The organism is Brevundimonas sp. NPDC007368 (assembly GCF_042869015.1).
In the GTDB taxonomy this organism is placed as follows: domain Bacteria; phylum Pseudomonadota; class Alphaproteobacteria; order Caulobacterales; family Caulobacteraceae; genus Brevundimonas.
Genome location: NZ_JBIAFA010000001.1, coordinates 55782 through 393572 on the forward strand (window position 1 = coordinate 55782; position 337791 = coordinate 393572).

At 67.8% G+C, this 337791-nt stretch carries 329 protein-coding genes, 4 tRNA genes and 1 pseudogene (1 of these 334 cut by a window edge); 173 read left to right on the forward strand and 161 right to left on the reverse strand.

Annotated elements, in window-relative coordinates; all coding sequences use genetic code 11:
* Both ACFYLW_RS00275 and ACFYLW_RS00280 read right to left on the reverse strand, forming a co-directional pair.
* Nucleotides 1-822, reverse strand: partial view of an acetyl-CoA C-acyltransferase gene (locus tag ACFYLW_RS00275; RefSeq protein WP_390182378.1) — the 5' portion only. Its footprint begins 381 nt before the window's first position; only the first 822 of its 1203 coding nucleotides appear in the window; its start codon is at nucleotides 820-822; its stop codon lies off the left edge, out of view.
* Nucleotides 823-1079: 257 nt separating this feature from the next.
* Complete coding sequence (locus ACFYLW_RS00280) at nucleotides 1080-1985, reverse strand: SDR family NAD(P)-dependent oxidoreductase (RefSeq protein ID WP_390182379.1); 906 nt, start codon at nucleotides 1983-1985, stop codon at nucleotides 1080-1082.
* Between the two features lie 199 nt (nucleotides 1986-2184).
* On the opposite strand from ACFYLW_RS00280, the gene ACFYLW_RS00285 reads away from it, so the two are divergent.
* From ACFYLW_RS00285 to aguB, 5 genes are all read left to right on the forward strand, one after another.
* Nucleotides 2185-3336 (forward strand): outer membrane beta-barrel protein, encoded by a 1152-nt coding sequence (locus ACFYLW_RS00285; protein WP_390182380.1) that lies wholly within the window; start codon nucleotides 2185-2187, stop codon nucleotides 3334-3336.
* Nucleotides 3337-3598: 262 nt separating this feature from the next.
* Nucleotides 3599-4786: a capsular biosynthesis protein gene (locus ACFYLW_RS00290; RefSeq protein WP_390182381.1), complete on the forward strand. Its 1188-nt coding sequence runs from the start codon at nucleotides 3599-3601 to the stop codon at nucleotides 4784-4786.
* A gap of 193 nt (nucleotides 4787-4979) precedes the next feature.
* Entirely contained in the window at nucleotides 4980-7499 is a 2520-nt protein-coding gene (locus ACFYLW_RS00295) for a TonB-dependent receptor (protein WP_390182382.1), read from the forward strand.
* Nucleotides 7500-7694: 195 nt separating this feature from the next.
* Nucleotides 7695-8696 carry an agmatine deiminase family protein gene (locus tag ACFYLW_RS00300; RefSeq protein WP_390182383.1) on the forward strand — a complete coding sequence of 334 codons (1002 nt, stop codon included), beginning with the start codon at nucleotides 7695-7697 and terminating at the stop codon, nucleotides 8694-8696.
* Nucleotides 8696-9562, forward strand: coding sequence for an N-carbamoylputrescine amidase (gene aguB, locus ACFYLW_RS00305; protein WP_390182384.1), 867 nt, complete (start codon nucleotides 8696-8698; stop codon nucleotides 9560-9562). The genes ACFYLW_RS00300 and aguB overlap by 1 nt, the downstream gene beginning before the upstream one ends.
* Here aguB and ACFYLW_RS00310 read toward each other — a convergent pair.
* From ACFYLW_RS00310 to ACFYLW_RS00335, 6 genes are all read right to left on the reverse strand, one after another.
* Nucleotides 9559-10530: a right-handed parallel beta-helix repeat-containing protein gene (locus ACFYLW_RS00310; RefSeq protein WP_390182385.1), complete on the reverse strand. Its 972-nt coding sequence runs from the start codon at nucleotides 10528-10530 to the stop codon at nucleotides 9559-9561. The genes aguB and ACFYLW_RS00310 overlap by 4 nt on opposite strands.
* Nucleotides 10530-11348, reverse strand: coding sequence for a phosphatase PAP2 family protein (locus ACFYLW_RS00315; protein ID WP_390182386.1), 819 nt, complete (start codon nucleotides 11346-11348; stop codon nucleotides 10530-10532). The genes ACFYLW_RS00310 and ACFYLW_RS00315 overlap by 1 nt, the downstream gene beginning before the upstream one ends.
* Nucleotides 11348-11842, reverse strand: a complete 495-nt coding sequence (locus tag ACFYLW_RS00320; RefSeq protein WP_390182387.1) for a hypothetical protein — start codon at nucleotides 11840-11842, stop codon at nucleotides 11348-11350. Before ACFYLW_RS00320 ends, ACFYLW_RS00315 begins: the two co-directional genes overlap by 1 nt.
* Nucleotides 11843-11914: 72 nt before the next feature.
* A complete protein-coding gene (locus ACFYLW_RS00325; RefSeq protein WP_390182388.1) occupies nucleotides 11915-12247 on the reverse strand; it encodes a ribonuclease in 333 nt (110 codons plus the stop codon).
* Nucleotides 12248-12407: 160 nt separating this feature from the next.
* Nucleotides 12408-13466: a deoxyhypusine synthase gene (locus tag ACFYLW_RS00330; RefSeq protein WP_390182389.1), complete on the reverse strand. Its 1059-nt coding sequence runs from the start codon at nucleotides 13464-13466 to the stop codon at nucleotides 12408-12410.
* A 118-nt stretch (nucleotides 13467-13584) separates the two neighbouring features.
* The gene (locus ACFYLW_RS00335) at nucleotides 13585-14847 is read right to left on the reverse strand and encodes a type III PLP-dependent enzyme (RefSeq protein ID WP_312062168.1); all 1263 of its coding nucleotides are present in this window, start codon (nucleotides 14845-14847) and stop codon (nucleotides 13585-13587) included.
* 273 nt (nucleotides 14848-15120) lie between these two features.
* On the opposite strand from ACFYLW_RS00335, the gene phnC reads away from it, so the two are divergent.
* From phnC to ACFYLW_RS00355, 4 genes are all read left to right on the forward strand, one after another.
* Complete coding sequence (gene phnC / locus ACFYLW_RS00340) at nucleotides 15121-15918, forward strand: phosphonate ABC transporter ATP-binding protein (protein WP_292082311.1); 798 nt, start codon at nucleotides 15121-15123, stop codon at nucleotides 15916-15918.
* A complete protein-coding gene (gene phnD / locus ACFYLW_RS00345) occupies nucleotides 15915-16922 on the forward strand; it encodes a phosphate/phosphite/phosphonate ABC transporter substrate-binding protein (protein WP_390182390.1) in 1008 nt (335 codons plus the stop codon). Before phnC ends, phnD begins: the two co-directional genes overlap by 4 nt.
* A gap of 65 nt (nucleotides 16923-16987) precedes the next feature.
* The gene (gene phnE, locus ACFYLW_RS00350) at nucleotides 16988-17731 is read left to right on the forward strand and encodes a phosphonate ABC transporter, permease protein PhnE (protein WP_292082326.1); all 744 of its coding nucleotides are present in this window, start codon (nucleotides 16988-16990) and stop codon (nucleotides 17729-17731) included.
* Between the two features lie 116 nt (nucleotides 17732-17847).
* Nucleotides 17848-18933, forward strand: coding sequence for a substrate-binding domain-containing protein (locus tag ACFYLW_RS00355; RefSeq protein WP_390182391.1), 1086 nt, complete (start codon nucleotides 17848-17850; stop codon nucleotides 18931-18933).
* 67 nt (nucleotides 18934-19000) lie between these two features.
* Here ACFYLW_RS00355 and ACFYLW_RS00360 read toward each other — a convergent pair whose 3' ends face one another.
* The 4 genes from ACFYLW_RS00360 to ACFYLW_RS00375 all read right to left on the reverse strand — a co-directional run bounded on the left by ACFYLW_RS00360 (nucleotide 19001) and on the right by ACFYLW_RS00375 (nucleotide 22550).
* Nucleotides 19001-19870, reverse strand: coding sequence for a WcbI family polysaccharide biosynthesis putative acetyltransferase (locus tag ACFYLW_RS00360; protein ID WP_390182392.1), 870 nt, complete (start codon nucleotides 19868-19870; stop codon nucleotides 19001-19003).
* Complete coding sequence (locus tag ACFYLW_RS00365) at nucleotides 19867-20925, reverse strand: GSCFA domain-containing protein (RefSeq protein WP_390182393.1); 1059 nt, start codon at nucleotides 20923-20925, stop codon at nucleotides 19867-19869. Before ACFYLW_RS00365 ends, ACFYLW_RS00360 begins: the two co-directional genes overlap by 4 nt.
* Before the next feature lie 4 nt (nucleotides 20926-20929).
* Nucleotides 20930-22015, reverse strand: coding sequence for a glycosyltransferase family 4 protein (locus ACFYLW_RS00370; RefSeq protein WP_390182394.1), 1086 nt, complete (start codon nucleotides 22013-22015; stop codon nucleotides 20930-20932).
* 73 nt (nucleotides 22016-22088) lie between these two features.
* Complete coding sequence (locus ACFYLW_RS00375) at nucleotides 22089-22550, reverse strand: Lrp/AsnC ligand binding domain-containing protein (RefSeq protein WP_313472902.1); 462 nt, start codon at nucleotides 22548-22550, stop codon at nucleotides 22089-22091.
* 117 nt (nucleotides 22551-22667) lie between these two features.
* Between ACFYLW_RS00375 and putA the strand changes: the two genes are divergently transcribed.
* Both putA and ACFYLW_RS00385 read left to right on the forward strand, forming a co-directional pair.
* Nucleotides 22668-25784 (forward strand): bifunctional proline dehydrogenase/L-glutamate gamma-semialdehyde dehydrogenase PutA, encoded by a 3117-nt coding sequence (gene putA / locus ACFYLW_RS00380; protein ID WP_390182395.1) that lies wholly within the window; start codon nucleotides 22668-22670, stop codon nucleotides 25782-25784.
* A gap of 79 nt (nucleotides 25785-25863) precedes the next feature.
* Nucleotides 25864-27096, forward strand: coding sequence for a tetratricopeptide repeat protein (locus ACFYLW_RS00385; RefSeq protein WP_390182396.1), 1233 nt, complete (start codon nucleotides 25864-25866; stop codon nucleotides 27094-27096).
* Here ACFYLW_RS00385 and ACFYLW_RS00390 read toward each other — a convergent pair.
* Genes ACFYLW_RS00390 through ACFYLW_RS00410 form a run of 5 tightly spaced genes read right to left on the reverse strand, consistent with a single transcriptional unit; the run spans nucleotide 27093 to nucleotide 32105 of the window.
* The gene (locus ACFYLW_RS00390) at nucleotides 27093-27953 is read right to left on the reverse strand and encodes an FkbM family methyltransferase (RefSeq protein ID WP_390182397.1); all 861 of its coding nucleotides are present in this window, start codon (nucleotides 27951-27953) and stop codon (nucleotides 27093-27095) included. The two genes, ACFYLW_RS00385 and ACFYLW_RS00390, sit on opposite strands and share 4 nt — an antisense overlap.
* A 2-nt stretch (nucleotides 27954-27955) precedes the next feature.
* Nucleotides 27956-29041: an SAM-dependent methyltransferase gene (locus ACFYLW_RS00395; RefSeq protein ID WP_390182398.1), complete on the reverse strand. Its 1086-nt coding sequence runs from the start codon at nucleotides 29039-29041 to the stop codon at nucleotides 27956-27958.
* A complete protein-coding gene (locus ACFYLW_RS00400) occupies nucleotides 29020-29943 on the reverse strand; it encodes a hydroxymethylglutaryl-CoA lyase (protein WP_390182399.1) in 924 nt (307 codons plus the stop codon). Before ACFYLW_RS00400 ends, ACFYLW_RS00395 begins: the two co-directional genes overlap by 22 nt.
* A complete protein-coding gene (locus tag ACFYLW_RS00405) occupies nucleotides 29943-31616 on the reverse strand; it encodes an ArnT family glycosyltransferase (RefSeq protein WP_390182400.1) in 1674 nt (557 codons plus the stop codon). The genes ACFYLW_RS00400 and ACFYLW_RS00405 overlap by 1 nt, the downstream gene beginning before the upstream one ends.
* A gap of 39 nt (nucleotides 31617-31655) precedes the next feature.
* Complete coding sequence (locus ACFYLW_RS00410; RefSeq protein ID WP_390182401.1) at nucleotides 31656-32105, reverse strand: DUF2867 domain-containing protein; 450 nt, start codon at nucleotides 32103-32105, stop codon at nucleotides 31656-31658.
* Nucleotides 32106-32221: 116 nt separating this feature from the next.
* Here ACFYLW_RS00410 and ACFYLW_RS00415 point away from each other — a divergent pair, with 116 nt between their 5' ends.
* Both ACFYLW_RS00415 and ACFYLW_RS00420 read left to right on the forward strand, forming a co-directional pair.
* Nucleotides 32222-32959, forward strand: a complete 738-nt coding sequence (locus ACFYLW_RS00415; protein ID WP_312062157.1) for a glycosyltransferase family 2 protein — start codon at nucleotides 32222-32224, stop codon at nucleotides 32957-32959.
* Between the two features lie 67 nt (nucleotides 32960-33026).
* The gene (locus ACFYLW_RS00420; protein WP_390182402.1) at nucleotides 33027-33452 is read left to right on the forward strand and encodes a hypothetical protein; all 426 of its coding nucleotides are present in this window, start codon (nucleotides 33027-33029) and stop codon (nucleotides 33450-33452) included.
* Nucleotides 33453-33456: 4 nt separating this feature from the next.
* Here the strand turns inward: ACFYLW_RS00420 and ACFYLW_RS00425 are convergent, their stop codons facing one another.
* Complete coding sequence (locus ACFYLW_RS00425) at nucleotides 33457-33780, reverse strand: AprI/Inh family metalloprotease inhibitor (protein ID WP_390182403.1); 324 nt, start codon at nucleotides 33778-33780, stop codon at nucleotides 33457-33459.
* Between the two features lie 196 nt (nucleotides 33781-33976).
* On the opposite strand from ACFYLW_RS00425, the gene ACFYLW_RS00430 reads away from it, so the two are divergent.
* Nucleotides 33977-35710, forward strand: coding sequence for a type I secretion system permease/ATPase (locus ACFYLW_RS00430; protein ID WP_390182404.1), 1734 nt, complete (start codon nucleotides 33977-33979; stop codon nucleotides 35708-35710).
* Entirely contained in the window at nucleotides 35707-37041 is a 1335-nt protein-coding gene (locus ACFYLW_RS00435) for an HlyD family type I secretion periplasmic adaptor subunit (protein WP_390182405.1), read from the forward strand. Before ACFYLW_RS00430 ends, ACFYLW_RS00435 begins: the two co-directional genes overlap by 4 nt.
* A gap of 134 nt (nucleotides 37042-37175) precedes the next feature.
* Here the strand turns inward: ACFYLW_RS00435 and ACFYLW_RS00440 are convergent, their stop codons facing one another.
* The 3 genes from ACFYLW_RS00440 to ACFYLW_RS00450 form a co-directional block, all read right to left on the reverse strand.
* On the reverse strand, nucleotides 37176-37538 hold the full coding sequence (locus ACFYLW_RS00440; RefSeq protein WP_390182406.1) for a hypothetical protein: 363 nt from the start codon (nucleotides 37536-37538) through the stop codon (nucleotides 37176-37178).
* Complete coding sequence (phaR, locus tag ACFYLW_RS00445) at nucleotides 37535-38164, reverse strand: polyhydroxyalkanoate synthesis repressor PhaR (protein WP_390182407.1); 630 nt, start codon at nucleotides 38162-38164, stop codon at nucleotides 37535-37537. Before phaR ends, ACFYLW_RS00440 begins: the two co-directional genes overlap by 4 nt.
* Nucleotides 38165-38236: 72 nt before the next feature.
* On the reverse strand, nucleotides 38237-38947 hold the full coding sequence (locus ACFYLW_RS00450) for a hemolysin III family protein (protein ID WP_390182408.1): 711 nt from the start codon (nucleotides 38945-38947) through the stop codon (nucleotides 38237-38239).
* Between the two features lie 149 nt (nucleotides 38948-39096).
* Between ACFYLW_RS00450 and ACFYLW_RS00455 the strand changes: the two genes are divergently transcribed.
* Nucleotides 39097-40269: an acetyl-CoA C-acetyltransferase gene (locus ACFYLW_RS00455; RefSeq protein ID WP_390182409.1), complete on the forward strand. Its 1173-nt coding sequence runs from the start codon at nucleotides 39097-39099 to the stop codon at nucleotides 40267-40269.
* 80 nt (nucleotides 40270-40349) lie between these two features.
* Here the strand turns inward: ACFYLW_RS00455 and dapD are convergent, their stop codons facing one another.
* Genes dapD through argB form a run of 3 tightly spaced genes read right to left on the reverse strand, consistent with a single transcriptional unit; the run spans nucleotide 40350 to nucleotide 42852 of the window.
* Nucleotides 40350-41219: a 2,3,4,5-tetrahydropyridine-2,6-dicarboxylate N-succinyltransferase gene (gene dapD, locus ACFYLW_RS00460; protein WP_390182410.1), complete on the reverse strand. Its 870-nt coding sequence runs from the start codon at nucleotides 41217-41219 to the stop codon at nucleotides 40350-40352.
* Nucleotides 41216-41926 carry a pyrimidine 5'-nucleotidase gene (locus ACFYLW_RS00465; protein ID WP_390182411.1) on the reverse strand — a complete coding sequence of 237 codons (711 nt, stop codon included), beginning with the start codon at nucleotides 41924-41926 and terminating at the stop codon, nucleotides 41216-41218. Before ACFYLW_RS00465 ends, dapD begins: the two co-directional genes overlap by 4 nt.
* On the reverse strand, nucleotides 41923-42852 hold the full coding sequence (gene argB, locus ACFYLW_RS00470; protein WP_390182412.1) for an acetylglutamate kinase: 930 nt from the start codon (nucleotides 42850-42852) through the stop codon (nucleotides 41923-41925). The genes ACFYLW_RS00465 and argB overlap by 4 nt, the downstream gene beginning before the upstream one ends.
* Nucleotides 42853-42926: 74 nt before the next feature.
* Between argB and ACFYLW_RS00475 the strand changes: the two genes are divergently transcribed.
* Nucleotides 42927-43124 (forward strand): hypothetical protein, encoded by a 198-nt coding sequence (locus tag ACFYLW_RS00475; protein WP_390182413.1) that lies wholly within the window; start codon nucleotides 42927-42929, stop codon nucleotides 43122-43124.
* Between the two features lie 13 nt (nucleotides 43125-43137).
* Here the strand turns inward: ACFYLW_RS00475 and ACFYLW_RS00480 are convergent, their stop codons facing one another.
* Together ACFYLW_RS00480 and ACFYLW_RS00485 are read right to left on the reverse strand one after the other, a co-directional pair.
* Nucleotides 43138-43965, reverse strand: coding sequence for a hypothetical protein (locus ACFYLW_RS00480; RefSeq protein ID WP_390182414.1), 828 nt, complete (start codon nucleotides 43963-43965; stop codon nucleotides 43138-43140).
* Nucleotides 43966-44028: 63 nt separating this feature from the next.
* Complete coding sequence (locus tag ACFYLW_RS00485; RefSeq protein WP_390182415.1) at nucleotides 44029-46692, reverse strand: DUF4214 domain-containing protein; 2664 nt, start codon at nucleotides 46690-46692, stop codon at nucleotides 44029-44031.
* A 159-nt stretch (nucleotides 46693-46851) separates the two neighbouring features.
* On the opposite strand from ACFYLW_RS00485, the gene ACFYLW_RS00490 reads away from it, so the two are divergent.
* From ACFYLW_RS00490 to ACFYLW_RS00510, 5 genes are read left to right on the forward strand one after another with little or no spacing between them, the layout of a single operon-like run.
* The gene (locus tag ACFYLW_RS00490) at nucleotides 46852-49065 is read left to right on the forward strand and encodes an AGE family epimerase/isomerase (RefSeq protein WP_390182416.1); all 2214 of its coding nucleotides are present in this window, start codon (nucleotides 46852-46854) and stop codon (nucleotides 49063-49065) included.
* 9 nt (nucleotides 49066-49074) lie between these two features.
* Entirely contained in the window at nucleotides 49075-50058 is a 984-nt protein-coding gene (gene galE, locus ACFYLW_RS00495) for a UDP-glucose 4-epimerase GalE (protein ID WP_390182417.1), read from the forward strand.
* A 15-nt stretch (nucleotides 50059-50073) separates the two neighbouring features.
* Nucleotides 50074-50793 (forward strand): class I SAM-dependent methyltransferase, encoded by a 720-nt coding sequence (locus ACFYLW_RS00500; RefSeq protein ID WP_390182418.1) that lies wholly within the window; start codon nucleotides 50074-50076, stop codon nucleotides 50791-50793.
* A 42-nt stretch (nucleotides 50794-50835) separates the two neighbouring features.
* The gene (locus ACFYLW_RS00505; protein WP_390182419.1) at nucleotides 50836-51936 is read left to right on the forward strand and encodes a methyltransferase domain-containing protein; all 1101 of its coding nucleotides are present in this window, start codon (nucleotides 50836-50838) and stop codon (nucleotides 51934-51936) included.
* A gap of 37 nt (nucleotides 51937-51973) precedes the next feature.
* Nucleotides 51974-52843 (forward strand): hypothetical protein, encoded by an 870-nt coding sequence (locus tag ACFYLW_RS00510; protein ID WP_390182420.1) that lies wholly within the window; start codon nucleotides 51974-51976, stop codon nucleotides 52841-52843.
* On the opposite strand, the gene ACFYLW_RS00515 is transcribed toward ACFYLW_RS00510, so the two are convergent.
* Both ACFYLW_RS00515 and ACFYLW_RS00520 read right to left on the reverse strand, forming a co-directional pair.
* The gene (locus ACFYLW_RS00515) at nucleotides 52844-53566 is read right to left on the reverse strand and encodes a class I SAM-dependent methyltransferase (protein WP_292082244.1); all 723 of its coding nucleotides are present in this window, start codon (nucleotides 53564-53566) and stop codon (nucleotides 52844-52846) included.
* A gap of 60 nt (nucleotides 53567-53626) precedes the next feature.
* Entirely contained in the window at nucleotides 53627-56038 is a 2412-nt protein-coding gene (locus ACFYLW_RS00520; RefSeq protein ID WP_390182421.1) for a glycosyltransferase, read from the reverse strand.
* Between the two features lie 148 nt (nucleotides 56039-56186).
* Here ACFYLW_RS00520 and ACFYLW_RS00525 point away from each other — a divergent pair, with 148 nt between their 5' ends.
* The 3 genes from ACFYLW_RS00525 to rfbA are packed head-to-tail and all read left to right on the forward strand — an operon-like array spanning nucleotide 56187 to nucleotide 60540.
* Nucleotides 56187-58676: a glycosyltransferase family 2 protein gene (locus ACFYLW_RS00525; RefSeq protein WP_390182422.1), complete on the forward strand. Its 2490-nt coding sequence runs from the start codon at nucleotides 56187-56189 to the stop codon at nucleotides 58674-58676.
* Nucleotides 58673-59572, forward strand: a complete 900-nt coding sequence (gene rfbD, locus ACFYLW_RS00530) for a dTDP-4-dehydrorhamnose reductase (protein ID WP_390182423.1) — start codon at nucleotides 58673-58675, stop codon at nucleotides 59570-59572. Before ACFYLW_RS00525 ends, rfbD begins: the two co-directional genes overlap by 4 nt.
* Complete coding sequence (rfbA, locus tag ACFYLW_RS00535; RefSeq protein ID WP_390182424.1) at nucleotides 59569-60540, forward strand: glucose-1-phosphate thymidylyltransferase RfbA; 972 nt, start codon at nucleotides 59569-59571, stop codon at nucleotides 60538-60540. The genes rfbD and rfbA overlap by 4 nt, the downstream gene beginning before the upstream one ends.
* Here rfbA and ACFYLW_RS00540 read toward each other — a convergent pair.
* On the reverse strand, nucleotides 60473-61132 hold the full coding sequence (locus tag ACFYLW_RS00540) for a class I SAM-dependent methyltransferase (protein ID WP_390182425.1): 660 nt from the start codon (nucleotides 61130-61132) through the stop codon (nucleotides 60473-60475). The genes rfbA and ACFYLW_RS00540 overlap by 68 nt on opposite strands.
* A gap of 548 nt (nucleotides 61133-61680) precedes the next feature.
* On the opposite strand from ACFYLW_RS00540, the gene ACFYLW_RS00545 reads away from it, so the two are divergent.
* The 7 genes from ACFYLW_RS00545 (at nucleotide 61681) to ACFYLW_RS00575 (ending at nucleotide 68604) form a co-directional block, all read left to right on the forward strand.
* The gene (locus ACFYLW_RS00545; protein WP_390182426.1) at nucleotides 61681-63174 is read left to right on the forward strand and encodes a hypothetical protein; all 1494 of its coding nucleotides are present in this window, start codon (nucleotides 61681-61683) and stop codon (nucleotides 63172-63174) included.
* 189 nt (nucleotides 63175-63363) lie between these two features.
* Complete coding sequence (locus ACFYLW_RS00550; protein WP_312062128.1) at nucleotides 63364-63624, forward strand: hypothetical protein; 261 nt, start codon at nucleotides 63364-63366, stop codon at nucleotides 63622-63624.
* Between the two features lie 31 nt (nucleotides 63625-63655).
* Complete coding sequence (locus tag ACFYLW_RS00555) at nucleotides 63656-65389, forward strand: GspE/PulE family protein (RefSeq protein WP_390182427.1); 1734 nt, start codon at nucleotides 63656-63658, stop codon at nucleotides 65387-65389.
* A complete protein-coding gene (locus ACFYLW_RS00560) occupies nucleotides 65386-66066 on the forward strand; it encodes a hypothetical protein (protein ID WP_390182428.1) in 681 nt (226 codons plus the stop codon). Before ACFYLW_RS00555 ends, ACFYLW_RS00560 begins: the two co-directional genes overlap by 4 nt.
* On the forward strand, nucleotides 66063-66977 hold the full coding sequence (locus tag ACFYLW_RS00565) for a glycosyltransferase family 2 protein (RefSeq protein ID WP_390182429.1): 915 nt from the start codon (nucleotides 66063-66065) through the stop codon (nucleotides 66975-66977). The genes ACFYLW_RS00560 and ACFYLW_RS00565 overlap by 4 nt, the downstream gene beginning before the upstream one ends.
* Nucleotides 66974-68182 carry a type II secretion system F family protein gene (locus ACFYLW_RS00570; protein WP_390182430.1) on the forward strand — a complete coding sequence of 403 codons (1209 nt, stop codon included), beginning with the start codon at nucleotides 66974-66976 and terminating at the stop codon, nucleotides 68180-68182. Before ACFYLW_RS00565 ends, ACFYLW_RS00570 begins: the two co-directional genes overlap by 4 nt.
* The gene (locus tag ACFYLW_RS00575; RefSeq protein WP_390182431.1) at nucleotides 68182-68604 is read left to right on the forward strand and encodes a prepilin-type N-terminal cleavage/methylation domain-containing protein; all 423 of its coding nucleotides are present in this window, start codon (nucleotides 68182-68184) and stop codon (nucleotides 68602-68604) included. Before ACFYLW_RS00570 ends, ACFYLW_RS00575 begins: the two co-directional genes overlap by 1 nt.
* Here the strand turns inward: ACFYLW_RS00575 and ACFYLW_RS00580 are convergent.
* From ACFYLW_RS00580 to ACFYLW_RS00590, 3 genes are read right to left on the reverse strand one after another with little or no spacing between them, the layout of a single operon-like run.
* Nucleotides 68601-70928 (reverse strand): secretin N-terminal domain-containing protein, encoded by a 2328-nt coding sequence (locus ACFYLW_RS00580; protein WP_390182432.1) that lies wholly within the window; start codon nucleotides 70926-70928, stop codon nucleotides 68601-68603. The genes ACFYLW_RS00575 and ACFYLW_RS00580 overlap by 4 nt on opposite strands.
* A gap of 17 nt (nucleotides 70929-70945) precedes the next feature.
* Complete coding sequence (locus tag ACFYLW_RS00585) at nucleotides 70946-71413, reverse strand: hypothetical protein (protein WP_390182433.1); 468 nt, start codon at nucleotides 71411-71413, stop codon at nucleotides 70946-70948.
* Nucleotides 71410-72087 carry a hypothetical protein gene (locus ACFYLW_RS00590; RefSeq protein ID WP_390182434.1) on the reverse strand — a complete coding sequence of 226 codons (678 nt, stop codon included), beginning with the start codon at nucleotides 72085-72087 and terminating at the stop codon, nucleotides 71410-71412. Before ACFYLW_RS00590 ends, ACFYLW_RS00585 begins: the two co-directional genes overlap by 4 nt.
* A gap of 92 nt (nucleotides 72088-72179) precedes the next feature.
* On the opposite strand from ACFYLW_RS00590, the gene gspG reads away from it, so the two are divergent.
* Together gspG and ACFYLW_RS00600 are read left to right on the forward strand one after the other, a co-directional pair.
* Nucleotides 72180-72692: a type II secretion system major pseudopilin GspG gene (gene gspG, locus ACFYLW_RS00595; RefSeq protein WP_312062118.1), complete on the forward strand. Its 513-nt coding sequence runs from the start codon at nucleotides 72180-72182 to the stop codon at nucleotides 72690-72692.
* Entirely contained in the window at nucleotides 72667-73134 is a 468-nt protein-coding gene (locus ACFYLW_RS00600) for a Tfp pilus assembly protein FimT/FimU (RefSeq protein WP_390182435.1), read from the forward strand. Before gspG ends, ACFYLW_RS00600 begins: the two co-directional genes overlap by 26 nt.
* 3 nt (nucleotides 73135-73137) lie before the next feature.
* Here ACFYLW_RS00600 and ACFYLW_RS00605 read toward each other — a convergent pair whose 3' ends face one another.
* From ACFYLW_RS00605 to ACFYLW_RS00615, 3 genes are read right to left on the reverse strand one after another with little or no spacing between them, the layout of a single operon-like run.
* Nucleotides 73138-74220, reverse strand: coding sequence for a hypothetical protein (locus ACFYLW_RS00605; protein ID WP_390182436.1), 1083 nt, complete (start codon nucleotides 74218-74220; stop codon nucleotides 73138-73140).
* A complete protein-coding gene (locus ACFYLW_RS00610) occupies nucleotides 74189-75250 on the reverse strand; it encodes a general secretion pathway protein GspK (RefSeq protein ID WP_390182437.1) in 1062 nt (353 codons plus the stop codon). Before ACFYLW_RS00610 ends, ACFYLW_RS00605 begins: the two co-directional genes overlap by 32 nt.
* Nucleotides 75237-75851: a prepilin-type N-terminal cleavage/methylation domain-containing protein gene (locus ACFYLW_RS00615; protein WP_390182438.1), complete on the reverse strand. Its 615-nt coding sequence runs from the start codon at nucleotides 75849-75851 to the stop codon at nucleotides 75237-75239. Before ACFYLW_RS00615 ends, ACFYLW_RS00610 begins: the two co-directional genes overlap by 14 nt.
* A 116-nt stretch (nucleotides 75852-75967) precedes the next feature.
* Here ACFYLW_RS00615 and ACFYLW_RS00620 point away from each other — a divergent pair, with 116 nt between their 5' ends.
* The 3 genes from ACFYLW_RS00620 to rfbB are packed head-to-tail and all read left to right on the forward strand — an operon-like array spanning nucleotide 75968 to nucleotide 78604.
* Entirely contained in the window at nucleotides 75968-76939 is a 972-nt protein-coding gene (locus ACFYLW_RS00620; protein WP_390182439.1) for a cell wall hydrolase, read from the forward strand.
* Nucleotides 76936-77523: a dTDP-4-dehydrorhamnose 3,5-epimerase gene (rfbC, locus tag ACFYLW_RS00625; protein WP_390182440.1), complete on the forward strand. Its 588-nt coding sequence runs from the start codon at nucleotides 76936-76938 to the stop codon at nucleotides 77521-77523. The genes ACFYLW_RS00620 and rfbC overlap by 4 nt, the downstream gene beginning before the upstream one ends.
* A gap of 31 nt (nucleotides 77524-77554) precedes the next feature.
* The gene (gene rfbB, locus ACFYLW_RS00630) at nucleotides 77555-78604 is read left to right on the forward strand and encodes a dTDP-glucose 4,6-dehydratase (protein ID WP_390182441.1); all 1050 of its coding nucleotides are present in this window, start codon (nucleotides 77555-77557) and stop codon (nucleotides 78602-78604) included.
* On the opposite strand, the gene ACFYLW_RS00635 is transcribed toward rfbB, so the two are convergent.
* The 7 genes from ACFYLW_RS00635 to ACFYLW_RS00665 all read right to left on the reverse strand — a co-directional run bounded on the left by ACFYLW_RS00635 (nucleotide 78601) and on the right by ACFYLW_RS00665 (nucleotide 86390).
* Complete coding sequence (locus tag ACFYLW_RS00635; protein ID WP_390182442.1) at nucleotides 78601-79479, reverse strand: hypothetical protein; 879 nt, start codon at nucleotides 79477-79479, stop codon at nucleotides 78601-78603. The genes rfbB and ACFYLW_RS00635 overlap by 4 nt on opposite strands.
* Entirely contained in the window at nucleotides 79476-80147 is a 672-nt protein-coding gene (locus ACFYLW_RS00640) for an ABC transporter ATP-binding protein (RefSeq protein ID WP_313104175.1), read from the reverse strand. Before ACFYLW_RS00640 ends, ACFYLW_RS00635 begins: the two co-directional genes overlap by 4 nt.
* Entirely contained in the window at nucleotides 80147-81310 is a 1164-nt protein-coding gene (locus ACFYLW_RS00645; RefSeq protein WP_292082194.1) for a chain-length determining protein, read from the reverse strand. Before ACFYLW_RS00645 ends, ACFYLW_RS00640 begins: the two co-directional genes overlap by 1 nt.
* Nucleotides 81311-81351: 41 nt before the next feature.
* Entirely contained in the window at nucleotides 81352-82077 is a 726-nt protein-coding gene (locus tag ACFYLW_RS00650; protein ID WP_390182443.1) for an ABC transporter permease, read from the reverse strand.
* Nucleotides 82078-82304: 227 nt separating this feature from the next.
* Nucleotides 82305-84143, reverse strand: coding sequence for an adenylyl-sulfate kinase (gene cysC / locus ACFYLW_RS00655; RefSeq protein WP_390182444.1), 1839 nt, complete (start codon nucleotides 84141-84143; stop codon nucleotides 82305-82307).
* Nucleotides 84143-85096, reverse strand: coding sequence for a sulfate adenylyltransferase subunit CysD (gene cysD / locus ACFYLW_RS00660; RefSeq protein WP_390182445.1), 954 nt, complete (start codon nucleotides 85094-85096; stop codon nucleotides 84143-84145). Before cysD ends, cysC begins: the two co-directional genes overlap by 1 nt.
* Nucleotides 85068-86390: a glycosyltransferase family 4 protein gene (locus tag ACFYLW_RS00665; RefSeq protein WP_390182446.1), complete on the reverse strand. Its 1323-nt coding sequence runs from the start codon at nucleotides 86388-86390 to the stop codon at nucleotides 85068-85070. Before ACFYLW_RS00665 ends, cysD begins: the two co-directional genes overlap by 29 nt.
* A gap of 244 nt (nucleotides 86391-86634) precedes the next feature.
* Here ACFYLW_RS00665 and ACFYLW_RS00670 point away from each other — a divergent pair, with 244 nt between their 5' ends.
* The gene (locus ACFYLW_RS00670; protein ID WP_390182447.1) at nucleotides 86635-87795 is read left to right on the forward strand and encodes an OmpA family protein; all 1161 of its coding nucleotides are present in this window, start codon (nucleotides 86635-86637) and stop codon (nucleotides 87793-87795) included.
* Nucleotides 87796-87970: 175 nt separating this feature from the next.
* Nucleotides 87971-89287 carry a UDP-glucose dehydrogenase family protein gene (locus ACFYLW_RS00675; RefSeq protein ID WP_390182448.1) on the forward strand — a complete coding sequence of 439 codons (1317 nt, stop codon included), beginning with the start codon at nucleotides 87971-87973 and terminating at the stop codon, nucleotides 89285-89287.
* A gap of 73 nt (nucleotides 89288-89360) precedes the next feature.
* Here the strand turns inward: ACFYLW_RS00675 and ACFYLW_RS00680 are convergent, their stop codons facing one another.
* Nucleotides 89361-90035, reverse strand: a complete 675-nt coding sequence (locus tag ACFYLW_RS00680; RefSeq protein ID WP_292083823.1) for an OmpA family protein — start codon at nucleotides 90033-90035, stop codon at nucleotides 89361-89363.
* A 202-nt stretch (nucleotides 90036-90237) separates the two neighbouring features.
* Here ACFYLW_RS00680 and ACFYLW_RS00685 point away from each other — a divergent pair, with 202 nt between their 5' ends.
* Nucleotides 90238-90657 carry an Hsp20 family protein gene (locus ACFYLW_RS00685; protein WP_390182449.1) on the forward strand — a complete coding sequence of 140 codons (420 nt, stop codon included), beginning with the start codon at nucleotides 90238-90240 and terminating at the stop codon, nucleotides 90655-90657.
* A 58-nt stretch (nucleotides 90658-90715) separates the two neighbouring features.
* Nucleotides 90716-90970 carry a DUF1150 family protein gene (locus tag ACFYLW_RS00690; RefSeq protein WP_390182450.1) on the forward strand — a complete coding sequence of 85 codons (255 nt, stop codon included), beginning with the start codon at nucleotides 90716-90718 and terminating at the stop codon, nucleotides 90968-90970.
* A 49-nt stretch (nucleotides 90971-91019) separates the two neighbouring features.
* Here ACFYLW_RS00690 and ACFYLW_RS00695 read toward each other — a convergent pair whose 3' ends face one another.
* From ACFYLW_RS00695 to rplU, 11 genes are all read right to left on the reverse strand, one after another.
* Complete coding sequence (locus tag ACFYLW_RS00695) at nucleotides 91020-91484, reverse strand: PTS sugar transporter subunit IIA (protein ID WP_292083820.1); 465 nt, start codon at nucleotides 91482-91484, stop codon at nucleotides 91020-91022.
* A 78-nt stretch (nucleotides 91485-91562) separates the two neighbouring features.
* On the reverse strand, nucleotides 91563-92210 hold the full coding sequence (gene hpf, locus ACFYLW_RS00700) for a ribosome hibernation-promoting factor, HPF/YfiA family (protein ID WP_292083819.1): 648 nt from the start codon (nucleotides 92208-92210) through the stop codon (nucleotides 91563-91565).
* A 76-nt stretch (nucleotides 92211-92286) separates the two neighbouring features.
* On the reverse strand, nucleotides 92287-93801 hold the full coding sequence (gene rpoN / locus ACFYLW_RS00705; protein WP_390182451.1) for an RNA polymerase factor sigma-54: 1515 nt from the start codon (nucleotides 93799-93801) through the stop codon (nucleotides 92287-92289).
* Between the two features lie 108 nt (nucleotides 93802-93909).
* Entirely contained in the window at nucleotides 93910-94704 is a 795-nt protein-coding gene (gene lptB / locus ACFYLW_RS00710; protein WP_292083817.1) for an LPS export ABC transporter ATP-binding protein, read from the reverse strand.
* Between the two features lie 6 nt (nucleotides 94705-94710).
* The gene (locus ACFYLW_RS00715; RefSeq protein ID WP_390182452.1) at nucleotides 94711-95196 is read right to left on the reverse strand and encodes an LptA/OstA family protein; all 486 of its coding nucleotides are present in this window, start codon (nucleotides 95194-95196) and stop codon (nucleotides 94711-94713) included.
* A complete protein-coding gene (gene lptC / locus ACFYLW_RS00720; RefSeq protein ID WP_312064192.1) occupies nucleotides 95193-95855 on the reverse strand; it encodes an LPS export ABC transporter periplasmic protein LptC in 663 nt (220 codons plus the stop codon). Before lptC ends, ACFYLW_RS00715 begins: the two co-directional genes overlap by 4 nt.
* 7 nt (nucleotides 95856-95862) lie before the next feature.
* Nucleotides 95863-96477 carry a ribonuclease D gene (locus ACFYLW_RS00725; RefSeq protein ID WP_390182453.1) on the reverse strand — a complete coding sequence of 205 codons (615 nt, stop codon included), beginning with the start codon at nucleotides 96475-96477 and terminating at the stop codon, nucleotides 95863-95865.
* A gap of 158 nt (nucleotides 96478-96635) precedes the next feature.
* Nucleotides 96636-96722, reverse strand: a tRNA-Leu gene (locus tag ACFYLW_RS00730).
* Nucleotides 96723-96846: 124 nt separating this feature from the next.
* A complete protein-coding gene (locus ACFYLW_RS00735) occupies nucleotides 96847-97380 on the reverse strand; it encodes a GNAT family N-acetyltransferase (protein ID WP_313101326.1) in 534 nt (177 codons plus the stop codon).
* Between the two features lie 175 nt (nucleotides 97381-97555).
* Nucleotides 97556-97840 (reverse strand): 50S ribosomal protein L27, encoded by a 285-nt coding sequence (gene rpmA, locus ACFYLW_RS00740; protein ID WP_292083812.1) that lies wholly within the window; start codon nucleotides 97838-97840, stop codon nucleotides 97556-97558.
* A gap of 97 nt (nucleotides 97841-97937) precedes the next feature.
* On the reverse strand, nucleotides 97938-98417 hold the full coding sequence (rplU, locus tag ACFYLW_RS00745; RefSeq protein ID WP_003163928.1) for a 50S ribosomal protein L21: 480 nt from the start codon (nucleotides 98415-98417) through the stop codon (nucleotides 97938-97940).
* A 274-nt stretch (nucleotides 98418-98691) separates the two neighbouring features.
* Between rplU and ACFYLW_RS00750 the strand changes: the two genes are divergently transcribed.
* From ACFYLW_RS00750 to ACFYLW_RS00770, 5 genes are all read left to right on the forward strand, one after another.
* Nucleotides 98692-99351 (forward strand): hypothetical protein, encoded by a 660-nt coding sequence (locus ACFYLW_RS00750; RefSeq protein WP_390182454.1) that lies wholly within the window; start codon nucleotides 98692-98694, stop codon nucleotides 99349-99351.
* A 110-nt stretch (nucleotides 99352-99461) separates the two neighbouring features.
* Complete coding sequence (locus tag ACFYLW_RS00755) at nucleotides 99462-99611, forward strand: hypothetical protein (protein WP_390182455.1); 150 nt, start codon at nucleotides 99462-99464, stop codon at nucleotides 99609-99611.
* Complete coding sequence (locus ACFYLW_RS00760) at nucleotides 99575-100432, forward strand: cation diffusion facilitator family transporter (protein WP_390182456.1); 858 nt, start codon at nucleotides 99575-99577, stop codon at nucleotides 100430-100432. The genes ACFYLW_RS00755 and ACFYLW_RS00760 overlap by 37 nt, the downstream gene beginning before the upstream one ends.
* A gap of 50 nt (nucleotides 100433-100482) precedes the next feature.
* Nucleotides 100483-101580, forward strand: coding sequence for a CobW family GTP-binding protein (locus tag ACFYLW_RS00765; RefSeq protein WP_390182457.1), 1098 nt, complete (start codon nucleotides 100483-100485; stop codon nucleotides 101578-101580).
* Nucleotides 101577-101789, forward strand: coding sequence for a DUF2093 domain-containing protein (locus tag ACFYLW_RS00770; protein WP_390182458.1), 213 nt, complete (start codon nucleotides 101577-101579; stop codon nucleotides 101787-101789). Before ACFYLW_RS00765 ends, ACFYLW_RS00770 begins: the two co-directional genes overlap by 4 nt.
* Nucleotides 101790-101792: 3 nt before the next feature.
* Here ACFYLW_RS00770 and ACFYLW_RS00775 read toward each other — a convergent pair whose 3' ends face one another.
* Nucleotides 101793-102485, reverse strand: a complete 693-nt coding sequence (locus ACFYLW_RS00775; protein ID WP_390182459.1) for an alpha/beta fold hydrolase — start codon at nucleotides 102483-102485, stop codon at nucleotides 101793-101795.
* A gap of 97 nt (nucleotides 102486-102582) precedes the next feature.
* On the opposite strand from ACFYLW_RS00775, the gene ACFYLW_RS00780 reads away from it, so the two are divergent.
* From ACFYLW_RS00780 to ACFYLW_RS00790, 3 genes are all read left to right on the forward strand, one after another.
* Complete coding sequence (locus ACFYLW_RS00780) at nucleotides 102583-103548, forward strand: WD40 repeat domain-containing protein (RefSeq protein WP_390182460.1); 966 nt, start codon at nucleotides 102583-102585, stop codon at nucleotides 103546-103548.
* A gap of 42 nt (nucleotides 103549-103590) precedes the next feature.
* The gene (mtgA, locus tag ACFYLW_RS00785; RefSeq protein ID WP_390182461.1) at nucleotides 103591-104295 is read left to right on the forward strand and encodes a monofunctional biosynthetic peptidoglycan transglycosylase; all 705 of its coding nucleotides are present in this window, start codon (nucleotides 103591-103593) and stop codon (nucleotides 104293-104295) included.
* A 117-nt stretch (nucleotides 104296-104412) separates the two neighbouring features.
* Complete coding sequence (locus ACFYLW_RS00790; RefSeq protein ID WP_390182462.1) at nucleotides 104413-106272, forward strand: ubiquitin-activating E1 FCCH domain-containing protein; 1860 nt, start codon at nucleotides 104413-104415, stop codon at nucleotides 106270-106272.
* 81 nt (nucleotides 106273-106353) lie between these two features.
* Here ACFYLW_RS00790 and ACFYLW_RS00795 read toward each other — a convergent pair whose 3' ends face one another.
* Nucleotides 106354-107265 (reverse strand): 2-oxoglutarate and iron-dependent oxygenase domain-containing protein, encoded by a 912-nt coding sequence (locus ACFYLW_RS00795; protein ID WP_312064206.1) that lies wholly within the window; start codon nucleotides 107263-107265, stop codon nucleotides 106354-106356.
* A 221-nt stretch (nucleotides 107266-107486) separates the two neighbouring features.
* Here ACFYLW_RS00795 and ACFYLW_RS00800 point away from each other — a divergent pair, with 221 nt between their 5' ends.
* Nucleotides 107487-107699, forward strand: coding sequence for a hypothetical protein (locus ACFYLW_RS00800; protein ID WP_390182463.1), 213 nt, complete (start codon nucleotides 107487-107489; stop codon nucleotides 107697-107699).
* 50 nt (nucleotides 107700-107749) lie between these two features.
* Here the strand turns inward: ACFYLW_RS00800 and ACFYLW_RS00805 are convergent.
* The 3 genes from ACFYLW_RS00805 to ACFYLW_RS00815 form a co-directional block, all read right to left on the reverse strand.
* Nucleotides 107750-107825 (reverse strand) — tRNA-Ala (locus tag ACFYLW_RS00805).
* A gap of 46 nt (nucleotides 107826-107871) precedes the next feature.
* Nucleotides 107872-107947 (reverse strand) — tRNA-Ala (locus ACFYLW_RS00810).
* Between the two features lie 125 nt (nucleotides 107948-108072).
* On the reverse strand, nucleotides 108073-108540 hold the full coding sequence (locus ACFYLW_RS00815; protein WP_292083801.1) for a TIGR02300 family protein: 468 nt from the start codon (nucleotides 108538-108540) through the stop codon (nucleotides 108073-108075).
* Between the two features lie 131 nt (nucleotides 108541-108671).
* Here ACFYLW_RS00815 and aroA point away from each other — a divergent pair, with 131 nt between their 5' ends.
* From aroA to mscL, 6 genes are all read left to right on the forward strand, one after another.
* The gene (gene aroA, locus ACFYLW_RS00820) at nucleotides 108672-109991 is read left to right on the forward strand and encodes a 3-phosphoshikimate 1-carboxyvinyltransferase (protein ID WP_390182464.1); all 1320 of its coding nucleotides are present in this window, start codon (nucleotides 108672-108674) and stop codon (nucleotides 109989-109991) included.
* Between the two features lie 26 nt (nucleotides 109992-110017).
* Entirely contained in the window at nucleotides 110018-110257 is a 240-nt protein-coding gene (locus tag ACFYLW_RS00825) for a hypothetical protein (protein ID WP_390182465.1), read from the forward strand.
* The gene (gene cmk, locus ACFYLW_RS00830) at nucleotides 110254-110901 is read left to right on the forward strand and encodes a (d)CMP kinase (protein ID WP_390182466.1); all 648 of its coding nucleotides are present in this window, start codon (nucleotides 110254-110256) and stop codon (nucleotides 110899-110901) included. The genes ACFYLW_RS00825 and cmk overlap by 4 nt, the downstream gene beginning before the upstream one ends.
* Before the next feature lie 171 nt (nucleotides 110902-111072).
* The gene (gene rpsA, locus ACFYLW_RS00835) at nucleotides 111073-112776 is read left to right on the forward strand and encodes a 30S ribosomal protein S1 (RefSeq protein ID WP_292083798.1); all 1704 of its coding nucleotides are present in this window, start codon (nucleotides 111073-111075) and stop codon (nucleotides 112774-112776) included.
* Nucleotides 112777-112988: 212 nt separating this feature from the next.
* On the forward strand, nucleotides 112989-113279 hold the full coding sequence (locus tag ACFYLW_RS00840; RefSeq protein WP_105562595.1) for an integration host factor subunit beta: 291 nt from the start codon (nucleotides 112989-112991) through the stop codon (nucleotides 113277-113279).
* A 19-nt stretch (nucleotides 113280-113298) separates the two neighbouring features.
* Nucleotides 113299-113700: a large-conductance mechanosensitive channel protein MscL gene (gene mscL / locus ACFYLW_RS00845; protein ID WP_390182467.1), complete on the forward strand. Its 402-nt coding sequence runs from the start codon at nucleotides 113299-113301 to the stop codon at nucleotides 113698-113700.
* Nucleotides 113701-113736: 36 nt separating this feature from the next.
* On the opposite strand, the gene ACFYLW_RS00850 is transcribed toward mscL, so the two are convergent.
* Nucleotides 113737-114906: an N-acetyltransferase gene (locus ACFYLW_RS00850; RefSeq protein ID WP_390182468.1), complete on the reverse strand. Its 1170-nt coding sequence runs from the start codon at nucleotides 114904-114906 to the stop codon at nucleotides 113737-113739.
* Nucleotides 114907-115129: 223 nt separating this feature from the next.
* On the opposite strand from ACFYLW_RS00850, the gene ACFYLW_RS00855 reads away from it, so the two are divergent.
* Entirely contained in the window at nucleotides 115130-116908 is a 1779-nt protein-coding gene (locus tag ACFYLW_RS00855) for a peptide MFS transporter (protein WP_390182469.1), read from the forward strand.
* A 135-nt stretch (nucleotides 116909-117043) separates the two neighbouring features.
* On the opposite strand, the gene ACFYLW_RS00860 is transcribed toward ACFYLW_RS00855, so the two are convergent.
* Nucleotides 117044-119080, reverse strand: a complete 2037-nt coding sequence (locus ACFYLW_RS00860) for a TonB-dependent receptor plug domain-containing protein (protein WP_390182470.1) — start codon at nucleotides 119078-119080, stop codon at nucleotides 117044-117046.
* Nucleotides 119081-119227: 147 nt separating this feature from the next.
* On the opposite strand from ACFYLW_RS00860, the gene ACFYLW_RS00865 reads away from it, so the two are divergent.
* A complete protein-coding gene (locus tag ACFYLW_RS00865) occupies nucleotides 119228-120193 on the forward strand; it encodes a TraB/GumN family protein (RefSeq protein WP_390182471.1) in 966 nt (321 codons plus the stop codon).
* A gap of 57 nt (nucleotides 120194-120250) precedes the next feature.
* Nucleotides 120251-121168: a TraB/GumN family protein gene (locus ACFYLW_RS00870; RefSeq protein ID WP_390182472.1), complete on the forward strand. Its 918-nt coding sequence runs from the start codon at nucleotides 120251-120253 to the stop codon at nucleotides 121166-121168.
* A gap of 7 nt (nucleotides 121169-121175) precedes the next feature.
* On the opposite strand, the gene tldD is transcribed toward ACFYLW_RS00870, so the two are convergent.
* The 4 genes from tldD to ACFYLW_RS00890 form a co-directional block, all read right to left on the reverse strand.
* Nucleotides 121176-122606 (reverse strand): metalloprotease TldD, encoded by a 1431-nt coding sequence (gene tldD, locus ACFYLW_RS00875; protein WP_390182473.1) that lies wholly within the window; start codon nucleotides 122604-122606, stop codon nucleotides 121176-121178.
* 105 nt (nucleotides 122607-122711) lie between these two features.
* Nucleotides 122712-123491 carry a GIN domain-containing protein gene (locus ACFYLW_RS00880; protein WP_313472812.1) on the reverse strand — a complete coding sequence of 260 codons (780 nt, stop codon included), beginning with the start codon at nucleotides 123489-123491 and terminating at the stop codon, nucleotides 122712-122714.
* Nucleotides 123492-123510: 19 nt separating this feature from the next.
* A complete protein-coding gene (locus ACFYLW_RS00885) occupies nucleotides 123511-124077 on the reverse strand; it encodes a DUF1700 domain-containing protein (protein WP_292083788.1) in 567 nt (188 codons plus the stop codon).
* Complete coding sequence (locus ACFYLW_RS00890; protein WP_292083787.1) at nucleotides 124074-124490, reverse strand: PadR family transcriptional regulator; 417 nt, start codon at nucleotides 124488-124490, stop codon at nucleotides 124074-124076. The genes ACFYLW_RS00885 and ACFYLW_RS00890 overlap by 4 nt, the downstream gene beginning before the upstream one ends.
* 249 nt (nucleotides 124491-124739) lie before the next feature.
* Here ACFYLW_RS00890 and coxB point away from each other — a divergent pair, with 249 nt between their 5' ends.
* The 11 genes from coxB to ACFYLW_RS00945 all read left to right on the forward strand — a co-directional run bounded on the left by coxB (nucleotide 124740) and on the right by ACFYLW_RS00945 (nucleotide 134903).
* Nucleotides 124740-125708 carry a cytochrome c oxidase subunit II gene (gene coxB / locus ACFYLW_RS00895; RefSeq protein WP_390182474.1) on the forward strand — a complete coding sequence of 323 codons (969 nt, stop codon included), beginning with the start codon at nucleotides 124740-124742 and terminating at the stop codon, nucleotides 125706-125708.
* Nucleotides 125709-125731: 23 nt separating this feature from the next.
* Nucleotides 125732-127384 (forward strand): cytochrome c oxidase subunit I, encoded by a 1653-nt coding sequence (gene ctaD, locus ACFYLW_RS00900; RefSeq protein ID WP_312065812.1) that lies wholly within the window; start codon nucleotides 125732-125734, stop codon nucleotides 127382-127384.
* Nucleotides 127385-127448: 64 nt separating this feature from the next.
* Nucleotides 127449-128426: a heme o synthase gene (locus tag ACFYLW_RS00905; RefSeq protein ID WP_390182475.1), complete on the forward strand. Its 978-nt coding sequence runs from the start codon at nucleotides 127449-127451 to the stop codon at nucleotides 128424-128426.
* 4 nt (nucleotides 128427-128430) lie between these two features.
* The gene (locus ACFYLW_RS00910) at nucleotides 128431-128685 is read left to right on the forward strand and encodes a hypothetical protein (RefSeq protein ID WP_390182476.1); all 255 of its coding nucleotides are present in this window, start codon (nucleotides 128431-128433) and stop codon (nucleotides 128683-128685) included.
* Nucleotides 128682-129248 (forward strand): cytochrome c oxidase assembly protein, encoded by a 567-nt coding sequence (locus tag ACFYLW_RS00915; protein ID WP_292083781.1) that lies wholly within the window; start codon nucleotides 128682-128684, stop codon nucleotides 129246-129248. The genes ACFYLW_RS00910 and ACFYLW_RS00915 overlap by 4 nt, the downstream gene beginning before the upstream one ends.
* Nucleotides 129249-129303: 55 nt before the next feature.
* Nucleotides 129304-130182 (forward strand): cytochrome c oxidase subunit 3, encoded by an 879-nt coding sequence (locus ACFYLW_RS00920; RefSeq protein ID WP_390182477.1) that lies wholly within the window; start codon nucleotides 129304-129306, stop codon nucleotides 130180-130182.
* A 59-nt stretch (nucleotides 130183-130241) separates the two neighbouring features.
* Complete coding sequence (locus tag ACFYLW_RS00925; RefSeq protein WP_390182478.1) at nucleotides 130242-130589, forward strand: DUF983 domain-containing protein; 348 nt, start codon at nucleotides 130242-130244, stop codon at nucleotides 130587-130589.
* Nucleotides 130586-131308, forward strand: a complete 723-nt coding sequence (locus ACFYLW_RS00930) for an SURF1 family protein (protein ID WP_390182479.1) — start codon at nucleotides 130586-130588, stop codon at nucleotides 131306-131308. Before ACFYLW_RS00925 ends, ACFYLW_RS00930 begins: the two co-directional genes overlap by 4 nt.
* A gap of 50 nt (nucleotides 131309-131358) precedes the next feature.
* Nucleotides 131359-132573 (forward strand): M16 family metallopeptidase, encoded by a 1215-nt coding sequence (locus tag ACFYLW_RS00935; RefSeq protein WP_390182480.1) that lies wholly within the window; start codon nucleotides 131359-131361, stop codon nucleotides 132571-132573.
* Nucleotides 132574-132615: 42 nt separating this feature from the next.
* Nucleotides 132616-133239, forward strand: a complete 624-nt coding sequence (locus ACFYLW_RS00940; protein ID WP_390182481.1) for a GNAT family N-acetyltransferase — start codon at nucleotides 132616-132618, stop codon at nucleotides 133237-133239.
* Nucleotides 133236-134903: a bifunctional diguanylate cyclase/phosphodiesterase gene (locus ACFYLW_RS00945; RefSeq protein WP_292083775.1), complete on the forward strand. Its 1668-nt coding sequence runs from the start codon at nucleotides 133236-133238 to the stop codon at nucleotides 134901-134903. Before ACFYLW_RS00940 ends, ACFYLW_RS00945 begins: the two co-directional genes overlap by 4 nt.
* Nucleotides 134904-135104: 201 nt before the next feature.
* Here the strand turns inward: ACFYLW_RS00945 and ACFYLW_RS00950 are convergent, their stop codons facing one another.
* Complete coding sequence (locus tag ACFYLW_RS00950) at nucleotides 135105-135674, reverse strand: YqgE/AlgH family protein (RefSeq protein WP_292083774.1); 570 nt, start codon at nucleotides 135672-135674, stop codon at nucleotides 135105-135107.
* Between the two features lie 137 nt (nucleotides 135675-135811).
* Between ACFYLW_RS00950 and ACFYLW_RS00955 the strand changes: the two genes are divergently transcribed.
* Nucleotides 135812-136300: a peroxiredoxin gene (locus ACFYLW_RS00955; protein ID WP_313472802.1), complete on the forward strand. Its 489-nt coding sequence runs from the start codon at nucleotides 135812-135814 to the stop codon at nucleotides 136298-136300.
* 23 nt (nucleotides 136301-136323) lie between these two features.
* Nucleotides 136324-136830: a very short patch repair endonuclease gene (locus ACFYLW_RS00960; RefSeq protein ID WP_390182482.1), complete on the forward strand. Its 507-nt coding sequence runs from the start codon at nucleotides 136324-136326 to the stop codon at nucleotides 136828-136830.
* On the opposite strand, the gene ACFYLW_RS00965 is transcribed toward ACFYLW_RS00960, so the two are convergent.
* The 5 genes from ACFYLW_RS00965 to ACFYLW_RS00985 form a co-directional block, all read right to left on the reverse strand.
* On the reverse strand, nucleotides 136731-138635 hold the full coding sequence (locus tag ACFYLW_RS00965; protein WP_390182483.1) for an ATP-binding protein: 1905 nt from the start codon (nucleotides 138633-138635) through the stop codon (nucleotides 136731-136733). The genes ACFYLW_RS00960 and ACFYLW_RS00965 overlap by 100 nt on opposite strands.
* A 65-nt stretch (nucleotides 138636-138700) precedes the next feature.
* A complete protein-coding gene (locus ACFYLW_RS00970; RefSeq protein WP_390182484.1) occupies nucleotides 138701-139738 on the reverse strand; it encodes a quinone-dependent dihydroorotate dehydrogenase in 1038 nt (345 codons plus the stop codon).
* A complete protein-coding gene (locus ACFYLW_RS00975) occupies nucleotides 139735-140091 on the reverse strand; it encodes a DUF952 domain-containing protein (protein ID WP_390182485.1) in 357 nt (118 codons plus the stop codon). Before ACFYLW_RS00975 ends, ACFYLW_RS00970 begins: the two co-directional genes overlap by 4 nt.
* Nucleotides 140088-140585, reverse strand: coding sequence for a SixA phosphatase family protein (locus ACFYLW_RS00980; RefSeq protein ID WP_390182486.1), 498 nt, complete (start codon nucleotides 140583-140585; stop codon nucleotides 140088-140090). Before ACFYLW_RS00980 ends, ACFYLW_RS00975 begins: the two co-directional genes overlap by 4 nt.
* A gap of 10 nt (nucleotides 140586-140595) precedes the next feature.
* Nucleotides 140596-141366 (reverse strand): class I SAM-dependent methyltransferase, encoded by a 771-nt coding sequence (locus tag ACFYLW_RS00985; protein ID WP_390182487.1) that lies wholly within the window; start codon nucleotides 141364-141366, stop codon nucleotides 140596-140598.
* Between the two features lie 206 nt (nucleotides 141367-141572).
* On the opposite strand from ACFYLW_RS00985, the gene gloB reads away from it, so the two are divergent.
* Nucleotides 141573-142301, forward strand: a complete 729-nt coding sequence (gloB, locus tag ACFYLW_RS00990; RefSeq protein ID WP_390182488.1) for a hydroxyacylglutathione hydrolase — start codon at nucleotides 141573-141575, stop codon at nucleotides 142299-142301.
* Here the strand turns inward: gloB and ACFYLW_RS00995 are convergent.
* The 3 genes from ACFYLW_RS00995 to cpdR all read right to left on the reverse strand — a co-directional run bounded on the left by ACFYLW_RS00995 (nucleotide 142298) and on the right by cpdR (nucleotide 143358).
* Entirely contained in the window at nucleotides 142298-142606 is a 309-nt protein-coding gene (locus tag ACFYLW_RS00995) for a YdeI/OmpD-associated family protein (protein ID WP_390182489.1), read from the reverse strand. The genes gloB and ACFYLW_RS00995 overlap by 4 nt on opposite strands.
* Nucleotides 142607-142814: 208 nt before the next feature.
* Nucleotides 142815-142889, reverse strand: a tRNA-Val gene (locus ACFYLW_RS01000).
* A 112-nt stretch (nucleotides 142890-143001) separates the two neighbouring features.
* Complete coding sequence (cpdR, locus tag ACFYLW_RS01005) at nucleotides 143002-143358, reverse strand: cell cycle two-component system response regulator CpdR (RefSeq protein ID WP_292083763.1); 357 nt, start codon at nucleotides 143356-143358, stop codon at nucleotides 143002-143004.
* A 129-nt stretch (nucleotides 143359-143487) separates the two neighbouring features.
* Between cpdR and ACFYLW_RS01010 the strand changes: the two genes are divergently transcribed.
* Nucleotides 143488-144327 (forward strand): N-formylglutamate amidohydrolase, encoded by an 840-nt coding sequence (locus tag ACFYLW_RS01010; RefSeq protein WP_390182490.1) that lies wholly within the window; start codon nucleotides 143488-143490, stop codon nucleotides 144325-144327.
* Between the two features lie 251 nt (nucleotides 144328-144578).
* On the opposite strand, the gene ACFYLW_RS01015 is transcribed toward ACFYLW_RS01010, so the two are convergent.
* Nucleotides 144579-145265: a DUF599 domain-containing protein gene (locus tag ACFYLW_RS01015; RefSeq protein WP_292083761.1), complete on the reverse strand. Its 687-nt coding sequence runs from the start codon at nucleotides 145263-145265 to the stop codon at nucleotides 144579-144581.
* A 137-nt stretch (nucleotides 145266-145402) separates the two neighbouring features.
* On the opposite strand from ACFYLW_RS01015, the gene ppa reads away from it, so the two are divergent.
* Complete coding sequence (ppa, locus tag ACFYLW_RS01020; protein WP_292083760.1) at nucleotides 145403-145960, forward strand: inorganic diphosphatase; 558 nt, start codon at nucleotides 145403-145405, stop codon at nucleotides 145958-145960.
* Between the two features lie 261 nt (nucleotides 145961-146221).
* Here ppa and ACFYLW_RS01025 read toward each other — a convergent pair whose 3' ends face one another.
* Together ACFYLW_RS01025 and ACFYLW_RS01030 are read right to left on the reverse strand one after the other, a co-directional pair.
* A complete protein-coding gene (locus tag ACFYLW_RS01025; RefSeq protein ID WP_390182491.1) occupies nucleotides 146222-146893 on the reverse strand; it encodes a bifunctional 4-hydroxy-2-oxoglutarate aldolase/2-dehydro-3-deoxy-phosphogluconate aldolase in 672 nt (223 codons plus the stop codon).
* A 90-nt stretch (nucleotides 146894-146983) separates the two neighbouring features.
* Nucleotides 146984-147814: an alpha/beta hydrolase gene (locus tag ACFYLW_RS01030; protein ID WP_390182492.1), complete on the reverse strand. Its 831-nt coding sequence runs from the start codon at nucleotides 147812-147814 to the stop codon at nucleotides 146984-146986.
* Between the two features lie 48 nt (nucleotides 147815-147862).
* Between ACFYLW_RS01030 and ACFYLW_RS01035 the strand changes: the two genes are divergently transcribed.
* Both ACFYLW_RS01035 and ACFYLW_RS01040 read left to right on the forward strand, forming a co-directional pair.
* Nucleotides 147863-148120 (forward strand): Lrp/AsnC ligand binding domain-containing protein, encoded by a 258-nt coding sequence (locus ACFYLW_RS01035; RefSeq protein WP_040347054.1) that lies wholly within the window; start codon nucleotides 147863-147865, stop codon nucleotides 148118-148120.
* The gene (locus ACFYLW_RS01040; protein ID WP_390182493.1) at nucleotides 148117-149046 is read left to right on the forward strand and encodes a 2-hydroxyacid dehydrogenase; all 930 of its coding nucleotides are present in this window, start codon (nucleotides 148117-148119) and stop codon (nucleotides 149044-149046) included. Before ACFYLW_RS01035 ends, ACFYLW_RS01040 begins: the two co-directional genes overlap by 4 nt.
* On the opposite strand, the gene ACFYLW_RS01045 is transcribed toward ACFYLW_RS01040, so the two are convergent.
* On the reverse strand, nucleotides 149030-149554 hold the full coding sequence (locus ACFYLW_RS01045; RefSeq protein WP_313472415.1) for a GNAT family acetyltransferase: 525 nt from the start codon (nucleotides 149552-149554) through the stop codon (nucleotides 149030-149032). The genes ACFYLW_RS01040 and ACFYLW_RS01045 overlap by 17 nt on opposite strands.
* 130 nt (nucleotides 149555-149684) lie before the next feature.
* Here ACFYLW_RS01045 and ACFYLW_RS01050 point away from each other — a divergent pair, with 130 nt between their 5' ends.
* The 5 genes from ACFYLW_RS01050 (at nucleotide 149685) to ACFYLW_RS01070 (ending at nucleotide 154249) form a co-directional block, all read left to right on the forward strand.
* Nucleotides 149685-150869, forward strand: coding sequence for an acyl-CoA dehydrogenase family protein (locus ACFYLW_RS01050; RefSeq protein ID WP_390182494.1), 1185 nt, complete (start codon nucleotides 149685-149687; stop codon nucleotides 150867-150869).
* A gap of 4 nt (nucleotides 150870-150873) precedes the next feature.
* The gene (locus ACFYLW_RS01055) at nucleotides 150874-151992 is read left to right on the forward strand and encodes an acyl-CoA dehydrogenase family protein (protein ID WP_390182495.1); all 1119 of its coding nucleotides are present in this window, start codon (nucleotides 150874-150876) and stop codon (nucleotides 151990-151992) included.
* 74 nt (nucleotides 151993-152066) lie between these two features.
* The gene (locus tag ACFYLW_RS01060; protein ID WP_313101439.1) at nucleotides 152067-152513 is read left to right on the forward strand and encodes a DUF559 domain-containing protein; all 447 of its coding nucleotides are present in this window, start codon (nucleotides 152067-152069) and stop codon (nucleotides 152511-152513) included.
* 45 nt (nucleotides 152514-152558) lie between these two features.
* Nucleotides 152559-153866, forward strand: a complete 1308-nt coding sequence (gene hmgA / locus ACFYLW_RS01065; RefSeq protein ID WP_390182496.1) for a homogentisate 1,2-dioxygenase — start codon at nucleotides 152559-152561, stop codon at nucleotides 153864-153866.
* Nucleotides 153863-154249, forward strand: a complete 387-nt coding sequence (locus ACFYLW_RS01070; protein WP_292083751.1) for a hypothetical protein — start codon at nucleotides 153863-153865, stop codon at nucleotides 154247-154249. The genes hmgA and ACFYLW_RS01070 overlap by 4 nt, the downstream gene beginning before the upstream one ends.
* 76 nt (nucleotides 154250-154325) lie before the next feature.
* Here ACFYLW_RS01070 and ACFYLW_RS01075 read toward each other — a convergent pair whose 3' ends face one another.
* The 13 genes from ACFYLW_RS01075 to ACFYLW_RS01135 form a co-directional block, all read right to left on the reverse strand.
* Nucleotides 154326-154595, reverse strand: a complete 270-nt coding sequence (locus tag ACFYLW_RS01075) for a hypothetical protein (RefSeq protein ID WP_292083750.1) — start codon at nucleotides 154593-154595, stop codon at nucleotides 154326-154328.
* A 73-nt stretch (nucleotides 154596-154668) separates the two neighbouring features.
* The gene (gene glk / locus ACFYLW_RS01080) at nucleotides 154669-155637 is read right to left on the reverse strand and encodes a glucokinase (RefSeq protein ID WP_390182497.1); all 969 of its coding nucleotides are present in this window, start codon (nucleotides 155635-155637) and stop codon (nucleotides 154669-154671) included.
* A 30-nt stretch (nucleotides 155638-155667) separates the two neighbouring features.
* Nucleotides 155668-157557, reverse strand: coding sequence for a phosphogluconate dehydratase (gene edd / locus ACFYLW_RS01085; protein WP_390182498.1), 1890 nt, complete (start codon nucleotides 157555-157557; stop codon nucleotides 155668-155670).
* Nucleotides 157557-158264 carry a 6-phosphogluconolactonase gene (pgl, locus tag ACFYLW_RS01090; RefSeq protein WP_390182499.1) on the reverse strand — a complete coding sequence of 236 codons (708 nt, stop codon included), beginning with the start codon at nucleotides 158262-158264 and terminating at the stop codon, nucleotides 157557-157559. The genes edd and pgl overlap by 1 nt, the downstream gene beginning before the upstream one ends.
* Before the next feature lie 147 nt (nucleotides 158265-158411).
* Nucleotides 158412-159872, reverse strand: coding sequence for a glucose-6-phosphate dehydrogenase (gene zwf, locus ACFYLW_RS01095; RefSeq protein WP_390182500.1), 1461 nt, complete (start codon nucleotides 159870-159872; stop codon nucleotides 158412-158414).
* A gap of 47 nt (nucleotides 159873-159919) precedes the next feature.
* Entirely contained in the window at nucleotides 159920-160561 is a 642-nt protein-coding gene (gene hisIE / locus ACFYLW_RS01100; RefSeq protein WP_390182501.1) for a bifunctional phosphoribosyl-AMP cyclohydrolase/phosphoribosyl-ATP diphosphatase HisIE, read from the reverse strand.
* Between the two features lie 148 nt (nucleotides 160562-160709).
* Nucleotides 160710-161477: an imidazole glycerol phosphate synthase subunit HisF gene (gene hisF, locus ACFYLW_RS01105; RefSeq protein WP_292083743.1), complete on the reverse strand. Its 768-nt coding sequence runs from the start codon at nucleotides 161475-161477 to the stop codon at nucleotides 160710-160712.
* Nucleotides 161467-162225, reverse strand: a complete 759-nt coding sequence (gene hisA, locus ACFYLW_RS01110; protein WP_292083742.1) for a 1-(5-phosphoribosyl)-5-[(5-phosphoribosylamino)methylideneamino]imidazole-4-carboxamide isomerase — start codon at nucleotides 162223-162225, stop codon at nucleotides 161467-161469. The genes hisF and hisA overlap by 11 nt, the downstream gene beginning before the upstream one ends.
* Nucleotides 162222-162824, reverse strand: coding sequence for an imidazole glycerol phosphate synthase subunit HisH (gene hisH / locus ACFYLW_RS01115; RefSeq protein WP_292083741.1), 603 nt, complete (start codon nucleotides 162822-162824; stop codon nucleotides 162222-162224). Before hisH ends, hisA begins: the two co-directional genes overlap by 4 nt.
* A 166-nt stretch (nucleotides 162825-162990) precedes the next feature.
* Nucleotides 162991-164424 carry an imidazoleglycerol-phosphate dehydratase HisB gene (hisB, locus tag ACFYLW_RS01120; RefSeq protein ID WP_390182502.1) on the reverse strand — a complete coding sequence of 478 codons (1434 nt, stop codon included), beginning with the start codon at nucleotides 164422-164424 and terminating at the stop codon, nucleotides 162991-162993.
* 175 nt (nucleotides 164425-164599) lie between these two features.
* The gene (hisD, locus tag ACFYLW_RS01125; protein WP_292083739.1) at nucleotides 164600-165907 is read right to left on the reverse strand and encodes a histidinol dehydrogenase; all 1308 of its coding nucleotides are present in this window, start codon (nucleotides 165905-165907) and stop codon (nucleotides 164600-164602) included.
* Nucleotides 165907-166788, reverse strand: a complete 882-nt coding sequence (gene hisG / locus ACFYLW_RS01130; protein ID WP_390182503.1) for an ATP phosphoribosyltransferase — start codon at nucleotides 166786-166788, stop codon at nucleotides 165907-165909. Before hisG ends, hisD begins: the two co-directional genes overlap by 1 nt.
* A 9-nt stretch (nucleotides 166789-166797) precedes the next feature.
* On the reverse strand, nucleotides 166798-167094 hold the full coding sequence (locus ACFYLW_RS01135) for a YerC/YecD family TrpR-related protein (protein ID WP_390182504.1): 297 nt from the start codon (nucleotides 167092-167094) through the stop codon (nucleotides 166798-166800).
* A gap of 98 nt (nucleotides 167095-167192) precedes the next feature.
* Between ACFYLW_RS01135 and ACFYLW_RS01140 the strand changes: the two genes are divergently transcribed.
* The 4 genes from ACFYLW_RS01140 to ACFYLW_RS01155 all read left to right on the forward strand — a co-directional run bounded on the left by ACFYLW_RS01140 (nucleotide 167193) and on the right by ACFYLW_RS01155 (nucleotide 172038).
* Nucleotides 167193-167546, forward strand: coding sequence for an endonuclease domain-containing protein (locus ACFYLW_RS01140; protein ID WP_390182505.1), 354 nt, complete (start codon nucleotides 167193-167195; stop codon nucleotides 167544-167546).
* Nucleotides 167547-167660: 114 nt separating this feature from the next.
* Nucleotides 167661-168872 carry an NAD(P)/FAD-dependent oxidoreductase gene (locus tag ACFYLW_RS01145; protein ID WP_390182506.1) on the forward strand — a complete coding sequence of 404 codons (1212 nt, stop codon included), beginning with the start codon at nucleotides 167661-167663 and terminating at the stop codon, nucleotides 168870-168872.
* 128 nt (nucleotides 168873-169000) lie between these two features.
* Nucleotides 169001-171280 (forward strand): TonB-dependent receptor, encoded by a 2280-nt coding sequence (locus ACFYLW_RS01150; RefSeq protein ID WP_390182507.1) that lies wholly within the window; start codon nucleotides 169001-169003, stop codon nucleotides 171278-171280.
* 80 nt (nucleotides 171281-171360) lie between these two features.
* Nucleotides 171361-172038, forward strand: coding sequence for a Fe2+-dependent dioxygenase (locus ACFYLW_RS01155; protein WP_390182508.1), 678 nt, complete (start codon nucleotides 171361-171363; stop codon nucleotides 172036-172038).
* Nucleotides 172039-172090: 52 nt separating this feature from the next.
* Here ACFYLW_RS01155 and ACFYLW_RS01160 read toward each other — a convergent pair whose 3' ends face one another.
* The 8 genes from ACFYLW_RS01160 to murC form a co-directional block, all read right to left on the reverse strand.
* On the reverse strand, nucleotides 172091-173464 hold the full coding sequence (locus ACFYLW_RS01160) for a sulfite reductase subunit alpha (protein WP_390182509.1): 1374 nt from the start codon (nucleotides 173462-173464) through the stop codon (nucleotides 172091-172093).
* 2 nt (nucleotides 173465-173466) lie between these two features.
* Nucleotides 173467-174573 (reverse strand): FAD:protein FMN transferase, encoded by a 1107-nt coding sequence (locus tag ACFYLW_RS01165; protein WP_390182510.1) that lies wholly within the window; start codon nucleotides 174571-174573, stop codon nucleotides 173467-173469.
* A complete protein-coding gene (locus tag ACFYLW_RS01170; RefSeq protein WP_292083731.1) occupies nucleotides 174543-175337 on the reverse strand; it encodes a DUF4198 domain-containing protein in 795 nt (264 codons plus the stop codon). The genes ACFYLW_RS01165 and ACFYLW_RS01170 overlap by 31 nt, the downstream gene beginning before the upstream one ends.
* 12 nt (nucleotides 175338-175349) lie before the next feature.
* Nucleotides 175350-175862, reverse strand: a complete 513-nt coding sequence (locus ACFYLW_RS01175; protein ID WP_313472438.1) for a DUF2271 domain-containing protein — start codon at nucleotides 175860-175862, stop codon at nucleotides 175350-175352.
* A gap of 13 nt (nucleotides 175863-175875) precedes the next feature.
* Nucleotides 175876-176541 (reverse strand): PepSY-associated TM helix domain-containing protein, encoded by a 666-nt coding sequence (locus ACFYLW_RS01180; RefSeq protein ID WP_390182511.1) that lies wholly within the window; start codon nucleotides 176539-176541, stop codon nucleotides 175876-175878.
* 77 nt (nucleotides 176542-176618) lie between these two features.
* Entirely contained in the window at nucleotides 176619-178649 is a 2031-nt protein-coding gene (locus ACFYLW_RS01185; protein ID WP_390182512.1) for a TonB-dependent receptor, read from the reverse strand.
* 41 nt (nucleotides 178650-178690) lie between these two features.
* Nucleotides 178691-180292 carry an ATP-binding protein gene (locus tag ACFYLW_RS01190; protein WP_390182513.1) on the reverse strand — a complete coding sequence of 534 codons (1602 nt, stop codon included), beginning with the start codon at nucleotides 180290-180292 and terminating at the stop codon, nucleotides 178691-178693.
* Between the two features lie 117 nt (nucleotides 180293-180409).
* Nucleotides 180410-181798: a UDP-N-acetylmuramate--L-alanine ligase gene (gene murC / locus ACFYLW_RS01195; protein ID WP_390182514.1), complete on the reverse strand. Its 1389-nt coding sequence runs from the start codon at nucleotides 181796-181798 to the stop codon at nucleotides 180410-180412.
* An 80-nt stretch (nucleotides 181799-181878) separates the two neighbouring features.
* On the opposite strand from murC, the gene ACFYLW_RS01200 reads away from it, so the two are divergent.
* Nucleotides 181879-182718 carry an LD-carboxypeptidase gene (locus ACFYLW_RS01200; RefSeq protein ID WP_390182515.1) on the forward strand — a complete coding sequence of 280 codons (840 nt, stop codon included), beginning with the start codon at nucleotides 181879-181881 and terminating at the stop codon, nucleotides 182716-182718.
* Nucleotides 182719-182890: 172 nt separating this feature from the next.
* Here the strand turns inward: ACFYLW_RS01200 and ACFYLW_RS01205 are convergent, their stop codons facing one another.
* Entirely contained in the window at nucleotides 182891-183373 is a 483-nt protein-coding gene (locus ACFYLW_RS01205; RefSeq protein WP_390182516.1) for a TIGR02281 family clan AA aspartic protease, read from the reverse strand.
* A gap of 208 nt (nucleotides 183374-183581) precedes the next feature.
* Complete coding sequence (locus ACFYLW_RS01210; protein WP_390182517.1) at nucleotides 183582-183809, reverse strand: DUF1289 domain-containing protein; 228 nt, start codon at nucleotides 183807-183809, stop codon at nucleotides 183582-183584.
* A 166-nt stretch (nucleotides 183810-183975) separates the two neighbouring features.
* Between ACFYLW_RS01210 and ACFYLW_RS01215 the strand changes: the two genes are divergently transcribed.
* Together ACFYLW_RS01215 and ACFYLW_RS01220 are read left to right on the forward strand one after the other, a co-directional pair.
* On the forward strand, nucleotides 183976-184134 hold the full coding sequence (locus ACFYLW_RS01215) for a hypothetical protein (protein WP_292083720.1): 159 nt from the start codon (nucleotides 183976-183978) through the stop codon (nucleotides 184132-184134).
* A 119-nt stretch (nucleotides 184135-184253) separates the two neighbouring features.
* A complete protein-coding gene (locus ACFYLW_RS01220; RefSeq protein ID WP_390182518.1) occupies nucleotides 184254-185051 on the forward strand; it encodes a crotonase/enoyl-CoA hydratase family protein in 798 nt (265 codons plus the stop codon).
* A gap of 196 nt (nucleotides 185052-185247) precedes the next feature.
* Here ACFYLW_RS01220 and ACFYLW_RS01225 read toward each other — a convergent pair whose 3' ends face one another.
* The 3 genes from ACFYLW_RS01225 to ACFYLW_RS01235 are packed head-to-tail and all read right to left on the reverse strand — an operon-like array spanning nucleotide 185248 to nucleotide 188213.
* Nucleotides 185248-186264, reverse strand: coding sequence for an HlyD family secretion protein (locus tag ACFYLW_RS01225; protein ID WP_292083716.1), 1017 nt, complete (start codon nucleotides 186262-186264; stop codon nucleotides 185248-185250).
* Nucleotides 186265-186288: 24 nt separating this feature from the next.
* Nucleotides 186289-187044, reverse strand: coding sequence for an ABC transporter ATP-binding protein (locus ACFYLW_RS01230; protein ID WP_292083714.1), 756 nt, complete (start codon nucleotides 187042-187044; stop codon nucleotides 186289-186291).
* Nucleotides 187041-188213 (reverse strand): ABC transporter permease, encoded by a 1173-nt coding sequence (locus ACFYLW_RS01235; RefSeq protein WP_292083713.1) that lies wholly within the window; start codon nucleotides 188211-188213, stop codon nucleotides 187041-187043. Before ACFYLW_RS01235 ends, ACFYLW_RS01230 begins: the two co-directional genes overlap by 4 nt.
* A gap of 194 nt (nucleotides 188214-188407) precedes the next feature.
* Here ACFYLW_RS01235 and ACFYLW_RS01240 point away from each other — a divergent pair, with 194 nt between their 5' ends.
* The 3 genes from ACFYLW_RS01240 (at nucleotide 188408) to ACFYLW_RS01250 (ending at nucleotide 193422) form a co-directional block, all read left to right on the forward strand.
* On the forward strand, nucleotides 188408-190501 hold the full coding sequence (locus ACFYLW_RS01240) for a S46 family peptidase (RefSeq protein ID WP_390182519.1): 2094 nt from the start codon (nucleotides 188408-188410) through the stop codon (nucleotides 190499-190501).
* A 288-nt stretch (nucleotides 190502-190789) separates the two neighbouring features.
* The gene (locus ACFYLW_RS01245) at nucleotides 190790-192898 is read left to right on the forward strand and encodes a S46 family peptidase (RefSeq protein WP_390182520.1); all 2109 of its coding nucleotides are present in this window, start codon (nucleotides 190790-190792) and stop codon (nucleotides 192896-192898) included.
* The gene (locus tag ACFYLW_RS01250) at nucleotides 192895-193422 is read left to right on the forward strand and encodes a GNAT family N-acetyltransferase (protein WP_390182521.1); all 528 of its coding nucleotides are present in this window, start codon (nucleotides 192895-192897) and stop codon (nucleotides 193420-193422) included. The genes ACFYLW_RS01245 and ACFYLW_RS01250 overlap by 4 nt, the downstream gene beginning before the upstream one ends.
* Before the next feature lie 180 nt (nucleotides 193423-193602).
* Here ACFYLW_RS01250 and pgsA read toward each other — a convergent pair whose 3' ends face one another.
* From pgsA to ACFYLW_RS01275, 5 genes are all read right to left on the reverse strand, one after another.
* Nucleotides 193603-194235 (reverse strand): CDP-diacylglycerol--glycerol-3-phosphate 3-phosphatidyltransferase, encoded by a 633-nt coding sequence (gene pgsA, locus ACFYLW_RS01255; RefSeq protein ID WP_313472451.1) that lies wholly within the window; start codon nucleotides 194233-194235, stop codon nucleotides 193603-193605.
* An 84-nt stretch (nucleotides 194236-194319) separates the two neighbouring features.
* On the reverse strand, nucleotides 194320-194934 hold the full coding sequence (locus tag ACFYLW_RS01260; RefSeq protein WP_292083708.1) for a carbonic anhydrase: 615 nt from the start codon (nucleotides 194932-194934) through the stop codon (nucleotides 194320-194322).
* Nucleotides 194935-194978: 44 nt separating this feature from the next.
* A complete protein-coding gene (uvrC, locus tag ACFYLW_RS01265) occupies nucleotides 194979-196868 on the reverse strand; it encodes an excinuclease ABC subunit UvrC (RefSeq protein ID WP_292083707.1) in 1890 nt (629 codons plus the stop codon).
* 16 nt (nucleotides 196869-196884) lie between these two features.
* Entirely contained in the window at nucleotides 196885-197331 is a 447-nt protein-coding gene (locus ACFYLW_RS01270; RefSeq protein WP_292083706.1) for a DMT family transporter, read from the reverse strand.
* A gap of 9 nt (nucleotides 197332-197340) precedes the next feature.
* On the reverse strand, nucleotides 197341-197814 hold the full coding sequence (locus tag ACFYLW_RS01275; protein ID WP_313104331.1) for an NUDIX domain-containing protein: 474 nt from the start codon (nucleotides 197812-197814) through the stop codon (nucleotides 197341-197343).
* A 154-nt stretch (nucleotides 197815-197968) separates the two neighbouring features.
* Between ACFYLW_RS01275 and ACFYLW_RS01280 the strand changes: the two genes are divergently transcribed.
* From ACFYLW_RS01280 to ACFYLW_RS01310, 7 genes are all read left to right on the forward strand, one after another.
* A complete protein-coding gene (locus tag ACFYLW_RS01280; protein ID WP_390182522.1) occupies nucleotides 197969-198382 on the forward strand; it encodes a dihydroneopterin aldolase in 414 nt (137 codons plus the stop codon).
* Nucleotides 198383-199162 carry an SDR family oxidoreductase gene (locus ACFYLW_RS01285; RefSeq protein ID WP_390182523.1) on the forward strand — a complete coding sequence of 260 codons (780 nt, stop codon included), beginning with the start codon at nucleotides 198383-198385 and terminating at the stop codon, nucleotides 199160-199162.
* 94 nt (nucleotides 199163-199256) lie between these two features.
* The gene (locus ACFYLW_RS01290; RefSeq protein WP_390182524.1) at nucleotides 199257-199793 is read left to right on the forward strand and encodes a 6-pyruvoyl tetrahydropterin synthase family protein; all 537 of its coding nucleotides are present in this window, start codon (nucleotides 199257-199259) and stop codon (nucleotides 199791-199793) included.
* Entirely contained in the window at nucleotides 199790-200179 is a 390-nt protein-coding gene (gene folB, locus ACFYLW_RS01295) for a dihydroneopterin aldolase (RefSeq protein ID WP_390182525.1), read from the forward strand. Before ACFYLW_RS01290 ends, folB begins: the two co-directional genes overlap by 4 nt.
* Before the next feature lie 58 nt (nucleotides 200180-200237).
* The gene (locus tag ACFYLW_RS01300; protein WP_390182526.1) at nucleotides 200238-200618 is read left to right on the forward strand and encodes a serine/threonine protein kinase; all 381 of its coding nucleotides are present in this window, start codon (nucleotides 200238-200240) and stop codon (nucleotides 200616-200618) included.
* A gap of 10 nt (nucleotides 200619-200628) precedes the next feature.
* A complete protein-coding gene (locus tag ACFYLW_RS01305; RefSeq protein ID WP_390182527.1) occupies nucleotides 200629-201003 on the forward strand; it encodes a hypothetical protein in 375 nt (124 codons plus the stop codon).
* Between the two features lie 17 nt (nucleotides 201004-201020).
* The gene (locus ACFYLW_RS01310) at nucleotides 201021-201311 is read left to right on the forward strand and encodes a GNAT family N-acetyltransferase (protein WP_313105911.1); all 291 of its coding nucleotides are present in this window, start codon (nucleotides 201021-201023) and stop codon (nucleotides 201309-201311) included.
* A 137-nt stretch (nucleotides 201312-201448) separates the two neighbouring features.
* On the opposite strand, the gene ACFYLW_RS01315 is transcribed toward ACFYLW_RS01310, so the two are convergent.
* The 3 genes from ACFYLW_RS01315 to ACFYLW_RS01325 form a co-directional block, all read right to left on the reverse strand.
* The gene (locus ACFYLW_RS01315; protein ID WP_390182528.1) at nucleotides 201449-201778 is read right to left on the reverse strand and encodes a hypothetical protein; all 330 of its coding nucleotides are present in this window, start codon (nucleotides 201776-201778) and stop codon (nucleotides 201449-201451) included.
* Nucleotides 201779-201875: 97 nt separating this feature from the next.
* On the reverse strand, nucleotides 201876-202085 hold the full coding sequence (locus ACFYLW_RS01320; RefSeq protein WP_390182529.1) for a hypothetical protein: 210 nt from the start codon (nucleotides 202083-202085) through the stop codon (nucleotides 201876-201878).
* An 827-nt stretch (nucleotides 202086-202912) separates the two neighbouring features.
* Nucleotides 202913-203263 carry a DUF559 domain-containing protein gene (locus ACFYLW_RS01325; RefSeq protein ID WP_313472463.1) on the reverse strand — a complete coding sequence of 117 codons (351 nt, stop codon included), beginning with the start codon at nucleotides 203261-203263 and terminating at the stop codon, nucleotides 202913-202915.
* Nucleotides 203264-203557: 294 nt separating this feature from the next.
* Between ACFYLW_RS01325 and ACFYLW_RS01330 the strand changes: the two genes are divergently transcribed.
* The gene (locus ACFYLW_RS01330) at nucleotides 203558-204202 is read left to right on the forward strand and encodes a hypothetical protein (protein WP_313472464.1); all 645 of its coding nucleotides are present in this window, start codon (nucleotides 203558-203560) and stop codon (nucleotides 204200-204202) included.
* On the opposite strand, the gene uvrB is transcribed toward ACFYLW_RS01330, so the two are convergent.
* On the reverse strand, nucleotides 204186-206546 hold the full coding sequence (uvrB, locus tag ACFYLW_RS01335; RefSeq protein WP_390182530.1) for an excinuclease ABC subunit UvrB: 2361 nt from the start codon (nucleotides 206544-206546) through the stop codon (nucleotides 204186-204188). The genes ACFYLW_RS01330 and uvrB overlap by 17 nt on opposite strands.
* A gap of 90 nt (nucleotides 206547-206636) precedes the next feature.
* Between uvrB and ACFYLW_RS01340 the strand changes: the two genes are divergently transcribed.
* The 5 genes from ACFYLW_RS01340 (at nucleotide 206637) to ACFYLW_RS01360 (ending at nucleotide 212337) form a co-directional block, all read left to right on the forward strand.
* A complete protein-coding gene (locus ACFYLW_RS01340) occupies nucleotides 206637-207773 on the forward strand; it encodes a beta-ketoacyl-ACP synthase III (RefSeq protein ID WP_390182531.1) in 1137 nt (378 codons plus the stop codon).
* The gene (locus ACFYLW_RS01345) at nucleotides 207713-208453 is read left to right on the forward strand and encodes an iron-containing redox enzyme family protein (RefSeq protein ID WP_390182532.1); all 741 of its coding nucleotides are present in this window, start codon (nucleotides 207713-207715) and stop codon (nucleotides 208451-208453) included. The genes ACFYLW_RS01340 and ACFYLW_RS01345 overlap by 61 nt, the downstream gene beginning before the upstream one ends.
* The gene (locus tag ACFYLW_RS01350) at nucleotides 208450-209379 is read left to right on the forward strand and encodes a DUF6999 family protein (protein ID WP_390182533.1); all 930 of its coding nucleotides are present in this window, start codon (nucleotides 208450-208452) and stop codon (nucleotides 209377-209379) included. Before ACFYLW_RS01345 ends, ACFYLW_RS01350 begins: the two co-directional genes overlap by 4 nt.
* Before the next feature lie 60 nt (nucleotides 209380-209439).
* Nucleotides 209440-210705, forward strand: coding sequence for a dicarboxylate/amino acid:cation symporter (locus ACFYLW_RS01355; RefSeq protein ID WP_390182534.1), 1266 nt, complete (start codon nucleotides 209440-209442; stop codon nucleotides 210703-210705).
* A gap of 69 nt (nucleotides 210706-210774) precedes the next feature.
* Nucleotides 210775-212337 carry a hypothetical protein gene (locus ACFYLW_RS01360; RefSeq protein ID WP_390182536.1) on the forward strand — a complete coding sequence of 521 codons (1563 nt, stop codon included), beginning with the start codon at nucleotides 210775-210777 and terminating at the stop codon, nucleotides 212335-212337.
* Nucleotides 212338-212355: 18 nt separating this feature from the next.
* Here ACFYLW_RS01360 and ACFYLW_RS01365 read toward each other — a convergent pair whose 3' ends face one another.
* Together ACFYLW_RS01365 and ACFYLW_RS01370 are read right to left on the reverse strand one after the other, a co-directional pair.
* Nucleotides 212356-213903 (reverse strand): GNAT family N-acetyltransferase, encoded by a 1548-nt coding sequence (locus ACFYLW_RS01365; RefSeq protein ID WP_390182537.1) that lies wholly within the window; start codon nucleotides 213901-213903, stop codon nucleotides 212356-212358.
* Between the two features lie 176 nt (nucleotides 213904-214079).
* Entirely contained in the window at nucleotides 214080-216872 is a 2793-nt protein-coding gene (locus ACFYLW_RS01370; RefSeq protein WP_313102993.1) for a TonB-dependent receptor, read from the reverse strand.
* Nucleotides 216873-217218: 346 nt separating this feature from the next.
* Between ACFYLW_RS01370 and ACFYLW_RS01375 the strand changes: the two genes are divergently transcribed.
* Genes ACFYLW_RS01375 through ACFYLW_RS01385 form a run of 3 tightly spaced genes read left to right on the forward strand, consistent with a single transcriptional unit; the run spans nucleotide 217219 to nucleotide 221605 of the window.
* Complete coding sequence (locus ACFYLW_RS01375) at nucleotides 217219-218574, forward strand: MFS transporter (protein ID WP_390182539.1); 1356 nt, start codon at nucleotides 217219-217221, stop codon at nucleotides 218572-218574.
* A complete protein-coding gene (locus ACFYLW_RS01380) occupies nucleotides 218574-220421 on the forward strand; it encodes a hypothetical protein (protein WP_390182540.1) in 1848 nt (615 codons plus the stop codon). Before ACFYLW_RS01375 ends, ACFYLW_RS01380 begins: the two co-directional genes overlap by 1 nt.
* The gene (locus ACFYLW_RS01385; RefSeq protein ID WP_390182542.1) at nucleotides 220409-221605 is read left to right on the forward strand and encodes an SGNH/GDSL hydrolase family protein; all 1197 of its coding nucleotides are present in this window, start codon (nucleotides 220409-220411) and stop codon (nucleotides 221603-221605) included. The genes ACFYLW_RS01380 and ACFYLW_RS01385 overlap by 13 nt, the downstream gene beginning before the upstream one ends.
* Here the strand turns inward: ACFYLW_RS01385 and ACFYLW_RS01390 are convergent.
* The 3 genes from ACFYLW_RS01390 to kdgD all read right to left on the reverse strand — a co-directional run bounded on the left by ACFYLW_RS01390 (nucleotide 221602) and on the right by kdgD (nucleotide 225095).
* Nucleotides 221602-223179 (reverse strand): carboxylesterase/lipase family protein, encoded by a 1578-nt coding sequence (locus tag ACFYLW_RS01390; protein WP_390182544.1) that lies wholly within the window; start codon nucleotides 223177-223179, stop codon nucleotides 221602-221604. The genes ACFYLW_RS01385 and ACFYLW_RS01390 overlap by 4 nt on opposite strands.
* A gap of 10 nt (nucleotides 223180-223189) precedes the next feature.
* Nucleotides 223190-224089 carry a LysR substrate-binding domain-containing protein gene (locus ACFYLW_RS01395; protein ID WP_313102999.1) on the reverse strand — a complete coding sequence of 300 codons (900 nt, stop codon included), beginning with the start codon at nucleotides 224087-224089 and terminating at the stop codon, nucleotides 223190-223192.
* Nucleotides 224090-224150: 61 nt separating this feature from the next.
* The gene (gene kdgD, locus ACFYLW_RS01400) at nucleotides 224151-225095 is read right to left on the reverse strand and encodes a 5-dehydro-4-deoxyglucarate dehydratase (RefSeq protein ID WP_313103000.1); all 945 of its coding nucleotides are present in this window, start codon (nucleotides 225093-225095) and stop codon (nucleotides 224151-224153) included.
* Nucleotides 225096-225346: 251 nt separating this feature from the next.
* On the opposite strand from kdgD, the gene ACFYLW_RS01405 reads away from it, so the two are divergent.
* The 6 genes from ACFYLW_RS01405 (at nucleotide 225347) to ACFYLW_RS01430 (ending at nucleotide 230638) form a co-directional block, all read left to right on the forward strand.
* Nucleotides 225347-226789, forward strand: coding sequence for an aldehyde dehydrogenase family protein (locus ACFYLW_RS01405; protein ID WP_390182545.1), 1443 nt, complete (start codon nucleotides 225347-225349; stop codon nucleotides 226787-226789).
* A 10-nt stretch (nucleotides 226790-226799) separates the two neighbouring features.
* Nucleotides 226800-227288: a hypothetical protein gene (locus tag ACFYLW_RS01410; protein ID WP_390182546.1), complete on the forward strand. Its 489-nt coding sequence runs from the start codon at nucleotides 226800-226802 to the stop codon at nucleotides 227286-227288.
* A gap of 151 nt (nucleotides 227289-227439) precedes the next feature.
* Nucleotides 227440-227802, forward strand: coding sequence for a PadR family transcriptional regulator (locus ACFYLW_RS01415; RefSeq protein WP_390182547.1), 363 nt, complete (start codon nucleotides 227440-227442; stop codon nucleotides 227800-227802).
* A gap of 23 nt (nucleotides 227803-227825) precedes the next feature.
* A complete protein-coding gene (locus ACFYLW_RS01420; protein ID WP_390182548.1) occupies nucleotides 227826-228953 on the forward strand; it encodes a hypothetical protein in 1128 nt (375 codons plus the stop codon).
* Nucleotides 228954-229020: 67 nt separating this feature from the next.
* Entirely contained in the window at nucleotides 229021-230127 is a 1107-nt protein-coding gene (locus tag ACFYLW_RS01425; RefSeq protein WP_390182549.1) for a bifunctional transcriptional activator/DNA repair enzyme AdaA, read from the forward strand.
* Nucleotides 230108-230638: a methylated-DNA--[protein]-cysteine S-methyltransferase gene (locus ACFYLW_RS01430; protein ID WP_390182550.1), complete on the forward strand. Its 531-nt coding sequence runs from the start codon at nucleotides 230108-230110 to the stop codon at nucleotides 230636-230638. The genes ACFYLW_RS01425 and ACFYLW_RS01430 overlap by 20 nt, the downstream gene beginning before the upstream one ends.
* Here the strand turns inward: ACFYLW_RS01430 and ACFYLW_RS01435 are convergent.
* Together ACFYLW_RS01435 and ilvA are read right to left on the reverse strand one after the other, a co-directional pair.
* Nucleotides 230631-231314: a LamG domain-containing protein gene (locus tag ACFYLW_RS01435; protein WP_292083647.1), complete on the reverse strand. Its 684-nt coding sequence runs from the start codon at nucleotides 231312-231314 to the stop codon at nucleotides 230631-230633. The genes ACFYLW_RS01430 and ACFYLW_RS01435 overlap by 8 nt on opposite strands.
* Before the next feature lie 10 nt (nucleotides 231315-231324).
* A complete protein-coding gene (ilvA, locus tag ACFYLW_RS01440; protein WP_292083645.1) occupies nucleotides 231325-232842 on the reverse strand; it encodes a threonine ammonia-lyase, biosynthetic in 1518 nt (505 codons plus the stop codon).
* 173 nt (nucleotides 232843-233015) lie between these two features.
* Between ilvA and ACFYLW_RS01445 the strand changes: the two genes are divergently transcribed.
* The 7 genes from ACFYLW_RS01445 (at nucleotide 233016) to nadC (ending at nucleotide 238974) form a co-directional block, all read left to right on the forward strand.
* The gene (locus ACFYLW_RS01445; protein ID WP_292083643.1) at nucleotides 233016-233351 is read left to right on the forward strand and encodes a GIY-YIG nuclease family protein; all 336 of its coding nucleotides are present in this window, start codon (nucleotides 233016-233018) and stop codon (nucleotides 233349-233351) included.
* Nucleotides 233352-233417: 66 nt separating this feature from the next.
* Complete coding sequence (locus ACFYLW_RS01450) at nucleotides 233418-234110, forward strand: hypothetical protein (RefSeq protein WP_292083642.1); 693 nt, start codon at nucleotides 233418-233420, stop codon at nucleotides 234108-234110.
* Complete coding sequence (locus tag ACFYLW_RS01455; protein ID WP_292083640.1) at nucleotides 234103-234312, forward strand: helix-turn-helix transcriptional regulator; 210 nt, start codon at nucleotides 234103-234105, stop codon at nucleotides 234310-234312. The genes ACFYLW_RS01450 and ACFYLW_RS01455 overlap by 8 nt, the downstream gene beginning before the upstream one ends.
* Nucleotides 234313-234418: 106 nt before the next feature.
* Nucleotides 234419-235498: a quinolinate synthase NadA gene (nadA, locus tag ACFYLW_RS01460; RefSeq protein WP_292083639.1), complete on the forward strand. Its 1080-nt coding sequence runs from the start codon at nucleotides 234419-234421 to the stop codon at nucleotides 235496-235498.
* A gap of 12 nt (nucleotides 235499-235510) precedes the next feature.
* Nucleotides 235511-236404 carry a metalloprotease gene (locus ACFYLW_RS01465; protein WP_390182551.1) on the forward strand — a complete coding sequence of 298 codons (894 nt, stop codon included), beginning with the start codon at nucleotides 235511-235513 and terminating at the stop codon, nucleotides 236402-236404.
* Nucleotides 236405-236408: 4 nt separating this feature from the next.
* The gene (locus ACFYLW_RS01470) at nucleotides 236409-237920 is read left to right on the forward strand and encodes an L-aspartate oxidase (protein WP_390182552.1); all 1512 of its coding nucleotides are present in this window, start codon (nucleotides 236409-236411) and stop codon (nucleotides 237918-237920) included.
* Between the two features lie 193 nt (nucleotides 237921-238113).
* Complete coding sequence (gene nadC / locus ACFYLW_RS01475; protein WP_390182553.1) at nucleotides 238114-238974, forward strand: carboxylating nicotinate-nucleotide diphosphorylase; 861 nt, start codon at nucleotides 238114-238116, stop codon at nucleotides 238972-238974.
* Here the strand turns inward: nadC and ACFYLW_RS01480 are convergent.
* Nucleotides 238928-240082 (reverse strand): acyltransferase, encoded by a 1155-nt coding sequence (locus ACFYLW_RS01480; RefSeq protein ID WP_313103424.1) that lies wholly within the window; start codon nucleotides 240080-240082, stop codon nucleotides 238928-238930. The two genes, nadC and ACFYLW_RS01480, sit on opposite strands and share 47 nt — an antisense overlap.
* A gap of 112 nt (nucleotides 240083-240194) precedes the next feature.
* On the opposite strand from ACFYLW_RS01480, the gene ACFYLW_RS01485 reads away from it, so the two are divergent.
* Nucleotides 240195-240404 (forward strand): hypothetical protein, encoded by a 210-nt coding sequence (locus ACFYLW_RS01485; protein ID WP_292083635.1) that lies wholly within the window; start codon nucleotides 240195-240197, stop codon nucleotides 240402-240404.
* Nucleotides 240405-240425: 21 nt separating this feature from the next.
* Here ACFYLW_RS01485 and ACFYLW_RS01490 read toward each other — a convergent pair whose 3' ends face one another.
* Nucleotides 240426-241406, reverse strand: coding sequence for a cell wall hydrolase (locus ACFYLW_RS01490; protein WP_292083634.1), 981 nt, complete (start codon nucleotides 241404-241406; stop codon nucleotides 240426-240428).
* Between the two features lie 428 nt (nucleotides 241407-241834).
* Between ACFYLW_RS01490 and ACFYLW_RS01495 the strand changes: the two genes are divergently transcribed.
* The 5 genes from ACFYLW_RS01495 to ACFYLW_RS01515 all read left to right on the forward strand — a co-directional run bounded on the left by ACFYLW_RS01495 (nucleotide 241835) and on the right by ACFYLW_RS01515 (nucleotide 245267).
* A complete protein-coding gene (locus tag ACFYLW_RS01495; protein WP_390182554.1) occupies nucleotides 241835-242035 on the forward strand; it encodes a hypothetical protein in 201 nt (66 codons plus the stop codon).
* A 234-nt stretch (nucleotides 242036-242269) separates the two neighbouring features.
* A complete protein-coding gene (locus tag ACFYLW_RS01500) occupies nucleotides 242270-242632 on the forward strand; it encodes a DUF6481 family protein (protein ID WP_292083632.1) in 363 nt (120 codons plus the stop codon).
* Nucleotides 242633-242789: 157 nt separating this feature from the next.
* Nucleotides 242790-243269, forward strand: coding sequence for a Dps family protein (locus tag ACFYLW_RS01505; protein WP_292083630.1), 480 nt, complete (start codon nucleotides 242790-242792; stop codon nucleotides 243267-243269).
* 101 nt (nucleotides 243270-243370) lie between these two features.
* Nucleotides 243371-244555: a cell wall hydrolase gene (locus ACFYLW_RS01510; RefSeq protein ID WP_390182555.1), complete on the forward strand. Its 1185-nt coding sequence runs from the start codon at nucleotides 243371-243373 to the stop codon at nucleotides 244553-244555.
* Nucleotides 244556-244946: 391 nt separating this feature from the next.
* Complete coding sequence (locus ACFYLW_RS01515; protein WP_390182557.1) at nucleotides 244947-245267, forward strand: hypothetical protein; 321 nt, start codon at nucleotides 244947-244949, stop codon at nucleotides 245265-245267.
* A 118-nt stretch (nucleotides 245268-245385) separates the two neighbouring features.
* On the opposite strand, the gene trxB is transcribed toward ACFYLW_RS01515, so the two are convergent.
* Nucleotides 245386-246393 (reverse strand): thioredoxin-disulfide reductase, encoded by a 1008-nt coding sequence (gene trxB, locus ACFYLW_RS01520; RefSeq protein ID WP_313105516.1) that lies wholly within the window; start codon nucleotides 246391-246393, stop codon nucleotides 245386-245388.
* Between the two features lie 69 nt (nucleotides 246394-246462).
* On the opposite strand from trxB, the gene ACFYLW_RS01525 reads away from it, so the two are divergent.
* Nucleotides 246463-246759: a hypothetical protein gene (locus tag ACFYLW_RS01525; protein ID WP_292083625.1), complete on the forward strand. Its 297-nt coding sequence runs from the start codon at nucleotides 246463-246465 to the stop codon at nucleotides 246757-246759.
* Nucleotides 246760-246808: 49 nt separating this feature from the next.
* A complete protein-coding gene (locus ACFYLW_RS01530; protein ID WP_390182558.1) occupies nucleotides 246809-248314 on the forward strand; it encodes a DUF389 domain-containing protein in 1506 nt (501 codons plus the stop codon).
* Here ACFYLW_RS01530 and ACFYLW_RS01535 read toward each other — a convergent pair whose 3' ends face one another.
* From ACFYLW_RS01535 to ACFYLW_RS01575, 9 genes are all read right to left on the reverse strand, one after another.
* Nucleotides 248315-249346 (reverse strand): mitochondrial fission ELM1 family protein, encoded by a 1032-nt coding sequence (locus ACFYLW_RS01535; protein WP_390182559.1) that lies wholly within the window; start codon nucleotides 249344-249346, stop codon nucleotides 248315-248317.
* A complete protein-coding gene (gene greA / locus ACFYLW_RS01540) occupies nucleotides 249337-249810 on the reverse strand; it encodes a transcription elongation factor GreA (RefSeq protein WP_292083622.1) in 474 nt (157 codons plus the stop codon). Before greA ends, ACFYLW_RS01535 begins: the two co-directional genes overlap by 10 nt.
* A 153-nt stretch (nucleotides 249811-249963) precedes the next feature.
* Nucleotides 249964-250167 (reverse strand): hypothetical protein, encoded by a 204-nt coding sequence (locus ACFYLW_RS01545; RefSeq protein WP_292083620.1) that lies wholly within the window; start codon nucleotides 250165-250167, stop codon nucleotides 249964-249966.
* Between the two features lie 68 nt (nucleotides 250168-250235).
* A complete protein-coding gene (locus ACFYLW_RS01550) occupies nucleotides 250236-250904 on the reverse strand; it encodes a glutathione S-transferase (RefSeq protein WP_390182560.1) in 669 nt (222 codons plus the stop codon).
* A 39-nt stretch (nucleotides 250905-250943) separates the two neighbouring features.
* Nucleotides 250944-251237, reverse strand: a complete 294-nt coding sequence (locus ACFYLW_RS01555) for a DUF1294 domain-containing protein (protein WP_292083618.1) — start codon at nucleotides 251235-251237, stop codon at nucleotides 250944-250946.
* 82 nt (nucleotides 251238-251319) lie between these two features.
* Nucleotides 251320-254619 carry a carbamoyl-phosphate synthase large subunit gene (gene carB, locus ACFYLW_RS01560; protein WP_390182561.1) on the reverse strand — a complete coding sequence of 1100 codons (3300 nt, stop codon included), beginning with the start codon at nucleotides 254617-254619 and terminating at the stop codon, nucleotides 251320-251322.
* 9 nt (nucleotides 254620-254628) lie between these two features.
* Nucleotides 254629-254907 (reverse strand): ribonuclease E inhibitor RraB, encoded by a 279-nt coding sequence (locus ACFYLW_RS01565; RefSeq protein WP_292083616.1) that lies wholly within the window; start codon nucleotides 254905-254907, stop codon nucleotides 254629-254631.
* A gap of 215 nt (nucleotides 254908-255122) precedes the next feature.
* The gene (locus ACFYLW_RS01570) at nucleotides 255123-258446 is read right to left on the reverse strand and encodes a TonB-dependent receptor domain-containing protein (protein WP_390182562.1); all 3324 of its coding nucleotides are present in this window, start codon (nucleotides 258444-258446) and stop codon (nucleotides 255123-255125) included.
* A 238-nt stretch (nucleotides 258447-258684) separates the two neighbouring features.
* Nucleotides 258685-259392, reverse strand: coding sequence for an HAD family hydrolase (locus ACFYLW_RS01575; protein WP_292083614.1), 708 nt, complete (start codon nucleotides 259390-259392; stop codon nucleotides 258685-258687).
* Nucleotides 259393-259524: 132 nt separating this feature from the next.
* Here ACFYLW_RS01575 and ACFYLW_RS01580 point away from each other — a divergent pair, with 132 nt between their 5' ends.
* From ACFYLW_RS01580 to ACFYLW_RS01595, 4 genes are all read left to right on the forward strand, one after another.
* Nucleotides 259525-260238, forward strand: a complete 714-nt coding sequence (locus ACFYLW_RS01580; RefSeq protein ID WP_390182563.1) for an SDR family NAD(P)-dependent oxidoreductase — start codon at nucleotides 259525-259527, stop codon at nucleotides 260236-260238.
* A gap of 9 nt (nucleotides 260239-260247) precedes the next feature.
* A complete protein-coding gene (locus tag ACFYLW_RS01585; protein WP_390182565.1) occupies nucleotides 260248-261543 on the forward strand; it encodes an amino acid permease in 1296 nt (431 codons plus the stop codon).
* An 87-nt stretch (nucleotides 261544-261630) separates the two neighbouring features.
* Nucleotides 261631-262794, forward strand: a complete 1164-nt coding sequence (gene carA / locus ACFYLW_RS01590) for a glutamine-hydrolyzing carbamoyl-phosphate synthase small subunit (RefSeq protein ID WP_390182567.1) — start codon at nucleotides 261631-261633, stop codon at nucleotides 262792-262794.
* An 85-nt stretch (nucleotides 262795-262879) separates the two neighbouring features.
* Complete coding sequence (locus ACFYLW_RS01595; RefSeq protein WP_390182568.1) at nucleotides 262880-263737, forward strand: hypothetical protein; 858 nt, start codon at nucleotides 262880-262882, stop codon at nucleotides 263735-263737.
* A gap of 3 nt (nucleotides 263738-263740) precedes the next feature.
* On the opposite strand, the gene ACFYLW_RS01600 is transcribed toward ACFYLW_RS01595, so the two are convergent.
* Nucleotides 263741-264205 (reverse strand): hypothetical protein, encoded by a 465-nt coding sequence (locus tag ACFYLW_RS01600; RefSeq protein ID WP_313102818.1) that lies wholly within the window; start codon nucleotides 264203-264205, stop codon nucleotides 263741-263743.
* Nucleotides 264206-264284: 79 nt separating this feature from the next.
* Nucleotides 264285-264551 (reverse strand): hypothetical protein, encoded by a 267-nt coding sequence (locus tag ACFYLW_RS01605; RefSeq protein WP_292083608.1) that lies wholly within the window; start codon nucleotides 264549-264551, stop codon nucleotides 264285-264287.
* Between the two features lie 196 nt (nucleotides 264552-264747).
* On the opposite strand from ACFYLW_RS01605, the gene ACFYLW_RS01610 reads away from it, so the two are divergent.
* From ACFYLW_RS01610 to rpoD, 3 genes are all read left to right on the forward strand, one after another.
* Nucleotides 264748-265884 (forward strand): patatin-like phospholipase family protein, encoded by a 1137-nt coding sequence (locus ACFYLW_RS01610; RefSeq protein ID WP_390182569.1) that lies wholly within the window; start codon nucleotides 264748-264750, stop codon nucleotides 265882-265884.
* A 127-nt stretch (nucleotides 265885-266011) separates the two neighbouring features.
* Nucleotides 266012-267895: a DNA primase gene (gene dnaG / locus ACFYLW_RS01615; RefSeq protein WP_390182570.1), complete on the forward strand. Its 1884-nt coding sequence runs from the start codon at nucleotides 266012-266014 to the stop codon at nucleotides 267893-267895.
* 74 nt (nucleotides 267896-267969) lie between these two features.
* Nucleotides 267970-269904, forward strand: a complete 1935-nt coding sequence (rpoD, locus tag ACFYLW_RS01620; RefSeq protein WP_292083604.1) for an RNA polymerase sigma factor RpoD — start codon at nucleotides 267970-267972, stop codon at nucleotides 269902-269904.
* Nucleotides 269905-269978: 74 nt separating this feature from the next.
* On the opposite strand, the gene ACFYLW_RS01625 is transcribed toward rpoD, so the two are convergent.
* Nucleotides 269979-270467 carry an Lrp/AsnC family transcriptional regulator gene (locus ACFYLW_RS01625; RefSeq protein ID WP_390182571.1) on the reverse strand — a complete coding sequence of 163 codons (489 nt, stop codon included), beginning with the start codon at nucleotides 270465-270467 and terminating at the stop codon, nucleotides 269979-269981.
* A 108-nt stretch (nucleotides 270468-270575) separates the two neighbouring features.
* Here ACFYLW_RS01625 and ACFYLW_RS01630 point away from each other — a divergent pair, with 108 nt between their 5' ends.
* Nucleotides 270576-271541 (forward strand): DMT family transporter, encoded by a 966-nt coding sequence (locus ACFYLW_RS01630; RefSeq protein ID WP_390182572.1) that lies wholly within the window; start codon nucleotides 270576-270578, stop codon nucleotides 271539-271541.
* 42 nt (nucleotides 271542-271583) lie between these two features.
* Here ACFYLW_RS01630 and ACFYLW_RS01635 read toward each other — a convergent pair whose 3' ends face one another.
* The 4 genes from ACFYLW_RS01635 to ACFYLW_RS01650 all read right to left on the reverse strand — a co-directional run bounded on the left by ACFYLW_RS01635 (nucleotide 271584) and on the right by ACFYLW_RS01650 (nucleotide 273501).
* Nucleotides 271584-271937, reverse strand: a complete 354-nt coding sequence (locus ACFYLW_RS01635; protein ID WP_390182573.1) for a DUF1428 domain-containing protein — start codon at nucleotides 271935-271937, stop codon at nucleotides 271584-271586.
* Nucleotides 271938-272089: 152 nt separating this feature from the next.
* The gene (locus ACFYLW_RS01640; RefSeq protein ID WP_390182575.1) at nucleotides 272090-272581 is read right to left on the reverse strand and encodes a VOC family protein; all 492 of its coding nucleotides are present in this window, start codon (nucleotides 272579-272581) and stop codon (nucleotides 272090-272092) included.
* Nucleotides 272578-273054 carry an SRPBCC family protein gene (locus tag ACFYLW_RS01645; protein ID WP_390182577.1) on the reverse strand — a complete coding sequence of 159 codons (477 nt, stop codon included), beginning with the start codon at nucleotides 273052-273054 and terminating at the stop codon, nucleotides 272578-272580. Before ACFYLW_RS01645 ends, ACFYLW_RS01640 begins: the two co-directional genes overlap by 4 nt.
* Before the next feature lie 3 nt (nucleotides 273055-273057).
* Nucleotides 273058-273501 (reverse strand): VOC family protein, encoded by a 444-nt coding sequence (locus ACFYLW_RS01650; protein ID WP_390182578.1) that lies wholly within the window; start codon nucleotides 273499-273501, stop codon nucleotides 273058-273060.
* Between the two features lie 57 nt (nucleotides 273502-273558).
* Between ACFYLW_RS01650 and ACFYLW_RS01655 the strand changes: the two genes are divergently transcribed.
* A complete protein-coding gene (locus tag ACFYLW_RS01655) occupies nucleotides 273559-274248 on the forward strand; it encodes a winged helix-turn-helix transcriptional regulator (RefSeq protein ID WP_390182579.1) in 690 nt (229 codons plus the stop codon).
* A 136-nt stretch (nucleotides 274249-274384) separates the two neighbouring features.
* Here the strand turns inward: ACFYLW_RS01655 and ACFYLW_RS01660 are convergent, their stop codons facing one another.
* Nucleotides 274385-274600, reverse strand: coding sequence for a flagellar basal body rod C-terminal domain-containing protein (locus tag ACFYLW_RS01660; RefSeq protein ID WP_292083595.1), 216 nt, complete (start codon nucleotides 274598-274600; stop codon nucleotides 274385-274387).
* A gap of 225 nt (nucleotides 274601-274825) precedes the next feature.
* Here ACFYLW_RS01660 and ACFYLW_RS01665 point away from each other — a divergent pair, with 225 nt between their 5' ends.
* The 3 genes from ACFYLW_RS01665 (at nucleotide 274826) to ACFYLW_RS01675 (ending at nucleotide 278067) form a co-directional block, all read left to right on the forward strand.
* Nucleotides 274826-276835, forward strand: coding sequence for a DEAD/DEAH box helicase (locus ACFYLW_RS01665; RefSeq protein WP_390182580.1), 2010 nt, complete (start codon nucleotides 274826-274828; stop codon nucleotides 276833-276835).
* A gap of 50 nt (nucleotides 276836-276885) precedes the next feature.
* Nucleotides 276886-277236: an Mpo1-like protein gene (locus ACFYLW_RS01670; RefSeq protein WP_313103283.1), complete on the forward strand. Its 351-nt coding sequence runs from the start codon at nucleotides 276886-276888 to the stop codon at nucleotides 277234-277236.
* Nucleotides 277237-277317: 81 nt separating this feature from the next.
* Nucleotides 277318-278067, forward strand: coding sequence for an SDR family NAD(P)-dependent oxidoreductase (locus ACFYLW_RS01675; RefSeq protein WP_390182581.1), 750 nt, complete (start codon nucleotides 277318-277320; stop codon nucleotides 278065-278067).
* A 74-nt stretch (nucleotides 278068-278141) separates the two neighbouring features.
* Here ACFYLW_RS01675 and ACFYLW_RS01680 read toward each other — a convergent pair whose 3' ends face one another.
* Nucleotides 278142-278696 carry a 3D domain-containing protein gene (locus ACFYLW_RS01680; RefSeq protein ID WP_390182582.1) on the reverse strand — a complete coding sequence of 185 codons (555 nt, stop codon included), beginning with the start codon at nucleotides 278694-278696 and terminating at the stop codon, nucleotides 278142-278144.
* A 402-nt stretch (nucleotides 278697-279098) separates the two neighbouring features.
* Here ACFYLW_RS01680 and ACFYLW_RS01685 point away from each other — a divergent pair, with 402 nt between their 5' ends.
* The 4 genes from ACFYLW_RS01685 (at nucleotide 279099) to ACFYLW_RS01700 (ending at nucleotide 281879) form a co-directional block, all read left to right on the forward strand.
* Nucleotides 279099-280130: a S1/P1 Nuclease gene (locus tag ACFYLW_RS01685; protein WP_390182583.1), complete on the forward strand. Its 1032-nt coding sequence runs from the start codon at nucleotides 279099-279101 to the stop codon at nucleotides 280128-280130.
* A 36-nt stretch (nucleotides 280131-280166) separates the two neighbouring features.
* Nucleotides 280167-280952 carry an RNA methyltransferase gene (locus tag ACFYLW_RS01690; protein ID WP_390182584.1) on the forward strand — a complete coding sequence of 262 codons (786 nt, stop codon included), beginning with the start codon at nucleotides 280167-280169 and terminating at the stop codon, nucleotides 280950-280952.
* Nucleotides 280953-281109: 157 nt separating this feature from the next.
* Complete coding sequence (locus tag ACFYLW_RS01695; protein WP_390182585.1) at nucleotides 281110-281559, forward strand: GIY-YIG nuclease family protein; 450 nt, start codon at nucleotides 281110-281112, stop codon at nucleotides 281557-281559.
* The gene (locus ACFYLW_RS01700) at nucleotides 281556-281879 is read left to right on the forward strand and encodes a YnfA family protein (RefSeq protein WP_390182586.1); all 324 of its coding nucleotides are present in this window, start codon (nucleotides 281556-281558) and stop codon (nucleotides 281877-281879) included. The genes ACFYLW_RS01695 and ACFYLW_RS01700 overlap by 4 nt, the downstream gene beginning before the upstream one ends.
* On the opposite strand, the gene ACFYLW_RS01705 is transcribed toward ACFYLW_RS01700, so the two are convergent.
* A complete protein-coding gene (locus ACFYLW_RS01705; protein WP_390182587.1) occupies nucleotides 281876-282577 on the reverse strand; it encodes an NAD-dependent deacylase in 702 nt (233 codons plus the stop codon). The two genes, ACFYLW_RS01700 and ACFYLW_RS01705, sit on opposite strands and share 4 nt — an antisense overlap.
* Complete coding sequence (locus tag ACFYLW_RS01710) at nucleotides 282574-283458, reverse strand: LysR family transcriptional regulator (RefSeq protein WP_390182588.1); 885 nt, start codon at nucleotides 283456-283458, stop codon at nucleotides 282574-282576. Before ACFYLW_RS01710 ends, ACFYLW_RS01705 begins: the two co-directional genes overlap by 4 nt.
* A gap of 169 nt (nucleotides 283459-283627) precedes the next feature.
* On the opposite strand from ACFYLW_RS01710, the gene ACFYLW_RS01715 reads away from it, so the two are divergent.
* The 8 genes from ACFYLW_RS01715 (at nucleotide 283628) to ACFYLW_RS01750 (ending at nucleotide 291542) form a co-directional block, all read left to right on the forward strand.
* Nucleotides 283628-284734: an S-(hydroxymethyl)glutathione dehydrogenase/class III alcohol dehydrogenase gene (locus ACFYLW_RS01715; protein WP_390182589.1), complete on the forward strand. Its 1107-nt coding sequence runs from the start codon at nucleotides 283628-283630 to the stop codon at nucleotides 284732-284734.
* An 82-nt stretch (nucleotides 284735-284816) separates the two neighbouring features.
* A complete protein-coding gene (locus ACFYLW_RS01720; protein ID WP_292083580.1) occupies nucleotides 284817-285203 on the forward strand; it encodes a VOC family protein in 387 nt (128 codons plus the stop codon).
* 81 nt (nucleotides 285204-285284) lie between these two features.
* A complete protein-coding gene (locus ACFYLW_RS01725) occupies nucleotides 285285-285986 on the forward strand; it encodes a hypothetical protein (protein WP_390182591.1) in 702 nt (233 codons plus the stop codon).
* Between the two features lie 66 nt (nucleotides 285987-286052).
* Nucleotides 286053-286610, forward strand: coding sequence for a hypothetical protein (locus ACFYLW_RS01730; protein ID WP_390182592.1), 558 nt, complete (start codon nucleotides 286053-286055; stop codon nucleotides 286608-286610).
* Between the two features lie 15 nt (nucleotides 286611-286625).
* Entirely contained in the window at nucleotides 286626-287459 is an 834-nt protein-coding gene (gene fghA / locus ACFYLW_RS01735) for an S-formylglutathione hydrolase (RefSeq protein WP_390182593.1), read from the forward strand.
* A gap of 6 nt (nucleotides 287460-287465) precedes the next feature.
* Nucleotides 287466-287711: a hypothetical protein gene (locus ACFYLW_RS01740; RefSeq protein WP_292083576.1), complete on the forward strand. Its 246-nt coding sequence runs from the start codon at nucleotides 287466-287468 to the stop codon at nucleotides 287709-287711.
* 113 nt (nucleotides 287712-287824) lie between these two features.
* Entirely contained in the window at nucleotides 287825-289657 is a 1833-nt protein-coding gene (locus ACFYLW_RS01745) for a DUF885 domain-containing protein (RefSeq protein WP_390182594.1), read from the forward strand.
* A gap of 88 nt (nucleotides 289658-289745) precedes the next feature.
* Nucleotides 289746-291542: a DUF885 domain-containing protein gene (locus tag ACFYLW_RS01750; RefSeq protein ID WP_390182595.1), complete on the forward strand. Its 1797-nt coding sequence runs from the start codon at nucleotides 289746-289748 to the stop codon at nucleotides 291540-291542.
* An 81-nt stretch (nucleotides 291543-291623) separates the two neighbouring features.
* Here ACFYLW_RS01750 and ACFYLW_RS01755 read toward each other — a convergent pair whose 3' ends face one another.
* Entirely contained in the window at nucleotides 291624-292754 is a 1131-nt protein-coding gene (locus ACFYLW_RS01755) for a DUF1176 domain-containing protein (RefSeq protein ID WP_390182596.1), read from the reverse strand.
* 197 nt (nucleotides 292755-292951) lie between these two features.
* On the opposite strand from ACFYLW_RS01755, the gene ACFYLW_RS01760 reads away from it, so the two are divergent.
* Together ACFYLW_RS01760 and ACFYLW_RS01765 are read left to right on the forward strand one after the other, a co-directional pair.
* A complete protein-coding gene (locus ACFYLW_RS01760) occupies nucleotides 292952-294172 on the forward strand; it encodes an NADP-dependent isocitrate dehydrogenase (RefSeq protein WP_292083571.1) in 1221 nt (406 codons plus the stop codon).
* 209 nt (nucleotides 294173-294381) lie between these two features.
* Nucleotides 294382-294948, forward strand: a complete 567-nt coding sequence (locus tag ACFYLW_RS01765) for a DUF2939 domain-containing protein (RefSeq protein ID WP_313472532.1) — start codon at nucleotides 294382-294384, stop codon at nucleotides 294946-294948.
* 190 nt (nucleotides 294949-295138) lie between these two features.
* Here the strand turns inward: ACFYLW_RS01765 and alaS are convergent, their stop codons facing one another.
* The 7 genes from alaS to ACFYLW_RS01800 all read right to left on the reverse strand — a co-directional run bounded on the left by alaS (nucleotide 295139) and on the right by ACFYLW_RS01800 (nucleotide 305876).
* Entirely contained in the window at nucleotides 295139-297784 is a 2646-nt protein-coding gene (alaS, locus tag ACFYLW_RS01770) for an alanine--tRNA ligase (RefSeq protein ID WP_390182597.1), read from the reverse strand.
* A 132-nt stretch (nucleotides 297785-297916) separates the two neighbouring features.
* Nucleotides 297917-298399 (reverse strand): ribonuclease E activity regulator RraA, encoded by a 483-nt coding sequence (gene rraA / locus ACFYLW_RS01775; RefSeq protein WP_292083568.1) that lies wholly within the window; start codon nucleotides 298397-298399, stop codon nucleotides 297917-297919.
* A 312-nt stretch (nucleotides 298400-298711) separates the two neighbouring features.
* Nucleotides 298712-299791: a recombinase RecA gene (recA, locus tag ACFYLW_RS01780; protein WP_390182598.1), complete on the reverse strand. Its 1080-nt coding sequence runs from the start codon at nucleotides 299789-299791 to the stop codon at nucleotides 298712-298714.
* A 144-nt stretch (nucleotides 299792-299935) separates the two neighbouring features.
* Nucleotides 299936-301447, reverse strand: a complete 1512-nt coding sequence (locus ACFYLW_RS01785; protein ID WP_390182599.1) for a CHAD domain-containing protein — start codon at nucleotides 301445-301447, stop codon at nucleotides 299936-299938.
* A gap of 237 nt (nucleotides 301448-301684) precedes the next feature.
* Entirely contained in the window at nucleotides 301685-302434 is a 750-nt protein-coding gene (locus ACFYLW_RS01790) for an SDR family NAD(P)-dependent oxidoreductase (RefSeq protein WP_390182600.1), read from the reverse strand.
* A gap of 124 nt (nucleotides 302435-302558) precedes the next feature.
* Entirely contained in the window at nucleotides 302559-304496 is a 1938-nt protein-coding gene (acs, locus tag ACFYLW_RS01795; protein WP_390182601.1) for an acetate--CoA ligase, read from the reverse strand.
* A gap of 24 nt (nucleotides 304497-304520) precedes the next feature.
* Complete coding sequence (locus ACFYLW_RS01800) at nucleotides 304521-305876, reverse strand: DcaP family trimeric outer membrane transporter (protein ID WP_390182603.1); 1356 nt, start codon at nucleotides 305874-305876, stop codon at nucleotides 304521-304523.
* Nucleotides 305877-306048: 172 nt separating this feature from the next.
* Between ACFYLW_RS01800 and ACFYLW_RS01805 the strand changes: the two genes are divergently transcribed.
* Nucleotides 306049-306663, forward strand: coding sequence for a response regulator (locus tag ACFYLW_RS01805; protein WP_390182604.1), 615 nt, complete (start codon nucleotides 306049-306051; stop codon nucleotides 306661-306663).
* Between the two features lie 175 nt (nucleotides 306664-306838).
* Here the strand turns inward: ACFYLW_RS01805 and ACFYLW_RS01810 are convergent, their stop codons facing one another.
* Both ACFYLW_RS01810 and ACFYLW_RS01815 read right to left on the reverse strand, forming a co-directional pair.
* Nucleotides 306839-310225, reverse strand: a complete 3387-nt coding sequence (locus ACFYLW_RS01810) for a PAS-domain containing protein (protein ID WP_390182605.1) — start codon at nucleotides 310223-310225, stop codon at nucleotides 306839-306841.
* Between the two features lie 98 nt (nucleotides 310226-310323).
* Complete coding sequence (locus tag ACFYLW_RS01815; RefSeq protein ID WP_390182607.1) at nucleotides 310324-311994, reverse strand: MFS transporter; 1671 nt, start codon at nucleotides 311992-311994, stop codon at nucleotides 310324-310326.
* A gap of 250 nt (nucleotides 311995-312244) precedes the next feature.
* Here ACFYLW_RS01815 and ACFYLW_RS01820 point away from each other — a divergent pair, with 250 nt between their 5' ends.
* Nucleotides 312245-312403: a hypothetical protein gene (locus ACFYLW_RS01820; protein WP_312065880.1), complete on the forward strand. Its 159-nt coding sequence runs from the start codon at nucleotides 312245-312247 to the stop codon at nucleotides 312401-312403.
* Nucleotides 312404-312409: 6 nt separating this feature from the next.
* Here the strand turns inward: ACFYLW_RS01820 and ACFYLW_RS01825 are convergent, their stop codons facing one another.
* From ACFYLW_RS01825 to ACFYLW_RS01835, 3 genes are all read right to left on the reverse strand, one after another.
* On the reverse strand, nucleotides 312410-313855 hold the full coding sequence (locus ACFYLW_RS01825) for an NAD-dependent succinate-semialdehyde dehydrogenase (RefSeq protein WP_390182608.1): 1446 nt from the start codon (nucleotides 313853-313855) through the stop codon (nucleotides 312410-312412).
* 71 nt (nucleotides 313856-313926) lie between these two features.
* On the reverse strand, nucleotides 313927-314532 hold the full coding sequence (fixJ, locus tag ACFYLW_RS01830; RefSeq protein ID WP_292083554.1) for a response regulator FixJ: 606 nt from the start codon (nucleotides 314530-314532) through the stop codon (nucleotides 313927-313929).
* Nucleotides 314529-315926, reverse strand: coding sequence for a sensor histidine kinase (locus tag ACFYLW_RS01835; RefSeq protein WP_390182609.1), 1398 nt, complete (start codon nucleotides 315924-315926; stop codon nucleotides 314529-314531). Before ACFYLW_RS01835 ends, fixJ begins: the two co-directional genes overlap by 4 nt.
* A 447-nt stretch (nucleotides 315927-316373) precedes the next feature.
* On the opposite strand from ACFYLW_RS01835, the gene ACFYLW_RS01840 reads away from it, so the two are divergent.
* Genes ACFYLW_RS01840 through ACFYLW_RS01900 form a run of 13 tightly spaced genes read left to right on the forward strand, consistent with a single transcriptional unit; the run spans nucleotide 316374 to nucleotide 326757 of the window.
* Nucleotides 316374-317096 carry a TorF family putative porin gene (locus tag ACFYLW_RS01840; RefSeq protein WP_292083552.1) on the forward strand — a complete coding sequence of 241 codons (723 nt, stop codon included), beginning with the start codon at nucleotides 316374-316376 and terminating at the stop codon, nucleotides 317094-317096.
* A 34-nt stretch (nucleotides 317097-317130) separates the two neighbouring features.
* Complete coding sequence (locus ACFYLW_RS01845) at nucleotides 317131-319080, forward strand: methyl-accepting chemotaxis protein (RefSeq protein WP_390182610.1); 1950 nt, start codon at nucleotides 317131-317133, stop codon at nucleotides 319078-319080.
* A complete protein-coding gene (locus ACFYLW_RS01850) occupies nucleotides 319080-319361 on the forward strand; it encodes an STAS domain-containing protein (protein WP_390182611.1) in 282 nt (93 codons plus the stop codon). The genes ACFYLW_RS01845 and ACFYLW_RS01850 overlap by 1 nt, the downstream gene beginning before the upstream one ends.
* On the forward strand, nucleotides 319358-319723 hold the full coding sequence (locus tag ACFYLW_RS01855; protein WP_292084257.1) for a response regulator: 366 nt from the start codon (nucleotides 319358-319360) through the stop codon (nucleotides 319721-319723). Before ACFYLW_RS01850 ends, ACFYLW_RS01855 begins: the two co-directional genes overlap by 4 nt.
* A 19-nt stretch (nucleotides 319724-319742) precedes the next feature.
* The gene (locus ACFYLW_RS01860; protein WP_390182612.1) at nucleotides 319743-322031 is read left to right on the forward strand and encodes a chemotaxis protein CheA; all 2289 of its coding nucleotides are present in this window, start codon (nucleotides 319743-319745) and stop codon (nucleotides 322029-322031) included.
* Between the two features lie 5 nt (nucleotides 322032-322036).
* The gene (locus ACFYLW_RS01865) at nucleotides 322037-322510 is read left to right on the forward strand and encodes a chemotaxis protein CheW (RefSeq protein ID WP_292084255.1); all 474 of its coding nucleotides are present in this window, start codon (nucleotides 322037-322039) and stop codon (nucleotides 322508-322510) included.
* Nucleotides 322507-323373 (forward strand): protein-glutamate O-methyltransferase CheR, encoded by an 867-nt coding sequence (locus ACFYLW_RS01870; RefSeq protein ID WP_292084254.1) that lies wholly within the window; start codon nucleotides 322507-322509, stop codon nucleotides 323371-323373. The genes ACFYLW_RS01865 and ACFYLW_RS01870 overlap by 4 nt, the downstream gene beginning before the upstream one ends.
* The gene (locus ACFYLW_RS01875) at nucleotides 323370-324410 is read left to right on the forward strand and encodes a chemotaxis response regulator protein-glutamate methylesterase (protein ID WP_390182613.1); all 1041 of its coding nucleotides are present in this window, start codon (nucleotides 323370-323372) and stop codon (nucleotides 324408-324410) included. Before ACFYLW_RS01870 ends, ACFYLW_RS01875 begins: the two co-directional genes overlap by 4 nt.
* Nucleotides 324411-324421: 11 nt before the next feature.
* Nucleotides 324422-324811, forward strand: coding sequence for a response regulator (locus ACFYLW_RS01880; protein ID WP_292084252.1), 390 nt, complete (start codon nucleotides 324422-324424; stop codon nucleotides 324809-324811).
* Entirely contained in the window at nucleotides 324808-325353 is a 546-nt protein-coding gene (locus ACFYLW_RS01885; RefSeq protein ID WP_292084250.1) for a chemotaxis protein CheD, read from the forward strand. The genes ACFYLW_RS01880 and ACFYLW_RS01885 overlap by 4 nt, the downstream gene beginning before the upstream one ends.
* Entirely contained in the window at nucleotides 325353-325712 is a 360-nt protein-coding gene (locus ACFYLW_RS01890; RefSeq protein ID WP_313105059.1) for a hypothetical protein, read from the forward strand. Before ACFYLW_RS01885 ends, ACFYLW_RS01890 begins: the two co-directional genes overlap by 1 nt.
* Nucleotides 325712-326302, forward strand: a complete 591-nt coding sequence (locus ACFYLW_RS01895) for a response regulator (RefSeq protein ID WP_292084248.1) — start codon at nucleotides 325712-325714, stop codon at nucleotides 326300-326302. Before ACFYLW_RS01890 ends, ACFYLW_RS01895 begins: the two co-directional genes overlap by 1 nt.
* Nucleotides 326299-326757, forward strand: a complete 459-nt coding sequence (locus ACFYLW_RS01900) for a chemotaxis protein CheE (protein WP_390182614.1) — start codon at nucleotides 326299-326301, stop codon at nucleotides 326755-326757. Before ACFYLW_RS01895 ends, ACFYLW_RS01900 begins: the two co-directional genes overlap by 4 nt.
* A 149-nt stretch (nucleotides 326758-326906) precedes the next feature.
* Here the strand turns inward: ACFYLW_RS01900 and ACFYLW_RS01905 are convergent.
* From ACFYLW_RS01905 to ACFYLW_RS01925, 5 genes and pseudogenes are all read right to left on the reverse strand, one after another.
* Nucleotides 326907-328181: pseudogene (locus tag ACFYLW_RS01905) on the reverse strand (D-amino acid dehydrogenase); the annotation flags it as partial.
* 158 nt (nucleotides 328182-328339) lie between these two features.
* Nucleotides 328340-329959 (reverse strand): alpha-glucosidase, encoded by a 1620-nt coding sequence (locus ACFYLW_RS01910; RefSeq protein WP_390182615.1) that lies wholly within the window; start codon nucleotides 329957-329959, stop codon nucleotides 328340-328342.
* Between the two features lie 2 nt (nucleotides 329960-329961).
* Nucleotides 329962-331629, reverse strand: coding sequence for an MFS transporter (locus ACFYLW_RS01915; RefSeq protein ID WP_390182617.1), 1668 nt, complete (start codon nucleotides 331627-331629; stop codon nucleotides 329962-329964).
* 111 nt (nucleotides 331630-331740) lie between these two features.
* Nucleotides 331741-332085, reverse strand: coding sequence for a hypothetical protein (locus ACFYLW_RS01920; RefSeq protein ID WP_390182619.1), 345 nt, complete (start codon nucleotides 332083-332085; stop codon nucleotides 331741-331743).
* Nucleotides 332086-332087: 2 nt separating this feature from the next.
* Nucleotides 332088-332474 (reverse strand): response regulator, encoded by a 387-nt coding sequence (locus ACFYLW_RS01925; RefSeq protein ID WP_292084241.1) that lies wholly within the window; start codon nucleotides 332472-332474, stop codon nucleotides 332088-332090.
* Nucleotides 332475-332652: 178 nt separating this feature from the next.
* On the opposite strand from ACFYLW_RS01925, the gene ACFYLW_RS01930 reads away from it, so the two are divergent.
* The 3 genes from ACFYLW_RS01930 to ACFYLW_RS01940 are packed head-to-tail and all read left to right on the forward strand — an operon-like array spanning nucleotide 332653 to nucleotide 337521.
* On the forward strand, nucleotides 332653-335439 hold the full coding sequence (locus ACFYLW_RS01930) for a hybrid sensor histidine kinase/response regulator (RefSeq protein ID WP_390182621.1): 2787 nt from the start codon (nucleotides 332653-332655) through the stop codon (nucleotides 335437-335439).
* A complete protein-coding gene (locus ACFYLW_RS01935; RefSeq protein WP_292084239.1) occupies nucleotides 335436-335900 on the forward strand; it encodes a chemotaxis protein CheW in 465 nt (154 codons plus the stop codon). The genes ACFYLW_RS01930 and ACFYLW_RS01935 overlap by 4 nt, the downstream gene beginning before the upstream one ends.
* A gap of 22 nt (nucleotides 335901-335922) precedes the next feature.
* A complete protein-coding gene (locus ACFYLW_RS01940) occupies nucleotides 335923-337521 on the forward strand; it encodes a methyl-accepting chemotaxis protein (RefSeq protein ID WP_390182623.1) in 1599 nt (532 codons plus the stop codon).
* Nucleotides 337522-337791 lie beyond the last annotated feature (270 nt).

Consider the following 337791-nt stretch of genomic DNA (forward strand, 5'->3'; position numbering starts at 1 on the left):
CTTCACCGCCTCGCCTGCCTCCATGATGACGCAGGCCGAAGCGCCGTCGGACAACTGGGATGCGTTGCCGGCGGTGATGAACTCGCCCTGCTGGATTTCCTCGCCGCCGCCGAAGACCGGCTTTAGCGATTGCAGGCCCTCAAGGGTGGTGTCGGGACGGTTGCCCTCGTCCTTGGCCAGGGTCACTTCTTTCGATGTGGTCTCGCCGGTGGCCTTGTCCACGACCAGCATGGAGGTGGTCATCGGCACAATCTCGGCGTCGAAGCGCCCCTCGGCCTGGGCGGCCGCCGTGCGTTGCTGCGACTGCAGGGCGTATTCGTCCTGGGCGTCGCGGCTGATGTTGTAGCGGCGGGCGACGACCTCGGCGGTCTCCAGCATCGACATATAGATGTGGGGCGACAGCTTCAGCAGCGCCTCGTCCTTCATCCGGTACAGGTTCATGTGCTGGTTCTGGACCAGAGAGATGCTCTCCAGCCCGCCGCCGACCGCCATCTTCTGGTTGTCGAAGACGACCTGCTTGGCCGCCGTGGCGATCCCCATCAGGCCCGAGGCGCACTGACGATCCAGGCTCATGCCGGGCACGGAGGAGGGAAGGCCCGCCGCCAGCGCCACCTGACGCGCTACATTGGTCCCGGTCGAGCCCTGCTGCAGGGCCGCGCCCATGATGACGTCCTCGATCTCGGCCGGATCGACGCCCGCTCGGGCGACCGCGTTCCGGACCGCGTGGGCGCCCAGTTGCTGCGCCTGGGTGTCGTTGAAGGCCCCGCGATAGGCCCGGCCGATCGGGGTGCGGGCGGTGGAGACGATGACGGCTTCACGCATCGAGAAGGGCTCTCTCTTTTTTGGGCGCTACGCTCGCGACGCGGTCGCTCGCGGCTTGAGCGCAAAAGAGGGCGCTATCGCCGCGATGCGGACGCGCGCTGCGGTAAGCGCGTTTCCTGCCTAACAGAGAGAGGATAGGCGCCTCACGTCGGGTCAACGCAAGGCGCCTTCGCAGAAGTGAACGGGCCAGCGGGGCGCCGTGTCCCGATCAAGAAACGCGTTCCGGCCTCAAGTCGCGCGAAGCGCGGTAGGCCTACTCAGAGCTTGTGATGCTTCTGGGCCTTGGTCAGTTCGATCATGCCTTGCGCTGCGCCCATCTCCGGCACGATCTCGTTAGTGCGGTCCGAGATGGCGTCGAAACGGGTTGCGACCTGTTCGGGGGCGTCGGGGCCGATGGCGAAGTCGCCTTGCGTCAGGGTCACATAGGCCCGCTCGAAGCCGCCGGCGCCGGCGGCCAGGATGGCGCGGGTCGGGGCGTCGCGGCTGACCAGATGCAGCAGACCCGGCGTCACCAGCTCCGGCCCCAGGGCTTCCAGAGGCAGGCCCTGCAGGTCCTCGGTCATGCGGGTGTGGGCGGTCGGGGCCAGGGCGTTGACGCGAATGTCGTTCTTGGCCCCCTCGATGGCCAGGGTCTGCATCAGGCCGACCAGGGCCATCTTGGCTGCGCCGTAGTTGGCCTGGCCGAAGTTGCCGAACAGGCCTGACGACGAGGTGGTCATGACGATGCGGCCATAGTTCTGGGCGCGCATGATGTCCCAGACCGCCTTGGTGCAGTGGACCGCGCCCATCAGATGGACCTCCATGACCAGGCGAAAATCGGCCAACTCCATCTTGGCGAAGCTCTTGTCGCGCAGGATGCCGGCGTTGTTCACCAGAATGTCGATGCGGCCCCAGCGGGCCATGACCTCGGCGACCATGGCCTCGACCGCCGCCGCGTCGGTGACCGAGGCCGCATTGGCCATGGCCTCGCCGCCCGCGGCCTCGATCTCGGCGACCACGGCCTCGGCCGCCGTGGCCGACCCGCCCGAGCCGTCGCGGGCGCCGCCCAGGTCGTTGACCACCACCTTGGCTCCCCGCGCCGCCAGAGCCAGGGCGTGTTCGTGGCCCAGACCGCCGCCCGCACCCGTCACGATCGCCACCTGGCCGTCGAACCTGATCGTCATGCCTTGCCTCCGTTGTGTTTCAAAATGGTCCTAGCAGGCTCGATTGAGGGAAAAAACGGCCCGATGTGTTGAAAGGGCGCCACAGTTGTCACAATGCGGGGAAAGATGGCGGAACCTGAGCGGTCTCGTGCCGTTGAAGCCCCCTGAGTGCTGACGTCATCGACGACGGCTTTCGGATCAACTTGAGTGTGAGGACACTATGAAGCTCAAACTTCTCGCCAGTGTCGCCGCGGCCGGGCTGTGCGTGGCCGGCGCTGCGTCGGCTGAGCCGGACGGCTGGTACGGCGCCGTCGACGCCGGCTACCACATCATCGACGACATCAACACCGAGTCGTCGACCCGCGGTTCCAACTGGAACTGGGAAGTCAACGACGGCTGGGCCGCCTTCGCCCGCCTCGGCTACCGCTTCAACCCCAACTGGCGCGTTGAACTGGAAGGCGGCTACCGCTCGGGCGACATCGGCACCGTGCGCGCCGTCTCGGGCCCGCAAGGCCTGTGCAACATCACGCCCGCCACCGGTCCGTGCTACTCGCCCGACGGCGACATCACCTCGACTACCGTGATGGCCAACGTCATCTATGACTTCGGCTACTCGGCCGGCAGCATCCGTCCGTTCGTCGGCCTCGGCGTCGGCGCCAACCACGTCAACACCGACGTCGTCGGCCGCCTGCGTCAGAACCCGACCGTGGCCTTCGCCGCCGACGACAGCTCGACCAAGTTCGCCGCTCAGGCGATCGCCGGTCTGGCCTGGGCCGTTTCGGACCGCGCCAACATCGACCTGACCTATCGCTACCTGACGGGCGACGCCGAGTTCGCGACCTTCACGAACACCGCGTCCAACGCCTTCGGCGAAATGGCCGGCGACTATGACCAGTCGCACACCGTGACCCTGGGTCTGCGCTACGCCTTCGGCGCCGAGCCGGCTGCTCCCCCGCCGCCGCCGCCCCCGCCGCCGCCCCCGCCGCCTCCGCCCCCGCCGCCCCCGCCGCCCCCGCCGCCGCCTCCGGCCAAGCCGGCTGCGCGTCAGTTCGTGGTCTACTTCGACTGGGATCGCTCGGACCTGACGGCTGAGGCCCGTTCGGTGGTGACGCAAGCCGCCAACTACGCCAAGTCGGGCGCTCCGACCCGCATCCTGGTCGTCGGTCACGCCGACACCTCGGGTAACGCGGCCTACAACCTGGGTCTGTCCAACCGTCGTTCGCGCACCGTCGCCGACGCCCTGGTCGCCCAAGGCGTCAACGGCGGCGTCATCGCCGTCGACGGCAAGGGTGAAACCGCCCCGGCCAAGGCCACCGCTGACGGCGTGCGCGAGCCTCTCAACCGTCGCGCCACCATCGACATCAACTTCTAAGGCATGAAGTCCCCGGAGCAGACCGAAAGGTCTCGCTCCGGGAATGATGTCCAGGATGTCGAAAAAGTCCGGCCGTCGGCCTCGTCCAGAGCCGGCGGCCTTCTTGTCAGCACAATGCAGACTCGATCCGACCGTCCAACCGCCTTGTCATCGACGTGGCCTTGGCACTAGGAAGGGGCTCGATTCTTGGAAAGACACCCCGCGTTTGCTTGCGCCATTTGATCCTGATCAGCCGAATGCAATCCCGCTGGTGCAGGCGGATTTGCGCGGCCGCCGCTTTCTGATCGTCACGGCCCCGTTCGGCGGGTTCGGGCGGCTTCTGGCCCAGGCTGTCATCGCAAGGGGCGGCGAAGTCGGCCGCATGATTTTCAACGCCGGCGACCTTGTGACCTGGCGGCGCCCCGGCGGCGTGACTTTCCGCGACCATGTGCGACGTTGGCCTGCCCGGGTCCGGGAACTGGCCGATCAGTTCACCGACATCATCGTCTTCGGCGAGGGCGGTCCCTATAATCAGGGCGTCCTGGCTCAGGCCGAGGCGCTGAAGGCGCGCGTCTGGGTGCTCGAGAACGGCTACTTCCGCCCCGACTGGATCACTCTGGAGCAGAACGGGGTCAACGGCTCCAGCAGCCTGCCGCGTTCAGCGGCGGGATACGCCATACCCGGCCCCGAGCTGCCGGTGACGCGCCCGGTCGGCAAGATCCTGCCGCATCACGTGTTCAACATCAGCTTCTATCATGCGGTGCAGCCGCTGGGGCGGCTGGCCTTCCCGCGCTATCGGCACCCCTATACGGTTTCGCCCTGGCGGCAGTTTTTCGGCCATATCCGCCGCTATTTCGGCCTGGCCACGCGTCCCAAGCAGTCCTGCGACGCCGACGTGATCCGCGCGCGCGGTCCCTTCTTCATCGCCTGCCTGCAGCGGGAAGGCGACGCGCAGCTGCTGCGCTATTCCTCCTATGCCGACAACACCGCCTTCCTGGCCGAGGTCATGGGCAGCTTCGCTCGCCATGCGCCCAAGGACTGCCGGCTGGTGGTCAAGAACCATCCTCTGGATCCGGGGTTGTCGGATCTGGAGCACATGACCCGTTGCCTGGCGGTGGAGCGCGGGCTGGATGACCGGGTCGATTTCATCGACGGCGGCAACCTGGCCCAGCTGTGCCGCGCGTCACAGGGCATGGTGGTCAATAATTCCAGCGCGGCCCTGTCGGCGCTGGGGTTCCGTACCCCGGTCAAGGTGATGGGCGACGCCTTCTTCGATTTTGAAGGCCTGACCGACCAGCAGCCTCTGGATGATTTCTGGAGCGCGCCCAAGCCCGCCGACGCCAAGCTTTTCACGGCGTTCCGCGCACACGTGATCGCTCGCAGCCAGATCAACGGCAATTATCACGAGCCGCGCGCCATGCGCTCGACGGCTAATCTGATCGCCGACGCTTTCGCGGTGCGCGCCGGCTGACTGCCCTGTCGGATGGGGAGATGAAACCATCCACAGAGGTGTGACGATATAGCCACCCCAGGCGGCTGTCATATCACTGTCACACGACTGTCGTCCAAACTTCCCGCAGCGGCCTTAAGGCCCAGCCCATCTCGACAGGCGTCACGGCCTGCCGCGCATGGCGCTACGCCTTCATCACTGGGGATACCAACAGATGACCAACCGCAAACAGCTGTTCTGGGCGACGACCGCCCTCATGAGCGGCCTTCTCATGGCCGGCGCCGCTTCGGCCCAATCGACCGGCACCGAAGCCACGGAAGTCAGCGACGTCGTCGTGACCGGCCAGCGCGGCCCGCGCAACCTGGAAGGTCTGGCGGTTGCTGAAACCGTCGCCAAGACCCGCAACACCGTCAACCAGGAATTCATCGCCACCCAGGCCGCTGGTCAGACCATCCTGCAGACCCTGAACCTGACGCCGGGCCTGAGCTTCACCAACGCCGACCCCTATGGTTCGTCGGGCGGCAACATCCGTCTGCGCGGCTTCGACGGCGCCCGCGTCTCGCTGACCTTCGACGGCATCCCGCTGAACGACACCGGCAACTACTCGTCGTACACCAACCAGCAGATGGACCCGGAACTGATCGAGCGCGCCTCGGTCAACACCGGTTCGACCGACGTCGACAGCCCGACCGCCTCGGCCACCGGCGGCACCATCAACTATGTGACGCTGCGTCCGACCACCGACATGGGCGGCTGGGTCCAGGGTTCGCTGGGCGACTTCAACTATCGCCGCGTCATGGGCCTGTTCAACACGGGCGAGTTCGGCCCGTGGGGCACCACCGCCTGGGTCGCCGCCTCGTACCAGAACTATGACAAGTTCAAGGGCATCGGCGAGCTGGAGAAGGTGCAGTACAACGCTCGCATCTATCAGCCGCTCGGCGACAACGGCGACTTCGTGGCCCTGTCGGGTCACTACAACGAGAACCGCAACAACAACTACCAGGGGCCGAACCTCGGCACCGCCACCGGCTTCTGCGACGTCGCCAAGACCCAGGTCTGCGTCGATCAGGTCAATGATCCGGCGAACCCGTTCGGCTGGGGCGTTGACTTCGACCGCACCTATGTCGCCCCGACCTTCCGCAACGGCGTCGCCGACAATGACGCCAACGGCTCCAACTACTGGGGTCTGCGCGTGAACCCGTCCAACACGGGCAACATCCGCGGCAACTCGCGCTTCACCCTGATGGACGGCCTGGTCCTGACGGTCGACCCCTCGTTCCAGTATACCCTGGCCAACGGCGGCACCCAGCAGACCGTTCTGTCGGAAACCGACGCCCTGCTGCGCGGCACGAAGACGACGGGCGGCGTTGACCTGAACGGCGACGGCGACACCCTGGACCGCGTGCGCGTCATGTCGCCGTCCAACACCAACACCCACCGCTACGGCCTGAACAGCTCGCTGATCTGGGATCTGAACGACAACCACCGTCTGCGCGCCGCCTATGCGCTGGACTGGGGTCGTCACCGTCAGACCGGCAACTACGGCTTCGTCGACTTCTCGGATCCGTCGAACCCGAGCTTCGTCGACGTCTTCGGCGGCCGTAACGATCACGACAACCGCGTCGTCAACCTGGACGGCTACGCCCTGCAGTCGCGCGACCGCAAGTCGATCGCCTCGCTGAACCAGTTCTCGGCCGAATACCGCGGTCGCTTCTTCCAGGAAGCCCTGACGGTCACGCTGGGTGTCCGTGCTCCCTTCTTCAAGCGCGAGCTGAACCAGTACTGCTACACGCAGAACGGTTCGTCGAACGTCCTCTGCACCTCGGAAGTGCCGAACGCGACCCTGGCCAACGGCAACGTCACCTTCGCCGGCCGCGGCACGACGCAGTACATCAAGCCGTACTCGCGTGAAGTGAAGTTCGACGACATCCTGCCGAACGTCGGCGCCACCTACCGCTTCGGTGAAGGCCACTCGGTCTTCGGTAGCTACAGCGAGTCCCTGTCGGCTCCGCGTACGGACAGCCTCTACGCCGTCACGCGTTTCGCCGATGGTTCGATCGGCAACCCGACGGTTCAGCCGGAAACCTCGAAGAACATCGACCTGGGCTATCGCTACACCACCTCGACCATCGTGGCTCAGGCCTCGGTGTTCCAGAACCAGTTCGATAACCGCATCGTCAGCACCTGGGACGAAGACCTGGGTCAGTTCGTCGATCGCAACGTCGGTTCGGTGGAAAGCCTCGGCTTCGAAGCCTCGCTCGGCTGGCAACCGACCGAGAAGCTGAACCTGTACGGCACGGTCTCGCTGCTCAACAGCGAACTGCAGGACAACTACCGCTACAACGCGGCGGGCGCCGAACTGCAGACCAAGGGCAAGAAGCAGGTTGAAACGCCGGAACAAATGTTCTCGCTGCGCGCCTCGTACAAGTTCAACGACGTCTTCTCGGCTGGCGTCCAAGGCAAGTACACCGGCGAGCGTTGGGTCACCGACGTCAACGACCTGAAGGTTGACGCCTTCACCGTCGTCGATCTGGACGCCCGCTTCGACTTCTCGACCCTGGGTCTGGACGGCACCTACCTGCAGCTGAACGTCATCAACCTGCTGGACGAGCAGTACTACTCGACCCTGGGCACCCGCGCGTCGGCGACCCCGGGCCAGCTGGGCTACAGCCGTCCGTTCGCGGGCGTCGGCGCTCCGCGCACCGTTATGGCTTCGATCCGCTACAGCTTCTAAGCTTCAGCTTCGATCCAGACATGAGGAGGGCGGTCCGGCGACGGGCCGCCCTTTTTGTTGGCCTATCGCGCTTCGCGCTGCTTGAGGCCGGGACGCGGGTAGGGTTGCGGCCTCTTGCCCGCAAACATTGAACCGGGTGGCGTCTCGGCCTATCTGGCGCGGTCTGCCTTTCTCCCATTCGGATCGACTTCGCCCATGACCCACCCTATCCCCGCCGAATGGACGCCGCACCGCGCCATGTGGGTTGGCTGGCCCAGCCATGCCGAGCTGTGGGGCGAGTATTTCGCCCAGGCCCAGGACGAGGTCGAAGCCCTGGTCCGCGCCCTGGCCGGTCCTGGCCGCGAGCAGGTCAAGCTGATGGTGGGCAATGACGAAGCTCTGCCGGGCGTCCGCGCGCGTCTGGACGGCGTCGACGGCGTCGAGGTCGTGGCCGCGCGCTTCGGCGACATCTGGCTGCGCGACACGGGTCCTATCTTCAACGCGGGCTCGACGACGGCCCAGGCCTTCGCCTTCAACGGTTGGGGCGGCAAGTACGACTATCCGCACGACGACGAGGTCGCCGATCAGATCGCCGAGTTCTCGCGCGTGCCGACGACGCGCCATGACTTCATCCTGGAGGGCGGCGCCCTGGACCACGACGGCGAAGGCACGGTCCTGACCACGCGCCAGTGCCTGCTGAACCGGAACCGCAACACCGGCTGGACCCAGGCCGACGCCGAGGCCGCGCTGGCGGAATCGGTCGGCGCCAAGGTGGTGGTCTGGCTGGGCGACGGCCTGCTGAACGACCACACCGACGGTCACGTCGACAACCTGGCCCGCTTCGTCGCCCCGGGCGTGGTGGCTTGCCCGATCGCCTTTGGCCGCAAGGATCCGAACGCCGAGGTCTATGACGAGACCGCCCGTCTGCTGTCTGAAACGACCGACGCCATGGGCCGCAAGCTCAAGGTGCTGCGCATTCCGTCGCCTGGCCTTGTGCTGGACGCGGACGAGCGCCCGGTCCCTGCCAGCCACATGAACTTCCTGATCGCCAACGGCGCCGTCGTGGTGCCGACCTATGGCGATGATGTCGCTGCGCGCCTGGCGGGCGAGGCCCTGGCCACGGTCTTCCCCGACCGCGAGATCGTTCTGTCGCCGTCGAACGCCGTCCTGACCGGCGGCGGATCCTTCCACTGCATCTCGCAACAGGAGCCCGCATAATGGTCCGCACCATCACGGTCGCCGCCCTGCAGACCTCGTACGGCGAGGACATGCAGGCGAACATCGACAAGACCATCGGCCTGATCCGTCAGGCGGCGGCCAAGGGCGCGCAGGTCATCCTGCCGTCCGAGCTGTTCCAGGGGCCCTACTTCTGCGTGACGCAGGAGGAGCACTGGTTCACCTCGGCCTATCCGTGGCGCGAGCATCCGGCCGTGGTGCAGCTGCAGCCGGTGGCCAGGGAACTGGGCGTGGTCATTCCTGTCTCGATCTTCGAGAAGGAAGGCCCGCACTACTTCAATTCGATGGTCATGCTGGACGCCGACGGCGAGGCCCTGGGCGTCTATCGCAAGAGCCATATCCCGGACGGGCCGGGCTATCAGGAGAAGTATTATTTCCGTCCCGGCGACACCGGCTTCAAGGTCTGGAGCACCCGCTTCGGCCGCATCGGCGTCGGCATCTGCTGGGACCAGTGGTACCCCGAGGCCGCCCGCGCCATGGCCCTGCAGGGCGCCGACATCCTGATGTATCCGACCGCCATCGGCTCGGAGCCGCATGACGCGACCCTGGACACCGCCGCCCCCTGGCAGCGCGCCATGCAGGGCCACGCGGTGTCCAACGCCATGCCTGTCATCGCTTCGAACCGCATCGGCCACGAGACCCTGACCGAAGCCGGCCAGAGCTTCTACGGCCACTCCTTCATCGCCGATCATCGCGGCGATCTGGTCGAGAGCCTGACGGGCGAGGAGGGCGTGCTGGTCCACACCTTCGATCTCGACTTCTTGGATCAGTACCGCGCCGCCTGGGGCTTCTTCCGCGACCGTCGTCCGGAACTGTACGGCGCCCTGGCGACGGGCCGCCCAGCCTAACGACGAAGGTTGCGCGCCACGACGTTGTTCGTGGCGCGGTCGCCGTCATCGGCGCTGCTGCCGAAGGGATAGCCGCGATCCTCGCCGCAGTAGGACCGGCGGCCTTCGCGCGCGCCGACCACGACCAGTTGGGGCCGTAGGCGCGCGGCGCCGGAAAAGACATTGTCCGTGATCTGATTGTCTGACGGCGTCTGATGCCGGATCACGCCGCGCTCGCCGCAGTTGCGGTACAGGAAGACGCCGGGACGCCCCTTCAGGTCGATGCGGTTGCCGGTGATACGGTTGCGCGCCGAGCCGTCGATGGCGATGACCTCGCGGCTTGTCGCTACGGCGATGGCGTTGTTCTCGATCCGGTTATCGGCGCTCTCGGCGTCCAGATAGAGGGCGGTCGCATCGCTGCGGCCGCTCAGGGTCGAACGGGTCAGGCTGAGCCGCATCACGCCCGGCCCAACATAGAGCGGGATAGAGCCGGTCCCGATAATGGTCACCCGGTCCAGTGCGATGTGTGACGGTGCCGACCCTTGCGTCGTCGCTGTATGGTCATCAGAGCGCGACGAGGCGCGCAGGTCGTCATAACTCCCGTCCGCTCCCATGCCCCAGACCCGTACCGCGCCGTGGATGACGCAGTTGGTGATGCGGATGTCGGTGGGGCGGCTCCAGTGCTCGGCGGTGATGCGACGCGACCAGACCGCGATGGTGGGCTGACGGGTCGTGACGGCGAGGCCGGGGCGGCCGATCGCGCCGCCGTTGCAGTCCAGCCCGGCGCCCGAGGCCTCGGCGCCTTCGATCAGGATGGGGCGGACGATGGTCTGACCGGGCGCCAGCACGGCGCGGCAGGTCAGACGCCAGGGCGTCGTCGCGGCGTCGGTCAGTTCAGCCAGTTCGGCCGCCGTGCAGGGGCGGGCGGCGGGCAGGGCCCAGGGGTCTGGCGCGGCGCCCAGCAGCAGGAGCGCCAGAAGCGACGACATCAGGGCAGGGGCGCGGCCAGGGCCAGACGCTCGGCGGCGCAGCCCGGGCTGGTCAGGCCGGCGGCGCGCACGGCGGCCAGTTCGGCGCGGGCGGCGGCCAGATCGGCGTCGAAACCGGGCGTGGCGGCGGCGGCGTCGAACACGGCCTTACCCAGCACCTCGCCGGCAGCGACGTCGCTGGGGTAGTGCATGCCGCAGACCAGCCGGCTGAGACCCATTTCATGGGCGATGCGGCGGGCTCCGGTCGCGCGTTCGGGGTCCAGGGCGGCGAAGGCCTCGCCATAGACGGTGGCGACGGTGGAACTGCCCGAGGGATAGGAGGCGCTTCTGCGGCCCGCCTCGCTGACGCGCTGGCACGGACGGCGCGCGGGATCATCGCCGACGGGACGGGCGCGGAAACCGCGCGCCTTGACCAGTTCGGCGGCGGCGTCGGAATCGTCGAACAGTCGCTGCATCAGCTTGTTCAGGTTGGGCGTCGTGGTTGAGCCGAGACGCACGCCCAAGGCGCAGTCGAAATGCTGCAGGGCCAGCGGCGGGCGCAATTCGGCGTGCGCCGTGGCCAGCAGCCAGCGGTCGCTGTCCTCCAGCGTCCTGAACTGGTTGGAGCGCGCCTTGTCGGCCAGATCGGTCGGGGAGCCGGGCGCGGGCGGCGGCGGCACGGCGTCGGCCAGAGCCTGGATCAAAGGCCCGGTCAGATAGCCCTTAGCTTCTGGCGCGGCGGCTTGAACCGCTTGCGGGCGCAGGGCGGCGGGGGTGCCCGCGCAGGCCGAGAGCCCGGCGGCGGCGATGGTGATGATGAAGGCCCCCCGGCGGTTCATCAGGCCCCGGCGCTCCAGGTCAGTTGCACCGAGGTCAGGCCTCCTTCGCCTGGCGAGGCCACGACCTGCAGGGTGGCGCCGTTGGTGGTGCGGGCGGCGGCGCCATAGGCGCGGGCCTCGCCCTGGTTCATGGCCATGACGGGGGCCAGGCCGGCGGCCTCGGCGCGCTGTTTGTAGAAGGCGACGACGGCGTCGGGGCCGGCGTCCGTGGTGAAGGTGATCAGGCCGCCGGGTCCGGTCGGGCCGTTGGCGACCGTGGCCGGGCCGTCGGTCTGAGCGCCGGGATAGAGGGCGGCGAAGGCCGGGGCGCCGTCGATCGACGCCGGCGCTGGTTCGACATCGGCGGCAGGGGCTGAAGCGGCGACCGGCGCGATCTCGGCGGGCGCGTCTGCGGGCGGGGGCAGGCTGGTCTCGGGCGCAGCCTGGCTGCGCTCATCGCATCCGACGAGACCGACCGAAAGGGCCACGGCGACGGCTGCCACGCTACGCTTCATCCCGCCTACGTCCTTGAGACTGTTCAACTTGATGATCACCGTGGCCCATCCGTGCGGCGGCAGCAAGGCGGTTCAACCGGTTGGAGCATCAACATCGTCGCCGGGCTGGCCGGTGGATTTGCGGGCCTCGGCCGGGCCGCCCGCCGGACCACCCGTCAGTTTGTCGCCGTCGGCCTTGAGGCGGCGACCTTCGGCGGCCAGCGCCGCATTGATCGTGTCTTGATCCGGATCGATTTCCGAACCGCTGGCCGAGCCGCCGCGCAGCGATCCGGCGCGGGTGTCCGACCCCATGTCAGTGCCTTCCAGCGCCTTCTTGAGCGCATCCCGGGTGTGACCCAGGTCGGGCTTCTCGCCCATGGCCGCGGCTTCTAGAGCTTCGGGCGTGTCGAGTTTGGGGTCGGTCATCATCGTCTCCTTGCTGAGGAGGAAAAGCGAAGCCGTGGGGGGAGGGTTCCAACAAAGAAAAGGCCGGCGGACTTCTCCGCCGGCCTTTCTTGTTTGCGCCTAACGCGCTTCGCGCTGCTTGAGGCGTCGAGTCGAGAGGGCAGAGCCTTCAGATCGCGGCCTAGCAGGGATGGCCGAACAGCTTGTTCCAGCGCCGCTTCTCGCGGCTCTTCCAGGCGCCGCGATGCCAAGCGTCCGACCCGATCAGCGGCACCACGGTCGTGGCCTCGGCGAAGACCATCTGTTCGTGCGTCGTCTGAACCTTGCCCCAGGAGGCGGCCTCCTTCAGCGTCGAGGACGAGCAGGCGCCGTCGCGCACGTCGGCCACGGTGATCTGGACCGCATAGCGGTGCATCTCGGCTTCCACGCCCAGGATCTCGGCGCAGACGACGGTGTCCTGGGCGAAGTTCTTGGGCACGCCGCCGCCGACCATGAACAGGCCGGTCACGCCCGCCGCGATCTTGATGTCGGTCAGTTCGCGGAAGTCGGCGATGGCGTCCAGCATCAGATAGGGCTTGCCCGCCGCCGCGCGCTCCTTCTGGTGCTTGACCAGGCCGAAGCCGGCGGAGGAGTCGACGAAGGCCGGACAGAAGATCGGCACGCCTTCTTCATAGGCGGTCTGGATCAGCGAGCCGGGCTTTTTCGCATTCCCCTCGAAAAGCCACTTGCCCATTTCCCAGATGAACTCGCGGCTGGAATAGCCGCGCGGCTCCAGACGGTTGGCGATCTCCAGGATGGTGTGGTCGCAGGCCTGGAGCTCTTCCTCGTCGATATAGGTGTCGTAGATGCGGTCGATGTAATTGTCGCGCAGGACGTTGTCGTCCACCTCGCCGGCGGCCTGATAGTGCTTGAAGCCCAGGGCCTCGAAGAAATCCATGTCGACGATCGAGGCGCCGGTGGCGACGACGGCGTCGACCATCCCGAACTTCACCATGTCGCGATAGACGTGCATGCAGCCGCCGGCCGAGGTCGAGCCGGCCAGGATCAGCCAGGGCGAGCAGGCCTTGTCTTCCAGCGCCATGTTGAAGATGTCGGCGGCGCGGGCGGTGTCGCGCGAGCTGAAGGACATCTTGCGCATGCTGTCGATGATCGGGCGCGCGTCGAAGGATGTGATGTCGACGTGCTCCACGGTGTTCTGCAGCAGCGCAGCCTTCTGGTTCGACTGAACGGGAGCGTTCATTTCGGCGGTTTCCCTGAGATATGAGCGCCCGTCGTCAAGCAGACGCAACGGCCCGGACGGAGCGACGGGCCGTTGCGGATCTCAAGCCAACGTCCGAAGACGGTTTTGGGTCAGGCGATCAGCGCTTGCGCTTGCGGGCGCCGGCCTTGCCCTTGGGGCGCGACAGGCGGACCACCTTGCGGGCGGCTTCCTCGGCTGAGGTGCGGACCGTGGGGATCGAGCGCGGAGCCAGGCCGTAGAGCGAAGCCATCGGGGCGTCCTCGACCGCGGCGATCTCGTGCTCGCCATAGCCGTTGAAACCCGTCGTCATGGCCACGCCATAGGCGCCCAGCATGCCGATCTCGATGAAGTCGCCTTCCTGCACATCGGCCGGCAGCCAGAACGGGCCCGGCATGTGGTCGATGCTGTCGCAGGTCGGGCCGTAGAAGCGGAAGGGCTTCAACTCGCCCGAGCTTTCACCGTCCCGGACCAGCTTGGTCGGGAAGGGCCAGCGCGAGTGGGTGGCGTCGAACAGCGAGCCGTAGGAGCCGTCGTTCAGATAGAGGGCGTCGCCCTTGCGCAGGTCCACGCGGCACAGCACCGACGACGACTCGGCCACCAGGGCCCGGCCGGGTTCGCACCACAGCTCGGTCGTTTCCGACACCGGCATCTCGTTGAAACCGCGGTGGATGGCGTCGGCGTATTCGCTCAGGTCCGGCGGGACCATGCCCGGGTAGACCGAAGGGAAGCCGCCGCCGACGTCGACGATGTCGACGAAGACGCCCGCCTTCTTGATGGCGCGGCCGACCTGCGACATGGCCGCTTCATAGGCCGACGGACGCATGCACTGCGAGCCGACGTGGAACGACACGCCCATCAGGCCGTCCTGAACCGCCTGGCGCACGGCCAGCAGCAGGGCGGGGGCCTGATCCGGCGAGACGCCGAACTTGCCCGACAGGGAATAGGCGGCGCCGTCGGCCGAGACGGCCATGCGCACGACCAGGTTCAGGTCGTCGGCGTTGTCGGTGGCCTCGATGATCTTCTGCAGCTCGTCGTGGCTGTCGAGCACGAAGGTGCGCACGCCGTGGTCGGCGTAGGCCGCACGGATCGCGCCGCGGCTCTTGACCGGGTGCATGAAGGCCAGACGCGCGTTCGGGCTGACCGAGCGAACCAGCTCGATCTCAGCCAGGGAGGCGACGTCGAAAGCATTGACGCCCTGCTCGACCAGGGTCTCGATGACCCAGCGCGAGGGGTTCGCCTTCACCGCATAGAAGACGTCGGCTTTCAGATTATCCTGGAACCAGCGCGCCGCTACGGAAACCGAACGCGGCCGCACGAGGGCGACGGGACGTTCAGGGGACCGCTCACGGACCAGGTCCAGGGGAAGTTGGTACGTGCGCAATTCACGTAACCCCCTGCTAATTGTTAACCCAGACCGGCGTTAGCAGCGCTTAACGGTTAGACCACGGGGTCCGCCGGAACGCGCGATGTAGGGATGCGCGGCTGTCATGTAAAGCGGTAATTTCATGACCTGATCCACATCCGATCCACAGGGGAACCGGCGCTTCGGGGCCTCAGACTGGACGAAAACGACGCAGCCGTGCCATTAAGACTTGTCGAAACGCGCGTGGCGCGTCATGCGGCGCCCCCTGTTGCAACCGCCACCCACGGGTTCATGAGTTCTTCAACCGCCGCTGTCGCGTCCGTAAGGGATGTGTCAAAGACCTACGGAGCCCGAAAGGCGCTCGACGGCGTGTCCGTCGAAGTGGCCGCCGGCGAGATGGTCGCCCTGATCGGTCCGTCCGGATCGGGCAAGTCCACCCTGCTGCGCTCCATCACCGGCCTGCATCCCATCGATCCCGGCAAGGGGACGATCCAGGTGTTCGGCGAGACTGTTCAGCAGAACGGCCGCATCACCGGCGCCGTGCGTAAGGCGCGCGGACGTCTGGGCATGATTTTCCAGCAGTTCAACCTGGTGGGGCGCCTGTCGCTCTTTTCCAACGTCATGCTGGGCGCGCTCGGTCGTCTGCCGGGCTGGCGCGGGATCTTCGGCGTCTGGCCCAAGGCCGACAAGGATCGGGCCATGGCGGCCCTGCACCGCGTCGGCGTGTCCGACTACGCACCTCAGCGCGCCAACACCCTGTCGGGCGGGCAGCAGCAGCGCGGCGCCATCGCCCGCGCCATCGTTCAGGGCGCGCAGGCCATCCTGGCCGACGAACCCGTCGCCTCGCTGGACCCGGTTTCGGCCCGCAAGGTGATGGAGCTGCTGGTCGAGCTGAACAAGCGCGACGGCATGGGCGTCATCGTCACCCTGCACCAGGTCGACTACGCCATCCGCTATTGCGACCGGGTCATCGCCCTGCAGAAGGGCAAGGTGGTCTACGATGGCCCCTCGACCGGTCTCGATTCCAAGCGCCTGATTGAAATTTACGGTCCTGAGTACGAGGACGCGTTCTGGGAAGCCAAGGCATGACCCGCACCCCCATCACTCGCCGCCTCATGGGCGTCGCCGCCGTCGCCGCCCTGACCCTGGGCCTCGCCGCTTGCGGCAAGGGCGAAGAGAAGACCTCGGGCGCGGCCCCGAAGGAAATCACCTTCTCCATCCTGTCGGCCGAGGGCCAGGCCTCGTCGGGCCCGCTGTGGCAGCCCCTGCTTGATGACATGTCCAAGGCCATTGGCGTGCCTGTGAAGCCCTATTTCGGCTCGAACTACACGGTTCTGGTCGAAGCCATGCGCGGCAACCACACCCAGGTGGGCTGGTTCTCGGCCAAGCCCGAGGTCGAAGCCATTGACCGCGCCAACGCCGAGGTCATCGCCCGCACGGTCAACCGTGAAGGCCTGGACAGCTATCAGTCGACCCTGATCGTCAAGAAGGGCTCGGGCATCACGCTGGACAAGGTTCTGGCCTGCGGCAAGCAGTACAACTTCGGCATAGGCGACGCCCAGTCGACCTCGGGCACCCTCGCGCCCATGACCTTCCTGTTCAACGCGCGCGGCGTCGTGCCGTCGCAATGCTTCAAGACCGTCCGCTCGGCCAATCACCAGGCCAACGCCTTTGGCGTGGCCACCGGCGTGATCGACGTGGCGACCTCGAACAGCGTCAACACCATCTTCATTCGTCGCGAGAACCCGCAGCTGGCCGATCAGATCGAGGAGATCTGGGTCTCGCCGCCGGTCCCCGAAAGCGGCATCGTCGTGCGTGAAGACCTGGATCCGGCCCTGAAGGAAAAGATCCGCAGCTTCTTCCTGACCTACGGCCAGGGCGAAGGCCCGGAAGCCGAGCGCCAGCGCAAGGTTCTGGCCGGTCTGGAGTATTCGCGCTTCGCCGCCGCTGACGACAGCTACCTGAACCCGATCCGCGAGATGATCGCCGACCAGAAGCGCGGCGAAGCCGAGGCCAAGGGCGACAAGGCCGGCGCCGCCGCCGCCGCGGCCGAGCTTCAGCGTCTGCGCAGCCTGCGTGAGGTCCAGCCTTGACCTCTGCTCCGCTTACGCCGGCCGCTGTTCCCGCCGCGCCGCAAAAGTCCGCCGTCTCGTGGGCGATGGACATCCTGGTCTGGGGCGGCGTGATCGCCGTCCTGCTCTACAGCATCGACGCCGTCGACCTGGGCAATATCTCGCGCCTGTTCTCGGGCAATGAGAGCACCCGCCTGTTCGTGCAGGACCTGCTGCGTCCGGACTTCTCCGACTGGAAGATGTTCGTCGCCAAGATGTGGGAGACGGTCCAGATCGCTCTGTGGGGCACCTTCCTGGCCGTGCTGTTCGGCATTCCCCTGGGTCTGGCCGCCGCCCGCAACATGGCGCCGGCCTGGGTGGTGACGCCCGTGCGCTGGGTCATGAACCTGCTGCGTTCGGTCCCTGATCTGGTCATCGGCCTGCTGTTCGTCACGGCCGTGGGCCTCGGCCCGCTGGCCGGCGTTCTGGCCATCACCCTGAACACGGCCGGCGTTCTGGCCAAGCTGTTCTCGGAAGCGGTCGAGTCGATCGACAAGGGTCCGGTCGAGGGCGTCCGCGCCACCGGCGCGTCCAAGCTGCATGAGATCGTCTGGGGCGTGATCCCTCAGGTGGCGCCGCTGTGGACCTCGTTCGCCCTCTATCGCTTCGAGTCCAACAGCCGCTCGGCCACCGTCCTGGGTCTGATCGGCGCCGGCGGCATCGGGCAGGTGCTGTTCGACAGCATGAACGCCTTTAACTTCCGCGCGGTGTCGGCCATCGTCATCATCGTGGTCGTGGCCGTGACCCTGATCGACACCCTGTCGCAGGTCATGCGCAAGCGCCTACTGTAACGGGCCTCTGCGGGAGCGGCCGCAAGGTTTGCTCTGACTGTCACAAAGGTCTGGCCGGACCGTCACACTCTGCTGCTCTAAAGCGTCGCATACTGACGACTTGGAGAGGTCCGGCCATGATCCGTTCCCTGAAACTCACCGCCAAATTCGGCGCTTGCGCCGCCGCCCTGGTCGCGCTCGCCGCCTGCGGCAACAACGAGGGCGGCGCCGCCCCTGGCAGCCAGAAGGCCCGCGCGGGCATCTGGGCCGCCGGTTCCTCGACCGTCTTCCCCTTCGCCACCCGCGTGGCTGAGAACTTCGCCCGCACCTCGGGCAGCACGGCCGCGCCGCGCATCGAGTCGCTGGGCACAGGCGGCGGCATCCAGGCCTTCTGCGCCGGCGTCGGCCCCTCGACCCCCGACATCGCCAACGCCTCGCGTCCGATGAAGCAGAGCGAGTTCGACCGTTGCGTCGCCAACGGCGTCACCGACATCGTCGAGATCAAGATCGGCTTCGACGGCATCGTCATCGCCACGGCCCGCACCGGCAACAGCTTCAACTTCGAACTGAACGACCTCTATGAAGGTCTGGCCAAGGAAGTGCCGGGCCCGAACGGGACCTTCATCGCCAACCCGGCCAAGACCTGGAACGAGGTCAACAAGGGCCTGCCCAACCAGCGCATCCAGGTCTACGGCCCGCCGCCCACCTCGGGCACGCGCGACGCCTTCCTGGAGCTGGGCATGGCGCCGGGCGGCAAGCTGATCCCCGCTGTCGCCGCCTTTAAGGACGACGAGACCAAGTTTGAGACCCTGACCCACACCCTGCGTGAAGACGGCGCCTGGGTCGACTCGGGCGAGAACGACAACGCCATCGTCCAGACCCTGACCCGCACTCCGGGCTCGCTGGGCGTGTTCGGCTTCTCCTTCCTGGAGCAGAACATGGACACGGTGAAGGCCGAGACCATCGACGGCGTCGCCCCCTCCGCCGAGACCATCGCCGACGGAAGCTATCCTCTGGCCCGCAGCCTCTATATCTACGTCAAGAAGGCCCACGTGGGCGTGACGCCGGGCCTGGAGCAGTTCGTCCAGGAGTTCATGTCGGAAGGCTCCGCCGCCCGCGGCGGCTACCTGCAGGACCGCGGCCTAGTGCCTCTGCCCGCCGATCAACTGACGGCCGAACGCGCCAAGGCCGCCGCCATGACTTCGATGGCCCGTCCGAACTAGACGGTCTGCTCAAGCCGAAATGACGACGCCCCGGGATCGCTCCCGGGGCGTTTGTCTTTGGGGGCGCTCAACGAACGACATGGATGCGGATGAAATCACGCGCCCTCTGGATAGCCTGTTCCCCAGGGCCTTCGCCGAGGCTTACATCCCCGAGCTTGTCGAGCGCCTCATAGGCCTGTCGAGCGACGGCCCCAATGTCGCTCAGGCTCCATGACGCCGGTGTCGGCGCCCAGCCGCCGCGCTGCGCCAGTTCGGGATAGGCCGGCCAGACCGGGCCTTGGGCCAGTTCGTCCTCCGGAAGAGGCGCCGTCGGCCTGCGGGCAATTCCGGCGAGGTCGAGCGCCTGGACGGCGACCGACTGGAGGATTTCCACCCGGGGGTGGTTGACGGTGTGCATGAAGGGGGCGGCGGGGGTGTTCAGGAAGGCGGACAGATCAAAGCCGTGGCGCCGGGTGCGGGGCTCGAGCAGGGCGACGGCCTCGTTGAAGGCGTCGAAATAGCCCAGGGCGGCGTAGGCGAAGGCGTTGAACAACCCGGCCGCACGTTCGGGCGCCAGCCCTTCGGCCCAGGCGGCGCACAGCAGGGCGGAATGATAGGGGCCGACGATTCCATCCGCCACCCGACCGTCTCGCAGCACATAGACGCAGTCGGGGTGGAAGCCGCGGAAGACGACCGGCGGCCAGCGGCGGGCGCGCGATCCGCTTTGCGCCAGCGCCGTCTCGAAAAGGCCGGTCAGGCGAGGCTGCACCTCCTCCAGGGTCTGGATCAGGGCCAGGTCGCAGGCCGCCATTTCGGCGGCGAGGGCGGTGATGACCTCGGGTTTGTCGCCGTCGGCCAAGGCGACGCTGCGCGACACGACCTCGACCTGGGGCGCGAGCAGGCGGATGCACTGGGCCACGCCGTGCGCCTGACAATTGCCGAGGACGCCGATCTTCATGGCCGGTCGATCGCCTCTTCGTCGCAGATCACGCCTTGCAGGGTCACATCCTCGTCGCTGACGGCCGTCATTGACGCGCGCGGCGCGGGCCTCCTCTGCGACAGGGTTTCGGCTGTCTCGCCCAGATAATGGCGGCCGAAGACCTTCATCACCTGGGCCACGCCCTCGGGCAGGACGTTGCGCAGGTCCTCGGCGAAGTAGCGGCCACGGCTTTGTGGGCCGGTGATGATCTCATAGCTGGGGAAGTAGTCGACGCCCTCGTTTTGGCGCGCCACGGTCTCGGCCGCCACGCGCAGCACCGACTTGCTGTAGGTGGTGGCCGCCAGCACATGGCGGTCGCTGATCGTGGCCATGAGGGCCACTGGCGAGACGGTGAACAGCACCCGCAGATCAGGGGTGAGGATGCGCGCCAGCTTCAGGAGGGCGTTCAGGTCGTCAACGATCTCCTGAACCGTGAAGTGGTGCGGCTGGATCAGACCGGGGCGAGCCGCGTCGCCTGCGACCCCTGGCGCTAGAGGAAACACGGCGCCGTCTTCCTGCGACACCCAGCCTTCGGTCAGGCCCAGGGTGAAGACCAGGACGTCGGCCTGCTCGAACATGGTCCGCACGGCGGCCAGGTGCTGTTCGCGGTCGGCCAGCATGGCCTCGTCGCTGTCGAAGCCTTCAGGCTCGATCTGCGGCCGGAAAGGATCGACGAAACGCTCGCCCAGGCGCCAGGCCGGCTCGGCGGGCGCAAACAGACCGAAGGCGCGCTGGAACAGCTGCAGCAGCTGGCGGGCGGTATAGATATTGCCGAACCGGGCGGGATAGACGCCGTAGTTCCGATCCGTCGGCCCCGGCTCGGTGACGAGATAGCGATAGCCTTGGGATTGCAGAGACCGCGAAATATGCTGTGCGAAACAGCTTCCAGCGGTGACGATCTGGTCATCGCGTCCGAGGGCGAAGCGCGGGGCAACGACGGGGTCGACGTCTTCCGCCGCCACATGTCCTACGGCGCGGGACCAGAAGGCATGGTCGGGTTGGGCGCGGTATGGATTGTCGCCGCCATTCGCCATGCGTCTAGGCCGCCGCCTTGCGCCTCAGCCGGGCGATGCGGCGCAGGCGGCGCCAGAAACGGCCGCGCGCGGGCTCGGGGTAGGGCTGCAGGTTCTCGACGAACTGTTCCGCCGAGGCGCGCCAGCTGAACTTTTCGGCGTAGGCGCGCACATCCTTGCGATCCAGCTCCAGGGCTTTCAGGCAGGCCGTCTTCAGGTCGTCGTCGATGAAGCCCGCGCCCGAACCCGGGATGATGTCGATGGGGCCGTGGGCCGGATAGGCCGCCACCGGGGTGCCGGCGCCCATGGCCTCCAGGATCACCAGGCCGAAGGTGTCGGTCCAACTGGGGAAGACGAAGACGTCGGCGTCGGCGAAGCAGCGGGCCAACTCGTCGCCGAAGCGGGCGCCCAGGAACTTGGCGTCGGGGTACTTCTCTTCCAGCTCGGCGCGGGCCGGGCCGTCGCCGACCACGATCTTGGTGCCGGGCAAGTCGAGTTCAAGGAAGGTCTCGATGTTCTTCTCGACCGCCACGCGGCCGACGTTGAGGAAGAAGGGACGGGGCCAGTTCTCGCCGCCCATCTCCTTGTAGATGGGCTCCAGGTCGGGCCGGAACAGCTCGGTGTCGACCCCACGCGTCCAGGGCGAGACGTTGCGGAAACCATGCTCGACCAGTTCATCGCGCAGGGTCGGGGTCGCCACCATCAGTCGGCCCGACGGCTTGTGGAACCACTTCATGTAGGCGTAGCCGACCTGGACCGGGATCGGGAACCGGGCCGAGACGTATTCGGGGAACTTGGTGTGATAGCTGGTCGTGAACGGCAGCTTCCACTCTACGCAGATGCGGCGCGTGGCGATGCCCAGCGGGCCTTCGGTGGCGATATGGACGGCCTCGGGCTCGAAGGCGCGCAGGCGTTCGCGAATCTCTTCTTCCGCGCCCAGGGCCAGCCGGATCTCGGGATAGGTGGGGCAGGGGATGGTCTTGAACTGGCTGGGTTCAATGACGTCGACCTCATGGCCCATGGCGCGGCATTCGGCCACGGTGCGGGTCAGGGTGCGGACGACTCCGTTGACCTGGGGTTCCCAGGCGTCGGTGACCAGAACAATGCGCATGAAGTCGAGTGGGCCCGGGCCGTTTCGCTGAGCGGGAAGTTCTAGCCGCTTCGCATGACGAAGGCGAGACGGGTTACAGCGGCAAGACCGTCGTCGACTTCACCTCTTCGAGAACAGCATAGGTTCGGGTCTCGCGCACTCCGGGCATCCGCACCAGAATGTCGCCCAGAAAGACACGATAGGCGTCCATGTCGGCCACCCGCGCCTTGATCAGATAGTCGAACCCGCCCGCCACCATATGACACTCCAGCACCTCGGGCTGGCGGCGCACCGCGTCGGCGAAGGCGTCGAAGACGTCGCCCGTCGTGCGGTCCAGCAGAACCTCGATGAAGATCAGCAGGGCGCGGTCGGCCGAGGCCGGGTCGATCAGGGCGGCGTAGCCGGTGATGACCTTGCGCTCCTTCAGCCGCTTGACCCGCTCGAAGCAGGCGGCGGGCGACAGATTGCACCTTCGCGCCAGTTCCGCGTTGGAGATGCGGCCGTCGATCTGCAGAACGCGCAGCAAACGGCGGTCGGTATCGTCAAGAATTTGCATGCCGAATGAGCCTGATTGCCGAATGATCTCTGGTTCAGGTCGCCATCATACAGTGCACATTCGGCCAAGTCCGCCATATATGCCGCAAATCGAAGGGTTTGATCCCAGGGTGAGATGATGACGCCGACCGACCTGAAGCACTGGGACGATCTGGACCGGAACAAGTTCCGCGACGAACGCGCCGTGGTGGCCGAACTGCTGGCTGCGCCCGGTCTGACGCCGGCCGAGCGCGCCGACGTCTTCCGCGACGCCGTGGCCCTGGTCGATCAGGCTCGCGCCAGCCAGAAGAAGCAGGGCGTGGTCGAGAGCTTCCTGCAGGAGTTTTCGCTGGGCACCCGCGAAGGGCTGGCCCTGATGTGCCTGGCCGAGGCCCTGCTGCGCACGCCCGACGCCGACACTCGCGACCGTCTGATCGCCGAGAAGATCGGTTCGGCCGACTGGGCCTCGCACATGGGTCAGTCGGACAGCCTGTTCGTCAACGCCTCGACCTGGGGCCTGATGCTGACCGGCAAGCTTGTCGACGTGGACGAAGAGGCCAGGACCGACCTGTCGGGCTTCCTCAAGCGCATCGCCGGGCGTCTGGGCGAGCCGGTCATCCGTCAGGCTGTGGCCACCGCCGTCAAGATCATGGGTGAGCAGTTCGTCGTTGGGCGCACCATCGAGGCCGCGCTGAAGCGCTCGGACCGTGAAGGCTGGCTGTGCAGCTTCGACATGCTGGGCGAGGGCGCCCGCACCGTCGCCGACGCCGAGCGCTATGAGAAGATCTACGCCGACGCCATCGAGGCCGTGGGCAAGACCGCCAAGGGCCAGGGCCCGGAAGCCGGTCACGGCGTTTCGGTCAAGCTGTCGGCCCTGTCGCCCCGCTATGAGGCGACCCAGGAGAACCGCGTGTGGGAGGAGCTCTACCCCCGCATCCTGCGTCTGGCCCTGATCGCCGCCAAATACGACATCAACTACACCATCGACGCCGAAGAGGCCGACCGTCTGGCCCTGTCGCTGAAGCTGCTGGAGCGGCTGGCCCGCGAACCGGAACTGGGCGACTGGAAGGGTCTGGGCCTGGCCGTTCAGGCCTATCAGAAGCGCACGACCGAAACCGTGGCCAAGCTGGCGGACCTGGCCAGGTCTTCGGGGCGCCGTCTGATGGTACGGCTGGTCAAGGGCGCCTACTGGGACACCGAGATCAAGCGCGCCCAGGTCATGGGCCGCACCGACTATCCGGTCTTCACCACCAAGCCGGCGACCGATCTCAACTATCTGGTCTGCGCCAGGGCCCTGATCGAAGCCTCGCCCTACATCTACGCCCAGTTCGCCACCCACAACGCCCATACCCTGGCCGCCGTGCGTCGCATGGCCCGCGACCGCAACGTGACCATCGAGCACCAGCGTCTGCACGGCATGGGCGAGGCCCTCTATGACGCCGCGCACGAGGCCTGGGCCGACGAGCACGTCATCGTCCGCGCCTACGCCCCCGTCGGTGGCCATGAAGAACTGCTGCCCTATCTGGTGCGCCGCCTGCTGGAAAACGGCGCCAACTCCTCCTTCGTCCATGCCCTGCTGGACGAGCGCGTTCCGGCGACCGCTGTCGCCGCCGACCCCATCACCGCCGTCGAGGCCCAGCCCGACCGCCACCCCAGGATTCCGGTTCCCATGAACATCTACGGCGATCGTCAGAACTCCCTCGGCCGCGACTATTCGCAGGCCGCCGACCGTGAGCGCCACGCCAAGGCCCTGGAGCGCGTCGACAGCGAGAAGCTGACGTCGGGCCCCATCATCGGCGGCAAACTCCGGGCAGGAGTGAACCCGCAGGACGTGACCAACCCGGCCGACCGCTCGCAGGTCCTGGGCCACGTCTCGGAAGCCTCGGTCGAGGACGTGGACGCCGCCGTCATGGCCGCCGCCAACGCCCAGGTCGCCTGGGACCGCATCGGCGGCGCCGGTCGCGCCCCCATCCTGCGCGCCATGGCCGACGGGCTGGAAGCCGACATGGACCGTCTGGTCGCTCTGCTGTCGCGTGAAGCGGGCAAGACCCTGAACGACGGCGTGGCCGAGGTGCGCGAAGCCGCCGACTTCTGCCGCTACTACGCCCTGCTGGCCGAACGCGACTTCGGCGGTCGCCAGACCCTGAAGGGCCCGACCGGCGAGACCAATGAACTGGTCCTGCACGGCCGCGGCGTCTTCGCCGCGATCAGCCCGTGGAACTTCCCCCTGGCCATCTTTACCGGCCAGATCGCCGCTGCGCTGGCCGCCGGCAACGCCGTGGTGGCCAAGCCCGCCGAGCAGACCCCGCTGATCGCCGCCGAGGCCGTCCGCCTCTTCTTCAAGGCGGGCCTGAACCCCGATCTGCTGGCCCTGGTCCCCGGTCGCGGCGAGGTCGTCGGCGCGGCGCTCACCAATCATCCGGGCATCGACGGCGTGGCCTTCACCGGCGGCACCGACACGGCCAGCGCCATCAACCGCGGCCTGGCCGCGCGCCCCGGCGCCATCATCCCCTTCATCGCCGAGACCGGCGGCCTGAACGCCATGTTCGTGGACACCACGGCGCTGAAGGAACAGGTCATCGACGACGTCATCCTGTCGGCCTTCGGCTCGGCCGGTCAGCGCTGCTCGGCCCTGCGCATCCTCTATGCGCCCAAGGAAGCCGCCGACGCCCTGATCGAGGGCTTGAAGGGCGCGCTGGCGACCCAGGTGATCGGCGACCCGACCGATCCCAGGACCGACATCGGCCCCGTCATCGACGCCGAGAGCCGCGCCAACCTGGAAGCCCATGTCGCGCGCCTGTCCAAGGAAGCCAAGATCGTCGCCCGCGCCGAGCTGGCTCCCGGGGCGGACAAGGGCGACCTGTTCGCCCCGACCATCGCCGAAATCCCCACGCCCGACTTCCTCGAGCGCGAGGTCTTCGGCCCGATCCTGCACGTCTATCGCTATGACTCGAAGGACCTGAAGTCGGTCGCCGCCAAGCTGGCCGCGCGCGGCTATGGCCTGACGCTCGGCGTCCACAGCCGCATCGAAGCCTTCGCCGACGAGGTCGTGCGTCTGGTCCCGGCGGGCAATGTCTATGTGAACCGCTCAATCATCGGCGCCGTGGTCGGCGTGCAACCCTTTGGCGGCGAAGGCCTGTCGGGCACCGGCCCGAAAGCCGGCGGCCCCAACAGCCTGATCCGGTACGCCGCCGAGAAGGCCATCAGCGTCAACATCGCGGCCCAAGGCGGCGACCCGGCGCTGCTGAATCTCTGATTGCGAAGTCGGCGAAGCGCGGCTGGGATCGTCGCGCTTCGCCGCAAATCGGTCTAAGGCGTGCGCTTTAGGAGCCTGGATGATCGACCTGTTTCGTAGCGATAATGTCGTGGTCCGCAGCGTGCCTGCGCAGGACGTCAGCCGCTGGGTCGTGACCTTCGACAACTATGGCTTGGGGCCGGGTTTCGATCGCCCCGGGTTTGGGGAGGACTTTCTGCGCCAGTCGGGCGTGTCCGCGATCCATGTTCTGGGACGGTCCGACGACTGGTATCAGTATCCCGAAATGGCGGAGGCCATGGTCGCCGTGCGTCAGGCGACCCAAGGCGCGGCGCGAATTCTGACCTACGGGTCCAGCATGGGCGGCTATGCGGCCTTGCGTTTCGCGGACGCCGCCGGGGCCGATGCCGCTCTGGCCATCTCGCCTCAGTATTCCATCGACCCAGCCAAGGTCCCCTTCGAGACGCGCTGGCTACAAGACGGGAAACGGATCGCTTTTCGACCAGAGATTGAAGAGCGCCTCGCTTGTCGGTGTCGTCCGACGATCATCTTCGATTCCAGCAGCGATGACGATCGGCACGCAAGATTGATCGCGGATGAAATCGATGCGGATCTGATTGGTCTCGACTATGTCCACCATCCGGCGACGACCTATTTGAGCGAAACCGGTTTGCTCGGCGGGCTGGTTTTCGACGCCCTCTCGGGCGATCTCGACGTTCCCGGCTTCCGAGCGGAAGCGATGGCTCGGCGCCGAAACAGCGCTGTCTATCTGAGTCGTCTGTCCGAAATTCAACCGGCTTGTCGTCTTGGCTTGGCGAAACGCCTGGCGACGCGCGCTGTGGATCGCGCGCCTCATAGCCCCCTGGCTCTGACATCGCTCGCCCATTGTCTTGGGCGCATGGAGGAGCATGATCAGGCGATCGCTCTCTATGCTCAGGCGACCGAGTTGGGGCAGAGATCGGCCAATTACCTCGTGCCCTATGCTCATGGATTGATCGCCGCAGGCCGCTGGGAGGAAGCGCTCGCTCTGGCTGTGGAAGCGATTGAGGATTTGCCCGCTGCGGCTCACCTAAGGTACTGGCTAGCAACGATTTATCGTCAACTGGGGCGCGACGCGGAGGCGGTCGCGGCTTTGGAGGCGGCGGTGGCTCTGGACCCGCATCAGCCCGTCTATCGGCAACTGCTCGAAGAGTGCCGACCACGCTCGGATGAAAGCCCCGAAGGGCTGAAATTTTTGCACATTCTCCGGCTTGTGCGTCGGCGGATCTCGGCGCCGGATCTGGATACAGGGCGACGGCGGCGTAGCGCGTTCTAGAGCGTTTGCGGCTTGTGACGCGCTGCGACAAGATCGCAGTTTTCCAACGACGCCAGCGTGTCGTTCGGCGTCTCGATCAGGCGGGAGTCGCCCCCGATGCGCCAGAATTTGAAGCCCATGGCGTCCATCCAGGCGACGAAGTCGGGCACCGAGGTCCGTGATCCCATCTGGATCACGCTCCATTCCAGGCAGACGATGATGTCGGGGTTGGCGCGCAGGGCCGCTTCGGCGCCACGCAGGATGAAGGGCTCGGAGCCTTCGGCGTCGATGCGGATCAGGTCCACACGACCGACGTCCTGATCGTCGATGCGCACGGCCTCGACCTTCAGGGTTTCCCCGTCCTCATAGGGATTGTCCGACCAGTGCGTGACATAGCCCCCGCCCGAGTTCCGGCGAGACACCACAAAGTCGATGTGACCGGGATGGTCCAGGGCGGCCTTGGGGATGATGCGGGTGCGGGGCGCATAGCCGTTCAGCAGAACGGACCGCTGCACCAGTCCTGCCAGTCGAGGATTGCCCTCAAAGGCGGTGACGAAGCCGTTCGGTCCAACCGCGTCTGCCATGATCGTCGTGTAGTAGCCGACATTGGCTCCCACTTCGACGATGCGGAAGCCGGGGCGGATCAGCGAGAGCAGGGCCCTGTGAATGTGCTTTTCCCAGTGACCGTGGGCGATGATGTTGGCGCTGACGTGTTCGTCCAGAGGGTCCACGTACAGCATGTGCCCGCAGTCCAGACGGACCATCGCCAGATCGGGGCCGAGATAGAAGTAGCGGTCCGTCTTGCTGGCGCAGGCGCACGCGGGCGCTCCGAGAAGACGGCGACGCGCGCGCGCAAGACGCTTTCGAAGAGACGTCATGATCAGGCCTCGCCGCGTTGAATGATGACGCCGACCGAGGTGGTCGGGTGCCCCCACAGCGACATCCTAAGATGCGGCTGGTCGCGATAAGGCATGACGTCGATGTACTGCTCGACCAGACCATTCCCCATTGAGAAGTCGAACGGAGCCACGCGGTGACCCTTGGCTTGAAGGCGCGCCGTGACCTTCTCCAGATCCCGGCGTCGGAACAGGACCGTATCCTGATGGTCGATGGTCTCGATGTTGGAGCCGTAGTTGTATTCGGAGGTATGCACCGCCCAGCCGCCGGGCTTGAGGCATTCGATCGAGCGCTCGACGAAGGCGAGGCCCTTCTCGATGGAGCCCAGGTGCTCAAAGGCGCAGGCCGACCAGCAGAAATCATAGCCCGTCAGATCGTCCGGGACGTGGTTCATGTCGCAGGTGCGGAACTCGACATTGGCGTCGAACAGATCGTCAGGACAGACCGCCGGCTTGCGCAAGGCCGCCTTGCCCTGAGCGTGTTCGTTGGTGAGGATCCAGCCCATCTCCTCGGCGCGCTCGACGGCCATGTCGGTCGCCGTGATCCGGCAGCCCTCGGAGGCGAAATAGGCGCTGAGGGGCTCCGATCCGACGCCGAAACCCAGACCGCGCGCGCCAGGACGTATCGCGCCGCGTTCCCACAGCGCCTGGCAGATGAAGACGAACTCCCACAGCTTGCGGTGATAACGCAGGCCTTCGTCCAGGCGTCGGCACCAGTAGGAGAAGGCGGGGGTTTCAAAGCTGTCCTGCCGGCACACCGTGCTGAAGGGAAAGATGTTCTGACCCGGCTGTCCGCTCAGCAGCGGGGGTTGCCCATCCCATGCGCTGCGTTCGGGCAGGGCCAGGGCGCTGTAGAGCAGGCGCGTTTCACGCCGGTGCTCCTCCAGGGCCTGGGCCAGCCGCGCCACCTGGGTTTCGAGCACCTCGAGTCTGGCCGGAGCCTTGGCGAGTCGCTGGCGAAAACGTGCCGAGCGTTTCGAGAAGGGATTGAACAATGGGACCTCGATGGCGGCGGCGACTCGAGCGAGCGACGACTGGAGCTTCTGTCTTAACCGGCCGGCTTTGGCCATCCCCCGGCCCGGCTGAGGGCGCTGAGGCGGGGCTTGTCGATTTGTTGGCCGATCCAGCGGGCGCTCTCGATCAGCTTGTCGAGGTCGTAGCCGGTGGAGAAGCCCGCGCGTTCCAGCATATAGACCAGGTCCTCGGTGGCGATGTTGCCGGTCGCGCCGGGGGCGAAGGGGCAGCCGCCGATGCCGCCGACCGAGGCGTCCAGAATGTCCACCCCGGCCTCGACCCCCGCATAGGCGTTGGCCAGGCCGGTGTTGCGGGTGTCGTGGAAATGCAGACGCAGGACAGCGTCGGGGGCGGCCTTGCGGGCGGCCTCGACCTTCTTCGTCACGCTCCACGGATCGCCGACGCCGATGGTGTCGGCCAGGGCGATCTCCTCGACGCCCAGGGCGGCGATGCGGGCCACCAGATCGCTGACCTGTTCGACCGTGACCTCGCCGTCGAAGGGGCAGCCCCAGACGCAGGACAGGGTGGCGGTCAGCTTGGGCGTGGCGCCCGGCGCGCCTTCCGCATTGCGACGGCCCGCCATGATGTCGGACAGCATCTGCACCTGTTGGTCGACGCCCAACCCCTGATTCTTCAGGCCGAAGCCGTCGGTGGCGGACATGGCGACATTGACCTCGTCCACCGCCGTGCCCAGCGCCCGGTCATAGCCCTTGCCGTTCAGGACCAGGCCTATGCGGCTGCGGCCCTTGGCGGGGGGCAGGGCGGCCATGACCTCTTCGGCGCCCGCCATCTGCGGCACATATTTAGGGTGGACGAAGCTGACGGCCTCGATCCGTTTCGCCCCCGCCGATTCGAGACGCTGCACGAAGTCGGCGCGGACGGCCGGCGTCAGCACCGCCTTTTCGTTCTGCAGGCCGTCGCGCGGCCCGACCTCGACGATCTGGATGAAGCGGCCCATCAGCGGGCGCTCCGCTGGCCGGCGCCCGCAGGGGCGTAGACGGTCAGGCGCACGTCGTCGCCCGAGGAATAGTTGTGGCCGCTGACCACGCCGACGGCGCGTCCGGCGGCGCCGAGGTCGGCCAGGGCGCGACGGAATTCTTCGTCGTCGTGGGCTTCGACGATGGCGGGACGGCCCTCGGCCAGGGCGCGGGCGGCGCCGGGGCCGTCGGTCAGCTGGGTGTCGCGGCCGGTCAGGAAGACGAAGCTGGGCTCGTGGAAGGTCGTGATGGCCACCGGGCCCGGGTAGCGGCCCTGAGCCGGGCTCAGCTCGGCCGACTCCAGCGTCTTCACCAGACGCGGGGCGATGGACAGGGGGCGCAGCTGGCGGATCGTCCCGGCCAGACCGGCGTGGGCGATGACGCCGCACGCGATGGCGGCCAGAACCCCGGTGATCGCCGCCCGGTTGACGAGCAGGAAGCCGCCGACCGCCGCCGCCATGACGGCGAAGACGATGGTTACGGTGGCCCAGGTCTGGGCCGTCGAGCGCCCGAACTCGGTCAGGCCATAGACGGTGATGGCGCAGATGACGACGGCGGCGAACAGGCCCACCAGGGCGCCGGAAATGCGCGAGACCTTGCCGATCGGCTGGGTCAGGGCGGCGGCGGCCAGCAGGGCGATCGCGCCGAAGGTGGGCAGGGTATAGTGCCACAGCTTGGTCGGGGCGATCTCGAACATCAGCCAGGCCGGGACCAGCCAGCAGACGGCGAAGCGGATGGCCGGCTCGGCGCGGCGATGCCAGCCCGTCGACAGGGCGGCGGGCAGCATCAGGGTGACGGGGAAGAGCAGCAGGGGCGACAGCAGGGCGTACATGCCGATGAAGCCGCCGTGGCTTTCATGGGCGCCAGCGATCTTGGGCGCCAGGTCGCCGCCGATGGCTTCGCGCCAGAAGCCGCCGTCGGTGGCGATGGTGATGGCGATGGCCCAGGGGCCGACCAGCAGGGCCACCAGAGGCAGGCCCCAGCCCCAGCCCAGGCGACCCAGCCATCTGATGTTCCGGTCCCAGACCGACAGGGCGATGATCGACAGGGCTACGACCAGCAGGCCGATCGGTCCCTTGATCAGGATGGACAGGCCGATGCCCAGCCAGAACAGCAGCTTGTGCCAGCGCACCGGCTTCTCGCCCGCCCGCGTCGCCATATAGATCCGCGCCAGGGCCGCCATCGACAATGTGGTCAGGCCGCACAGCATGGCGTCGGTCTTGGCGATGCCCGCCTCGGACGACAGCAGGAAGGTGGCCCCCAGCATGGCGCCCGCCAAGAAGCCCGCGCGATTGCCGAACAGGGCCGCTCCCGCCCAGGCTACGGCCCAGGCGGCCAGCATGGCCCCGAACAGCGAAGGCAGGCGATAGGGCTGGATGTTGCGGTCCTCGACGTCCGAGGTCAGGCCGACGGCGACGGCCTGCATCCAGTAGATGCCGACCGGCTTCTTCCAGCGCGGTTCGTCCTGGAAGCGGATATCGACATAGTCGCCGCTTTCCAGCATCTGCGCGGTGGCCTGGGCGAAGCGGCTTTCGTCGCGGTCCAGCGGCGGCAGCAGCAGCAGGCTGGGCAGGCCGGCGAGCAGGGTCAGCAGGGCCGCCAGAACGGGGCCGCGCCAGCCGGCGATGAGGTGATCCAGGTTCGGGCGGTTCATGGCGCTGTCGTATCACGCCGACGCCGCCCCCCGGAAGCTTCAGCTTGCAAGGCTGCGCAGCATCCGGGCCACGATGGCCTTGTGGAACGGCGTGACGACGGCGATGTAGGCCCGCCCCAACGCATTGTGGCGGTCCACCAGGGTGGCGATGCTGACGCGGTTGAAGCCCGGCTGTGCGGGCTCGACGCGGATGACCAGGCGGAAGTCTAGATGGCCGTCGTCGAAACCGACGATGATCTCATCATCGCGTTCTGCCAGAACCGGAAAGCCGTCGATCTTCGCCGTTTTCAGTCCGACCAGTCGCACCAGCCTGTTGCGCAGCGCCATCAGTCGGCCGATCCAGTCCGGGGCGCGGACGGTCATCCGCTCCAGCGCCTGTCGCGCCGTCAGCGGCCCGGCCACGCCCTCGACGCCGAAGCGGTCGGCCCAGTCGGCGCGCGGCAGGGCAGGGTGGGGTAGGGCGAGCGGCAGTTCAAAGGCGGGGATCATGACGGTTCCTCGATATCGCGGCCAAGTCGTCTGCCTGTCGGCGCGCCGACGCCATGAGGCGCAACGCCGCGCGGCGCCGTTTCACTCAGGCCCGGCGATGCGCTACAGAGCGACAAATGATCGACAGCTTCGCTTCCGCTCCTGAAATTTCCGTCGTCGTGCCGGTGCATGATGAATCCGGCGCCGCCGTGCCCCTGGCGCGCGAGATCGCCGAAGCCTTCGCCGGTCGGTCCTACGAGATGATCTTCGTCAACGACGCCAGCCGCGATTCGACTCTGGCCGAACTACAGGCGGCGATGGCGGAACTGCCGGCCCTGCGCGTGCTGTCGCATTCGACCAACGCCGGTCAGAGCCGGGCCGTGCGCACCGGCGTCCTGGCCGCGCGGGCCCCGATCGTGGTCACGCTGGACGGCGACGGCCAGAACCCCCCGGCCGACGCCCCGCGTCTGGCTGACGCCCTGATCGCGGCGCCGCCCAGCGTCGCCCTGGTCGGCGGCGTCCGCGCCAAGCGTCAGGACAGCAACGCCAAGCGTCAGGCCTCCTTGTGGGCCAACCGCATCCGCAAGAAGCTGCTGTCCGACGACGCCGACGACACCGGCTGCGGGCTCAAGGCCTTCCGCCGCGACGTCTTCCTGCGGCTGCCCTACTTCGATCACATCCACCGCTACCTGCCGGCCCTCATGATCCGCGAGGGCTACGAGAACCGCTATCTCGACGTCGATCACCGTCACCGCGAGACGGGCCGCTCGAAATACACCAACTGGGGTCGGCTGCGGGCGTCGTTCTCCGACCTGCTGGGCGTGATGTGGCTGAAGTCACGCTCGCGCCGTCCAGGCGCGATCAGCGAGTTCTGATCGAACCGCGGCCATATGGCCGAGCGCTGGAAACAGGGTTAAGCAGGACGATCTGGAGGGGCCGCCCATGCTGATCGCCATACCGCTGCTGATCGTGCCGGTCGTGATCTACAACCTGGTGATCCTGCTCGGCGGGGCTGGCGCTGACCCCCTGATCGGGCCGACGGCGGTGCTGGGCGAGGTGCTGTTCCGCGTGCCGATGACCTCGGGCGCGATGTGGAATATCAGCATAGGCGACCTGATTCTGTTTCTGTCGCTGATCCTGCTGTTCGTGGAGTTGTTGAAGTCGACCTCCAGCCAGAGGGTGGCCATCGTCAATCACGCCCTGTCGATGGCGCTGTTCGTGGTCTGCCTGGTCGAGTTCCTGCTGCTGCCGGGTTTCGCCGGATCGGTCTTCTTCCTGATCCTGACCATGGTGCTGCTGGACGTGCTGGCGGGCTTCATCGTCACCATCATCGCCTCGCGGCGCGACTTCGACCTGAATCCGCGCTAGGGCCTCAGGTCAGGGGCGCCCGCGCCATGAGGTAGGCGGGGCCTCCGCCTTCGGCCTTGTAGGCGTCCACGGTCTGGCGACGCAATCGGGCCAGCACCGCGCCGCGCTCGTCGCACAGCTCCAGTCCGCTTGGCGTCATGCGCCAGCTGCGCGCCTTCGATAGCTCGGGCAGACGGCAATCCTCCAGCACCAGGCCGTAGCCGCCGTTCGCCGCATTGAGGTTGAGCGCCAGCAGACATCCGCGCGCGTCGCCGGCGATGGAAATGCGCCACAGGCCGACCGCATCCTGCGGCACGGCTTGGGAAGGCGTCGAAGCAGAAGTGGTCATCGAAGATGGTCCAGAGCAGGCGGACGCCGAGGCGGCGACGGCCCAGGCGAGAATGGATACCGCGACGGTGGTGGGGCGGCGCATGATACAATCCCTGAAGCGGAAGGCACGTCATCCGGCTGTTCACCAGAGTCTATCCCGATGGGTAACGACGCGATAGGTTGCCGGTTTCCGCCCATGGGCCTTGGAAAGCTGCGTGTTCAGAAGCCTTCTTCCTGACGAGCCGGGGACCCGGCCCCTGGCAGACGCCTTCCGGGCCTGTCGGACCCATTTTCTTTGGGCGGCGGGGTTCAGCGCCCTAGTCAATCTGCTCTATCTGACGCCGACCCTCTACATGATGCAGGTCTATGACCGCGTCGTGCCGACGGGCGGCTTGACGACCCTCGCCTTCCTGACGGTGATCGCCGTCCTGGCCCTGGCGGCGCTGTCGGGGTTGGACTGGATCAGGGGGCGGCTGCTGCTGCGCGCCGGACTGCGCCTCGATCGGCTGCTTTCCGCCCGGGTTCTGGCGCGGGTCACAGACCGCGAGGGCCCGGCGCCGGGCTCCCAGGTCCTACGCGAGTTCGACAATGTTCGCTCGGCCGTGGCGGGGCAGGGGGCTCTGGCCCTGTTCGACGCCCCGTGGACCCCGATCTACCTGCTGTGCTGCTTCTTGCTGCACCCGGCCATCGGCGTTCTGACCCTGGTCGGGGGGGCTATCCTCGTGGCGTTGGCCGTCGCCAACGAGCGCGACAGCCGCGCCCGTCTGAGCGGGGCCATTCAGGCGGCCAACGTCGCCTACGCCGCTCAGGAAGCCATCGCCGGTCAGGCCGAGGTCGTGCGGGCTCTGGGCATGCGCGAAGCCAGCATCGCCCGCCAGATCGACCAACGCCACGAGGCCGTCTCGCGCCAGGCTGACGCCCAGCTGACCGGCGGCCGCTACAGCGGCGCCATCAAGTTCGTGCGTTTGACGCTGCAGTCGCTGGCCCTGGGCGTCGCCGCCCTGCTGGCCGTGCGTGGCCAGTTGTCGCCGGGCGCCATCATCGCCTCCTCGGTCCTGCTCAGCCGCGCCGTGGCGCCGATCGAGCTGCTGGTCGGCGCCTGGCCCGGCCTGGTTCAGGCCCGTGCGAGCTGGCGTGCGCTGATCGATCTGTTCGCCTCTACGTCCTCACAGGACGTTCAGCGGACGGCTCTGCCTGAACCGCGCGGTCGGGTGACGCTGGAGGGCGTGTCCCTGCGCTACGCCGGCACGGAGGCGCCGCAGCTTCGGCAGGTGTCTCTGGCCCTCGCGCCGGGCGAGGTGCTGGGCGTTATCGGGGCCAGCGGTTCGGGCAAGACGACGCTTGCGCGCATTCTGGCGGGGGGCATGAAGCCGACCGCCGGCGTCATTCGCCTGGACGGCGCGGCCTATGAGGCGCGGCCCGGCGACGATCTGGCGCGCCATATCGGCTATCTGCCGCAGACCCCCAGCCTGTTCGCCGGGACGATCAAGGACAATATCGCCCGCTTCGCCTCGACGCTGGAGCATGATCCGGTTCTGGTGGATCGCGAGGCGGTCGCGGCGGCCCAGGCGGCGGGCGCGCACGACATGATCCTGCGGTTGCCGCTGGGCTATGACACCCTGCTGGGGCCCTTCGGCGCGGGTCTGTCGGCGGGACAGGCCCAGCGGGTCGCCTTGGCGCGGGCCATGTTCCGCGATCCGGTGCTGCTGGTGCTGGACGAACCCAATTCGAACCTGGATCAGGAAGGCGAGACCGCCCTCCTGTCCGCCGTCAAAAGCTCGGCGGCGCGCGGCGCGGCCGTCGTGGTGGTGGCCCACCGGGCCGGGGTTCTGGCTCAGGTCGACCGGCTGCTGATGCTCACGGACGGCGTCGTTCAACTGGAGGGACCTCGCGAGACCGTGCTGGAACGCCTGCGTCACGCCGCTCCGAGCCGGAGCTCCCCCGCATGAGCGCCCCGCCTTCGCCTCCGATCGCCGCCGGCGACGCGCCGGGTCGTGACATCCGATTGGGGGCGGCGATCTTCGTCGCCTTCTTCGTGGTCTTCCTAGGCTGGGCCGCCTTCGCACGGCTGGATGCCGGCGCCTACGCCCAGGGCGAGGTTTCAGTGTCGGGCAACCGTCAGGCGGTTCAGCATCGCGAAGGCGGGATCGTCTCGGCCCTGAAGGTGGCCGAAGCCGACCACGTGGCGCGCGGTCAGGTGCTGGTCGAACTGGCGTCCGGCGAACTGATCGCCGCCGAGCGGGGACTGGCGGGGCAAGTCTATGCCCTGCTGGCGCAGCGGGCGCGCATGATCGCCGAACGGGATCGGCTGGTCGCGATCCAGACCCCGCCGGAGCTGACGGGCTTGCCGCCCGAGGATCAGGCCCTGGCCGACGAGGCCATGCGCCTGCAGCGGTTGCAGTTCGCCGCCCGTCGCGTGGGGCGCGGCACCGAAACCGGCGTTCTGTCGCAGCGCTCGCAGCAGTTGGAGCAGCAGATCGCCGGTCTGGAGCGGCAGATCGCTTCGAATTTGGAGCAGCGCCGTCTGATCGTCGAGGAACTGGACGGCGTGCGCTCCCTGGCCGCTCAGGGCTATGCGCCCCTGACGCGCGTTCGGGCGCTAGAGCGCACCGCGGCCTCTCTGGAAGGCGAGGAGGGATCCTTGCGCGCCCAGGTCGCCCGCGCCCGCGAGGCCATAGGCGAGACGCGGCTGGAGATGTCCGGGGTGACGACAAAGCTGAATGAGGACGTGGCCGAGCAGTTGAAGCAGGTCGAGGTGCAGTTGAACGAATTGCGTCCCCGTCTGGCGGAGGCGCGCGCCCAGATCGCCCGCAACCAGGTCCGTGCTCCCGCGACTGGCCAAGTCGTGGGCCTCAGTGTCTTCACGGTCGGCGGCGTGGTCCAGCCGGGGCAGATCCTGATGGAGATCGTGCCGGACGACGCCTCTCAGGTAATCGTCGCCTCGGTCAGCCCGGGCGACATCGACAGTCTGAGTCCTGGGCTGACTACCGAGGTGAAATTCCCGGGCTTGCGCGACCGCAACCCGCCCATCATCCACGGCCGCGTGATGCGCATTTCGGCCGACCGCCTGACCTCGGAAACCCCTTCGGGCGCACATCCCTTCTATCGGGTGGAGATTGTCGTGCCGGCCGAGGAAATGGTTCGTCTGGGCCCATCAGCGACCAACATCCGTCCGGGGATGCCGGTCGAGGTCGTGGTCGTCACGCGCAAGCGCACGGCGCTGCAATATCTGTTCGAACCCCTGACGCGCAGCCTGTTCCGTTCGGGCAGCGAGCGCTAGCTGAAGGCGACGAAAACCAGGGCGACCACAGTCACGTCGAACAGACGGGCGGCGAGGTTGAGGACGGCCATGGGACAAGCTCCGGTCGAAGACGCCGGAGTCGTCGCAAACGCCGTGCCATCGGCCGGGCGGGCCTAGATTTCGGTCTGTTTGGCCCGACCCACGCGGGGGCGGCGGTCGCGCTTGCCCGAGTATTCCGCACCCAGATAGGTGGAGCGGGCCGCGTCCAGCACCGGCGGGCCGCCCTTCAGGCCGCGCTTCTGGCCTGTCTGCCCGATCACCTGGGCGGCGAACAGGGCCGGAGGGGCGCTTGGCGACACGGCAGGCTTTGCCGGGGAGGCGGCATGATCGACCCGCTCGCCGGCCGGGACGACGGCGCGCGACGTCGTCGCGACCTCAGCGGCAGCGCGTCGATCACGGCCGCGCCGGTCGCCTTCGCGGCGCTCGTGCACTGTGTGGCCTTCGATCGGACCGACCGGGCGCACGCCGTCGGTCATTTGCCGGCGCCGGCCAGGCGCTCGATCTGGGCGCGCATCTCGTCCATCTGGCGACGCATCTCGTCCAGGGCGGGGTCAGCCTTGGGCGCGGACGCGGGCGCGGGATCCGGTGCGGACGCCTTCTCCGCCTCGGCCTCGGGACGGCCATAGGCGGCCATGCCGGGGAACATCTTCATGGCGCGTTCGAACATGGCCATGTTCTGGCGCACGGCCTCTTCCATCAGGCCGCCGCCGGGCGTCCCGGCGAAGGCGCGGCTGAACTGGCTGCGCAGCTGCTCCTGCTGGCGGGTGAAGCTGTCCAGCGACATTTCCAGATAGGAGGGCAGGACCGACTGCATCGAGTTGCCGTAGAAGCCGATCAGCTGGCGCAGGAACTGCACCGGCAACAAGGCCTCACCCCGGCTTTCTTCCTCGAAGATGATCTGCGTCAGGATCTGACGCGTCAGATCGTCATTGGACTTGGCATCATAGACGACGAATTCGACGCCCTCGCGCACCATCTGCGCCAGGTCTTCCAGCGTCACATAGGCGCTGGTGGCGGTGTTATAGAGCCGCCGGTTCGCATACTTCTTGATGACGACGACGCCGTCACGGGTTTTTCCGCCCTCGGATTTCTTGTCGTTCACGCTTGTTCTCGCGTTGTTGCAACGCCGCACTATCACGCGTTGCGCGCGCGAAGGCCAGAGGGCGCTTTTCCGTCAGGCCGCACCGGGGGCCAGGACCACGCCGATCAGGATGGCCGCCCAGTGCACGCCGGCCCCGGCGACGACGAAGCCGTGCCAGATGGCGCGGCGGAACTTCACCTTCTGACTGATGAAGACGAAGACGCCCGAGGTGTAGATCAGCCCGCCTGCGACCAAGAGCCCCAGCGCCAGCGGATGCACCGTCTCGATCATCGGCTTCAGCGCAAAGATCGCCACCCAGCCGAACAGGACATAGACCCCGCTCCAGAAGACGTCGGAAATGCGCGGGGCGAACATCTTCACCCCGACCCCGGTCAGGGCCATCAGCCAGACGGCCAGGGTGAAGCCGATCGACCAGGCCCCCTCGAACCTCTGGGTGGTGAAGGGGGTGTAGCTGCCGGCGATCATCAGGAAGATGGCCGCCTCGTCCAGGCGTCGCAGCACGGGGCGGGCGGCGCAGGGGTGGGTCTGGTTGTAGATGGTCGAGGCCGTCAGCATGGCCAGCAGGCATACGGCGTAGATGGCGGTGGCCACCACTGCACTGATCCCACTGTAGAGCCCCGCGAGCACCGCCAGGATGACCCCGCCGACGGCCGCCAGGGCCAGGCCCACGATATGGACCCACAGGTCGGCCAAGCGCTCGGCGCGCGACTGATAGTGCTCGATCATGTCGAGGTCGTCTGGCGTCCACACCCGTCTCGCCAAGGATTTCAGCCGCACCAGCATCACTCCTGAAAAGCGTTCTTTGAGGGGATCGTTCCCGGCAGATTGCGCCCGGATGATGACGAAGAGCTGAACTTCGCACTTGCGAGAGGTGACGCGGAGTGTGCAATGCGGCACAACCTCGATCAGAATTTCTCCCCGGAGTGAATATCATGACTGACGTAGTGATCGTTTCCGCCGCCCGCACCCCGGTCGGCTCCTTCCTCGGCGCCCTGTCGACCCTGCCCGCTTCCAAGTTGGGTGAGGTCGCCATCAAGGCGGCCCTGGAGCGCGCGGGCGTGGCGGCCGCCGACGTCAACGAGGTCATCCTGGGGCAGGTGCTGCAGGCGGGCGCGGGTCAGGGCCCGGCGCGTCAGGCCGCGATCGGCGCCGGCCTGCCCAATGAGACCCCGGCCTGGAGCCTGAACCAGCTGTGCGGCTCGGGCCTGCGTGCCGTGGCTCTGGCCTATCAGCAGATCGTTCAGGGCGACGCGAAGATCGTCGTCGCCGGCGGTCAGGAAAGCATGAGCCAGTCGCCCCACACGGCCCAGCTGCGTAATGGCCAGAAGATGGGCGAGCTGGGCTTCAAGGACAGCATGCTGCAGGACGGCCTGATCGACGCCTTCCACGGCTATCACATGGGGCAGACGGCCGAGAACATCGCGAACAAGTGGTCGATAGACCGCGCCGCCCAGGACGCCTTCGCCGTCGCCTCGCAGAACAAGGCCGAGGCCGCCCAGAAGGCCGGCAAGTTCGTCGACGAGATCGCGCCTGTCACCGTCTCGACCCGCAAGGGCGACGTGGTCGTCGATCAGGACGAATACATCCGCCACGGCGCCACCATCGAGGCGATGGAGAAGCTGAAGCCTGCCTTCGTCAAGGACGGCTCGGTGACCGCCGCCAACGCCTCTGGCATCAATGACGGCGCCGCCGCCCTGGTGCTGATGTCGGCCGAGGAAGCCAAGGCGCGCGGCCTCGAGCCTCTGGCCCGCATCGCCTCCTGGGCCACGGCGGGCGTCGATCCGGCCATCATGGGCACCGGCCCGATCCCGGCCTCGAAGAAGGCGCTGGAGAAGGCGGGCTGGTCCGTCGCCGATCTGGACCTGATCGAGTCCAACGAAGCCTTCGCCGCCCAGTCGCTGTGCGTGGTCAAGGAACTGGGGCTGGATACGGCCAAGGTGAACGTCAACGGCGGCGCCATCGCTATCGGCCACCCGGTCGGCGCCTCGGGCGCCCGTGTCCTGACCACCTTGCTGCACGAGATGAAGCGCTCGGGCGCGAAGAAGGGTCTGGCCACCCTGTGCATCGGCGGCGGCATGGGCGTGGCCCTGTGCGTCGAGCGCTAACCTTCAGACGGCAGGCTGATACGAAGAAGGCCGGTGGAGCGATCCACCGGCCTTTTGTCTGTTCGGAGCGGCGCTCCGGATCAGTCGCGCAAGAGTTCGTTGACGCCGGTCTTGGCGCGGGTCTGGGCGTCGACGCGCTTGACGATGACGGCGCAGTACAGCGACGGGCCGCCGTTCGGATCGGGCAGGGCGCCGGGCACCACGACCGAGTAGGCCGGGACCTCGCCGCGGAAGATTTCGCCGGTGGCGCGGTCGACGATCTTGGTTGAACCGGACAGATAAACGCCCATGGCCAGAACCGCGCCTTCGCGGACGATGACGCCCTCGGCCACCTCGGCGCGGGCGCCGATGAAGCAGCCGTCCTCGATGATGGTTGGATTGGCCTGCAGGGGCTCCAGCACGCCGCCGATGCCGGCGCCGCCCGACAGGTGGACGTTCTTGCCGATCTGGGCGCAGGAGCCGACCGTGGCCCAGGCGTCGACCATCGAGCCCTCATCGACGAAGGCGCCGATGTTCACGAAGGAGGGCATGAGCACGACGTTCTTGGCCACGTGGGCGCCGCGACGGACGATGGCGCCCGGCACCGAGCGGAAGGCGGCGGCCTGATAATCGGCGGCGCTCCAGTCGCCGAACTTGTTGGGCACCTTGTCCCAGAAGGGGCCGACGGCGACCGGATGATCGGCCGACAGCGGCAGGGTCGGGGCGTGGCCGGCGCGCATGATGACGTTGTCGTTCAGGCGGAAAGACAGCAGCACGGCCTTCTTCAGCCACTGATGCGTGGCCCAGACGCCGTCCTCGCCGCGCGTGGCGACGCGGGCCTGGCCGGAGTCGAGCAGGGCCAGGGCGGTGTCGACGGCGTCGCGGACCTCGCCGCGCGTGGCGGCCGAAACCTCGGCGCGAGCTTCCCAGGCGGCTTCGATCACGGATTCCAGATGGGTCAGGTCGGTCATTGCGGATCTCCGTCCAGCATGGCGGTGGTCAGGAAGGGGCCGACGCTGGCGGCCCGGTGTTGGATGTGCGCGCCCTCGGCCGTGAAGGCCTTGGGGCCGACCAGAACCGTGGTCATGCCTATGGCGTGCGCCGGCTCCAGGTTCTTGGGCGTGTCCTCGAAGAAGCAGGCGGTGGTCGGATCGACGCCGAAGCGGGCCAGCATCTTCTGGAAGGTGCGCGGGTCCGGCTTGGGGATCAGGTCGGCGTCTTCCAGAGCGAAGACCCCGTCGAAGAAGCGCGTCAGCTCCAGCTGCTCCATCACCCGGCGGGCGTGGCCGATCGAGCCGTTGGTGAAGATCAGGCGCGGGCCGCTCAGACGTTCCAGCGCCGCGTGCAGGCCGGGATCGGGCGTCAGCACGTCCAGAGGCACGTCGTGGACCTCGGCCAGGAAGTCGTGCGGGTCGATCTCGTAGTGCATCATCAGCCCGGCCAGCGAGGTGCCGTAGTCGTGCAGATAGCCGCGCTGCACCGCCAGGGCCTCGGCCGATTCCAGGCCCGAGGTGCGCACCACATAGTGGTTGATGCGCTGTTCGACCTGTTTGAGAAACTGAGTCTCGGGCGGGTAAAGGGTGTTGTCGAGGTCGAACACCCAGGACCGGACGTGCCGCAGGTCGGCGCCGATCTCGGTGCTCGCCTTCAGGGGCCCGCCCGTCGCGCCTGCCGTCACTTCGCCTTCACCAGCGTGCCCGCGCCGAACTCGGTGAACAGCTCGACCAGCATGGCGTGGGGACGGCGACCGTCCAGAATGACCACGGCCTCGACGCCCGCGCGGACGGCGGCCATGGCCGTCTCCAGCTTGGGGATCATGCCGCCGTTGGCGACGCCGGTGTCGATCAGGGCTTGCGCCTCTTCCAGGTTCATCTGGCGGATGATCTCGCCGTCCGCGCCCTTCACGCCCGCCACGTCGGTCAGCAGCAGCATCCGCTTGGCGCCCAGGGATCCGGCCACCGCGCCCGCCACCGTGTCGGCGTTGACGTTGTAGGTCATGCCGTCCTCGGCCACCCCGATGGGGGCGATGACGGGCACCCAGTCCTCGGTCTCGGAGGCGATCAGGCCCTTGATCAGCTTGGGATCGACCTTGGTCGGTTCGCCGACGAAGCCCAGATCGACCTCGTGCTCGATCATGCTGTCGGGGTCGCGCTTGGTGCGCTTGGTCTTCTCCACCGTCAGCAGGCCGGCGTCCTTGCCCGACAGGCCGACGCCGCGCACGTCGGCTTCCTTGCCGGCGACGGTGATCCAATGGGCGATCTCCTTGTTGACCGCGCCGGACAGGACCATCTCGGCCACCTGCATGGTGTCCTTGTCCGTCACGCGCAGGCCATCGACGAAGGCGGATTTGACCCCGGCCTTGTCCAGCATGGCGCTGATCTGCGGCCCGCCGCCGTGGACCACCACGGGGTTCACGCCCATCAGCTTCAGCAGCACCACGTCGGCGGCGAACTGTTTCGCGACAGCGCTCTCGCCCATGGCGTGGCCGCCGTATTTGATGACCACGGTCTCGCGGTCATAAACCTGGATATAGGGCAGCGCCTCGGCGAGCGTCTTCGCCGTTTCCCAGCTGCGTTCCTCGGATTGCCGTTCGGTCTCTTTCATGATGGCCGCTCGATAGCGTTGAAGGGCGCGCAAGTCACGACGAAACCGGGGCGGGCGCGGGGCGTTTGCCCTTCATGAGCCCGTTCATAGACCCCACGGAGATCGACGACCGCGACATGGGGCCGGGCGATCCCGTTGATCCGGCGTCGCTGCAGCACCGTGACGCGACCCTGTGCCCTGAGTGTCAGGGCGCAGGCGCGCTGGTTTCAGGCGAGACCTGTCCCGTTTGCGAGGGTACAGGCAAGGTGGTCGGTCGCTCGGGCAGCGCCTGACGCGCAGGAAGCCTTAGCAGGGCGCATCCGGGAACAGGTCGCAAGCTTGATCAAAGGCCTGACGGATGCCGTCCAGCGCGCGCTGCAGGTCGGGGTGGTCGCCGTCGCGGGCGGTCAGCAGCAGAAGCTGGTGAGCGCGGCGGATCTGATCGGGAACCCGTTCATCGGCGTTTTGACGTTTCAGCTCGGCGGACAGGAAGTCGTCCACGCGGGCCTCGGCCTCGGTGCTGCGATCAAAGGCTACGCCGAGATCACGGCTCATCCGTTCGACCTGCCCGCGCCAGTCGGCGATGAAGTGGGACCAGGCCAGGACGCGGCGGGGCAGGTTGCGGCTAGCGCGCTCGGCGTCGGACACATGGCGAAGCCACAGCCGTAGGGCATGGCTGCGCGACATGGCGTTGCGGGTCATCAGCGAGGCGGCCACCTCAGCCGGGGGCCTCACCGGACTGATCACGACGACGCGGTAGCCGCTGTCCTCCAGCACGCCGCGCCAGAAGGTGAACAAGCGGCAGATGCGGGGGTCCTTGAGAACGATCAGGCTGGCGTCGCCGAACTCGGCCGCCAGCCTGTCCGCCGCCTCGGCGCGGAAAGCGTGCAGGGCGTCGCCGACGGTCGCCAGATCAAAGCGCCGCCAGTCGTGCCAGGTCGAACCGCCCGCCGCCAACAGGCGGTCGTTGAGCCCAGCCAGGACCTCGCTCTCCCAGAAGCCCTTGGGGTTGTCCTCGGCGGGCTGCATCAGGGTCTGCGGCGCGGTGGCGCCCAGCAGTGCGAGCGCGCCCGCCACTGACGAGGTGCCGCTGCGATGCATCCCCAGAACCACCAGGGCCGTCTTGCCGCTCATGCCATTGACCCTGTCTACGCCCCGGCGATGCGCCGGCCCCGCGCTTGTTAGTCGCTGTCGGCGTCAGGCGGCAAGGAACCAGTCGTCGTGGCCGGGCGAATGGATCAGGCCGTCGTGCGGATGCAGCCCATCGAGCGCCAGGTTGACCTGGATCGGCTCCAAGGGCGGCAGGGTCTGGAGCCGGGCGTCCAGGCTTTCGTCAGCGAACAGGGGCGGCAGGGCAAGAAGCCCTTCCAGCTCCGCCGGAAGGACAAAGGCGTCGGCCTGATGCCAGCCGTCCGTCAGGTCGCCAAAACCGTCGTCGGCCCGCGGCAAGGTCTGCGGTTCAGCGGCGCCGTCCTGGAAGGCTTCCGGTTCGGGCGCCCGGTAAAGGCCGGCCTCCAGGTTGCGGACCTGATTTTCCCAGGTCGACTGATAGGAGGCCCGGTGCTCCGGCGATTCCGAGAAGATGATCACCAGTTCGGCGCGCGTTAGACCGTTGTTGAGGGCGGTCACGTATTCGCCCAGACCCTTGGCGTCGGCCTCGCGGTCCAGAACGAAGCGGTAGATCTGTTTGACGAAGTCGGTGTTCGACAGATCGCCGTAACGGGCGCGGAATTCGGGCGACTGCACCATGTTGTCGGCGAACTGCTGCAGGCCATAACCCTGGTCCACGGCGCCGCGATAGTGGTCGAGCCCGCCGATGTCGGGCACGCGGTCCAGAACGCTGTCGTACAGACGGGCGACGGCAATGGTGGCTTCGTCCTGGACCCAGATGCCCCGGCTCTCGATCTTGGACGTCACCAACTGCCTGTGCTCAGCCGACTCGCTGAAGACGGCCAGCAAATCCAGGCGCGACAGGCCGTTGTTGAGCGAGGCCACGTGCTGCGCAAGGCCGGCGGCGTCCGGCTCACGGTCAAGCGAGTAGCGATACATCAGTCGGACATAGGTTTCATTGTCCGTACCGCCGAAACGCGTCTGGAACTCAGCCGAACTGGACAGGATTCTCAGAATGTCCGTGACAGTCGCGCCCGATGACAGCTGCTGGGCGTAGGTGGCGAGACCGACCGGGTCCGGCTCACGGTCGAAGGCCGCGTCATAGAGACGATAGACGACGGCGTAGGCGTCCGTGGTCACATAAGACCTCACGCCATCCAGGAATTTGATTTTCTCGATTGACGACAGCGAGTCCGTGCCGCCGTCGCGTCCGCCGCTGACGGCCGTCGAACTGATCGAGGCGTAGCCCCGCGACAGGCCGCCGAAGACGGCGGTGTCGATTCCGGCGCCACCCACCAGATTGTCGCTGCCCTTGCCGCCGATGAGGATGTCGTCGCCATCGCCGCCGGACAGAAAATCATTGCCGCCAAGGCCGATCAGAACGTCGTTCCCGCCGCCCCCCTCAAGCGAGTCGTTCTGTTCGGTGCCCGTCAGGGTGTCCGGACCGGCCGTACCCGTCAGGCTGACGCCGGTGTTGGTCGACAGGGCGATGGTCTGATCGGCGAACTGAAGGAATTCAATGTTCACCAGGGTGTCTGTGCCGTCGGGGCCGGTGACCACCACCTTGGGACCCGAGGTGTCGATCGTGTAGGCTGAGCGATTGCCGCTGAAGACAGCCGTATCAATGCCGCCGCCGCCGTCGATTTCGTCATCGCCGAGCCCGCCTGTCAGGCGGTTGGCGGCGGAATTGCCGATCAGCACGTCGGAGCCATTGCCGCCTACGGCATTTTCGATCACCGCGCCCATCGCGATGGAGACGTTGCCGATCATGCCGCCGACGTTGGAGAAGTGTCCCTGGCGCAGGTCGATCACCTGCCTCTGGCTATAGATCGAGAAGTCGAGGGTATCGATGCCGCCCGCGTCCCACACGCTGAATATGGCGCCGATGCTGGAGTTGTTGGTGGTGAACCAGGGCAGGCCGGTGTTCGAGTTGAAGCCGTAGACCGTGTCGCCGGTCCGCGTCGTCATGTTGGCGCCGTACAGGCGCTGGATCGCGGCGATGTCGTCCAGCAGGGGCGCAGACGAATAGGCACGGGAGAACGAGGCGCCGGTGTTGCTCTCGCTGAAGTAGCTCATCACCGAGTACTGACGAGAATCTTCATAGTAGGTGGCGTGCTTCGCGTAGGTGATCGTCTCGTTGTCCGACGCGTTGTAGGCTGCGGGATGGCTGAGACCGATGGCATGGCCGATCTCGTGAACCAGAACCTGCTGGCCGTACCCCAGTTGGATCGGTGAGATGTTGTAGCTCAGGGTGTTGTTGATCCAGACGTCGCCAGACGCCGATCCGAAGGCGCTGGAGCCGGGCATGTATGCGAAGGCCGCCGCGCTGTCCTGGCCGCCGGAATAGTTGCTGAAAAGCAGGGTCGCATTGTCGGAATAGCCGTTGCCGTCATCGACACGAACGAAGCGGATGTTGGCCACATCGGACCAGGTTTGCAGCGCCAGCAGGGTGGCGGCGATCTGCGTCGCCGAAAACTGGCTGAAGCCCGTGGTGTCGGTCGGCATGGTGGTCGGCGCATTGCTGCGGAAGGCGAAACTGACCGTCACGCCCGAGCCAAGGGGTTGGCCGCCGAGCCAGGACGCCCCTGTTCGCGTCAACTGCAGAGCCGCGTCGCTGATCGTCAGCGAGGGTTTGCCGCCCGGAGCCGGTCCCAGGCCGCGAGCGTCGGCGTTCAGGAAGTACAGAGGATCGTCAAGGCCGCCGGCGACGGGAGCGGGCGAATTATCTTGATCGGTCTGGAATGAGGACATGAACGCCTGCCGAAGGACTGAGAGCGCTCACACTAGACAGTGGAGAGAGACAGGCAAGCGATGCAGCAAAGACTAATGTAATCTCGCGCCGATCGTCGGGATCGTTCAACCCGGCTTCTCGGCTCTTCGCATCCATGGCGGTGCAGTCTAGGAGGGGGAATGGTTCTCTATCCTGTGATCATGTGCGGCGGCGCCGGCACGCGTCTGTGGCCCGCTTCGAGGCCGTCGCGGCCCAAGCAGTTCATCCCGCTGGCGGGCAATCGCTCGCTGTTTCAGGAAACGGTGCTGCGGGTCGCGCCCCTGGCCGTCGAGGGCGGGCGGCTGATCGTGGTCGGGGGCGTGGGCCACCGCGACTGGATTCTGGATCAACTGGAAGAGGTCGGCGTGGACGCCCAGGTTCTGCTGGAGCCCCAGGCCCGTGATTCCGCGGCGGCCATGGCGGCGGCGGCGATCTGGACCCAGGAACACGACGCCGACGGCGTCAACGTCTTCCTGGCTTCCGACCATCATGTGCCGGACAATCTGGCTTTCCGCCGGGCAGTGCGAGAGGCGGCGACGGGGGCCGGGGGGGGGCGGATCGTCACCCTTGGCGTCATGCCGACCGCCCCGTCCTCGGCCTATGGCTATATCAAGCCGACTGGGCGCGGCCTGTCGGACGTCGAGGCTTTCCGGGAAAAGCCGGATGCCGAGATCGCCGCTGCCTACATTCAAGACGGCTACCTCTGGAACAGCGGTAATTTTATCGTTCGCGCCGACGCCCTGGTGCGCGAGTTGCGACAATTTGCGCCGGGCGTGGAGGTCGCGGCGCGGCAGGCGCTCACAGACGTGCCCCCCAGTCCGGTCCTGGTGCTGGGCGACGCCTTCAACCAGTCCCCGAAGATCTCGATCGACTATGCGGTGATGGAGCGCACTGAACTGGCGTCCGTGCTCGAGGTGGACTTCGACTGGTCAGACCTTGGAGCCTGGGATTCGATCGCCGACACCGGCGAAGGTGATTTCGGTCAGCACATCCTCGAGGATTCTGATGGTTGTCTGGTTCGGGCGCCGGAGGGCACGATCGTCGCCGCCCTTGGCGTGAGGAATGTCGCGATCGTGGTAGAGGCAGACGCTGTTCTGGTCTGCGACCTGTCACGGGCGCAGGACGTCAAGCGTGTGGTGGCCCGTGTCGGTGCGGCCTTTCCGCAGCATCTGGACTTCCACCGACCCGCACCGGAGACCCTGGGAGATGGCGCTGCGCGCTTCGCGGAGTGGCTTCGGGTTCGAGCCCTGCCGATGTGGAGCGCTATCGGGCAGCAGTCCGACGGACGCTTCGCCGAGGCCCTGACGCTGGATTCTCGGCCGCTCGTGGCCGCGCGCCGGACGCGCGTTCAGGCGCGCCAGATCTGGACCTATGCTGAAGCGGGACGCCTTGGCTGGCAGGGCGGCTGGAGCCGTGCGGTCTCCACGGGCGTCGAGGCCCTGCAATCGGCCTATCTTCGACCGGACGGTCTCTATCGCACCCTGCTGGCGCCGGACGGCGCCGCATTAGACGAGACGGCGCGGGTCTATGACCACGCGTTCATCATGTTTGCGCTCGAAGCGGCGCGCAGCGTCGAGGCGACGCCGGGGGCCATGGAGGCTCTGGCTGTCGGCGTGCGGGAACGCCTGGCCGCACATCGCATGGCGAACGGCGCCTTCGTCGAGGAGGGGGAGGCGCCCTTCCAGGCCAATGCGCACATGCACCTGCTGGAGGCCTGTCTGGCCTGGGAGGAAGGCGGCGGCGATCAGGGCTGGGCGAAGCTGGCGGATGAACTCGTGGACCTTGCGCGCAATGTCTTCATTGACCGTGAGGGCGGTTTCCTGCGCGAATTTTTCACGGCTGACTGGACGCCGGCGACGGGCGAGCGCGGCCGGCTGGTCGAGCCGGGCCATCAGTTCGAATGGGCCTGGCTGCTGGCGCGCCATGCCCGTCTTCGCGGGAATTCCGATGGTCGGGACCTGGCCTTCCAGCTCTACGACTGGGGCGCGCGCGGCGTCGCGGGCCGGATGCCCGTGGCCCTGGACGCCATTGACGATCAAGGGCGCCCGCTGGGCGGGAGGGCGCGGCTCTGGCCCCAGACCGAATGGCTGAAGGCGTCCTTGCTGCTGGCGGAAGACGCGCATGACGGCCAACGTCGTCGTCTTCTGGATGACGCCGCCGCCGCCATGAGAGCGCTGTGGTCCTACCTGACGCCGGAAGGGGTCTGGCGCGACAAGCGTCTGGCCAAGGGCGGCTTCATCAATGAGGCCGCGCCGGCCAGCACCTTCTACCACATCATGTCGGCCTTCACTCAACTGGAGGCCACGGGTCGCAGCAAGGAATTGTCGGGTTTGAATCAGCTTTCGCTGCAATAGGGGCTATCTGTGTCTGACCATGTTCTGGTGACAGGCGGCGCCGGCTATATCGGCAGCCATACCTGTCTGCGTCTGGCCGAAGCAGGCTTTACGCCGGTGGCCTTCGACAATCTGTCGAACGGACATGAAGCCTTCGTCCAGTGGGGGCCGCTTGAGCGAGGCGACGTCCGCAGCCACGCCGATGTCGAGCGCGCGCTGGATCGCTGGTCGCCGGTCGGGGTAATCCACTTCGCGGCCCTGATCGAGGTCGGTCTGTCGTTTCAGCAGGTCGGCGACTTCTACGAGACCAATGTCGGCGGGGCCCTGACGGTTCTGCGCGCCATGCAGGCGCGGAACATCCAGCCCTTCGTCTTCTCCTCGACCTGCGCCACCTATGGGGAGCCGCAGTACCTGCCCCTGGACGAGGATCACCCTCAAGCTCCGATCAGTCCCTATGGTCGTACCAAGCTGATGGTCGAGCAGGCGTTGAAGGATCTGGCGGCCTACGGCGGAATCCGTCCGATCATCCTGCGCTATTTCAACGCTGCCGGGGCTGATCCACAGGGACGTATCGGCGAGCGGCACGATCCGGAAACACACGCCCTGCCGATCGCCGTCGAGACGGCGCAGGGGCGGCGCGAGGCCTTTTCTATTTTCGGCGAGGACTACGACACCCGCGACGGCACGGCCGAGCGCGACTACGTCCATGTTCTGGATCTGGCCGATGCTCATGTGCTGGCGCTGCGTCGTCTTCTGGAGGGCGGCGCCGGGGGAGAGGCGTTCAACCTGGGAACCGGCGGCGGCGTGACCGTTCGAGAGCTTCTGGAGGCGGTGTCCAGGGCGAGCGGCCGGCTCGTGCCTTCGGTTTCGCAGCCGAGACGTCCGGGCGACGCCCCTCGATTGGTGGCGGACAACCGCGCCGCCCGCGAGAAGCTGGCCTGGCGTCCGAAGCGCGACATCGCCGACATGGCGCGCGACGCCTGGGGCTGGCATGGTCGCGCAGTAACGATGTGATCCGAGGGGGCGGGCGTGAAAGATACGGATGCTGACTGGGCTATGCTCGGCGAGGGCGAGCCCTTCTACGGGGTGCTCAGCGATCCGCGCTTCCTGCGCGCCAACATCACGCCGGCGGCTCTGGAAGAGTTCTGGCAGACCGGGCGCAATGAGATGCACGGCTATCGGCAACTGATCCAGGCTCATTTCGGCGACTTCTCCGACGCCTCGGCCCTGGACTTTGGATGCGGCGTGGGGCGGCTGACGCGGGCGATGGGCGAGATGTGCCGACAGGCGACGGGCCTCGACATCTCCCCCGGCATGCTGGTCGAGGCGCGTCGCCACGCGCCGGCCAATGTGAACTACGTATCCGCGCTCGGCGACGAGACTTTCGACTGGCTCAACTCGATCATCGTCTTCCAGCACATTCCGCCGCAGCGCGGCTACCGCCTGCTTGACGATCTGCTGGCCCGCGTGAACCCCGGCGGAGCGCTCAGCCTGCACGTCACCCTGTTCAAGGACGAGAGCTTCCTGACCCACCTGTGGCCGTCTCTGCGCCGCGGTCAGTGGGACGGCGATCGCTTCGTTTCATTCGACCACGACCAGGGCGATGTCGGCGGGATGGAGATGTACGACTATGATATGTCGCGCATTATCGAGATGACCTCGCGTCACGGCTTTCACAATCTCATCATACAGCACACCAACCACGGCGGTTGCCATGGTGTGATCATGTTTGGCCGCAAAGGACGCTAGAAATACATGGCGTTGAGCGTCGCAATTTTGTGGGGCAGCTAGATGGTCAGGTTTGAAACGGCGTCGCCTCAAGGGACGAAGGAAGACGTCGAGCGCGCCTATCGTCAGATCCTCGGGCGAGAGCCGGATGAGGGTGGCCTGCAGCATTGGCTGGGAGAAGTCGGCGCCGGGCTGGTGGTCGACGTTCTCAATGGCCACATGATCGCCAGCCAGGAATTCCACAGCCGTCCCGACGATGAAAAGCTGACCGCTCTGGCGATCCTGGGCGAGGGGCAGCCGCGGCGCTTTGCGCTGGATCAGGTCGCGTCTGTGACGGCCGCCCTGAACGTCGATGTGTTTCGCAACATCGCCCAGGTCGGCGCCTTCGCCCTGCCCGACGGCTTCGATCTCTGGATTGACCCCCGCAGCGACGACTACCGGGCTCAACAGTTGGCGTTATGGTCGGCCATCACCCAGCGGCCAGCCTATAATCCAGCCGCCGACGAAGACACGCCTGAGATCGTTCACGCAGATGCGATTCACAGGCCGGCCTTCTATTCGACCGGGAACACCTTCGTCGCCGGTGATCATCTGATGGCGCTGGGGCATTTGCTGCGTCAGAGCGGCCTGAAAGCCGGGGACCGGGCCCTGGAGTATGGCGCGGGCTTCGGCCAGATAGCCTTGGCCTTCGCGCGTACGGGCGTCCGGGTGGATACGGTCGACATCAATCCGGCCTTCAGCGCGGCCGTCGCCCAGCTAGGAGAGCGTTACAAGGCGCCCCTGACGTCTCATGTCGGCGTCTTCGGAGACAATCCGGCGGGCGAGGACGGCGCCTATGACCTGGTCTATTTCTATGAGAGCTTCCACCACTGTTTCGACTTCCTCGACGTCATCCCCCGGCTGCACAGGATGTTGAAGCCGGGCGGCAAGGTCATGATGGCGGGAGAGCCGATCGCCCAGGGGGCTGTGCCTTGGCTGCCCTATCCGTGGGGCATTCGCCTCGATGGAGAAAATGTCTCGATCATGCGGCAGCGGGGCTGGATGGAGTTGGGCTTCCGTGAAGATTTTCTGGTGTCGATCTTCGAGAAGGAAGGCTTCACTTTCAGAAAATATCCTCTAGACGGCTATCATTACTGCACAATTTATTCGTTCGAGCGCGCGTAAGGCGACGTGAACGGCCTGATTTGATCCGAGGTTTTCTTTGTCCGTCACCTTTGTCCAGACAGCTGACGCCTTCTACTACGCCGAGATGGTCGGAATCACGTCACAGGCGGTCCGAGCTTACGCGCAGGGCCGTAATCTATCCTACGAGATGTTTCTGGGCCTGAAGCATGGCAAGCACCCTTGGCACGCCACCTTCAATCGCGTCTTCATTTTGGACGAGATGCTGCGCCGGGGCGTGACCGGTTGGGTCTGCTACATGGACGCGGACGCTTGGATCGAAGACCAGTCCTTCGATGTAGCTCATTACCTTGAACAGCATGCGGATCGCGCTGCGATCTTCACGACCTCTCTGGCGTCAGATAATTGGTGGGACGTCAATGCTGGCGTCTTTTTCGTCAATTTGTCGCATGACATCGGGGTGCAGTTCGCGCGCGAATGGCATGATCGCTGCCTCGATGCCTGGCCCCGCATTGCTGATGTCGCCAACTTCCCTGCAGGTGGGCCGGATGATCAGTCGATCCTGCATGAAATTCTGGCGGCGTCGGACGACTACAAGGCGGCCATGTGGGTGGAATCGCCAGACCTGATCAATTCGGCGTGGGCGAGCTTCATTCGGCAACACCTGCGGTCCAATTCGCGCGACATGCGGTCGCGTGTGGCTCATATCCGCGCCGAAGTGTCACGGGTGCTTTCCGGCGGGGAGCAGGAAGTTTTGACGCCCTCCGGTTCCAGCGCGCTGGAAGCAGTCACGGGTCTGTACGAAGGCATCCTGGGACGACCGATCGATGGCGGGGCCCAGAATGCCTATGTCGGGACTGTTGCGCGTTGCGGGCTTAGGGACGGCGTGGCGACGATCGCCGACTACATGATCAATAGCGACGAGTTCAGAGCTCGCTACAAAGGCTGATCACTGATCCGGCTGATCTGCTTTCAGATGCTTGTGAATCACCGCCATCTTGGGAATGACGGTACCGTGCGAGAATGGCTGATTGAATACAGTGGCGAAGGCGATGTCCTTGTCCAGTTCACGCAGACCGATCAGCTCTGATGCCGGGAACTCCGGGAAGGAGCCGGTCTTGAACCAGTTGTCGATGACGTCGCAGGTCTTGTGGGTGGCCGGCAGGTCGTCTTCGTAGAAGGGCGACTGCCATTGCAGGTCCTCGATGATGTAGAGTCCGCCCGGGCGCAGGTGCGGGAACAAGACCTTGAACGCCAGTTGCTGGTGGAAGGAGGCGTGCGAGCCATCATCGATGATCAGGTCGAACGGACCTTGTGCCGCCGCTCGCTCCAGATCGGCCTGAATGCCGCTGTCGCCGCGCACAAAGTTGAAGCGCGCGTCATCGACCCAAGAGAAATCGCTGATGTCGAAGCCGCAAATTTGCGCCTTGGGAAAGAATCGCAGCCACATCTCCACTGAAGGAGCGGTGCGGACCACACGATCGGCGTCGCCGCCTACTTCCGGTCCACCAGCCATCAGGCCGATCTCCAGCATCCGCTCCAGACTATGTCGGTGCGGCTGCAACAGCATGTCGTAGATGCGGGTGTAATGGTGGGGGTAGGGGTGCGTCGTACCCTTGTCCGAGCCTGAGGCGTTGGCGAGATCGGTCAGGCTCAAGATCGTGTCGGACATGGGATTTCCGGTAGGTTAGGCAGACAACAGGAGTGAAGAGGCTAGCGGCCGCTGGCGGTCTTAGGTGTCATATAGGTTGTCGAGCTGGTCCAGCGTCATGGCTTCCATGAAGTCCGTCCGCGACAGGAGGTCGCTCTCCTCGCAGATCATGAATCCGACGAGGCCCAGGCCGCTCTTTCGGACATCGACGCCCTTGGTGCCGATGGCGAAGTCGTCGAACTTGTCGCCCTTCAGACTGATGGTCAACTCGCCGGAAGTGAATGCGTCGGGCTGGACGCGGAGCGCGACCCAGCGGGTTTCCTGCGGTTCCAGCGTCCCGGATTGCGCGACCATGCCCCCGAAGGCGACGGTGTAGGGCTGCTCGTCTTCTGTCAGGCCGCGCAGACCGAGGTAGAGCCGCAGCGGCTGGTCGCCGATCAGCCGGAGGGTCAGTTGTCCGCCCTGGGGCTTGGTCCAGTTGCCCCAGTCGTCGGGGAACCACCAGCCCTGACCGCTGCGGAACCGCTCGGCGGATTCCATAGCGCGGTGGATGGCCAGGGCGTCGACGCGTCGCATCGAATAATAGCGTCCCGGCGTCGGGGCATGGGCGGCGGGCAGGGCGTCGGCCTGACCCGCGGGGAACCAGGCCAGCATCCGGTCGCCGATCTCGACGCCCAGGTCGCGCCAGGGACGCGGCTTGAAATGCTCGACGATGTTCCGCTCGCGCGATTGCCGATAGGGCAGGTCCAGCATCAGGCGTTCCAGCCGGGCGACGAACTCGGCCTGGTCGCCGACGCGGAAATAGTCGGCGAAATCGCCGCCCGCCTCCGGCAGGGACGAGGCGTCGGACAGCAGGGCCGCCTTGCCGTAGCAGAAGGACTCCGTGACCGGCAGGCCCCAGCCCTCATAGGTGCTGGGATAGAGGGTGAAGGCGCTGGCCCGATACAGGTTGGCCAGGTCGGGATCCGACACGCCTGAAACGATCATGACCTTGGCGCCGAGCTCGCGGTTCGTCTCCAGCTTGGAGAAGACGGCGTCGTTCAGCCAGCCGCGATTGCCGACGCAGACCAGGCGCGGAACCTTGGCGGCGCCATGCTTCTGGATCAGCTCCAGCCAGGCCTTGAAGGCGTTCAGGTGGTTCTTGCGCGACTCGATGGTCGAGACGAACAGGACGTAGCCGCCCTCGGACAGGCCGTAACGGGCCAGGGTCTGCGTCACGGGCACGCTGATGGACGGCTTGCGGAAGTCGGCGTCGAGGCGGACCACGTGAACGTTCGCCGGGTCGACGGCGTGACCCAGTTGATCGGCGACGGCCAGCAGATCGCGCTTGGAGGCTTCGGAGTTGGTCAGGAAGTGGTCGGCGTGGGCGAAGACGCCGAGAGCCCAGCTGATGAAGTCCTGGGTCAGTTCCTTGACGCAGTGCTCGGGCGTCATGATCGGGATCATGTCGTGGACGAACGGCACATAGTGGATGCCGTAGAGGGCCTTGGCCTTGCGGACGTGCAGGAAGTAGTTCTGCAGCCACCAGGAGGTCCCCAGATTGACCAGGCAGGCGCCGCGTCGGAAGGCGAACTCCGGCGAGAGGTCGGTGAGCGCCTTCAGGCCCTTGACCGCGGTCTTCCACGTGGCGTCCTGAACGTCGCCGCTTTCCAGCGACAGGGCGCACAGGCGCAGGAAGAGGTCGCGCGGCACCTCGACCCACAGATCGCGTTCCTTGGAGAAGGTGCAGACGGCGACATCCAGACCAGCGCGCGGGCTATTCAGCAGGCCGGAGATCACCTCGATCTGCACGCGCTGGATCCCGGTGGGCAGGCGGGCCACATTGAAGTAGCCGGCCAGGTCCGAGATGTCGAAGACGAGGTGGAGCCCGGCGTTCTGGGCTGCTTCAGGGGGCATTTGCGGCGCCAGCTTCTCGGCGGCGGCGACCCCGCCCATCAGGGCCTGGATCAGGGCGGCGTTTTCCTCGCGGATGGCCGGAGCAAGTCGAGCGAGCGCGGCGTCCAGCTGTTGCGCCACCAATTCCATGGTCACGGGCTGGGGCTCGGCCAAGGCGGTCAGGCCGGCGCGGCCGGCCACGGCCTGAGCGCGCGCCAGATCCATCTTCACGCCTTGCGCCGACAACTGCATCAGGGCGTCGACGGGATAGGAGAGGGTCGGGTCCAGCTCAGCGGCGTCGAGGAAGTAGGCGGCGGCTTCTTCCAGGCGTTGCTGCAGGCGGCGCAGATGCCCCATCTGCATGTGTGTGTCGGCGACCTTGGGGGCTAGGCGCATTGACGTCAGATAGGCGGCTTCCGCGCCCGGAAGATCGCCGGATTCTTTTTTGGCGTGGCCCAGCTGAACCCAGACGTCAGCGCGTTCGGGCTTGATCTTCAGCGCGCGGCTGTAGGCCTCCGCGGCGCCGAGCCAATTGCGCGTGTCGCGAGCCTGGTCCCCCGCCCTGATCAGCGGTTGAGCCTTGGGCTTGCGAAAGAGGGCCTTGGGCGACAGGCTCATGGAAGGTCCGATTGGCTAAGGTCTGGTCCTGGCGCCAAGGGAGGCGCGCGATCCGGCGGTTTCAAGGTCGGTGTGCGGCAGAAGGAGGTTCCCGCTGAAGCCGTGCCGATGCTAAGCGGGGCGCTTCGCGGGAACAAGGCGTCAGACGATGGAGAGCGAGATTCAGCAAGACCAATCCGGCGCGGTGACACGTGAGGACATCGAAGGGCTGTACGGTCTGGCGCTGGGGCGCCCCGCCGACCCGGCCGCCATCGAAGGTTTCATGGCGCACGAGCTGCCTTTCCTGCTGAGCGTGTTCTTCGAAGGCCCCGAGTTCCGCGATCGGGTTCTGATCCCGCTTTCCGAGCGTCGCCCTCCGGACACCGACTTCTACGCCGGGGACGTGCCGGAACAGGTGCGGAGCTGGGGACGCGCGCGCATGCCGGTCTCGGCGGAAACCGCCCTGGTTATCGAAAGGGCGGACTATTGGCCGACGCTCTATCTTGCCATTTTCGCCGATCCGGTGTTCCAGGAAGTCGTCGGCCTGAGCTCCACGCGCCCCTTCTGGCCCGAGGCCTGGGACGGTTTGAACTACCTGGTCGAGAACGCGGCCCAGTTCCGACGTCAGGCGCAGATCGAGAGCATCGGCTGGGACTGGGTCGAGGGGTGGGCGATGGATCGCGGCGCGCCCGATCAGCCCTTGAGGATCGAAGTCTGGATCGACGGACGCTTCGTCTCGGCCGGCGAGGCCGATCTGGTTCGGCGAGAGCTGCAGGACCGGTTCGGCGGCGAAGGGCGGGCCGGGTTCCGTCTGCCTGTCGGCGATCGGCTGGCGGCGGGCGGGCGCTTTGTCGAGATACGCGACGCCGAGACGGGGCGACGCCTGACGGCGGGCGAGCACGCCGCCCCCCCGTCCAGCCCGGAATCCTATGACGCCCTGACGCTTGAACTACGCAGTCTGCGGGAGGCGCTGGACCGGATTCAGAACACCCTTCCGCAGGTGGTCACCCGATTGAGCTATCCGCTGCAGGATTACGCCGGCTACGCCGAAACCTATGGGCGCACGACCGATGCCGGCCCGCTGGCAAGCGGCCAGAGCGCGCATGTTCTTGTGCGTCTTCATGCCGATGGGGCCGACGCCTTCGAGGTCGAGGACGCTGTCATGGCGGTCCTGGCCCAGACTCATGACGACTGGATGCTGGAGGTGCGCGGCCTGGATGAACACGGTCTTCAACATCTGAATTCGCTGCGCACGCGCCTGGCCTGGACGGGACGGCCGGTCGATCGGATCGCGGCCTTCGACCCTGACGCTCCGGCGACGCCTTTCGACCTCTGTCTGAGCCTGCCGGCGAGCGGCGTTCTGGCGCCCGAAGCGCTTTCGGTTTTCGCGGGCGTCTTCGCCGATCCCGAGGTGGCGGCGGTCTATGCGGACGCCGATCATCTCGAGGAAGGGGGCGAGGCGACCACTGCCCGTCGGCACACGCCGCAGTTGCGACCGGCCTTCGATCTCGACCTTCTGTGCCAGACGCCCTACGTCGGCGCCTGCGTCGCCTTCCGGCACGGCGAAGACGCGCCGTCGAGCCGTGGCGACGAGGCCGCGGCGGTCCTGCGCCTTGCGCTGGAGGGCAAGCGGATCGGTCAGGCGTCCGCCATCCTGTTCTCGAGCCGCCAGTCGGCGCCGACCGACGGCGCATGGGTCGAAACGGTCCGCGCCGCGCTCGCGTCCGATCCGTCCGTCTCGGTCCTCGCGGCCGATGATCCGTTCGGCGCGACCGTCGCCGGGGCCGCGCGCATCAAGCGCCGGCCGACCAGCAAGACGGTCAGCGTGATCGTCCCCACGCGCAACGCGCTGGACCTGCTCAAGCCCTGTCTGGACAGCGTCCTGGCCGCCGCTGCCGAAAATCAGACCGGGCTGGATCTGATCGTCATCGACCACGAGAGCGACGATCCGGCGACCCGGGCCTATCTGGCCGAACTGAGCGCCGGGGGCCTGGCGCGCATTGTCCGCTACGAAGGCCGCTTCAACTTCGCCCTGATGAACAATCTGGCGGTGGAGCAGGCGCGCGGCGAGGTCCTGGTCTTCCTCAACAACGACACGGTGGTGATCAGTCGCGACTGGCAGGACGAGATGGCCGCTCAGGCCGAGCGGCCGGATGTGGCCTGCGTCGGCGCGCGTCTGCTCTACGCCGACGGCACGATCCAGCACGCGGGCTTCGTGGCGCGCGAGCGCGAGGCCAACTTCCTGATCCACGACGGGGTCGGGGCGGCCTCCAGCGATCCCGGCTACCTGGGGCGTCACGCCCTGTTGCACCGGACGGTGGCCGTGACCGGCGCTTGCCTGGCGATCGAGGCGAAAAAGTTCAAGGCGCTCGGCGGGTTCGACGCCGCGCACTTCCCCGTCGAGGGCAATGATGTGGACCTGTGCATGCGGGCCCAGAGCCAGGGTCTGAAGGTGCTCTACGACCCCCATGTCGCCCTCTATCATCTGGAGTCCAAGACGCGTGGCTTCAGCCGCGAGGGCGAGAAGCTCAAGGTGGCCGAGGCCTCGGGCCGGCTGCTGTGGAGCCGCTGGGGCGCCCAGTTCGGCGCCGATCCCTTCTACAACCGGCGTTTCGACCGCGAGGCGCGGCCCTTCACCCGACTTCGGCCTCTGCCGTGAGCTCCGACGCGGGTCGGGTGCTGATCACTGGCGGGCGGGGCCGTCTGGCGCGCGCCCTCATGCGGGCGGCCTGGCCGCAGGGCTGGCGTCCGGTCGCGGTCGGTCGCGCCGAGTTGGACATCACGAATGTCGAGGCGGTCATGGCTTGGGTTGAGGCGCATCGCCCCGCCCTGATCGTCAACGCCGCCGCCTTCACCGGGGTCGATCTGGCCGAGAGCGAAGGGGAGGCCGCCTTCGCGGTCAATGCGGCGGGGGCGGGCCGTCTGGCCGAGGCCGCTGCCGAGACGGGCGCCGATCTGATCCATGTCTCGACCGACTTCGTCTTCGACGGTCGGCTGGGCCGTCCCTATATCGAGGCGGACGAGGCTGCGCCTCTGAACCTCTATGGGGCCAGCAAGCTGGAGGGCGAACGACAGGTGCTCGACCAGCACCCGCAGGCCCTGGTGCTGCGCACCGCCTGGCTTTTGGGCGGGCAGGGGGGCTCCTTCGTGGACGCCATCCTGAAACGCGCGGCCACGGGGCGGGATCTGCGCGTCGTCGCCGACCAGACCGGCAGCCCCACCGACGTGAACGATCTGGCGCGGGCCATCGTCGTCGCGGCTGAATGGCTGACGCGGGGGGCGGCGCCGCAGCGGCTCTATCATGTGGCGGGCTCGGAAGCGGCGACCTGGCATGAGATCGCCGAGGCGGCGGTTGAAGCCTGGGCGCGTCTGGGCGGCCAGACGCCGCCGCACGTGGCGGCCATCGCGACATCCGAATGGCCCTGTGCGGCGCGACGTCCTCAGGATTCCCGGCTTGATAGCGCCGCCTTCGCGCGCGACTTTGGAATGGTCCTGCCGGGCTGGCGGGAGCGGATCGCCGACTGGGCGGCGCAGAGCGCGGGGGCGAACAAATGAAGGGCATCATTCTGGCGGGCGGCACGGGCTCGCGCCTGCACCCCATGACCATCGCGGTCTCCAAGCAGTTGATGCCGGTCTATGACAAGCCGCTGATCTACTACCCGCTGACCACCCTGATGCTGGCCGGGGTGCGCGACATCCTGCTGATCACGACGCCGCATGACCGGCCCGCCTTCGAGTCCCTGCTGGGCGACGGCGGCCAGTGGGGCGTCTCGATCACCTATGCCGAGCAGGCCCGGCCCGAGGGTCTGGCCCAGGCCTATGTCATCGGGGCGGATTTCGTCGCGAGCGGGCCGTCGGCCCTGATCCTGGGCGACAACATCTTCTACGGCCACGGCGCGACCGACCTGTTCGCGGCCGCCTTCGCACGGCCTTCTGGCGCGACCGTCTTCGCCTATCACGTCAATGATCCGGGCCGTTACGGCGTGGTCGAGTTCGACGCGGAGGGGCGGGCGCGCTCGCTTGAGGAAAAGCCGGCGCAGCCTCGCTCCAACTGGGCCGTGACCGGCCTCTATGTCTATGACGAGCAGGTGGTCGACATCGCCGCGAACCTGAGGCCCTCGGCGCGGGGCGAGCTGGAGATCACCGACGTCAACCGCGCCTATCTGGAACGCGGACAGCTGTCGGTCGAGCGCATGGGGCGGGGCTACGCCTGGCTGGACACCGGCACCCCCGACAGCCTGATCGACGCGGCCCAGTTCGTGCGCACCCTGGAACAGCGCCAGGGCGTCAAGATCGCCTGTCCCGAAGAGATCGCCTGGCGTCAGGGCTTCATCGACGCCGGCCAGTTGGAGCGGCTGGCGGCGACGATGGGGGGCAATGACTACAGCCGCTATCTGCGGGGGCTGATCGAGGACGCAGGGCCGTGCGGGATCCTGCGTCAGGGGGAGTCCTGTTTCAACCCAGGCGGGTCAGCTCGATCATCATCTGGCCGCGCGGATGCCCCCATTCGCCGATCCACTTGAAGGCCCAGCCGCTGGGCGTCGCCGCATGCAGGTTCGACTGGCGGAAGTGGAAGGGGTCGCGGTCGTCATAGGTGACGATGCCGTCCGGGCGATTGACCACGCCTGATCCCTCAAAGACCGTCGCGAAAAACCGCGCGCCTGTCCTGAAGACCGGCGCCAGGGCCTCAAGGCTGTGGCTGTAGTAGTCGATCGGCAGGTGGGTGAAGAGAGACGTCGCGAGGCCGAGATCAAACATTACGCCGAACGGCGCCTCGAAATCAGGCGTCGCATGAAGGTGAGAGCGGGGGAGCTTGTCGGCCAGCGGGGTGGGAGCGATCTCGTGCTCATAGCCCGCCTCCAGCAAGGAGGCCGAAATGTCGATCCCGTAGTATCGGGCCGGCTCGAGATAGTCTGTCAGATGAACCCCGGCGCGCAGGGCGCCGCAGCCGACATCCAGCACCCTGTCGCCGGGCGCCAGGCCCTGTTGGACCAGAAAGTCGCGCTGAAGCGGGCCGATGACGTCCCACATGCCGCCGACGATGCCGCGATGACCTTCCGTGGTCAGCCGTTGCCGGGTGATCGATTCGTTCATGTAGCGGTTGGGGGATTGCATGTCTTCTCTCACCTTGTGGGATCGTGACGTGCCAGATGCAGGCAACGTGTCTCGGCTGCAACATTTTCCGGATATGGAGAACGGAATCGTCCATCCGAGCGGGCATCAATCCAACTCATCAAGAACTAATGTGGCGCTATTCATATCCCTGTAAGCGCTGCCGGAATGATTATATTGTCGTCTATTTGTATATTCTACGCGTCTATATCGCCTCGGATGTTATCGCTGCAGAAATTTGTTTGAAGCAGCCTTTAGCTTGGCCGCAGATGATTGCTTAAGATTTACGTATCGAGTTTTCTGGCGTCATGATTTTGCCTTGCGGCCTACGCGCAGCTGACATCGGTAACTCTTCATCAACACTTGTCTTTCGCCTCCCGGGCGAGCGCCGTTTGTCTGAAAACCCGCTTGACCAGCGCGATTGCGGCGAGATATGGAGAAACTGCCGTGGACGCAGCTTTGTCAGAGAAATCTGTCTAGGACTGTGGCCGAAAGGCGTTTCAACGTTGGCTACGTCCACACAACAGGTTTCTTTTGGGGTACCAGACCACATGACTAAGAACGTTCTTCTCGCTGCGACCGCCGTGTCGGTCATGGCCTTCGCTGGCGCCGCCAGCGCTCACACGCTGACCTTCCGCGCCGCTGCTGCTCCGACCACGGACATCGACGCTGGGGAAACCGGCGGCCCGAGCCTGCCGTACAAGCTGGCTCTCGAATCGTCCGTGGCCACGCCGACGTCCGCGACCTTCGCTCTGGTCAGCACCCTGTCGGCCGGCGCTCAGTTCCCCTCGGGCAACAACTTCGTCCAGATCGACCTGGTCGGCGGCACGTTCGACACGGCCCTGGCTTCCTCGGCTGTCGTCGCTCCGGGCTGCACCAGCGTTCTGTCGTCGGGCGGCGCTGCTGGCAGCACCACCGCCAAGTTCCTGGTCTCCAGCGCCGGCGCTGGCTGCAACCTGGCCAACCTGGACCTGCCGATCAAGCCGAACGCCGGCGCTGAAGTCTCGGTCACGACCACGCTGACGACCGAAGCCGGCGCTCCGATCGATCCGCCGTCGGCTGCCACCCTGAAGGTCCTGTCGCGCGTCGACGCCTTCAAGGTCGTCTTCGACAGCGCCATCGGCGGCGGCGCCCTGGGCGACACCTTCGCCACCCTGACCGCCAACCCGGTCTACACGACCTTCAAGGTCGGCGCCGACGCTCACGGCGTTGGTGAAACCGCCACGGTCGGCCAACTGGGCACCATCAAGCTGGTCGTCGACACGACGGCTTACAAGGACCTGGCCAAGAATCAGGTCGCCCTGGGTGACGTGACCGAAGCCAGCGTCACCGTCGACGGCAACTACAACGCCTTCAATGCCGCTCCCGGTCTGGTTACCCTGGGCGCCAACCCGATGGTGATCAACACGGGCGCCACGCAAGCCACGCTGGCTTCGAGCGGTGCCGTTGCGACCTCGCTCGTGATCGCTGCCTCGGCAGTGCCGGCTGCTCCGACCGTCAGCGGCGTTCCGTTCATCGTCACGCGTGAAGCGGCCGCCACCGCCATCCCGACCTCGACCTACAAGGCCTCGGTCAGCTACAAGCTGGACACGGCTTCGTACAACCAGGAAGGTCCGGCTCTGGGCGATCTGGAATCCATCGGTCGTGACGGCACCAACGTCGTCTTCCCGTGGATGAACAGCACGGCGATCCAGGGCGCTACCGGCACCTCGAACATCATCCGTCTCGGCAACATCGCCGGTGCGGCTACGGGTCCTGTCTATGCTCAGGTCCTGAACTCGGTTAACGCTGGCGCCGGTTACACCCCCGCCGCTGCTCCGGTTCAAGTGTTCCCGAGCATCGCCGCCAACGGCGAGCGCGTGATCAACACGGCTACCCTGACGACCGCCCTGGGCGAGTTCGGCCGCGGCGACGTGCAGATCAGCGTCGAAGCTCCGTCGAACACCGTCACCGCCCGCCGTTACGCCACCCTGGCCAACGGTTCGGTCACGGAACTGAACAGCGGCACCGTTGCTTCGGACCAAAACCAAGTTAACGTGCCTTGATAAGCGATTGATCTTCGGATCAGTTGGGAAAGGGGGAGCTTCGGCTCCCCCTTTTTTTATGCCCTGCTCGCCGCAAGCCGGGCTGAACGCGCGCGAAGAAGCCGATACCCGGCGTCAAAGCCGCCTTTTGCTTTGCGCCATGCGGCCGTCAGCGGCTATCACACGGACCTGTTCCTGCTGGAGAGCCCCGTGGCCGAATTCAAAGATCAAACCCTGACCGGCGAAGTCACGCTGGACGGCAACGTCTTCATCAACGTCGATTTCAAGGACGCAGAGCTGAACTATAGCGGCGGCGTGCCTCCCGGCTTCGACAACTGCCGCTTCACCAATGCGACCTTCAGTGTCGGTGGCGCTGCTGGAAACACCCTGGCCTTCTTGCGGTCGATGGCGCCGGCGTCGACCAACATGCGTTTTGTCGTTCTGGGCCTGCTCCCCGAGCTTCAAGGCTAGCGCCTGATTTCGTCGACGGAACCTCCCCCTCGTGACCCTGTCTACGGCCGTCAATCTCAGTCCCGTCGCGCGCCGTCTCGGCGAGGTGCTGGTCGAGCGCGGCCTGGTGCGCCCCGCCGACATCGCCAACGCCCTGTCGCTGCAGGCGCAGAACGGCGGCCTGATCGGGCTCAACCTGGTGCGTCTCGGCGCCCTGTCCGAAGCCCAGCTTCTCGACGTTCTTTCCGAGCAGCTGGGCCTGGCGGTCCTGCTGCCCGAGGACGGGCCCGCGCCGGAACGCATCTCGACCTTCCTCGACGAGATTCGCTCGCCCCTGGGCTGGTGGGCCGAACGCGAGGCCGTGGCCTGGCGCGAGGGCGAAGAGGGGGCCTCGCGCATCCTCTGCGCCGCGGTTCAGCCGATGGACCCCGCCCTGGCCGAGCGAATCAGTCAGGCGACGGCCGAGCCTGTCGTCTTTCTGCTGGCCCAGCGCTCCCTGATCGAGGCCCTCACCGAGGACCTCAGCCGCGACCACGCCCCGGCGCTGGATATGGGCTCCGGCGGGGCCGGCGCCGACGCCGCCCGCCTGCGCGAACTGGCGCAGGAAGCGCCGACCATCGACTTCGTCAACGCCGTCTTCGCCGAGGCCCTGACGCGGCGCGCCTCCGACGTTCACGTCGAACCCTATGAGGACCGCTTCCTCGTCCGTATGCGGATCGACGGCGTCCTGACGACGGCCCGCAGCGCCCCGCGCTCGAACTTCGACGCGGTCTGCTCGCGCATCAAGCTGCTCAGCGGCATGGACATCGGCGAGCGCCGCCTGCCGCAGGACGGCCGCCAGTCGATCCGCGTCTCGGGGCAGGAAGTCGATCTGCGCGTCTCGACCCTGCCGTGCTCCTGGGGCGAATCCATCGTCCTGCGTCTGCTGGGCAAGACCAGCCGCCTGCCGCAGTTGTCCGAACTGGGCGTCAGCCCCGAACAGGAAACGGGCTTCCTGCGTCTGGCCGAACACCCCAACGGCGTCTTCCTGATCACCGGCCCGACCGGCTCGGGCAAGACCACCACCATCTATCGCCTGCTGACCCACCTGAACGACGGCGAGCGCAAGATCATCACGGTCGAAGACCCGGTCGAGCTGGACCTGCCCGGCGTCATCCAGGTGCGGGTGCGTTCCGAGATCGGGCTGACCTTCGCCGCCGGCCTGCGCTCCATCCTGCGCCAGGACCCCGACGTCATCATGATCGGTGAAATCCGCGACCCTGAAACCGCGCGAATCGCCGTCCAGGCCGCCCTGACCGGCCACATGGTCATCTCGACCGTCCACACCAACACGGCCCTGGCCGCCATTCCCCGTCTGCTGGATCTGGGCATCGAGGACTATCTGCTGGCCGACGTCATGCGCGGCGTGGCGGGGCAGCGCCTGATCCGTCGCCTGTGCGACGACTGCGCCCGTCCCTCGACCGCCGCCGAGGCCAAAATTCACGATATGGCCATCCCCGCCCATCTGCGGACCATAGCCAAGCGCGAGCCCGCCGCCTGGCGCGAGCCGGTCGGGTGCGCCAAGTGCGGCGGCAGCGGCTTCCGCGGCCGCGTCGGCGTCTATGAACTGGCGCCCATGACGCCGGCCCTGATCGCCGGCATGCGCGCCTCGGCCGACGAGGACCAACTGACCGTCGCCGCCCGCAGCGAGGGCTTCCTCAGCTTCGCCGATGACGGCTTCCTGAAGGCGCGTCGCGGCGAGACGGCCCTGTCTGAAGTCTATCGAATCGCCGGAGCCGGTGAATGAGTCTGCCGCCTGTCGCCGTCATCGGCATGCACCGTTCGGGAACCTCCTGCCTGGCGGGCTGTCTGGAGGACCTGGGCCTCAGCCTGGGCGACGTGGTCACCTCCGCTCCCCACAACAAGAAGGGCAATCGCGAGAACCCGCGCTTCTGGCCGGTGCATGACGCCGTTCTGGCGCGGGTCGGCGCGGCCTGGGACAATCCGCCGACCGAGCCCGTGGCCTGGACGGCCCAGGAGCGCGCCGATCTGAAGGCGGTTCTGGCCGACTATGACGCCCTGCCGCTGCCCTGGGGGTTCAAGGACCCGCGCGCGACCGTGCTGCTGGACGGCTGGTTCGAGGTTCTGCCTGATCTCAAACTGATCGGCTCGATCCGCCATCCCCTGGCCGTGGCCGGGTCGCTGACGGCGCGCAACGCCTATAACCAGTCGCGCGGCCTGGGCATCTGGGCGACCTATAATCGCGCCCTGATCCGCTGGCGCGATCAGATCGCCTTCGACGTCATCGACTATGACGCGCCGGACTATGAGGCCCGTGTCCGCGAGGCTGCGGCGCGTCTGGGTCTGGATGCGGCGCGGCCCATGTCTTTCCGTGAGGCCGAGTTGAACCATCAGAAAGCCGAGGGCGAGGTTCCTGCCGGCCACGCTGATCTGTGGCGCCGGCTGCAGGAGCTGGCGGCATGACGCCGCTGGTTTCGGTCATCGTCGTCGGCTTCGACATGGGCCGCGAACTGCCCCGGACGGTGGAGTCGCTGCTGTCGCCCTACCAGATCGGGATGAGGCCCGAGGATGTTCAGGTCATCGTCGCCGACAACGGCTCGGCCGAGCCCGTGCGACGCGACTGGTTCCCCGCTGACGCAGACGTCACGGTTCTGCGGGTCGATGACGGGGGCGTGTCGCCCTGCCGCGCCATCAACCGCGCCGCCGCCCTGGCGAAGGGCGAACTGATCGCGGTCGTCATCGACGGCGCCCGGATGGCCTCGCCCGGCGTCATGAAGGCGGCGCTGGAGGCCTCGCGTCTGCACCCCGACGCCTTCGTCACCACCCTGGGTTTCCATCTGGGGCCCAAGGTGCAGCAGGTCTCGGTGACGGAAGGCTATGATCGCGATGTCGAGGATCGGCTTCTGGCCGACATCGCCTGGCCCGCGGACGGCTATCGTCTGTTCGAGATATGCGCCCTGGGCGAAAGCTATCGCGAGGGCGCCTTCGTCGCGCCCCCGGAGACGACCTTCTTCGTGCTGAGCCGCCAAAGGTTCGAAGCCCTCGGCGGTTTCGACGAGAATTTCAAGGCGCTGGGCGGCGGCTACGCCAACTACGACTTCTTCGAGCGGGCCGTTGCGGACGCCGGCGCGCCTCTGGTCATGCTGATTGGCGAAGGCACCTTCCACCAGCTTCACTATGGCGCCACCACCCAGGCGGGCGGGATCGGGCGCCCGGCCGATGAAGGCGAGGGCTCGCTGGGCGACGTCTATGGGCGCGAGTATGAAGCCATTCGGGGCCATCCCTATCGCCGCAGCACGCCGCAGCCCCTGTTGGTCGGACGGATCACCCATCCTATGGTCCGTCGTCTCTTCTTCCCGCCAGCGGCCGTATGACCGACACCCTGACCTTCCAGTATGAGGCCGCCGGTCGCGACGGGCGGATGGTCAAGGGCCTGATCGGCGCGGCCGACGAGGCCGCGGCCATGCGCCGCCTGGCCGCCGACGGCCTGACGGTCGTCCGCATCAAGCCCGCAGCCGCCGCCAAGGCCGAGGGCCGCGAGCGCGGCCTGCGTACCGGCGAGCGGGTTCTGGTGCTGCGTCAGATGGCGCTGATGCTGGAAGCGGGCGTCTCCCTGCTGGAGGCGCTGGATACGGTCGCCCAAGGCATGCAGGCCCGCAAGGGCAAGCGCCAGTTCCAGGCCGCCATCGGCGCCCTGCGGCGCGGCGATTCGCTGGGCGACGCTCTGGAGGAGCACGTCCCCGGTTTCCCTGACTACGTCTACGCCATGGCCCGGGTCGGCGAGGCCTCGGGCCGCATCGCCGATGTGCTGAAAGAGGCTGCGGAGCAGATGGCCTATGAGGACCGGCTGCAGCGCGACTTCGCCAACGCCATGACCTATCCGGCCTTCCTCGGTTTCGCCGGGGTGGCCGCCATCGGCTTCATCTTCACCCAGGTGGTGCCGCGCTTCGCCACCATGATCGGCGACGACCGCGAGAACATCCCCGCCATGTCGCGCTGGGTGCTGGAGACGGGCGAGTTCGCCAACGCCAACCTGGGCGTGGTCGGCGTCGCGGCGCTCCTGCTGGCCGGCGCGATCTTCTTCATCGTGACGAACAAGGCGTTCCGCGAGCGGGCCTATACCGTGGCCCACGGCCTGCCGGTCGTCGGGGCGGTGATCCAGGCGCGCGAGGTCGCGTCCTGGGCGCGGCTGACGGCATTCGCCCTGAACAACGGCGTGCCCTTGCTGTCGGCGGCGGCGCTGGCGCGGGCGGCGGTGCCGATCGGGCCCTTTCGTCAGGGCCTCGATCTGTTGGACAGCGACCTGCGCGCCGGCATGACGTTGGACGCCTCCCTGGGGTCGCACACCAGGCTGGAAGCCATGGACCTCAGCCTGCTGCGCGCGGGTCAGAAGTCGGGGGCCATCGGCGCCATGTTCGGCTTCATGGCCGACAACTACGAGGCGCGGCTGCGCGACCGGATGAAACGGATGACGGCCCTGCTGGAGCCCATGGCCATCGGCATCATCTCCATCGTCGTCGGCTTCGTGGCCCTGTCGCTGGTTCTGGCCCTGTCGAGCGTTTACGAAGGCGTCGTCTGATGCGGACGCGAGGGCGGGGGCGCGACGGCTTCAGCCTGATCGAGGCCCTGGTGGCCCTGGCCATCGCTTCGATGACCCTGATGGCCATCTTCGAGCTGCAGATTCAGATGACGCGCAACCAGCAGCGCGCGGCCCTGGCGATCGAACAGGTGGCGGTTCAGGAGAACGCCCTGGCCCTGACGCGTAGCCTCAATCCGATGGCGCAGCCGCAAGGGCGGATCGAGTTGCCCGGCGGCGACGTCGTGATCTGGTCGGCTGAACCCAGAGGCGAGCGCCGCGTCAACGCCGGCTTCCCGGCGGGCCAGGGCGCATTCGAGGTGCAATTGTACCGGGTCACCGTTGTGGTCGAAAGGGCGCAGGGAAGGCCCCCTGCACCCTTGGTATTCGACCGGGTCGGCTGGCGGAGGCTGCTGGAAAGCTAGCTCTGCGGCTCGGTCTGCGCGGGGGAGGCCGTCGCGGAGGGGACGGTGCTCGCTTGCGGCTCCGTGGCGCGGCGATCCGACGGTCGGTTGGGCGACGGCAGGTCGAAGCCCACGCCGCGCACGCCATAGCCGACGTTGAACGGCGTCAGCGTATAGGACCAGCCGCGACCGGTGCGGAAGGCCGCGTTCATGTCGCTGGCGTAGCGGTCGGCGTAGTCGGCCATGTCCTCGTCGCCGCGCAGGATGTGCGGCGTGATCAGGATCAGCAGTTCGGTGCGGTTGCCCTTGACCGAGTTGTTCTGGAAGGCCGAACCGATCACTGGCAGGTCCTTGATGAAGGGAACGCCGGTGTTGACCTTGCTGTAGTTGTTGCTGATCAGGCCGCCCAGAACGCCGGTCCAACCGTCGGTGATGGCGATCTGAGTGGTCAGGCTGCGATTCAGGATCGGCGGGCTGGCGATGGCGGGGTTGTCTGAATCGCCGACTTCCGAGATTTCCTGGCTGATGGTGATGTCGACCCGGTCGCCATAGACGACGGGCTGCAGGTCCAGGATGACGCCGGTCTGACGATACTGGACGCTTTGCAGGATGTCCGTGCCGTTATTGCTTTGATTGTCGCTGGCGCGCTGTGAGGTGATGATCGGCACGTCGGTGCCGACCTGGAAGCGAGCCTGGCCGCCGCTGCGGGCCACCAGTTGCGGCCGTTGCAGGATGTTGACGCGGTTGTTGCCGGCCTGGGCGTTCAACCGGGCGCGGAAGTCGGGACCTGTGAAGCTCATCAGCAGGCCGCCGCTGCCGATCGTGATGCCCTCCGTACTGCCGGTGAGGGTGCCGTCACCGCGCACATCGGTGCCGAACAACTGCACGCCCAGGCTGGTGTTGTCGTTCAGGGTGACCTCGGCGACCATGACCTCGATCACCACCTGGGGCGCAGGCGTGTCCAGCGTCGTCAGCAGCGAACGGAGCTGGGCGAACTCGGTCGCCGTGCCGGTGAAGATGATGCGGTTGCCGATGGGATCGGTCAGAACCTGGCCGTTCATGAACTGGCCGCCGCCCTGGCCATTGGCGCCCTGTTGCCGTGCGGAGGTCTGCTGGCCGCCGGCGCCGCTGCCAGCCTGGGCGGGCGGGGTTCCGGGGACGCCGACCGGCGGGCGGGCCTGGGCCGTCGTCGGCGCCTGACCCATGGCCAGCTGGCCCAGCGAGGCGGCGTCGGTGTTCTTGACCTGATAGACGAAGGTGGACGCCTTGTCGCCGAGCGCCGCGGGCCGATCCAGGGTTTCGGCCCAGTAGCGGGCGCGGGCCAGGATTTCGGGATCACGGCCGAAGATCAGGATCTGGTTGGCCGTGGGGAAGGACAGGATGACCAGCGCCCGCCCGGTCCGATCGACCGTGGACACGACATAGCCCTCAGTCGTGAGGACGCGGTTCAGGGCTTCGGTCAGAGCCTCGGCGGACCAGAAGGAGGGCTCGACGCGCAACACCTCGGCGCCGGAGAAGCGCGGCTGGTCGATCTCGCGGAGGGCGCGCACCACCTGGCCCACCTCGCGGCCGGAGCCGGAAATGATCAGGCTGTTGTTCATCACGTCGGGGGTGATCCGGGCGCCGGACAGGTTGGGATAGAGGTCTTGCAGCAGGCTCTGCAGGACGTTCACTTCGATGGTCTGGACCGTGTAGAATTGCACCACCCGACCCGCCGTCGGGGACGGGTTTCGGCTGCGGTTGATTTCGGTGCCCGTGCCGCCTTGCGGCGAAGCCCCGACGGTGACGAAGCCGCCGTCGACATAGACCTCGACACCATACTGTTTCAGCGCCTGCTGGGTCAGGGCGAACAGGGCGCGCTTGCTGATCGGGCCGCCGCTGCCCCCGGCGATGACTTCGTTGCGGGTGGCGACGTCGGGGGCCAGGGTGAAGGGCACCTTGAGCACGCCGCCGAAGACGGTGGCGGCGAACTGGGGGATCGCCTGGGGCGACAGGTTGGCGTCCACCATCTCGTCCGAGACCAGGGCCGCGATCTGCTCCGGTGTGGCCGGCAGGCGGGTCGGACCGGCGGGAGCGGGCGGACCAGGGACGGCCAGGGTGCTGATGTTGTTCTGGGCGCGCGAGCCGCGATCCACATTGACGCCGCCGGCGATCAGGCCGTCCTGTGACGCGCCTTCGACTCGAGTGTCGGGGCGCGACACCGTGGTGTTCATTTCGGGGAAGGCGGCGCAGCCGGCCAGGATGACCATGGGCGCCAGACAGACGGCGGCGCGCAGGCCCGCACGACGCAGGGCGGTCGCGGCAGGGCGCTGGAAGGCGGAGGGACCCGCGGTCAGGTTCGTCATGCCATTCTCCTCGATACTCAACCGAACACCCGGACGACGCGCGTTTCGCGTCCCTTGGCCAGGGTCACGGCCTCAGCCGAAATGTTTCTTATGCGCCAGCCGTCGCCGAAGCGGCCGCCTTCACTGATGGTCGCGACGCCGCCCGAGGCGTCGCCGACCAGAACGCGCTGACGGCCGGTGGCCGGGTCGCGCTCGACGCCGCGCAGCGCCGCCTTGAAGGTCACGGCCACATCGGGCGGCGGAGGCGGCGGGGGAGGCGGGGGCGGCGGGGGCGGGGGAGGCGGTGGCGGGGGGTCGGACCGCAGCGTCTTCAGAAAGGCCACGGCGCCCACGGCGCTTTCGCCCGGACGCACGACCAGCCCTGAACGCGCCGACTGGCCGCGCACCACGGCGGGGGGCTCCTCCGGCAGGCCGGGATAGGCGGCGCCGGTCAGGAAGGAGGCCGCCAGCATTAGCGGCGGAGCCAGCCACAGAAGCTGCTTCATGACGCCGCTCCCGCGGCGGGGACCCGCACAGGGAAGGCCAGGCCGATGCGGAGCTTGCCGTTCACCGGCGGAGCTGCGCCGGGTTCAACGACGCCGTTGAAGGGCGTGATTTCGTAGCGGAAGGCCGTGACGCGGAAGCCTTCGGGCCACTCGCCCACCTTGTCGAGGAAGGCGAAGGCGGGCCCCCAGCGTAGGTCCGACTGAACCTCGGCTTCCAGCCACTGGGTCGGGCCGACGGCCTCGATCTTGGTGTTGGTGGTGATGCGCGGATTGGGCAGGCCCGACGCGGTCGCGGCCTCCAGCAGGCGTTGCTCGATCAGCACCTGGGCCACAGCGGCGTTGGTCGCCTCGAAGCCCCAGCCGTTCATGTCCTCCAGCGCCAGACGGTCGGCGGCGCCCTCGGCCACCCGCCGCGCGGCGTTGGCGGTCATGCGGGCGGTCGACTGTTCAGTCAGGGCTTCGATATAGCGGTCCGCCTGGGTCGTGCGCCATTCCAGCGCGGCCACCGGAGCATAGACGGCGGCGCCCAGGACCAGGCCGCCCAGCAGGACGCGCTCGCGCATGGTGGTGGCGCGCAGCCGGTCCTTCAGCGTCTCGATCGACGCGCGCGTCGAAGCGACCATGTCAGTGAAGAAGCCCTGCAAGACGCGTCCTGTGTCAGTGTTGCGGCGCACGGGTCTGCATTGTGCATCGACCCCCCATGTGCTGTGAGCTATAGCAACCGTTAAAAGCCCATAACAGCTTAGAAATCCAAGGCGATCGTTTGATGTACCGCGGCCGTTCCCCTCTCCGTCACCGTTTTGCGCTGATCGTTGCCTCGTCGCATCAGCGCAGCCGTAAATCCCGCGAAGGCTACAGCCTACTCGAGATCCTTGTCGTCCTGTCGATCATTGCCCTGATCGCGGCGGTTGTGGGGCCGCGCCTGTTCGCACAACTGGACAAGTCCAAGACCCAGACCGCCCGTCTGCAGATCCGTTCGCTGGAAGCGGCGCTGGAAACCATGCGTCTGGATATCGGCCGTTTGCCGACCGAGCAGGAGGGCCTGGGGTTGCTGATGCAGGCCAACGCCGAAACCGTGCCGGGCTGGTCCGGCCCTTATCTGGACAAGGCTCTGCCGTCTGATCCCTGGGCGCGGCCCTACATCTACGTCGCTCCCGCCGCGCCGACCTCCAGCGATGTGGCCCCGGACAACCGCGCCCGCGTCATCAGCTACGGCGCCGACGGCGCCGAAGGCGGTCAGGGCGCCAACGCCGATGTCAGTTCCGATCAGGCCCGCTGACCCTGGGTCGCCCCGGCCCGCCCGCGGCGGCTATACCCTGATCGAGGTTCTGGTGGTGCTGGCGATCTTCGCTCTCAGCACCGCCATCATCATGCCGTCCACGGCGCGAATGCTGGATCAGACCACGTCCCACGCGGTCTTCTTCGAGTTCCAGCGCCAGGTGTCCGACCTGCGTCGCGAGGCCAACCGCACGGGCGTGCCTTTGCGGGTCGTCGATCCCTCTATGCCCAGGGCCGAGGACGATCGGGTGCTCACCTTGCGCTCGCCGTGGCGCTATACGCTGGCCCCCGCGCTGGACATCGCCGAGGGCGGCGGCTGCTCGACCGTCAGCGCCAATCTGATCAATCAGGATCGGGTGGTCATGACCCTGCGCACGGATGACGGGACCTGCCGGTTCATCCGGCTGCAGGCGGAGCCGGCCAAGGGGCGCGCGGCCCCTTAAGGCTCAGGGTTCCGGCGTCAGCGGCGGGGCGGCCTCGCGCACCTTCATTTCCAGCGTCAGGGTCTGGGCAGTGCCGTCAGTGCGCGGCTGGACGTCGTGGAAATAGCCCGAACTTTCCAAGTCATCGACCAGGGGCGCGATCTTGTCGATCGCAGCGTAGGGCAGGGTGAAGCTAAGGATTTCGGTCTCGGCGTTCACGGACGTCGGCGTCAGGTCGTGGAAGGCCAGGATGCCGATGGCGGCTCCGGCGGCGCTCAGCGGACTGGTCTGTTCCTCGATCTGGCGATAGGCGATCAGCTTCTTCTGGCTGGCATCCAGATTGCGCACGGCGGCGGCGCGCGGGGTGGCGGCGCGGATTTCGGCGGTCTTCAACTCGACCTGCGCCGTGTCCTTGGACAACTGATAGCCCTGACCAAACAGGAAGGCTCCGAAGCAGAGCGAGGCGAAGGCCACGCCGCCGCCGCCGAGCAAGGCCAGTTGCTCGCGCGTCAGTTCGACTGGCGCGAGCGCGAAGGCCTCGCGGTTGTCGAAGGCGATGGGCAGGTCGGCGGGCGCAGGCGGGTCTTCCGGCGCGACCTCCGCGGCGCGCTGCAGCCGCACGAAGGCGGACCAGGAGGCGGGGTCATAGCGCTCACGACGCCAGGCCGAGGCGACCAGGGTCTTGCCGCGCCAGAGTTGGGCTTCATAGCCGAGCTTCAGTCGGACGATGCGCCAGCCCTCGCCGCGCGGCTGGGCCAGGGTCTCGGGGCTGATCAGGGGGCGGGCCGTCATGGCGCGGGGCGCCAGAAGCGCATCGACGCGGTCCGCGTCCCACCACCAGACGCCGAAGTCTTCGCCGGCCTTGCTCAGGGACGAGCCGGAGCGGACGTAGGGGGCCGCGACTCGGGCGTGCAGGGCGGCCGCTTGCCGACGGCGGCCGCGCGGCAGGGCGGCGGTCTGGAACAGGCCGAAGGCGCAGAGGTCGCGGGCCAGCAGCACCACAGGTCGGCGCAGCATCCGTCCCACGGCGCCGCCGGGATGAACGACGTCGATCGCGCCATCAGCGCTGAGCCGCTCAACGCGGGGCGTAAGGAAATTGAGTTGCATCGGATGTGTCAGCCGCGGCCCGACGGGGGGCCTCTTTCAATTCAGTCTGATCGATCCAGAATGGCTGCTCAAGGCCGCCCGGCGTCAAAATTATTCGCCCCCGGTAGGTCCAGGCAGATCTGGTGTCTTTAATCGTAAATATCATTCTTCCTGACGGGAAGACGTATGATATTTCATCATCTGGAATATATCGGGCGCCAGTCGCTGCGGCAAAATCTGAAAAGCTATTGAACATAAGCTTTGATCTGGCGTTTATTGCAGATTCCGATTGCTTTTCGTCCAACCCAAACAGGATTTCCATCGCCTCTTTGGTCGAGGTGTTCAGGTTCGCATTTAATAGTGTGTGATCTGACGCCAGGTGAGGGCTCAATTTCCGCCACTTGCTCGCGTCAACGCTGTTTCTGGCCCCGAGGACGGATAGCCATTCGTTTGGTGTTTTGAGGGGCCGGTTCGCGGCAGACGTATCCGAGTAGTCTCGCTGTTCCGCGCCATCTATCCGGCGTAAATTGTCAGGATCGACGTAATCGAGATACCTGGCTCTCAGGCGAGGTATTTCGGCATCTTCAACGCCGACGGCCTGCATCAATCTCGTGTGCTGTTCTTCGCTCAGGGACGCCAGGTTGATCAGGCCTGCTTGATCTTGAACCTGAACGATCATTTTACCAGACAGGTCAAACGCGTAGGGGCGACCGTCAAGTTGAATGAAGCCCTGTTTAAGATTTGAGGCGTTGCCCTCCGCGCCGGAAAACAAATCGACGATGCGCGGGGCGCCGATCGCGATGGCGCTGGAACGAATAGGCTCTGTCACCGCGAGGAAGGTGAGGTTCGCCTCCGCTGTCAGGGCGCTTTGGAGGAACCTGACGCGCGCTCGCGCCGAGGCTGCTTCCGCCGTCAGGCTGGCTAGTGCTGTAATGGCGACAAGAAAAATAAGCGTGACGACGCCAGTGACGGTCAATACGGCGGGAAGTGCAAAACCTCGGCGCGTATTGATGGCGTGTTTCTTGTGAGAAGAGGGTTCAGAGTCCTTCATCGGCCCTGATCCATGCTTCCGGTCTCCCAGATGACGCCATTTCGACAATATCAGCCGATGCGCCGTTGAACCGTATCCACACCGAAGCAGCTTTTAGTTCTTCAAGCCCGCTATTGCGTGAGGGGGCGTTGGAGAAGTTTGAGCTCCAGTTGGTTCTATCCGTCGAATACGAGAAGGCGCTTTCCGCACTGGCGGGCAATAGTTTGATGCGGCGTGTTCCCAGGATGCAGAACAGGGCTCTGCCTTCCGGGGAGGGTTCAATCCGCAATTTCAGGCGACCCGCCCACCCCTGCGGCGCGCACTGGTTGGCTCTTTCCATGACGACGTCCATTTCCAGTTCGTCGGAGGAGCCGATCACGGGTTGATCCACCTCCGCCCTGAAGGCTCTTGCCGGCATCAGAACCGAGCTACGAAAGATGACGCGGACGTCGTTTACGGAAACGTCCAGATCTGCGGCGTTCATGGCTCGTCGACCGAGCGAGAAGCCCGTGTCGCCGGCCTTGATCCCGATGGAGAAGATGACGGCCAGCGCCATGCCGCCGATCGCCAGGACGACCAGGGCTTCGATCAGGGAAAAGCCGGCGCGGCGGGCAGTCTGCATGACCGGCCCTTACTAGGGCTTCCCGCGCCGCCTGCCAATCGGTTCAGGCTACGCCTCAGCTTGGCGCTGATGGTCGCGGCTGGTATGCAGACCGCATAGTTTGTTTGGGGGGATCGATGCGCGGCGTCGCCTCGGTGCTGATTGCAGGGGGATTGGGGTGCGCCGTCTGGGCGGGCCTGACCAATCACGCCCGCTTCGCCCAGGCGGAACCCGGCGCCGTCAAGCCGATCCCCGCCTACGCCGCCGCCGCCGTCGAAGCGCCGGTCGAGAGCGACAAGGAGCGCCGCGCGCGCCTCAACGTCCGCCTGCAGACCATGATCAAGGACGGCAAGGGCGTTCGCCTGACCGACGCCCCGCCGCCGGTGCGCCGTCGGGCCGAGATCCGCCCTTCGCCCCCGGCCGCGCGTATGGCTGCGACACCGTCGCGTGCGGAACCGGCCGCGAGCTTCGCCCCGCCGCCGGTCAATGCGAACGCCGCGCCGTCCGTGCGTCGCTCCGGCTATACGCCGCCCTATCTGGACCTGAAGACGCCGCCGCGCGTGCCGGACAACGACCTCGAGTGCCTGACCCAGGCCATCTATTACGAGGCCCGCAACGAGAGCGAGGCTGGTCAGGCGGCGGTCGCCGAGGTGGTGCTGAACCGCTCGCGCCACCGCGCCTATCCCAAGCGGGTTTGCGAGGTCGTCTATCAGCGCAACAGCCGCACCTGCCAGTTCACCTTCACCTGCGACGGCTCGATCGGACGGCGCGCGATCAACCCGGTGGCCTGGGCCCGCGCCGAGCGCATCGCCCGCGAAGTCTATGAGGGCCGCTCCGCCAGCCAGCTGCCCAAGAACTCGGTCAATTATCACGCCAACTATGTGCGTCCTTCCTGGGGTTCGCGGCTGGCCCGCGTGCGCCAGATCGGGGCCCATATCTTCTACGGCGCGCCGCTGAACGGCAGAACCAACCCCGGCGCCTGGGAGCGGGAGCGCGAACCGGCGCGGTCCGGTCTGCTGTTCGTGCGCAATGACGCGCTGGACCGGGCCTATACGCTGATGACGGCCCAGGCGGCGCCCAGCGAGCCTTCCGCTCCGGCGGGGTCGTGACGGGCGACGTCGTCCTGTTGCGGACCCCGCGTTACGGGGACGAGCGGGGCTGGTTTTCCGAGACCTGGTCGCGCGCGCGCTTTCACGCCGCCGGGATCGATTGTGACTTCGTGCAGGACAACCATTCGCGTTCCGAGCCGGCCGGGGTGATCCGCGGCCTGCATTTCCAGCACCCGCCCTATGCCCAGGCCAAGCTGGTGCGTTGCGTCCGCGGCGCCATCCTCGATGTGGTGGTGGACCTGCGCGCCGGATCGCCGACCTTCGGTCGGCATCACGCGGTCGAGCTGTCGGCCGAGAGCGGCGACCAGCTGTTCGTGCCGCCCTCGTTCGCCCATGGCTTCGTCACTCTGCAGCCCGGGACCGAGGTGGCCTACAAGGTCACGGCCCCCTATGCGCCCGCGCATGAGGCGGGTCTGGCCTGGAACGATCCGGACCTGGACATCGCCTGGCCGGTGGCGGCCGCCGACGCCGTGCTGACCGAGCGCGATCGGAACTGGCCGCGCCTGCGGGACCTGGGCACGCCCTTCGACGGCGAGACCCCCATGAGCCTGTCGGTCGTGGACCTCGGCCGCATCAGCCGCTAGCCCTGTTCGGCGGCGGCCAAGGAGACGAGCGTTGAGGATATTGCTGACCGGCGGCGCCGGCTTCATCGGCTCGGCCCTGACGCGCGAGCTTCTGGCGCGCGGCCACGAGGTCCGCGTTCTGGACCTGCTGACCTATGCCGGCGTGCTCGCCTCGCTGAGTGAACTGGAAGGCGACCCGGCCTACAGCTTCGTGCGCGGCGACATCGCCGATTCGACGGCGGTCGCCGCGGTCTTCGCCGACTTTCAGCCCGAGGCCGTGGCGCATCTGGCGGCCGAGACCCACGTCGACCGCTCGATCGACGGCCCTGCCGTCTTCGTGCGCACCAATGTCGTGGGAACCCAGGTGCTGCTGGATCAGGCGCTGACGACCTGGCGCGCCCTGTCGGGTGAGGCCGCTGACGCCTTCCGTTTCCTGCACGTCTCGACCGACGAAGTGTTCGGTTCGCTGGGCGAGGAGGGCCGCTTCTCGGAGACCAGCCCCTATGACCCGCGATCGCCCTATGCGGCGTCCAAGGCGGCGTCGGATCATCTGGTTCGCGCCTGGGGCCACACCTTCGGCCTGCCGGTGATGATCAGCAACTGCTCCAACAACTACGGCGCCCGCCAGTTTCCCGAGAAGCTGATCCCGACCATGATCCTGCGGGCCCTGCGCGGCGAGACCCTGCCCGTCTATGGCGACGGCGCCAATGTGCGCGACTGGCTGTTCGTCGAGGACCACGCCCGGGCTCTGGCCGACATTCTGGAACGCGGCGCGCCGGGTCGGACCTATGCCGTCGGCGGCGACGCCGAGCGCACCAACCTGCAACTGGTTCATGCACTCTGTGCGGTGCTGGACCGGCTGCGGCCCGCGCCGGACGGCGGCCGCTACGCGGACCGCATTCAGATGGTCGATGATCGTCCCGGCCATGATCGCCGCTACGCCATTGACGCGGCCCTGATCCGCGCGGAACTGGGCTGGGCGCCAAGGGTCGACCTTGACCAAGGCCTGGAGCGCACGGTGCTGTGGTATCTCGACAACGAGGCCTGGTGGGCGCCCCTGGTGGCCGACCCTCAGGGGCTGGCCCGTCTGGGCCGGCTCTAGCCGATCCGTTCGATCTCCGCGCCGCTGAAGGTCATGCGCCCGTCGAACACGCCCTCCAGCACCACGACCCGAAGCTCGCAAACCGAGCGTTCGGTCCAGACATAGTCCTGTACGATCTCGAACACGCCGGCCCGGCCGGGCACGAACTCTTCCGACAGGTAGTCGGTCTGGCCGCCCCAATCGACACGGAAACGTGGTCGGCTGCCCTTGGCGTCGAAAGTCAGGCGATAGGTCGCGCGCCACCGGCCCGGCGGCATGGTGATGTAGGGACCGGTGATCATGAAGCGGGGGCGACCGGTCAGGTCCAGCTGACCGCGCGTCCCGCCCGGCACGATGCGCGAATCATAGTTGAACAGATCCGGCGCCCAGACAGCCTTGGGCGAAGCCGGGTCCAGCAGGGCGACGGCCTCGGTGACGGCCTGCAGACGAGGCGACAAGGGCCTGGAAGGCGCGATCGTCGGGCGATGAAGCTTCAGGCCCGGGAAGATCTCGATCGCGCCCGAGGCGAAGTCGCGGCTGCGGAACAGGCGATGGGCCGGCAACAGATCGGTCCGCCCCATCAGATCCGTGTAGACGGCGATATGGGGGGGGATGGCGTCCGGGGCCTCGTCGCCGTCCAGGCGCATGCCCGGTCCGGCGATCAGGCCCGCCAGGGCCTCGGCGGGCACGCCGGCGGCCAGGGGCTGCTGCGCATCGGCGGTCAGGATGAGGGCCCTGGGGTCGCCGAGGGGCGCGTTTTGCGGGTCGGCGTCGAGGTCGTGAAGTCGCAGGCCCGCTTCAGCCGAGGCGCTCGCGACGGCCGCGCGCCAGGCGGCGTCATGACGGAAGGGCGGAAGGACGATCCATCGCGCTTGCGAAGAGGGGGAAGAACTCACGCGGCGCGCAACCAGGTATAGACCTCAACCGCCTCGTCGATGTCGTCGAACACCTTGGCCTGCCCGCCTTCGATGATCAGCGCGCGGTCGCAATAGTTGGCGATCAGATGGGTGTCGTGGGACGCCATCAGGAAGGCGCGGTGTGCGCGGTGCTCGAACAGAGCTTCCTGACATTTGCGCTGGAAACGGGCGTCGCCCACGGCGACCAGTTCGTCGATCAGATAGCAATCGAATTCAATGGCCAGCGACAGGCCGAAGGCCAGACGCGCGCGCATCCCCGAGGAGTAGTGCTTAACCGGGTCGCGCAACGCCTTGCCCAGTTCGGCGAAGTCATCCACCCGCTCCAGCATTTGGTGGTAGTCGCGGTCATATAGGCGCGCGAGAAAGCGGACGTTGTCGAGGCCCGATAGGCTGCCCTGGAATCCGCCGCCGAAGCCGATCGGCCAGGACGACGACATCCGCCATTCGATCCGGCCCTCGGTTTCGGGCAGGACGCCGCCCAGCATCTTGATCAGGGTGGACTTGCCCTGACCGTTGCGGCCGAGAATCGCCAGTCGCCCCGACGTGCCAAGATCAAAGTTGATGTTCTTGAACAGTGGCTTGCGGGCGCCGTGGTAGGTCTTTCCGACATCGATGACGCGCAGACCGGGAACCTCGGGGGTCTGCATCAGTCCTGCCTGTGCTCCCGTACGCCGGCCCAGATGAGCCAACCCACGGCGTAAACCAGCAGCGACGAGGCGAAGACGGTCAGGAAGGCCAGGAAGCGTCGGGGTTGGGTCGGCTTGTCCGGTTGGCTCGGCGCCACGATGCGTTCGAGGTAGAGCTTCTGGCGACGTGCTTCCTGTTCAGCGTTCAGCAGGGCGGCGGTGGCCTGGGCCAAGACCTTGTCCGCGATCTCGCGGCGCATCACCAGGTCCTCGTAGGCGCCGACCTTGGGCGCCAGCGACGAGGCGCTGCCGGTGGCCTTGGCGCGGGCTTCCGCGACCTGCCGCTCATAGGCGGCGATCCGGCTGTCAAGGATGGGCAATTGCGGGCTGGAGGGGGCTTCGGCCGCCAGTTGCGCCCGATCGGCGCGCAACTGGGCGATGGTCACCAGCAGGCCGGCCACGACCTCGGTCGTTTCAGTCACGGCGGCGCGAGGGTCGATGAACTGGGCGCTGTTGCGAAGGGCGGTAAGCGCCTGCTGCGACGCGGCCACCTCGGCGCGGGCGTGGTCGAAGGAGACGCGAGCGTCGCGTACCGCATTTGCGGCCGAGCGTTCGTTGAGGCGATTGATCAGGGCCTCGCCGCTGTCCAGCATGGCGGCGTTAATCGTCGCCGCGTCCTTGGCGCTGAACGCCTCGACCCGAAGGGTGCTGATGCCCGAGGCGGCGTCATATCCGACCGTCAGGTAGCGTTTGAAGCCCTTGTACAGGGCTTCCTCGCTTGTGCCCTCCCACGGGCGCGGCGTGCGCGAGAACCAGTCGACCTTCGGTCCGGTGAGCATGGCCTTCAGGTTGAAGCGCGTCTGGAGGACCTTCAGGCTGTCGCGAGAGTCCAGATACTCGTGCACGGCGAAGGCGTCGTTCATCCCTGTGGACAGACCGACGCCTTGCAGAGCGATGCCAAGCCCGGTGGGTTGGCTCGAATTGGCCGAGCGGACCACGAAATGGGATTCCGACACATACCGCGGCGAGGCGATCAGGCCGTAATAGACGCCGCCCACCAGGCTGGGGATCCCGACCACGATCAGGAAACCGAGCGGCAGCCGCTTGCGCCACGAAGGCTTGGCCTTGGGCGCGATGCGCGGTTCTTCGGCCGCGCCGAGATAGGTCAGGTTGGTGTCAGCCATTCGTCTTCTGGGTGATGTGTTTCATGGTCGGACGATGTCTTTTACTCAGCCGAGATGCGGTCTCGGGCTCCGGCGATCAGCACCAGACCCAGAATATTGAAAACGGAGCCCACCGCGAGCGCATAGAGCGGATCGTAGTAGGTCGGCACGAATTCCCCAAAGACGCCTGCCCGAATCATCTCCACCCCATGCGGGAAGGGGACGTAGAGGTAGAGGTCGCGGACCCCCGGCGGCAGCCAGGCCACCATGAAGAACACGCCCGAAACCGGGATCAGGATGTAGCTGATCAGGCCCACGACGCGCTCGAACGTCTCATAGCGCATGGCGAGGCCCGTGAGAATGAGGGCGAAGCCGCAAGAGATCCAGGCCAGCAGGAACCAGCCAGCGTAGAGCAGCAGATAGTTGTGGGGCAGGCCGACCTGCTTGAGGCAGAACAGCACCACATAGACGATGAAGAAGGCGGCGGTGGCCCCGCCCAGTTCCAGCAGAATACGCGCGCCGAAGATGTGCAGCGCGGAGATCTGGCGGTGATAGAGCAGCCCCAGGTTCGCCTGGAGCGCGCCGCCGAGAAGACCGATCATGTGACGGGTCAGGATCAGCGACATATAGCCGGTCATGACGAAGGGCGCGAGCCGCACCCCGTGTTCATAGGCGGGCTTGGTGACGCCCCAGAGGATCAGAACGCCGAAGCAGAAGATCAGAGGTTCGCCGACGACCCAGGCGAAGCCCAGCCCTTCGCGTCCGAAACGCGTCGCCATCTCGCGCATGATGAGTGCGCCAAGGATTCGGAAATGGCGGACGATGGGTTCGAACATCAGGGCATTTGAGGCGCGCCAAGCGCGAGAAAATCGAGCGTGAAAACAGCCTTTACCATGAGCGTGATCACGCCGCGACCATAGCTTGCGTCGTCGCAAGCGCAAGCGATCTCGCCCTGGCATGGAGGAAGTTTTACGGCGTTTTCAGACCCCGGCGGTCGTTCGACCGGTTTGCGGATCTATCCTGTCAGTCGCTGGTCGGCGCGCAGGCGGGCGATGACGGCGTTCGCGGCTTCGGCGGGGCTCATCCTGTCCGTTTGAAGATGCAGGTCCGGCTCGGTCGGCGGCTCATAGGGGCTGCTGACGCCGGTGAAGTTGGCGATCTCGCCGCGACGGGCCTTGGCGTAGAGCCCCTTGACGTCGCGCGCCTCCGCCACCGCGAGGGGCGCGTCGACAAAGACTTCCAGGAACTCGTCGTCCGGCATCATGTCGCGAACCATTTGGCGCTCGGCCCGGAAGGGCGAGATCAGCGACACCAGGACGATCAGGCCGGCGTCGGCCATCATCCGCGCGACCTCGGCCGCCCGCCGGATGTTCTCGACCCGGTCGGCCTCGGTGAAGCCCAGGTCGCGGCTGAGGCCGTGCCGCAGGTTGTCGCCGTCGATCAGATAGGCGTGCCGCCCCTCCGCCGTCAGCCGCTCCTCGACCAGGTTGGCGATGGTGGACTTGCCGGACCCCGACAGACCGGTCAGCCAGACCACGGCGGCCTTCTGGCCCTTGAGCGTCGCGCGCTGATTGCGATCCACCTTGATGGCCTGGCGATGGATGTTGTGGGCGCGACGCAGGGCGAAGCGGATCATGCCTGCGCCGACCGTGGCCCGCGTCAGCCGGTCGATCAGGATGAAGGCGCCCAGCTCGCGCTCGACCTCATAGGGCTCGAAGGCCACGTCCTGACCCAGCGACAGGTGACAGACGCCGATGTCGTTCAGCGCCAGCGAACGGGCCGCCAGCTTCTCCTGGGTGTTGACGTTCACCCTATGGCGAATGTCGGTGATCTGGGCCGGGACGGCGCGCGCCCCGATCTTCAGGTCATAGACGCGGCCTGAGACCATTTCCGCCTCGGCCATCCAGATGAGGGTGGCCTCGAACTGGTCGGCCGCCTCCAGCGGCGCGTCGGCGGCGGCCAGGACGTCGCCGCGCGACACGTCGATCTCGTCGGTGAAGGTCAGGGTGACGGACTGGCCGGCCCGCGCCTGCGGCAGGTCGCCGCCCATGACGACGATGCGCTCCACATGCGAGCGAACGCCCGAGGGCGAGACGGCGACCGCGTCGCCGACACGCACAACGCCGCTGTTGATGCGGCCCGTATAGCCGCGGAAGTCGAGGTTGGGCCGATTCACACCCTGAACCACCATGCGGAACGGTCGGGCTGTTTCGGCGATAGGCGGCAGGCCTTCCAGGACTTCCAGCAGGGTCGGTCCCGCGTACCATTCGGCCGCTTCGCCGCGCCGGACCAGGTTGTCGCCGGACACGCCGGACACGGGAATGACGGTCGGCGCGGGCAGTCCGGCGGCCTCGGCGAAGGCGAGGTAGTCGGCGGCGATGGCGTCGAAGGCGTCCTGCGACCAGGCGACCATGTCCATCTTGGTTACCGCCAGGACGACATGGCGCACGCCGAGCAGGGAGACGATATGGCTATGCCGCCGTGTCTGGGTCAGCACGCCCTTGCGCGCGTCGACCAGGACCACGGCCGCGTCGGCGGTCGAGGCGCCGGTGGCCATGTTGCGGGTGTACTGCTCATGCCCGGGGGTGTCGGCGACGATGAACTGGCGACGCGGCGTCGAGAAGTAGCGATAGGCCACATCGATGGTGATGCCCTGCTCGCGCTCGGCCAGAAGGCCGTCCACCAGCAGGGAGAAGTCCAGCCGCCCGTCGGCGTCGCGCAGGGCCGCGATCTGATCGTCGGGCACGGCGCCGGCGTCATGCAGCAGGCGGCCGATCAGGGTCGACTTGCCGTCGTCCACCGAGCCGCAGGTGATGAAGCGCAGGGTGTCGCGCTGAAGCGTCGAGGACGTCATCAGAAATAGCCCTCCTGCTTCTTCTTCTCCATCGATCCGGCCTGGTCGCGGTCGATCAGCCGTCCCTGACGTTCGGAGCTGCGCGAGGCGCGCATCTCGGCGATGACGGCGTCCAGGGTCGTGGCCGTGCTCTCGACGGCGCCCGACAGGGGGTAGCAGCCGAGGGTTCGGAACCGCACCGACATCATCTGGGGCGTCTCGCCGGGGGCCAACCGCATCCGCTCGTCGTCGACCACGATCAGGGCGCCGTCGCGCCGGACCACGGGGCGCTCGGCGGCGAAATAGAGGTCTACGACGGGGATCTTCTCCAGGGCCACGTATTCCCAGACGTCCATCTCGGTCCAGTTGGACAGGGGGAAGACGCGCATGCTCTCGCGCGGCGCGACCCGCGCATTATAGAGGCTCCACAGTTCCGGCCTCTGGCGACGCGGGTCCCAGCGGTGGCCGGGACCGCGGAAGGAGAAGATGCGCTCCTTGGCGCGGCTGGCCTCCTCGTCGCGGCGGGCCCCGCCGATGGCGGCGTCGAAGCCGTGCAGGTCCAGCGCCTGCTTCAGCCCTTGTGTCTTCCACATGTCGGTGTGGACCGCAGAGCCATGGTCGAAGGGATTGATTCCCTGCGCCTGGGCCTCGGGGTTGTGGTGCACGATCAGCCGTGCGCCGCTCTCGGCCGCCATCCGGTCGCGCAGGGCGTACATGGCGCGGAACTTCCACGTCGTGTCCACGTGCAGCAGGGGGAAGGGCGGGGGCGCCGGATAGAAGGCCTTGCGGGCCAGATGCAGCAGGGCCGCCGAGTCCTTGCCGATGGAATAAAGCAGCACGGGGCAAGCGCACTCGGCCGCCACCTCGCGCAGGATGTGGATGCTCTCGGCCTCGAGCCGTTGCAGGTGGGTGAGCCGGTCTGGCGTGGTCGCGGCGGTCGTCATTTCAGGCCGCCGAGACCCCGACCTTGCCATAGAGGTCCTTGAGACGGGCCTGGTAGGCTTCGGGCGTGAACTTGCCCGCCTGGATCAGGCCGCGCGCCTGCAGGTCCAGGCGCAGTCCCTCGTCGGCGTCCAGGGCCCGGATGCCGCGCGTCAGGGCCTGAACGTCATAGGGATCGACGACCACGGCGGCGTCGCCCGCCACTTCCGGCAGGGATCCGCCGGTCGAGGTCAGCACGGCCGTGGACAGGGCCATGGACTCCAGAACCGGCAGGCCGAAGCCCTCGTAAAGCGAGGGGAAGAGAGTGGCCTTGGCGCCCCGGATCAGGCTGATCAGCATGGAGAAGGGCATGTACTCATACTGGCGGATACGGTCGGCGCTGGGGCCGCCGTCGCGCTTCACCTGGTTCAGAAGGGCGGTCTCGCCCTCGTCCAGCCAGGCGCGGCCGCCGATGATGACCAGAGGCGTCTGGCTGCCCGAGGCCAGGTAGGCCTCGACGATACGGCCCAGGTTCTTCTTGGGTTCGATGGCGCCGAAGTGGAGGAAATAGCCCTTCCAGCCCAGGTTGAAGACGCCCTCTAGTTCCAGAGTGACGTCGGCCTGGCTGCGCGAGGTCAGCTTTTCGGGGAGGCTGACGGCCTGATAGGTGTTGGTGACGCGATCTTCGCTGACGCCGAGCAGGCGGATGACGTCCTGGCGGGTCGTCTCCGAAACCACGGCGATATGGTCGGCGCGGCGCGCGATCGCGTCACACAGGGCTCGATAGGTGGCCTTGTCGTCCAGGGTCGTATGCGGCAGGCGCAACGGGATCAGGTCGTGGATGGTGTAGATGTTGGGAACCTTGCGTGCGTGCAGCGGCAAGGTGGCGGTCCAGTGCATGACGTCCGGAGCGGGGGCGGCGGCTGAGGTCTCGAACGAGACGGGTGTCTCCTTGCCGTAGGCCGAGAAGCAACGGTTGGCGTGGGTGAACAGGTCGCGGGCAGCCCAGAAACGATCGGCGGCCGGACGCCCTCCGGATCGCGCCGGCCAGATGACCTCGCCCGAGGGCAGGATGGAATGGGCGGTTCGGCCGTATCGCGACGTAAAGGTGTCGGCGAAACGCTGGACCTTTTGTTTCCGGTTCAGCCGTTGTGGCGGGCGCTCGGCGTCCACCAGCGAGGTTTCGTTCAGCAGATTGTCGTCACGGCGGCGCGCTGTCGGACCATAGAGTACCTGGGTGCCGAAGCCGACGGCGCGCGCGCTGTCGAGCAGGTTTCGCCCATAGGTCGCGATGCCCGTCCCCTTGGCCAGGGCCAGGTTGAAACCGTCGATGCAGATGGAAGTCATGAAATCCCGAGGGGCGAACGTTCGGGCGATGTGGACGACAGGGCGGGGCGCAGGTCAAGTTCCTATCAGCGGGTAATGCGCGCCTTAACGTGCTGTTAAATCCTGTAGCCCGTCGGCCACGGTGTGTTGCAACCTTCGGTAAATCGGGCGTTTCGCGCTCGACCGCTCACGGCAACGCTGATAGGGAGTGGGGTAGGCGACGTATCCGTCGTCCACGAACAACAGATCTCGGAGGGCCGCATCCATGCGCGTCAAGAGTTTGATCCTGGCATCTAGCGCGGCGGCGGCTCTGGCCCTGTCGGCTGGCGCCGCTTCGGCTGAGCCGGACGGCTGGTACGGCGCCGTCGACGCCGGCTACCACATCATCGACGACATCAACACCGAGTCGTCGACCCGCGGTTCCAACTGGAACTGGGAAGTCAACGACGGCTGGGCCGCCTTCGCCCGCCTCGGCTACCGCTTCAACCCCAACTGGCGCGTTGAACTGGAAGGCGGCTACCGCTCGGGCGACATCGGCACCGTGCGCGCCGTCTCGGGCCCGCAAGGCCTGTGCAACATCACGCCCGCCACCGGTCCGTGCTACTCGCCCGACGGCGACATCACCTCGACTACCGTGATGGCCAACGTCATCTATGACTTCGGCTACTCGGCCGGCAGCATCCGTCCGTTCGTCGGCCTCGGCGTCGGCGCCAACCACGTCAACACCGACGTCGTCGGCCGCCTGCGTCAGAACCCGACCGTGGCCTTCGCCGCCGACGACAGCTCGACCAAGTTCGCCGCTCAGGCGATCGCCGGTCTGGCCTGGGCCGTTTCGGACCGCGCCAACATCGACCTGACCTATCGCTACCTGACGGGCGACGCCGAGTTCGCGACCTTCACGAACACCGCGTCCAACGCCTTCGGCGAAATGGCCGGCGACTATGACCAGTCGCACACCGTGACCCTGGGTCTGCGCTACGCCTTCGGCGCCGAGCCGGCTGCTCCCCCGCCGCCGCCGCCCCCCCCGCCGCCCCCGCCGCCTCCGCCCCCGCCGCCCCCGCCGCCCCCGCCGCCGCCTCCGGCCAAGCCGGCTGCGCGTCAGTTCGTGGTCTACTTCGACTGGGATCGCTCGGACCTGACGGCTGAGGCCCGTTCGGTGGTGACGCAAGCCGCCAACTACGCCAAGTCGGGCGCTCCGACCCGCATCCTGGTCGTCGGTCACGCCGACACCTCGGGTAACGCGGCCTACAACCTGGGTCTGTCCAACCGTCGTTCGCGCACCGTCGCCGACGCCCTGGTCGCCCAAGGCGTCAACGGCGGCGTCATCGCCGTCGACGGCAAGGGTGAAACCGCCCCGGCCAAGGCCACCGCTGACGGCGTGCGCGAGCCTCTCAACCGTCGCGCCACCATCGACATCAACTTCTAAGGTTCAGAGGGACCGGTTCACGCCGGTCCCGATGATCTCGAAGGTCGATAAGATTGAGGGCGGTCGATCCCATCGGGTCGGCCGCCCTTTTTCTTTGTCCGCAGCCCTGCCGGTTGACTGGCAAACGTCATGCTTGAACGTTATCTCGGCCTGACTGCATCAAGAGGATGACTGCATGCGCGTCGCAATGATCGGCACCGGCTACGTCGGGCTTGTTTCCGGGGCCTGTTTCGCCGACTTCGGCCACGTGGTGACCTGCGTCGACAAGGACGCCGCCAAGATCGATCATCTGAACGCCGGGCGGATGCCGATCTACGAGCCGGGCCTTGAGGATCTGGTCGCGACCAATGTGCGCGACGGCCGCCTGTCCTTCGCCCTGGACGGCGCCGAGGCGATTCGCGCGGCGGACGCCGTCTTCATCGCCGTCGGCACGCCTTCGCGCCGCGGCGACGGTCACGCCGACCTGTCCTACGTCTATGCCGCCGCCGAAGAGATCGCCGACCTGATCGACGGCTTCACGGTGGTCGTCACCAAGTCCACGGTGCCGGTCGGCACCGGCGACGAGATCGAGCGCATCATTCGCGCCCGGCGTCCGGACGCCGACTTCGCCGTGGTGTCCAATCCCGAATTCCTGCGCGAAGGCGCGGCCATCGGCGACTTCAAGCGCCCGGATCGCGTCGTGGTCGGTCTTGAGGATGAGCGCGCCCGCCCGGTCATGACCGAGCTCTACCGTCCGCTGAACCTCAACGAGACGCCGATCCTTTTCACCGGCCGGCGCACGTCCGAACTGACGAAGTACGCCGCCAACGCCTTCCTGGCGCTGAAGATCACCTTCATCAACGAGATGGCCGACCTGTGCGAAAGCCTGGGCGCCGACGTGCAGCAGGTGGCCCGCGGGATCGGCCTGGACAATCGAATCGGGTCCAAATTCTTGCACGCCGGGCCGGGCTACGGCGGCTCCTGCTTCCCCAAGGACACCCTGGCCCTGGTTCGCACCGCCACCGACGCCGGATCGCCGTTGCGGTTGATCGAAACCACGGTCGAGGTGAACGACGCGCGCAAGAAGGGCATGGCTGACCGCGTCGCCGCCGCCCTGGGCGGAAACGACCTTCGGGGCAAGACGGTCGCCCTGCTGGGTTTGACCTTCAAGCCCAACACCGACGATATGCGCGACGCGCCGTCGCTGGACGTGGCGCCGGCCTTGATGGCCATGGGGGCGACGGTCCAGGCGTTTGACCCCGAGGGCATGCATGAGGCGTCCAAGCTGCTGGACGGCGTCGTCTTCCACGACGGTCCCTATGACGCGGTCGAAGGCGCCGACGTGGTGGTCATCCTGACCGAGTGGGACCAGTTCCGCGCCCTGGATCTGGACCGGGTCAAACTGCTGCTGAAGCAGCCCGTCATGGTTGATCTGCGCAATGTCTATCGCCCCGAAGACATGAAGGCGCGCGGGTTCCGCTACTCGTCGATTGGTCGCCCCGACAAGGCCTGACCGGGCGGGCGGCGACCACGAAAAAGGGCGGCGTCGGGACGCCGCCCTCGATCGCTTCAGCGATGTCGCTCAATCAGCCCGTGAACGGGCGGATCAGAATCTCGACGCGACGGTTCTGGGCCTTGCCCTGGGGGGTGTCGTTCGAGGCGATCGGATTGCGCGCGCTCATGCCCGCGACATAGAGGCGCTCGCGGATCACGCCGCGGTCGATCAGGTAGGAGGCGACCGAAGAGGCGCGGCGCTCCGACAGCGGCTGGTTGATGGCGTCGCCGCCCGAGGCGTCCGTGTGACCGATGACGTCGACCATCGAGCGGTCGTATTCCTGCAGCACGCGAGCCACGTCGTCGAGAACCGGCAGGAAGCGACTGTCCAGGCTGGACTGGTTGGTGGCGAAGGTCACGTCGGACGGCATGCGCAGAACCAGGTTGTCGCCCTGACGCGCCACGCCGACGCCGGTGCCGGACAGTTCGGCTTCCAGAGCGCGCTGCTGGCGGTCCATGTATTGGCCGACACCCGCGCCGGCGAGGGCGCCGATGCCGGCGCCGATCAGGGCGTTCTTGCGGCCCTGTTCTCCGCTGGAGGTATTGGTCAGATAGCCCAGCAGAGCGCCGCCCAGCGCGCCGGCGATGGCGCCGGTGCCGGTGTTGTTGCGGGTCGGGGTCGAGCTGTAGGGGTCGGTCGTGGTGCAGGCGGCGGCGCCGAGCATGGCGGCGATGCTGACGCTGGCGACAATGAGCTTGGCGCGCATGGAGTGTCCTTTGTTGCGGCGATCAGGCCGAAAAACGTAGCTCTACGGTGAAGGTTCCAACCTGCATGTCACGTGAATGAGGAGGACAGCCAGCCGCGCGGTTGACCGTGACGCCGCCCATAACCATTTGTTGCAAACGGTCGCACGCCCTCGCCGCCTCAGGGAGGACATGGACGACCGGGTCGCTTGTTTGCGAGGACCGATGACGACGCGCACCATCCTGTTCGACAGCCCCTTCCTTCTCGGCTTCGATCACACCCGAGCCCTGATCGACCGAGCGGCCAAGGCCGCCGCGGAAAGCTATCCGCCCTACAATGTCGAGCAGGTCGGCGACGCGGCGGTGCGGATCAGCCTGGCCGTGGCCGGGTTCGCGCCGGATGAACTGGCCATCACCCTGGACGGCCGCCAGCTGACCATCGCGGGCAAGCGCGACGAGGCGGGCAGAGGCGAGCAGGCCTTCCTGCATCGCGGCATAGCGGCTCGCGGTTTTGTCCGCAGTTTCGTGCTGGCCGACGGGCTGGAGGTGGCCGAGGCGAAGCTTGAACACGGACTGCTGCATGTGGATCTGGTTCGGCCTGAACAGGACCGGGAGGTCCGCCGCATTCCGATCACGACGGCTTGAGAAGCCGTCGAACCGCCCGGCTGGCCGGGCGTTCAGTCAAGCGTAAGGAGGCGGTCCTATGACGCCTGTGATGAACAAGACAGATTTCGCCGGTCTGGGCGCGCCCGACCTGGTCTATGTGCGGGCCATTCGCGCTTCCGACCTGATGGAGGACGCGCACGTCGAGGTCGGACCCGGCGTGGACATTGATCCCGATCAGATTCTCTACGCGGTCCATGGCGCAGACGGCGAGCGGCTGGCCGTCATGCTGGATCGCGAGACAGCCTTCGCCGCCGCCGCCGCTCATGAGCTGGAGCCGGTCTCGGCTCACTGATTTCAGAAGACGCCTTCGGCCGGTTTGCCGGCGTGGGGGCGCAATCGCCTCAGGCGGCTGTGGCGGGCGCGTCCTTGACGAACAGGGCGCGCACGGCGTCAACCGTGCGGGCCTGACGCAGGTGTTCGCGCAGTTCCGGCGAACGCATGGCGCGCGACACCGCCGCCAGCGCCCGCAGATGCTCGGCGCCCGCGTTCAGCGGGGCGAACAGAGCGAACATCAGGTCCACGGGGCGATCGTCGAGCGACTCGTAGGCCACCGGGGTGTCCAGGCGCACGAAGACGGCGCAGACCCGGTCCAGGCCCTTGATGCGCGCGTGCGGCACCGCCACCCCGGAGCCGAGCCCCGTCGAGCCCAGGGCTTCGCGCTCGAGCAGGGCGTCCAGCGCCCGATCTTCGTCAATGCCCAGCGCGACCGACGCGGCCTCGGCCACGGTATGCAGCGCCTGTCGCTTGGACGACACGCCGCCCCGCAGGACGATCCCGCCCGACGACAGCAAATCAGCGATGTCCATAATCACCCCGAACCTTGGTACCCGACATTGCGGAAGGGCGAGGCGTCTTCTAGCGCCTTCGCCCTCCGCGGGGAAGCCTTACGCTCCTGAGCCGTTCTTTGCCTTGAGCGTCCGCTCCGGATCGATCCAGCCGACATTGCCGTCCGGACGGCGATAGACGACCGACAGGCCGCCGTGCGCCGCGTTACGGAACATGACGATCGGATAGCCGGTCATGTCCAGTTCCAGAACTGCGCGTCCGACCGTGATGGTGCGGATTTCCGATTCGGTTTCGGCGATGACCATGCCGACGGGCGGCGGTTCATCCGGGGCGCCGGCCTCGCCGAACGCCTCATCCTCGACCGTGTCGGGGTTGCGGAAGACGGTCATGGCGGCGACTTCGCGGGCCGCATCCTCGGTCTTCTCGGGCGACAGACCCTTGGGGCCGATGTGATGGTCTTTCAGGCGACGCTTGTAGCGACGGACGCGCTTTTCCAGCTTGTCCAGGCTGTCCGCGAAGGCGCCCTGGGCGTCGCCGCCGAATCCGGTGGTCACCAGGCTCTGGCCCGAGGCCAGACGGACCCAGCAATCGACGCGGAAGCCGTGACGGTCCTTGGACACCACGACCTCGGCGTTTTCGCCGCCACGGGCGAAATACTTGCCGACTCCCTCTTCGAGTTCCTGGGAGATGCGCGAGCTTAGCGCTTCGCCGACATCCACTTGCTTGCCGCTGACTTGGATCTGCATAGGCATAGAACGCGACGGGTCGCGTTTGGTGTCAACGCCGATCACCGATTTGTGGTGACGCTTCGCCGCAGCGTGATCAGCCGGCCTTCAGCAAGCGTCGACGCTGGACAGAGGACGGAATTCTAAGGGCTTCTCGATATTTCGCCACGGTGCGGCGGGCGATGTCGATGCCGGTCTCATTCAGGATCTCGACGATCCGGTCGTCGCTCAGCACGTCGCCGTCTGCAGCCTCGCCGTCGATCATGGTCTTGATCCGATGGCGGACCGCTTCGGCCGAGTGGGAGGCGCCGCCGTCAGACGACTGGATGGCCGCCGTGAAGAAGAATTTCAGCTCGAAAACGCCGCGCGGGGTGGCGACGTATTTGTTCGAGGTGACGCGACTGACCGTCGATTCGTGCATCTCGATGGCGTCGGCCACCGTCTTCAGCGTCAGGGGGCGCAGGAACTCGACGCCGAAGGCCAGGAAGGCGTCCTGCTGGCGCACGATTTCGGATGCGACCCTCAGAATGGTCTTGGCGCGCTGGTCCAGCGACTTCACCAGCCAGCTGGCCTGGGCGGCGCAGTCGGCGACATAGGCTTTTTCGGTCTCCGAACGGGCCCCGGCCGCGACGACCCCGTGATAGCGCTTGTCCATCAGGAGGCGGGGCAGGGTGTCTGTGTTCAGTTCCACCCGCCAGCCGCCGGCCGGATCCGGCCGCACGTGGACGTCGGGCACGACCGTCTGGGCCGGTTCGCCGCCGAAGCCGGCGCCGGGGCGCGGCGTCAGGCCTTTCAACTCGGCGATCATCTCGGCCAGATCCTCGGCGTCCACGCCGCAGACCTTGCGCAGGGCGGCCAGATCGCGGCGCGCCAGAAGCTCAAGATTGTCGAGCAGGGCTTCCATGGCCGGGTCGAAGCGGTTGCGCTCGATCAGCTGAAGCTTGAGGCATTCAGGGGCCGAGCGGGCCATGACGCCGGTCGGCTCGAAGCCGTGGCAGACGGCCAGAACCGCCTCGATACGCGCCAGGTCGACGCCCAACCGGTCGGCGATCTCTTGCAATTCGCCGCGCAGATAGCCGCCCTCGTCGGTAGCGTCGATCAGGGTCAGGGCGATGGCGTGGTCGGCAGGGCTGAAACCGGCGGACGAGGCCTGGGCCTGCAGATGCTCCCACAGGGTGGCGTCACGGGTGTCGGCACGCTCCAGTCCCTCGCCGTCCAGACCGCCGCCGGCGCCCGCGCGCGACCAGTCGGACAGGCCTGGCTGTTCGCCGGTTTCGCCCGCGTCGCGCTTGCGCTCGACGTCGCGTTCGCCAGGCGCGTCGTCATAGAGGTCCTCGGTGCGGGCATCCATGGCCTGCTCGGCCTCGCCCGAGGGCTCGGTGAACTGCAACTCGGCGGCGTCGCCTGATGCGGCGGCCTCGACCGCTTCGGCGGAGCTGTCGCCGCCGGCTTCGCCCTCGTCGCGCTGCAGCAGGGGGTTGCGTTCCAGCTCGCCCTCGACGAAGGCCTCCAGCTCAAGGTTCGACAGTTGCAGCAGCTTAATCGCCTGCTGCAGCTGGGGCGTGATGACCAGCCCCTGCCCCTGTCTGACCTCCAGCCTCTGACCGATCACGGCGCTTCAATCCCTCCGACGGGCGAAGTGGCCCGGTTCTTGCTGGGATCGTGCGGCAGAGACCTTAACGTCTGGCGAACGGCGGGTTCGCCAGAACGCCGCAACGCGTCAGGCGTACATTTCGCCCAGATAGACGCGGCGGACCTCGGCGTCGTGAACGGCCTCGTCGGCGGTGCCTTCGAACAGGACCGAACCGGCCGAGATGATGGAGACGCGGTCGATGATGTCCAGGGTCTCGCGGACGTTGTGGTCGGTGATCAGCACGCCGATGCCCTGACTGGACAGATAGCGGATCACATGACGGATGTCGGCGATGGCCAGGGGGTCGATGCCGGCGAAGGGTTCGTCCAGCAGCATGAAGCTGGGCCGGGCGGCAAGCGCCCGGGCGATCTCGACGCGGCGCCGCTCGCCGCCCGACAGGCCCGTGGCCGGGGCGTGGCGCAGATGGTCGATGCGCAGTTCTTCCAGCAGGCGGGTCGTTTCGTCGCGGACCCCGGCGGCGGTCTTCTCGTGCAGTTCGACCACGGCCTTGATGTTCTGCTCGACCGACATCCCGCGGAAGATAGAGGCTTCCTGCGCCAGATAGCCCAGGCCCATGCGGGCGCGCTGATACATGGGCTGCTGGGTGATCTCTTCACCGTCCAGCCAGATCGCACCGCTGTCGGCCGGGATCAGGCCGGTGATCATGTAGAAGCAGGTGGTCTTGCCTGCGCCGTTGGGGCCCAGCAGGCCGCAGACCTCGCCGCGCTGGACGGTCAGGGAGACGTCGCGCACCACCTGACGCTGGCCGAAGCTGCGGGCGATGTGCTCGACGCGCAGGCCGGTCTGGCGCGCCTCTTCGGCGACGGGCGCTACGGCGTCCGTCTGATCGAGGTTGAGGGCTGAGAGTTCCTTGCGCGCCAAGCGGGGTCAGTTCCCTTGCGGATAGAAGACGCCTTGCACGCGGCCGTTTCCGCCTTCCATGCGGGCGGTCTCGGTGCGGACGTTATAGACGAGACGATTGCCCGTCAGGACGTTCTTGCCCTGGGTCAGGATGACGTCGCCCGTCACCACCACCTCGGCGTTGCTCAGGGTGTAGACGGCGCGGTCGCCGCGCATGCTCTGGTCCGGGGTGACGAAATAGACATTGCCTGTCGCCTCGACCCGGCTCAGGTCGCCGTTGGCCGTGACGCCGGAGATGGCGTCGGCCCGCAGGCGGTTGCCGCCTTGCGTCAGTTCGGCACGGCCGCGCAGGGCGAAGCCGTTGGGCGTGTATTCGCCGCCGTCGGCGCCGTACTGGACTGGCTGCTTGGAGGCGTCGGCGCGGTTGCTCTGGGCGCCCGAGGTCGCGGGGACCGTCAGGGCCAGAAGCAGGGCGGCGCCTGCGATCATGGTGTTCGACTTGGACATGGTCATCTGTCGGATCCTGCGGGATTGATGGTCCCGCTCATCTTGTTTTCGCCCTGGCCGCTGAAGACGACCCGTTGGCCCTGATCATAGATGGCATAGGACGAAGCATTGATCGTTCCAAGGGGGCCTCGCCCCTGGACGCCCTTGTCGCCCGTCACCACGCCGGTGTTGGTGTCGACCACGGCTTCCGGCGTGGTCAGGACGAAGCCGGAGCCGCCGTCGGATATCTTGACGTTCGGCCCGATCACCACCTTGCGGCTGGTCTCGATATAGGTGCCGCCGTCGGCGGTCAGTTCCGTCACCTTGCGACCGCCCAGGTTCAGGCGGAGCAGGGGGCCGACCAGACGGAAGTGGCCCGTGGCGGGATCGCGGATCGCGCCCTTGGCCCCGATGACGAAGGAGCGCCCCTGGGCGTCCTGGCCGTGGAACATGGGGTTGTCCAGGCGGATCTCGCGGCTTTCGCTGGCCTTGCGCTCCACGCCCGACATGACGGTGCGAAACACGGTCCAGGTCAGGGCCCCGCCCGCCAGCATCAGGATGATGATGGGCAGGACGCGACGATACAGCTTCACCCGACGCGAACGCGCACGCCAACGCTCGCCGGCCAGGGCCACCCGGGCCTCGTCGGCGCGCTTGCGTGCTTCCTGGGCGTCGCGGTCGCTCATGGGCTGCTCAGGCGTGGGCGAAGATGTCGATCTCGTCCCAACCGGCCAGGTCGAGGCGCGAGCGCGTGGGCAGGAAGTCGAAGCAGGCGCGGGCCAGCTCGGCGCGGCCTTCGCGATCCAGCATGATGTCCAGCTTCGCCTTGATGGCGTGCAGATAGAGGACGTCCGAGGCGGCGTAGTCCAGCTGGGCCTGAGACAGGACCGGCGAGCCCCAGTCCGAGCTCTGCTGGGCCTTGGACATGTCCACCCCGGCCAGTTCGCGCGCCACGTCCTTCAGGCCGTGACGGTCGGTGTAGGTGCGGGCCAGCTTGGAGGCGATCTTGGTGCAATAGACCGGGCGGGTCTCGACGCCGAGATGCAGGTCGAACATGCCGATGTCGAAGCGGCCGAAGTGGAAGATCTTCAGCACCTTGGGGTCGGCCAGCAGGCGCTTCAGGTTGGGGCAGTCGTAACCGGGGCGGTTCAACCGCACGACATGGGCGTCGCCGTTCCCCGAGGACAGCTGCACCACGCACAGGGGGTCGCGGCGGAAGCGCAGGCCCATGGTCTCTGAATCGATCGCGACCTCAGGGCCGAGGTCGAGGCCGTCGGGCAGGTCGCCTTCGTGCAGGTAAACGGTCATGCTTGGAAACTCGGGTGGTCGTTCAGGGCGACAACATAGACGAACCGCGCGCTATCGCTAGGACGCAGCGCCGACCTTCGCCGTTATGGGTGATGAAGCAGGGGGCTGAAATGACAAACGGCGCCGCATCCGATCGGATGCGACGCCGCTTGAGAATATGGTGCCCAGAAGAGGACTCGAACCTCCACGACCGTTAAGTCACTGGCACCTGAAGCCAGCGCGTCTACCAATTCCGCCATCTGGGCCCGGTGGGTCGCCCCGCCGAGGAGCGATCTAATAGGGGGGAGCTTCGGGGCGGTCAACAGGCTTTTTTCCGATCTCTGAAAAAACTGCACCGTTGACCGAAATTCCCGCGAAATCAGCGTTCTATCAGGCCAGCCAGACCATCATCCGGGTATCGGCGATCGCGCCGCGCGCCTGGCTGAAGGCGGGGCGGGTCTCCCCCGTATAGAGGAAGCCGGCCTTCTCCAGCACGCGGCCCGAGGCGGGGTTGTCGGCGAAGTGGCCGGCGACCAGGGCGCGGCGCTTCCACCGCTTCGAGGCCCAGACCAGGGCGCCTTCCAGGGCTTCCGTGGCGAAACCCCGACCCCAGAACTCGCGACCGATCCAGTAGCCGGCCTCGGGCACGGCGTCCTCGCCCTCGAACAGGCCGATGACGCCGACCGGACCCAGGTCCTCGTGCTCGATGACGAAGGTGTTGGCGCGCTTCGGGTCCTGGGAGGCGACGTGCAGGACGAAGTCCTCGGCGTCCTGGACCTGGAAGGGGTGGGGCATGCGCTTGGTCATGCGCGCGATGTCGCGGTCGTTGGCCAGGGCCGCGATGCGGCTGACGTCCTGGGCGCCCGGCGCACGCAGGATGAGACGCCGGGTTTCGACGACGGGAGAAGTTTCAATCACGCACATGGGTCACGCCCCTTTGGTGCGACCGCCGTCCTTGTTCATCAGGGCTCGGGCGGTCAGCGAGGCGGGGAAACGCAAACGGGGAGCCTGGTGATCCAGACTCCCCGCGGAATATTTTCCCTGGTCCGGATCGCGGCTTCTAAGAGCAACGCGATCCCGGATTTTGGTCCAGTTCGCGTTACTCGGCGGCCATGGCCTGAGCGTCGTCGTTGGCCGCGAGAATCGACACGTAACAACGACCGCCACGTTTGGTGGTGAATTTCACCGAGCCGTTCGCCGTGGCGAACAGGGTGTGGTCGCGGCCCAGGCCGACGTTGTCGCCCGGGTGGAAGGTGGTGCCGCGCTGACGCACGAGGATGTTGCCGGCCAGAACCTTCTCGCCGCCGTACTTCTTCACGCCAAGGCGCTTCGACTCGGAGTCGCGACCGTTACGCGACGAACCACCGGATTTCTTGTGAGCCATCTTGCTGCTCCTCTTCTTGGGGCGCTACCGGCCATTCGGCCTGATTGAGCGCACCCTGACGATCTGGTCTGGCGCTGATCCAGCGCCGGTGAATACCTTAGGCTTCGGCGCCTTCAGCCTTGGCGGCTTTCTTGGCGGGAGCCTTCTTGGCCTTCGGGGCCTCGGCTTCGACAGCCTCGACGCGCGGGGCCAGGCCACGGGCGCGAGCGTTGATTTCAGCCTTGGTGATCAGCTCGACCTTGCCGTCCCACTTGGCCTTCTCGCCGGCGCCTTCGATGCCGGTGATGCGCAGGACCGATTCCATCTGGCGGTGGCCGTTCGTGCGGCGGTAGCCCTGACGACGGATCTTCTTGAAGATCTTGATCTTCTCGCCCTTGCGGGTCTCGATCAGCGTGGCTGCGACAGCGGCGCCGTCGATCAGCGGAGCGCCGACCGTAACACCCTTGTCGCCGCCCAGCATGAGGACTTCACCGAAATTGACGGCAGCGCCAGCGTCGCCGTCGATCTTCTCGACAACAATCACATCGCCCGGTTGAACCCGGTACTGCTTTCCGCCGGTCTTGATCACCGCGTACATTTGGAAGCCTCAGCGTGAACGCAAAAAAGAATGCGCCCGCTAGGAGACCCTGCGGGCGAAGAGCGGCGACATATACGGAAGGGCGCGCCAGAGTCAACGCGAAAGGGCGGCATTCAGGGCTAAAACCCCGCGCAGGCGGCGCTGCAGCGATGATGTGGTCTGATTTGTCGTTCATCCGCAATAGGAAGAACGCCCGCGCGTGAGAGGGCGCGCAAGGGAGATTCGTTCGGATCGGCTCTCGACCGTTACAAAGTAACAGTATAGAAGGCGCGGAATGTCGTCGCCCGATCTTCAGCAGCCCGTACTGATCTCCTTGCTGGGCGGGGGATTCGTCGCCGCCTTCCTCCACGCCGCCCTGCCGACCCACTGGCTGCCGTTCGTTCTGGTGGGACGGGCGCAGCGGTGGAGCCTGATGCGGGTCATGACCGTGGCGGTGACGGCGGGGCTGGCGCACATCGCGTCCACCGCCCTGGTCGGGTCGCTGATCGTGGCGGCGGGGCTGGCGCTGAACGCCTGGATCGGCGGCCTGCTGCCGCACCTGTCGGCGGCCCTGCTGTTCCTGTTCGGCGCCTTCTATCTGGCGCGGGCCTCGCTGCAGAAGCCGATCACGGCGACAGGGCCGGAGGCCGAGGTGCCTGAGCCGGCCGTGTCGGATCGGGCCGCCTTCTGGGGATTGGTGCTGATGATGGCGGTGACGCCGGGCGAGGTCCTGCTGCCTATCTATCTGTCGTCAGCGACCGAGGGGGTCATGGCTCTGGGGCTGCTGACGCTCGCCTTCGCGGCGGGGACCGTGCTGGGCATGACCCTGTTGGCGGCGCTCGCCAGCGCCGGATACTCCATCCTGCGGCTGGAGCGCTGGGCGCGCTATGAAGGGGCTATTCTGGGGGTGGCCCTGATCCTGATCGGCTTCCTGGTGATGGCGCACCAGCACTGAGGCGCTGATAGGTTATATATTTACATTCAATGACTTATGTTCGTTGTCGTTGACGCGACGCGGCGGGCGGGCCTAGAGGGGTGGCATGGCGCACGATCACGCACACGACCATGACGACCACGCGCACGCGGGCCACGACCATTCGCATGGCCATAGTCATAGTCATGGGCATGGACATGACCACGGCCATTCGCATGGGATCGGCGGGCACCATCATGGACCGGTGGACACCGGCGACTGGCGCTATGCTGTCGGCCTGATCGTCAACCTGGCCTTCGTGGCCTGCGAGTTCGGGGCCGGACTCTGGGCCGATTCGACGGCCCTGATGGCCGATGCGGGTCACAACCTGTCCGACGTCCTGGGCCTGGCCATGGCCGGCGGCGCCGCCTGGCTGGCGCGGCGCGCGGCGGGGCCCAAGCGCACCTATGGATACGGCAAGGCCACCGTGCTGGCCGCCCTGGGCAATGCGCTTCTGCTGATCTTCGCCTGCGGAGCCATCGCCTTCGAGGCGGCGCGCCGTCTGGCCGAGCCCGCGCCGGTGGCGTCGGGCGTCATCATGGTGGTGGCGGGCATCGGCTTCGTCATCAACCTGGGTACGGCCCTGCTGTTCATGAAGGACCAGCACAAGGATCTGAACGTGCGCGGGGCCTATCTGCACATGATGGCCGACGCGGCGGTGTCCCTGGGCGTGGTGGTGGCGGGCGCCGTCATCCTGCTGACCGGCTGGGCCGTGATCGACGCCCTGGTCAGCCTGGGCATTGTCGTCGTCATCATGATCGGGACCTGGGGCCTTTTGAAGGACTCGGTCAATCTGGCCCTGGACGCCGCGCCGAACGGGGTCGAGGTCGATCAGGTCCGCGACGCTCTTCTGGCCCTGCCGGGCGTCAGCGCCGTGCACGACCTGCACGTCTGGGGCCTGTCGACCACGGACACGGCCCTGACGGCGCACTTGGTCCATGAGCGAGCCGACGCCGACGCCCTGCTGGTCGAGGCGCAGGCCGTGGCCCGCAGCCGCTTCGGCGTCAGCCACACCACCTTCCAGCTGGAAAGCGGCGCCCTGCCGGATTGTCCGACCTGTTAAGCGCCCGACGCCTCTTCCCTTCCGGCCCTCTAGCCGCCATCTAGCCGCCCATGACCCAGAAGACTCCCGTCACCGTCCTCACCGGCTACCTCGGCGCCGGCAAGACCACCCTGCTGAACCGCATCCTCACCGAGGACCACGGCAAGCGTTACGCCGTCATCGTCAATGAGTTCGGCGAGATCGGCATCGACAACGACCTGGTGGTCGGCGCCGACGAGGACGTGTTCGAGATGAACAACGGCTGCGTCTGCTGCACGGTGCGCGGCGACCTGATCCGCGTGGTCAACGGTCTGATGAAGCGCCAGCGCCCCGGCAAGCCGGCCTTCGACGCCATCATCGTTGAGACGACCGGCCTGGCCGACCCCGGCCCGGTGGCCCAGACCTTCTTCGTCGACGACGAGGTCAAGGCCAAGACCCAGCTGGATAGCGTGACGGCCCTGGTCGACGCCAAGCACGTCATGGCGCGTCTGGATGACTCGAAGGAGGCGCGCGAGCAGGTTGCCTTCGCGGACCGCATCATCCTGAACAAGATCGACCTGGTGGACGAGGCCCAACTGGCCGCCGTCGAGGCCCGCCTGCGCGCCCTCAACCCATTGGCCCCCATCGTCCGCGCCGAGCGCTCGAACGTGCCGCTGGATCAGGTCCTGGGCCTGCACGCCTTCGATCTGGAGCGCATCCTCGAGGTCAAGCCGGACTTCGTGAACCCGCCCCACGGCGCGGAGGGCCACGTCCACGACGAACACTGCGGTCACGATCACGGGCATGACCACGTCCATGACGAGCACTGCGGCCACGACCATGATCATGGTCATGACCATCACGAGCATGGCCCGCGCGGCCACGCCCATAACGACGACATCAAGGGCATCTCCCTGACGCTGGACCGACCGCTGAACGGCGCCAGGTTCACCGCCTGGCTGGACAAGCTGCTGGGCGAGCAGGGGCAGAATATCTTGCGCGCCAAGGGCATCATCGACGTGGACGGCGAGGACCGCCGTCTGGTCTTCCAGGCCGTGCACATGATCCTTGAAGGCGACCTGCAGCAGCCCTGGGGCGACAAGGAGCGCCGCTGGAGCCGCGCGGTCTTCATCGGTCGCGACCTGAACGAGACCGAGCTGAAGGCCGGGTTCGAGGCCTGCGCGGCATGAACCCGCCGCCCAGAGCCCGGGTCGAGGCCAGGCTGATCTACGGCACGCCCGAGTTCGAGATCATCAAGGGCGGCGACCACGTTGTCTGCGCCGTCTCGGGCGTCCCCATCCCGCTGGACATGCTCAACTACTGGAGCGTCGAGCTTCAGGAAGCCTATGCCTCGGGCGCGCTGATGACGCAGCGCTGGGTCGAGACGCACAAGTCCTGAGGATCAGGTGACGGGCAGGCGCGCCAGCCAGTCCGTCATCACCCTCGCCAGCGCCGGCGGCTGTTCCAGCGGGATCATGTGCCCGCTGTGCGCGACGTGAACCAGCGTCGAACCCGCAATCCCCCGATGCAACTCCTCGGCCTCGTCCGCCCCACGCAGGCGGTCGGCGTCCGCCGCCACGATCAGGGTCGGCTGACGGATCTCGCCCAGCCGGTCGAGGTCGCCGGCCCGAGCCATGGCCGACTGACGGTGGAAGACCTCGCCGCCGAGCCTCAAGCCCATGTCGCGCACCCGCGCGATCATCGCCTCATCCCCCGCCAGATCGGGATGCAGGGACGAGACGATGGCCGGGCGGCTCAGGCCCTTGAAGGCCTTGGGCGCGGCCTTGAGGGCCGAGCGGCGCTGGCGGATCAGTTCCTCGGTGTCGCCGCGCGCCGAGGTGGCGATCAGGATCAGGGCCGTCACCCGGTCCGGCGCGATCCGCGCCAACTCCCGCGCCACATAGCCGCCCATCGAAAAGCCCACGGCGACGAAGCGGTCGGGCGCGTCGCTCAGGATGGCGGCGGCCATGGTCTCGATGTCCTCGCCCCGGCTCAGGTCGGTCGCGACCAGCGGCGCAAAGGGGGCCAGATCGTCGGTCATGGCGTCCCACAGGGTGGCGTCGGCCATGAAGCCGGGAATGAGCAGCAGGGTCATGGGCGTCTCTATAGGCCTAAGATCGGCCAGCGCGCGACAGACGCGACGCATGAGGCTATGAGGCGCGTCTGACTTTCCCTGCCTTGCGTGAGCCGACATGCCGACCTTCTCCTTCGACGCCCAGGTCACCGCCGCCCTGTTCGACAAGACGGGCGCCATCTTCGCCCTGGGCGACGGCTCGGTGCGGTTCGAGAACGGCGCCCGCAGCGAGGTCCACGACGGGGCCGTCCTGTGCGCCTGCGTCCACCCCTCGGGCGAGGGCATCGTCACCGGCGGCGACGACGGCAAGGTGGTGTGGAGCCGCGAGGGCGAGGCGGTCCTGCTGGCCACGGCCAAGGGGCAATGGATCGACTCCATCGCCGCCTCGACGGAAAGCGGCCTGATCGCCTTCTCGGCCGGGCGCACCCTGTCGGTGATCGACAGCAAGGACGCCGCCTTCCGTCGCGACTTCCAGCACGAGCGCACCGTCTCGGGCGTGGCCTTTGATCCCAAGGGGCGGCGCATCGCCACCTCGACCTATGGCGGGGCCTGGCTGTGGTATGCGCGCATCGAGCAGCAGCAGCCGGTCAAGATGGCCTGGGCGGGCTCGCACCTGGCGGTCGGCTTCTCGCCGGACGGCGCCTTCGTCGTCACCGCCATGCAGGACAATCAGATGCACGGTTGGCGCCTGAAGGATCAGAAGAACATGCGGATGGGCGGCTATCCGTCCAAGATCAAGAGCTTCGCCTTCCTGGCCAAGGGGCAGCTGCTGGCCACGGCCGGCGCCCAGGGCGTGGTGCTGTGGCCCTTCATCGGCGCCAACGGCCCGATGGGTCGCGAGGCGACCGAGATCGGCTTTGATGAGACGACCCTGATCGCCCAGGTCGCCGCCGCGCCCGCCCACGGTCGTCTGGCCGCGGGACTGGAGGACGGCCGCGTCTGGTGGGCCGATCCGGCGGGGCAGGGGCTGGACTTCATCAAGAAGGACAAGGGCGCGCCCATCGTCGCCCTGGCCATGAGTTCCGGCGCGGCCCGCGTCGCCTGGGCTGACGAGGACGGGCAGGCGGGCGTGGTCTCGCTCTGAGATCGCGCTTGCGCTGAAGCTTGAGCCCGGCAGGATGGCGGCATGACCCGTGCGAAGACCCGCAAGCGGCGCCCGCTGCTGACCCTGCTGCTGATCCTGGCCCTGATCCCGGTCGGCGGGGTGGTGCTGCACCGTTTCGTGCCGCCGCTGTTCACCATCCTGATGGTCAAGCAGGCGGCCGCCGGCCATGGCATGGACTATCGCTGGCGCTCGCTGGACCACATCTCGCCGCGTCTGGTCGAGGCCGTGATCGCCGCCGAGGACGCCCGCTTCTGTCAGCACCACGGCTTTGACGTCGAGGCCATCCAGAAGGCGATGGAGGCCAATGAACGGGCCGAGCAGCGGGGCTCCGACAAGCGGCGCGGCGCCTCGACCATCAGCCAGCAGACGGCCAAGAACGTCTTCCTCTGGCCGAGCCGCGACTGGGTCCGCAAGGGGCTGGAGGTCGGCTACACGGGCCTGATCGAACTGGTCTGGGGCAAGCGCCGGATCATGGAGATGTATCTTAACGTCGCCGAGTGGGCGCCGGGCGTCTATGGCGCCGAGGCCGCCTCGCGCCATTGGTTCGGCAAGAGCGCCGAGAACCTGACGGCGCGCGAAGCCGCCCGCCTGGCCGCCATCCTGCCCAGCCCGCGCCGCTACAAGGCGGCCTCGCCTGGCCCCTATGTCCGCAGACGGGCCAGCCGCATCCAGGCCGCCATGGGCACGGTGCGCGAGGCCGGGCTGGACGCCTGCGTCGACCGCTAAGGCGGCGTTAACCGTCAGCATAGGGCCAAGCCTTAACCGAACCGCGTCACCCTTCGCCGGAATGCGGACCTGTGTCCGCTGCGGAATTCAGGGGCCGAGACGGTGAGATACGGCGCAATGAACGGACTGAACCGGCTGGCGCGCGGGGCGCGGGGCCTTGTTTTGCGTTTCGTGCGCGGCACGCGCGGCAACGTCGCGATGATGTTCGCCCTGGCGCTGCCGGCCCTGCTGATGATCTCGCTCGGCGCGGTCGACATTCACCAGGCCTCCAAGGTGAAGGCCCACCTGCAGGATGCGCTGGACGCGGCCGCCCTGGCCGCTGCGCGCTCGAAATACACCGACGACACCAATCTGAACCGCATCGGACTGGCGGCGCTCAAGGCGAACATGCCCGCCTATTTCCACCCGGACAGCGAGGACACCGCCAGCTTCACCCTGGACAACAACAAGATCGTCGCCAACGCCCGTGTGAACGTGAAGGTGCTGGTCGCCAATATCGTTCTGCCGCCCTATGGCAAGCTGATGGACGACTACCTGCCGGTCGGCACGTCGTCGGAAGTCCTGCGCGCCTCGCGCAACGTCGAGGTGGCGATGGCGCTGGACATCACCGGGTCGATGGCCGGTCAGAAGTTGAAGGATCTCAAGGCGGCGGCGAACGAGCTCATCGACATCGTGGTGCAGACCGAACAAACGCCCTTCTATTCCAAGGTCGCCCTCGCGCCCTATTCCATCGGCGTGAACGTCGACACCTACGCCAACGCCCTGCGCGGCGCGCCGGTCGGCACGACCTCGATCTCCAAGGCGGAGTGGGCGGCGGGTTCCAGCGTCACGATTTCCAAGGTGACTCGCGCAAGCACGGCGCGCGTGACCGCCAACGGCCATGGCTTGAGCACCGGGGACTCGGTCTGGATCAAGAGCATCAGCAACATGAGCGGCCTGAACGACAGGGCCTATACGGTCACGGTCAGGGACGCGAACACGTTCGACCTCAACGGAACCAGCACGACCGGCTACAGCAAGGACGGGACTAACGGCAACGTCACGCGATGCCTGGCTTCCGGATGCACCGTGGTGGTGACGTCCAATAATCATAAGCTGTCGGACAGCGACTATGTCGCGGTGTCCGGCGTCCGGGGAATGACGAACCTCAACGCGACCTGGCAGGTGGACAGCGTGACCGCGAACACCTTCCGCACCACGCTCCTCGGTCCGACCCAGGCCGCCTACACCAGCGGCGGCGACGCCCAGTGCGGCTATGACGGCTGCAGGGTCCGGATATTCAGAAACATGCGGGGGAGTGTTCTTCAGAAGACCATCTCCAACTGCGTGACTGAACGGCCCGGCGCCTCCGCAGGCACCGACGCGGCGCCGGGCGTCGACGCCTGGCTGGGGCGTCTCTATCCGACCGAGTCGGCCTGTCCCTCCGCCAAGATCACGCCGCTGACGTCTCTGCGCGACACATTGAAGGGCCAGATCAACAGCTATAGCGCCACCGGGGGCACCGCCGGCCAGATCGGTCTGGCCGCGGCCTGGCATCTGATCTCGCCGAACTTCAGCAACATCTGGCCGAGCGACGGCGCACCTGCGGCCCACGATCCGTCCAAGACGCTGAAGGCCGTCGTTCTGATGACGGACGGCGATTTCAACACCAACTATTGCCAGGGCGTGCTCGCCGCGAACGCGGGCTACGGCGACGCCGACACCCGGATCAACTGCAACGCCCAGAACGGCGATCCATTCAGCCAGTCCATCACGCTGTGCAACGCGATGAAGCGGGACAATATCGTCGTCTATACCGTGGGCTTCAATCTCGGGACGAACCGCGGCAAGGCCGGCATCGACACCGCCATTGAGGTGATGGAGGAATGCGCGTCTTCCAAGGACAAGCATTTCTTCAAGGCCGAAAGCGGCACGGACCTGAAGGAGGCCTTCAAGGCCATCGGCCGGGACATCACCCGGCTGCGCATCGCCCGCTGACGCGGGCGAGGACGGACAGGCAAAAGGGCCGGCGGAGCGATCCGCCGGCCCTTTCTTCATCTTCGGCGATGCGCCGATCCGTCAGATCAGGCGGATCTCCTTGAGGCGCTCGGTCAGGAAGTCCTCGGCCAGGATGGTCTTGCCCGCATAGCGGTCCGGATTTTCCGGGGTGATCGTCGACGGCAGGGTCTCGATCGGGAAGTCCGGGTTGAAGTGCAGGAAGAAGGGCGTCGAATAGCGGGCGAAGCCGCGACGCTCGGGCGCCGGGTTGACCACCCGGTGGGTCGTCGACGGCAGGACGTGGTTGACCAGGCGCTGCAGCATGTCGCCGATATTGACCACCAGGGCGCCCGCCGGCGGGGCGATGTCCAGCCATTCGCCGTCGGCGTCCTTCAGCTGCAGCCCCGCCTCTTCGGCGCCCAGCAGCAGGGTGATGACGTTGATGTCCTCATGGGCGCCGGCGCGCACGCCCGGGGCGTCGGCGGGGACCGGCGGATAGTGCAGCAGGCGCAGGACGCTGTTGCCCAGCTGGACCTTGTCCTCGAAGTAGTCGTCGTCCAGCTTCAGATAGCGGGCGATGGCCTTGAGGACGCGACGGCCAAGCTCATCGAGGCCCGCATACAGGCCATAGACGTGCTCGTGGAAGCCCTCGACCTCGGTCGGCCAGAGATTGTCGCGCATGTACTTCCGATAGGCGTGCCCTTCCGGCAGCTCGCGGCCGGTGTGCCAGAATTCCTTCAGGTCCACGGCGGCCGCACCCTTGGCGGCTTCGACGCCGAAGGGGGTCAGGCCGCGCGCGCCGCCCGTGCCGGGCTGGTGATACTGGCGCTTCACGTCTTCCGGCAGGGCGAAGAAGGTCTTGGCGTCGGACACGGCGGCGTCGATCAGGCCCTGGTCCAGGCCGTGGTCGGCGATCACCGCGAAGCCGTAGCGGGCGAAGGAGGCGCCCAGAGCGTCAGCGAAGGCCTGGAAGTCGGCGTCATAGCCCTTCATCGACACGGGGACGATGGCGCGGGTCTTGGTCTGGTCCTCGGCGGAGGAAGCGGTCAGCGGAGAGCTCACGGGCGGAAAATGCCTCTGAATGGGTGATATGAAGGGTTCCATACGCCTTGCCGCAACAAATTGGCAGCCCGGCGCCCTCGCGGCGCGATCTCGTCTTTGACTCTCAAGCGGCGCTGTTGTGGGGTGCGGGTTCAGTCAGGATGGAGGACGACATGGACGCGCGATCGCAGCCTCAGCCGCCCAAGGGGGAGGGGACATGGACCCTGCTCCAGTCCCGGGCCGACCGCAGCTTCTGGCAGCAGACCCGCACCCTGACGCCAGAGCGGTCCGTCACCTGGTTCGTGATCGCCCGCCCGCCCGAGCAACTGGCCTATGACAGCTTCGACGAGGCCGAGGCGATGTTCCGGGCCATGGACGAGGATTGATCGGGGACGGATAGGACAAAGGCCCCGCGGGGCTTCCGCGAGGCCTTTGATGGTGGAGCTTAGCGGAGTCGAACCGCTGACCTCTTGCATGCCATGCAAGCGCTCTACCAACTGAGCTAAAGCCCCGCGCCTTGCGGCTTGGGTATGTGCCGGCGAACCGGGTCGAGACGAATGGTGGAGCTTAGCGGAGTCGAACCGCTGACCTCTTGCATGCCATGCAAGCGCTCTACCAACTGAGCTAAAGCCCCGAACCTTTCGGTCGGCCTCGCCGGAGATTTTGGCCCCCAGCGAGGGGCGGAAACTATGTCAGGCCTTTTGAGAGATCAAGCCGGTCCGACAACTTTTTTTCCGCTTATTTTTCCGACCCTTGGTATCAGTCGTCGTCGCGCGACGGCTTGACGAGGTCATCGTCCAGGCTGTCGTCGTCTTCGTCCTCGATGAAGGGCACCGAGTCATCGTCGTCGTCGCTCAGGGCGTCGTCGTCGTCGCCGTCGGACGAGCCCATGCCGGCGTCGTCGGCGCCGGGTTCGCCGTCGTCGTCGTCGTCCGGCGTCAGGATCGGCTCGTGGCCTTCCTCGTCGATTTCGGGGGTCGAGGCTTCAGCGTCCTCTTCCTCTTCGTCGCCGTCGACCGACTTGTCGGCGACTTGATCCTCGGCCTCGTCGTCGGCGGCGAAGCCGGCGCCGGCGCGACCGCGAACGCGGCGGTTGCGCATGGCTTCTTCAAGCGGATCGAACTCGGTGTCGCACTTGGGGCAGTGCGCCGGGCGACGGTTCAGATCGTAGAATTTGGCCTGGCAGTTCGGGCAGACCTGCTTTTGGCCCAGTTCGGGTTTGGCCACGGGATAACCTTCGGCAGGAGTTGAAAATCCGGAATTCGGCCGGCTCCCTTGCCACCCAAGGGGGCCGCTGTCAAAAGCCTTCTTATCCGCGCCAGCGCGGCGTTTCCTGAACAATTGGAGTTTTTGGCCAGGTGACCGCCTCTTCGACCCTTACTGCGCGTCCTGTTGTCGCTTCCCTGAAGGGCGCCGTCTGCGCGCCCGGCGACAAGTCGATGTCGCACCGCTCGCTCATCTTCGGCGGCATGGCCGAGGGCGTGACCGAGATCGAGGGCCTGCTGGAAGGCGACGACATCCTGGCCACCGCCCGCGCGGTCGAGGCCTTCGGGGCCAAGGTCGAGCGGCTGAGTGAAGGCCGCTGGCGCGTGACCGGGCAGGGCGGCTTCACGACGCCGGCTTCGGTCATTGACTGCGGCAACGCCGGGACTGGGGTGCGTCTGCTGATGGGCGCCGCCGCGGGCTATGAGCTGAGCGCCACCTTCGACGGCGACGCCTCGCTGAGGAAACGGCCGATGAGGCGCGTCACCGGGCCTCTGGCCGACATGGGCGCCCGTTTCGACTGGAACGCGGCCGAGGACCGCGTGCCCCTGACCCTGCACGGCGGCGGTCTGACGGGGATCGAATACGTGCAGACGGTGGCCTCGGCCCAGATCAAGTCGGCCATCCTGCTGGCCGGGCTGAACGCGGCGGGCGACACCATCGTGGTCGAGCCGGAAAAGAGCCGCGATCACACCGAGCGGATGCTGCGCGCCTTCGGGGCGGTGGTGGACGTGACCGAGGAGGGCGAGGGCTGGCGCATTCGCCTGACGGGCGGACAGACGCTGAGCGGAACTCATGTGGCGGTGCCGGGCGATCCCTCGTCGGCGGCCTTCCCCCTCGCGGCGGCCCTGATCGTGCCGGGATCGGAGGTGACGGTCGAAGGCGTCATGCTGAACCCGCAGCGCACCGGTCTGTTCGACACCTGGATCGAGATGGGCGCCGACCTGACCATCGCCAACCGCCGTGTCAGCGGCGGCGAGGACGTGGGCGACGTCACGGCCCGCTATTCCGCGCTCAAGGGCGTGATCGTGCCGGAAGACCGCGCCGCCTCGATGATCGACGAATATCCGATCCTGTCGGCTGTCGCCGCCTATGCCGAGGGCCGCACCATCATGCGCGGCATTGGCGAGATGCGGGTCAAGGAGAGCGACCGGATTTCGCTGATGGTCGCCGGCCTGACCGCCTGCGGCGTCGCGGTGGAGGAAGAGGCCGAGGGCTTCATCGTCACCGGTGGTCCGGTGAAAGGCGGCGCGACCGTCGCCACCGCCCACGATCATCGCATCGCCATGAGCCACCTGATCCTCGGCCTCGCGGCTGAGCGGCCTGTGTCGGTGCTGGACCCGGACATGATCGCCACCAGCTTCCCCGGCTTCGTCGCGATGATGAACGGGCTGGGCGGAGAGATCGCGTCGTGAGGGACGAACGTTTCATGTCGTCCCCCTTGGGGCGGCTGCTGGGCGGCGGCGCGCTCTTCGGCCTGCTGACCGTCTGGCTCCTCTCGGCGGCGAGAACGGGCGAAATCGGCTTTGGGGCAGGGCGAGGCTCCGCCTTCTTCTTCGCCGACGCGGCGACGCAGCCGGATCAGTTCTGGGGGGCGGTCATCTTTTTATCTCTCCTGGCTTTGGCGACGCTCACGGTCGCCTTGATGGGGGCGTGGGATATCTGGGGAGGGCGCTCATGACTGCTCTGGTGATCGCCGTCGACGGCCCCGCCGCCTCGGGCAAGGGCACCATCGCCACGCGTCTGGCGGCCCACTATGGCCTGCCGCATCTGGACACGGGCCTTCTGTATCGCGCCGTCGGGCTTGCCGTGCTGGATGCGGGCAAGGATCTGGGCGATGGGGCGGCGGCTGAGGCTGCGGCCTTGGCGCTGGATCTATCGACCCTGTCCGACAACGAGCGTCTGACCGAGCGCCATGCGGGCGAGGCGGCCAGCCGGGTCGCCAGCCATCCGGGCGTGCGCGCCGCCCTGTTGAAGCTGCAACAGGACTTCGCTGCCCAGCCCGGCGGCGCCGTCCTGGACGGCCGCGACATCGGCACGGTCATCGCCCCGGACGCCACAGCCAAGCTCTATGTCACCGCCACGCCCGAGGTCCGCGCGGAGCGTCGCTGGAAGCAGCTGACGGCGCGGGGGCAGGACATCGCCTTCAATGACATGCTGGAGGACATCCGCCGTCGCGATGAGCGGGATTCGGGACGGGATTCCGCCCCCATGGTCCAGGCCGAGGACGCGGTCTTGCTGGACACGACCGATCTGGGTATAGAAGCCGCCTTCGATGCGGCCCGCCGTATCGTCGAGGCGGCGCGCGTCCGGGCTGGGGTTTAGACCTCGCTGGACAAATCCAACGCTCCTGACCTCGGCTTCCGCGGGCGTTCTGGCTTTATCTGTTTGCGCCCTCTTGCGCCGGCCTCGCGTCCTGACGACCTGATTTTCCCTTTTCCATCCTTATCCACCCGCGCGGGGCCATCCGGTTGCGCGCCTCAACCCCAGAGTTCCATGACCGACACTCTCAACCCCTCGCGCGACGATTTCGCCGCGCTGCTCGACGAACAACTGCAGGGTCGCGACCTTGGCGAAGGCCAGGTCGTTCACGGCCGCGTCGTCGGCATCGAGAAGGACATCATCATCATCGACGTCGGTCTGAAGACCGAAGGTCGCATCCCGGCCCGCGAATTCGGCATCGGCGAAGGCGCCGTCATCCCGAAGGTCGGCGACAACGTCGAAGTCTACCTGGAACGCGTCGAGAACGCCCTGGGTGAAGCCGTCATCAGCCGCGACAAGGCTCGCCGCGAAGAAGCCTGGACCCGTCTGGAAGTCGTCTTCGCCGAAGGTCAGCCGGTCAACGGCGCCATCGTCGGTCGCGTCAAGGGCGGCTTCACCGTCGACCTGGGCGGCGCCTCGGCCTTCCTGCCGGGCTCGCAAGTCGACATCCGTCCGGTCCGCGACGTCGGCCCGCTGATGGGCAAGGAACAACCCTTCGCCATCCTGAAGATGGACCGTCCGCGCGGCAACATCGTCGTCTCGCGTCGCGCCATCCTGGAAGAAGCCCGCGCCGAACAGCGCACGGAGCTGGTCGGCCAGCTGCAAGAGGGTGAAGTCCGCGAAGGCGTCGTCAAGAACATCACCGACTACGGTGCGTTCGTCGACCTGGGCGGCATCGACGGCCTGCTGCACGTCACCGACATGTCGTGGAAGCGCGTCTCGCATCCGTCGCAAGTCCTGGCCGTCGGCGACACCGTCAAGGTCCAGATCGTCAAGATCAACCCGGACACCCAGCGCATCAGCCTCGGCATGAAGCAGCTGCAGTCGGATCCGTGGGACGGCGTCGAAGCCAAGTACCCGGTCAACGCCAAGTACACGGGCCGCATCACGAACATCACCGACTACGGTGCGTTCGTTGAGCTGGAAGCCGGCGTCGAAGGCCTGGTCCACGTCTCGGAAATGTCCTGGACCAAGAAGAACGTCCACCCGGGCAAGATCGTCTCCACCTCGCAGGAAGTGGAAGTCATCGTCCTGGACGTCGACAGCGCCAAGCGCCGCATCTCGCTGGGCCTGAAGCAAGCCCAGAACAACCCGTGGGAAGCCTTCGTCGAGGCTCACCCGATCGGTTCGACCGTCGAGGGCGAAGTCAAGAACGCCACCGAGTTCGGCCTGTTCGTCGGCCTGGACAACGACATCGACGGCATGGTCCACCTGTCGGACCTGGACTGGAACGTCTCGGGCGAAGAAGCCATCCAGCGTTACCGCAAGGGTGAAACGATCAAGGCCAAGGTGCTGGACGTCGACATCGAGAAGGAACGCGTCTCGCTGGGCGTCAAGCAGCTCGGCGGCGACCCGATGGAAGGCGACGTCTACAAGCGCGGCCAGCAGATCACCGTCACCGTGACGTCGATCGAAACGGGCGGCATCGAAGTCAAGTTCGGTGAAGACGACGCGCCGGTCACGGCCTTCGTCCGCAAGTCGGACCTGTCGCGCGACCGCAACGAGCAACGTCCGGAACGCTTCGCCGTCGGTGATCGCATCGACGCCATGATCACGGGCATCGATAAGGCCACGCGCCGCGTCTCGGTGTCGGTCAAGGCGCTGGAAATGAAGGACGAGGCCGAGGCCATCGAACAGTTCGGTTCGTCGGACTCGGGCGCTTCGCTCGGCGACATCCTGGGCGCCGCGCTTCGCGAAAAGGCCGGTTCGAAGGACTAATCGTCCTCTTCGACCAGAAAATGGGGCGGCTGGAGCAATCCAGCCGCCTTTTTTCTTGCGTGACGGGCAAGAACCCGCGCCAATGGCGAGGCTACCCCTTGAGAATCGCTCTTAATCTGATGCGCCCTCTTTATTCCTGTGGCGTCAGACGGTTAGGGTGCGGACCTGAACGGAAGCGACTGCATCTGAAACAGCCACGGGCGGGGGCCTGAATGATCAAGTCTGAACTGATCGAGAAGCTGGCGGCCGAGAACATCCACCTCACCCACGCCGAGGTGGAACGGGTCGTCAACGTCATCCTGGGTCAGATGACCGAGGCCCTGTCCGACGGCGGACGGGTCGAACTTCGGGGCTTCGGCGCCTTTTCGGTGCGCAGCCGCCCTGCGCGGGTCGGCCGCAATCCCCGCACCGGCGAGACGGTGGAAGTGCCCGCCAAGGCCGTGCCTTTCTTCAAGAGCGGCAAGGAACTTCGCGAACGCCTGAACGCGTCCGGCGACGCCTGAAACGAAAGACTGAATTGAAATGAGCCTGCTGACCGAGTTTCGTGAATTCGCCGCGCGCGGCAATGTCATCGACCTGGCGGTCGGCGTCATCATCGGCGCCTCGTTCGGCAAGATCGTCACCAGCCTGGTCGATCAGGTCATCATGCCGCCCATCGGCCTCCTGCTGGGCAAGGTCGACTTCGCCCACCTGGAATGGGTGCTGAAGCCTGCGGACGCCGCGGCCGGCGTCGAAAAGGTGGCCATCCAGTACGGGGCCTTCATCAATACCCTGATCCAGTTCCTGATCGTGGCCTTCGTCGTCTTCCTTCTGGTCAAGGGCATCAACAAGATGCGCCGGGAACAGGCGCCGGAAGCCGCCGCCCCGACCCCGACCGAGGCCCTGCTGGCCGAAATCCGCGACGAGTTGAAGGCGCGGCCCTAGGGCTGGACGCTCGAGGCGAACCGCGGGCGCGGCCGCTCAGGCCGAGGCCTTCGATCCGGTCGGGACTTCCTTGTCCGAAAGCCTTCGCCATTGACCGCGCGGGGCGCGCGGGGGCAGGGGCCGGATGCAGAAGGAATAGTCGCCGTCGAACGGGGTCGGACGCCAATCGCCGACGTCCTGACCCCCCGCCCCCAGAAGGCCCGGCGTGAAGGCCGCATGGCAGTGACCCCAGCCGCCCTCGCGCCGCGCGCGGCGCGCCAGGTCGCCGAGATCGCGCAGGGTGCTTTCCGAGACGACCTGGAGCCGCACCTTGGCCGCGCCGAGCGCGGGGGCGAGTTTCAGCAGGGCGCCGACCAGGGCCGGGATCGCCTGCCGGTCTCGATCCAGGGCCTCCAGATCGAGAATCTCCAGCATTGGCGGCTCAATCGGATTGCCCTTGCCCAGCAGGGCCAGGGCGTGACCGGTGATTTCCCCGTTCACGCGGCGCGCCAGGTGAAGCGGGCGGACCGTCAGATCAGGGTCGGACAGCCGCCAGCGCAACATGGCCGGGCTTCGGTCCGCCGTCAGCCGCCCCTGGTCGCGCAGGGCCGTCCAGAAGTCGGCGTAGGGCGAGGCGTCCGACAGGTCTGTTAGTTCCGAGATCCCGCCAGGCAATCCCGTCATGTCGAGGGCTCGCCGACGGCCCGGCATCAGCTGTTCGCCGAGCCAGCGCGCGGCGCGCGGCTCGCGCGCCACGAGCCGGCGCAAGGCGCGGCCGTAAAGGCAGGCGACGGGGTTGATGACCCATGACAGCTTCAGCCCGTGGGTCGCGATCGGCCAGGGGGCCATGCCGAACTTCTTGTACAGGGGGCTGGATCGGGCGTTGGCGTTCAGCGTGTATCGCGCAAAGCAGTTCGGCTGGGCGACGAAGGCGCTGAGAAGATCGCGGCTGCGGCCTCTCTGATCGGGCGGAACGATGACCGAAAAGCCGGTCGCTCCATGCAGGGCGCGCTCGCCGATCCAGAAGCGCTGGATGAAGTTGCCGAGAAAGGCGGCAGGCCCGCCGTCGGCGCCCTCGATCACCCAGCCGGAGGGGGCGTCCATCTCGCGCCGCGCCGGGTTGTCGTCCAGCCAGCGCCAGCCTTCGGGCGAGCGTTCCGGCCACCAGACGTCGCGGTGCAGCCGGTTGACGGCCGGGATGTCTGAAGGGTGAAAGCGACGGATCATGACACGGCGTTATTCCTGAACGGGACTCGAACAACCCACGGGGCTGGAGGTTGCATAGAGCGTTCCAGATTGAAGCCATTCCCGTAAAAGTTGTTGTTCGGTGTTTAAAAAATGCGTCATTGCGATGACGGGTCGCGGCGTTAACGCTTGTCCGCATGGCTTCGTCGTGCTGTTTCTCCGGCCTTAATGCGCCAGTCTGGGCGCAGCATTTGGGAGAACGCCGTTGAGCACGACGGATGGGGGGGGCGCGCTGTCGGCGGCGCCTCGCAAGACGTTTCTGGGACACCCGCGGGGGCTGGTGGTCCTGTTCCTTACAGAGATGTGGGAGCGCTTTTCCTACTACGGCATGCGGGCCCTGCTGGTCCTCTATCTGACCCAGCACTTCCTGTTCGGCCCGAAAGAGGCGCAGGGCATCTACGCAGCCTACGCCGCGCTGGTCTATCTGATGCCGGTGGTCGGCGGGATGCTGGCCGACAAGTATCTGGGATCGCGCAAGGCGGTCATCATCGGCGCCGTCCTGCTCGTCGCCGGTCACTTCATGATGGCCTTCGAAGGCACGGGCGGGCGTGAAAACCTGACCATCGGCGCCACGACCTATGAGCTTCAGGTCGAAGGCCGCGATCAGAACCGCGCCATCTTCGCCGTCAACGGCGACGAGCGCACCCAGATCACGATCTCGCCGGAAGGCGTGTCCAGGGTCGGGGCCGAGCCGGCGGCCGCGGTCGCGGCTGACGCCGCTGTTCCGGCTGTGGCCCAGGCGAGCGGCTTCCCGGCCTTCACCGCCACGGACGGCTACAAGCTGGAAACCGTTCGCGACCTCGGCTTTGGGGAGCCGGTCCTGTTCTTCGCCCTGTCGTTGATCATCGTCGGCGTGGGCTTCCTGAAGGCCAATATCTCGACCGTCGTCGGCGCCCTTTATGAAGAGAACGATCCCCGTCGCGACGGCGGCTTCACCATCTTCTACGTCGGCATCAACCTGGGTTCGGTCCTGGCCACGGCGGCCTGTTCCTATCTCGGCATCAAGTACGGCTGGGCCTATGGCTTCGGTCTGGCCGGCATCGGCATGACCCTGGGTCTGATCACCTTCATCCTCGGCCAGAGCTGGCTGGAAGGCCGCGGCGGCCCGCCGCAGCCGGAAATGCTCAAGACCCGCAAGGTCTTCGGCGTGCCGTTCGAGGCCGTCTTCTGGATCGGCGGCCTGGTCACCGTCCTGCCGGTCTGGCTGCTGATGCAGCGTCACCACATCATCGAGACGGCCCTGCCCTGGCTGGCCGGCCTCATCTTCGCTTCGGTGGTCGGCTATGTGGTGTTCAAGCTGCGCGGCACCGAGCGCAGCCGCATGCTGGTCGCCCTGACGCTGATCTTCTTCTCGGTGCTGTTCTGGGCCCTGTTCGAACAGGCCGGTTCGTCGCTGACCCTGTTCGCCGACCAGTCGACGGCCATGCCGTCGTGGTTCAATGCGCCCATGACCCAGATGTTCAACCCGGGCATCATCGTCATCGGCGGTCCGATCATCGCCGCCCTGTGGGTGTGGCTGGGCAAGCGCAACATGGAGCCCTCGACCCCGGTGAAGTTCTCCTTCGCCCTGGTCCTGGTCGGCGCCGGCTTCCTGCTGCTGACCTGGGCTTCGACGACCCAGGCCAACGTGGACTTCCGCGTGCCGCTGATCTTCCTGTTCTTCACCTACTTCCTGCACACGATGGGCGAGCTGTGCCTGTCGCCGGTCGGGCTGTCGATGATCACCAAGCTGTCGGTGGATCGCGTCGTCGGCCTGATGATGGGCGTCTGGTTCCTGTCGAGCTCCGTGGCGCACATCGCCGCCGGCTTCATCGCCCAGGCCACCTCGACCGACACCGTTGCGGGCGTGGTCACCAGCCCCGAATTGGCGCTGCAGACCTATGGCTCGATCTTCGGGACCATCGGCTGGACCGGCGTCGTCGTCGGCGTGGTCCTGCTGGTGCTGTCGCCGCTGCTGAAGAAGGGCATGGCGGGCATCCACTGATCGCCTGACATCCCGATCGACAAGAGAAGGGCGGCGTCTCGCAGGAGGCGCCGCCCTTTTCAGTTGGTCCGGGGGGAGGCCCCGTTCTTTCCCGTGCTTCCTCCAGGAGACGGGCCGGGGTCTTGGTCTTGAGCCCTAGAAGGTCTTGCGGACGCGGATCTGCCAGAAGGTGCGGGGGTCGACGAAGCGTTCCTCGACGAAGGCCACAGGTCGGGTCTCACGATTGGCGAAGACGATCCTTTCCTGATCGAAGTCGTTCCAGATGTTGACCTGGGCGCGGATCGACAAAGTCGGGGTCGGTTTGTACTCGGCCCACATCTCGTAATAGTCGGTGCCGCGCCAGCCCGAGATCTGGTCCGGCTGGAAGTTCTTCTGGCCCAGCAGGGGGATCCAGGCGCCGCCCCACTGCAGCTTCCACGAGGTGATGTCCTGCTGGAAGGTGACGGTCGCCTGGGTCGGACGCACGCCTGAGATGGGGCGAGTCTCGCCCGTGGTGGGGTCGGTGACCTCGGTCTTGTTCCAGGTGTTGCGGAAGCCGAACTTGCCGCCCGACAGGCCCAGCTTCGTCGTCGGAATGGTCACGTTCAGCACCAGCTGGTCCAGGGTGCCGTCGCCGATGTTGCCGATGGCCGCCAGTCCGCCGTCCAGCGGGATCAGGTCGATGGCGTCGGTGATCTCGTCGTGGCGCAGGCCCAGGCTGACGATGCCCTCGCCCCAGAAGCGCTTCTCAAAGGTCACTTCGCTGACCCAGCGCGATTCCGGGGACAGGTTCACATTGCCGCCAAAGACGCTTTCGTCGACGAATTCGGCCGAGGCGGCGAAGTCGTCGAAGTCCAGCTGGCCCACGGTGCGCTCGAAACGCGCGCGGATCTGGGTATTGGCCATGGGCGTCCAGGTGGCCAGGATGCGCGGCTTGGCGAAGAAGAAGCTCTTTTCCTGCGAGGCGTCGCCCGACTGGCTGATGGTCGAGGATTCCAGCCGCAGGCCGCTCTCCAGCGTCCACTTCGGATTGATCCGCCAGGTGCCCTTGCCGAACAGCTCGCCGCGCGTCTCCTCGACCTTGACCGAGGCCGAGGGCAGGGGAACGGCCACGCCGCCGACCGAATAGGCCTGCTCGGTCTCCAGCATGTTGTAGGCGACCTCGCCGCCGGCCTCGAAGTCCATGGCGGGCGACCGCTCATAGCGGACCAGGCCGCGCAGGATGGTCTCGGAGCCGTTGCCGTTGGAGGCGAACAGCTGTTCCGGGCTGACCACGGCGCCGTCGCGGTTGCGCGAGGTGGAGACGTTGTCGAACTCCTCGAACTCGTGGATGAAGCGGGTCTCCAGCTTCAGCTTCTCGCTCAGCGGCCGCGTATAGACCACGCCGACTTCGCCGCTCTTGCCGTCGTTGTCATAGAAGCTTTCGCGCAGGACGCCCGGCGCGGTCTGGCGGTTGATGTTGTGCCAGTCGTTGATGCCGTATCGCGCCGTCAGGTCGATCTTGCCGCCCATGAAGGGGCTGGAATAGTTGCCGCGGATCGAGTTCCCGCCGCCGTAGCCGTCATTGTAATACTGTTCGTTGCGCAGGACGTTTCCGTTGGCGTCGGAGCGCACGACGTAGCCCGCGCCGTTGGAGTCGCTGGACGAGATGCCGTCACTCAGGGTCACGCCCCAGGTCCGGTCGCCCTCGCGGGCCGTGAACTGATAGGAGCCGCCGAACAGGTCCTGGCCGCCTTCGAACAGGCTGGCGTTGGTCGTCAGGATGTGTTCGCGGCTGGAGGTGGTTTTCAGGATGACGTTGGCGACGACCGAATAGCCCTGCATCTCGATGCCGGGGGCGCCGCCGCGCACCAGTTCGATGCGCTCCACCTGGGCGGCGACCGTGCGGCTCAGCACATTGGAGCCGGTGTCGTTCTTGGAGGCCGGACGTGAGCCGTTGATCAGGATGTTGCCGACCGCGCCTTCAAAGCCCCGGGCGCCGTCGCCGTCGTTGACCGAGAAGCCGGGGATCCGGTTGACCATGTCCAGCGCCGTGTTCGGACGGGCGTCCTTGAAGAAGTCGGGCGCGAAGATCAGGACGCCCTGGTCGCTGGCTTCGGCGGTCTGGGGGGCGCGCGTCGTCTCGGCCAGGGCCGGGGCTGCAGCGGCGAAAGCCAGCGCGGCGGTGGTGGCCAGCAGAATGGTCTTGGTCATGGCGTCGTCCTCTCCCTCGGTCGTGGGAAGGTGTGACGGCAGCGAGGCCGAGCCTCCAGTTACAAGCCGGACAGGTGGATTAAATCGCGGACAGCATTACCGAATAGTCAGATTACAGCCTGACTGGATACTGTTACGCCATCTGACATGATCTCACGTATCCTCGCTCTTTCGGCGCTTGTTCTCTCGCTGTCGGTCGGCGCTACCGCTCAAGCGCAGGACGGCGAGACGCTCGCGACCACGGTGGACGAGATCGTCGTCACGGCCCGTCGCACCGACGCCCCGATCTGGGAGGTGACGCGCGGCGACCGCACCCTGATCCTGGTCGGCGCCATCAGCGGCGTGCCGCGCGACGTCGAGTGGCGGCCCGAGGCCCTTGAGGACGCGACGCGGCGCGCGCAACGGATTCTCTTCCCTCAGGAAGGCCGGGCCTCGGTCGCCGACGTCTTTCGTCTGATCTGGCGTATCCGCACGGTGGCGACCCTGCCCAAGGGCACGACGACCGCCGACTATCTGTCGCCCGAGGTTCAGGCGCGACTCGAGACGATTATGGCGGATCAGCGAAACGACGGCTGGCGCACCAACAGCCTGATGATCCTCAGCATGGATCTGACGAGCGACAAGGCCGGCTATGAGCGGGGGCGCACCCGCAACGCCACCGACGTCGTCAAGAAGGCGGCGCGCGACGCCCGCATCCCGGTGCGCCCGGTCGGGACCGTGCGCGGCGACGAGATCGTCGACAGCCTGATCACCGCCCCGCCCGCCACCTACGCCACCTGCGTGGAACGCGCCCTTTCGGCCGCCGAGGCCGGGCCGGAGGGCGCCGCCGCCCGTATCGCCGACTGGCGCGCCCGCCGAGTGCCAGAGGTCATGGCTCAGCCGCTGGAGCAGGCGCTCGGTCTGTGCTGGCCCTGGGGCGACCCTGAGATCGCGCCCCTGCTACGCCGTCAGTGGGCCGAGGCGGTGCAGACCGCCTTGGGCGAACCCGGCGTGACCATGGCCGTCGCCCAATTGCGCGTCCTGGCCGAACCGAATGGCGTGCTCGATGCGCTGGAGGCCGAAGGCTACGAGATCGAGGGGCCGGCGTGGAAGGCTGCCGCCGCTGACGACTGAGCAGACGGAATGATACAGGTTGGACCAATGCCGGGGAGGTCGAGGATGCCGAGATCCATGACGCTTCTCGCCGCGATGGCGGGTCTGATCCTCGGGTTGCCCGCCGCCGCTCAGGATGATCCGACGACCGAGCTGGAAGACATCGTCGTGATCGCGCGCCGGTCGGGCGCCCCGGTTTGGCGGATCCATGACGGCGACAGCACGGTGATCCTGGTCGGGTCGGCCCGGTCGATCCCGCGCGACATCGTCTGGCGACCCGAGGCGCTGGAGGCGGCGGTGCAGCAGGCCGACGCTATCGTCATGTCGCAGTCGGCGACGATGAGCCTGGGGGATTTCATGCGTCTGCGCCGCGCCAAGGCGCGGCTGCCGCAAGGGACGACGGTCGCCGACTATCTCGATGCTGAACAGCAGGGGCGGCTGCAGCGGCTGGGCGTCAATTACCGGCGGGACTATTCCGAACGCGGCCTGGTCGCCATCGCCGAGGACTTGCTGAACCGCCGACTGGCCTATGGACGCGGGAACGGACCCAGCGCGGAGAGCGTGATCCGCGCCACGGCGCGGAAGGCGAACAAGACTTCGGTCCTGGTCGGCGACATGGACGCCCATCACATCGATGAAGCGGTCGCTGTGCCGGATCAGGGCCAGGTCGCCTGTCTGACCGCCGCCATGAGCGCCGTCGAGGCTGGGCGGGACGGCGTCGTCTTGCGGGCGTCCAGCTGGGCGCGTCAGGACGTGCCCAGCCTGATGGCGACGCCCCTGGAACAGGCCATCGACCGCTGCGCCTGGTTCGCGGATGGCGAACTGCGCCGCGCGGGCCGCGCCCAATGGGGCCAGGCGCTCATTGATGCGATGGCCGCGCCCAAGACCACCCTGATGGTCGCCCCAGTCAGCATCGCCGCTGAGCCAGCCGGATTGCTCGATCAGGCCGAGGCGCGAGGACTGGACGTCAGCGGCCCGGATTGGAAGGCCGACTGATCCCCGATCAGACCGCCGTGCCGCCCACGGTCAGGCCGCCGATCTTGAGGCTGGGCTGGCCGATGCCGACGGGGACGCCCTGGCCGGACTTGCCGCAGGTGCCGACGCCGGGGTCGAAGGCGAAGTCGTCGCCGATCATCTGGATATGGGTCAGGGCCGTGGCCCCGTCGCCGATCAGCGTGGCGCCGCGCACCGGGGCGGTGATCTTGCCGTCCTCGATCAGATAGGCCTCGGTGCACTGGAAGACGAACTTGCCGTTGGTGATGTCCACCTGGCCGCCGCCGAAGTTGGCGGCGTAGAGGCCGCGCTTGGTGCTGGCGATCATGTCGGCCTTCGAATCCTTGCCGCCTTCCATGAAGGTATTGGTCATGCGGGGCATGGGCATATGGGCGAAGGACTGGCGACGACCATTGCCGGTGGCGTTCGCCCCCAGCTGACGCGCCGACAGGCGGTCGTGCATCAGGCCGACCATGATGCCGTCCTCGATCAGGACGGTGCGCGAGGTCGGGGTGCCTTCGTCGTCGAACGACAGCGAGCCGCGACGCCCGGCGATGGAACCGTCGTCCACCACGGTCACGCCGGGGGCGGCGACGCGCTGGCCCATCTTGCCGCTGAAGACCGAGGAGCCCTTGCGGTGGAAGTCGCCCTCGAAGCCGTGGCCGACGGCTTCGTGCAGCAGGACGCCCGGCCAGCCGGCGCCCAGGACCACGTCCATCTCGCCCGCCGGACAGTCGACGGCGTCGAGGTTGATCAGGGCCTGACGCAGGGCCTCGTCGATCTGGCCCTGCCAGCGGTCGGGGGCGATCCAGGCTTCAAAGCCGGCGCGGCCGCCCGCGCCGGACGAGGCGCTCTCGCGCTTGCCGTCGCGCTCGACCGTGACCGAGACGTTCAGTCGGACCAGGGGGCGCACGTCGCTGAGCAGGCGGCCGTCGGCGCGCAGGATCTCGACGGCGCGGCGCTCGCCGATGATGGAGGCCGAGACCTGGACCACGCGCGGGTCGCGGGAGCGGGCCCAGGCGTCGATCTCGGACAGCAGTTCGATCTTGTCCGAGAAGCCGGGCGAGGCGAGGGGATCGACCTCGTCGTAGAGCTTCTGATTGGTGGCGCGCGGAGCCTCGGCGGCGTGGCCGGCGTAGCCGCGCTTGGCCAGGGACGCGCTGTCGGCGGCGCGGCGGATGGCGGCGGCGGAAATCTCGTTGGCGTGGGCGTAGCCGGCGGTCTCGCCCGCCACGACCCGCAGTCCGAAGCCCTCGACGGCGTCGTAAGACGCGCCCTTCAGCCGTCCGTCGTCGAAGACCAGGGATTCGCTCTCGGTCTTTTCCAGAAACAGTTCGCCGTCGTCCGCGCCGGCCAGGGCCGTCTTCAGGATGGACAGGGCCTCGTCGGGGGCCACGCCGGAAGCGTCGAGGATGGGGGAGGGGGAGGCGACGGTGCTCATGGAGGCTAGATAGGCGCTCGACCGCCTCGCGTCACGGGTTCCGCATACGGAACGGCCCCTCTCGCGCTGCGAAAGGGGCCGTAAAGTCGTCTTCGACGCGGGCGATCAGTCCTGGGTGACGTCGCCGGACCCGCTGACCGACTGGCGCAGTTCGGCCGGACGGCGCGTCAGGCGCACGTCGCCGCTGCCCGAGACGTCGACGTCGGCCTTGCCCGTGGGGCCGACGCGGACGTCGCCCGAGCCGCTGACCCGCACCTTGGCGTCATCGACGATCAGTTCGTCCAGACGGGCGTCGCTGGAGCCGGAGGCGTCGATCGTCGCGGCGCCGGCCCGGCCCTGGACCTTGACGTCGGAAGCGCCGGTCAGGCTCAACTCCAGCGTCGGCTGGTCATAGCCGCGGATCTTCAGTTCGGTCATGCCGGACAGATCAAAGGCTTTCACCGACGGCGCCTTGATGATGACCTTCAGGGCGTCGGTCTCGCTCCAGCCGCGAATGCCGGTGCGGGTCCAGCGGACATAGCTCCGGTCGCCGCGCGGAGCTTCGTCCAGGGTCAGCCGACCGTTGGCGAAGCGCACCCGATTGACCACGGTCTCGGCGCCCGTGATCGTGATCCCGGGGGCGTCAGCCTGCTGGTCATAGACCACGTCCGCGGGCAGATCGATGGCCAGGCGCTCGCCGTCGACCCAGGCGATGGTGCGGGTGGTCTCGGGCGACACCTTGCCGCGTTCGATGGTGAAGCCGCTGTCGCCGGGCTCGTCGTCGGTGACGACCCAGGTCCAGTCATGGCGCGCCAGGTCGCGGCCGCCGACGGCGAAGGCGCCGCCGATGCCGACAACGGCCAGAACCAGGCCGGCGGCGGAGATGATGAGCAGATTACGGATCATGACATTATTCTCCCTTGGCTCAGGCTTGCGGTTCGAGGGCGGGTTTCAGGACGCGGTAGTGCAGGCGGGCGTACCAGATGGTGGCGTCGATCAGCCACTTGGTCAGCAGGGCCATCAGGGCGACCATGAAGATGCCCAGGCCCATCAGGCCGACGCCCAGCAGCGCCGCGGCGAGGGCGCCGCCCGGCAGGCCCATGAAGGAGCCGGCCACCATGACGAAACCGCCGGCCACGAAGACCCCGACCCCGCCGATCAGCATGGACAGGACCGTGCCGAAGATCGGCAGGGCGATGGGCAGAAGGATCAGGATATCGATCGCGCCCAGGCCAAGGATGCCGAAGATGGCGCCGGCGGCGGCGGGCGGTGACTGTTCCTGGGTCCAGCGCTTGGCGCTGGCCTCGGCCTTCAGTTCGCGAGCCAGACGATCGGGATCGCCCAGGGCTTCGGCGACCTGCGCCTCGGTGCGGCCGGCGGCGGCGCCGTCGGCGAAATGGCTTTCATAGTCGGCGACGATCTCGTTCGCCGTGATGGTCGGCAGCCCGACCAGTCCGCGTTTCAGGCGGGCCAGGAATTCTGCGCGGTTCATTGTTCAGCTCCCCGTTGAGCGTCTTCGGATTGGTCGGTCAAGGCCGCCGGTTCGACCGGCGCGCCCGCCGCGATGGCGTCGCTGTGCGGCGCGGTGTTCGCCACCAGGGCCTCGACGGCCTGGGCGAAGGCGCGCCATTCGGCGGTCTGGCCTTCCAGCGCCGTTCGGCCGGCGCTGGTGAGACGATAGTACTTGCGCGACGGGCCGCTGGGCGATTCGACCAGATAGGTCTCGACCAGACCGTCGCTCTGCATACGACGCATCAGCGGATAGATGGTGCCTTCGCCCATGCCGATGGCGTCGGACAGGCGGCTGGCGATCTCGTAGGCGTAGCTGTCGGAGCGGGCCAGCAGGGCCAGCACGCATAATCCCAGCACGCCTTTCTTCAGTTGGATGTCGATGGAGTCGGGCATGGCGTTCCCTTCGTTGATGACAAATGGGTATCGCAAGGTATCGTGCGGTGCAAGGTAGCTGTCGGTACATGACAGCGAATTAATCCGCCGAACTTTCGCCTCATCCCGTCACTTGAGCGTCTTGATCGCTTGGCAAGCGCAAGCCGAGCCGATAAGGACCGGCCTGAAACGCCGAGGTCCGCAAGGACCCGGGGGGTGTTTGCGAATTGCTCGCAAGTATCGGCTGCGAAACGGTTTATGAGGAATCGAATGGGGATGGGCACGCGAGCCATGGCGCGGATCGGAGGCGGCGTCGCCGCGACCGCTCTTGCCGCCTTCGTCGCTGCGCCGGCTTGGGCGCAGGATCTGCTGGGTCAACCGACCCCGGGCGGCATCGGCCTGCAACCCGCCGCCGCGCCGCTGAAGCACGAGGCGATCTTCTTCCATGACTGGGTGCTGATGCCCGTCATCACGATCATCACCCTGCTGGTGCTGGGCCTGCTGATCTGGATCGCCGTCCGCTACAACAAGCGCGCCAATCCGGTTCCGGCCAAGTGGAGCCACAACACGGTCATCGAGGTCATCTGGACCGTGGTGCCGGTGCTGATCCTGGTCGGCATCTCGCTCTTCTCGTTCCGCCTGCTGTTCGCCTATCACGACACGCCGGAAGTCGATCTGACGGTCAAGGTCACCGGCAACCAGTGGAACTGGGCCTACGAATATCCCGATCAGGGCGTGGCCGAGTACATTTCGAACATGACGCCCGAGGACAAGGCTCCGGCTCACCTCTACCGTCTGGCCGCCGATGAGCCGATGGTCGTTCCGGTCGGCAAGACCGTCGAACTGCTGATCACGGCCTCGGACGTGATCCACGCCGTCGCCCTGCCGGCCTTCGGCCTGAAGGTCGATGCTGTCCCCGGCCGTATCAACCACACCTGGTTCAAGGCCGAGAAGACCGGCGTCTACTATGGTCAGTGCTCTGAGCTGTGCGGCGTCGACCACGCCTTCATGCCGATCCAGATCAATGTCGTCACCGAGGCCGAGTTCGCCGCCTGGGTCGCCTCCAAGGGCGGTTCCATGACGAAGAAGGCTGACGAAGCCGCGGCGGCGGCCGCTGCTGCTGCTCCCGCCGCCGCTGTCGTCGCCGCTCCGGCTGCTGACGCCGCCGCCGCCCCGACCGCCGCCGCTCCCGCGGCCCCCGCAGCCGCTGCCGCGCCCGTCGCGCCGGCCGCCCAGTAACAAGACGCGAGAGCCCAACGATCATGGCCACCGCTGCCGCAACACACGACGATCATCACGATCACAAGCCGGGTTTCTTCACCCGCTGGTTCCTGTCGACCAACCACAAAGACATCGGGATGCTGTACCTGATGTTCGCCATCTTCACCGGTCTGGTGGGCGGCGCCCTGTCGGGTCTGATCCGCTGGGAACTGGCCGAGCCGGGCATCCAGCTGTTCAAGGAAGGCACGATCATCCAGCAACTGGGGATCGTTGAGGCCTCCAAGCACGGCTACAACGTCACGGTCACGGCTCACGCCCTGATCATGGTCTTCTTCGTCGTCATGCCGGCGACCATGGGCGGCTTCGCCAACTATTTCACGCCGATCATGATCGGCGCGCCGGACATGGCCTTCCCGCGCTTGAACAACATCTCGTTCTGGCTGCTGTTCGCCGCCTTCGTCCTGCTGGTCATCTCGATGTTCGTCGACGGCGGCCCGGGCAAGGGCTTCGGCGGCGGCTGGACGGCTTATCCGCCGCTCTCCACCATGGGCCACACGGGACCGTCGTTCGACCTGGCGATCTTCTCGCTGCACGTCGCCGGCGCCTCGTCGATCCTAGGCGCGATCAACTTCATCACCACCATCTTCAACATGCGCGCGCCGGGCATGACCCTGCACCGTATGCCGCTGTTCGCCTGGGGCGTGCTGATCACGGCCTTCCTGCTGCTGCTGTCGCTGCCGGTTCTGGCGGGCGCCATCACCATGCTGCTGACGGACCGCAACTTCGGCACCAGCTTCTTCGATCCGGCCGGCGGCGGCGACCCGGTGATGTACCAGCACCTGTTCTGGTTCTTCGGTCACCCCGAAGTGTACATCATGATCCTGCCGGGCTTCGGCATCATCTCGCACATCGTCTCGACCTTCTCGAAGAAGCCGATCTTCGGCTACCTCGCCATGGCCTACGCCATGGTCGCCATCGGCTTCATCGGCTTCATCGTGTGGGCGCACCACATGTACACCGTGGGCATGAGCATCAACCTGCGCGCCTACTTCGTGGCCGCGACGATGATCATCGCCGTGCCGACGGGCGTGAAGATCTTCAGCTGGATCGCCACCATGTGGGGCGGCTCCATCACCTTCAAGACGCCCATGCTGTGGGCGATGGGCTTCATCTTCCTGTTCACCCTCGGCGGCGTGACCGGCGTGGTCCTGTCGAACGCCGGCATCGACTACAGCCTGCACGACACCTACTACGTCGTGGCGCACTTCCACTACGTGCTGTCGCTGGGCGCCGTCTTCTCGATCTTCGCCGGCTTCTACTACTGGTTCGAGAAGATGTTCGGCGTGAAGTACAACGAGTTCCTCGGCGCGACCCACTTCTGGATCATGTTCGTCGGCGTGAACCTGGTCTTCTTCCCGCAGCACTTCCTGGGTCTGCAGGGCATGCCGCGTCGTTACATCGACTACCCGGAAGCCTTCACCTACTGGAACCACATCTCGTCGGTCGGCTATCTGATCACCATCGTCGGCGTCGCCGTCTTCCTGGTCATGCTGGCCGAAGCCGCGATCCGTCGTCGCAAGGGCGAGGCCAATCCGTGGGGCGAAGGCGCCACCACCCTGGAGTGGACCCTGTCGTCGCCCCCGCCGCACCACCAGTTCAACGAACTGCCGGTGGTCAAGGCGGACAACCACTGATCCGATCCGGATAACCCTGGAGAGGCCGCCCTTTCGCAACCGGAAGGGCGGCCTTCGGCTTTTTATGACCATGACCGACCGCCCCACTCGCGAGACCCCCCTCGTCACCACCGCCCAGCCGGAAGACTTCTTCCAACTGCTGAAGCCGCGCGTCATGTCGCTGGTGGTCTTCACCGCCGTGACGGGCCTGGTGGTCGCGCCGGGGCGCCCCAACTTCCTCTTGGCGGCCATCGCCGTGCTGTGCATCGCCGTGGGGGCCGGGGCCGCCGGCGCCCTGAACATGGCGCTGGAGGGCGAGACCGACGCCCTGATGCGGCGCACGCGCGGCCGCCCGGTCGCGGCGGGCCGCGTCCGCAAGAACGACGCCATGGCCTTCGGCGTCGTCCTGTCGATCTTCTCCGTCATGCTGCTGGGCATGACGACCAACTGGCTGGCTGGCGGTCTGCTGGCCCTGACCATCGTCTATTACGCCGGTTTCTACACCCTGCTGCTCAAGCGCCGGACGCCCCAGAACATTGTCATCGGCGGCGCCGCGGGCGCCTTTCCGCCGGTGATCGGCTGGGCGGCGGTCACCGGCGACGCGCCGTGGCAGGCCTGGCTGCTGTTCGCCATCATCTTCCTGTGGACCCCGCCGCATTCCTGGGCCCTGGCCCTCTATTCGGCCGGCGACTACGCCAAGGCGGGCATTCCGATGATGCCGGTGGCGCGCGGCGCCAGGTCGACCCGTCTGCAGATCCTGATCTACACCCTGATCTTCGTGCCGGTGGCCATCGCCCCGGCCTTCCTGGGGCTGGGCGGGGTGGTCTATCTGGCGGTGTCGGTGGCCGGAGGGCTCTTCTTTCTGGCCCTGGCGATCCGCCTGTGGCGCTCGCGCGCCGGCGACCAGCCGGACAAGGTCGAGGCGGTGGGGCGAGAGGCCGCATTGTACGACGTCCGGGCCGAGGCCAAACCGGCCCGTAACCTGTTCGCCTTCTCCATCCTGTATCTGATGGCGCTGTTCTCGGCCTTGCTGGTCGAGCAGCTGCCGGGCCTGGGAGCCTGACCGCGTGACCCGTCCGAACTTCATCAAACTGACCGACGACCAAGTGCAGGCGCGCAAGCGTCGCAACGTCGCCATCGCCCTGGGCCTGGTCGGCTTCATCGTCCTGGTCTTCATCGTCACCGTGACGAATCTTCAGCGCAACACCGAGGCTCGCAAGGCGGCCGAGGCGGCGGCTGCGGCGACGCTGGAACGGGCCGACCCCGCTCTGCCCGCGCCGGCCACGGTTGAGGGGGCGCCGGTCTCGGGGCCGACGCAGTGAAGGACCGCAAGAACCTCGTCGCCTTCATCTGCGCCGCCGTGGTCATGGGCATGACGGGCGCGGCCTTCGCCGCGGTGCCGCTGTATCGCCTCTTCTGTCAGGTCACAGGCTTCGATGGCACGGTGAAGAAGGCCGAGGCGGCGCCGACGCAGATTCTGGATCAGAGCGTCCTGATCCGCTTCGACACCAACGTCCGCAACCTGCCGATGGACTTCAAGGCCGAACAGATCAGCCAGCGGGTGCGAATCGGCGAGACGGGCATGGCCTATTTCAAGGTGACCAACACCTCGGACCAGCCGATCCACGCGACGGCGGCCTACAACGTCGTGCCCGAACGCGCCGGACCCTACTTCCAGAAGCTGCAGTGCTTCTGCTTCGAGGGCCAGGAAATCGGCCCCGGCGAAACCAAGGAATTCCCGGTCCAGTACTTTGTGGCGCCCGAGATCGCCACGGACGCCGAGTCCAAGGGGGTTCGCGAAATCACGCTCAGCTACACCTTCTTCCCCACCAAGGGCTTCCAGCAGGCCGCATCCGGTCAATCTGCTACTGGCAAAGCCGGGTAGCGGACGCTATAGCCCCTGTAAGAACGATCTCTCGCCTTAATTCAGAGACCCTGGAATGGCCGACGCGCACGCGAAACCGCAACACGATTACCACCTGGTGGACCCGAGCCCCTGGCCGCTGATCTCGTCCCTGGCCACCGTGGTCATGTTCGTCGGCGCGGTCATGTGGATGAAGGGCCTGTTCGGTCAGCCGGAAGGCACCAAGTGGCTGTTCTTCGTCGGTCTGGCGGGCGTCCTGTTCGCCATGTACGGCTGGTGGGCGGACGTCATCAAGGAATCCAAGAAGGGCGACCACACCCCGGTTGTCTCGATCGGCCTGCGCTATGGCATGATCCTGTTCATCGCCTCGGAAGTGATGTTCTTCGTCGCCTTCTTCTGGATGTTCTTCGACATGGCGCTCTTCACCGAGTCGCGCGCTCTGACCCCGGAAGTCGGCAATTGGATGGACACCGCCGCCGCCTGGAAGACCTGGCCGCCCAAGGGCGTCGAGCTGCTGGACCCCTGGGGCCTGCCGCTGCTGAACACGGTCATCCTGCTGCTGTCGGGCACGACCGTCACCTGGGCGCACCACGCCCTGCAGGTCGGCGACCGCAAGGCCGCCAAACTGGGTCTGCTGATCACCGTCCTGCTGGGCGTGCTGTTCACCGGCGTTCAGGCCTATGAATATCACCACATCCTGCACGAGGGTTACTTCTTCAACGAAGCCGCGACCCACTCGAAGCTCTACGGCTCGATCTTCTTCATGACGACCGGCTTCCACGGCTTCCACGTCCTGGTCGGCACCATCTTCCTGGCGGTCTGCCTGCTGCGTCTGCAAGCCGGTCAGATGACCCCGCAGAAGCACTTCGGCTTCGAGGCCGCCGCCTGGTACTGGCACTTCGTGGACGTGGTCTGGCTCTTCCTGTTCGCCTTCGTCTACGTCACCTTCGGGTGAAGACGGGCGAACCAGCCTCTGCACTTCAAACGGCGCGGGACGAACAGTCCCGCGCCGATTTGCTTGGGGGCCAGGCCATCCGCGCGGGCCTGTCGGGGCGTTGCCCGAACTGCGGGCAGGGGCCGCTTTTCCAAGGCTTCCTGAAGGTCCGACCGACCTGCACGGCCTGCGGCTTCGATCTGGCCTCGGTCGAGACCGGCGACGGCGCCGCCACCTTCATCATGCAGATCGCCGGCTTTGTGGTCGGGTTTTCGGCCCTGGCGGTCGAGATCGCCTGGCATCCCCCCATTTGGCTGCACCTGATCATCTGGCTGCCGCTCGTCGCCGCCCTGGCCCTGGGCCTGATGCGCCCCGGAAAGGGGTTGATGACCGCCCTGCAGATCCTGAGAACCCGAGATCCGAAATGACGTCCGCCGCCCGTCCCCGTTTCCCCATCATCCTGACGATCCTCGCCGTCCTGCTGCTGGGCTCCCTGCTGGCGCTCGGCGTCTGGCAGGTGCAGCGGATGCAGTGGAAGGAGGGTCTGATCGCCGGGGCCGAGGCCGCCGCCGGCCAGCCGCCCTTGCCGCTGGAAGAGGCCCTGAAGCTTAAGGACCCCGAGTTCCGTCGCGTCCTCCTGACCTGCCGCGGTCTGGCGGCGGCCCCCTTCGTCGAACTGCAGTCCATCGAGAACAGCGACGCGGGCGTGCGCCTGGTCTCGGCTTGCGCGGTCGAGGGCGGTCCGACCCTGCTGGTCGACCGCGGCTTCGTCGCCGCCGAGATCTCGGCCCGTCCGCCGGTCAACGCCGCCGACACCATGCCGGTCGTCATCACCGGCGTCCTGCGCCGCGCCCCGGCCCCCAGCGCCCTGACCCCGCCGCCCGCCGAGGACCGCTTCTACGGCCGCGACGCCGAGGCCATGGCCCGTGCGTTGAAGGTCGAGGGGCCGATCTCGCCCTTCACCGTCTTCGCGACCACATCAACCAATCCCGACTGGGGCGCGCTGAAGCCCTCGGCGCCGCCCGCCGCCTTCACCAACAACCACCTGGGGTATGCCCTGACCTGGTTCGGTCTCGCCGTCGCCCTGATCGCCTTCTATGCGGTGCTGCTGCGCCGCCGCATGACCCGCAAGGATACGGAATCCTGACTGCTCGCCTTCACACCCTGTCTAACGGCGTCCGCGTCGTCTGCGACCCCATGCCCGGTCTGCGGACCTTCGCCCTGACCGTCGCCGTGCGCGGCGGGGCGCGAATGGAGGACGAGGCCCGCTCCGGCTGGTCGCACCTGCTGGAACATCTGGTGTTCAAGGGCGCCGGCGACATGGGCGCCCGCGACATCGTCGAGCGCATCGAGGCCGAGGGCGGCTCGATCAACGCCGCCACGGGCTATGAGCGCACCAGCTTCGAGATCCGCGCCCTGCACGGCTCCCTGCCCCTGGCCATGCAGATCGTCTCCGACCTCGTCTTCCGCCCCACGCTCGACCCCGCCGAGATCGTCCGAGAGAAGGACGTCGTGGCCCAGGAGATCGCCGAGGCCTTCGACACCCCCGACGACCACGTCTTCGAAATGGCCCAGACACGGGCCTATGCCGGCCAGGCCCTGGGCCGCCCCATCCTCGGCACGGTCGACAGCCTGAAGGCCGCCGATCGCGCCGCCGTGGCCGACTGGCGCGCCCGGCTCTATTCGCCCGACCGCATGGTCGTCGCCGTCTCGGGCGCGGTGGACGAGAACGAACTGCTGGCCCTGGCCGAGCGCTGGTTCGGCCAGGAGGCGGCGACACCGCTGGATCCGTTGGCGCCCGCCGCCTTCGTCGGCGGCGAGGCCAGACTGACCCGCAAGATTGAGCAGGCCAATCTGGTCTTCCAGTTGCCGACCATGGGGGCGCTGGACCCGCGCTTGCCGGCCCTGCGTCTGTTCACCGAGATCCTCGGCGGCGGCATGGCCTCGCGCCTGTTCCAGAGCGCGCGCGAGGACCGGGGCCTGGCCTACGCCATCGACGCCTATCAGGAAGCCTACGAGGACGCCGGGCTCCTGGGCATCTACGCCGGGGCCGCCGCCGACCGCGCGGTCGAACTGGCCGAGGTCAGCGCCGCCGAACTGCTGGATCTGGCCGAGAAGGGCCCGACCGAGGCCGAGTTGTCGCGCGCCAAGGCCGTGCTGAACGCCACCCTGTGGATGGCCGACGAAAGCCCCGCCAGCCGCGCGGGCCGCAACGCCGCCCAGACCCTGATCTTCGGCGCGCCGGTCTCGTCGGAAGACAGCGCCGCCCGCATCCTGACCCAGACCAGCGACGATTTGCGCGCCGTCGGTCGCGCCATGATCGAGGCCGGTCGCTCGGCCACTGCGGTGCTGGGGCCGAAGGCGGCCGGGCCGGCGGGCGGCGCTTTCACCGCTCGCCTCGCGGCCCGCTAAGTCGTGGCTGGCGTCGGCGACGCTTCTCGCTAATCTGCCGTCATGGCCCTGTTCGACTGGATGGCCGAGGCGACCGGACCGGTCCTGCACGGACAGGGGGTCTTGCTGCGTCCGCCGCGCCCTTCCGACTATGCCGAGTGGGCCGAGCTGCGCGGCGGCTCGCGCGACTATCTCCAGCCGTGGGAGCCCGCCTGGGCCGAGGACGACCTGACCAAGGCGGCCTTTCGTCGGCGCTTGGGCGTCTATGCGCGCGAGATGGAGCTGGGCACGGCCTGGCCCCTGTTCGTCTTCGATCCTGATGAAGAGCGGCTGATGGGGGCCATCACCCTGTCCAACATCCGGCGCGGCGTGGCCGAGACCGGCACCCTGGGCTACTGGGTTGGTCAGCCCTATGCGGGGCAGGGGACGGGCACGGCGGCGGCCAAGGCCATGCTGGGCTTCGCCTTCGGCGCGCTGAAGCTCCACCGCGTCGAGGCGGCCTGCGTCCCGACCAACCACGCCTCGCGCCGGGTTCTGGAAAAGGCGGGCTTTCGGCATGAAGGACTGGCGAAAGCTTATTTGAAAATTAACGGCGTATGGGCAGATCATCTGCTGTTCGGCGTCATCGAGGACGAGTTCGTCCCTGACCCGGCCGTGTCCAGTTCTTACACCCGGGATTCGCTTTGAGCACACGATCCAGAGCCCTGGCCTGGGACCCGACGACGGCGATCGAGGCGCTGGCCGCCGCTGACGCCGCCCTGTGGATCTGGACGCCCGCCGACGACCAGATTCGTTTTACCGGGGCGACCCGTTCGCTGGGCCTCGGCCCGCTGGCGCCTGAGTGTTCCGGCGCCGCCTTCGCTGCGCTTGCCATGCCCCAGGACCGGGCCCTGGCCGATCGCCTGCTCAAGCCCCAGGCCGAGGGCACCGAGATCGCCGTGCGCCTGCGTATGCGCGGCTGCGAGACCTGCCTGTGGCGCGGCGTCTGGCTGGAGGACGGCCTGCGCGCGGCGGGCGTCGTGGCGCTGGAGACCAAGTTTGCGGGCGCCGACCGGGACGCGCTGACCGGCCTGCTGGACCGCCGCACCTTCCTGGTCCGCGTGGCCGAGACCCTGGCCCAGCCGGGCGACTATGAACTGGTGGTGGCCGACGTGGACCGCCTGCGCCGCCTGAACGAGGCTTTGGGCCACGAGCGCGCCGATCTGGTGCTGTCGGCCCTGGGCTCGCGGCTGGCCGGGGCCTTCGCCCAGGACTGCTCGCCCGCCCGCATCGGCGAGGACGAGTTCGCCGTCCTGGCCCCGCGCAGCGCCACCAGCGCCAGCGAGCGGATGCGCGAGGCCTTGGAACAGCCCCTGCGCGTCGCCGGCTTCGACATCTATCCGACCGTCTCCATCGGCGCCGTGGCCGCCGAGGGCGGCCCGGACGCGCCGGACCCCGCCGAGCTGCTGCGACGCGTCGAACTGGCGGTGGAGCAGGCCAAGACGGCCGGGCGCGGCGGGGCCGCCGCCTATGGCCGGGCGCTGGAAACCGACAGCCTGTCGCGGCTGGCGCTGGAATCCGACCTGCGCAACGCCTTCGTGCGCGGCGAGATCGAGCCCTTCTATCAGCCCATCGTCAACCTGAAGTCCGGCGCCGTCGCCGGCTTCGAAGCCCTGGTGCGCTGGCGCCATCCGCAGCGCGGCCTGGTGCCGCCGGACGAGTTCCTGACCCTGGCCGACGAAATGGGCCTGATGAACGAGCTGGGCCTGCTGATGATGACCCAGGCGGCGCGCCAGCTGGCCGAGTGGCTGCATCGCCACCCCGCCGCGGGCAAGCTGTTCTGCAGCGTCAACCTGTCGGTCGGCGAGATCGAGCGCGACCATCTGGTCGAGGATGTGGCCCGGATCATTCAGGAGACCGGCCTGCCGCGCGGCGCGCTGAAGCTGGAAGTGACCGAGGGCGACATCATGCGCGACACCGCGCACGCCGCCGAGGTGCTGACGAAGCTGCGCGAGGCGGGGGCCAGCCTGGCGCTGGACGACTTCGGCACCGGCTTCTCGTCCCTGTCCTATCTGGCGCGACTGCCCTTCGACACGCTGAAGATCGACCGCTACTTCGTTCTGACGATGAACAAGGACGAGGGCTCGGCCAAGATCGTCAAGTCCGTGGTCAACCTGGGTCGCGACCTGTCGCTGGAAGTCGTGGCCGAGGGGGTCGAGAACGCCGAACTGGCCGGCCTGCTGCTGGACGCCAGCTGCCACTACGGCCAGGGCTTCGGCTACGCCCCGGCGTTGCCCGCCCAGGAGGCCGAGGTCTATCTGAATGAGTCGCTGGCCGACGGCTCGGCCCCGATCAAGGCGCGCTCGGCGTAGGTTTTTCTTTCGTCATCCTCCGGCAAGCCGCGCAGCGGCGCTGACCGGGGGGACCCAGCGGCGCCCGGAGGGCGACCCGAAGGGCGGCGCGTAGCAGCCAACGACGACGGACGCGGTGCACGCAGGCAGATCGCCTTCGGCGCCGCTGGGTCCCCTGATCTCCGCTTCGCTTCGTCGGAGGATGACGGAGAGACTAGTGCTTCAGGCCCGCCCGCTCTGGGCCGAGAGGCGGGCGGCGTCGACGCCGAGGCCGGCGAGGGCGCGGCTCCACTTGGTCGCATAGTCGCCGTCGAAGATCAGGTCGGGATCGGCGTCGGCGGTCAGCCAGACGTTTTCACCCAGTTCCTCTTCCAGTTGGCCTTCGCCCCAGCCGGCGTAGCCCAGCAGCAGGACTGAGCGACGTGGTCCCTCGTCGGCGTCGCTCATCGCCGCCAGGGCGTCGCGGGTGCCGGTCACGGCCAGGCCGTCGCCGAACGTCAGGGTGATGTCGTCATTGGCCCAGTCGTCGGTGTGCAGGACGAAGCCGCGCTCGCGCTCGACCGGCCCGCCGATCAGCACCGCCCGCTCCGACATGGCGTCCGAAACCGGCGTGTCCAGCTTCTTCAGCACCTCGGACAGGGTGACGCCCGGCGCCGGCTGGTCCAGCCGCAAGCCCATGGCGTGCTCGTCGTCGTGGGCGCAGATCAGGATGACGGCGTGGCGGAAACGGTCGTCGTCTATGCCCGGCATGGCGACCAGAAGACGCCCGGTCAGGGAGGAAAAGGCGGTCATTCCCCCATCATCGGGCGACCAGCGTCACGACGCAAGGCGCGAGGGAACGAAGGGCGCTTGGCGATCCTTCTTCCCGTCTCTATCTGACAAATGAACGCCGCCCGGATTCCCCGGGCCTTCAGCCCCGGAGACCTTGCATGACCATCCAGATCGGCGACCGCATCCCCGACGCGACCCTGACCACCATGACCGCCGACGGCCCCAAACCGGTCACCACGGCTGAACTGTTCGGCGGCAAGACGGTCGCCCTGTTCGCCGTCCCCGGCGCCTTCACCCCGACCTGCTCGGCGCGCCACCTGCCGGGCTATGTCGACAACCGCGCCGACCTGGCCGCCAAGGGCGTCGACACGGTCGCCTGCCTGTCGGTCAACGACGCCTTCGTCATGGGCGCCTGGGCCCAGGCCAACGACCTGAACGGCACGGACGACGTGGTCATGCTGGCTGACGGCAACGGCGACTTCACCCGCCAGGTCGGCCTGACGCTGGACGCCAAGGGCTTCGGCATGGGCGAGCGCTCGCAGCGCTATTCGATGCTGGTCAAGGACGGCGTCGTCGATCAGCTGAACATTGAACAGGGCGGCGAGTTCAAGGTCTCCTCGGCCGAGCACCTGCTGGCCCAGCTCTGATGCTGACCGTCATGGGCTGATCCATGACGGACGTTTTCACCCCGGAAAAACGCAGCGCGGTCATGCGCCGGGTGAAGGGGCGCGACACGGCGCCCGAGCTCAAGGTCCGGCGGATGCTGCGCGCCGCCGGGATCGGCTACCGTCTGGGCGGCTGCGGCCTGCCCGGACGGCCCGACGTGGTGATGAAGGGGCGCAGGCTCGCCGTCTTCGTCCACGGTTGTTTCTGGCACGGCCACGACTGCCCGCGCGGCGCGCGAAAGCCCCAGGCCAACGCCGACTACTGGCGCAACAAGATCGACAGGAACCGCGCTCGCGACGCCCGGGTCGCGGCAGAGCTGTCTGCCGCGGGTTGGCGCGTGCTGACCGTCTGGGAGTGCGCCTTGCGCGAGCCGGGCTTCGCCGAGGCGCTGATCGCCGCCGTAAGGGACGATCAGGCGGCCGCGATCTCGGCGGTTTCGGCGCCCTCGTTCAGCACTTGGGACAGGGCTCCCAGCAGGGAGCCGGGCGTCAGCGGCTTGGAGACGAAATAGTTCATCCCGGCGGCGGTGCAGGCGGCGATGTCCTCGGGCGCGGTGTCGGCGGTGACGGCGATGACGGGCGTTGCGGCGTTGATCCCGCCTGCCGCGCGCAGGCGACGCGTGGTCTCGCGTCCATCGAGCTCGGGCATCCGCACGTCCATGAAGATGACGTCGAACGGCGCGCCCTCGCAGGCCTGAAGCGCGGCCAGACCGTCCTCGGCCATGGTGATCTCGCAATCGAGCGATTGCAGGATCAACTGGATGGCGCGGCGATTGATGGCGTGGTCGTCGACGACCAGGACGCGCAGCGGAGCCTCCGCGTGGCTGTCTTCGGGCGCCGAGGTCGTTGATTGTGCGGTCGCGGTCGCGGTCGCGGTTTCAGGTTCCGGCTCCGGCGCAGGTCGGGCGGGCGATGCCGGGGCGGCGGCAGGGCGGCTCAAGGCGCGCGTCACCGTGGCGCGAGCCTCGGGAACCAGGGTGGTGAGCGGCGCGTCAACGGCCGCCCCGCGCGGCATGACCAGCGACAGGGTGAAGATCGCGCCCTGACCCGGCGTGCTGCGCACCGTCAGCCGACCGCCCATCAGTTCGATCAGGTCGCGGCTGATGCTCAGGCCCAGACCCGATCCGCCGAAGCGCGCGGCCACGCCGTCCGCGGTCTGGTCGAAGGGCGTGAAGAGGCGGCGCAGTTGCGCGGGCGTCATGCCAGGACCTGTGTCCTCGACGTCGATCAGCAGAACATGGGCGTCGTGCTCGTCGGGCCAGGATTGCAGGCGCAGGGTGATGGACCCGGCGTCGGTGAACTTCATGGCGTTCGAGATCAGGTTGTTCAGCACCTGGCGCAGGCGCATGGCGTCGCCGCGCACCATCCGGGGCAGGAGGCGCGCCCCCTCCATCCGCAGGCGCAGGCCCTTGGCGCGCGCCGGCCCGGCCCACAGCCGCGCCGTCTGGGACAGCAGCAGCCGCAGGTCGAAGTCGCGAACATCGACGCTCATCCGTCCAGCGTCGAGGCGGGCGTGGTCGAGCAGGTCGTCCAGCAGCTCTTTCATCATCAGGCCCGCGTCGGTGATCAGAGCCACCTGTTGGCGCGCCGAGCCGCCGCCGCGTTCCAGTTCCTCGGCGCCGGTCAGGATGGCGCTGATCGGGGTGCGCAGGTCGTGGGCCACAGCGGCCAGGAAGGCGCCGCGGCTGGCCATGGCGGCCTCGACTTCCACCCGTTTGCGGTCGGTCTCGATCCTGGCCAGGGTTTCGGCGCGATTGGCGCGGAACAGGTGCCGCCGCGTGTTCAGGCAGAAGACGGTGTAGGACAGAATGGCCACCGACACCGCGGTCACGATGTGCGGCGCGGCGCCCATGCGGGACATGAACAGGGGCGTCAGAGCGAAGATCGCCAACTGGGGCAGGACCGTGCAGGCGAAGATCCGCATCGAGCCCGCCGACATGATCACCGAGTTGATCATGCCCGCCGACAGCAGGACCGAGGCCGCGACCCCGCCCATGGCGCCGCCGACGATCCATAGCGGCACCGCCATGACGCCGAAGAAGCCGGCGTTGAGGATGAGGATCAGGTCGCCGTACACGCCGCGCCATCCGCTGGGCTCAACGACCTTGCCGGTCGTCACGGGTGCGAAGACCTCGGCCTCCAGAAACTGAATCAGGGTGTAGACGACCAGCCATGTCGCGCAGAAGCGCCAGCCCAGCATGGGACTGAACACCAGGGCGGTCGCCGCTCCCATGACGATGCGTTGCAGCATCGCCTTGCGGCGCTGGCGGATTGCGGGCGCCCAGATGGTCGAGGCGTCGGCGGCGGTTTGCGTCATGCGACTTTCCGAGCAGGCGAATTCGCCTATCGGAGCGATGATGCCGCGCTTGCCCTAATGCTCCGTCAACGGCCGGAGCCGACGGCGTCGGAAAGGTCGGCGAAGCCTTCGGCGCGAAGGCGGGCGGCCAGATCGCGCTTGATCGCGCCGACCAGACCCGGCCCTTCGTAGATCAGGGCCGAATAGACCTGGACCGCCGAAGCGCCGGCGCGGATGCGGGCCCAGGCGTCGGCGCCGCTCTCGATGCCGCCGACCGCGATCAGCGGCAGCCGCCCGGCGGACGCCTCGGCGGCGGCTTCCAGCGCCTTCTGGGCGAAGGGCTTCAGCGGCGCGCCCGACAGGCCCCCGGCCTCGCCCGCATAGCCGGACTTCAGCGTGGCGGGGCGTTCCAGCGTGGTGTTGGACACGATCAGGGCGTCGATGCCGTGGGCGATGGAGGCCTCGACGATCATGCCGATCTCTTCGCCGATCAGGTCCGGCGCGATCTTCAGAAAGACCGGCGCGCCGTCAGCCGGGCGGGCCTCGTTGATCCGGCCCAAGAGGTCGTCCAGCGCCTCGCGGCCCTGCAGGGCGCGCAGGCCCGGCGTATTGGGCGAGGAGATGTTGATGGTGAAGTAGTCGGCCAGGCCCGCCAGGCGGCGAAGGCCGGCGACATAGTCCGCCGCCTTGTCCTCGGTGTCCTTGTTGGCCCCCAGATTGGCGCCGATGGGCGTGCGTTTCGGGCGATGGGCCAGACGCGCGGCGAAGGGCTCCAGCCCCTCGTTGTTGAAGCCCATGCGGTTGATGATGGCCCGGTCTTCGGACAAGCGGAACAGGCGCGGCCTGGGGTTGCCGGGCTGGGCGCGCGGCGTGACCGAGCCGCATTCCACCGCCCCGAAGCCGAGGCGCGACAGGCCCTCCAGAGCCTCGCCGTTCTTGTCCAGACCGGCGGCCAGACCGACCGGGTTGGACATCTCCAGCCCGGCGATGCGGGTCTTCAGGATCGGATCGTCGGCGCCGGGGGCGGGCAGGGGCGTGACCTGCAGGGCGCGGATGGCCAGGCGGTGCGCCGTCTCGGGGTCCATCTGGCGCAGGAGAACGGCGCCGAGGTCGGTCAGGCTCATGGCTTTTCGCTCAGGATCATTTCGCCGTCGGCTGTCACCGACAGGGCGCGCACGCCCCGCGTCGCCTTCACCGGCAGGGGGCCGTAGATATGGGGAAACAGGGCGCCGCCGCGCGACGGCTCCCAGACCAGGGTCTCGCCCAAGGCCGTCAGGTCGACCTCGACCAGCATCAGGTCGTTCTGGCCCGCGTAGTGCTTGGCGGCGGTCCCGGCCAACTGGTCGGCGGCGGACAGGTGGATGTAGCCGTCGGCGTGGTCGATGGGCGAGCCGTCATAGGCGCCCTCGGCCAGGGTCGCGCGCCAGTCGGCGCGGCTCAGGATCTTGAAGGCGGTGGTCGGCAGGGCGTCGGTCATTTTTCCAGATCGTTCGGCGTCAGCCAGCCTTCGTAGGTGGGGCGTCCGGCGACATCGACGCTGAAGACGGCCGCCGCGCCGGTGGGGAAGCCGCCGCTCATCTTGTCCAGCACGCTCGGCGACGCCGCGCTCTCGATCAGGTACTCAACGGCCAGCTGATGCACGCCCGGATTATGGGCCACCAGCAGCAGGCATCCGGCCGTGTCCTCGGCCGCCTCGACCGCGCGGCGCAGCACGTCGGAGGAGGCGTTGTAGAGGGCGGGCGACAGATGCACCTCGACATCGCCCATCGCCTCGCTGACCTCGTCCCAGGTCTGGTGGGTGCGCCGGGCGCTGGACACCAGGGCCATGTCGGGACGCAGACCGCGCTCGGCCAGAGCCCTGCCCATGGCCAGGGCGTCGTGGCGTCCGTGCTTGGACAGGGGGCGGTCGACGTCGCCGCCGGGGGCGCTCTTCTCGGCCTGGGCGTGACGCATGATGATCAGTCGCTGCATGGGGCTCGCCTTAAGGCCGTTTGCGTGCGCCGACCAGAGCATGGGCGGGCGTCCCATGGTCGCGCGAGGCGGGCGAGGGGGTCAGGGCGGGGCGCGGCGCCAGAACCGCCTGGGCCAGACCTTGTGGCCGGATGCGGGCGTAGGATTGGCGTGTGGCCTCCAGCATGATCAGCCCGGCCATGCCCGGCAGCATCCAGCGGCCGATCTGCTCTACGCCTTCGGCCATCGGCAGCAGGGGCCGCCACGGCGGAACATACAGGGCCTGGGACCAGGCGGCGGGCTCCAGCCCCACCTCGCGCACCAGCCGCTCCAACTGACCGCGCGTGAAGGGGCGCCCGTGGCCGAACGGGGTGGTCTCGGCCCGCGCCCACATCCCGCCGCGCGCCGCCGTGGCCAGGATGATCCGTCCTGCGGGGGCCAGGGCACGCACCGCCTCGGTCAGCAGGGCGCGGGGATCGTCGGCTTCCTCCAGCGCATGGACCAGCAGGATGCGGTCGAAGGTTCCGGCGGCGAAGGGCAGGCGTTTGTCGTCGACCAGCACGGTGCGGTTGCGCCCGCCCGTCGTCCACAGCTCGGCGCCCTGTCCGCCCGGCATGGCGGCGATGACCCGCCGCGCTCCGATGAAGCCGTCCAGCCAGGGCGTGGCGTAGCCCAGGCCCAGAACGTCGCAGCCCTCAGCCTCGCCCCAGGCGTCCTCCAGCCTTCGCGCAAGCACGCGTCGCACCAGCGCGCCGGTCGGCTCGCCGTAAAAGGTGCGAAGATCGTCGATGCTGCGCCGCATGGATGCATTATGGCTGAAATCGCGATGAATGTCGGCTGGGGCCCCGTGATTTCCGCTCATCCCCGCGGAGGCGGGGACCCAGTAAGAGCTTCAGCTACCGCCATTGGCTGTCTGTGCTCGGAGCCAAAGCGCTGGGTCCTCGCCTCCGCGGGGATGAGTGGGGTGGGTGGGGCGCGCGTCGCCCGCTTGCCTGCTACAATGCGCCCATGACCCTGACCGTGCGCCAGTTCGCCTGCCTGTCCGACAACTACGGCTTCCTGATTCGCGACGAGGCCACGGGGATGGTCGCCACCGTCGACACGCCGGACGCCGAGGCGATCCTGGCCGAGATCGAGGCGTCGGGCTGGGGACGGCTGGACCTGATCCTCAACACCCACTGGCACCCCGACCACACCGGCGGCAACGAACGGCTGAAGGCCGAGACGGGCTGCGAGATCGTCGGTCCCGAAGAAGTCCGCCGCGCCGCCCCTTTGGACCGCGTGGTGGTCGACGGCGACATGGTGCGCTTCGGCGAGACGGCGTTCGAGGCGCTGCTGTCGCCCGGGCACACCCTGGGGCATCTGGTCTATCGGTCGGTGGAAGACGATCTGGCCTTCGTCGGCGACGTCATCTTCGCCCTGGGCTGCGGTCGTCTGTTCGAGGGCACGGCCGAGCAGATGTGGGACAGCCTGGGCCGCATCGCCGCCTGGCCCGAGACGACGATCCTCTATTGCGCCCACGAATATACGGCGTCGAACGCCCGCTTCGCATTGAGCCTTGATGATCGGCCCGAGATGAAGGCCCACGCTGAGGCGATCTTCGCCGCCCGCGAACGCGGCCAGCCGACCGTGCCGACTAGCGTCGGGACGGAGCGTCGCTTCAACCCCTTCCTGCGCGCCGCCGACGCCGCCGACTTCGCCGCCCGCCGCGCGGCCAAGGACGGGTTCAGGGGTTAGCCGCCCTTCGCCTTTCCGTCGATCAGCACGGCCTGTTGCCAGGGGCTGGGCGCCTTGTCGGTGCGGTGGATGCAGCCGACCCAGCAGCAAGGCCGCTTCTTGCCCTCCTGCAACTCTTCGACCGTGCGTTCGATGCGGCGATGGCGTGTTTTCGGCTGCTTGGCGTCCTCGACCCAGCAGATGAACTCGTTGCGGCCTAGCGGGGTCAGGCCCGCCCAAAGCGCGAAGACCTCGGGGTCGGCCCGCAAGGCCGCCTGCAGGTCCTCTGCGGCTTCGTGGACGACGCCCTGAGGAAAATCACTCATCGAAATCTCCGCCGCGGACCGGGCCGCGGTCGGAGCTTGTTCGCCGGGCGACGCAATGTCTACTGCCGGTCTTTGCGCGAATGTCCGCTCATCGATGATGCAGACGCAGAGGCGGCTGGCGATGCCACGCCCTGGATCGCGCGACGAGCTCGGCAAGGAGCGGGCGCCGGCGAGCGCGCGGGGCGGATTGCTGCCAAGGGAAAGAGAATGGTGGACGCGACAGGGATTGAACCTGTGACCCCTACGATGTCAACGTAGTGCTCTCCCGCTGAGCTACGCGTCCGCCTTTTCTGCGGCCCGTCCGACTGATGTCGGTGGGCGGGAAGGCGGCGTCTATAACCCGCAGTTCGCGGGGGCCGCAAGAGGCTTGTGTCTTCTTTTTTCGTATTTTTTCGTTAGGCGGCGATCATGCGTTCGACCTCGTTCACCAGGTCGCGCAGGTGGACGGGTTTGGACAGGACCTTGGCCTGGGGCGTGGCCTGGGCGGCCGACAGGGCGACAGCGGCGAAGCCGGTGATGAACATGATGCGGATGCCCGGCTGGCGCGCGGCGGCGACGCGGGCCACCTCGATGCCGTCGGCGCCCGGCATGACGATGTCGGTCAGCAGCAGGTCGTAGGGACCCTGGTCCAGGGCGTCGATGGCGTCGTCGCCGTTTTCGCAATCCACCACGGCGTGACCGGCGCGTTCCAGCGCGCGGGTCAGGAAGCCTCGAAGCGAGCCGTCGTCTTCGGCCAGCAGAATACGCGCCATGGGGTGATCTAGTCCTTGGAATATCAACGCGGAACCTAGGCGCCGATCTGTAAACTCGCAGTGAAAATCCCGCTTGGGGCGAGCGCGTAGAGGGGCGCGGTCGGGGATAAAACAGTCTATGGCCAAGCCATGCGCCCCGCACCGACCGACGCGACCTTCGGCCTGAGGCCTGCCCTGACCGGGCGGGCGACGCCTCTGGTGTTCGCCTCGCCCCATTCGGGCGCGGTCTATCCCGATGACATGGGGGCGGCCGAGGGCCTGTCCGAGGTTTCGCTGCGCAGCGCCGAGGACGCGGCGGTGGATCGGCTGCTGGACGCGAGCGCGGCGGCGGGGGCGGTCCTGGTCGCGGGACGAATCGGCCGGGCCTATGTCGATCTGAACCGGGCGCCCGACGACCTCGATCCGGCCCTGATCCTCGATTGTCCCGAGGGGGCGCCGCCAGGGCTGAAGACCCTGGCCGGTTACGGCGTCGTGCCGCGTCTGGCGGGCGACGGGACGCCGCTCTACGACCGTCGCCTGACGCTGGAGGAGGCGAGGGCGCGCATCGCGCGGGTGCACGCCCCCTATCACGCCGCTCTGGGCGAGCTGATGCAGGCCGCGCATGACCGCCACGGACGGGCGGTGCTGGTCGACTGGCATTCCATGCCTGCGCGGGCCACGGGGCCGAACGGACCGGACGTGGTGCTGGGCGACCGCCACGGGACCAGCTGCGCGGCGGGGCTGACGCGGCGTCTGCGGGTGCTGTTCGAGGCTCTGGGCTGGCGGGTGGCCCTGAACCGACCCTATGCGGGCGGCTATGCGACCCAGATCTGGGGGCGGCCGGACGAGGGTTTCGAGGCGATCCAGATCGAATTGAACCGGCGGCTTTACTGGGACGAGGCGGCGGGCGCGCCGTCGGCCGGCTGGGGCCGCTGCCGGTCGGGCCTGAACCGGGTGGTCGCGATCCTGGGCGAAGACTTCGCCGCCTGAGCCCGTCTCCAGACCAAAAAAAAGCCGCGCCCGGGGGCGCGGCATGAAAAGTCTATAGGGAGGAAACGCCCAGGAAGGGCATGACGCCCGGAGGCGTCGAAAGCCAAGTTAGGTTGCAGCGCACAAAATTTCAAGGTCCGATTATCCTTGTGCGATCACAGGCTGTTACGAAAATCCCTTTCGTCGTTACGCGACGGAAGGTCGGGCGACGACACGAATCGTTCGCGGCTGCAATAAGACCAAAGTCGGGCCTAGCTGCGTTCCAGCAGCCGTCTCGCCGTTCGCACGGCGCGCGCCGCCGGCGACCCGGCCTGGCGCCAGACCAGCAGGCCGAAGGCCGAGATCACGCCCAGAGCCAGCCAAAGCGGGCCGAACAGCCAGGCCGCCGCCGCCAGGGCGAAGTAGTAGCCGCGCACCCCTTGGCTGAAGCCGCCCAGCGCCGGGTTCAGCACCTGGGCCACGGCGTGGCCATAGGCGACCCGGTCGGTCTCGGTGTGGATCTCGGGCGCCGCGCCGATCAGGGCCAGGGCGTAGTTCATCTGGCGCAGCGACCAGATGAAGTCGAGGAAGCCGCGCGCCAGACAGACCAGAACCAGGGCCAGCTTGGCCTCCAGGATCTTCACCGGCACCGCCTCGGCGCCGACGGCGGCGAAGCCCTTCAGCGCGTTCTCGCCGCCGAACAGGATGCCGGCCACCGCTGCGATCAGCAGCAGGTTGGTTGAGGCGAAGAAGGAGGCGGAGTTGATCGAATGGCCCATCAACTGGCTGTCGATCAGCCGAATCTCGCGATGGGTCATGGCCGTCATCCAGCTGTCGCGGACGATCAGCATGTCGTCGTTCAGCGACCCGCTGCGCCGTGCGATCAGCCCCAGGATCGGACCATAGCCGAGCCAGGCGACGAAGAAGAGGAACAGCGCGATCCAGTCGAACGGGGTCATGTCCTGTTGATGCCTTCAGTTCGGCCCATGGAGCAAGGGTGATCGCCCGCAAACAGCCCCTGAAGCTTGCTGTTCGGCGACGCAGAGCTTATCACGCGCCCCAATCTCCCCGTTCGCACCTGCAATAAGAGCGTAACATGAACATCGAAGCCATTCCGGTCGGCCCGAATGCGCCGTGGGACATCAACGTCATCATCGAGATCCCGCAAGGCGGCCTGCCGGTGAAGTACGAGATGGACAAGGAATCGGGCGCCCTGTTCGTCGACCGCTTCCTGCACACCGCCATGTACTATCCGGGCAACTACGGCTTCGTGCCGCACACCCTGTCCGACGACGGCGACCCCTGCGACGTCATCGTGCTGAACCCGACCCCGGTGGTTCCGGGCTGCGTCATCCGCTCGCGTCCCATCGGCGTGCTGAAGATGGTCGATGAAGCCGGCGGCGACGAAAAGATCCTGGCCGTGCCGGTCGACAAGCTGAACCCCTACTACACCGAGGTTTCCAGCTACCGTCAGCTGCCCGCCATCCTGATCGAGCAGATCGAGCACTTCTTCACCCGTTACAAGGATCTGGAGAAGGGCAAGTCGGTCACGGTCAAGGGTTGGGGCGACGCCGGCGAGGCCGCCGAGCTGATCGCCATCGGCATGAAGGCTCACCAGGACAAGCTGGCCAAGGCCGCCGCCGAAGCCGCCTGATCCGCTTCCGGTTCTGAATAGAGAAGGCCCCGCGGGTTCAACCGGCGGGGCCTTTTTTCTTTAGGGCGCTATCGCTCGCCGCGCGGCGGCTCGCTGCTTGAGCGCCGATTCTCCCTCCCACTTGGGGGAGGGTGGCTGACGCGAAGCGTCAGACGGGTGGGGGCGCTGCGGCAAATCAAGCCCTGTGCCCATATCGCCGCGCCCTCCCCACCCGTTCGCTTCGCGACCACCCTCCCCGAACGGGGAGGGAGAGACGCGGCGTTACTTCGCCCGGAACGCCGCGATGGCCTCGACGGTCTGGCGCACCTTGGCCTCGATGCCGGCCCAGTCCCTGGCCTGGATGGCCGCGTCGGTGATCAGCTTCGACCCCATGCCGGCCGCCACGATGCCCGAGCCGAACCACTTGGCGATGGAGGCCTCGTCGGGGTCGACCCCGCCGGTCGGCATGATCTTGGTCCAGGGCATCGGGCCCAGCACCGCCTTGACGAAGTCCGGCCCGCCGACCGAGGCGCCGGGGAAGAGCTTGACGATCTCACAGCCCAAAGCCTGGGCTTCCGAGATGTCGCGCACCGAGCCGCAGCCCGGCGAATAGGCGACCTGACGGCGGTTGCAGACCTGGGCCACCTCGGGAACCAGACAGGGGCTGATGACGAAGCGCGCGCCCGACGCCAGATAGAGGGCCGCCGTCGGCGCATCCAGGATCGAGCCGACGCCCATGATGATGTCGGGATCGGTCTGGGCGAACTGCTTCGAAAGGGCGGTGAAGGTCTCCCAGGCGAAGTCGCCGCGGTTGGTGAACTCGACGGCCTTGGCCCCGCCGCGAGCGCAGGCGCGGATCACCTCGGCGCAGACCTCCGGGTCGGCGTGATAGAAGACCGGGACGACGCCCTGGGTTTCGAGGGCGGTCAGCACGCTGAGGCGGTCGTGTCGCATGGGGTCTCCTTCAGGCCTTGAGGCCCGCAGATCGGCGGTTCCCGGCGCCCCCGTCAAGTGACACCGGGATCAACACTGGTAAGCGCCGCCTTATTCCGCCGTGGCCAGGGTCGCCAGCCGCTTGACCATGCTGCTGTCCTTGTCGGCCAGCGGGTCCAGCATGGTGAAATGATCCAGCCCGTCCAGCACCTCGACATGGGTGTCGGCGCCCTTGCCGCCCCACTCGGCGGCCATGTGGCGGCTCTGGCGGATGAACTCGTTGCTTTCCGCCCCGCCGACCCAGCAGTCCAGCGTCCGCCCCCCCGGCGCGCCGCCGTTCGGCGCGGGCCAGTGGATCGGCGACAGGGCCCGCGCCGTCATGGCGTCCAGCCCCAGGGCCTCGTTCAGCGAGGTGTGGATCAGCGGCTCGATGTCGAACACGCCTGAGATCGCCAGGGCCGCCCGCGCCCGCCCTTCGGACAGCATGCAGGCGGCCATGTGCCCGCCGACCGAATGGCCGAACACCAGGGGCCGCTTGCCGGTGCGGTCGCGCACCAGCTCGGTCGCCCGGCGCATCTGGCTGATGATGGCGCCGACCTTGACCGTCGGGGCCAGGTCATAGCCCGGAATGACCACGCTGATCCCGTGATCCAGCAGAGCAGGGGCGACCCAGGCGAACCAGGCCCGGTCCAGCGCCTGCCAGTAGCCGCCGTGGATGAAGACGGCGGTCGGCGCACCCGCGCCGGCGTCGAACCACTCCATCCTTTGCCGTTCGCTGGGACCGTATTCGACGGTTTCCGGTCTCAGGGCGTCGATGACGCGGGCCGAATCTTCTCGCCATCGTTTCAGGATCGCCGGGTGTCCCGGCACCCGTTCCCGATTGTTGTACGCCGCCTCGTAATCGACTGGAGGGGCCGTCAGTGTCGCCGGAGCCTTACCCATGCCGTTTCCATCCGCTATGCACCTCCGCTTGAACGGGAGGTTCCGACCATGATGACCGCCATTTTCGTCTTCATCAAATGCGAGTTGGGCTACGCCAACGACGTCGCCGCCGATCTGGTCGACAATGTTGAAAACGTTTCGGAAGTTTACTCGACTTCGGGCCAGCACGACCTGCTGGCCAAGTTCCAGCTGCCGAAGGACGCCGACATCGGCACCTTCGTCACCAAGCAGGTGCAGACGCGGCCGCACATCCGCGACACCTTCACCGTCATCACCTTCTCGCCCTTCCTGCCGTCGAAGAAATGACCGGCCTGGTCCTTCTGGCGCCGGGCCTGCCCGACAGCCTGCTGACGCCGCTGCGCGCCTCCGGCCTGACGCTTCAGACTCTGGATGGCGCTCCCACCCCGGAACAGGCCGAGGCCGCGACCGCCTATGTGGTCTTCGGCGGCAGTCCGGTCTCCGCCGACCTGATCGATTCCCTGCCGAACCTGAAGATCATCGCTGTCCACGGCGTCGGCTATGACGGGGTGGACGTGGATCATGCCCGCTCGCGCGGCGTGGTGGTGAGCAACACCCCCGACGTCCTGACCGAGGACGTGGCCGATCTGGCCCTGGCCCTGACGCTGAACACCCTGCGCGCCCTGCCGACGGTCGAGCATCACCTGCGCAGCGGTCGCTGGGCGGCCGGCGAGCGCGCGCCCCTGACCCGCCGGGCCAGCGCCCGGCGCTACGGCATCCTCGGCCTCGGCCGCATCGGCGCCGCCATCGCACGACGGCTGGAGCCCCTGGGCGGATCGATCGCCTACCATAGCCGCCGCCCGGTCGCGGACGTGGCCTACGCCTATCACGACAGCGCCCGCACCCTGGCCGAGGCCGTGGACGTGCTGATCATCGCCACGCCCGGCGGCGCCGCGACCGACAAACTGGTCGACGCCGAGGTTCTGGCCGCCCTCGGCCCCGACGGCGTCCTGATCAATATCGCGCGCGGCGGGGTGGTGGACGAAGCAGCCCTGATCGCCGCCCTGACCGAGGACCGCCTGTTTGGGGCCGGCCTCGATGTTTTCGCCCATGAGCCCACCGTGCCTCAGGCCCTTCTGGATCACCCGCGCTGCGTCCTGACCCCCCATGTCGGCTCGGCAACGGTGGAGACCCGCGCCGCCATGGCCGGGCTGGTGGTCGAGAACCTGCTGGCCGTCCTGTCGGGCCAGCCTGCGATCACGCCGGTGGTTTGACGGCGGTCCTGCGCCGGGCGGCCTTGGCGGCGTCGGCCCGATCCGCCGCCTCGTCCTCGACCCCGACCTTTTCTTCCACCGCGGCCGAGAAGCGCTGAAAGGCGCCCAGGCCCACCAGTACGATCACCGCCGCCACCAGCAGGGCGGTCGGATAGATCAGCATGGCCACGTCCTCGCGCGCCGTCTTGAACACCACCACCAGGGCCTCGAGGAAGACGGCGATGACGATGGTGGACAGGAACTTGGTCAGGCTGCGCCGGGCCTCGGCGGCGCTGCGCTTTTCCTTGTCGCGCTGCACCTCTTCCTCGAACAGGTACTTGGCCACGTCGAAGACGGCGATGGCGACGATGACATAGCCCAGCACGTCCAGCAGGGCGTCCACGCCCGAATGGTCCGGACTGACCACGGCGCGCAGGGCCTCGCCGACCCCCAGAAACACCAGGCCGAGCGCTAGAAGCAGTAGCAACAGGCTGGCGCCGCCAAAGACGACGCGGGTCAATAGGATCATGGACGGGCCTCTCTCGTGTCCTGGGCCAACGCTCGAACGGCCAAGGTGTTTCCGCATCCAAGAGACCGTAGCCAATCGCAACGGATTGCTGTTAGCGTGGCGTCAGGGAAACGCAGCAAGGGCACGCTAGATGGCCGATCTGGAGACGTTCCGCGCCGAGACGCGCGCCTGGCTGGAAGCCAACTGCCCGCCGGAGGTGCGCGGGCCGCGCGACGGCGACGAGGACTATGTCTGGGGCGGCCGCAACGCCGTCTTCAAGACCCCGGCCCACAAGCTCTGGCTGGACCGGATGGCCGAACGCGGCTGGACCGCGCCGGAATGGCCCAGCGCCTACGGCGGCGGCGGGCTGAACCGCGAGGAGGCCAAGGTGCTGGCCTCCGAGATGCGCCGCATCAAGGCGCAGATGCCCCTGGCCAGCTTCGGCATCTGGATGCTGGGTCCGGCGCTTCTGGCCTTCGGCACCGAGGAGCAGAAGCAGCGCTTCCTGCCGCCCATCGTGCGCGGCGAAATTCGCTGGTGTCAGGGCTATTCCGAGCCCGGCTCCGGCTCCGACCTCGCCTCGATCCAGACCCGCGCCGAGGATCGCGGCGACCACTGGATCGTCAACGGCCAGAAGGTCTGGACCTCCTACGCGGACAAGGCCGACTGGATCTTCTGTCTGGTCCGCACCGACCCCGAAGCGCCCAAGCATCTGGGCATCAGCTTCGTCCTGTTCGACATGGCGACGCCGGGGGTCAGCACCCGCCCCATCACCCTGATCAGCGGCAAGTCGCCCTTCTGCGAGACCTTCTTCGACGACGTGCGCGTCGAGAAGGAGAACCTGGTCGGGACGCTGAACCGCGGTTGGGACGTGGCCAAGGCCCTTCTGGCCCATGAGCGCACCATGATCGGCGCCATGGGCGATGTGGGCGTCGGCCGCCCTCTGGGCCAGGTCGCGACGGACGCCTTGGGTGTGGACGAGGCCGGGCGGCTGGACGAGCCCCTGCTTCGCGCCCGCATCGCCGACTACGACATCGACGCCGCCGCCTTCCGCCTGGCCATGGAGCGGGTGGGGGATCAGGTGAAGGCCAGACAGGCCCACCCGGCTGTCGCTTCGGTTCTCAAATATTACGGCTCGGAACTGAACAAGCGCCGCCACGAACTGGTCATGGCGGCGGGCGGCGCGGACGCCCTGGAATGGGAAGGCGACCGCTCGAACGACGGCCAGGCCGCTCGCGACTGGCTGCGCACCAAGGCCAACTCCATCGAAGGCGGGACCAGCGAAGTCCAGCTGAACATCATCGCCAAACACCTGCTGCAACTGCCGGGAGCCTGAGCCCATGCCCCTGATCCTGACCGAAGAGCAGACCATGCTTCAGGACGCCGCCGACGGCTTCCTGAGCGAACATGCCCCCATCAATCATCTGCGCCAGCTGCGCGACAGCCGCGACCCCGACGGTGTCTCGCGCGACCTGTGGCGAGCCTTCGGCGAGATGGGCTTCGCGGGCGTCGTCATCCCCGAAGAAGACGGCGGCTCCGGCCTCGGCGCGGTCGAGGCGGGCGTCATCGCCGAGAGCCTGGGCCGCACCCTGACGCCCTCGCCCTTCATGGGCTCCTCGGTGCTGGCCGCCACCGTGCTGAAGGCGGCGGGCTCGGAGGCGCAGAAGGCCTGGCTGCCCCGTATCGCAGCGGGCGAGGCCGTCCTCAGCCTCGCCGTCGATGAAGGCCCCAAGCACGCGCCGGCGAAGATCACGACGCGCGCCGAACGCGCCGGCAACGGCTTCAAACTGAACGGCGCCAAGGGCTTCGTGCTGGACGGCCACATCGCCGACGCCCTGATCATCGCCGCTCAGACTGACGACGGCCTGACCCTCTTCCTGATCGACCCGCAGACCCCGGGCGTCGCCGTTGAGCGCACCGTCATGGTCGACGCCCACAACGCCGCGCGCGTCACCCTGACGGATGTGATGGTGGACGCCGACGCCGTCCTCGGCGCCGTGGGCGAGGGGCAGGGGCCGCTGGACACCGCCTTGATCCTGGGCCGGGCCTGCGCCGCCGCCTCCCTGGTCGGGGCCGGCGATCAGGCCTTCAAGGTGACGCTGGACTACCTGCGCACCCGCAAACAGTTCGGCAAGCTGATCGGCGAGTTCCAGGCCCTGCAACATCGCGCCGCCCACCTCTTCACCGAGCTGGAACTGGCGAAAGCGGCGACGCTTGCCGCCCTGCAAGCCATCGACGCCGGCCGTCCCGACGCCGAACTGGCCGCAGGCATCGCCAAGGCCAAGGCCGGCCGGGTCGCCGAACTGGCGGTGCAGGAGGCGGTCCAGATGCACGGCGGCGTCGGCATGACCGACGAGTTCGACGTCGGCCTTTTCATGAAGCGCGTCCGCGTCCTCAACGAACTGCTAGGCGACGCCGGCTTCCACGCCGAACGCCTGGCGCGGGCGCAGGGGTTCTGACTTCCTTCTCCCCTTGAGGGAGAAGGTGGCCTGCGGAGCAGGTCGGATGAGGGGTGTCAGCGCAGAGGCTCGCCATGGAAAAACCGTCCGACCGAAACCGCGCCTTCGCTCGTCGTTCGCGCGGGGCGATGACCGACGCCGAGACCGAACTCTGGCGGTTGCTGCGCGACCGGCGACTGCACAGCATCAAGTTTCGACGCCAGGTCCCCATCGGCCCGTATGTGGCGGACTTCGCCTGTCATGCGTTGAAGTTGATTGTCGAGGCCGACGGCGGTGTCCATCGTCTGCGGGACGAAGTAGACGCGAACCGGGACGCCTGGTTGGCCGAGGCGGGCTATACGGTTCTGCGGTTCGACAACTCCATGATCCTGAGGAACCCCAACCTCGTGTTCGACGCGGTGCGCCGACATGTCGAAGGGCGCCGCTCACACCCCTCATCCGTCTCGCTGCGCGAGCCACCTTCTCCCTCAAGGGGAGAAGGGGAGTTTGATCCAGAACAAGGCTGGACGGGGCCGGGGTGACGCATCGGTCGCGCCCGGCTAAACCTCCCGCAAGGGAGAAACCACATGACGCGATCCAACGCGCCCGCCTATCAGACCGGCTTCGCCAACCACTTCGCCACCGAGGCCGTCGAGGGCGCCCTGCCGGTCGGCAGGAATTCGCCGCAGCGTCCGGCCCTGGGCCTCTACGCCGAACAGTTGTCGGGCGCGGCCTTCACCGCGCCGCGCGACCACAACCTGCGCAGCTGGCTCTACCGTCTGCGGCCCTCGGCCCAGCATGGGCCGTATCAGCCGTTCGATCAGGGCCGCGTGCGCTCGGGTCCCTTCACCGAGACCCCGCCCAATCCCAACCGCATGCGTTGGGACCCTCTGACCATGCCCGATCAGCCGACCGACTGGGTCGAGGGCCTGACCACCTATGGCGGCAACGGCGACGCCGATTCCGGCGCGGGCGTGGGCATTCACCTCTATGTCGCCAACCGTTCGATGGTCGATCGCGTCTTCTATTCCGCCGACGGCGAGCTGCTGATCGTGCCGCAGCAGGGGAGCCACCGCTTCGTCACCGAAATGGGCGTCATCGAGGCGGCGCCGGGCCACGTGGTCGTCATCCCGCGCGGCGTCCGCTTCCGCGTCGAGGTGGATGGCCCCAATGGCAGCGAAGTGCGCGGCTACGTCTGCGAGAACTACGGCTCGCCCTTCCGCCTGCCGGACCTCGGCCCCATCGGCTCCAACGGCCTGGCCAATCCGCGCGACTTCGAGACCCCCGTCGCCTGGTTCGAGGACGTGGATCGTCCGACCCAGTGCGTGCAGAAATACGGCGGCCTGCTGTGGACCACGACCTTCGATCACAGCCCGCTGGACGTGGTCGGCTGGCACGGCAACTACGCCCCCTATCGCTATGACACGGCGCGGTTCAACACCATTGGCACGGTCAGCTTCGATCACCCGGACCCGTCGATCTTCACCGTCCTGACCTCGCCTTCGGACACGCCCGGCACGGCCAACTGCGACTTCGTCATCTTCCCGCCGCGCTGGATGGTGGCCGAGGACACCTTCCGTCCGCCCTGGTTCCACCGCAACGTCATGAGCGAGTTCATGGGGCTGATCTTCGGCGAATACGACGCCAAGGCGGGCGGCTTCGCCCCCGGCGGGGCCTCCCTGCACAACCGCATGAGCGGCCACGGCCCGGATCAGGCCAGCTGGAACGGCGCCACAAAGGCCGAGCTCAAGCCGATGAAGATCGAGAACACCCTGGCCTTCATGTTCGAGACGCGGATGCCGATCCGCACCACGGCCTGGGCCGAACAGACGCCCCTCATGCAGCTCGATTACGACGACTGCTGGACCGGGTTTGAAAAAGGACAGATCGCATGAAGCTGAAAGGCCTTCTCTTCGCCGCCGGTTTGGCTCTGGCCGCCTGTACGCCGACCCCTGCGCCGCAGCCGGTCGTGCCGACCGCCGAGGCGCCGGAGCCGCCGCCGACCATGAGCATCAGCACTTCGTCCTGCTCGTCGCGGGGCGGCGAGATGCGGCAGGTCGGTCGAGCCCAGACCTGGCAGTGCGTGGTCAAATACGCCGACGCCGGCAAGCGCTGCACCGACGCCTCGCAGTGCGAGGGTCAGTGCGAGATCGCAGGCAACAGCGGCCTTGCCCCCGGTGCCCGCGCGGTCGGTCAATGTCAGGTCGACAGCAACCGCTTCGGCTGCCGCACCACCGTCAAGGACGGCAAGGCCGAGGCGACGCTCTGCATCGACTGATGGCGGCGAAGACAAACACGGCGCATGAAAAAGCCCCCGTCGCGATCGCGGCGGGGGCTTAGTCGTTGCGGTCGGCTTAGTGGGCCGGCGCCGGCGGGGTGGTGCTCGGCGAGGTGTTCGGCGTGTTCGAGGTGGTCATGCCGCCGTCGGCGTTGCCGGCCTGCTGCTCGATGCGGTCGGCTTCGGCGTTCAGGGCCTGTTCCTGGGCTTCGTTCGGGGTCGCGGCGGCCTGGGCTTCCAGGGCGTCAGCCTTTTGCTCGGCGGCCTTGTCGGCGGCGCTTTCACCGCAGGCGGCCAGACCGGCGACGGCGACGATGGAAGCGGCGGCGAGAACGAGTTTACGCATGGTGTTCCTCCAAGTGATTGAACCGGACCAACGCCTCGGCCTCACAATCGGTTCACGCCGCCGTGATCATTTTTCAACCCGCCTCCTTGAAGGCCACCCGCGCCGCGCCCAGAAGCGCGGCCTGCTTGTGCAGGATCACCTTGGTCGGGATGGCCTGCATATAGGGCTGGAACCGGCCCTTGCGCTCGAACCGTTCGCGGAAGGGGCTGGCCTTGAGGAAGGGCAGGATGCGCGGGGCGATGCCCCCGGCGATGTAGATTCCGCCGCGTGCGCCCATGGTCAGGGCCACGTCTCCGGCCACGGCGCCCAGGATGGCGCAGAACCGCGCCAGCGTGGCGCCGCAGGGGCTGTTCATGTCCTCCAGCGCGGCTTGGGTGATCTCGGCCGGGTCGTCGATATGGGTTTCGCGCCCGTCGATCTCGGCGAGGGCGCGATGCATGTTCAGCAGGCCCGGTCCGCAGATCAGGCGCTCGATCGACACCCGGTCGTAGCGTCGACGCAGGATGCGCAGGATCTCGTCCTCGACCGCATCGCCGGGCGCGAAACAGGCGTGGCCGCCCTCGCTGGGCAGGGCGATCTCGCGACCGTGGCTGTCGCGCGCCAGGGCCGAGACGCCGAAGCCGGTGCCGGGACCGAGCACGGCGATGGCGGCGTCATGCTGGCCTTCCGTCGGACCGCCCAGCGCCGCCAACTGGTCTTCCGGCACGACAGGGGCGCCCCAGGCCAGGGCCTCGAAGTCGTTGATCAGCCTGACCGGGTTCAGGCTCAGGGTCTGAAGCTCGCCCTCCGACACCCGCCACGGCGAATTGGTCAGGTCGATGGCCCCGTCGGTCACCGGTCCGGCCACGGCGATGACCCCGCCCGACGGCTTGACGTCGCAACCGTCGAGAAAGGCCTTCACCCCGCCGAGGAAGGTCGGATGCTCAGAGGCCGGAAAGCTCTGGTGATGATCGAGCACCGGGCGGCCGTCGATCATGCGGGCCAGGGCGAAGCGGGCGTTGGTGCCGCCGACGTCTCCGACGAGAAGAATCTTGTCGTTCATGGGCGGTCTCCTGGTGATCAATGATGCGGATCAGGCGTCCACCGTCCGGTCCACGATATTGGGATTGGGCGGCGTGTCGGTGTGGCCGTCGGCGCCTATGGGAACAGTAAAGCAGACCGTCGCTCCCTGTTCCGCCGTGGTCACGACCTGGCGGAAGGCGCCGAACAGTTCGCGGCCATAACCCCAGGAAGCGCCCTCGGCGTGGGCCTGCGATCGCCGCGCCGCCGGACGCGCCTTCAGATCGATCCCGCCGACGGTTGTCAGCATCCCGGCTTCGGGGTCCAGACGGATGATGTCGCCGTCCTTCACATGGGCCAGAGGACCGCCCGCCAGGGCCTCGGGCGAGACGTGGATGGCGGCGGGGGTCTTGCCGCTGGCGCCCGACATGCGGCCGTCGGTGACGAAGGCGACCTTGAAGCCCTTGTCCTGCAGCACGCCCAGCGCCGGCGACAGGGAGTGCAGTTCCGGCATGCCGTTGGCCTTTGGCCCCTGGAAGCGCAGCACCACCACCACGTCGCGGTTCAGCTTGCTGTCCTTGAAGGCCTGCAGGGCGTCTTCCTGGGTCTCGAACACGGCGGCGGGGGCCTCGACGATGCGGTTCTCGGGTTTGACCGCCGAGATCTTGATCACCGCTCGGCCCAGGTCGCCCTGCACCAGTCGCAAGCCCCCTTCGCGGTCGAACGGGTCGGAGGCCGGGCGCAGGATGTCGCGGTCGAGGCTTTCGGCGACCCCGTCGCGCCAGACCAGTTCGCCGTCCACCAGCGACGGCTCCTGGAAATAGGCCTCCAGGCCCTGACCCATGATGGTCACGACGTCCGTGTGCAGATTGCCCGCCTTGGCCAGTTCGCGCGTGACGAAGGCCACGCCGCCCGCCGCCTGGAAGGCGTTCACGTCGGCCGAGCCGTTGGGATAGACCCGCGCCAGCAGCGGCGTCACCGAGGACAGCTGGTCCATGTCGGTCCAGTCGATCAGCACCCCGGCGGCGCGCGCCATGGCGACCAGATGGATGGCGTGGTTGGTCGAACCGCCGGTGGCCAGCAGGGCCACGATCATGTTGACGATCGACTTCTCGCTGATGACGTCGGCCATGCGGCCTTCGCCTGACCGGGCCAGCTCGACCGCGCGCTTCGCCGCCGCCGCCGTCAGGGCGTCGCGCAGGCCGGTGTCGGGGTGGACGAAGGCGGTCGAGGGCATGTGCAGGCCCGCGATCTCCATCATCATCTGGTTGGAGTTGGCCGTGCCGTAGAAGGTGCAGGTGCCGGGCGAGTGGTAGCTGCCGATCTCGCTTTGCAGCAGGGTGGTGCGGTCCACCAGGCCTTGGGCGTATTCGGCCCGGACGCGGGCCTTCTCGGCATTGGGAATGCCCGAGGGCATGGGCCCCGCAGGCGCGAACACGACCGGCAGATGGCCGAAGGCCAGCGCCCCCATGAAGAGGCCCGGCACGATCTTGTCGCAGACGCCCAGCATCATGGCGGCGTCAAAGGCGTCGTGCGTCAGGGCCACGCCGGTCGCCATGGCGATGGCGTCACGGCTGAACAGCGACAACTCCATGCCGGGGCGGCCCTGGGTGACGCCGTCGCACATGGCCGGGGTGCCGCCCGCCACCTGGGCCGTGGCGCCGACCTCGCGCACCGCCTTGCGGATCACGTCCGGGAAGCGCTCGAACGGCTGATGCGCCGACAGCATGTCGTTGTAGGCGGTGACCACCCCGACATTGGGCCTGGACCCGTCCATGGCCGTCAGCTTGTCGGCGATGGTCTGACCGGCGAAGGCGTGCGCCCAGTTGGCGCAGGACAGCTTGGCGCGCCCGGCGCCGCTGTCGCGAGCGGCGTCCATGCGACGCAGATAGTCGGCGCGGGTGGCGCGGCTGCGTTCGACGATGCGGGCGGTGACCTCGGCCACCACGGCGTTCAGGGCCATCAGACGGCCTCCGTCCAAAGCACTTCAAGAGGAACCTTCGCCGCGATCAGGGCGGCGATGGGATGGATGCGCGGATCGCCCGCCGCCTCGCGCTCGAACACGGCGCGCTTGGCGGCCCCGCTCAGGGCCAGGACCACGCGACGCGCGCCGACCAGATAGGGCAGGTTGATCGACAGACGCTCCTGCGGCGGCGCCATGCCGTCGCGGCCCGGCGGCACGCCATAGACGGCGGGTTTCAGGTCCGGCGTCAGCAGGGTCTTCAGCGTCGGGCTTTCGGGGAACATGGAACAGATGTGCCCGTCCTCGCCCATGCCCAGCAGGACGGCGTCCAGGCGACCGCCCTCAGCCGCCAGCGCCTTCGACGCCTCGGCGGCGGCGCGATCCACTGTCACCGAGGGGGCGTAGAGCGGCAGGAAACGCGCGGCCGAGGCAGGGCCGGACAACAGGGTCCGCCTCATCAGGGCGGCGTTCGACTCCGGCGAGGTTTCCGGCACGTAGCGCTCGTCCACCAGCGTCGCCGTGACCTTCGACCAGTCCAGATCGGCTTCGGCCAATCGGGCGTAGATGGGCGAAGGGGTCGACCCGCCCGCGCCCGCGAAGACCGCACGACCCTCGGCGGCGACCCCCTTGGCCAGGGCTTCGCCCAGCCGCGCGGCGGCGGCCCTGGCCCAGGCGGCGGCGTCGGGGAAGGCTTCGATCGTGGTCATCAGATCCTCCCGCTCATCCCCGCGGAGGCGGGGACCCAGTGAGAGCCGCACGCACGACTCTTGAATCGAAACGGCGAGAGGCTCTTGCCGATGCGGACGGGGCCAAAGGACTGGGTCCCCGCTTCCGCGGGGATGAGCGGATGGTGATCATTCATCGCGCGTGTTCCACTTCCGCCCGGTCCGCGACAGCAGCAGGTCGGCCGCCTCCGGGCCCCAGGTTCCGGCCTCATAGGCCCGCGGCTTGAAGCCCGCGCCTTCCCAGGCCTCGGACACCTCGTCCACCCACTTCCACGCCTGTTCGGCCTCGTCGCGGCGCACGAACAGGGTGCTGTCGCCGTGCATGGCGTCCAGCAGCAGGCGCTCATAGGCGATGCGGCGACGCGGCGGCGCGGCGCCCTTGCCGTCCACCCCCCAGGACAGGCTCATCTTGATCGGCTGCAGCTGCATCCGCTGATCCAGCCCCGGCTTCTTGTTCATCACCGACAGCGAGATGTCTTCCTCGGGCTGCAGTTCGATGACCAGGCGGTTGTCATAGATGTCGCCGCGCTCGCCGTGGCCGAAGATGGAGTGGGGCACCGGCTTGAACTGGATGACGATCTCGGTGCGCTTCTCGGGCAGGCGCTTGCCGGTGCGCATGAAGAAGGGCACGCCCGCCCAGCGCCAGTTGTCGATGTCGGCGCGGATGGCGACGAAGGTCTCGGTGTCCGACGCCTGGCCGCGTTCCTCCTGATAGGCCTGGGCCGGCTGACCCTCGCTGGTCCCGGCCACATACTGGCCGCGCACGGTGACGCGCTCGGCTTCTTCCGGCGTGATGGGGCGAAGGCTGCGCAGCACCTTGACCTTCTCATTGCGCACCGAGTCCGGGTCTAGGTCGCTGGGCGGCTCCATCGCCACCAGGCACAGCAGCTGCAGCATGTGGTTCTGCAGCATGTCCCGCAGGGCGCCGTACTCGTCGTAGTAGGGCCAGCGGTCGCCGACCCCGACCGTCTCGCCGACCGTGATCTGGACGTGGTCGACCGTCAGATTGTTCCACAGAGGCTCGAAGATGGTGTTGCCGAATCGCAGGGCGATCAGGTTCTGCACCGTCTCCTTGCCCAGATAGTGGTCGATGCGGAACACCTGCCGCTCGTCAAAGGCGTGGGCCACGGCGTCGTCGATCTCGAGGAAGCTTTCCAGATCGCGCCCGACCGGCTTCTCCAGCACGATACGGCAGTTCTTCTCGGCCAAACCCGCCGCCTTCATCGCCGTGACGATGCGCCCATACAGGGACGGCGACACCGCCAGGAAGGAGGTCGTCTCGCCGTCGCCCGCCTTGGCCTTCAGCCCCTTCAGGCTCTCGGGATCGGTGGCGTCCACGGCCAGATAGTCGAGGCGCGCCTTCATCCGCGCCCAGCTGACTTCGTCCCAGGCGTCGTCGGCCTCGGCCTTGGCCTTCACCGCCTCATGGACCTTGGCCACATAGGCCTCGGCGCTTTCGGCCGAACGGGCCGCGCCGATGATCTTCAGCCCCTCGGGCAGCAGGCCGTCGTGGTCGAGGAAATAGAGCGAAGGCAACAGCATCCGCATGGCGAGGTCGCCGCCTCCGCCGAACAGAATGAGAGCCGCCATGCGCGCTTTTCCTCCGTGGCCCCGGCCTGCGGGGCTTGTCCTAAGGTCTAGCTATCGTCCTTGGCCGGTTGCGCGCGGCGCGCCAAGACGTCGAGGACGTCCTGAAACACCATGTTACGCGCATGGAGCAGGACCAGCAGGTGATAGATCAAATCCGCCGACTCGCTGGCGAGTTCCGCCTCGTCGCCCGCCGCGCCCGCCAGGGCCGTCTCCACGCCCTCTTCGCCGACCTTCTGCGCGGCGCGTTTGGGACCCTGGGCGATCAGGCGGGCGGTCCAGCTGTCGTTCGGGTCGGCCTGGGCGCGGACATGAATGGTGCGCTCCAGCCGCGCGATGCGGCCCAGCCCCGGCGCGTCCTCGTCGCCGAAGCAGCTGATCCGGTTCAGGTGGCAGGCGTTGCCCACCGGGCGGACCTTCACCACCACGGCGTCGCCGTCGCAGTCGGGCGTCACCGAGACGACATTGAGGAAGTCGCCCGAGGTCTCGCCCTTCCTCCACCGCCCGCCGCGCGAGCGCGAAAAGAAGGTGGCCTGTCCGCTGTCCAGCGTCTCGCGCAGCGCCGCCTCGTCCATATAGGCCAGGGTCAGCACCTGCAGGGTGTCGGCGTCCTGCACCACGGCGGGGATCAGGCCGTCGCCTTTTTTGAAGTCCAGTTGGGCGAAGTCGATCTTGGAAATATCGAGGGTCATGCGTTTGATCCGCTCATCCCCGCGGAGGCGGGGACCCAGGTTTGAGCCATCGGACGGACGGCGGCCTTGTTCGCGAAACCCAAGGCGTGGCGTTCGTCGCCAAAGCACTGGGTCCCCGCCTCCGCGGGGATGAGCGGAAGGAGGCAGGTCATATCCTCACCTCCACCCCGACCTGATCGAGGTAATGCTTGAGATCGGGAATCGCGATCGCGCCGGAGTGGAAGACGCTGGCGGCCAGGGCCCCCGACACGTCCGCCTGCTGGAACACGTCGCGGAAATGTTCGACCGCCCCGGCCCCGCCCGAGGCGACCAGCGGAATGGTCAGCCGCCGCCGCGCCTCGGCCAGTTGGGCGATGTCATAGCCGCGCCGCACCCCGTCCTGATCGATGCAGTTCAGCACGATCTCCCCGGCGCCGAGACCTTGCGCCTCGACGATCCAGTCCATGGTCAGCTTGCCGGCGCCGCGTCGGGCGTTCGGATCGCCGGTGTATTTGTGCACCCGCCACTCGCCGTCCTGAAAGGCGCTGTCGACGCCGACGACGACGCATTGCCGGCCCAGCCGCTGGGCCATCTCGCCGATCAGGTCGGGGCGCTCCAGGGCGGGGGAGTTGATCGACACCTTGTCAGCCCCATGATCCAGACAGCGCGCCGCCTGTTCCACCGTGCGGATGCCGCCCGCGACGCAGAAAGGGATGTCCAGCAGCCGGGCGATGTCCTGCACCCAGCCATAGTCCAGCGTCCGCCCCTCGGGGCTGGCCGTGATGTCGTAGAAGACCAGTTCGTCGGCGCCCTGATCGCGATAGCGCGCGGCCAGTTCGGCGGCGTCGCCCATGTCGACGTGCCCCTCGAAGCGCACGCCCTTGACCACCCGCCCGTCCTTGACGTCCAGGCAGGGGATGATGCGCCTAGCGGTCATTGGCCGACACGGGGGCCATGTTCGCGGCCTGGATGGCCTCGGCCACGGTGAAGCGACCGGCATAGAGGGCGCGGCCGGTAATGGCCCCGGCGCAGCCTATGGCCTTGGCGGTGATCAGGTCGTCCAGGCTGGCGATCCCGCCCGAGGCCTGAATCTCCAGCTCGGGGCGCCGTGCGATGGCCTCGGACAAAAGCTCCCGGTTCAGACCGGTCAGGGCGCCGTCGCGCTCGACGTCCGTGATCAGGATATGGCGCAGCATTCCAGCCGGATAGCGATCCAGCACGCTCCACAGATCCACGCCCGACGACTGGGTCCAGCCCTTCAGGGCGGGCACGGGCAGGCCGTTCTCGCTTCTGACGTCCAGGGCCAGGGCGATGGCCTCGGGGCCGAATTGCTCCAGCCATTTCAGCACCTGATCCGTGTCGGTGACGGCCAGCGACCCGACGACGACGCGGGCGATCCCGGCCCCCAGCAGGTGCTCGATATCCCTCTCCGAACGGACGCCGCCGCCGGACTGGACCTTGATGTCCACGGCCCGGGCCATGTCGCCGATCAGCTCATACTGGCGCGCTTCGCCCGCCTTGGCCCCGTCCAGGTCGATGACGTGGATCCACTCGGCCCCCTCGGCGGTAAAGGCGGCCATCCGGTTGGCGGGATGGGCGTCGTAGCGGGTCACGTGATTGAAATCGCCGTGCAACAGGCGAACCGCATGGCCGTCGATCAGGTCAATGGCGGGATAGATGATCACGCGGGCAGCTCCAGGAAGTTCTTCAAGATACGCGCACCAGCCTTGGCCGACCGTTCCGGGTGGAACTGACAGCCCCAGCGGTTGCCCATGTTGACCACGGCGGGCACAGCCAGACCATAGTCGGCGGCCGCGATCGTCGCCGGACCGTCGGGGCAGACGAAGCCGTGGACGAAATAGGCCCAGTCGCCGTCCTTGATCCCCTCCAGTAACGGATCGGGACGACGGATGGTCAGCCGGCTCCAGCCCATGTGCGGCGAGGGTCGCGACGGCGCGGGCGCAATGGCCTCGACGCGGCCGGGGATCAGCCCCAGCAGGTCGGCGCCCCCATCCTCGGCGCTGGTCTCGAACAGCAGTTGCTGGCCCAGGCAGACGCCCAGCAGAGGCCGCTTGAACCGTCGCAGCGGCTCGACCAGCCCCAGGGCGTTCAACCGCTGCATGGCGTAACCCGCCGCCCCGACGCCGGGCAGGATGACCCGCTCGGCTTCATCGAGGTCCGCCGGGTCGGCGGTGATCCGCACCCGCGCGCCCAGCCGCTCCAGCGCGAACCGCACCGAGGCGACATTGCCCGAGCCGTAACCGATGAGAGTGACGTTGCTCATGAGCCGGTTCCGATCCTCCCCTGTCGCAAGGCGACGGGGGAGGGGGACCATGCGCAGCATGGTGGAGGGGGCGAGATCGGGGCGCGGCGCACGGGGTTTGCCCCCTCCACCGCTGCGCGGTCCCCCTCCCCCGCTCCGCAGGGGAGGATCAAGGCTGCGGCGCCCATCACAGCACCCCCTTGGTGCTCGGCACCACGTCGCCCTCGACGCGGATGGCTTGCCTCAGCGCCCTGCCCAGGGCCTTGAACACGGCCTCGGTCTTGTGGTGGTCGTCGTCGCCGGTGACCGTGACATGGATGGCCGCGCCGAGGTTCTCGGCCAGCGAGCGGATGACGTGGGCCGTCAGATCGGTGCGGTAGTCGCCGATGAAGGGGGTGGCGAAGGTCCCCTCGAACACCGGATAGGGACGGCCCGACAGGTCGATGGAGACCGCCGCATTGGCCTCGTCCATCGGCAGGACGAAGCCATAGCGGGCGATGCCCTTCCTCTCGCCCAGCGCCTGTTTCAGCGCCTGGCCCAGGGCGATGGCGCTGTCCTCAATGGTGTGGTGCGGATCGGTGTGCAGGTCGCCCTCGCACGACAGGCGGATCGAGAACCCGCCGTGCGCCGCCACCTGTTCGATCATGTGGTCGAAGAAGCCGACCCCGGTTTCAATCTTCACCGGCCCGGCGCTGTCCAGATCGACGGCGCAGACGATGCGCGTCTCTTTCGTATCGCGCACGGCCTGTCCGACGCGGGTGCGACGGACTTTTGGAGCGGCGGCGCCGAGGGCCACCAGCAGCCGGTCGTTGACCTCGGGCTTCAGGGAGACGGGCAGGCGCACCCGCTCGCCGGCTTCATCGGCGTCGAGACCAAAGCGTCGCAGGTCGGCGATGACCGCCGCCGGATCGGACGGCCGGGCGATGATCACCGGCCCGACCCCGGCCTCCAGCGGCATCAGCCGCGACAGGGCCTCGACCACACGGGCGCGCTCGCGGCGCACGCTGCTGATGCGCTCGGCGGTCTCGATCATCCGCGACGGGTCCAGGGCCTGAAGCGCCAGCCGCACCGAGACCTCGGGCAGGGCGTAGGGCTCCATCACGTCCGCCAGCCGGGCCAGGGTCTGAGCCTGCGCCACCGCCGCGCCCACCCGCGCCCCGGCCAGGCCATAGGCCAGGGACAGGCTGCGCAGCACGATCAGGTTGGCGTGGTCCTTCACCGCGCTGGCGGCGGATGCGACTTCCGCGAACTCGACCAGACCCTCGTCCACCACCAGCAGAGCCGGGGCCACCCGCTCGGCCATCTCGGCCACGGCCTCGGGCGAACCGAGGGCGCGGATGACCACGGCGGCGGTCTCGGCGTCGTCTGCAGGCCGGGCGTAGAGCGCCGCCAGCCCCAGATAGGGTTCGGCCTCGGGCGCATGCACCTTCAAGCCGTCGCGGGCGGCCAGTCGCCAGACCAGCTCCAGCCCGTGCGTCAGGCCGCGCACCGGCAGCACCTGTTCGGCGGCGACGCCGTAGAGGTCGGCCATTCGGGCGCCGAGCGCGGTCGGGTCGGCCGGATAGCGGTCCAGACCCTCGCCGCCGGACACCAGAGGCGGATAGGGGGCGGGCAGGCTCACTTGCGATCCTCCCCTGCAAAGCGGGGGAGGGGGGCCATGCGCAGCATGGTGGAGGGGGCGGAAACGGACATGACGGCGGGTCGGGCTTCAAGCGGGCGCGACCAGAGCCGCCCCCTCCACCGCCTGCGGCGGTCCCCCTCCCCCGTAGGACGGGGGAGGATCAAGCGAGAGGCGCTCATCCTTCCGTCCTCAGGTCTGCTGCCCGCGCGTGGGCCTCCAGCCCCTCCATCCGCGCCAGACGCGCGGCGACAGGGGCCAGGGCGGCGGCGCCCATCTGCGTCACTGTCTGCACCGACATGGTGGTCATGAAGCTGGCGGTGGTGATGCCGCCCAGGGTCCGCGCCCCGCCGTCGGTCGGCAGGACGTGGCTGGGTCCGGCGGCGTAGTCGCCGAGCGTCTCGGCCGCCCATTGCCCCACAAAGACGGCCCCTGCGGCGGTGATCTTGTCGACCAGCCGTTCAGCCTCCTCGGCCTGAATCGACAGGTGCTCGGGGCCATAGAGGTTGGCCACTTCACAAGCCTGAGCCATGTCGGCCACGCGGATGGCGCGGGCCTGCTCCAGCGAGGCGCGGGCCACGGCGGCGCGGGGCAGGGTCTCCACCTGACGCTCGACCTCGGCGACGATCTCGGTCAGGGCCGTGCCGCTGTCGGACACCAGGATGACTTGCGCGTCGGCGTCGTGCTCGGCCTGGCTCAGCAGGTCGGCGGCGACGATCTCGAAGTCGGCGTCGCGGTCGGCGATGACCAGCAGTTCCGACGGTCCCGCCGGCATGTCCTGGGCCGGACCGCCCGGCAGCGATGAGGCGTAACGCTTGGCCTCGGCCACATAGGCGTTGCCGGGGCCGAACAGCTTGTCGACCGGGTCGATGACGCCGTCGTCCAGCTCGACGCCAAACGTCAGGGCCGCAATCGCCTGCGCCCCGCCCAGCAGCCATAGCTCGTCCAGCCCGGCTTCTGCGGCGGCGACGATCATGGCCGGGTGGACCGATCCATCTTTCGAGGGAGGCGTGACGGCGACGCGTCGCCCAACCCCCGCCACGCCCGCCGGAATGGCCAGCATCAGCAGGGAGGAAAACAGCGGCGCCGTGCCGCCGGGCACATAGAGACCCGCCGAGCCGATGGGCCGCCAGACCAGCTTGGACTTCACGCCCGGCGTGGTCTCGATGAAGGCGGTGTCCTCGGGCCGGGTCGCGGCGTGGAAGACGCGGACGTTGTCGGCGGCGACCCGCAGGGCGCGGGCGGCCGCGGGCGGCAGATCGGCGCGGGCCTCGGCGGCGGCCTTTTCGGTAATCGCCACCCGGCGCGGCGCGGCGCCGTCCAGCTTGATCGCCCAGTCGGTCACGGCCTGTCCGCCGCGCGCCTGCACGTCGTCGAAGATCTCGCGCACCACGCTGGTGACGAAACCCTCGGTGCGCTGCTGCGGACGGGCCAGCGCGACCCGGCGCTCAACGGCGTCCAGCTTGTTCCAGTCGATACGCTTCATCACATCATCTTCTCGATCGGCAGGACCAGGATGGCCGAGGCCCCCGCCGCCTTGAGCTTCTCCAGCGTCTCCCAGAAGACGGCTTCCTGACAGACGGCGTGGACGGCCACGGCGTCGTCGCGGCCCGACAGGGGCATGACGGTCGGCGATCCGGCGCCGGGCAGGATGGCGGTGATCTCCGCCAGGGCCGAGCGCGGCGCGTTCAGCATGACGTACTTGGCGCCTTGCGAGGACACCACGCCCGCCATCCGCTCGATGATGCTGTCCAGCAGGTGCTGCAGCCCGGCCTCGGGCGGGGTCGGCGACTTGATCAGCACCGCCTGACTGTCCAGCACGGTCTCCTTGGCCATCAGGCCGTTGGCCTCCAGCGTCGCCCCGGTCGAGACCAGATCACAGATGGCCGAGGCCAGCTTCAGCCGCGGGGCCACCTCGACCGCGCCGCGCATGGTGACGATGTCGGCGCCGACGCCGTTCTCATCCAGAAAACGACGCAGGATCTTGGGATAGGAGGTGGCGATGCGCAGCCCCTCCAGCGACGACGGACCGGCGTAGGTCAGGCCCGGCGGCACGGCGATCTTCAGCGTGCAACGGCCAAAGCCCAGGGGCATGACCACCTCCGCGTTCGGCCCGCCGTTCCTGACCTCCTCCAGCACGTTCTCGCCGACGATGCCGAGGTCGCAGACCCCGTCCGCCACAAAGGTCGGGATGTCGTCGTCGCGCACCCGCAAGAGGTCGATCGGATAGTTCTCGATCCGGTACAGCAGGTCGTTGTTGCCCTTGACGACGCGCAGACCCGCGTCGCGGACCAGGTCGAGGCTGCGTTCGGCCAGGCGGCCGGATTTCTGGACGGCGATGCGTAGCCGCCCCTGCACGGTGCTCATGATCTCAACTCAGGCTTTCAGTCTGTCCAGCACCAGGCGATAGCCCTGGTGCGGCATGTCCTTCAGGGAACGCGCGACGCGCACCACGGTGGTCGGGCTGGCCGAGGCCTCCACCGCGATCTCGCGATAGGTCTTGTCCCCGCCGTCCAGCAGCCGGGCCACCTGCCACCGTTCGCCAAAGGCGCGCAGCTCGGCGGGGGTGCAGAGGTCGGATAGAAAGGCGTCGGCCTCCGCCCGCGTCTGCAGCGAAAGCAGGGCGTCCAGCAGGGCGGTCTTGGCGGTGTCGGTGCTCATGGTGCGTTCCATTATGCTGTAACAATGGAACGGTCAACCCGTCCAAGTTGACGCCGCTTCCTTTTCCTCCCCACCTGTGGGGAGGGGGACCACGAAGTGGTGGAGGGGCCATGTCGCCGACCGCTGAAACCTATCGACGCGCCGCAGGGATGCGCCGCGCCCTGACCCCGCCGGAAGCCAGGCTGTGGACCTGCCTCAAGGGTGGAGGCCTGGAAGGTTTGAAGTTCCGTCGCCAGCATCCCGTCGGACCCTATATCCTAGACTTCTACTGTCACGCCGCGCGTCTGGCGGTGGAAGTGGACGGCGCGAACCATGATGAGCCCAGCCAGATCGCTCATGATGAGCGGCGGACGCGATGGCTGGTGGCGCAAGGGATTGAGGTGCTGCGGGTGCGCTCGACTGACGTGCGGGATCATCTGGACGGCGTGCTTACGCTAATTCTGCGGCATGCGGCGGGACGGTAGGCATCTGGCGCAGGCCCCTCCACCGCTTCGCGGTCCCCCTCCCCATTGCATGGGGAGGAGAAGACGCGCGCTTCATCCCTCGCCACTCGCCGCTCGCCGCTCTATCTGTCCCTCATGACCAAGGTTCTGATTATCGGCGCGGGACACGCGGGGGGCTCGGCGGCGGCGCTGCTGAGACAGTATGGCTTTGAGGGCGAGATCGTCCTGGCGGGCGAGGAGGCGGCGGCGCCCTATCAGCGGCCGCCTCTGTCCAAGGCCTGGCTGAAGGGGGAGGCGGGTCTGGAGGACCTGCTGCTGCGTCCCGAGAGCTTCTACACCGAGCAAAACATCGACCTGCGCACCGGGGTCACGGCGACGGCTGTCGACGCGGCGGCCAAGACCGTGACCTTCGCCGACGACGTGGTCGAACCCTATGACATTCTGATCCTGGCCACCGGTTCGATGGCCCGCAAGCTGGCCATTCCCGGCGCCGACCGGCCCGACCTGCTGGAGCTGCGCACCCTGGAGGACGCCGAACGGCTGAAATCCGTGCTGGCTCCCGGCCAGCGGCTGGCCGTGGTCGGCGGCGGTTATGTCGGGCTGGAGGCGGCGGCCTCGGCTCGCGCCCTCGGCGCCGAGGCGGTGGTGATCGAGCGCATGGACCGGGTGCTGGCTCGCGTGGCGTCGGAAACCCTCTCGGCCTTCTTCACTGACCTGCATCGCCAGCACGGCGTCGAGATCATGACCGGGGCCGAGGTCTCGGGCTTCGAGGACGACGGCGTGCGTCTGGCGGACGGGACCCTGATTACGGCCGACGCCGTCCTGGTCGGCGTCGGCGCCCTGGCGCGCGAGGCCCTGGCGCGCGCCGCCGGTCTGGCCTGCGAGAACGGCGTGGTGGTGGACGAGAACGCCCGCACCAGCAACCCCGCCATCTACGCCATCGGCGACGTCACCCATCGCCCCATCCCGGTCCACGGCGGACGGATGCACCGTCTGGAGAGCGTGCCCAACGCGCTTGAACAGGCCAAGCAGGCCGCCGCCGCCATCGTCGGCCGCGCCGCCCCGGCGGCGGAAACGCCGTGGTTCTGGTCCGACCAGTATGACGTCAAGCTTCAGATCGCGGGCCTGCCCTTCGACGCCGACCGTCAGGTGGTGCGCGGCGATCCGGCGACGGGCGGCTTCGCCGTCTTCCACCTGCACGGCGACCGCATCGTCTGCGTCGAGGCGGTCAATGCGCCCGCCGACTTCATGGGCGGGCGCCTGCTGATCGGCAAGGCGACGCCGGTGGATGCGGCCCTGCTGGCCGACCCCGCCATCTCGATCAAGGCGGTGGCCAAACCGGACTGAGGGCGGTCGGATGACGATGGTGTGACATCCCTGCCGCAATTGCGATTTAGTCGCAGGAGTCAGATTGTCGCAGGGTTGGAATCTGATATTGCGACCGGATCGCATTATCAATGACTGGTTCCTCCCCCATGTCCGACGCTCGTTCCTCTGCCCTCAAGGCGCTTCTGTTCGCTTCCAGCGCCGCCGGCATGCTGTGCGCCTCGCCCGTTCTGGCGGGCGACGAAGCCTCGATCGCCGCCCCGAATGAAGCGGCGGACATCACGCAAGACGCCACGACCCTGAGCGCCGTCGACGTGCACGGCCAGCGCGTGAAGCGCGAGCCCAAGGACCCGCAGTTCGTCGCCCCCCTGGTCGACACGCCGCGCTCGGTCACCGTGATCCCGCAGCAGATCATCGAGCAGACCGCCGCCACCTCGCTGCAAGATATTTTGCGCACCTCGCCGGGCATCACCTTCGGCGCCGGCGAAGGCGGCCAGCCCCTGGCCGACCGTCCCTTCATCCGCGGCCAGGCCTCAGGCAACAACATCTTCGTCGACGGCATCCGCGACACCGGCGGCCAGCAGCGCGAAGTCTTCAACCTGGAGCAGGTCGAGGTCATCAAGGGGCCGGACTCGGTCTATTCGGGGCGCGGCTCGGGCGGCGGCAGCATCAACCTGGGCTCCAAGACCCCGCGCCTCAGCGACTTCACCAACGCCTCGATCGGCGCCGGCACGGATTCCTATGTGCGCGGTACGGTGGACTTCAACCGCCAGCTTTCGCAAACGGCGGCCCTGCGACTGAACCTGATGGTCGGTCAGGGCGACATCGCCGGTCGCGATGCGGTCGACTTCGACAAGTGGGGCGTCGGCGCCTCGTTCGCCGTCGGCCTCGGCACGGACACGACCCTGACGGCCAGCTACTATCACCTCGACAGCGATCAGATGCCTGACTACGGCATCCCGCTCTACACCAAGCTGGCGGGCGCCACGGGCCCGCGTCCGGACGCCTCTGGCGTTCTGGATGTCCCCTATGACAGCTTCTATGGCCTGAAGGCGCGCGACTATCTGACCAACACGGTCGACTCGGTCACGGTCACCCTGGAACGCCAGCTGACCGAGAACCTGAAAATCCGCAACGTCACCCGCTACGCCGAGACGCTGAACGACTATGTCGTCACCAACCCGGGCGACGGCGGTACGGCGCAGCAGATCAACGGCGTCTGGTGGATGAAGCGTGGTCTGAAGTCGCGCTGGAACCCCGCCGACACCCTGGCCAACGTCACGGACCTGACGGGATCGTTCCAGACGGGCGGACTGAAGCACAGCTTCAACCTGGGTCTCGAACTGTCGTCCGAGAAGAACGACAACGCCTCCTACACCGTCACGACGCTCACCGGCACGGCCTGCCCGGCGCCCCTGACCGGTCTGGACTGCACCCAGGTCTACAATCCGAACCCCAGCGACCCCTGGACGGGCACGAAAACGCGCGGTCTGGTCAGCTCGACCGATACCCAGTCGACCGGGATCTACGCCTTTGACTCGATCAGCTTCGGCGAGAAGTTCATCGTCAACCTGGGCCTGCGTTGGGACGACTACTCGGTCGACGCCACCAACGCCTCGGGCACGGTGACGGCGCCCGTCTATACCTCGGTCCGCTCGGACTGGGACTTCGTCAACTATCAGATCGGCGCCGTCTACAAGCCGACCGCCAACACCAGCATCTACGCCTCCTACGCCACCTCCTCGACGCCCCCGACCATTTCGGCCGGCGATCAGAACGGCGGCACGGGCACGGGCACGGGCAACCTGGCCACGACCCTGCTGGATCCGGAAGAGACCGACAGCTTCGAGATCGGCGCCAAGGCCAACCTGTTCGGCGACCGCCTGGCGCTCAGCGGCGCCCTGTTCAAGACCGTGCGCAAGAACGCTCAGATCCAGGTGTCCGCAGGCGTCTATGAGCAGGCCGGCGAGGCCGAGGTTCAGGGTCTGGAACTCGGCGTCTCGGGCAATGTCACCGACAAGTGGCAGGTCTTCGGCGGCTACACTTGGATGGACTCGGAGCTGACCGAGGGCGCCTACAACAACGTCAACGTCGGCGATTCCCTGGCCAATACGCCGGAGCATACCGCCAGCCTGTTCACCACCTATCGCCTCATGCCCAAGCTGAGCCTGGGCGGCGGCGTCTACTATGTCGGCAAGTCGTTCGGCGGCAATCAGGGCGGCGCCGGCGGCGGTTCGAACCGCATCTACGCCCCGGCCTATACCCGCGTGGACCTGTTTGCCTCCTACGACGTCACCGACCGCGCCTCGCTGCAGCTGAACGTTCAGAACGCGGGCGATGAGGAATACATCATCCGCACCAACGGCGTTCACCACGCGGACGTGGCCCCGGCCCGTTCCGCCATCCTGACGCTGAACGTCCGCTACTAAGCGTTCGCGTTTCGCGCCATTCTGTCGGCCCCGTCGTTCTCCTGAGCGGCGGGGCCGATGCGCATCTGATCGAGGCTCCCATGCTGCTGCACATCCCCGACGTCTTCACCAAGGCCGAGGTCGCCGCCCTGCGCCGCACCCTGGACGCCGGCCCCTGGGCCGACGGCAACATGACCTCGGGCCATCAGTCGGCCACCGCCAAGAAGAACCTTCAGTTGCCCGAGGACAGCGCGGCGGCGCGCGAAGTCTCGGCCCTGATCGTTCAGGCCCTGAACGCCAACCCGATGTTCGTTTCGGCGGCCCTGCCGCACACGATCTTTCCGCCCCTGTTCAACCGCTACGAGGGCGGCGGCGAGTTCGGCGTCCACGTCGACAACGCCATTCGCCAGAGAGGGGATGTGCGTATCCGCAGCGACCTCTCGGCCACCCTCTTCCTGTCCGAGCCCGAGGACTATGACGGCGGCGAACTGATCATCGAGGAGCTGTACGGCGCCCAGTCGGTCAAGCTGCCGGCCGGCGACCTGGTCCTCTATCCGTCCAAGAGCCTGCATCGGGTCACGCCCGTCACCCGCGGCGCCCGCATCTCCAGCTTCATGTGGCTGCAAAGCCTGGTCCGCGACGACGCCGACCGCGAAAGCCTGTTCCGCCTCGACGTGGCGACGCAGCGGGTGAACCTGGACAAGGGGCCGAAGGATCAGGCCGTCATCGAACTGACCGGCCTCTATCACAACCTGCTGCGGCGGTGGTCGGAGGTCTAAAACCGCGCTTCTCCCTCCCCTTCATGGGGAGGGAGAAGCGTTGCGCCTGTGTTCAGTAGACGTCCCGCCGATACCGCCCGGTGTCGGTCAACCGCGTCAGCCGCTCCTCGCCCAGCGCCGCCTCCAGCGCCGCGTGGACGCCCTTGGACATGCCTTCCAGGCTGCCGCAGACATAGACATAGGCCCCGCGATCGACCCAGTCGGCAATCGGCCGCGCGTGTTCCGCCACCAGCGACTGGACGTAGCGGTTTTCGCCCCCGTCGCGCGAGAAGGCGCGGTCCAGACGGGTCAGGGCGCCCGACGCCAGCCAGGCCTGCAGGTCGGCGTCATAAAGCGCGTCGTGGGCCCGCGTCCGTTCGCCGAACAGCAGCCAGGCCCCGCCGGTCTTCTCATGCCGCGCCCGCGCCTTCAGATGCCCGCGCAGGCCCGCAATCCCGGTGCCGTTGCCGATCAGGATGATGGGGGCTTCCGGCGGCGGGGCGTGGAAGCCGCGGTTGGCGCGCACCCGCATGGCGATCTCGTCGCCGACCCGGGCGTCCTGCGTCAACCAGCCCGAAGCCAGACCCGGCGTCCCGTCCGGGCGCGTCATCAGGCGGATGCAGAACTCGACCCGTCCGTCCGAGGGCAGGGAGGCGACCGAATATTCGCGGCTGGCCGGCTGTTCGCCGTCGCGCGCGGGCAGGCCCACCTCGGCGATGTCGCCCGCCGCCCAGTCGGGCGTATGGCCGATGGGCTCGAAGGCCAGATGCCAGGCCTCGCCGCCGGGGCTGCCCGCGTTGAGCAGGGTTCGCTCGACCAGACGCCAGCGGTCATAGGCGGGCGGGGTCCAGTCGGGGGCTGAGGTCGAGCCCGTGATCTGGTTCAACTGATGCTGCCAGTGGCGGATGGCGCCCGCGTCGCCGTCATCCACCTCGACCCGGTCGAACAGGGTCTGGGCGCCGCACTCGTCCAGCCAGTCGCCGACCGCGCGGCCGAAACTGCAGTAGGCGTCATAGGAGCGGTCGCCCAGGGCCAGCAGGCCATAGGACAGATGCGACAGGTCAGCCTCGGCCGTCATCACCTGCCGCACGAAGCGGGCGGCGCTGTCGGGGGCGTCGCCCTCGCCGGTGGTCGAGGCGATCACCAGCAGGCGCCGCGCACTCTTCAGCGTCTCCAGATCCAGATCGGCGAACGACAGGGGCCTTGCGCCCACGCCGCCGTCGCCCAGCGCCCGCGCCGTCATCCAGGCCAGCTCCTCGCCAAAGCCGGTCTGGCTGGCGAAGGCGATCAGCACGGCGTCGTCGCCCGCCGCTTCAGCCAAGGCCCGCGCCTGTTCGACGGCCTTCGCGGCGGCGGCCCGCACGCGCCAGACGGTCAGGCCGACCAGGCCCAGCCACAGGATCAAAGCGACGCCGGCCCACAGCCAGCGGGACAGGTCGGCGGTCACGGTCAGGCTTCTTCTTCGTCCATCATGGCGGCGAAGGCGGGCGTCATCCGCTCGACCAGACCGCGCGGCGTGCGCTCGACGAAGCAGGCCGCGATCTGCATGGCCTCGGCGAACTCCGGCCCGTCATAGGGGCCTAGGACGGTCAGGGCGGTGGCGAAGGCGTCGGCGCGCATGGCCGAGGCGTCGAACACCGTCACCTGCGCCAAGCCATTGTCCACCGGCCGCCCGGTCGAGCCGTCGAGGGTGTGCGGATAGAGGCGCTCTTCATGCACAAAGGCGCGGCGCCAGTCGCCCGAGGTGGCCACCGCCACGTCGAACAGGGCCGCCACCGTCTGCGGCGCGGGCGAACCCGGCACGGCCTCGATCTCGACCCACCAGGGCTGGGCGTCCGGCTTGACGCCGCGCCCCAGAAGTTCGCCGCCGATCTCAACCAGATGCGAGGTCGCGCCCATCCCGGTCAGTCGCGCCGACACCCGGTCCACGGCGTGACCCTTGGCGATGCCCGAGAAGTCCAGCTTCATGCCGCCGGTCTGCACCGCCGCCTGGGCGTCGCGGTTCAGCCGCAGCTTCTGCCAGCCGGACACGGCCAGCGCCGCCTCGACTTCTTCACTGGACGGCAAGGGATTGAGCGGATCGCGCGGTCCCGGCGGGCCAAAGCCCCACAGGTCGACCAGAGTCCCAAGGGTCGGATCGACCGCGCCGTTGACGTCGTCGGCCAGATCCAGAGAGGCGTTCAGCAGGGCCCAGAAGTCGTCCGACAACTGCCACGTCCCGGCGGGCGCGTTGTTGAAACGGCTGATCTCGCTGTCCGGCGTCCAGGGGCTGAACAGGGCGATGATGCGCGCCAGCTCCTCCTCGATCGCCGCCTGAAACGCGTCCTGCGCCACGCCCATCGGCGGGACAAGACGCACCGACCAGGTGGTGCCCATGCTTTCCCCCGACAGCGACCAGATCAGGTCGCTGGGCGGCCGCTCCGGCGCGCGGGCGCTCGGCGGGATCAGGACGCGCGTGTGCTGACGGCCGTCAACCGCCGCTCCGAGCAGGAGCGGCGGCGGGGTCGAGCTGGAGCTTTTCGAGGTCAGGGCAGGACTTCCAGCGCGCCGTTCCACGAGGCGTTCGAGCCGGGCTGGCCGTTCACGCCTGCCGTGCGCACCGAAGCGCCCAGCCAATAGAGACCGGCTTCCGGCCAGGTCACGCTGAAGGCGCCGTCCGCGCCGGTCTTGACCGTGATCTCTTCGGGATTGTTGCGGTAGCGGGTGCCCCCGCGCGCGATGGTCACCTCGACATTGGCGGCGGGCTGGCCGTCCTTCAGCAGCTTGAAGGTGGCGGCTTCGCCGGCGGCCAGATCGTTCGGGTGGGTGACCGGGGCCAGTTCCAGACCCTTGCCGACGATGGCCAGGTCGGTCGGCTCGCCCAGGGTCACAAAGGTCTCGGTGCGGCTGTCGGTGCGCACGGCCTCGACGTCGGTGGCGTCGGCGGGGATGGCGGTGGCGAAGTCAGCCTCCGTCCCGCGCCAGCGCTTCTGCTCGCCGCCCTGCTTGTAGCTGGCCATGAAGCCCGAACCGACATTGGCGACGCGGTAGGTGCCGGGCTTCGACAGGTGCAGGTCGAAGCTGGAGCGGTACTTGGCCTGCATGACGTTCTCGGCCTGGGCGGTCGAGCCGTCCGGGGCGGTGATGGTCAGACCGGCCAGACGCATGGCGGCGTGATCGGGGATGAAGACCCCGTTCGACATGCCGGCGTCGAAACCGACCCAGGCGTCGTTGCCCGACAGGACGGTCGAGGTCGGGGCCAGCCAGGCGCGGTGCGCCTGAGCCGAGAGCGGGGCAGCCAGAACGGCGGCCAGAGACAGGAAGGCGAGCGTCTTTTTCATGATCTCAGATCCTTAGCGGGTCACGGCGACGCGAACGGCGCCCAGTTCGGTGGAGCCGGTTCCGGCGGCGGTGTTGGCGGCGCCCCAGCGGAAGGGCACGCGGACGACCTCGCGGCCGCCCAGTTCGCGGGCCGCCTCGACGACGATGTTGTACTGCCCGGCGGGCAGGTTGCGCAGGCGGGCGGCGGGCACGGTCACGGCGTGACGGCCGGGGGCCTTGGTCGGGCCGGACACGCCGTCGGCGGGCATGGCCATGGCGCGGCCGCCCTTGCGCCACCAGGTGCGCAGGTCCTTCAGCCAGTCCTTGCCGTCGCCTTCGTTGTTGCGGGTCTGCTGGTACCAGACGGCCAGGGTCTGGGCCGTGGTCTGATCCGGCTTCTCGATCCACACGGCCACATAGGGGCGGTGATAGGAGGCGCTGGCAATGCGCGGCAGCTCGACGCTGACGCTCAGGTCGGCGGCGCTGGCGACGGCGGGCGCGGCGGCGAGGCCGGCGGCGGTCAGGACGAGAGGGAGCTTACGCATGGGGAGGAACTCGTCAGTGGATGAAGAGGAGGGCGATAACGACGGGAATGAGCAGACCCAGGGCCACGATGGGCCAGGTCGAGGGACGGCCGCGGGCGTGCAGCCACAGCAGGGCCAGACCGGTGACGGAAAAGATCACGCAGGCCACGGCGAAGACGTCGATGAACCAGTACCAGACCTTTCCGGCGTTCCGACCCTTGTGCAGGTCATTGAGGTAGGCGATCGCGCCGCGCGTGGTCTTCTCATGCACGGCCTCGCCGGTTGAACGGTCGATGGTCAGCCATCCGTCGGCGCCGGGCGTGGCCAGGGCGACATAGATCTCGTCGGCCGTGGTCTCGGTCGGCTTGCCGTCCACCTGCACCTTGAAGGCGTCGGCGGCCCAGCGCGCGACGGGGGCGGGGACCGGGTCGGTGGTTTCTTCGGGGAAGTCGGCCAGTCGCGCCAGCAGGGGGGCGGGCAGGGTCGCGGTCGCTTCCTTCGTCACCGGCTCGGCCGGAATCTGGGCGGCGTGGTTCAGGGTGATGCCGGTCGCCGCGAACAGGATCATGCCGACCAGGCTGACCGCCGCCGAGATCCAGTGCCAGCTGTGCAATTGCTTCAGCCAGAACGACCGCTTGGCGTTCAGCGCCGCCTTCGGCTTCACGGCGGTCTTGGCGGGATTTGCAGCGGCTTCACTCACAGACAGGGCTTTGCCATATTCTGCGAACGATTTGCAATACCGTTTAGGCGTCGGAATGTCGCGGGGCGAATCGTCGTTCAGTAAGTCAGCCGCACTCCGGCGCTGAGCGAGCGCGGCGGGCCGAAGCCTTCGACGCCGGTTCCCGTTTCCGAGACCTCGACCTCGGCGTCGAACAGATTGTCGGCGGCCAGCCACAGCGAGGCCCTCTGATTGACCCGCCAGTCGGCCCGCAGGTCCGCCGTCACGGCGGCGCCCAGAACCCGGCTGTTCAGGTCGTCCTCGAAGCGCCTGCTCTCATAGCGGGCGCGGGCGCTCAGGCTCAGGCGGTCGCCGGCGCGCCAGTCGACCCCCGCCGTGGCGCTCCAGATCGGGGCCTGGGCCGGGCGCAGGCCGGTCAGTTGCGGCGCGGCCGACCCGCCGTCCACGCGGGCGTCGGTGACGGACAGGGCGGCGGTCAGGTCCAGACCGCCGCGCAGGGTCTGACGGGCGCTGATCTCGACCCCCGTGGCCTCGATGGTCCCGGCGTTCCGGCGTTGACGCAGCACGCCGCCCGCCGGCACGAAGCCCGCGCGGGGGAAGGTTGCGGGGCCTTCGCCCACGGTGACGTTGACGATGGCGTCCTCGATGCGGTTCCAGAACAGGGTGGCGCCCAGGGCCGAAATCGGTCCCTCGAAGGCCAGCCCGGCCTCGATCCCCTGCAGGGTTTCAGGGAACAGCGCCGCATTGGCCTCGGTCAGGTCGTTGCCGACGCGGAAGGGCCGGTGCAGTTCGTTCAACGTGGCCGGCCGGAAGCCGGAATAGGCCGCCGCCCGCGCCGCCCAGCCGCCGCCGATCATGCGCCGCGCCGCCAGACGGGCGCTGATCACCTCGCCCGAGCGTTCGGGATCGCTCTCGTCCAGCGTCGCCGCCCCGGTGGCAAGATCGCGCTCCAGCCGCCGCCCCTTCTGGTTCTTCCAGCCGTCCAGCCGCAGCCCGCCCGCGAACAGCCACGGCACGGTCTCCCACGAGCCCTCGCCGTAAATCCCCGCCACGGCGGTCTCGCCCCCGGCGATGCGGTCGCGGGTGAAGGCCCCGGCCATGTAGCGGAAGCGCTCGTGCGTCTCGCCCTCGTTGAAGCGGGCGTCGGCGCCCACCTCCCATTCCAGGCTTCCGCCGCCGACCGACCGCTCGGCCCGGCGCAGGGCGGCGTTCAGGCCCCAGCCGGTCGCCGGCGTCTCGTACTGGTTATTGGCGGGCGTGGTCGTGGCTCGGTCCGGCGCCACGGCCACCGAGGTGTTGGCCAGATCGCTCGTACGCCGCCAGGCCTGCAGCCGCCAGCCGTAGTCGCCCTCGGTCGGGCGTTTGGCAGCGGTGGCCGACAGGACATGGCCGCCGGCCGTGGCCCGCGCCCCCGCCAGACCCGAACCGCGATCCTCCTCATAGGCCGCCGCCCGTAGCGACAGGGCGGCCTCGCCGATTGGCACATCGGCCCGCAGCGCCGCACTCTTCGCTTCCAGATCCAGCCGCGCGTCCGCCGCCCCGGCCGTCGGCCCGCGCACGGGGACATAGCCGTCGCTGGTCTCATAAAGGACCGACCCCGTCAGCCGCGCCGGCCCCGCATCCACCCCGCCCGACCCCGCCAGCCGCGCCCCGCCGCGCTCGGCGAGCGAGGCGTCCAGCACCCCGCCGCGCTCGCGCTCCCTCAACTGGATGACGCCCGTCAGCGCCCCCGCGCCATAGGGACCGGCCCCGGCGCCGCGCACGATGTCGAGGCTCTCGACGCTCTCGGTTGGAACCTGCGACCAGATCACCCAGCCGCCGAAGGGATCGTTCAGCGGCGCCCCGTCCAGAGTCACCAGCGTCCGTCCCGCCCCCGACGGGGCGATGGCCCTCAGGCTGATGCCCTGGGTGGTCGGATTGGCGGCCAGACTGGAGGTGCGCCGGAACAGGGAGACGGCGGGAACCGTCGCCAGGGCCTCGTCCAGCCGCGTCGCGCTCGACAGCGTCTCCTCGCCCAGTCGGATCACCGAAAAGGCCGCCTCGCCCGCCGCCGGGGGCAGGCGCGCGGCGGTGACGATCACCTCGTCCAGCGTGGTGGTAGGGGCGGCGGGGGGCGTGTCCTGAAGCATCAGGCGGGACCATAGCCCAGGCCCGCGACGCTTGCGCGCCCTTAGGCCGCTTCGGCCACTGCATGACGCGACAGGGCCAGTCGGATCGCGTTCAGCAGGGCGTCGGGCTGGATCGGCTTTTGCGCCACCCCGTCCATGCCCGCCGCCAGATACTCGGCCTCGTCGCGCGGATCGGCGTTGGCGGTCAGGGCCAGGATGGGCACGACGGAGGCCGCGCCGGGCAGGGCGCGGATGGCCCGCGTCGCCGTCACACCGTCCATCACCGGCATCTTCACGTCCATCAGGATCAGGTCGAAGGGCGCGATGGTCGCTCGCTCCAGCGCCTGACGCCCGTCCTCGGCGGTCTCATGGGTGCAGCCGAACAACTCCAGCACCTTGCCCGCGACGAAGCGGTTGGCGGCGTTGTCGTCGACCACCAGGACGTGCAGGGTTTCGTGCGCGGTCGGGGCGGCGGTCCGGTCCTCAAGGCTGCGCGCATCAGCCTCGGCCAGCGGCAGGTGCAGGTCGAAGCGGAAACGCGCCCCGCCGGCGGGCGAGCGCTCCAGCGCCAGCGTCCCCTCCATCCGCTCGACGATCTGGCGGCAGATGGCCAGGCCCAAACCGGCACCCGCGCCCTGTCGTCCGGCCTCGCCGGTGTTGAAGGGCTCGAAGATGGCGGTCGCCGCCTCGTCGCTGATCCCCGGCCCGCTGTCGTCGACCACGGCGTCCAGCCGCACCCGGCCGTCGTCCAGTCGCGTGCTGAGGCTGACCTCGACCGCGCCCCGGGTGGTAAACTTCAGCGCATTGCCGATCAGGTTGTTGAGCAACTGCTTCAGCCGCATCTCGTCGCCGACGACCCAGCGCGCGGCGGCCGTGTCCGTCGTCACCGACAGGCGCAGGTTCTTCTCCTCCGCGCGCGGTCGCCACAGGGCCGACAGGTCGGCGGCCACCGCGTTGAGATCCAGCGGCGCCGGCTCCAGCGTCAGGATGCCCGCCTCGGCCCGCGACATGTCCAGGGCGTCGGTCAGCAGCCGCAGCAGGCTGTTCCCTGAATCCAGAATGGTGCGGACATAGGGGCGCAGCGAGGTCTGCGTCAGTTCACGCTCCATCAGGGCGGCCACCCCAAGCACCCCGTTCAGCGGGGTGCGAATCTCGTGGCTCATCACCGCCAGGAATTCGGACTTGGCCCGGCTGGAGGCGCGGGCCTCGGCCTCGGCACGGACCAGGTTCTGGGCCAGCTGGCTCATGGCCTCGGCCCGGCGCTTGTGGATGGCCACCCCCGCCTGAAGAACATGAAGCCCCGCCCCGACCCCGACATAGCGTCCGCGCGACACGACGATGAAGCCCTTCAGCAGGGCCCCCAGCCCCGCTGCATCCATGTTCTGGAACAGGACATCGGCCGAAGCGTCGGCCTCAACCAGCAGAGGCTTCGGCTCCATCAGGGCCGAGACCGGGCGGCGGGCATAGAGGGCGCGGCCGAACTCGGCGGCCATCTTCAGGGTGAAGGCGTTTCGCTCGATCAGACCTATGGGGCGACCGTCCGCGTCCACCACGGCGATGACCAGGGTGTCGGGCTCGGCCTGAAACCGGTCGAAGGCCTCGGCGCCGGGCGCCTCGGGCGCCATGGGCGGCGCCGTCTCGACGAAGTCTCCGATCCTGGCCATCCTGACGCCCCCTCCGCGTTTTGCGTGAGCGCAGTTAGGCGGGCGGCGCTTAACAGCCGATTTGCCGAAAGTGAATGTTTTACAAGAGCAATTTGACGATTGCTCCGAGTGCGGATTTTAAAGTCGAGCCAGCAGTTCCGCCGCGAAGCTGGACAGGCTGTCGTCGCGCGCGCCCATCACCACCACCCGGTCGCCGGGCTGCGCCAGCTCCACGATCCGGTCGCCGCAGTCGGCGCGGGTCGCAAGCGCTTCAGCGAGACGTCCCTCGGCGCGCACGCCCGCGGCGATGTCCTCGCTGCCCACGCTGCGGTCGGTGGTGCCGCCGTAATAGACCGGCTCGGGCATCAGCAGGACGTCGTGCTCGCGCATCAGCCCGGCGAAGCCCTCGATGAACTCTTGCCGCATCAGCTTCAGCGGGCCGAAGCCGTGCGGCTGGAACAGGATCAGCAGCCGCCCGTCAAAGGCGTGCAGGGTCTTCAGGGTGGCGGCGATCTTGTCGGGGTTGTGGGCGAAGTCGTCGATGACCGTGACGCCGTTGCGCGTCCCCACCACCTCCAGCCGTCGCCGGATTCCGGCGAAGGTCTCAAGCGCCGCGACCGCGTCGTCGACCGACACGCCCAGCGCCTTGACCGCGCCCAGCGCCGCCAGCGCATTGGCGACATTGTGCGCACCCGGCACGTTCAGCACCACCGCGCGCGAAGCCTCGCCGCGCACCCGTAGCTCGAAGCTCATGCCGGTCGGAAGGGGCTTGAGATCATGCGCCGACAGATCGGCCTCTTCCTCGCCAAGGGCAAAGGTGACGGCCTTGCCCGCAGGCAGCGTTTGCGCCAGCGCCGCCGTCTCGGGATTGTCGAGGTTCAGCACCGCCGTCGTCGCCCGGCCGACGAAGCCGCCGAACAGGTCGCGCAACTCCTCCATCGACTTGTGGTCCAGCGAGATGTTGGAGACGACCGCCACCGTCGGATTGTAGCGGGCGATGGAGCCGTCGCTCTCGTCCACCTCGGCCACGAACAGGTCCGGTCCGCCGACCAGGGCGCTGGCGAAGGGATGGTCCGCGTCGGCGAAGTTCTTCATCACCGCGCCGTTGACCACGGTCGGCTTGCGGCCCGCCTGATCCAGGATCCAGGCCACCATGCCGGTGATGGTCGACTTGCCGCTGGTGCCCGCCACGCCGATCGAGGTCGGCGCCGCGTTGAACAGTTCGCTCAGCAGCTGGGGGCGGGTCTTGATCGTCGCGCCGACGCGTTTGGCCGCGCCGATGTCGGGCACCGTGTCCTCGACCGCCCCGGTGGCCACGACGATCTGATCGGGGCTGGTCACGCCCGACCCGTCCTGTGGAGACAGGCTGACGCCATGCGCCCGCAGCCAGTCAAACTTGTCCGGCGTGCGCCCCTGATCCAGCGCCCGGTCGGAACCGGCGATGCGGTTCCCTTGCGCCTGAACGATCATGGCCAGGGGCAGCATGCCGGACCCGCCGACGCCGCAGAAGAAATAGTCTTTGTTCATCGGCTTGATTTTGACGCGCGAAACCGGGGAATGTCCGGCGGCCTGACTAGCACGGGCGACGCCGGAGGCCAGCCCCATCCATGAAGCCTGAATCTTTCAAGATCGGGGTTGTGAACGCCAGCTCGCGTCTGGATCCCGCCCGCGGGGAGGCGATCCAGGCCTGGATGGACCAGGTCTATCCGGGCGGCGAGGTGCAGTTGGTCTTCCATCCTATGGCGTTCGAGACGCACGGCCACTTCGGCGGCGATGACGCCGTCCGCGCCGACGCCTTCGTCGAGTTCGCCAATGATCCGCGTCTCGGCGCCGTCTGGTTCGCGCGTGGCGGCTACGGTTCGTGCCGCATCGCCGAGGCGGTCCTGCCGCAGTTGACGGAGGTGGCGCGCAAGAAACGCTACCTCGGCTATTCCGACGCGGGCAGTCTGTTGGCCCTGCTCTACAAGGCGGGCTTTCCTCATGTGGCCCACGGGCCGATGGCCTCGGACGGGGCGCGGCATGACGCGACGGGGCGCCGGGCGGTGGACTGGCTGGTCAGCGGCGACCGCGCTGCGCTGGAGCCGTCCCTGCTGGACGATCCACGCCCGGCCGTCGCCTTCAATCTGACCATCCTCAACGAACTGGTCGGCACGGCGCTGGAACCGGACCTGACCGGCCACGTCATCATGTTGGAAGAGGTGTCCGAGGCCCTCTATCGCGTCGACCGGATGATGTTCCACCTGACGGGCCAGGCCTCGATCCGCCGCGCGGCGGGCCTTCGCTTGGGCCGGGTCTCGGACGTCACGCCCAATGATCCGGACTTCGGCCTGACGCCGGAAGAGATCGTCCGCTACTGGTGCGAGCGTTCGGGCATCCCCTACCTGGGAACCGCCGACATCGGCCACGACCCGGACAACAAGGTGGTCCCGTTCGGGGCGAGCCGCTGAACCGGCGATCCTTCCCTGCGAAGCGGGGGAGGGGGATCATGCGCAGCATGGTGGAGGGGGCGAGCGTCACGCGTCGCGCTTTACCGTCTTTAGATTTCAGTCTGTTTCCGCCCCCTCCACCGCCTGCGGCGGTCCCCCTCCCCCGTGAACGGGGGAGGATCGAGAGCGGTCCTCAGCCCTTGAAGGTCAGGCCTTCGGGCCGGGCTTCGAAGCCGGACAGCCGGCCCAGATAGCTCATGCCCAGCAGGGACGCGGGCATGTCGCCATCCACCACCAGGGCTTCGACCGCGGTCAGACGCACCCCGGCCACCGCCAGCGACGGCAGGACCACGGGCGCGGCCTTCACGGGACCGGATGCGGTGTTCAGGGTGCGGGTGAAGTCCCCGGCGACGACGCTGACGCCGGCCTTTTCTGCGTCGGCGCGGCTCAGGGTCACGACGCTGGCGCCGGTGTCGACCAGCATCCGCATGGGGCGGCCGTCGACCATGGCCTCGGCCCAGTAGTGACCGTCGGCCGACCGCGCGACCGAGGGCGCTGCAATCGCCGCCTGGGCCTCGCCCGCGCCGTCCATCCAGCGCAGGGCGCCCGCGCAGGCCAGGGAGGTGGCCAGGGCGGCGGCGAAGACGACGGCAGAGCGCGGGTCGATGCGGATCATGACCCTAATGTGCCGCAAGGGTCTTGGCAGGCGGTGAAGCGATACGGCGAACGAAAGATTGACGGACGAACGGCGTTACCCGCCGTCTTTGCTCGTCATCCCGGCCGAAGCCGCAGGCGTAGAGCCGGGACCGCCCCAAGGCTCTGCGGTCGGCGCTTCTTGCGGTCCCGGATAGCGGCTTCGCCGCTTCCGGGATGACAGGGAGAGGCTATTTGCCCAGCAACTTCGGGTCGATCTGGCCGCGTCGCCCCTCCAGCTCATCCATGATCTTCGTCCGTTCCCCGTCGCTCATGCGGCTCCAGGTCGCGATTTCGGGCAGGGTGCGAAAGCAGCCCAGGCACAGGCCCGACGCCCCGTCCACGGTGCAGACCATGACGCAGGGCGTAGCGATCGCACGCGGCGGCCGGGCAGGAGAGGGGGCGGCTTGCTGGCTCATGATTTTGTGACGTTCAAACTACAATAAGTCCGACTTCGGACCAAAATCTTGACTTTTTAACCAAGCGGAGCTATCTAGGCTGCTGACGCGAAACGACTATGACGGTGAGATTCCCGAAAAGCACGACGCGTCTTCTTTCATCGTTCAGCGAAAGGAGACGCCAAAAATGAACGACAAGGAGCGCAACCTCCAGCACGCCATGATGTCCTTCGCCCTCTGGGGCGGGATGCTGGTCAACACGAAGCAGATGAACAACGCGAACAACCGCGTGGTCAGTCATCCTTCCAACTTCGTGCCCATAACGATCAAACGGCCGCGCGCGTAGTCGCGAGACCGATCGATCCAACCGCAAGCCCCGGTCAGAACGACCGGGGTTTTTCAATTCCGCTTGCCTTGGCGCGTCGCCCCGCTGAAACCGGCGACAGCATCAAAGGGAGCATCGCCATGGGTCTGATCGTCGAGGAGCGCCACGGCGCGGTCATGGTCTGGACCCTGACCCGGCCCGACCGGCTCAACGCCCTCCCGGATCTGGAAGACGGCGAGGCGTTCGCGACGGCCTGCGAGGCGGTCAACGCCGACCCGTCGATCCGCTGCGTGGTCATGACGGGGGCGGGGCGCGCATTCTCGGCGGGCGGCGACCTCAAGGCCATGAAGGCCCGCGCCGACCTGTTCGAGGGTTCGGGCGCCGCCATCCGCGAGCGCTATCGCCGCGTCGTCCACCGCATCGTCCGCTCGCTCTACGGGCTCGAGGTTCCGCTGATCGCCGCCGTCAATGGTCCGGCCATGGGGCTGGGCTGCGACATCGCCGGCCTGGGCGACATCCGCATCGCCTCGGACCGCGCCAGCTTCGGCGTGCCCTTCATGAAGCTGGGCATCATCCCCGGCGACGGCGGATCCTGGCTGCTGCCGCGCAACGTCGGCTATGTCCGCGCCGCCGAGATGCTGTTCACCGCCCGCGCCATCGACGCCGAGACGGCGGACAAGTGGGGTCTGGTCAACCGCGTGGTCCCGCATGAGACCCTGATGGACGAGGCCATGGCCACCGCCGCCCAGATCGCGGCTCAACCGCCCCAGGCCCTGCGCATGGCCAAGAGCCTGCTGCGTCAGGGCCGCGACATGAATTTTGATCAGATGCTGGAGCTGTCCGCCGCCATGCAGGCCCTGGCCCATCTGACCGAGGACCACATCGAGGGCGTGACGGCGGTGCTGGAGAAGCGGCCGGGGGAATTTACGGGGGGCTGATCCTTCAAGCTCCGCTCATCCCCGCGGAAGCGGGGACCCAGTCCTTTGGCGGCAAGCGCGAGGGCTTGGGTAACCCACGGGGCTGTTGAAACTCTCACTGGGTCCCCGCTTCCGCGGGGATGAGCGGGAGAGAGAGCTGCAGCCAACAAAAAAGGGGCCCCTCGCGAGGCCCCTTTTCCGTCTCTAGCCGTCAGCCTCAGCGGCGGGCGGGCGTCTGCATCGAGCGGTTGGCGGGGACGCCGGCGACGCTGGTGTCGCGTTTGGCCCCGGCGGTTTCACCCGGCTTCATGAACTTGACCAGGACGCGCTGGCCGATCAGCAGGGGGGCGTCGTTGACGGCCACGACCACCTCGACGACGCGCTCGTCCGAACGCTGCGAGGGATCGTCCGAGGCCAGTTTGCGGGCGCCGAAGACGGCGGCGCGGCGCAGGACCTTGCCGACATAGACCTTCGAGGGGTCGCCTTCCGGGGTGATCTCGACAGCCTGATCGGCGGTGATGTTCGGAATGTCGGCCTCGACGATTTCGGCGCGGGCGATGCGCGGGGCGTCGGGTTCCAGGTCGAACATGTTCGACACGTTCAGGGTCGAGGCGCCGGCGCCGGGGTTGGCGTAACGGCGCACGATGCGGCCCTCGGCGGGCGAGCGGATGACGGTCAGCTCGACGTCATAGGCGGCCTGGTCGCGGCGGGCGCGGGCGGTCTGGACCGCCGACTGGGCCGAACCGAGACGGGCCTGGGCCTGGGCTATGGCGTCGCGGGCCTGATCCAGTTTCTGGGCGGCGACGAAGTTGCTGTCCTTCAGTCGCGCCAGGCGGTCGTATTCACGCTGGGCCGTGGCGATGTCGACGTTGATCAGGCGCAGCTGGCTTTCGGCTTCCGACAGGTTGGCGGCGGCGGTTTGCAGGGCCAGGCGCGGTTCGTCGTCTTCCTGACGCGCCAGGATCTGACCGGCGGTGACGCGGTCGCCTTCCTGGACCAGGACTTCACGCACGACGCCGCCGCGACGGGCCGCGATCTGGATGATGCCGCCTTCGATGTCGACCTTGCCGTTGGCGATGGCCGCATAGGGGCTCTCGACCTTCTTCTCGGCGGCGGCCGCGGCTTCGGCCTTCTTGGCGGCCTGGGCCTTCTGGAACATGCCGAAGCCGATGATCAGCACGATCAGGGCGACGAGGCCGATCCAGAGCCATTTGTTTTTCAGGAAAGCGGGCATGGAGGTGTCCTTGAGGATCGGTGTCTAGTGCGAGGCCAGAACGGCGTCGGGATTGGGGATGCGGCGCTGGTCGTCGATGATCACGCCGTCTTCGATGTGGATGACCCGGTCGGCCCAGGCTTCCAGGCGCGGGTCATGGGTCACGCAGATGACCGCCGCGCCGTGTTCGGTGGCGGCCCGGCGCAGCAGCTTGATCACCACCTGACCGTTTTCGCCGTCGAGCGCGGAGGTCGGTTCGTCCGCGAACAGGATCTGCGGGTCCTTGGCCAGGGCGCGGGCGATGGCGACGCGTTGCTTCTCGCCGCCGGACAGGGCCGCCGGGCGTTGATGCAGGCGATGACCCAGACCGACTTCTTCCAGAGCGAGCGTGGCGCGCTTGCGGGCCTGATCCGGGGTCAGCCCCTGGAACTTCAGCACCGTCGTCACCTGTTGCAGGGCGCTGAGCGACGGGAACAGGTTGAAGCCCTGGAAGATGAAGCCGCAGTGATCCAGGCGGAACTTGTCCAGTCGGCCCGACGACAGCTTCCACATGTCGTCCACGTCCAGGGCGTCCACCCGGCCTTCTTCGGGACGCAGCAGGCCGGACAGGGCGGCGATCAGGGTCGACTTGCCCGAGCCGGAGGGCCCCATGACCATGGTCAGGTCGCCGTGGCGGGCATCGAAGTTCACGCCCTTCAAGACCTCGACATAGTTCTTGCCGGACTTGAAGCGCTTGATCAGACCCTTGGCCTCGATGGCGAACTCGCCATGCTTGCCTTGAACTTTCGTATGCATGTTCATCGCAGCAGGTCCGCAGGTTGGCTCTTCTTCAGGATGCCCATCGAGAGGAAGCCCGAGAGCATGGAGATGGCGATAAGACCGCCGCCCACCACGATCAGCAGCGGCAGGGGCAGGGCGATGATGACCGCCTTGGACATGGCGAACAGCGACAGCAGCCAGGTCAGGCCGATGGCGGCGGCGACGCCGACGCAGCCGACCCAGAAGCTCAGCTCCATGACGATGCGGCGCAGGCTTCCCATGCCGACGCCCAGGGCGCGCAGCGAGGCGAACTCCTTGATGTTGGCCATGATGGCTCCGCGCAGGGTCTGCCAGGTGATGGCGACGCCGATGATGATGCCCAGCACCACGCAACCGCCGATGATGATGACCAGAATGCCTTCCTCGAACATGGCACCGGCGTTGGCGTCGGCCAGTTCCTGACGGGTCCAGGCCTTCCACTGGCCGTTGCCCATCTTGTTCAGTTCGGCGACGACGGCCGGGGCCTGGGCGGGGTCCTTGATCTTGATCATCAGCGGGCCGACGCGCGGGCCTGTGTCGGCCTGACCCAGCATGCGCAGGGTGTCGCGCGACATGACCACGCCGGGCTGCATCATGTTGGGATAGCCGCGCGTCACGCCGACGACGGTGACGGTCTGACCGTTGTACAGGGCCTTGTCGCCTAGCTTGACGCCGAGAGTCGTCAGGGCCGTCTCGTCGATGGCCACGGTGTAGGGCTGACGCAGGGCGTCGACCAGTTCCTGGGAATAGTCGGTCGGAATGGTGACCGAGCCCGGCGTCGTGTCGATGATGCTGGACTGGACGAATTTCTGACGCGGCGCGCCCTGCTTGGCGCGGTCGGCCTGGGACATGGTCGGGTCGACGTTCTTGACCGACTGGAAGCTGCCGCCGGCGCCGTCCAGCGGCTGCACCTCGACCACGGCCGGGTGGTTGTAGGCCAGCGGGATGAAGCGGCGCGGCACGCCTGACGGCCCGTTGATCAGGCTCTTCGCCCCGGGCTGCAGGATCATGATGTCGGCGCTCGAGCGCTCGATCTGGGCGGTGAAGCCCTTGCCGATGCCGATGAAGACACCGGTCATGGCCAGCACGAGCAGACCCGAAAGGGCCAGCGCCATGACGGCGGCCATATAACGTCGCCACTCAAAGAGCAGCGTGGATAGCGCGAGTGACATGACGCGTCTCAAACCCCTGACTTGCAGTGTTATCTGACGGGGCGCCGGGCCGGGGCCAAGTTAAATCGGGGTAAGGCTTCGGCTTCCCCCCGACGCGCGGCGGGACTATGGGGGGCTTGAGGCCCGTCCACGGACGGCGCTAGTTATACAATAACAGACGCGAGGCGCCGGGCCTTGCGCTCGGGAGAGCCTGAATGTCGCTTCGTCGCACCTTTTCCTTCACCGCCTCGCTGGCGGCCCTCGGCGTAGCCGCCGCCGTCACCGGCGCGACCGCCACCCCGGCCCGCGCCGACGAGGGCATGTGGACCTTCGACAACTTCCCGATCCAGACGGTCAACGACAAGTACGGCACCCGCATCGACCAGGCCTGGCTGGACCGCGTGCGCAACGCCGCCGTGCGCCTGCAGGGTTGCTCGGCCTCCTTCGTCTCGGGCGAAGGCCTGATCCTGACCAACCACCACTGCGTCATCTCCTGCGTTCAGGACCTGTCCACGGCCCAGAACGACTACGTCAAGAACGGCTGGATGCCGGCCACGCGTGAGGAAGAGAAGAAGTGCCCCGGCCAGACCGCCGAGGTCCTGACCGACATCACCGACGTCACCGAGCGCGTCCTCGGCGCCGGCGCCGGCCTGGAAGGCGCGGCCTTCATCGCCGCCCGCTCGGCCGAGATCGACAAGATCCAGAAGGAAGCCTGCGGCGACGACCGCAAGCTGACCTGCCAGGTCATCAGCTTCTACCGCGGCGGCAAGTACGCCCTGTACAAGTTCCGCAAGTACGAGGACGTGCGTCTGGCCTTCGCGCCGGAGTTCCAGGCGGCCTTCTTCGGCGGCGACCCGGACAATTTCAACTTCCCGCGCTACGCCCTCGATGCCGCCTTCCTGCGCGCCTACGAGGACGGCAAGCCGGTCTCGACCCCGAACCATCTGAAGTGGAACCCCGAGGCTCCGGCCGAGGGTGAAGTCACCTTCGTCGCCGGCAACCCCGGCACCACCCAGCGCCTGCTGACCATCAGCCAGCTGGAGCGCCTGCGCGACCAGCAGATCCCGGTCACCCTGATCCAGGGTTCGGAACTGCGCGGCCGTCTGGTCGAATACTCGACCCAGGGCGATGAAGAGAAGCGCGTCGCCCTGGACCCGATCTTCGGTCTCGAGAACAGCTTCAAGGTCTATTACGGCCAGCAGGGCGCCCTGACCGACCCGGCCTTCATGGGCAAGAAGCGCGCCGAGGAGACCGAGCTGCGTCAACGCGTCGCCGCCGATCCGGCTCTGGCCGAGCGCATCGGCGATCCCTGGGCGGATCTGGAAAAGGTCCAGACCACGGCCCGCGACCTCTACCTGCCCTACCGTCAGCTGGAAGGTAACGCCGGCGGCGGTTCGACCCTCTACTCCTACGCCCGCGCCATCGTCCGCGCCTCCAAGGAACGCGCCAAGCCGGTCGCCGAGCGTCGCGCCGGCTATTCGGACAGCGACATCGCCGCCATCGGCCGTCGTCTGGCCTCGGAAGCCCCGATCGCCAAGGGCGTCGAGGAAATCCAGCTGTCCTTCTGGCTGTCCAAGACCCGCGAATACCTGACCGTCGACAACGCCAACGTGAAGGCGATGCTGGGCCGCGAAAACCCCGAGGGCATCGCCGCCCGTCTGGTCGAGACCCGGCTGATCGACCCGGCCTTCCGCGCTCAAGCGCTTGCGATGACGCCGGAGCAACTGGCCGCCTCGGGCGACCCGATGATCGCCTTCGTCCTGGCCAATGACGACGCCGCCCAGGCTGTCCGCACCCAGTGGGACGCCGGCGTCAACGGCCCGACCGCCCGCGCCGCCGAAAAGGTCGCTCAGGCCCGCTTCGCCGTCTATGGCGACAACCTCTACCCCGACGCGACCTTCAGCCTGCGCCTGTCCTATGGTCAGGTGAAGGGCTGGACCTATCGCGGCGTGACCGTGCCGTCCTTCACCTTCATGGGTGGTCTGTACGAGCGCGCTACCGGCGCCGAGCCGTTCAACGCGGCCGCCCGCTTCGTCGACGCTGAGAGCCGCATCAACAAGAACGTCGTCTATGACTTCGTCTCGACCAACGACATCATCGGCGGCAACTCCGGCTCGCCGGTGATCAACGCCAAGGGTGAAGTGATCGGCGCCGCCTTCGACGGCAACATCCACTCCCTGGGCGGCTCGTTCGGCTACGACGGCGAACTGAACCGCACGGTGACGGTCTCGACCGCCGCCGTCACCGAGGCCCTGCGCAACGTCTACAACCAGCCGCGCCTGCTGCGCGAACTGGGCGTGCGTCGCTAAGAAGCACCTTCTCCTCCCCACCATGTGGGGAGGGGGACCGCGGAGCGGTGGAGGGGCCGGCGGCGTCAAGCGCAACCCGCCCCTCCGTCTCGCCGGCTTCGCCGCCGATCCACCTCCCCATGGGAATGGGGAGGAGACGCCCCAGTCTGACGCATCGACCTGTTAGGCTCCTCTCGTCCTTCCAGCCGATTTCAGACTATTCAGACGAATTGGACTCTGTTTTTTCCTCAGCCAGTGTCCAACACCGACACCCCCGACCAACGGGGCCGTGAGGATCAGGAGTTCTCCATGCGTCACATGTTCTTCGCTTCGGCCGCCGTCCTGGCCTTCGCCGCTGCTTCGTCGGTCGCTTCTTCGGCTCGGGCCGAAGAAGGCATGTGGACCTACGACAACTTCCCCATCGCCCGCGCCAATCAGACGCTGGGCACCTCGATCGACCAGGGCTGGCTCGACAAGGTCCGCCTGTCCTCGGTCAAGTTCGGCGGCTGCTCGGCGGGCGTCATCTCGGGCGAGGGCCTGGTGATGACCAACAACCACTGCGTCGCCACCTGCGTCGCCAACCTGTCCACGCCGCAGCTGCAATACGCCGAGACCGGCTTCACGCCCAGGAGCCGCGAGGAGGAGCTGAAATGCCCCGGCGGTTCGGCTGAGATCCTGACCGACATCACCGACGTCACCGAACGCGTCCAGAAGGCGGGCGAGGGTCTGGACGGCCAGGCCTTCACCCAGGCCCGCGAGGCCGAGGCCGGCCGCATCGAAACCGAGGCCTGCGGCAGTGATCCCAAGATCCGCTGCCAGGTCGTCAGCCTGTATCGCGGGGGCCAGTTCAAACTCTACAAGTTCCGCAAATACTCCGACGTGCGTCTGGCCTGGGCGCCGGAAGACCGCGCCGCGACCTTCGGCGGCGACCTGGACAACTTCTCCTTCCCGCGCTTCGCCATCGATGCGGCCTTCATCCGCCTGTACGAGGACGGCAAGCCCGCCGCGACCCCGACCCACTTCACCTGGAACCCGAACAAGCCGACCGAGGGCGAGCCCGTCTTCGTCACCGGCAACCCCGGTTCGACCCAGCGCCTGCTGACCCAGGCCCAGCTGATGACCATCCGCGACGTGGTCCTGCCGATGGACCAGCTCATTGCGTCTGAACTGCGCGGCCGCTTGATCCGCTACTCGGAAGAGGGCGAGGAACAGGCCTTCATCGCCATGGACCCCATCGTCGGCGTCGAGAACACCTACAAGCGCGGTCGCGGCCGCATGGCCGCCCTGATCGACCCGGCCTTCATGGCCGCCAAGGCCGAGGCCGAGGCCGACTTCCGCGCCCGCGCCGCCGGCGGCGCCACCGACCCTTGGGCCACGCTGGAAGGCGTTCAGCCCCTGGCCCGCGAGCTCTACGCCCCCATGGCCCTGCTGGAAGGCGGCACCGGCATGGGCACCACCTCGGTGGCGGGCGGCTCGCCCCTGTTCAGCTGGGCGCGAGCCATCGTGCGCGGCGCCCAGGAGCGCGCCAAGCCGTCGGATCAGCGTCTGGGCGAGTTCGCCGACAGCCGTCTGCCGGGCGTCCAGTCCGGCCTCTTCGCCGAACGCCCGACCTATCCGGCGCTGGAGCAGATCCGTCTGGAGTGGTGGCTGTCCAAGACCCGTGAATGGCTGACGGTCGACAGCCCCTATGTCCGCACCCTGCTGGGCAAGGAAAGCCCCGAGGCCCTGTCGGCCCGCCTGATCACCGGCACCAAGCTGGCTGATCCGGCCGTCCGCCGCGCCCTGTGGGAAGGCGGTCTGCCCGCCGTCCAGGCCTCGACCGATCCGCTGATCCAGTATGTCCTGGCCGTCGACGCCGACGCTCGCGCCGTGCGCAAGGAGTGGGATGACAAGGTCAAGGCCCCGACTGACCGCGCCTCGGAACAGCTGGCCGCCGCCCGCTTCGCCGCCTATGGCGACGCCGTCTATCCCGACGCCACCGGCACGCTCCGCCTGACCTATGGTCGGGTCGAGGGCACGGACGTTCCGGGCCAGCGCATCGGCGCCTTCACCACCTTCGCCGGCCTGTGGGACCGCGCCACCGGCGCCGAGCCCTTCAACGTCGCGCCCAGGCTGCTGGCCGCCAGGGACCGCATCGACCCCAACGCGGTGATGAACATGGCCGTGTCGTCGGACACCATCGGCGGCTCGTCGGGCTCGCCCGCCGTCAACGCCAAGGGCGAGATCATCGGCGCCAACTTCGATTCCACCGTCCTGACCCAGCGCAACGCCTACGGCTATGACCGCAACGTCAACCGCAGCGTCATCGTCACGACCCAGGCCGTGACCACGGCCCTGCGCGACGTCTACGGCATGGATCATCTGATCCAGGAACTGGGCGTGGCCCCGAAGGCCGCGCCGCGCCGGGCGCGCCGTTGATCGCCCCGACCTTCCGCCCAGCGGCGCTGGATGATGTTCCGGCGCTGCACCGCCTGGTCGAAAGCGCCTATCGCGGCGACAGCGCCAAGGCGGGCTGGACCCACGAGGCTGATCTGCTGGGCGGCCAGCGCACCGACGAGGCCGAGCTTCTCGACATCCTCGCCGACGCTGGCCGGGTTATCCTGCTGGCCGAGGTCGAGGGGAGCTTGACCGGATGCGTCCAGGTGGCGGATCAGGGCGAAGGCCTGGCCTATCTCGGCCTGCTGACCGTCGATCCGACCCGTCAGGCGGGCGGTCTGGGCCGCCTGCTGATCGAAGCCGCCGAGGCCGACGCCGTCGCCCGCTTCAGCGCGACCCGCATGGAGATGACCGTCATCCGCCAGCGCGCCGAGCTGATCGCCTGGTACGAACGCCGGGGCTACGTCCTGACCGGCGAAACCCGGCCCTTCCCCCTGGACGACGAACGCTTCGGCCTGCCGCAGACGCGGGAGCTGGAGTTCGTGGTCATGGAAAAGGCGCTCTGACTTCCTTCTCCCCTTGAGGGAGAAGGTGGGCGCCGCAGGCGCTCGGATGAAGGGTGTGAGCGCCGCGGTTACGAAAAAGGGGCGCCGGCGACGGGGCTGAACATCAACCCGCGCCGCCGACACCCCTCATCCGTCATGCTGCGCACGACACCTTCTCCCTCAAGGGGAGAAGGAAGGTTTTCAGAGATCCCGCATCTGCTTCTGGGCGGCGTTGAAATACTGCCAGCCGGTCCACAGGGTGATCAGGGCGGCCAGCCAGATCAGGGTGTCCGAGAACAGCTGGAAGTGGGGCAGGTAGTCGAAGGGCAGTCCCCAGCCGTCCCAGTTGCGGGCGAACAGCTGGCAGCCCAGGGCCACCATCTGAAGCGTGGTCTTCCACTTGGCGGCCAGGGTGACGGGCAGGTTGATGCGCCCAGCCATGGTCTCGCGCAGGGCCGAGACGGCGAACTCGCGGAACAGGATCAGGCCGCAGGGAATGATGATCTGCTGCACCGAGCCCGAGGTCAGCACGCCCAGGATGGCGCCGGTGACCAGGATCTTGTCGGCGATGGGGTCCAGGATGGCCCCCCAGCGGGTCTCGGCGTGCCAGCGTCGCGCCAGATAGCCGTCGATCCAGTCCGTCGAGGCGGCGATGACGAAAATCCAGAAGCCCGTCCGGTACATGGCGAACTGGTCGTCGGGGCTCAGCATGGCCGAGACGAAGGGGAAGCCGCTGGTGGCGCCGGCCAGCAGCAGGAACATGACCACCCCCGCCGCCAGACGGATGCCGGTCAGGATGTTCGGGATCGGGTTGGCTTTGTGAGCAGGGGTCATCATCACGTCCATTGCAACGCCTGCGGGTGTGGCATGGTTCGCGGCGCGATGCGAGGGCGACGACCTGTCGCCCTCGGCCGAGGCTCAGTCCAGGCGCTCGAAGCGCTTGGCGCCGGTCAGCTTGGTCAGGATGCCGGCGGCGATGCCGAAGTGCAGGCCGCTGAGGCGCAGTTCGCCCGCGGCTTCCTTCTCGGCGATCCAAGGGAAGGTGCGCAGGTTGTCCAGCGACAGGCGGACCACGGCCTCTTCGGCCACGGTTTCCTGCTCGTCGGCGGCCACGCCTTCAATGGCGGCGCTGACGGCGGGCACGCCCTGGGCGACCCAGGGGGCTACGAAGTCCTGGCAGTTGGACGGGGCGCCGTTGCGCATGGCGTTGACCCCGCCGCACGAGGCGTGGCCCATGACCACCACGTGCTGGACCTTCAGCACGTTGACGCCGAACTCCAGCGCCGCCGAGACGCCGTGCAGCTTGCCGTCCGGCTCATACGGCGGCACCAGGTTGGCGACGTTGCGCACGACGAACAGCTCGCCCGGCGCCGTGTCGAAGATCAGGGCCGGGTCGGCGCGGCTGTCGGAACAGGCCACGACCAGGGTGTGCGGCTTCTGCCCGTTCGCGGCCAGGGCCTCGTACTCGGCGCGTTCGGACGGCCACCGGTTCTGGCGGAAGCGGTGATAGCCCTTGATCAGTTCATTGGTCATGAGCGCCTTCCTAGACCCGCAGCGGTTTCCGGCTCAAGTCCTGATCAGGACTTGTGGAAGAAACCGTGGATGCGCTCGGCCAGGGCCTGATTGACGCCGGGGACCTTGACCAGGTCGGCGACCGAGGCGCGCGACACCCCCTTGGCCGAGCCGAAGGCGTGCAGCAGGGCCTTCTTGCGCGAGGGGCCGACGCCCTCGATCTCGTCCAGCGGGTTCTTGCTGATGTCCATCGAGCGACGCTTGGCGTGGGCGCCGTTGGCGAAGCGGTGGGCCTCGTCGCGCAGGCGCTGGATGTAATAGAGGGCCGGGCTCTTCATCGGCAGCATGAAGGGCGGCTTGCCGGGCATGAAGAAATGCTCCTTGCCCGCGTCCCGGTCCGGTCCCTTGGCCACGCCGACGGCGGTGATGTCATCGACGCCCAGGTCGGCCAGCACCGCCAGCACCTCGGCCAGTTGCCCCGCGCCGCCGTCGATCAGCAGCAGATCGGGGCGTTCGACGACCTCGCCGGCCTCCTCGTCCTTGACCATCTTGCCGAAGCGGCGGCGCATGACCTCGCGCATCATGCCGTAGTCGTCGCCGGGGGTCAGGTCGTCGCCGCGGATGTTGAACTTGCGGTACTGGTTCTTGCGGAAGCCCTCGGGCCCCGCGACGATCATCCCGCCGACCGCATTGGTCCCCTGGATGTGGGCGTTGTCATAGACCTCGATCCGCTCGGGGCGGGCGTCCAGGCCGAAGGCCTCGCAGACCTCGTCCAGAATCTTCGATGTGGCGGAATTCTCGGCCATCTTGCGACCGAGGGCCTCGCGGGCGTTGGTCAGGGCGTAGTCGACGACGGCCAGCTTCTCGCCGCGCTGGGGGCGGGCGATCTCGACCTTGCGGCCCGACTTCAGTGTGAAGGCCTCTTGCAGCAGCTCCAGCTCGTGCGGGCGGACGTTGGACAGGATCTGACGCGGGATCGGCTTGTCCTCGTAGAACTGGGCCAGGAAGGCGCCGAGGATTTCGGGATCGGTGTCCGACTTGTCGATGCGCGGGAAGTAGGCGCGGCCGCCCCAGTTCTGGCCCGCGCGATAGAAGAAGACCTGGACGCAGGCCTGGCCGCCCTCGGAATGCAGGGCCATGACGTCGGCCTCGGCGTCGCCCGCGCCCTCGGCGTTGAGGCCCGATTCCATGGCGATGGCCGACAGGGCGCGGATGCGGTCGCGCACCCGGGCGGCGTGTTCGAACTCCATCTCGTCCGAGGCCGTCTGCATTTCCTCCGACAGGCGGGCGATGACGGCGCGCGACTTGCCGCGCAGGAAGGCCTCGGCCTCCTTCACCAGATCGCCGTAGTCCTCCAGGCTGATCAGACCGGTGCAGGGGGCCGAGCAGCGCTTGATCTGATGCAGCATGCAGGGTCGGGTGCGGGTCTCATAGACGCTGTCGGAACAGGTGCGCAGCAGAAAGGCCTTCTGCAGGGTGTTCAGCGTCCGGTTCACCGCCCAGGTCGAGGCGAAGGGGCCGAAATAGGCGCCGGGCGTCGTGTGAGCGCCGCGATGTTTCCTCACCTGGGGCGCGCGGTGGTCGCGCCGGATCATGATCTCGGCGAAGGACTTGTCGTCCTTCAACAGGACGTTGAAGCGCGGCTTCAGTCTCTTGATGTAGCCCGCTTCGAGGATCAGGGCCTCTGTTTCGGTGGTGGTGACCACCAACTCCATCGAGCGGGTCAGCGACACCATCAGGCCGATGCGCTGGGTGTGGAAACGCCCTTGCGCGTACTGGACGATGCGCTTCTTCAGCGACTTGGCCTTGCCGACATAGAGGCAGTCGCCGTCCTCGCCGTACATGCGATAGACGCCGGGCTTGTCGGGGGCGCGGCGCGCCTCGTCGGCGATCAGGGCCGTGGCCTGAAGCGGCAGGGGCTCGGTCGCGGCGGTGTCGATCGTCTCGTCGGTCATCGGGGCGGATATAGGCTCAGGAACGGCGAACCAGAACCACGCCGCCGATCACCAGGGCGACCCCGGCGATGCGGCCCAGGCTCAAGGGCTGCTTTTCGACCCCCAGGGCGCCGAAGTGGTCGAGGGCGAGACTGAGCAGAAGCTGGCCGGCGATCATGACGGTGATGGTGGTCGCCACCCCGAGACGCGGCACGCCCCAGGCGGCGGAAATGACGAAGGCGCAGCCGTAGAAGCCGCCCATCCACGCCCACCAGGGCAGGGCCTTCATCGCCCCGACGTCCGGCCGCGTCTGCACGATCATGGCCAGCACGCCCAGAGCCACCGTGCCGACGGCGAAGGAGATGAAGGCGGCGTTCAGCGGCGAGCCGACCGCCGTGACTAGCCGGGCGTTGGTCGGCCCCTGCAAGGCCGTGGCGGCGCCCGCCAGCAGCAAGGTCAGGAAGACGAGGATCGGTGTCTGCATGGGCGGACCCTACCAGTTCGGATCGGCGGGCGCGCCGCCGAAGACCTCGGCCAGGCGGCGGCGGGTGGCGCGGGTCGTGTCCTCGGGCAGGGCGTCGGGGGCGAACCAGCCGATCTCGGCGATTTCACCATGGCTGGTGCGCTCGGTCAGGTCGAAGGCGTCGATGGCGAAGACCAGGACGTGATCGCCGGGAAAGAAGCGTTCGTTGGAATGGACCGAGATCAGGCGCGGCTCGGTTGTGGGGATCAGCCCCGCCTCCTCGCGGAGTTCACGGACCACGGCGGCCTGGGTCGTCTCGCCCCGGTCCACGCCCCCGCCGGGCAGCCACCAGCCGTGCAGATAGGTGTGCTTGACCAGCAGCACCCGGCCTTCGCCATCCGTCGCCACCCCGCGCACGCCCAGCGTCATGCCCCGGCTCATCCGCGAGACGGCGAAGAAAAGCGGCCGGGTGAAGGGCTCGAGTCGGGTGCGCCAGGTGGTCATGGGGCGACGATAGGCCGGGCGGCGGGCGCTTGAACAGTCGCGCCTGTGCCTCTATGCGAAGCTTTGAACAGGAGCCTTCCCATGCTGGCCATCGCCATCATCTTCGCCTTCATCGCCGTCATCGCCGCCGTGAACTTCTACGAGTTCGGCCGGGTTGACTGAATCCGCATCTGGCGCGGGCGGGTTCGACTGGCGTAACGCCGGGGACCATGTCCGCGTCCTGTTGTCGGACGTAGCGGTCGATGTGCGCATCGGCCTGCACCCGTGGGAGCGGCACCCTGAGCGCCCCACGCGGCTGACGGTCAATGTCGAGATGTTCGCCGCCTGGCCTTTGCCCAAGACTGGCGCTGACGGCGGCTTCATCGACTACGACCGGGTGCGCGATCATATCGCCGCCTGGCGTGGCCGCGATCATGTCGAGCTGCTGGAGACCCTGGTCGAGGAGCTGATCGGTGTCTGCTTCGCCCTGCCGCCGGTCGAGGCCTGCCGCGTGCGGATCACCAAGCCGCATATCTTCCCCGAGGCCGCCGGCGCGGGCGTGGAAATCTTCCGTCGCAGGCCGGGCTGAATGGGCGAGCCCCAGAACAAGACGGTGCTGATCACTGGGGCCGCGCGTCGCGTCGGCGCCGGGATCACGCGGGCCCTGGCCGAGGCGGGCTGGGACGTGGCCGTCCACCATCGCGGCGGGGCGGACGAGGCGGCGGCTCTGGTCGCCGAGCTGAGCGGCATGGGCGTGCGCGCCGCGGCCTTTCAGGCGGACCTGAACAAGGCGGACGAGCGCGACGGCCTGATTGACCGGGTGGTTGCGCATTTCGGGCGCATCGACGCCTTGATCAACAACGCCTCCCTGTTTCGCTACGATACCCTTTCGACCCTGACCGAGGCGTCGTGGGGCGAGCATCTGGCCTCGAACCTGACGGCGCCGGTCTTCCTGATCCGCGACTTCGCCAAGGCGGTCGAGGCGGCGGACGGGCAGGGGGTGGTGGTCAATATCCTGGATCACAAGGTGGACAGCCCGAACCCCGACTTCTTCGCCTATACGGCCGGCAAGGTCGGTCTGGCGGGGCTGACACGGACCCTGGCCATGGGGCTGGCGCCCCGCATCCGGCTGTGCGGCGTCTCGCCCGGCCTGATCCTGCGCAGCGGCGAGCAGACCGAGGCCGAGTACGAAGCCGCCTGGCGCGACACCCCGCTGGGACGCGGCGCCTCGCTGGACGACGTGGCCCGCACCGTGCGCTTCATCCTCGAGACCCCCAGCCTGACCGGGCAGAACCTGACCATCGACGGGGGCGAGAGCCTGATCGGTCGGGGGCGGGACGTGGCCTTTGACGGTATCCCTGTTCCCTGACCCCGCCTTTACTTCGCCGTCGTCAGGGTGTTGATGCGCGAACCCTTCGCGGCGCCTATATGGGGCGACTGCGTTTTCGGAACCCTTGCCCCTGATGCCTGCCGTCCAGTTCACCCGCCGCTTCTCGATGGCGCACCGGCTGATCGCCGATGCGGGGTCCAAGTGCGCCGTGCCGCACGGGCACAATGAGTTCGTCAAGGTGACGCTGGAGCCGACCGCCGAGATCGCCTTCGGCCAGTCCAACCACGCCGCCTCGTTCGAGAACCTGAAACGCCGCTGGCACGGCTTTGTCGACCGCAGCCTGGACCATGCCTTCCAGCTGAACCGCGCCGATCCTCTCCTGGCCTGGTTCCAGAGCCATGAGCCGCAGCGGCTGAACCAGGTCCTGACCATCGACGGCGATCCGACGACCGAGGCCCTGGTCATCGCGCTTTGGCGGAAATTGGAAGCCATCCTCGCGGCCGAGGGTCTGCCCTTCCGCCTGGCCGAACTGGCCATCGAGGAGACGCCGACCAATACCGTCCTGACGCGCGGCCTGACCGAGGCGGAGCGGGCCTGGAAGCTGGGCGACTGGTGCGACCGGGCCGATTTCAGCATCAACGACATCCTGCCGCCGGAGACCTGGTCGTGAGCGCCGTCGTCACGCCTTTCACGGCCTCCGAGCCGCGCCGTCTGGGCCTGACCGTCCTGGTGCGCGGTCTGGAGGTTCAGGCCGCCATCGGGGTTCACGCCCACGAGCATGGCCGGCTGCAGCCCCTGTTCGTCGACGTCGAGCTGGACCTGGGCGCCGCTCCGATCCGCACCCTGTCCGACACCCTGGACTATGAGGGCGTGGCCCGGATCGCCCGCGAACTGGCGGGGGGCGAACACATCGCCTTGGTCGAGACCTTCTCGGAACGCATCGCCCTGGCCTGCCTGAACGATCCGCGCGTCCTGGCGGTCAAGGTGCGGGTGGAAAAGCCCGGCGCCATTCCCGGCGCGGCGGCGGCGGGCTGCGAAGTCGCCTATTCACGCTGAGGCCGGTTGCGCGGGGCCGTTCGTCCCGCCATTGTCCCTCCTCGTTCAAGAGGTTCCGATGGTCCAGTCCGGCGATTACAGCAGCAACAGCGCGGCCACGACCGACCAGGCCGGCGACCTGACCAGCCTCTATGTCGGCTATGCCCTTATCCTGTTCGCCGTGCCGACCTTCGGCGTGGCGGCGGCGATCGGCCTGCTGCGGATGTGGCGCAAGGCCCCGCCCGCCGACCCCCTGGCGCGCAGCCACTTCGTCTTCCAGCAGCGGACCCTGTTGGCCGCCGTGGCCGCCATCATCGGCGGGGTGGTGCTGATCCTGATCAACGTCGGGGTCTTCGTCCTGTTCGTCATGGCGGTGTGGACCATCGTGCGCGGGGTTCTGGGCCTGAAGGACCTGCTGGAAGGCCGGGCCATCCGCGATCCGATGCGTCTGTTCTACTGAGGGGGTGGGCATGACCGATCAGATTTCGCAGGCGCGCGGCAATGGCCGTGACGGGGCCGTTCTGGCCTGGATCCTGTTCATCCTGTCGATCCCGAGCGCCAACCTGCTGGTTCTGGCGGGGCTGATCGTGGCCTATGCCGTTCGCGGGTCCGCGACGGGTCTGGCGGCCCAGCACATTGAGGCCCAGATTAGCCTGTTCTGGTCGGTCTTCTGGATCAGCGTCGCGTTGTGGGGCCTGATCGCGGTCAGCGCCCTGGCCTCGTTCATCCTGATCGGCATTCCCTTCCTGATGCTGTTCGGACTTCTTTTACTGCTGGTGTCGATCTGGTTCACGGTGAAAAGCGTTCTGGGTCTGCTGGCCCTGCTGAACGACCGGCCGGCCTGACTTCAGGAGCCTTTCTCGTGAGCGCCTTTCGCGACCAGCCCGCCGACCGCCGCTTCCAGCAGGAATTCGCCGACGCCGACGGGAACGAGCATCCCGTCTGGGCCGAGTACGCCATTCGCGGCCACGCCCGCGTCATCCTGCACGTCGAGGCCCACCCGGCCCTGCGCGGCCACGGCGCGGCGGGGAAGTTCATGCAGGCCCTGGCCGAACACGCCCGCGCCGAGAAGCTGACCCTGATCCCGCACTGCAGCTATGCGGTGGCCTGGCTGAAGCGGCATCCCGAGTACGCAGACGTACTCGGTTCCTAGTGGGCCGCGGTCGTCGGCCCTTCGGGACCTCCCGACCCGACGCGGCCAGGCGCTTCGCGCGCGCTTGAAAGGGCTAGGTGCAGGCTGCGCTCAAGCAGCGAGGCTCCGCGAGCCGAGCGATAGCGCCCTTCAAACCATCATGGATGGCTCTTGGCGATGATGGCCTTCATGGTCTCGGCCTTGACCGGCAGATCCTGGGCCAGGCGCTGGGCCAGTTCGCGGGCGCCGACGGGGTAGGCGTCGCCGCCCTCGGCGATCTCCTTGGCCATGTCGGCGGCCTTCAGCAGCACCTCTTCCAGCGCCTCGACCTGTTCGAGCGCCAGGGCGCGCGCCTCGGCCTGCAGGCGTTTGACACGTTCGGCGGTGGTTTCTGGCGCGCGCATCAGGTCATAGACCTCGGCCTCGGGGGAGGTGACCACCCGCAGGTTGGGACGGTCGTCGGATTCTGGACTGTTCGATTTCGACATGATGCACCCTTCGACACGACAATGCCGCAATTTCCGAGCCGTTCCCTTATTCATGTGAAGGGGGCGCCGGGTTTTGCGTCCCTGTGGCGCCCAAGCCTCAGGCCTCCGGCGGCCAGGGCGGTTCGTCCGGCGGCAGGGCCTTGCCGCGCGCCGCCGCCGCCTCGTCCTTGCGCTGGAAGGCGGCGACCAGATGATCGACACGCGAAAAGAACTCCTTTTGCAGCCGCCTCAGCTCTGCGGGGTGCATGTTGACGTCGTCGTCGGGGTCGACGGCGGGCGTGACGCGAGGCGGTCGGGGGCGGGCCATGAGGTTCTTTCTCCGGTGAGGCCAACGGGTTTCGCCGCCGCGCCGGACGGCGGGCGGTGGAGGGCTGGGCGGAGCGCCGGGCCGACGCCCGGAGTGTGATGTGGAATACCGTTTCGACGACGACTGACGCTCCGCGCGGACGGGCTTCCACGAGCTCGGGGCAGGCGCCGGTCTTATCGGCTACCCCCGGCGCCCGCGGCGGGCAGGGACCTGCTTGCGACAGGCCTCCTGGAACGGTCCGCGTAACCCCCGCGACCCTGACCGGAACCTCTCTGGCGGACGGGTCGAACGCCCCGTCGCTAGGCTCCATCGGCTCATTGTCCTGACGTGTGGTCTATCGCCCTTGCGGGCTGCTTGAGACCACGAGACGAAGGTTCAGGCGTTCGCCCTTGCTCCGTCTGTTGCATCTGTAGGTCGCGCGGCGAAGCTCGCCGCGACCTGTCCGCTGGGCTTCAGCGCCCTTGACCGGAGACCGCGACGGACGCCGCGCGGCCCGACAAGGACCCCGCTCCATCCGCTCCCGCCGCCCGCAAGGTCGCAGGCCTTACGAGCCCTCCATGCGACGGAACGAGCGCAGGGTGGCATGGGGGCGAGGTAGGGCGAGCTGAAAGGGGATGGCGGAGGGGGAAGGGCGGGAAATTACGGGGATTGGAGCGGGGAGATGCGCGTGTGTTTCCCTTCTCCACTTGCGGGAGAAGGTGGCGGCCGGAGGCCGACGGATGAGGGGTTTCTCACCCGAGGGTGAAGGCGATCATCGGCCAACCGCAGCGCGACCCCTCATCCGACCTCGCTCCGCTCGGCCACCTTCTCCCGCAAGGGGAGAAGGATTAGTCGCGGGTCAGCCTTGCATCTGCCGCTGCGATGATGGCCGCCAGCACCTCGTGCGGGCGGTTCTCGATCTGTTGGTTGGGGAAGCGCAGCACGCGAAAGCCTTGTGTGCGCAGCCATTCGTCGCGGGCGGCGTCTTGGGTGCGGTTGTCGTGAAGCGGGCCGTCGGCCTCGACGATCAGACGGTGCCGCAAGCAGACAAAGTCGGCGACGTAGCGCCCGATCACCACCTGCCGCCGGAACTTCAGCCCTTCCAGCCGCCGGTCCCGCAGAATGGCCCACAACCGCCGCTCATAGAGGGCTGGCTCGCGGCGCATCGCCTTGGCGCGGGTGTGCAGCCATTCGGTCATATGGCGACGTTATCCCTTCTCCCCTTGCGGGAGAAGGTGGCCCGCGCAGCGGGTCGGATGAGGGGTTTCTGGCGGTTGGATGAAGGCCGGTCGTCAGCAGGCGTCGCGATACCCCTCATCCGTCAGCCTCCGGCTGCCACCTTCTCCCGCAAGGGGAGAAGGAAAGTTGCGGAATTAAAGAGCAGTAATCGAAATGGCATTCAGGAAATTAAAGTTCGTCGAACTTTGGAATCAAACTAACCTTTCGAGATCAGCGAAAGGTATGATGTGCCCACTTTTGGATTTTCCGCCTTCTTGAAGTTGCTGGCGCTGAACGCACGCCCGCAACGTACCGAGCTTCGGAAGCGATTGCTGCCGAGTGTTGAAGGCGGGTATGATTTTCATCGCCGCTTCCGACTTCTGGCGCATCGCTACCTTAGCGGCGGAGAGAGCTTGCCAGATCTGTTCGCGGAAACGGAGGAGTACGGCAATGTTGCCGAAGGTCGTGCTGCACGCGAGGCGTTAGAATTTCTGGAGGATTGGCGGGCCAATATGCCGGGCCGACTTTTCGCGTTCGGATCGCGAACTTGGGAAAGCGCCAACGGAGCCTTCAAGGTGAGGTTCACGCCAGACTTTGGCATCGAAATCGACGGGGTTCGGGTCGGTGTCCACATCTGGAAGACGCAGCGGCCTCCGCTCGACGCGCGCATGACATATGCAGCGCTGTCGTTGTTCCCGGATTTGTATGCCGATGAGGTAGGCGGTCCGGAAGATTTTGCGGTGCTATCGGTGATCGACGGACGACTTTATCGGCTGAGTGATGTTGATAATCCGTCTGTTATGGCGGGGCGCGTGATGGTCGCCATCGAGAATCTCATTGAAGAGATCGGTGATGAAATTGCGTCGCCGCAACCTCCTCTAGGCGATCAACCAGGCTCACCCCCTACCGCCCCTTCCTGAACGCCTCCGCCTTTTCGGCCGCGGCTTCCTTGCGCCAGCGTTTGGGGGCTGACTTGTCGACCTCTTCGCCGGCGCCGGTGAGGGCTTCGTTGGCGAATTCGAGGTCGAGGAGCTTCATCTTCTTGATCTCGTCGCGCAGGCGGGCGGCTTCCTCGAACTCGAGGTTGGCGGCGGCCTCGCGCATCCTGCCTTCCAGGTCCTTGAGGGCGGCCTGGAAGTTGGAGCCGAGGAAGGGCTTGGCGGCTTCGGCGACGCCGGGGCGGGTCAGCTGATCGAGGTCGCGGGACTCGTAGGGGCTGTCGAGGATGTCCTTGATGTCGCGCTTGACGCTCTCGGGCGTGATGCCGTGTTCGAGGTTGTAGGCCTGCTGTTTCTCGCGGCGGCGGTTGGTCTCGGCGATGGCGCGCTCCATCGAGCCGGTCATCTTGTCGGCGTAGAGGATGACGCGGCCGTCGACGTTGCGGGCGGCGCGGCCGATGGTCTGGATCAGGGAGGTTTCCGAACGCAGGAAGCCTTCCTTGTCGGCGTCGAGGATGGCGACCAGACCGCACTCGGGGATGTCGAGGCCCTCGCGCAGCAGGTTGATGCCGATCAGGACGTCGAAGGAACCGAGACGCAGATCACGCAGGATCTCGATCCGCTCAAGCGTGTCGACGTCGGAGTGCATGTAGCGGACCTTCACGCCCTGCTCGTGCATGTACTCGGTCAGGTCCTCGGCCATCTTCTTGGTCAGGGTGGTGACGAGAGAGCGGTAGCCGGCGCGGCTGGTGGCCTTGACCTCGTCGATGACGTCGTCGACCTGGTTGCGGGTGGCGCCGGAGACGGGACGGATCTCGACCGGGGGGTCGATCAGGCCGGTGGGGCGGATGACCTGTTCCACGAAGACGCCGCCGGTGCGCTCCATCTCCCACGGGCCGGGGGTGGCCGAGACGTGGACCGTCTGGGGCCGCATGGCGTCCCATTCGTCGAACTTGAGCGGGCGGTTGTCGATGGCGGAGGGCAGGCGGAAGCCGTACTCGGCCAGGGTGGATTTGCGGCTGTAGTCGCCTTTGAACATGGCGCCGATCTGGCCCACGGTGACGTGGCTTTCGTCGACGAAGAGCAGGGCGTTGTCGGGGATGTATTCGAAGAAGGTGGGCGGCGGCTCGCCCGGCGCGCGGCCGGTCAGCCAGCGGCTGTAGTTCTCGATGCCGGCGCAGGAGCCGGTGGCCTCCATCATCTCCAGATCGAAGCGGACGCGCTGCTCCAGACGCTGGGCCTCCAGCAGCTTGCCGTTCTCGTTCATCCAGGCGAGCGTCTCCTTCAGCTCCTCCTTGATGCCGGTGATGGCCTGGTTCAGCGAGGGACGCGGGGTGACGTAGTGGCTGGCGGCGTAGACGGTGACCTCTTCCAGCTCGGCGGTCTTCTTGCCGGTCAGGGGGTCGAACTCCTGGATCGACTCCAGCTCGTCGCCGAACAGCTGGATGCGCCAGGCGCGGTCCTCCATGTGGACGGGGAAGATCTCCAGCACGTCGCCGCGCTTGCGGAACATGCCGCGCTCGAAGTTGAGGTCGTTGCGCTTGTACTGCAGGGCGATGAGGTCGGCGCGCAGCTTGGCCTCGTCGATGACGTCGCCGACCTTCAGGGTGAAGGTCATGGCGGTGTAGGTCTCGACCGAGCCGATGCCGTAGATGCAGGAGACCGAGGCGACCACGATGACGTCGTCCCGCTCCAGGATCGCGCGGGTGGCGGCGTGGCGCATCCGGTCGATCTGCTCGTTAATCGAGCTGTCCTTCTCGATGTAGGTGTCGGTGCGCGGGACGTAGGCCTCGGGCTGGTAGTAGTCGTAGTAGCTGACGAAATACTCGACGGCGTTGTCGGGGAAGAAGGCCTTGAACTCGGAATAGAGCTGGGCGGCCAGGGTCTTGTTGTGGGCCAGGATCAGGGCCGGGCGCTGGGTCTGCTCGATGACCTTGGCCATGGTGAAGGTCTTGCCCGAGCCGGTGACGCCCAGAAGCACCTGATCGCGTTCGCCGGCCTCGGCCATGGCGGACAGCTCGGCGATGGCGGCGGGCTGGTCCCCGGCGGGGGTGTATTTCGTCTCCAGACGGAAGCGGCCGCCCTTCTTCGCGCCTTCGCGCGAGGGGCGGTGGGGGACCCAGTCGGCCGGGGCGGCGGGCGGTATCTCCGGCGTCAGGCGCGGGCCGGCGACGGGGGCGAACATGGGCATGGCCTTGCCGCCGCGGCCGCGCGGTGCGTCGTGGACGAAGGGCGCGGCCATCTCCTGCATCCCCGCGCTCTGGGCGGCGCTTTGGCCGGGCACATGGACGGGCTTGGTGGGCGGTGTCGAAGGAGAACGAGCCATGAACGTCAAGGTAGTGCGCGCGGGCCGATGACGCCATAGGCGACCGTTTGCCGCTTGTGCGGGTCGGGGCGTGCGGCCAAGGTCCGCGCCATGAGTATGCTTCGCGACGTCTTCATCACCGGGACCGGCGCCGTCCTGCCCGGCGAACGGATCGGCAATGACCGGATGGAGGACTTCATCGGCCGCATCAACGGCCGGGCGTCCGCCGTCGGGCGGCGCGCCCTGCGCTGGAACGGGATCGAGGGGCGGCACTACGCCCTGAATACTGACGGCGAACCGCTGCACTCCAACGCCTCCATGTGCGCCGAGGCGGTGCGGGCGGCCCTGGACGCGGCGGGGCTGAGCCTGGGCGACCTGCAGCATCTGGGTGCGGCGGCGACGCAGGGCGACTATCTGGTGCCCGGCCACGCCAGCGCGGTTCACGCCGAACTGGGCGCGGGGCCGCTGGAGGCCTTCAGCTATCAGTCGGTCTGCGCCAGCGCCCTGATGGCGGCCAAGGGGGCCTGGCTGAGCGTGCGCGCGGGCGAGGCGGACGTGGCCGCCGCCTGTGCGGGCGAGTTCTCGTCCCGCTGGTTCCGCCCGCATTTCTATGAGGGCACGGCCCTGGTGGACGAGAAGGGGCGGGCGCGGATCGAGGCGGACTTCCTGCGCTTCACCCTGTCGGACGGAGCGGGCGCCGTGGTGATGGAGCCGAGGCCGAAGCCCGGGGGGCTGAGCCTGAAGGTCGAATGGATCGACATGACCTCCCTGGCCGGGCGTTTCGATCCCTGCATGTGGGCCGGATCGACGCCGCAGGCGCGCGCCGACATGACCAGCGCCTGGAGCCATGCAGGCCCTGTGGCCGCCCATGCGGCGGGGGCGGTGGCCCTGTTGCAGGACTTCGACCTGCTGAAGATCGTCATTCGCGCCTGGATCGGCGTCTGGCTGGAGAAGGTGGACGCCGGAAGGATCGTCCCGGATCAGGTCGATCACCTGTTGTGCCATTACTCGGCGCGGTCGTTGCGTCAGGAGATCGTCGGCCTGCTGGAAAGCACCGCCGCCATGATCCCGGAGGAGAAGTGGTTCACGACCCTGGCCGACAGCGGCAATGTCGGCTCGGCCTCGATCTGGGTCATGCTGGACGCCTTCCTGAAGTCGGGACGCGGAAAGCGCGGAGACAGGGTGCTGTGCATCGTGCCCGAGAGCGGGCGGGCGATGATCGGCTTCATGATGCTGGAGATTGTCTGATGGCGGAACAACGGGCCGAGACGGCGGTGGCCGACACCTTGCGGAAGCTGGCGGTCGTCTTCGCCGACTTCGAGCAGCGGCTGGAGGCGACGCCCCTGATCCGCAAGCTGACCCGCGGGCGGTTCGAGGTCGCCGACTACCACGCCTTCCTGATCAACCTGCGCCAGCAGGTGAAGGACGGGGCGCTGTGGATGAGCCGGGCGGCGTCGAACATCGGCGAGGACCATCTGGAGCTGCGCTCGACCCTGATGCGCCATGCCGTGACCGAGCATCGCGACTTCCGCCTGCTGGAGGCCGACTTCACAGCCTCGGGCGGGGCGCTGGAGGATATTCAGTCGGCGCCGAAGAACGTGGGGTCCGAGGCCCTGTCGGCCTGGATGTTCCATGAGGCGTCGAAGCCTGACCCGTTTGGCCTGCTGGGCGCCATGTTCATCATCGAGGGGCTGGGCTCGATCAAGGCGCGGCCCTGGGGCCTGAAGGTGCAGGAGCGCCTGGCCCTGCCCGACGAGGCGGTGCGCTTCCTGCTCTATCACGGCGACAACGACGCCGAGCACATGAAGGAGTTCGAGGAGATGCTGGGCATGGTCCTGCCCGATCCCTTCGTCGCCGAACGCATCGTCACCACGGCCAAGGTCACAGCCCGCCTCTACGCCCTGCAGATCGAGGAGATCGCGGCGTGAGATACTACAAGCCGCACGAGGACCCGTTCGATCCCGCGCGGTTCGATCCGAAAGACCCCGATCCGTGGATGGCGCTGTATCTCGACCACAGCCTGCCCATCGACGACGGGGCAAAGCGTGATCTGCTGCTGGGGGCGCGGTCGCGGTCGCGGCGCTGGTTCTTTCCGGTGGCGCGGCCTCTGGTCTTCCTGTTCTTCTGTCTGGTGAAGGTGCTGCGGGTCATTTCGCCCAAGCATCCCAACCTGAACGGCCTGCTGCACCGGACCATCCACTGGGGCCTGCGCACCTTCGCCACGCCCGAGGCCAACCGGGTGATCCTGCGCCACTTCCACGTCGGGTCCGAACTGACCGCCTTCGTGCGCGAGAACGCGGGCGTAGGCGACAAGGTGACGAAGTGGCCTTTGACGCCGACGCGGCTGAAGGACATCGAGCCGGATCTGTTTCTTCAGCACGACCTGAACATCTTCAACTTCGTCATCGAGCTGAACACGGTGCTGCGGACCGAGGGGCGCGAGCTGACGCCGCCGGAACGCATCGACTTCTCCATGATCTCGGACGAATTCCCGCCGTTCGAGGAATTCCCGCGCCGCTGGCACAACTTCGTCGACGTGCAGACGGCGGTGGAGTTCTACACCCCCATCTACGCCCTGATGCTGCCGCGCGACGACTTCGTGCGGGCCTCCAGTTCGCTGCAGCTGGACGAGGTGATGGCCATCTACATCGCCCGCATCCTGGGCACGAGCTACCACATGGCCTTCGTCAAGAACGGCCATCCGCTGGTGGCCCTGTCGACGCTGCAGGCGGGTTATCGGTTGATGATGCACGGGCTGGATTCAGAGGCCATGCACGGCTGGCTGCGGGTGATGAAGGCGCGTCAGGCGGCGGGCCTGCCGCTGGACCCGGCCAATTCGGGCACGCCGCATTAGGGGGCGCGGCGCCGCCGATTTCCTCTGGCGTGTTTCACCGGCGCTGATAGCGTCGCCGTTATGAAAACGGCGCGTTCCTTTCTGACCTCCCTCAGCACCCTGGTGCTGCTGTCGCTCGTGCTGGGCCTGGTCGCCGGGGCGGCGGCGCAGAAGTGGGGCCTGCCGGGCGGCCACGCCACGGCGGACTTCATCCAGGCCCTGGGCCAGCTGTGGCTCAACGCCCTGCGCATGACCATCATTCCCCTGGTGTTCAGCCTGCTGGTCACCGGCATCGCCTCCATCGCCGATGCGGCGCGGACGGGGCGGCTGGCGATGAAGGCCGTGGCCTGGTTCGGCGGGCTGATCGTCTTCGCCACCGTCTACGCCGTGGGGGCGGCCTATGGCCTGCACGCCCTTTGGCCGATCGACCCCGAGGGCGCGCGCCTGTTGCTGGCCATCAAGCCCGAGGGCGCCGAGGGGCTGGGCGCCGGCGCGCCCTTCAGCGAGTTCCTGAAGACCATCGCCCCCGCCAACCCGATCCGCGCGGCGGCCGAGGACGCCATCCTGGGCATGGTGGTCTTCGCCGTCTTCTTCGGCTTCGCCGCCTCGGGCCTACCCGACCGGCTGCGCACGCCGCTGATCACCTTCTTCGAGGCGGTGGGCGAGACCATGATCACCATCGTCCGCTGGGTGCTGATGGCGGCCCCCCTGGGGGTCTTCGCCCTGTCGATCGGGGTGGGGCTGATGGCGGGGGCCAGCGCGGCGGGCGTCCTGCTGCACTATGTGGCCCTGATCTCGCTGGCCTGCATCGGCATGGGCCTGATCTTCTATCCGCTGGCGGTGATCTTCGGCCGGGTGTCGCTGGGCCGGTTCGCCCGGGCGGCGGCGCCGGCCCAGGTGGTGGCCTTCTCGACCCAGTCGTCCCTGGCCAGCCTGCCGGTCATGGTCGAGCGGTCGGTGGACGCCCTGGGGGTCAAGCGGGCGACGGCGGGCCTGGTCCTGCCTCTGGCGGTGGCGGTGTTCCGCATCACCAGCCCGGTCGCCAACCTGGGCGTGGCCATCTACTGCGCCCACCTGTTCGGCATCGAGCCCTCGGCGGGCCAACTTCTGGCCGCCATGCTGACGGCGGTGCTGATCTCGATCGGCACCGTGGGCCTGCCCGGTCAGGCCAGCTTCTTCGCCTCCATCGCCCCCATCTGCATCGCCATGGGCGTGCCGCTGGAGATGCTGCCCCTGCTGCTGGCGGTCGAGGTCATCCCCGACATCTTCCGCACCCTGGGCAATGTCACCGCCGACATGGCCGTGACGCGGATGGTGCAGGGCGGCGAGGTCGCGGACGCCGACTGACCGACGGTTGACCAAGCTTCGCCGTTAAGGCCAAGCTTCCTTCCTTCGGGGCGATGGAAGGAAGACGCCATGAGCAAGAGACTGGCGGGCGCGTTCGCCGCCCTGGCGATGGCGTGCGGCGCGGCGGCGCCTGCCCTGGCTCAACAGGCGGCGACCATCGAGGCGCGCACCGCGCCGGGCGGGGTGGTCGTGACCTGGCGGCTGGCCGAACCGACCACGCGGGTCGCCTTCTTTTCGCGCAGCGTCATCCGCGACCTGTGGACTGTGACGACGCCGGGCCTGACGCTGAAGGACGGCGCGGTCGAGGGCGAGGCGCCGTTCGACCGTTTCGAGATCCGCATCGCCCCCGACGCCGCCGAGGTGGACCGCATCTACATGGGGCTGACTCGCGTGGGGACGGGCCATGTCCTCTACGGCCCGGGGCTGGAGCTGCAAGGCATGGACGCCGTCCTGACCATGCGTCCGGTTGAGGGCGAGGCCACCCTGCCTACGGCGGACGCGGTCAAGGGCTATGTCTATCTGGGCCCGCAAGAGGCGGTGATGCGCCGCGACGGCGCTGTGGTCGTGACCAGCGCCTCGGCCCCGCCGGCCCTGACAGGGCTGTTGCGCGACGGCTATTTCGCGGCGCAAAAATTCTACGGCGCGCGGCTGGATCATGTCCTGCCGACCGAGCCGACGCTGATCATCTCGACCGACAGTCCGGGGCCGATGTCCTATCGCGGCGACGTGACCGATACGGGCGTCATCTCGCTGCGTTTCCACGGGGACATGTGGGCCTCGCCGCCGCCGGACGTGGCGGTGCCTCTGGGCACCTTAGTCTGGCATGAGGCCTTCCATCTGTGGAACGGCCACGGGGTGGAAACGAAGGACGGCGAAACAGCCCCCTGGCTGCACGAGGGCGGGGCCAAATACGGCGCCCTGGTCGCCGCCGTCTCGACCGGAGTGATTGACGAGGATCAGGCGCGTGCGGCGCTGACGCAGCGGTTGAACGGCTGCCGCAAGACGCTGGGCGACGTTGATTATGACGCTCGAAAGGGCGTGGTGGTGCAGTGGATAGCCGACCTGGAGACGCGCCGGGCGTCGGGCGGGACGCGCGATGTCTTCGATCTGTGGAAGACCCTGCTGGACGCCGGGCGCGCCGGGGACGGCTATGGCGTGACCGACTTCCGCGCCCTGCTGCAGCCGGACAGTGCGGTCGGCGTGCTGATGGACGGGCCGGGCGCGGTGCGCTGGGCCGGGATCGAGGCGCGGCTGGCGGCGCTGGGGGTGAGGATGGAGAACCGGCCGGCTCCGTCTGACTATCAGACAGCGGCCCTGTGGCACGTCGCCGAAGGGCTGTGCACCGGTTCCATCGGCTACTACACGAATGAGGACGGCATACGCCTCGACACGGGCGACCGCTGCGGCGTCCTGTCGGGCGATCCCAAGATCGCGTCGGTTGAGGCCCTCGATCCGATGACGGAGAGCGAGGCCATGTTCCGCGCGATCCAGGCGCGCTGCGCGGAGTCCCTGCCGGTGCGCTATGAGACGCGCGAGGGCCGGGTGATCGAGGCGCCCTGCGACCGCCCGCTGACCGCGCCGCAGGTCCAGGCCGTCACCGTTGCGCCGCCGCTGGCGACGCGAGCGATCTGACGCGGGGGGAACGGGGGCCTAGGGGCGGGCCAGGGCGACGGCGGGGCGGGGGAGGCTCCATGCCGCCGCGCTGAGTCGGTTCCAGGTTGGAGCCGGGCTGTCTTCGGCGCCGAACACCACGGCCGGCCCCCTTCGACCCGCGAGGGCCAGATGCACGATGAGGCGCTTGGCCTCTTCGTTCGTCGGTTTCAAGCGAACGACCTGGCGGCAGGCGGCGAGCGCGGCGGCGTCGTCGCCGAGGGCGTGGAGCGAGTGCGCCAGCTTCAGCCAGGCGTTGTCGCCGCCGGGGGCGATCGCCGTCGAGCGGGTGAGCAGACGCGCGGCCTCGGCGTGTTCGGCCCGCGCCGCCAGCAGGCGTCCGAGGCGATAGAGCGTCAGGGCGTCGTCGGGGCGCATGGTCAGGATCTGCCGATAGGCACGTTCCGCGGCGGCGATCTCGCTCTTCTTCTCGAGGTTGAGCGCCATGTCGCGCATGCGCTCCAGGCATCGGGGGTCCAGCGCTCCGCCGAGATTTTCCCCGCTGCGGGTCGCGACAGAGCAAGCGCGCAACCGGTCATCCCCGGGCGCGAACAGGTATTTGTACGGCTCGTCGCCGCGCAGGAAGTCATAGGTGGCCAGGCCCTGGGCTATGGCGTGGCGAATGCTGAAGGCGTGCAGCAGATAGCCGGCGGGCGCCTCGTCGTAGCTCTCGTCCCGGCCGGTGATGACGAACAGCATGGCCTTCTTGACCGGGTCGACCAGGATGGCCAGTGCGGCCACCGGCCGTCCGGCGTGCCGGAAGACCGGCAGGAACAGGCTTCCGTTGCGGGCGGCGCGGGTCAGCATGGCGCGGTTGCAGCGGACGAGGTCGTCGGTGCGGGCGCCCTTGCGGCGGCCCCATTTGCTCTTCCACAGGCCCATCAGCATGTCGATGTCGCGGGCGTAGGTTTCACTGTCCGACAGGGTGATCTCGTAGTCCTCGGACGCCTCGACCTTGCGCAGCCAGCGCCTGATCTTCTGCCGGTTGTTGGCGCTGAGGGTTTCCAGATAGGCGTCCCAGTCCGAGGGCAGGGCGATCGAGGGGCAGATGCTGTGGTCGGTCCCGGCGACCTTGTCGACATAGTCGATGTCCTTGTGGACGAAGCGGCGCTCGTCGAAGGCCGAGAGGAAGAGCCGGCGCCGGCGGTCGGACATCCGCAGGTTCTCCAGGGTCAATTTGGCCCAGTTCAGCTTCTTGCGCAGATGGTCGGTGAAGGCTGAAATCGCCGCCGCCTCGGCGTCGGGACGGGCCAGCAGGCCCGCGTAGTCGGCATAGCCGCCGCCGGCGAGGTAGAGCTCGTTGACGAAGCCCCGCTCCTTGTCGAAATGAACCCGCATCCGCAGCGGCAGGAAGGCGACATAGCGGTCGTCCGTCGGCGACTCCTTGGCCGCGAGCACCAGCCAGACCGTCGGGCGGGCGGCCAGCCAGTCGGCCATCCAGCGCCATGACATGAACAGGCTCGCTTCGGGGTCTGCCGCATAGACCGCCTCCCAGTCGCCGCGCACGCCCTTGAGCGCGTCGAAACCCTCGATGACGTCAACGTGCATCGTGCAACCCCTCACACCTCAGCCGTGCGACAAACGGGGCCTTGATCGATTTGGTTCCAGATCTGTCAGGACCGGTGCGGGGCGGCGGCGATGCGATGCAATGCCGGTATCCTAATAAAAGAGCGCCGCCCCTCGTCGAGGGACGGCGCCAAGCGCAGGCCAGGAGAGGAGCCTGCTCAGAAGGTGTAGCGAAGCCCCACGAAGAACTGACGGCCGGTGTGACTGTAGACGTTCAGACGATTGCTGGCGTCAACGTACTGGTCGTTGAACTCGTCGGTCAGGTTGATGCCTTCGATGCTGACCTTCAGCTTGTCGCTGATGTTGTAGGACGCCTGCATGTCGAAGTTCATGGTCTCGTTGGTGCCATGGACGCTGTTGCCGTCGTTGCCCGGCACCGCCGTCAGATAGCCGTCGCGATAGGCCACGGAGCCGCGAATGCTGAACTTGTCGGTCTCGTAGTAGAGGGTGGCGTTCCAGGCGTTCTTGGACAGACCCGTCAGCGTCTGGGTGATGGTGGGAGCGCCCGGCGTCGTCGAGGTCAGGTACTCGATCTCGGAATCGACGAAGGTGTAGTTGGCCTGAACGCCGAAGTTCTCCATCCAGCCGGGCAGGAAGCTCAGACGTTTCTGGACATTGATCTCGAAGCCCTTCAACTCCCCGCCCGGCGAGTTGACCGGCTGGCTCACAGCGAAGAGATCGGTCGGCAGGGCCGAGGTGCCGTCAAGCAGCGAGTTGGGCAGACCAAGCTGATTGAACGGAATGTCCTGCCGCAGGTTTTGCACGAACGAGTTGATCTTCTTGTAGAACAGGCCAACGGCGAACAGGCTGTCGGCGTCGGGGTACCATTCGAGCGACAGGTCCAGATTGTCGGACTTGGTCGGATCAATATTGGGATTGCCCGAGGAGAAGCTCCGGTTGGCGCCCTGGATGCCGACGTCGCCGCCGGGCGTCAGCACGCTGATTGAAGGCCGGGCGATGGTCTGGGCGGCCGAGATGCGCGCCACCACCGTGTCTGTCAGGTCGACCGCGAGGTTCGCTGACGGCAAGAGCATGTCGTAGTCGCGACGGGCGCGAACCAGCTGGATGGTCGAACCCACGGCCGCATAGCCGTCCGAATACTGCTCGGTCAGGACGTAACGGGCGCCGAGGTCGCCGCGCCAATTCAGGCCAAACGCGTCGAAGTGGAAGTCGGCCTGCAGGTAGGCCCCCAGATCCTTCTCATCGACGGTGATGTACTGTCCACGCGCCGAAGAGTTGTTCAGACCGGTCAGGGCGTAGATGCCGTTGCCCGAGTAGATGTCGTAGGTCGCGATGAACTTGTTGAGATCCGGCGCAAGCCAGCTGGTCGGAGCCCCCGAGGGCAGGCCGAGATTACGACCAAAGCCCGAAAAGACCCTCGACACGTCGGCCAGTTGCTGGGGCGTCAAGGTCTGCACGACGGTTTCAGACGTCCGATAGAGGCCCTCGGAGTCGAAATGGAAGCGGCGGAAGTCGATTCCTCCCTTCAGGGTGATGTTCTCGTTGGCGTCGAACTCGCCGTAGGCCTTGGCGGTCGTGAAGGTATTGGTCACCGCGCTCGGACGAATACGGACCTCGGAGGTGCCGTTGATCATCGACCAGTTGGCCGGGTTGGTCAGATCGAAGCCAAAGTCGAACTTGGGCATCCGCGACGTGAAGTCGTAGGAAAAGCCGTTGGTGTTCGCCCGGTCAAACGTGACGATGGTGGAGACCGGGTTGGTGAATTCCGAACGCGAATAGCCGCCGATGAAGCCGGAGCGGAAACGGTCGGTCCAGTTACGCGTCGCGGTGAAGGTGTATTGCTGGAACTGGGTTTCCAGCTCGTCATGGGCTGACTGGGAGCGCACGTCCACGGCGTCGAACACGCCCTGAACGATATTGCGCCCGTCGACGGTGCCGGAGCGGATGATGGTCTGCGGCTTGCCCGTTCCGCCACGGCTGAAGCCGATGGCCTGGAGCTGGGCTTCGTCTCGCGTGCTCTTCACGTCGGAGTAGAGAACATCCAGCGTCAGCGTCGTCTGATCGTCAGGCTTGAACTGAAGCGAACCGGTCAGGCCCAGGCGTTCGGTGTTGTGATCATACTGGACGTAGGAGGGAATCCGCGGGTGGTAGAGCGCCGTGGATGTATTGGTGTTGTTGATCTGCCCGATCGTATAGCCGTTCAGCGTCGACGAGGGATTGAAGCCGCCGTTCGCGCCGCCGAAGGTCCAGCGCGTGATGTTGGCGCCTTCCTCAAGGATATGACGCTCTTCATAGGCCGCCGAGAACAGGGCGCCGAACTTGCCGTCCATCCAGGTGTTCGAGGCCAGAAGGGTAAAGCGCGGCTTCACGTCCCGCGCCAAGTCGTTGTAGCTGGCCTGGACCCCCATCACGACGGTCGGCTCGCGATAGTCGAACGGGCGGGCGGTCTGCAGGTCGACGGTGGCGCCCAGCGAGCCTTCCTCGACGTCCGCCGAGGCCGACTTGCGCACCGTCAGGCTGTTGAACAGCTCGGAAGCGAACATGTTGAAGTCGAAGCCGCGCGAACGGTTGGTGCCGCCCGAGTTGACCGTGCCGCCCGTGGTGGCGATCGCTTCCATGCCGTTGACGCGGACGCGGGTGTATTCCGAACCCAGGCCGCGCACCGAAATCTGGCGGCCCTCGCCGTTGGCGCGGCTGATGGTGACGCCCGGCACGCGCTGCAGCGATTCCGCCAGGTTCAGGTCAGGGAAGTCGGCGATGTCCTCGGCCTTGATGACGTCGACCACGCCGCTCTCGCGGCGCTTGGCGTTGATCGCGCCCTGAAGGCTGGCGCGGAACCCGGTGACGACGATTTCGTCCACCTGGGTCGCCGGTTCGTCCTGCGTCTCCGCGGACTGGGCGTAGGCGCCGCCGGCGACGCTGGCCGCCATCACCGCCAGAGCCGACGCCCCGGCTTTCAACGCAAATTGGAATCCATGCCTGGAACGCATCGTCTCTTCCCTCCCTATCGCCGACGTTTCGCCGGTCTCTCTATGGGCCGCGAGATCCTGCGAACCCGCGTCGCTGCCGGTCGCCCGATCTCGCAGAATGACGATAGGTTCACCGGATCGATGCACGCCAATCCGAAGAAGGCATGAACCAATGCAGGATATGAACTGATACCGGTTTCCCACTGATGCCATTTCTGGATCGATCGATAAGGATTTTAGCTTAGACGATCGCCGAACTTCCTGATTATCGTCATCCCAAAGGCGCCCGCAGAGGCGCTGCAAGGGAGAGACGGCCAGCGGCGATCGGCGTCCCCGGTCTGGTCTCGCAGATCGAGGAAACGCACAGATGATCGACGGGACAATTGCGTCCGCCGCCCCTGCGACCCAGCGCCGCACGCGTATGCGATACGGCATCCTGTTGCTGATCTTTCTGCTGACCACGATCAACTACGCCGATCGGGCGACCTTCTCGATCGCAGGCGACGCGGCGTCCAGGGACCTGGGGCTCAACCCCATCCAGATGGGCTACATCATGTCGGCCTTCGCCTGGGCCTATGTGATCGGACAGATCCCGGGCGGCGCCCTGCTGGACCGTTTCGGCACCAAGCTGATCTACACCATCGCCATCGCCGCCTGGTCCTTCTTCACCCTGGTCCAGGGCTTTTCGGGCTTCCTGACGGGCGGCGCGATCTTCGCCGGCCTGTTCGCCATGCGCTTCATGGTGGGTCTGGCCGAAAGCCCCTCCTTCCCTGGCAATGCGCGGCTGGTCGCCGCCTGGTTCCCGGGCTCCGAGCGCGGCACGGCCTCGGCCATCTTCAACTCGGCGCAGTACTTCTCTCTGGTCGTCTTCGCCCCCTTCATGGGCTGGCTGGTGCACACCTTCGACTGGCACTCGGTCTTCTTCGTCATGGGCGGCCTGGGCCTGATCGCCGCCTTCGTCTTCTGGAAGATGGTGCGCAGCCCGGTCGATCACCCCGGCGTCAACAAGGCGGAGCTGGACTACATCGAAGCCGGCGGCGGCCTGACCCGCATGGAGGACCGGACCGTCACCAAGTCGGCCGCCTTCACCTGGGCCAACGTCAAACAGGTGCTGGGCAGCCGCATGCTGATGGGCGTCTTCATCGGCCAGTACGGCATCAATGTCCTGACCTACTTCTTCGTGACCTGGTTCCCGATCTATCTGGTCAAGGAGCGCGGCCTGAACATTCTCGAGGCCGGCTTCGCCGCGGCCGCCCCGGCCCTGTGCGGCTTCGCCGGCGGCGTTCTGGGCGGGATCATCTCAGACGCCCTGCTGAAGAAGACCGGTTCGCTGACCATCGCCCGCAAGACGCCGCTACTGATCGGCATGCTGCTGTCGGCCCTGATCATCGCCTGCGCCTATATCGACAACTCGGCCCTGATCGTGGTCGTCATGGCCGTGGCCTTCTTCGGCAAGGGGATCGCCTCTCTGGGCTGGGCCGTGGTGTCCGACACCTCGCCGCGTGAGTTCGTCGGCGTGACCGGCGGCATCTTCAACACCTTCGGCAACTCGGCCGGCATCGTGACCCCCATCGTCATCGGCTACATCGTGGCGGCGACAGGCTCGTTCGACGGGGCTCTGTGGTTCGTCGGCATCCACTGCCTTCTGGTCATCGCCGCCTACTTCCTGATCACCGGCAAGATCGAGCGTCTGACCCTGAACTCGACCGAGGCCAAGGCCTGATGCGGCTGGATCGCAGGCAGATCCTCGGCGGCGCCTCCCTGGTCGCCCTTGGAACCGCGTTCAAGCCCGACGCCGCCCACGCCGCCTCGATCCAGGTCGTCACTCCCATGCCCGCGCCGACCTGGGCCCTGCTGCAACGCGAGCTGATCCGGGCCAACACCGAGGCGTGCGAGGCATTCTACGCCCGTTATTTCGACGAGCGCGGTTACTTCCTCTGCTTCGAGCGCTGGGGCGCCAATGACGGCCCTGACGACGCCATCGAGAACGTCAACGGCTGGCCCCTGCTGCACGCCATCGGCGCCCCCGACCGCATCAAGGCCATGTACACCCAGGCCTGGGAAGGCCACCTGCGCCAGTTCACCGAGGCCAGGACCACCGAGGTCGAAATCGCCCGCGAAGGCATGTTCTTCAAGGAGTTCAACGTCCAGCTGGACTGGCAGCATCACGCCGAAGAGATGACGCTGTTCAACGTCCAGGGCCTGTCGGACCCTGACAATCCCCGCTTCCGCGATCGCGCCCGCCGCTTCGCCGGCCTCTACATGGGCGAGGACCCGACCGCGCCGAACTATGACCCGCAGCACCGGATCATCCGTAGTCTGATGAACGGCTCCAAGGGGCCGATGCTGCGCAAGGCGACGGCCCTGGACTGGGCCGGCGATCCCTTCGATCCGACGCACTTCTTCATGGAGCACGGCGAAGAGACCTACGAACAGACGCTTCAGCACTACGAGGAATACACCGACGTCGTCGGCGACCACCCGCTGAACATGTTCTCGACCACCCTGGCCCTGAACGCCTTCATGCTGGAACAGGAGCCGAAGTATCGCGACTGGCTGCTGGGCTATATCGACGCCTGGGCCGAGCGGGCCAAGGCGAACGACGACATCCTGCCGTCCAACGTCGGGCTGGACGGGGTGATCGGATCGGCGGCCGACGGCAAGTGGTGGGGCGGGGCCTACGGCTGGGGCTTCAGCCCCGTGAACCCCGTCACCGGCAAGCGTGAGGACCGCAACCGCGTGCCGCGCACGGCCATGGGCTTCTTCAACGCCTATCTGCTGACCGGCGACGACAAGTATCTGCAGACCTGGCGCGCCCAGGCCGACCGCATCAACGCCCAGAAGCGCACCGTCGACGGCAAGGTGCAGACGCCGACCATGTACGGCGACGACGGCTGGTATGGCTGGCGCGACGGTCTGCATCTGAACAACTCGCTCGACATCTGGTGGCTGTCGATGAAGGACAGCGACCGCCGCCGGGCCCCTGACCACCCCTGGATCGCCTATCTGGAGGGCCGCAATCCCGACTGGGTCGAGACTGCCCTGCGCGCCGACCTGGGCAAGGTGGCCGAACGCGCCAAGGCTCAGCGCGAGGATACGACCACGCCGGACACGCGGCTGGCCGACGGGGTGCTGGACGTCAATCCGTGCAGCGTCACCGCCCTGATGCATCAGACCATGGGCGCCCTGCACATCGCCCGGCCCTCATGGGCGCCGAGCAGCGCCAATGCGGGCGGATCGCCCCTGTTCGCCCGGCTGCGCTACTTCGACGCCGACGCCCGCCGCGCGGGTCTGCCGCCGGACACCGCCGCCCTGATCGACCGGATGACGGCGACCGAAACCGGCGTCACCCTGATCAACCTCAGCCAGACGCAGCCCCGCACCGTCATCATCCAGGGCGGCGGCTATGGCGAGCATCGCATCCGCGACGTCCAGATCGGCGAAAGCCGCCGGGCGGTGAACGCCGCCGACTTCAGCCTGACCCTGGCGCCGGGCGCGGGCGCGCGGCTGGTCCTGACCATGGACCGATACGTCAATGCGCCGACCCTGAAGTTCCCTTGGCGACGCTAGGGCGACGCGCGCTCGCCGGCGCGCTGGGCCTGTCGCTGATGGCGGCCGGCCCGGCCGTCGCCGCACAGGAACGTTGGGTGGCCGCCTACGCCTTTGCGCCGTCGTCCGCGGCGGGACCGGCAGGGCCGGCGTCAGCGCCCAATCCCCGGGACGTGCGCGGTCCGCTGGGTCCAGACGTCGTCGAAGGCGTGACCCTGAGTCATGTCGTGACGGTGACGGCGTCGGGCCAGCGCCTCCGCTTGCGGCTGTCGAACGCCTATGGCGCCGAGCCGATCACCCTGGGCGCGGTGACCGTTCACCTCGGGGACATGACGCGCGAGGTGCGTTTCAACGGCGAGCGTTCATCAATCATGCCGGCCGGCGCGCCGCTGGTGTCGGATGCGGTCGATCTGCCGGTCGCGGCTCTGGATGAGGTGAAGGTCAGCATCGCCCTGCCTCGTGCCACCCGCCTTCCCACCCATCGCTGGCGCCAGACAATGCGGAGCGCGGACGGCGTCGAGAGCGCGCCCATGCGTCTCGGCGTCTTGCTGGCCGGGATCGAGGTGGAAAGCGCCGCGCCGCCCGGCGTCATCGTGGCCTTCGGCGATTCGATCACCGAGGGCACCGGCGCCTTGCCGGACGGCCCCGGCGGCTGGCCTGAACGGCTGGCCGCGCGTCTGGTGGAAGCCGGTCGTCCGTGGGCGGTCATCAACGCCGGCATCGGCGGAAACCGCCTGCTGCATCAGGGCTCGGGTCCGTCAGGTCTGGAGCGTCTGGACGCCGACGCCCTGGTCCCTGCGGGCGCGCGCTGCCTGATCCTGCTGGAAGGCGTCAACGACATCGGCCGCCCTTCGCGGCCCCAGTACGCCCATCAGGCGGTAAGCGCCGCGGATCTGATCGCCGGCTATCGTCAGGTCATCCGCCGCGCCCATGCGGCGGGGCTCAAGGCCGTGCTGGCGACGGTGCCGCCGTTCGAAGGCGCCAACTATTTCACGCCGGAAGGCGAGGCGGTGCGGCAGGCCGTCAACGCCTGGCTGCGCGCCCAGACCGAAGCCGACGGCGTGGTCGACTTCGACGCCGCGCTTCGCGATCCCGTCGCGCCTTCTCGCCTGCAGGCGACCTTCCACAGCGGCGACTGGCTGCACCCGTCGGACGCCGGTTATCAGGCCATGGCCGAGGCCATCCCGCTGGACGCCTGCGACTAGGTGCCCTGCTTGAGGAAGGGCGCGGTCTGGAACAGGCGGCGCTCGTCGGCGCGCGGGTCGTTCTCGGCGCGGCTGTTCACGTCAAAGATCATCGTCGCCCGTTCCGGCAGGGTGTAGCGATCCCAGCGCGGGATGGCGGCGTTGTTGGGATCCCCGGTCCTGGCGAAGGCGATGAAGGTTTCGCTCATGGCCTCGGCCGCCCGCTTCGCATCCGGCCCCGCCCCCGCCTTGGCTTCGGTCTTGTCGCAGTTGTCGAACGCCAGGCCGATGTCGAAGCCATGATAGGCGCCGCGCCATGGCTCGACCGGAGAGGCGAAGTCCAGCTGATACATCCAGGTCGGACCGTTCAGTTTGGCGCGTTCCTCCGCCTGGATCAGGTGTCCGGGGCGGGAACGGCCGCACGTCGCGGCGGCGACGAACACCTCCCGGGGCGTCATCTGCGGGAAACGGGCGCGGTACCAGTCGACGACGTACCGGGCGTTGAGGTCCAGCACGAACTCCGGCGCGAGGCGCGGCGCGATGTTGTCCCAGGTGATTTCCGGCGCCCCGGGACCTCCCGCCGCCCCGCCGCCGAACTCATCGTGGGTATTGCCGATGATCATGGGGATGTGGCCGCTCTCGCGCGGCGCATCGGGCACGAACGGGTGTCTCGGCAAGCTATGGTGATCCATCACCGAGTGGAAATAGATCCCGCCCTTCTCCAGCGGGTCGGCCATCTGAAGCGCCTCGACCAGCCGTCCGGCCGGCAGGGTCGCCAGCTCCGCCGCGCGATCCGCCGTCAGCCCCAGATGATCGAGGAAACGCCGCATCCGCAGTTCCGCGTGCTGCGGCCCCATGGCGGTGACGTGCTGGCCGCTCATGGTGATGACACGGTGATAGAGGCCCGCCGCGCGCGGCATGGCCATCAGGGTCACCAGCTTGGCCCCGCCGCCTGACTGACCGAAGACCATGACGTTCGCGGGATCACCGCCAAAGCCGGCGATGTTGTCCCTGACCCATTCCAGCGCCAGGATCAGATCCAGATTGCCGACGCTGCCCGAGGCCGCGAACTCACCGCCCAGCAGCTGTCCCAGACCGCTGTAGCCAAAGACGTTCAGCCGGTGATTAAGCGTCACCACCACCACGTCCCCGCGTCGGCACAGGGCTGCGCCGTCATACAGGGGGCTGGAGCCCGAACCGTTGGCGTGCGCCCCGCCGTGGACATAGACCATGACCGGCCGGGCCCCGCCGTCGGCCAGCGCCGGTGTCCAGACGTTCAGGAACAGGCAGTCTTCGCTCTGGTTCGGCTCATTGCTCTTCTGCGGCGAAGCATGGCCATAGGCCGTGGCGTCGGCCACGCCTCGCCACGCCGCAGGCTTCTCCGCCGGTCGAAAGCGACGATTGCTGGTGTCGGCGCCGTAGCGCACGCCCTTGAAGACCTTGATGTCCCGATCGACATAGCCGCGCACCCTGCCATGGCGGGTGTCGGCCACCGGGCGCGCCGCTTCGGCATGGACCCCGCCGCCGGCCATGGCGGAAAGGGCCAGGCCAGCGCCCATGGTGCAAACAGCGCGACGGCTCGGGTCCAGGGTCATGCGGCCTCTCTCATGGCGTTTCGTCCTCGACCTGGGCTCTGAACAGATCAAGCAGAGGCTTCAGACTGGGATTGTCGTTGTCGCGCCGCCAGGCCACGAACAGTTCGACCGGGCGCGCCGGGGAGATGTCCAGCGGACGGAATTCGACCCCGTCGAAATGCAGGCGCATCGCCGCCTCCGGGACGATGGCCGCGCCGATGCGCGCGTGCACCAAAGCCAGGATCGAGTGGATCTGGCTCATGTGCTGGACCTGCTGCGGCGAAACCCCGGCCGCATCGAACAGGCCGCTGAGCATGCCGTGGAAATAGCCGGCGCCCTCGGGCGCATACATGATCATCGGCAGGGCGTCGAAATCACCTAACGACACCACGGCCTTGTCGAGCCGCGGGTCGCCGGACGGCAGGGCCGCCACCAAAGGCTCGGTCATGACCCGCAGCTTGTCGAACTCCGGCCGGTTCAGGGGCGGACGGATCAGACCCAGGTCGATGCGCCCGGTCAGCAAGGCCTCGATCTGCTCGCCCGTCACCATTTCCCGCAGCGCCAGATCGACGCTGGGCAGGCGTTCGCGCGCCAGTTCGACCAGCTTGGGCAAAAAGCTGTAGCCGGAGGCGGCGGTGAAGCCGATGGCTACCCGGCCCGCCTCGCCGCTGGCGATCCGCCGCGTCGCCAGGGAGGCGGACTCGGCAAGCCGCAGGATGCGCCGCGCCTCGATCAGAAAGGCGCGGCCGGCGGGCGTCAATCGGACAGACCGGCTGGTGCGGTCCAGCAAGACCACGCCGAGAATGCGTTCCAGCAGTTGCACCTGACGGCTCAACGGCGGCTGGGTCATGTTGAGGCGCGTGGCCGCGCGACCGAAGTGAAGCTCCTCGGCCACAGCCACGAAGCAGCGCAATTGGCTCAGTTCAAACATGTCCGCCCTCCATCGGATCGGTCAGCCTAGGCGCTTCGATCCGATGGGAACAGGTCATGGCCTAGCCGTTCGCCGCCCGCTTTGCAGCGGCAGGTTGGACACGCGCAATCAGGGCCTGCAGCTCGGCGAACTCGCTATCCTTGAGGTCAACCAGCGGCGTGCGCACCGGACCGGCGGTGCGGCCGATGGCCGTCATGCCCGCCTTGACGATCGACACGGCGTAGCCCTTGCCCTTGTTGCGCAGGGCGATGTAGGGCAGCACGAAGTCGCGCAGGCCCGCCATGATGGTGTCGTGATCGCGCGCGCGCACCGCCTTGTAGAAGTTCAGCGCAAAGTCCGGCACGAAGTTGAAGATGGCTGACGAATAGGTCGTCACGCCCATCTCCAGATAGGCCGGGGCGAAGGTCTCGGCCGTCGGCAGACCGCCGATATAGGTCAGGCGATCGCCCATCCGGGCATAGACCTGCATCATCAGTTCGATGTCGCCGACGCCGTCCTTGAAACCGACCAGGTTCGGATTGCGCTCGCACAGCTTCTCAAGAGTGTCGGCGTTCAGGATGGCGTTGTCGCGGTTGTAGACGATGACGCCCAGCTTGGTCGACTTGCAGACCGCCTCGACGTGGGCGGCCAGGCCTTCCTGTCCCGGGAACATCAGATAGGGCGGCAGCAGCAACACGCCGTCGGCGCCGGCGGCCTCGGCCGATTGGGCCATGGCGACGGCGGCGGCGGTCCCATGACCGGCGCCGGCGACGACCGGCGTCCGGCCCCGGGTTTCGGCGACCGCAGCCTTGACGACGGCTTCAACCTCATCCGGCTTCAGCGAGAAGAATTCACCCGTCCCGCCCGCGGCGAAGAGACCCGCAAGGTCATTCTGAAGCATCCAGTCGCAGTGCTCGCGGTAGGCGGCTTCGACAAACTGACCCTGGGCGTCGAAATGGGTCACCGGGAAGGAGAGCAGGCCGCCGCCGATCGTGGCGGCCATCTCCGCCGGGGTCATTCTGGACATGGAATTCCCTGTTTTCTCGCGGACGAGCGGCCCCAACGGCGCTCTGCAATTTCGCGTCTGAGCAGGACCGTATCGAGAGCAATCATGCCGGTCTAAGCCAAAGGAGCTATCGACCGATGCCGGATTTGGCTTGATCTCGCCGGACAGAATCGATGCGCAAACGCTCTTGATCCATGCCCTCTTGAGGGTTCGCATTCAGCGGCCGCATCGCTAGACAATAGCGTTCCAAGACCAGGCCAGAGGACCTTCCCATGACGGACACGCTTGAGCTTTCGCACTGGATCGGCGGCGAGAAGGTGGACGGGGACTTGTCGGGCGAGAGCCTGAACCCGTCGGACGTGCGCGAGGTCGTGGCCCGCACGCCCAAGGGCGGGGCGGCCGAGGTGGATCAGGCGGTGCAGGCGGCGCGCGCCGCCTTCCCCGGCTGGGCCGACGCGTCGCCGGAGGCGCGCTTCGACGTGCTGGATCGGGCCGGGTCCCTGTTGATGGAGCGCGCGCCGCAGATCGGCCGCCTGCTGTCGCGCGAGGAGGGCAAGACCCTGCCGGAGGGCATGGGCGAGACCATGCGCGCCGCCCGCATTCTCAAGTATTTCGCCGGCGAGGCCCTGCGCGTCCACGGCCAGAACCTGGCCTCGACGCGGCCGGGGGTGGAGATCCAGACCTATCGCCAGCCGGTCGGGGTCTTCGGCCTGATCACGCCGTGGAACTTCCCCATCGCCATTCCGGCGTGGAAGATCGCCCCCGCCATCGCCTTCGGCAACACCGTGGTCATCAAGCCCGCCGGCCCGACGCCGGCCACAGCCGAGGCCCTGATCGCCATCCTGCATGAGGCGGGCCTGCCCAGGGGCGTGGTCAACATGGTCATCGGCGACGGCGACGTGGGCCGCGCCATCGTCGCCCATCCCGGCGTGGACGGGATCAGCTTCACCGGCTCGCAGGGCGTCGGCGCGGGCGTGGCCGAGGGCGCGATGAAGCGTCAGGCCCGCGTGCAACTGGAGATGGGCGGCAAGAACCCGCTGATCGTGCTGGACGACGCCGACCTGGAGCGGGCGGTGGCCATCGCCCTGGACGGCAGCTTCTTCGCCACCGGCCAGCGCTGCACGGCGTCGAGCCGCCTGATCGTGCAGGACGGCATCCACGACCGCTTCGTCGCCCTGCTGGCCGAGAAGGTGGCGGCGCTTCGCGTCGGCGACGCGCTCGACCCCACGACCCAGATGGGTCCGGCGGTGACCGAGGCCCAGCGCGACGTGTCGTATAACTACATCGACATCGCCCGTGACGGCGGCGGCCGGATCGTCACCGGCGGCGAGCGGCTGACGCTCGACAAGCCCGGCTGGTACGTCCAGCCGACCCTGATCGCCGACACCCTGCCGGACGCCCGCATCAACACCGAGGAGGTCTTCGGACCCGTCGCCTCGACCATCCGCGTGGCCAGCTATGAAGAGGCCCTGGCGGTCGCCAACGGCGTCGAGTTCGGCCTGTCGGCGGGCATCGTCACCCAGTCGCTGAAACACGCCCGCGACTTCCAGAGGAACGCCAGGGCCGGCATGACCATGGTCAACCTGGCCACGGCCGGCGTCGACTATCACGTCCCCTTCGGCGGCACGAAGAAGTCCAGCTACGGCCCCCGCGAACAGGGCTTCGCCGCCGTCGAGTTCTATACACAGATCAAGACCAGCTACAGCGCCGCCTAGGAGCCAGACGATGATCGCCCTGCCTGTCCTTGCCGCCATTATTCAGGTCGCCCTGCCGCAGGGGCCGCACACGATCATCACGCCCCTGAAGCCGGCGGAGCTGCCGCCGGCCCTGACCGCCCGTGTGCTGGCGGCGGCGCCCGGCCTGACCATCACCGGCGCTGAGCGGAAGGAACGCGAAGACCGCATCTATTTCGACGTGGCCGGCCAGCGGCCCGACGGCGCCGAGATCGAGCTGGACGTCCAGCAGATCGACGGCGACTTCGACATCGTCGAGATCCAGCGCGACCTGGCCTTCGACGACATGCCCGAACCGGTGCGCGCCCTGACCGCGAGCGCTCTGGGGCGAAGCCGTCCCGCGCGCATCATCGAGAGCGTTCAGAAAGACGGCGTCGTCATCTTCGAACTGTTCGCACACGGACAACCCGGCGAACCCTCCGCCGAGGTTCGTTTTGAGAATGGGGAAGCCAAGTTTCTCACCGAGCGTTGGCCTCACTAAACCATCGGGCGCCTAGCTTTCTGGGCGATTGTTGAGAGCCGCTCTCAATCTGCGCCGGTCTTAAGTGGTTTTGAGCCGGCGCTAAGTGGTCCTGACACAATGACATGGCGAGGGTTCTTGACGGCCTCGTACAGTATGTCGCATACACTGTATGTCGCACACTATATGGCGGCGAGTGAGGAGAGGGCGCGTGGACAGGGCTCTGTTCGAGGCGATGCGGCTGGAGCTGCGGCGCGGGTCGCTGGTGCTGGCGGTGCTCGCCTGCCTGCGGACCGAACGCTACGGCTACACCCTGCGTCAGGCCCTGGCGGCGGACGGGCTGGAGATGGAGGAATCCACCCTCTATCCGCTGCTGCGGCGGCTGGAGGGGCAGGGGCTGCTGACCAGCGAATGGCGCGAGGAAGAGAAGCGGAAAAAGCGCTTCTACGTCCTGTCGCCCCAGGGCGAGGTCCTGCTGGCCGCCCTGACCGAGGAATGGCGCGGCATCAACGCCTCGCTGGATCGCATGCTGTGAATTTTCGGGGGAGGGAGACCACAATGGACGTGATCGAACGCTATCTGGAGGCCGTGGCGGCCCAGTTGCCGGTCGAGGAGCGCGAGGACATCGTCGCCGAGCTGCGCGATCTGATCCTGAGCCGCATCGAGGCGCGCGAGGAGGAGCTGGACCGCGCCCTGAGCGACGAGGAGAAGGAGGCGATCCTGCATGAGATCGGCCACCCCCTGGTCGTCGCCGCCCGCTATCGCAAGGGGCCGGACAGTCTCATTGGGCCCGAGCTGTTCCCCTACTGGCTGTTCGGGGCCAAGGCGGGGCTGATCGTGATCGCGGCGGTGCAGGTGCTGGGGCTGCTGGTCCATGTGCTGGGCGATCCGGCTGATTTCGGCCAGGCGAGCGGCCAGGCCTTCCACGGCTTCTTCTCCGGGGCGCTGACCTTGCTGGGCGCGCTGACGCTCGCGGGAGCGATCATGGAGCACTACGACATCAAGCCGACCTGGCTGACCAAATGGCGGGTGCGCGACCTGTCGGCCTTTGGTCTGGCCGATCCGGCGAAATGGGGCGCGTCGATGGCTGGAAGCGACAAGGCCAAGGCCGAATGGATGCCCCAGGGCGCCAAGGTCTGGGGCGTGCGGGCCGAGACGCCACGCGCCGCCGAGGCCCTGTGGTCCTTCATCGCCAGCGCCGTCTTCATCCTGTGGTGGATCGGCGTGATCCGCTTCACCGGCGTCGGCGACTTCGCCCTGCGCGGCGGCGACGTCAGCGTGACGGCGGCGCCGATCTGGTCGCTGCTGTTCGGGCTGATCCTGGCCTGGGCCGTGGCGGGCATGGCGGTGGACGGCGTCACTTTGTGGCGACCGGAGGCCCGGCGGCTGCAGGCTTTGTTGAAGATCCCGGTGGCCGCGGCGGGACTGTGGATCGGCTGGCGTCTGTTCCAGGCCGGGCACTGGGCCACCCTGACCCAGGGCGAGCAGACGGCGCGGGTCATGGGAACCTCGCCCATCCACATGGACTTCGACGCCATCCACGCCATTCCCGAGGCCCAGCGCGGCCTGGCCGAGACGGCCCTGACCCTGGGCACGGTGCTGAGCTGGGTGCTGGCGATCATCATGCTGTGCCTGGCGGTCGACATCCTGAAGGCCCTGTGGCGGATCGCGACGGCGCGGGAGTGATCCGTCGCGGCGCCGTCATGTCCGAAAACCGCGAGACAGGCTGGCGCGGCGAGAGCATGTTGCGGGCATGGAAGACGCCCGGGACAGTCTGGATCAGGAGGCCTGCTACCGGGCGGTCCTGACGCGCGACCCGCGCTTTGACGGGCGCTTCTTCACCTGCGTGAAGACGACGGGGATCTATTGCCGCCCGGTCTGTCCGGCGCGGACCCCCAGGCGCGAGAACATGCGCTTCGTCGCCTCGGCGGCGGCGGCGGAGGAGGCGGGGTTCCGCGCCTGCCTGCGCTGCCGGCCCGAGACGGCGCCCGACATGGGGGCGTGGCGCGGGACGTCCAACACCGTCAGCCGGGCCCTGGGCCTGATCGAGGCGGGGGCGCTGGATGAAGGCGATGTGGATGCTCTGGCGGTGCGGCTGGGGGTGGGCGAGCGGCATCTGCGCCGCCTGTTCCGCCAGCATCTGGGCGCGGCCCCGGTCAGCGTGGCCCAGACGCGGCGGGTGCTGCTGGCCAAGGCCCTGATCCATCAGACCGATCTGGGCATGGCCGAGGTGGCGCTGGCTTCGGGTTTCGGCAGCGTGCGGCGTTTCAACGAGACGTTTCAGGGGCTGTATGGCCGCCCGCCCTCGGCCCTGCGACGACGGGCGGAGAGGTCCGCTGACGGCGGAGTGAGGCTGAGCCTGCCCTATCGTCCGCCCTATGCGGTCGAGGCCATGCTGGCGGCGCTGGCTGCGCGCGGCGACACGGTTGAGGGCGGGGTCTGGCGGCGCGAGTTAACGCCCGATGTGGACGGCGCAACCGGCGAGGTCTCGGCCCGCTTCGAGAGCGGAAACCGGCTGGCGGTGACAGTGGCGGCCTCGGACCTGAAGGCCCTGCCGGGCGTGCTGGCGCGGGTGCGGCGGGTGTTCGACCTGTCGGCGGACCCCGAGGCGATCCAGCGCGACCTGTCGGCGGACGCTGTCCTGGCGCCTTTGGTGAAGGCGCGGCCTGGCCTGCGCCTGCCCGGCGACTGGATCAATGCGGGGGCGGACATGGCCAGCGACCGATTGGAAGACGAGCGGCTCGCAAGACGGGCCGAGCAATGGCGGCCCTGGCGGGCCTATGGCGCGCTGCATCTGCGGGAAGCGGGGATCGACGGCGCCGCATTGATGGAGATGGACGATGAAAAAGACGCAGCCTGAAGCCTTCACCCTCGACCGCATCGCCTCGCCGGTGGGCGAGGTCCTGCTGGTGACCGACGCCGAGGGCGCGGTGCGGGCCTTCGACTTCGCGGATTATGAGGCGCGGATGTTGAAGCTGCTGGCCGGCCACTATGGCGAGGTCGTGCTGAGCGAAGGCCGGGCGCCCGAGGCGGTGCGGGCGGCGGTGGCGGCCTACTTTGGCGGCGACGCCACGGCCCTGGACGGGATCGCGGTCAAGACCGGCGGCACCGACTTCCAGCGTTCGGTCTGGGCGGCCCTGCGCACCATTCCGGCGGGCGAGACCTGGAGCTACGGCCAACTCGCCTCGGCCATCGGCAAGCCCAGCGCCGTGCGCGCCGTGGGTCTGGCCAACGGGGCCAATCCCGTGGGCGTCATCGTGCCCTGCCACCGCGTCGTCGGCGCCAACGGAACCCTGACCGGCTATGCGGGCGGGCTGGAGCGCAAGCGCTGGCTGCTGGCGCACGAGGGCGCGGCGCCCCGCCTTATCTGAGCGGCGAGGTGAACTGGTCGGGCGTCAGAGCGCGGGGGGTGAAGCGGGCTTCGCGCACGGCGCCGTTGAAGTAGTTGACGCGGTTGATGCGCGTGCCGACCGAGGACCGGCCGGGGCCTTGCGGCTTGAAGGCGATCTCGGCCCCGGTCTGCAGCACGCCGTTGACGAAGGAGCGGTAGGTGGTCCCGTCGAAGGTCTGGGCGACGTGGGCCCACTGGCCGAGGGGGTGCAGTTTCGTCTCGTCGATCAGGGGCTTGTTGTAGCCCTCGCCCTTGGTGAAGGCGTCCAGATACCAGCCGCCCTCGACCACGCGGATCTCGAACATGATGCGGGTGCCGGGACCGCCCGGCGCCTCATCCGACTGCAGGTGGAACCAGCGCTGCTCGAAGGGGCCGCCGTCGGGGCGGAAGACGGCTTCGAAGGTGAAGGTCGCGGCGCCCGCCAGCGGATGCCTGTCGATGAACAGGGCGTCGTCCACGCCGTCGAACCGGACCGCCGGGCCAAAGGGGCTGGCGACGATCTGCGGCGCGCCCTCGACATGGGTGACCTCGCCGCCGATGGCCGACAGGCGGTCGAAGGTCCAGACGGTCTGATCGGCGGGCGCGGCGGCGGGCAGGGAGGCGCAGGCGGCCAAGCCGAGCGGAGCGGCCAGAACGGCGCGGCGGTTCAAGGTCATGTCGTCCCCCTCAGGCCGCGCCGTCGAGGAAGAGGCGGCAGGCCGGATTGTCGGTCTCGTCGACATAGGGGTAGCCGAGGGCGTCCAGCGCGGTCCAGAGGGCGGCGACCTGATCCGGGGCGACGCTGATCCCGGCCAGAACCCGGCCCACGTCGTCGCCGTGGTTGCGATAGTGGAACAGGGTCAGGGCCCAGGCGGGCTGGAGGCTGTTGAGGAAGCGCAGGAAGGCGCCGGGGCGCTCGGGGAACTCGAAACGCAGCAACCGTTCGTGCGGCAGGCCGATGGTGCGGCCCCCGACCATGTAGCGAACGTGCAGCTTGGCCGTCTCGTTGTCGCTCATGTCCTCGACCGCGTAGCCGTCGGCGCGCAGGCGTTCGATCAGGGTATGCCGCTCCTCGGCGCCGTTCTTGAGCGAGACGCCGACAAAGATCTGGGCCGTGCCGTCGCCGGACCAGCGATAGTTGAACTCGGTCACCGAGCGGCCGTCGAGGCTCTGCAGGAAGCGGTGATAGTCGTCGCGGCGGTCGGGCATGGCCACGGCCAGCAGGGCCTCGGCGCCTTCGCCGATCTCGGCCCGTTCAGCCACGTGACGCAGGCGGTCGAAGTTGACGTTGGCGCCCGAGTTGATCGCGACCAGGGCGCCGGTTCCGGGATGGCGCGCGGCCCAGACCTTGAGCCCCGCCAGGGCCACGGCGCCCGAGGGCTCGGCCACGGCGCGGACGTCGTCGAAGATGTCCTTGATCGCCGCGCAGATGGCGTCGGTGTCGACCAGGACGATGTCGTCCAGCAGGTCGCGGCACAGGCGGAAGGTCTCGTCGCCCGCCCGGCGTACGGCCACTCCGTCGGCGAACAGGCCGACCTGATCGAGGGTGACGACCTTGCCGGCGGCCAGGGCGCTCTTCATCGTCGGGGCGTCGGCGGGCTCGACGCCGATGATCTTCGTCTCGGGGCGCAGGAAGCGGACGATGGCCGCGACCCCCGCCGCCAGACCCCCGCCGCCGATGGGGATGAAGACGGCGTCGATGGGATCGGGGTGCTGGCGCAGGATCTCCAGCCCGACTGTGCCCTGGCCCGCGATCACGTCGGGGTCGTCGAAGGGGTGGACGAAGGTCGCGCCCGTCTCCTGTTCCAGCTTGCGCGCGTGGGCGTAGGCGTCGTCGAAGCTGTCGCCGTGCAGGACCACGGTCCCGCCCAGGGCCTTGACCGCCGCCACCTTGATGCCCGGCGTGGTGGTCGGCATGACGATGGTGGAGGCGGCACCGCGCCTCGCCGCCGCCAGGGCCACACCCTGGGCGTGATTGCCCGCCGAGGCGCAGATGACGCCGCGCGCCAGCTCGGCCTCGCTCAGGGCGGCGATGCGGTTGTAGGCGCCGCGAATCTTGAACGAGAAGACCGGCTGCAGGTCTTCGCGCTTCAGCAGGGCCGGGCGGTCCAGCCGCCCCGACAGCCGCTTCAGCGGATCCAGAGGTGTTTCCTCGGCCACGTCATAGACGCGGGCGGTCAGGATGCGGCGAACGGTGTCTTGCACAAAAAACTCGAAACAGCGCGGTCGGGAGGATCAAACGACCTCTGATCTAGGCCAGAACTCGCACGCGGGGGAAGGGTCTTGCGGCGGACGCTTGGCGGATTGTTTGCGCGCCGCATATTTACCCGGGTAATATGTTCATCTATTTAATCCGGGTAAAACAGAAGGAGGCGTCCATGACGTCCACAGATCGCAAGGCGCTCATCGCCGACTACAAGGACCGCGAAACCGTCGCCGGGGTGTTCGCCGTCATCTGTTCCGCCACCGGCCGCGCCTGGGTGGGGCAGAGTCGTCACATCGACACCCAGCAGAACGGTCTGTGGTTCGCGCTGAAGCTGGGCAGCAGCCCGTATCGGTCGCTGCAGGCCGAATGGACCGCCCACGGCGCCGACAGCTTCCGCTTCGAGCAACTGGACCGCCTGGCGACTGACCTGTCCGATATGGCCCGCAAGGACGACCTGAAGAAGCGCGCCGCCCTGTGGACCGCGCGGCTTGGCGCGGAGAAGCTCTGAACCGGCGCTCTTGCAATGTAACCTGTAGGTGATACGTGTAACCCATAGGTGTCACGGGAGGGGCGGGTGAGCGACGAATTGGAAAAGGCCAAGGCGAACGAGCGGCATAGGGCTCGACGTCTGTGGATGGCGGCCGGCCTGGGCGGGCTGGGCGTGGCCGCCCTGCCTTGTGCTGTTTTTCTATGGAATACAGGCTGGCCAGCCTGCGAGCCGCTGGCCGTGATGCTGGCGGTCGTCGGGATCAGCGTCGTGGCTTCCAGCTTCGCCTGGGGCGGCCGCCATATGCCCAACGGCGACACCATCCGCGTCGAAAACGCCAAGGGCGGCTATCGCGACATGATCCAGAAGCAGCGGGCCGTGTCGATGGCCCTGATGCCGATCACGTCGCTCTATCTGGTCTATCGGGGAACGCTCGGGGTCTGGAACATCGCAAACGGGCAGGGCGACCAAGCGGACTGGAGCATGGCTGCCCTGTCGCCGATGATTCCGATGGTTCTGCTGCTGATGGTCGCGGGCCTCGATAATCCGGGCGACAAGAAGATGAAGCGGTTGCTGGAGGACGAACTGACCCTGTCCTTCCGCCGCAGCGCGCTGAACATGGCGCTGGCCGTGGCCATGGTCGGGCTGCTGGGCGTTTTTGCTCTGGGACTGTGGCGGCCCGAGGCGGCGGTGGCGGCTCTGCCGGGCCTGATGTTCGCCACGGCCTCGGCGTCGGCGCTGCGCTACTGGCAGCTGGACCGGCGGGCCAGCGGTGGCTGAGCCGCGTCTGGTCATCCACCTGAAGGCGGTGCGGACAGCGGCGGGGCTGACGCAGCAGGAACTGGCCGACCGGGCGAAGCTGTCGAGGAAGACGGTGAATACGGTCGAGAACGGCGTCTTCACCCCTTCGGTCCTGGTCGCCCTGACGCTGGCGCGCGCGCTGGACGTGCCGCTGGACGCCCTGTTCACGCTGGAGGACTGAGCCGATTTCCCTTGCGCCGTGTGCGGAAGGGCCTACATTGCGCCTGCTTATGCTAACTTTGAGCATAAGTCGGGGCCGCGCAGACGGCCGCAAGGGAGTTGAGGCGATGGCGGACGGCGCTTTCGGTCTGTCGAAGGAACTGGCGGAAGAGACCGCTCCGGTCTGGGAGAAGGTCAAGGGTCTGGTGACGCCGCTGGAGTGGCCGGAACAGGCGAAGCTGATCAGCGAGATCAACGCGCTGAAGAAGCAGCGTGACGCCGTCATCCTGGCCCACAACTACATGACGCCGGAGATCTTCCACGGCGTGGGCGACTATGTCGGCGACAGCCTGGGGCTGGCCAAGGAGGCCGCCAAGTCCAAGGCCAAGGTGATCGTCCAGGCGGGCGTGCACTTCATGGCCGAGACGTCGAAGATACTGTCGCCGGACAAGACCGTGCTGATCCCCGACCTGCGCGCGGGTTGCTCGCTGGCGTCGTCGATCACGGGGGCGGACGTGCGCCTGATCAAGCAGCGCTACCCCGGCCTGCCGGTGGTCACCTATGTGAACACCACCGCCGACGTGAAGGCCGAGACCGACATCTGCTGCACCAGCGCCAACGCCGTTCAGGTGGTGGAATGGGCGGCCAGGGAATGGGGCGTCGAAAAGGTCATCCTGATCCCCGACGAGTTCCTGGCGCGCAACGTCGCGGCCCAGACGAATGTCGGCATCATCGCCTGGAAGGGCCGCTGCGAGGTGCATGAGCGCTTCACCGCCGACGACATCGCCGAGATGCGCGCCGCCTATCCGGGCGCGGAAATCCTGGCCCACCCGGAATGCCCGGAAGAGGTGCTGGCGGCGTCGGACTTCGCCGGCTCGACGGCGGCCATGATCGACTACGTGGTGGATCGCAAGCCGAAGCAGGTGGTGATGATCACCGAGTGCTCGATGGCTTCGAACGTCAAGGGCGACGTGCCCGGCGTCGACTTCATCGGCCCGTGCAACCTGTGCCCGCACATGAAGCGCATCACGCTCGAGAACATCCGCGACTGCCTCAAGTACATGCAGTTCGAGGTTACGGTGGAGCCCGAGATGGCCGAGCGCGGGCGTCTGGCCGTGCAGCGGATGATCGACCTGCCGCCGCCTGCCGTTCCGGCGCGCTATGACCTGATCAAGGCCCGGCACCACGTCGACGTGGAGCTGATCTGAGGTCCTGCGGCGATGCGGCCCGTTGCGGGCCGCGCGTCGCAAGCCCAGTTCGACGCCATGAGCGATATCGACAACACTCCACGCCGCCCCGGTCCCTGGGATCTGCCGCCCGAACCGGCGACGTCCGAGCCCGTGCGCGCGTCCAAGGCCGCGCGGCTGGAGGACAAGGGCCAGCATCCGGCCTGGGCCATCGCTTCGACCCTGCTGATGGCGGGTTTCCTGTGGTGGATCACCGGCAGCGTCATCGTGGCGGGGGCCGTGCTGTTCGGCCTGTTCGTGCATGAGTATGGCCACGTGCTGGCGATGAACCGCCTCGGCATGGGGCCGGCGCGCATCTACATCATCCCCTTCCTCGGCGGGCTGGCCAAGGCGCAGCGCGAGCCGAAGAGCGAGTGGCATGGGGTGTTGGTGTCGCTGGCGGGGCCGGCCTTCGGCCTCATCGCCATGATCCCTTTCGTGGCCGTCGGCTTGGCGCTGCGTTCGCCCGAGTGGCTGATGGGGGCCTTCTTCATCGCCATGATCAATCTGGTGAACCTGCTGCCGGCTCCGCCGCTGGACGGCTCGAAAGCGCTCGGCCCGGTGCTGACGCGGGTGCATCCGCGGCTGGAGCAGGTCGCTCTGCTGGCCGTCGGCGGTCTGGCCGTCTGGTGGGGTCTGTCGACGGGGCGGTTCATTCTGGCGGCGTTTCTCGGCATCGCCGTTTTCAGCCATCTGAAGCGCGGCGTCTGGCGCGCGGCCTGGGGACGGCTGAGCTGGCCCGAGGCGGGGCGTAGTCTGGCGCTGTATCTGGCGACGGCGGCGATCTGTGCGGCGGCGGCCATCGGCGCCCTGCTGCCCCTGACCGGGGGCGCGGTGGAGCCGGCCTTCGACATGGGCTTGCGGTTCATCGGCGTGGGAGGCCGCTAGGGGCATGGCGCGCATCCGGCATGACGGGCCGCTGATCATCGGCGGCGGACTGGCGGGGCTGTCGGCTGCGCTGGAGGCGGCACCGGCCAAGGCGCTTGTCGTGACGCCGGAGCCTCTGCTGAACGCCTGTTCCTCGGCCTGGGCCCAGGGCGGGCTGGCGGCGGCCCTGTCGCCCAGGGACAGCGCGGTCCTGCACGCGAAGGACACCGAAGGCGCGGGCGCCGGTCTGGTCGAGCCCGAGGCGGCGCGCGCCCTGACCGAGCGCGGGCGCGAGACGGTGGAGTGGCTGGCCGCGCTGGGCGCGCCCTTCGACCGCGACGAGGCGGGCGGGTTCTCCGTCAGCCTTGAGGCGGCGCACAGCCTGCCGCGCGTGGCGCGGGTCGGCGGCGACGGCGCGGGCCGGGCCATCCTGTCGGCGGTGGTGGCGGCGGCGCGGGCGTCCAAGCATGTCGAAATCTGGGAGGACGGTCGGCTGCGCGGTCTGATCCAGGATGTGGACGGCCGTGTGCGCGGCGCACTGATCGAGCGATCCGGCGGGCGCGTGGACGAGGTCTTCGCCCCGGCCGTGGTTCTGGCCACCGGCGGCGTCGGCGGGCTTTATGAAGTGACGACCAACCCTTCGGCCCTGCGTGGCGAGGGGCTGGCTCTGGCCTATGCGGCGGGAGCAGAGATTCTCGATCCCGAGTTCGTGCAGTTCCACCCCACCGCCATCGACGTCGGGCTGGACCCGGCGCCGCTGGCGACCGAGGCCCTGCGCGGCGAGGGCGCGCGGCTGGTGGACGGAAGCGGCGCCTATCTGCTGGGCGAAGACGCCGACGCCGACCTGGCCCCGAGGGACATCGTGGCGCGGGTGGTGCACGCGGCGCGCGTGGACGGACGCGGCGCGTTTCTGGACGCGACCCAGGCCGTGGGCGAGGCCTTCCCGCACGAGTTTCCGGCGGTGTTCGCCGCCTGCATGCGCGCCGGGCTGGACCCGCGTGTCAGCCCCATCCCGGTGGCGGCGGCGGCCCACTATCATATGGGCGGCATCGTCGCCGACGACGAGGGGCGGACGACGGTTCCGGGCCTCTACGCCATCGGCGAATGTGCGGCGACGGGGGTGCACGGCGCCAATCGTCTGGCCTCCAACTCCCTGCTGGAAGCGGGCGCTTTCGGGCGGCGCGCCGGGCGGGCTGCGGCGCAGGAGGTGCAGCCGGCCAAGGCCGCGCTGAAGCCGACGCGGGCCTCGAAGGACTTGCCGACGGAAGCCATGGCCGAACTGCGCGCCGCCATGACCCGGTTCGCGGGCGTGGTGCGCGACGAGGAGGGGCTGAGCGCCCTGATCGCCGTGATCGACCGGCTGGCCAAGGCGCATCCCGACGCCGTGGTGCTGACTGTCGCGCGGCTGATCGCCGAGGGGGCGCTGAACCGCCGCGAGAGCCGGGGCGGGCATTTCCGCGCCGACTATCCCGACAGCCTGCCGACGGCGGAACATACACGGATGCGGCGGGCGCTCCCTGTGCTCGAAGCGACGTGACGGGCGCACCGCGATCCTCCCCTGCGCGGCGGGGGAGGGGGACCACGCAGTGGTGGAGGGGGCGGATCCACGCTCTTGCCTCTCCAGCGTTGAACGTTGAAACAGCAACAACCGGGGCGGATGTCGCCGCCCCCTCCACCACGCTGCGCGTGGTCCCCCTCCCCCGTCGGGGACGGGGGAGGATTGGTGAAGCATGATGACCCGAACCCTGCCGGACCTGCTGATCGAACCTGTTGTGCGGATGGCTCTGGCCGAGGACCTGGGGCGCGTCGGCGACGTGACGGCCCAGGCCTGCATTCCCGAGGACGCGCGCTTCAGCGCCGTCTTCGCCGCCCGTCAGGCGGGGGTGATGGCGTGCGGGGCCGTGGTGCGGATCGCCGTCCACGCCATGGATCCCCAGGCGAAGGTTTCGGTGAAGGTCGCCGACGGCGAGGCCTTCGAGGCCGGGACCGTGCTGGTCGCGGTCGAGGCTGATGCGCGCGCCCTGCTGGCGGCGGAACGGACGGCGCTGAACCTGCTGGGCCGCATGTGCGGCATCGCCACCCTGACCCGGACCTATGTCGAGGCGGTGGCGGGAACGACCGCCCGCATCGCCGACACCCGCAAGACCACGCCCGGCCTGCGGGCGCTGGAGAAGCACGCGGTGGCCTGCGGCGGCGGGCTGAACCATCGCTTCGGGCTGGATGACGCCATCCTGATCAAGGACAACCACGTCGCCGTCTGCGGCGGGGCGGGCGAGGCGGTGCGCCGCGCCAGGGCCTTCGCGCCCCACCTGATGAAGGTCGAGGTCGAGGTCGACGGTCTGGATCAGCTGGACGAGGTCCTGCCCGAACGCCCCGACGTCATCATGCTGGACAACTTCAGCCTGGAGGACATGGCCGAGGCCGTGCGCCGCGTGCGCGGCAGCGCCTTCGGTCCGGTGACGCTGGAGGCCTCAGGCGGGGTGAACCTGACGACAGTGGCGGGCATCGCCGCGACCGGGGTCGACGTGATCTCGGTCGGCGCGCTTACGCACTCGGTTCCGCAACTGGACGTGGGTCTGGACGCGAACTGAGGTTGCCGGTGCTGAACCAGCGGCGGCGGATGGCGCGCTGCAAGGGCGCGTCGATCAGCCGGTTGTAGAGGTCGGCGGCGACCACGGCGGCGACCAAAGCCAGCCCCCACAGGCCCCAGGCCTGCCAGGCGACCGTGGCGGCGGCCGGATGCAATCTCTCGACCAGGGGCTGGACGCCGCTGAACCAGACGATTCCGGTGATAGTGTGGGTCATGAAGAGGCTGAAGCTGACCTTGGCGCCCCAGGCCGCGCCGGGGATCGGCTTGGCGGTCGGCAAGGCGCCGCAGCCCAGCACCGCCGCGCAGATGGCGATCAGACTGACCAGGTCCGGCCCCGCGACGGCGACGTTGGCCAGAAGGGCCGCGCCGCCGCCCAGACCGATCAGGCGGGCGGTGCGGGGCGACCAGTCCGCCGTCTCGACCGCGCGGGCCAGGGTCAGGCCGATCAGGAACAGGGGGACGGCGCGGAACATGGCCCACTGAAACGGCAGGTCGAACAGGGCGTGCCCCAGCAAGGTCAGGCTGAGGGCCTGGCCGACGAGCATCAGCGTCAGGCCCAGGGCCAGGGCCGTCAGCGGTCCGGGCAGGCGTCGCATGGCGCGCCACAGCCAGGGAAAGAAGGCGTAGCAGATCAGCAGGGCCGACAGGGTCCAGGCCGGGATGTTCCATTGGCCCCCGCCCAGGCCGAAGGCGTGCAGCAGCAGGATCTGGGCGGGCAGGCCGGACCATTCGAAGCGCTCGGCGTGGACCGGCGTTTTCCCGATCATGGACGCCTCGAGCACCAGCAGGGCCAGAATGGCGAGGGTGATCAGATGGGTCGGATAGCTGCGGGCGAAGCGCTTGAGCCAGAAACGGACGGGCGTGATCCGGCCGGAGACGACGCCGGCGCCATAGGCCCGCGCCAGGACAAAGCCCGACAACAGCAGGAAGAAGTCAGTGGCCAGATAGCCGCGTTCCCAGACGCTGTGCAGGTCGGCCAGGGGGATCGGGGCCTCGTCGCCGAAGTGGAAAAGGACCACGAACATGGAGGCGAGGAAGCGCAGGGCGTCGAGCGCCCCGCCCCGCACGAGGGCGGCCGGCTGGGGCGTGGCGGTGGTCGTCGTCGTCAAGGGCCGTCTCCCGCGCCTTGGGGGGAAGGCGCATCGTCATCCGTTCAGCAAGAAACGCGCCGGGAACGTCTTTCCGTCGGGGGCCGTTTCATTCCGACGAAAGGAGAAGCCCATGAGCAAGACCCCCTCGGTTCCCAAGGAGCAGCGCAGCTTCGCCGACCATGGCGCACGGCCGATCGACGAGATGGCGGACCGACGCGATCTGGCCACGGGCGCCCAATCAGGTCAGCCCGGGGACGCCGACGTCAACACCGGCCAGCAGGGGCGGTTCGGCAATCTGAAGCAGAACCTGACCACCCAGTGGAAGACGCAGGACCGTTAAGAGCCGCTAGCCGGAAGATGGTTAGCCGGCGACGCCGACCGCAGTCGTGTTCGATGCGTTTCCGGCGAGCTGATTATAGGGCACGGGGCCGCTGGAGGCCTCGGTGGTCGTCAGGCTAGCCTGCATCAGGCGCGGCGTTTCAGGGGCGGTCGAGGGACGCGGCGTGTAGCGGAACGCGTCGCTGGAGCCTGAGCGCCCACCGAAGCGGTAGAAGAGGTGGTCGCCGACCTGGCCGACCTTGACCAGGCTGTTGCGCCAGCTGGGCGAGACGCCGGTGGTGTGGAAGTGGGTGGCGTTGCCGACCGGGGCGTAGACCTGACCCGACAGGGCTTTGGAGGCCACGTCGCGGGCGCGGTTCCAGGCGGCGCGGTTGACGGCGCCGCGCATGGCGCCGTTGCAGGTGAAGCTGAACTGGCAGCCGGTGCTGCGGTTCGAGCCCTGGAAGACCACGGCGCAGACCGTATTGGGGAAGGAGGGGTGACGGGCGCGGTTCAGCACCACCTGGACCACGGCCTTCATGCCGTCCACGCCCTCGCCGCGCGCTTCATAATAGGCGGCCTTGGTGAGGCAATCGAGATCGCGCGACTGATCCAGGGCGGTGCCGAGACGGAAGGGCTTGGCGGCTGGATTGGCCAGGTTGGCGCGACGCAGGCCGTTCCGGGATTCTTCGAGGCGGGCGGTCAGCAGTTCCGCCTGGCGGTCCCGCTGGGCGGCGCCGGCGACGGCGTAGGGGTCGTGACGATCGGCGATGGCCAGGGCGCTGGCGTCCAGGCCGCCGGCTGCGGCGGCCATGGCTTCCTGGGTATAGCCCTCGGCGCCGGCGCCCTGCAGGCGTTCAGCCTGGGCGCGAACGGTCGAAGCCTGGGCGGCCACGCCGCCCAGATAGGCTCCACCGACAGCAAGGCTGACGACGCCGCCGAACGCCGCAGCCGCCGTCTTGGGGCGCAGGCGAACAGAGCGGGCGGCGTGCATCAGCGCACGCGTCTGCGAGGAGAAACTCAAAAGCGTAGTCCTGTTCAGCAGGGCGAGGATGCCGCCCCTTTACTCAACGGAACCGGGCGACAAGACGCGTCGCGAACCCGCTCCGGACCAGAGGTCGACGAACGGCCGACCACCGGAAGGCGGGCCTTAAGCCATCTGTTTATGTTCTCAATGTGGTTGATTCGGCAATTGCTGTTGCGCCGCAACAATTCGTCGCGCCTATAGAGACGGTGAATTTTGCGACCCTGACGACCGCTTGTCATTGCTTCAGAACATCTTGCGAAATCTGTATTCGATTACGGGGTGATGATCTCGAGGCGGAGGCGGTTTCGCTGTAAGCGCTATTGGGGAGGTATGGGTTACTTTCTTGATGCGCTCGCGGACAAGGCGGGAACTTTCGGCCCCTGGCGGCGTTGCAAGCTCAACCATTTCAAGGAGTTCTCCGCCTGATGACCCGTTTCCCGATCCGCGCCGCCGCCCTTCTCGTTCTGGGAGCCTCCGCGATGGCGCTTTCCGCCTGCGGACACACGGTCGAGCAAAAGGCCGCGACCGGCGCCATCGCCGGCGCCGTGGTGGCCGGACCGGTTGGGGCGGCGGTGGGCGGCGCGGCTGGGGCGGCGGTCGGCCATGTCGACAAGCCGAAACGCTAGATCGGCCTTACGGCGTCGCTTGTAGGCGGCCAGGCCGGCGCCCGCATAGGGCTCGCCGCGCGATTTTCGCTCGAAATTGCGTGTTTGAGGTCCGGAAACGGCGGCAGAGCTTGATTTCTGCGCCGGATTCCGCTTTGGCAGCGCGCCGGGCCGTTCGCGCATCCGCACGCCCGCCGGGCCGCCGTTGATCGGCGTCGCCCCCCATCAGAGTTTCAAGGAAGACCGCCTCTACGCATGCGAGACCTCAAACAAACCGGCTTCAACGATCGTATCTCCGCCCAGCAAGACGCCAAGAAGGCCCTGCTGGCCAAGTTCAAGCCCAAGCCGGCGGTCCAGGACCCCGAGTTCGAGAAGCTGGCTGAGAAGCGCGCCGCCGAGAAGGAAGCCCAGCGTCAGCAGTTCGAGCTGGAGAAGGCTGAAGTGCGTCGCCAGAAGGCTGAGAAGGAAGCCGCCCGTCTGGCCGCCGAAATGGCCGCCCAGGACGAGGTCGACGCCGCCAAGCGCGCCGCCCGCAAGGAGCGCAAGCAGCTGACCAAGGAAGAACAGAAGGCCGCGCGCGACGCCCGCTACGCCGCCCGCAAGGCGCGCCAGCGCTAGGACGCGACCGGCCGGCAGGGGCGTGCAACGCCCCTGCGGCTCCAGCGTTACAGGCGTGAAGATTCCGGCCGGCGCCGGGCGCGACCCCTTGGATCGCGGCCCGGGTTTCCTAACTGCAAGGCTGGATATTCACACAGCGACGCAAACAGGAGCCGCCATGACCGCCGCCATCGACACCGGCCTGAAACCCAAGGAACGCGACGAGGTCGCCCGCGAGCTGTCCAAGGTCCTCGCCGACAGCTTCGCCGTCTATCAGAAGACGCACGGCTACCACTGGAACGTCCGCGGGCCGGAGTTCTTCAGCCTGCACAAACTGCTGGAGCAGCAGTACAACGAAATCTGGGCCGCGCTGGACGATATCGCCGAGCGTATCCGCGCCCTGGGCGAACTGGCCCCGCAGAGCGCCTCGGCCTTCGCCAACCTGACCTCGATCAAGGACGGTGACCCCGAGAAGGACGCCAGCGAGATGCTCAAGGAGCTGATCAAGGACCACGGCGTGCTGATCGCCACGACCCGCGCCGCGCTGGACGCCGCCGACGAGGTGGGCGACGAGGCCAGCGTCGATCTGATGACCCAGCGCCTGGCCGCTCACGAAAAGGCCGCCTGGATGCTGCGGTCCAGCCTGGGTGATCGCTGATCCCCTCACGGAACGGTAATCTTCGGGCCTGAAAAGCGCCGGATTGGGCGGTCAATCAGATCACCCTCCGGCGCTCGCCAGCGCCGCACATGGGACGCTGGATGCTGAAAGGCCGCCTGCCACAGCTGAAGACGACCGGACGCCGGGCCCTCGCCGCGGCGCCCATGGCCGTGGCCGTCAGCCTAGCGGTCATGGGCCTGGCCATGTCGGCCAGCTCCAGCGTGCGCCCCGATCTGGACCGCACGGCCGAGGCCGTGGCCCGCGCCACCGGCGGCGACCTGACCCCGAACGGTCTGAAGCTGATCATGGCGCGGCTGGACCCCGGCCAGCTGGCCATCGCGCGGCGTTTCGATCCGGCGCTGAACCAGCCCGAACTGTACGGCCTGACGCCGGGGTGGGAGAGCCTGTCGCTGGGCGGCAAGCCGTCGCTGGACGCGGGCGTTTCCGGCGTCGCCGCCCAGCAACTGAACGCGGCCATGCCCAACGCCTTCGGCGCCTTGCAGCCGGCCAGACCCTTCGATCTGCGTCCCGCCACCGAGGCGGACCGCAAGCGCGCCCTGCGCTGCCTGACCCAGGCCGTCTATTACGAGGCGGCGCTGGAGCCGACCGAGGGGCAGGAGGGCGTGGCCCAGGTGGTGCTGAACCGGGTGCGCGATCCCAACTATCCCGCCACGGTCTGCGGCGTGGTCTATCAGGGCGCCGAGCGGACCACCGGCTGCCAGTTCAGCTTCACCTGCGACGGCGCGCTCAGCCGCGCGCCTATCCCCTGGGCCTGGAACCGCGCCGCCCGCGTGGCCGAGCGCGCCCTGGCCGGCCATGTGGCGACGCGCGTCGGCACCGCGACCCACTATCACGCCGACTACGTCCATCCCTGGTGGTCGCCGACCCTGGCCAAGATCACCCAGGTCGGGGCGCACATCTTCTATCGTTGGAAGGGCGCGCCGGGGGAAAGCGCCGCCTTCGTCCAGAGGTCGGCGGGCCGCGAGCCCGTGATCGACGAGGCTCGCTTCGCCCGGCCCCGCATCCTTCTGGCCACCGCCGCCGACAGCGTCGAGGAGGCCCTGGCCGGCGCCGCGCCGAACCAGCTGCGCACCGTCGAGATCAACGGCCAGACCCGCGTCGTCGGCGTCGCCAGCCTGGGCGGCCGTCGTCAGGCCAGCAAGGACGAGATCGCCGCCATCAACGAGCGGCTGAAAGCTTATGAAGCCCCGGCCGTCACGGTGGCGCCGCCCCCGCCGGGCGTCACCGCCATGGCGGTCGAGGAAGTCGGCAAGCCGGCGGCCTAGCCCGAAGGCTGTCGCTTTGAAACACCGCTAAGGGTGGAAAGCGGACTTTGCCGCTGATACGCATGTGGGCAATGCCACTTACGGAGACTGCGAATGTGGGAGGCTGCTCACATTGGAACTGAATGCGATCAGTTCGAGATTGGAGGAGTTTCGGTCTGGGATGCTCGCTGGCAGTCAACTGGCGAGAGTGTCGAGTTGCCTCACCCAAGCTACCCCAACCAACGCTACCGTTTCTCCATCTACGAACTTGAGAGCGACGGTAACCTGAAACGATTGGCGGCAGGGGAGTTGTCCGCTGGCGTCTACGGCTTCTACCGTCAGACTTGACCGATGCAGAGGGTGGGGGGCGCTATGGGTGGAAAGCGGACGTTAGACCAGCCAGACTGTTGGGATGAAATGGAAACCTGATGATCTTGGGGTTTGGCTGAGCGACGTTGATGTCAACGGCCTGTCGGACTCTGAGGCAGAAATCCTCGCGCAGCTTGATCCCTCCTCAGACGAGGGGCTCGATCAGATCGTAAAAGACTGGATCCGGCCTCGTTTTGAGAAGTGGGACGCGCAAAACCAGAGCGAGATGCTCGCCATTTTGGCTCAATCGGGCAATTGGGGCACGAGGCAACTCGCACCGGTATTCGAGCAGTTTGCGTTTCCCGGAGCCGATATCGATTTCGGCCATTTCATCGATGCGCTTAGGCGGCATTTCCTAACCTGAAGGTCTGCTCAGGGTCGAAAGCAGACATTCACCAGCAGGCGTCTTTCGGACGTCGCCGTTGGCGCGTCGACGCGCCGTAGCCCACCCTCCCGGAAGCGGGGGGATGGGCTTGCGAGGCCTACCAGGCGCCGATCTTCTCGGCTTCCTTGTGGCTGATGGGGTTGTGGGCGGCCTTGTGGTCTTCCTCGGCCAGGAAGCGCGCGGCTTCCAGGGCGGCCATGCAGCCCATGCCGGCGGCGGTGACGGCCTGGCGATAGACGTCGTCGGTCACGTCGCCGGCGGCGTAGACGCCCTCGATGGCGGTCGAGGCCGTGCCGGGCTTGACCCGCAGATAGCCGCCGGAGTTGATCTCCAGCTGGCCCTTGAACAGTTCCGACGACGGGGCGTGGCCGATGGCGATGAAGACGCCGTCGGCGGGGATTTCCGACAGGTCGCCGGTCTTGACGTTCTTGAGCCGCACGCCGGTGACGTTGCGGGCCACGCCGTCGACGACGCCGAGGATTTCATCGACCGTCACGTCCCAGATCACCTCGATCTTGGGGTGGGCGAACAGGCGGTCCTGCAGAATCTTCTCGGCGCGGAACTCATTCTTGCGGTGGATGACCGTGACCTTCTCGGCGAAGTTGGTCAGGAACAGGGCTTCCTCGACGGCGGTGTTGCCGCCGCCGACGACCACGACCTGCTTGCCGCGATAGAAGAAGCCGTCGCAGGTGGCGCAGGCGGAAACGCCGAAGCCCTGATAGTCGGCCTCCGACTCCAGTCCCAGCCACTTGGCCTGGGCGCCGGTCGAGATCACGACCGTTTCGGCCAGCAGCTCCGCGCCGCTGTCCAGCGTCAGGCGGAAGGGGCGCTGCGACAGGTCGGCCCTGGTCACGATGTCGTGGATGACCTCGGTCCCGACGTGCACGGCCTGGGCCTGCATCTGCTCCATCAGCCAGGGACCCTGGATGGTCTCGGCGAAGCCGGGATAGTTCTCGACATCGGTGGTGATGGTCAGCTGGCCGCCGGGTTGCAGGCCGGCGATGACCACCGGGTTCAGCGAGGCGCGGGCGGCGTAGATGGCGGCGGTCCAGCCGGCGGGACCGGAACCGATGACGGCGAGGCGGACAGTACGAGCTTGGGTCATGGCCCTATTTAGGCGCTGATTCCCCGAAGCGCGATGCTAGGCTGCGGGTTCTGCACGGGGGATTTGATCATGAGCAACAAGAGCGCGGCCTTTCTGCCAATCGGAATCGGCCTGGGCGTCGGCATGGGCACGGCCCTGGGCGTGGCGACCGACAACCTGGCTCTGGGCCTCTCGCTGGGCGTGGCCATCGGTTCGGGCCTCGGCGTGGCTCTGATGGGGGCCGCCAATGTGAAGGCGCAGAAGGACAAGACGGCGTCGGACGGTTCGCCGATGGTGTCGGACGGCGGGGCTTCGACGTCGAGCGGCGGCCACTGCGCTCCGGGCGCCGACTGCGGCGGGTCCGACGGGGGTGGCGGCGGCGATTGACGGGCCTCCTCGTCGGGGCTCATCCTGCGCCGAGGAACGAGGTTACGCCATGCCTGCCGCCGCCGATCCGATCCGCGAGACCCGCAGCTATGTGCGCCGCGTGCTGGCCTATGCGCGGCGCGGCGTCGATCAGGCGGCGGTCGAGGCCTCGGTCTATGACAACGGCGGTCTCAGCGGCCGCTATCTGATGATGACGGTGATCTCGGCGGCCATCGCCGTGCTGGGGCTGATGCTGTCGTCGCCGGCGGTGGTCATCGGGGCCATGCTGGTCTCGCCGATGATGGGACCTATCGTGGCCCTGGGGTTCTCCTTGGCCCTGCTGGACTGGGCGCGGCTGAAGCAGTCGCTGACCTGTCTGGTGGTGGGCATGGCCGTGGCCTTGGCGGTGGCCATCCTGCTGACCCTTCTGTCGCCGTTGAAAGAGCCGACCAGCGAAATCCTGGCGCGAACCCGGCCCAACTTCTTCGACCTCCTGATCGCGGTCTTTTCCGGGGTGGCCGGGGCCTATGCGGTGGTGCGTCAGCGCGGCGAGACCATCATCGGCGTGGCCATCGCCACCGCCCTGATGCCGCCGGTGGCGACGGTGGGCTTCGGCATCGGCACAGGGGACCTGTCGATCTCGATCGGCGCCTTCTATCTGTTCATGACCAACCTGCTGGCCATCGCCCTGGCGGCGACGCTGACGGCGGGCTTCTTCGGGTTCCGCCCCCGGTTGATGGAACGGCCGTCGCCGTGGCGCGGGATCGCCGTGCTGGCCGTCTTCGTCTTGCTGTCGATCCCTCTGATGATCTCGCTACGCGCTATCGGGCTGGAGAGCCAGGCCACGGCCGAGACGCGGACGGCGGTGGCCGACATCTTCGCGGGGTCGGATGCGCGCATCACCCTTCTGGACGCCCGCAGCGAGGGCCGGGGCGTCACCGTCTCGACCCTGGTCAGCACCCGCAAGCTGGTCGTTGACGCGCAGACGCACCTTCAGAACCGCCTGTCGGCGGCCCTGCACACGCCGGTCACGGCGACCCTGGACCAGATCGTCGTGGCCGATCCCCAGGCGGCCTCGCGCGCGGTTCAGGCCAGCGCCGGCTCGAACCCGGATCCGACCGCGACCTTGCGCACCCGCCTGTCCGAGGCCGTGCCCTTCGCCACCGACGCGGTCATGGTGGACGCCGAGGGCCGTCGGGCCATCGTCCTGCTGCGGCCGGACGCGGGCCTCGATCTGGCCAGCGCCTATGCGCTGGAGGCGGCGCTGCGCGGCCGGTTCGAGGGGGTGGACGTCTGGGTCACGCCCCCGGTGCAGGAATTGAAGACGGTCGATCTGGGCGACGCGGGCGCGCGGGCGCGGGCGGTCTGGGCCCTGAAGCGTTGGCGCGCCAGCCCGGCCCTCAGCGACTGCCGCCCCGCGCCTGGCGCGGCGGCCATCGAGGGCCAGGCGCCGTCGCCGAACACGGGCGAGGCCTTCCGGGCCCAACTGGCGGCGGCGGGCGTCTCGATCCGTGATGAAGAGGGGCCGGCCTGCCTGCGCGGAGACGAGAACCTGGCGCGACTGGACCTTGGCTGATCAGCCGCGCGCGGCCATGGCCTCCAGCACGGCGCGGGCCGCCCGCTCGGTCTCATTGAGCGGGGCGTAGGTCCAGTCGTCCAGCGATCCGTCGAAAGACCGGGCGGCGCCGTGAGCGGCGAGGTCGGCGTGCAGTCGGGCGAACTTGCCGGCGGGCTTCAGCGCGATCATGGGCAGGATGTGGACGGGCTTGCCGGTCGAGGCGGCCTCGGTCGCCATATTGGCGCTGTCCTCGGTGACCAGGACATGATCGGCGGCGGTCAGCATGGCGAACAGGGGGTTGTCGCCGGTTCCGTCCCAGATCCAACCGGGCAGGGCGGACAGGCGCTCGGTCATCACTCTCTTGGCGGCGTCCGGCGTGCGACGCGAGAAGGTCAGCAGCAGCGACCCCTTCGCCGCCTGAACCGCCGTCTTGATCTGGTCGGTCAGGGCGGCGGCGTGGGCCTCGGGCAGGTCGAAGGCCTTCGACTTGCCGCCGATCATGACCGTGACGCGCGGGCGGGGCAGGGCCTCGATCCGGTCGGCGAAGGCGGGCGCGGCCTCGGCCAGCCGCTGCGGCGTGATGCGGTGCGGGCTGCCGATGATCTCGAAGACATTGTCGCCCGACAGGCCGTCATGGGCGGGGGCGACGATCAGGTCGTAGGCGCTGTTCTTCCAGCGCGGGTCCTGGGTCTGGACGGTGAAGGTCTTGCCGCCGCTCCACTCGCGGACCTTGGCCGACAGGGGCAGGCTGGCGCGGCCCGTGGCGATCCACAGATCGGGCCAGTCGGTCGTGGCGCGCGGATCGAACGAGCCCGGCGCCAGCATGGCGGGGGTCTTCAACCCCGAGGGCCAGCGGTCGAACAGCGGGCGCCAGCGGACGGTCTTGATGGCGATGTCGGCGGGCGTCAGGCGGGCGACCGCCTCGGCCAGGCCCAGGGCCTGGTTCTGGATGCCGGTCCGGCCGTCGGACACCACCCAGATGGACAGAGGGCGCGCGGCGGAACCGCGCGCCCCTGTGGCGTCCTCGTGAGGAGGCGAGCTTACTTCCACTCGACCTTGAGGATCTCATAGGCCTTCACGCCGCCGGGCGTGTTGACCTCGACCACGTCGCCGACTTCCTTCGAAATCAGGGCGCGGGCAATCGGCGAGGCGATGGAGATCTTGCCCGACTTCACGTCGGCCTCGTGCTCGCCGACGATCTGATAGACGCCCTCTTCCTCGGTGTCCTCGTCCACGAAGGTGACGGTGGCGCCGAACTTGACCTGGCTGCCCGACAGCTTGGTCACGTCGATGACCTGGGCGCGCGACAGCTTGTCCTCGATCTCGGCGATGGAGCCTTCGATCCAGCCTTGGCGTTCCTTGGCGGCGTGATACTCGGCGTTCTCGGACAGGTCGCCGTGCTCGCGGGCCTCGGAGATGGCCGCGATGACGCTCGGCCGTTCGACCTGCTTCAATTGCTTCAGTTGTTCGTCGAGGACACGGTAGCCCTCGGCCGTCATCGGCACTTTTTCCATTGTGTCGTGAGTTTCTTGTTTCGCCCGGAGACTAAGGAGAGACGTTTAATCGGCACAGTCACGGTCACGGGGCGCGCGTGATCGGGCAAAGAGGGTAGGGCGCCTGTTCGCCAAACTCAAGTAGGACGACGGGCGCACAGCCAAGCTGCGACGTCAGGGCTCCTGTCGCATCGGGCGACGACCCCGTTCACGGCTCAGCCAGCGCCGCAGGGCGGTCCAGACGATCAGCCCCAGGGCCGCGCCGGCGACCAGGACGAACAGGACCGAGATCATGCCCACCCCCGCCGCGATGAAGGCGATGACCAGGCAGACAGCGGCGACGAGGGCCGCGACGAGGGAGATGACGCACAGGCGCATGGGGGCGTAAACGCCGTCGCCGGGGCGGGGTTTCAGCCTCGCGAAGCCGTGATCATCGACCGCCGCGATCAGGCGTAGGCGTACTCTCCACCGCGCTCCAGGGCGCGTTTCCAGGCCGGGCGGGCGTGAATCGCCTTCAGGAACAGGGCTATGTTGGGATAGGCCGCCAGGTCGATGGCGCGGCTGGCGGCGGCCTCCAGCGGGAAGCTCATCATGATGTCGGCGGCGCTGAAGTGCGGCCCGGCGAACCAGCCGGTGGCGGCCAGTTCGGCCTCCTGCCAGTCCGCATGGCTCTTCAACTGCGGGTCGATGAAGGTACGCTGCGCCTTGGCGGCGATGCCGTTGACGAGGGGGCGAACCAGACCCGGCGCGCGTTTCGGCAACTGGCTGAAGACGAGCTTCAGCAGCAGGGGCGGCATGGCCGAGCCCTCGGCGTAGTGCAGCCAGTAGCTGAAGCGTCGTCCGTCCGCCGTGCCGCGCGTCGGGCGCAGTCGCCCCTCCGGATCATAGGCGTCCAGCAGGTATTCGATGATGGCGCCCGTCTCGGCCACGCGGATGTCGCCGTCGTCCAGCACCGGCGACTTGCCGAGCGGATGCACCGCCTTCAGCTCGGGCGGGGCCAGCATGGTGGCCGGGTTCCGCTGATAGCGTTTGATCTCATAGGGCAGACCCAACTCCTCCAGCAGCCAGAGCACACGCTGCGAGCGGGAGTTGTTCAGGTGATGGACGACGATCATGGGACGGGCTCCGTCTGATGAAGGCTCAGCTTGGGCGCTTTACGTCGGGTCCGTCCAGAGGGGGCAGGCGAGCCAGAGGACCAGGGCGCTCAGCAGGAGCAGGACGTGAAGCGTCAGGATCAGGCCCAGCCAGGCGGCGAACGGCTGCTTGCGGGTCTTGTGCCGCAGCAGTCGCTGGCCGAGCCCGGCGCCGAGGCCGCCGAACAGGGCGGCGGTCAGCAGTGTGCGCTCGGGGATGCGGCGTCGGCCCGATCGGGCCCGCGTCTTGTCGATGGCGAACAGGCCGAAGGCGATCAGATTGGCGATGGAGAGGGCCAGCAGGATCAGGGGCATGAGGCCGCTTGTGTCATGGGGCGCACGAAAAAGCCCCCGGCGTCGGAACGCCGGGGGCTGATTTTCACGACTGGGCCGAGGCTCAGTTGTAGGACTGCACCGGGCGGACATCCAGTTCGCCGGCGCGGATGGCGGCGATGCCCTGGGCCGCGGCCAGCGAACCGGCGGCGGTGGTGTAGTAGGGAATCTTCATCATCAGGGCCGTGCGGCGGATGGAGAAGCTGTCGGCCAGGGCCTGCTTGCCGTCCGTGGTGTTGAAGACCAACTGGACCTCGCCGTTCTTCATGGCGTCGACGATGTTGGGGCGGCCTTCCAGCACCTTCTTGACCAGACCCACCTCGACGCCCTGCGACGCCAGATAGTCGTGGGTGCCCGAGGTGGCGATCACCGAGAAGCCCTGCTCCAGCAGGGAACGGACGGCCTCGACGATGAAGGGCTTGTCGGCTTCCTTGACCGAGACGAAGGCGCAGCCCTCGGTCGGCAGGACGGTGCCGCCGCCGATCTGCGACTTGGCGAAGGCGCGGGCGAAGGCGGGGGCCAGATCGGCCTCGCCCTCACGTTTCCAGTCCAAGCCCATGACCTCGCCGGTCGAACGCATTTCCGGGCCGAGGATGGTGTCCACACCGGCGAAGCGGGCGAAGGGGAAGACGGCTTCCTTGACCGCGATATGCTCCAGTTCCTTGTCCACCAGACCGAAGCTGGACAGCTTCTCGCCGGCCATGACCTTGGCGGCGATGGCGGCGACCGGCTGGCCGATGGTCTTGGCCACGAAGGGCGCCGTGCGGCTGGCGCGCGGGTTCACTTCCAGCACGAAGATGCGCGGGTTTTCGCTGTGCGGCTCCTCGATGGCGAACTGCACGTTCATCAGGCCGCGCACCTTCAGGGCCTTGGCCATGGCGGTGGTCTGACGCTTCAGCTCAGCCACGATCTCGGGGCGCAGCGAGAAGGGCGGCATGGAGCAGGCGCTGTCGCCCGAGTGGACGCCGGCTTCCTCGATGTGTTCCAGCACGCCGGCGACGAAGACGGTCTCGTCGTCGCACAGGGCATCGACGTCCACCTCGGTGGCGCGGTTCAGATAGTGGTCGATCAGGACCGGATCGTCGCCCGAGACGCGCATGGCCTCATGGACGTAGCGGTCCAGCTGCTCGCGGTCGTGGACGATCATCATGCCGCGGCCGCCAAGAACATAGGAGGGGCGCAGCACGACGGGATAGCCGACTTCCTCGGCCTTCTGCGCGGCTTCCTCGGCGCTGCGGGCCAGACCGTTGGGCGGCTGTTGCAGACCGATGGCCTGCAGCATCTGCTGGAAGCGCTCGCGGTCCTCGGCCAGGTCGATGCTGTCGACGCTGGTGCCCAGGATCGGCACGCCGTCCTCCTGCAGGGCATGGGCCAGCTTCAGCGGGGTCTGGCCGCCGAACTGAACGACGACGCCGATCAGGTCGCCCTTCGAGCGTTCAACGTCGATCAGCTCCAGCACGTCCTCGGCCGTCAGGGGCTCGAAGTAGAGGCGGTCGGAGGTGTCGTAGTCGGTCGAGACGGTCTCGGGGTTGCAGTTGACCATGATCGACTCGACGCCGATGTCCGCAAAGGCGAAGGCCGCGTGGCAGCAGCAGTAGTCGAACTCGATGCCTTGGCCGATGCGGTTGGGACCGCCGCCGAGGATGATGGCCTTCTTCTTGTCCGACGGCGCGGCTTCGCACTCGGGGATCTGGCCCAGGGCGCCGGTCTCATAGGTCGAATACATATAGGCCGTGGCCGAGGCGAACTCGGCGGCGCAGGTGTCGATGCGCTTGAAGGTCGGGCGGACCTTCAGGGCGCGGCGGGCGCCGCGCACCTCGGCTTCGGTCTTGCCGGTCAGGGCCGCCAGGCGGGCGTCGGAGAAGCCCTTGGCCTTGAGCTTGCGGAACTCGGTCTCCGTCGCGGGCAGGCCCTGGACGCGGACGTGGCCCTCGGTGCGGATCAGGTCAGCGATCTGACGCAGGAACCAGGGCTCGTAGAAGCAGGCGGCGTGGACTTCCTCGACCGTCAGGCCGTGGCGGAAGGCCTGGGCGATGACGCGGATGCGGTCCGGCGTGGGCTCGCCCAGGGCGCGGATGACGGCGGCGCGGGCGCCCGCGTCGTCGTCGGCGTCGGCGACGCCCTCGATCTCGATCTCGTCAAAGCCGTTCAGGCCGGTTTCCAGACCGCGCAGGGCCTTCTGCATCGACTCCTGGAAGGTGCGGCCGATGGCCATGACCTCGCCGACCGACTTCATGGCCGTGGTCAGATGGGGTTCCGAACCCGGATATTTCTCGAAGGCGAAGCGCGGGATCTTGGTGACCACATAGTCGATGCTCGGCTCGAAGCTGGCCGGCGTCACCTGGGTGATGTCGTTCTGCAGCTCGTCCAGGGTGTAGCCGACGGCCAGACGGGCGGCGACCTTGGCGATGGGGAAGCCGGTGGCCTTGGAGGCCAGGGCCGAGGAGCGCGACACGCGCGGGTTCATCTCGATGACGACCATGCGGCCGTCGGCCGGGTTGATCGCCCACTGGACGTTGGAGCCGCCGGTCTCGACGCCGATCTCGCGCAGGACGTTGATCGAGCCCGTGCGCATCAGCTGATATTCCTTGTCGGTCAGCGTCAGGGCCGGGGCGACGGTGATGCTGTCGCCGGTGTGGACGCCCATAGGGTCCACGTTCTCGATGGAGCAGATGATGATGCAGTTGTCCGCCGTGTCGCGGACGACCTCCATCTCGTATTCCTTCCAGCCCAGCACCGACTCCTCGATCAGGACCTCGGTGGTCGGCGACAGGTCGAGGCCGCGCTCCACGATCTCGTGGAACTCCTCGATGTTGTAGGCGATGCCGCCGCCGGTGCCGGCCAGGGTGAAGCTGGGACGGATGATGGCGGGCAGGCCGACAAAGGCCAGGGCGTCGTCGGCTTCCTCGATGTGGTGGATGGCGCGCGAGCGGGGCGATTCCAGACCCAGCTTGTCCATGGCGTCGCGGAACTTCTGACGGTCCTCGGCCTTGTCGATGACCTCGGCCTTGGCGCCGATCATCTCGACGCCGTACTTGGCCAGGGCGCCCGAGGCGTTCAGGGCCAGGGCCGTGTTCAGCGCCGTCTGGCCGCCCATGGTCGGCAGGAGGGCGTCGGGACGTTCCTTGGCGATGATCTTCTCGACGATGTCCGGTGTGATCGGCTCGATATAGGTGGCGTCGGCCACCTCCGGGTCGGTCATGATGGTGGCGGGGTTCGAGTTGACCAGGATGACCCGGTAACCCTCGGCCTTCAGCGCCTTGCAAGCCTGAACGCCGGAGTAGTCGAACTCACACGCCTGGCCGATGACGATCGGGCCGGCGCCGATGATCAGGATGGACTTGATGTCTGTGCGCTTGGGCATCGGCGTTACTCAGTTCGTCACGACCGCGCACTCCCAGCCGTCGTAATCGAGCTGGAAGGCCGCGGCCCAGGATTGCATCATGGCCGACACAGGCGAAAACGACGCCTCATCGACCGGCATGGTTGTTTCCAGAACGGTCATGTCGCCCTGGCCCCGAGTCAGAAAACCCGCACGACGCGCGACCTCGCAGAGATCGCCGTGCGCATCCTCGTCGCCGTAGAAATAGAACAACGTATGGCGCGGGGTGATCCCGCTGTCGCCCTGCTCGGCCAGAGCAGCGCGCACCATAGCATCCTTTTCCTCGTGACTGTTCAGCGCCGGGCTCCACGCGCGCGAAGAAACCGGACGCAGGGCGAGGCCCGCGACCGATCCGTTCAGGTTGTCGGTTAAGCGGCCCGTTTAGAGAGCCGGACCCCCGCTGGCAAGACCCGGAAAGCCTTGCAGCAGGCAAAGAAAAAGGGCGGCCCTCGCGGGCCGCCCTTCAACCTGTCTTCAGACCGGAATTACCAGGGACGGTAGTTCAGGCCGACGAAGAAGCGACGACCATAGGGGTCGAAGTTCGAGTACAGGGTGGTGCCCAGGTAGGACGGCTGTTCGGCGTCGAACAGGTTCACCACGCCGGCGCGAACCGACAGATCGTCACGAACGTTCCAGCGCACCGTCACGTCGTTACGCACGAAGTTCTCGGTGTCCAGTTGGTCCGAGGTGCGCGAGTCGGCGTTCAGCACCCAGTCGCGAACCTGGACGATGTCCTGGGCGGCTTGCCAGTCCGCCGTCCAGTTGACGCTCCAGACTTCGTTCGGCGTCCAGGTCAGCGACGAGGACAGGCGAACGCGCGGGTAACCATTGCCGGCCGTGACCAGGGTGCTGGCCAGTTCGTCATAGTCGCCGGGGTCGGCTTCGTTCAGGAAGTTCTTCTGCTCGATCAGCCAGTTGCCCGACAGCGAGTAGTCCAGAACGCCCCAGTTGCGGCCCAGCATCTCTTCGAAGTCGAAGCTGTAGCGCGCCGTGACGTCCAGGCCGCGGGTTTGCAGCTTGGCGTAGTTCAGCGAACCCTCGATGAAGCCGCCCACCGGGTCGCCGTTGGGGGCGCCGATGCCGAACTCGATGTTCGGGTTGTTGCGGAAGATGGTCGAGCAGGCCGCCTCGTTGAGGCTGTCGCCGTTGACACAGTTTTCCGCCGCCGTCTGGGCCGACACCGCAGCGATGACCTGTTCGATCTCGATCTCGTAGTAGTCGAGGACCAGCGAGAAGTTCGGGATGAAGCGGGGCTTCAGCACCGTCGAGAAGGTGAAGCTGGTCGATTCTTCCGGCTTCAGGTTCGGGTTGCCGCCGGCCGAACCGGAGATGCCCGAGGTGTAGGTCGGGTTGAAGTCGTCGGCGTTGGTGGCGGTGGCGCCGGCGAAGTCGAAGGTCAGGCCTTGCTGCGCCGCCAGGGCGGTGCAGTTCTTGATGCGGTTGGCCTTCTTGTCGGCTTCGGAGACCGCGGCGATGTTCAGGGTCGCGCACGGATCGACGATGTTGTTCAGGAAGGTTTCGCTGAGCGGCGAGAAGTTTTCGCCCAGGTCAGGCACCCGAACCGAGGTGTTGTAGCTGGTCTTGAAGCTGATGTCCGGGATCGGACGATAGACCAGGTTCACGCCATAGACATCGACGTTGCCCACGGTGGAGTAGTCGGCGTAGCGGTACGAACCGCTCAGCTCGGCGTACTCGCCCAGGAAGCTGTCGCGGAACAGCGGGATCGACAGCTCGGTGAAGACTTCCTTCGACTCATAGGAGGCTTCCGGGAAGTCCGGGCCCGAGTTCAGGAACAGCAGGCGGCCGTCGGTGTCGCGATCGCGGCCGGTGGCCTCGGTCGTTTCCTTGCGGTACTCGCCGCCGATGGCCAGGCCGATGGCGCCGGCGCCCCAGAAGTCCCACAGGTTGCCCGAGACCGAGCCCAGGAACTGCCGCTGCTCGTTGCGTTCCGTGATGCCGATGACGGCGTCGACGTACTCAAGAGCTTCGGCGCTCTGGTTGCCCTTGCCGAAGATGTTCAGCGGGGTGCACTGCGAGATCGAGTCGCGACCGTACTGGGTGTCGCGCAGATCGCCGCCGCGTTGCGGGTCGCCCAGGGCGCCGTTCGGCACGCCTTGAGCGTTCAGCAGCTGGACGCGGCAGACGATTTCGCCAGCCTTGCCGTTGACGAGGCCGGCGGTGTCGACGACGGCGTCAGCCGCCAGGGCGAAACGTTGACCATCGACGCCGCGTTCGCGGTTTTCGATCTCGACCTTGCCGTAGGTGTAGCCCAGATCCCAGGCGATGTCCTTGACGAAGCCGAGCTGGTCGAAGTCGCCGCGGGCGCCGACGACGTAGCGCTGCAGTTCACGCGTGTTGTCCTGGGTGCGGTCGGGACCGAACAGGGTGTGGCGGGCGTTCTGCAGGGCGATGCCCGGCAGGGCCTGGCCGGCCGCGTCGGCCGTCGGGCGGCTGTAGGGCGTGACGACGTTGGTGCGGATGGCTTCCTTGACGATCGACGGCAGGAAGGCGTTGTCGTCCCAACGCAGGTCGAAGTTGTTCACCGCGTAGATCGGGTTGGCGGTGTTCGCGTCGTAGGAGTTGACCAGGTCGACGTCGAAGAAGGTCGGCTGGCCGCGGTCGAAGGTGTCTTCCGTGACGTACTTGGCTTCGCCGTACAGTTCGATGTTGTCGGTCAGCTTGAAGGTCGAGCCGACCTGATAGCGTTGCGACTCCGAACGCGGGACGCGCGAACCGGTCGAGAAGTCGGCCGGGTTCTCACCGTCGCCGCCGATGTTGTAGGGGCGGTTGATGCCGGTCTCGCCGACGCGTTGACCGAAGTTGGCCAGGCGAGCGCCGCCGTTTTCGTACCAGAAGGTCTTGCCGGGCGCGACGCCGAAGCAGTTGGCGCTGTACGAGAACTCGCCGCCGGGGAAGCAGTCAGCGTAGGCGACGTTCGGGTTGGTCAGGTCGCTGGGACGCTGGACGTTGGCCAGGGTGGTCTGACCCCAACGCGGAATGTCCAGACGCTTCACGCCGGTGAAGACGTGGGTGTCGATGCGGCCGTCGTACTGGGCGTTGGTCGGATCGGCGTCGATGCCCAGGCGAACGGGAGCGCGACGGATCCAGTCGATGTCCATCGAGGTGACTTCGTCGATCTGCTCGTATTCAGCGTGAGCATAGACGTTCAGACGGTCGTCGAAGAAGTTCTTGCCGATCAGGGCCGAGACGCGCTTGTTGGCTTCGCCGCCCTGGTTGATCATGCCGTAGTTGGCGTCGATCTCCAGACCTTCAAAGTCCTTGCGCATCACGAAGTTCAGCACGCCCGAAACGGCGTCGGCGCCGTAAACCGACGAGGCGCCGCCCGTGACGATCTCGATGTTCTGGATCAGCAGGCGCGGGATGGTGTCGATGTCGACCGACAGCGAGCCGCCGGCCGAACCGACGTGGCGGCGACCATCGACCAGGGTCAGGGTGCGGTTGGAGCCCAGCGAACGCAGGTTCGGCAGCGACAGGCCGCCGTCGCCCAGGTTCGAGCCCGTCGTGTCCGACGGAACGACCGAATTGCCCAGGGCCGGGATGGTGGCCAGATAGTCCATGACCGTCGTCTGGCCGGTGGTCAGCAGCGCCTCGCGCTGGACTTGGATCAGCGGGGTCGGCGCGTTGGTCGGATCGCGGCGGATGCGCGAACCCGTGACGACGATCTCGCCCACTTCGGTGGCGACGTCTTGCGCGACCGGCTGAGCAGCGTCGGCCGACTGGGCCATCGCCGGAGCCGTCAGCGCGAAGGCGCTCACCAGAACCGTGGAACCGAGGAGGAAAGCTCTCATTACTTTAATACACCTGACACAAAAAAGCCGGAAGCGGTCACACATTCCCCCGGCTGTGACCGAAATTGGGCTAAACCTGCCTAGGTTTGGTCAAAGTGTGGATGAGATGACACCTTGTGGTCGTAGTGGTGCAAGCAAGACACATTTGAGACGATCTCGGTCTCAATATTTGGTGTCACGACGTTCACTGAATTGAATGCTGTGAAATGGGCGATTTTCATTCGAAGATCGTCGATATTTATCTGGATTGTTCCATCGCGGCGATCCAGTCGGGCAACTCGGCGATGCGGCTGAGAGAGACGTAGCGCGGGTGTCCTTCGGGCGCGTCGGCCAGTTCGTGAGCCCAGGTGATGTGGTAGGGAATGTGGGCGGCGAAGGCTCCGGCCTCGATGGCCGGCAGGACATCGGACTTCATGGAATTGCCGGCCATCACCGCCTCGGCGGCGCCGCTGCCGTGCAGGGCGAAGGCGCGGTCATAGGTGGAGCGGTTCTTCTCCGACACGATCTCGACGGCGGCGAACAGGTCGCCGAGACCCGAGGCCGCCAGCTTGCGTTCCTGATCCATCAGGTCGCCCTTGGTGATCAGGACCAGGCGGTATTTCTCGGCCAGTTCGGCCAGGACTTCGTCGACGCCGGGCAGGGTCTCGACCGGATGGGCCAGCATCTCGCGTCCGGCGGCCAGGATCTCGCGGATGATGTGCGGCGGGGCGGCGCCGTCGCACAGCTCCATGGCCGTCTCCAGCATGGACAGGGTGAAGCCCTTCACGCCGTAGCCGTAGAGACGCAGGTTGCGCTGCTCGACCTCGGCCAGACGCCCCATCATCACAGGCTCGTCGGCGTGGTCGGCCAGCAAGTCCACGAACCGCTTCTGGCTGAGGCGGAAGATGGTCTCGTTGTGCCACAGGGTGTCGTCGGCATCGAGGCCGACGGTGGTGATGGTCGTCATGGGAGCGTCCGGGTCAGGCGGTGTTTAGGCTGGGCGCTTCCTAGACCCCCGCTGATGGCGAGGGTAGGGCGCCGGCCGGTCCAGCGCCGGCTCGGCGACGTATTTCTTCCCGACCAAGGAAGGGCGAAGGCCATGATCAAGGGTTCGGCGATCATCGTGGGCGTGTCGGGCGGCGTGGGACGGGCGCTGGCGCAGCAACTGGGCCATGCGGGCGACCGCGTGGTGCACGGCCTGTCGCGCACGCCGGTCGCCCCCATCGACGGCGTGACGCACGGTCTTCTCGATCTGGAAGACGAGACCGGCCTGGCCGCCGTCGCCGCGCGCATCGCCGGGGGGCCGGCGCCGACCCTGATCGTGGTGGCGACCGGGGTGCTGCACTCGGGTCAGACGCCGGAACGCAGCTGGCGCGAGCTGTCGGCCGATCATCTGATGCGCGACTACCGGATCAACGCCGTGGGACCGGCCCTGGCGGCGCGTTACTTCCTGCCCCTGCTGACGCGCGATCAGCGGGCGGTGTTTGCGGCCCTGTCGGCGCGGGTCGGTTCCATCAGCGACAACCGGCTGGGCGGCTGGCACAGCTATCGCGCGTCCAAGGCGGGGTTGAACATGATCCTGAAGACCCTGTCGGTGGAACTGGCGCGCACCCATCCGCAGGCGGTGGTGGCGGGCCTGCATCCGGGCACGGTGGACACGGCCCTGAGCGCGCCCTTCCAGCGCGGGGTCAAGCCCGATCAGCTGTTCTCCCCGGCGTTTGCCGCGGCCAGCCTGCTGACGGTGATCGAGGGCCTGACGCCGGCGGACAGCGGCGGCGTATTCGCATGGGACGGCGCGCGGATTCCCGCGTAAAGGGCGGGCATGACCCAGACGGAAATCCTGCCTGACCCGCCGCACCGCATCGGCTGGGCGCTCGCCGCCCTCGTCGTGGCCGGCAACATGATCGGTTCGGGCGTCTATCTGCTGCCCGCCACCCTGGCGCCGACAGGCAGCAGCAGCATCATCGGCTGGCTGATCTGCGGTCTGGGGGCCGTGACCCTGGCCCTGGTGTTCGGCGGTCTGGGCCGGATGCAGCCGGACGCCGACGGCCTGTCGGACTTCACCCGGCGCGGCATGGGGCGGTTCATCGGCTATCAGACGGGGCTGGCCTACTGGGCCGCCTGTCTGGCGGGCAATGTGGCCCTGGCGGTGGCGGGCACGGGCTATCTGGCCTTCTTCATTCCAGCGCTGAAAGAACCGCTGTGGGCGGCGGTCAGCAACCTAGCCCTGATCTGGCTGACCTCGGCGGCCTATGCCTCGGGCGCGCGGACGGCGGCGCGTTTTGGCGCCATCACCCTGGGCCTCGGCCTGATCCCCATTGTTCTGGCCATCATCGCCGGGGCCATGGCCTTCAGCGGCGACACCTTCGCGGCCTCGTGGAGCCCCGGCGACCAGCCCTTGCTGAAGACCGTCCCGGCCTCGCTGGCCATCATCTTCTGGGCCTTTCTGGGGGTCGAGAGCGCCGCTGCCCTGTCCGGCCTGGTCAGGAACCCCTCGGTCGACGTGGGCCGCGCTTCGCTGGGCGGCGTCGCTCTGGCCTTTATCGTCTATGTCGCGGCCAGCGTCGCTGTCTTCGGCGTCATTCCGGCCGACGTCCTGGTTCATTCGACCAGCCCCTATGCCGATCTGGTGGCGCGGGTGATGGGCTCGTCGGTGGCCGGTCTGGTCGCGGCCTGCGCGGTGATCAAGGTGCTGGGCACCATCGCCGGCTGGACCATGCTGGCGGGCGAGACCTCGCGCGGCGCCGCCGAGGCCGGCTGGATGCCGCGCTGGTTCGGCGGGGCGCAAAAGGGCAAGACCCCGCTGAGCAACCCCATCCTCAACTGCGTCGTCATGAGCGTCATGGTCATCGCCAGCGCCCAGCCGACGCTGGGTCAGCAGTTCGGCGTCCTGATCGGCGTCACCTCGGTGCTGACGCTCTGCCTCTACGCCCTCTGCTCGGTGACGCTGTGGAAGCTGACCCGGAAGGCCGGATGGCGCGCCCTGGCCGTGGTCGGCGTCGTCTTTTCGGCCTTTGCGGTGGCGGCGGCGGCCGGCGGCTACATCCTGCCCAGCGTCGGCTTCTTCGCCCTGACCAGTCTGGCGTGGATCTGGGTGCGCCAGGGACAGAAGGTATAAAGGTCCAAGGGCGGTTGACCCCGCCCCGGCATCTCTTTAGTGACGCCGCCGTTTGTCTGCCCGTATTCATTGTTAGGAGCCTGCGCCATGACGACCCAGATTCTGTCCGGCGCCACTGGCGTCCTTGCGCTCGCTGACGGCACCATCCTGCAAGGCATTGGAGTCGGCGCGGTCGGTTCGGTCCTCGGCGAGGTGGTCTTCAACACTTCGATGACGGGCTATCAGGAAATCCTGACCGACCCCTCCTACATGAGCCAGATCCTGGCCTTCACCTTCCCCCACGTCGGCAATGTCGGCGTGAACATGGAAGACGTGGAGCAGATCGGCGGGGCGCCCGAGCGCGCGGCCCGCGGCGCCATCTTCCGCGACGTGCCGACCGAACCCGCCAACTGGCGCGCCACCGGCAGCCTGGACGCCTGGATGAAGACGCGCGGCGTCGTCGGCCTGGCCGGCATTGATACGCGGGCCCTGACCAAGATCATCCGCGACAAGGGCGCCCCGCACGCCGTCATCGCCCACAATCCCGAGGGCCAGTTCGATCTGGACGCCCTGGTGGCCCAGGCGCGCGACTGGAAGGGTCTGGTCGGCCTGGACCTGGCCAAGGACGCCTCGACCACCCAGGCCTTCGACTGGACCGAGGGTCTCTGGGACTGGCCGGCCGGCTACGCCACGCCGGGCCTCGGCGACAAGTCGGTGGTGGTCATCGACTACGGCGTGAAGCGCAACATCCTTCGCGCCCTGGCCTCGACCGGCGTCAAGATCACGGTGGTGCCGGCCGACACGACGGCCGAGGCCATCCTGGCTCGCAATCCGGACGGCGTGGTCCTGTCGAACGGCCCGGGCGACCCGGCCGCGACCGGCGTCTACGCGGTGCCGGAAATCCAGAAGCTGGTCGCCAGCGGCAAGCCGGTCATGGGCATCTGCCTGGGCCATCAGATGCTGGCCATCGCGCTCGGCGCCAAGACCGTGAAGATGGATCAGGGCCACCACGGCGCCAACCACCCGGTCAAGGATCTGACCACGGGCAAGGTCGAGATCGTGTCGATGAACCACGAGTTCACGGTCGACCGCGACAGCCTGCCCGAGGCCGTGGTCGAGACCCACGTCAGCCTGTTCGACGGCACCAACTGCGGCATCGCCCTGAAGGACAAGCCGGTGTTCAGCGTGCAGCACCACCCGGAAGCCTCGTCGGGCCCCACTGACAGCCTTTATCTGTTCAACCGCTTCATCGAGACGATGAAGGGCGCCTGATATCGCCCGTTCGCGCTATCTGAACTGGCTGGGCGCGGTTCTGCGCCCGGCGCCCGTCTCGGTCGGCGAGGCGGGCGCGCGGGACATGGTTCTGGGTTACGCCACAGGCTATGGGGTGGAGCACGTCGAGGCCTTCGTGCGCTCGCTGCGGTCGGTCTATTCCGGCGGGGTCGCCCTGTTCGTGCATCAGGATCCCGCCCTGCTGGCCTTCCTGGCCGCGCATGACGTGGAAGCGGTCGTGGTCACGCCGAGCGACGCATGGACGCCGCAGCCGGTGGTGGCGCGTTTCTCGGCCTATGAGCGCTATATCGCCGCGCGGCGCGACCTGCGCCATGTGCTGATGACCGACGTGCGCGACGTGGTCTTCCAGGGCGAGCCCTTCGCCCCGGCGCCGACCGGGCTGGAGGTCTTCGTCGAATATGAAACCGGCCGCATGGCCGACCACGCCTTCCAGATCAAGCATCTGCGCGCCCTCGCCGGCGAGGCTCTGGCGGAGCAGCTGGAGGACCGGCCCTGCATCTGCGCCGGCACCATCGTCGGTCCGGCCGAGGAGGCGGCGCGTCTGTGCCGCCTGATTCTCACCCTCGGGGCCATTCCGCGGTCGGCGGTCGGCGGCGGCTTCGGCGTCGATCAGGCCTCGCTGGCGTTGGCGGTCGGCTATGGCCTGATCCCGGCGCAGGTTCAGGACAACTATCGCCGCGTCGCCACCATCGGCATGGCCTCGGACGGCGTCGGTCTGAAGGACGGACTGATCGTCAATCCGGGCGGCGGCGTCAGCCCTGTGGTGCACCAGTACGACCGCTGCCCCGAGCTGGTCGAGGCCATGCGCGCGCGCTGGAGCCAGGCCCTGCCGGACCGCGTGGCCAAGGGGCCGGGGGGCTGGACCCGCTGGCGGCGCAAGACGGCGGCCTCGGTCGAGCGGCGCCTGCCCGACATCCGCTAGGGTTCAGCCGCCAATAAAGCCGTCGCGAATGGAGATCGACTGCTTCATCCGCTCAGCCCGGATGCTCCAGCGCTTGGGATCGGTGGCGGTGGCGACCACGCCGATGACCGCGCCGTCCTCGCCCTTGAGCGGATAGGAATCGACGAAGACCGGCACCGGGCCCGCCTGACCGCCCAGCAGCCAGACCTCGTCCGTGATCGGCTCTCCGGATTTCATGGCGCGGACCACGGGCAGGTCGTCGAAGCGGGCGACCGAGCCGTCCTGGGCGAAGACCTGGAAGCGGTCAGCGTAATCCTCGGGACGGGCGCCGATCGGATCGCAGATATCAAGGCCGGGCACGCCGCCCGTCACCGCCAGCACTTCGCCGCTGGGGGCGGCGTGCAGGATGACGGCGCCTCCCAGTCGTTCCGCCATCACTTCAAGAATGGGACGAAGAAAGGCGGCGTGGGGATGATCGGCGTCGGGCATGGAAAACTCGGATAGGAACGTTCCGCCGGTTTGCGCCCGATCTCTGAATTTTTCTGTAATTCGAGCGGTTGCAAAAGTCCTAGGGCAGTACGACGAAAGTCGAATGCCGCCGCAGTTCGCAGGCCTTTCGCACCGCTATCGGCGCGGCGGAAATCCAGTAGGCGGCATCGTCGGTCCGGCGGGCCTGCTTGCGTTCCAGTCCGCGGCGACGTCGCGCGGCGGCGTTGTCCAGCAGGCGCGCATGCAGGGCGCGAGGCGTCAGGTTCGGAACGGCGGGGGAGCCGGGGACGGCGACGGCGTCGGGGCCTCGGGGCTCCACCGCCGGGCGGGCGATGGCGATGAACATCGGGAGCTTCCGTAAAGCAAATCAATCCACAGGCTGTGGATAGGTCTGTTGTCGCGCGTGACTTCGTTCGCATTCGGACGATAGCGAGGCCGACGCGGCCTTCTTGGTTAATGAAAGCCTAACGCGGTTTTTCCGGCGAGAGGCTTTTCCTCCTGTCATGGAAAGCGCCTAGGATGGCGCGCCCTGGAGGACGCTCATGAGTTTCAGCCTGATGCGGACGGTCGCGGTCGTCCTGAGCGCCGGTCTGCTGTTGTCGGCCTGCGCCAGCGGAGCGCGCAGCGACTTCGGCCTGAACGAGCGCGAGGCCGCGTCGCCCCTGGGCTTTCCCAATGTCCGCTTTTCGTTCGAGGATGAGGCGGCGGCCCAGAAGATCGAGCAGCAACTGGGCGAGGGCGTGCCGAAAGGGCCGGACGGCCACTTTGACCTGATCGCCCTGTCGGGCGGCGGGGCCAACGGCGCCTTCACCGCCGGCCTGATCAACGGCTGGACCGCCAGCGGCAAGCGGCCCGACTTCGAGGTGGTGACCGGGGTGTCGACCGGGGCCCTGGCCGCCCCATTCGTCTTTCTGGGGCCGCGCTGGGATGCGCGGTTGAAGGAGGCCTATACCGGCGGAGAGGCCACGGGCCTGTTGAAGAGCCGGGGGCTGCGCGCCTTCGTCGGCTCGGGCGTGTTCAGCGGCCTGCCGCTGCGCCAGCTGGTGGAGAACAACGTCGACGAGGCCTTGCTCGCCGAGGTCGCGGCCGAACACGCCAAGGGGCGGTTGCTGCTGGTCGCCACCACCGATCTGGACGCCCAGCGCGGCGTGATCTGGAACATGGGGGCCATCGCCGAGCGCGGGGGACCGGAGGCCCTGGCTCTGTTCCGGGACGTCTTGGTCGCATCGGCCAGCATTCCCGGCGCCTTTCCACCCGTCATGATCCGCTCGCAGGGGCGCGGCGCGGTGTTCGAGGAAATGCACGTCGACGGCGGGGTGATGAACCCCTTTGTCGCCCTGCCGCAGATCATGTGGAACTGGGACGACGTGGCCGGGGTGTTCCAGGGCGCGCGCCTGCATGTCGTGGTCAACGGCAAGGACGCGCCGCGCTTCGCCGTCACCCGCGACGCCGCCATTCCGGTCCTGACCCGCAGTCTGGACGCCGTGCTGGGCGGTCAGTTGCGGGCGACCATCGCCGCCAACCGCGCCTTCGCCAGCCGCAACGGGCTGGAGTTCCACGTCGCCGCCATCCCCGAGGACTTCGACGGCGCCGACAGCCTGGACTTCAACCAGGAGTCGATGATCGCCGTCTATGACCTGGGCGAGGCCCTGGGCCGCACCGGCGAGGCGTGGAAATAGGCCTGCGTCCAAAAGCGACGCGGTTCTCCTCGATCTTCACAGGCTGTGGAAAACACAACCGGGGACGGCCATGTCTTGAGGTCGCGGCGGGCCTTCCCCTCTTCGTCGCGCCGGAGTGTCTGAGATCGTGCGTTTCGACGATCGTTTCCTTGAAGAACTGAAGGCCCGCCTTCGCCCGTCCGACGTCATCGGCCGGACGGTGAAGCTCAAGCGGCAGGGGCGCGAGTATGTCGGCCTCAGTCCCTTCTCCAAGGAGCGGTCGCCCAGCTTCTTCGTCAACGACGACAAGGGCTTCTTCCACGACTTCAGCTCCGGCAAGCACGGCGACATCATCAGCTTCCTGCAGGAGACCGAGCGGCTCAGCTTCGTCGAGGCGGTGCAGCGGCTGGCGGGGGAGGCGGGGATGCAGCTGCCCGCCGAGGACCCGCAGTCGGCCGAGCGCGAGGCGAAGAAGCAGGGTCTGACCGACTGGATGGACCTGGCCCAGAAGTGGTTCGCCGCCAACCTGCGTCGCTCGGTCGGCAAGGCGGCGCGCGAATATCTGGAAAAGCGCGGCCTGCCCGAGGACCAGTGGGAACGCTTCGGCCTGGGCTATGCGCCCAACGACCGTGAGGGCCTGAAGAACGCCCTGATCCAGCGCGGGGCCAGGCCTGGCGATCTGGTCGAGGCGGGGATGCTGATCTCGCCGGAAAGCGGCGGGGCTCCCTATGACCGGTTCCGCGACCGGCTGATGTTCCCCATCCTGGACGCGCGCGGGCGGATCGTCAGCTTCGGCGGACGGGCCATGAACCCCGACGACCGGGCCAAGTATCTGAACGGGCCTGAGAGCCCGCTGTTTCACAAGGGCGCCACCCTCTACGGCCTGCCCGAGGCGCGCCGCATCCTGGGGGCCGAGAGCCGGGGCGAGCAGGGGATCATCGTCGTCGAAGGCTATATGGACGTCATCGCCTGCCAGCGCGCGGGCCTGCCTGCGGTCGCGCCCATGGGCACGGCCCTGACCGAGGACCAGATGGAGCGTCTGTGGCGGGTCTCGGCCGAGCCGGTGCTCTGCTTTGACGGCGACGCGGCGGGGCTGCGGGCGGCCTATCGCTCGATCGAGCGGTCGCTGCCGCTGTTGAAGTCGGGCCGGTCCTTCCGTTTCGCCCTGCTGGATGCAGGTCAGGACCCGGACGACATCCTGCGCGACAAGGGCGCGCCGGCCTTGCGCCACGCCCTGAGCGAGACCCGGCCCTTCATCGAAGTCCTGTTCCGGCGCGAGGCCGAGGCCGAACCTCTGGACACGCCCGAGCGCAAGGCGGGGCTGAAGGGGCGGCTGCGTCAGGCCGCGTCAGCCATTCAGGACAAGGACCTGGCTGAGCAGTACCGGCGCGACCTGTTCGAGCGCTTCGACGCCCTGTTCCCCCGTCAACAGCAGCAACAGCAGACCTTCCAGCAGGGCGGGCGACCCGGACCCGGCGGGCGCTGGCGCGGTCCGCCGCCGAAGCTGGGTCAGACGGCCGAGGGCGCCCAGGCCATGCAGGCCCTGTTCCGCTCCATCGAGCCGGTGGCCGCCGCCCTGGCCCACGGCGCGGTCGATGATCCCGGGCGGATGGACGACCATCTGGAGGCCATCGCCCGGCATGGATTCGGCGATCCGGCGCTGGACGGACTGGCTCAGGAACTGGTGCGGCTACGGTTTTCCGGTCAGAGCCTTGACTCTGCCGCGATCCGACGCCATCTGGCCCACTCGGGTCATGATGCCTTGATGCACGAGGTCGAGAAGGCGGCGGCGAAGTCCGGCGCGCCATTCCTGGCTGCAGACAAGCCCCTCGGCGAGGCGAGGATCCGGTGGTCGCAGGCGTTCGACGCTCTGACCCGCGTAGCGGCGTTGGAGCAGGCGCTGGCGTCAGCAAAGTCGGATGCCCACAAGGCGTTCGACAACTCGGCCTTCACCCTGGTGAAAGCCGAGCGCGATGCATTGCGACGGGCCATCAAGACCGGAACGATTTGGGAAGACGCGGCTTCTTCGTAACCAACGAAGTCGTCGGGCGTTGTATTTTCGCCGCAGGGGACTGATCACCCCAGGCGGTCGTGGAGACAGACTGAATGAGCGCGCAGACCGAGACGCAGGAAACCGAAGCCAATTCCGACGGGCCCCTGCTCGATCTGACGGACGCCGGCGTCAAGAAGTTCATCAAGCAGGCCAAGGCCCGCGGCTATGTCACGATGGAGGAGCTGAACAAGGTCCTTCCGTCCGAGGAAGTGACCCCGGACGCCATCGAAGACACCCTGGCCATGCTGTCGGAGATGGGCGTCAACGTCGTCGAGGCCGAGGAAGACGCCGCCGATGTTGAAGGCAAGGAAGTCACCACGGCAGCCGAAACGGCTGTGGCGGAGACCCCCGCCAAGTCCGCCTACGACCGCACCGACGACCCCGTGCGCATGTACCTGCGCGAAATGGGTTCGGTCGAACTGCTGAGCCGCGAGGGCGAGATCGCCATCGCCAAGCGGATCGAAGCCGGCCGCGACGCCATGATCTCGGGTCTGTGCGAAAGCGCCCTGACCTTCGAGGCCATCATGGTCTGGCGCGAGGAACTGGCCAACAACCGCATCCTGCTGCGCGAAGTGATCGACCTGGACGCCACCTACGGCATCCTGAATCCCTCGTCCCTGCCGCACAACCAGCCCCCGGCCGGCGAGGCCCCCGCGCCCGGCGCCGAGAAGCCCGAGGGCGAAGGTGAGGACGAGGACGAGGACGATTTCGACGACGGCGGCGGCATGTCGATCTCGGCCCTGGAGGCCGAACTGCGCGACGGCGTCATGGAAGTTCTGGACGCCATCGCGGCCGACTTCGGCGGCTTCCGCAAGCTGCAGGACAAGCTGGTCGAGGCCCGCCTGAAGGGCGAGGTGCTGAGCGCCAAGGATCACAAGGCCTATGAGACCCTGACCGCGGCCATCAGCGATCGTCTGAAGACGATGAAGCTGAACAACAATCGCATCGAGGCCCTGGTCGAGCAGTTGTACGCGATCAACAAGCGCCTGATCGGTCTGGAAGGCCGCCTGCTGCGCCTGGCCGACAGCTACGGCATTTCGCGTCCGGAGTTCCTCAAGGCCTACTTCGGATCGGAACTAGATCCGAACTGGACCGACCGCATCAAGGAAATGGGCGTGCGCTGGACCAAGTTCAGCGAGGTCGAGGCCGCCCAGATCGCCCAGATCCGCGGCGACGTCGCCGCCGTGGCGACCGAGGCCGGCCTGCCGATCGACGACTATCGCCGCATCGTCCAGACCGTGCAGAAGGGCGAACGCGAAGCCCGTCAGGCCAAGAAGGAAATGGTTGAGGCCAACCTGCGCCTCGTGATCTCGATCGCCAAGAAGTACACCAACCGCGGCCTGCAGTTCCTGGACCTGATCCAGGAAGGCAACATCGGCCTGATGAAGGCGGTCGACAAGTTCGAGTATCGCCGCGGCTACAAGTTCTCGACCTACGCCACCTGGTGGATCCGTCAGGCGATCACCCGTTCGATCGCCGACCAGGCGCGGACCATCCGCATCCCGGTGCACATGATCGAGACGATCAACAAGATCGTCCGCACCAGCCGCCAGATGCTGCACGAGATCGGCCGCGAGCCGACCCCGGAAGAGCTGGCCGAAAAGCTGGCCATGCCGCTGGAGAAGGTGCGCAAGGTCCTGAAGATCGCCAAGGAGCCGATCTCGCTGGAAACCCCCATCGGCGACGAGGAAGACAGCCACCTGGGCGACTTCATCGAGGACAAGAACGCCGTCCTGCCGATCGACGCCGCCATCCAGAGCAATCTTCGTGAAACCACGACGCGAGTGCTCGCGTCGTTGACCCCGCGCGAAGAGCGGGTCCTGCGGATGCGCTTCGGCATCGGCATGAACACCGACCACACCCTGGAAGAAGTCGGCCAGCAGTTCAGCGTGACCCGCGAACGCATCCGTCAGATCGAGGCCAAGGCCCTGCGCAAGCTGAAGCACCCGTCGCGGTCGCGTAAGCTGCGGTCCTTCCTGGACAGCTGATCGGTCCGATCATGTGAAGATCAGCGCCGGCGGGGTCTCGACCTCGCCGGCGTTTTTCGTTCTGTTTCAGGCGTTCAGGGGATGATGAGCGAGGCGTCGGTCTTCACCCGGTCCAGGGCGATCAGGGAGCGGAAGCGGTTGACGCTGTCGTTCTCCTCGAACAGCCGCTGCGTCAGCGCCTGATAGGCCGCCATGTCGGTGGTGACGACGATCAGGATGAAGCTGGTGCCGCCGGTGACGTAGTAGCACTGCTGCACCTCCGGCTCGCTCTGGAAGCGGGCCTTGGCGTTCTGGACCGTCTCGGCCCGCTCGTCTTGAAGGTAGACCTCGACGATGGCGGTGATGGTCAGGGGCAGGGCCTTGGGGTCCACCAGGGCGACATTGCCGCGAATGACGCCGCTGGCCTCCATGGCCGCGATGCGCCGTTGCACGGCGGCGGCGGACAGGTTGACGGCTTCGGCGATGGTGCGCTGGGGCGTCCGGGCGTCGCGCTGCACGATGCGCAGGATGGCGCGATCAAAGCTGTCGAGCGGGCGCTGGGGAGAGGCGGTTCGTCCGGCCATTGGCGATCTTGTTGTGCGAGTGTTTGTTGCGTTTGGGCCCGTGATCGAGAGGAAACGCCCCGTCCGCCCCTTGGTATAGCTCGCCGCCGAGCCAGGCGGGAACCGGAAATGACGACGGACATCATCGATCAGGGGCGAAACAACCGGACGGCGGTTGGCGTGGCCTGCGGCGTCGGGGCGGGCGCGCTGTGGGGCCTGGTCTTCCTGGCGCCGGAGCTGGCGCGGGACTTCAATCCGCTGCAGCTGACGGTGGGCCGCTACCTCGCCTATGGCCTGATCGCCGGGCTGTTGCTGGCGCCGCGATGGAAGGCGGTGGCGGAGCGGATCGGACGCGCTGACTGGCTGAACCTCTTCTGGCTCGCCCTCACCGGCAACACGCTCTACTACATCCTGCTGTCAGGGGCGGTGCAGACCGGCGGCATCGCCATGACCTCGCTTGTGATCGGTTTCCTGCCGGTGGCGGTGACGATCATCGGCAGTCGCGACCACGGCGCCGTGCCGCTGAGACGGTTGCATCTGCCCCTGCTGCTCTGCGTGGCCGGCGCGGTCTGCATCGGTTGGCAGGCCCTGGCCGCGCCGGCAGAGACCGCACACGGCACGCGCCTGATCGGCTTTGGCTGCGCCGTCGGCGCCCTGGCCTCATGGACCTTCTTCGCGGTGAGAAACGCGCGGCGGCTTGGTCAGTTGAAGACCGTATCGGCCCAGGACTGGAACCTGCTGACCGGAGTCGTCACCGGGGCGCAGAGCCTGTTGCTGTTGCCGGTCGCCCTGTTGACCGCCTCGGGCGCGCAGCACGAAGCCGGGGACTGGATGCGGTTGGCCGGGGTGTCGGTCGGCGTGGCGGTGCTGGCCTCGATCGTCGGCAATAATCTGTGGAACCGGATGAGCCGGCTTCTGCCCTTGACCCTGGTCGGTCAGATGATCCTGTTCGAGACCCTGTTCGCCCTGATCTACGGCTTCGCCTGGGAACAGCGCTTGCCAACCGCGATGGAGGCGCTGGCCTTTGTTCTGGTGGTCCTGGGCGTGGCGACATGCCTGCGCGCTCACCGCACCAAGCCAGACAGCGCCCACTGAAGAGGCGCGGGGACCGGCGTGCGACCGGCCCCGCGCTCGTCGTCAGGCGCGCTCGTCGAAGACCGTCTCGAAGCCGCCCCACATCATGCGCTTGCCGTCGAAGGGCATGTCCATGTTGGCCATGGCGGGGTCTTCCTGCATCTTGGCCCAGGCGTCGTCGGCGGTCTTCTTGTCGGGCCAGATCAGCCAGGAGAAGACCACGACCTCGCCGTCCTCCAGCTTCACCGCCATGGGGAAGCTGGTCACCTTGCCGTCAGGCACGTCCTCGCCCCAGTTCTCGACATGGGCCAGAGCGCCGTAGCCCTTGAACAGGGGCCAGGCGACGCGGGCGGACTCGACATAGCGGTCCTTGTTCTCGGTTTTGACGGGGGTCAAAAAGCCGGTGATGTAGGCCATCTGGGTGTCTCCTCTTTGTGGTTGGCCCCTATCGCTCGCCGCGCGGCGGCTCGCTGCATGAAGGGGCAGAGTGGATAGTTGCAGCAGGCGTGGTTGGCGTCTTGGTGGAAAGCGACATGTCGCTCGCGGGTCGTGCAGCCTAGCTTGACCGTTTACGCAATCTTGTCAGCAGCGGCCTCGATGGCGGCGATGTCGATCTTTCTCATCGTCATCATGGCCTCGAAGGCGGCCTTGGCGCGGGCGGGGTTCGGGTCGCTGAAGAAGGCCATCAGGCGGCGCGGCGTGATCTGCCAGTTGACGCCCCAGCGGTCCTTGCACCAGCCGCAGTCGCTTTCGGCGCCGCCGTTTCCCACGATGGCGTCCCACAGGCGGTCGGTTTCGGCCTGGTCGTCCGTCATGATCATGAAGGAGACGGCTTCGGTCTGGGGAAAGGTCGGGCCGCCGTTCAGGCCCATATAGGGCCGCCCGGCCAGGGTGAACTCGACCACCAGCTCGGCGCCCTCGGGGGAGGACGGGTTGTCCGTCGGACTGGTCGCAACGCGGTCGATGCGGCTGTCGGGCAGGCCCAGAGAGACGTAGAACTCGGCGGCCTTCTTCGCCTGGCCCAGGTCGTACCAGATACAGGGAATGATCTTGTCGCTCATGACGTCGCCTCCTGTGCGGCGAGACGCTCGGCCACCTCGCCCAGCTGATCGGCGGCGGCGCCCCAGCCGGGTTCGAAGCCCATATCAGCGTGGGTCTTCATGGCCTTGTCGTCCCAATGGCGGGCGCGGGCGGTGTAGCGGGTGCCGTCGCCTTCGGGTTCGAACGTGTCGATGCGCACGAAGTTCATCTCGCCCGGCTGCGGAATCCAGCCCTCGGTCATGGCGCCGGTGGTGATGATGCGGCGGCCGGGGATCACCTCCAGCACCACGCCGCGATACTCATGCCGCTCGCCTTCGGGCGACTGCATGACGATGTCGGCGTGGCCGCCGGGGCGCAGGTCGTAGTCGACCTGGGGCGTGGTCCAGGGTCGGGGCGTGAACCACTCCGTCCCGTGCTGGGTGAAGGCGCGCCAGACGGTTTCGGGCGAGGCCTTGAAGACGCGGCTGACGCTCAGTTCGAACAGGTCGGCCATGGCTCAGCCGCCCCCGACCTGGGCGGCGAAGGCCTCGGGGCCCTCGGCGGCGGCCTCGGGGTCCATCCACATGACCTCCCAGATATGGCCGTCCGGGTCGGCGTAGCTGCGGCCGTACATGAAGCCGTAGTCTTGTTTCGCATTGGGGTCGGCCTGACCGCCGGCCTTGGCGGCGCGGTCGATCACGGCGTCGACGCCGTCGCGGCTGTCCTCGGAGACGCAGATCAGCACCTGGGCCGTCCGTTTCGCGTCCGGGATGGCGCGGTCGGTGAAGCTGGAGAACTTTTCGTGGGTCAGCAGCATGGCGTGGATGGTGTCCGAAAACACCATGCAGGCGGCGGTGTCGTCGGAGAACATGGGGTTCTTCGCGGCGCCCACGGCCTCATAGAAGGCGACGGAGCGCGGCAGGTCGGTGACAGGCAGATTGACGAAGATGAGCTTGTTCATGTGGCGATCCTCCCTGATCTGGCGTAACGGTGTCCTATCGTGTTATGTTAGTCAACCATGAAGTTAGAAAAAGTAACTAAAGAGTCCGCCGGCCGTTCCCGCCGCTATCACGACGCCTGCGGCGCCGCGCACGGCCTCGACCTGATCGGCGAGCGCTGGGCCCTGCTGGTCATACGAGAACTGATGATGGGGCCGAGGCGTTTCAGCGACCTACGCAAGGACCTGTGCGGCCTGTCGGCCAATGTCCTGACGCAGCGGTTGGAGGGGCTGGAGGCCTCGGGCATCGTGCAGCGCCGCAAGCTGCCGCCGCCCGCCTCGGTCCAGGTCTATGAGCTGACCGACTGGGGCTATGAGATCAAGCCCGTCTTCATGGTGCTGGGCCGCTGGGCCGCGCGCTCGCGCCTGCACGACCCGACCCTGCCGATCAGCGCGGTGTCGATCATGCAGTCGTTCGAGACCATGTTCGATCCGTCGAAGGCTGCGGGCGCGGTCATGCGTCTGGGCTTCGCCCTGGACGAGGACCGCATGGTGGTGAGCGTGGCCGAGGGCCAGATCGAAACGCGACGCGGTGAGCCCGAAGAGGCCGAGGTCGTGGTGCGCGCTGTCCCGCCAGTGGTGGCGGCCGCCGTCTATGGCAAGGTTCCGCTGGCGGCGCTGGAAGGCGAGGGGGCGATGACCATCGAGGGCGACCGCGACGTCTTCGCCCGCTTCATCGACTTCTTCCACCTGCCGGAAAAGGCGGGGTAGATCGATTTTGCGCCGTCATCCTCGGGCTTGACCCGAGGATCGGGTTCTCCGTCTGCTCAACGTCGATAGGACGAGCGCGCTCCCACGCTTGATCCTCGGGTCAAGCCCGAGGATGACGGAGGGAAGGAGTCTGACTCTAGACCAGAATATCCAGCAACGTCCCCGTCATCTCGTCTGCTGTCCGCGCCACGGCGGCGTTGGCGGAGAAGTCCTGTTTGGCGCGGATCTGCTCGACCGCCTCGACCGCCAGGTTGTCCAGCGAACCGGTGGCCGTGCGCCGGGCGCTGGCCTCGAAGCGGTTGGCGGCGTTCTGCATTCCGGCGGCGGCGATGCTCAGGGGCGGGATCGTCATGATCGGTCTCCGGGCGGCGAAATGAACTCTGCGGATGGTCATGATCGTGGCTTTGAGGTCAATGACGCCTGAACAAGCGTGGTGAACGACGGTCTTTTTGCGGAAATCCGCCGCATCGGGGCCGTTATTGGTGTATAGAGACCGCCTCCTCATCGCCCGGCCGGCTGTTCGCCTTGGCCGGGCGCGGTCGTTTCGGCGACCGCCTTGCTCTTTTTCAGGTCGTATATGCCCTTTCCCGCGATCCACCCCGCGCTAGACCGCGCTCTCGCCAACAAGGGCTATGCCGAGCCCACCCCCGTCCAGGCGGCGGTTCTGGAAGGTCATGGTGAGGCCGACATGCTGGTCTCGGCCCAGACCGGATCGGGCAAGACGGTGGCCTTCGGGCTGGCGGCCGCTTCGTCCCTGCTGGGCGAGAACGAAACCTTCGGTCCGGCCGACGCGCCGCTGATGCTGGCCATCGCCCCGACGCGCGAACTGGCGCTGCAGGTCTCGGCCGAGCTGGAGTGGCTGTACGGCGAGTCCAAGGCCAAGATCACCACCTGCGTCGGCGGCATGGACGCCCGCAAGGAAGCCCGCGCCCTGAACTTCGGCATCCACATCGTGGTCGGCACCCCCGGCCGCCTGAAGGACCACATCGATCGCGGCAACCTGGACCTGTCGGCGCTGAAGGTGCTGGTGCTCGACGAGGCCGACGAGATGCTCGACATGGGCTTCCGCGAGGACCTCGAATACATTCTGGAGCAGTCGCCGGCTGAACGCCGCACCCTGCTGTTCTCGGCCACCATCGCCCGCGACATCGCCATGATGGCCAAGCGCTATCAGCGCGACGCCGTGCGCATCGACACCGTCGACCGCAGCCAGCCGCACAGCGACATCGAATACCGCGCCCTGCGCATCGCCCCGAACGAGATCGAGCACGCCGTCGTCAACGTGCTGCGCTTCTATGAGGCGCCCGGCGCCCTGGTTTTCTGCTCGACGCGCGACAGCGTGCGTCACCTGCAGTCGTCGCTGTTGGAGCGCGGCTTCGCCACCGTGGCCCTGTCGGGCGAAATGGGTCAGCGCGAGCGCACCGACGCGCTTCAGGCCCTGCGCGACGGCCGCGCCCGCGTCTGCGTCGCCACCGACGTGGCCGCGCGCGGTCTGGATCTGCCGGACCTGGGCCTGGTGATCCACGCCGAACTGCCGATCAACAAGGCCACCATGCTGCACCGTTCGGGCCGCACCGGCCGCGCGGGCAAGAAGGGCACCTCCATCCTGCTGGTGCCGAGCAGCCGTCGCCGCAAGGCCGAGATGCTGCTGGGCTCGGCGGGCGTCGAGGCGACCTGGGCCGGCGCCCCGACCGCCGACGAGATCCTGGCCAAGGACGAGCAACGCCTGCTGGCCGCCCCGGTCTTCGCCGAGGAAGGCAATGAGGACGACGCCGGCCTGATCGCCAAGCTGGTCGCCGAGCGCACGGCGGAAGACCTGGCCCGCGCCCTGCTGGTCCTGCTGCGCAAGGACCTGCCGGCTCCCGAGGATCTGGTCGATCCGGGCCAGGGTCCGCAGCGCAAGCCGCGCGGCGAGAGCGGCGACGCCTTCGCCGCCGGGGCCTCGCCCTTCGAGCGTCTGCAGCCGGACCAAGTGTCCTGGTTCCGCATGGACATCGGCCGCAACCGTAACGCCGATCCCAAGTGGCTGATCCCCATGATCTGCCGCATCGGCGGCATCACCAAGCAGCAGATCGGCTCGATCAAGACCTTCCCCGAAGAGACCCGCTTCGAGATCGCCAACACCCACGTCGAGGCCTTCAGGAAGCTGGCGGCCATGAACACCAACGAGGCGAACATCACGCCGTCGGAAGCCCCGCATTCGGGCATGTTCAAGGGCGGGACGCGCAACCGTCGTGACGAAGGCGGCGAGCGTCCCTATGCCAAGAAGCCCTTCCGTCGCGACGAGGACGGCGAGGGCGGTCGTCCGCCGTTCAAGAAGAAGCCGTGGCAGCCGCGCGAAGGCGAGGCCGACGGCGAGCGTCCGGCCTTCAAAAAGAAGCCCTACGCGCCCCGCGCCGACGCGCCGGAAAGCAGCCAGTTCTTCGACAAGCCCAACGAGAAGCCTTTCGCCAAGGGGCCGGGCGCCAAGAAGCCGTTCAAGCCCAAGTCGGACTTCAAGGCCGGCGGCAAGCCGGGCTTCAAGCCGGCCGGCAAGCCCTTCGCCAAGGGTCCCAAGGGGCCGAAGGGCGGCAAGCGCTTCGACTGACCGTTGATCGCTGACTTGCCCCCGGTTCAATCCGGGGGCAGGCTGCGGCCATGACCGCACGCGAACCGCAGACTGGACGCCCCAAGACTGGGTATGACGGGGGGCGCTACCCCTCCTTTTCCGCGTTTTATCCCTACTACATCCACGAGCATTCCAACCGGACCTGCCGCCGCATCCATGTGGTCGGGACGGGGCTGGTGATCGCCGCCTTCGCGGCCTTTTGCGTCACGCGCAACGCCTGGTGGCTGCTGGCCATGCCTCTGGTCGGCTACGGCTTCGCCTGGGTCGGGCACTTCTTCTTCGAGAAGAACCGTCCGGCCACCTTCAAATATCCGCTTTGGAGCCTGATGGGCGACTTCCGCCTGTTCTTCGAGACGGTGAGCGGCAAGCGGAAGTTCTGATCACGACCCCGTGCGGTCGGGTCGAAGCGTCACCTTGGACGCCTATATGTCGGTCACGCTTTCGGAAGAAGGAGACCGCGTATGGAACTCGAGAACCAGGTCATTATCGTCACGGGCGGCGCCAGCGGCATCGGGCGTGAAGCCTGTCTGGCCCTGGCGCGCAAGGGCGCGGACCTGATCGTTGCTGACTTCAACGTCGCGGGCGCCGAGGCTGTCGCCGTCGAGGTTCAGGCGCTGGGGCGCAGGGCTCATGCCTTCAAGGTCGATGTCTCGAAGGCGGATGAGGTGAAGGCGCTGGTGGACTTCGCCGTTGAAAAGCTCGGCACGTTGAACGGCATGTTCAACAACGCCGGCATCGGTCTGGTGAAGCCCTTCCTCGAGATGGAGCCGGCCGACTATCTGAAGGTGATCGAGGTCGATCAGCACAGCGTCTATTATGGTCTGCTGTACGGCGCGCGGAAGATGGTCGAGCTGGGCGTGAAGGGCGCCTTCGTCAACACGGCCTCCATCTATGGCTCGATCGCAGCGCGCGGCAGCTTCAACTATAATGCGGCCAAGGCGGCGGTCGTCTCGATGAGCCGCTCCGGCGCGCTGGAACTGGCGGAGCACGGGATTCGCGTGGTGGGCGTGGCGCCTGGCTTCATCGATACGCCGATCCTGGGCGACGATCCGGCGGCCAAGGCTCCTCTGGCCGCCCAGCACATGCACAATCGCCTGATCCAGCCGGAAAAGGTCGCCAGCGTGGTGGCCTTCCTCTTCACCGACGCCGCCAGTGCGGTGAACGGTTCGACCGTGGCGGTGGATGACGGCTTCCTGTCCTTCAAGGTCTGACGGGGCGCTCGGCGCAGCAAAAAGGCGACCGGATCGCTCCGGTCGCCTTTTTTGTCGGTGGGGCGAGGCCGCCCTTAGTTCGAGGCCGTTTCCCAGGCCGGGGGGCAGCCGTCGAAGTCGCCGGCGTCGGCGATGGTCAGGGTCTTCATATTCAGGCTGCGGGCCTGCTGCATCGAGCCGCGGCCGTGGCCGGTGTAGAGGTCGATCTTGGCGCCCTTGATCGCGCCGCCGGTGTCCGAGGCGTACCAGTAGCCGTCATGGATCGTGCCGTCGCTCATGCGCAGGCCGACCGTTTCGCGAATAAAGAGCTTGGTGCGGCGCGGGATGACGCGGGGGTCGACGGCGACCGTGCGCATCGCGATCGGACGGCAACCGAGCGAGTCATTGCCCGTCGCGCCGCCGCCGCCTGCGTGATAGAGGCGGGCCGAGGCGCGCCAGTCGGGTTCGCCCGCCATTAGCTCGGCCTGTTCGGCGGAGAGGGCGGAAGCGTCGATGGAACTTTCATCCGCCGCGGCGGTTTCCATTGCAGCCGTTTCGCTAGCGATAACGGCTTCATAGGGTTGAGGCTCTCCGGAACCGGAGAAGGTGATAGCCCAGAACATGGCAAGCGCAGCGGCTGTGTTCAGCATCGAACAGACTCAGGAAGCACCGGTCCCGACACGATCCGGCGCCCGGTTTTTGGCCGTCAATTGTGGCGAAAACGTGTCGCTTGAGATCAGGCGTGCGTCTGAAGCACGATCATTGTTCGATTAGTCCACAGGCGCATGAGCATATCGTGCAAATGTCACAGCATATGTGGCAGCAACGAAAACAGTATTCGATGTGTGCGGCTTCTATACTATGCGGATCAGCTGTTCAGTTAACACCTAAGTCTGGGTGTGTAACACTTTATTGCGAAGAAAGTCTGCGTTTCGGTTCAAGATAACGGCGGCGTGATCGCGCGGCCACGCGGCGACCGGCATGGGTGGAGGCGCGGCCGGGAATGGGATAAGCGGTCGTTTCCCCACGAATTTTTCCGCCGGTGTCCTGCGATGAAGCGCCAAGTCAAACGCCTGATGATCTCCGCCGCCGCCCTGATGCTGGTCGCGGCCCCCGCCGTTCATGTGGACGCCTGGGGCAACACCGGCCACCGCCTGATCGGCGTGGCGGCCATGCGGGGTCTCAGCGACGACCTGCCGGCCTTCCTGCGCACGCCGGGCGCGATCGCCGACGTCGGCGAACTGGCGCGCGAGCCCGACCGCTGGAAGGGCGCCGGTCAGCCGCACGACCGCGAGCGCGACACGGCCCACTTCATCGACTTCGACGACAACGGTCATGCGATGACGGCCAACGGCCCGCACATCGACGCCCTGCCGCGACTGAAGTCGGACTTCGACACGGCCCTGGTTCAGGCGGGCATCAAGATCGACGAGGTCGGCTATCTGCCCTACGCCCTGATGGACGCCTATCAGAACCTGGGGCGCGACTTCGCCTACTGGCGCGTCCTGACCGCCGCCGAGGCCCGCGAGAGCGACCCCGGCAAGAAGGCCTGGTACCGCGCCGACCGCGAGCGCCGCGAGGCCCTGATCCTGCGCGACATCGGCGTCCTGGCCCACTACGTCGGCGACGGCTCGCAGCCGCACCACACCTCGATCCACTTCAACGGCTGGGGCGACTATCCCAACCCCGAGGGCTTCACCAACTCGCGTCGCACCCACGGCATCTTCGAGGGCGAGTTCACCTCGCGCGTCGCCCGCCTGGATACGGTCGAGGCGGCCATGAGCCAACCTCAGGTGTCGGGTCTGGACCTGCGCGCCCGCACCGCGGGCTATCTGAAGACCACCCTGGGCATGGTCATTCCCTTCTACCGTCTGGAAAAGGCGGGCGGCTTCAAGGACGCCGACCCGCGCGGCGCGGCCTTCGTCAACGAGCGTCTGGCGGCCGGCGCCTCGGAACTGCGCGACCTGATCATCCTCAGCTGGCGCGAGAGCGCGACCGCCTCCATCGGCTGGCCCGCCGTCAAGGTGGCGGAGGTCGAGGCCGGCACGGTCGACCCCTGGACCTCGATGATCGGCGAGGACTGACTTTCGCGAGACGGCGCGGAGGGGTAGGGGACGCCCATGACTGAACTCACGCCCCCCGTCGTCATCCTCGACAAGTCCCAGATGGCCGAGAACATCGGCGCGGTCGCCCGCGTCATGGCCAACTTCGGCCTGTCGGAACTGCGGCTGGTCAGCCCGCGCGACGGCTGGCCCCAGGACCGCGCCTGGGCCACCGCCTCGGGCGCCGACTGGGTGCTGGAGGATGTAAAGGTCTTCGACAGCGTGGCCGAGGCCATCCATGACCTCAACACCGTCTTCGCCACCACCGCCCGCCCGCGCGAGACGCGCCAGCCGGTGCGCACCCCGCGCGAGAGCGCCCGCATCCTCTACGACGACACGGCGTCCGGCCTGAAGACCGGCCTGCTGTTCGGCGGCGAGCGTGCGGGTCTGGAGACGACCGACATCGCCCTGTGCGCCGGGATCACCACCATCCCCATCGACCCGAAGCACCACTCGCTGAACCTGGCCCAGGCCGTGGCCATCAACGCCTATGAATGGCGCACCCTCATCCTCGACGCCCCGCCGCCGCGCTTCCGCGAGGGCGAGCCGCCCGCGTCGAACGAACTGCTGGTCGGCATGTACGAACACTTCGAGGCCGAGCTGGAGGCCGGCGGCTTCTTCCATCCGCCCGAGAAGAAGCCGTCGATGAGCCAGAACCTGCGTGTCATGCTGGGCCGCGCCGCCTTCACCGAACAGGAAGTCGCTACCATGCGCGGCGCCATCCACGCCCTGGCCAAGGGCCGCGGCCGGGTGCTGGCCAAGCTGGCCGAGAAGCGCGCGGCGGAAGCGAAGAAGGGCGAGTAGCTCCACTGCCCTTCGTCATCCTCGGGGCGGCGCAGCCGAACCCGGGGACCCAGAAGGTTGAGATGTCGTCGCCTTGTCCTGTTCGCGTCCTGCGTGCTGAATGGCCTGGGTTCCGGGTTCGCTGCGCGCCCCGGAATGACGGCAGGGGGAGGCGAGAGTGCGAAATCCAGACGCGATCATCGCCGCCTACATCATGGCCAGCCGCCGCAACGGCACGATCTACACCGGCGTCACCAGCGACCTTCACGACCGGGTGTGGAAGCACAAGCTCGGGACGTTCAAGGGCTTCACCGATGACCATGCTTGCAAGGGTCTGGTCTGGTTCGAGCCGCATCTCGGCATGACCGAAGCCATCGCCCGCGAAAAGCAGATCAAGAAATGGCGGCGAGCGTGGAAGCTGGCGCTGATCGAAGCCGTCAACCCGGTCTGGAAGACTTGGCGGCGGATTGGTGTGACTGACCTCTCATGCCGTCATCCCGGTGCGCGAAGCGAACCCGGGACCCAGAGGGCTGAACCGGCCGCGTCTTGTCCTGTCGCCGCCCTGTGTGTTGAACGGCCTGGGTTCCGGGTTCGGCTGCGCGGCCGCGGAATGACGGAGATAAAATGAAACTCGCCCTCATCTACCCGCTGGCCGCCCTGGCGGAGATCGGCGGCTGCTTCGCCTTCTGGGCCTGGCTGAAGCTGGATCGGTCGCCGGTCTGGCTGGTTCCGGGCGTGCTCAGCCTGATCGCCTTCGCCTGGTTGCTGACCCTGGTTCCGGCCGAGACGGCGGGGCGGGCGTTCGCGGCCTATGGCGGGGTCTATATCGTCGCCTCGCTGGCGTGGATGGCGCTGGTCGAGAAGGCGACGCCGGACCGCTGGGACCTGATCGGCGGGGCGGTCTGCCTGATCGGGGCGGGGGTGATCCTGTTCGGGCCGCGCGCTTAAAGACCAGAGAAGAAGGCGGGCACGGCCTCGGTGGCGGGGCCATAGACGCCCTCGTCGAACAGGCGGGCGCCTTGCGTCGGCTCCAGATTGATCTCGACCGTCCGCGCCCCGGCCATCCGCGCCGACTGCACGAAGCCGGCCGCCGGATAGACGGCGCCCGAGGTGCCGATGGAGACGAACAGGTCGCAGGCGTCCAGCGCGGCCTCGATCCGCTCCATCGCCAGCGGCATCTCTCCGAACCAGACGATGTGCGGGCGTAAGATCCCGCGGGGATGATGCGGCGAGGCGTGTGCGGCCTCCAGATCACCGTCCCAATCGCAGACGACGCCGGATGCGGTGCAGCGCGCCTTCAACAGTTCGCCGTGCATGTGGATCAGCTCGAATCCCGACGCGGGCGGCGTCTCGACGTGCGCCCGGTCGTGCAGGTCGTCGACGTTCTGCGTCACCAGCAGGAAGTCGCCCCGCCACCGCGCCGCCAGATCGGCCAGGGCCCGGTGCGCGGCGTTGGGCTGAACCCTGGCCAGATGCCGCCGCCGCTGGTTGTAGAAGTCCTGCACCAGAGCCGGGTTGGCCGCGAACCCCTCGGGCGTCGCCACTTCCTCGATGCGATGCCCCTCCCACAGCCCGTCCGAGGCGCGGAAGGTCGGCACGCCGCTCTCGGCCGAGACGCCGGCGCCGGTCAGGACGACGAGGTTCATGCGGGGCTCCTTTGGGCGAGCCGCTCGTGCAGCCAGTCGATCATGGCGCGGACCTTGGGCGGGACGTGGCGGGGGTGGGGGTGGACGGCCCAGACGCCTTCGTCGGGCGGGCGGGCCTCGTCCAGCAGGGAGATGAGGGCGCCCGAGGCCAGGGCCTCGGTCACATAGAAGTCGGGCAGTTGGCACAGGCCCAGACCCTGTAGCGCCGCGTCCAGCACCGCCGCGCCGGAGTTGCAGCGCCAGCGGCCGGAGGGGCGAAGGCTGACCTCGCGCCCGGCTTCGGTGAAGCGCCAGTGCTCGGACGAGCCGATCAGGCCGTCGTGGCTGGGGATCTCGGACAGGTCGCGCGGGGCGCCGCGCCGGGCCAGATAGTCGGGGCTGGCGCACAGGATCAGTCGCCGCGAGGCCAGCCGCCGCGCCATCAGCCGGGAGTCGGTCAGGTGGCCGAACCGCACCGCCAGATCATAGCCGTCGCCGACCAGATCGCGCAGGCGGTTGTCGAGGTCCAGTTCGATCCGCAGCTCGGGGTTCTGGCGCGCAAAGGCGTTGACCGCCGGAGCGATGAAGCGCTCGCCATAGGAGACCGAACAGGTCATGCGCAGCAGGCCGCGCGGGGCCTGATCGTCGGGCTGGACGGCGGCCAGGGCCTCGTCGCGTTCGTCGATCAGGCGACGGCAGCGGGCCAGGAAGTCGCGGCCCGCGTCGGTCAGTTCGACCCGGCGGGTGGTGCGATGCAAGAGCCGGGTCTGCAGCCGGTCTTCCAGCCGGGCGATTTCGCGGCTGACGGCCGAGGTCGACAGGCCGAGGCGCCGGGCGGCGGCCGAGAAGCTGGCCTGTTCGGCGACAGCGGTGAATTCGTCGATCCCGTCCCAGCGGCTCATCCGGACGTTCGAACATGATTGTTGCGATACGACAATAATGTTTTGCGGTTGTCGCCGTTTCGGCCGGGCGCCGCGCGGCGTACAACAGACGCCAATTCAGTCACATCCTGTCCCTGAAGCAGCGAGCGACCGCGTCGCGAGCGATAGGGACGTCCGAAGGACCAGCACAATGAAAACCCGCGCCGCCGTCGCGTTCGAAGCCAAACGCCCGCTCGAAATCGTCGAGGTCGATCTGGAAGGGCCGCGCGCGGGCGAGGTGCTGATCGAGATCAAGGCGACGGGCGTCTGCCACACCGACGCCTATACGCTGGACGGTCTGGACTCGGAGGGCATCTTCCCGAGCATTCTGGGCCACGAAGGCGCGGGCGTGGTGGTCGAGGTCGGGCCGGGCGTGACCTCGCTGGCGGTCGGCGACCACGTCATCCCGCTCTACACGCCGGAATGCCGCCAGTGTAAGTCGTGCCTGTCGCGCAAGACCAACCTGTGCACCTCGATCCGCGGGACGCAGGGTAAGGGCCTGATGCCCGACGGCACCTCGCGCTTTTCCTACAAGGGTCAGGCCATCGCCCACTACATGGGCTGCTCGACCTTCTCGAACTATACGGTCCTGCCCGAGATCGCGGTGGCCAAGATCCGCAAGGACGCCCCCTTCGACAAGGCTTGCTACATCGGCTGCGGCGTGACGACGGGCGTGGGCGCCGTGGTCAACACGGCCAAGGTCGAGCCGGGCGCCAACGCCGTGGTCTTCGGTCTGGGCGGCATCGGCCTGAACGTCATCCAGGGGCTGAAGCTGGTCGGGGCCGACATGATCGTCGGCGTGGACATCAACGGCGACAAGGAGGAATGGGGCCGTCGCTTCGGCATGACCCACTTCGTCAACCCCAAGGAGGTGTCGGACGTGGTGGCCCATCTGGTCGAACTGACCGACGGCGGCGCCGACTACACCTTTGACTGCACCGGCAACACCGTGGTCATGCGTCAGGCGCTCGAAGCCTGCCACCGCGGCTGGGGCGAGAGCGTCGTCATCGGCGTGGCCGAGGCGGGCAAGGAAATCGCCACCCGTCCGTTCCAGCTGGTCACCGGCCGCGTCTGGAAGGGCTCGGCCTTCGGCGGCGCGCGCGGCCGCACCGACACGCCCAAGATCGTCGACTGGTACATGGACGGCAAGATCGAGATCGACCCGATGATCACCCACACTCTGCCGCTGGAACGCATCAACGAGGCCTTCGACCTGATGCATGAAGGCAAGAGCATCCGTTCGGTGATCGTCTTCTAAAAGAACGTTGCCAAACGAAACTGACTAAGCCTAGCTTGCTGCGCCCGGCGAACCGGTCGGGCGCATCATCGGGAGGAAGACCATGTTCACGCACGTCACGCTCGGCGCCAACGACGTCGAGGCGTCGCAGAAATTCTATGACGCGGTGCTCGGCGCCCTGGGCCATCAGCCGGGGACCTTCAGCGATCAGCCCCGACCCGGCGTCTGGTACATGACGCCGCGCGGCATGCTGGGCGTGGTCACGCCGCGCGACGGCGAGCCGGCTTGTCACGCCAACGGCGGCACCATCGGTTTCGCCGCCGCCAGCCCCGAGGCGGTTCTCGCCTTCGCCGAGGCCGGCGTGGCGGCGGGCGGCACGGCCATCGAGGACCCGGCGGGTCCGCGCGACACCCCCTTCGGCAAGATGCACCTGGCCTATCTGCGCGACCCGTCGGGCAACAAGATCTGCGCCGTTCACCGGCCGTCGTAAAAGCCGAGCTTGCGACAACTGACCACGGGATGGCGTCGGCGTGATCCGCTACCTAGCCCCATTCCAAAGGGGAGGATCATCATGAAGTTCGACGCGCAAAAGGCTCTGATCGCCTATTCGGGCGTGCTGACCGCTGTCTTCGTGGGGGTGATGGTCTCTGGGGCGGTGTCGGGCGTCGGCCCGGCCCGCTTCACCGAGATCGACGTCCAGCGCATCAATGTGCGCGAGCCGGACGGCACGCTGCGGATGGCGATCTCGAACCAGACGGCCTTCCCCGAAATCCCCTATCGCGGGCGCGAGGTGCCGCATCCGGGACGAGACACGGCCGGGATGCTGTTCATGAACGAAGAAGGCACCGAGGTCGGCGGCCTGGTGTTCGGCGGCAAGAACGCCGACGGGGTCAGGTCGTCCGGCGGCAGCCTGACCTTCGACGGCTATGAACAGGATCAGACGGTCCAGATCATGGGCTTCCAGCAGGGCGCGCGCCGGGTGTCCGGCGTCTTCGTCAACGACCGACCCGAGGAGTCGATCGACTATGACGTCCTGACGCGTCTGGCGGGCATGACGCCGGAGGAACAGCAGGCGGCGATGCTGGCCGCCAATATGGACGGGCAGCCGCGCGCCTTCCTCGGGCGTCAGGGGTCGGGCGCTTCGGAGTTGGTGCTGCGCGACGGCGCGGGCCGGGCGCGTCTGGTGCTCAGTGTGGCGGCTGACGGCGGCGCGCGCATCACGTTCCGGGACGAGAACGGTCAGCCGACCCGCGTGGTGACGCCCGAAGGCTGACGGCAGGCCTATCTGCCGGGGTCAGCAAGGAATAAAGCAGGGCACAGGTTTGAAGGCGGAGACGAGATGAGGGCGAAAGCGGCGATGACGGCGGGGCTGGCGGCGTTCAGCCTGTCGCTGGGATTGGCGGCCTGCGACCGGGCTGCCGACGGGGCGCCGACCGCAGAGGTCCCCGTTGAGGCCTGGAGAGGCAAGGACGTGGTCCTCTATCTGCCCGATCCGGTCATGAAGGCGCGGGTCGAGGTTTCGGCCCTGACGCCTTACGTCAACGCCGCGACGACGGCAGCGGAAGGGGCGTTCCGCGCCGCCCCGGTTCAGCCCGGCGCCTCGGGCATGGTGCTGCTGATGGTCAAGCCGGGCGGGCGGGCGAAGGCCTGGGTCGTCACCGGCGAACCGGCGCCCAGCGCGGACACCATCGCGGCGGTGGTCAGGGCGGTCGAGGCCGTGCCGGCCCCCGCTGTGCGCGAGGGACCGATCCTGGTCGGCGTCGGCTTCGAGGCCTGGGGCGGCGGCGCGCCGCCCGTCGGCGCCAGCCCGCCGATCCCGCGCGACTGGTACAGCTATTTCCCGAAGGACGGCGGCCAACTGGACGACGCCTTCATGGCCCGCGTCTGGCCTGACTGATCGGAGTTTGAGTGGATGGAAACGGTCAAGACACACGTCGTTCACGGCGGAACCCTGCGCTATTTGAAACACGACAGCGCCGCGACGGGCACGCCCATGACCCTGTCGGTCTTTGTCCCGGCGGGCGAGGGCCCGTTCCCGGTCGTGATCTGGCTGTCGGGCCTGACCTGCACCGAGGATAATTTCACCACCAAGGCCGGGGCCTACAAGGCCGCCGCTGAACACGGCGTCATCATCGTGGCGCCGGACACCTCGCCGCGCGGCGAAGGGGTGGCGGACGATCCGGCCTATGATCTGGGGCAGGGCGCGGGCTTCTACGTCGACGCGACGCAAGCGCCCTGGGCCCCGCACTTCCGCATGGAGAGCTATGTCACGGACGAACTGATCGCCCTGATCGATGCGCAGTTCCCGACGACGAAGACGCGTTCGATCTTCGGCCACTCCATGGGCGGGCATGGGGCCCTGACCCTGGCCCTGCGTCATCCCGAGCTGTTCAGGTCCGTCTCGGCCTTCGCGCCGATCTCGTCGCCGACCCGCTGCCCGTGGGGCGAGAAGGCGTTCACCGCCTATCTGGGCGACGACCGCGCCGAATGGGCGAAGCATGACGCCGCCCTGCTGATCGAGGCCGGCGCGGCGGCGGGTCGTTTCGACGACATCCTGGTGGATCAGGGCGACGCCGATCCCTTCCTGACCGAGCAACTGAAACCGGAGCTTCTGGTCGCGGCGGCCCAGGCTGCGGGACAGCGGCTTACCCTGCGAATGCAGGCGGGCTATGATCACTCCTACTTCTTCATGGCCAGCTTCGTGGACGACCACCTGGCCTTCCATGCGACCCGCCTGAAAGCCTGAGACTTCATGACCGACGCCGCCCCCGACTTCGCCCACGTGGACTTCGACGAGATGTTCGCCGCCCTGTGCAGCGAGGTTGGCTTCTGCCTGCACGAAAAGGGTCAGAAGAAGGTGATCGCGGCCCTGCCCAAGGGTCTGGACGCCGCGATGAAGGCCGTGCTGGCCGCTGAGGGCGTGGACGAACCCAATGCGCCGGGCGATCTGAAGAAGGCCGTGCGCGACTGCCTCAAGGCCCACGTCCAGCCGGGCTGATCCCGCCAACGGGCGCGGATGGACGAAACTTCATCCGCGCCGTGATCATGGCGCCTTGTGGGGCGGCGCCGCTTCGATAGTGTCCCCTCCCATCGCTTTTGGGAGGAAGCCCGATGATGGACCGTCGCCGCCTGTTGATGACCGCCGCCCTGGGAGGCGCGTTCGCGGCCTCGGGCGCCGCCCGCGCGTTCGCGCAGACCGCCGCTGCTCCGGCTGCGGGTCCCGCCTCGGCCCAGTTCCTGGCCCTGCTGGACAAGATCGCCCAGGAGATGATCCTGTCCGATCCCGAAACCCTGACCATGCTGGGCATGGACCGGGGACCGATGGCGCAGGCCCGCTTCAAGCTGAGCGACCGCTCGCAGGCCAAGATCGACGCCGACAAGGCCAAGTTTATCGACGGCATGAAGGCCGTGAAGGCCATCGACAAGCGCCAACTGACGACCCTGGAGCAGACCTATTACGACTCGCTGGAGTTCTTCGGCGACACGGTGATGGAGGGGTACGGCTTCCCCTATGGCGGCGGCATGTTCCCGTCGCCCTATACGGTCAGCCAACTGGGCGGATCCTATCAGCAGATCCCCGACTTCCTGGACAGCCAGCACCGCATCGAGGCGGCGGACGACGCCGACGCCTATCTGTCGCGCCTGTCGGACTTCGCCAAGGGCCTGGACGCCGAGCGCGAGCGGATGCTGGCCGACTTCGCCGCCGGCGCCGTGCCGCCTGATTTCGTCATCGACCGCACCCTGACCCAGATGGCCGCCATCACCGGCACGGCTCCGGCCGACTCGGTCATGAGCCAGTCGCTGGCGCGCCGCACGGCCGAGAAGAACATCTCCGGCGACTGGGCCGCGCGCGCCCAGGCCATCCTGGCCGGCGAAGTCTATCCGGCCATCCAGCGTCAGGCCGACGCCCTGAAATCTGTGCGTCCCGGCGCGACTCACGACGGCGGCGTCTGGCGTCTGCCCAAGGGCGAGGACTATTACCGCTTCGGCCTGAAATATTTCACCACCTCGTCGATGACGCCGGACGAGGTGCACCAGATGGGGCTGGAGCAGGTGGCCGAGATCTCGGCCCGCACCGACGCCCTGCTGAAGGCGCAAGGCATGACGCAAGGCACGGTCGGCGAACGCGTGGCCGCGCTCGGCAAGGACCGGCGCTTCGTCTATCCGAACACGGACGAGGCCAAGGACGAGCTGATCAAGGAACTGAACGCCCAGATGGTCGCCATGCAGGCGCGTATGCCGGACTACTTCGGCCGCCTGCCCAAGTCGCCGTGCGACATCAAGCGCGTGCCCAAGGCCATCGAGGCCGGTGCGCCGGGCGGATACTATCAGTCGCCGGCTCTGGATGGTTCGCGTCCGGGCGCCTACTACATCAACCTGCGCGACACGGCGGAATGGCCCAAATGGACCCTGCCGACCCTGACCTATCACGAAGCGGTGCCGGGCCATCACTTCCAGATCGCCCTGCAACAGGAGAAGCCGGACACGCCTCTGCTGATGAAGGTCATGGGCTTCTCGGCCTATTCCGAGGGCTGGGGCCTTTACGCCGAGCAGCTCGCGGACGAGATCGGCGCCTATGAGAACGACCCCTTCGGCCAGATCGGCTATCTGCAGTCGCTGATGTTCCGCGCCGCGCGTCTGGTGGTCGACTCGGGTCTGCACCACAAGCGCTGGAGCCGCGAGCAGGGCATCCGCTACATGGTCGACACCCTAGGCGATCAGGAATCCAGCATCGCCACCGAGGTCGAGCGCTACTGCGTCTGGCCGGGCCAGGCGTCCAGCTACAAGGTCGGCCACACCACCTGGGTCAAGCTGCGCGAGGACGCCAAGAAGCGTCTGGGCAGCCGCTTTGACATCAAGGGCTTCCATGACACCGGCCTGAACCTGGGCGGCGTGCCGCTGACGGTGCTGGAGCGGACCCTGAACGCCTGGACGCCCGCCTAGGCCTGTGAACCACGGGCGCGCCGGCCCGACGATTGTCTGAGTGTGAGGGGCGCGCGGCGTCGCGCCGCCCTCGTCGGGAAGCAAGACCATGATCGACCGCCGCCGTCTGTTGTTGACCGCCGCCGCCACGGCCGCCGTCGCGCCCTCGCTGGCCCACGCCGCCGTCGCCGCCACAGACGCCGATGCGCGCCTGAACGCCCTGCTGGACGGCTGGTTCGAGGCCGACATTGACGAAAGCCCGGAACGCGCCACCAACCTGGGCCTCGACAAGGGCGCCCGCGCCGGTCTGTCGTCCAAACTGAGCGAGGCCGGTCCCGACGCCATCCGCAAGGACCGCGACAAGGCCATCAGCCGTTGGGCTGCGCTGCGCGCCTTCGACCAGACGGGCCTGTCCGAAGCCGGCGCTCTGAACTACGCCATCGCCGCCTTCGGGCGCGAGACCTCGGCCGAGACCTCGCGCTTCGCCTATGGCGCGGGGCCGGGCCGTCCGTCGCCCTATGTCGTGACCCAGCTGTCGGGCGCCTATTTCGAGACGCCGGACTTCATGGACAACCAGCACCGCATCGAGGACGCGGCCGGCGCCGACGCCTTCCTGTCGCGCCTGTCGGCCTTCGCAGGGGTGCTGGACGGTGAGACGGACAAGGTCCACGAGGACGCCGGTCTGGGCGTGATCCCGCCGGACTTCATCATCGATCGCATGCTGCCCCAGGTCCGCACCCTGCGCGACACCAAGGCCGCCGACCTGGCCATGGTCAAGTCGCTGGTGCGCAAGACCGCCGCGCTGAACCTGTCGGGCTATGACGTCCGCGCCGCCGCCATCGTCGATCAGCAGATCAAGCCCGCCCTGGCCCGTCAGGTCGCGGCCCTGGAGGCTATCCGTCCGCAGGCGACGCATGACGCCGGGGTCTGGCGTCTGCCCGACGGCGAGGCCTTCTACGCCAACGGCCTGAAGTCCAACACGACCACCACCCTGAGCGCCGCCGAGATCCACAAGATGGGCAAGGAGCAGGTCGCCGAGATCAGCGCCGAGATCGACGCCATCCTGAAGTCGCAGGGCTATACCCAGGGCACCGTCGGCGAACGCATCCAGGCCCTGAACAAGGACCCGGCCCAGCTCTTCGCCAACACCGACGAGGGCAAGGCCGAACTGCTGGTCTGGCTGAACCAGCTGGTCGCCGAACTGGAGCCGAAACTGCCGACCGTCTTCGGTCGCCTGCCGAAAACCCATGTCGAGATCCGCCGCGTGCCGGTGTCGATCCAGTCGGGCGCGCCGGGCGGATACTATCAGGGACCGCCGCTGGATGGCTCGCGCCCGGGCGCCTACTACATCAACCTGCGCGACAGCGGGAACTGGCCGAAGTTCGCCCTGCCGACCCTGACCTATCACGAGGCCTCTCCGGGCCACCACCTGCAGGTCGCCCTGCAGCGCGAGTCGGGCGAGCTGCCGCAGTGGCGCCGCGCGGGCGGCTTCTCGGCCTACAACGAAGGCTGGGCCCTCTATGCCGAGGCGGTCGCGGCCAATGACCTGGACGCCTATGCCGACAACCCGCTGGGCCGCGTCGGCTTCCTGATGTCCTATCTGTTCCGGGCCGTGCGCCTGGTGGTCGACACCGGTCTGCACTCGGAGCGCTGGAGCCGCGAACAGGCGGTCGAATACATGGCGGCCTCGGGCGCCAAGCCGCTGGACGCCTCGAACAGCGAGATCAACCGCTACACCGTCTGGCCGGGGCAGGCCTGCGCCTACAAGGTCGGCCACACGGTGATCGCCCGCCTGAGGAAGGACGCCGAGGCCAAGCCGGGCTTCGATCTGCGCGCCTTCCACGACAAGGTGCTGATGAACGGCTCCCTGCCGCTGGCGGTGCTGGAAGCCCAGATGCGGGCCTGAGACGCCGATCAGGGTTGAAACGAAAGACGGCCCGGACGTTCGCGCGTCCGGGCCGTTTTCATGTCTGGCGCAGGATGGCGGTCAGGTCGCCGCGCGCCAGGTGGTCGGCCACAGGTCCTGGGGGACTGCCGTGCAACTCGGCATGACCTTCTCGTCCAACAGGGCGAAGCGCTCGCCGGTCCAGGCCCAGACGCCCATGCGGCCGCAGTCGCCGAGGCCGCGCCCCTTGCCGAAGGCGAAGAGGGTGCGGGTCCTGGGGTCATAGCGGCTGTTGACCAGGGTATCTTCGCTGCCCGCCGCCGTGGGGAAGGCGACCGGCCGGGGCGAGGTCCCGTCGGCCGGAGTGATGAAATAGGCCTGGCTGAAATTATAGGCGCCTTCGCCGCACGGCACGCTCCACAGCAGCTTGTCCGCAGCCAGACGCGAGACCTCGACGTTCGGCTCGAAACGTTCGCCTCTGCGGGTTTCGGCCAGGCATTCCTTGACCTTGGGGTGGGCGAGAAGCGCCGGGGACAGGTCGTCCTGGACCAGGCCGTTCTGGGCGACGGCGGCCGCCACGGCCACGCGCGGGGCGGCCGGGGCGGCGGGCACGTCGGCGGCGGGCCGGTCGCCGCGCCGGATCAGGGCGGTGGGGGTGTTCAGCCGACCCTGACGCTCGTCGATCCACAGGAAGGCGGCGGCCGCCCCGCCGAGGCTGACCTTCATCTGCTCGTGCCCGCGTCGCAGGGCCATGAAGGAGCCGTTCCCCAGATCATGCACCAGTTGGGGCGAGGGGTTCCTGAAGGCGATGACGTCGCCTTCCTCGTCCATCTTGGAGTTCTCGCCGGCATAGCGCCGGCCGTCGATGACGGCGTGGACCGAGCCCTGGCCGTCCTCCAGACCCCAGCCGCCCATGTGGACGACGGGGCGGGCTTGGGCGCCGGGGGCCAGGGAGACCAGGACGAAGCCCATGTTTTCATGCGCCGAACCAAAGGCCACGCAGTGATTGGTGTTGTCGCAGGTGGCGGTCCAGTCGCGGAACTCGCGCGTCTCGCTGGGCGGATTGGCGCTCGTTCTGGCGGTTGGCGACGTCGCCGCCGTCTCGACCGCGACGTCGGCGGCGGCGGGGGCCGCGGCGGGCGAGGCGTCGCCCTCCTTCTTTCCGCAGGCCCCCAGCCCCTGCGGCAGGATCAGGGCGGCGGCAGCGGTCAGCAACAGGCTGCGAAGCGTCATGTCGGGCGTCTCATCAGCGAGAGGGGAACGATCAGGGGCGGGCTCCATGAACGGTCAAGCTGGCTGCTGGTTCAAGTCATATGGGGGCATTTTGCGCAGGAGCGCCGATGGCGCCGCTCAGCCTTTGCGCCCGCGCGCGCGTCTCGCTATACCGCCCGCACGATATTCCTTCCCTGATTAAGAGACAGAGGCAGAGCATGGCCAAGATCAAGGTCGCCAACCCCATCGTGGACATCGACGGCGACGAAATGACCCGGATCATCTGGCAGATGATCAAGGACAAGCTGGTCTTCCCCTACCTGGACCTGGAGCTCGACTACTACGACCTCGGCATGGAGCACCGCGACGCCACCGACGACCAGGTGACGATCGACGCGGCCCACGCGATCCAGAAGCACGGCGTCGGCGTCAAGTGCGCCACCATCACCCCGGACGAAGCCCGGGTGAAGGAATTCGGCCTGAAGAAGATGTGGAAGTCGCCGAACGGCACCATCCGCAACATCCTGGGCGGCGTGGTCTTCCGCGAGCCGATCATCTGCTCCAACGTGCCGCGTCTGGTTCCGGGCTGGACCCAGCCGATCGTCGTCGGCCGTCACGCCTTCGGCGACCAGTACAAGGCCACTGACTTCCTGATGCCGGGCGCCGGCACTCTGTCGATCAAGTTCGTCGGCGACGATGGCCAGGTGATCGAGCACGAGGTGTTCAAATCCCCGTCGGCCGGTGTGGCCATGGGCATGTACAACCTCGACTCGTCGATCCGTGACTTCGCCCACGCCTCGTTCAGCTACGGCCTGGCTCGTAACTATCCGGTCTATCTGTCGACCAAGAACACCATTCTGAAAGCCTATGACGGCCGCTTCAAGGACCTGTTCCAGGAAGTCTTCGACGAGCACTACGCCGAAGAGTTCAAGGCGCGCGGCCTGACCTACGAACACCGTCTGATCGACGACATGGTGGCGGCCGCCATCAAGTGGTCGGGCGGCTTCGTCTGGGCGTGCAAGAACTATGACGGCGACGTGCAGTCGGACATCGTGGCTCAGGGCTTCGGCTCGCTGGGCCTGATGACCTCGGTCCTGATGACGCCGGACGGCAAGATCATGGAAACCGAAGCCGCCCACGGCACGGTGACCCGTCACTACCGTCAGCACCAGAAGGGTGAAGCGACCTCGACCAACTCGATCGCCTCGATCTTCGCCTGGTCGGCCGGCTTCAAGCACCGCGCCAAGCTGGACGACAATGCCGAGCTGGCCGAGTTCGCCGAGACGCTGGAACGCGTCGTGGTTGAAACCGTCGAGTCGGGCTTCATGACCAAGGACCTGGCCCTGCTCGTCGGCGACCAGCAGTCGTGGCTGACCACCGAAGGCTTCCTGGACAAGGTGTCCGAGAACCTGAAGAAGGCCCTGCCGAATATTGGTTAGTAGCGCTACCGCGCTTCGCGCTGCTTGAGCGCGTTACGCACCAGGAATGGGCCCGCTGGAGAAATCCCGCGGGCCTTTTCTATTTTCCGCCAAGGGTTAACGACGCCCTTGAGCCCCCCCTCGAACCATGTCCTTAATGTCGCAGGGGGTTTCGAGTTTGTGTCGCAGATGTCGCTGACCCGTCGCGTTCGTAAGGCAGGGGAGGGCCGATGAACCAGAAACTGATCCTTCGACTGGGAGGCGCCGCCGTGGCGGCCTTCGTCCTGGCCTACGCCGCCTCGCCCTTGCTGGCGGCGCGCTCGCTGGTGCAGGCGGCCAAGAGCGGCGACGCGCAGGCGCTGGAGCGCCAGGTCGACTTTCCCGCCTTCCGCGCCAGCCTGAAAGACGAGCTGAGCGAGCGCATGGTGAGCGAGATGCGCAAGGACAGTCGGCTGAAGGACAGCGGCCTGTCGGGCCTGGGCATGCTGCTGGCGCCGGCGCTGGTCAGCGGCGCCGTGGACGCCTTCGTCACGCCCCAGGCCATCTCGGCCATGGTGCAGGAGGGGCAGGCGCCCAAGCCGGACCTGGCCAAGGTCGAGCCGGAGGTCGGGCCGAAGCCTGAGAGCAAGCCCGAGAGCAAGAAGGTGCGCCAGTCCTGGAGCTACCGCGACCTGGACACCTTCGCCGTCACCCTGACCCGCGACGACCAGCCGGGCGAGCAAGTCTCCCTGCTGATGAAACGCCGCAACCTGTTCGGCTGGAAGCTGGCGGGGATCGATCTGAGCAAGGCGGAATAATCACCCGCTCATCCCCGCGGAGGCGGGGACCCAGAAAGAGCCTCACGCACCATCCTTGGCCGCCTGTGCTTGCAGCCAAAGCACTGGGTCCCCGCCTCCGCGGGGATGAGCGGATTGTGTGGGGATCGGCCAAAGAAAAAGGGCGGCGCATCCGGTGCGCCGCCCTTCCTGTTTCAGTCTGTGCGGGCGATCAGCCCTTCAGCGCGGCCCGGATTGCTTCCAGACCAGCTTCGGCCTTCGAGCCGTCGGGCGCGCCGCCCTGGGCGAAGTCGGGCTTGCCGCCGGCGCCCTTGCCGCCCATGGCGATGACGGCGTCGCGGGCCAGATCGGCCGCGTTCACCTTGCCCGCCATGTCCGGCGTGGCGGCGACCGTGATGGCCGCCTTGCCGTCGACGACGCCGACAAGGGCGACCACGCCCGAGCCGATCTGCTTCTTGAAGTCCTCGGCCACGCCGCGCAGGCCCTTGCCGTCGACGCCGTCCAGAACGCGGGCGATCAGCTTGACGCCGTTGATCTCTTCCGGGGCCGCATTGGCGCCCGCGCCGCCGCTGAGCGCCAGCTGCTTCTTCAGGTCGGCGACCTGCTTCTCCAGCGCCTTGCGTTCGGCGCTCAGGGCCTCGACCCGGGCCGGGACGTCCGCGGTCTGGATCTTGAAGGTCTGGGCCAGCGAACGGGCGACATTGGCCTGGGCCAGCAGGAACTGACGGGCAGCCTCGCCGGTCAGGGCCTCGATGCGGCGGACGCCGGCGGCGACGCCGCCTTCCGACACGATCTTGAACAGGGCGATGTCGCCGGTGCGATGGACGTGAGTGCCGCCGCACAGCTCGACCGAATAGGCGCCGTCGCCGGACAGGGCGTGGCCCAGGGTCAGGACGCGGACCTCGTCGCCGTATTTCTCGCCGAACAGGGCGACCGCGCCGGCCTCGATGGCGGCTTCGGGGTGCATCAGTTCAGTGGTGGTCGGCAGGTTCTGGCGGATGACCGCGTTCACCTCGTCCTCGAGACGGGCGATCTCCTCGTCGGTCAGCGGGGCGTTGTGGCTGAAGTCGAAGCGCATGCGCTCGGCGTCGACCATCTGGCCCTTCTGGGCGACGTGCGGGCCCAGCACGTTCTTCAGCGCGGCGTGCAGCAGGTGGGCGGCCGAGTGGTTGGCGCGGGTCGTCGGGCGCGAGCCCGGCTCGACCGTGGCCGTCACCACGGCGCCGACCGTCAGAGCCGCGCCCTGGGCCACCTGCAAGGTGTGAACGAAGAGGTCGGCGTGCTTCTTGGTGTCCAGCACGCGGCCTTCGCCATTGGTCCAGACGAAGCCGCCCTTGTCGCCGGCCTGACCGCCGCCTTCGCCGTAGAAGGGGGTCTTGTCGAGGACGACCTCGACCACGTCGCCGGCCTCGGCGGCGTCGACAGCCGCGCCGTCCTTGAGGATGGCGACGACCTGGCCTTCGCCGGTCTCGCTGTCATAGCCGGTGAACGCGGTGCCGCCGTGCTGGTCGCGCAGGGCCAGCCAGGCGCCGGCCGAGGCCGTCTGGCCCGAGCCCTTCCAGTGCTCACGCGAGCGGTCGCGTTGCTCGGCCATGGCGGCCTCGAAGCCGTCGACGTTGACGCTGAAGCCGCGACGGCGAGCCTCGTCCTGCGTCAGGTCCAGCGGGAAGCCGTAGGTGTCATAGAGGGTGAAGGCCGTCTGGCCGTCCAGCATGTCGCCGGCCTTGAAGCCGGTCGTGGCCTGATCGAACAGGTTCATGCCGCGGCCCAGGGTGGTGCGGAAGCGGATCTCTTCCTGCTTCAGCGTGTCCTCGATGAAGGCCTGGGCGCGGCCCAGTTCGGGATAGGCCTCGCCCATCTCCTGCACCAGGGTCGGGACCAGACGGTGCATCAGCGGGTCGGCCGCGCCCAGCAGGTGGGCGTGACGCATGGCGCGGCGCATGATGCGGCGCAGGACGTAGCCGCGGCCCTCGTTCGACGGGGTCACGCCGTCGGCGATCAGGAAGGCGGTCGAACGCAGGTGGTCGGCGATGACCCGGTGCGACGGGGCGCGTTCGCCCTCGGCCTTGGTCGAGGTCAGCTCTTCCGAGGCGCCGATCAGGCTCTTGAACAGGTCGACTTCATAGTTGGAGTGGACGCCTTGCAGGACGGCGGCGATGCGCTCCAGACCCATGCCGGTGTCGACGCTGGGCTTGGGAAGGTCGCGAACGATCTCGTCGTTCTCCTTCTCGTACTGCATGAAGACGTTGTTCCAGATCTCCACGAAGCGGTCGCCGTCCTCATCGGGCGAACCGGGAGGGCCGCCGAAGATGTGGTCGCCGTGGTCGTAGAAGATCTCGGTGCAGGGACCGCAAGGGCCGCTGTCGCCCATGGCCCAGAAGTTGTCGGCCGTGGGGATGCGGATGATCTTCTCGTCGGCGAAGCCGGTCACCTTCTTCCAGATGTCGAAGGCTTCATCGTCGGTGTGATAGACGGTGACCAGCAGGCGCGCAGGGTCCAGGCCGAACTCCCTGGTCAGCAGGGTCCAGGCGCTCTCGATGGCGTGGTCCTTGAAATAGTCGCCGAACGAGAAGTTGCCCAGCATCTCAAAGAAGGTGTGGTGACGCGCGGTGTAGCCGACGTTGTCCAGATCGTTGTGCTTGCCGCCGGCGCGCACGCATTTCTGCGAACTGGTGGCGCGCTTGTAGGGCGGGGTCGCGCCGCCGGTGAAGTAGTCCTTGAACGGCACCATGCCCGCGTTGACGAACAGCAGGGTCGGGTCGTTCTGCGGCACCAGCGGAGCCGACTGCACCTTCTCGTGGCCGTCGGCCGCGAAGTAGTCGAGGAAGGTGGAGCGGATCTGTTTCAGGCTGGTCATGGCGTATCGCTCTAAGGAATTCGGGCGCGCGGGGAGAATATCGGAACGGGCGTCATATAGGGATTTTGCGCCGAGCGCATCACTGGCGCGTGATCGCGTGCGCCGGGGCGCGCTTTTCCGATGCGGCGGGCTCTAATCGTGCAGGCGATGTGGCGCGACGATGACCCCGTCGGCGTCGGCGTAGAGCCAGTCGCCGGGGGTGAAGATGACGCCGCCGAAGGCGGTGGGGATGTCGATCTCGCCGATGGCGTCGCGGTCGGCGCGCAGGGGCGTGGTCCCCACGGCCTTCACGCCGACGGGCATGGTGTCGATGACGCCGCTGTCGCGAATGGCGCCGTGGAGGACGATCCCGGCCCAGTTGTTGTCGATGGCCAGTCTGGCCAGGTTGTCGCCGACAAGGGCGCGCTTCAGCGATCCGCCGCCGTTGACCACCAGCACCGCGCCGTGGCCCGGCCGCTCCAGCGCCTGTCGGACCAAGGCGTTGTCGTCCAGCACGCTGAGGGTGCGAACCGGACCGTGGAAGGCCGTCGCCTGGCCGAAGCTGCGGAACGGGATGTGGCAGACCTTCACCTTTTCGGGGTGGGCGTCGCAGAGGTCGGCGGTGGCGGGGATCATGGGAGGCTCCGGGGCTTGAAGGTGAAGTTTGCCCGGCGGGGCGCGGCGAGAAAAGAGCGGTTTGTTTCTACATCCGCTCATCCCCGCGGAGGCGGGGACCCAGTGCTTTGGCGGCAAGCACGGGCGGTCAGCGATGGTGCGTGAGGCTCTCACTAGGTGCCCGCCTCCGCGGGGATGAGCGGAAACTGAAGGCGAGCCAGATAAAAAGAGGCCCGCCCGAGATGCTCGGGCGGGCCGGCTCCGTCCGACCGACCCCGCGGGGTCGGTAGGCGGGTCGCGGGGACGACGGACGGAAGCTGTGTCGGAGGGAGATCAGCCCTCCATGTCCTGACCTTCATCGGGCTCGGGCGCGCCCAGCATGTCGTCGGCGATCTTGGCCGTGGACTGGCGCACGGCCTTCTCGATGGCGAGGGCCATGTCGGGGTTGTTCTTGAGGAACTCCTTGGCGTTCTCGCGGCCCTGGCCGATGCGGGTGGAGTCGTAGGAGAACCACGAACCCGACTTCTCGATGATGTTGGCCTTGACCCCCAGATCGATGATCTCGCCGATCTTGGAGATGCCTTCGCCGTACATGATGTCGAAGATGACCTCGCGGAACGGCGGGGCGACCTTGTTCTTGACCACCTTGACGCGCGTGGTGTTGCCGACGACCTCGTCGCGGTTCTTGATCGCGCCGGTGCGGCGGATGTCGAGGCGGACCGAGGCGTAGAACTTCAGCGCATTGCCGCCCGTCGTTGTTTCCGGCGAGCCGTACATGACGCCGATCTTGTGGCGGATCTGGTTGATGAACAGGACGATGCACTTCGACTTGGAGATCGAGGCCGTCAGCTTGCGCAGGGCCTGCGACATCAGACGGGCCTGAAGGCCGGGCAGGCTGTCGCCCATCTCGCCTTCGATTTCGGCGCGCGGGGTCAGGGCGGCGACCGAGTCGACCACCACGATGTCCACGGCGCCCGAGCGCACCAGGGTGTCGACGATTTCCAGGGCCTGTTCGCCGGCGTCGGGCTGCGACACCAGCAGGTCGTCGAGGTTGACGCCCAGCTTTTGCGCATAGACGGGGTCCAGCGCGTGTTCGGCGTCGACGAAGGCGGCCACGCCGCCCTTCTTCTGGACCTCGGCCACGGTGTGCAGGGCCAGGGTCGTCTTGCCCGAGGATTCCGGGCCGAACACCTCGATGACCCGCCCGACCGGCAGGCCGCCGATGCCGAGCGCCATGTCCAGGCCCAGCGAACCGGTCGAGACGCTCTCGATCTCGTTCACCAAACCGCCCTTGCCGAGCTTCATCACCGAGCCCTTGCCGAAAGCGCGATCGATCTGCGCGATCGCCGCCTCAAGAGCGCGTTGCTTTTCGCCGTCTTCTTTACCCACGAGCTTCAATGCCGCCTGTGCCATTGGTTTTCTCTCCCTTGCCATGATTCCATTCTGGGCTTTGGGAGAGACCCGCCAGGACCCGCTCCCTCTGTGAGACGGACTATGTGCATGGTTTGTTCTGGTTCACAAGATGTTCTCATTTGCGTGTCGAGAACAAAATGCGATCTACGACCGTTTCTGACGTGGTCGGCATCCGGTCCAGAAGGGCCTGGCGTCGTGGAAACGCCCGCAGGCCTTGAGCGCGGCGGCCAATAAGGCGGCCTCGTCGCGCTCGCGCCGACCGATGACGCGTCCAGCGGCGAAGGCCACGCTTGGGTCGTCCAGAGCGGCCTCGCCCGGGATTTTGTCGCGCGCCACGGCCAGGTCGTTCAGTTGGCCGAGCGTGTCCTGCAGCCGTTCCAGCGCCTTGAGGTAGCGGGCGCGGCGGCGGCGGGCGGGAAAAAGATCGGCGAAGAACTCGGCGGCGTAGCGCAGACGCTTGGCGCGGATGCGCAGGTGGTGCCGGGCCTCGACGTCTAGATCGTTCAGGTCGCGGGCGCGTTTTTCGACCTGACGATGCAGGCGGCTGAGGGCCTCGGCGGCGAAGGGCGCAACGGGGGCGTCGGACAGGACCGCCGTCTCGATCCAGGCGGTCGTCTCCAGCATCAGCAGGGCGTAGCGGGGCGAGGCGATGGCCGTCAGAACGCGGTCATAGGCCTGCCCCCGGGCGGTCAGCAGGTGACGGCCCAGGGCCGCGAGGCCGGGCGAGGGGGCCGCCAGCGCCGTGGGGTGGAAGACGTCGCGGATGAAGACGTCGAGGTCGCGGGCGGCGTCGGCCTCGTGCGCCAGCCATTTCAGTTCGGCCTCGATGCGCTCGCGTTCGGCCTCGGCCAACAGGGGCTTGAAGACGCCGACGGCGGCGCGCAGGCGGCGTAAGGCCACCCGCATCTGATGCACGGCCTCGGGGCGGCGCACGATCCGCAGCAGTTCGGCGTTGGCCGAGACCTGGGCCAGACAGGCCATGGCGATGCGGCGGAAGGCGGTGGCTGCCGATGCATCAGGCGACAGGGGCGTGGCGACGGCGCGACGGGGGCTGCGGCTCTCGCCGTCGGCCAGCCGCCAGCCGCGCTCGGCCTTGCTCTCGAACACCGGGACGATGGCCAGGTCGCGCGCCAGCCGCCGGGCGAGGCTGAACAGGGCGGCGGGCGGCCCCGCCTTCAGCTCCAGTTCCAGCTCGTAGATGGGCTCGCGGCGCTCTCCGGCGGACAGTTCGCCGGCGTCGAAGGCGACTTCGATCCGGGCGCCCTCCCAGTCGACCATGCGGATGCGGCGGACGACCGTGGTGGCGAAGCGGGGCGACAGGTCGCGGCGGCGGCCCTTCAGAAGTTTATGGGCGGGCGTGGCCTTGAGCGCGGCGAGGTCGAGGGCCTCGGAGGCGACTTGGACCTCCCACTCGTCGCGGGCGGTCTGGCCGGGGGCGGTCTGGCGCTTCAGGGTCTGGACGAAGCCGTCCGGCGTGGCGCGAACCCTCAGGCCGCACCCCGCCGCGCGCAGGACGCTGTCGGGAGTGTCGAAATAGACCGAGCGCAGCGACTGGCTGGTCTGGGGCCCTTGCAGCGCCGGGTGGCCTGACAGACGCACGACCGCGCCCGGCCCGAGCCGGAACTTCAGTTCGGTTTCGGTCGCGGGCGAAGCCATGGGGGTAGTTTAGGCTTCTCGCCGCCATCTCGGAAGCGGCGAAGCTCGTGGGCGATCCTCCCCTGCGCAGCGGGGGAGGGGGACCATGCGCAGCATGGTGGAGGGGGCGAGGGCGGATGTTGCCGTTGAAGGTCGGCCGCACGGCGTGGGGCACTTGTCGAACGGGGCGGTTGCATCCGCCCCCTCCACCGCCTGCGGCGGTCCCCCTCCCCCGTAGACGGGGGAGGATCAAGGGCGTCAGCCCCGCGCCACCTGGAAGCCGGCGAAGGACTGGCTGACCGGCATCAGCTCCAGGGCGTTGATGTTCAGGTGCGGCGGCAGGGTCGCGACCCAGAACAGGGTCTCGGCGATGTCTTCGCCGGTCATGGGCTGGGCGCCGCCGTAGAGGGCGTCCGACGCCGCTTGATCGCCGCTGGTGCGGACCAGGGTGAACTCGGTCTCGGTCATGCCGGGCTCGATGGAGGTGACGCGCACCCCGGTGCCGTGCAGGTCCGAGCGCAGGCCCAGCGAGAACTGGCGGACGAAGGCCTTGGTGCCGCCATAGGCGTTGCCGCCCTTGTAGGGATAGGTCGCGGCCACCGAGCTGATGTTCAGGATGGCGCCCTTGCGCGCGATCAGGCGCGGCAGCAGACGGCGCGTGATGGTGACCAGACCGGTGATGTTGGTGTCGATCATCTGACGCCACTGATCCAGATCGGCGTCCTGGGCGGCGGCGGTCCCCAGCGCCAGCCCCGCGTTGTTGATCAGGACGTCGATGTCGCCAAAGCCCTCGGGCAGGGCGTCCAGGACCGCGTCGATGGCGGCCTCGTCGCGGATGTCGAAGACGAGGGGATGGACCACGTCCGCGCCCAGCTCGGCGACCAGATCATTCAGACGCTCGGCGCGGCGGCCGGTGGCGATGATCTTCCAGCCCGCCGAGGCGAAGCGGCGCGCTGCGGCCTGGCCGATGCCCGCCGTGGCGCCGGTGATGAGGACGGTTCCGCTCATGGTCTGCTCCTGTTCGCTGTCGCCGGTTGTCTAGCGCCGCCGCAGCCCAGGCTCAAATGACGAAACGGCCGACGCCCCTTTCGGAACGCCGGCCGCTTGCTCCGGGGAGAGCGGGGGAAGGTCGTCAGGCGGCCCGGTTCTTCACCAGATCGTCGACGACCGAAGGGTCGGCCAGGGTGGAGACATCGCCCAGGGCGCCCAGTTCGTTCTCGGCGATCTTGCGCAGGATGCGCCGCATGATCTTGCCGGATCGGGTCTTGGGCAGGCCCGGTGCCCACTGGATCACGTCGGGGGCGGCGATGGGGCCGATCTCGGTGCGGACGTGGGCGACCAGTTCCTTGCGCAGGGCCTCGGTGGCCTCCACGCCGCGCACCAGGGTCACATAGGCGTAGATGCCCTGACCCTTGATGTCGTGGGGGAAGCCGACGACCGCCGCCTCGGCCACGATGTCGTGCAGGACCAGGGCGCTCTCGACCTCGGCCGTGCCCATGCGGTGGCCCGAGACGTTGATGACGTCATCGACCCGGCCGGTGATCCAGTAGTAGCCGTCGGCGTCGCGACGGCAGCCGTCGCCGGTGAAATACTTGCCCGGATAGGTCGAGAAATAGGTGTCGAAGAAGCGCTGGTGGTCGCCATAAACCGTCCGCATCTGGCCCGGCCAGCTGTCAGTGATGCAGAGGTTGCCCTCGGTCGCGCCCTCCAGAACCCCGCCTTCGGCGTCCACGATCTGCAGCTCGACGCCGGGCAGGGGCTTGGTCGCCGAGCCGGGCTTGAGGTCGGTGGCGCCGGGCAGGGGCGAGATCAGAACGCCGCCGGTTTCGGTCTGCCACCAGGTGTCGACGATGGGCAGGCGGCCGTCGCCGACCACCTCGTGATACCAGCGCCAGGCCTCGGGGTTGATCGGCTCGCCGACGCTGCCCAGCAGGCGCAAGCTCTTGCGGCTGGTCGCCTTCACCGGGGCGTCGCCTTCGCGCATCAGCGAGCGCAGGGCGGTGGGGGCGGTGTAGAAGATCTCGACCTTGTGCTTGTCGATGACCTCCCAGAAACGGCTCACGCTCGGATAGTTGGGCACGCCCTCGAACAGCAGGGTGGTCGCCCCATTGGCCAGGGGGCCATAGACGCCATAGGAGTGGCCGGTCACCCAGCCCACGTCGGCGGTGCACCAGAAGACCTCGCCGGGGCGGTAGTCGAAGACCAGTTCGTGGGTGTAGCTGGCCCAGAACAGATAGCCGCCGGTGGTGTGCAGCACCCCCTTGGGTTTGCCGGTCGAGCCCGAGGTGTAGAGGATGAACAGCGGGTCCTCCGCCTGCATCGGCTCGGGATGGCAGTGGGCCGTGACCTTGGCGGCCTCGGTCTCGTAATCCCGGTCGCGGCCCTCGATGAAGCCCACGTCCGCGCCCGTGTGGCGGATCAGCAGGACGCCGTCGACGCCCGAGACCTTCTCCAGCGCCTTGTCGACATTGGCCTTCAGCGGGACCTTCTTGCCGCCACGGCAGCCCTCGTCGGCGGTGATGACGAAGGTCGAGCCGCAGTCCTCGATGCGCCCGGCGATGCTGTCGGGCGAGAAGCCGCCGAAGATGACCGAGTGAACCGCGCCGATCCGCGCGCAGGCCAGCATGGCGTAGGCGGCCTCGGGGATCATGGGCAGGTAGATGGTGACGCGGTCGCCCTTCTGGACGCCGTTGGCCTTGAGCACATTGGCCATGCGGCAGACGCGCTCGTGCAGCTGGCCGTAGGTGACGTGCTCGCTGTCGGTCGGCTCGTCGCCTTCCCAGATGATGGCCGTGTCGTTTTCACGGTGCGGCAGGTGGCGGTCGATGCAGTTGGCCGAGACGTTCAGCACCCCGTCCTCGAACCAGCGGATGCGGAAGTCTTCCTTATTGAACGACACATCCTTGATCTTCGACGGGAAGGTCATCCAGTCGAGGCGTTTGGCCTGTTCGCCCCAGTAGGCCTCGGGCGTTTCGCGTGCCGCGATCCGGGCCGCGTCATAGGCGTCGCGGTCCATGTGGGCGCGGGCGGCCAGGTCGGCGGGGACGGGATAGATTTCCGGATCAGACACGCGCTTTCCTCCCAGTTTCTTGTTTTAGAAGCCGTATTTGGCGAACAGGATCAGACGGGTCATGTCGCCGTCCAGTCCCGACTCCAGCTTGCGGTCAGCGAACATCAGTTCGGCCCCGACATCAAACGCCGTGACCGGCGACCAGATCAGGTTGGCGTGGATGCTCTGGGCCGAGCGGTTGGCGCCCGTGCCGGTCAGCAGGACGTCGTTGTCCACCTTCTGCGCCGACCAGATCAGGCTGGAGCGCCAGCCGGGCGTCCAGACGTGGCGATAGGCGGCGAATCCGGCGACCACGCCGATGGCGTCCAACTGGCCCGAGGCGTCCAGCACCGCGTCGTTGGAGAAGTTGAGCCCCAGATAGCGGCCCACGCCCTCGCCGCCCGACAGCATGAAGCGCAGGTCGTCCTGGGCGCCGACCTTGACCTTGGCCGAGGCCGACAGACCCCAGCCGGTCGCCGTGTCGTCGACGGCGCTGGCCGGGTTCTCATACTTCAGCTGACGCAGCAGGCCCGCGAACTGCAGGTCGCCCCAGGGGCGGCTGATGGCGTAGCGCGCCGTCAGGTCGGGCAGGCTGTTGTCGTCGGCGATGATCCGCGCGCCGCCGCCGAAGGGGGTGACGGTGGTTTCGGGGTTCTCGACCGCGATCGAGAAGGGACCGCGCGTGTAACGGACCTGGACCTGGCGGGCGAAGACCGTGCCCTCGGCGGCGCCGACGAAGTCGGCCGATTCCGGCAGGACGGCGGTGTTCTGGAAGTTGGTCCACTCCTGACCGATCAGCCAGTTGTCGATGGTGACGAAGGCGCGGCGCAGGGCGGGGGTGGAGGCGCTGGTGATGCGCTGATCGCCGGTTCCGGGCAGGCTCTGGAAGTCCATCTCCAGCCGGGTGCCGACCTTGTGGCCGCCGACCAGACCGTCGGTGGTCAGCCAGAAGCGGGTCTGGCGGGCGCTGAAGTCCATGGCCGTATCTTCGTTGGCGCCGCCGACCGGGATGGAGCCGGGCAGGTGGTAGTCGCGCAGCGCGTCGCCGTTGGCCGGATCGCCGCCGGAATAGCGGGACGCCATGGCGTCGACCTTGACGAAGCCGCCGAACTTCACGGTGTGGTCGCCGATGCGGAAGCCTTCTTCGCGCTGAGCAGGGGCCGAGACCGGGGTGGCGGCGGGGCGGGCCTCCAGACGGATGATGTCCTGGGCCATGGCCTGGGACTGGGCGCTCTGCTGCGTGCGCGCGGCGGCGACCTCGGATTTCAGGCTGTTCAGCTCGGCTTCGAGCTGGGCGATGCGCGCCTCGAGGGCCGCATTGGCGTCCTGGGCCCAGACGGCGCCGGGCGCGAACAGGAGCGCAGCCGCAGCTGCGCCGCCGAGCAGACGGAATCTTCCCATGTCATGTCCTCCCGGGTTCATCTGATGCGAACCTCGAGACGGCAGCATTCCGCGCGAGGGCGGTTTGCGGCCATTAGCCATTGGTCTAGTTTCGACCAAAGTCGAGGCGCGGCATGGTGTCGTCACAGCGCGGCCTCGACCCGAAAAAGAACCGCGCGCGGGAAGGATTTTCATGGATCGCATCGTCGTCGCCGACGACCACCCTCTGTTTCGGGCGGCGTTGAGATCGGCCGTCGAAAAGGCCGCGCCCGACGCCGTGATTGCGGAATGCGCCAGCCTCGCCGAGGTTCAGGCCGCCCTGGCTGAAGCCGCGACCGACCTGCTGCTGCTGGACCTGAAACTGTCGGACAGCGAGGGCATGGCGGGCCTGACCCGCATCCGCGCCGACCATCCCGCCGTGCCGGTCGCCGTCGTCTCGGCCAGCGAGGAGCCGCCGACCGTGCGCCGCGCCCTGACCCTCGGCGCCGCCGGCTTCATCCCCAAGTCCGCCGCCTTGCCGGTCATGGTCGAGGCCATCGCCGCCATCCTTTCGGGCGACAGCTGGGCCCCTGACGTCGGCGAGCCCGGGGCCGGGGAGGGCGATCTGGAAGCCCGCATCGCCAGCCTGACGCCGTCGCAGCTGCGCATTCTCGAGGGCCTGCGCGCCGGGCGGCTGAACAAGCAGATCGCCTTCGACCTCGGCGTCACCGAGGCCACCATCAAGGCCCACCTGACCAGCGTTTTCCGCAAGCTGGGCGTCCACAACCGCACCCAGGCGGTGATCCTGGCCCAGTCGATCGATCTCTAATTCCCTTCTCCCCTTGTGGGAGAAGGTGGCAGGCGAAGCCTGACGGATGAGGGGTGTGAGCGCTTCGTTTTGAACTTTGTCGCTGCCCGTCCGTCACGCTTTCCGAAGGTCGCGCCGACACCCCTCATCCGAGCGCCTCCGGCGCCCACCTTCTCCCGCAAGGGGAGAAGGAAGATCAGCGCGACAGGAACGCCTTCAGCGCCGCCGGCTTGACCGGCTTGGGCAGCAGGGTCGCGCCCGCCGCCGTGGCGGTCTCCTTCAGGCCCTCGCGGGTGTCGGCGGTGACCAGGCCGATGCGGCGCAGGCCCCGCGCCCGCAGGGCGTCCACCACCGTCAGCCCGTCCGCCCCGTCGCCCAGATGCAGATCCACCAGGGCCGCGTCGAACGGCCCTGCCGCTGCGATGCCGTCGGCCACGGTGCGCGCCATCGTCGTCTGGGCGCCCCAGCGGCTCAGCAGGGCGGTCAGGGCGTCGAGGATGGCCGGCTCGTTGTCCACGCACAGCACCCGCAGCCCCGCCAGCGGCAGGCGCGCGTCGCCCTCGGCGAGGGGAGCGATCTCGACCTGGGCGGCGGCGCGCGGAGCGCTGACGCGGAAGGTGGTGCCGCGCCCGACGCGGGACGCCATCGACAGCGGATGGCGCAGCAGGTCCGACAGCTTCTGCACGATGGCCAAACCGAGACCCGCGCCCGGCTCGTCCACCGGGGCACCGGGCAGACGCACGAACTCGCCGAAGACGTTTTCACGGTCGGCGTCGGGAATGCCGCGCCCGGTGTCGCAGACCAGCATCTGCACCGTGTCGCCGTCGCGCCGGGCGCCGACCAGAACCCGGCCCCGGTCGGTGTAGCGGATGGCGTTGGCGGTCAGGTTCTGCAGCATGGAGCGCAGCAGATCGTGGTCCGAGGCGACCCACAGGCCGGACGGCATGACCGCCAGCCGCAGGCCCTTGGCGCGGGCCATGGGGGCGAACTCGCGGCGCAACTCGGCGAACAGGGCGTCCAGCGAGAGGGGAGCCACGGCGGGCTGGACTCCGCCCGCCTCCAGCTTGGACAGGTTGAGCAGGGCCGTCAGCAGGCGGTGGGCGCTGTCGATGGAACGGTCGGCGTTGGTCGCCAGCCCGCGTCCAGCCGACCCCGCCGCCAGCGCCGGCTCCTCCTTCAGGGCGGCGATGAACAGGCGCGCGGCGTGCAAGGGTTGCAACAGGTCGTGGCTGGCGGCGGCGAGGAAGCGGGTCTTGGAGGCGGTGGCGTCCTCGGCCAGACGCCGGGCCTCCTCCAGCCGTTCGGTGCGGTCGGCGACGCGGGCCTCCAGCCGCTCGTTGGCCTCCTCCAGATCGCGGGCGGCGCGGCGCAGGGCGGTGATGTCGGTGTAGCTCGTGGCGTAGCCCCCGCCGGGGATCGGGGCGCCGGAGGAACGCAGGATGCGGCCGTCCGGCTGCTCGCGCTCATGATCGTGGGGAATGCGACGCGACAGGGCCTCCAGCCGCCGTTCGATCCAGGCCTCGATGTCGCCCGTAACGGCAATGGGGTCGGTCTCGCCCCGCTCGGCGTTGAGGCGATAGACGGCGGCGATGGGCAGGCCGACGTGGACGAAGCCGGCGGGCAGGTCGAACATCTCGACATAGCGCCGGTTCCAGGCGGTCAGGCGCAGGTCCTCGTCCACCACGCTGACGCCCTGATCGATGTTGTCGAGCGTGGTCTGCAGCAGGTCGCGGTTGAACTGGACCGCCTGCGACGCCTCGTCCAGCATCCGCACCACGTCCTCGGGCGCGCGCCCCCCGGCGGCCAGGGCGGCGGCGATGACGCGCCGGGCCGAGGCGGCGCCGACCGCGCCCGCCAGCATCCGCTCGGCGGCGCGGGCCAGACCGGCCTCGGCCGGGTCGGCGTCGCGCAGCTTCTGGTCGGTCTCTCGCGACCAGGCGGCGAAGGCGCGCTCGGCCCGTTCGTCGCCGATGAAGCGGGCGACCAGGGCCTTGAGGTCGCCGACCGAGGCCCCGGCGGAGGCGCCGCGCCCCTCCATCCAGTCCGGGCCCAGACGGTCGACGAAGGCGCGGGCCTGTACCCGGTCGATCAGGCGCGGCGTCCCCAGCCTGGAGACGGCGACGAAGACCCCGAGGTTCAGCGCCAGACTGAGGAAGACGCCCGCCGCGAACGGGTCGGCCAGCCCCAGCATGGCCGGAACGTTCAGGCCGAATCCGGGCGCCAGCTGCGGCGCCGCCAGCATGACCAGCCAGACGGTCATCCCGACCGCCAGTCCCGCCAGCGCCCCGCGCGAACGCCCGCCGCGCCACAGCACGGCGCCGAACAGGGCCGGGGCCAGCTGGGCCAGGGCGGCGAAGGAGACCAGCCCCATGGCGGCCAGGCCGCTGGACTGGTCCATGGCCTGATAATAGACCCAGGCCATCAGCAGCAGGGCCACGATGGCCACGCGGCGGATATTCAGGATGGCGCGCGCCATGTCGCCCGCCCGTTCGCCGCGACGACGGCGCTCGGCGGCCAATAGCGGCAGGACCAGATTGTTGGACACCATGGCCGACAGCGCCACGGCCTCGACAATGACCATGGCGGTCGCCGCCGAGAAGCCGCCGACGAAGACGATGGCCGTCAGGGCCGACTGGCCGGAGTTCAGCGGCAGGGCCAGCACCAGCAGGTCGGGATTGACCTCGGGCGCGAACAGGCCGCCCGCCGCCACCAGGGGCAGGACCGCCAGACTGGTCAGCAGCAGATAGACGGGAAAGATCCAGCGCGCGCGCCGCATCTGGGCCGGATCGCCGCCCTCGACAAAGGCGACGTGGAACTGTCGCGGCAGGCAGAAGATGGCGAGCGTCGCCACCAGGGTGATGGCCCAGAAGCGCCCGTCCAGCTCGGGCCAGCGCGCCAGATCGCCGAGGCTGGCGGTCACGTCCGCAGAGGCTGGGGCGCGCGCCAGCAGCATCAGGGCGAAGACGGCCACGGCCAGCAGGGCCGTCAGCTTGACGATGGACTCGATGCCGATGGCCTGGATCAGGCCGCGGTTGTGCTCGGTCAGGTCGGGGCGGCGCGCCCCGAACAGGATGGCGAACCCGGCCAGCACCCCGGCCATGACCAGCACCGTCAGGCTCTCGGAGCCGGCGACCGGCGTCCCCTCGGTCAGCATCTCGCCCGCCATGGACAGGGATTTCAGCTGCAGGGCGATGTAGGGCAGGGACCCCAGGATGGCGACAGCGGCGACCGCCGCGCCGAGCGCCGGGCTCTTGCCGTAGCGCGAGGAGATGAAGTCGGCCATCGAGCCGACGTTCTCGCGCCGGGCCGCCGCCGCGATCCGCTTCCACAGCGGAAACAGGACCGTCACCCCCAGCGCCGGGCCGATATAGATGGGCAGGTATTCCCAGGCCGACCGCGCCGCCGTCCCCACCGCCCCGTAATAGGTCCACGACGTGCAGTAGATGGCCAGCGACAGGGCGTAGAGCGACGGCCCCAGCGCCCCGCCGCGCGTCTTGATCGACGGCCGCTCGTACCACCAGGCGACCGCGAACAGGGTCGCCATGTAGGCGGCCACGAGGGCCAGGGTCGCGAGGCTGAACATGACCGGCATCTGGGACGGAGCGGGGCTGGGGGACAAGAACAAAAAGAGGGGCGGCCGGAAACCGGACCGCCCCTGCAGGTTGGCGAAGCTTATCGACCTCAGTCGTGGATGTTCACGTCCTTGCCTTCCTTCACGAAGAGGACGCCGATGATCAGGGTCAGCACCGCGATCGCGATGGGATACCAGAGGCCGTAGTAGATGTTGCCCGTGGCCGCGACCATGGCGAAGGCGGTGGTCGGCAGGAAGCCGCCGAACCAGCCGTTGCCGATGTGATAGGGCAGGGACATGGAGGTGTAGCGCACCTTGGTCGGGAACATCTCGACCAGGGCGGCGGCGATCGGGCCGTAGACCATGGTCACATAGAGCACCAGCAGGAAGAGGATGCCGATCACCAGGGGCTTGTTGACCAGGGCGCTGTCGGCCTTGGCCGGATAGCCGGCCTCGGTCAGGGCGGCGGTCAGGCCCGCGTCCCACGCCTTCTTCTGGGCGTCGAAGTCGGCCTTGGCCAGGACCTTGCCGTTGAAGCTCTCGACCACGCGTTCACCGATGCGGACCTGGGTCACGGTCCCGGCGGGGGCGGCCTCGTTGACATAGGTGACGCCGGCCTTGGCCAGGTGGGTCTTGGCGATGTCGCACGAGCTGTTGAAGACGGTCTTGCCCACCGGGTCGAACTGGAAGTGGCAGTCGGCCGGGTCGGCGTAGACGGTGACCGGCGCTGAGGCGGCGGCGGCGGCCAGACGCGGGTTGGCCGCGCCGGTCAGGGCGTTGAACAGCGGGAAGTAGGTCAGGGCGGCCAGCAGGCAGCCGACCAGGATGATGGGCTTGCGGCCGATCTTGTCGGACAGCCAGCCGAAGAAGACGAAGAAGGGCGTCGCCAGCGCCAGCGCGGCGGCGATCAGGATGTTCGACAGGGCCGGATCGACCTTCAGCGTCTTCTCGAGGAAGAAGAGGGCGTAGAACTGACCCGTGTACCAGACCACGGCCTGACCGGCGGCGAGGCCGAACAGGGCGATCAGCACCAGCTTCAGGTTCGGCCACTTCATGAAGCTGTCCTTCAGCGGCGTGGTCGAGCCCTTGCCCTCGGCCTTCATGCGCTGGAAGGCCGGGCTTTCCGACAGCTTCAGGCGGATCCACAGGCTCACGCCCAGCAGCAGGATCGAGACGATGAAGGGGATGCGCCAGCCCCAGCTGACGAAGGCTTCCTCGCCGATGGCGAAGCGGACGCCCAGAATGACCATCAGGCTGAGCAGCAGGCCCACTGTGGCGGTGATCTGGATGAAGGAGGTGTAGAAGCCGCGCTTGCCGTGCGGGGCGTGCTCGGCGACGTAGGTGGCGGCTCCGCCGTATTCACCGCCCAGGGCGAGACCCTGGATCAGGCGCATGAGGACGAGGATGATCGGCGCGGCGATGCCGATGGCGGCATAGGGCGGCAGCAGGCCGACCACGAAGGTCGACAGGCCCATCAGCAGCATGGTCACCAGGAAGGTGTTCTTGCGGCCCCACAGGTCGCCCATGCGGCCGAAGACGATGGCCCCGAACGGACGCACCGCGAAACCGGCGGCGAAGGCCATCAGGGCGAAGATGAAGCCGGTGGTCTCGTTCACGCCCGAGAAGAACTGGGCCGAGATGATCGCGGCCAGCGAGCCGTAAAGATAGAAGTCGTACCATTCGATGACGGTGCCGACGGACGACGCCAGAATCACCAGCCGGTCGTTCTTGTCGACCGTGTGTTCCGCGCCCTCCGCCGCACCTGCGGTGCGGTCGGTCATGGGCAGTCCCTTCCTTTAGAGCCGCGTGGCGCGGCCGTTTCCTCGCGATCCTGTTGCCGGATCGTCGGAAGGCAGAGTGACAGCAGGTCGCGGGCTTTGGAGAGAGCGACTTTGGTCGAACGGCGTCTATCGTCCGTGTGGGGTGCGAAATCTGGGGCGTTAGGGCGTTTCCGTGTTGTCGTGGACCGCGACAGGCATCACATGAAGACCTGACGTCGCCGTTCGGCGACCCCGGCGCGAGAGGACATCCATGGCCCGTAAGCCCAACTACAGCTTTGAACGTCAGGAGCGCGAGCGCGCCGAGGCCAAGAAGGCCGAGGCCAAGGCCGAAGCCAAGGCCGCCAAGCGCGCCGCCAAGGCCGCCGGCCGCGCGGCGGGCGAGGACGAGACCGAGCCGTCCGAGGACTGATCGGGCCTAAAGCCCCATGCAGAGGTATTTGATCTCGAGATAGTCCTCGATGCCGTGGCTGGAGCCTTCGCGGCCCAGGCCCGACTGCTTGATCCCGCCAAACGGCGCGACCTCGGTGGAGATCAGGCCGGTGTTGATGCCGATCATGCCGGTCTCCAGCGCCTCGGCCACGCGCCAGACGCGGCTCAGGTCGCGCGCGTAGAAGTAGCCCGCCAGGCCGAAGATGGTGTCATTGGCCAGGGCGATCCCTTCCTCTTCCGTCTCGAAACGGACGACGCCGGAGACGGGACCGAAGGTCTCCTCGCGGCACATCTTCATGTCCTGGGTGACGCCCGACAGGACGGTCGGCTGGACGAAGGTCATGCCCAGGGCGTGACGCTGGCCGCCGGTCAGCAGGCTCGCCCCCTTGGCCAGGGCGTCGGCGACGTGTTCCTCGACCTTGCTGACCGCCTTCTCGTCGATCAGGGGGCCGATCTGGACGCCCTCGTCCAGGCCGTTTCCGACCCTCAGCGCCTGGGTCGCCTTCACCAGTTTCTCGACGAATTCGTCGTGGACCCCCGCCTGCACATAGAAGCGGTTGGTGCAGACGCAGGTCTGGCCCGCGTTGCGATACTTGGAGGCGACGGCCCCCGCCACCGCCGCGTCCACATCGGCGTCGTCGAAGACCAGGAAGGGGGCGTTGCCGCCCAGCTCCAGACTCATCTTCTTGATGGTTTCGGACGACTGCTTCATCAGCAGACGGCCGATCTCGGTCGAGCCGGTGAAGCTGATCTTGCGCACCGCTTCATTGGACGTCAGCTCGCCGCCGATGACCGAGGCCGAGCCGGTGACGACGTTGAACAGGCCGGGCGGCAGGCCGGCCTCCTCGGCCAGCACCGCCAGGGCCAGGGCCGTCAGCGGCGTCTGGCTGGCGGGCTTCAGCACCACGGCGCATCCGGCGGCCAGGGCCGGGCCGACCTTGCGGGTGATCATGGCGGCGGGGAAGTTCCACGGTGTGATGGCCCCGACCACGCCGATCGGCTGGCGCAGGGTCATCAGCCGCTTGCCGGCGTCATAGGTCGGGATGACCTCGCCATAGGTGCGCTTACCCTCCTCGGCGAACCATTCGATGAAGCCGGCGGCATAGGCGATCTCGCCCTTGGCCTCGGTCAGGCTCTTGCCCTGTTCGCGGGTCAGCAGGCGGCCCAGCGCCTCTTGTTCGCTCATCATCAGGTCGAACCAGCGGCGCAGGATGCGCGCCCGGTCGCCCGCCGTCTTCGCGGCCCAGGGCTTCATGGCGGCCTCGGCGGCGGCGACGGCGCGCCGGGTCTCGGCCGCGCCCATGTCGGGCACGCTGGCCAGCACCTCGCCGGTCGCCGGGTTGGTCACCTCGAAGGACGCGCTGCTGTCGGCGTCGACCCAGCGGCCGTCGATGTAGGCCTGACGGCGCAGCAGGCGGGCGGGATCGGACATGGGCGGCTCCTGACGCATGGGGAGCCGTCATAACGCGCCGCAAAGCCTGCGGCTGCAAGACGGCGAAACGCCTAGCCCAGCGCCAGTCCCATGCGGACCAGGGCCGACAGGCTGTCGGCCTCCATCTTGGCCATGACCTTGGCGCGGAAGACCTCGACCGTGCGCGGGCTGATGTCCAGATCCAGGGCGATGGCCTTGTTCGAATGTCCGTGGATCAGGGCGTCGAAGACCTGACGTTCGCGCGGGGTCAGGCGGGTCAGGCGCTGCTCGGCGGCGGCACGGGTCGCCTGCTCGTGACCGACGGCGTTCAGCCGCGTCAGGCAACCGCGCACGGTCTCGATCAGGCGGCGCGGATCGAAAGGCTTTTCGATGAAGTCGACGATGCCGGCCTTCATCATCTGCACCGCCATCGGCACGTCGGCGTGGCCGGTGATGACGATGACGGGCCAGGCGGCGCCGCGCAGCTGAGTCAGGCGGCGAACGACTTCATCGCCTTCCATGTCGGGCATCCGTACGTCGGTGATGACGCAGGCGGTGGCGTCTTCAGGCAGGTTCTTGAAGAAGTCGACGCCGCTGGCGAAGCCGCGCGCCCGGATGCCTTCGCCGCGCAGCAGCATCAGCAGGGAATCGCGGACGGCGGCGTCGTCGTCGATGATGAAGACGGAGTGGAGGCTCATGCGTTCTCGACGCTCGATTCTCGGTTGAGGGTGAACGAGAAGGCCGCGCCCCCCAACGCGCTTCTCGAGACTTGCAGTCGTCCGCCGTGGCTTTCGACAATGGTGCGGGTGACGGACAGGCCCAGCCCCATGCCGCCGGTCTTGGTGGTGGTCAGCGGCTGGAAGATCCGCTCGATCTGGTCTTCGGCGATGCCGGGGCCGTTGTCCTCGACGCTGATGCGATAGTGCGTGTCCGAAGTCGGGCGACCGACGATGACCACCTCGGGCGCGGCGTGCTCGCCGACGGCCTCGACCGCATTACGGACCAGGTTGACCATGGCCTGCTGGAACTGGATCCGCTCGGCCCGGACGCGGTCGTTCCCGGTCTCGATCTCCATGCGAATGGCGACGCCCTTGCTGGAGCCGATCATCGTCAGGATGGGGCCCAGGTCCTCGACCATGGAAGAGGCGCGCTCGCTGTCCAGGCGGCGCGCTTCCGGCGACAGGAGCTCGCGCATCCGTCGAATGATCTTGCCGGCGCGCAACAGCTGGCCCTTGGCCAGTTCGACGGTGCGCAGGGCGCTGCCGCCCAAGGCTCCAGCCTTTTCCATGTCCACCTGACTGGCGTGCAGATAGGTGGCGGCGGCGCTGAGCGGCTGGTTCAGTTCATGGGCCAGGGTGGCGGCCATCTCGCCGAGCGAGTTGAGGCGCCAGACCTTGTTCAACTGGGCGTGCAATTCGCGGGCCTGGGCGTCGGCCGCATGCCATCGGCTGAGATCGGTCAGGCACAGGGCCACATGAGTGTCGCCGATCGGGTCCGACGCCACGCCGAACTGAATGCTCAACGGAAAGGTCGCCCCGTCGGGACGCAGGCCGGTCCAGTGGCCGTCCCTGGCTTCCAGCGCCCCGCCGGTCGCGCCGGACCCGAGGATCGCCGCGACATCGAAGCCTGAGGCCAGCTCGGAGAAGGGCCGGCCGACGGCCGCGGCTTCGTTGAGGCCGAACAGGGTGGAGGCGGCGGGGCTCAGGTGGCGCACCTCGCCCTCGGCGTTCAGCGTCACCACGGGCACCGAGGCCAGTGCGGTGTTGAGCATGACGTCCTTGGCCGCCAGCTGTCGGGACAGGTCGCGGGTGCGATCCTGCATGGCGCGCATGGCCCAGCAGACTTCCGCGAGAATCCATGACACCGCCGCGAACAGCAGGGCGTTGGTCAGGGCGTCGGTCAGGCTTTCGCGCGGCACCAGGGTCAGGTTGACGGCGATGGATAGGGCGATGGCCAGGCTGGTGGCGATGCGCCGGGCCAGCATGGCGGTGATCAGGACCGCGGGCACCATGGGGAGATAGTAGAACTGTCCCAGGCCTTCGAGCAGGCTTCTGAAGCCGACCGCCCCGCCCACCGCGATGATCGCCAGCACGATCCCGCTCCAACGCCGACGCGACACGGCGCTTGCGAGAGACAGAAGGCTATCTATCGCCGATTGAATGGGATCTCTCCTCACGCTTCTGGATTGCTGAACGGTAAGCTGTGGAGGTGAAATCTACAGAATCTCGCCGAGGCGCGCCTTCTATACATAGGTCGCGCATTTCGCAAACCGGTCATTAACCATGAGCTTCTGTGCGCTTGCTTAATCCTGATGGCGTGTTGCCGAGCTGTATAGAGGCAAAAAAATGGCAATTACTGTAAATATGGTTGTCGACCGTTAAGGATGTTCCCCTTTGTCTCGCCGGCATGGTCCAAGGCCTGGGTTCCGCAGGGCGTCGAATGGGCAAATTCTGACAGGATGCGGATTTCTACGTAGTTCCTGATTTACAAAAATCTACGGTTGTTCGGCCAGAAAAGCCTCATGATCACTGAGGTAAAAATGCTCGAACAGCGTTGCGTTAAGCGCCAGAACGGCGCCGTCATCATCCCGCTTCTCGCCGGCCTGAGCGCCGCGATGGGCGCCGGCGCCGCCCAGGCGCATTCCATTGAAGCTCCGGATTTCAGCGCCCAGGTCGGCGTCGCCAGCGAATATGTCGGCAAGGGTCTGGGCAAGAGCGCCGGGGATCCCAGCGTCAACGGCACGGTCGAAGTCTCCTCCGGCGCCTTCTACGCCAACGTCTTCGTCTCCACCGCCAAGCTGTCGCAAGGCTCGGACGCCGAGATCGTCAGCGCCGTCGGCTGGCGCCCCGAGGCGGCCGGCTACAAGTTCGACTTTTCGGTGGTGAACCGCGACCTGCCCGGCACCCGCGCCGGCGTCGACGCCAACTACTGGGAATATCAGGCCGACGCCTCGCGCAAGATCGGCCCGGTCAGCACCCGTCTGCGCGTCAACTACACGCCTGACGGCTTCGCCGCGACCAAGGAAGCCTGGTGGATCGAGGTCCAGGGCACGGTTTCGGTCGGTCCGAAGACCAAGGCCTCGGCCGCCATCGCCGACCGCACCGCCGACGGCGGCGCCGAATACGCCGCCTGGAATGTCGGCGTGAAACACAAGTTGACCGAGAAGCTGGCGCTGGACCTGCGCTGGTACGACACCGACAGCCACGCCTTGGGCGAGAACTACGACGGACGCCTGGTGGGCGCCCTGACGTTCGCGCTCTGAGCCGATTGAACAGAAAGTTCCGGGGGGAAGACCAATGAACATGTTGAGCGACCTGAAGATCGAGCGGAAACTGATGGCGGCCTTCGCCGTCGTCATCCTGGCCATCGTCGCCATGGGCGTGACGGTGTTCGCACAGGTCAATGCGCTGGAAAAAGCGCGCATGGACCGGGTGCGGGCGTCGGCCGTGCAGCGTGAAGCCGAAACGGCCAAATTCTACCTGGCGCGCCAGGAAAGCAGCTATCGCGGCTTCCTGCTGTCGAGCGACGGCTTCTATCTGGAGCGACTGAGCGCGCACCGGGAGAACTTCAACAAGAGCCTGGACCGGATCGCCCAGCTGGATCGCTCCAGCGAGGAGGAAGTCCGCGCGGCGCGCGTCGCCGCCGATGACTGGGCCAAGAACGTCGTCGAGGCGGGCCGCGTCCTCTCCGCTGACCCGGCGACCCGGGCCCAGGCCGTGGCCATGGTCGGCCGCGAAGGCGTAGCCGACAAATACATCAGCCCGGCCGAGGACGCGCTCGAGATCCTCGTCGATGAAAAGTCGCAGCAGAGCCGCGTCTTCGGCGAGATTCAGGATTCGGTCGCCAAGTCGGTGCGAATGGTGCTGATCGGCGGGGTCGTCCTGGCCCTGATCATCGCCGCCGCCATGGCCTTCCTGCTGACCAACCTGCTGGGCAAGCCGCTTCTGTCGATGACTTCGGCCATGCGTCGTCTGGCAAGCGGGGACACCTCGATCATCGTTCCGGCCATGGGCCGCAAGGACGAAGTCGGCCAGATGGCCTCGGCCGTCACGGCCTTCAAGGACGCGGCCATCGCCAACGCCCGTCTGGAAGCCGAGGCCGTGGCCCAGCGTCAGGCCGCCGAGGACGAGCGCGCTCGCGTCGAGGCCGAGAAGGCCAAGGCGGCCGAGGAAGACCGCGTCGCCATCACGGCTCTGGCCGAGGGGCTGCAAGCCATGGCCGGCGGCGACCTGACCCACCGCATGACCGTCCAGGTCGCGCCCAAGGCTGAACAGCTGAAGACCGACTTCAACGCCGCCATTTCGCAGCTGGAACAGGCCGTGGCCGTGGTGGTGACCAACGTCGCCGCCATCCGTTCGGGCTCGAGCGAGATCAGCCAAGCCTCCGACGACCTGTCGCGCCGCACCGAGCAGCAGGCGGCCTCGCTGGAGGAAACCGCCGCCGCCCTGGACCAGATCACCGCCACGGTGAACCGCACCGCGGACGGCGCCCGTCAGGCTTCGGGCGTGGTCCAGTCGGCCCGCGGCGACGCCGAGAAGAGCGGCGTCATCGTCCGCGACGCGGTCGAGGCGATGAACGCCATCGAGCAGTCCTCGGCCCAGATCGGCAACATCATCGGGGTGATCGACGAGATCGCCTTCCAGACCAACCTCCTGGCCCTGAACGCGGGCGTCGAGGCCGCTCGCGCGGGCGACGCCGGCCGCGGCTTCGCCGTGGTGGCCTCGGAAGTGCGGGCCCTGGCCCAGCGCTCGGCCGAGGCGGCCAAGGAGATCAAGACCCTGATCTCGGCCTCGGGCCAGCAGGTCGGGGCGGGCGTGACCCTGGTCGGCCAGACCGGCGAGGCCCTGCAGCGCATCGTCAGCCGCGTGGCCGAGATCGACGGCCTGGTCTCGGAAATCTCGGCCTCGGCCCAGGAGCAGGCCACCGGCCTGCAACAGGTCAACACCGCCGTGAACCAGATGGATCAGGTCACTCAGCAAAATGCTGCGATGGTCGAGCAGTCGACCGCCGCCAGTCACTCGCTGTCGCAGGAGGCCGACGTCCTGGCCGCCTCGGTGTCGCGCTTCCGCACCGGCCAGGCCGCCGCGCCTGTCGCCGCGAAGAAGCCGGCCCCGGTCCGCGCGCCGCAGCCGGTGGCCCGCACGCCCGAGCCGGTGGCCCAGACCATCGCCGCGCTGAAGACCGTCGGCCGCGGCGGCGCCGCCCTCAAGGCGCAGCCGATCGAAGACGGCTGGGAAGAGTTCTGATGTCGAGCCTGATCACCCTTCCGGCGGTGCTTGATCTGCGCGCCGCCGACCCCCTGAAAGCGCAACTCCTGGCCGTGCGCGGCCAGGGGGCGACCCTGGACGCCTCGGCCGTCGAGCGTCTGGGCGGCCTCTGCCTTCAGGTCCTGCTGTCGGCGCTGGCGACCTGGCGCGCCGACGGCCAGGCCTTGACCTTCATCAATGTTTCCGAGGCCCTGGCCTCGCAATGGAGCGCCTTTGGGGCCTCCGCCGCGGACCTCGCTCCGCAAGGACAACTCGCGTGACCAAGACCATTCTGACCGTCGATGATTCCCGCACCATGCGGGACATGCTGATGCTGGCGCTGAAAGACGCCGGCTATCGCGTGGTTCAGGCCGAGGACGGGATCCACGGTCTGGAGGTGCTGCGGGCCGAAAACCCCGACATCGTCATCACCGACATCAACATGCCCCGCATGGACGGCTTCGGTTTCATCGAGGGCATGCGCGCCGACCCCAACCACAAGGCCACCCCGGTTCTGGTCCTGACCACCGAAAGCGACGCCGCCAAGAAGCAGCGCGCCCGCGAGGCCGGGGCCACCGGCTGGATCGTCAAACCCTTCGACCCGGCCAAGCTGATCGACGCCGTCCGTCGCGTCGCGGCCTGAGAGGACTGAGGATTACAAGATGAGCGACGATCCGTTCGAGGCCATCAAGGTCACCTTCTTCCAGGAGTGCAACGAACTGCTGGGCGATCTGGAAGCCAATCTGCTGGCGCTGGAGACCGGCGAAGGCGACATCGAGACGATCAACGCCGTCTTCCGCGCCGTTCACTCGGTCAAGGGCGGGGCAGGGGCCTTCGGCCTGGAAGACCTGGTGCGCTTCGCCCACGTCTTCGAGACCCTGATGGACGAGCTGCGCTCGGGCCGTAAGGAATGCGACGACGTTACGGTCAAGACCCTGCTGCGCGCCTCTGACGTGCTGGCCGACCACATCGCTGCGGCGCAGGGAACCGGCGCGCCGGTGGACGCCGCGCGCTCGGCCGGTCTGGTCGCCGAACTGGAAGTCCTGACCCACGGCGTCGCCGCCTCGGTCGCCCCGGCCGCCGCCGCTGTCGAGGACGAAGACGACTTCGGCTTCACGCCCCTGACGCTCGACCTGGCCGATTTCGGCGCCCCGACCGAGCTGCCGTCGCTCGACCTGCCTTCGCTTGATCTGCCGGACCTGGCCGCGCCGAGCGCCGCTGGCTGGCGCATCGTCTTCCGCCCGCACCCTCGCCTCTACGCCAGCGCCAACGACGTCAGCCTGCTGCTGCGCGAACTGACGCGGCTGGGCCAGACCTCGGTCGAGCTGGACGCCAGCGGCCTGCCGTCGCTGGAGGCGCTGGACGCCGAGGACGCCCACCTGATCTGGACCATCGTCCTGACCGGCGACGTGGCCGAGGCGGCCGTGCGCGACGTCTTCGACTTCGTCGAGATGGACTGCGACCTGAGCATCACCGCCCTGGGCGGCGCCCAGTCCCCGGTCGAGGCCTCGCTGCCGCCGCTGCCGGTTCTGGACGCGCCCCCCGCCGAGCCTGAGATCGACATCGCCGCCCTGCTGGCCAAGGCCGCCGCGCCGGTCGAGCCCGCCGTTCCGGCTGAGGTTCTCGCGCCGGTCGTCGCCGCAGCCCCGGTTCCGGCCCCGGCGCCGACGCCGGTCGCCGCCGCGCCCAAGCCGGTCGCGCCCGCCGCTCCGGCCTCCGTCGCTGCGCCCTCGGCCCCCGCCGCCGTGGCGCCGGTGACCATCCGCGTCGATCTGGATCGGGTCGATCGCCTGATCAACGTGGTCGGCGAACTGGTCATCCAGCAGGCGATGCTGGCCCAGCGCGTGATGGAGAGCGGTCTGGCCCGCTCGTCGGACATCGCCCTGGGTCTGGAAGACCTGGAGCTGCTGACGCGCGACATCCAGGACAGCGTCATGGCCATCCGCGCCCAACCGGTGAAGTCGGTTTTCCAGCGCATGCCGCGCCTGGTCCGCGAAGTGGCCGACATGACCGGCAAGCGCGTGCGTCTGGTCACGTCCGGCGAGGACACCGAGGTCGACAAGACCGTGGTCGAACGCCTGGCCGAGCCCATCACCCACATGCTGCGCAACGCCATCGACCACGGGCTGGAAAGCGCCGAGGAGCGCGAGGCCGCCGGCAAGCCCGCCGAGGGCACGGTGCGTCTGGCCGCCCTGCACCGCTCGGGCCGCATCGTCATCGAGATCGCCGACGACGGGAAGGGCATCAACCGCCCGCGCGTGCGCGGCATCGCCGTGGCGCGCGGTCTGATCGCCGAGGACGCCGTCCTGACCGACGACGAGGTCGACAACCTGATCTTCCTGCCGGGCTTCTCGACCGCCGAGACCGTCACCGACGTCTCGGGCCGGGGCGTCGGCATGGACGTGGTCAAGCGCTCCATCCAGGCGCTCGGCGGCCGCATCTCGATCAGTTCGGTTCCGGGCAAGGGCTCGACCTTCACCCTCAGCCTGCCGCTGACCCTGGCGGTGCTGGACGGCATGGTGGTCTCGGCCGCCGAACAGACCCTGGTCGCCCCCCTGTCGGCCATCGTCGAGAGCCTGACGCCGCAGGTGTCGGACATCCACCACGTCGGCGGCCATGACGCGGTGATCCGTTTCCGCGAGGAATTCGTGCCCCTGGTCGATGTGGCCCGCGTCATGGGCTTCCGCGACGGCGCGGCCGATCTGGTCAACGGGGTGGTGATGATCGTCGAAACCGAGGCCGGCTCGCGCGCCGCCCTGCTGGTCGACGCCATCAACGGCCAGCGCCAGGTGGTGATCAAGAGCCTCGAGACCAACTACCGCCACGTCGACGGCGTCTCCGCCGCGACCATCCTGGGCGACGGCAGCGTCGCCCTGATCCTCGACATCGACGCCCTGGTCATCGCCGGGCGCCGCAAATCCAACCGCCCCGAACTGAAGATGGCGAGCTGAGCACCATGACCGAAGTCACCTCCAACGTCGCCGGCGCCGACCGCGAACTGATCGCCTTCCGCATCGGCGAGCAGGAATTCTGCGTCGACATCATGAACGTCCGCGAGATCCGCGGCTGGACCCCGGCCACGCCGCTGCCGCGCTCGCCGTCCTACATGAAGGGCGTGATCAACCTGCGCGGCATCGTCCTGCCGATCATCGACCTGGGCGCCCGCTTCGGCCTGGCCACGGCCGAGCCGACCGCCCGCCACGTCATCATGGTGGCCCATGTCGGCAACCGTCTGGTCGGCCTGCTGGTCGACGCCGTGTCGGACATCGTTCAACTGACGGACTCGACCATTCAGCCGACGCCCGACGTCGCCAGCGACCATGTGAAGACCTTCGTCAAGGGCATCTTCGCCGTCGAGGGCGGCCGCATGATCAGCCTGATTGATCTGGAACACGTCCTGCCGGCTGAAAGCGAAGCCGAAGCCGCATGACCACCGCCTCCGGGCGGGCGTCCCTGGTGGAAGGCGAGTTCGTCTTCACCGCCGAGGATTTCCGCCACATCGCCCAGACCCTGCACGCCCACGCCGGCATCGCCCTGAGCGAGGGCAAGGCCGCCCTGGTCTATTCGCGCCTGGCCAAGCGCCTGCGCCTGCTCGGACTGCGCAGCTTCCGCGACTACTGCGCCCTGATCGAGGGCGTGGAGGGGGTCGACGAGCGCCAGGCCATGACCGCGGCCCTGACCACCAACGTCACCCGCTTCTATCGCGAGCCGCACCACTTCGATCACCTGCGCGACCACGTCATGCCGGAACTGGCGGCCCGTGCGCGGGCCGGCGGTCGGGTGCGCCTGTGGTCGGCGGCCTGTTCCAACGGACAGGAGCCCTATTCCATGGCCCTGACCGTGCTGGACGTCCTGCCGGAAGCCGCGGACCTGGACGTGCGCATCCTGGCCACCGACATCGACCCCAACATGGTGGCCGAGGGCGCGGCCGGGATCTATTCCGAGGAGCTGCTGTCGCCGGTTCCGGCCTCGGGCCGCAAGCATTTCGATCCCGTCGCTGCGCGTCCCGGCCTGTTCAGCGCCGACGAGACCCTGCGTCGTCTGGTGTCGTTCCGCGAACTGAACCTGATCGGCGACTGGCCCATGCGGGGCAAGTTCGACGTCATCTTCTGCCGCAACGTGGTCATCTACTTCGACGACGCGACCCAGGAGCTGGTCTGGAGCCGCTTCACCCCGATGATGAACCCCGGCGCCACCCTCTACATCGGCCATTCCGAGCGCGTCAGCGGCCCGGCGGTTGCGCAGCTGCAGACCTGCGGGCTGACGGCCTACAGACTGGGAGGCCGGGCATGAGCGATCCCGTCCGCGTCCTGATCGTCGACGACAGCGCCACCATGCGCAGCCTGATCAGCGCCGTCCTGCGCCGCGATCCCGAGATCTCGGTGGTCGGCACGGCGGCTGATCCGCTGGAGGCCCGTACCGCCATCAAGGAGCTGAACCCCGACGTCATCACCCTAGACGTCGAGATGCCCAATATGAACGGGCTGGAGTTCCTCGAGAAGATCATGCGCCTGCGGCCCATGCCCGTCGTCATGGTCTCGACCCTGACCCAGGCCGGGACCGACGTGACCCTGGCGGCGCTGGAAGTCGGCGCCGTGGACGCCGTGGCCAAGCCCGCGCCGGGCGTGCCGGCCCAGGAAGCCTTCGCCGACCTGGCCGACAAGGTGAAGATCGCCGCCCGCTCGCGTGTTCGGCCGCTGGAAGCGCGTGAGGCGCGTGCTGTCGACCGCGCCTATCGCGCCGACGCTAACCATGTCCTGGCTATCGGCGCCTCGACCGGCGGGGTGGAGGCCCTGCTGAACATCCTGACGGCCTTCCCGGCCAACTGTCCGGCGACGGTGGTGACGCAGCACATGCCCGCCACCTTCACCAAGAGCTTCGCCGCCCGTCTGGACAAGGCGTCCGGCGCCACGGTGACCGAGGCCGTGGACGGCGCGCCCCTGATGCCGGGCCATGTCTATATCGCCCCCGGCGGCGAGCGGCATCTGGAGGTCTCGGGCGGGCGTTGCCGTCTGGTCGCAGGCGATACGGTCAATGGCCATCGCCCCTCGGTGGACGTCCTGTTCCATTCGGTCGCCCGTCTGGGCCGCCCCATGACGGGGGTCATCCTGACCGGCATGGGCAAGGACGGCGCCAAGGGCCTGCTGGCCATGCGCCAGGCCGGCGCCCGCACCCTGGGTCAGGACGAAGCCTCCAGCGTCGTCTACGGCATGCCGCGCGCCGCCTTCGAGCTGGGCGCCGTGGAGCGCCAGCTGTCTCTGCCCCGTCTCGCCTCCGCCATTCTCGACCTGTGCGCCGCCGGCGCCCACGCCTCAAAGCCTGTCGCGTAAGGACTACCCGTATGCCCGCCGCTTCCGCCCTCAATGTTCTGGTCGTCGACGACCAGCTGACCATGCGCTCCCTAGTCCGCAACAGCCTGCAGCAGATCGGCGTGCGCGAGATCAGCGAAGCCGCCGACGGCGAGCTGGCCCTGCGGTCCATCATCACCAAGCCGGTGCATCTGGTGATATCGGACTTCAACATGCCGAACCTGGACGGTCTGGGCCTGCTGCGCGCCATCCGCGCCCACCCGCCGACCTCCAAGACCGCCTTCATCATGCTGACCGGCCGCGCCGACCGCGAACTGGTGCAGCGCGCCGTGCAGTTCGGCGTGAACAACTACCTGGTCAAACCCTTCACCACCGCCCAGCTGAAAGACAAGCTGGAAGGCGTGTTCGGCCCGCTGACATGATCCGCGCCGGCGATCAGCACATGACCGAACGGCGGATCCACGTCGGACAGGGCGAGCACTATGTGACGTCCGATCCCGATGTCGTGCTCTCGACCGTGCTCGGCAGCTGCGTCGCCATGTGCCTGCGCGATCCCGTGGCCGGGGTCGGCGGCATGAACCACTTCCTGCTGCCCGAAGGGGCCGGGGCGGGGACCGACGCGGGACGTCGCTACGGCGCCTATGCGATGGAATTGCTGATCAACGACGTGCTGAAGGCGGGCGGGCGTCGCGACCGGCTGCAAGCCAAGCTGTTCGGCGGCGGCCGCATGTTCGACTCGCTGAAGGACGTGGGCACGTCCAACGCCGACTTCGCCGAACGTTTTCTGGCCGACGAGGGCATCCCCGTGGTCGGCGCCAGCCTCAGGGGCGCCGGGGGGCGTCGACTGCATTACTGGCCGGTGACGGGTCGGGCGCTGCAACGCGCGGTTACGGACGCGGTCGCCCCGCGACCCACGCCGCCGCCTCCGCCGCCCGTCGATTCCGGCGCGCTGGAGCTGTTCTGATGAAGGATTACGACGCCAAGGGCCTGCTGGCGGCCGTCGCTGCCGAGTTGGCCGACATCCGCGCGGGCGTGGACGAGGCCGGCGGCCTGGTGTCCGAACTGCTGCGCCTGGCCCCGCCCGAGCAGCGCCTGACCTTCCTGACGCGGATGCAGGCTTTCGACGTGCTGAGCCAGCGCGTCGACGCCCTGTCGGGTCTGGCCGGCGCCCTGGCCGCCGATCAGCCGATGGACACGGCCCTGGCCGCCCTGCCTCTGGCCGAGATGGCCGACCGCCTGCGCGAGATGTCGTTCCGGGTGAGGCTCTCCGCTTCCGAAGTCGCGCCGGCCGCCGTGGCCGGCGACCTGCTGCTGTTCGACTGATGAGCGCCGCCGACCGCGTCAATCTGGAGCAGTCGACCGTCCTGCTGATCGACGACAATCCGCAGGCGCTGGATATGCTCAGCTCGGTCTTTCAGGGCTTTGGCGTCAAGGAGCAGATCAAGTGCGCCTCGGCGACCGAGGGCGTGCGCATCATCCAGAATCGGGCCGTGGACCTGATCGTCATCGACTGCGCCGATCCCGAGATGGACAGCTACGCCTTCGCCCGCTGGCTGCGGCGCGAGACCCCGGCGCCCCTGCGCTTCATCCCCGTCATCCTGCTGACCGGCCACGCCTCGCAGGCCAAGGTGCAGGAAGGCCGCGATTGCGGCGTCAGCTTCGTGGTCACCAAGCCCCTGACCCCTGCCGTCCTGCTGCGCCGCATCCTGTGGCTGGCGGGCGACGAGCGCGAGTTCGTCGAAAGTGAGAACTATGTCGGGCCCGATCGTCGGGTGCGCAACTTCGGCCCGCCGCTGAATATGCCCGGACGGCGCAAGGACGACCTGTCCGCCCACGTCGGCGCCGCCGTCGAGGCGAACATGGACCAGTCCGACATCGACATGCTGATGAAGCCCCAAAGAGTTGCGTTGTGACCGAAGCCCGCACCCTGAAGATCAAGACCACCCTGGCGCGCCAGATGGCCCAGCCGGGCGGCCGCACCCTCGCCGACGTCGAGCGCCGCGCCAACGAGCGGCTGGAGCGTCACCGCGACGACGTCATGATCACCGTCGCCGGCACCATCACCGAGCTGGAGCTGGTCGCCGCCGCCGCAGCGGCGGGCAGCGAACCGCAGGTCTACAAGCTGGCTTCGTCCCTGCTGGACACGGCGGGCTTCTTCGACACCGGACCGCTGTACGAGGCGGGCTACAGCCTGTGCGACGTGGCCGACCGGATGCAGGTCAGCGGCGCCTGGAGCTGGCCCACGGTCGCCGTCCACGTCCAGGCCATGCGCCTGATCCTGACGGCGGGCTGTCAGGCCGACGCCACCAGCGCCGCCCTGCTGGCCGGTCTGCGGTCGGTGGCGGCGAAGGCGCGGCAGGATACATAATTCCTCCTCCCCTTGAGGGAGAAGGCGGCCCGCAGGGCCGGATGAGGGGTGTCAGCGGGACGATCTGACATGAGGCCTCGTACGAATTTCTTCGCACCCCTCATCCGTCAGGCTTCGCCTGCCACCTTCTCCCTCAAGGGGAGAAGGGTTTATTGGCCGTACCGCGCGATGCCCAGGTCGGCCGTCTCGATGTCCGGGGTCTGGCCGCTGACGAGGTCGGCGATGACGCGGGCCGAGCCGCAGGCCATGGTCCAGCCCAACGTTCCGTGGCCGGTGTTCAGGAACAGGTTTTCGAACTTCGTCTTGCCGATGACCGGGGTGCCGTCCGGCGTCATCGGACGCAGGCCGGACCAGTAGCTGGCCGCCTTCAGGTCGCCCGCGCCGGGGAAGAGCGACCCCACCGAATGTTCCAGTGTGTTGCGGCGCGGTTCCGGCAGGACGTTGTTGTAGCCCGAGATCTCGGCCATGCCGCCGACGCGGATGCGGTCGCCCAGGCGGGTGATGGCCACCTTGTAGCTCTCGTCCATGATGGTCGAGACGGGGGCGGCGGGTTCGTTGATGATGGGGGCGGTGATCGAATAGCCCTTCACCGGATAGACCGGCAGGGTCATGCCCAGCGGCTTGACCATCTGCGGCGAGTACGACCCCAGGGCCAGGACATAGGCGTCGGCCGTGATCCGGCCGCGGCTGGTCTCGACGCCGCTGATCTGGCCCTTGTCGGTCGTCAGGGCCTTGATGGCGGTGTCGTAGAGGAAGGTCACGCCCTGAGCGATCGCCACGTCGCCCAGCGCATTGGTGAACTTGAAGCAGTCGCCGGTCTCGTCTTTCGGCAGGCGCAAGCCCCCGACAAACAGGTCGCGCGTGGCCGCAAGGCCCGGCTCGGCGCGGATGCAGCCGTCCTGATCCAGCACCTCGAACGGCACGCCGCCTTCGCGCAGGACCTGGGTATCCTTGTAGATGCCGTCCAGCTGCTTCTGGGTGCGGAACAGCTGCAGGGTGCCCTGGGTGCGGTGGTCGTATTGCAGGCCCAGCTCGGCGTTCAGGGCGGTCTGAACCTCCTGGCTGTATTCGGCCAGACGCACCATCCGCGCCTTGTTCAGGGCATAGCGGGCCGAGGTGCAGTTGCGCAGCAGCGCCAGCAGCCAGCGCACGGTCGCCACGTTCATGTGGGGCTGCAGGATCAGCGGGGCGTGACGCATGAACAGCCACTTCACCGCCTTGGCCGGAATGCCCGGCGCGGCCCAGGGCGAGGAATAGCCGGGGGAGAGTTCGCCGGCGTTGGCGAAGCTGGTCTCCAGCGCCGGGCCGCTCTGGCGGTCGATCACTGTCACCTCGTGGCCCGCCTTGGCCAGATAGTGAGCCGTCGTCACCCCGATGACGCCGGCGCCCAGGACTGCGATCTTCATGGTCTTGACCTTACGCGAAGTTCCCCGCGCCCGTTCCCTAGACCAGTTTTTTCGTTTGTCGAGCGTTCATGGGATGTGTGCGCTGCAACATGGTGTGAAGTTGAAACGGATGGGTCGGAACCTGAGCGAACGCGGGCTGAAAATCCCTCGTCGCGGCAAGGCTTTGGGCGGCGTGATCAAGGCGTGGTCAGGCGCAGAAGCATGCCGCCCAGCGGCGGCAGGGTTCCCGCCTCGGCTAGGTTGACGGCGTCGATCGGGACGTAGCCATCGGGCGCGCTCCACGCCTGCGGCTCGTGGCCGAGGTTGAAGACCGCCAGCAGGGTCTCGCCTTGGCCCTGGCGGGTGAAGACCAGCAGGGGCTCGGTCGCCAGCATCGTCATCGTCCCCGTTTTCAACGCTGGATGGGCGCGGCGCAGGGCCAGGATGCGGCGTGCGGCGTTCAGCATCGAGGCCGGATCGGCGTCCTGGACATCCACCGCCATGGCCGGGTGGCGCGTGTCGATGGGTAGCCAGGGCTCGACGCCTGAAAACCCGGCGAAGGGAGCGCCCGCGATCCACGGCATCGGCGTGCGGGCGCCGTCGCGGCCCAGGGTCTGCGGCCAGTTGGCGAGGGCCTCCGGATCGACCAGGCGTTCGAACGGCACCTCGCCCTGGGGCAGGCCCAGCTCTTCGCCGTAATAGACGAAGACATTGCCGCGCAGACAAACCAGCAGCAGCATCAGCATCTCGGCCAACCGCCGCTCGTCGCGGCCCTCGGCCCAGCGCGACACCGCGCGCGGCGCATCGTGGTTGGAAAAGGTCCATGACGGCCAGCCCTCGCCGGGATCGCCGGGCCACATCTCCGTCCCCGTCCTGACCAGATCGGTTGTCAGCCGCTCGGCGTAGAGGTAGAGGAAGCCGTAGGCGCTGTGCAGGCGGCCGTCGGCGGTAAAGGCCTTCATCTCGCGCGCGGCGTGGTCGCCGGCGACCTCCGCCACGGTGAAGCGGCCGCCCTCATAGGAATCCGTCAGCGCCCGCACCCGCTCCAGAAAGGGCAGGATGTCGGGCGAGGACTGGTTGTGGATCTTGTCCTGAAAATCGAAGGGGCGGGTGCGCTTGCCGCCGGTGGGCAGGGGCGGATTGTCCCGCAAGGCGGGGTCGCCGATCATGAAGTTGACGGCGTCCAGGCGGAAACCGTCCACGCCCCGGTCCAGCCAGAACCGACCGACCGCCAGCAGGGCCTCCTGCACCGCCGGATTGCGGGCGTTCAATTGCGGCTGCTCGGGCAGGAAGTTGTGCTGATAATACTGGCCGCGCCGCGCATCCCAGGTCCAGCCCGGCCCGCCGAAGACGGACTGCCAGTTGTTCGGCGGCGCGCCGTCGGCCCTGGCGTCGGCCCAGACGTACCAGTCGGCGTAAGGATTGGTGCGGTCCTGTCGGCTGGCCTGAAACCACGGGTGTCGGTCCGAGGTGTGTGACCAGACCTGATCGACGACGACCTTCAGTCCCAGATCATGCGCCTTGGTCAGCAGAGCGTCGAAATCGGCAAGGGTTCCGAACACCGGATCGACGTCGCAATAGTCGGCCACGTCATAGCCGAAGTCCTTCATCGGCGAGGGATAGAAGGGCGAGATCCACACCGCGTCCACGCCCAGCGAGGCCACGTGATCGAGGTGCGCGGTGATCCCCTTCAGATCGCCGATCCCGTCGCCGTTCGTGTCGGCGAAACTGCGCGGATAGATCTGATAGATCACCGCCCCGCGCCACCATTCCCGATGCGGCTCAGAACCAGGCGAGGGGGTGGGCGACGGGGTCATGCTCAGGACGAACGCGTCGGGTCCGTCAGAGGTTCGCCATAGTGACGGTCGCCGTGCAGGTTGGCGGCCAGGGGCGCGGTCGTCCGCTCGATCAGGCGATGCACCACCGGCTTGTCCGGCCCCTGATGCAGGGCGTAGATGCGCTGCGAGATGTCGGCGTCGGCCTGGGTGATGCGCTGGTTGTGGCGGACGTAATCCAGCCAGGTCGCGGTCTGGTATTTCTCGACCCAGACGTCCGGCTCGGCCAGGTCGCGCATCAGATGCCATTGCCGCGCCCCATCGCGGCGGCGCACGCGGCGGCGCTCGTCCATGACAGCCAGGAAGGCGTCGATGTCTTCCTCGCGGATGCGATAGGCGATGGTGACGATCACCGGTCCGCTGCGCGGCTCGATGGCTAGCTGGGTCTGCGGCTCGGTCCAGCGCCGCAGCAAGTCCATGTTCAGATTGGCGGTCGAGGGCAGGGGCACCCTCAGCCCGATCAGGACGCACAGGACCAGCACCCCCGCTGACAGACCCAGCGCCGTGTCCAGGCCTTGCGTCTGGGCCAGCGAGCCCCACAGCCAGCTGCCGCCCGCCATGCCGCCGAAGGCCGCCATCTGATAAAGCGCCAGCGCCCGCGCCACGACCCAGCGCGGCACCGACATCTGCACCGTCACGTTGAAACTGGACAGGGTCAGCACCCAGCCCGCGCCCGCGATCATCAGGGCCGGCAGGGTCAGGGCCAGCCAGGGGCTGAAGCCCACGACGGCGGCCGCGACGGCGAAGGCCAGGGTGGAGGCGCGCACCAAAGTCTCGGTTTCATACCTGGCGCGCAGCTTCCCGACGAACAGGGCCCCGCCCACGGCGCCCACGCCGAAGGCGCCGAGCAACAGGCCGAAGGCCAGAGGCCCGCCGCCGCCCTCGCGCGCCACCAGAGGCATCAGGGCCTGAACCGCGCTGGCCCCGACGCCGAACACTACGGCGCGCAGCAGCACCGCCGTCACCCGCGGCGACAGGAAGGCGTAGCGCAGACCCCCGGCCATGGCCGCCAGCAGGCCTTCGCGCGGCAGGGTCTGTTTCGGCCGCTCGGGCTTCCAGCGAAACAGGACGACCAGCAGGCCCAGATAGCTGACGGCGTTGACCGCAAAGGCCGCCGCCGCTCCCGCCGCCGCCACGATCATGCCGCCGATGGCCGGGCCGACGCTGCGGGCCAGGTTGAAGCCCATGGAGTTCAGGGTCACGGCCCCGGCCAGGTCCTCGCGCGGAACCATGTCGCCGACCGAGGCCTGCCAGGCCGGGCCGTTGAAGGCCGTGCCGCAGCCGATCAGGAAGGTGAAGCTGAGCAATACCCAGGGCGTGATCCAGCCCACATAGGTCATGACCGCGAGCCCGGCCGAGACCAGCAGCATGAAGCTCTGGGCCGCCAGCATGATCTTGCGCCGGTCCACCGTGTCCGCCAGCGCCCCGGCCGCCAGCGACAGCAGCATGATGGGCAGGGTGACGGACGCCTGGACCAGGGCCACCATCTGGGCCGAGGCGATGGAGGACATCATCCAGGCGGCGCCGACCGACTGGATCAGACCCCCGAAATTGGTCACCAGACTGGTGATCCAGACGGCGCGGAAGACTGGATGGTTCAGCGGCGCCAGCGCCCCGGTGCGCACGGGCGGCGCGGTCTCGGGGGCGGTCATGAAGCGGACCGGCTGGAACGGGAGATCAGGATGGCGGCGCCCGGACGGTGGCTGCGGAACGAGCTCCTACTGCACCCCTTTGGCGACGGCTTGGCAAGCCTTGAAGCGGCCTTATCTCGCCATCAGGGCGTCCGCCGCCGACTGGTTCAGGCCCGTCTCGCCCGCCAGCGCCGGGCCGTTCAGCAGGGCGGCGTCGGGACATTCTTGTGAACTCCGGGGCGGAGCCTTGCGTCCTGTCAGGGCGGTCAGCAGCCGGTCGATCCTCTGGTCGGCCAGGTCCTGAAAACTGCAGGCGGCGAGGATGCGGTGAAAGCTCGCCGTCACCGCCTCGGCGTCCATCGGCTCGATCCCCGTCAGGGTCAGACCCTGCTCGGCGGCGGACAGCAGATCGTCGGCGGCCATCGCCAGTTCGCGTCGCAGATGATCGATCTCGGCCAGGATCTGTTGCGGGGTCATGATCAGATCTCGCCCACGACCGAGGTCAGCTTCTGCTTCAGCACAGCCAGGGTGAAGGGCTTGATGACGTAGTTGTTCACCCCGGCCTGTCGCGCGGCGATGACGTTCTCGACCTTGGCTTCGGCGGTGACCATGACGAAGGGGGTCTTCTTCGTGCGTTCCTCGGCGCGGACCTGTTTCAGCAGCTCCAGCCCGGTGACCGGCTGCATGTTCCAGTCCGACAGCACCAGGCCGTAGGTCTTCTCCTTCAGCAGGGCCATGGCCGCCGCCCCGTCGGGCGCATCATCGACGTTGACGAAGCCCAGCTGGTTCAGCATCCCCCGTACGATCCGCACCATCGACTTGTAGTCGTCCACCACCAGGACGTTCATGCTCTTGTCCGCGGCCATTCTATTCCTCGTTGCACAGGCGCGGCCATACAGGCCGCTGTGATTGAAGGACGCGCCGAGCCCTCAGGGGCGGCGATACAGCTTTAAGGTGTATTCGCTTAAGCTTAGATTAACCGATTTCCCTTGAAAGTTGTGTCCGACAGAAGCGGTTCCGCCGCTCTCGGGGGGATGATCGAGCGTGGACGACGTCATCATCGAATTCGTGTCCGAAGCCCGCGAGGGCATCGAGGCCGTGGACGCCAAGCTGGTCCGCTTCGAGCAGACGCCGGACGACCCGGACCTGCTGGGCGACATCTTCCGCCTGATCCACAGCCTCAAGGGCGGCTCAGGCTTCCTCGGCCTGATGCGGCTGCAGAGCGTGACCCATGCCGCCGAGAACGTTCTGGGCCTCTATCGTGACGGGACCCTGGCGGTTGATGGGCCTTCCGTCACCGCCATCCTCGACGCGGTGGACGTGGTCCGCGCCGTGATCGAGGGCCTGGCCGAAACCGGCGTAGAGCCCGAGGGCGACGACCGCGCCCTGATCGCGCGGCTGGACCGTATCTACGCGGGCGACAGCACCCCGGCGGCGACCGCGTCTGCCGCGTCGCGCTCCCTGCTGGAACGGGTCGGCGGCGAGGCCACGCTGGACGCCGCCTGCGAGGGCGCGCTGGCCGGTCTGGTTGCGTCGCCCGACACCGGCCCTCTGTTCGCCGGGATCGATCTGGACCGGGTGCAGGCCGAATGGCGCGAGGCCCTGTGCGGCGTCGCCCGCGCCACGGCGGCGCCCGGCGCCTTGCAACGCGCCCTGGCCGAGACCTTCGGCGAGGCCCTGGCATCGCGTGAAGCCGCCTTCGTTCAGGCCGTGCGTCAGAGCCTGATCGAGCTGGAAGCCGAGGCCGAGGCGGTCGAAGCCCTGCTGGCCGCGCCGCCTGCCGAGCGCGAGGCCGAGCCGTCGCGCGCCGATCGCGCCGAGCTGGCCAAGGGTCCCCAGACCATCCGCGTCGGCGTCGAGACCCTGGAAGGCCTGATGACCATGGTCAGCGAGCTGGTGCTGATCCGCAACCAACTGATCCAGACCCTGCGCGACCAGCCCGAGACGCCCTTCGCCGGGCCCCTGCATCGCCTGAACCAAGTGACCAGCGAACTGCAGGAAGGGGTGATGACCACCCGGATGCAGCCGATCAGCGGCGCCTGGGCCAAGCTGCCGCGACTGGTGCGCGACCTGGCCTCGGACCTGGGCAAGCGCATCGACCTGGTCATGACCGGCGAGGACACAGAGCTGGACCGACAGGTCATGGAGCTGATCCGCGACCCCCTGACCCACATGATCCGCAACGCCGCCGACCACGGGCTGGAAACGCCCGAGCAGCGTCGCGCGGCGGGCAAGCCCGAGATCGGCCGCATCACTCTGTCAGCCCGGCATGAGGGCGGGGCCATCCTGATCGAGATGGCCGATGACGGGCGCGGCCTGCCCGCCGCCCGCATCCGCGCCAAGGCGCTGGACGTCGGCCTGATCAATCCCGCGCAGGCGGCGGCGATGAGCGACGCCGAGGCGCGCCAGCTGATCTTCCTGCCCGGTTTCTCGACCGCCGCCTCGGTGACGGCAGTGTCGGGACGCGGCGTCGGCATGGACGTGGTGCGCACCAATATCGAGGCCATTGGCGGGGCCGTCGAGCTGGCCTCCGTCGAGGGGCAGGGGACGCGCTTCACGATCCGCATCCCCCTGACGCTCAGCATCATCGCCGGGCTGGTGGTGGAATGCTGCGGCGAGCGCTTCGCCATGCCCCAGGCCAGCATCATCGAACTGGTCAGCGCCAATGGAACGGCGGGTCGCCGCATCGAACAGATCAACGGCGCCGAGGTGCTGCGCCTGCGCGACCGGTTGTTGCCTCTGGTGTCCCTGCAAGCCCTGCTGGGGCTGGAGGCGCCCGAAGGGCCGCGCGGCGAGGCTTGCATTGTCGTGGCCCGGGTCGGGGCTTTCGACTTCGGCGTCATCGTCGACCGGGTGTTCGACACGGAGGAGATCGTGGTCAAGCCGACAGCCTCGATCCTGCGTCACCTGAAGCTCTATTCCGGGGCCACCATCCTCGGGGACGGGGCGGTCATCATGATCCTGGACTTCAAGGGCATGGCGGTCGAGGCGGGCGCGGGGGCCCTGCTGAACGGCGGCGACGAGGTCCTGATCGAAGCCGCGACCGGCGAGGCGGACGCCGAGGCCCTGCTGGTCTTCCGCGCCGCCGACGACGGGTTGAAGGCCGCGCCGCTGGCGGGCGTGGCGCGCATCGAGGAATTGGAGCCCTCGATGCTGGAATGGGCCGACGGGCGCTCGCTGGTCCAGTATCGCGGCCAACTGATGCCGGTGCTGGGCGCCGACGGGGCGGCCCTGTCGCGCGCGCCTGAGGCCAAGCGGCCCCTGCTGGTCTTTTCGCGCGGGGCGCGCAGTCTGGGCCTGATGGCCGAGGAGATCGTCGACATCATCGAGGCGACGGCGAGCGCCGAACTGACGGGGGCCTCCACCGGGGTCAGCGGCAGCCTGGTGGTGGCGGGCCGGGCCACCGAGCTGATCGACGTGGACTTCTACTGGCGGCGCTGCGACGGCGAGGTCGGGCGGGAGGGCGAGGCGGCCGTTCCGCCCGCGCCCGCCCGCGTCCCCAAGCGTCTGCTGGTCGTGGATGACAGCCCCTTCGTGCGGATGCTGCTGGGGCCGTTGCTGGGCCAGGCGGGCTATGATGTCGAGGTGGCTTCCGATCCCGAGGCGGCGCTGGCGCTTCACGACGCGGGCGCAGCCTTCGACCTCATCCTGGCCGACACCAGCCCTGCCGGATCGACGGCGCGGCGGATGGCGACCGCCTTTGGTCGCGCCTCGGCCTGGCACGCCACGCCCCTGCTGGGCCTGGGCGCCGCCTTCCTCAGCGGCCCGCCGCAGGAGGCCCTGCTCAGCGAGGTGGCCGAAGTCCTTTCCAACGATCAGGAGGCCGCATGAGCCCTGCTTCGACAGACCCTTCGCTCGAAGGCTTCGTCTCGGTGCGCGTCGGCGAGCAGATGATCGGGGTGCCCCTGCTGCGGGTGCAGGACGTGATCGCCCCGGTGCGGATCGACCGCGTGCCTCTGGCCCCGTTCGAGGTGGCCGGGTCGCTGAACCTGCGCGGGCGCATCATCACCGCGGTGGACATGCGCCGCCGCCTGGGCCTGCCGCCGCGCGAGGTCGGCCAGCCCCACATGAGCGTCATCGTCGAACGCGGCGGCGAGCTTTACGCGCTTCAGGTCGAGGACGTCGGCGACGTCCTGTGGCTGGACCGCGCGGCCAGGGAGCCTCTGCCCGTCACCCTGGCCCCCGAATGGCGGACCCTGTGCGACGGCCTCTACCGCCACGACGACGCGTCCCTGCTGATCCTCAACATCGAACAGACCTTCACCCTGTCCGCCCCGGCCGCTGCGGCCTGAACGGACCACCAAGGAGCCTGCCATGTCGCGCACCGCCGCCGCCGCTAAAGCTGCTGAGAGCCTGGACGATCTGATCGTGGCCGGGCCCGAGGACGATCCCGACGCCTTCGCCCGCGCGGTGGTGCGGTCCACCTCGGCCGCCCTGATGATGGTCGACCGCGACCTGACCATCATCGACCTGAACGACGCCACACGCGCCCTGCTCAGGGCCAACGAGGCCGCCTTCGCCCGCGCCTTCCCCGGGGTGGCGCTGGACCGGATGGTCGGGACCTCCATCGACGTCTTCCACAAGGACCCATCGCACCAGCGCGCCATGCTGGCCCACCCCCTGGCTCGCCCGCACATCGCCGAGATCAGCGTCGGCGACCTGAGGTTCGCGCTCCGGGTCATGTCGGTGCTGGACGCCGGCGGCGACTACGTCGGCAATGTGCTGGAGTGGAACGACGTCACCGAGCTGCGCAAGCACGCCGGGATGCTGGAGGCGCTCAGCAAGGCCCAGGCGGTGATCGAGTTTAGCCTGGACGGCGTGATCCAGAGCGCCAACGGCAATTTCCTGAGCACTACCGGCTATCGGCTGGAGGAGATCGTCGGCCGCCATCACTCCATGTTCGTCGACCCCGCCGAGGTGCAGTCCGGCGCCTATCGCGCCTTCTGGGAGAAGCTGGGGCGCGGCGAATACGACGCCGGTCAGTACCGTCGGGTCGGCAAGGACGGGCGCGAGGTCTGGCTGCAGGCCAGCTACAACCCCATCCTCGACGCGCGCGGCACGCCGCTCAAGGTGGTCAAGTTCGCCACCGACATCAGCGCCCAGAAACAGGTGGCGGCGCGGGTGACGGAAATCTCGGGCATCGTCGCCTCGGCGGCTTCGCAGATGCGGGCCACGGCCGAGGGCATGGCGGGCACTGCCGAGGAAACCACGCGCCAGGCCGGGTCGGTGACGGCGGCGGCGGAGGTCACCTCGGTCAACGTCCAGACCGTCTCCTCGGCGGGCGAGGAACTGACCGCCTCCATCGCCGAGATCGCGCGGCAGGTGGCCGAGTCCAGCAGCATCTCGCAGCACGCCGTGACCGAGGCCGACCGCACCAGCGAGGCCATCCGCACCCTGGCCGACGCCGCGCAGAAGATCGGCAATGTCGTCACCCTGATCAACGACATCGCCGGCCAGACCAAGCTTCTGGCGCTCAACGCCACCATCGAGGCGGCGCGGGCGGGCGAGGCGGGCAAGGGCTTCGCCGTCGTGGCCTCGGAGGTGAAGAGCCTGTCGGATCAGACGGCGCGGGCGACGCACGAAATCTCGTCCCAGGTGGCGGCCATGCAGTCGGCGACCCAGACCTCGGTCGGGGCCATCGGCAGCATCACCGACACCATCCGCAAGGTGGCCGACATCGCCTCGGCCATCGCCGGGGCGGTCGAGGAGCAGTCCGCCGCCACCCGCGAGATCGCCGCCAACGTCGCCCAGGTGGCCGAGGGCACGCGCCAGGTCTCGACCAGCATCGCCGGGGTCAACGCCGCCGCCGTGCAGACCAGCGACGCCTCGTCGGAACTGCTCAACGCCTCGGGTGAACTGGCCCGCCAGGCCGAAGCCTTGACGGCGGAAATGGATCGCCTCGCCGCCGCCTGAGCCCCCGAGGGCCGCGACGGGACGAAGAGGGGGCGAAGGCGCGCGACACGCCTTCGCCCCCTAAGTCACTCTTCAATCCTCCCTTGTCGCGCAGCGACGGGGGAGGGGGACCGCGAAGCGGTGGAGGGGGCGAGCGGCGAGTGCTGCGTTCTAATAGTCAGAGCTTGAGCATGAGGTGGGGGGGGGGCCCCCCCCCCCCCGCCGGGGGGCCCCCCCCCCCCCCCCCCCCGGCGGGGGGGGGGGGCCCCCCCCCGGGGGCCCCCCCCCCCC

Bases quoted from the DNA above. Each gene is read 5' to 3' on its own strand.
- ACFYLW_RS01405 (WP_390182545.1), top strand. From the start codon at position 225,347: ATGACGGACACGCTTGAGCTTTCGCACTGGATCGGCGGCGAGAAGGTG.
- ACFYLW_RS01545 (WP_292083620.1), bottom strand. From the start codon at position 250,167: ATGCGCCTGTGCGTCATCTCCCTCGTCGCGGCCCTCGTCGCCGCTGTC.
- ACFYLW_RS01410 (WP_390182546.1), top strand. From the start codon at position 226,800: ATGATCGCCCTGCCTGTCCTTGCCGCCATTATTCAGGTCGCCCTGCCG.
- ACFYLW_RS00450 (WP_390182408.1), bottom strand. From the start codon at position 38,947: ATGCTGGTGCGGCTGAAATCCTTGGCGAGACGGGTGTGGACGCCAGAC.
- hisG (WP_390182503.1), bottom strand. From the start codon at position 166,788: ATGAGCACCGTGCAGGGGCGGCTACGCATCGCCGTCCAGAAATCCGGC.
- ACFYLW_RS01275 (WP_313104331.1), bottom strand. From the start codon at position 197,814: ATGACCACCTGGCGCACCCGACTCGAGCCCTTCACCCGGCCGCTTTTC.
- ACFYLW_RS00395 (WP_390182398.1), bottom strand. From the start codon at position 29,041: ATGGCCAAAGCCGGCCGGTTAAGACAGAAGCTCCAGTCGTCGCTCGCT.
- ACFYLW_RS01215 (WP_292083720.1), top strand. From the start codon at position 183,976: ATGAACGACAAGGAGCGCAACCTCCAGCACGCCATGATGTCCTTCGCC.
- ACFYLW_RS00790 (WP_390182462.1), top strand. From the start codon at position 104,413: ATGAACGGACTGAACCGGCTGGCGCGCGGGGCGCGGGGCCTTGTTTTG.
- ACFYLW_RS00540 (WP_390182425.1), bottom strand. From the start codon at position 61,132: ATGCAATCCCCCAACCGCTACATGAACGAATCGATCACCCGGCAACGG.
- ACFYLW_RS01805 (WP_390182604.1), top strand. From the start codon at position 306,049: ATGGATCGCATCGTCGTCGCCGACGACCACCCTCTGTTTCGGGCGGCG.
- ACFYLW_RS00860 (WP_390182470.1), bottom strand. From the start codon at position 119,080: ATGACCAAGACCATTCTGCTGGCCACCACCGCCGCGCTGGCTTTCGCC.
- uvrC (WP_292083707.1), bottom strand. From the start codon at position 196,868: ATGACCGACGAGACGATCGACACCGCCGCGACCGAGCCCCTGCCGCTT.
- ACFYLW_RS00890 (WP_292083787.1), bottom strand. From the start codon at position 124,490: ATGCCCGACTCCATCGACATCCAACTGAAGAAAGGCGTGCTGGGATTA.
- ACFYLW_RS01630 (WP_390182572.1), top strand. From the start codon at position 270,576: ATGACGACGGACATCATCGATCAGGGGCGAAACAACCGGACGGCGGTT.
- ACFYLW_RS01245 (WP_390182520.1), top strand. From the start codon at position 190,790: ATGCGTCACATGTTCTTCGCTTCGGCCGCCGTCCTGGCCTTCGCCGCT.
- ACFYLW_RS01140 (WP_390182505.1), top strand. From the start codon at position 167,193: ATGTCGCCGACCGCTGAAACCTATCGACGCGCCGCAGGGATGCGCCGC.
- pgsA (WP_313472451.1), bottom strand. From the start codon at position 194,235: ATGACCCCTGCTCACAAAGCCAACCCGATCCCGAACATCCTGACCGGC.
- ACFYLW_RS01500 (WP_292083632.1), top strand. From the start codon at position 242,270: ATGCGAGACCTCAAACAAACCGGCTTCAACGATCGTATCTCCGCCCAG.
- ACFYLW_RS00780 (WP_390182460.1), top strand. From the start codon at position 102,583: ATGCCGACCTTCTCCTTCGACGCCCAGGTCACCGCCGCCCTGTTCGAC.
- hpf (WP_292083819.1), bottom strand. From the start codon at position 92,210: ATGCAGATCCAAGTCAGCGGCAAGCAAGTGGATGTCGGCGAAGCGCTA.
- ACFYLW_RS00575 (WP_390182431.1), top strand. From the start codon at position 68,182: ATGCGGACGCGAGGGCGGGGGCGCGACGGCTTCAGCCTGATCGAGGCC.
- carA (WP_390182567.1), top strand. From the start codon at position 261,631: ATGACGACCCAGATTCTGTCCGGCGCCACTGGCGTCCTTGCGCTCGCT.
- ACFYLW_RS00960 (WP_390182482.1), top strand. From the start codon at position 136,324: ATGACGGACGTTTTCACCCCGGAAAAACGCAGCGCGGTCATGCGCCGG.
- ACFYLW_RS01470 (WP_390182552.1), top strand. From the start codon at position 236,409: ATGGCGCGCATCCGGCATGACGGGCCGCTGATCATCGGCGGCGGACTG.
- ACFYLW_RS01445 (WP_292083643.1), top strand. From the start codon at position 233,016: ATGACGTCCACAGATCGCAAGGCGCTCATCGCCGACTACAAGGACCGC.
- hisF (WP_292083743.1), bottom strand. From the start codon at position 161,477: ATGACCGCTAGGCGCATCATCCCCTGCCTGGACGTCAAGGACGGGCGG.
- ACFYLW_RS00770 (WP_390182458.1), top strand. From the start codon at position 101,577: ATGAACCCGCCGCCCAGAGCCCGGGTCGAGGCCAGGCTGATCTACGGC.
- ACFYLW_RS00865 (WP_390182471.1), top strand. From the start codon at position 119,228: ATGATCTCACGTATCCTCGCTCTTTCGGCGCTTGTTCTCTCGCTGTCG.
- ACFYLW_RS01370 (WP_313102993.1), bottom strand. From the start codon at position 216,872: ATGCGTTCCAGGCATGGATTCCAATTTGCGTTGAAAGCCGGGGCGTCG.
- recA (WP_390182598.1), bottom strand. From the start codon at position 299,791: ATGGCACAGGCGGCATTGAAGCTCGTGGGTAAAGAAGACGGCGAAAAG.
- ACFYLW_RS01575 (WP_292083614.1), bottom strand. From the start codon at position 259,392: ATGACGACCATCACCACCGTCGGCCTCGATGCCGACGACACCCTGTGG.
- ACFYLW_RS01880 (WP_292084252.1), top strand. From the start codon at position 324,422: ATGCCCGCCGCTTCCGCCCTCAATGTTCTGGTCGTCGACGACCAGCTG.
- rfbA (WP_390182424.1), top strand. From the start codon at position 59,569: ATGAAGGGCATCATTCTGGCGGGCGGCACGGGCTCGCGCCTGCACCCC.
- pgl (WP_390182499.1), bottom strand. From the start codon at position 158,264: ATGACCACGATCGAAGCCTTCCCCGACGCCGCCGCCTGGGCCAGGGCC.
- ACFYLW_RS01570 (WP_390182562.1), bottom strand. From the start codon at position 258,446: ATGAGAGCTTTCCTCCTCGGTTCCACGGTTCTGGTGAGCGCCTTCGCG.
- ACFYLW_RS01220 (WP_390182518.1), top strand. From the start codon at position 184,254: ATGGGTCTGATCGTCGAGGAGCGCCACGGCGCGGTCATGGTCTGGACC.
- ACFYLW_RS01580 (WP_390182563.1), top strand. From the start codon at position 259,525: ATGATCAAGGGTTCGGCGATCATCGTGGGCGTGTCGGGCGGCGTGGGA.
- ACFYLW_RS00565 (WP_390182429.1), top strand. From the start codon at position 66,063: ATGACGCCGCTGGTTTCGGTCATCGTCGTCGGCTTCGACATGGGCCGC.
- ACFYLW_RS00525 (WP_390182422.1), top strand. From the start codon at position 56,187: ATGGAGAGCGAGATTCAGCAAGACCAATCCGGCGCGGTGACACGTGAG.
- ACFYLW_RS01820 (WP_312065880.1), top strand. From the start codon at position 312,245: ATGGCCCGTAAGCCCAACTACAGCTTTGAACGTCAGGAGCGCGAGCGC.
- ACFYLW_RS00570 (WP_390182430.1), top strand. From the start codon at position 66,974: ATGACCGACACCCTGACCTTCCAGTATGAGGCCGCCGGTCGCGACGGG.
- ACFYLW_RS00405 (WP_390182400.1), bottom strand. From the start codon at position 31,616: ATGAACCGCCCGAACCTGGATCACCTCATCGCCGGCTGGCGCGGCCCC.
- lptC (WP_312064192.1), bottom strand. From the start codon at position 95,855: ATGAGCGACCGCGACGCCCAGGAAGCACGCAAGCGCGCCGACGAGGCC.
- cmk (WP_390182466.1), top strand. From the start codon at position 110,254: ATGACTGCTCTGGTGATCGCCGTCGACGGCCCCGCCGCCTCGGGCAAG.
- ACFYLW_RS01420 (WP_390182548.1), top strand. From the start codon at position 227,826: ATGGACGTGATCGAACGCTATCTGGAGGCCGTGGCGGCCCAGTTGCCG.
- ACFYLW_RS00475 (WP_390182413.1), top strand. From the start codon at position 42,927: ATGAGCCCGTTCATAGACCCCACGGAGATCGACGACCGCGACATGGGG.
- ACFYLW_RS01625 (WP_390182571.1), bottom strand. From the start codon at position 270,467: ATGGCCGGACGAACCGCCTCTCCCCAGCGCCCGCTCGACAGCTTTGAT.
- ACFYLW_RS00675 (WP_390182448.1), top strand. From the start codon at position 87,971: ATGCGCGTCGCAATGATCGGCACCGGCTACGTCGGGCTTGTTTCCGGG.
- phnE (WP_292082326.1), top strand. From the start codon at position 16,988: ATGGACATCCTGGTCTGGGGCGGCGTGATCGCCGTCCTGCTCTACAGC.
- ACFYLW_RS00520 (WP_390182421.1), bottom strand. From the start codon at position 56,038: ATGAGCCTGTCGCCCAAGGCCCTCTTTCGCAAGCCCAAGGCTCAACCG.
- ACFYLW_RS00620 (WP_390182439.1), top strand. From the start codon at position 75,968: ATGCGCGGCGTCGCCTCGGTGCTGATTGCAGGGGGATTGGGGTGCGCC.
- ACFYLW_RS01650 (WP_390182578.1), bottom strand. From the start codon at position 273,501: ATGAACAAGCTCATCTTCGTCAATCTGCCTGTCACCGACCTGCCGCGC.
- rpsA (WP_292083798.1), top strand. From the start codon at position 111,073: ATGACCGACACTCTCAACCCCTCGCGCGACGATTTCGCCGCGCTGCTC.
- ACFYLW_RS00295 (WP_390182382.1), top strand. From the start codon at position 4,980: ATGACCAACCGCAAACAGCTGTTCTGGGCGACGACCGCCCTCATGAGC.
- ACFYLW_RS01635 (WP_390182573.1), bottom strand. From the start codon at position 271,937: ATGGCCTACATCACCGGCTTTTTGACCCCCGTCAAAACCGAGAACAAG.
- ACFYLW_RS00545 (WP_390182426.1), top strand. From the start codon at position 61,681: ATGACTAAGAACGTTCTTCTCGCTGCGACCGCCGTGTCGGTCATGGCC.
- ACFYLW_RS01920 (WP_390182619.1), bottom strand. From the start codon at position 332,085: ATGACCCCGCAACAGATCCTGGCCGAGATCGATCATCTGCGACGCGAA.
- ACFYLW_RS00320 (WP_390182387.1), bottom strand. From the start codon at position 11,842: ATGAAGCGTAGCGTGGCAGCCGTCGCCGTGGCCCTTTCGGTCGGTCTC.
- greA (WP_292083622.1), bottom strand. From the start codon at position 249,810: ATGGAAAAAGTGCCGATGACGGCCGAGGGCTACCGTGTCCTCGACGAA.
- ACFYLW_RS01675 (WP_390182581.1), top strand. From the start codon at position 277,318: ATGGAACTCGAGAACCAGGTCATTATCGTCACGGGCGGCGCCAGCGGC.
- ACFYLW_RS01135 (WP_390182504.1), bottom strand. From the start codon at position 167,094: ATGGAACGCACCATGAGCACCGACACCGCCAAGACCGCCCTGCTGGAC.
- ACFYLW_RS01895 (WP_292084248.1), top strand. From the start codon at position 325,712: ATGAGCGCCGCCGACCGCGTCAATCTGGAGCAGTCGACCGTCCTGCTG.
- ACFYLW_RS01240 (WP_390182519.1), top strand. From the start codon at position 188,408: ATGTCGCTTCGTCGCACCTTTTCCTTCACCGCCTCGCTGGCGGCCCTC.
- ACFYLW_RS01705 (WP_390182587.1), bottom strand. From the start codon at position 282,577: ATGAACCTCGTCGTCCTGACCGGCGCCGGCGTCTCGGCCGAGAGCGGC.
- ACFYLW_RS01285 (WP_390182523.1), top strand. From the start codon at position 198,383: ATGGGCGAGCCCCAGAACAAGACGGTGCTGATCACTGGGGCCGCGCGT.
- ACFYLW_RS01825 (WP_390182608.1), bottom strand. From the start codon at position 313,855: ATGTCCGATCCCGCCCGCCTGCTGCGCCGTCAGGCCTACATCGACGGC.
- ACFYLW_RS01290 (WP_390182524.1), top strand. From the start codon at position 199,257: ATGCCTGCCGTCCAGTTCACCCGCCGCTTCTCGATGGCGCACCGGCTG.
- ACFYLW_RS01720 (WP_292083580.1), top strand. From the start codon at position 284,817: ATGTTCACGCACGTCACGCTCGGCGCCAACGACGTCGAGGCGTCGCAG.
- ACFYLW_RS00690 (WP_390182450.1), top strand. From the start codon at position 90,716: ATGACGCCTGTGATGAACAAGACAGATTTCGCCGGTCTGGGCGCGCCC.
- ACFYLW_RS00950 (WP_292083774.1), bottom strand. From the start codon at position 135,674: ATGACCGCCTTTTCCTCCCTGACCGGGCGTCTTCTGGTCGCCATGCCG.
- ACFYLW_RS01885 (WP_292084250.1), top strand. From the start codon at position 324,808: ATGATCCGCGCCGGCGATCAGCACATGACCGAACGGCGGATCCACGTC.
- trxB (WP_313105516.1), bottom strand. From the start codon at position 246,393: ATGACCCAAGCTCGTACTGTCCGCCTCGCCGTCATCGGTTCCGGTCCC.
- cysC (WP_390182444.1), bottom strand. From the start codon at position 84,143: ATGACGTCCTCGACGCTTCAGCGCGACACCCTGCGCTTCATCACCTGC.
- hisH (WP_292083741.1), bottom strand. From the start codon at position 162,824: ATGAGCAACGTCACTCTCATCGGTTACGGCTCGGGCAATGTCGCCTCG.
- ACFYLW_RS01550 (WP_390182560.1), bottom strand. From the start codon at position 250,904: ATGATCGTCGTCCATCACCTGAACAACTCCCGCTCGCAGCGTGTGCTC.
- ACFYLW_RS01600 (WP_313102818.1), bottom strand. From the start codon at position 264,205: ATGCCCGACGCCGATCATCCCCACGCCGCCTTTCTTCGTCCCATTCTT.
- ACFYLW_RS01495 (WP_390182554.1), top strand. From the start codon at position 241,835: ATGACCCGTTTCCCGATCCGCGCCGCCGCCCTTCTCGTTCTGGGAGCC.
- ACFYLW_RS01685 (WP_390182583.1), top strand. From the start codon at position 279,099: ATGAAGCGCCAAGTCAAACGCCTGATGATCTCCGCCGCCGCCCTGATG.
- ACFYLW_RS01865 (WP_292084255.1), top strand. From the start codon at position 322,037: ATGACCGAAGTCACCTCCAACGTCGCCGGCGCCGACCGCGAACTGATC.
- ACFYLW_RS01680 (WP_390182582.1), bottom strand. From the start codon at position 278,696: ATGCTGAACACAGCCGCTGCGCTTGCCATGTTCTGGGCTATCACCTTC.
- ACFYLW_RS01205 (WP_390182516.1), bottom strand. From the start codon at position 183,373: ATGATCCGCATCGACCCGCGCTCTGCCGTCGTCTTCGCCGCCGCCCTG.
- ACFYLW_RS01395 (WP_313102999.1), bottom strand. From the start codon at position 224,089: ATGTTTGAACTGAGCCAATTGCGCTGCTTCGTGGCTGTGGCCGAGGAG.
- ACFYLW_RS00640 (WP_313104175.1), bottom strand. From the start codon at position 80,147: ATGCAGACCCCCGAGGTTCCCGGTCTGCGCGTCATCGATGTCGGAAAG.
- ACFYLW_RS01655 (WP_390182579.1), top strand. From the start codon at position 273,559: ATGAAGTTAGAAAAAGTAACTAAAGAGTCCGCCGGCCGTTCCCGCCGC.
- ACFYLW_RS00970 (WP_390182484.1), bottom strand. From the start codon at position 139,738: ATGAGCCTGACCGACCTCGGCGCCGTTCTCCTGCGCCAGATGGACCCC.
- ACFYLW_RS00800 (WP_390182463.1), top strand. From the start codon at position 107,487: ATGGACGCGCGATCGCAGCCTCAGCCGCCCAAGGGGGAGGGGACATGG.
- ACFYLW_RS01340 (WP_390182531.1), top strand. From the start codon at position 206,637: ATGAGTATGCTTCGCGACGTCTTCATCACCGGGACCGGCGCCGTCCTG.
- ACFYLW_RS00795 (WP_312064206.1), bottom strand. From the start codon at position 107,265: ATGAAGGGCTATGACGCCGACTTCCAGGCCTTCGCTGACGCTCTGGGC.
- ACFYLW_RS01050 (WP_390182494.1), top strand. From the start codon at position 149,685: ATGGCCGATCTGGAGACGTTCCGCGCCGAGACGCGCGCCTGGCTGGAA.
- ACFYLW_RS01850 (WP_390182611.1), top strand. From the start codon at position 319,080: ATGTCGAGCCTGATCACCCTTCCGGCGGTGCTTGATCTGCGCGCCGCC.
- ACFYLW_RS01750 (WP_390182595.1), top strand. From the start codon at position 289,746: ATGATCGACCGCCGCCGTCTGTTGTTGACCGCCGCCGCCACGGCCGCC.
- ACFYLW_RS00505 (WP_390182419.1), top strand. From the start codon at position 50,836: ATGGTCAGGTTTGAAACGGCGTCGCCTCAAGGGACGAAGGAAGACGTC.
- murC (WP_390182514.1), bottom strand. From the start codon at position 181,798: ATGAACAAAGACTATTTCTTCTGCGGCGTCGGCGGGTCCGGCATGCTG.
- ACFYLW_RS01605 (WP_292083608.1), bottom strand. From the start codon at position 264,551: ATGTTCATCGCCATCGCCCGCCCGGCGGTGGAGCCCCGAGGCCCCGAC.
- ACFYLW_RS01860 (WP_390182612.1), top strand. From the start codon at position 319,743: ATGAGCGACGATCCGTTCGAGGCCATCAAGGTCACCTTCTTCCAGGAG.
- ACFYLW_RS00935 (WP_390182480.1), top strand. From the start codon at position 131,359: ATGCCCGGTCTGCGGACCTTCGCCCTGACCGTCGCCGTGCGCGGCGGG.
- ACFYLW_RS01740 (WP_292083576.1), top strand. From the start codon at position 287,466: ATGACCGACGCCGCCCCCGACTTCGCCCACGTGGACTTCGACGAGATG.
- ACFYLW_RS01530 (WP_390182558.1), top strand. From the start codon at position 246,809: ATGCCTGCCGCCGCCGATCCGATCCGCGAGACCCGCAGCTATGTGCGC.
- ACFYLW_RS01555 (WP_292083618.1), bottom strand. From the start codon at position 251,237: ATGCCCCTGATCCTGCTGGCCCTCTCCATCGCCAATCTGATCGCCTTC.
- ACFYLW_RS00415 (WP_312062157.1), top strand. From the start codon at position 32,222: ATGATCGACAGCTTCGCTTCCGCTCCTGAAATTTCCGTCGTCGTGCCG.
- ACFYLW_RS01190 (WP_390182513.1), bottom strand. From the start codon at position 180,292: ATGGCCAGGATCGGAGACTTCGTCGAGACGGCGCCGCCCATGGCGCCC.
- ACFYLW_RS00905 (WP_390182475.1), top strand. From the start codon at position 127,449: ATGACCATGACCGACCGCCCCACTCGCGAGACCCCCCTCGTCACCACC.
- ACFYLW_RS01845 (WP_390182610.1), top strand. From the start codon at position 317,131: ATGAACATGTTGAGCGACCTGAAGATCGAGCGGAAACTGATGGCGGCC.
- ACFYLW_RS01715 (WP_390182589.1), top strand. From the start codon at position 283,628: ATGAAAACCCGCGCCGCCGTCGCGTTCGAAGCCAAACGCCCGCTCGAA.
- ACFYLW_RS01435 (WP_292083647.1), bottom strand. From the start codon at position 231,314: ATGACCTTGAACCGCCGCGCCGTTCTGGCCGCTCCGCTCGGCTTGGCC.
- ACFYLW_RS01730 (WP_390182592.1), top strand. From the start codon at position 286,053: ATGAGGGCGAAAGCGGCGATGACGGCGGGGCTGGCGGCGTTCAGCCTG.
- ACFYLW_RS01015 (WP_292083761.1), bottom strand. From the start codon at position 145,265: ATGACCCCGTTCGACTGGATCGCGCTGTTCCTCTTCTTCGTCGCCTGG.
- ACFYLW_RS00645 (WP_292082194.1), bottom strand. From the start codon at position 81,310: ATGGCTGACACCAACCTGACCTATCTCGGCGCGGCCGAAGAACCGCGC.
- ACFYLW_RS00980 (WP_390182486.1), bottom strand. From the start codon at position 140,585: ATGCAGCGACTGATCATCATGCGTCACGCCCAGGCCGAGAAGAGCGCC.
- ACFYLW_RS01315 (WP_390182528.1), bottom strand. From the start codon at position 201,778: ATGTCGAAATCGAACAGTCCAGAATCCGACGACCGTCCCAACCTGCGG.
- ACFYLW_RS00605 (WP_390182436.1), bottom strand. From the start codon at position 74,220: ATGCAACTCAATTTCCTTACGCCCCGCGTTGAGCGGCTCAGCGCTGAT.
- ACFYLW_RS00410 (WP_390182401.1), bottom strand. From the start codon at position 32,105: ATGATCCCCGCCTTTGAACTGCCGCTCGCCCTACCCCACCCTGCCCTG.
- ACFYLW_RS00725 (WP_390182453.1), bottom strand. From the start codon at position 96,477: ATGACCGTTTACCTGCACGAAGGCGACCTGCCCGACGGCCTCGACCTC.
- kdgD (WP_313103000.1), bottom strand. From the start codon at position 225,095: ATGTCCAGAATGACCCCGGCGGAGATGGCCGCCACGATCGGCGGCGGC.
- ACFYLW_RS01175 (WP_313472438.1), bottom strand. From the start codon at position 175,862: ATGCGTAAGCTCCCTCTCGTCCTGACCGCCGCCGGCCTCGCCGCCGCG.
- ACFYLW_RS01035 (WP_040347054.1), top strand. From the start codon at position 147,863: ATGATGACCGCCATTTTCGTCTTCATCAAATGCGAGTTGGGCTACGCC.
- ACFYLW_RS01200 (WP_390182515.1), top strand. From the start codon at position 181,879: ATGAAGCCTGAATCTTTCAAGATCGGGGTTGTGAACGCCAGCTCGCGT.
- ACFYLW_RS00585 (WP_390182433.1), bottom strand. From the start codon at position 71,413: ATGAAGCAGCTTCTGTGGCTGGCTCCGCCGCTAATGCTGGCGGCCTCC.
- ACFYLW_RS00480 (WP_390182414.1), bottom strand. From the start codon at position 43,965: ATGAGCGGCAAGACGGCCCTGGTGGTTCTGGGGATGCATCGCAGCGGC.
- ACFYLW_RS00440 (WP_390182406.1), bottom strand. From the start codon at position 37,538: ATGACCGACGGCGTGCGCCCGGTCGGTCCGATCGAAGGCCACACAGTG.
- ACFYLW_RS00420 (WP_390182402.1), top strand. From the start codon at position 33,027: ATGCTGATCGCCATACCGCTGCTGATCGTGCCGGTCGTGATCTACAAC.
- putA (WP_390182395.1), top strand. From the start codon at position 22,668: ATGACGCCGACCGACCTGAAGCACTGGGACGATCTGGACCGGAACAAG.
- ACFYLW_RS00615 (WP_390182438.1), bottom strand. From the start codon at position 75,851: ATGCAGACTGCCCGCCGCGCCGGCTTTTCCCTGATCGAAGCCCTGGTC.
- ACFYLW_RS01925 (WP_292084241.1), bottom strand. From the start codon at position 332,474: ATGGCCGCGGACAAGAGCATGAACGTCCTGGTGGTGGACGACTACAAG.
- ACFYLW_RS01425 (WP_390182549.1), top strand. From the start codon at position 229,021: ATGGAAGACGCCCGGGACAGTCTGGATCAGGAGGCCTGCTACCGGGCG.
- ACFYLW_RS01595 (WP_390182568.1), top strand. From the start codon at position 262,880: ATGGTTCTGGGTTACGCCACAGGCTATGGGGTGGAGCACGTCGAGGCC.
- rplU (WP_003163928.1), bottom strand. From the start codon at position 98,417: ATGTACGCGGTGATCAAGACCGGCGGAAAGCAGTACCGGGTTCAACCG.
- ACFYLW_RS00940 (WP_390182481.1), top strand. From the start codon at position 132,616: ATGGCCCTGTTCGACTGGATGGCCGAGGCGACCGGACCGGTCCTGCAC.
- ACFYLW_RS00650 (WP_390182443.1), bottom strand. From the start codon at position 82,077: ATGCGCGAGATGGCGACGCGTTTCGGACGCGAAGGGCTGGGCTTCGCC.
- ACFYLW_RS00300 (WP_390182383.1), top strand. From the start codon at position 7,695: ATGACCCACCCTATCCCCGCCGAATGGACGCCGCACCGCGCCATGTGG.
- ACFYLW_RS01055 (WP_390182495.1), top strand. From the start codon at position 150,874: ATGCCCCTGATCCTGACCGAAGAGCAGACCATGCTTCAGGACGCCGCC.
- ACFYLW_RS00755 (WP_390182455.1), top strand. From the start codon at position 99,462: ATGACGACCACGCGCACGCGGGCCACGACCATTCGCATGGCCATAGTC.
- ACFYLW_RS00695 (WP_292083820.1), bottom strand. From the start codon at position 91,484: ATGGACATCGCTGATTTGCTGTCGTCGGGCGGGATCGTCCTGCGGGGC.
- ACFYLW_RS00685 (WP_390182449.1), top strand. From the start codon at position 90,238: ATGACGACGCGCACCATCCTGTTCGACAGCCCCTTCCTTCTCGGCTTC.
- ACFYLW_RS00365 (WP_390182393.1), bottom strand. From the start codon at position 20,925: ATGGCGAATGGCGGCGACAATCCATACCGCGCCCAACCCGACCATGCC.
- ACFYLW_RS01510 (WP_390182555.1), top strand. From the start codon at position 243,371: ATGCTGAAAGGCCGCCTGCCACAGCTGAAGACGACCGGACGCCGGGCC.
- ACFYLW_RS01145 (WP_390182506.1), top strand. From the start codon at position 167,661: ATGACCAAGGTTCTGATTATCGGCGCGGGACACGCGGGGGGCTCGGCG.
- ACFYLW_RS00955 (WP_313472802.1), top strand. From the start codon at position 135,812: ATGACCATCCAGATCGGCGACCGCATCCCCGACGCGACCCTGACCACC.
- ACFYLW_RS00765 (WP_390182457.1), top strand. From the start codon at position 100,483: ATGACCCAGAAGACTCCCGTCACCGTCCTCACCGGCTACCTCGGCGCC.
- ACFYLW_RS01485 (WP_292083635.1), top strand. From the start codon at position 240,195: ATGAGCAAGACCCCCTCGGTTCCCAAGGAGCAGCGCAGCTTCGCCGAC.
- tldD (WP_390182473.1), bottom strand. From the start codon at position 122,606: ATGAGCACCGTCGCCTCCCCCTCCCCCATCCTCGACGCTTCCGGCGTG.
- ACFYLW_RS00390 (WP_390182397.1), bottom strand. From the start codon at position 27,953: ATGACGTCTCTTCGAAAGCGTCTTGCGCGCGCGCGTCGCCGTCTTCTC.
- ACFYLW_RS01260 (WP_292083708.1), bottom strand. From the start codon at position 194,934: ATGACCAATGAACTGATCAAGGGCTATCACCGCTTCCGCCAGAACCGG.
- fixJ (WP_292083554.1), bottom strand. From the start codon at position 314,532: ATGAGCCTCCACTCCGTCTTCATCATCGACGACGACGCCGCCGTCCGC.
- ACFYLW_RS00975 (WP_390182485.1), bottom strand. From the start codon at position 140,091: ATGACCGACGCCCTGCCGACCACCGCCTTCAAGATCCTGAGCCGCGCC.
- ACFYLW_RS01390 (WP_390182544.1), bottom strand. From the start codon at position 223,179: ATGACCCTGGACCCGAGCCGTCGCGCTGTTTGCACCATGGGCGCTGGC.
- ACFYLW_RS00280 (WP_390182379.1), bottom strand. From the start codon at position 1,985: ATGACGATCAGGTTCGACGGCCAGGTGGCGATCGTGACGGGTGCGGGC.
- ACFYLW_RS01670 (WP_313103283.1), top strand. From the start codon at position 276,886: ATGACCGCACGCGAACCGCAGACTGGACGCCCCAAGACTGGGTATGAC.
- ACFYLW_RS01365 (WP_390182537.1), bottom strand. From the start codon at position 213,903: ATGCACGTTGACGTCATCGAGGGTTTCGACGCGCTCAAGGGCGTGCGC.
- ACFYLW_RS01025 (WP_390182491.1), bottom strand. From the start codon at position 146,893: ATGCGACACGACCGCCTCAGCGTGCTGACCGCCCTCGAAACCCAGGGC.
- ACFYLW_RS01815 (WP_390182607.1), bottom strand. From the start codon at position 311,994: ATGACCGACCGCACCGCAGGTGCGGCGGAGGGCGCGGAACACACGGTC.
- ACFYLW_RS01800 (WP_390182603.1), bottom strand. From the start codon at position 305,876: ATGGGAAGATTCCGTCTGCTCGGCGGCGCAGCTGCGGCTGCGCTCCTG.
- ACFYLW_RS00965 (WP_390182483.1), bottom strand. From the start codon at position 138,635: ATGACGCAAACCGCCGCCGACGCCTCGACCATCTGGGCGCCCGCAATC.
- ACFYLW_RS01185 (WP_390182512.1), bottom strand. From the start codon at position 178,649: ATGCTTCAGGACACGCCCCCCGCCGCCCCTACCACCACGCTGGACGAG.
- phnC (WP_292082311.1), top strand. From the start codon at position 15,121: ATGAGTTCTTCAACCGCCGCTGTCGCGTCCGTAAGGGATGTGTCAAAG.
- hisIE (WP_390182501.1), bottom strand. From the start codon at position 160,561: ATGACCCTCGATATTTCCAAGATCGACTTCGCCCAACTGGACTTCAAA.
- ACFYLW_RS00325 (WP_390182388.1), bottom strand. From the start codon at position 12,247: ATGACCGACCCCAAACTCGACACGCCCGAAGCTCTAGAAGCCGCGGCC.
- ACFYLW_RS00425 (WP_390182403.1), bottom strand. From the start codon at position 33,780: ATGACCACTTCTGCTTCGACGCCTTCCCAAGCCGTGCCGCAGGATGCG.
- ACFYLW_RS01380 (WP_390182540.1), top strand. From the start codon at position 218,574: ATGCGGCTGGATCGCAGGCAGATCCTCGGCGGCGCCTCCCTGGTCGCC.
- ACFYLW_RS01375 (WP_390182539.1), top strand. From the start codon at position 217,219: ATGATCGACGGGACAATTGCGTCCGCCGCCCCTGCGACCCAGCGCCGC.
- ACFYLW_RS01935 (WP_292084239.1), top strand. From the start codon at position 335,436: ATGAGCCCTGCTTCGACAGACCCTTCGCTCGAAGGCTTCGTCTCGGTG.
- ACFYLW_RS00870 (WP_390182472.1), top strand. From the start codon at position 120,251: ATGACGCTTCTCGCCGCGATGGCGGGTCTGATCCTCGGGTTGCCCGCC.
- ppa (WP_292083760.1), top strand. From the start codon at position 145,403: ATGAACATCGAAGCCATTCCGGTCGGCCCGAATGCGCCGTGGGACATC.
- alaS (WP_390182597.1), bottom strand. From the start codon at position 297,784: ATGACCAGCCTGAAACAGATCCGCTCCACCTTCCTCGACTACTTCGCG.
- ACFYLW_RS00375 (WP_313472902.1), bottom strand. From the start codon at position 22,550: ATGCAAATTCTTGACGATACCGACCGCCGTTTGCTGCGCGTTCTGCAG.
- ACFYLW_RS00775 (WP_390182459.1), bottom strand. From the start codon at position 102,485: ATGACCCTGCTGCTCATTCCCGGCTTCATGGCCGACGCCACCCTGTGG.
- ACFYLW_RS01915 (WP_390182617.1), bottom strand. From the start codon at position 331,629: ATGACCGCCCCCGAGACCGCGCCGCCCGTGCGCACCGGGGCGCTGGCG.
- ACFYLW_RS01875 (WP_390182613.1), top strand. From the start codon at position 323,370: ATGAGCGATCCCGTCCGCGTCCTGATCGTCGACGACAGCGCCACCATG.
- ACFYLW_RS01515 (WP_390182557.1), top strand. From the start codon at position 244,947: ATGAAATGGAAACCTGATGATCTTGGGGTTTGGCTGAGCGACGTTGAT.
- ACFYLW_RS00315 (WP_390182386.1), bottom strand. From the start codon at position 11,348: ATGAACCGCCGGGGGGCCTTCATCATCACCATCGCCGCCGCCGGGCTC.
- ACFYLW_RS01210 (WP_390182517.1), bottom strand. From the start codon at position 183,809: ATGAGCCAGCAAGCCGCCCCCTCTCCTGCCCGGCCGCCGCGTGCGATC.
- gloB (WP_390182488.1), top strand. From the start codon at position 141,573: ATGACCCTGACCGTGCGCCAGTTCGCCTGCCTGTCCGACAACTACGGC.
- ACFYLW_RS00560 (WP_390182428.1), top strand. From the start codon at position 65,386: ATGAGTCTGCCGCCTGTCGCCGTCATCGGCATGCACCGTTCGGGAACC.
- ACFYLW_RS01660 (WP_292083595.1), bottom strand. From the start codon at position 274,600: ATGACGATCCCGCCCCTGAGCATCGCCGCCGCCGGAATGCAGAACGCC.
- dapD (WP_390182410.1), bottom strand. From the start codon at position 41,219: ATGACCGACCTGACCCATCTGGAATCCGTGATCGAAGCCGCCTGGGAA.
- ACFYLW_RS01045 (WP_313472415.1), bottom strand. From the start codon at position 149,554: ATGATCCTATTGACCCGCGTCGTCTTTGGCGGCGCCAGCCTGTTGCTA.
- ACFYLW_RS01610 (WP_390182569.1), top strand. From the start codon at position 264,748: ATGAGTTTCAGCCTGATGCGGACGGTCGCGGTCGTCCTGAGCGCCGGT.
- rpmA (WP_292083812.1), bottom strand. From the start codon at position 97,840: ATGGCTCACAAGAAATCCGGTGGTTCGTCGCGTAACGGTCGCGACTCC.
- ACFYLW_RS01810 (WP_390182605.1), bottom strand. From the start codon at position 310,225: ATGTTCAGCCTCGCGACCCTGGCCCTCGTGGCCGCCTACATGGCGACC.
- ACFYLW_RS01755 (WP_390182596.1), bottom strand. From the start codon at position 292,754: ATGACGCTTCGCAGCCTGTTGCTGACCGCTGCCGCCGCCCTGATCCTG.
- ACFYLW_RS01325 (WP_313472463.1), bottom strand. From the start codon at position 203,263: ATGACCGAATGGCTGCACACCCGCGCCAAGGCGATGCGCCGCGAGCCA.
- ACFYLW_RS01710 (WP_390182588.1), bottom strand. From the start codon at position 283,458: ATGAGCCGCTGGGACGGGATCGACGAATTCACCGCTGTCGCCGAACAG.
- ACFYLW_RS01415 (WP_390182547.1), top strand. From the start codon at position 227,440: ATGTCGCACACTATATGGCGGCGAGTGAGGAGAGGGCGCGTGGACAGG.
- aguB (WP_390182384.1), top strand. From the start codon at position 8,696: ATGGTCCGCACCATCACGGTCGCCGCCCTGCAGACCTCGTACGGCGAG.
- ACFYLW_RS00885 (WP_292083788.1), bottom strand. From the start codon at position 124,077: ATGAACCGCGCAGAATTCCTGGCCCGCCTGAAACGCGGACTGGTCGGG.
- ACFYLW_RS00735 (WP_313101326.1), bottom strand. From the start codon at position 97,380: ATGTGCGTGATTGAAACTTCTCCCGTCGTCGAAACCCGGCGTCTCATC.
- ACFYLW_RS01940 (WP_390182623.1), top strand. From the start codon at position 335,923: ATGTCGCGCACCGCCGCCGCCGCTAAAGCTGCTGAGAGCCTGGACGAT.
- ACFYLW_RS01785 (WP_390182599.1), bottom strand. From the start codon at position 301,447: ATGGCTTCGCCCGCGACCGAAACCGAACTGAAGTTCCGGCTCGGGCCG.
- cpdR (WP_292083763.1), bottom strand. From the start codon at position 143,358: ATGGCGCGTATTCTGCTGGCCGAAGACGACGGCTCGCTTCGAGGCTTC.
- ACFYLW_RS01745 (WP_390182594.1), top strand. From the start codon at position 287,825: ATGATGGACCGTCGCCGCCTGTTGATGACCGCCGCCCTGGGAGGCGCG.
- ACFYLW_RS01465 (WP_390182551.1), top strand. From the start codon at position 235,511: ATGCGGCCCGTTGCGGGCCGCGCGTCGCAAGCCCAGTTCGACGCCATG.
- ACFYLW_RS01665 (WP_390182580.1), top strand. From the start codon at position 274,826: ATGCCCTTTCCCGCGATCCACCCCGCGCTAGACCGCGCTCTCGCCAAC.
- fghA (WP_390182593.1), top strand. From the start codon at position 286,626: ATGGAAACGGTCAAGACACACGTCGTTCACGGCGGAACCCTGCGCTAT.
- ACFYLW_RS01760 (WP_292083571.1), top strand. From the start codon at position 292,952: ATGGCCAAGATCAAGGTCGCCAACCCCATCGTGGACATCGACGGCGAC.
- ACFYLW_RS01565 (WP_292083616.1), bottom strand. From the start codon at position 254,907: ATGGTGCGCGCTGCTCTGGCCGAGCAGGGCGACAGCGGGATCACCCCG.
- argB (WP_390182412.1), bottom strand. From the start codon at position 42,852: ATGAAAGAGACCGAACGGCAATCCGAGGAACGCAGCTGGGAAACGGCG.
- ACFYLW_RS01840 (WP_292083552.1), top strand. From the start codon at position 316,374: ATGCTCGAACAGCGTTGCGTTAAGCGCCAGAACGGCGCCGTCATCATC.
- ACFYLW_RS00385 (WP_390182396.1), top strand. From the start codon at position 25,864: ATGATCGACCTGTTTCGTAGCGATAATGTCGTGGTCCGCAGCGTGCCT.
- hmgA (WP_390182496.1), top strand. From the start codon at position 152,559: ATGACGCGATCCAACGCGCCCGCCTATCAGACCGGCTTCGCCAACCAC.
- ACFYLW_RS00610 (WP_390182437.1), bottom strand. From the start codon at position 75,250: ATGAAGGACTCTGAACCCTCTTCTCACAAGAAACACGCCATCAATACG.
- ACFYLW_RS01270 (WP_292083706.1), bottom strand. From the start codon at position 197,331: ATGCAGACACCGATCCTCGTCTTCCTGACCTTGCTGCTGGCGGGCGCC.
- ACFYLW_RS00920 (WP_390182477.1), top strand. From the start codon at position 129,304: ATGGCCGACGCGCACGCGAAACCGCAACACGATTACCACCTGGTGGAC.
- ACFYLW_RS01690 (WP_390182584.1), top strand. From the start codon at position 280,167: ATGACTGAACTCACGCCCCCCGTCGTCATCCTCGACAAGTCCCAGATG.
- ACFYLW_RS01790 (WP_390182600.1), bottom strand. From the start codon at position 302,434: ATGAGCGGAACCGTCCTCATCACCGGCGCCACGGCGGGCATCGGCCAG.
- ACFYLW_RS00670 (WP_390182447.1), top strand. From the start codon at position 86,635: ATGCGCGTCAAGAGTTTGATCCTGGCATCTAGCGCGGCGGCGGCTCTG.
- ACFYLW_RS01155 (WP_390182508.1), top strand. From the start codon at position 171,361: ATGCTGCTGCACATCCCCGACGTCTTCACCAAGGCCGAGGTCGCCGCC.
- ACFYLW_RS01060 (WP_313101439.1), top strand. From the start codon at position 152,067: ATGGAAAAACCGTCCGACCGAAACCGCGCCTTCGCTCGTCGTTCGCGC.
- ACFYLW_RS01075 (WP_292083750.1), bottom strand. From the start codon at position 154,595: ATGCGTAAACTCGTTCTCGCCGCCGCTTCCATCGTCGCCGTCGCCGGT.
- ACFYLW_RS01645 (WP_390182577.1), bottom strand. From the start codon at position 273,054: ATGGCCGACCTGTTCGAACTGAGCGTCAGCCGCGTCTTCAAGGCCTCG.
- ACFYLW_RS01505 (WP_292083630.1), top strand. From the start codon at position 242,790: ATGACCGCCGCCATCGACACCGGCCTGAAACCCAAGGAACGCGACGAG.
- phnD (WP_390182390.1), top strand. From the start codon at position 15,915: ATGACCCGCACCCCCATCACTCGCCGCCTCATGGGCGTCGCCGCCGTC.
- ACFYLW_RS01300 (WP_390182526.1), top strand. From the start codon at position 200,238: ATGGTCCAGTCCGGCGATTACAGCAGCAACAGCGCGGCCACGACCGAC.
- ACFYLW_RS00930 (WP_390182479.1), top strand. From the start codon at position 130,586: ATGACGTCCGCCGCCCGTCCCCGTTTCCCCATCATCCTGACGATCCTC.
- ACFYLW_RS00355 (WP_390182391.1), top strand. From the start codon at position 17,848: ATGATCCGTTCCCTGAAACTCACCGCCAAATTCGGCGCTTGCGCCGCC.
- ACFYLW_RS01725 (WP_390182591.1), top strand. From the start codon at position 285,285: ATGAAGTTCGACGCGCAAAAGGCTCTGATCGCCTATTCGGGCGTGCTG.
- ACFYLW_RS01030 (WP_390182492.1), bottom strand. From the start codon at position 147,814: ATGGGTAAGGCTCCGGCGACACTGACGGCCCCTCCAGTCGATTACGAG.
- ACFYLW_RS00850 (WP_390182468.1), bottom strand. From the start codon at position 114,906: ATGATCCGTCGCTTTCACCCTTCAGACATCCCGGCCGTCAACCGGCTG.
- ACFYLW_RS01870 (WP_292084254.1), top strand. From the start codon at position 322,507: ATGACCACCGCCTCCGGGCGGGCGTCCCTGGTGGAAGGCGAGTTCGTC.
- ACFYLW_RS00435 (WP_390182405.1), top strand. From the start codon at position 35,707: ATGAGCGCCCCGCCTTCGCCTCCGATCGCCGCCGGCGACGCGCCGGGT.
- ACFYLW_RS01585 (WP_390182565.1), top strand. From the start codon at position 260,248: ATGACCCAGACGGAAATCCTGCCTGACCCGCCGCACCGCATCGGCTGG.
- ACFYLW_RS00490 (WP_390182416.1), top strand. From the start codon at position 46,852: ATGGTTCTCTATCCTGTGATCATGTGCGGCGGCGCCGGCACGCGTCTG.
- ACFYLW_RS01890 (WP_313105059.1), top strand. From the start codon at position 325,353: ATGAAGGATTACGACGCCAAGGGCCTGCTGGCGGCCGTCGCTGCCGAG.
- ACFYLW_RS01525 (WP_292083625.1), top strand. From the start codon at position 246,463: ATGAGCAACAAGAGCGCGGCCTTTCTGCCAATCGGAATCGGCCTGGGC.
- ACFYLW_RS01320 (WP_390182529.1), bottom strand. From the start codon at position 202,085: ATGGCCCGCCCCCGACCGCCTCGCGTCACGCCCGCCGTCGACCCCGAC.
- carB (WP_390182561.1), bottom strand. From the start codon at position 254,619: ATGCCCAAGCGCACAGACATCAAGTCCATCCTGATCATCGGCGCCGGC.
- mscL (WP_390182467.1), top strand. From the start codon at position 113,299: ATGAGCCTGCTGACCGAGTTTCGTGAATTCGCCGCGCGCGGCAATGTC.
- ACFYLW_RS00310 (WP_390182385.1), bottom strand. From the start codon at position 10,530: ATGTCGTCGCTTCTGGCGCTCCTGCTGCTGGGCGCCGCGCCAGACCCC.
- ACFYLW_RS00665 (WP_390182446.1), bottom strand. From the start codon at position 86,390: ATGACTTCCATCTGCATCGACGGTTTCAACCTGGCCCTGGCCAAGGGG.
- ACFYLW_RS01360 (WP_390182536.1), top strand. From the start codon at position 210,775: ATGAGCAAGAGACTGGCGGGCGCGTTCGCCGCCCTGGCGATGGCGTGC.
- rraA (WP_292083568.1), bottom strand. From the start codon at position 298,399: ATGATCCCCGCCACCGCCGACCTCTGCGACGCCCACCCCGAAAAGGTG.
- glk (WP_390182497.1), bottom strand. From the start codon at position 155,637: ATGAACGACAAGATTCTTCTCGTCGGAGACGTCGGCGGCACCAACGCC.
- nadA (WP_292083639.1), top strand. From the start codon at position 234,419: ATGGCGGACGGCGCTTTCGGTCTGTCGAAGGAACTGGCGGAAGAGACC.
- hisD (WP_292083739.1), bottom strand. From the start codon at position 165,907: ATGAAGCGTATCGACTGGAACAAGCTGGACGCCGTTGAGCGCCGGGTC.
- ACFYLW_RS01070 (WP_292083751.1), top strand. From the start codon at position 153,863: ATGAAGCTGAAAGGCCTTCTCTTCGCCGCCGGTTTGGCTCTGGCCGCC.
- ACFYLW_RS01170 (WP_292083731.1), bottom strand. From the start codon at position 175,337: ATGAAAAAGACGCTCGCCTTCCTGTCTCTGGCCGCCGTTCTGGCTGCC.
- ACFYLW_RS01640 (WP_390182575.1), bottom strand. From the start codon at position 272,581: ATGAGCGACAAGATCATTCCCTGTATCTGGTACGACCTGGGCCAGGCG.
- ACFYLW_RS00715 (WP_390182452.1), bottom strand. From the start codon at position 95,196: ATGACCATGTCCAAGTCGAACACCATGATCGCAGGCGCCGCCCTGCTT.
- ACFYLW_RS01230 (WP_292083714.1), bottom strand. From the start codon at position 187,044: ATGAACATGCATACGAAAGTTCAAGGCAAGCATGGCGAGTTCGCCATC.
- ACFYLW_RS00485 (WP_390182415.1), bottom strand. From the start codon at position 46,692: ATGTCCTCATTCCAGACCGATCAAGATAATTCGCCCGCTCCCGTCGCC.
- ACFYLW_RS00600 (WP_390182435.1), top strand. From the start codon at position 72,667: ATGTCAGTTCCGATCAGGCCCGCTGACCCTGGGTCGCCCCGGCCCGCC.
- ACFYLW_RS00985 (WP_390182487.1), bottom strand. From the start codon at position 141,366: ATGCGGCGCAGCATCGACGATCTTCGCACCTTTTACGGCGAGCCGACC.
- ACFYLW_RS00360 (WP_390182392.1), bottom strand. From the start codon at position 19,870: ATGAAGATCGGCGTCCTCGGCAATTGTCAGGCGCACGGCGTGGCCCAG.
- ACFYLW_RS01430 (WP_390182550.1), top strand. From the start codon at position 230,108: ATGAAAAAGACGCAGCCTGAAGCCTTCACCCTCGACCGCATCGCCTCG.
- ACFYLW_RS00680 (WP_292083823.1), bottom strand. From the start codon at position 90,035: ATGCGCGCCAAGCTCATTGTCGCCAGCGTCAGCATCGCCGCCATGCTC.
- ACFYLW_RS00580 (WP_390182432.1), bottom strand. From the start codon at position 70,928: ATGACGAACCTGACCGCGGGTCCCTCCGCCTTCCAGCGCCCTGCCGCG.
- ACFYLW_RS00995 (WP_390182489.1), bottom strand. From the start codon at position 142,606: ATGAGTGATTTTCCTCAGGGCGTCGTCCACGAAGCCGCAGAGGACCTG.
- ACFYLW_RS00285 (WP_390182380.1), top strand. From the start codon at position 2,185: ATGAAGCTCAAACTTCTCGCCAGTGTCGCCGCGGCCGGGCTGTGCGTG.
- ACFYLW_RS00515 (WP_292082244.1), bottom strand. From the start codon at position 53,566: ATGTCCGACACGATCTTGAGCCTGACCGATCTCGCCAACGCCTCAGGC.
- zwf (WP_390182500.1), bottom strand. From the start codon at position 159,872: ATGGCGGCTCTCATTCTGTTCGGCGGAGGCGGCGACCTCGCCATGCGG.
- ACFYLW_RS00400 (WP_390182399.1), bottom strand. From the start codon at position 29,943: ATGGGCCGCTTCATCCAGATCGTCGAGGTCGGGCCGCGCGACGGCCTG.
- ACFYLW_RS01150 (WP_390182507.1), top strand. From the start codon at position 169,001: ATGTCCGACGCTCGTTCCTCTGCCCTCAAGGCGCTTCTGTTCGCTTCC.
- ACFYLW_RS01910 (WP_390182615.1), bottom strand. From the start codon at position 329,959: ATGACCCCGTCGCCCACCCCCTCGCCTGGTTCTGAGCCGCATCGGGAA.
- nadC (WP_390182553.1), top strand. From the start codon at position 238,114: ATGATGACCCGAACCCTGCCGGACCTGCTGATCGAACCTGTTGTGCGG.
- uvrB (WP_390182530.1), bottom strand. From the start codon at position 206,546: ATGGCTCGTTCTCCTTCGACACCGCCCACCAAGCCCGTCCATGTGCCC.
- ACFYLW_RS01235 (WP_292083713.1), bottom strand. From the start codon at position 188,213: ATGTCACTCGCGCTATCCACGCTGCTCTTTGAGTGGCGACGTTATATG.
- mtgA (WP_390182461.1), top strand. From the start codon at position 103,591: ATGACCCGTGCGAAGACCCGCAAGCGGCGCCCGCTGCTGACCCTGCTG.
- ACFYLW_RS01355 (WP_390182534.1), top strand. From the start codon at position 209,440: ATGAAAACGGCGCGTTCCTTTCTGACCTCCCTCAGCACCCTGGTGCTG.
- cysD (WP_390182445.1), bottom strand. From the start codon at position 85,096: ATGGCAAGGTCGGGGTCTCGGCGGCCTGAAATGACGACCGCCGCGACC.
- ACFYLW_RS01010 (WP_390182490.1), top strand. From the start codon at position 143,488: ATGCGCCCCGCACCGACCGACGCGACCTTCGGCCTGAGGCCTGCCCTG.
- ACFYLW_RS01765 (WP_313472532.1), top strand. From the start codon at position 294,382: ATGAACCAGAAACTGATCCTTCGACTGGGAGGCGCCGCCGTGGCGGCC.
- ctaD (WP_312065812.1), top strand. From the start codon at position 125,732: ATGGCCACCGCTGCCGCAACACACGACGATCATCACGATCACAAGCCG.
- ACFYLW_RS01700 (WP_390182586.1), top strand. From the start codon at position 281,556: ATGAAACTCGCCCTCATCTACCCGCTGGCCGCCCTGGCGGAGATCGGC.
- ACFYLW_RS00840 (WP_105562595.1), top strand. From the start codon at position 112,989: ATGATCAAGTCTGAACTGATCGAGAAGCTGGCGGCCGAGAACATCCAC.
- ACFYLW_RS00750 (WP_390182454.1), top strand. From the start codon at position 98,692: ATGTCGTCGCCCGATCTTCAGCAGCCCGTACTGATCTCCTTGCTGGGC.
- coxB (WP_390182474.1), top strand. From the start codon at position 124,740: ATGGGGATGGGCACGCGAGCCATGGCGCGGATCGGAGGCGGCGTCGCC.
- ACFYLW_RS00330 (WP_390182389.1), bottom strand. From the start codon at position 13,466: ATGAACGCTCCCGTTCAGTCGAACCAGAAGGCTGCGCTGCTGCAGAAC.
- ACFYLW_RS00370 (WP_390182394.1), bottom strand. From the start codon at position 22,015: ATGCGCATTGTTCTGGTCACCGACGCCTGGGAACCCCAGGTCAACGGA.
- ACFYLW_RS01225 (WP_292083716.1), bottom strand. From the start codon at position 186,264: ATGCCCGCTTTCCTGAAAAACAAATGGCTCTGGATCGGCCTCGTCGCC.
- rpoD (WP_292083604.1), top strand. From the start codon at position 267,970: ATGAGCGCGCAGACCGAGACGCAGGAAACCGAAGCCAATTCCGACGGG.
- ACFYLW_RS01040 (WP_390182493.1), top strand. From the start codon at position 148,117: ATGACCGGCCTGGTCCTTCTGGCGCCGGGCCTGCCCGACAGCCTGCTG.
- gspG (WP_312062118.1), top strand. From the start codon at position 72,180: ATGTACCGCGGCCGTTCCCCTCTCCGTCACCGTTTTGCGCTGATCGTT.
- ACFYLW_RS00455 (WP_390182409.1), top strand. From the start codon at position 39,097: ATGACTGACGTAGTGATCGTTTCCGCCGCCCGCACCCCGGTCGGCTCC.
- edd (WP_390182498.1), bottom strand. From the start codon at position 157,557: ATGGCCCTGAACGCCGTGGTGGCCGAGGTCACCGCCCGCATCGTCGAA.
- ACFYLW_RS00880 (WP_313472812.1), bottom strand. From the start codon at position 123,491: ATGATCCGTAATCTGCTCATCATCTCCGCCGCCGGCCTGGTTCTGGCC.
- ACFYLW_RS01305 (WP_390182527.1), top strand. From the start codon at position 200,629: ATGACCGATCAGATTTCGCAGGCGCGCGGCAATGGCCGTGACGGGGCC.